Source organism: Pseudomonas sp. BNK-15, from assembly GCF_047456105.1.
In the GTDB taxonomy this organism is placed as follows: domain Bacteria; phylum Pseudomonadota; class Gammaproteobacteria; order Pseudomonadales; family Pseudomonadaceae; genus Aquipseudomonas; species Aquipseudomonas putida_E.
The window spans coordinates 5,026,648-5,480,731 of sequence record NZ_CP179898.1; the positions used below are offsets into that span (position 1 = coordinate 5,026,648).

At 61.6% G+C, this 454,084-nt stretch carries 401 protein-coding genes, 1 tRNA gene and 13 pseudogenes (2 of these 415 running past the window's edge); 188 read left to right on the plus strand and 227 right to left on the minus strand.

What is annotated here, in order from left to right; translation table 11 throughout:
• The 3 genes in view from ACMGF5_RS23075 to ACMGF5_RS23085 are tightly spaced (at most 30 nt apart) and all read left to right on the plus strand, a layout consistent with a single transcriptional unit that may run on beyond the window.
• Positions 1-883 carry the 3' portion of a hypothetical protein gene (locus tag ACMGF5_RS23075; RefSeq protein WP_414157268.1) on the plus strand. 812 nt of this gene lie to the left of the window's left edge, so the window shows 883 of its 1,695 coding nt (coding positions 813-1,695); its start codon lies beyond the left edge, outside the window; it ends in the stop codon at positions 881-883.
• 2 nt (positions 884-885) lie between these two features.
• Positions 886-1,581 carry a DUF3726 domain-containing protein gene (locus ACMGF5_RS23080; protein WP_414157269.1) on the plus strand — a complete coding sequence of 232 codons (696 nt, stop codon included), beginning with the start codon at positions 886-888 and terminating at the stop codon, positions 1,579-1,581.
• A 30-nt stretch (positions 1,582-1,611) separates the two neighbouring features.
• Positions 1,612-1,995, plus strand: coding sequence for a RidA family protein (locus ACMGF5_RS23085; protein WP_046786030.1), 384 nt, complete (start codon positions 1,612-1,614; stop codon positions 1,993-1,995).
• Between the two features lie 10 nt (positions 1,996-2,005).
• Here ACMGF5_RS23085 and crcB read toward each other — a convergent pair whose 3' ends face one another.
• The 5 genes from crcB to ACMGF5_RS23110 form a co-directional block, all read right to left on the minus strand.
• Positions 2,006-2,389, minus strand: a complete 384-nt coding sequence (gene crcB / locus ACMGF5_RS23090) for a fluoride efflux transporter CrcB (RefSeq protein ID WP_115274644.1) — start codon at positions 2,387-2,389, stop codon at positions 2,006-2,008.
• Positions 2,383-2,562, minus strand: coding sequence for a DUF2986 domain-containing protein (locus ACMGF5_RS23095; protein WP_046786403.1), 180 nt, complete (start codon positions 2,560-2,562; stop codon positions 2,383-2,385). The genes crcB and ACMGF5_RS23095 overlap by 7 nt, the downstream gene beginning before the upstream one ends.
• A 76-nt stretch (positions 2,563-2,638) precedes the next feature.
• Positions 2,639-2,839 (minus strand): DUF1289 domain-containing protein, encoded by a 201-nt coding sequence (locus tag ACMGF5_RS23100; protein ID WP_012314714.1) that lies wholly within the window; start codon positions 2,837-2,839, stop codon positions 2,639-2,641.
• 76 nt (positions 2,840-2,915) lie between these two features.
• Positions 2,916-5,171 (minus strand): methyl-accepting chemotaxis protein, encoded by a 2,256-nt coding sequence (locus tag ACMGF5_RS23105; RefSeq protein WP_414157270.1) that lies wholly within the window; start codon positions 5,169-5,171, stop codon positions 2,916-2,918.
• A gap of 88 nt (positions 5,172-5,259) precedes the next feature.
• Entirely contained in the window at positions 5,260-6,192 is a 933-nt protein-coding gene (locus tag ACMGF5_RS23110) for a LysR family transcriptional regulator (RefSeq protein WP_414157271.1), read from the minus strand.
• Between the two features lie 130 nt (positions 6,193-6,322).
• Between ACMGF5_RS23110 and ACMGF5_RS23115 the strand changes: the two genes are divergently transcribed.
• A complete protein-coding gene (locus ACMGF5_RS23115; protein WP_115275533.1) occupies positions 6,323-6,592 on the plus strand; it encodes a DUF2790 domain-containing protein in 270 nt (89 codons plus the stop codon).
• Between the two features lies 1 nt (position 6,593).
• Here the strand turns inward: ACMGF5_RS23115 and ACMGF5_RS23120 are convergent, their stop codons facing one another.
• Positions 6,594-7,289, minus strand: a complete 696-nt coding sequence (locus tag ACMGF5_RS23120; protein WP_046786026.1) for a tRNA (adenine(22)-N(1))-methyltransferase — start codon at positions 7,287-7,289, stop codon at positions 6,594-6,596.
• Positions 7,290-7,527: 238 nt separating this feature from the next.
• Between ACMGF5_RS23120 and ACMGF5_RS23125 the strand changes: the two genes are divergently transcribed.
• The 4 genes from ACMGF5_RS23125 (at position 7,528) to ACMGF5_RS23140 (ending at position 9,911) form a co-directional block, all read left to right on the plus strand.
• A complete protein-coding gene (locus tag ACMGF5_RS23125) occupies positions 7,528-7,782 on the plus strand; it encodes a helix-turn-helix transcriptional regulator (RefSeq protein ID WP_414157272.1) in 255 nt (84 codons plus the stop codon).
• Between the two features lie 140 nt (positions 7,783-7,922).
• Positions 7,923-9,365: a primase-helicase family protein gene (locus ACMGF5_RS23130; protein ID WP_414157273.1), complete on the plus strand. Its 1,443-nt coding sequence runs from the start codon at positions 7,923-7,925 to the stop codon at positions 9,363-9,365.
• Positions 9,352-9,681 (plus strand): hypothetical protein, encoded by a 330-nt coding sequence (locus ACMGF5_RS23135; RefSeq protein WP_414157274.1) that lies wholly within the window; start codon positions 9,352-9,354, stop codon positions 9,679-9,681. The genes ACMGF5_RS23130 and ACMGF5_RS23135 overlap by 14 nt, the downstream gene beginning before the upstream one ends.
• Positions 9,678-9,911 (plus strand): hypothetical protein, encoded by a 234-nt coding sequence (locus ACMGF5_RS23140; RefSeq protein ID WP_414157275.1) that lies wholly within the window; start codon positions 9,678-9,680, stop codon positions 9,909-9,911. The genes ACMGF5_RS23135 and ACMGF5_RS23140 overlap by 4 nt, the downstream gene beginning before the upstream one ends.
• On the opposite strand, the gene ACMGF5_RS23145 is transcribed toward ACMGF5_RS23140, so the two are convergent.
• Positions 9,908-10,129, minus strand: a complete 222-nt coding sequence (locus tag ACMGF5_RS23145) for a transcriptional regulator (protein ID WP_414157276.1) — start codon at positions 10,127-10,129, stop codon at positions 9,908-9,910. The two genes, ACMGF5_RS23140 and ACMGF5_RS23145, sit on opposite strands and share 4 nt — an antisense overlap.
• Positions 10,129-10,347, minus strand: a complete 219-nt coding sequence (locus ACMGF5_RS23150) for a type II toxin-antitoxin system HigB family toxin (protein ID WP_414157277.1) — start codon at positions 10,345-10,347, stop codon at positions 10,129-10,131. The genes ACMGF5_RS23145 and ACMGF5_RS23150 overlap by 1 nt, the downstream gene beginning before the upstream one ends.
• A gap of 279 nt (positions 10,348-10,626) precedes the next feature.
• Between ACMGF5_RS23150 and ACMGF5_RS23155 the strand changes: the two genes are divergently transcribed.
• Complete coding sequence (locus ACMGF5_RS23155; RefSeq protein WP_414157278.1) at positions 10,627-11,730, plus strand: hypothetical protein; 1,104 nt, start codon at positions 10,627-10,629, stop codon at positions 11,728-11,730.
• Positions 11,731-11,930: 200 nt separating this feature from the next.
• Here ACMGF5_RS23155 and ACMGF5_RS23160 read toward each other — a convergent pair whose 3' ends face one another.
• Genes ACMGF5_RS23160 through ACMGF5_RS23195 form a run of 8 tightly spaced genes read right to left on the minus strand, consistent with a single transcriptional unit; the run spans position 11,931 to position 18,817 of the window.
• The gene (locus tag ACMGF5_RS23160; protein ID WP_156042664.1) at positions 11,931-12,161 is read right to left on the minus strand and encodes a hypothetical protein; all 231 of its coding nucleotides are present in this window, start codon (positions 12,159-12,161) and stop codon (positions 11,931-11,933) included.
• Positions 12,162-12,163: 2 nt separating this feature from the next.
• The gene (locus tag ACMGF5_RS23165) at positions 12,164-13,126 is read right to left on the minus strand and encodes a hypothetical protein (protein ID WP_414157279.1); all 963 of its coding nucleotides are present in this window, start codon (positions 13,124-13,126) and stop codon (positions 12,164-12,166) included.
• Entirely contained in the window at positions 13,116-13,697 is a 582-nt protein-coding gene (locus ACMGF5_RS23170) for a hypothetical protein (protein ID WP_414157280.1), read from the minus strand. The genes ACMGF5_RS23165 and ACMGF5_RS23170 overlap by 11 nt, the downstream gene beginning before the upstream one ends.
• Positions 13,694-13,939 (minus strand): hypothetical protein, encoded by a 246-nt coding sequence (locus tag ACMGF5_RS23175; protein ID WP_414157281.1) that lies wholly within the window; start codon positions 13,937-13,939, stop codon positions 13,694-13,696. Before ACMGF5_RS23175 ends, ACMGF5_RS23170 begins: the two co-directional genes overlap by 4 nt.
• Positions 13,936-17,238, minus strand: coding sequence for a hypothetical protein (locus ACMGF5_RS23180; protein WP_414157282.1), 3,303 nt, complete (start codon positions 17,236-17,238; stop codon positions 13,936-13,938). Before ACMGF5_RS23180 ends, ACMGF5_RS23175 begins: the two co-directional genes overlap by 4 nt.
• The gene (locus ACMGF5_RS23185) at positions 17,238-18,170 is read right to left on the minus strand and encodes a hypothetical protein (protein ID WP_414157283.1); all 933 of its coding nucleotides are present in this window, start codon (positions 18,168-18,170) and stop codon (positions 17,238-17,240) included. Before ACMGF5_RS23185 ends, ACMGF5_RS23180 begins: the two co-directional genes overlap by 1 nt.
• 30 nt (positions 18,171-18,200) lie before the next feature.
• Positions 18,201-18,365: a hypothetical protein gene (locus ACMGF5_RS23190; protein WP_414157284.1), complete on the minus strand. Its 165-nt coding sequence runs from the start codon at positions 18,363-18,365 to the stop codon at positions 18,201-18,203.
• Positions 18,366-18,376: 11 nt separating this feature from the next.
• A complete protein-coding gene (locus ACMGF5_RS23195) occupies positions 18,377-18,817 on the minus strand; it encodes a hypothetical protein (protein WP_414157285.1) in 441 nt (146 codons plus the stop codon).
• 470 nt (positions 18,818-19,287) lie between these two features.
• On the opposite strand from ACMGF5_RS23195, the gene ACMGF5_RS23200 reads away from it, so the two are divergent.
• The gene (locus ACMGF5_RS23200; RefSeq protein WP_414157286.1) at positions 19,288-19,494 is read left to right on the plus strand and encodes a hypothetical protein; all 207 of its coding nucleotides are present in this window, start codon (positions 19,288-19,290) and stop codon (positions 19,492-19,494) included.
• A gap of 130 nt (positions 19,495-19,624) precedes the next feature.
• On the plus strand, positions 19,625-20,173 hold the full coding sequence (locus tag ACMGF5_RS23205) for a recombinase family protein (protein ID WP_414157874.1): 549 nt from the start codon (positions 19,625-19,627) through the stop codon (positions 20,171-20,173).
• A 486-nt stretch (positions 20,174-20,659) separates the two neighbouring features.
• Here the strand turns inward: ACMGF5_RS23205 and ACMGF5_RS23210 are convergent, their stop codons facing one another.
• Entirely contained in the window at positions 20,660-22,024 is a 1,365-nt protein-coding gene (locus ACMGF5_RS23210; RefSeq protein ID WP_414157287.1) for a tyrosine-type recombinase/integrase, read from the minus strand.
• Between the two features lie 179 nt (positions 22,025-22,203).
• Between ACMGF5_RS23210 and ACMGF5_RS23215 the strand changes: the two genes are divergently transcribed.
• Both ACMGF5_RS23215 and ACMGF5_RS23220 read left to right on the plus strand, forming a co-directional pair.
• Positions 22,204-22,563 (plus strand): RidA family protein, encoded by a 360-nt coding sequence (locus tag ACMGF5_RS23215; protein WP_012314719.1) that lies wholly within the window; start codon positions 22,204-22,206, stop codon positions 22,561-22,563.
• 154 nt (positions 22,564-22,717) lie between these two features.
• The gene (locus tag ACMGF5_RS23220; protein WP_204918118.1) at positions 22,718-24,718 is read left to right on the plus strand and encodes a peptidase U32 family protein; all 2,001 of its coding nucleotides are present in this window, start codon (positions 22,718-22,720) and stop codon (positions 24,716-24,718) included.
• 188 nt (positions 24,719-24,906) lie between these two features.
• On the opposite strand, the gene ACMGF5_RS23225 is transcribed toward ACMGF5_RS23220, so the two are convergent.
• The 3 genes from ACMGF5_RS23225 to ACMGF5_RS23235 all read right to left on the minus strand — a co-directional run bounded on the left by ACMGF5_RS23225 (position 24,907) and on the right by ACMGF5_RS23235 (position 28,720).
• Positions 24,907-26,289, minus strand: a complete 1,383-nt coding sequence (locus ACMGF5_RS23225; RefSeq protein WP_115274639.1) for an aspartate aminotransferase family protein — start codon at positions 26,287-26,289, stop codon at positions 24,907-24,909.
• 22 nt (positions 26,290-26,311) lie between these two features.
• Positions 26,312-27,802, minus strand: coding sequence for an aldehyde dehydrogenase (locus ACMGF5_RS23230; protein WP_414157288.1), 1,491 nt, complete (start codon positions 27,800-27,802; stop codon positions 26,312-26,314).
• Positions 27,803-27,871: 69 nt separating this feature from the next.
• Entirely contained in the window at positions 27,872-28,720 is an 849-nt protein-coding gene (locus tag ACMGF5_RS23235) for a helix-turn-helix transcriptional regulator (protein ID WP_119687137.1), read from the minus strand.
• A 123-nt stretch (positions 28,721-28,843) separates the two neighbouring features.
• On the opposite strand from ACMGF5_RS23235, the gene ACMGF5_RS23240 reads away from it, so the two are divergent.
• The gene (locus ACMGF5_RS23240) at positions 28,844-29,755 is read left to right on the plus strand and encodes a LysR substrate-binding domain-containing protein (protein ID WP_125923687.1); all 912 of its coding nucleotides are present in this window, start codon (positions 28,844-28,846) and stop codon (positions 29,753-29,755) included.
• 48 nt (positions 29,756-29,803) lie between these two features.
• Here the strand turns inward: ACMGF5_RS23240 and madM are convergent, their stop codons facing one another.
• Genes madM through mdcA form a run of 9 tightly spaced genes read right to left on the minus strand, consistent with a single transcriptional unit; the run spans position 29,804 to position 37,098 of the window.
• Positions 29,804-30,568 carry a malonate transporter subunit MadM gene (madM, locus tag ACMGF5_RS23245; RefSeq protein ID WP_012314725.1) on the minus strand — a complete coding sequence of 255 codons (765 nt, stop codon included), beginning with the start codon at positions 30,566-30,568 and terminating at the stop codon, positions 29,804-29,806.
• Positions 30,569-30,573: 5 nt separating this feature from the next.
• Entirely contained in the window at positions 30,574-30,975 is a 402-nt protein-coding gene (gene madL / locus ACMGF5_RS23250) for a malonate transporter subunit MadL (RefSeq protein ID WP_046786022.1), read from the minus strand.
• A 60-nt stretch (positions 30,976-31,035) separates the two neighbouring features.
• Entirely contained in the window at positions 31,036-31,956 is a 921-nt protein-coding gene (mdcH, locus tag ACMGF5_RS23255) for a malonate decarboxylase subunit epsilon (protein WP_115275532.1), read from the minus strand.
• Positions 31,953-32,567 (minus strand): malonate decarboxylase holo-ACP synthase, encoded by a 615-nt coding sequence (locus tag ACMGF5_RS23260; protein WP_115274636.1) that lies wholly within the window; start codon positions 32,565-32,567, stop codon positions 31,953-31,955. The genes mdcH and ACMGF5_RS23260 overlap by 4 nt, the downstream gene beginning before the upstream one ends.
• Before the next feature lies 1 nt (position 32,568).
• On the minus strand, positions 32,569-33,360 hold the full coding sequence (gene mdcE / locus ACMGF5_RS23265) for a biotin-independent malonate decarboxylase subunit gamma (RefSeq protein ID WP_046786020.1): 792 nt from the start codon (positions 33,358-33,360) through the stop codon (positions 32,569-32,571).
• Complete coding sequence (locus tag ACMGF5_RS23270; protein WP_046786019.1) at positions 33,357-34,205, minus strand: biotin-independent malonate decarboxylase subunit beta; 849 nt, start codon at positions 34,203-34,205, stop codon at positions 33,357-33,359. Before ACMGF5_RS23270 ends, mdcE begins: the two co-directional genes overlap by 4 nt.
• Positions 34,198-34,497, minus strand: a complete 300-nt coding sequence (locus ACMGF5_RS23275) for a malonate decarboxylase subunit delta (protein WP_414157289.1) — start codon at positions 34,495-34,497, stop codon at positions 34,198-34,200. Before ACMGF5_RS23275 ends, ACMGF5_RS23270 begins: the two co-directional genes overlap by 8 nt.
• 1 nt (position 34,498) lies before the next feature.
• A complete protein-coding gene (locus ACMGF5_RS23280; RefSeq protein WP_204918124.1) occupies positions 34,499-35,437 on the minus strand; it encodes a triphosphoribosyl-dephospho-CoA synthase in 939 nt (312 codons plus the stop codon).
• The gene (mdcA, locus tag ACMGF5_RS23285) at positions 35,437-37,098 is read right to left on the minus strand and encodes a malonate decarboxylase subunit alpha (protein ID WP_251962577.1); all 1,662 of its coding nucleotides are present in this window, start codon (positions 37,096-37,098) and stop codon (positions 35,437-35,439) included. The genes ACMGF5_RS23280 and mdcA overlap by 1 nt, the downstream gene beginning before the upstream one ends.
• Positions 37,099-37,381: 283 nt before the next feature.
• On the opposite strand from mdcA, the gene ACMGF5_RS23290 reads away from it, so the two are divergent.
• Positions 37,382-38,452, plus strand: coding sequence for an enoyl-CoA hydratase/isomerase family protein (locus tag ACMGF5_RS23290; protein ID WP_204918126.1), 1,071 nt, complete (start codon positions 37,382-37,384; stop codon positions 38,450-38,452).
• Between the two features lie 16 nt (positions 38,453-38,468).
• Positions 38,469-39,620: an acyl-CoA dehydrogenase family protein gene (locus tag ACMGF5_RS23295; RefSeq protein ID WP_115274632.1), complete on the plus strand. Its 1,152-nt coding sequence runs from the start codon at positions 38,469-38,471 to the stop codon at positions 39,618-39,620.
• Positions 39,621-39,715: 95 nt separating this feature from the next.
• On the opposite strand, the gene ACMGF5_RS23300 is transcribed toward ACMGF5_RS23295, so the two are convergent.
• Positions 39,716-40,672, minus strand: a complete 957-nt coding sequence (locus ACMGF5_RS23300; RefSeq protein ID WP_119687142.1) for a helix-turn-helix transcriptional regulator — start codon at positions 40,670-40,672, stop codon at positions 39,716-39,718.
• A 313-nt stretch (positions 40,673-40,985) separates the two neighbouring features.
• Between ACMGF5_RS23300 and ACMGF5_RS23305 the strand changes: the two genes are divergently transcribed.
• Complete coding sequence (locus tag ACMGF5_RS23305) at positions 40,986-41,870, plus strand: alpha/beta hydrolase (protein ID WP_174141923.1); 885 nt, start codon at positions 40,986-40,988, stop codon at positions 41,868-41,870.
• Positions 41,871-41,876: 6 nt separating this feature from the next.
• Here the strand turns inward: ACMGF5_RS23305 and ACMGF5_RS23310 are convergent, their stop codons facing one another.
• On the minus strand, positions 41,877-42,608 hold the full coding sequence (locus ACMGF5_RS23310) for a hypothetical protein (protein ID WP_115275530.1): 732 nt from the start codon (positions 42,606-42,608) through the stop codon (positions 41,877-41,879).
• Between the two features lie 172 nt (positions 42,609-42,780).
• Entirely contained in the window at positions 42,781-43,572 is a 792-nt protein-coding gene (gene hisN, locus ACMGF5_RS23315) for a histidinol-phosphatase (protein ID WP_115274630.1), read from the minus strand.
• Positions 43,573-43,730: 158 nt separating this feature from the next.
• Between hisN and ACMGF5_RS23320 the strand changes: the two genes are divergently transcribed.
• Entirely contained in the window at positions 43,731-44,621 is an 891-nt protein-coding gene (locus ACMGF5_RS23320; RefSeq protein ID WP_046786012.1) for a universal stress protein, read from the plus strand.
• A 199-nt stretch (positions 44,622-44,820) separates the two neighbouring features.
• Positions 44,821-46,956, plus strand: a complete 2,136-nt coding sequence (locus tag ACMGF5_RS23325) for a TonB-dependent siderophore receptor (RefSeq protein WP_204918128.1) — start codon at positions 44,821-44,823, stop codon at positions 46,954-46,956.
• 31 nt (positions 46,957-46,987) lie between these two features.
• Here the strand turns inward: ACMGF5_RS23325 and ACMGF5_RS23330 are convergent, their stop codons facing one another.
• Together ACMGF5_RS23330 and ptrR are read right to left on the minus strand one after the other, a co-directional pair.
• Entirely contained in the window at positions 46,988-47,509 is a 522-nt protein-coding gene (locus tag ACMGF5_RS23330; RefSeq protein WP_046786010.1) for an acyloxyacyl hydrolase, read from the minus strand.
• 153 nt (positions 47,510-47,662) lie between these two features.
• Entirely contained in the window at positions 47,663-48,547 is an 885-nt protein-coding gene (ptrR, locus tag ACMGF5_RS23335) for a putrescine utilization regulator PtrR (RefSeq protein WP_046786398.1), read from the minus strand.
• A 105-nt stretch (positions 48,548-48,652) separates the two neighbouring features.
• Between ptrR and ACMGF5_RS23340 the strand changes: the two genes are divergently transcribed.
• Positions 48,653-50,038: an aldehyde dehydrogenase family protein gene (locus ACMGF5_RS23340; RefSeq protein WP_414156648.1), complete on the plus strand. Its 1,386-nt coding sequence runs from the start codon at positions 48,653-48,655 to the stop codon at positions 50,036-50,038.
• A 150-nt stretch (positions 50,039-50,188) separates the two neighbouring features.
• Here ACMGF5_RS23340 and ACMGF5_RS23345 read toward each other — a convergent pair whose 3' ends face one another.
• Together ACMGF5_RS23345 and ACMGF5_RS23350 are read right to left on the minus strand one after the other, a co-directional pair.
• Complete coding sequence (locus tag ACMGF5_RS23345; protein WP_414157290.1) at positions 50,189-52,102, minus strand: hypothetical protein; 1,914 nt, start codon at positions 52,100-52,102, stop codon at positions 50,189-50,191.
• Between the two features lie 59 nt (positions 52,103-52,161).
• Positions 52,162-53,070, minus strand: a complete 909-nt coding sequence (locus ACMGF5_RS23350) for a helix-turn-helix domain-containing protein (protein ID WP_414157291.1) — start codon at positions 53,068-53,070, stop codon at positions 52,162-52,164.
• Between the two features lie 150 nt (positions 53,071-53,220).
• On the opposite strand from ACMGF5_RS23350, the gene ACMGF5_RS23355 reads away from it, so the two are divergent.
• The 3 genes from ACMGF5_RS23355 to ACMGF5_RS23365 all read left to right on the plus strand — a co-directional run bounded on the left by ACMGF5_RS23355 (position 53,221) and on the right by ACMGF5_RS23365 (position 57,044).
• Positions 53,221-54,579, plus strand: coding sequence for a glutamine synthetase family protein (locus ACMGF5_RS23355; protein ID WP_012314747.1), 1,359 nt, complete (start codon positions 53,221-53,223; stop codon positions 54,577-54,579).
• A gap of 66 nt (positions 54,580-54,645) precedes the next feature.
• A complete protein-coding gene (locus ACMGF5_RS23360) occupies positions 54,646-55,734 on the plus strand; it encodes a polyamine ABC transporter substrate-binding protein (RefSeq protein WP_046786006.1) in 1,089 nt (362 codons plus the stop codon).
• 14 nt (positions 55,735-55,748) lie between these two features.
• Entirely contained in the window at positions 55,749-57,044 is a 1,296-nt protein-coding gene (locus ACMGF5_RS23365) for an NAD(P)/FAD-dependent oxidoreductase (protein WP_119687148.1), read from the plus strand.
• A gap of 1 nt (position 57,045) precedes the next feature.
• Here ACMGF5_RS23365 and ACMGF5_RS23370 read toward each other — a convergent pair whose 3' ends face one another.
• Positions 57,046-58,422, minus strand: a complete 1,377-nt coding sequence (locus ACMGF5_RS23370; protein ID WP_115274625.1) for an L-serine ammonia-lyase — start codon at positions 58,420-58,422, stop codon at positions 57,046-57,048.
• A gap of 146 nt (positions 58,423-58,568) precedes the next feature.
• On the opposite strand from ACMGF5_RS23370, the gene ACMGF5_RS23375 reads away from it, so the two are divergent.
• Positions 58,569-59,534, plus strand: a complete 966-nt coding sequence (locus ACMGF5_RS23375; protein ID WP_046786003.1) for a LysR substrate-binding domain-containing protein — start codon at positions 58,569-58,571, stop codon at positions 59,532-59,534.
• On the opposite strand, the gene ACMGF5_RS23380 is transcribed toward ACMGF5_RS23375, so the two are convergent.
• The 12 genes and pseudogenes from ACMGF5_RS23380 to ACMGF5_RS23435 form a co-directional block, all read right to left on the minus strand.
• Complete coding sequence (locus tag ACMGF5_RS23380) at positions 59,535-61,196, minus strand: phosphoethanolamine transferase (protein ID WP_323614054.1); 1,662 nt, start codon at positions 61,194-61,196, stop codon at positions 59,535-59,537. It lies immediately after the preceding gene.
• A 43-nt stretch (positions 61,197-61,239) separates the two neighbouring features.
• A complete protein-coding gene (locus ACMGF5_RS23385; RefSeq protein WP_115274623.1) occupies positions 61,240-62,658 on the minus strand; it encodes an undecaprenyl-phosphate glucose phosphotransferase in 1,419 nt (472 codons plus the stop codon).
• A 169-nt stretch (positions 62,659-62,827) separates the two neighbouring features.
• Positions 62,828-63,577: a WecB/TagA/CpsF family glycosyltransferase gene (locus ACMGF5_RS23390; protein ID WP_046786000.1), complete on the minus strand. Its 750-nt coding sequence runs from the start codon at positions 63,575-63,577 to the stop codon at positions 62,828-62,830.
• Complete coding sequence (locus ACMGF5_RS23395; protein ID WP_251962569.1) at positions 63,578-64,765, minus strand: glycosyltransferase family 2 protein; 1,188 nt, start codon at positions 64,763-64,765, stop codon at positions 63,578-63,580.
• On the minus strand, positions 64,762-65,964 hold the full coding sequence (locus ACMGF5_RS23400) for a glycosyltransferase (protein WP_414157292.1): 1,203 nt from the start codon (positions 65,962-65,964) through the stop codon (positions 64,762-64,764). Before ACMGF5_RS23400 ends, ACMGF5_RS23395 begins: the two co-directional genes overlap by 4 nt.
• Positions 65,965-66,043: 79 nt before the next feature.
• Complete coding sequence (locus ACMGF5_RS23405) at positions 66,044-67,000, minus strand: VirK/YbjX family protein (RefSeq protein ID WP_414157293.1); 957 nt, start codon at positions 66,998-67,000, stop codon at positions 66,044-66,046.
• Between the two features lie 10 nt (positions 67,001-67,010).
• On the minus strand, positions 67,011-67,985 hold the full coding sequence (locus tag ACMGF5_RS23410) for a glycosyltransferase (protein WP_281869445.1): 975 nt from the start codon (positions 67,983-67,985) through the stop codon (positions 67,011-67,013).
• Between the two features lie 61 nt (positions 67,986-68,046).
• Positions 68,047-68,571 carry a serine O-acetyltransferase gene (locus ACMGF5_RS23415; protein WP_046785996.1) on the minus strand — a complete coding sequence of 175 codons (525 nt, stop codon included), beginning with the start codon at positions 68,569-68,571 and terminating at the stop codon, positions 68,047-68,049.
• A gap of 8 nt (positions 68,572-68,579) precedes the next feature.
• Positions 68,580-69,536 carry a glycosyltransferase family 2 protein gene (locus tag ACMGF5_RS23420; protein WP_046785995.1) on the minus strand — a complete coding sequence of 319 codons (957 nt, stop codon included), beginning with the start codon at positions 69,534-69,536 and terminating at the stop codon, positions 68,580-68,582.
• Positions 69,529-70,146 carry an acyltransferase gene (locus ACMGF5_RS23425; RefSeq protein WP_046785994.1) on the minus strand — a complete coding sequence of 206 codons (618 nt, stop codon included), beginning with the start codon at positions 70,144-70,146 and terminating at the stop codon, positions 69,529-69,531. Before ACMGF5_RS23425 ends, ACMGF5_RS23420 begins: the two co-directional genes overlap by 8 nt.
• A 122-nt stretch (positions 70,147-70,268) precedes the next feature.
• Positions 70,269-71,726, minus strand: a pseudogene (locus ACMGF5_RS23430) (FAD-dependent oxidoreductase); the annotation flags it as partial.
• Between the two features lie 259 nt (positions 71,727-71,985).
• Entirely contained in the window at positions 71,986-73,362 is a 1,377-nt protein-coding gene (locus tag ACMGF5_RS23435; protein ID WP_115274618.1) for an oligosaccharide flippase family protein, read from the minus strand.
• 94 nt (positions 73,363-73,456) lie between these two features.
• On the opposite strand from ACMGF5_RS23435, the gene ACMGF5_RS23440 reads away from it, so the two are divergent.
• The 3 genes from ACMGF5_RS23440 (at position 73,457) to galE (ending at position 78,626) form a co-directional block, all read left to right on the plus strand.
• Positions 73,457-74,983, plus strand: coding sequence for an O-antigen ligase family protein (locus tag ACMGF5_RS23440; protein ID WP_414157294.1), 1,527 nt, complete (start codon positions 73,457-73,459; stop codon positions 74,981-74,983).
• A 4-nt stretch (positions 74,984-74,987) separates the two neighbouring features.
• Positions 74,988-77,588, plus strand: a complete 2,601-nt coding sequence (locus tag ACMGF5_RS23445) for a glycosyl hydrolase family 5 (protein WP_414157295.1) — start codon at positions 74,988-74,990, stop codon at positions 77,586-77,588.
• A gap of 75 nt (positions 77,589-77,663) precedes the next feature.
• Positions 77,664-78,626 carry a UDP-glucose 4-epimerase GalE gene (galE, locus tag ACMGF5_RS23450; protein ID WP_414157296.1) on the plus strand — a complete coding sequence of 321 codons (963 nt, stop codon included), beginning with the start codon at positions 77,664-77,666 and terminating at the stop codon, positions 78,624-78,626.
• A 66-nt stretch (positions 78,627-78,692) separates the two neighbouring features.
• Here the strand turns inward: galE and ACMGF5_RS23455 are convergent, their stop codons facing one another.
• The 7 genes from ACMGF5_RS23455 to ACMGF5_RS23485 form a co-directional block, all read right to left on the minus strand.
• Positions 78,693-79,499 (minus strand): CpsD/CapB family tyrosine-protein kinase, encoded by an 807-nt coding sequence (locus ACMGF5_RS23455; protein WP_046785988.1) that lies wholly within the window; start codon positions 79,497-79,499, stop codon positions 78,693-78,695.
• A 12-nt stretch (positions 79,500-79,511) separates the two neighbouring features.
• Positions 79,512-81,080 (minus strand): GumC family protein, encoded by a 1,569-nt coding sequence (locus ACMGF5_RS23460; RefSeq protein ID WP_115274614.1) that lies wholly within the window; start codon positions 81,078-81,080, stop codon positions 79,512-79,514.
• Positions 81,081-81,100: 20 nt separating this feature from the next.
• Positions 81,101-82,216, minus strand: coding sequence for a hypothetical protein (locus ACMGF5_RS23465; RefSeq protein WP_115274613.1), 1,116 nt, complete (start codon positions 82,214-82,216; stop codon positions 81,101-81,103).
• A gap of 25 nt (positions 82,217-82,241) precedes the next feature.
• A complete protein-coding gene (locus ACMGF5_RS23470) occupies positions 82,242-82,799 on the minus strand; it encodes a polysaccharide biosynthesis/export family protein (RefSeq protein ID WP_119687157.1) in 558 nt (185 codons plus the stop codon).
• Positions 82,800-83,102: 303 nt separating this feature from the next.
• Positions 83,103-83,279, minus strand: a complete 177-nt coding sequence (gene eppA, locus ACMGF5_RS23475; protein WP_168216558.1) for an EPS-associated small membrane protein EppA — start codon at positions 83,277-83,279, stop codon at positions 83,103-83,105.
• 339 nt (positions 83,280-83,618) lie between these two features.
• A complete protein-coding gene (locus ACMGF5_RS23480; RefSeq protein ID WP_115274612.1) occupies positions 83,619-84,737 on the minus strand; it encodes a glycosyltransferase family 61 protein in 1,119 nt (372 codons plus the stop codon).
• Between the two features lie 74 nt (positions 84,738-84,811).
• Positions 84,812-85,960: a hypothetical protein gene (locus tag ACMGF5_RS23485; RefSeq protein ID WP_174141914.1), complete on the minus strand. Its 1,149-nt coding sequence runs from the start codon at positions 85,958-85,960 to the stop codon at positions 84,812-84,814.
• 313 nt (positions 85,961-86,273) lie between these two features.
• Between ACMGF5_RS23485 and ACMGF5_RS23490 the strand changes: the two genes are divergently transcribed.
• Positions 86,274-90,062 (plus strand): dermonecrotic toxin domain-containing protein, encoded by a 3,789-nt coding sequence (locus tag ACMGF5_RS23490; protein ID WP_414157297.1) that lies wholly within the window; start codon positions 86,274-86,276, stop codon positions 90,060-90,062.
• Between the two features lie 6 nt (positions 90,063-90,068).
• Here ACMGF5_RS23490 and ACMGF5_RS23495 read toward each other — a convergent pair whose 3' ends face one another.
• Positions 90,069-91,670, minus strand: a complete 1,602-nt coding sequence (locus tag ACMGF5_RS23495) for a putative bifunctional diguanylate cyclase/phosphodiesterase (protein WP_115274609.1) — start codon at positions 91,668-91,670, stop codon at positions 90,069-90,071.
• A gap of 138 nt (positions 91,671-91,808) precedes the next feature.
• Between ACMGF5_RS23495 and ACMGF5_RS23500 the strand changes: the two genes are divergently transcribed.
• The 3 genes from ACMGF5_RS23500 to ACMGF5_RS23510 all read left to right on the plus strand — a co-directional run bounded on the left by ACMGF5_RS23500 (position 91,809) and on the right by ACMGF5_RS23510 (position 95,268).
• The gene (locus ACMGF5_RS23500) at positions 91,809-93,428 is read left to right on the plus strand and encodes an NADP-dependent glyceraldehyde-3-phosphate dehydrogenase (protein ID WP_414157298.1); all 1,620 of its coding nucleotides are present in this window, start codon (positions 91,809-91,811) and stop codon (positions 93,426-93,428) included.
• Between the two features lie 121 nt (positions 93,429-93,549).
• Entirely contained in the window at positions 93,550-94,029 is a 480-nt protein-coding gene (locus tag ACMGF5_RS23505; protein WP_414157299.1) for a VOC family protein, read from the plus strand.
• 51 nt (positions 94,030-94,080) lie between these two features.
• Entirely contained in the window at positions 94,081-95,268 is a 1,188-nt protein-coding gene (locus tag ACMGF5_RS23510) for a hypothetical protein (protein WP_115274606.1), read from the plus strand.
• A 96-nt stretch (positions 95,269-95,364) separates the two neighbouring features.
• On the opposite strand, the gene ilvA is transcribed toward ACMGF5_RS23510, so the two are convergent.
• Entirely contained in the window at positions 95,365-96,927 is a 1,563-nt protein-coding gene (ilvA, locus tag ACMGF5_RS23515) for a threonine ammonia-lyase, biosynthetic (RefSeq protein WP_080952106.1), read from the minus strand.
• A gap of 184 nt (positions 96,928-97,111) precedes the next feature.
• Complete coding sequence (locus tag ACMGF5_RS23520; RefSeq protein WP_115274604.1) at positions 97,112-97,543, minus strand: PACE efflux transporter; 432 nt, start codon at positions 97,541-97,543, stop codon at positions 97,112-97,114.
• Positions 97,544-97,731: 188 nt separating this feature from the next.
• Between ACMGF5_RS23520 and wecB the strand changes: the two genes are divergently transcribed.
• From wecB to ACMGF5_RS23540, 4 genes are read left to right on the plus strand one after another with little or no spacing between them, the layout of a single operon-like run.
• On the plus strand, positions 97,732-98,886 hold the full coding sequence (gene wecB, locus ACMGF5_RS23525) for a non-hydrolyzing UDP-N-acetylglucosamine 2-epimerase (RefSeq protein WP_115274603.1): 1,155 nt from the start codon (positions 97,732-97,734) through the stop codon (positions 98,884-98,886).
• Positions 98,883-101,057, plus strand: coding sequence for a cyclic di-3',5'-guanylate-activated glycosyltransferase NrfB (gene nrfB / locus ACMGF5_RS23530; protein ID WP_115274602.1), 2,175 nt, complete (start codon positions 98,883-98,885; stop codon positions 101,055-101,057). The genes wecB and nrfB overlap by 4 nt, the downstream gene beginning before the upstream one ends.
• A complete protein-coding gene (locus tag ACMGF5_RS23535) occupies positions 101,054-104,056 on the plus strand; it encodes a phage receptor (RefSeq protein ID WP_414157300.1) in 3,003 nt (1,000 codons plus the stop codon). The genes nrfB and ACMGF5_RS23535 overlap by 4 nt, the downstream gene beginning before the upstream one ends.
• Positions 104,056-104,895 (plus strand): DUF4434 family protein, encoded by an 840-nt coding sequence (locus ACMGF5_RS23540; protein WP_414157301.1) that lies wholly within the window; start codon positions 104,056-104,058, stop codon positions 104,893-104,895. The genes ACMGF5_RS23535 and ACMGF5_RS23540 overlap by 1 nt, the downstream gene beginning before the upstream one ends.
• Before the next feature lie 103 nt (positions 104,896-104,998).
• Here the strand turns inward: ACMGF5_RS23540 and ACMGF5_RS23545 are convergent, their stop codons facing one another.
• Together ACMGF5_RS23545 and ACMGF5_RS23550 are read right to left on the minus strand one after the other, a co-directional pair.
• The gene (locus tag ACMGF5_RS23545) at positions 104,999-106,297 is read right to left on the minus strand and encodes an ATP-binding protein (protein WP_414157302.1); all 1,299 of its coding nucleotides are present in this window, start codon (positions 106,295-106,297) and stop codon (positions 104,999-105,001) included.
• A 6-nt stretch (positions 106,298-106,303) separates the two neighbouring features.
• The gene (locus ACMGF5_RS23550) at positions 106,304-107,005 is read right to left on the minus strand and encodes a response regulator transcription factor (protein WP_039601547.1); all 702 of its coding nucleotides are present in this window, start codon (positions 107,003-107,005) and stop codon (positions 106,304-106,306) included.
• A 173-nt stretch (positions 107,006-107,178) separates the two neighbouring features.
• Between ACMGF5_RS23550 and ACMGF5_RS23555 the strand changes: the two genes are divergently transcribed.
• Positions 107,179-108,354 carry an efflux RND transporter periplasmic adaptor subunit gene (locus tag ACMGF5_RS23555; RefSeq protein WP_414157303.1) on the plus strand — a complete coding sequence of 392 codons (1,176 nt, stop codon included), beginning with the start codon at positions 107,179-107,181 and terminating at the stop codon, positions 108,352-108,354.
• 11 nt (positions 108,355-108,365) lie between these two features.
• Complete coding sequence (locus tag ACMGF5_RS23560) at positions 108,366-111,494, plus strand: multidrug efflux RND transporter permease subunit (protein WP_119687163.1); 3,129 nt, start codon at positions 108,366-108,368, stop codon at positions 111,492-111,494.
• A 59-nt stretch (positions 111,495-111,553) separates the two neighbouring features.
• Here ACMGF5_RS23560 and ACMGF5_RS23565 read toward each other — a convergent pair whose 3' ends face one another.
• Complete coding sequence (locus tag ACMGF5_RS23565; protein ID WP_115274596.1) at positions 111,554-111,904, minus strand: HU family DNA-binding protein; 351 nt, start codon at positions 111,902-111,904, stop codon at positions 111,554-111,556.
• A 122-nt stretch (positions 111,905-112,026) separates the two neighbouring features.
• On the opposite strand from ACMGF5_RS23565, the gene mobA reads away from it, so the two are divergent.
• Positions 112,027-112,602 (plus strand): molybdenum cofactor guanylyltransferase MobA, encoded by a 576-nt coding sequence (gene mobA, locus ACMGF5_RS23570; RefSeq protein WP_119687164.1) that lies wholly within the window; start codon positions 112,027-112,029, stop codon positions 112,600-112,602.
• Positions 112,603-112,665: 63 nt separating this feature from the next.
• Here mobA and ACMGF5_RS23575 read toward each other — a convergent pair whose 3' ends face one another.
• Complete coding sequence (locus ACMGF5_RS23575) at positions 112,666-115,614, minus strand: M66 family metalloprotease (RefSeq protein ID WP_414157304.1); 2,949 nt, start codon at positions 115,612-115,614, stop codon at positions 112,666-112,668.
• A gap of 314 nt (positions 115,615-115,928) precedes the next feature.
• On the opposite strand from ACMGF5_RS23575, the gene ACMGF5_RS23580 reads away from it, so the two are divergent.
• The 6 genes from ACMGF5_RS23580 (at position 115,929) to ACMGF5_RS23605 (ending at position 125,547) form a co-directional block, all read left to right on the plus strand.
• Positions 115,929-117,257, plus strand: coding sequence for a hypothetical protein (locus ACMGF5_RS23580; RefSeq protein WP_115274593.1), 1,329 nt, complete (start codon positions 115,929-115,931; stop codon positions 117,255-117,257).
• 32 nt (positions 117,258-117,289) lie between these two features.
• Positions 117,290-119,521 carry an Ig-like domain-containing protein gene (locus ACMGF5_RS23585; RefSeq protein WP_174141905.1) on the plus strand — a complete coding sequence of 744 codons (2,232 nt, stop codon included), beginning with the start codon at positions 117,290-117,292 and terminating at the stop codon, positions 119,519-119,521.
• A 15-nt stretch (positions 119,522-119,536) separates the two neighbouring features.
• Positions 119,537-120,007, plus strand: a complete 471-nt coding sequence (locus ACMGF5_RS23590; protein WP_046785966.1) for a curlin — start codon at positions 119,537-119,539, stop codon at positions 120,005-120,007.
• 16 nt (positions 120,008-120,023) lie between these two features.
• Positions 120,024-121,469, plus strand: a complete 1,446-nt coding sequence (locus ACMGF5_RS23595; protein WP_046785965.1) for a curlin — start codon at positions 120,024-120,026, stop codon at positions 121,467-121,469.
• A 280-nt stretch (positions 121,470-121,749) separates the two neighbouring features.
• Positions 121,750-124,167: a glucose/quinate/shikimate family membrane-bound PQQ-dependent dehydrogenase gene (locus ACMGF5_RS23600; RefSeq protein ID WP_046785964.1), complete on the plus strand. Its 2,418-nt coding sequence runs from the start codon at positions 121,750-121,752 to the stop codon at positions 124,165-124,167.
• A 111-nt stretch (positions 124,168-124,278) separates the two neighbouring features.
• Positions 124,279-125,547 carry a carbohydrate porin gene (locus tag ACMGF5_RS23605; RefSeq protein ID WP_046785963.1) on the plus strand — a complete coding sequence of 423 codons (1,269 nt, stop codon included), beginning with the start codon at positions 124,279-124,281 and terminating at the stop codon, positions 125,545-125,547.
• Between the two features lie 28 nt (positions 125,548-125,575).
• Here the strand turns inward: ACMGF5_RS23605 and argE are convergent, their stop codons facing one another.
• Together argE and ACMGF5_RS23615 are read right to left on the minus strand one after the other, a co-directional pair.
• Positions 125,576-126,736 carry an acetylornithine deacetylase gene (gene argE / locus ACMGF5_RS23610; protein WP_414157305.1) on the minus strand — a complete coding sequence of 387 codons (1,161 nt, stop codon included), beginning with the start codon at positions 126,734-126,736 and terminating at the stop codon, positions 125,576-125,578.
• Positions 126,729-127,406 carry a DUF1028 domain-containing protein gene (locus ACMGF5_RS23615; RefSeq protein ID WP_012314808.1) on the minus strand — a complete coding sequence of 226 codons (678 nt, stop codon included), beginning with the start codon at positions 127,404-127,406 and terminating at the stop codon, positions 126,729-126,731. The genes argE and ACMGF5_RS23615 overlap by 8 nt, the downstream gene beginning before the upstream one ends.
• A 54-nt stretch (positions 127,407-127,460) precedes the next feature.
• Here ACMGF5_RS23615 and ACMGF5_RS23620 point away from each other — a divergent pair, with 54 nt between their 5' ends.
• The 3 genes from ACMGF5_RS23620 to ACMGF5_RS23630 are packed head-to-tail and all read left to right on the plus strand — an operon-like array spanning position 127,461 to position 129,444.
• Positions 127,461-127,694: a hypothetical protein gene (locus tag ACMGF5_RS23620; RefSeq protein WP_144415454.1), complete on the plus strand. Its 234-nt coding sequence runs from the start codon at positions 127,461-127,463 to the stop codon at positions 127,692-127,694.
• Between the two features lie 14 nt (positions 127,695-127,708).
• Entirely contained in the window at positions 127,709-129,028 is a 1,320-nt protein-coding gene (locus ACMGF5_RS23625; RefSeq protein WP_119687168.1) for a flavin-containing monooxygenase, read from the plus strand.
• The gene (locus tag ACMGF5_RS23630; RefSeq protein ID WP_012314810.1) at positions 129,028-129,444 is read left to right on the plus strand and encodes a RidA family protein; all 417 of its coding nucleotides are present in this window, start codon (positions 129,028-129,030) and stop codon (positions 129,442-129,444) included. The genes ACMGF5_RS23625 and ACMGF5_RS23630 overlap by 1 nt, the downstream gene beginning before the upstream one ends.
• A gap of 37 nt (positions 129,445-129,481) precedes the next feature.
• On the opposite strand, the gene ACMGF5_RS23635 is transcribed toward ACMGF5_RS23630, so the two are convergent.
• On the minus strand, positions 129,482-130,387 hold the full coding sequence (locus tag ACMGF5_RS23635; RefSeq protein WP_115275528.1) for a LysR family transcriptional regulator: 906 nt from the start codon (positions 130,385-130,387) through the stop codon (positions 129,482-129,484).
• A gap of 187 nt (positions 130,388-130,574) precedes the next feature.
• Between ACMGF5_RS23635 and ACMGF5_RS23640 the strand changes: the two genes are divergently transcribed.
• Both ACMGF5_RS23640 and ACMGF5_RS23645 read left to right on the plus strand, forming a co-directional pair.
• The gene (locus ACMGF5_RS23640) at positions 130,575-130,961 is read left to right on the plus strand and encodes a VOC family protein (RefSeq protein ID WP_046785960.1); all 387 of its coding nucleotides are present in this window, start codon (positions 130,575-130,577) and stop codon (positions 130,959-130,961) included.
• A 76-nt stretch (positions 130,962-131,037) separates the two neighbouring features.
• Complete coding sequence (locus tag ACMGF5_RS23645) at positions 131,038-131,607, plus strand: hypothetical protein (protein WP_115274587.1); 570 nt, start codon at positions 131,038-131,040, stop codon at positions 131,605-131,607.
• Positions 131,608-131,732: 125 nt separating this feature from the next.
• On the opposite strand, the gene ACMGF5_RS23650 is transcribed toward ACMGF5_RS23645, so the two are convergent.
• On the minus strand, positions 131,733-132,158 hold the full coding sequence (locus ACMGF5_RS23650; protein WP_414157306.1) for a VOC family protein: 426 nt from the start codon (positions 132,156-132,158) through the stop codon (positions 131,733-131,735).
• 66 nt (positions 132,159-132,224) lie between these two features.
• Positions 132,225-133,151: an alpha/beta fold hydrolase gene (locus tag ACMGF5_RS23655; protein ID WP_115274586.1), complete on the minus strand. Its 927-nt coding sequence runs from the start codon at positions 133,149-133,151 to the stop codon at positions 132,225-132,227.
• Between the two features lie 184 nt (positions 133,152-133,335).
• Between ACMGF5_RS23655 and ACMGF5_RS23660 the strand changes: the two genes are divergently transcribed.
• Complete coding sequence (locus ACMGF5_RS23660) at positions 133,336-138,213, plus strand: NEL-type E3 ubiquitin ligase domain-containing protein (protein WP_414157307.1); 4,878 nt, start codon at positions 133,336-133,338, stop codon at positions 138,211-138,213.
• A 7-nt stretch (positions 138,214-138,220) separates the two neighbouring features.
• Here ACMGF5_RS23660 and ACMGF5_RS23665 read toward each other — a convergent pair whose 3' ends face one another.
• A complete protein-coding gene (locus ACMGF5_RS23665; RefSeq protein WP_119687170.1) occupies positions 138,221-140,725 on the minus strand; it encodes a UvrD-helicase domain-containing protein in 2,505 nt (834 codons plus the stop codon).
• 186 nt (positions 140,726-140,911) lie between these two features.
• On the opposite strand from ACMGF5_RS23665, the gene ACMGF5_RS23670 reads away from it, so the two are divergent.
• Positions 140,912-141,610 carry a pirin family protein gene (locus ACMGF5_RS23670; RefSeq protein WP_119687171.1) on the plus strand — a complete coding sequence of 233 codons (699 nt, stop codon included), beginning with the start codon at positions 140,912-140,914 and terminating at the stop codon, positions 141,608-141,610.
• 39 nt (positions 141,611-141,649) lie between these two features.
• Here the strand turns inward: ACMGF5_RS23670 and pgm are convergent, their stop codons facing one another.
• The 7 genes from pgm to ACMGF5_RS23705 form a co-directional block, all read right to left on the minus strand.
• Complete coding sequence (gene pgm, locus ACMGF5_RS23675) at positions 141,650-143,287, minus strand: phosphoglucomutase (alpha-D-glucose-1,6-bisphosphate-dependent) (protein ID WP_119687172.1); 1,638 nt, start codon at positions 143,285-143,287, stop codon at positions 141,650-141,652.
• 86 nt (positions 143,288-143,373) lie between these two features.
• Positions 143,374-145,635: an ATP-dependent DNA helicase gene (locus ACMGF5_RS23680; protein WP_119687173.1), complete on the minus strand. Its 2,262-nt coding sequence runs from the start codon at positions 145,633-145,635 to the stop codon at positions 143,374-143,376.
• Positions 145,632-147,281, minus strand: a complete 1,650-nt coding sequence (locus tag ACMGF5_RS23685) for a VRR-NUC domain-containing protein (protein WP_119687174.1) — start codon at positions 147,279-147,281, stop codon at positions 145,632-145,634. Before ACMGF5_RS23685 ends, ACMGF5_RS23680 begins: the two co-directional genes overlap by 4 nt.
• Positions 147,282-147,393: 112 nt before the next feature.
• A complete protein-coding gene (locus ACMGF5_RS23690) occupies positions 147,394-147,885 on the minus strand; it encodes a GNAT family N-acetyltransferase (protein WP_115274579.1) in 492 nt (163 codons plus the stop codon).
• Between the two features lie 62 nt (positions 147,886-147,947).
• Entirely contained in the window at positions 147,948-149,294 is a 1,347-nt protein-coding gene (locus ACMGF5_RS23695; protein ID WP_174141898.1) for an aminotransferase class I/II-fold pyridoxal phosphate-dependent enzyme, read from the minus strand.
• Positions 149,284-150,669, minus strand: a complete 1,386-nt coding sequence (locus tag ACMGF5_RS23700) for a hypothetical protein (RefSeq protein WP_119687176.1) — start codon at positions 150,667-150,669, stop codon at positions 149,284-149,286. The genes ACMGF5_RS23695 and ACMGF5_RS23700 overlap by 11 nt, the downstream gene beginning before the upstream one ends.
• Positions 150,670-151,206: 537 nt before the next feature.
• Complete coding sequence (locus tag ACMGF5_RS23705; RefSeq protein WP_119687177.1) at positions 151,207-152,229, minus strand: zinc-dependent alcohol dehydrogenase family protein; 1,023 nt, start codon at positions 152,227-152,229, stop codon at positions 151,207-151,209.
• 205 nt (positions 152,230-152,434) lie between these two features.
• Between ACMGF5_RS23705 and ACMGF5_RS23710 the strand changes: the two genes are divergently transcribed.
• From ACMGF5_RS23710 to ACMGF5_RS23720, 3 genes are all read left to right on the plus strand, one after another.
• Complete coding sequence (locus ACMGF5_RS23710; protein ID WP_012314827.1) at positions 152,435-153,349, plus strand: LysR family transcriptional regulator; 915 nt, start codon at positions 152,435-152,437, stop codon at positions 153,347-153,349.
• A 671-nt stretch (positions 153,350-154,020) separates the two neighbouring features.
• The gene (gene leuS / locus ACMGF5_RS23715; RefSeq protein ID WP_119687178.1) at positions 154,021-156,615 is read left to right on the plus strand and encodes a leucine--tRNA ligase; all 2,595 of its coding nucleotides are present in this window, start codon (positions 154,021-154,023) and stop codon (positions 156,613-156,615) included.
• Between the two features lie 161 nt (positions 156,616-156,776).
• Entirely contained in the window at positions 156,777-158,564 is a 1,788-nt protein-coding gene (locus tag ACMGF5_RS23720; protein ID WP_119687179.1) for a thiamine pyrophosphate-requiring protein, read from the plus strand.
• Between the two features lie 336 nt (positions 158,565-158,900).
• Here ACMGF5_RS23720 and ACMGF5_RS23725 read toward each other — a convergent pair whose 3' ends face one another.
• The 4 genes from ACMGF5_RS23725 to ACMGF5_RS23740 all read right to left on the minus strand — a co-directional run bounded on the left by ACMGF5_RS23725 (position 158,901) and on the right by ACMGF5_RS23740 (position 161,862).
• Positions 158,901-159,734, minus strand: coding sequence for a phosphatase PAP2 family protein (locus ACMGF5_RS23725; RefSeq protein WP_119687180.1), 834 nt, complete (start codon positions 159,732-159,734; stop codon positions 158,901-158,903).
• Between the two features lie 2 nt (positions 159,735-159,736).
• A complete protein-coding gene (locus ACMGF5_RS23730; RefSeq protein ID WP_046785860.1) occupies positions 159,737-160,426 on the minus strand; it encodes a histidine phosphatase family protein in 690 nt (229 codons plus the stop codon).
• Positions 160,427-160,562: 136 nt separating this feature from the next.
• Positions 160,563-160,952: a hypothetical protein gene (locus tag ACMGF5_RS23735; protein ID WP_196996485.1), complete on the minus strand. Its 390-nt coding sequence runs from the start codon at positions 160,950-160,952 to the stop codon at positions 160,563-160,565.
• A 148-nt stretch (positions 160,953-161,100) separates the two neighbouring features.
• On the minus strand, positions 161,101-161,862 hold the full coding sequence (locus tag ACMGF5_RS23740; protein ID WP_069974011.1) for a phosphatase PAP2 family protein: 762 nt from the start codon (positions 161,860-161,862) through the stop codon (positions 161,101-161,103).
• Positions 161,863-162,030: 168 nt separating this feature from the next.
• On the opposite strand from ACMGF5_RS23740, the gene ACMGF5_RS23745 reads away from it, so the two are divergent.
• Together ACMGF5_RS23745 and ACMGF5_RS23750 are read left to right on the plus strand one after the other, a co-directional pair.
• The gene (locus ACMGF5_RS23745; protein ID WP_012314833.1) at positions 162,031-162,714 is read left to right on the plus strand and encodes a response regulator transcription factor; all 684 of its coding nucleotides are present in this window, start codon (positions 162,031-162,033) and stop codon (positions 162,712-162,714) included.
• 261 nt (positions 162,715-162,975) lie between these two features.
• Positions 162,976-164,610 (plus strand): phosphoethanolamine transferase, encoded by a 1,635-nt coding sequence (locus ACMGF5_RS23750; protein WP_012314834.1) that lies wholly within the window; start codon positions 162,976-162,978, stop codon positions 164,608-164,610.
• Between the two features lie 205 nt (positions 164,611-164,815).
• Here the strand turns inward: ACMGF5_RS23750 and ACMGF5_RS23755 are convergent, their stop codons facing one another.
• Positions 164,816-165,358 (minus strand): DUF3237 domain-containing protein, encoded by a 543-nt coding sequence (locus tag ACMGF5_RS23755; protein ID WP_012314835.1) that lies wholly within the window; start codon positions 165,356-165,358, stop codon positions 164,816-164,818.
• A gap of 350 nt (positions 165,359-165,708) precedes the next feature.
• Between ACMGF5_RS23755 and ACMGF5_RS23760 the strand changes: the two genes are divergently transcribed.
• Complete coding sequence (locus ACMGF5_RS23760; RefSeq protein ID WP_414157308.1) at positions 165,709-167,121, plus strand: DUF2252 domain-containing protein; 1,413 nt, start codon at positions 165,709-165,711, stop codon at positions 167,119-167,121.
• Here the strand turns inward: ACMGF5_RS23760 and ACMGF5_RS23765 are convergent.
• Positions 167,118-168,059, minus strand: a complete 942-nt coding sequence (locus ACMGF5_RS23765; protein WP_414157309.1) for a transporter substrate-binding domain-containing protein — start codon at positions 168,057-168,059, stop codon at positions 167,118-167,120. The genes ACMGF5_RS23760 and ACMGF5_RS23765 overlap by 4 nt on opposite strands.
• Positions 168,056-169,387 carry a putrescine-ornithine antiporter gene (gene potE, locus ACMGF5_RS23770; protein WP_115274561.1) on the minus strand — a complete coding sequence of 444 codons (1,332 nt, stop codon included), beginning with the start codon at positions 169,385-169,387 and terminating at the stop codon, positions 168,056-168,058. The genes ACMGF5_RS23765 and potE overlap by 4 nt, the downstream gene beginning before the upstream one ends.
• 609 nt (positions 169,388-169,996) lie before the next feature.
• Here potE and ACMGF5_RS23775 point away from each other — a divergent pair.
• The 6 genes from ACMGF5_RS23775 (at position 169,997) to ACMGF5_RS23800 (ending at position 176,596) form a co-directional block, all read left to right on the plus strand.
• Positions 169,997-170,239, plus strand: a complete 243-nt coding sequence (locus ACMGF5_RS23775; RefSeq protein ID WP_046785856.1) for a hypothetical protein — start codon at positions 169,997-169,999, stop codon at positions 170,237-170,239.
• 499 nt (positions 170,240-170,738) lie between these two features.
• Complete coding sequence (locus ACMGF5_RS23780) at positions 170,739-172,280, plus strand: ABC transporter ATP-binding protein (RefSeq protein ID WP_414157310.1); 1,542 nt, start codon at positions 170,739-170,741, stop codon at positions 172,278-172,280.
• 12 nt (positions 172,281-172,292) lie between these two features.
• A complete protein-coding gene (locus ACMGF5_RS23785) occupies positions 172,293-173,393 on the plus strand; it encodes an ABC transporter permease (RefSeq protein ID WP_012314840.1) in 1,101 nt (366 codons plus the stop codon).
• Between the two features lie 58 nt (positions 173,394-173,451).
• Positions 173,452-174,378, plus strand: coding sequence for an ABC transporter permease (locus ACMGF5_RS23790; RefSeq protein ID WP_115274558.1), 927 nt, complete (start codon positions 173,452-173,454; stop codon positions 174,376-174,378).
• Between the two features lie 88 nt (positions 174,379-174,466).
• The gene (locus ACMGF5_RS23795) at positions 174,467-175,576 is read left to right on the plus strand and encodes a BMP family ABC transporter substrate-binding protein (protein WP_414157311.1); all 1,110 of its coding nucleotides are present in this window, start codon (positions 174,467-174,469) and stop codon (positions 175,574-175,576) included.
• A gap of 57 nt (positions 175,577-175,633) precedes the next feature.
• Positions 175,634-176,596, plus strand: a complete 963-nt coding sequence (locus ACMGF5_RS23800) for a 2-oxoglutarate and iron-dependent oxygenase domain-containing protein (protein WP_414157312.1) — start codon at positions 175,634-175,636, stop codon at positions 176,594-176,596.
• Between the two features lie 11 nt (positions 176,597-176,607).
• On the opposite strand, the gene ACMGF5_RS23805 is transcribed toward ACMGF5_RS23800, so the two are convergent.
• Together ACMGF5_RS23805 and ACMGF5_RS23810 are read right to left on the minus strand one after the other, a co-directional pair.
• Complete coding sequence (locus ACMGF5_RS23805) at positions 176,608-177,792, minus strand: M20 aminoacylase family protein (protein WP_414157313.1); 1,185 nt, start codon at positions 177,790-177,792, stop codon at positions 176,608-176,610.
• 1 nt (position 177,793) lies between these two features.
• Positions 177,794-179,095, minus strand: coding sequence for an MFS transporter (locus ACMGF5_RS23810; RefSeq protein ID WP_012314845.1), 1,302 nt, complete (start codon positions 179,093-179,095; stop codon positions 177,794-177,796).
• Positions 179,096-179,473: 378 nt separating this feature from the next.
• Here ACMGF5_RS23810 and ACMGF5_RS23815 point away from each other — a divergent pair, with 378 nt between their 5' ends.
• Positions 179,474-180,613 (plus strand): porin, encoded by a 1,140-nt coding sequence (locus ACMGF5_RS23815; RefSeq protein WP_414157314.1) that lies wholly within the window; start codon positions 179,474-179,476, stop codon positions 180,611-180,613.
• Here the strand turns inward: ACMGF5_RS23815 and ACMGF5_RS23820 are convergent.
• From ACMGF5_RS23820 to ACMGF5_RS23830, 3 genes are all read right to left on the minus strand, one after another.
• Positions 180,590-181,528: a LysR family transcriptional regulator gene (locus ACMGF5_RS23820; protein ID WP_281869410.1), complete on the minus strand. Its 939-nt coding sequence runs from the start codon at positions 181,526-181,528 to the stop codon at positions 180,590-180,592. The two genes, ACMGF5_RS23815 and ACMGF5_RS23820, sit on opposite strands and share 24 nt — an antisense overlap.
• 137 nt (positions 181,529-181,665) lie before the next feature.
• On the minus strand, positions 181,666-183,192 hold the full coding sequence (locus tag ACMGF5_RS23825) for a cryptochrome/photolyase family protein (protein ID WP_414157875.1): 1,527 nt from the start codon (positions 183,190-183,192) through the stop codon (positions 181,666-181,668).
• Between the two features lie 8 nt (positions 183,193-183,200).
• Positions 183,201-183,506, minus strand: a complete 306-nt coding sequence (locus tag ACMGF5_RS23830; protein ID WP_039601056.1) for a DUF6482 family protein — start codon at positions 183,504-183,506, stop codon at positions 183,201-183,203.
• A gap of 296 nt (positions 183,507-183,802) precedes the next feature.
• Between ACMGF5_RS23830 and ACMGF5_RS23835 the strand changes: the two genes are divergently transcribed.
• The 3 genes from ACMGF5_RS23835 to ACMGF5_RS23845 all read left to right on the plus strand — a co-directional run bounded on the left by ACMGF5_RS23835 (position 183,803) and on the right by ACMGF5_RS23845 (position 186,980).
• Positions 183,803-184,153, plus strand: a complete 351-nt coding sequence (locus tag ACMGF5_RS23835) for a DUF2946 family protein (protein WP_144415465.1) — start codon at positions 183,803-183,805, stop codon at positions 184,151-184,153.
• 62 nt (positions 184,154-184,215) lie between these two features.
• Positions 184,216-186,369 (plus strand): TonB-dependent receptor, encoded by a 2,154-nt coding sequence (locus ACMGF5_RS23840; RefSeq protein ID WP_414157315.1) that lies wholly within the window; start codon positions 184,216-184,218, stop codon positions 186,367-186,369.
• Positions 186,370-186,488: 119 nt separating this feature from the next.
• Positions 186,489-186,980, plus strand: a complete 492-nt coding sequence (locus ACMGF5_RS23845) for a DUF1543 domain-containing protein (RefSeq protein ID WP_115274552.1) — start codon at positions 186,489-186,491, stop codon at positions 186,978-186,980.
• 45 nt (positions 186,981-187,025) lie between these two features.
• On the opposite strand, the gene nikR is transcribed toward ACMGF5_RS23845, so the two are convergent.
• On the minus strand, positions 187,026-187,442 hold the full coding sequence (gene nikR, locus ACMGF5_RS23850) for a nickel-responsive transcriptional regulator NikR (protein WP_115274551.1): 417 nt from the start codon (positions 187,440-187,442) through the stop codon (positions 187,026-187,028).
• Positions 187,443-187,529: 87 nt separating this feature from the next.
• Between nikR and nikA the strand changes: the two genes are divergently transcribed.
• The 10 genes from nikA to ACMGF5_RS23900 all read left to right on the plus strand — a co-directional run bounded on the left by nikA (position 187,530) and on the right by ACMGF5_RS23900 (position 197,981).
• Positions 187,530-189,104, plus strand: a complete 1,575-nt coding sequence (gene nikA / locus ACMGF5_RS23855) for a nickel ABC transporter substrate-binding protein (protein WP_281869408.1) — start codon at positions 187,530-187,532, stop codon at positions 189,102-189,104.
• Between the two features lies 1 nt (position 189,105).
• A complete protein-coding gene (gene nikB / locus ACMGF5_RS23860; RefSeq protein ID WP_046785844.1) occupies positions 189,106-190,047 on the plus strand; it encodes a nickel ABC transporter permease subunit NikB in 942 nt (313 codons plus the stop codon).
• A complete protein-coding gene (nikC, locus tag ACMGF5_RS23865) occupies positions 190,044-190,889 on the plus strand; it encodes a nickel ABC transporter permease subunit NikC (protein ID WP_046785843.1) in 846 nt (281 codons plus the stop codon). Before nikB ends, nikC begins: the two co-directional genes overlap by 4 nt.
• The gene (nikD, locus tag ACMGF5_RS23870) at positions 190,890-191,660 is read left to right on the plus strand and encodes a nickel import ATP-binding protein NikD (RefSeq protein WP_414157316.1); all 771 of its coding nucleotides are present in this window, start codon (positions 190,890-190,892) and stop codon (positions 191,658-191,660) included.
• Positions 191,657-192,478: a nickel import ATP-binding protein NikE gene (gene nikE, locus ACMGF5_RS23875; RefSeq protein WP_414157317.1), complete on the plus strand. Its 822-nt coding sequence runs from the start codon at positions 191,657-191,659 to the stop codon at positions 192,476-192,478. The genes nikD and nikE overlap by 4 nt, the downstream gene beginning before the upstream one ends.
• A 188-nt stretch (positions 192,479-192,666) precedes the next feature.
• Positions 192,667-193,713 carry a sensor domain-containing diguanylate cyclase gene (locus tag ACMGF5_RS23880; RefSeq protein WP_115275522.1) on the plus strand — a complete coding sequence of 349 codons (1,047 nt, stop codon included), beginning with the start codon at positions 192,667-192,669 and terminating at the stop codon, positions 193,711-193,713.
• Between the two features lie 315 nt (positions 193,714-194,028).
• Positions 194,029-195,438, plus strand: a complete 1,410-nt coding sequence (locus ACMGF5_RS23885) for a circularly permuted type 2 ATP-grasp protein (protein WP_012314860.1) — start codon at positions 194,029-194,031, stop codon at positions 195,436-195,438.
• Positions 195,439-195,441: 3 nt separating this feature from the next.
• Complete coding sequence (locus ACMGF5_RS23890; RefSeq protein WP_046785840.1) at positions 195,442-196,392, plus strand: alpha-E domain-containing protein; 951 nt, start codon at positions 195,442-195,444, stop codon at positions 196,390-196,392.
• Positions 196,389-197,168 carry a transglutaminase family protein gene (locus ACMGF5_RS23895; protein WP_115274545.1) on the plus strand — a complete coding sequence of 260 codons (780 nt, stop codon included), beginning with the start codon at positions 196,389-196,391 and terminating at the stop codon, positions 197,166-197,168. Before ACMGF5_RS23890 ends, ACMGF5_RS23895 begins: the two co-directional genes overlap by 4 nt.
• A gap of 78 nt (positions 197,169-197,246) precedes the next feature.
• Entirely contained in the window at positions 197,247-197,981 is a 735-nt protein-coding gene (locus tag ACMGF5_RS23900; protein ID WP_414157318.1) for a peptidase, read from the plus strand.
• Positions 197,982-197,999: 18 nt separating this feature from the next.
• On the opposite strand, the gene ACMGF5_RS23905 is transcribed toward ACMGF5_RS23900, so the two are convergent.
• A complete protein-coding gene (locus ACMGF5_RS23905) occupies positions 198,000-198,560 on the minus strand; it encodes a hypothetical protein (RefSeq protein ID WP_046785837.1) in 561 nt (186 codons plus the stop codon).
• Between the two features lie 114 nt (positions 198,561-198,674).
• Here ACMGF5_RS23905 and ACMGF5_RS23910 point away from each other — a divergent pair, with 114 nt between their 5' ends.
• Positions 198,675-198,983, plus strand: a complete 309-nt coding sequence (locus tag ACMGF5_RS23910) for a hypothetical protein (RefSeq protein ID WP_115274543.1) — start codon at positions 198,675-198,677, stop codon at positions 198,981-198,983.
• Positions 198,984-199,031: 48 nt separating this feature from the next.
• The gene (gene chrA, locus ACMGF5_RS23915) at positions 199,032-200,258 is read left to right on the plus strand and encodes a chromate efflux transporter (RefSeq protein WP_414157319.1); all 1,227 of its coding nucleotides are present in this window, start codon (positions 199,032-199,034) and stop codon (positions 200,256-200,258) included.
• On the opposite strand, the gene ACMGF5_RS23920 is transcribed toward chrA, so the two are convergent.
• The 7 genes from ACMGF5_RS23920 to ACMGF5_RS23950 are packed head-to-tail and all read right to left on the minus strand — an operon-like array spanning position 200,233 to position 206,509.
• Positions 200,233-201,597: a sensor histidine kinase gene (locus ACMGF5_RS23920; RefSeq protein WP_046785835.1), complete on the minus strand. Its 1,365-nt coding sequence runs from the start codon at positions 201,595-201,597 to the stop codon at positions 200,233-200,235. The genes chrA and ACMGF5_RS23920 overlap by 26 nt on opposite strands.
• On the minus strand, positions 201,594-202,256 hold the full coding sequence (locus tag ACMGF5_RS23925; RefSeq protein WP_119687197.1) for a response regulator: 663 nt from the start codon (positions 202,254-202,256) through the stop codon (positions 201,594-201,596). The genes ACMGF5_RS23920 and ACMGF5_RS23925 overlap by 4 nt, the downstream gene beginning before the upstream one ends.
• Positions 202,257-202,258: 2 nt before the next feature.
• Positions 202,259-202,900 carry a tetratricopeptide repeat protein gene (locus ACMGF5_RS23930; protein WP_115274540.1) on the minus strand — a complete coding sequence of 214 codons (642 nt, stop codon included), beginning with the start codon at positions 202,898-202,900 and terminating at the stop codon, positions 202,259-202,261.
• On the minus strand, positions 202,897-203,703 hold the full coding sequence (locus ACMGF5_RS23935; protein WP_119687198.1) for an SDR family oxidoreductase: 807 nt from the start codon (positions 203,701-203,703) through the stop codon (positions 202,897-202,899). Before ACMGF5_RS23935 ends, ACMGF5_RS23930 begins: the two co-directional genes overlap by 4 nt.
• Positions 203,690-204,370 (minus strand): TenA family transcriptional regulator, encoded by a 681-nt coding sequence (locus tag ACMGF5_RS23940; RefSeq protein ID WP_119687199.1) that lies wholly within the window; start codon positions 204,368-204,370, stop codon positions 203,690-203,692. Before ACMGF5_RS23940 ends, ACMGF5_RS23935 begins: the two co-directional genes overlap by 14 nt.
• Before the next feature lie 8 nt (positions 204,371-204,378).
• Positions 204,379-205,842 (minus strand): AMP-binding protein, encoded by a 1,464-nt coding sequence (locus ACMGF5_RS23945; protein WP_119687200.1) that lies wholly within the window; start codon positions 205,840-205,842, stop codon positions 204,379-204,381.
• On the minus strand, positions 205,832-206,509 hold the full coding sequence (locus tag ACMGF5_RS23950; RefSeq protein ID WP_404602357.1) for a thermostable hemolysin: 678 nt from the start codon (positions 206,507-206,509) through the stop codon (positions 205,832-205,834). Before ACMGF5_RS23950 ends, ACMGF5_RS23945 begins: the two co-directional genes overlap by 11 nt.
• Positions 206,510-206,743: 234 nt before the next feature.
• On the opposite strand from ACMGF5_RS23950, the gene ACMGF5_RS23955 reads away from it, so the two are divergent.
• Positions 206,744-207,169: a potassium channel family protein gene (locus ACMGF5_RS23955; RefSeq protein WP_012314874.1), complete on the plus strand. Its 426-nt coding sequence runs from the start codon at positions 206,744-206,746 to the stop codon at positions 207,167-207,169.
• A 107-nt stretch (positions 207,170-207,276) separates the two neighbouring features.
• The gene (locus tag ACMGF5_RS23960) at positions 207,277-207,846 is read left to right on the plus strand and encodes a GNAT family N-acetyltransferase (protein ID WP_012314875.1); all 570 of its coding nucleotides are present in this window, start codon (positions 207,277-207,279) and stop codon (positions 207,844-207,846) included.
• Here the strand turns inward: ACMGF5_RS23960 and ACMGF5_RS23965 are convergent.
• The 3 genes from ACMGF5_RS23965 to ACMGF5_RS23975 are packed head-to-tail and all read right to left on the minus strand — an operon-like array spanning position 207,825 to position 210,791.
• Positions 207,825-208,487 carry a hypothetical protein gene (locus tag ACMGF5_RS23965; RefSeq protein ID WP_414157320.1) on the minus strand — a complete coding sequence of 221 codons (663 nt, stop codon included), beginning with the start codon at positions 208,485-208,487 and terminating at the stop codon, positions 207,825-207,827. The genes ACMGF5_RS23960 and ACMGF5_RS23965 overlap by 22 nt on opposite strands.
• A 19-nt stretch (positions 208,488-208,506) precedes the next feature.
• Positions 208,507-209,874, minus strand: a complete 1,368-nt coding sequence (locus tag ACMGF5_RS23970; RefSeq protein WP_414157321.1) for an MBL fold metallo-hydrolase RNA specificity domain-containing protein — start codon at positions 209,872-209,874, stop codon at positions 208,507-208,509.
• A complete protein-coding gene (locus ACMGF5_RS23975) occupies positions 209,865-210,791 on the minus strand; it encodes a universal stress protein (protein ID WP_404602363.1) in 927 nt (308 codons plus the stop codon). Before ACMGF5_RS23975 ends, ACMGF5_RS23970 begins: the two co-directional genes overlap by 10 nt.
• Positions 210,792-210,975: 184 nt before the next feature.
• On the opposite strand from ACMGF5_RS23975, the gene ACMGF5_RS23980 reads away from it, so the two are divergent.
• Positions 210,976-211,524 carry a GNAT family N-acetyltransferase gene (locus ACMGF5_RS23980; protein WP_119687204.1) on the plus strand — a complete coding sequence of 183 codons (549 nt, stop codon included), beginning with the start codon at positions 210,976-210,978 and terminating at the stop codon, positions 211,522-211,524.
• A gap of 27 nt (positions 211,525-211,551) precedes the next feature.
• Here the strand turns inward: ACMGF5_RS23980 and ACMGF5_RS23985 are convergent, their stop codons facing one another.
• A complete protein-coding gene (locus ACMGF5_RS23985; RefSeq protein ID WP_414157322.1) occupies positions 211,552-212,478 on the minus strand; it encodes a universal stress protein in 927 nt (308 codons plus the stop codon).
• Positions 212,479-212,721: 243 nt separating this feature from the next.
• On the opposite strand from ACMGF5_RS23985, the gene ACMGF5_RS23990 reads away from it, so the two are divergent.
• Genes ACMGF5_RS23990 through ACMGF5_RS24000 form a run of 3 tightly spaced genes read left to right on the plus strand, consistent with a single transcriptional unit; the run spans position 212,722 to position 214,615 of the window.
• Entirely contained in the window at positions 212,722-212,910 is a 189-nt protein-coding gene (locus ACMGF5_RS23990) for a hypothetical protein (protein WP_119687206.1), read from the plus strand.
• Position 212,911: 1 nt separating this feature from the next.
• Positions 212,912-213,730, plus strand: coding sequence for a helix-turn-helix domain-containing protein (locus ACMGF5_RS23995; RefSeq protein ID WP_251962532.1), 819 nt, complete (start codon positions 212,912-212,914; stop codon positions 213,728-213,730).
• Positions 213,731-213,778: 48 nt separating this feature from the next.
• Positions 213,779-214,615 (plus strand): universal stress protein, encoded by an 837-nt coding sequence (locus ACMGF5_RS24000; RefSeq protein WP_414157323.1) that lies wholly within the window; start codon positions 213,779-213,781, stop codon positions 214,613-214,615.
• Positions 214,616-214,697: 82 nt separating this feature from the next.
• Here the strand turns inward: ACMGF5_RS24000 and ACMGF5_RS24005 are convergent, their stop codons facing one another.
• Together ACMGF5_RS24005 and ACMGF5_RS24010 are read right to left on the minus strand one after the other, a co-directional pair.
• Positions 214,698-215,591 (minus strand): PA4780 family RIO1-like protein kinase, encoded by an 894-nt coding sequence (locus ACMGF5_RS24005; protein WP_414157324.1) that lies wholly within the window; start codon positions 215,589-215,591, stop codon positions 214,698-214,700.
• An 88-nt stretch (positions 215,592-215,679) separates the two neighbouring features.
• A complete protein-coding gene (locus tag ACMGF5_RS24010; RefSeq protein ID WP_115275521.1) occupies positions 215,680-216,111 on the minus strand; it encodes a multidrug/biocide efflux PACE transporter in 432 nt (143 codons plus the stop codon).
• 802 nt (positions 216,112-216,913) lie between these two features.
• Here ACMGF5_RS24010 and ACMGF5_RS24015 point away from each other — a divergent pair.
• A pseudogene (locus tag ACMGF5_RS24015) lies at positions 216,914-217,303 on the plus strand (electron transfer flavoprotein subunit alpha/FixB family protein); the annotation flags it as partial.
• Between the two features lie 142 nt (positions 217,304-217,445).
• Positions 217,446-217,628: pseudogene (locus tag ACMGF5_RS24020) on the plus strand (GlxA family transcriptional regulator); the annotation flags it as partial.
• 281 nt (positions 217,629-217,909) lie between these two features.
• On the opposite strand, the gene ACMGF5_RS24025 reads toward ACMGF5_RS24020, so the two are convergent.
• From ACMGF5_RS24025 to rraA, 10 genes are all read right to left on the minus strand, one after another.
• Positions 217,910-219,553, minus strand: a complete 1,644-nt coding sequence (locus ACMGF5_RS24025) for an acetolactate synthase large subunit (protein ID WP_414157325.1) — start codon at positions 219,551-219,553, stop codon at positions 217,910-217,912.
• A 66-nt stretch (positions 219,554-219,619) separates the two neighbouring features.
• The gene (locus tag ACMGF5_RS24030; RefSeq protein ID WP_414157326.1) at positions 219,620-220,345 is read right to left on the minus strand and encodes a transporter substrate-binding domain-containing protein; all 726 of its coding nucleotides are present in this window, start codon (positions 220,343-220,345) and stop codon (positions 219,620-219,622) included.
• Positions 220,346-220,398: 53 nt separating this feature from the next.
• Positions 220,399-221,652: an OprD family porin gene (locus tag ACMGF5_RS24035; protein ID WP_414157327.1), complete on the minus strand. Its 1,254-nt coding sequence runs from the start codon at positions 221,650-221,652 to the stop codon at positions 220,399-220,401.
• Between the two features lie 93 nt (positions 221,653-221,745).
• Entirely contained in the window at positions 221,746-223,062 is a 1,317-nt protein-coding gene (locus ACMGF5_RS24040) for an MFS transporter (RefSeq protein ID WP_414157328.1), read from the minus strand.
• Positions 223,063-223,123: 61 nt separating this feature from the next.
• On the minus strand, positions 223,124-224,176 hold the full coding sequence (locus tag ACMGF5_RS24045) for a lactonase family protein (protein ID WP_414157329.1): 1,053 nt from the start codon (positions 224,174-224,176) through the stop codon (positions 223,124-223,126).
• Positions 224,177-224,295: 119 nt separating this feature from the next.
• Positions 224,296-226,968, minus strand: a complete 2,673-nt coding sequence (gene acnA / locus ACMGF5_RS24050) for an aconitate hydratase AcnA (protein WP_414157330.1) — start codon at positions 226,966-226,968, stop codon at positions 224,296-224,298.
• A gap of 151 nt (positions 226,969-227,119) precedes the next feature.
• A complete protein-coding gene (locus ACMGF5_RS24055) occupies positions 227,120-228,004 on the minus strand; it encodes a LysR substrate-binding domain-containing protein (protein ID WP_414157331.1) in 885 nt (294 codons plus the stop codon).
• A gap of 191 nt (positions 228,005-228,195) precedes the next feature.
• Positions 228,196-229,527 carry a CitMHS family transporter gene (locus tag ACMGF5_RS24060; RefSeq protein WP_414157332.1) on the minus strand — a complete coding sequence of 444 codons (1,332 nt, stop codon included), beginning with the start codon at positions 229,525-229,527 and terminating at the stop codon, positions 228,196-228,198.
• A gap of 244 nt (positions 229,528-229,771) precedes the next feature.
• Positions 229,772-230,431, minus strand: coding sequence for an aspartate/glutamate racemase family protein (locus ACMGF5_RS24065; RefSeq protein ID WP_414157333.1), 660 nt, complete (start codon positions 230,429-230,431; stop codon positions 229,772-229,774).
• A complete protein-coding gene (gene rraA / locus ACMGF5_RS24070; RefSeq protein ID WP_414157334.1) occupies positions 230,431-230,922 on the minus strand; it encodes a ribonuclease E activity regulator RraA in 492 nt (163 codons plus the stop codon). The genes ACMGF5_RS24065 and rraA overlap by 1 nt, the downstream gene beginning before the upstream one ends.
• Before the next feature lie 223 nt (positions 230,923-231,145).
• Here rraA and ACMGF5_RS24075 point away from each other — a divergent pair, with 223 nt between their 5' ends.
• The 4 genes from ACMGF5_RS24075 (at position 231,146) to ACMGF5_RS24090 (ending at position 235,328) form a co-directional block, all read left to right on the plus strand.
• The gene (locus tag ACMGF5_RS24075) at positions 231,146-232,216 is read left to right on the plus strand and encodes an isocitrate/isopropylmalate dehydrogenase family protein (protein ID WP_414157335.1); all 1,071 of its coding nucleotides are present in this window, start codon (positions 231,146-231,148) and stop codon (positions 232,214-232,216) included.
• Positions 232,217-232,352: 136 nt separating this feature from the next.
• A complete protein-coding gene (gene otnK / locus ACMGF5_RS24080) occupies positions 232,353-233,624 on the plus strand; it encodes a 3-oxo-tetronate kinase (protein ID WP_414157336.1) in 1,272 nt (423 codons plus the stop codon).
• Positions 233,621-234,256 carry a 3-oxo-tetronate 4-phosphate decarboxylase gene (gene otnC, locus ACMGF5_RS24085; protein ID WP_414157337.1) on the plus strand — a complete coding sequence of 212 codons (636 nt, stop codon included), beginning with the start codon at positions 233,621-233,623 and terminating at the stop codon, positions 234,254-234,256. Before otnK ends, otnC begins: the two co-directional genes overlap by 4 nt.
• A gap of 7 nt (positions 234,257-234,263) precedes the next feature.
• The gene (locus tag ACMGF5_RS24090; protein ID WP_414157338.1) at positions 234,264-235,328 is read left to right on the plus strand and encodes an AbrB family transcriptional regulator; all 1,065 of its coding nucleotides are present in this window, start codon (positions 234,264-234,266) and stop codon (positions 235,326-235,328) included.
• Positions 235,329-235,334: 6 nt separating this feature from the next.
• Here the strand turns inward: ACMGF5_RS24090 and ACMGF5_RS24095 are convergent, their stop codons facing one another.
• Positions 235,335-236,222, minus strand: a complete 888-nt coding sequence (locus ACMGF5_RS24095) for a GntR family transcriptional regulator (protein WP_414157876.1) — start codon at positions 236,220-236,222, stop codon at positions 235,335-235,337.
• Between ACMGF5_RS24095 and ACMGF5_RS24100 the strand changes: the two genes are divergently transcribed.
• Entirely contained in the window at positions 236,157-236,303 is a 147-nt protein-coding gene (locus tag ACMGF5_RS24100) for a hypothetical protein (RefSeq protein WP_414157885.1), read from the plus strand. The two genes, ACMGF5_RS24095 and ACMGF5_RS24100, sit on opposite strands and share 66 nt — an antisense overlap.
• A gap of 81 nt (positions 236,304-236,384) precedes the next feature.
• Here the strand turns inward: ACMGF5_RS24100 and ACMGF5_RS24105 are convergent, their stop codons facing one another.
• The 3 genes and pseudogenes from ACMGF5_RS24105 to ACMGF5_RS24115 form a co-directional block, all read right to left on the minus strand.
• Positions 236,385-237,257, minus strand: coding sequence for a methyl-accepting chemotaxis protein (locus ACMGF5_RS24105; protein WP_414157877.1), 873 nt, complete (start codon positions 237,255-237,257; stop codon positions 236,385-236,387).
• Positions 237,252-238,100 (minus strand): annotated as a pseudogene (locus tag ACMGF5_RS24110) (MCP four helix bundle domain-containing protein); the annotation flags it as partial. The gene ACMGF5_RS24105 and the pseudogene ACMGF5_RS24110, both read right to left, overlap by 6 nt.
• A gap of 22 nt (positions 238,101-238,122) precedes the next feature.
• Positions 238,123-239,421, minus strand: coding sequence for an OprD family porin (locus ACMGF5_RS24115; RefSeq protein ID WP_414157339.1), 1,299 nt, complete (start codon positions 239,419-239,421; stop codon positions 238,123-238,125).
• A 375-nt stretch (positions 239,422-239,796) separates the two neighbouring features.
• Between ACMGF5_RS24115 and pyk the strand changes: the two genes are divergently transcribed.
• The 6 genes from pyk (at position 239,797) to ACMGF5_RS24145 (ending at position 247,620) form a co-directional block, all read left to right on the plus strand.
• The gene (gene pyk / locus ACMGF5_RS24120) at positions 239,797-241,245 is read left to right on the plus strand and encodes a pyruvate kinase (protein WP_414157340.1); all 1,449 of its coding nucleotides are present in this window, start codon (positions 239,797-239,799) and stop codon (positions 241,243-241,245) included.
• Between the two features lie 18 nt (positions 241,246-241,263).
• Complete coding sequence (gene eno, locus ACMGF5_RS24125) at positions 241,264-242,703, plus strand: phosphopyruvate hydratase (RefSeq protein WP_414157341.1); 1,440 nt, start codon at positions 241,264-241,266, stop codon at positions 242,701-242,703.
• Between the two features lie 15 nt (positions 242,704-242,718).
• Positions 242,719-243,474, plus strand: coding sequence for a triose-phosphate isomerase (gene tpiA, locus ACMGF5_RS24130; protein WP_414157342.1), 756 nt, complete (start codon positions 242,719-242,721; stop codon positions 243,472-243,474).
• Positions 243,475-243,524: 50 nt separating this feature from the next.
• Entirely contained in the window at positions 243,525-245,150 is a 1,626-nt protein-coding gene (locus ACMGF5_RS24135) for an NADP-dependent glyceraldehyde-3-phosphate dehydrogenase (RefSeq protein WP_414157343.1), read from the plus strand.
• 10 nt (positions 245,151-245,160) lie between these two features.
• On the plus strand, positions 245,161-246,684 hold the full coding sequence (gpmI, locus tag ACMGF5_RS24140; RefSeq protein ID WP_414157344.1) for a 2,3-bisphosphoglycerate-independent phosphoglycerate mutase: 1,524 nt from the start codon (positions 245,161-245,163) through the stop codon (positions 246,682-246,684).
• A 177-nt stretch (positions 246,685-246,861) separates the two neighbouring features.
• On the plus strand, positions 246,862-247,620 hold the full coding sequence (locus ACMGF5_RS24145) for a TerC family protein (RefSeq protein ID WP_414157345.1): 759 nt from the start codon (positions 246,862-246,864) through the stop codon (positions 247,618-247,620).
• A gap of 276 nt (positions 247,621-247,896) precedes the next feature.
• On the opposite strand, the pseudogene ACMGF5_RS24150 reads toward ACMGF5_RS24145, so the two are convergent.
• The 3 genes and pseudogenes from ACMGF5_RS24150 to phbB form a co-directional block, all read right to left on the minus strand.
• Positions 247,897-249,334, minus strand: a pseudogene (locus ACMGF5_RS24150) (IS1182 family transposase).
• A gap of 456 nt (positions 249,335-249,790) precedes the next feature.
• Entirely contained in the window at positions 249,791-251,122 is a 1,332-nt protein-coding gene (locus tag ACMGF5_RS24155) for a CitMHS family transporter (protein ID WP_414157346.1), read from the minus strand.
• Between the two features lie 82 nt (positions 251,123-251,204).
• Positions 251,205-251,948, minus strand: coding sequence for an acetoacetyl-CoA reductase (gene phbB, locus ACMGF5_RS24160; RefSeq protein ID WP_414157347.1), 744 nt, complete (start codon positions 251,946-251,948; stop codon positions 251,205-251,207).
• A 327-nt stretch (positions 251,949-252,275) separates the two neighbouring features.
• Here phbB and ACMGF5_RS24165 point away from each other — a divergent pair, with 327 nt between their 5' ends.
• Positions 252,276-253,178 (plus strand): GntR family transcriptional regulator, encoded by a 903-nt coding sequence (locus ACMGF5_RS24165; protein ID WP_414157878.1) that lies wholly within the window; start codon positions 252,276-252,278, stop codon positions 253,176-253,178.
• A gap of 25 nt (positions 253,179-253,203) precedes the next feature.
• Here the strand turns inward: ACMGF5_RS24165 and ACMGF5_RS24170 are convergent.
• Positions 253,204-253,590 (minus strand): annotated as a pseudogene (locus ACMGF5_RS24170) (TonB-dependent receptor domain-containing protein); the annotation flags it as partial.
• On the opposite strand from ACMGF5_RS24170, the gene ACMGF5_RS24175 reads away from it, so the two are divergent.
• Entirely contained in the window at positions 253,565-253,819 is a 255-nt protein-coding gene (locus ACMGF5_RS24175; RefSeq protein ID WP_414157348.1) for a lipocalin-like domain-containing protein, read from the plus strand. The pseudogene ACMGF5_RS24170 and the gene ACMGF5_RS24175 sit on opposite strands and share 26 nt — an antisense overlap.
• A gap of 63 nt (positions 253,820-253,882) precedes the next feature.
• On the opposite strand, the pseudogene ACMGF5_RS24180 reads toward ACMGF5_RS24175, so the two are convergent.
• The 4 genes and pseudogenes from ACMGF5_RS24180 to ACMGF5_RS24195 all read right to left on the minus strand — a co-directional run.
• Positions 253,883-253,990, minus strand: a pseudogene (locus ACMGF5_RS24180) (4-carboxymuconolactone decarboxylase); the annotation flags it as partial.
• A pseudogene (locus tag ACMGF5_RS24185) lies at positions 253,981-254,202 on the minus strand (MaoC/PaaZ C-terminal domain-containing protein); the annotation flags it as partial. The pseudogenes ACMGF5_RS24185 and ACMGF5_RS24180, both read right to left, overlap by 10 nt.
• A gap of 6 nt (positions 254,203-254,208) precedes the next feature.
• The gene (locus ACMGF5_RS24190; RefSeq protein WP_414157349.1) at positions 254,209-254,556 is read right to left on the minus strand and encodes a tyrosine-type recombinase/integrase; all 348 of its coding nucleotides are present in this window, start codon (positions 254,554-254,556) and stop codon (positions 254,209-254,211) included.
• A complete protein-coding gene (locus ACMGF5_RS24195) occupies positions 254,462-255,112 on the minus strand; it encodes a hypothetical protein (protein ID WP_414157350.1) in 651 nt (216 codons plus the stop codon). The genes ACMGF5_RS24190 and ACMGF5_RS24195 overlap by 95 nt, the downstream gene beginning before the upstream one ends.
• 172 nt (positions 255,113-255,284) lie before the next feature.
• Here ACMGF5_RS24195 and ACMGF5_RS24200 point away from each other — a divergent pair, with 172 nt between their 5' ends.
• Positions 255,285-256,271 (plus strand): DNA-binding protein, encoded by a 987-nt coding sequence (locus ACMGF5_RS24200; protein WP_414157351.1) that lies wholly within the window; start codon positions 255,285-255,287, stop codon positions 256,269-256,271.
• A gap of 46 nt (positions 256,272-256,317) precedes the next feature.
• Here the strand turns inward: ACMGF5_RS24200 and ACMGF5_RS24205 are convergent, their stop codons facing one another.
• From ACMGF5_RS24205 to ACMGF5_RS24215, 3 genes are all read right to left on the minus strand, one after another.
• Positions 256,318-256,980 carry a hypothetical protein gene (locus ACMGF5_RS24205; protein WP_414157352.1) on the minus strand — a complete coding sequence of 221 codons (663 nt, stop codon included), beginning with the start codon at positions 256,978-256,980 and terminating at the stop codon, positions 256,318-256,320.
• A gap of 255 nt (positions 256,981-257,235) precedes the next feature.
• Complete coding sequence (locus ACMGF5_RS24210; RefSeq protein ID WP_080952098.1) at positions 257,236-258,141, minus strand: DUF2950 domain-containing protein; 906 nt, start codon at positions 258,139-258,141, stop codon at positions 257,236-257,238.
• Entirely contained in the window at positions 258,138-259,481 is a 1,344-nt protein-coding gene (locus ACMGF5_RS24215; protein WP_119687250.1) for a DUF3300 domain-containing protein, read from the minus strand. The genes ACMGF5_RS24210 and ACMGF5_RS24215 overlap by 4 nt, the downstream gene beginning before the upstream one ends.
• 177 nt (positions 259,482-259,658) lie before the next feature.
• On the opposite strand from ACMGF5_RS24215, the gene ACMGF5_RS24220 reads away from it, so the two are divergent.
• Both ACMGF5_RS24220 and ACMGF5_RS24225 read left to right on the plus strand, forming a co-directional pair.
• The gene (locus ACMGF5_RS24220) at positions 259,659-259,910 is read left to right on the plus strand and encodes a hypothetical protein (RefSeq protein ID WP_012314889.1); all 252 of its coding nucleotides are present in this window, start codon (positions 259,659-259,661) and stop codon (positions 259,908-259,910) included.
• A gap of 138 nt (positions 259,911-260,048) precedes the next feature.
• Entirely contained in the window at positions 260,049-260,768 is a 720-nt protein-coding gene (locus ACMGF5_RS24225) for a TorF family putative porin (protein ID WP_012314890.1), read from the plus strand.
• Here ACMGF5_RS24225 and ACMGF5_RS24230 read toward each other — a convergent pair.
• Positions 260,765-261,685 carry a LysR family transcriptional regulator gene (locus tag ACMGF5_RS24230; RefSeq protein ID WP_119687251.1) on the minus strand — a complete coding sequence of 307 codons (921 nt, stop codon included), beginning with the start codon at positions 261,683-261,685 and terminating at the stop codon, positions 260,765-260,767. The two genes, ACMGF5_RS24225 and ACMGF5_RS24230, sit on opposite strands and share 4 nt — an antisense overlap.
• Before the next feature lie 126 nt (positions 261,686-261,811).
• On the opposite strand from ACMGF5_RS24230, the gene ACMGF5_RS24235 reads away from it, so the two are divergent.
• From ACMGF5_RS24235 to dctM, 8 genes are all read left to right on the plus strand, one after another.
• Entirely contained in the window at positions 261,812-262,651 is an 840-nt protein-coding gene (locus tag ACMGF5_RS24235; RefSeq protein WP_119687252.1) for a MaoC family dehydratase N-terminal domain-containing protein, read from the plus strand.
• 21 nt (positions 262,652-262,672) lie between these two features.
• Positions 262,673-263,836 carry an acyl-CoA dehydrogenase family protein gene (locus ACMGF5_RS24240; RefSeq protein WP_046785812.1) on the plus strand — a complete coding sequence of 388 codons (1,164 nt, stop codon included), beginning with the start codon at positions 262,673-262,675 and terminating at the stop codon, positions 263,834-263,836.
• A 10-nt stretch (positions 263,837-263,846) separates the two neighbouring features.
• Positions 263,847-265,196 carry an MmgE/PrpD family protein gene (locus tag ACMGF5_RS24245; RefSeq protein ID WP_414157353.1) on the plus strand — a complete coding sequence of 450 codons (1,350 nt, stop codon included), beginning with the start codon at positions 263,847-263,849 and terminating at the stop codon, positions 265,194-265,196.
• 18 nt (positions 265,197-265,214) lie between these two features.
• Positions 265,215-266,414, plus strand: coding sequence for a CaiB/BaiF CoA transferase family protein (locus ACMGF5_RS24250; protein ID WP_115274523.1), 1,200 nt, complete (start codon positions 265,215-265,217; stop codon positions 266,412-266,414).
• A complete protein-coding gene (locus ACMGF5_RS24255) occupies positions 266,411-267,229 on the plus strand; it encodes an HpcH/HpaI aldolase/citrate lyase family protein (protein WP_115274522.1) in 819 nt (272 codons plus the stop codon). Before ACMGF5_RS24250 ends, ACMGF5_RS24255 begins: the two co-directional genes overlap by 4 nt.
• Positions 267,230-267,349: 120 nt before the next feature.
• A complete protein-coding gene (locus ACMGF5_RS24260; RefSeq protein WP_414157354.1) occupies positions 267,350-268,348 on the plus strand; it encodes a TRAP transporter substrate-binding protein in 999 nt (332 codons plus the stop codon).
• A 69-nt stretch (positions 268,349-268,417) separates the two neighbouring features.
• Positions 268,418-269,050, plus strand: a complete 633-nt coding sequence (locus ACMGF5_RS24265; protein ID WP_046785807.1) for a TRAP transporter small permease — start codon at positions 268,418-268,420, stop codon at positions 269,048-269,050.
• On the plus strand, positions 269,050-270,333 hold the full coding sequence (gene dctM / locus ACMGF5_RS24270; RefSeq protein WP_046785806.1) for a C4-dicarboxylate TRAP transporter large permease protein DctM: 1,284 nt from the start codon (positions 269,050-269,052) through the stop codon (positions 270,331-270,333). Before ACMGF5_RS24265 ends, dctM begins: the two co-directional genes overlap by 1 nt.
• Before the next feature lie 56 nt (positions 270,334-270,389).
• On the opposite strand, the gene ACMGF5_RS24275 is transcribed toward dctM, so the two are convergent.
• Together ACMGF5_RS24275 and ggt are read right to left on the minus strand one after the other, a co-directional pair.
• On the minus strand, positions 270,390-271,271 hold the full coding sequence (locus ACMGF5_RS24275) for a LysR substrate-binding domain-containing protein (protein WP_119687255.1): 882 nt from the start codon (positions 271,269-271,271) through the stop codon (positions 270,390-270,392).
• A 44-nt stretch (positions 271,272-271,315) separates the two neighbouring features.
• The gene (gene ggt / locus ACMGF5_RS24280; RefSeq protein ID WP_196996527.1) at positions 271,316-273,106 is read right to left on the minus strand and encodes a gamma-glutamyltransferase; all 1,791 of its coding nucleotides are present in this window, start codon (positions 273,104-273,106) and stop codon (positions 271,316-271,318) included.
• A 452-nt stretch (positions 273,107-273,558) separates the two neighbouring features.
• Here ggt and ACMGF5_RS24285 point away from each other — a divergent pair, with 452 nt between their 5' ends.
• Positions 273,559-274,917, plus strand: coding sequence for an 8-oxoguanine deaminase (locus ACMGF5_RS24285; protein ID WP_414157355.1), 1,359 nt, complete (start codon positions 273,559-273,561; stop codon positions 274,915-274,917).
• A 67-nt stretch (positions 274,918-274,984) separates the two neighbouring features.
• On the opposite strand, the gene ACMGF5_RS24290 is transcribed toward ACMGF5_RS24285, so the two are convergent.
• From ACMGF5_RS24290 to nhaA, 4 genes are all read right to left on the minus strand, one after another.
• A complete protein-coding gene (locus ACMGF5_RS24290; protein WP_414157356.1) occupies positions 274,985-275,710 on the minus strand; it encodes an anti-sigma factor domain-containing protein in 726 nt (241 codons plus the stop codon).
• Positions 275,707-276,255 (minus strand): sigma-70 family RNA polymerase sigma factor, encoded by a 549-nt coding sequence (locus tag ACMGF5_RS24295; protein WP_046785802.1) that lies wholly within the window; start codon positions 276,253-276,255, stop codon positions 275,707-275,709. Before ACMGF5_RS24295 ends, ACMGF5_RS24290 begins: the two co-directional genes overlap by 4 nt.
• A gap of 105 nt (positions 276,256-276,360) precedes the next feature.
• Entirely contained in the window at positions 276,361-276,876 is a 516-nt protein-coding gene (locus ACMGF5_RS24300; RefSeq protein WP_371926683.1) for a DUF3455 domain-containing protein, read from the minus strand.
• 146 nt (positions 276,877-277,022) lie between these two features.
• Positions 277,023-278,381, minus strand: coding sequence for a Na+/H+ antiporter NhaA (gene nhaA, locus ACMGF5_RS24305; protein WP_046785800.1), 1,359 nt, complete (start codon positions 278,379-278,381; stop codon positions 277,023-277,025).
• A gap of 287 nt (positions 278,382-278,668) precedes the next feature.
• On the opposite strand from nhaA, the gene ACMGF5_RS24310 reads away from it, so the two are divergent.
• From ACMGF5_RS24310 to ACMGF5_RS24345, 8 genes are all read left to right on the plus strand, one after another.
• On the plus strand, positions 278,669-279,430 hold the full coding sequence (locus ACMGF5_RS24310) for an efflux RND transporter periplasmic adaptor subunit (protein ID WP_115274515.1): 762 nt from the start codon (positions 278,669-278,671) through the stop codon (positions 279,428-279,430).
• The gene (locus tag ACMGF5_RS24315; protein WP_115274514.1) at positions 279,417-280,763 is read left to right on the plus strand and encodes an efflux RND transporter periplasmic adaptor subunit; all 1,347 of its coding nucleotides are present in this window, start codon (positions 279,417-279,419) and stop codon (positions 280,761-280,763) included. Before ACMGF5_RS24310 ends, ACMGF5_RS24315 begins: the two co-directional genes overlap by 14 nt.
• The gene (locus ACMGF5_RS24320) at positions 280,763-282,853 is read left to right on the plus strand and encodes an HlyD family efflux transporter periplasmic adaptor subunit (RefSeq protein ID WP_414157357.1); all 2,091 of its coding nucleotides are present in this window, start codon (positions 280,763-280,765) and stop codon (positions 282,851-282,853) included. The genes ACMGF5_RS24315 and ACMGF5_RS24320 overlap by 1 nt, the downstream gene beginning before the upstream one ends.
• Positions 282,854-282,950: 97 nt before the next feature.
• Positions 282,951-293,486, plus strand: a complete 10,536-nt coding sequence (locus tag ACMGF5_RS24325) for a VCBS domain-containing protein (RefSeq protein WP_414157358.1) — start codon at positions 282,951-282,953, stop codon at positions 293,484-293,486.
• A 35-nt stretch (positions 293,487-293,521) separates the two neighbouring features.
• Complete coding sequence (locus ACMGF5_RS24330) at positions 293,522-295,030, plus strand: TolC family protein (RefSeq protein ID WP_115274511.1); 1,509 nt, start codon at positions 293,522-293,524, stop codon at positions 295,028-295,030.
• 271 nt (positions 295,031-295,301) lie between these two features.
• On the plus strand, positions 295,302-297,194 hold the full coding sequence (mrdA, locus tag ACMGF5_RS24335; protein WP_115274510.1) for a penicillin-binding protein 2: 1,893 nt from the start codon (positions 295,302-295,304) through the stop codon (positions 297,192-297,194).
• A gap of 98 nt (positions 297,195-297,292) precedes the next feature.
• The gene (locus tag ACMGF5_RS24340) at positions 297,293-298,600 is read left to right on the plus strand and encodes a substrate-binding domain-containing protein (RefSeq protein ID WP_115274509.1); all 1,308 of its coding nucleotides are present in this window, start codon (positions 297,293-297,295) and stop codon (positions 298,598-298,600) included.
• A 172-nt stretch (positions 298,601-298,772) separates the two neighbouring features.
• Positions 298,773-299,837, plus strand: a complete 1,065-nt coding sequence (locus ACMGF5_RS24345) for a TerC family protein (RefSeq protein ID WP_119687262.1) — start codon at positions 298,773-298,775, stop codon at positions 299,835-299,837.
• 47 nt (positions 299,838-299,884) lie between these two features.
• On the opposite strand, the gene ACMGF5_RS24350 is transcribed toward ACMGF5_RS24345, so the two are convergent.
• The 3 genes from ACMGF5_RS24350 to ACMGF5_RS24360 form a co-directional block, all read right to left on the minus strand.
• Positions 299,885-300,286, minus strand: a complete 402-nt coding sequence (locus ACMGF5_RS24350) for a hypothetical protein (protein ID WP_115274507.1) — start codon at positions 300,284-300,286, stop codon at positions 299,885-299,887.
• The gene (locus tag ACMGF5_RS24355) at positions 300,273-301,676 is read right to left on the minus strand and encodes a PAAR domain-containing protein (protein ID WP_414157359.1); all 1,404 of its coding nucleotides are present in this window, start codon (positions 301,674-301,676) and stop codon (positions 300,273-300,275) included. Before ACMGF5_RS24355 ends, ACMGF5_RS24350 begins: the two co-directional genes overlap by 14 nt.
• 148 nt (positions 301,677-301,824) lie before the next feature.
• A complete protein-coding gene (locus tag ACMGF5_RS24360; RefSeq protein WP_115274505.1) occupies positions 301,825-303,054 on the minus strand; it encodes an acyl-CoA dehydrogenase in 1,230 nt (409 codons plus the stop codon).
• A gap of 139 nt (positions 303,055-303,193) precedes the next feature.
• On the opposite strand from ACMGF5_RS24360, the gene ACMGF5_RS24365 reads away from it, so the two are divergent.
• The gene (locus tag ACMGF5_RS24365; protein ID WP_046785795.1) at positions 303,194-304,120 is read left to right on the plus strand and encodes a LysR family transcriptional regulator; all 927 of its coding nucleotides are present in this window, start codon (positions 303,194-303,196) and stop codon (positions 304,118-304,120) included.
• A 165-nt stretch (positions 304,121-304,285) separates the two neighbouring features.
• Positions 304,286-305,440 carry a cysteine desulfurase family protein gene (locus ACMGF5_RS24370; protein ID WP_237858725.1) on the plus strand — a complete coding sequence of 385 codons (1,155 nt, stop codon included), beginning with the start codon at positions 304,286-304,288 and terminating at the stop codon, positions 305,438-305,440.
• 76 nt (positions 305,441-305,516) lie between these two features.
• Here ACMGF5_RS24370 and nfsB read toward each other — a convergent pair whose 3' ends face one another.
• A complete protein-coding gene (gene nfsB, locus ACMGF5_RS24375; protein ID WP_237858727.1) occupies positions 305,517-306,170 on the minus strand; it encodes an oxygen-insensitive NAD(P)H nitroreductase in 654 nt (217 codons plus the stop codon).
• A gap of 103 nt (positions 306,171-306,273) precedes the next feature.
• On the opposite strand from nfsB, the gene ACMGF5_RS24380 reads away from it, so the two are divergent.
• The 3 genes from ACMGF5_RS24380 (at position 306,274) to ACMGF5_RS24390 (ending at position 308,712) form a co-directional block, all read left to right on the plus strand.
• On the plus strand, positions 306,274-307,164 hold the full coding sequence (locus ACMGF5_RS24380) for a LysR family transcriptional regulator (RefSeq protein WP_119687264.1): 891 nt from the start codon (positions 306,274-306,276) through the stop codon (positions 307,162-307,164).
• Between the two features lie 82 nt (positions 307,165-307,246).
• On the plus strand, positions 307,247-308,077 hold the full coding sequence (locus ACMGF5_RS24385; protein ID WP_115274501.1) for an AraC family transcriptional regulator: 831 nt from the start codon (positions 307,247-307,249) through the stop codon (positions 308,075-308,077).
• A 50-nt stretch (positions 308,078-308,127) separates the two neighbouring features.
• Positions 308,128-308,712 carry a LysE family translocator gene (locus ACMGF5_RS24390; protein WP_414157360.1) on the plus strand — a complete coding sequence of 195 codons (585 nt, stop codon included), beginning with the start codon at positions 308,128-308,130 and terminating at the stop codon, positions 308,710-308,712.
• Positions 308,713-308,773: 61 nt separating this feature from the next.
• Here the strand turns inward: ACMGF5_RS24390 and ACMGF5_RS24395 are convergent, their stop codons facing one another.
• A complete protein-coding gene (locus ACMGF5_RS24395) occupies positions 308,774-309,973 on the minus strand; it encodes a sugar transporter (protein ID WP_046785789.1) in 1,200 nt (399 codons plus the stop codon).
• A 222-nt stretch (positions 309,974-310,195) separates the two neighbouring features.
• Positions 310,196-311,248: a vanillin reductase gene (gene calA / locus ACMGF5_RS24400; RefSeq protein ID WP_119687266.1), complete on the minus strand. Its 1,053-nt coding sequence runs from the start codon at positions 311,246-311,248 to the stop codon at positions 310,196-310,198.
• Between the two features lie 181 nt (positions 311,249-311,429).
• Here calA and ACMGF5_RS24405 point away from each other — a divergent pair, with 181 nt between their 5' ends.
• Positions 311,430-312,335: an AraC family transcriptional regulator gene (locus ACMGF5_RS24405; protein ID WP_119687267.1), complete on the plus strand. Its 906-nt coding sequence runs from the start codon at positions 311,430-311,432 to the stop codon at positions 312,333-312,335.
• A gap of 67 nt (positions 312,336-312,402) precedes the next feature.
• On the opposite strand, the gene thpR is transcribed toward ACMGF5_RS24405, so the two are convergent.
• Positions 312,403-312,948 carry an RNA 2',3'-cyclic phosphodiesterase gene (gene thpR, locus ACMGF5_RS24410; RefSeq protein ID WP_119687268.1) on the minus strand — a complete coding sequence of 182 codons (546 nt, stop codon included), beginning with the start codon at positions 312,946-312,948 and terminating at the stop codon, positions 312,403-312,405.
• A 169-nt stretch (positions 312,949-313,117) separates the two neighbouring features.
• Between thpR and lpxO the strand changes: the two genes are divergently transcribed.
• From lpxO to ACMGF5_RS24430, 4 genes are all read left to right on the plus strand, one after another.
• Positions 313,118-314,017 (plus strand): lipid A hydroxylase LpxO, encoded by a 900-nt coding sequence (gene lpxO / locus ACMGF5_RS24415; protein WP_046785785.1) that lies wholly within the window; start codon positions 313,118-313,120, stop codon positions 314,015-314,017.
• A gap of 24 nt (positions 314,018-314,041) precedes the next feature.
• Entirely contained in the window at positions 314,042-314,611 is a 570-nt protein-coding gene (locus ACMGF5_RS24420) for a GNAT family N-acetyltransferase (RefSeq protein WP_115274496.1), read from the plus strand.
• A gap of 113 nt (positions 314,612-314,724) precedes the next feature.
• Positions 314,725-315,564 carry a glutathione-dependent disulfide-bond oxidoreductase gene (gene yghU / locus ACMGF5_RS24425; protein ID WP_119687269.1) on the plus strand — a complete coding sequence of 280 codons (840 nt, stop codon included), beginning with the start codon at positions 314,725-314,727 and terminating at the stop codon, positions 315,562-315,564.
• A gap of 167 nt (positions 315,565-315,731) precedes the next feature.
• A complete protein-coding gene (locus ACMGF5_RS24430) occupies positions 315,732-317,435 on the plus strand; it encodes an amidase (RefSeq protein ID WP_204918245.1) in 1,704 nt (567 codons plus the stop codon).
• Between the two features lie 119 nt (positions 317,436-317,554).
• Here ACMGF5_RS24430 and ACMGF5_RS24435 read toward each other — a convergent pair whose 3' ends face one another.
• The 9 genes and pseudogenes from ACMGF5_RS24435 to ACMGF5_RS24475 form a co-directional block, all read right to left on the minus strand.
• A complete protein-coding gene (locus tag ACMGF5_RS24435; protein ID WP_371316826.1) occupies positions 317,555-318,106 on the minus strand; it encodes a methyl-accepting chemotaxis protein in 552 nt (183 codons plus the stop codon).
• Positions 318,107-318,418: 312 nt separating this feature from the next.
• Positions 318,419-319,441 (minus strand): annotated as a pseudogene (locus ACMGF5_RS24440) (cache domain-containing protein); the annotation flags it as partial.
• Positions 319,442-319,541: 100 nt separating this feature from the next.
• Positions 319,542-320,261, minus strand: a complete 720-nt coding sequence (locus ACMGF5_RS24445) for an ABC transporter ATP-binding protein (RefSeq protein WP_174141859.1) — start codon at positions 320,259-320,261, stop codon at positions 319,542-319,544.
• Entirely contained in the window at positions 320,258-321,058 is an 801-nt protein-coding gene (locus ACMGF5_RS24450) for an ABC transporter ATP-binding protein (protein ID WP_174141858.1), read from the minus strand. Before ACMGF5_RS24450 ends, ACMGF5_RS24445 begins: the two co-directional genes overlap by 4 nt.
• A complete protein-coding gene (locus ACMGF5_RS24455) occupies positions 321,055-321,921 on the minus strand; it encodes a branched-chain amino acid ABC transporter permease (protein ID WP_039601573.1) in 867 nt (288 codons plus the stop codon). Before ACMGF5_RS24455 ends, ACMGF5_RS24450 begins: the two co-directional genes overlap by 4 nt.
• Positions 321,914-322,807 carry a branched-chain amino acid ABC transporter permease gene (locus ACMGF5_RS24460; protein WP_115274489.1) on the minus strand — a complete coding sequence of 298 codons (894 nt, stop codon included), beginning with the start codon at positions 322,805-322,807 and terminating at the stop codon, positions 321,914-321,916. The genes ACMGF5_RS24455 and ACMGF5_RS24460 overlap by 8 nt, the downstream gene beginning before the upstream one ends.
• 63 nt (positions 322,808-322,870) lie before the next feature.
• A complete protein-coding gene (locus ACMGF5_RS24465; RefSeq protein WP_119687274.1) occupies positions 322,871-323,989 on the minus strand; it encodes an ABC transporter substrate-binding protein in 1,119 nt (372 codons plus the stop codon).
• 192 nt (positions 323,990-324,181) lie between these two features.
• Positions 324,182-325,471 (minus strand): OprD family porin, encoded by a 1,290-nt coding sequence (locus ACMGF5_RS24470; protein WP_119687275.1) that lies wholly within the window; start codon positions 325,469-325,471, stop codon positions 324,182-324,184.
• A 138-nt stretch (positions 325,472-325,609) separates the two neighbouring features.
• The gene (locus tag ACMGF5_RS24475; protein ID WP_119687276.1) at positions 325,610-326,929 is read right to left on the minus strand and encodes an MFS transporter; all 1,320 of its coding nucleotides are present in this window, start codon (positions 326,927-326,929) and stop codon (positions 325,610-325,612) included.
• 333 nt (positions 326,930-327,262) lie between these two features.
• On the opposite strand from ACMGF5_RS24475, the gene putA reads away from it, so the two are divergent.
• The 3 genes from putA to ACMGF5_RS24490 all read left to right on the plus strand — a co-directional run bounded on the left by putA (position 327,263) and on the right by ACMGF5_RS24490 (position 333,045).
• Positions 327,263-331,198: a trifunctional transcriptional regulator/proline dehydrogenase/L-glutamate gamma-semialdehyde dehydrogenase gene (gene putA, locus ACMGF5_RS24480; protein WP_414157361.1), complete on the plus strand. Its 3,936-nt coding sequence runs from the start codon at positions 327,263-327,265 to the stop codon at positions 331,196-331,198.
• A gap of 68 nt (positions 331,199-331,266) precedes the next feature.
• Positions 331,267-332,058, plus strand: a complete 792-nt coding sequence (proC, locus tag ACMGF5_RS24485) for a pyrroline-5-carboxylate reductase (RefSeq protein ID WP_414157362.1) — start codon at positions 331,267-331,269, stop codon at positions 332,056-332,058.
• Positions 332,059-332,124: 66 nt separating this feature from the next.
• Positions 332,125-333,045 (plus strand): LysR family transcriptional regulator, encoded by a 921-nt coding sequence (locus ACMGF5_RS24490; protein WP_119687279.1) that lies wholly within the window; start codon positions 332,125-332,127, stop codon positions 333,043-333,045.
• A gap of 163 nt (positions 333,046-333,208) precedes the next feature.
• Here the strand turns inward: ACMGF5_RS24490 and ACMGF5_RS24495 are convergent, their stop codons facing one another.
• A complete protein-coding gene (locus ACMGF5_RS24495; protein WP_115274482.1) occupies positions 333,209-333,718 on the minus strand; it encodes a ProQ/FinO family protein in 510 nt (169 codons plus the stop codon).
• 105 nt (positions 333,719-333,823) lie between these two features.
• Complete coding sequence (locus ACMGF5_RS24500) at positions 333,824-335,206, minus strand: PLP-dependent aminotransferase family protein (RefSeq protein ID WP_414157363.1); 1,383 nt, start codon at positions 335,204-335,206, stop codon at positions 333,824-333,826.
• A 121-nt stretch (positions 335,207-335,327) separates the two neighbouring features.
• Between ACMGF5_RS24500 and ACMGF5_RS24505 the strand changes: the two genes are divergently transcribed.
• The gene (locus ACMGF5_RS24505; RefSeq protein ID WP_414157364.1) at positions 335,328-336,197 is read left to right on the plus strand and encodes a DMT family transporter; all 870 of its coding nucleotides are present in this window, start codon (positions 335,328-335,330) and stop codon (positions 336,195-336,197) included.
• 21 nt (positions 336,198-336,218) lie between these two features.
• On the opposite strand, the gene ACMGF5_RS24510 is transcribed toward ACMGF5_RS24505, so the two are convergent.
• Complete coding sequence (locus ACMGF5_RS24510) at positions 336,219-336,674, minus strand: hypothetical protein (protein ID WP_119687283.1); 456 nt, start codon at positions 336,672-336,674, stop codon at positions 336,219-336,221.
• 443 nt (positions 336,675-337,117) lie between these two features.
• Between ACMGF5_RS24510 and ACMGF5_RS24515 the strand changes: the two genes are divergently transcribed.
• Positions 337,118-337,705: a hypothetical protein gene (locus ACMGF5_RS24515; protein ID WP_414157365.1), complete on the plus strand. Its 588-nt coding sequence runs from the start codon at positions 337,118-337,120 to the stop codon at positions 337,703-337,705.
• Between the two features lie 117 nt (positions 337,706-337,822).
• Here the strand turns inward: ACMGF5_RS24515 and ACMGF5_RS24520 are convergent, their stop codons facing one another.
• From ACMGF5_RS24520 to ACMGF5_RS24550, 7 genes and pseudogenes are all read right to left on the minus strand, one after another.
• Entirely contained in the window at positions 337,823-338,629 is an 807-nt protein-coding gene (locus ACMGF5_RS24520) for a transporter (protein WP_119687285.1), read from the minus strand.
• Positions 338,630-338,685: 56 nt separating this feature from the next.
• Positions 338,686-339,216, minus strand: coding sequence for a hypothetical protein (locus tag ACMGF5_RS24525; protein WP_115274477.1), 531 nt, complete (start codon positions 339,214-339,216; stop codon positions 338,686-338,688).
• 81 nt (positions 339,217-339,297) lie between these two features.
• Positions 339,298-339,966 (minus strand): DUF3313 domain-containing protein, encoded by a 669-nt coding sequence (locus ACMGF5_RS24530; protein WP_119687286.1) that lies wholly within the window; start codon positions 339,964-339,966, stop codon positions 339,298-339,300.
• Positions 339,967-340,012: 46 nt separating this feature from the next.
• On the minus strand, positions 340,013-341,275 hold the full coding sequence (locus ACMGF5_RS24535; RefSeq protein WP_414157879.1) for an OmpP1/FadL family transporter: 1,263 nt from the start codon (positions 341,273-341,275) through the stop codon (positions 340,013-340,015).
• A 121-nt stretch (positions 341,276-341,396) separates the two neighbouring features.
• Positions 341,397-343,421 (minus strand): alkyl sulfatase dimerization domain-containing protein, encoded by a 2,025-nt coding sequence (locus ACMGF5_RS24540; protein ID WP_119689061.1) that lies wholly within the window; start codon positions 343,419-343,421, stop codon positions 341,397-341,399.
• Positions 343,422-343,818: 397 nt separating this feature from the next.
• Positions 343,819-344,205, minus strand: coding sequence for a putative quinol monooxygenase (locus ACMGF5_RS24545; protein ID WP_119687288.1), 387 nt, complete (start codon positions 344,203-344,205; stop codon positions 343,819-343,821).
• 18 nt (positions 344,206-344,223) lie between these two features.
• Positions 344,224-344,310: pseudogene (locus ACMGF5_RS24550) on the minus strand (oxidoreductase); the annotation flags it as partial.
• A 247-nt stretch (positions 344,311-344,557) separates the two neighbouring features.
• Here ACMGF5_RS24550 and ACMGF5_RS24555 point away from each other — a divergent pair.
• Positions 344,558-345,046: a cupin domain-containing protein gene (locus tag ACMGF5_RS24555; RefSeq protein ID WP_414157366.1), complete on the plus strand. Its 489-nt coding sequence runs from the start codon at positions 344,558-344,560 to the stop codon at positions 345,044-345,046.
• Positions 345,043-345,840 (plus strand): carboxymuconolactone decarboxylase family protein, encoded by a 798-nt coding sequence (locus tag ACMGF5_RS24560; protein ID WP_414157367.1) that lies wholly within the window; start codon positions 345,043-345,045, stop codon positions 345,838-345,840. The genes ACMGF5_RS24555 and ACMGF5_RS24560 overlap by 4 nt, the downstream gene beginning before the upstream one ends.
• Before the next feature lie 143 nt (positions 345,841-345,983).
• Here ACMGF5_RS24560 and ACMGF5_RS24565 read toward each other — a convergent pair whose 3' ends face one another.
• From ACMGF5_RS24565 to ACMGF5_RS24585, 5 genes are all read right to left on the minus strand, one after another.
• Positions 345,984-346,901 (minus strand): LysR family transcriptional regulator, encoded by a 918-nt coding sequence (locus ACMGF5_RS24565; RefSeq protein WP_414157368.1) that lies wholly within the window; start codon positions 346,899-346,901, stop codon positions 345,984-345,986.
• A 108-nt stretch (positions 346,902-347,009) separates the two neighbouring features.
• Positions 347,010-347,453 carry an NUDIX hydrolase gene (locus tag ACMGF5_RS24570; protein ID WP_414157369.1) on the minus strand — a complete coding sequence of 148 codons (444 nt, stop codon included), beginning with the start codon at positions 347,451-347,453 and terminating at the stop codon, positions 347,010-347,012.
• Between the two features lie 1,607 nt (positions 347,454-349,060).
• Positions 349,061-351,484 carry a TonB-dependent siderophore receptor gene (locus ACMGF5_RS24575; RefSeq protein WP_414157370.1) on the minus strand — a complete coding sequence of 808 codons (2,424 nt, stop codon included), beginning with the start codon at positions 351,482-351,484 and terminating at the stop codon, positions 349,061-349,063.
• Between the two features lie 90 nt (positions 351,485-351,574).
• Positions 351,575-352,417: a FecR domain-containing protein gene (locus tag ACMGF5_RS24580; protein WP_182445200.1), complete on the minus strand. Its 843-nt coding sequence runs from the start codon at positions 352,415-352,417 to the stop codon at positions 351,575-351,577.
• Positions 352,418-352,420: 3 nt separating this feature from the next.
• Positions 352,421-352,930 (minus strand): RNA polymerase sigma factor, encoded by a 510-nt coding sequence (locus ACMGF5_RS24585; RefSeq protein WP_174141846.1) that lies wholly within the window; start codon positions 352,928-352,930, stop codon positions 352,421-352,423.
• A gap of 909 nt (positions 352,931-353,839) precedes the next feature.
• On the opposite strand from ACMGF5_RS24585, the gene ACMGF5_RS24590 reads away from it, so the two are divergent.
• Together ACMGF5_RS24590 and ACMGF5_RS24595 are read left to right on the plus strand one after the other, a co-directional pair.
• A complete protein-coding gene (locus ACMGF5_RS24590) occupies positions 353,840-354,082 on the plus strand; it encodes a hypothetical protein (RefSeq protein ID WP_012314948.1) in 243 nt (80 codons plus the stop codon).
• A gap of 144 nt (positions 354,083-354,226) precedes the next feature.
• On the plus strand, positions 354,227-354,490 hold the full coding sequence (locus ACMGF5_RS24595; RefSeq protein ID WP_161872817.1) for a DUF3077 domain-containing protein: 264 nt from the start codon (positions 354,227-354,229) through the stop codon (positions 354,488-354,490).
• Between the two features lie 284 nt (positions 354,491-354,774).
• Here the strand turns inward: ACMGF5_RS24595 and ACMGF5_RS24600 are convergent, their stop codons facing one another.
• Positions 354,775-355,665, minus strand: coding sequence for a serine hydrolase domain-containing protein (locus tag ACMGF5_RS24600; RefSeq protein ID WP_414157371.1), 891 nt, complete (start codon positions 355,663-355,665; stop codon positions 354,775-354,777).
• 246 nt (positions 355,666-355,911) lie between these two features.
• Positions 355,912-356,382 (minus strand): MarR family winged helix-turn-helix transcriptional regulator, encoded by a 471-nt coding sequence (locus ACMGF5_RS24605; protein ID WP_161872815.1) that lies wholly within the window; start codon positions 356,380-356,382, stop codon positions 355,912-355,914.
• A gap of 286 nt (positions 356,383-356,668) precedes the next feature.
• Here ACMGF5_RS24605 and ACMGF5_RS24610 point away from each other — a divergent pair, with 286 nt between their 5' ends.
• The 6 genes from ACMGF5_RS24610 to ACMGF5_RS24635 all read left to right on the plus strand — a co-directional run bounded on the left by ACMGF5_RS24610 (position 356,669) and on the right by ACMGF5_RS24635 (position 363,041).
• Positions 356,669-357,622, plus strand: coding sequence for a PDR/VanB family oxidoreductase (locus tag ACMGF5_RS24610; protein ID WP_115274451.1), 954 nt, complete (start codon positions 356,669-356,671; stop codon positions 357,620-357,622).
• Positions 357,623-357,658: 36 nt separating this feature from the next.
• Positions 357,659-358,735 (plus strand): aromatic ring-hydroxylating dioxygenase subunit alpha, encoded by a 1,077-nt coding sequence (locus ACMGF5_RS24615; RefSeq protein WP_161872813.1) that lies wholly within the window; start codon positions 357,659-357,661, stop codon positions 358,733-358,735.
• 306 nt (positions 358,736-359,041) lie between these two features.
• Positions 359,042-360,376 (plus strand): MFS transporter, encoded by a 1,335-nt coding sequence (locus ACMGF5_RS24620; protein WP_125925166.1) that lies wholly within the window; start codon positions 359,042-359,044, stop codon positions 360,374-360,376.
• A gap of 34 nt (positions 360,377-360,410) precedes the next feature.
• Complete coding sequence (locus ACMGF5_RS24625) at positions 360,411-361,685, plus strand: OprD family porin (protein ID WP_414157372.1); 1,275 nt, start codon at positions 360,411-360,413, stop codon at positions 361,683-361,685.
• A gap of 705 nt (positions 361,686-362,390) precedes the next feature.
• Positions 362,391-362,633, plus strand: a complete 243-nt coding sequence (locus ACMGF5_RS24630; protein WP_012314969.1) for a hypothetical protein — start codon at positions 362,391-362,393, stop codon at positions 362,631-362,633.
• A gap of 144 nt (positions 362,634-362,777) precedes the next feature.
• A complete protein-coding gene (locus ACMGF5_RS24635; RefSeq protein ID WP_161872817.1) occupies positions 362,778-363,041 on the plus strand; it encodes a DUF3077 domain-containing protein in 264 nt (87 codons plus the stop codon).
• A gap of 160 nt (positions 363,042-363,201) precedes the next feature.
• On the opposite strand, the gene ACMGF5_RS24640 is transcribed toward ACMGF5_RS24635, so the two are convergent.
• Positions 363,202-363,843 carry a 4-carboxy-4-hydroxy-2-oxoadipate aldolase/oxaloacetate decarboxylase gene (locus tag ACMGF5_RS24640; protein WP_414157373.1) on the minus strand — a complete coding sequence of 214 codons (642 nt, stop codon included), beginning with the start codon at positions 363,841-363,843 and terminating at the stop codon, positions 363,202-363,204.
• A 252-nt stretch (positions 363,844-364,095) separates the two neighbouring features.
• On the opposite strand from ACMGF5_RS24640, the gene ACMGF5_RS24645 reads away from it, so the two are divergent.
• From ACMGF5_RS24645 to ACMGF5_RS24660, 4 genes are all read left to right on the plus strand, one after another.
• Positions 364,096-364,749, plus strand: a complete 654-nt coding sequence (locus ACMGF5_RS24645) for a GntR family transcriptional regulator (RefSeq protein WP_125924075.1) — start codon at positions 364,096-364,098, stop codon at positions 364,747-364,749.
• A 424-nt stretch (positions 364,750-365,173) separates the two neighbouring features.
• A complete protein-coding gene (locus ACMGF5_RS24650; protein WP_115274445.1) occupies positions 365,174-366,562 on the plus strand; it encodes an MFS transporter in 1,389 nt (462 codons plus the stop codon).
• A 65-nt stretch (positions 366,563-366,627) separates the two neighbouring features.
• Positions 366,628-367,689: a hydroxyacid dehydrogenase gene (locus ACMGF5_RS24655; RefSeq protein WP_115274444.1), complete on the plus strand. Its 1,062-nt coding sequence runs from the start codon at positions 366,628-366,630 to the stop codon at positions 367,687-367,689.
• A gap of 230 nt (positions 367,690-367,919) precedes the next feature.
• Positions 367,920-368,699 carry an amidohydrolase family protein gene (locus ACMGF5_RS24660; protein WP_237858751.1) on the plus strand — a complete coding sequence of 260 codons (780 nt, stop codon included), beginning with the start codon at positions 367,920-367,922 and terminating at the stop codon, positions 368,697-368,699.
• Positions 368,700-368,897: 198 nt separating this feature from the next.
• Here ACMGF5_RS24660 and ACMGF5_RS24665 read toward each other — a convergent pair.
• A pseudogene (locus ACMGF5_RS24665) lies at positions 368,898-369,519 on the minus strand (tyrosine-type recombinase/integrase).
• 104 nt (positions 369,520-369,623) lie between these two features.
• Positions 369,624-370,616, minus strand: a complete 993-nt coding sequence (locus ACMGF5_RS24670; RefSeq protein ID WP_414157374.1) for a hypothetical protein — start codon at positions 370,614-370,616, stop codon at positions 369,624-369,626.
• A 91-nt stretch (positions 370,617-370,707) separates the two neighbouring features.
• Between ACMGF5_RS24670 and ACMGF5_RS24675 the strand changes: the two genes are divergently transcribed.
• Together ACMGF5_RS24675 and ACMGF5_RS24680 are read left to right on the plus strand one after the other, a co-directional pair.
• The gene (locus tag ACMGF5_RS24675) at positions 370,708-370,992 is read left to right on the plus strand and encodes a hypothetical protein (protein WP_115274461.1); all 285 of its coding nucleotides are present in this window, start codon (positions 370,708-370,710) and stop codon (positions 370,990-370,992) included.
• 76 nt (positions 370,993-371,068) lie between these two features.
• Positions 371,069-373,030: a WD40 repeat domain-containing protein gene (locus tag ACMGF5_RS24680; RefSeq protein ID WP_323613618.1), complete on the plus strand. Its 1,962-nt coding sequence runs from the start codon at positions 371,069-371,071 to the stop codon at positions 373,028-373,030.
• A gap of 52 nt (positions 373,031-373,082) precedes the next feature.
• On the opposite strand, the gene ACMGF5_RS24685 is transcribed toward ACMGF5_RS24680, so the two are convergent.
• The 3 genes from ACMGF5_RS24685 to ACMGF5_RS24695 form a co-directional block, all read right to left on the minus strand.
• Positions 373,083-373,418: a hypothetical protein gene (locus ACMGF5_RS24685; RefSeq protein ID WP_323613616.1), complete on the minus strand. Its 336-nt coding sequence runs from the start codon at positions 373,416-373,418 to the stop codon at positions 373,083-373,085.
• 86 nt (positions 373,419-373,504) lie between these two features.
• A complete protein-coding gene (locus ACMGF5_RS24690) occupies positions 373,505-373,711 on the minus strand; it encodes a hypothetical protein (protein WP_323613615.1) in 207 nt (68 codons plus the stop codon).
• A 467-nt stretch (positions 373,712-374,178) separates the two neighbouring features.
• Positions 374,179-374,622, minus strand: a complete 444-nt coding sequence (locus tag ACMGF5_RS24695; RefSeq protein ID WP_414157375.1) for a GNAT family N-acetyltransferase — start codon at positions 374,620-374,622, stop codon at positions 374,179-374,181.
• A 178-nt stretch (positions 374,623-374,800) separates the two neighbouring features.
• On the opposite strand from ACMGF5_RS24695, the gene ACMGF5_RS24700 reads away from it, so the two are divergent.
• On the plus strand, positions 374,801-375,934 hold the full coding sequence (locus ACMGF5_RS24700) for an aminotransferase class V-fold PLP-dependent enzyme (RefSeq protein ID WP_414157376.1): 1,134 nt from the start codon (positions 374,801-374,803) through the stop codon (positions 375,932-375,934).
• Between the two features lie 61 nt (positions 375,935-375,995).
• On the opposite strand, the gene ACMGF5_RS24705 is transcribed toward ACMGF5_RS24700, so the two are convergent.
• A complete protein-coding gene (locus ACMGF5_RS24705; RefSeq protein WP_414157377.1) occupies positions 375,996-376,856 on the minus strand; it encodes a CAP domain-containing protein in 861 nt (286 codons plus the stop codon).
• A 286-nt stretch (positions 376,857-377,142) separates the two neighbouring features.
• Between ACMGF5_RS24705 and ACMGF5_RS24710 the strand changes: the two genes are divergently transcribed.
• A complete protein-coding gene (locus tag ACMGF5_RS24710; protein ID WP_414157378.1) occupies positions 377,143-378,180 on the plus strand; it encodes a diguanylate cyclase in 1,038 nt (345 codons plus the stop codon).
• Positions 378,181-378,292: 112 nt separating this feature from the next.
• Here the strand turns inward: ACMGF5_RS24710 and ACMGF5_RS24715 are convergent, their stop codons facing one another.
• The gene (locus ACMGF5_RS24715; RefSeq protein ID WP_414157379.1) at positions 378,293-379,678 is read right to left on the minus strand and encodes an amidohydrolase family protein; all 1,386 of its coding nucleotides are present in this window, start codon (positions 379,676-379,678) and stop codon (positions 378,293-378,295) included.
• A gap of 37 nt (positions 379,679-379,715) precedes the next feature.
• Positions 379,716-381,089: a nucleobase:cation symporter-2 family protein gene (locus ACMGF5_RS24720; protein ID WP_115274432.1), complete on the minus strand. Its 1,374-nt coding sequence runs from the start codon at positions 381,087-381,089 to the stop codon at positions 379,716-379,718.
• A 138-nt stretch (positions 381,090-381,227) separates the two neighbouring features.
• On the opposite strand from ACMGF5_RS24720, the gene ACMGF5_RS24725 reads away from it, so the two are divergent.
• Positions 381,228-382,118, plus strand: coding sequence for a LysR family transcriptional regulator (locus tag ACMGF5_RS24725; protein ID WP_115274431.1), 891 nt, complete (start codon positions 381,228-381,230; stop codon positions 382,116-382,118).
• Between the two features lie 20 nt (positions 382,119-382,138).
• On the opposite strand, the gene ACMGF5_RS24730 is transcribed toward ACMGF5_RS24725, so the two are convergent.
• From ACMGF5_RS24730 to ACMGF5_RS24765, 8 genes are all read right to left on the minus strand, one after another.
• Positions 382,139-382,555, minus strand: a complete 417-nt coding sequence (locus ACMGF5_RS24730) for a DUF6691 family protein (protein WP_251962844.1) — start codon at positions 382,553-382,555, stop codon at positions 382,139-382,141.
• A gap of 2 nt (positions 382,556-382,557) precedes the next feature.
• Positions 382,558-382,992, minus strand: coding sequence for a YeeE/YedE family protein (locus tag ACMGF5_RS24735; RefSeq protein ID WP_046785774.1), 435 nt, complete (start codon positions 382,990-382,992; stop codon positions 382,558-382,560).
• Between the two features lie 94 nt (positions 382,993-383,086).
• A complete protein-coding gene (locus ACMGF5_RS24740; RefSeq protein ID WP_237858765.1) occupies positions 383,087-384,406 on the minus strand; it encodes a serine hydrolase domain-containing protein in 1,320 nt (439 codons plus the stop codon).
• 20 nt (positions 384,407-384,426) lie between these two features.
• The gene (locus ACMGF5_RS24745; RefSeq protein ID WP_414157380.1) at positions 384,427-386,280 is read right to left on the minus strand and encodes a DUF1302 domain-containing protein; all 1,854 of its coding nucleotides are present in this window, start codon (positions 386,278-386,280) and stop codon (positions 384,427-384,429) included.
• A 236-nt stretch (positions 386,281-386,516) separates the two neighbouring features.
• Positions 386,517-386,948, minus strand: coding sequence for an acyl-CoA thioesterase (locus ACMGF5_RS24750; protein ID WP_115274428.1), 432 nt, complete (start codon positions 386,946-386,948; stop codon positions 386,517-386,519).
• A 2-nt stretch (positions 386,949-386,950) separates the two neighbouring features.
• Positions 386,951-388,114: an iron-containing alcohol dehydrogenase gene (locus ACMGF5_RS24755; protein ID WP_237858767.1), complete on the minus strand. Its 1,164-nt coding sequence runs from the start codon at positions 388,112-388,114 to the stop codon at positions 386,951-386,953.
• A gap of 41 nt (positions 388,115-388,155) precedes the next feature.
• Complete coding sequence (locus tag ACMGF5_RS24760; RefSeq protein ID WP_414157381.1) at positions 388,156-389,943, minus strand: acyl-CoA dehydrogenase C-terminal domain-containing protein; 1,788 nt, start codon at positions 389,941-389,943, stop codon at positions 388,156-388,158.
• Positions 389,940-391,211 (minus strand): 3-hydroxyacyl-CoA dehydrogenase NAD-binding domain-containing protein, encoded by a 1,272-nt coding sequence (locus tag ACMGF5_RS24765; RefSeq protein ID WP_414157382.1) that lies wholly within the window; start codon positions 391,209-391,211, stop codon positions 389,940-389,942. The genes ACMGF5_RS24760 and ACMGF5_RS24765 overlap by 4 nt, the downstream gene beginning before the upstream one ends.
• A 67-nt stretch (positions 391,212-391,278) precedes the next feature.
• Here ACMGF5_RS24765 and ACMGF5_RS24770 point away from each other — a divergent pair, with 67 nt between their 5' ends.
• Both ACMGF5_RS24770 and ACMGF5_RS24775 read left to right on the plus strand, forming a co-directional pair.
• A complete protein-coding gene (locus ACMGF5_RS24770) occupies positions 391,279-392,178 on the plus strand; it encodes a LysR family transcriptional regulator (RefSeq protein WP_414157383.1) in 900 nt (299 codons plus the stop codon).
• 101 nt (positions 392,179-392,279) lie between these two features.
• Complete coding sequence (locus ACMGF5_RS24775) at positions 392,280-394,238, plus strand: alkyl/aryl-sulfatase (protein WP_414157384.1); 1,959 nt, start codon at positions 392,280-392,282, stop codon at positions 394,236-394,238.
• Between the two features lie 18 nt (positions 394,239-394,256).
• Here ACMGF5_RS24775 and ACMGF5_RS24780 read toward each other — a convergent pair whose 3' ends face one another.
• Genes ACMGF5_RS24780 through ACMGF5_RS24790 form a run of 3 tightly spaced genes read right to left on the minus strand, consistent with a single transcriptional unit; the run spans position 394,257 to position 396,310 of the window.
• On the minus strand, positions 394,257-394,556 hold the full coding sequence (locus ACMGF5_RS24780; protein WP_196996580.1) for a DUF202 domain-containing protein: 300 nt from the start codon (positions 394,554-394,556) through the stop codon (positions 394,257-394,259).
• Positions 394,549-394,935 (minus strand): YidH family protein, encoded by a 387-nt coding sequence (locus tag ACMGF5_RS24785; protein WP_012314999.1) that lies wholly within the window; start codon positions 394,933-394,935, stop codon positions 394,549-394,551. The genes ACMGF5_RS24780 and ACMGF5_RS24785 overlap by 8 nt, the downstream gene beginning before the upstream one ends.
• A 28-nt stretch (positions 394,936-394,963) precedes the next feature.
• Positions 394,964-396,310: a DUF1329 domain-containing protein gene (locus ACMGF5_RS24790; RefSeq protein ID WP_161871521.1), complete on the minus strand. Its 1,347-nt coding sequence runs from the start codon at positions 396,308-396,310 to the stop codon at positions 394,964-394,966.
• Positions 396,311-396,465: 155 nt separating this feature from the next.
• Between ACMGF5_RS24790 and ACMGF5_RS24795 the strand changes: the two genes are divergently transcribed.
• Positions 396,466-397,428, plus strand: a complete 963-nt coding sequence (locus ACMGF5_RS24795) for a LysR family transcriptional regulator (RefSeq protein ID WP_404602099.1) — start codon at positions 396,466-396,468, stop codon at positions 397,426-397,428.
• Here the strand turns inward: ACMGF5_RS24795 and ACMGF5_RS24800 are convergent.
• From ACMGF5_RS24800 to ACMGF5_RS24830, 7 genes are all read right to left on the minus strand, one after another.
• Complete coding sequence (locus ACMGF5_RS24800; RefSeq protein WP_414157880.1) at positions 397,413-398,687, minus strand: MFS transporter; 1,275 nt, start codon at positions 398,685-398,687, stop codon at positions 397,413-397,415. The genes ACMGF5_RS24795 and ACMGF5_RS24800 overlap by 16 nt on opposite strands.
• Before the next feature lie 105 nt (positions 398,688-398,792).
• Positions 398,793-399,956, minus strand: coding sequence for an acyl-CoA dehydrogenase family protein (locus tag ACMGF5_RS24805; RefSeq protein WP_414156588.1), 1,164 nt, complete (start codon positions 399,954-399,956; stop codon positions 398,793-398,795).
• Positions 399,957-399,971: 15 nt separating this feature from the next.
• Positions 399,972-401,519, minus strand: a complete 1,548-nt coding sequence (locus ACMGF5_RS24810) for a class I adenylate-forming enzyme family protein (protein WP_414157385.1) — start codon at positions 401,517-401,519, stop codon at positions 399,972-399,974.
• Positions 401,520-401,684: 165 nt separating this feature from the next.
• Entirely contained in the window at positions 401,685-402,941 is a 1,257-nt protein-coding gene (locus tag ACMGF5_RS24815) for an OprD family porin (protein WP_115274417.1), read from the minus strand.
• A 65-nt stretch (positions 402,942-403,006) separates the two neighbouring features.
• On the minus strand, positions 403,007-404,311 hold the full coding sequence (locus tag ACMGF5_RS24820) for a CitMHS family transporter (RefSeq protein ID WP_161871517.1): 1,305 nt from the start codon (positions 404,309-404,311) through the stop codon (positions 403,007-403,009).
• 124 nt (positions 404,312-404,435) lie between these two features.
• A complete protein-coding gene (locus tag ACMGF5_RS24825; RefSeq protein WP_125924022.1) occupies positions 404,436-405,752 on the minus strand; it encodes a dicarboxylate/amino acid:cation symporter in 1,317 nt (438 codons plus the stop codon).
• Positions 405,753-405,829: 77 nt separating this feature from the next.
• Positions 405,830-406,909, minus strand: coding sequence for a 4-oxalomesaconate tautomerase (locus tag ACMGF5_RS24830; RefSeq protein ID WP_174142488.1), 1,080 nt, complete (start codon positions 406,907-406,909; stop codon positions 405,830-405,832).
• A 147-nt stretch (positions 406,910-407,056) separates the two neighbouring features.
• Between ACMGF5_RS24830 and ACMGF5_RS24835 the strand changes: the two genes are divergently transcribed.
• Positions 407,057-407,950, plus strand: coding sequence for a LysR family transcriptional regulator (locus tag ACMGF5_RS24835; RefSeq protein WP_012315010.1), 894 nt, complete (start codon positions 407,057-407,059; stop codon positions 407,948-407,950).
• 95 nt (positions 407,951-408,045) lie between these two features.
• Here ACMGF5_RS24835 and ACMGF5_RS24840 read toward each other — a convergent pair whose 3' ends face one another.
• The 3 genes from ACMGF5_RS24840 to ACMGF5_RS24850 form a co-directional block, all read right to left on the minus strand.
• Positions 408,046-408,825: a MetQ/NlpA family ABC transporter substrate-binding protein gene (locus ACMGF5_RS24840; RefSeq protein WP_012315011.1), complete on the minus strand. Its 780-nt coding sequence runs from the start codon at positions 408,823-408,825 to the stop codon at positions 408,046-408,048.
• On the minus strand, positions 408,822-409,997 hold the full coding sequence (gene solA, locus ACMGF5_RS24845) for an N-methyl-L-tryptophan oxidase (protein ID WP_414157386.1): 1,176 nt from the start codon (positions 409,995-409,997) through the stop codon (positions 408,822-408,824). The genes ACMGF5_RS24840 and solA overlap by 4 nt, the downstream gene beginning before the upstream one ends.
• A 104-nt stretch (positions 409,998-410,101) precedes the next feature.
• The gene (locus ACMGF5_RS24850) at positions 410,102-411,346 is read right to left on the minus strand and encodes an MFS transporter (protein WP_115274412.1); all 1,245 of its coding nucleotides are present in this window, start codon (positions 411,344-411,346) and stop codon (positions 410,102-410,104) included.
• A 115-nt stretch (positions 411,347-411,461) separates the two neighbouring features.
• On the opposite strand from ACMGF5_RS24850, the gene ACMGF5_RS24855 reads away from it, so the two are divergent.
• Positions 411,462-412,391: a LysR family transcriptional regulator gene (locus ACMGF5_RS24855; protein WP_115275514.1), complete on the plus strand. Its 930-nt coding sequence runs from the start codon at positions 411,462-411,464 to the stop codon at positions 412,389-412,391.
• Here the strand turns inward: ACMGF5_RS24855 and ACMGF5_RS24860 are convergent.
• Positions 412,388-413,335 carry a MerR family transcriptional regulator gene (locus ACMGF5_RS24860; protein ID WP_125924015.1) on the minus strand — a complete coding sequence of 316 codons (948 nt, stop codon included), beginning with the start codon at positions 413,333-413,335 and terminating at the stop codon, positions 412,388-412,390. The genes ACMGF5_RS24855 and ACMGF5_RS24860 overlap by 4 nt on opposite strands.
• Positions 413,336-413,431: 96 nt before the next feature.
• Between ACMGF5_RS24860 and ACMGF5_RS24865 the strand changes: the two genes are divergently transcribed.
• The 7 genes from ACMGF5_RS24865 to ACMGF5_RS24895 all read left to right on the plus strand — a co-directional run bounded on the left by ACMGF5_RS24865 (position 413,432) and on the right by ACMGF5_RS24895 (position 418,939).
• The gene (locus ACMGF5_RS24865; RefSeq protein WP_046785752.1) at positions 413,432-413,878 is read left to right on the plus strand and encodes a PAS domain S-box protein; all 447 of its coding nucleotides are present in this window, start codon (positions 413,432-413,434) and stop codon (positions 413,876-413,878) included.
• Between the two features lie 100 nt (positions 413,879-413,978).
• Complete coding sequence (locus ACMGF5_RS24870; RefSeq protein WP_115274410.1) at positions 413,979-414,401, plus strand: nuclear transport factor 2 family protein; 423 nt, start codon at positions 413,979-413,981, stop codon at positions 414,399-414,401.
• Positions 414,398-415,150 carry an SDR family NAD(P)-dependent oxidoreductase gene (locus ACMGF5_RS24875; protein WP_046785750.1) on the plus strand — a complete coding sequence of 251 codons (753 nt, stop codon included), beginning with the start codon at positions 414,398-414,400 and terminating at the stop codon, positions 415,148-415,150. The genes ACMGF5_RS24870 and ACMGF5_RS24875 overlap by 4 nt, the downstream gene beginning before the upstream one ends.
• Before the next feature lie 7 nt (positions 415,151-415,157).
• Positions 415,158-416,405: an NAD(P)/FAD-dependent oxidoreductase gene (locus ACMGF5_RS24880; protein WP_115274409.1), complete on the plus strand. Its 1,248-nt coding sequence runs from the start codon at positions 415,158-415,160 to the stop codon at positions 416,403-416,405.
• Entirely contained in the window at positions 416,402-417,214 is an 813-nt protein-coding gene (locus ACMGF5_RS24885) for a DUF1365 domain-containing protein (RefSeq protein ID WP_115274408.1), read from the plus strand. Before ACMGF5_RS24880 ends, ACMGF5_RS24885 begins: the two co-directional genes overlap by 4 nt.
• Positions 417,189-418,448, plus strand: a complete 1,260-nt coding sequence (locus ACMGF5_RS24890; RefSeq protein ID WP_046785747.1) for an SAM-dependent methyltransferase — start codon at positions 417,189-417,191, stop codon at positions 418,446-418,448. The genes ACMGF5_RS24885 and ACMGF5_RS24890 overlap by 26 nt, the downstream gene beginning before the upstream one ends.
• Before the next feature lie 2 nt (positions 418,449-418,450).
• A complete protein-coding gene (locus ACMGF5_RS24895; RefSeq protein WP_237858792.1) occupies positions 418,451-418,939 on the plus strand; it encodes a DUF2878 domain-containing protein in 489 nt (162 codons plus the stop codon).
• Between the two features lies 1 nt (position 418,940).
• Here the strand turns inward: ACMGF5_RS24895 and ACMGF5_RS24900 are convergent, their stop codons facing one another.
• Together ACMGF5_RS24900 and ACMGF5_RS24905 are read right to left on the minus strand one after the other, a co-directional pair.
• Positions 418,941-419,477: a DUF3833 domain-containing protein gene (locus ACMGF5_RS24900; protein ID WP_414157387.1), complete on the minus strand. Its 537-nt coding sequence runs from the start codon at positions 419,475-419,477 to the stop codon at positions 418,941-418,943.
• 2 nt (positions 419,478-419,479) lie between these two features.
• Positions 419,480-420,034, minus strand: a complete 555-nt coding sequence (locus tag ACMGF5_RS24905) for a chalcone isomerase family protein (RefSeq protein WP_414157388.1) — start codon at positions 420,032-420,034, stop codon at positions 419,480-419,482.
• Between the two features lie 263 nt (positions 420,035-420,297).
• Between ACMGF5_RS24905 and ACMGF5_RS24910 the strand changes: the two genes are divergently transcribed.
• A complete protein-coding gene (locus ACMGF5_RS24910) occupies positions 420,298-421,596 on the plus strand; it encodes an MFS transporter (RefSeq protein WP_046785743.1) in 1,299 nt (432 codons plus the stop codon).
• A gap of 68 nt (positions 421,597-421,664) precedes the next feature.
• Here ACMGF5_RS24910 and ACMGF5_RS24915 read toward each other — a convergent pair whose 3' ends face one another.
• Both ACMGF5_RS24915 and ACMGF5_RS24920 read right to left on the minus strand, forming a co-directional pair.
• Positions 421,665-422,417 (minus strand): TerC family protein, encoded by a 753-nt coding sequence (locus tag ACMGF5_RS24915; protein ID WP_012315026.1) that lies wholly within the window; start codon positions 422,415-422,417, stop codon positions 421,665-421,667.
• A 25-nt stretch (positions 422,418-422,442) separates the two neighbouring features.
• On the minus strand, positions 422,443-422,682 hold the full coding sequence (locus ACMGF5_RS24920; protein ID WP_012315027.1) for a hypothetical protein: 240 nt from the start codon (positions 422,680-422,682) through the stop codon (positions 422,443-422,445).
• Positions 422,683-422,816: 134 nt separating this feature from the next.
• Here ACMGF5_RS24920 and nhaR point away from each other — a divergent pair, with 134 nt between their 5' ends.
• From nhaR to ACMGF5_RS24935, 3 genes are all read left to right on the plus strand, one after another.
• The gene (gene nhaR, locus ACMGF5_RS24925) at positions 422,817-423,710 is read left to right on the plus strand and encodes a transcriptional activator NhaR (protein WP_012315028.1); all 894 of its coding nucleotides are present in this window, start codon (positions 422,817-422,819) and stop codon (positions 423,708-423,710) included.
• A gap of 78 nt (positions 423,711-423,788) precedes the next feature.
• Positions 423,789-425,000 carry a serine/threonine transporter SstT gene (gene sstT / locus ACMGF5_RS24930; RefSeq protein ID WP_281869316.1) on the plus strand — a complete coding sequence of 404 codons (1,212 nt, stop codon included), beginning with the start codon at positions 423,789-423,791 and terminating at the stop codon, positions 424,998-425,000.
• Positions 425,001-425,226: 226 nt separating this feature from the next.
• Complete coding sequence (locus tag ACMGF5_RS24935; protein WP_115274404.1) at positions 425,227-425,874, plus strand: YceH family protein; 648 nt, start codon at positions 425,227-425,229, stop codon at positions 425,872-425,874.
• 5 nt (positions 425,875-425,879) lie between these two features.
• Here the strand turns inward: ACMGF5_RS24935 and ACMGF5_RS24940 are convergent, their stop codons facing one another.
• The 9 genes from ACMGF5_RS24940 to ACMGF5_RS24980 all read right to left on the minus strand — a co-directional run bounded on the left by ACMGF5_RS24940 (position 425,880) and on the right by ACMGF5_RS24980 (position 434,532).
• Positions 425,880-426,068, minus strand: a complete 189-nt coding sequence (locus tag ACMGF5_RS24940) for a hypothetical protein (RefSeq protein ID WP_046785739.1) — start codon at positions 426,066-426,068, stop codon at positions 425,880-425,882.
• A 55-nt stretch (positions 426,069-426,123) separates the two neighbouring features.
• Complete coding sequence (ahpF, locus tag ACMGF5_RS24945; RefSeq protein ID WP_119687341.1) at positions 426,124-427,686, minus strand: alkyl hydroperoxide reductase subunit F; 1,563 nt, start codon at positions 427,684-427,686, stop codon at positions 426,124-426,126.
• 124 nt (positions 427,687-427,810) lie between these two features.
• Positions 427,811-428,374 carry an alkyl hydroperoxide reductase subunit C gene (gene ahpC / locus ACMGF5_RS24950; RefSeq protein ID WP_012315033.1) on the minus strand — a complete coding sequence of 188 codons (564 nt, stop codon included), beginning with the start codon at positions 428,372-428,374 and terminating at the stop codon, positions 427,811-427,813.
• Positions 428,375-428,644: 270 nt separating this feature from the next.
• The gene (gene gorA / locus ACMGF5_RS24955) at positions 428,645-430,000 is read right to left on the minus strand and encodes a glutathione-disulfide reductase (protein ID WP_115274402.1); all 1,356 of its coding nucleotides are present in this window, start codon (positions 429,998-430,000) and stop codon (positions 428,645-428,647) included.
• 98 nt (positions 430,001-430,098) lie between these two features.
• Complete coding sequence (gene galU / locus ACMGF5_RS24960; protein ID WP_012315035.1) at positions 430,099-430,938, minus strand: UTP--glucose-1-phosphate uridylyltransferase GalU; 840 nt, start codon at positions 430,936-430,938, stop codon at positions 430,099-430,101.
• 48 nt (positions 430,939-430,986) lie between these two features.
• Entirely contained in the window at positions 430,987-432,348 is a 1,362-nt protein-coding gene (locus ACMGF5_RS24965; RefSeq protein WP_404602108.1) for a UDP-glucose dehydrogenase family protein, read from the minus strand.
• A 100-nt stretch (positions 432,349-432,448) separates the two neighbouring features.
• Positions 432,449-433,363 (minus strand): c-type cytochrome, encoded by a 915-nt coding sequence (locus tag ACMGF5_RS24970; RefSeq protein ID WP_119689064.1) that lies wholly within the window; start codon positions 433,361-433,363, stop codon positions 432,449-432,451.
• 14 nt (positions 433,364-433,377) lie between these two features.
• Positions 433,378-434,028 (minus strand): c-type cytochrome, encoded by a 651-nt coding sequence (locus ACMGF5_RS24975; RefSeq protein WP_046785736.1) that lies wholly within the window; start codon positions 434,026-434,028, stop codon positions 433,378-433,380.
• 144 nt (positions 434,029-434,172) lie between these two features.
• Positions 434,173-434,532 (minus strand): hypothetical protein, encoded by a 360-nt coding sequence (locus ACMGF5_RS24980; protein ID WP_039602624.1) that lies wholly within the window; start codon positions 434,530-434,532, stop codon positions 434,173-434,175.
• Positions 434,533-434,692: 160 nt separating this feature from the next.
• On the opposite strand from ACMGF5_RS24980, the gene ACMGF5_RS24985 reads away from it, so the two are divergent.
• The 8 genes from ACMGF5_RS24985 to csrA all read left to right on the plus strand — a co-directional run bounded on the left by ACMGF5_RS24985 (position 434,693) and on the right by csrA (position 440,508).
• Positions 434,693-434,995 carry a DUF1883 domain-containing protein gene (locus tag ACMGF5_RS24985; RefSeq protein WP_046785735.1) on the plus strand — a complete coding sequence of 101 codons (303 nt, stop codon included), beginning with the start codon at positions 434,693-434,695 and terminating at the stop codon, positions 434,993-434,995.
• A 7-nt stretch (positions 434,996-435,002) separates the two neighbouring features.
• A complete protein-coding gene (locus ACMGF5_RS24990) occupies positions 435,003-435,173 on the plus strand; it encodes a hypothetical protein (RefSeq protein WP_012315041.1) in 171 nt (56 codons plus the stop codon).
• Between the two features lie 18 nt (positions 435,174-435,191).
• Complete coding sequence (locus tag ACMGF5_RS24995; RefSeq protein ID WP_414157389.1) at positions 435,192-436,268, plus strand: NAD(P)H-dependent flavin oxidoreductase; 1,077 nt, start codon at positions 435,192-435,194, stop codon at positions 436,266-436,268.
• A gap of 178 nt (positions 436,269-436,446) precedes the next feature.
• Positions 436,447-437,205, plus strand: a complete 759-nt coding sequence (gene modA, locus ACMGF5_RS25000; protein WP_414157390.1) for a molybdate ABC transporter substrate-binding protein — start codon at positions 436,447-436,449, stop codon at positions 437,203-437,205.
• Positions 437,205-437,885: a molybdate ABC transporter permease subunit gene (gene modB, locus ACMGF5_RS25005; RefSeq protein ID WP_241805339.1), complete on the plus strand. Its 681-nt coding sequence runs from the start codon at positions 437,205-437,207 to the stop codon at positions 437,883-437,885. Before modA ends, modB begins: the two co-directional genes overlap by 1 nt.
• A gap of 1 nt (position 437,886) precedes the next feature.
• Positions 437,887-438,978, plus strand: a complete 1,092-nt coding sequence (gene modC, locus ACMGF5_RS25010) for a molybdenum ABC transporter ATP-binding protein (protein ID WP_414157391.1) — start codon at positions 437,887-437,889, stop codon at positions 438,976-438,978.
• Positions 438,979-439,035: 57 nt separating this feature from the next.
• Positions 439,036-440,058 carry a DNA topoisomerase IB gene (locus tag ACMGF5_RS25015; RefSeq protein WP_414157392.1) on the plus strand — a complete coding sequence of 341 codons (1,023 nt, stop codon included), beginning with the start codon at positions 439,036-439,038 and terminating at the stop codon, positions 440,056-440,058.
• Positions 440,059-440,310: 252 nt separating this feature from the next.
• On the plus strand, positions 440,311-440,508 hold the full coding sequence (csrA, locus tag ACMGF5_RS25020) for a carbon storage regulator CsrA (protein WP_012315047.1): 198 nt from the start codon (positions 440,311-440,313) through the stop codon (positions 440,506-440,508).
• Positions 440,509-440,572: 64 nt separating this feature from the next.
• Here the strand turns inward: csrA and ACMGF5_RS25025 are convergent, their stop codons facing one another.
• From ACMGF5_RS25025 to ACMGF5_RS25035, 3 genes are read right to left on the minus strand one after another with little or no spacing between them, the layout of a single operon-like run.
• Complete coding sequence (locus ACMGF5_RS25025; RefSeq protein ID WP_012315048.1) at positions 440,573-440,926, minus strand: response regulator; 354 nt, start codon at positions 440,924-440,926, stop codon at positions 440,573-440,575.
• A gap of 11 nt (positions 440,927-440,937) precedes the next feature.
• A complete protein-coding gene (locus ACMGF5_RS25030) occupies positions 440,938-442,383 on the minus strand; it encodes an ATPase domain-containing protein (RefSeq protein ID WP_414157393.1) in 1,446 nt (481 codons plus the stop codon).
• A 5-nt stretch (positions 442,384-442,388) separates the two neighbouring features.
• A complete protein-coding gene (locus ACMGF5_RS25035) occupies positions 442,389-443,549 on the minus strand; it encodes a two-component system sensor histidine kinase NtrB (protein ID WP_115274395.1) in 1,161 nt (386 codons plus the stop codon).
• 301 nt (positions 443,550-443,850) lie between these two features.
• Between ACMGF5_RS25035 and ACMGF5_RS25040 the strand changes: the two genes are divergently transcribed.
• Together ACMGF5_RS25040 and ACMGF5_RS25045 are read left to right on the plus strand one after the other, a co-directional pair.
• Positions 443,851-443,935 (plus strand) — tRNA-Leu (locus ACMGF5_RS25040).
• A 103-nt stretch (positions 443,936-444,038) separates the two neighbouring features.
• Positions 444,039-444,452: a DoxX family protein gene (locus ACMGF5_RS25045; RefSeq protein WP_115274394.1), complete on the plus strand. Its 414-nt coding sequence runs from the start codon at positions 444,039-444,041 to the stop codon at positions 444,450-444,452.
• Between the two features lies 1 nt (position 444,453).
• On the opposite strand, the gene ACMGF5_RS25050 is transcribed toward ACMGF5_RS25045, so the two are convergent.
• Entirely contained in the window at positions 444,454-444,648 is a 195-nt protein-coding gene (locus ACMGF5_RS25050; RefSeq protein ID WP_115274393.1) for a hypothetical protein, read from the minus strand.
• Between the two features lie 255 nt (positions 444,649-444,903).
• On the opposite strand from ACMGF5_RS25050, the gene ACMGF5_RS25055 reads away from it, so the two are divergent.
• On the plus strand, positions 444,904-445,578 hold the full coding sequence (locus ACMGF5_RS25055) for a polysaccharide lyase family 7 protein (protein ID WP_119687347.1): 675 nt from the start codon (positions 444,904-444,906) through the stop codon (positions 445,576-445,578).
• A gap of 178 nt (positions 445,579-445,756) precedes the next feature.
• On the opposite strand, the gene ACMGF5_RS25060 is transcribed toward ACMGF5_RS25055, so the two are convergent.
• Entirely contained in the window at positions 445,757-445,990 is a 234-nt protein-coding gene (locus ACMGF5_RS25060) for a hypothetical protein (RefSeq protein ID WP_196996605.1), read from the minus strand.
• 227 nt (positions 445,991-446,217) lie between these two features.
• Here ACMGF5_RS25060 and ACMGF5_RS25065 point away from each other — a divergent pair, with 227 nt between their 5' ends.
• Positions 446,218-446,517 carry a hypothetical protein gene (locus ACMGF5_RS25065; RefSeq protein ID WP_414157394.1) on the plus strand — a complete coding sequence of 100 codons (300 nt, stop codon included), beginning with the start codon at positions 446,218-446,220 and terminating at the stop codon, positions 446,515-446,517.
• Here the strand turns inward: ACMGF5_RS25065 and ACMGF5_RS25070 are convergent.
• Both ACMGF5_RS25070 and ACMGF5_RS25075 read right to left on the minus strand, forming a co-directional pair.
• Positions 446,514-447,431: a LysR family transcriptional regulator gene (locus ACMGF5_RS25070; protein WP_046785724.1), complete on the minus strand. Its 918-nt coding sequence runs from the start codon at positions 447,429-447,431 to the stop codon at positions 446,514-446,516. The two genes, ACMGF5_RS25065 and ACMGF5_RS25070, sit on opposite strands and share 4 nt — an antisense overlap.
• Before the next feature lie 164 nt (positions 447,432-447,595).
• Complete coding sequence (locus tag ACMGF5_RS25075; protein ID WP_196996607.1) at positions 447,596-448,588, minus strand: zinc-dependent alcohol dehydrogenase family protein; 993 nt, start codon at positions 448,586-448,588, stop codon at positions 447,596-447,598.
• Positions 448,589-448,979: 391 nt separating this feature from the next.
• Between ACMGF5_RS25075 and ACMGF5_RS25080 the strand changes: the two genes are divergently transcribed.
• Positions 448,980-449,192, plus strand: coding sequence for an entry exclusion lipoprotein TrbK (locus tag ACMGF5_RS25080; RefSeq protein WP_237858811.1), 213 nt, complete (start codon positions 448,980-448,982; stop codon positions 449,190-449,192).
• Between the two features lie 67 nt (positions 449,193-449,259).
• Here the strand turns inward: ACMGF5_RS25080 and trbK (ACMGF5_RS25085) are convergent, their stop codons facing one another.
• The 4 genes and pseudogenes from trbK (ACMGF5_RS25085) to ACMGF5_RS25100 form a co-directional block, all read right to left on the minus strand.
• Complete coding sequence (gene trbK, locus ACMGF5_RS25085; protein ID WP_237858813.1) at positions 449,260-449,505, minus strand: entry exclusion lipoprotein TrbK; 246 nt, start codon at positions 449,503-449,505, stop codon at positions 449,260-449,262.
• A 582-nt stretch (positions 449,506-450,087) separates the two neighbouring features.
• Positions 450,088-450,427 (minus strand): annotated as a pseudogene (locus tag ACMGF5_RS25090) (HNH endonuclease).
• A gap of 171 nt (positions 450,428-450,598) precedes the next feature.
• Positions 450,599-450,823, minus strand: a complete 225-nt coding sequence (locus ACMGF5_RS25095) for a hypothetical protein (RefSeq protein ID WP_237858815.1) — start codon at positions 450,821-450,823, stop codon at positions 450,599-450,601.
• A complete protein-coding gene (locus tag ACMGF5_RS25100) occupies positions 450,823-451,053 on the minus strand; it encodes a hypothetical protein (protein WP_237858818.1) in 231 nt (76 codons plus the stop codon). The genes ACMGF5_RS25095 and ACMGF5_RS25100 overlap by 1 nt, the downstream gene beginning before the upstream one ends.
• Positions 451,054-451,321: 268 nt before the next feature.
• Here ACMGF5_RS25100 and ACMGF5_RS25105 point away from each other — a divergent pair, with 268 nt between their 5' ends.
• The 4 genes and pseudogenes from ACMGF5_RS25105 (at position 451,322) to ACMGF5_RS25120 (ending at position 452,715) form a co-directional block, all read left to right on the plus strand.
• Positions 451,322-451,558, plus strand: coding sequence for a hypothetical protein (locus ACMGF5_RS25105; RefSeq protein WP_237858820.1), 237 nt, complete (start codon positions 451,322-451,324; stop codon positions 451,556-451,558).
• Positions 451,559-451,621: 63 nt separating this feature from the next.
• Positions 451,622-452,119: pseudogene (locus ACMGF5_RS25110) on the plus strand (single-stranded DNA-binding protein).
• A gap of 2 nt (positions 452,120-452,121) precedes the next feature.
• Positions 452,122-452,283 carry a hypothetical protein gene (locus tag ACMGF5_RS25115; protein WP_237858821.1) on the plus strand — a complete coding sequence of 54 codons (162 nt, stop codon included), beginning with the start codon at positions 452,122-452,124 and terminating at the stop codon, positions 452,281-452,283.
• Positions 452,284-452,364: 81 nt separating this feature from the next.
• Positions 452,365-452,715: a hypothetical protein gene (locus tag ACMGF5_RS25120; protein WP_237858823.1), complete on the plus strand. Its 351-nt coding sequence runs from the start codon at positions 452,365-452,367 to the stop codon at positions 452,713-452,715.
• A 17-nt stretch (positions 452,716-452,732) separates the two neighbouring features.
• Here the strand turns inward: ACMGF5_RS25120 and ACMGF5_RS25125 are convergent, their stop codons facing one another.
• Complete coding sequence (locus tag ACMGF5_RS25125) at positions 452,733-453,041, minus strand: hypothetical protein (protein ID WP_237858830.1); 309 nt, start codon at positions 453,039-453,041, stop codon at positions 452,733-452,735.
• Positions 453,042-453,154: 113 nt separating this feature from the next.
• Here ACMGF5_RS25125 and ACMGF5_RS25130 point away from each other — a divergent pair, with 113 nt between their 5' ends.
• Positions 453,155-453,388 (plus strand): hypothetical protein, encoded by a 234-nt coding sequence (locus tag ACMGF5_RS25130; RefSeq protein WP_237859040.1) that lies wholly within the window; start codon positions 453,155-453,157, stop codon positions 453,386-453,388.
• On the opposite strand, the gene trbK (ACMGF5_RS25135) is transcribed toward ACMGF5_RS25130, so the two are convergent.
• The 3 genes from trbK (ACMGF5_RS25135) to ACMGF5_RS25145 all read right to left on the minus strand — a co-directional run.
• On the minus strand, positions 453,368-453,586 hold the full coding sequence (gene trbK, locus ACMGF5_RS25135) for an entry exclusion lipoprotein TrbK (RefSeq protein ID WP_237858838.1): 219 nt from the start codon (positions 453,584-453,586) through the stop codon (positions 453,368-453,370). The two genes, ACMGF5_RS25130 and trbK (ACMGF5_RS25135), sit on opposite strands and share 21 nt — an antisense overlap.
• Positions 453,583-453,753 carry a hypothetical protein gene (locus ACMGF5_RS25140; RefSeq protein WP_237858840.1) on the minus strand — a complete coding sequence of 57 codons (171 nt, stop codon included), beginning with the start codon at positions 453,751-453,753 and terminating at the stop codon, positions 453,583-453,585. The genes trbK (ACMGF5_RS25135) and ACMGF5_RS25140 overlap by 4 nt, the downstream gene beginning before the upstream one ends.
• Positions 453,754-453,874: 121 nt before the next feature.
• Positions 453,875-454,084 carry the 3' portion of a hypothetical protein gene (locus ACMGF5_RS25145; protein WP_237858842.1) on the minus strand. It continues 252 nt past the right edge of the window, so the window shows 210 of its 462 coding nt (coding positions 253-462); the start codon falls outside the window, past its right edge; its stop codon occupies positions 453,875-453,877.

Below are 454,084 nucleotides of genomic sequence, written 5' to 3' on the forward strand. Positions count from 1 at the left end.
CCTGGCACGGGTGCTTGCGCAAGCGCCGCAACCGGCCTGCCTCGCGCGCCTGCAGCACCTTCTGGCGCGGGCCAGCCAACACCTTTCCCAGACCCTGACCGAAGATACTCGCCAGCAAGCACAGAACCAACAGACACTGGCGGAGCTGGCGGCGCTGTCCGACTGGCTTGATCGGCAACCCTGCAGCGAGGGGCTCTGGCCTCGCCTGCTGGGCTGGAGCCAGGCACATGCGGGCCTGGGCTGCCAGGAACTGCTGGTGAGCCTGCTGCTGGAGCTGTACCCCGAACAGGTCACACCGCTGGCCGAGCACATGAGTGTGGAGGAAGGTTGGCGCCTGGACGCAGAGATGCCACTGGTGCAACTGCGGGCACTGATCGAGCAACGCTACGCATGGGCGTTGGCCTACGACCTCGACGACATCGACGCCCAACATTTCTTCTGGTATCGCTCCGCCGAAAAGGAGGAACCACGCTTGGGCATGCGCAGCGAAGAACCCGGCGCCGAGAAGGAAATGCAACTGGGCATCGCACGCAACATCCAGCGGTGTCATGGAGCGCTGCTCGCGCACCTGCGCACCCAACCCCAGGCACTGACCGCGCACTTCCTGATCGCCCAGCCGGCATTCAAGGGCACCGTGCGCCGCCTGCAAGGGATGGCGCAGAGCACTTATGGCGAGATCCGCGCCAACCTGCTGGCGCGGGACATGCTGCCCATCCACCTGCTGCGCTGCAAGCTGGCGTTTTTTGGCGCCGGCAAGTTCGACCCCAAGTCCAGCCGCTGGGTACGCATTACCCTCTTCCAGGGGGCACCGCTGGTCAGCGAGATCGGGCAGCCGTTCACCGACGACTGGAACTTTGCCGTCATGCCGCAAGGAGGCCTTTGACCATGCGAGTGTCGCTCAATGAAATCCAGGTCATGTGCCGCAAGGCCTTCGAAGGCATGGGCTTTGCCGCCGGGGACTGTGAAGACGCCGCCGAGCTGGTCGGCTGGTTGCAACTACAGGGGCTGGACGGTGTAGGCACACTGGCCAAGGCGCTGGACTACCTGGACCGCGAAGCAGAACGGCCCTATGCCCTCAGCCATGAAGACAGTGCCCTGCTGGTGATCGACGCCCAAGGCCAGAGCGTCTTGCGCTGCGCGGCTACCGTCGTGGCGTTGGCACAAAGCAAGGCACTGCGCGCTGGCCAGGCAGTGCTGCGCATCCAGCACTGCCACAACCGCCTGTTGTTGCTGGGCTATCTGAGCCGAGCCGCGCAACTGGGCCTGCAGGTGCAGGCCTGTTGGGGCGATGCCCGCCAGCAACACCAGGCCAGCTTCAACGCAGGCGCCGCCTGCCCCGAGTTGCGCAGCGTAGATCAACCCTGCGCAAGCACCGCGATGGAGCAAAGCATCACAGTCGTGTTCAACCGGCCGACCCACCCGCAGCCACATGTCGCGCTCTCATCAGACGCGCTTGTTCAGGGCTTCACGGTCAGCGAGCACACCTGGCAGCGGCTCAAGCAGTTTGCCAACCAGGTTCTGGTCGAAAGCACCGAAGCGTCACGCCGGCACGGCGCCGGCGGTGGCAACGATGCTGACTGACCCTTTCGATTACCCCAGGAATACACACCCATGAAATACGCAATCAAGACTGACCTGTACGCCTCCAAGGCGCCGCTGGAATGGGCCGTGGTCGGCAACGGCACACTGTACACCGCGCAGATCCCCATCGACGCCAAAGGGCAAGTGGTGGCGGGGGGCATTGATGCCCAGACGCGTCAAACCCTGGACAACTTGCGCCATACCCTGGAGGCAGCCGGAAGTTCGCTGGATGCCGTGACCCAGGTACTGATCTATGTTACCGACCGCAGTTACCTGGCGAACGTCAACAGCATCTACGCCGAGTACTTCCAGGCGCCTTACCCCAACCGGGCGGCGATCGTGGTAGCAGGGCTGGCGCGCGAGGAAATGCTCGTGGAACTGGTCGTCCATGCGTGCGTGCAGGACAGAAGCTGAGCGCTGCTCCTTAGCGCCCGCTAATGAAATAGAACGTCGCCAACCCTGCCCCGGTCATCAGCAAGGAACCTGTGACGTGCAAAGCGATAGAGCCCAGAGCCCATGAAATACGCCCCTCCTGGATGAGAGACACGACCTCTGCGGAGAAAGTGGAGAACGTGGTCAGTCCGCCACAAAACCCGGTGATCAGCAGCAGGCGCCATTCGGGGCTGAGCGACGGCGATGCGGAGAAGAATGCGATGGCCAAGCCAATGATGTAGCCACCAAGGAGGTTGGCCAGCAGGGTACCTGGCGGCACAGCGGGGAAAAGTGCATTGAGCTTCATGCCCAGGCCCCAGCGAAGCCAGGCACCGACCATGGCACCAATCCCGATGGCCAATAGCGACTTCAACATACAGTGTCGCGCTCCGGGCAAAGAACTGGCAGGCATTCGGTACCGGCATCAGCCGCCAGCTTCAGCCGATCGGCCTTGCAGATGTATTTAGGCTTGTTTCGCGGTGCCAGCTTGGCGGCGGCCTTTTTCTGGTGTGCTTGCAGCAACTGCTTGATCTTCTTGCGACGGTTCATGGTGCCACTCGGTACGGGGTTGATCAGGTAGAACACATCATAAATGATGGAACCAGGCCCTGGGGGCGCGGGTGAATCACTCGTTGCCCTGGCGCTTGGCGTTTTTCTTGACGATGGCCTTCATCCGCGTCGCAGCGCGCTGCACGGTGGCCATCTTCTCCGGGCGTTTCATGCCGCGCCACTTGCGGATTTCCTCACGGGTTCGGCCACAGCTCACGCACAGCTCGCTGTTGAGCTGGCAAAGCGAGACGCAGGGGTTTTCGATGTCTTTGGCCATGGGCTGCTCCGGTTCTGGCCGCGGATGATAGCGCACGACGGCCAGATGCGCCGAGAACAGGGCGCTCCACAGGCCCTCAAGCCGCTGCGGCCCTGTCGGTATCGCTGCTGACCTCGAACTGCCCGACCAGCTTCTGCAGCTTGCTGGCATTGGCCTTCACCGTCTCGGCACTGCTCTGCAGCACCACCGCCGTCTGGCGCATTTCGCTGGACGACTGGTTGACCTGCTCGATGGTCTTGCCATAAGCCAGGCTGCGCTGGTTGAGCTGCTGAATGATCTGGAACATGCTCTCTACCGCCAGGTGCAACTGTACGTTCTCCGAAGAGGCATCTTCGGCCAGGCGCAAACTGTCATCGACGTTATGTACCCCCTCCTCCATGAAACTGACGGCTTGCTGGGTTTCATTCTGCAGGCCTTCGACCATGTGCCGGATATCGTCGGCCGCGCGCGCCGTGCGCGAAGCCAGGCTGCGCACTTCATCGGCCACCACCGCAAAGCCCCGGCCATGCTCACCCGCGCGTGCGGCCTCGATGGCGGCATTGAGGGCCAGCAGGTTGGTCTGGTTGGTGATGTCGCTGATCAGCCCGCTGATGTTGCCGATCTGCGCCATCCTGCTGTCAAGCAGTTGCACACTGGAAGAAGAACGCGCTACCACATCCCGAATCGACTGGGTGCCCGCCTGCACCGCCAGGTACTGCTCACGGGCCCGGCTGACCACCTCGTCCATCGCCTGCTTCATCTGCTCTGCGCTGACCGAAGCCTGCTGCAGTTCGCCCAGTTGCTCCTCCATGATGATCATCATCTGGTGCACCGCCTCGGCCACTTCGGTGGAGGTGACGCTCGCTTCGTGGCTGCGCCCCAGCATCATCTGGTTGGTGGCGCCCACCGTGCGGCTGGCCTTGACCACTTGGCCCACCACCGAGTCCAGACGGTCGATGAAGCTGTTGATCCAGCGCGCCATGTCGCCACTTTCATCGTTGGCCATGGTCGTGGTGTCCAGGCGTTGGCGCAGGTTGCCCTCGCCCTCGGCGATGGTGCGCAGTACATCGGTCATGCCATTGAACCTGGCAGCGAGCCGCCTTGGCCCCAGCGCACTGAAAAGCAGTGTGGCAGCCAGCATGCTCACGGCCAGCAGCGCATCGTTGATGCCTTGCGCCAAGCCCGCGTAGTGCTGCACCAGGAAGTTGCAACCAAACAGGCCGGCCATGATCGCGATGTACGGCTTCATCAACCCGTAGCTGAGTGAGCGTCGCCGGTAGACCTCCTCCAGATCGGCTTCGCACATCATGCCCCACCGGTCCGGCGAGCCCGGCAACTGGAATGTGACGCCTTTGCCCACCACTGGCACATGGCGATAGTCCGAATAGCCAGGGTAAGTCACGAACAGGTTGGCGCCCTGGCGGATGGTTTCCCGCACGCCTGGATGAAGCTCTCGGGTGGCAGGGTCGGTAAAGCGCAGCTCAAGCTCGGTATGGCGCTGGACCTGCACGGTGCTCCATGGCGTATGCACCCCACTCTTGAGGTTTTCCCCGTGGGTGAAAGTGCCGTCCTCGAAACGCGAGCGCGACAAGGCGGTACCCGGTTTGATAGCAGGGTCGAAATGCGATTGCGCCATGAACAGGTAATTGTCACCGGACTCGGCATAGATATGCCCGGCCTCGCGCTGGATCAGGTCGCCCAATACGTCATTGGGCACCCGACCGCAGAGGCATCCGTAGACCTTCCCTTGCGCTTTGAGCGGCTGATAGAACATCAGTGTCACTTCGTCGTGAAACCGCGACGACGAGGGGCCGATCTGCAAGGTCAGCGGATCACTGTAGGGCCCGTGCAAAAACGGCGCCTTCAACCCCTGGGCCAAGGCGCCCAGTTGCCCGATGCATTGGCCGTTACTGCGTTGCGCCCAACTCGACAACACAACCGTGCCACTGGTGTCGATGATGAACAGTTCCGAGAAGTCGTTCGCTTGAGCGAGCTTGTCCAGCAATGGCGTGCGGTCGTGAGCCAGGGCCGGGCCAAGGTTTTCAGCAAGTTCCGCCAGGTGTTCCCACTGTTCTCTCGCCCAGCTTTGCAGCAACTGCATGCGGGTCTGGGCTATGGCTTCGAACGTCTGCTCGATGACCGGATAAGTCGATCGATTGAGCCCGCAGGACCAGCGCATGCTGAGCTTGCCGGTTTTTCCGAACCACGGCAGCCAATGCTTCTCACCCGATGACAACTGCATGGAACCACTTGAGAGCGACATTATCTTCACCATAAGCGACATCACAATGGCAAAGTGACAGCAAATAATAAGCCAACTCGTATGCAAGCTAATGATTAGGCAGGTAGCCATGCCCTCGGTACGTCATCTTCGCACCAATGACGTGCAGAAATTGCCACCCGCGCCAATATGGGTCGCCCGCCACAGGACCTGATCTCATTCACCGCCAGTACTGCGTGTCATCGACAATCTGTTCATGCCCTGCAAATAGCGCCGGCAGCTGCTCCTTGAGATAGTCGATCCAGGTCCGCACCTTGGCATCCAGATAGTGCCGCGACGGGTACATGGCATACAGCGCACACTCACGCAGACGGTAAGGCGCCAGCAAACGCCGCAAGCGCCCCTGCTCGATCGCCTGGCTGGCCGTGTAGAACGGCAACAGCCCGATGCCCATGCCCAGTTCACTGGCCACCAGCATCGCGTCGGCAACGTTGGTCAGGAAGCTGTCGCGGGGCGCGATCACGCAGTGGTCCAGCCCCAGCGGGAACACCCAGTCGCCCTCATACATCGGGTACGCCATGCGCAGGCAGCGATGCTCATGCAGGTCTTCAGGCCGCTCGGGCACGCCATGGACCTCCAGGTAACTGGGCGCGGCGCAGGGGATGCTGAAGATGGTGCCCAGCGGCACAGCGATCAATTGCGAGTCGGGCAAGGCTTCGTCCACGGTGATCACCACATCGTGCCCTTCGGCCAGCGGGTCGGGGTTGCGCTGGGACAGGGTCAGCTCCACCACCACCTCCGGGTATAGTGCGTTGTAGCCGGCCACCAGCGGCATCAGCAACAGGCCAAGGCCGTGCGGGCAATGCAGCCGTAGCCGGCCGCGGGGGGTCAGGTGCGCGCCGCGCGCCTCGCCCACCGCCTCTTCGGTCAACAGCAGGATCTGCCGCGAGCGCTCCAGAAACCGCTCGCCGGCCTCGCTCATGCGCAAGCGCCGGGTGGTGCGGTGCAGCAGGCGAGTCTGCAGCTGATTCTCAAGCTCGGCGACGATCCGCGACACCTGCGCGGCTGAAATGTCCAGGGCATTGGCAGCCGCAGCGAAGCTGCCGCACTCCACTACCCGGGTGAAGGTGCGCATGGCGTGCAGCATGTCCATGGGGCTCGGCTCCTTGTTCGTTCTTATTCGTACGTTCCAGGCAGGAATCTATCACGGCTTAGCCCATTTATTGTGCACAGCCAAACAATACATCATTGGTAAAACATTGAAGAAGGAGCCTGCCATGAACATCAAACGCTCGATCGCGCTGCTTGCGCTCTCTGCCACCTTCGCCTCGTTCGGCGCCTTGGCCGCCCCAGGCGCCGCCCAGCCGGCCGCCAACGACAGCGCCAACTACGAATACGGCATGCCGCTGGATGTAGCCAAAGTGGTGTCGATCTCCCCGGCCAGCAACATTGCCGATTGCCAGGTGGGCACCGCACACATGGTCTATGTCGACCATCAGGGCCAGACCCACGAGGTCAACTACCAGGAGATGGGTAACTGCTCGCAGCAGTGATTCAGGCCAGCACCTGGGTGATCCAGCCAACCTGCCTGGCAAAGTCCTGCAGTTTGTGTGGCGCGATCGCATCCCGGGCACGTTCGAAGTTGGCCAAGGTCTGCTGCTTCTGGCGCAGCATGCGTTGCCACTTGGTGACAAACGCCGGGCTTTTCTCCCGCATCAGCAGCGGGCCGAAATACAGCTCTTCGGCGCTGTAGACCACCGCCCCGCCCGGCTCGGCAACGATGATCTCGTAGTCGAAGCGGTTCTCGCGCAACACCTCTTCGCAAACGATCCGGTAGCCGTTGGCCATCAGCCATGCCCGTAGCTCACCCTCACCGCCGTTGGGCTGCAAGATCAACCGCTCGCTGCCGCTCAGGCGTGCCTTGCCCCGCTCCAGGATTTCGCACATGGTGTCGCCGCCCATGCCGCAGATACTCACCGCCGAAATGCGGTCCTGCGCCTGGATCGCCTCCAGGCCATCGGCCAGGCGGATGGTGATGCGCTCCTGCAGGCCGTTGCGGCGTACATTACGCTGGGCCGAAGCATAAGGCGTTTGCGCCACTTCCCCGGCCACACCTGCTTCGATCGCGCCACGCAACGCCAGCGCCACCGGCAGGTAGCCGTGGTCCGAGCCGATATCGGCCAGGCGCGCGCCTTGCGGCACATGCGCCGCCACACGCTCCAGGCGCATCGACAATGTCTGTTCGTTCAACTCAAGCCCCTTGCTCAACAATCGGCGCGATTCTGACCGCCGTGGCGCGGTATTACAATGCGCGCGGGCCAAGCGGTGCCCTGTGGCTCGACCCCTGCGCCGTGCTCGCGTAGGCTTGCGGCTTTCCTTCCGTCGCAAGTGCACCCTCGCCTACCTCACCCCGCCTAGTACGGTGATCTCAGCGCAAGCCACCTGATTGCATACCCTCAAATGCATTACCAGCGCGGGAGCGACCAAGATGAGCCAAGCCGAAGTCACTGAAAGCCAACGCACCGTCGATGAACTGCTGCCCACCCGCCTCGTCGAGAAGGCGACTGGCCTCGAACGCCAGACACTGGTGCGTTTGCAGGGCTTCCCGCAGTTCGTGGTGCTCTCCATGCGTGCCGATGGTCGGCCGGCCAAGATCGCTTGGCTGAAAAGCGAGGTCGATGCCTGGATCCTCGCCCGCGCAGCGGAGAGGAAACCCACCCAGGCACCTACAGAACCCGCATGAACCGTATTTGCTTCACCACGACTGTGCCGTCAGAGCGCAGCGACACCCCCAGTCCGCTTGGCGTTGGACATGAAGTTTTCAATCACGCAACAAAAAGCCCGGACAACGCGCACACGCAGCCGGGCTAGGGGGTACAACAGATGTCAACCAATGATAGCTGCAACCAAGACCAAGCACCACGCGCTGCCGGGATCCGCTGGAGCGCTGAGTCCAAAGAGACTCTGGACCTGATTTCCGAAGACTTCATCCTCCTATCCTCCAGTGACAAGCCGTTCTACCACAAGCGCTCGGGGGACCAGCTGAACGAAAAGGGGTTCCGACACTTCTGTGCCAAGCACTACGGATCCTTGGAGGGTGAAAAGTCGGACAAGGACGGCAACACGACCGAGAAGCGCCTGAACTCTGGCGAGTTGTGGGGCAATCCTGACTTCAACATCGACAGCCGGCGTGTAGTCCGACGCATCGTGATGGAGCCTACCCGTACCCCGGAGTCGGACTGCGACCTTGAAGTGTACAACCGCTGGTTTGTGCTCAAGGAAGAAATGGTTACCCCGCACCCGACCGCTACGCCCAACGACATCGCTATTTTCCTGAACCACCTGATGTACATCAGCGACGGCGACAAAGCCGGCGTCGCGTTCTTCCTGAACTGGTTGGCACAGCTGTACCAGACTCCCGACGTGAAGCTGCCGAGTGCCATCGTGCTCTATTCCAAGTTCGGTGGTGTGGGTAAGTCAATGCTCTGGGATTTGCTCAAGGAAGTGTTCGGACACTCGATGGTCGGCACTTGCAACGGCGCCAGCCTCAACAAGTCTTTCGACGATGTGACCGAGCACAAGCGCATCCTGTTCGTGAACGAAATGGCAAAGTCTGACAGGGCGGACGGGTACGAGCGCTTCAAGAACATGATTTCGGAGGAACAGGTATCGTTCGAAGGCAAGGGCAAAGCTGCGCGGGATATCCGCAACATCACCCACTACGTGGTCACTACCAACAACGACGACGCCCTGCCCCTGATGGAAGGCGACCGCCGCGTGCTGGTGCTACGTTGCAGCGCCCAGCCAAAAGAACCTGGTTACTACAAGGAGCTGGGCGCCTGGATGGCAGGGCCTGGACCTGCGCTGCTGGCTGGCGTGCTGTCCCGCTGGCAGTTCCCGGCCGAGTGGGATCCGAAAGCACCTGTGCCACAGACCGAGGCCAGCCGCGAAATGCAACATGCTGCGCGCAGCGCGCTTGTCTCCTTCATCGACGAGCTGGTGCAGGACGGCAAGGCGCCTTTTGACCGCGATCTTGGTCGTTGCACCGGGGTCATCGAGCAGCTTGGCACCCTCTACCCGACCGCGACGAAAGGATTCCGACTTGACCCGGTGAGCCTTGCCAAAGCATTCAGAGCGCTGGAGTACAGCCAGGTCAATGCCAAGGCCACACGAGCGGCGGACAAGGCATGGTGCTGGCGCAACTTTGGCTGTTGGGATTCCCAGTCGCCAAAGGTGTTCAACGCGCACATTGGCCAGGGCGTCACGCCCCCAGGCTACCCCAATGTAGCGCTTGTCCAGGGAGGTGCCGACCATGGCCGTGCATGACTTCAGCGCAGCGGCGTTGCGCGCCTATCGAAAGCGCCAGGACAAGGGCGCCATCGAAGTGGTCGCCAGCGACAGCCCGCTGGCCATTGCAGCCAGGGTGGCCGATGACATGGAGGTCATCGATCTGAAATGGCTGGCCGAGGTCGATGACCAACTCTCACCCGAGCACATCCAGACGGTGCGCCACGCAGCGCACATGGGTGCTCACCTGCTGTACGGCGCGCCGACCCCGGCGCAAATCCTTGGCATGGCGCACAACTTCCTGCGCTATCTCGACCGCATCGGCGTGCTGGATGCGTGGAGGAGAAAGTCATGATCATCGAAATCATCGGCCGGGCCATGCAGCTCGGCCTGGTGGCGGTAGTGGTGCTCGGCCTGTACGGCTGGGCACAGGAGGCCGCCGAAGAACGCGACGAGCTGTGCCACCTGGCCGGCGAGCACCTAGAGTCTACCGCCTGGGAGAGGATGGACAGGGCGAGCAAGGACAAAGCGGAGAAGGCGTATAGCAACGCCTGCAGCGAACCTAGCGACTACCAAGGCTTCTAGTGGTGAAGGTTGCCGTGCTGGTCGGCAAGGAATTCTGCAGTAGCAGCAGGGCTGGGGGCGGGCACGGGGTGGTGCTCGTCTTCATAGCGCTCAACCATGTCCATCAGATGCTCAAGCTCGTGCCCTTCGGGCGTGTCCACAGCGGCGCCCCATAGCTCGTCTAACCGCGCAAGCGCCGCTGCCAGGTCTTTGTCACTACGAACCGCCTTGATAAACATCACACTGTCTCCGCATCAATCGCATCGTACTCTTTGTGGGTGCCCACGAATTTCACGTAAATGGCCTGCCGGTCATAATCGATAGACACCACCAGCCGATACTTGTTACCCCCAATATTGAACACTGCCCTGCTCCCCTTAAGGATGCTTACCTTGGGCAAATCGGCCTGAATGTCGTGCGGGGTGCTGTAGGTCGCCCCCTTATGTGCTCGTGCCATGCACTGAGTGGGGTTTCAGCATCGGGATGCATGGCCCAAAAATCACGTAAGGGCTTCTTCGAGATTACGCGCATGCACAGGGTTCCTCCCGCCATACGAGAGATAGTATCCGCTAGTTGCACTGCGCGCCGAAGGTACGACGGACGGTTAGCCTCGAAGCCTGGGTGCGCAAGCCGGTGCCGGGGTTGATGGACAGGATGCTGGCGAATAGGTAGCGTCGGCACAACTGCAGGGCCTGGACTGCCCCTGCGCCCCATCACCTCTACGGCAGAATTTTGCATGAACGAAGCACTGCAACCGCTATACGGAGCCGCCCAAGATATTGTATTGGCGGCTGCTACACTACGCCAACAGCTCACCAATGAGCCTGTTGTTGAGCATCTGCGTTTGGTACTCATGAGTGTGGAGGGCAGTTTCGCGGACATTGACCTAGGTATCAGAACCCTACCAAGCAATGAATTGCTGAAGAAATTTAATACGCTCGCCAGGACCGCACTCGATGCTGCGCGCCAACTCCAGACTTCCGGAAACAAGGAGTTTCAGGAAACCGGGGCCTACCTTGAGGGTCGTGGTCACATACTAATGAGCCACGTCGCCGCGTTAGCCTCAAACATTGCCGGCAAAGAGTTCGAGATTACCAAGTCTGAGCTGGCCACTATGAAGGCTGAGATTGATGATTTTGCGCGAGAGCAGAGAGACAAGCTCCAAGACCTGCACAAACAAATAGGCAATGAAGAAGTTCGTGCATCCAAGCTTGGGGTGGAGATATCGGGTTTAGAAGGCCTTACGCACAATGAGAGGCAGAAGATTCATGACGCATTCAGGGAAACCCAAGACTATTTAGACAGCAGAAAGGCGGAGATCCTGGGGAAAGAGAAAGAGCTGAACCAGTTGATAGGTCGAGTGACTGGCACTGCCATGTCTAACGAATACGATAGAAGTGCCAGGAGCGAAATGGTACGGGCGGACTGGCTTAGGTATGCGGCACTTTTTTGCATGCTCGCAATGGTGGTGATTGTAGGCTTCTCAGCCTACGAGACTTTGAATGGCGTCTTCGACTGGTCGAAAGCTCTGGCGCGATTCAGTTTTGTCCTCGTTCTGTCTGTGCCTGCTGCTTACTTGGCACGAGAGTCTACCAAGCACCGTTTACAACAATACAACCACCTGCAAACATCTTTGGACATTGCAGCTTTGCCGCTCTTCATCGGTTCGCTGCAGTCAAAAGATCAAGATAAGGTGACAGCGGCAATTGCCCTAAAACTGTTTGCTAGTCGAGAACAAACGACAGCAAATGGCGACTCTTACCCCGTCAATGTGCACGAATTGCTCATGGAGATCATCAAGAAACTTGAGGTGCCAAGCACGCCTGTTGCTGGCAAGTAACATTTTATCCGGGCGCGTCCGCTGCGCCCCTGTGCACGTCAGTCATCCACCATCTTCCCGCGTGGTGCTGGGCGCTGGGATTCGGGTCGGCCTGAGCTGCCCTTGCCGGCACCTGGACTGGTGGGTTTGCTCTTCGGTGAGCCGTTGTCGCTCGGCTGTACCGGGCGCCGGGTGAATCCAGGTCGTTTACTCATCATCGCTCACCTCTTGTGCGCCGGAATGACGCTGTTCAATTCTTCGAGCAGTATGCGTTCCAGTTCAGCCACAGTGGGCCGTTCGCCGGAGTAGACCCACAGCGCCGCCCGGAAGCCACGGCACAGCATCCGGGCACGCAGGCGCGTGTGTGCGTCACCTCGGCGCTCGGCCTGGGTCTGCAGATTGAGCAGCATGCGTTCGATCTGTTGCTCTCGAGAGACGTGGGCCTCATTCACGATCAGACCCTCGGGCCACTGGCCGACTGCTTGCGCATGTTGGCGCACAGCTGATCAAATTCAGCGTCACTCATGGCCGACACACTGGCGGCAGTGAGCTTGCCGTTGACGGTCGGGTCAGCTGCACCGCCCAGGTTCCCCAACGATGTGTTGCCTGGCGCCCTGGCCACGCGTGGCAGGTCGGCGCTCGACGCATGAGGGGTGCGCATGCCTGGTTGGTAGCCAAGCTGCTGCGCGAACTCCCACACATGCCGCGCCGGATCGATGCCGTTGGCCTGGCACTGCTGCAGGAACTGCAGGGATGCTATGCCTTTGACCTGGCTCAGCATCTGCGGATCAACGCCAGGGTGCATGGCTTGCAATTGCGCCGTCACGTGCCGGTCAACGTGATCGAACGCCTGTTGATAGCTGTCGGAGCCGACCTCGGAGATTAGCGCTTGCTCAGCGCTACTAACGACTGGGGCCACCGCTGCTGCCTGCTGTCGCATACCGTCCTGAAACTGACGCACATCGAGCTGCTGTTGCTGTGCGGCCAGGCGCTGCTCGAACTGCTCGGTGAGCGCGCGCACATGCCCTTCTGGGTCATCCGCGAACTCAGGCACCTGTGCCTGTTGCTGGGCAGCCTGCAACTGTGCAATCTGCTGTTGCAACTGTTCACGCGCAACGCGCTCTTGCTCCAGCTGGGCGTTGAGCTGTTGGCGTCGCTGGCGTTCTTCCTGCAGGGCAGAAAGCGGCACCTGCTTGCGTGGCTGCTGGCCGGCTGGTGGTTCGGCACCATCCGCATCTGCCGCATCGCTGGATGGCGGCTCAGCACTGTTGCGTGCATCACGCTCAGCGTTGATGGCGTCATGCTCTTCCACCGCGTCAGCCAAGCTGTGAGGCAACGCATCGTCGGCGGTAGGTGCGTCTGGCACACCTGTGCTGCCGGTCAACTCGGCAGCCATTTCACCAATATCAAAGCTCATGTTGTCGTGCTCCCTTGCGAGTAGTGTGTGCATGGCGCTTGGCACCGGGTTCAACAGGTGGGTCAGCCTTCATTGCTGCTGGAGGCGTTACCGTCTTCACGGACGCCAAGCCATACTGCTCGGCCAGGTGATCGACGCCGACCTGGGTTACGAGCTGGGATTTCTGGCGCTGGAGCGCTTCGGCCAACTGCTCGGCAAGGCGGTCGCGATCCTTGAGGTACTGAAGTTCTGCGCGGTAAACGCGTACTTCTTCGTCGGTCAGCGGTCTGCGGGTGATTTGATCCATGGTCCAGCCAACCACGCGACCCTGACGGCAGGCCAGGCGCTCGGCGCGAGTGAGCTTCAGCAACCAACTGAGCAGTGTGCCCTCCGCCTCAGGTGCAGAGCGGCACTCAACAATGGACGGCACCTTCTCGTCGGTCACGCTGCTGATGTTCCACACCGGTCGTGGCAAGTGCACAGCGAACACGTCGCCAGCGCCCCGCTCGATCTTGGCGCGACTGGTGTCAAGGCTGTGCAGCTTCGCGTCGAGGCGCAACTGCTGCAGGTGTTCAAAGGTGTAGTGGCTCACGATAGAATCCCCCCTTGTGCGGCTGCGAGACGGTCACGCAGCGAATCGAGTTCAGCCTTGCGGGCATTGGACTGCAGGCGACTGTCAGAGGACTTGAGGCGCTGTAGTGCTGCGTGCGCATTGCGTAGCGCGAGACGTGCGACTTCGCGTTCGGCATCCAGGAATTTCTGCGCGTCCATCAATTCGTCGACGCGTTTCTGTGCGGCCTCAATGGCTTGTTGTGCTTCGGCGTAGGGGTTCATTTGCGGGCCTCCCGCTGCTGGATGGATTGCTTCAAACGGTCGAGCGGGCCGCGTTTGCCAGCCGTGACCAGGGGAATCAGCGCGACCTTGACCGCGTTGCGGGCTTTAGTAACGACCTTGTCCAGGGCCTGGCGGCGCTGGTCATCGTCCATGGTCTGCCACGCCTTGCTGCGCATCAGGGCGTTAGCATCGCGGTGGATGAGCTGGCCGGTGATCTCGTCGCGCTCGTGGAGCTGCTCAGGGGTCAGCACATGCGTGACCTTGCCGGAAGTGAATTCGCCTTTCTGCTTTCCTGGTGCCCATCCAAGGCGGGCTGATTCCTGACGCACAGGATCATTGGTTGGCGTGGAGATTGGGAACGGACCCGCCCGACCAACCTGACGTTGAGCCTCCATCAGCGGTGCGCCGAACTGGTCGCGCTTGATTGGCAAGCTTTCGCGCAGGCCAGGCAGCCTGTATTTGAGCTGGTCGACGAAGCTGGCTCGGTCGGTTTCGCGCTGGTACGGGTCCATGTAGCGGCCAATATGGCTCAGGAGCGTGGCGGGTTGCGCCAGGGTGGCCGTAGTGCGGTTGACCCAGGCATCGCCATAGCGATCTGGATCGCTCATCGCCTGCATCACACCGGACAGGCCTTGCAGCCAGGTCTTGCTGGTGAAGTTGCGACCGATAGCTTTGAGGATGCTGGCGAAGCCAAGGGACTGATCCTGCGCACCGTTAGCGATGTCGGCGGCGACGCCGACCAGGGTGGCCATCGGTTCAATTCGGGAGTACTGATACCACTGCCCGTTAATCTTGAGGCTGTAGGGTTGGTTGCCTGCAGCAAGCCAAGCCTTGCGGGCTTCGGGATCTTCTGGACCACCACCCGTAAGATTGCCATTGATAGCCCCGAGTGCACCAAACGACATCAGCAGCGAACCAATGCCCATGCGCGCCAGCGCCTCCTCCTGGGCATGGCCACCCTTGGCCAGGTCTTGCCGCACTTGTTTGAAGATCGGCGCGGCTGGACTGTGCTTCACCGCGTAAGTAATCAGGTTCGCCGGGGTCTTCAAAAACGGCACAACCAGGTTACCGGTGCCATGGGGCAGCGAGTGGCGCAGATTGTTCACCGCCTGGGTGATCTTGCCGGCTTGATTGTTGAAAGTGTGGAATAAGGCCGCGTCTTCACCGACCTCAAGCAATTCCTTGGGTGGGTCGGCCAGGATTTCTCGCACACGCTGGTGGATGACTTTAGGGCCTTGGCCTCTCAGTTCGCTGGCGGCCATACGGTACGCGCCGGAGTAGCGAGCCATGCCATCGTTCAGGTACTTGAAGAACTGGTCTTCGCTCTGGAGCATGCGCAGCGGCACCCCCCACACCTTCTGGCCTGGGTAATCAGTGCGGTAGACCTCGGCTTTGTTCTCGCTGCCGAACGCATCTTCCCCGGTGCGCCACGAATCGACCGCACCTTTGGCACCGTTGACGGCGCCCTCCAGCATGCCACCCAGCTGGTAGAGTGGTTCACCGAGACGGGTTTCGCCGTTCAGGCCGATCAGGCGTTTGGCTGCACCGATGCCGCCAGCGACCGCGCGGGTTGGCACCTGCATCAGGCTGGTGGCCAGGTTGCTGATGATGTTCACCGCGTGGGTGTCGGGCGACGACAAGAGCAGACTTTTGTACGCCGTCCAGAAGCCATCGCTGCCAGCCTGACGGGCAAGTTTGTTGGCGGCTTCAACACCGCCGACACGGGCTGCATTGGTCAGGGCGTCAGCAATGGCCTTGGCACCCTGCACACCGCCCACGCCATCCAATAAATGCGACGCCTGTTTCATCGTGGTCACGTCAGCGCGCATCACAGACAAAGCACGGCCGATCTCGGCACGGCTGGCCATGACCGCCTTCTGCGTGGTGCGCAGGTCGTTCAGCGATTGCAGAAAGTTGGCCTGTTCGATTTCGCTGGCGTTGCCGCTGCTGATCTTGGCGCCAAGGTCCAGCGTCTTGAGGGTCTGATCCTTGAGCAGGCGGGTAGCGGCTACCTGCTCTTCCGCGTTGAACGCGACACCAAGCCGATGCTTGCGCAGCTTCTCGACCGTGGCCCCGGTCAGGGCGGCTAAGCGTCCTGTTTCTTCCCAACTGATCGAGCCACGGCGGGCGGCTTCGATGTCTGGAGCATCATCCGCCAACAGGGCCAAGCTGTTATCCATCTGGCTCTGGTCCATGCCCATCGACTCGAACAACGGGCGCACATCGTTCGAGCCAGCGAATGGGGTTGGTGCTGGCTGTGCGGGCGCCGCCTGCGGTGCAGGGGTAGGCACAGTTGTTGCGGGTTCTGGCTGCAGCGCTGGCGGCTGTTCGGGTTGTTCTGCCAGGGCGTTCATGTTCGGACGGCGCAGGCCAGCACCAGCCCCCATTGCACCGCCAACCACACCACCCATGACCATCTGTTTGTCGACACCTTCCAGGGCCGGGCGGTCGGTAGCCAAGTTGGTCAGCACCTGCTGCTGGCCGGATTGGCTGAGTTCTTCCAGGGACTCAATGCCGGTCCCGGTCAAGGCTCGGCTAACCAAGCCCTTGGCCACGTCGACGCCGTTAGCGCCGGCCATCTGTGCATCGATGTCAGCCACGCCGAGGTTGCGACCGATGCGGGCGCCAGCAGCACCGAGCAGGCCAGTCAAGGCGCCAGATGCCAGGGCAAGGCCGGATTGGCCGGGGGTCAACGTGCCGGTTGCCTGGCGCGTCTGCTCGGCCTGTTGGCCAGCGGCGACTAGACCTTCGCCTGTACCTGCTCCGATCACACCCGCTGCAGCAGGAACAGCACCAAGGGCCTTGGCGCCCAATGCCACACCGCGCCCAATGCCCCCACCCAGCAGCATGGATGGCGCTGATTCGACGATCAGGTGAGGGATATTACCGGGGTTGTCGGCCAAGGCCTGGAGCGTACCGCCGAAGCCTGTAGCGCGTTCCAGCGCCTGCCTGGAGGCTTGGCGTTCTGGGGTGTCGTGTTCGTTGATGTACGTGCGAACACCCGAGCTGTCATAACCGATGGCTCGGGGAATGGCACCACCGGATGCCAGCCCTGCTGCACCTGCCAGGGCGTCACCTACGGCTACTCCACCACGGGCCAGGGAACGGCCAACGTCGCCCACCACGCTGTTGTCGATGGCGCTTTCAATCGAGTCCAGGAACCCGGGCGATTGTGTGGCATTGGGCACAGATGGTGCCGACTCGGCGTAGTCATCCCACGGCGCGGCATCCTCAACGGGTGCTGGCGCAAGGGCGGCTTGGGACGGCGCCGCGTAGTCATCCCAAGGCATGCCGGCCATCAGGCTTTACTCCACGATGCCGGGTCAGCCGGGTTGCCGCCGTTGTAGCGATAGCCCTTCTTCACGGTGCCTACCGCTGGAGCGCTCGGGTATTGCGCCTGGCTGGCGGCCGGTGCGCGTTTGGCCTGTTGCACCGGCTGCGCGCCAGCGGCGGTCATTGGCAGGACACCGACCGGGCCTTGGGCTTGCGGGGAGTACGTCTGCAGGCCACCAATGCCTGGAAGCTGGGAAAGGTCCGGTTGTCCTTCTGGCGCAGGGGCCAGCTCGTCGACGGCGGCATCAAGAGCGGCGCTGGTCTTGGCTTTCCGTCCAGGGCTGTACTGGTTGAACGGCTCGCCATACTTCTCATACTGGCCGGTCTGCGGGTTCAGCACATGACGCTGCATGAGTCCGTCACCAAGCGGTTGATCCAGTACCTGGCGCTGGGTCGGCATACGCGGGCCGGACGACTCGCCACCGCCGGCACCGGTGCGGGCCTGGCGGGCGTCGAACTGGCCTTGCTGCTGGGCCAAGGAGGCTTCTCGGTGAGCCTGCAGGTTGTCGGCGCTGTTGGCCCGGAGAATTTCATCGAGCGGCAGGCCGAGGGTGGCAAGTTGCCGCGCCAGCGGGCCAAGGCTCGATTGCAATCCGGGGTCTTGCAGCGCTTGCTCTTGGCGCTGTTGCTGGGCAAGCCGGGCCTGTTGCATCGCTTGTGCCTGTTCCATCTGTTCCATCTGTGCTTGACGGTAGGCCTGCAGCTGCTGGGCGTGTTGCTGCTGAGCCTGCATCTGACCCATGCCGGCCAGGGCGTTGCCGAGACGAGCACCACCGCTTGGGTTGCCTGGCTGGTAGCCGGACTGCGCCATCAGTTGCAGACCCAACTGCCCAAGCGGTGTGCCAGTCACGTTACCGAGGCCTTGATTCAGCCCGTTGAGAATATCTGCGAAAGCCATGGTTCGCTCCCCCTCGGCACATATGCCGGATCAGTGAATCGTGGTGCCGGGATCGGCGGCGAGTTCAGCGACGGCGAGACGTACCGCTGCGGCCTCAAGGTCGGCTTCGGACGGCGCGTAGATGCCGACCGCCGTGTACAGCGCCAGGCGCTCGAACGGGCCAATGGGTGCGTCTTTCGGGGTTTCGGTGGACATAGCGGCGGACCTCAGTTGGTAGCCTTGGCACGGTTGGGCCGTGCGCGGGATTGGGTTCTGGCAGCGGCACGGGCGACCTTGTCCTGGGCGACCTGTTGCGCGGTCAAGCTCAGGCCAGGCGGGACATACAGAATCAGGCCGTGCTCGTCGGTGATGACTTCGTGATAGAGGGGCTTGGCCATGGCGTCCTCCGCTGGGCGTGGGGTCAGCAAGGCAGCACGCACACGCAGTTCCAGGTCGCTCCAGCCTGCGGTGCGCTGCAGTACGAGTTCGGCTAACTGGTCGAGGGTCCAGGCCTTTGGCGGGCGGCCAGTCGCGCCAGTGTGCACAGTCGTGGTGGGTGCCAGCTCGGGGTGATCAGCGAACACCTTGGAGAGGGTCGAGGCATCGAGGCCTGCCAGCCCGGCGAGCTGTGGCGTGGTGCACAGGGTGGTGGTCGTTGAGGCTTTCATCTCCGTCACTCCCCCGAGTGATTTGGTGATGAATTCACGATAGAGGTAAACGAGGGTCAGAGAACTACCGCCCGTCTAACTTTGATTGCTTGAAGATAAACCGTGTAATATTTTTAAAGGTTTTACACGTTTACTTGTTTAGCACAAGTTGCTGATTTTCCTAGATTGGTTATTGTTGGCGTGTAAGGTTTTGGTTATGCACACGGTTCTAGTTAGTGCGCCGTTCGTCTGAGAATTTTGGGGGCGGAAGTCTGCGCTGAAAATTTTCGGAATTTGAAAACTGAAGTTGCGGATCACAGATGTGGTTATACGTATGTAACGACACTGAAAGCCCTCTACCCCCACCTGGCGGGGGGTCGATGTTTTCCGCCCCTGGGGCACTTTCCCTGGCCATCCCGCCCATTCCACCTGGTGGCGCCGCCTCCAATCGGTCGGTTACTCTTACCTTGATCATCGCCTAGAGGCCCGCAATGACTGACCACAACGCGATAGCAGCCGATACGCTGGAATTGCTGCTCATGAACCAGCAAGCGCTGCGTGCAAGCATTGAAGAGCTTTCGCTGTGGGTGAGGCAGCGTGGCTCAATACCTACCGCTGACAACGTGATGGTTGCTTTGCGGACGCTCGACACCCACGCGGAGGCAATAGCTACAGGGATTGAGGCCCTGCGCTCTTAGCCTGTGTTCACAAGTACACTCATGACCACGCGTCGGAATGAACACAGTTGCCTGCATTCCAGGCTTGCAGATCGGTAGGTTTGGGACGAAGCTGCCAATGTCTAGACTTGTGAACACAGAGGCGAACACCATGGACATTGGATATATCCGCGTCAGCTCGGCTGACCAGAACACCGCGCGCCAGCTCGACGGCGTGCAACTTGACCAGGTGTTCACTGACAAGGTGAGCGGCAGCACTACAGACCGGCCAGAGCTGGCCCTGTTGCGTCGTTCGCTGCGGGCAGGTGACACCCTACATGTGCACAGCATCGACCGCTTGGCGCGCTCGCTGGCCGACCTGCTGGCGCTGGTAGAAGAGTTCAGGACAAAGGGCGTGAGCCTGCGATTCCATAAAGAGAATCTGACCTTCACTGGACAAGCCGACCCGATGCAAGACCTTATGCTGAGCATGATGGGCGCCGTTGCACAGTTTGAACGGGCGATCATCCGTGAACGCCAGGCCGAAGGCATTGCCAAGGCAAAAGAGCGTGGCGCCTACGAGCGGCGCACTGCAGATCAGGGGAATGCCAAGATCAGGGAGTTGCGGGACGCTGGCATATCGATACGCGACATTGCAGCAAACCTGGGCATTGGGGTCAGCACAGTGCAGAGGGCGATTCGAGCCGTCAGAGCGGAATAGTGGCTATATAATGGCCATGATGGCACCAATGAATAGGTGAATGGCCAGTGAATGGGTGCACCCATTCAACCGGAAAGCCTCGAGCTAGACGCCGCGAACGAGGGTTGCATGGGCATGAATGACAAAAAACGCATTCTGCCACCTCCAGCGCACAGGGGGCATATATAGAGCATATACTCTATTTATACCTATTCTTCTAATACAATAAATAAAGTCATTCATAGTAATTCAAAGCCCTTCCAGCCCTTGTGCCACGCGCCCTCCCAGCACGAATGACCTCTTCGCCTTCAGCCCATTCATGAATGACCTCAGCTCATTCAATTTGCCCTCTAACCTGCGCCTTATAACCAAACAGCACATATCCATATACTCAAAACACGCAGCTAAATTTATCGCTAGCCGCCCTTATTTTAATAAAACGCCTCTTAAATTTATTAAAACGACCGTTAAATTTAATAAAATCCTGACCCTCAGGTCATGTGGCCATCATCCCCTGCTCAGTCCTTTCGGCGTCAGCGCCTCGGCAATCTCCCCCTCAGTAGCACCGTGCTCCGCCTGCCAGCACAGCCCTTCACAAAAGTCAGCCCACTGCTGCATGGCCTCGGTGCGCTCTTCCAACAGCTCCTCACGCGCGTATGTGCCCCCCAGCGCCCCCGGCATACGGTGACCAAGGCTCAACTCCAACACCTCCGTGTCGATGCGCAGCTTGCTACGCGCAAGGGAGCGAAACGTTGCGCGAAAACCGTGGGAGGTCAACTCTTCCTCGCCATAACCCAACGCACGAATGGCGAGCAACAACGTGGTTGGACTCAGGTGCTTTGACGCTTGGCGGTCAGAGGCGAACACCCACCCACTGGCCACAGACATCTGCTGTGCGTCGCTTGCAGCACCAAACGCAAACGGCCTGGGCACACTGACGGCCATGCCGTGCCTCTCCTTGATAGCGTTCAGCTGAGCTATCACCTGTGGAGCCAAGGGCACGATCAAAGGGCGCCCGGTCTTCGGCGGCGTGAAGCGCCATTGTGCCTGCGCGAAGTCGATGTCTTCCCACCGCATTGAGCAAAGTTCGGACGGCCGCACAGCGAGCAGCGGCAGCAACCACATCGCCCAGGTTGCCGGCTTCTCCCTCGGGGGCACGTGGATGAGCCGGCGAAAGTATTCGCGCAGCTCGTCGACAGTTTCCAATGCCGGGTGGTGCCGGGTCTTGGGGGCACTGACCAGCTTCTTGCCAAGCACCTTCCCACGATGGAGCGCGACGTTGTCTTCGACCGCCCCCAGATCAAGGGCGAAGTCCAGTATCTGCTTGACGGTCACTCGCGCATGGGCGGCAGCCGTGGGACGCGAACCAAGACCCACGATCAGCTGACTGATATGACGCCAGGTGATTTCATGCACCGGCTTATCACCAAGCGCCGGCAGCACATGCAACGAAAGCGTGGCGCGATAGTTCAATCGGGTTTTCTTGGACAGGTCAGCCCTGCTGCTCAGCCACTGCTCAGCCACCCGCCTGAACGTCAGACTATCGCGCTCGATCTTCGCCTCGATCCGCGCCTTTTTGACCTTGAGCGGAGCCACCCCCTCGGCCACCGATGTGCGCGCCTCCCCTGCTAGCTCGCACGCCCGCGCATGATTGATAGCCGGAAACTTGCCGATGGTGTACAGGCCAGGCTTTCCGTGCAGGCGGAACTTGTAGCGCCAGATCTTGCCGCCAGCCGACGTCACATGCAGATGAAAGTTAGGGATGCTACCTTCCGGGTAGTTGCCCGGCGTGGTGATTTTGGACGCTGCAGCGTCGCTGTTCGGCTTCGGTTTTTTTGGGCGGATGTCGTCTTGCACAGTGGTGATATCCAACAGGATCTGGTGATATGGGGCCAGCGGATCATATCACCACTTAGGGCTATATACACATCCATCGTTTGGTAATATGATGTAATCACGGCAAGCGCAAACCCCCGTTTCTGTTGACTAAAAGCGACAGTCTCGGAAAGTCAGGCGAAAATTCTTACTTCCGTCGCAAGGCAAAACACTTTATGGCCAACATTATCTTCACCCCGGATTCCGATGCCGAGTCCATTTCTTCCGACGTAGCCGAGTTCAACGGCGTGCTGGTCACCACCCAGATTCCAGCCGATCTGGACGGCGATATCGTGCAGCAGAGCGAAAGTACCCTGCAGGCACTGAAAGAGGCCTTGGAAAAGGCCGGCAGCGGCATGGACCGCGTCATGCACCTGACCATCTACCTCACCGACATGGCCGACCGCGCCGCCTTCAACGAGGTGTACCAGCGTTTCTTCAGCAAGCCATGGCCGGTGCGCGCTGCCGTGGGCGTGGCGGCGCTGGCGTACCCGCAAATGCGTGTCGAAGTGACCGCGATGGCGGCCAAGGGCTGACACAGCGGTTGCCTCACCGCCAGGGGCTGCAAAGCGGCCCCAACCCAAGCAGGACGCAGTACCGGCAAAACACCTCTGGGCAGCCAAAGCATGCCACCCGCCCATTTCCCCGCTACAATGCCGCCCTACCGTGACAGCCCGAACCTATAACGACATGTCCCTTCCAAAGAATCACCTGGAACTGCTCAGCCCTGCCCGTGACGTGGCCATCGCCCGTGAAGCGATCCTGCACGGCGCTGACGCCATCTACATCGGTGGCCCGAGCTTTGGCGCGCGCCACAACGCCTGCAACGAAGTGGGCGAAATCGCCGAGCTGGTAGAGTTCGCCCGGCGCTATCACGCCCGCGTGTTCACCACCATCAACACCATCCTGCACGACAACGAGCTGGAACCAGCGCGCAAGCTTATCCATCAGCTGTACGACGCCGGCGTCGATGCGCTGATCGTGCAGGACCTGGGGGTGATGGAACTGGACATCCCGCCGATCGAGCTGCATGCCAGCACCCAGACCGACATCCGTACCCTGGAGCGGGCCAAATTCCTTGACCAGGCCGGCTTCTCCCAGCTGGTACTGGCCCGTGAACTGAACCTGCAGCAGATCCGCGCCATCGCCGCCGAAACCGACGCGGCCATCGAGTTCTTCATCCACGGCGCGCTGTGCGTGGCCTTCTCCGGCCAGTGCAACATTTCCCACGCCCAGACCGGCCGCAGCGCCAACCGTGGTGACTGCTCGCAGGCCTGCCGCCTGCCGTACACCCTCAAGGATGACCAGGGCCGTGTGGTGGCGTTCGAGAAGCACCTGCTGTCGATGAAGGACAACAACCAGACCGCCAACCTGCGCGACCTGGTCGATGCCGGCGTGCGCTCGTTCAAGATCGAGGGCCGCTACAAGGACATGGGCTATGTGAAGAACATCACCGCCCACTACCGCAAAGAACTCGACGCCATTCTCGAAGACCGCCCGGGCCTGGCCCGCGCCTCCAGCGGCCGCACCGAGCACTTCTTCGTACCCGACCCGGACAAGACCTTCCACCGCGGCAGCACCGACTACTTCGTCACCGACCGCAAGGTGGACATCGGCGCCTTCGACTCACCAACCTTCACCGGCCTGCCGGTAGGTGTGGTGGAAAAGGTCGGCAAGCGCGACCTGCAGGTGGTCACCGAAGTGCCGCTGACCAACGGCGACGGCCTCAACGTGCTGGTCAAGCGTGACGTGGTGGGCTTCCGTGCCAACATCGCCGAGCCGCGTGGCGAGTTCGAAGAAGACGGCCACAAGCGCTACCGCTACCGGGTCGAACCCAACGAGATGCCCGAGGGCCTGCACAAGCTGCGGCCCAACCACCCGCTGTCGCGCAACCTGGACCACAACTGGCAGCAGGCCCTGCAGCGCACCTCGGCCGAGCGCCGGGTAGGTGTGGAGTGGCACGCCGTGCTCACCGAACAGCGCCTGATGCTCAGCGTCTGCAGTGAAGAAGGCGTAAGCGTGCAGGTCGCCCTGGATGGCCCGTTCGGCGCAGCCAACAAGCCGCAGCAGGCCCTGGACCAGTTGCACGACCTGCTCGGCCAGCTGGGTACCACGATGTATCACGCCTATGCCATCGTGCTGGACGCACCGCAGGCGTACTTCATCCCCAACTCGCAGCTCAAGGCCCTGCGCCGCGAAGCCATAGAGGCGCTGACCGAGGCGCGCATCAAGGCCCACCCGCGTGGCGGGCGCAAGGCCGAGACCACGCCGCCGCCGGTGTACCCGGAGTCGCACCTGTCGTTCCTGGCCAACGTCTACAACCAGAAGGCCCGCGACTTCTACCACCGCCACGGCGTGCAATTGATCGATGCGGCGTACGAAGCGCACGAGGAGCACGGCGAAGTGCCGGTGATGATCACCAAGCACTGCCTGCGTTTCTCGTTCAACCTGTGCCCCAAACAGGCCAAGGGTGTGACCGGCGTGCGCACCAAGGTGGCGCCGATGCAGTTGATCCAGGGCGATGAAGTGCTGACCCTGAAGTTCGACTGCAAGCCTTGCGAAATGCACGTGGTCGGCAAGATGAAGAGCCACATCATCGACCTGCCGACACCCGGCAGTGCGGTGGCTCAGGTGGTCGGGCACATCAGCCCGGAAGACCTGCTCAAGACCATCCCGCGGGCACCGCACTGAGGGTGACACGCTCCTGTGGCCTGTAGGAGCGGCCTTGCCGGGGCGCCGGACCGGTCGGAAAGGGCTGCGAAGCGGCCCCAGCTGACCAGCAGCGATGCAAAAACCTGGGGCCGCTTCGCGGCCCTTTCGCGACACAAGGCCGCTCCTACAACAACCGCGAGACCTGCGCAGCGGCCGTCTTTACACCATCACAAAATTCCCAGCCCCCGTGCCGTCCGGTCCACGGCAATGCGCGTCTTGTCCACCAGCTCATCGAGCTCGCCATGCGTGGCCACCAGCGCCGGCGCCATGATCATCCGCCCCAGCGTCGAACGGATGATCACACCTTCCTCGAACCCGTAGGTGCGGCACTGCCAGGCCAGGTCGTTCTCGTTGGCGTAACGCTTGCGGCTGCCCTTGTCCTCGGCGAACTGCAACGCCGCCACCAGCCCCGCGCCCTGCACCTGGCCAATCAACGGATGGTTGGCAAACGCCTCACGCAGGATGCGCTGCAGGTACGGGCCGGTATCGTCCTTGACCTGGCGCACGATGCCTTCGTCGCGCAGCGCCTTGAGGTTGGCGATGGCCACTGCGGCCGCCACCGGGTGCCCGGAATAGGTCAGGCCGTGGGCGAATACCCCGCCACGCTCCACCAGCGCTTCGGCGATGCGCTTGCTCAGCACCAGGCCGCCCATGGGCACGTAACCCGACGTCAGGCCTTTGGCGATGGACAGGGTGTCCGGCTCGAAGCCAAAGTACTCGTGGGCGAACCATTCACCGGTACGGCCAAAGCCACCGATCACCTCGTCGGCGCACAGCAGCACATCATACTGGCGGCAGATGCGCTGGATTTCCGGCCAGTAGCTTTCCGGCGGGAAGATCATGCCGCCCGCGCCCTGAAACGGCTCGGCCACAAAGCCTGCGACATTCTCTGCGCCCAGCTCGAGGATCTTCTCTTCCAGCTGCAAGGCGCAGCGGCGGCCGAACTCGGCCGGCGTCAGCTCGCCACCCTCGGCGTACCAGTAAGGCTCGTCGATGTGTGCCACGTCCGGAATCAGCCCGCCCATCTCGTGCATGAACTTCATGCCGCCCAGCGCTGTGGCGGCCAGGGTCGAGCCGTGGTAGCCGTTCCAGCGGCCGATCATGATCTTCTTGTTCGGCTGGCCGACCACCTGCCAGTAACGGCGCACGGTGCGGATCAACACCTCGTTGGCCTCGGAGCCGGAGTTGGTGTAGATCGCGTGGCTGTAGTGCCCGGGCAGCAAGCTGAAGAGCAGTTCGGACAGCTCGATCACCGCCGGGTGGGTGGTGTGGAAGAACATGTTGTAGTACGCCAGCTGGTCCATCTGCGCGGCGGCGGCGGCGGTCAGGTCCTTGCGGCCGTAACCCAGCTGGGTGCACCACAGGCCGGACATGCCGTCCAGGTAGCGCCTGCCGTCGTTGTCCCACAGGTACAGGCGTTCGCCGCGGGTGATCACCCGTGGGCCTTCGGCGTTGAGCGCCTTCTGGTCAAGGAAAGCGTGGATGTGGTGGGCCGCGTCGCTGGCCTGGTAGTCGCGGGTGTCGCGTTGCGGCTGGAAGGGTGCGTTCATTGTTGTTCTCCGTGAGTGAGGGTCAGCGCAGCTGGAACCAGGTTGTCTTGAGCTGGGTGTACTTGTCGAAGGCGTGCAGCGACAGGTCGCGACCAAAGCCCGACTGGCGGCCGCCGCCAAAGGGCACCGCCACATCAAGGGCATCGACCGTGTTGACCGAGACGGTGCCCGCCTTCAACTGCCGGGCCACCCGGTGGGCGCGGTTGAGGTCGTCGCTCCACAGCGAAGCGGCCAGGCCATAAACGCTGTCGTTGGCCAGGCGTACGGCCTGCGCTTCGTCGTCAAAGGCAGTGATCGCCAGCACCGGGCCGAACACTTCCTCGCGGGCCAGGGCCGAATCCGGGCGCACGTCGGCGAACACCGTTGGCGCAACAAAATTGTTCGAGCCGTTGAAGCTCAGCCGCTGGCCGCCGCACAACAGGCGGGCGCCGTCGCCCTGGGCCTGCTCGATGGCAGCCATGACACGTGCGCTCTGGGCGTCGTCGACGATGGCGCCGGCGCGGCTGGCCGGGTCCAGGGGGTCACCGGGCAGCCACTGGCGGGCCTTGGCCAGCAGGCGCTCGACGAATTCGTCGTGGACCGAGCGCTGCACATACAAGCGCGAATTGGCAGAGCACACTTCGCCCTGGTTGAAGAAGATGCCGAAGGCCGCTTTCTCCGCTGCCAGGTCCAGGTCCTGACAGTCGTCGAACACCAGGTTCGGGCTCTTGCCGCCGCACTCCAGCCACACCTGCTTGAGGTTGGATTGCGCCGAGTACTGCATGAAGTACTTGCCCACCTGGGTGGAGCCGGTGAACACCAGGCAATCCACATCCGGGTGCAGGCCAAGGGCACGGCCAGCGCTTTCACCCAGGCCCGGCACCACGTTCAGCACACCTTCGGGCACGCCTGCCTCAAGCGCCAGTTGGGCCAGGCGCAGGGCCGAGAACGGCGACTGCTCGGCGGGTTTGAGCACCACGCTGTTGCCGGCGGCCAGCGCCGGGGCGACCTTCCAGGCAGCCATGTCCAGCGGGAAATTCCACGGCACCACGGCGCCGACCACGCCCAGCGCTTCGCGCGTGACCGTGGCCAGGGCATTGCCTGCGGTTGGCGCGACCTGATCGTAGACCTTATCCAGCGCCTCGCCGTACCAGGCGAATACGTTGGCCGCGCCGGGCACATCGATGGTGTAGGCGTCCATCACCGGCTTGCCCATGTTCAGCGAGTCGAGCAACGCCAGCTCCTCGCGGTGGGCCATCATCAGTTCGGCCAAGCGCAGCAACACGCCCTTGCGTGCCGCAGGTGCCATGCGCGCCCAGGGGCCTTGCTCGAAGGCGCGACGCGCCGAACGCACAGCCTGGTCGATTTCGGTATCGCCGCAAGCGGCGACCTGGGCCAGCAACTGCCGGTTGGCCGGGTTGATGGCATCGAAGGTCAGCCCTGACCGGGCCGCCAGCGGGCGGCCGTCGATCAGCGCCGTGGTGATGAAGCTTTGCCGTGCAGCGCGCTGCTGCCAATCGCTTTTCGTATGCACGCAGGTCTCCCTTGCGGCCGCGCGGGCGGCCGGTTGCAGTTGTTGTAGGTGTGGGTGGCCGTGGCGCCGTCAGCGCCTTCGCAGGTAACTTTCCAACGGGTCCTTGCTCAAGCCTTCCTGGGCCTGGGCCAGCGAATCGATGAACAGCGAGAACAGCTCGGACTGCTTGGCGATATCGAGCTTGGTGTAGAGGTTCTTGCGGTGGGTCTTGACCGTGTCTTCACTGATGCCCAGGCGCTCGGCCAGCGAGCGCGTGGAGTGGCCGCGCAGCAGGTACTGGGCGATGCGGCACTCGCGCTCGGTGAGCAGCGAGGAGCCGAAGTTGTTCAGCGCGGCGTTGATCTGCCGGCCCAGGGCACTTTCGAAGCGCCCGCCCACGGCATCGACATCCAGGTGGCTCCACTGGCGCCGCACCACGGCCACCACCCAGGGCGCCACACATTTGAGGTCGCTGACCTGCTGACGGTCCAGGCGTCGGGTACTGGCCAGGGCCACGGCGATGGTCAGGTGTTCATCCAGAGGGACGATGAAGTTCAGTTCGTCCTCCAGGTGTGCGTGCTGGTAGAACGACAGGTAGTACTCGCTGCGCTTGAAATGGTCGGGGGCAACGTCGCTGAGGCGAAAGCAGCCGGCAGCCACACCGTCCATGCAGGCACGGTAGAACGGGCACAGCAGGTAGTAGCCTTCCAGGTAGCGCTGCACGTTGCCTTCGGGCAGCCATGGGCCCTCCTCGTCCTTGACGAACAACGCCGAGGGCAGGCCCTTGCGTGGGTAAAGAAACACCGTGATGGCCTGGCACGGCGCAAGCAACTTGAGCGCGGCGAACAGCGCCTCGACGAAGCCCGGCGTGCCTTGGGCGTCGATGACACGGGCCATCTGCGCGTACCAGTCGGGCGATTTCAGCCGGTCTTTGCTCATTGTCGTCGTCCCATGCCGGGGTGGTCATGGTTGGGATTCTTGCATGGGATGCCGGGGGCGGCCATCACCCTTCGGGGTGAGGTTGTGGCATGCTCTGCAGCTCTTTCATTTCAGGGCCTGAACATGCTGATCGACGAAGAACTGACCCTGAAAAAACTCGAGACCTTCCTCGCCTTCATGCGCAGCGGCAACCTCGGGCGCGCCGCCGCCGAGTTGTCCACCAGCGCGGTCAGCGTGCACCGGGCCATTCATTCGCTGGAAAGCGCCCTGCGCTGCCCGCTGTTCAAGCACGAAGGCCGTCAGCTGATTCCGCTGGAAAGCGCCTATGTGCTGGAAAAGAAAGCCCGCCAGTTGATCCAGGACGCTGAGCAGATGGTGCGCCAGACCCGCGAGGCGGCTGGTTTCTACGCCGAGCGCTTCCGCCTCGGGGCCCTGTATTCGCTGACCGTGAAGACCGTGCCCAAACTGGTGATGGGCCTGAAGCTGCGGCGCAGCGAGCTGAACATCGACCTGACCCTGGGCTCGAATGTCGACCTGCTGCAGCGGCTGAAGAACCATGAACTGGAAGCGGTGCTGGTGTCGCTGGATGAAAGCGCGGCCGACCCTGCCTGCGAGCAATTGCCGCTGTTCTCCGACGATATCTACCTCGCCGTGCCCACTGATTCGCCGTTTGCCGAGCAGCAGGAGGTGGACCTGGCGGACCTGGCCGAGTCCACCTTCATCACCCTGACCCAAGGCTTTGCCACCCACCGCGATGGCGCACGGGTGTTCCAGCAGGCCGGGTTCGAGCCGAAGGTGGCGATGCAGGTGAACGATATCTTCACCCTGCTCAGCATGGTCAGTTCGGGGGTGGGCTTTGCACTGTTGCCGGGGCGCATTGCTGCGGTGTACGAAAACCGGGTGAAGCTGATTGCGCTGCAGCCGCGTTACCGGCTGCAGCAACATATCGGCGTGGTGTTCCTCAAGGCCCGGGAGCGCGAGCCCAACCTGCTGGCGCTGCTGGCGGAATGCCGAATGTACAGCCGGGAAAACTGAGCGGCGCACACCGCGGCGGTTCGCCAGAACCACCGCGACAAAGCCGGCCTACGCCACCAGGCCACGCATGCAGAAGTACAGCAGCGAAGGCCCCAGCAGGCAGCCCAAGGCGGTGTAGAACGCTGCGGTCAGGCAGCCATAGGGCACCAGCTTGGGATCGGTCGCCGCCAGCCCACCGGCCACACCGCTGGAGGTGCCCATCAAGCCACCGAAGATCACCGCAGTGCGCGGGTTGTTCAAACCGATCATCGGTGCCACGAATGGCGTCACCACCATGACCAGGATCGCTTTGACCAGCCCGGCGGCAATCGACAGCGCCATCACCTCGGAGCTTGCGCCAATCGCAGCGCCCGTCACCGGCCCGACGATATAGGTCACTGCCCCGGCGCCGATGGTGGTCAGGCTGACCGCATCGGTGTAACCAAAGGCCATGGCCACCCCTACCCCTGCGACGAACGAGGTGCCGATGCCGAAGAACAGCGATATCACCCCGGACACCCCGGCGCGCTTGAGTTCTTCGATGTTGACGCCAAAGGCCGTGGCGACGATGGCAAAGTCCCGCAACATGGCCCCGCCCAGCAGGCCGATGCCCGACAGCAGCGGAATGTCCACCAGCCCTTTTTGCCCGCCCGTCATCACCCCGCCGACGTAAGACAACGCCAGGCCCAGGAAAATAGCGATGGCAGAGCCGTGCAAACGCCCGCGGGTCAGCTTGTCGGAGAACCAGTAGGACAGCCACATGGTCACGCCGATCACCGCGAAACCACTGACCAGGCCATAACCGTTGATCACTTTCATCATGGATTCGTACATGGCGGTCACCGTTGCGCAGCAGTCAGGGGTTTGTCGGTGCCCGCCTCAGGCTTCTTTTGCCCGATGCGGTCCAGCAGCGGCACCATGGCAAAGCTTGCGACCACCGCCACGACGCCTGCCGTTATCGCCATCGGCCCACCGGACAACGCGCCCAGCACATTCTGCTGGGCGGCCATGGCCACCACGATGGGGATGTAAATGGCGCTCCAGAATTCCACGCCCTGTTCGGACTTGGCCTTGATCAGGCCACGCTTGTTGAGGTAACTGCCGATGAAAATCAGCAGCAGCATGGCGATGCCGACACCGCCGACGTTGGCAGGTACGCCCAGGAGCTTGCCCAGGAGTTCACCGATAAACAGGCCTACAAGGGTACACAGGGCCAGAAAGGCCACACCGTAGATGATCATTGTTGTTGTCCTCGCGTTGGGTCGAAGTTGCTTGTTGTTGTCCTTCGAAAAACACGGCATTTATGGGCGCTGGCTGACCTCCTGACGCAGCAGGGCGTCCACTGTATCGAGTCGGGTTTGCTCCAGGGCAAGCACGCGCCCCTGTTCGAACACCGGGCGGGCCAGGCCGGTCAGCACGCTGCCCGGCGGTAGCTCCAGGTGCAGGCGCACACCGCGCTCATAGGCGTTGCGCAACGTAGCACGCCAGTCGACGAGCCGGGCCATGTTGCCGGCCAGGTCGTCACGCAGGCGTTGCGGGTCCAACAGCGGCCGCGCGCTGCTGCCACTGAGGTAGGTGATGCGCGGGCGGTTGATCTTAACGCTGGCAAACGCGTGTGCCAGCTCGGCCGCCGGGCCGTCGAGCAAGCGGCAATGGGAGGGCACGCTGACCGCCAGGCGCCTGGCCACGCCCTGGCCACGGCTGCGCGCCCTGGCGGCAACCTCGGCCATGGCCGTGTCGCTGCCGGCGATGACGATCTGGTTGTCGCTGTTGAGGTTGGCCAGGTACACCTCGCCGCCCACCTGCGCCAACAAGCGCTCGACACTGGCCAGATCCAGGCCACTCAGAGCGGTCATGCCGTAGCCTTGTGGGTAGGCACGTTGCATGAGCTCACCACGCAGGGCCACAAGGCGTACGGCATCGGTAAAGGCCAGGGCGCCCGCGGTGACGGCGGCAGGGTAGGCGCCTATCGACAGCCCTGCCACATAGTCGGGGGCCGGGCTGCGTTGCAATAACGTGCGCGCCCAGGCCACCCCGGCCAACAGCAGGCACAACTGCACGGCCCGGGTCGATTGCAATGCCTGCTGGCTGTCCAGGGCCAGCACCTGTTCATTGAGGGTGTCACTGGCCTCTTCCAGCAACGCTGCCGAGCCTTCGGGCAGGCGATGCAGCATCCCCGCCTGCTGCGCGCCCTGGCCAGGGAAGGCGAACAGGCTGCTCACGCTGCGCACTCCAGCAGGTTCCATGGGTCGGCCACCAGCCGTGCGCCAAGCGCCGACTTGAGCAGCACGCGCTGCGCCACCCCGGCCCATTCGCGAAGGGCGATGCCACCTGCAGGGGTTTGCAGTTGCACGTCGATACGGCAAGGGCCGCAGTCGAGGCTATCGAGCAACTCACGCGCCTTTGCCCGGCTCATGGGCCGCGGTGTACGTAGCAGCAGGTCGAGGTCGCTGGCCGCGTGCAGCACCTCAACCCCTGTAGCCAGCTGGTAACCCACCCCACCCGTCGGCCCCCAGGCCAGCCCGCAGGCGTCGAGCACAGGGGCCACGCTGGCCAGCGCCTGTAGCGCGGCCCAGGGGCTCGCGCCCTGCCCGCGCAAGGCTTCGGGGCGCAGTTGCCGGCGAATGTCCGCCACGCGCATCTGAACACCCAGGCGCTGCGCGCGCCCCTCCCCGCGCAGCCCCACCGCCACCCAACCTGCCGCGCAGCAGGCACGGCGCACCACCACCGGCTGCCCGGCCGCCAGTACCTGCGTGGCCCAGGCAGGGGCATCGACAGGCAGCGCGGCCGGGGTCATCCCCCAGAGCAGGTCATGTGGCTGCGGCGCGCTCATCTCAGGCCTCCTGCCACTGGCTGCGCAAGCGTGCACGCACTTCGCGGGACGCACTGCGGTGCTCGCCGGCCAACCGTGACGTCAGGTCGGTCGTGTTGCCGATATCGCGCAGCGCTTCGGCCAGGCACGCACGCACCTGGGCCAGATCGCTTGCGCTCGGGGTATCCGCGTTGTCCACACTCAGGCGCCGCCACAAAAGGCCCAGCGAGGCATAGCTGGCCAGGTCGTAGGCCATCGGCGGCACCTCGGCGGCCAAGGTTTCCAATTCTTCGACGCTGCGCAAGGTGATCCGCGCCGCCGCCGCCTTGCCCATCGCGTGCACCATCACCCCGCTGTCATCCAGCGCAATCAGCCGCTGGGCCTGGTAGCCGTGGGCCAGAAACGCACCGGACATGGCCTTGCCCACCAGCAGGCCAATAACCGGGTGCCCGGCCAGGCGTGCCTGGGCATAGGCCTGCACCGCAGCGGCCAGCGCCTGGTGGATGCCCAAGGCTTCCTCGCGGCGGCCATAGGCCTGGCTGGGCACATCAATGACCGCGACGATGGCGCGCTTCTCGCCATCGCGGTCCAGCTCAATCGCCTCGCTCACCGCCTTGGCCAAGGCCCAGCCTTCGAGCAGGCCGACTTCACCGTTGCGCGCCCGGGGGAACGGGTTGTGCGCATCCGGCACCACGGCAATGAAGCGCGCCGTGCGGTTGTCCAGCTCGCCGTCGATGACCCGCAGCGAGGCGGGATATCCTGGCAGTGCTTCGCTGCCGGCCAGGCCTGGCAGCCAGTTCAGGGCACGGTTCATGGGGCATCTCCTTGGTAAAGGGCGCGTACGGCGGCGGCGTCCAGTTGCGGGCAGTCATTGCCCAGGCTGGCAAGCCGCTCGAGGTACCAGGCGTGGCGGCCTGCGCGGTTGGCACTGGGTACGTCGAGCAACTGCAGCAGCTGCTGGCGAATGCTGTCGACGTCATCGGCCACATAACCATCCACCAGGCCGCTGGCATATCGTTGCTCGCCACCGGTCAGGCTCCAGATGAAGGGGCGGTCCTTGGCGTCGTACTCGGCGATGCCAGCTTCCTGCTCGATCACCTGCGGGCCGTTGAGGCCCAGGCGCGCCTCACGGGTCACCAGCAGGTGGCTGCACAGCCCCGCTGCGATGGACATGCCGCCAAAGCAGCCCACCGAGCCTGCGACCAGCCCGACCACCGGCTGATGGCGGCGCAGCTCGACGATGGCCGCCTGGATCTCGGCAATCGCCGCAAGGCCCAGGTTGGCCTCCTGCAGGCGCACCCCGCCGGTCTCCAGCAGCAGCACGGCGCAGGTCGGGATGCCGTTGCGGTTGTCTTCTATGGCCAGCTCCAGCGCACCGGCAATCTTGGCCCCGCCCACTTCGCCCATGCTGCCGCCCTGGAACGCGCCTTCGATGGCGGCGATGACCGTGTTGCGGCCACCGAGCAAGCCCTTGGCGATGACCACGCCGTCGTCGGCCTGGGGCACGATGCCCTGGCGCGGCAACCACGGCGACATCAGCCGCTCGAACGGGCCTAGCAGCTCGCGAAAACTGCCCGGGTCGAGCAAGGTGCGGGCACGCTGGCGCGCTCCCAGTTCGACGAAGCTGCGGCTCTGCAGCAAGCGTTCGGTGTCAGTCATGGGCGATCTCCTCGAAACCTTGCTCAAGGCGCAGGCGTACCACGCCAGGCGTGGCGCCGAAATCATGGATGTCGATGTTCACCGCCGGCCACCTGCGCCCTTGGAACAGGCGCTGGAACAGTTGCTCCCAGCGGGCGCCGCTGCCGTTGACCGAGGTCACCACCTGGATGTTCAGGCTGCCGGCCGTGCCGGGCTCCATCAGGACTTCCAGGTCGCCCGAGCTGACGCAACCCACCAGGGTGCGGCCACGGCCAGGCTCGGCGGCAGGGAATTGAAAGGTCAGGGTTTCCATGTCACAGGCTCCCGGCTTTGTCGAGGAACAGGCAGGCGGCCAGCAGGTCGGCGGCACCGCCCGGTGAGGCGTTCAGTTGCAACAGTTGGGTGTCCAGCAGGCGCAAGTGGCGGCGGCCGTCGAGGGTGGCACTGCCACCGGCTGCGAGCACATGGCGGGCGCCCTGTTGGAGCGTTTGCAGGCCCTCGGGGCCGGCGCGCCAGAGCACGCAGGTGTCACTCAGCGCGGCCATGATCGCCAGCAAGGCATCGAGGCGTGCGTGGTTTTCGCTGACACCGTTGGCGCGGCTGCGGCGCAGTTGCGGCAGGCCGTGTTCGATCACGGCAGGAAAGCCCTGTTGCGCCTGTTCGCGGGCACCGCCGGCGCCGTAACGGTGGCGCACCTGGGTGCCGTGGCTGTCGTGGGCGGTGGCGGCCGGGTCATCGATCAGGGCGATGCGCCCGGCACGGGCTGCGACGGTACTCGCGTCAGCCTGGGCATCCAGGGCCCGGGCGGCCACCAGCAAGCCAAGGGCCCATATCGCGCCGCGGTGGGTATTGACCCCGGCGGTGGTGGCCAGCATCGCAGCCTCCCCTTCACGGCCGATACGGCCCAGCTCGATGCGCAGCGCCAGGCCAACCTCGCCATGGGCCTGGGCGGCGTCGGCCATTTGCCGCAAGCAAGGCCAAAGGGCAAGCGCCGAGGCATGCATAAGGGCCAGCGTCATGTCGCTGTGCGCGCCGCTGCTACGCCGGTCCACCAGGCCGGGCTTGGGTGACAGGTCGGCCTCGTCCAGCAGGGCTTCCACGGCCAGGTCGGCCAGCCGGTCGGCAAGGGGAATGGCGTTTTCAGGTGCCGGCCTGATCGCCGGCAAGCCTGCCCCCACAGGGATCGTGCAGTTTTCAAGCGGGCGGCCGGCCCGGTGAAGGGGATCATAGGGTTGCAGATCGAATAGTTGCATCACCAGCTCCTGAACCGTGCGGGCGGGTTGTACAGGCCACCGGACCACTCCACCAGGTCGGCGATGCTGCGCGCAGCGAGCAGTTCACGGCTGGCATCGGTACGGCGGATGCCCAGGTCTTCGGGCAAGGCCACCAGGCCTTGCTGGCGCAGGCGCAAGGTGTCCTTGGGGTCATGGCGCAAGCCGATGGCGGTGACCCCGGCCACGGCGGCGATCATCTGCTGGCGCTCTTGCAGGCTGCGGGCCTTGTACAGGTACGCGATACCCTCTTCGGTGAGCAGGTGGGTGACGTCATCGCCGTAGATCATCACCGGTGCCAGCGGCATGCCGGCCTTCTTCGCCACGTCCACGGCGTCCAGGGTTTCGACGAAGGTCGGTTTGCCGCCTTCCTGGTAGGTTTCGACCATCTGCACCACCAGCTTGCGGCCGCGTTCGAGCAAGGTGTCGGGCACCGTCATGTCGAGCCAGGCCGGGGTGGCGTGGCGCCTGCCGCGGGGGTCGTGGCCCATGTTGGGTGCGCCGCCGAAGCCGGCCAGGCGGCCGCGGGTGACGGTCGAGGAATGGCCATCACCATCGACCTGCAAGGTGGCGCCGATGAACAGGTCGACCGCGTACTGCCCGGCCAGCTGGCACATCATGCGGTTGGAGCGCAGCGAGCCGTCGCGGCCGGTGAAAAACACGTCCGGGCGTTGCGCGATGTAGTCTTCCATGCCCAGTTCGGTGCCGAAGCAATGCACGCTTTCGACCCAGCCGGTCTCGATGGCCGGGATCAGCGTGGGGTGCGGGTTGAGCGTCCAGTTGCGGCAGATCTTGCCCTTCAGGCCCAGCGACTCGCCGTAGGTCGGCAAAATCAGCTCGATGGCGGCCGTGTTGAAACCAATGCCGTGGTTGAGCGACTGCACGTTGTGTTTTTCGTAGATGCCGCGGATGGCCATCATCGCCATCAGCACGTGCACCGGTTTGATGTGCCGTGGGTCGCGGGTGAACAGTGGCTCGATATAAAACGGCTGGTCAGCGACCACCACGAAGTCCACCCAGGAAGCCGGAATGTCCACGCGCGGCAGGTCGTCGACGCGGTCGACCAGCTGGTTGACCTGGGCGATCACCAGGCCATCGCTGAAGGCGGCCGGCTCCACCAGTGCCGGCGTGTCCTCGGTACTGGGGCCGGTATACAGGTTGCCGTCACGGTCGGCCATGAACCCGGCGACCAGGGTTACATTGGGGATCAGGTCGACCAGCAGGCGCGAATACAACTCGATGTAGGTATGAATGGCGCCGACTTCGAGCTGGCCGTCTTCCAGCAACTGGCCGATGCGCAGGCTCTGCGGGCCGGCGAAAGAAAAGTCGAGCTTGCGGGCGATACCCCGTTCGAACAGGTCCAGATGCTCGGCACGGCTGACGCTGGGCATGATCATGTGCAGGTCGTGCAGGCGCTCGGGGTCGGCCTTGGCCAGCGAACGGGAGAGGAAGTCGGCCTGCTTCTGGTTGTTGCCTTCGAGCACCACCCGGTCCCCTGGGGCGATCAACAGCTCCAGTGCCTCGACGATGCGCTCGGTTGGCAGCACCACACCGTCGGCCAGGTGACGGACCCGCTCCAGGCGGCGCTGCTTCTCGGCGCGCCGCCTGGACCATTGCGGCGGTGGATTCTTCGTTATGGTCATGGGTGACTCCACGGGTTCGCTGTCGTGGGGGCACAGTAGGACGCGGGGGTTGGGTGATCAATCAAGCTGGGGGCGTGATCGTTACGGTCAGGGTAATGGTTGCAAGAGGGTTGCCTGCAATGCACGACCCTGAAAAACTCAAAGCCGTAGCCATGGCAAAAACGCACGCCTCACCTGCAGATATATCCATTGTGCAGGGCAATTTTGCATGACAGGATCCACCGATCCTCCAGCGCACTCCAGACTTCACTTGGAAAATCAATAACAAAGCAGGGAGAACGCGATGACCGCGCACGCTCATACCTCGGCAACGGCCCATGTACTGGCCGAGGTCCGCAACCAGATTGGCCACCTCACCCTCAACCGCCCCAGTGGCCTCAACGCCCTGACCCTCGACATGGTGCGCAGCCTGCGCCAGCACCTGGACCACTGGGCCGACGACCCGCAAGTGCAAGCGGTAGTGCTGCGCGGCGAAGGCCCCAAAGGCTTTTGCGCCGGCGGCGACATCCGCTCGCTGCATGACAGCTACAAGGCTGGCGACACGCTGCACGAAGACTTCTTCGTCGAGGAATACGCCCTTGACCTGGCGATCCACCGCTACCGCAAACCGGTGCTGGTGCTGATGGACGGCTTCACCCTGGGTGGCGGCATGGGCCTGGCACAGGGCTGCGACCTGCGTATCGTCACCGAGCGCAGCCGGCTGGGGATGCCCGAAGTCGGCATCGGCTATTTCCCCGACGTTGGCGGCAGCTACTTCCTCTCGCGCATCCCCGGGGAGCTGGGCACCTACCTGGGCGTCAGTGGCGCGCAGATCCAGGCGGCCGACGCGCTGTATTGCGGGCTGGCCGACTGGTACCTGCCAAGCGAAAAACTCGCGGAACTGGATGAAGGCCTCGACCAACTGGACTTCGGCGCCCATCCGCTCAAGGCGTTGCAAAACCTGCTCGCGAAGCTGGGCAGCCAGGTGCTGGACGATGCGCCGCTGGAAAAACTGCGCCCGGTCATCGACCACTTCTTCGCCCTGCCTGATATGGCAGCAATCATCGAGCAACTGCGGGCAGTCAGCATCGGCGACAGCCACCAGTGGGCACTGGCCACCGCCGACCAGCTGGAAAGCCGCTCGCCACTGGCCATGGCGGTTACCCTGGAGATGTTGCGCCGCGGCCGTTACCTGCCGCTGGAAGCGTGCTTCGCCATGGAGCTGCACCTTGACCGCCAGTGGTTCCAGCACGGCGACATCATCGAAGGTGTGCGCGCCCTGATCATCGACAAGGACAAGCAGCCACGCTGGAACCCGCCGACCTTGGCGGGCCTGCAACGCCAGCGCGTCGACCAATTCTTCGAAGGCCTGTGAGCCGGGGAGTACACAGATGCAAGACCTGGAACTGAGCGAAGAGCAGATCATGATCCGCGACATGGCCCGGGACTTCGCCCGCGGCGAAATCGCCCCGCATGCCCAGGCCTGGGAAAAAGCCGGCTGGATCGATGACGGCGTGGTGCGCAAGATGGGTGAGCTGGGCCTCTTGGGCATGGTGGTGCCGGAAGACTTCGGCGGCAGCTACACCGACTACGTGGCCTATGCCCTGGCCGTCGAGGAAATCTCCGCAGGCTGTGGCGCCACCGGTGCGATGATGAGCATCCACAATTCGGTGGGCTGCGGCCCGCTGCTGGCCTATGGCACGCCCGAGCAGCAGCAGGCATGGCTACCGCGCCTGGCCAGCGGCGAGGTGATCGGCTGCTTCTGCCTGACCGAGCCACAGGCCGGTTCCGAAGCGCACAACCTGCGCACCCGCGCCGAGTTGATCGACGGCCAATGGGTGATCAATGGCGCCAAGCAGTTCGTCAGCAACGCCCGCCGCGCGGGCCTGGCGATCGTCTTTGCCGTGACCGACCCAGAGCTGGGCAAGAAAGGCCTCTCCGCATTCCTGGTACCCACCGACAACCCGGGGTTCAAGGTCGATCGCAGCGAGCACAAGATGGGGATCCGCGCATCCGACACCTGCGCCGTGACCTTCGACAATTGCCGCATCCCCGCCGCCAACCTGTTGGGCGAGCGTGGCAAGGGCCTGGCCATTGCCTTGTCCAACCTCGAAGGCGGGCGTATCGGCATCGCGGCCCAGGCCCTGGGCATCGCCCGTGCCGCGTTCGAGGCTGCGCTGGTCTATTCCCGCGACCGGGTGCAGTTCGGCAAGCCGATCAACGAGCACCAGAGCATCGCCAACCTGCTGGCCGACATGCAGGTGCAGGTCAATGCCGCACGGCTGCTGATCCTGCATGCCGCACGTCTGCGCAGCGCAGGCAGACCCTGCCTGTCGGAGGCGTCACAGGCCAAGCTGTTCGCATCGGAGATGGCCGAGCGGGTGTGCTCGATGGCGATCCAGGTGCATGGCGGCTATGGCTACCTGGAAGATTACCCGGTCGAGCGCTATTACCGTGACGCACGCATCACGCAGATCTATGAAGGGTCGAGCGAGATCCAGCGGATGTTGATTGCCAGGGAGTTGAAGCACTATCCGTTGTGATGTTCCTCGCTGGGGCCCACAGGTAAAGCCCTGCCCGCCAGGCTGGCAGGGCTCCTGTGGGAGCAACTGGCTTGCCAGCGATTGTGCCCGTCAAGTCAGCGCCGTTGCTTGAAGGTCTGCGAAGGCAGCTGCCCAAAACGCTCGCGGTAGGTCTCGGAAAACCGCCCCAGGTGCAGGAAGCCGTAATCCATCGCCAGTTCCGTCACACTGCGCACCGCGCAACTGCCATCACTCAGGCACGCATGCAGCCGCTCCAGTTTGCGTTGGCGTACGTACTGCTTGGGCGTGGTGCCCAGATGGCGATCGAACAACGCATACAATGAACGCACACTCATGCAGGCCTGTTCGGCCAGCGTCTCGGCTGCCAGCTCCAGTTTGAGGTTGCGGTCGATGTAGTCCAGGATCCGCTCCAGGCTGGCCCCCGGCGTAGCCAGGCTTTCCCGGCGGATGTTGGTGCTCATCAGCGTCAACAGCTTGCTGGCGACGATCTGGCTGTAGTGCCCCTGCACCCGCGGCAGCGAATCACTCACCTCGGCCTCATGGCAGACCATGGCCAGCAGGTTGACGAAACCGTCCAGCTCTTCGAGCCGGTAGTGGTTGCGCAAAAACCGTACCCCTCCCTCAGGCCGCTGCCAGCGCTGCTCCTCGCAGATCGAGTCGAGCATGTGCGTCGGCACCTTGAGGATGAACTTCTCGCAGTCCTCGGAATAGGTAAGGTCCACCGGGTCGTCGGGGTTGATCAGCAGCAGCTCGCCCGGCACCAGGTGGTGCTCGCGCTGATGCCCGCGCCACAGGCAATTGCCGTTGAGTAGCACCTGCAAGTGATAGATGGTTTCCAGGGCTGGTGAGGTGACCCGCACGCTGCCACCGTAGCTGATGCGGCACAGGTCGAGTTCGGCGAACTTGCGGTGGCTGAGGCTGGCCTGCGGATGCGTGGTGCGCGACAGCCCGATGCAGTGCTGGCCCACATGACGGTTGACGTAATCGGACACCGCATAAGGGTCGGCGTGATGGAACACGCTACTGCGCTCGCTCAGCAGGCGGCTTTCCATAGGCAAGGCACTCGGTATCGTTATTGTTCTGGGCGCCGCACCCTACTGGCCTGGGGCCTGTGGTTGCGGTCGTTCACGGTCATTCTACCGGGCCGGGGTCGGGTTTCTAAAGGCAGCTGACCGCCGGTGGCTTGGTCCCACACTAAGCAAAAGATGGGGGTTGGGCAATGAGATGTTCGGATTGGCCGGGCGGCTATCGGACAGGCGCGAGCAGCGCTTGGGCGGTTATCGAACGAAACAGCTTGCAACCAACCTGCACGTCCACCCGGTAACTTTTCCCACATCAGAACCTGCGGATCTGTTAAAAAACCGCATGCCCACCTACTTCCTTACGCACCTGCGCCGTCGCTGGCTCACCTGGCTGTGTGCCACCTTCCTGATGGTCGGCCTGCCGGCCGGCTGCGCCGTGCTGCAGCACAAGGAACGCGAACTGGTATTCCGTATCGAGCCTGGCCAGGCCAGCTGGTTCCGCGGCCTGCCCAATGGTGTGCAGGAACTGGACCTGCGCCCGCGCAGCTTCGCCGCCAACCAGAGCCTGCACGCCTGGTGGTGGCCGGCCCGCCGCGCCGATGCGCCGGCCATCCTCTACCTGCACGGCGTACGCTGGAACCTCACCGGCCAGCTGTTTCGCATCGAACAGCTGCATGCCATGGGGTATTCGGTGCTGGCCGTGGATTACCGAGGCTTCGGCCAAAGCCGCGGCGGCCTGCCGTCCGAAGCGACAGTTTACGAAGACGCGCGCATTGCCTGGGAGCGGTTTGCCCAACTGCAACCCGATGCAGGCAAACGCCTGATCTTTGGCCATTCACTGGGCGGCGCAGTGGCGGTGGAGCTGGCTGCCGACCTGGCGCGCCAGGCGCAGAAAGACGGCGGTACAGCCCCGGCGCGGGGGTTGATCCTGGAGTCGACCTTCACCTCACTGGGCGATGTCGCCGCTGCCGTGGCTGATACCACCCTGCCGGTGCGCTGGTTGCTGTCGCAGAAATTCGATTCGCTGGACAAGATCAAGGACGTCGGCCTGCCACTGCTGCTGGTGCACGGGCTCGACGACCGTTTCGTGCCGCCGCGTTTCAGCCAGCAATTGTTCGAAGCGGCGCAGGAGCCCAAAACCTTGTTGCTGGTACCGGGGGCCAGCCACAACAACAGCATGAGCCGCGCCGGCCAGCGCTATCAGCGTGCGATTCGGGCATTGCTGTAACGGGGTTCACTGCACCGGCAGGAAATTCATCAGCAACAGGCTTTGCGCGTAGTTGAGCCCGATCCGCCGGTAGCGCTCATCCAACAGTTGCGCCAGCAGATCCAGCCGCGCCACGATCTTGCCGAACTCCACTGCAAAACTCAGGTTGCTGCCCTCCTGCGAAATCTCGTTGGAAAATAACAGCAATACCCCATTGGCATCCTGGCGCTGGCTGAGCATCCAGGTGGCCTTTTCGATGTTGCGAGCGGCGTTGTTGACGAACAAAGGGTCGATGGTGTCCGTCATGTAGAACTCGGTTCGCCCACCGTGTGCGGTGATCAGCATGCTGCCGATGGCGTAGATGAACGCACCGACCCGGTCACCGCGAAACTCCGGGCTCAGGGCATAACTCAAGGCAACGAGGTCGCGACGGTTGCCAAGCTGCGCCAAGGGTTGACGCTGTTCGATGGCAATGCGGATCTGCCGCTCTGCAGTGGCGGCATCGAGGTAACCGGACATCTTCCACTGGCTGGGGTTGCGCAGGTACAGCTTGTTCATCAGCAGGTACAGGCTCTGCAGGTTGTCGCGCATGGCCAGCGTCGCCATGCGGTCGACACTGGTCTGGAACAGCTCGCTGGGCTTGCCGTTGCCGAACTGGCTGACGATGTCCTGGCCTTGCTGCTGGGTGCAGGCGCCCAGGCAGACCAGTGTGCCTGCCAGCAGCAGGCGCGGGAAGAATACGGGTTTGCTTGCAACCATCGGCACCGGGTCGAAATCGGCGGCCGTGCCGGGGATCGGCGCGGCCTGGCCAAGCATAGAGCCCGCAAACCGGAAAAAGTGCGATGGCGGGGCTACCGCAAGTCAGTGCACCTGCTCGCCGGCTTGCCTAGGTCTGCCAGGCTGGCGCCCATGAAAGCCTTACAAGCAACAATCACATGGCGTGGCGCAGCATCTGCACCACTTGAGCGTGCAGTACCGGATCACCACACGCCACCACACAGCCGCCGTGCTGTGCCGAACTGCCATCCCAAGCGGTGATCACCCCGCCCGCCCCTTCGATGATCGGCATCAGCGCCTGCACGTCATACGGTTGCAGGCTCGCTTCGACGATCACATCGACAAACCCCGAGGCCAGCATGCAGTAGGCGTAGCAATCGCCGCCGTAGCGCATCAGCCGCGCCTTGTCAGCCACGGCCTGGAACGCAGCCTTGCGCTCTGGGGTATCGAACATGTCTGGCGTCGTGCACATCAAGGTTGCCGCCGCCAGGTCTGCACAGGCGCGGGTCTTCAATGGCGTGCCGCTGCGCCACGCACCTTCGGGGGTACCGACGAAACGCTCACCGGTGAAAGGTTGGTTCATCACCCCCAGCACGGGGCGGGTACCATCGTTCAGGGCGATCAGCGTGCCCCACAGTGGCAGGCCGGTGATGAAGGCGCGAGTGCCATCGATGGGGTCGAGCACCCAGGTCAATGGGCTGCTGCCGATTGCCACCCCCTGCTCTTCGCCAAGAATGCCGTGTTCCGGGTAACGCGCCTGGATCAGCGTGCGCATGGCGTCTTCGGCAGCCTTGTCGGCCACGGTCACCGGGTCGTACAGGCGCCCGCCCTTGTCCTCGACGTCCAGGCTGGCACGAAAGTACGGCTGGATCGCGGCTGCAGCGGCATCGGCCAACTGCTCGGCGAAGGCGCGGAATTCGCCGGTCTGTTCAGCACTCAGGGACATGAAACGGGCCTCGTGAAATGATGGGGCTGGCATCATACCCGACAAACCCTTTGGCGGTAGACGCCTGCGTATTCGCGGGCAAGCCCGCTGCCGCCTAGACTGAACAGACCAGATCAACAGGCATGAACCGGGGGGCTGCCCACACGTGGAGGTGTGCGATGAGCCAGTTCAAGCGTTTGTTAGTCATGCTCGGCCCGCAGATGCGTTACACGCCCGCGCTGCAACGCGCGGCGGCGTTGGCTGAATCCAGCGGTGCCCTGCTGGATATCAATGTCTTCGTCGACGATGTCGACACCTTTGGCCTGATGAGCGACGGCCGTGAACGCGAGCGGCTGCTTGCCGACAACCGCCAGTGGCTGGCCGATGCCACCGAGCAATTGCGCGATGACGGCCTGGATGTGTCCACCGAACTGCTGCTCACCCGTGATCCGCTGGGCAGCGTGATCGAGCGCATCGAGCAGTTGGGCTGTGATTTGCTGATCAAGGATGTACAGCACGAACCGGTGCTCAAGCGCCTGTTGGTCACACCGCTGGACTGGCAACTGCTCAAGGACAGCCCGGTGGCCGTGCACCTGGTCAGCGACATTCGCCTGCCGCTGCCCCGGCAAATCGCCGTCGCCGTCGACCTCAACAGCCACGGTGCCGGCGAACACCTGGACGAGCAGGTGATCCACTGCGCCCATGCCTTGGCCCTGCAGTGCAACGCCGAACTGCACCTGTTGCATGTATGCGATGCGGCCAGGACCCATCTCGCCGACTTCGGCGCCGGCACGGTGACCATGCCCGGTTTCGAGGGCAGTGTGCGCACCGCGCAACGGGCAGCGTTCAATCGCCTGGGTGACCATCACCAGGTCCCGCTGGAACGCCGACACTTTCTGGAAGGTGCAGCGATTCGGGCGATCGCCCAGTTCGTCAGCCACGGCCGGGTCGATGTGATCGTGATGGGCAACCACCGGCATGACGCCATGCAGACGTTCCTGGGCGGGACCACGGCGCATGTGCTGGAGCATCCGTTGTGCAATGTGCTGGCGGTCAAAGGGGTGCGTTGAGGCATCAGCTGAGATTTTTGGGCTGTCGGATCGAGCGCCGGCTGCGCGGTGCTTGATCTGACAGCCCAGTCAATCGCACGACCAGCACCAAACTGGTACTCCCGACCCACTTAAAAATAATGCATTTGATAATGATTCGTAGTACTTTCGCGACGTATCAATCCCCTTCCTAGCGCCCTACTTCAGGATCGTACCGTCGATGCGTCGCACGTTCGTTTCGCTTTGTGTACTACATGCTGTCTCCCCGTTGGCTTTCGCCGAGTCCGAATCACTCGGTAACCCCGCCCAGATCGAACTCCAGGCCTTGAACATTAACGGTACCGCCGACAGCGAACGCGCCGATGGACCGGTCGAGGGCTACAAAGCCAGTCGTTCGGCCAGTGCCACGCGCACAGACACCGCGCTGCACGAAATACCGCAGTCGATTAGCGTCGTACCCAAGGATGTACTCGAAGACACCGGCGCCACGCGGCTGCAGGACGGCCTTGACTACGCAGGCGGCGTTGGCCGCGCCAACAACTTTGGCGGCCAGGGCCTGACCACTTTCACGGTGCGCGGTTTCACCACGGGCGAGTTCTACCGCAATGGCTTCCCGATCAACCGTGGCTACCCCAATGCCCCCGATGCCAACAGCGTCGAGCGGCTGGAAGTAATACGCGGCCCAGCCACCAGCCTCTATGGCCGTGGCGACCCGGGCGGGACCTTCAACGTGGTCAGCAAGCAGCCACTGGCCGAACCCAAGGTGACGCTTGGCAGCCAGCTCGACGACCAGGGCATGCACCGGGCAACCCTCGATGCCACCGGTCCGCTCAATGAAGAGGGCTCGCTCGCCTACCGCCTGAACGTGCTGGGTGAAGGTGGCGAAAGCTTCCGCGACGATGTCGAGAGCGAACGCTACGACGTTGCGCCCGTGCTGAGCTGGCAGGTCAATGACGCCACGAAGATCGTCTTCGAGGGCGACTTCATGCGCAACAACCACCCGCTGGACCGGGGCCTTACCCGCCTGCCCGGCCAGCGCGGCACCGCCTCGCGTGACACCAATATCTGGGAAAAAGGCAGCGACAACCTGCTGCACAACGACAACAACATGGCGCAGTTGCGCTTCGAGCACGCGCTCAGCGAAGACTGGACCTTGGGTGGCGGCATGCAGTGGCTGGACGGCTCACTCAAGGGCAACGCCGTGGAAGCCAATGCGTTGCAGGCTGATGGCCAAACCCTTGGGCGCAACTTCAACTACCGCAAGCTCGAATGGACCGACCGTGACTACCAGCTCAACCTGACCGGCCACTTCGACACAGGTGGCTTCGCCCACACCCTGCTTACCGGTATCGAATATGAAGACTATGACTACAGCTCGATCATTCAACGTTCGGCCGCCGGTGCCGGCGCCTATCCGATCGACATCTTCGACCCGGTGCTGGGCCAGCCCCGCCCTGCCCTGACCCGCACGACTACCCACGACAAGGAAAACCTCAAGACCTGGGCCGCCTTCATCCAGGACCAGGTCGCCCTGACCGAGCGCCTGAAGGCACTGGCCGGGGTGCGCTTCGAGCGTTACGAGCATGACTACGACAACAAGCTGAACAATGCTGGTGACTTCAGCAAGGGCGAAAACGGCGTCACCCCTCGTTTCGGCCTGCTGTATGACATCACCGACACGCTTGCCGTGTACGCCAACACCGCGCGCTCGTTCAAACCCAACAGTGGCGCCAGCCTGCAAGGCAGTGGTTTCGACCCTGAGAAAGGCAAGTCGTATGAGTTGGGTGTGAAGTGGGAAGCGCCCGATCGCCAGCTAAGCATCGACGCGGCTGTCTACCACATCGTCAAGGAAAACGTGCTGACCCGCGACCCCAATGACCCTTCTGGTACCTACAGCATCGCCGCCGGCGAGGTGCGCAGCCGCGGGCTGGACATCAACATTGCCGGCAACCTCACCCCTGAGTGGCGTGTGATCGGTGGCTATGCCTATGTCGACGCCGAGGTCACCCAAGACAACACCGTGCCCAGCGGCACGCGCCTGGCGAACATCCCGCGCAACAGCTTCAGCCTGCTGAACACCTACGAGTTTCAGGATGGACTGGCCAAGGGCCTGGGGCTGGGGGTTGGGGTGAAGTACATCGATGACCGTGCCGGGCAGACCGCCGCGACGACCTACACCATGGCGAGCTACAGCGTGGTCGACCTGCACAGCTTCTACAAGGTCAACGAGCATGTACGGCTGAACCTGGACGTGAAGAACGTGTTCAACAAGGGCTATGACGAAGGGGCGTTCAACACTTACGTGTACCCGGGTGCACCGCGCACGGTGCAAGCCGGGGTTGCGTACACCTTCTGAATGGCCGGGGCCGCTGGCGCGGCCCGCCGTTTCAGAACGCCTTGCTGTAGAACAGCGAGTAGGATTCGATGCCGTCGTTCGGCTGTTTGATACCGGCGTTGGAGTAGTGCATGGCACGGATGCCGACTTTCTGCTCGCCCGGCAACTTCAGGCCGAAGCCGATGCGGTCCTCGAAATTGACCGACGAACCCAGGTGTTGATCGCCGACATCGGTCTTGGAAAATGCTGCCAGGCCGATGCCTGCCTCGATGTACGGGGTGTAGGTGAAGCCGCTGAATTCGTAGGTGAACACCGGGCTGAACGACAGCGAGTGAGCACCGCTGGCCTCGCCACCTTCCCAGTAGGTGTAGGCTGCATCCCAATAACCGGTCACGAAGCCGGTGCTGCTTTGCAGCCATTTCTTGTCCCAGTCGAAGGCCAGGCCGATACGGTAAGTCATGTCGCCCTGGCTGGTGGCGCCCACGGCGCCGGACACCTGCGCGGCCTGGGCCAGATTGGCCCCGGCAACAGCCAATGCGGCGGCTGCGAGCATAGTGGCAAGACGGGTTTTCATCGATGACATCTCCTGATGGTCAACACGGGCAAGCGGGGGCTTTTGCCCCTCGATTTTTACGGTGGCCGGTGCATCCAACCGGTCACACGAGGTAATACTTTTCTGATTATTGTCCAATTAATCAGAAAGTTGGAAGTGAATTGCCACCAATGGCTAATGTTCAGTACGGTCTGAGCCAGCGCGCCGCTCCTCAAGCAGCTTAACGAACATGCTCAAGCTGCGCGATACGGTACCGCGGCGCCACACCAGCCAGGTCTTGAGGTAGCGAAAATCCTCCGACATGGGCCAGGCGCTAACCGTGGTGCAGCCGGGCATGTTGTCGAGCATGCTGCGTGGCAACATGGCCAGGCCGGCACCTGCGCTGACGCAGGCGAGCATGCCGTGGTAGGACTCCATTTCATGGATCTTGCCTGGTACCGCCTGGTCCTGGACGAACCAGTTCTCGAAATGATGGCGGTACGAGCAGTTGGCACGGAAGGCGTAGATACTCGCACCGTTGACGTCCTGCGCACGGGTTACCGGGGCATGGTTGAGCGGCGAGATGATCACCATCTCCTCCTCGAATACCGGCATGCCTTCGAGCGTGGGGTGCAACAACGGGCCATCGACGAATGCTGCCACCAGGCGCCCGGACAGCACACCTTCAAGCATGGTCCCCGACGGCCCGGTGGAAAGGTCCAGGTCGACTTTCGGGTAGCGCTGGTTATAGGCGGCCAGCAATGCCGGTATACGCACGGCTGCGGTGCTCTCCAGCGAACCCAGGGCGAAGGTGCCTTGCGGGTCTTCGCCCGCCACCGTCAACCGGGCCTCGTGCACCAGGTCGAGGATGCGCCGGGTGTATTCGAGGAAGTTCCAGCCAGCCGGCGACAGGCGCAGGCGGCTTTTTTCACGGATGAACAACTCGACACCCAGGTCTTCCTCCAGCTGCTTGATGCGCGTGGTCAGGTTAGACGGCACCCGATGGATGTGCTGGGCGGCGGCGCTGATGCTGCCCTGTTCGGCCACTGCCTTGAAGATCTCCAATTGCACCAGATCCACAGTCATTCTCCAAACGTGAATGTTTCGCTCATTATTATTCAGTTTTCATTAAACCCCTAGCCCACTAGTCTGGCCTCACTGATGAACAACAACGAGTGTGCAGCCATGAGCCAGATCAGCAGCCTGACCCACGCCATCTCCATCGACCCGCACAGCGGCGAGCAGATCGGCAGCTACCCTTTCGACACCGACGCCGCACTGGAAGCGGCGCTGCAACGTGCCAAGGCTGGCTATCGCCAGTGGCGCCAGGTGTCGCTGGGTCAGCGCAGCGAGTACCTGCTTGCCCTGGCCGACACCCTTGAGGCCAAGGCCGAAACCTTCGCGCAGATGATCAGCCGCGAAATCGGCAAGCCGATCAGCCAGGCCCGAGGTGAAGTGAACAAGTGCGTCGGCCTGTGCCGCTGGTACGCCGAGCACGGCCCGGCGATGCTTGCGGCTGAGCCGACCCAGGTCGAAAAAGCGCGTATCGAATACCGCCCGCTGGGCCCGATCCTGGCCGTGATGCCGTGGAATTTCCCGATCTGGCAGGTGCTGCGTGGCGCCGTACCGGCGATCCTGGCCGGCAACACCTATGTGCTCAAGCATGCGCCGAACGTCATGGGCAGCGCCTATCTGATGGGCGACCTGTTCAAGGATGCCGGCTTGCCCGAAGGCGTGTTCGAGGTACTCAACGTGACCCCGGACGGCGTCACCCGCGCCATCAACGACCCGCGCATCGCTGCCGTGACGTTGACCGGCAGCGTGCGTGCCGGCATGGCGATCGGCGCCCAGGCCGGTGCCGCGCTGAAGAAATGCGTGCTCGAGCTGGGTGGTTCCGATCCGTTCATCGTGCTGGCCGACGCCGACCTGGATGCTGCGGTGAAAGCCGCCGTGGTTGGCCGCTACCAGAACACCGGGCAGGTCTGCGCCGCGGCCAAGCGCCTGATCGTGGAAGAGAGCATCGTCGAGGCATTCACGCGCAAGTTCGTCGAGGCGACACGCCAGTTGAAGGTCGGCAACCCGCTGGAAGATGACACCTACATCGGCCCGATGGCGCGCTACGACCTGCGCGACGAGCTCGATGGCCAGGTCCAGGCGACCCTCGCCGAGGGCGCCACCTTGCTGTTGGGCGGCAACAAGGTCGAAGGCGTGGGCAACTTCTACGCCCCGACCGTGTTCGCCAACGTCACCCCGGACATGACCGCGTTCAAGCAGGAGCTGTTCGGCCCCGTGGCTGCGATCATCACTGCCCGCGATGCCGAACATGCGGTGGAGCTGGCCAACGACAGCGAATTCGGCCTGGCATCGACCATCTACACCGCAGACTATGCCCTGGCCGAGCGCATGACGGCAGCGCTGGACACCGGTGGGGTGTTCATCAACGGCTATTGCGCTTCTGACCCCCGCGTGGCCTTTGGTGGGGTGAAAAAGAGTGGCTTCGGGCGTGAGCTGTCGCATTTTGGCGTGCGCGAGTTCACCAACGCGCAAACCGTGTGGCTGGATCGCAACTGATTTCGTGAGCCGGGGCTGCTTTGCAGCCCAATCGCCGGCAAGCCGGCTCCCACAGTGACCGTGCTGCCCGTACGGTTTTCAAAGCTGGCAGCAATTGCTGTGGGAGCCGGCTTGCCGGCGATTGGGCCGCGCAGCGGCCCCGGGGCACGCTCAATCGCGGACCTGGTCCTTGACCCAGTCCAGCATCCCCCCCGGCACGATCAGCTCGTGCCGCGCCCGCGAACATGCGGTGTACAGCCCGGCCAGCATCCGTGCCCGCTCGTTGCGGTTGCCGGCCGTTACCGGCGCAACCATCAGCTCCGGCGAGACCATCACCCGGGCGAACTCCATGTTCTTCACATCGCGTACACGGCCAAGGAACAGCTTGGGCGCCTTGTCCCAGCGGTAGCGGCTCTTGGCCTTGGCAAAGTGCTCCGGGGTGTAGCCCTTGCGCAGCATATTGGCCACGGCAACGAACGCCTTGTCGTCCCCCTTGTCTTGCTCAAGCGCCTGCCAGCTTGGGTATCGGAACAGCATCGGGTGACGCGGCCGCGTGCCATAGCGGTACAACTCGATGCAATCCTCGACGAACAGCTCGAAATCCTTGCGCGCGCTTTGCAGCAGCACGAACGGCACACCCTGGTGGGTCAGGCGCTGAAACCAACCGAACAACCCCCACTCGTCATCGACGATCAACGCGGTGGGCTGCTCGGGTACCGTCACAGCATCGAAGAAACTGACCCGCGTGTAATGCTCGGCACTGCCGCTGAAGGCTGCCTGGATGGCCGCCGGGTGGGCCTGGATCAACGGGTTGAGTACGCTGTCCATGGCAGGCCCTGCGCGTAATGAATGGTCGATATAACGCTGGCGGATGAAGCCGCCATGGTGCGGGCTCAAGCCATTGAGGTTCTGCAGCTCATCGCCCAGGGCAATGACAGATTGCGGGCTGCGATCCAGCACGGCGACCATGGGTGCGGACAACTCGTGGGCTTCATCGACGATCACATGGGTATAGCGGCTGTCGATCAGTTCGGCCGTCAGCGACAACAGTTTGACCCGATGGTAATCGCGCACCGGCAACTGGATCTCCCGCGACGATGGGCGGGTCAGCTCCTGCCAGTACAACCTGGCCTTTTCCAGCAGCACTTCCTGATCCAGCGGCGAGGTCCCCGGGCCGGCCCAGGGCAAGTGATGCAGCTGCAACTGGTTGTCGCCGCTGCGGCAGAAGCTGCGCACGGCCTTGATGCACAGGGCGACCACGTCCCGGGCGGCCAATGGGCCGATATCGGGGATGGCCAGCCATTTCACCACCTGCGCCTCTTGCGGGCGCCATGACAACTTGGTTCGGTACGGATCGCGCAGGCGCCAACCGTTGCTGGTGAGGTCGCGGTTGAGAATCTCGTCGGCCAGTTGGCCAAAGGTCATCGCCGTGTACGCCTCAGCATCCTTGACCCGTGCCCGCAGTGCCCTGAGCTGGCCTTCGGTGAGGGCCAGCAGCAAGGTGCGTTGCGGGTCGAGCAGGCGCGCGAACTGGTGGATCAGGAAGGTTTTGCCGGTACCGGCGAACCCCTGCACCGCCACCGACTCGTCCACCCCGGACAAGAACTCGCGCAGCAGGCGGTTCTGCTGGTCGCTGAGCATGAGGTCGCTGGCCAACGACGGCAGGTACACCGGGTGCAATGGCGTGACCCGCTGCCGGTAGCTGTCGGCGAACTGGAAGTTCCACTGGCCTTCGGCGTCCTGAAATTCTTCCGCCGGGTAGTCGACTTCGGGTGATACCAGCGCGACGCCGTTCTCACCCAGCATGCCGAGCCCCATGGCAAACGCCTCGCGGTCGAAATGCTGCGCTACCTGGCCCTGAAAACGGCCAGGCGCCGCCGTTTCGACCTCATTGGCAATACGCACGATTTCAGCGAAGCGGCGTTCCTGTGCGTCAGCCGAAACGCTGGCAGGCTGGCGCGGCAGGTTCTGCACGAACAGCACGGCGGCCGCCTGCAGCACGCTGGCGCCAGGGAAAAAATCGGTGGCTGGGGCTGCGCTGGCGAGGCGCTCGGCCTGATCGCTGGGCAAAGGCAGGTAGAACATCGGGACCTCGGGTGAACACTGCCGGGCACGATAGCAACTTTCCCGCAGGAATGCTGGGTTTAACCGCGAACCGACCGGCCCCGCTTGAGCGTCTCGCTGGGCAGTTCCCGGAACAACTGCCGATAGCTTTCGGAAAAGCGCCCCAAATGCCAGAACGACCAGCGCATGGCCACTTCGGCAACCGTCACCTCGCCACCGCGCAACAGGTCGCGCCGCGCCCCATTGAGCCGGCGAAGCCGCAGCCAATGGGCCGGCGGCATGCCGGTAAACGCCTTGAATGCCTGCTGCAGCTGGCGCAGGGAAACGCCGGCAACGTCTGCCAACTCCAGCAGGTTAAGGGTTTCTTCGGGGCAGTCGGCAGCCCACTCACTGACCCGCTGCATGATCGCCCGCTCCTCTCCCCGCCGCCCCAGCGCTCCGCCCTGCAGCTGCTGGCAGGCGTTATCCAGGATGAACAGGCAGTCTTCCAGCAACTGTTCGGCCAACGCTTGCCCCGCAAGTGGGCAATCGGCTTGCCCCAGTCGCGTCAGGGTAGCGCTGAGCCAGCTGCCGAACAGCGCATTCTGGCCGCTGCCCAGCGGCACCATGAACAAGCCGTCAAGGCGCTGCGGGTCGAGGCCGTGGCTGGCCAGGAAGGCCTGGTCGAACACCACCGCCACCTCCTGGTAGTTCTCCGGTGTGATCCAGATATTGCGGCTCTGTTCGTTGAGCAGGTACAGGCTGTTTTCGCTGCGGTCGAAGCAAAATGCCAACGCGCCGCTGGGGGCACGGAAAAACTGCTCGACCCGCGTGTTCAGGCGCTCTTCGTACACCTGCACGCCATCCAGGCCCAGGCAACGCAACTGGCCGCTGAAGTGGCCGGGCGACATCTGCCGGTACTGCTGCTGCCAACCGGGGGTGGCGCGCACCTGCTCGGTCACATCGGTGGTGTGGAAGGCCTGGACCTGCAAGGCATTGGGCGTTGTCACGCTGCGTCCTAATTGCACTCTTTTGGTGCATTCGTTGCCGAAGAAAGTGGATAGATTGCCCCTGGGGGCTGCGCCCAAGATAGCCCTCAGCACGGCATGTGGGAAGGCTCCTGCACACCAGTGCCACAAAAACCCAACCAAGAGGTCTGTATGAACGCCCCCTTCGATCAGCTTTCCACCTGGCTGAAAGAACACCGGATCACCGAAGTCGAATGCGTGATCAGCGACCTGACCGGCATCGCCCGCGGCAAGATCGCACCGACCGCCAAGTTCCTCCATGAGCGTGGCATGCGCCTGCCCGAGAGCGTGCTGCTGCAGACCGTCACCGGCGACTACGTCGACGATGACATCTACTACAGCCTGCTCGATGCCGCTGACATCGACATGGTCTGCCGCCCCGACCCGACTGCGGTGTATCAGATCCCCTGGGCCATCGAACCGACCGCCATCGTGATCCACGACACCTTCGACAAACAGGGTAACCCCATCGAACTGTCGCCGCGCAACGTGCTGAAGAAGGTGCTCAAACTCTATGCCGACAAGGGCTGGCGGCCGATCGTCGCTCCGGAGATGGAGTTCTACCTGACCAAGCGTTGCGAAGACCCGGACTTGCCACTGCAAGTGCCACTGGGCCGCTCCGGCCGCGCCGAAAGCGGGCGCCAGTCGTTCTCCATCGATGCAGCCAACGAATTCGACCCGTTGTTCGAAGACGTCTATGACTGGTGCGAACTGCAAGGCCTGGACCTCGACACGCTGATCCACGAAGACGGCCCGGCGCAGATGGAGATCAATTTCCGCCATGGCGATGCGCTGGACCTGGCCGACCAGATCACCGTGTTCAAGCGCACGATGCGTGAGGCGGCGCTCAAGCACAACGTGACGGCCACCTTCATGGCCAAGCCGATCACCGATGAACCGGGCAGCGCCATGCACCTGCACCAGAGCGTGGTCGACATCGCCAGCGGCAAGCCGGTGTTCGCCAACGACGATGGCAGCATGAGCGAGTTGTTCCTGCACCATATCGGCGGCCTGCAGAAGTACATCCCCAAGCTGTTGCCGATGTTTGCCCCGAACGTCAACTCCTTCCGCCGCTTCCTGCCGGACACCTCGGCGCCGGTCAACGTCGAATGGGGCGAGGAAAACCGCACCGCCGGCCTGCGCGTGCCCACCTCGAGCCCCGACGCCATGCGCGTGGAAAACCGCCTGCCGGGTGCCGACGCCAACCCCTACCTGGCGATCGCCGCGAGCCTGCTTTGCGGCTACCTGGGCATGGTAGAGAAGGTCGAACCCAGTGCGCCAGTGCAAGGCCGCGCCTATGAGCGGCGCAACCTGCGCCTGCCGATCACCATCGAGGACGCGCTGCAGCACATGGAGGACTGCCAGACCGTACAGCGTTACCTGGGCAAGCAGTTCGTCCAGGGCTACGTGGCGGTCAAACGTGCCGAGCATGAAAACTTCAAGCGTGTGATCAGTTCGTGGGAGCGTGAATTCCTGCTGCTCAGCGTCTGATCTGCGGGGGGCTGCCGTGCAGCCCCTCACACCCCACTCAAAGAACAAGACCAACGAGGTGTCGACATGCGTCATCTGCAAGCCCTGATTCCTGCAGCATTCACCCTGCTGTTCGGTGCAGCCGCCCAGGCTCAGCCCACGGTCAGCGTGTACAACTGGACCGACTACATTGGCGATACCACCCTGGCCGACTTCCAGGCCAGCAGCGGGATCAAGGTGGTCTATGACGTGTTCGACTCCAACGAAACCCTGGAGGGCAAGCTGCTTGCCGGGCGCACCGGCTACGATGTGGTCGTGCCGTCCAACCACTTCCTCGCCCGCCAGGCGCAGGCCGGTGCCTTCCTGCCACTGGACCGCAGCAAGCTTCCGAACTGGAAGCACCTGGACCCGAAACTGCTCAAGCAACTTGAACAGAACGACCCCGGCAACCAGTACGCGGTGCCGTACCTGTGGGGCACCAACGGCATTGGCTACAACGTTGAAAAGGTCAAAGCAGCACTGGGCATCGAGCGTATCGACTCCTGGGCGGTGCTGTTCGAGCCAGAGAACCTGAAGAAACTCAAGCAGTGCGGGGTGGCCTTCATGGACTCGCCCGACGAATTGTTCCCGGCCATGCTCAACTACCTGGGCATGGACCCGCGCAGCGAAAAGCCGGCTGACTACGCCAAGGCCGAAGCGCACTTGCTTGAACTGCGCCCCTATATCACCTACTTCCACTCGTCCAAATACGTTTCGGACCTGGCCAACGGCGACATCTGTATTGCCTTCGGCTACTCCGGCGATGTGTTCCAGGCCGCCAACCGCGCTGTCGAGGCGAAAAACGGCGTGAAGATCGCCTACAGCATCCCCAAGGAAGGCAGCAACCTGTGGTTCGACCTGCTGGCCATTCCCAAGGACGCCAGCAACCCCGAGCAGGCGCTGGCCTTCATCAACTACCTGCTCGAACCACAGGTGATCGCCAAGGTCAGTGCCACCGTCGGCTATGCCAATGCCAACCCCGACGCCAAGGCCTACATGGATGAGTCGCTGGTCAACAACCCCGAGATCTACCCACCCCAGGAGGTGCTGGACAAGCTGTACATTTCCAGCACGCCGAGCCCGAAGATCATGCGGGTCATGACCCGCTCCTGGAGCAAGATCAAGTCCAACCGCTGAGCCGAGAGCGCGCCATGCCATTCGACACCCAACACACTGCGTCGTACTACGCCGCTACCGCGCGTGATACCGCGCCCTACCCCAGCCTGGACGGCGAACTGACCGCTGATGTGTGCGTGGTCGGCGGTGGCCTGACCGGGGTCAATACGGCGCTGGAACTGGCCGAGCGTGGCCTGTCGGTGATCCTGCTCGAAGGCCGGCGCGTCGGCTGGGGCGCCAGCGGGCGCAACGGAGGCCAGTTGATCCGCGGCATCGGCCATGACGTCAGCGGTTTTGCGCGCTATGTCGGCCAGGACGGCGTGCGCTACCTGAAACAGGCCGGCATCGACTCGGTGGCCCTGGTGGCCAGGCGTATCGAGCAGTACGGCATTGCCTGCGACCTGCGCTGGGGCTTCTGCGAACTGGCCAATACACCTGCCCAGTTCGCGGCGTTCAAGGACGAGCAGCGCGAGCTGGCGGAGCTTGGCTATGGCCATGAAACGCGCCTGGTCGGCCCTGAGCGACTGCATGAGATCGTTGCCAGCGATCAGTACGCCGGCGGGCTGGTGGACATGGGGTCGGGCCATCTGCACCCGCTCGACCTGGTCCAGGGTGAAGCGCGCGCGGCTCATGGCCTGGGGGTACGCATTTTTGAGCAGAGCCCGGTGCTGCGCATCGAGCATGGCACCACGGTCACCCTGCACACCGCTCGGGGCAAGGTCAGGGCACAAAGCCTGGTGCTCGGTTGCAACGCCCACCTGGACGAACTGGAGCCACGCCTGAGCGGTAAAGTGCTGCCTGCCGGCAGCTACGTGGTGGCCACCGAGCCACTGCCCGAGGCTGTGGCCAAGGCGCTTATCCCGCAGAACATGGCGATGTGCGACCAGAAGGTCGGCCTGGATTACTACCGCCTCACCGCAGATCGTCGGCTGTTGTTCGGCGGGGCCTGCCATTATTCAGGGCGCGACCCGAAGGACATCGCCGCCTACATGCGGCCCAAGGTGCTCAAGGTGTTCCCGCAACTGGCCGACGTGCGCATCGATTACCAATGGGGCGGGATGATCGGCATCACCGCCAACCGCTTCCCTCAGGTCGGGCGGCTGAGCCAGTACCCGAATGTCTACTACGCCCAGGGCTACTCTGGGCATGGCCTGAATGTGACGCACTGGACGGCCAGACTGCTGGCTGAAGGGATCGCTGCCGGGCACAGCCAGGGGCTGGATGTCTTCAGCGCCGTACCCCACCTTACCTTCCCGGGCGGCAAGGCGTTGCGCTCGCCGCTGCTGGCGTTGGGGATGCTGTGGTATCGGGTGCGCGAGGTGCTGGGTTGACTCAGCACTCGACGAACGCCACCGCCAAACCACCACGCGAGGTTTCCTTGTAATTGGCATGCATGTCGGCACCGGTATCGCGCATGGTGCGGATTACCCGATCAAGCGAGATGAAGTGCTCGCCATCACCGCGCAGGGCCATCTGCACGGCATTGATCGCCTTGACCGCGGCAATCGCATTGCGCTCGATACACGGCACCTGGACCAGGCCTGCGACCGGGTCACAGGTCAAGCCCAGGTTGTGTTCCAGGGCAATTTCGGCGGCGTTTTCCAACTGCGGCGGTGTAGCGCCCAGCACTTGGGCGAGGCCTGCCGCGGCCATCGAGCACGCCGACCCCACCTCGCCCTGGCAACCCACCTCGGCACCGGAGATCGATGCATTCTTCTTGCACAGGATGCCGACAGCGGCAGCGGCCAGCAGGAACGCCACCACATCGTCGTCACAGGTAGCTGGGTTGAATTTCATGTAGTAGTGCAACACCGCGGGGATGATGCCCGCCGCGCCGTTGGTCGGCGCTGTGACCATGCGCCCGCCAGCGGCGTTCTCTTCATTGACCGCCAGGGCGAACAGGTTCACCCACTCCATGGCACTCAGGGTCGAGCCGATCACATTGGGTTTGCCCAGTTCCTGCAGGCTGCGATGCAGACGTGCAGCGCGGCGCTTGACGCCAAGCCCGCCAGGCAGGATGCCCTCATTGCGCAGGCCGTTGTCGACGCATTCACGCATCGCCGCCCATATCCGCAGCAGCCCTTCGCGCACCTCGGCTTCAGGGCGCCACGCGCATTCGTTGGCCAGCATCAGCTGGGCAACGCTCAACTGGTGGGCCTTGCACAGCGCCAGCAACTGGGCGGCACTGGAGAATTCGTAGGGCAGCGGGACTGCAGCCGCCTGGTTCTGGGGCGCGTCGATTTCACCCTGCTCGACAATAAAGCCGCCACCAACGGAGTAGTAGGTCTGGCTGAGCAGGCTGCCCTGCTCGTCCATTGCCTCCAGGGTCATGGCATTGGGGTGGTACGCCAGGTTTTCCTCCAGCAGCAGCATGTCGCGTGCATAGATGAAAGTCAGCGGGTGGCTGGCGTCGAGCATCAGGCATTGCTCCTGCATCACCTGGCCAATGCGTGACTCGATGGTGGCCGGGTCGATCCGGTCCGGCCACTGCCCCATCAGGCCGAGCAGGCAGGCGCGGTCAGTGGCATGGCCCACACCCGTGGCGGAAAGCGAACCATAAAGCCGTACTTCGATACGCCTTACCTGGCCCAGCAAGCCCTGGGTGCGCAATGCCTGGGCAAAGGTGGCGGCTGCCCGCATGGGGCCGACGGTGTGGGAACTGGATGGGCCGATGCCGATTTTGAAAAGGTCGAAAACACTGATAGCCATGCTAATGCCTGACCGCGCCGGGCTGTATCACCGTTACGCGGCTGTCTGGATAAATTGAACGCTATTGCGGATTTGCGCGATACTGCCGCGCTCACCTGTTGATGACCAACGAAACTTTCTAAGCAAGGCTTTAGCAGAACTAAACGATGCGACGACAAATGAACGGCCAGATGTTCGTCTGGCTGCATGTTTTTTCCTGTGCGGCACGGCATCTCTCTTTCACCCGCTGCGCCGAGGAACTGCACATCACCCCCGGTGCGGTCAGCCAGCAGATGCGCCAGCTGGAGGAGCGCCTTGGTTACCGCCTGTTCCTGCGCCGGGCGCGGGGGGTAGAGCTGAGCGCCGAGGGGCAGCGCCTGGCGCAGACCGTGGCCGAGGCCTACGGCAGTATCGAAGCCGAACTGCTGCGCCTGGACGCCGGCGAGATCCGCGGCACCTTGCGCGTACGCTCGATTCCCTCGTTCCTGGCCAAGTGGCTGACACCGCGCCTGCCGCGCTTCCAGCAGCGGTATCCGGATATCGAATTGCGCCTGGTGGCCGAAGACAGTGCGCAGGCGTTGAACCCGGGCGACTTCGACCTGGCCATTGACCTGAATGATGGCAGCTACCCGGGCATGCTCTCGACCCCGCTGCTGGACGAACAGATCTTCCCCGTCTGCTCGCCAGCCCTGCTGCGCGGCCGCCCGCCACTGCACGGGCCTGCGGACCTTGCCCACTATCCACTGCTGCACGACATCACTGCCTGGCGCGGCAGTTCGGACTTTGCCGAATGGGAGTTCTACCTGGAGGGCATTGGTGCGCCACGGCTGGATGTGCGCCGGGGGCATACCTTCAACCGCAATCACCTGACGATAGAAGCGGCGATTGCCGGGATCGGCGTGGCCATAGCCCGTCGCACCTTACTCAATGATGAACTGGAACGGGGTGCGCTGATCGTGCCCTTCGGTGTGCCGATCGCCAACCACAAGCGCTATGTAGTGCATTACCCGCCAGGCGGGCTGAACCAGCCGGGCGCTCGTGCGGTACACGACTGGCTGGTGGAAGAGGCCAAAAGCTTCCTCCTGCAGCACCCTGTTCAAGCCCGTACCGCGTCCACCCGCACACCCGCGTAGTCATTCGACTGCAACGCGTTTCACATCGAAATCAAACGAAGGAACGTACTCACCGGCCAGCAAATGTGGGCATTTGGACGAGACAAAGTTGTCGCTCAACAGGTCTTGGGCGCTGTCATAACCCGGCATGGAAATGCCAGTGATGTTCAACAACGTATGCGGGAGAGAAGAAATACTGACGGTCTGCCCTTCCCGCTGCTTGAGCTTTTGCAGCGTTTGCGCCTGCCGCTGCAGCAGGCTGCCTGAAGCCCAGAAAAACGCCGCGACCGAAAGGTCATACTCATTGCCCATACCGTGCCCTAGCAGGCCGCGGCTGTCATCCAGCAAATTCTCGCCATGGTCTGACGAATAGACCAACAGCGCCTTGCGCTGGCTGCTTTTGAGTTGATCGATGATCCTTCCCAACAGCCAGTCGGTGTACAAGATGGAGTTATCGTAATCTGCGGTGATCCGGTCCTTCGCGCTGTCGGTCGCAGGCTTGAATGTGCCGAACTCGCGTGGGTAGCGGCGGGCGTAATCGAAATGGCTGCCTTTGATATGAATAAAGATCGCCTGTTTTTGCGTGCCGCCTTGCTCGACGATGTTTTCGTAGGCCGACATCAATGCACCGTCGTAGCTGCGCTCAAAGTACTGCCGGCTCTGGGCCTCGGCAGCAATTTGCGGAATGATCCCGCCAAAACTGTCGACTTCCTGGGAAGACAGCCAGTACGTCTTGTAGCCGGCGGCGCGGTAGATGCCAACCAGCGATTTGGTCGAGGCGATCAGGTCCCAGTGCTCGATCGGCTCCAGGCTGAGCATCGAGGGCACCGCGACCGACGTATGCGGCGCCGTGGTGCACATGCTGTTGAACTTGAACACCCCCGACTCTTTGTCAAGGTTCGGCGTGGTGGAATGGTGGTAACCATACAGCGACCAGTTGTGTGGCCGTGAAGACTCGCCGATGACGAACACGAGGGTCTCCACGTCAGCGGCGTCCGATACTGCTGTTATTTTTACCTCGGACTCCAGGCGCTGTTTGATATAGCGCTTCGACTCGGCATACAACGTTACCGTCAAGCCGATTTGCGACAAATAACCCACAGGGGTACTTTGGTCCTTCGCTGCCAAGTCCAGGACTGCACTCCTGCCCAGCGAGTTGAGCTTTACGGTTTTATAAAAATAGGCGCCATACCCCAACACCAAGGCACTTATCGTCAAACCGAAAATCGCCTTGTTCTTGTAAAACGTGCGCCCGTGCAACCCTGCCAGCCCAACGCCGTAGCACAGCACGAATACCAGCAGCACCGCGCTGATCGAATGCCAGTAGGTACTGAGGAAATCAGTAGCCTCTTTGTAATTGGTCAGCCCGATAAAAAGATAGGCCGCCGTCAAGCGTGAACCGAAGTTCAGCACCAGAAACAGGTCCACGCTGGCCGCCAGATAAAATGGCAACAACAGAAGATGAACCTTGAATTGATTGGTTGAAACGAAACGCGTGGCCAGCAGCCATAACATTGAAATGGCAAACGTATAGATAACCAGCAAATCCGTTTTCGAGCAATTGCACTCGGCCAGTAGCCTTACGAACAACGGCGACAGCAGAAACGACCATAACAGCAGAACCGGCCACTCTGCCTTCACTACCCTCGAGGCAACACCGCCCAGCCGAGACATGGTTTTCATTGATCACTGACCCTCTGGATGGCGCTCGGTCGAGTACCGGCCTTCAATAAGCCTGCTTGCCGGTAAAGGCATTGAGCGTTCGTACCAGAATCACGAAGTCGAGCCAGAGCGACCAGTTGTTGATGTACTCGATGTCCGAGTTCACCCGCTGGATCATCTGTTCGATGTCCTTGGTTTCGCCCCGGTAGCCACGTACTTGCGCCAAGCCTGTCATGCCGGGCTTGATGTTGTGGCGGGCGAAATAATCGACGATGTCCTGGGAGTACAGTGTGTCGTGTTGCAACGCATGCGGGCGTGGGCCCACCAGCGACATCTCGCCGGTCAGCACATTGAACAGTTGCGGCAATTCATCCAGGCTGGTGCGTCGGATGAAGGCACCGACCCGGGTCAGCCTGGGGTCATTCTTTTGCGCCTGCTGGACCACGCCACTGTCGGGTTGGTGAACGCGCATGCTGCGAAACTTCCAGATGCGAAAAGACTCCCCCGTCCACCCGGTACGTTCCTGGCGGAAGAACACCGGCCCGGGGCTGTCGAACTTGATGACGACGGCGACCACCAGCAGTACCGGCGACGCACACAGCAGAATGAACGCGGCCAGCACGCGGTCTTCCAGGTTCTTCAGGAACAGGCTCATGCCCGTGAGCGGGGTTTCAGACAACGTCAGTACCGGGATGCCGGCAATTTCACGGACGCTGTGGTTGATCAGGCGCAGCGAGAAAATGTCGGGCACCCAGTTGACCGCAATGCACTTGTCCAAAAGTTTCAGGTAGACATCGTTGATCAGCTCAGAGCCGCCGAGCGGCGTCACCAGGTACACCGTTCGGATAGCCTGCTTGGCGATGATCTCGTCCAGGTCGGCAATACGGCCCAATACAGGCAAACGCAATTTTGCATCGGCAGTGCCCTGCCCATCGAGCTGTTCATCGATCAGCACACAACCCACCACCCGCTCTCCAAACCAGGGGTTATTGCTTATTTTCTGGTAGAGGAAGTTGGCCAGGTCGCCCCCACCGATAATCAATGCGTTGTCCTGGCGAGCATGGGCAGTAAAACGCTTTTGCAGTTCGCGCACGACAATATGCAACAGCAACTGCACAGCGTAACCAAATATAAACAACTGCCCCACCAACAGCCGCGAATACGTTTCGCTTTGTTTGGTAAGAAAAGCGATAACCACCAGAAAACAAAACGTCGCAGACCACGCCTTGAACAGCCTGAAAGCTTTGACGGAAAGGCCAACGTTACTTCGATAAATGGCATAGTGGTCATAAATGACGGCCAGCGCACCGATCAGCAACAGCAGCATGATGACGTAGTCTGAAGTAATATAACCGAACTGATCGTAAATCAGATACCACGCGACACTGGTGACCGCTATGCCATCGAGGCCGGCTTGAATGGCGTTACTCACGCTACTTCTTCGCTGGAGCAAGGAACGGCTGCTTCTAGGCTCGAATACCATTATGAGGCCTCTTTTTATGTGCGTGACCCACGCGTCGCCATTACACCCGTGCGATAAAACCAACCTTAGGTTCAATACCAAATCATTAAAAAGCTGCCACGCCACCCCACGCCGCTTGATATCACTGTAGCAGTACCCGGCAGCCCGTGCGGGGCTGAATCCTCCTCGCTCAGGGTTCTGGCAGGGTCGCTTTGCTGCACAGCAGCGCCCGCAGCAGGAACAGTGGGTTGCCGACCACATAGCGCACGAACAGACGCCTGGGTTCCCTGCTCAGCCTGTACACCCATTCGCCGCCCAACCGGCGTAACCAGTCCGGGGCCCGGGTGACCTTGCCGCCCATGAAGTCCAGGATCGCTCCGCCGCAGACGATCAGGCAGGGCCTGCCCAGTTCAGCCAGGCGGGCCGCGACGTTCTCCTGCTTGGGCATGCCCATGCCCAGCACGATCAGCTCCGGCTGCTGCTGCCGCGCCAGATCAATGTAGGTGTCGATACTGGCGAAACCGTCATGCAGCGACACGACATTAACCCCGTAAAGCGCTTCACCCTGTTCGGCTGCCTGGCTCAGATACGGCTCCTGGGTGCCCCAGAACGCTACCCGCCTGCCGTTGTAAGCTGCGAGCAGTTCGGGAATGAAGTCGGTGCCGTTCATGTTCAGCCCGGGCGCCAGCCCCAGGCGCCGATACAGTATCGCGATGCCGGAGCCGTCGCGCAGCAGCACGTCCGCTGCCGCCAGCGCTGTGCAATAGTCGGGGTTGGCAGCCACCAGGTTCATGGCATGGGCATTGACGAAGCCGAGCACCGTTGCCGTTCGCGGAGCGCTCAGTGCCTGCAGCACCTTCTGCTCATCAGCCGCGTCATCGACCACGCGCAGCTTGCCGATGATTGTCTTCCAGCGTTGCAACCAGGGCCATGCGTCCATTCAGTTGTCATCCCGTTTCGAGCGCACCCATTCAACCTGGCGCTTGAGCAGAAAACCGAGGTACAGGGGAATCTTCTTCGCCGCGTAGAACGGGGCATACAGCAATACGGAAAACGGGATCACCTCACGCGAGAAGCGCCACCAGGCCAACAATACCGCGGCCACCAACAGCACCAGGTTGACGGTGGCAAGCACTGCCGGCAGTAAAATGCCGAAGAACAGAAATGCCAGCCATGCCACGCTGAAGACCACCATCATGGCCAATGCCAGCAGCGCCAGCGGCGGTACCAGCAGGTCCACGGCCATGGCCAGCAAAGGCCAGTTACCCTGCGTCAGCGAGCGACGAATCAAACCGGGGCCCTCCGTCAGCAGCAGCCCCAGATGGCCATGTTCCCAGCGGGTGCGTTGGCTGGTGAGACCTTCCTGGCTGGTCGGGAACTGGCTGGTGACCGTAGCAGCCGGGCAGAACAGCGGCGGTTTACCATCGCGGCACAGCTCCAGGCCCAGCTTGATGTCTTCGACCAGATGGCCGGTCGCCAGGTTGGCCGCGGTCACATCCTGCCAGCTGAACGCCATGCCCGCCCCCATCAACTGGCACGGCAAGCCTGCCCGAGCCCATCCACGCGGGCGCACGAGATTCTTCACGCGCCAGGCGAATTCGGCGACCTGCACTTTCAGCCCGGCGCCTGCAGGCGCATGCATCAGGTACAGGGACTGCACAGGCCGGCCGGCCTCGATGCAACAGTGTGCCAAGCGCTCGACGGCACCGGCACTGACCTGGCAATCGGCGTCGATGATCAGCACCACGTGCGGCGGGTTGTGCGCCAGATGCCGTACACCGTAGTCCAGCGCATAGCCCTTGCCCCGCAGGTGCGCGTCCTGGCGCTCGATCACCTGCGCACCGGCAGCACGCGCCAGTGCGGCGGTATCGTCGGTGCAGTTGTCCGCCACCACCAGCAACTGGTCGCCCTCGCGCAATTGCGCGCCGATGGCCGCAAGTGCCGACTCGATGACCAGCGCCTCGTTATGCGCCGGTACCAACACCGCCACCCGTGGGCGTGCGCCCTTGGGCTGTGGCACCGGCCGCGCCGGCAGGCAGGCCAACAGCACCTGGACCAACAGCACCAGTACCGGCAGAAGCACAAGCAGTGCCACGATGCCCAGCAGCCAACTCAGTAAAGTAATCATGCAATTGCCTTGAAATAGCGAACCAGCCTGGCCGCTTCGGTATCGATATCGTGGCGCTGGAGCACGCGCTCGTAAGCCGCTTGCCCCATACGCTGCAGGGCTTCGGCAGGCTGCGCCAGGCAATCGGCCATGGCCGCAGCCAACTCCTGCACTTCGCCTGCCGGGAACAGCCAACCGTTTTCCCCCTGCCGAACCAGCTCGGGTATGCCGGCCACATAGGTAGTCAATACCGGCCGACGCAGGGCCATGGCCTCCATGATGACCACCGGCAACCCTTCGGCGAAACTCGGCAGCACCAGTGCGCGGGCGGCCAGGATTTCTTCACGTACCTGGGCGCTGCTGATCCAGCCAGTGACGCGCACCTGTGCCTGCAAGCCATGGCGGGCGATCAACGCGTCGATCTGCTCACGCATTTCACCGTCGCCGGCCAGCACCAGTTCAAACGCTACGCCCTTGGCCAGCAGGATTCGGGCCGCTTCGAGCAGCAGCAGCTGGCCCTTCTGCTCGCACAGCCGCCCTACGCACACCAGCCGCGGCGTTGCCGGGGGCGCAATGGCCGAACCTTCATGGAAACTGCGCTCCAGGCCGCAATGCACCACCTTCACCTTGACCCAGTGCTCATGTGCCACCCAGCGAAACAACTGGCTGCGCCCGTAGGAGCTCACCGCAGCGACGAATGCTGCGCGGCGGACCTTCTCATCCATGTGCAGGAATTGCGGCTTGTCGAACTCCTCGGGGCCATGCACGGTGAAGCTGTAGCGGGGGCCACCGAGCGCGTTGGCCAGCATGACCACTTCGGTGGAGTTGGTGCCAAAGTGCGCGTGCACGTGCTCAGCAGCAGCGCCTTGCAACCACTGCACGACACGGCAGGCTTCAGCCAGGTAGACCAGGTGATAGGGCCAGGGTCGGTCGGCGCGCACCCCCATGCGCAACGCCAGGCGCAACGCTGACATGAAACGCCGCGGCTCGGCGCGCGCTACCTGCAGCATCGGTTTGAGCAGGCCCTTGACGCCCCCTTGCAGCACGTAGCGGGTCTTGCCCTGCTCGGCGATGTCTTCATCGTCCTGCAACTCGGCGTCCCAGCCACGCAGGGCGATGCGTTGAACCTCCATGCCTTGACGTTCGAGCGCCAGAATTTCGCGACGAATGAAGCTGTGACTGACCTTGGGATACTGATTGATGAAATAAGCAATGCGCATACGCCCCCAAATCGAAATCCGTTTACTGATAGGGTCGGGCCGCTTCTGCGACGCCCTGACCTTTACCTCATGCTGTGGCTCACTGACTACAGGCTAGCTGAGGATGCAACGGCAGCTCTGTTTGCGCGGCGGTGCCGGGCAGTGCTGCTTCTATCTTGGCGAAAACGTCGTCCAGTAGCGCGTTACGCCGTCGGTACATGGCCCGTTTCTTCGGCGCGATGTCCTCCAGGTTACGCCTGGCAGCTGCCAGGGGGAGCACAAAGAAGTCCTCACGCTCCGACGTTTCGGCACCGCTCTCCTGCCATATCACATCATAGTTGGCTGCCAGGTCCTGAGCCTTCTCAACCCCGAAATACGGGTGACGGTGGTGCCGGCACTGATCGCCGACAGCATAGATGCGGGCGACCCCGGCCGCTCTGGCCAGGCACTTGAGGGCTTCTAGCAGAAAGCTTCTGGGGCGCAACCCTTCGAAATCCTTGGTCAGGTCGCGGTAGATGTTCAGCGAGGTTTCGCTGTCGATGCCTTTATGGATGCCCTGCACGGCACCAATGAACAGGCACAGCTCGCCCTCTGTGCGGCACAGCGTGAACGCCAGCGACGCCACACGCAGGTCAGCCTGGAACAGGTTGATCACCAACTCCCCTTCCCGCTTGAACCAGATGGGCCGATCCAGCACCAGGGTGCACCCGTTGGAGTAGGCGGACAGGTCGCAGACAACCTGGCGCTCCTCGCGCTCCAACAGCAACAGTGCCGGGCAATGGCTGGCGACCACTTCATAGTGCGATGCCACCACATCGAGCCGTTCACGGGCGTCCCAGCATTTGCTGATGTAGGGCCACTGCACCACCCCGATGCAGTCCACGCCCAGCCTGGCGAAGCGCTCGTTGCCCAGCGCACCTGACATGCGCTGCATGAACGTGCGCAAGTCCGGCCACTGCCTGATCATTGCTGTGGCCAGCTTGTACTTGTTGTTAAGCGCCCGCAGCGAATAGCCGGGTTGCAAGGTGAATACGCTTCTGGCTAACGATCCGAGCATCTTAGGCATCTCATTTGTACTCGATCAACGCCGGGTTACCGGCCATGAACCTGTTCAGCACAAACCTCATCTGGCCCAGCATCTCCGGGAATTTGCCCAGCACCAGAAATACCGCCTGTACTGCGTTTTCACGCGCCGACCTACCGCCACGGCGCGCCAGGCGCAGCATCTGAAGCGGGTAGGCCAGCAGCAGCACCAGTGCCCACAGGCCCATCCAGATGCTTGCTAACGCGACCAGCAGTGGAATGCCCAAGCCCCAAACCCAGGCACGGCGCGACTCGCGCAGCCAATGCCGCTCCGGCGGTGCGCCATGCAGTGAGGCGCCCTCGGCATAGGCATAACCTGCGCGTACGCTGCGCCGCCACCACTGGCCGAAGCGCGTCATGGCGGCATCGTGCAGGGTCATCTCAGCAGCCAGGCGCCAGACCTTCCAGCCGGCCGCCCTCAGCCGCACGCACAGTTCGGGCTCTTCCCCGGCGATCAGTGCAGAGCGATAGCCTGCGACGGCCACGAAGGCATCGACACGCATGAGCGCATCACCGCCACAGGCCTTGGTTTCCCCCAGCGGGGTATCCCACTCCAGGTCACACAGCCAGTTGTAGACAGAGTGCTGGGGAAAGCGCTCGCGGCGCCGCCCACACACCACCGCCACCTGCGGGTGGGTGTCGAGAAAGGCTTGCGCCGTGACGAGCCAGCCGGCATGCACTTCGCAATCGCCATCGACGAACTGCACATGGCGTACTGCAGGCAGGGCCTTTTGCAGGCAGGCAAAACCCTCATTGCGTGCACGCGCGGCGGTGAAAGGTATGGTCATGTCCAACGTCAGCACCTCGACGCCCAAGGCCGATGCTCGTTGCACGGAGCCGTCCGTGGAGCCTGAGTCCACGTACACCACCTTGTCCGCACGCCCCGTCAGCGACGCCAGGCAGCGTTCCAGGCGAAGGCCTTCGTTACGGCCGATAACCACCACTCCAATGCCTGTCACCTTGAGCCTCACTCGCAGCGCTTGAGGGAACCACCCCGGGTACGGTCAGCCATTGCCTGGCTCATGTGAACTCCATCGCTTCGCTGGGTTTTCGGGCCTTGATGGTCGCTGGCACGCCAACGGCCAGTGAATTGTCCGGCACATCGATCAACACTACAGCGTTGGAGCCGATCGACACGTTGTTGCCGATGCGAATGTTGCCCAGCACCTTGGCCCCGGCGCCGATATCGACGTTGTTGCCAAAGACGGGAGCAATCGGTTCATTGACATTCTTCAGGCCGACCACCACACCATTGCGAATCCGACAGTCATCACCGAATCGCGCATAGCCGCTGATGACGATGCCGCCGAAATGGTCGATGACGAAGTTGCGACCGATCACCACTTCACACGGTAACTCGACGCCAGTGATGATCTGTACGAACTTGAACAGCACCTTGTAGACGAACGACAGCACTTTACGCAAAGGTGCCGGCCGCACGCCGTAGCGCCAGCGGCCAAAACGATAGACCAGCAGTACCCAGAAGCCCTGGGCCCCCCAATCTCCACCGTGTGCACGCAAGTCCGCGCGTATGTTCTGGAACATGGCTTCACCTACCGTGTGGGTTGGCTGGCAAACTGGGTCTTGAGCAACAGTGACCAGGTGGCGCGCGTGTGCAGCCAACAGGCCTTGATCGCGCCCCAGCCTCGCCCCTTGAGCAATGCCTTGAGCGCCAGCACCAGGTCACCCAGGCTCACCAGCAGCATGTGCAGGATCAAGCCCGGCACGCCATGGTGCTTGCGAAAGTACAGCAGCTCGCTCTCGATCTGGTAGCTGGAGATCTGCCGGCTTGCAGCCTCCAGTTCGGCGACCGACTTGGAGCTTTCCCCGCCTATGTGCACCACGGTGGTGTGCGGGTAGAACACCACCTTCCAACCGGCCTCCTTCACTCGCTTGCAATGGTCGACTTCCTCGTAATAAAGAAAGTAGCGCGGATCGAACAGGCCCACCTGATCGAGCACCTCGCGGCGCACCAGGTAAAAGCAGCCCGGCAACCAGTCGCATTCACGCACCGAGGCATGGTCCCAGGCCATCTCGTCGACCATCTTCAGCCCGGGGAAAAAGCGCCCCAGGCCGGTACGCGCGACAAACACATTCAAGGGCGTGGGGAAGTAGCGGCAACTGGGTTGCAGGTCACCGTCGCGCCCCACCAGGCGCACGCCCAGAACGCCACAGTCCGGGTGCGCGTCCATGTAATCGACGGTTTTTTGCAGGCTGTCAGCAGCGACGAAGGCGTCGGTGTTGAGCAGCAGCGCGTACTTGCCCTGCAGGTGCGCCAGCAACTGGTTGTTGGCGCGGCCAAAGCCGACATTATGCGTGTTGCTCAGCAGCACAGCTTCCGGGCAGACCTCGGCCAGGCGCTGCACCGAATCATCGACGGATGCGTTGTCCACTACCAGGTAACTGGCCAGCCGTTCACTCCCGGCTTGGCGCAGCGCATCGAACATCGGCTGCAGCAACGATGCGGTATTGAAATTGACGACCATCACGTCGACGGGTTTGCTATCCATTGCTGCCGTCTCCGAAGAAATACTCGCTGCGTTGGCGTGCCAGCGCAGGTTCCACGGTCGGGTCGTAAGCACCTTTGCGTTGCTTGACCGTCTCGATCCAGGGGTAGGCATTGCAGCGCGCCTCGACCCGGCTGATCAGTTCTTCAGTCGTACAGATGACTTTGGCCGGGTTGCCCCCGACCACCGTGCCGGGTGGAACATCCTTGGTGACGACAGCGCCTGCAGCGACCACAGCGTTCGGCCCTATGGTCACGCGCGGCATGACGATCGCACCATGCCCGACAAAACAGTTGTCCTTGATGTCAATGTAGCCGACCGAATCAAGGTGCTTGCCGTAACAGATCTCGATCAGCGCAACCACACCGTCGTGTCCGATCAAGGTGCAGTCCGACAGGCCCACATTGCTACCGATGCGTACCAGAGTGGGGTCGGTGACATTGCAGCCGCAATTGATATAGACATTGCTGCCCACCGAGTGGAATTTGCCCCACCGTGCCAGGTAGGTACCCCACTCCAAGGGCGTCGGGTTGCAGAATTTCTTGTAAGCCGAGCCTCCCCGTCCTGTTGAGTAGACATACTGCGTCATGGCATTGCGTATCCATCCAATCATTCTGCTACCCTCGCACGTCAAGCGGTCCTGGACTGTCCCTGAGGCGAACCGGTCTCGTTCTTCTTTATGCTGACCGTATCGCGCTCAACCCTTTCCCCACATTGCTCATCCCTTCGAACAACTGCCCCACTGGCCGCCTTCATCTTCGTATCGAGGTGGTCGGCCAATCTGAGTGCGAACTGCAACAGCGGCATCGTCGGGTTCGAGGCGCCACCTGTGGCAAAAATGCTGCTGCCCGCTATATAGAGGTTTTCACTGCCGAACACCTTGCAGTTGGCGTCGACCACGCCGAACTCGGGGGATGCCGCCATGCGTGTGGTGCCCATGTGATGGGCATGGGGCGACAGTTTCAGGGGCAACTCGGTGTCATAGACAAAATCGTTGAGCTTGACGAAGCCGAGCCCCGCCTGGGCGAATTGCTTGGCCAGTTCAGCGCCGATGCACTTGATGGTATGCCTGTCGGTGGCACTGAGTACCCAATTGACATTGACCTTGGCCACGCCCAGCTCATCTGTTTCGTCGAGCAGCGAAATGCGGCTTTGTGCATCCGGGAACTGTTCGATCATCGTGGTCATGACGCCATCGCCGGGGCAACTGAACTTGGCGACGAACTCGATCTTGCTGGCCAGCCCCATCTGACACGCCAGGGTTTCCAGAAAGTATTTGACCTCGGCCGTTCTGCCGTAGGTCTGCACATCGGAGAGCACCGTAGCGGAAACATTGCCCTTGCCGGCATGGTACTCAGCGACGAATGCATCAGTGGTGTAATACTGGCGCGGCTCGGTGCCCAAGCCATCTTTGAGTATGAAGGTACCCAAGTCGATGTTCAGGTGTTCCATCAGGCAACGCCCGGTCAGGCCCTCCTTTTTCACCACGCCAGCACCCACCAGCGAAGCGCTGTTGAGCAATTGCCTGGCATTCTCGATCGCCCCCATCGCCAGGACGAACTGACTGGCCGCGACACGCTCGCGATGCTGGTCGTAATCGGACACCACCGCTGCCTTCAATTGCCCTGAAGCCTGATCGAATTCGAGGTCGACACAGTTGCAGTTGATGAACACTTCCAGCCCGGGCGTTTCGTTGAGCGCCGATGCGTACTTTTGCGCAAACCGTGTTGGCGGGCTCAGCAGAAAACAGTCAGCATCGAATTCGCCACCGTTCAAGCCGGTGTTCACGGTTTTAAAACCAGCCCCGTTCGGCAGGTCAACGATCGCCATGGCCGCCGGCAGGTAGCGCTCGATCTGCGCATAGTCGATCGGCCAGCCCGGCAGGCCGACAGGCGGCGCTACGGCAAAATCGGACGAAGTGAAGGGGCGACAACGGCCTGCCCAATGATTGGAGGTGCCGCCCAGGTAACGCAGGCGCGTCTGTTCGGCATACAGCTCAAGGCCGGTCGAGGTGCACGCGTAGAGTTCCTGCGAGCGCGGCTCATACTCACGCCCTCCCCCCTCGAGCAGCACCACACTCCACCCCGCCTGCGCCAGCTGCAGGGCCAGGGTGATGCCGGCCGGGCCGGCACCGATGATGCACACGTCGTAGGCTTCGCGCAGGGTTTTCTCAGCCTCGAAGTCCTTGATCATGCTCGACCGTCCTTGAAGTATTCCGAAGGCAAGACCCAGCCGTTGATCACAACGAACCCGCCCTTTTCCGCCGGTTTGCGCCCAGCGCCAGGGACGATACCGAAAACAGCTACGCCGACGCCCAGCAACACGCCATTGCGAAGAAAGCCGCGGCGACCCGATTGCCGATCAAGAAACTGTAGCTTCCCCATGATCACAAGACCTATGCCGTTGATTTTATCTAGCCCGGTATCGTTATGTGCAGCCTGCCGGGAAGGCTTCAGAGCCAGTCGAACAAACGCGTGATCAGGAAGCCACACAATGCGCCGACCGCAATCATCGGTAGCACCACAAGTTCACGCTTCATACTCCAGATATTCAGCTTGGAATTGACATAGACGATCAGTGCCAGCGTCGGGAAGGTATGCAGAGCGGCCCCCCATATGGCGTATTTCACTCCGCCAATGGCCAGCAACAACGGTATCAGTGCCCACAAAGAGACGAGCCGGATGATGTTGTCCATCGCCTGGTACTTGGTATGGCCCAAAGCGATCCACAACTGATGTGCCAAGGTATAGCGCAAGGTGAAGAACGACAGCGACAGGATGGCCAGCATCGGGCCTGCGTCGGCATAGCGCTCATCGTACATCCAGCCGATCAGCAGCGGGCTGGCAGTCAGGAAACCGCCACACAGGAACAGCATGACCAGATCGACCAGCAGCCTGAAGTGGAAGTAGAGTTTTTTCAGGCGCGCCTGGTCACCGGCCCTGGCCGCTTCGCTGAAAGCTGGAAGCGCCACTGACCCGACCAGTTTGAGCAAGCCGGTCTGGATCGACCCGAGAATCAGCACGGCAATGGAATACACCCCAAGCTGCGCCACCGTCATCGTGCCGCCGAACCAGATGCGGTCGCCATACATGGCCAATACCCCGACCATCGAAGACAGCAGTATCCAGCGCCCGAACACGATCAGTTCGGTGAGCGCTGCACGGTCCCATTGCAGGCGGTTGTGCGGGCCATGCAAGGCGAAATGGCCCAGTAACGTGCCAACCAGCGCCGAGGCCAGGCCGGCGACCACCAAAGACCAGATGGACCGGGTGAAATAGCCGATCACCAGCATCGTGACCAGCCCGACGACCTGCGATGCGAGCTCTATCAGCACCACGCGCTTTTGCTGGAAGGCGCGTACCGCGACGTCTATCTTGGTGGACTGGAAACCCCAGATGATCGCTGAAATGCCGGTCACCGCCAGCACCAGCGGCAGCTCTGGCGCTGCATAAGTGGAATGCGCCGGCCACAGATCGGCCAGTTGCGCCCACCAGGCGCCGAGGGCCAGCAGCAGCGTCAGCGCGAACAGCACAAAGCCGCGCACGATCTGCACCGTCCAGGCGGTGTTGAGGAACAATGGGTCGTCGCCGCGGTGGCTCTGGATGATGTTCTGCCGCAGGCCGACATCGGACAGCAGGTGCAGCAGCACAGAAACGGTGGTGGCAATGACCATCACCCCAAACATTTCCGGCAGCAGTATCCGCGCCATGATCAGGTTGCCGCCCAAGCGCAGCACCTGCGAGGCCACCAGCGAGACCAGGTTCCATGCGCCTGCGCCCATGGCACGCTTGCGCAGACTGGCAGGTGCTTGCACATCAATCGACGGCATGACTTGAATCTCTGACTGAATGGCTAGAAGTCACTATAGTTTCAATTAGCCATGATGCTAGTGCCCATCCACCCGGGGACAGGTGACCTCTCCCATGCCCGAACATTTACGTGCGCTGATCGTCATTTTGTTCCTGGCTTGCGTGGTGTTCTTTCTCGCACGCAGCCCGGCAAAGGACCTGATTGCCGAGAGCGATTTCAAGCGCCGCCGCAACCTGTGGTTCGCGTTGACACTGGTGGCCTTTTTTGCCCACAGCTACTGGATCTACACCGCCGTTGCCGCCGTCATGCTGCTCACGGCCAGGCGCCGCGAGCGCAACCCCATGGCGCTGTTCTTCCTGTTGCTGTTCGTCATACCGCCCGCGTCGAAAGAGGTGCCCGGCTTTGGCGTGGTCAACTACCTGATCGAGCTGAACCATCAGCGCATCCTGACCCTGTGCGTGCTGCTCCCCGCCGCACTGGTGCTGAGCAAGCAGAGCGATACGCTGCGTTTCGGCCGCCTGTGGGCCGACAAGCTGCTGGCCGCCAGCCTGTTGCTGATGGGGCTGCTGTACCTGCGCGAGACCACGATTACCGATACCCTGCGCCAGGCGGTGTACTTGTATGTCGACGTGTTCTTGCCCTACTACGTCGCCAGCCGCGGGTTGAGGGAGCTGAGCGACTTCAAGGACGCGATGCTGGCCTTCGTCATTGCCGCTTTGGTCTTGTCGCTGCTGGCCGTCGCTGAGTACGCGCGCCACTGGCTGCTGTACAACGCGTTGCTCGACGCCCTGGGTGTGGAGTGGAGCATGAAAGGCTACCTGAGCCGGGGCGGTTCGTTGCGCGCCAGCGTCACCGCCGGCCAGGCCATTGCCCTGGGCTATGTGATCACGGTTGCGATTGGTCTGTTCCTGTTCGTGCAGGGCTTCGTGCGCAGCCAGCTGCAGCGCAACCTTGGGGCCTTGCTGCTGGCCGCCGGCCTGTTTGTGCCACTGTCACGGGGCCCCTGGGTGGGCGCGGTGGTGATGATTGTCGTGTTCATCGCCATGGGCAAGCGTGCAGTCACGCGCCTGTCCCTGCTGGCACTGGCAGGGGTGCTGAGCATTCCGCTGCTGACCATCGTGCCCGGCGGCGAAAAGATCCTCGACCTGCTGCCGTTCATCGGCAGCGTGGACAATGAGAACATAACCTACCGCGAGCGACTGCTCGACAATTCGTGGATCGTCATTCAGCGCTACCCGTTGTTCGGATCGTTCGATTTCCGCAACACGCCGGAAATGCAATCGATGATCCAGGGCGAGGGCATCATCGACATCGTCAACACCTACATCGGCCTGGCGCTTAGGATCGGCCTGGTAGGGCTGGCGCTGTTCGTGGGGTTCTTCGCCTGCGTCCTGATGGGCATCAACAAGAGCATGCGTACCTTCCCCGACAAGAGTGACCCTTACCGCCAGCTCGGCAGGGTGCTGATGGCGACCTTGCTGGGCATCCTGGTGACCATTTTCACGGTAAGCAGCATCACGGTAATCCCGGTGGTGTACTGGTCGATTGCCGGGCTCGGCATCGCCTACATCCAGATGGTCCGCAGGCACGCTTTCGCCGATGCCGAACACCCTGCCAACGCCAGCCTGCAACCGAGGTAGTTCAATGACCGACACTTCATTCTGCCCCTTGACCCGGGCAACGGCACTGGTTGGCCTGCTGATGCTGCCGCTGGCCGGCATGGCCTCGGAGTGGGTCGTCAGCGTCGACGAACAGAACGGCCTGCCCAACCTGACGCGCGGAGGCGGCCCTGCCTTTGCCTCAAGCTTCGACTTCTGGGGTGAAGACTGGAGCTGGACGGGCTTCTACCCGACACTCAAGGTTCAGGGGCCTTACCGCTACACCTTGACGGGGCGAAACAAGGACCTTGATTTCGACCTGAAAGCCGATATCCAGAAGGACCAGGGGCAAACCCTGACCTGGCACTTCGACCTGCAGGCACAGAGCAAGCAGGCCGATGTGATGGGCGGCGGCATCGTCTGGCGCTTCGACCCGGCGCTGATCGCCGGGGAAATGGGCGACCCGGTGCTGTTGCCCGGCAACCGCGGTTGGGCCTGGGGCAAGAACAGCGGCGGGCCACGTGTGCAAATGCGCTTCGATCCCCCGTTGGCCAAGGTCTATTTCGAGCGGGGCGATACCAGCCAGGTGCGAACCTTCTTCTACACCGACCCGATTCTGCCTGGCCGCCAACAGATCAAGGCGGTGCTGACCGTTGCCGGGGATATCGCCATAGGGCCCACGCCCAGCGAACGCTTCGGCCTGGCCGACCCCACGCAATGGCCGGATGACCAGTTGGACTGGCGCACGTCACCTGTGGACCTGTCGTTCCTCAACGCGGGGGAAATACCAGCCGGCAAACGTGGTTTCGTCAAAGCATCCGGTGAACAACTGGTGTTTGCCGACAACACCCCGGCGCGCTTCTGGGGCACCAACCTGTCGGCTTATGCGCTGTTCAAAACGCCTGACGAGGAAATCAAAGCGCAGGCCAAGCGTCTATCGGCACTGGGCTTCAACCTGGTAAGGCTGCACCACCACGACTCCCCGTGGGTGAGCCCGAACATCTTCGGCGATCTCACCCAGCTCAAGAACACCGAGCAACTCGACGCCGAAGCGCTGAGGAAGATCGACTGGTGGATCAAATGCCTCAAGGACGAGGGCGTGTATGTCTGGCTCGACATGAACGTGTCACGCATCCTGACCGCCAACGACAACATTTACGCCTTCGATGAACTGCCCAAGGAGCAAGGCGTTGCCGCTGTAAAGGGCTATGCCTACGTCAATGTCACCATTGCCCAGGCCATGAAGCGCTTCGCTGAACGCTACATGACCCACGTCAACCGCTATACAGGGCTTGCCTACAAGGACGACCCGGCAATCGCGGCCATTTTGCTCACCAACGAAAACGACATCACCCAGCACTTTGGCAACGCGCTATTGCCGGACAAGGGTGTGCCCCGCCACAGCCGGCTATACATGGACGAAGCCAAGGCCTTCGCCGCCCGCCAGGACCTGCCGGCGGACAAGACCTGGCGTGCCTGGGAGCACGGCCCCTCCAAGCTGTTCCTCAACGACCTGGAGCACCGCGTTTTCGCTGACATGATCAAGGACCTGCGCAACATCGGGGTCAAGGTACCCATCTCCACCACCAGCACCTGGGGCGGCAACGGCTTGTCCTCGCTGCCGTCGCTGACCACGGGTGACGTCATCGATGCCCACAGCTATGGCGGCATCGGGCAGCTGGAGAAGAACCCGTTGACCAGCGACGGCATGATCGACTGGCTCGGCGCCGCTCAGGTGGTGGGGCTGCCGATGACGGTCACCGAGTGGAACGCCGAACCCTTCCCGCTGCCTGACCGCCACTCATTGCCGCTGTACGTGGCAGCGACGGCCAGCCACCAGGGCTGGGACGCAATCATGCAATACGCTTACAGCCAGCAGGGCTTCTTCAGCCAGTGGCGCCGCGCAGACAACTGGAATGCCTACAACGACCCGGCGCTGATGGCCACCCTGCCCGCCGCCGCCCTGCTCTACCGCCGCGAGGACGTGCAGCTGGCGAAAACCCGTTACGTCTTCGCACCCACTCCAGACACCTTGTTCAACAGGCCGATCACACCCAATACCTCGGTGCTGCTGCGCACCGCCATGGAAAGGGGCCAGCTGCAGATCGCCATGCCCCAGACGGCGCAACTGCCATGGCTTCAGGCCAGTGCCATCCCGGCCGATGCGCAGGTGCTGCGTGACCCAGACCACTCACTGCTCGATGCCAACGCCAGCGAGTCGGTCACCGATACCGGGCAACTGCGGCGCAACTGGCAACAGGGCGTCTACACCATTGACACGCCCTCGACCCAGGCCGCGACTGGCTGGCTGGGCGGCCAGGCAATGGACCTTGGCGACATCCAGCTGCAGCTGAAAACCGCGTATGCCAGCGTGGTGGTACAAAGCCTCGATACCAAGCCGCTCAACCAGTCGCGTAGCCTGCTGATTTCACTGGGTACCCGTGCTGTGCCCCGCCCCGACGACATGACTCCGTTTCACGTCGAGCCGCTCGAAGGCACCCTGAGCGTCAAGGCGCCAGCAGGCTTGAAACTCTACGGCCGCACGGCCGATGGGCAGGAGCAGGTGCTGGCGTCGAGCTACGAAGAGGGGCGCTACCTTATCCGTTTCGACGGGCGCAGCATGGCCAACTGGCTTTTCTTGAAATAGGGCATATCGCCATCTAGAGTCAATTCAGACCTGTATTCCAGGCATTCGACGCTGCTTCTGTTCCAGGAGGATTGGATGAAGTACTTGGTTGTCGGGGGTTCAGGCTATATCGGCTCACACATGGTCAAGCACCTGTTGGCCGCAGGGCACGAAGTGGTGGTAGCGGATACCGTGGCCACTGGCCCTGATATCGAATGGGTCGAGCTGGATATCGCTGATGCGCTCTCGCTAGATGCGCTGTTCGACGACTGCCACTTCGACGCCGTTTTCCATTTTGCCTCGTTCATCCAGGTGGCAGAATCGGTCACCGCCCCGTGCAAGTACTACCAGAACAACGTCGCCGCCACGCTGACCCTGCTCGATGCCATGGTGCGAGCCGGGATCAGGCACTTGGTCTTCTCCTCTACAGCAGCCGTTTACGGCGACCCACAGTACATCCCCATCGATGAGCAGCACCCCAAGGCGCCGATCAATCCCTACGGGCGCAGCAAGTGGATGGTGGAGCAGATCCTCCAGGACTTCGACCGTGCCTACGGATTGCGGTCGGTGTGCCTGCGTTACTTCAATGCCGCGGGCGCCGACCCGGAAGGTTCGCTGGGTGAATGCCACGAACCGGAAACCCACCTGATCCCGTTGATCCTGCAGGCCGCCTCTGGCCGGCGCGAGGCGATCACCGTGTTCGGCCATGATTACGACACACCCGACGGCAGCTGCATTCGTGATTATGTGCATGTGGCCGACCTGGCGTCGGCACACGCGCTGGCGGTGGACTACCTGTTGGCCGGCGGCGCAAGTACGGCGTTCAACCTGGGCAATGGCCTTGGGTTTTCGGTGCAGCAAGTGATCGATACCGCCCGGGTCGTGACCGGGCGGCAGATCAACGTGGTCGAGGCAGAGCGGCGCGATGGCGACCCGGCCAGGCTGGTTGCCGATGCTGCCCGGGCCAGGGAGGTGCTGGGATGGCAGCCACGGTTCGATTCACTGGAGCAGATTGTGCGGCACGCCTGGGACTGGGAGCTTCAGTACCCCTGGCAATGACGTGAGCGCAATAGCAAGCAAGGAGCAAGCATGGCTAGCCAGCTCCTTGCATCAGCAATCAAAGGCTCAGTAGTAAGGCCGCGGTTGCTCATCCGCCTTGTTCAATACCGCCCCGATCAAATTCGCCGTCGCCAGATGATGCAGGCAGTCTTCGATATCCTTCTTGCTGTTCACCCCGTTGGCCACTACCAGCAGCACACAGTCGAACTTCGGCAAGACGGTCAATGCATCGTCGGAACTCAACAGCGGTGGCAGATCGAAAATGCAGATACGCGAGTCGTAGCGGTCGCGCAGGTCGCTGATCAGGCTGTTGACCTTGGGCGATGACAACATCTCGGTAGACATCGGTATCGGTTCACGCGTGGGCAGCACCACGAACCGCGGCAAGGTCGGGTTGACCAGTACCTCTTCCAGCCAGGCCTCGCCTTTGAGCAGCTCGTTCAGCGCTTTGTCCATGGGCAGGCCAAGGCTGCTGCCAACCCTTGGCCGACGCAGGTCGAAGTCGACCAGCAGCGCGGTCTTGGTGGTGTGGTGGGCGATGCTCATGGCCAGGTTGACCGCCAGCACTGTCTTGCCCGCCTCGGGTGTCGGCGAGGTGATCGCCAAAGTCCGCCAGCCGTTTTCTTCCATGGCCTGCAGCACTTGCGTGCGCAGCAGGTCGATGGCCCCGCTCATGTTCGAGTTCTTGTTGTAGGAGACGATCCGGTTGCGTTCCAGATGCTCCGCACGCAGCGGCACCACCTTGGTCTGCACGTAATCGAATTGCCCCAAGGCTTCGGGCTGCTCCGACACAGGCGCCGCCTTTGGCGTTTCAGCGGGAGTGGGAGAAACCTGATGAATGTTCTTTCCGATAGCCGGCGTAATTCTGTCCATCGCTGCGCTTCCCTATTCAAACCGAGCCATAGCTTTAAACAGCAAGAGGTCCAGTGGCATGTAGAACACATGGACGACCACCATCAGCATAGCAACCAGTAACAAGCCGCCGATGACCAGCAGCACCCGCCACTTGCGGCGCCTGGCCACATCGGCCTGCGTGGAAATGTACGGCACGGCCACCAGCACCCGCTTGCCCAGCACGCTTTCCAGCGCACCGACACCCCGTATACGCTGGTTCAGCATTTCCAGCAGCATCACCAGCGCGCCGCCCACTGCCGGCGCCAACACCAGGCCAAGGGCGACAATTTTCTTGCGGTTGGGCTTGACCGGTTTTTCCGGCATCAAGGGTGGCTCCAGCAACACGAAGCGCTCAGCCTTGTTTTCCTGCTCCAGACTTTCGGTGATCTTCGCGCCCATTTCCTTGTCGCGGATTTCTTCATACTTCTTGCGTGCGTTGTCATGGTCACGCATCAGTGTTACCAGGCCGCGCTCCACTTGCGGAGCTTCGAGGATATCGGCCTCATAGCCTTCCATTTTGGCCGTCAGCTGACGTTTCTGTTCAGCAAGCGATGCGATGCGCGACTGCGTAGCCGCCATTTTGGTACGTACCCTGGCCGCATCGAGGTTCATGGCCGCCGCAGCGGCGATGCCCTTCTCGCCCGAGGCCTTGAGCAAGTCGATCTTGCGCTTGACGGCCACCACATCGGGGTGCGCCGGGGTGTATTTGGTCAACAGCCGGGCATACTCGGCCTTGAGGCTGGCCAGGTCCTGTGGTTGGTCCGCCGAGGCAGGCCTGCCGCCAGCCGCCTGCGCGGGCACCCCCGCATTGGCGGCCGCCAGCTCCAGTTCGAGGTAACGCAGCTCTTCCTGGGCGGCCTTGTAGTCGCGATCGACCTCGCGGAACTCCAACTCCGAACGCGACAACATGCTCATGCGCAACTGCTGGTTCTCAGGCAAGGCATTGGCGTGCGCCTGCTTGAAATCCGCCAGCTTGTTCTCGAGCGCAGCCAGCTCGGCGCCCAGCTTGTTCGCCTCCTGGGTAAGGAATTCGGTGGTCTCGGTTGCGCGCTCGGTGCGCTGTTTCATGTTTTCGTTGAGAAACAGCGTCACCAGTTCGTCGGCCACTTCCTTGGCAACTTCAGCGCGCTTGTCCTCATAGGAAACCGTGAACGCGACCGTCGCCTCGCCACGCCCTTTGACGTAGGTACTGAGCGTGGCCACGACGATTGCACTGCGCATCTGCTCGATCTTGTCGGTCTCACTGAACCGCCTGCCCTTGTCGGCGAACAGGTTGTACTTGTCGATGATCTTCAGCAGGTTCTCGCGGGTCATGACGCGCTGACGAATGACCTCGATGCGCTCATCGGCAAAACTGTTGTTGTTGGCCGAGACCAGCTCTGGCGAAATCTGTTGCGACTCCACCAGGATGGTGCCGGTCGACTGATAAAGGGGCGGCACCGAGACGGCGACCCCGACGGTTGCCGCAATCACGACCACGATGCTCACCCCCAGCAACAAGGCGCGGTCCTTGATGATGGCGATGTAATCTTTAAGGGAAAGCTCGTAGTCCGTTTTCATGGTGGCCACCCGTGCGAGAGTCAGATGTCGGGATATCTGTACGTCAGCGTCAATCCGGCAATGGTCGCGTCAGCATCGGGCAAGCCGTCTTGCTGGCGCTGCTTGTACATCAACGAGAAACGCAGGTCCCAGGCCGGTGAAAATGCGCGGCTTGCCCAGATGCCATACGTTTGTAACGTGTTTGGCGAGACCCCTTTGCTGTCCTGCCAGGACGCATCGACGCCCACGCGGTCGACCTCGGTGACCAGGTAGCTCCAACTGCCGCGTACCATGTCGAGTTCGGCAAAGCCGCCCTCGGCGTTGGCAACGGTGCTGCGCTCGGCGCTGAAGGTGGCATCGGCACGATCGCCCCGGTAGAACAGCGACATGCCACCTTCACCGCGGCGCCCGCCGCCAGAACCCGTGGTCTTGTTCACGCCGATATGCATCTCGCCTTCAAACCGTTCGGAAAACCGGTGCCTGACACCGATATTCGGGCTGTAGCTGTTGGAGGACACCGCGGTGGTATCGTCCTGCGGTTCATAACGCCTGGCGTCAAAACCGGTGATGATGTCGGTGCGCTCGCTCCAGGCGTAGGTCCATGTCGATGTGTTGTACAGCTCGTCGTAACCGGTCAGCGAACTGATGTCATAACGGGCATGCGAATAGGTAAGGACGTTGGCCAGCGTGCTGCGCTCGGTCACCGCGCTGCTCCAGTTGGCCTCGAGCGTGGACATCTCCTGCGTGCCGTCGGTGGTGACCACGCCGGTGTCCTGCACAGCACCGGACAGTGTGGAACTCTCCTCATAGCGCGCCAGCAAACCAAAGCCACCGGTCTCGGTCTCGCGCTGCCACCCCAGGCTCACTTTGGGGTCTTCACGGTCATCGACGATCGACCGGTCGGATGAGCGCAGCACGTTGACACCCAGGCCCAGGCGCAACTGGTCGCGGTCGAACTGACCGATCAGGCTGTAGTCGGGCGCAATGATGGTACGCGTCACACCTTTCTCCTCGGACGTCAGGAGCAATGGGTTGCTGTCGTACTCGACAGACGTGGGCACCACGACTGAAGACTGCCAAATGGCGGCGTGAACCACCCCAGACAACGGCAACATCATGATTGCCGTCGCAATATTCGTTGGTCGGAAAATAGGCACTAGAGATTCTTATATATTGGTAGGGTCAAGGTACGACCAGCGTATCGCCAGCCTGAAGTTGGAAGTTGGTGGACATGTCGCGCCCGGAAACCAGATCCTTGTAGCGCACCGGCAATACCTTTTGTGAAGGGCCGCTGCCGCGGATGACCTTGATGGCACTTTCGTCGGCGAATTTGTCCATTCCACCCGACATGCTCAGCGCCTGAAGCACCGCCGTAGGGCCTGCCATGGGCACCGGGCCTGGCTTGATGACCTTGCCTTGCACATACACAAGGTTGCCCGCCGTACCCGTGACAACGACGCTTACATTAGGATCTGCCAGGTAGGGTTTGAGGCCGGCAGTGACCTTGTCGGCAACCGCTGTGACGTCCAGCCCGGCCACATCGATTCGGCCTGCCAGGGGGAAGGTGATGCTGCCATCGGGTAGTACGACGGTTTCCTGGCGAAGGGTGTCCTCTTGCCAGACCGAAATCAGCACCCTGTCACCGGGGCTGAGCAGGTACGCCGGGTTGCCTTGATCGGCCACGCTGGTGCCGGACCAAGTCACGAATACGCAAAAGATGGAAATCAGCAAACGCGCCATGAGGGATCCCTCCGGCCTTGCGGCCCAGGTTCAAGAGCACTGAATGAGAACGACACTAAACCTCTCGCTCCACTTCGCAGCCGTTACAGCGCTGCGACGGCCTCAAGCATCCAGGAGGCCCTTTACCGCAATGCCGCTTCGCCTGCCACTGCCAATTTGCGTCTGGGGCGTCAGCTACTGGAATATAGCAACAGCTGTAAAATTGACAAGCGGCTAATCCCGTCTTCGACGCAAACATCCATTATTTAGCGTCAATTCACTGGCAGTACGGTTTAGTTGATCGTAATGGTAACAACAGCGTCCTCAAATTTTCTTTCTGTTGGCAACTGCGACAAAGCCGATCACCGCAAACGCAAACACCCAGCCTGCCGTTGCCAAGGGAACAATATTTGCCTGGCTCATATAAGAATCAGCCGCCCGTGCCGCACCACTCAATAACACCAACAGAAAGATGGATTTGATGAACAGTGTTGAGCGCATGGTCCCCTCCTACGAAGAGGAAAATTTATTATGGGTTTTTGGCGGAGGAATGAATCGCTGTTGATTGGAGCTTATGGGCACGATGCCATTACGTCAACGTTCCGACACCATAATAAATCTCAATCGACTGCCCCTCGACTCGTCAAATTATCGACATGCAGAAGATGCAGGCACTTTTCACCCGCTCGTGCTTCTAGCAACTCATTGATATGCCATAAAAAATAAACTGTCATCAGCGCCCCACCCTGGCCAGCATGCGGGTAGTCGAACCGGGGCACGACTTGAACGATGTGTTTCATAGGCGAGAAACAGTGAGAATCATTGCGCTTAGCGTCACGCTTATGACGGAAAAAGATCGAGGGTACGTTCGACCTCATCAATATCGATCGTGAAGCCATCACCCTGCGGCGTGCCGACGACGAAGCCAAAATGCTGATGGTCACGGTCCGTCAGGTACTTGTAGTAGCTGACGAAGCGGTTAGGCGGCTGCAGCGCCAGCAGCGAGCCGCCTGAACGCAGCACATTGACGCCGTGAACCAGCTGGCTGCCTTCCACGCCAATCACCGTCCTGGCCCCCGCGCATGCCGCGACGATGGTCGGCACATCGCACCTGAGTGGGTCGATCACGCGAAAGCCACGGTACTTGCGCAAGTGTTCGGCGACCTCAAGTTCGTTGCGCATCAAGCGCAATTGGCCTTCACAGCCGCGCAGAATGAACACGCCAGGGTGCGTTACAGGGTCCACATGCGACAGCAACTTGTCGCCCATGGCACGGTAGCGCTGATGCCGGCTGCGGTTGTTGCTCACGTCGTCGAACAGCACCAGCTCCTTGAAAAATGCGCTGCGCAAGCGCAAGGGTTGCATGTCCAGCCACGCCTCATAGCCGGGGGCCTGGGTAAACAATGGAAACCTGGCCGATGGTGCCGTGGTAACAGGGATGCCCTCGTTGCAGGCCAGTGCGTAGGTCGGGCAATCTTCCATCAACCAGGTACCAAACCAAGTGTTGCCGTTTTGCGTGCAATACACAGCACCCCGCTCTATCTCGTAGTCCACCGTTACCCGCGGGAAAGTGCTGGGCTTCAACGACAGCCAATGGCTGGCGTCGTCTTTGTATAACGCCCCGTCAATCAGCCAGACATCCTTTAGCAGGTAGCCGCGCGTCGGGCCTTGCTGCGCACGGATACCGCCTTCCATGGTGAGCGCGGGGTGAACATGGGGGAAAAAACGCTTGGCCTCCCAACCGGTCACGCGTTCCAGCTGGTTGGGCAAGAAATACGCCGGTGGAGAGACGGTGGTTTCGCCGGGCGCGATGTCCCAGGTTTTAACCGCCCGACTTTTTATGTCGATATCGGCTTTACGGGCAAGCCGCTTTCTGGCCATGTGTTTGTAGGCGGCCAGTGTCCAGACAGTTTCGCTGGTAATTAGCGTTGAATTGAACTCAGAAATATTACTACCCATGGCAAGCCCCCTATGATAAGAACGCCAAAAAGCTCGCAAGCGACGTCCTTATCCAGGCCGGCCCTGACGCTAAGTTAGTTGGACAACACCCTTTCCATCGTGGGCGGTGATTTCAAGTTGGCATACCGTTCGCGCAAGTTCTCGAAAAACAACTCACCCGAACTTCTATTGCCATAGAGGTATATCTTGTGCAGGCCGCCAAACACCATTTCGTGGTAGCGGCTTGCAAGCGCTTCATCACTGGACCCTTCCGGTAAACCCAGGTGCAGCGTCAACTTGTTGCCCTCGACCGCAAACAGCGGCGTGTCCCAAAGAAACTGGGCCACTCCCGTCTTGGGTAGACGGATGAACATGTAGGCGTGGTTGCCCAGCGAGTCGATATCACCCCCGCGCCGCCGCTTCCACTTCAGTAACCCGTCATCCGGGCGCGCCAGACAAAGACCGATGTCGTAATAGTCGTAGCCATTGGCCAAGGCCCACTCCAACGCCAGGTAGGTGGTGATGGAGTTGACCTCACGCAGTTTCTTGGCATCGGAAAACACGGCTTCGCAGTAACCGAAACGCAAGGTGCTCCAGTAGCGCTTGCCAGCCCGGGTTATCTCACAACCCAGGTGACAGGCCACCACCTCGCCATCCAAGGTGATCAAGTCCAGGCGGCCTACCCCCTTGGCCAAACGAAACACCTCCTCGGTGGGAAACTGTGCCGCATGAATGCCTTGCCGTGCGCTGGCATAAGGCCGAAGCAGGTCACGGTCGGCCATGGCAATTTCGTCATCCGAGAGCGTTTGCCTCATCTGGTACAGCGGTCGGTTCTTGCGGATACTGCGGCGCAACTCACTGTCATAGCGCGCGGTGATATCGTCCAGCGAGCGCCCAAGCGGTACGACGGCACTCAGGTAGTGCGGTACGGACAGTGCCCCGAGGGTGGGTAACTCACTGACTACTACGCGGCTGGGCACGCTGCCCGCCGGGCCCTCGGGTGCTGGTGCCTGCTGTTGCGCTTTGCCGCCTATCAACAGCTTGGCCATTTCGCGCTGTTGCTTCCTGCCGATGTAGAGAATTTCGTAGGGGCTTTGCTGCTGCAGCCTGAACCGGGCGACCTCCCAATGCCAGAAGCACGCCCGCCCAAGCATGTCGCGTAACACGTTTGATACGGTTCTGATCTCGTAACGCAGCGAAGGTGAGATGAGTTTTCGAGCTATGGCCATCATGTGCGCTTTCATTTCTTCTTCGACGTCCTTTGAATTCAAACGGCCTTATCGGAAGAGAAGCGGGTTATTGCTCGAGACAATGACGTAAGCGACTGATAATCCGACAACATTGCCCCTTGCCGGCCTAACATTCAGTAACAATTTAAGATGCAAGCTCGCGTATTAGCAAGCGGCGTTTTGCAATCGCCTGCCTTCATTTCATGACGTCAATTTTCTTTCCTGTACGCGTTGGGTCATTGATTGTTGCAATGGGTAATTAACTACCTCACCGCTACGATGCAAACGGCGCCTGCTATCGGCTCTTTCTCTCATGCAGGTACCGACGATGACTGATTTCGCCCTTCAAAACCCTCATCAGCAACTGATCCAGGAACAGCTACCGGCCTGGGCCAGAACGATGCAACCTGAGCACTGGCGGCGCTTGCGCGAGAGCGTGCAGCCCGAGCAAGGCCTGGAGGGTCAAGCGCCATGGTTCGCCAATGCTGCACCCGATCTGCGCGAAGCAGTGCTTGCCAGCCAGCGCCGCCTGGACGACTCGCAGTACCAACTGGCGCGCGCCATGGCGGGCCTGCAGAACGTTGCTGAATTCGCCGAAGCCTTGCTCGAGCAACGACTGAAGGCCGAGCACCAACTGTCGGTGCCGCTGCGCAGTACCCAGCTCATCCATATTCAACACAGGTTCAGTTTCGGCACCTACGTCACCGGCCACAAAGCGACCAGCCTGCTCGAAGCCGCCCTGCACAACTTCGAAGAGCAGCCCACGTTCAGCCACGACAGCGCCCTGGTACTGGCCGGTGATGCGCAGTTCGAAGCCACCACGGTCGTCGGCCAGACCACGTTGGGCGACAGCGAAACGCTGGTCGATATCGACCTGCCGTCCGAGTCATACCGTATCAACCCGCTGCCGCTTGCTCCCAGCGGCTTCGCCCGCAGTTGTCGGGACCTGGACATTGGGCAGCGTTATCAGGAACACCTGCAGGCGATCTTCGAAACGCCCTCACGCCCGGTACGCGCGGCCTTCATGACGACCCTGCGTGACCGCCTGCGCCTTGCCGCCGACATGGCCTTGCTGCGCCACACCATTACCGGCGCCGGCCGTGATGTCATTGACCAACTGCTGGCACAGGCCCCCGTACGCTGCTGGCAGCCATCGCTGTTCGGCATCGCACTGCACGAAGTGCTGATCATCGACGCCGGCACGGCGGGTTTGTTGATGTACCTGCCCGGTGATGAGCAGCGCCTGCTGCAGTTTCCCGGCCTTGCCGGCGTGCATGCACATCTCGCCACCCACTTGCTGCAAGCGGATTACCGACGGGGTTTCCAGCGATACGTCTCATCGTTGCAGTGCTATCGTTTCCTCGACCTGTTGCACCAGAACCTCGACGCCGCAGGTAACAGCCCCGCAGATCAACGGTGGTCGATGCGCGAGGGCGCCGACCTGCACCTGGCCCTTGCCCCCATCGAGGCGCCACTGCTGGCTTTCCTCTATGGCGATCATGTGGCACGCCTGAAGGCCGAGGCCGCAGCCGTGGCAGTGCCTACCGCAGAGGTCGACAGGCAAGCGCACCAACGGCGCATCGCCCAGTGGCAAAGCATGGGGCTGGACGCACTGATGGTTGCAGGTTTCTTCATACCCGGGGTTGGCACCCTGTTGACAGGGGTAATCGCCTGCCAGTTGCTTGGGGAGGTGATCGACGGTTACCAGGCTTGGAGCATAGGCGACCGCCACCTGGCCTTGCAGCACATTGAGGCGGTAGGCCTGAACCTTGCTGCGATCGGCGGTTTGCATGCAGCAGGCAAGGTGCTGCCCAGGCTGTTCAACAGCGCGCTGATGGAAAGCCTTGAACCGGTGAAACTGCGGGACGGCAGCCGACGGCTCTGGCGTGCAGACCTGAAGGGCTATGCGAGCAACGTGCAGTTACCTGCAGAACTTGAAGCCAACCCGCAAGGGTTGCGAACCCACCAGGGCAGACAATTCATCCGCCTGGATGGCCACCACTATGAAATTGCCCTGGACGGCACCGACCAACGCTGGAGGATCGTCCACCCCAGTGACCACGAGGCCTACCGGCCGCTGCTGGAACACAACGGCGAAGGCGCCTGGCGCGCGGAACACGAGGCACCTCAGGACTGGGCCGACAGCCAGTGCGTGCGCCGCCTGGGCTTGCCTGTGGATGCACTGGACGATGCGCAACTGCAACAGGCCATGGTCATCAGTGGTGTGGACCGGGCACGTTTGCAGGCAGTACACCTGGCCGGTGAAGCCACCCCTGCACTGCTTGCCGATACGCTGGAGCGTTTTACGCTGGCGAAGCAAATGCCCGAGCTGGACGGCGCAGCACTGACGCGTATTTACGGCCGTACGGCAAGCGCCGCCGAGCAGCGGATGTGCGATACCTACGCGCCATTGACCCCACCGCTTGCCAGGCGTCTGCTGGCTCGGCTCTCACCGGAGGCGTTGGCCAATTGGCAAGCGCAAGGAACGTTACCGGCCTGGCTGCACATGGAAGCCGAACAGATCACCCGGGATCTGCCATTGGTCCGTGCCCTGGAAGGCCTGTATCACCCGCGCCTGGCCAACCGCGACAGCGAACGCTTGCTGCTCGCCTGCATGCAACGGTACTCCGGCTGGCCACAGCACTTGCGCGTTGAGATCCGCGAGGCCACGCCAGAGGGCACCGTGCTGGCGGCCATCGGCGACGAACAGGCCAGCGAGCGTTGCCTGTTGCTCAGGTCGGGTCAAGGCTACGAGGTCTTCAATGACGAACGCCCGGTTGCCAGGCCAGTGCATGCCGATGCGTACCAGGCGCTGTACGCCGCAGCGCCACCAAACCTCAAGCGCGCGTGGGGCAGTGCTGGCGCGCTGGGCGAGCGCACGCAGCGCCTGGCCGCTGCCGAGCGGCGCAAGTGGCCGATGCGCCTCTGGGGGCCACAGGCCAAGCGCCCTACCCCGCGTCACAGGTTGCGCGGTGGCGCACCTGTCACTCCACTGGCACCCGCCTCGCCGTTCTTCAACCAAAGCGTGCCGGCGCGCTTGCGCAGGCTCTACCCCAGCATCACCCAAGAGCAGGCCGAGCGCTTACAGGTAGACTGGCGTAACACGATGCGCTCTGCAGAGACAGAATTGCGCATTCGTGAAGACACCTTGAGACAGTTGCGCACCGACCTCGATCGATGGGCAACGGCCGTTCCCCGCCGCCAGCCCGCCGTGCGCAGGATTCTCAACGCCTGGCAGCAAAATTCGATACGTGTGCTGTCCACCGGCCAACGCATCCACTCCCTGGACCTGAAAAACTTCGAACTGGAAAACAGCGACTTGGCGACCCTCACGTTGCCAGCAGGTTTTAGCCACGTCGCGGACCTTGACCTCAGCGGTAACAGCGCACTGAGCGAGTTGCCCGCACAATGGCTGCAGTGCCTGCCCGAACTGCAGCGCCTGACCTTGAGCCGTTGTCGCTTCGCCGCGGTTCCAGAGGTTCGGGTACCTGGCAACCTGCAATGGCTTGACCTTGAACATAACCGCATCAGCTGGGACGCACGCTCACAGGCAGCACTGGAGCGACTGGACGGGTTGAGGGTGCTGGATCTCTCCGAGAACCCGTTGCTCCACGCGCCGAACCTGCAGAACCTTCCAGGGCTCGGCTCGGTGTTCATGGTCAACTGCGGCTTGACCGAACTCCCCCAAGGCCTTCAACGACTGGAGTCGGTGCTGATCATCGACCTGTCCGAGAACCAGTTCCAGCGTCTTCCACAGGGGTTCACCCTGCCCGCGGCCAACGCCAATGCCTTGGCCCTGGAAAGCCCGGCGCTAGGGCTGCCCATTCGCGAGCAGATTGAGGATTACTTCCAGCTTCATGGAGCTGACCTTCTGGTATCCGATATCGACTACCAGACGCTGTTGGCCAATGCCAGCGCACAGCGACTGCGCTTGTGGTCGCGCGTGCCGTTGCACTACCGGCGAGAGCTGCGCCAGCTGATCGAGGACATCACCGATTTCGATGACTTCGATGCAGGCCTGGAGGCACTGTGGCGCTGCCTCGAACGCATGGATGCAGACCCCGCTTTTCGCGATCTGGCGCTAGACTCGCCGGCGGCCTTGCTGCTGGATCTCTGAGCCGCTTCAGGCACTGCCCTGGCGGCCCCGCTCGGCACGGGTCGCCAGCCAGCGCGCAAGGTCCGCCGCCGGCATTGGCCGGGCCAGCAGATAGCCCTGCCCCTGGTCGCAACCGGCGTTGCGCAAGAAGTCATACTGTTCCTGGGTTTCAATGCCCTCGGCAGTGATCCGGAAGCCCAACGCATGGCCCAGGTCGATGATGGCCCGGGCCACGGCCACTGCATCGTCATCGTCCGGCAGGTCTTTGATGAACGCACGGTCGATCTTCAGGTGATCGATCGGCAGCGCTCGCAAATAAGCCAGTGACGAATAACCCGTGCCGAAGTCGTCCACCGCCGTGGTCACGCCCATGGCCTGTAATTGGGCCAGTACCTCACAGGCCTGTTGCTGGCTTTCCATCAGCAGACTTTCGGTGATTTCCACTTCCAGCAGGCTCGGCGCCAGGCCGTGACACTCCAGCGCCTGGGCCAGGCTGGAGACATAGTCGCTGCGTTCGATCTGCAGCGCCGCCACGTTGATCGCCATTGGCCCGGGTACGCGGTCCTCGTCGCGCCAGGCGGCCATCTGCGCGCAAGCCAGCGCCAACACGCGCTCACCCAGCGGAATGATCAGGCCCGTGCGCTCTGCCAGCGGGATGAACTCGGCCGGTGACACCAGGCCATGAACAGGGTCCCGCCAGCGCAGCAATGCTTCGACACCCTGCAGGCAGCCGCTGAACAGGTCGACCTTGGGTTGATACCACAGCTCGAACTCGTTCGCCTGCAAGGCACGGCGCAGGTTGCGCTCAAGCTCCAGGCGCTGCTGCAGGCGGGCAGTCATGTCGGTGTGGTAGGGGCGCCAGGCGTTGCGCCCGCTTTCCTTGGCTGCATACATCGCCGTATCGGCGTGACGCAGCAGGCTGCCGACATCCTCACCGTGCTGGGGGCACCTGGCCAGGCCGATACTGCCGGTCACCAGTGCGGTACTGCCATTGAGATCGAACGGGCGTTGCAGGCAGCGCAGCAGGTGAGCCACCTGGTGGCTCACCTGGCCCTGGGTGCCGCGCAACATGAAAACGAACTCGTCGCCGCCAAGGCGGCACACCCGGTCAGGCGCGTCCAGCTCCTGCAAAAAACGCGCGGTGGCTTGCTGCAGCAACAGGTCGCCCATGGCATGGCCGAGGCTGTCGTTCACCTGCTTGAAGCCATCGATGTCCAGCATCAACACAGCCAGACCATCGCCCTTGAGAATGGCATCGGCCAGTTGCTGCTGGAACAACACGCGGTTGGGCAAGCCGGTGATGGTGTCGTAGTGGGCCAGCCGCTCAAGTTGCGCCTGGGAGCTGCGCAGTTCTCGATTGCGTTGCTGCAGCTGGCGTTGCTTGCGGTTGATCAGGGCCAGGAACAGGCTGGTCAAGCCCGTACAGGCCAGGGCGAACCAGAGCAGCGGCGAGACCAGAGGGCTGGCCATCAGGCCGTCAGGCTGGCGCTGCACGTCCAGATGGCCCAGCAGCACCGACAGGGCGATCCCGGCCAGGGCGAAGCCCACCGGCATCAGGCTGCCAAGGAAGCGGCGCAGCTGGCCGGTGGGCGGCGGTTCATCAGGTAGTGGGGTATTGGACGGGGTCATAGGCCTTCGTATGCGCTCGATTGCTTATGTATCGGCGCACTGCGGGCAATATTGAGCCAGACTGGTATTTTTCTTTCGCCGGGTGCATCCTCGAAGCTGAAGCGATTCACCTACCCAGACTTGTGAGGTGCAGTACACATGGACCACCTGCTCGATTCGCTGTTCCCTGCTGCCGGGGATGTCCCCACGCCTTGGCAGCTGGGTGAACCCCTGGAGCAACGCGATTACCTCGTCAATGGCGAACTGAGGCGCTGGGACGGCCCGCTGGCCACCGTGCGCAGCCCGGTTTGGCTAAAAGAAGGTGACGGCGAGCGACAGGTCATCCTCGGCAGCGCCCCGCTGCTCGATGCTGATACGGCACTGACGGCACTGGACGCCGCCGTGCAGGCCTATGACAAAGGCCGCGGCGCCTGGCCGAACATGCGTGTCGCCGAACGCATCCAGCATGTCGAAACCTTCCTTGCGCGCATGCGCGAACAGCGCCAGGCCGTGGTAAAGCTGCTGATGTGGGAGATCGGCAAAAACCTCAAGGACTCCGAGAAGGAGTTCGATCGCACCTGCGACTATATCGTCGACACCATCAACGCCCTGAAAGACCTCGACCGCCGTTCCAGCCGCTTCGAACTCGAACAGGGCACCCTCGGCCAGATCCGCCGCGCACCGCTTGGCGTGGCCTTGTGCATGGGGCCTTACAACTACCCGCTCAATGAAACCTTCACCACGTTGATCCCCGCGCTGATCATGGGCAACACCGTGGTGTTCAAACCGGCCAAATTCGGCGTGCTGTTGATTCGCCCGCTGCTCGAAGCGTTCCGTGACAGCTTCCCGCCGGGGGTGATCAACGTCATTTATGGCCGCGGCCGCGAAACGGTCAGTGCCTTGATGGCCAGCGGCAAGGTCGACGTGTTCGCCTTCATTGGCACGCACAAGGCCGCCAGCGACCTGAAAAAGCTCCACCCGCGCCCGCACCGCCTGCGCGCCGCGCTAGGGCTCGATGCCAAAAACCCCGGCATCGTGCTGCCCCAGGTAGACCTGAACAATGCGGTCGAAGAAGCGGTCACCGGCGCGCTGTCGTTCAACGGCCAGCGTTGCACCGCACTGAAAATCCTGTTCGTCCATGAAGACGTGGTCGAACCGTTTCTCGACAAGTTCCAGCGCAAGCTCGCCGCGCTCAAGCCTGGCATGCCCTGGGAGCCGGATGTGGCCCTGACGCCGCTACCGGAACAGGGCAAGGTCGATTACCTCGACGCCCTGGTGGCCGATGCCACGGCCAAAGGCGCGCGGGTGGTCAACGAGGGTGGCGGGAACAGTCGCGGTTCGTTCTTCTACCCTGCCCTGCTCTACCCGGTAACCGGTGACATGCGGGTGTACCACGAAGAGCAATTCGGCCCCGTGGTACCGGTGGTGCCCTACCGCGACCTGCAGACGGTGATCGACTACGTGCTCGATTCCGACTTCGGCCAGCAGTTGAGCCTGTTCGGCAACGACCCCAAGACCATCGGCAGCCTGGTCGACATCTTTGCCAACCAGGTGGGCCGTATCAACCTCAATGCCCAGTGCCAGCGCGGCCCTGACACCTACCCCTTCAATGGTCGCAAGAACAGCGCCGAGGGTACCTTGTCGGTGCATGACGCCCTGCGTGTGTTCTCGATACGCACCTTGGTCGCGACCCGCTTCCAGGAAGCCAACAAGGAGCTGATCAGCGAGATCATCCGTAATCGGCAGTCGACGTTCCTCACCACCGATTACATCTTCTGAACGGGCCCTGCTTATAGACAAACGATCTACCTGAGCTGTCGATTTTCGAGCTGCCTGACCGACTTTATGCAACAGGGGCGCAACCTGCCCCTTTCGCATTCATTTCAGAGGAGTGTCGAACATGGCAGCCCGCCCCATTCCCGAAGGCCAGCACAGCATTACCCCGTATTTGGGCATCAAGGATGCCGCCAAGGCCATCGACTTCTACAAGCAAGCCTTCGGCGCGGTCGAAATGTTCCGCCTCGAAGGCCCGGACGGCCGCGTAGGGCACGCCGAGCTGAAGATCGGCGATTCGTCGCTGATGCTCGCCGACCCGTGCGACATGGCGGGCGGCCTGACCTCCAGCCAGTCACTCAGCGGTGTCGCCATTGGCCTGCACTTGTACGTGGAGGACTGTGACAAGGTCTACGCCCAGGCCATTGCCGCCGGGGCCACCCCGTTGCATGAGGTAAAGGACCAGTTCTACGGCGACCGCAGCGGCACGTTGCAAGACCCGTTCGGCAACATGTGGTTCGTCTCTACCCACAAAGAAGACCTCAGCCCCGAGGAAATCCGCGCCCGCGCCGCCAAACTGTTCGCAGGCAACCAAGCGACTGGTTGAAAGCGGCGCGACTTTGCCTGAAGCTTGTGGCTCGTAGCTTGGAGCTGCTTCATGCGAATCATCGACAAAACCGCCGCGCAGGTACGTAGCCTGACCCCGGCCGAAGAGGAACTGCTGCAGGCATTCGCCACAGGCACTCTCATTGGCCCCGGCCTGTTACAGGCCAACCAGCTACTGATGAAGGTGCGCAGCGCCAACCAGTGGCTGGCCTGCGATTGCCGCAAGGACGCCCTGCCGGTGCTCAATGTCACCCTCAATGGCAACACCGGCACACTGTTTCTCAAGAACAACCCCGGCACCGCCGAGCATGCGCCCGGCTGCCCGTTCAGCAAAGACGAGCGTGAGGCCGCCGAACGCGAGCAAGACCCCGCCCCGCCCGCCGCCTGGCTGGCCCCTGACACGCCACTGCGCCTGCTCGGTGATTTTCGCAAGGCCAGCGAAAACAGTGGCGCTGCCCAGGATGGCAACGAACGCCGAGAGCAGCAGCGCCTGCTCTCGCTGCTGCTGACCTGGATCGAAACCAGCGGCCTGAACCTGTATGCCACGCACTTGAAAAAGGACCTCACCGCGCAGTTTGCCGAGTTGCGCAGTGTCGCCAGCCGTTACCCCCTGCTCGAACGCGTGCCCGCCAGCAACTACCTTGAAACCCGGCTGGACATGAAGCACATGATGATGCTCAAGGCCCGCCTGCGCGAAGCCACCGTGTTCGGCAACCATCGCCGCCATGGCCTGTTGCTGGACTGCGTCGAGCAGATCAAGGGGCGCAAGCTGTTCAACAACCGCAGTGAGGATGGCTTCGACTTCCAGGGGCATCACCTGTACTGGGGTGGCAGCCGGGTGTCAGGGCCGCTGCTGGCGATGATCCTGTACTCGCCCACCAGCGCAGGCAGTCACTTCTACGAGCTGATCCACGTGGCCAGCGTGCCAGTGTTGTCGCGCGCTCACCTGTTCCCGGTTTACCGCGACGAGGAGCGTGAACCGCTCAAGGCCTTGGTGTCGTTGATCGACTGGATGGCCAGCAAGGGGGTCAAGGTGCAGATGCGAAGGCCCGTGATCGGTGGCCAGGTGATGGATGAACTGGTGCTGACCTCCGACCAGGACCGCGTGCTGTCGGTATCGCTGCTGGAGCAGCCGGTCGGGCCGGAACCGGATGCCGAGAATTTCAAGCGGTACGCCGATTTCAAGAGCCTGGAGACATTCCGCAAGTTTGTGGCCGGGTTCTTCATGCGCGAGCGCTGAGCTAGCAGTCGAGGCGGGCCGGCCTATGGCCAGGATGTTGCTGGGCTGTTGCGATCGAGCGCGGCCCGCGCGGCGCTCGATCGCAACAGCGCCCGATCATCCAAGAAACAGCTTGTAAGCAGGATTCTCGGTCTCATCCCAGTACCGATAGCCCATCTCATCCAGCGCCAGCGGCAGCCCTGCCTGCTCATCCTCGGGCACCTCCAGCGCGGCAAACACCCGGGCTTCGGCCGCGCCGTGGTTGCGGTAATGGAACAGGCTGATGTTCCAGCGCTTGCCCAGCCGCTCCAGGAAGCCCAACAACGCTCCCGGCCGCTCCGGGAACTCGAAGCGCAGCACCCGTTCATCGGCTCCCGGCGCCGCATGGCCACCCACGGTATGGCGCACATGCAGCTTGGCCAGCTCGTTGTCGGTCAGGTCGAGCACGCTGTAACCCTGCTCGGCGAGGTGTGCCAGCAGTTTCTCCCGGGGGTCGTGCAGCGGGTGCGTTTGCACCCCGACAAACAGGCGCGCTTCCTTGCCGGGGTAGTAGCGATAGTTGAACTCGGTGATCTGGCGCTTGCCCAGCGCCTGGCAGAAGGCCCGGAAACTGCCTGGCTGCTCGGGGATGGTCACGGCAATGATCGCCTCGCGCTGCTCACCCAGCTCGGCACGTTCGGCCACATGGCGCAGGCGGTCGAAGTTGACGTTGGCACCGGAGTCGATCGCTACCAGCGTCTGCCCCCGTGCGCCTTCGCGGGCCACGTACTTCTTGATGCCAGCGACCGCCAGCGCGCCGGACGGCTCGGTGATCGAACGGGTATCGTCATAGATGTCCTTGATTGCCGCACACAGCTCATCGCTGCTGACGGTCACCACCTCATCGACGAAATGCCGGCACAGTTCAAAACAGTGCGCACCGACCTGGGCGACCGCCACGCCATCGGCGAAGGTACCTACCTGCGGCAGGATGACCCGCTCCCCCGCAACCATGGCGGCCTGCAGGCAATTGGAGTCTTCCGGCTCGACACCGATCACCTTGACCTCGGGGCGCAGGTACTTCACGTACGCGGCGATCCCTGCCACCAGGCCACCGCCCCCGACCGGCACGAAGATGGCATCCAGCGCACCCGGCTGTTGGCGGAGGATCTCCATGCCGACCGTGCCCTGCCCGGCGATCACGTCGGGGTCATCGTAAGGTGGCACGAAGGTAGCGCCTTCGCTGTCGGCCAGGGTCAGTGCATGGGCCAGGGCGTGGGGGAAGCTTTCACCGTGCAGCACCACATGCCCACCCCGCGAACGTACACCTTCGATTTTCAGCGAAGGCGTGGTGGTCGGCATGACGATGGTCGCCTTGATGCCCAGATGGGAGGCCGCCAGTGCCACACCCTGGGCGTGGTTGCCTGCCGATGCGGTGATCACCCCACGCTCGCGCTGAGCGGGGGTCAGGCGCGCCAGCCGGGTGTAGGCACCGCGGATCTTGAACGAGAACGTGGGCTGCAGGTCTTCGCGCTTGAGCAATACCTGGTTGCCCAGGCTGGCGGACAACGCCGGCGCCGCTTGCAATGGGGTCTCGATGGCCAGGTCGTACACCGGCGCAGACAAGATGCGCCGCACCTGCTCCGACAGCAGCTGCTGAGGGGTAAGCGGGGTACGGGGGCTGACGTTGAGGCTGGTCATCGGGTGCAACTCCTTGGCTGTTTTCACGTTGCCCAGGAGTCGAAGAGTAGAAACCCGCCTCCAGGGCGGGTTCGGTGCACGTACGCGCTAGCCCGCCAAACTGATAATGGCGGTAATAATAATGGCGTTCACATGCGGGAAAGTGTTCATGGGGTGGGAACTTATCCCGCTGTACCTTGGCGTGTCAACACTTGGCTTGCTGTGCCGAGAGCGGCACATCGAACACCTTGTCGAAACCCCACTGGAACACGAAGGCATAGACGAAGAAGAACACGAACAACGCCATGTTGGTGAGCAACGCTGCCCACAGGCTGACATCCAGCCAGTACGCCACCAGCGGCAGCAGGATCACCACCAGCCCGCCTTCGAAGCCCAAGGCATGCAGCAGCCGGCGCATGAAGGTCCGTTCACGCTGGTGCTGGCGCGCCTCCCAGCGCTCGAAAGCCCAGTTGAAGCCCATGTTCCAGCTCATCGCAATGCCCGACATCAACACTGACAGCACGGTCGACTGGGCCATGCCGGCACCGAACGCCAGTTCCAGTGCCGGCGCCACACAGGCCACGGCGATGGCTTCGTAGAGGATGGCCTGGACGATCTTGCGTGCCTTGCCTTGCATCTTCAGCTCCCTGTCGAAAAGGCCTACCACGTTACTAGAAGCCGCTGGCAAGCAAAAGCCTGAATACCTGGCCCGGCCACGCACAACCGTGCATTGGACAACCCGGCACCTGACTGCTTGTATCTACCCATTGCAAGTGGCGCGAGGTCGTACACCTTCGTCCAGGGAATCGTACGAGGAACAACACGATGGCCAACACCGTCATGATGGTATTCGGTACCCGCCCAGAAGCGATCAAGATGGCCCCACTGGCCAGGGTCCTGCGTGAGTGGCCCGACATCGACCTGCACATCTGTTCCACCGGCCAGCACCGCGAGATGCTTGAACAAGTGCTGACCGCCTTTGGCCTGAGCGTCGATCAGGACCTCAAGGTAATGACCCAGAATCAGACCCTGAACGGCCTTGCCCGTGACCTGCTGGACTCGATCGACAAGGCCTATGAACGGGTCAGGCCAGAGATCGTGCTGGTCCATGGCGACACCACCACCAGCTTCATCGCCGGCCTTGCCGCCTTCCACCGGCACATCCCCATCGGCCACGTCGAGGCCGGGCTGCGCACCGGCAACCTGCAGCAACCCTGGCCTGAGGAAGCCAACCGGCGCCTGACCGGGGTGATCGCCGACCTGCACTTTGCGCCCACCACCAAGGCCCGCGACAACCTGCTGCGCGAAGGCGTGCCGCTGGAACAGATCGAGGTCACCGGCAACACCGTCATCGACGCCCTGCTGTGGATGCGCGAATACCTGATGGAAACCGCGTGGCAGCCCGCCGCCGACTCCCCCCTGCACAAACTGCACGACGATCAGCGCATGGTGCTGATCACCGGCCATCGTCGGGAAAACTTCGGCGCCGGTTTCGAACGTATCTGCCTGGCCCTGGCCGAACTGGCACTGCGCTACCCCGATGTGCAGTTCGTCTACCCCGTTCACCTCAACCCGCAAGTGCAGAAAGCGGTCTACGGCCTGCTCTCGGGGCGTGACAACATCCACCTCGTAGCCCCGCAGGACTATCAGCACTTTGTATGGCTGATGAACCGCGCCCACATCATCCTCACCGACTCCGGTGGCATCCAGGAAGAAGCCCCGGCACTGGGCAAGCCGGTGCTGGTGCTGCGCAAGGTCACCGAACGGCCGTCGGTGCTCGAAGGCGGTACGGTGAAGCTGGTCGGCACGCAGACCGAGCGCATCGTCAAGGAAACCAGCCAATTGCTGGACGATGGCCAGGCCTACGCGCGCATGGCCCGCGTATTCACCCCCTTTGGTGACGGCCACGCCAGCGAAATCATCGCCGAGCGCCTGAGCCGCTGGTTCGAGGAAAGCGTAACCAAACGGGATGACGCATGAGCCTGGCTTTCATCGATTTCGTTACTTACGTACTGTTTGGCCTCAAGATCCTGGCGATCATCCTCGCCGCACTGATGTTCCTGCTCGGCCTGGACGACCTGTTCATCGACCTGTGCTACTGGTGCCGCAAGCTGTTCCGCCATTTGCGCATCTATGACAAGTACGCCAGGGCCGACGAGAAGCGCCTGTTCGAGGTGCCGGAAAAACCCCTGGCGATCATGGTCCCGGCCTGGAACGAAGTGGGCGTGGTGGGTGAAATGGCGCGCCTGGCGGCCTCGACCATCGACTACGAAAACTACCAGATCTTTGTCGGCACCTACCCCAACGACCCGCAAACCCAGGCCGACGTCGATGCCGTGTGCCTGCACTACCCCAACGTGCACAAGGTGGTCTGCGCCCGCCCCGGCCCCACCAGCAAGGCTGACTGCCTGAACAACATCATCGATGCCATCCTGCGCTTCCAGGACGACGCACGTATCGAGTTCGCAGGCTTCATCCTGCATGACGCCGAGGACGTTATCTCGCCCATGGAGCTGAGGCTGTTCAACTACCTGCTGCCCGCCAAGGACATGATCCAGATCCCGGTGTACCCCTATGCGCCGGAGTGGAAAGGCTTCACCGCCGGGCACTACGTGGACGAGTTCGCCGAGAACCACGGCAAGGACGTCATCGTCCGCGAAGCGCTGACCGGCCAGGTGCCCAGTGCCGGTGTCGGCACCTGTTTCAGCCGCCGCGCCATCAGCGCCCTGCTCGAAGACGGTGACGGCATCGCCTTCGACGTGCAGAGCCTGACCGAGGATTACGACATCGGCTTTCGCCTGAAGCAAAAGGGCATGAAGTGCATATTTGCCCGCTACTCGGTTACCGACCCTGCACTGGCCCTCAAGCACGAGTGGTGCCCCGGCATGAGCCGCGAGTTCGCCCAGGTGATCTGCGTGCGCGAGCACTTCCCGCGTGACTGGCAGCATGCCATCCGGCAAAAGTCCCGGTGGATCGTCGGCATCGTGTTCCAGGGCACCAGCAACCTGGGCTGGAGCCGAACAGGTGCGCTCAACTACTTCCTCTGGCGGGACCGCCGGGGCCTGTTCGCCTACCTGCTGGGCTTTTTGGTCAACCTGTTGCTGCTGGTGCTGCTGGCCATGTGGCTGGTTACGGTGATTGCGCCGCAGTCCTGGCGCTTCATGTCGATCCTCAGCGACAGCCAACTGCTGACCACACTGCTCTGGCTCAACGGCCTGATGCTGATCAACCGCCTGTTCCAGCGCGGCTGGTTCGTCACCCGCTATTACGGCATCGGCGAGGGGCTGCTGTCGGCACCCAGGATGATGTGGAGCAACTTCGTCAACTTCTTTGCCAACCTGCGCGCCCTGCGCCAAGTGATGGAGATGGGCGATTCACGCCGAGTGGCCTGGGACAAGACCACCCACGAGTTCCCCGCCATCGCCTCACCGGCCCGCACCCCGCTGGGCCACCGCCTTGTCGCCAAGGGCTACATCAGCGAAGCGCAGCTCGAGCAGGCCATCACCAGCCCGGTGCGGCGGCGCCTGGGCCGCGAGCTGCTGCTGCGTGGCTGGCTGACCAGCGAACAGCTGGTGCAGACCCTGGCCGAGCAACTCGACCTGCCATGGGCACCGCTCAACCCGTTCAAACTCGACCCGCAACTGATCGCCCTGCTGCCGCGCCGGCTGGCTACGCACTACGGCGTGCTGCCGGTGGCCGAAGACGGCAATACGCTGGTGCTGGCCAGCGAGAGCCCGGTCAGCCAGGTCTCGCTGGGGGTGATCAGCCGCCAGCTCAAACGCCCGGTCAGCTGCCGCCTGGCCCCCCAAGGCCGGGTGACCCTGGGCCTGCGCTACCACTACCCCAGCCCCTGGCAGACAGACCAGACCCGGCAGATGCTCGACGTGCTCGAACGGCACCAGGACAACGCCGAACTGATCGAGCAGGTGAGTATCCACCAGGTCATGCTCGGTGCGTTGCTGCAGGTGCGCGGCATGGTCCCGGTGACCCTGTTCAACCAGGCCCTGATCGATTTTGATCCCGAGCGGCAGAGCCTTGGCGAACACCTGATCGCGCGCGGCATCATCACCGAGCTCGTGTTGCAACAGGCGCTCGAAGAACAGGCCAGCGAACAGCAGGCCGCCTTTGACCTGATCAGGGAGGTGGCATGAAGCCGCGCGTTACCCTCACACTCACCGGCCTGTTGTTGTGCACCACCGCCCTGCCTGCCCTGGCCGCGCCCATGACCGATTTCCAGCGGTTCACCAGCTACCCGTTCATGGAGCGCGGTTACCGCGAAGCAAAAAAGGACAATTGGGGCGAAGTCGAGCGCCTGACCCGCCATGTACTCGGGCGGGTGCCGAACAACGACGAAGCGCGCGCGCTGCTGGTCAAGGCCCTGGCCCACCAGCGCCGCTACAAGGAAGCAGAAGCACTGGCCGAGCAGCTTGGCAGCGGCACGGAGCATGCCGACGCCCTGCTTGAACTGCGCCTGACCTGGATCGAGCAGGACCCACCCGCGGCCAGCCAGGTGGAGGGCTGGTTGGCCACAGCTGACGGCGCACACCGGGTACGCCTGTGGCAGGCCTACAGCCTGAGCCTGGCCAAATTCGGCGGCGCCGGCAGGGCCCTGGACTGGCTGAACCAATTGCCACCACGCGGCGATGGCCAGGTGCTGCGCCTGGCCAGGGCCAATTTCGCCGAACAGCTGCGCAACTGGAACGCCACCATCGATCAGCTGCAGCCTCTGGCCGACAAGGGGCAATTGCCGGTGGATGCCTGGCAGCGCCTGGCCAACGCCTACGTCCAGCAGGTCGATGAAAAAGGCCTGACCCGATTGCTGCAAAGCGCGCCTTCCCCCGAGATGGCCACCCAGACCCGGCTGGCCATGGCCAACCGCGCCATCGCAATGGGCTACAGCAAGCAGGCCCAGCGCTGGCTGCAAATGCTGCCCACCGAGCAGTTGCAACAGCCCGAACAGCGCCAGCAGCTCTGGGAGCTGGCCCGCGAAGGCAACGATGCGCCGCTGCTCAGGCGCCTGAGCAATGAGCTGCAGCGGCCCTGCCTGGAAACGGTCGACTGGCTTTCACGGCACGACCCGAACATTGCCCGAGAACAGTTCAAGGACTGCTCTGCAGGCGCCGAACCACGCGCCTACGCAATACTCAAGCAGCGCCTTTACGGCGACCCGGCAGCGCCGCCACAACCGCGCACCGCCGCCGGGTGGGAGCACCGTTACCGGCGCACGGGCGAGCTGGCCGCACTTGAGCAAGCGACCTTCCTGCTGGTGCGCCAAGGCCACGACGAGCGCGCCCGAACCTTGTTGGAACAGGCCTACGACCGGCGTCAAGGACGGCTGACACCCTCACTGCTGCAGCGCCTGGGCAATCTTTATGCTCGCCAGGACGGCCAGCTGGACAGCCGCAGAATGCTCAGCCTGATCCCCCAGGTGGATGCCAATAGCCGTGCCCAACTGCTCGGCCGCTTGGCCGAGGCCGGGCAATGCGACACCGTGCGCCAGGCCGTGCCGGCAAGCCCCAGCGAAGCCGGGCAATACCGTGCACTGGGGCGCTGCGCCATGCCTGAACAGCCGGGTGAAGCGGTGGTCTATTACCAGGCCGCCGAGCGCCTGGGCGACAGTGGCAACCGCCTGCCACTGGCCTATGCCCTGGAAGCTGCAGGTGACTCTGCCGCAGCCCTGCCCATTTGGCGCAGCCTGCCGGACAGCGCCTGGAACGACAACGCCCGCCTGACCGCCGCCGCCGGCGCGCTGAACGCGGGCGACCCGCAAGCCGCCCGCCGCTACTGGGACGCTGCTGCGCACACCCGCGCTGATGACTGGGCGCTGGGCGCCGCCATCGCCCAGCGCCAGGGTGACCTGCAGGCCGCCCTTGGCTTTCAGCGCCAGGCACTGGCACACAACCCGCGCGCCGACCACTACTACGCAGCCGCCAACACCGCACAACAGGCCGGCGACAGCGCCCAGAGCACTGCCTGGCTGGCCGAAGCGGTGCGCCTGGCCCCCAACCAGCCACGCTATCGCGCCGACTACGGCATGCGCCTGGCCAGCTCGCCAGACAAGACCGACCGCCGCCAGGCGATCCCGTATCTGCAGCGCGCCACCCGCGATTTCCCCGAGGACTACCGCCTCGGCGAAACCCTGGTCGTGCGCTACGACGAAGCCGAAGACAGCGCCTCGGCGCGCCGCGAGCTGCGCCGGGTGATCGATGTGGAGCAGGACCTTGTCGACGGCGATGATGAATACGGCAGCCTCGATGCCCGTAAATACCGCCAGCGGCGCGCCCACGAAACCTTGGCGCGGCGTGACACCGTGACACTGGCCAGCACCTGGTCGCCAGCCGGCATCTCGACCAACGACAGGTTCCTCGACGACGGCGTGCGCAGCGGCAGCTCGCGCCGGGCACAGTCGCAGAACGTGCAACTGGCCATGTGGGACCATGCCTTGGGCGAAGAGCCCAGCCGCAATGGCAGCACGCTGTCGGTGTACGGCCGCGTGCTGTTCGGCGGGCAAAGCCGTAGCGACTACGCGCAAAGCATGGGCACCGGTGTCGGCCTGCGTTACAAACCGATAGGCCAGGCCAACCTCAACCTGTACGCCGAGCTCTACCACCAACGGCAGATCGACACCGAGCACTACAGCGGCCTGAGCCTGGGTGAGCTGCTCAGCCCGGCCAAGGTCGGTGGCAACTGGGGTGACCTGCGCCACAACGCCGAGTCGAGCAACGACCTGCTGCTGCGCGCCACTGCCTCGTTTCTCGACCAAGGCGACTGGCGCAACGACTGGCGGGTAGACGAGGACGACTGGAACGAGCGTTTCCTCTACCTCGACGCTGCCTGGTGGACCCGTGCCGGTGACCATGCCTGGCTGTCCCGTTACCAGCAGGGCCATGCCTGGAAATTGCCCGGCACTTCGCCGCAAACCCTGATGCCCTATGGCTTCCTCGAGTTTTCCAGCCAGGACCCCAGCAACGACTGGCGCCAGGATGCCCGCGCCGGCGTGGGCGTGCGCTGGCAATGGTGGTTCGACGATGACCGCTACAACGCCTACCGCGGCTCGCTGAAAGTACGCGCCGAGTATCAGCAGTCGTTGGGTGGCAACCTTTACCAGCGCGCCAATGGTGTGCTGGTCGGCGCGGAGATGAACTTCTGATGCGTACCTTTCTGGCCATCTGCCTGTTTGCGTTGAGCCTGCCGGCCGTGGCCGACCAGCGCCTGTTCTATCAACCGCTGAACCGCGACGCCAGCGTCAGCCCCGCCCAATGGCAGCAACTGTGGCGTGCCACCGTGGCCCAGGGCGGCAAGACCGTGATCGTGCAGTGGAGCGCCTATGGCGACAGCGATTTCGGTGGTGCCCAAGGCTGGCTGGCCAACAGCCTGCGCGAGGCGCATGCCCAAGGCCTGCAGCTGGTGCTCGGGCTGTACATGGACCCGGCCTATTATCAGCGCATCGAAGCACTCGACGGTGATGGGCTGAGCAGCTACTGGAAAGCCCAACTGGGGAGATCCCTGAGCCAGTACCGGCAGGTGCGCCAGCACTGGCAAATAGAGGTGGCTGGCTGGTACCTGCCGATGGAGCTGGACGACCTGCACTTTCGCGACACGGGCCGTCGTCAGGCGCTGTACAGCCAGTTGCAGGCGTTCAGCCGGCAGTTGGACAAACCGCTGCATATCAGTGCCTTCAGTGCCGGCAAGCTGGCGCCGCGGGTCAACGGCGCCTGGCTGGACCAGCTCGCCGGCCTGGGCGTGAGTGTCTGGTGGCAGGACGGCGCTGGCACCGGACGGCTGCCGGCGCTGGTGCGCCAAAGCTATGAACAGGCCTTGCCTTGCCGCGTGGGCGTGGTGCGTGAAGCATTTCGCCAGGTGAGTGGGCCGGGGCAGGCTTTCAAGGCGCAGGCTGCGCAACCGAATCTGACCGGCGGATGCCATGCCGAGGCGGTGTTTGCCCTGCGCTACCGGCCCTGGGCGCGGGGTGTTCTGACGCAGAATTGATACTGTCTGCACCGGCCCACAAGTACCCCGCTGCTCTCAAGCTCAGCGCAAACCCAGTGAGAGCCGGCTTGCCGGCGATCGCCGGCGAAGCCGGTGCCATGGACTAACCTGCTGGCAAGCGAATCATGAACTGTGCACCACCCAGGGCTGACTGCGCCACCGTCAGCGTACCACCCTGCCCCTCGATGGCTCGCCGGCTGATCGCCAACCCCAGGCCGAACCCGCCGGTATTGCGATCACGGCTGCGGTCCAAGCGGTAGAACGGCTGGAAGATGCGCTCACGCTCTTCGACCGGAATGCCGATACCGTCATCCTCTACCGTCAACAGGCAAGCACCGCTCTCTTCCAGACGCAAACGCAGCAGCAGGCTCTGATCGCAATAGCGCATGCCATTGCGCACCAGGTTCTGCACCGCGCGGGCCGTCAGGCGCGGGTCAAGCACGAAGCGCGGCAGAGAACCTTCGGCGCGTACCTCCCACTCAATGCCACGGCTGTCGAGCTCTTCGGCAAAGCCGCCGAGCACACTGTCGACCAGCTCAAGCAACGACACCTCGACCCGCTCACGGGCTTGGTCGGCGTTGTACAGCCGGCTGTAGGACAGCAGTTCGAGCACCAGTTCGTCCAGCTCGCGCACGTGCCCGACCAGCTCCAGCAGGCGCTTGCGGCTGGTGGGCGGCACTTCGTCGAACAACAGCACCAGGCCGAAGTCCAGGCGAGTGAGCGGCGTGCGCAACTCATGGGACACGGCGTTGAGCAGCTCACGCTGCTGATTGACGTGGCGCTCCAGGTCGCCGGCCATGGTGTCGAATACACCGGCCAGTTCACCGATGTTCGAATGCGGAGAAATGTGCGTACGCTCGGCCATCTGCCCCTGGCCCAGACGCCTGGCCGTTTCCTTGAGCCGCTCAAGGTCGCGCCAGTGCGGCCACACCCACAACAGCAGGCAGCCAAGCATGGCGGCGCCGATCAGCACAGTCACGCCCCAAGACAGCACGTTGATGTCCAGCGGGTCCGGTGGCGAGTGCAGGCTCACCAGCCAGCCCTCTTCCAGCGGCGCCAGCACCGTTTCGTAATAGCCCCACTCGCCGATGCGCACTGCGTACAGGCCATGCGCCAGACGCGCCTGCTCCGGCGCGCTCAAGCTGGCCTGATCGGTACGCAACAGGGTCACCTGCAGCGGCGCGAACGCCTCGGCCAGCTCCTGTTCCACCGCAGGCCATTGCTCGCGCGGGGCCTGGCGGAACTGGCGCACGATCAGTGACTGCACGCCTTTGGCCTGGTCCAGGTTGTAGGCCACGAAGCGGTCATGGAACAGGCCGACGATGGCGTCAGGAATCAACAGCAGCGCACCGGCGTAGGCGACGATGATCACCAGGTAAAGGCGCACCAGAATCTTCAGCATGTCGCTTCAGCACTCCCATTCGACGCGGCTGAACAGGTAACCCTTGCCCCACACGGTCTTGATCTTGCGCGCTTCGCCGGCACTGTCATCGAATTTGCGCCGCAGCTTGGAAATGGCCACATCCACCGAGCGGTCGGTGCCGTTGAACTCGATACCGCGCAGTTGCTGAAGGATGCGGTCACGGCTCAGCACTTCCCCGGCGTTGCGCGCCAGCACCACCAGCAGGTTGTATTCACCGCTGGACAGTTCCACCTCTTCGCCGCGCCAACAGACCAGGCGCTCGGCCAGGTCGATGCGCAAGCCACCGATCAGGATCTGCTCACTGTCCAGCCGCGGCTCATGGACGCTGCTGCGGCGCAGCAAGGTTCGCACCCGCGCCAGCAGCACCCGCGGCTCACACGGCTTGGTGACGTAGTCGTCGGCGCCCATCTCCAGTCCCAATACCTGGTCGTGGCTGTCGTCGCGGGCCGTCAGCATCAGGATCGGCAGGCTTTGGGATTCCTGGCGCAGCAGGCGGCACACCTGCAGGCCGTCGATACCCGGTAGCATCAGGTCAAGGATGACCAGGTCGGGTTTGTCTTGCCGGAACGCGTCCAGCACATGGTCGCCCCGGGCGATCACCCGCACATGGAAGTCGTTGCGTTGCAGATAGCTGGCGATCAATTCAGACAGGGCGCTGTCGTCTTCTACCAGAAGAATGTTTGGCATAGGGCTTGGTACGAGCAGAGGGAGGCCAATACAGGCATGTAGCGGCAAGAATATAGAATCCCCACGAGTGCAGGATTTTTCTTCACACTTTTTCACACACGTCCTACAGGTATTAACAGGCACCCGTGCCCTGCCTGCCTTAGCATACGGCCGGTCATCATCGGAAGATCCGTATGCCTATCATCCTTATCCATCGCCTGCGCCCCGTGGCGCTCGTGGCGCTTCTGGCCCTGTCCGTTGCCGGGTGCAACGACACCGAAGAGCAGGACGCCAAGCCCCCCGTACCCCAGGTCCGGGTAGAAACCCTGCAGCTCAAGCCCCTGGCCATCAGCACGGAACTCAGCGGGCGCCTTCTCGCCCCGCGTACCGCAGAGGTGCGCGCGCGGGTGGCGGGCGTGGTGCTCAAGCGGGTCTACCGCGAAGGCAGCGACGTCAAGCAAGGCGACGTGCTGTTCCTGATCGACCCGGCACCGTTCAAGGCCGACCACGATAGCGCCCGCGCCACACTGGCCAAGGCCCAGGCCAACCTGTACCAGGCCCGCTTGCAGGAGCAACGCTACCGCGAACTGGTCGACGACAAGGCCGTCAGCCGCCAGGAGTACGACAATGCCCGCGCGGCGTTCCTTCAGGCCGACGCCGAAGTGGCCGCTGCCAAGGCAGCGCTTGAACGGGCGCGCCTGAACCTGGGCTACGCCACGGTTACCGCACCGATCTCCGGGCGCATCGGCCGCGCCCTGGTCACCGAAGGCGCGCTGGTGGGGCAGAACGAGACCACGCCACTGGCGACCATCCAGCAACTGGACCCGATCCACGCCGACGTCACCCAGTCGACCCGCGAGCTCAACACCCTGCGCCGTGCGCTGCGTGCTGGCGAGTTACAGCAGGCAGGCAATGGGGAGGCAAGCGCCACGTTGATCCAGGATGACGGCAGTGCCTACCCGTTGCCCGGCAAACTGCTGTTCTCGGACATCAGCGTGGACCCAAGCACCAACCAGATCACCCTGCGCAGCGAGTTCCCCAACCCTGACCTGGACCTGCTGCCCGGCAGCTACGTGCGCGTGCGCCTGGAGCAGGCCGTACAGCCCAAAGGCATCAGCGTACCGCAGCGCGCCATCCTGCGTGACAGCGCCGGGGTGCCGAAGGTGCTGGTGGTCGACGCGCAGGCACGCATCAGCGAGCGCCAGGTGGTACTGGGCAACGCCCAAAGCGACCGCTGGATCGTCAGTGAAGGCCTGGCCGCCGGCGAGCGTGTGGTCATCGAGGGCCTGCAACACGTCAAGGCCGGTGACCAGGTCCAGGTCGACACTGCCCAGGGCAGCCAACCCATCGCCCAGCACAACGGCCAGTGAGGGCCTGACCCATGCCGCAATTCTTCATCGACCGCCCGATATTCGCCTGGGTGGTCGCGCTGTTCATCCTGCTGGCCGGCGCCCTGGCCATCCCGCAACTGCCGGTGGCCCAGTACCCCAACGTAGCCCCGCCGCAGGTGGAAATCTATGCCGTGTACCCGGGGGCGTCCGCAGCCACCATGGACGAGAGCGTGGTCAGCCTGATCGAGCAGGAGCTCAACGGCGCCGACAACCTGCTGTACTTCGAGTCGCAGAGCAGCCTGGGCAGCGCCACCATTACCGCCACCTTCGAGCCGGGGACCCACCCGGACCTGGCCCAGGTCGACGTGCAGAACCGCCTCAAGGTGGTCGAGTCGCGCTTGCCGCGCCCGGTGACCCAGCAGGGCCTGCAAGTGGAAAAAGTGTCCACCGGTTTTCTGCTGCTCGGCACCCTGACCTCTGAAGACGGCAGCCTCGATGAAACCGCCCTGTCGGACATCCTTGCCCGCAGCGTAATGAACGAAATCCGCCGCCTCAAGGGCGTCGGCAAAGCCCAGCTGTACGGTTCCGAGCGTGCCATGCGGATCTGGATCGACCCGGGCAAGCTGATCGGCTTCAGCCTCACGCCCAACGATGTGGCCAACGCCATCGCCGCACAGAACGCCCAGGTGGCGCCCGGCAGCATCGGCGACCTGCCTGCCCGCAGCACCCAGGAAATCACCGCCAATGTGGTGGTCAAGGGCCAGCTGAGCACCCCGGAAGAATTTGCCGCCATTGTGCTGCGGGCCAACCCCGACGGCTCGACGGTGACCATCGGCGATGTGGCGCGGGTCGAGATCGGCGCCCAGGAATACCAGTACGGCACACGCCTGAACGGCAAGCCGGCCAGCGCCTTCAGCGTGCAGCTGGCGCCGGGCGCCAACGCCATGGAAACCGCCACCCTGGTACGGGCGAAGATGCAGGAGCTGTCGGTTTATTTCCCGGAGGGAGTCAAGTACGACATCCCCTATGACACATCACCGTTCGTCAAGGTCTCCATCCAGCAGGTCATCAGTACCCTGTTCGAAGCCATGCTGCTGGTTTTCGCCGTGATGTTCCTGTTCCTGCAGAACCTGCGCTATACGCTGATCCCGACCCTGGTGGTGCCGGTGGCGCTGATGGGTACCTTCGCCGTGATGCTGGCGCTGGGCTTCTCGGTCAACGTGCTGACACTGTTCGGCATGGTCCTGGCCATCGGCATCCTGGTCGACGATGCCATCGTGGTGGTGGAGAACGTCGAGCGGATCATGGCCGAGGAAGGCTTGCCGCCGAAGGAAGCAACGCGCAAGGCGATGGGCCAGATCAGCGGCGCCATCATCGGTATCACCCTGGTGCTGGTGGCGGTGTTCCTGCCCATGGCCTTCATGAAAGGCTCTGTCGGGGTGATCTACCAGCAGTTCTCGCTGTCTATGGCGGTTTCGATCCTGTTCTCGGCGTTTCTGGCCCTGAGCCTGACCCCTGCCCTGTGCGCCACCCTGCTCAAGCCGCTGGCCAAGGGCGAACACCACGAACGCAAGGGTTTCTTCGGCTGGTTCAACCGCAGTTTCGAACGCATGAGCAACGGCTATGAGCGCTGGGTGGTGCAGGCTCTCAAGCGCAGCGGCCGCTACCTGCTGGTGTATGGCGTGCTGCTGGCGGTGCTCGGCTACGGCTTCAGCCAGTTGCCCACGGCGTTCCTGCCCACTGAAGACCAGGGCTACACCATCACCGACATCCAGCTGCCACCAGGTGCCAGCCGCATGCGTACCGAGCAGGTAGCCGCACAGATCGAGGCGCACAATGCCCAGGAGCCCGGGGTGGGCAACACCACGGTGATCCTCGGTTTCAGCTTCTCCGGCAGCGGGCAGAATGCGGCGCTGACCTTCACCACCCTGAAGGACTGGTCCGAGCGTGGCGCCGACGACAGCGCCCAGTCGATTGCCGAACGCGCCAGCGCCGCATTTTCCCGGATCCGCGATGCGGTAGCGTTCTCTGTGCTGCCGCCGCCCATCGACGGGCTGGGGGAGTCCACCGGTTTCGAGTTCCGCCTGCAGGACCGCGGTGGCATGGGCCATGCCGCGCTGATGGCGGCGCGTGACGAACTGCTGGCCGGCGCCGGGAAAAGCAAGGTCTTGGTGAACGTGCGCGAAGCTTCGCTGGCCGAAAGCCCGCAGGTACAGCTGGAAATCGACCGCCGCCAAGCCAATGCATTGGGCATATCGTTCGCCGACATTGGCGCGGTGCTGGACACCGCCGTGGGCTCCAACTACGTCAACGACTTCCCCAACCAGGGCCGCATGCAGCGGGTGGTGGTGCAGGCCGAAGGCGACCAGCGCAGCCAGGTCGAGGACCTGCTGAAGATCCACGTGCGCAACAGCAGCGGCAAGATGGTGCCATTAGGCGCCTTCGTACAGGCCAAATGGGTCAGTGGCCCGGTGCAACTGACCCGCTACAACGGCTACCCGGCCGTGTCGATTTCTGGTGAGCCGGCGGCCGGCTATAGCTCGGGCGAGGCCATGGCCGAAGTCGAGCGTCTGGTCGCGCAATTGCCGGCCGGGGCCGGCCTGGAATGGACCGGCCTGTCGCTGCAGGAACGCCTGTCCGGCAGCCAGGCACCGCTGTTGATGGCGCTGTCTCTGCTGGTAGTGTTCCTGTGCCTGGCGGCGCTGTACGAAAGCTGGTCGATCCCCACTGCAGTGCTGCTGGTGGTACCGCTCGGCGTGCTTGGCGCAGTGCTGGCAGTGACCCTGCGCGGCATGCCCAACGATGTGTTCTTCAAGGTCGGCCTGATCACCCTGATCGGCTTGTCGGCGAAGAACGCCATCCTCATCATCGAATTCGCCAAAAGCCTGGTGGACCAGGGCGTGGATGCCGTCGACGCCGCCGTGCAGGCCGCCCGCCTGCGCCTGCGGCCGATCGTGATGACCTCGCTGGCATTCATCCTCGGCGTGGTGCCACTGGCCATCGCCACCGGCGCCAGCTCGGCGAGCCAGCAGGCGATCGGCACCGGGGTGATCGGCGGGATGCTCAGCGCCACATTGGCGGTGGTGTTCGTGCCGGTGTTTTTTGTGGTGGTGATGCGTTTAGGCCGAACTCGCCAAGAACCGGCCGAGGGCAAGTTGACAAACGTCGAGAATCTGTGAGGCCAGTGGGGCTGCATTGCCAGCCCCCTTTGCCCCCCTCCACTGGGCGGTGCAGGCGGCTATTGACTGTCCTGATCCTGTCCCATCACGGCGTCTTTCAACCCTTTACCAGGCTTGAATTTGACAACGGTGGCCTGCTTGATCTGGATCTCTTTACCCGTTCTTGGATCACGCCCCTTGCGCACTTGCCGTACATCGGTTGTGAAAGACCCAAACCCAACCAGCCTGACCTCCCTTTTCTTGACCAATGACTCGGTAATGGCTTCGATCAGCGCTTCGACAACATTGCCAGCCTCGACCTTGGTAAGGTCAGCCTTGAGTGCTACGTCCGCTATCAATTCACTTTTGTTCAAGTCTTTGCTCCTTGGCGTACCTGAATGGGCCTGTGCATTGCCTGCCACTGATACCATTGAATGAAGATCGACCAATCAGCACAACTGGCAAAAATGCCAGGTCGCCGCTTACCGCCCAGCCTGGACAATTGCACTGCACCGTGGGAGGGTTCGCTGCCCTACGTTCAGGAACCGGCCCAATGACCAAACCCCTACCGCCCTTCACCACGTTGATCCTCGCCGGTGGCCGTGGCCAGCGCATGGGTGGCCGTGACAAGGGGCTGGTTCTCTGGCGCGGCGAGCCGCTGGTGGCGCATGTGCAGCGGGTGGTGCGGCCCCTTTGCGACGATGTGGTGATCTCCTGCAATCGCAACCACAACTTTTATCGTCCGTTCTCCGATCAGCTGGTCTGCGATGCAGAAGCGGACTTCCCAGGCCCGTTGGCTGGGGTGATTGCCGGCCTGACAGCGGCGAGGCATGCGTGGGTGGTGGTGCTGGCATGCGATGCACCGCTGATCGACCCCCACTTGATCGAAGATTTGCTGCAGTTGGCAGTGGCCAATGACAGTGCGGTCATGGCGCGTCAGGGTGGGTATTGGCAGCCGATGTTCAGCGTGCTGCCGCGCAGGCTGCTGCCGTTGCTCAGGCAGGCCTGGGCGGATGGAGAGAGGAGCCTGCAAAAGGCCCTGCTGCACGCGCCGGTCGAGGGGTTGGAATACCCCGTGGGTGACCCACGCTTGAGCAACTTCAATAGCCCAGATCTGCTGCAGGACTAGGCCAGGTCGCTTGAGCCGGCGATGCGCAAGCGACCTGGTTGCTATCTACACTGCGCACACGCCTCATTCACCATTGATCGTGTAAACCAGTTCCTCCTGGGGGGGCTCCAGAGTACGCGTGAACAGCGTTTCACCCCGATACACAAGCTGCACTTTCTCGGGCCGATCAGAAGTATCGAGATTGACATGGAATTTGTTCATCACATTCGCCTGCAGACGGATGCCGGGCAGATTGTAGCGCCGCACCCCAGCTACCGTGACTACCCAAAGCTGCCAGCCAGGGTTTGCGGATGCACCACTGTCATCCTCGTAGACGAAGCCGTAGGCACCATGCAAAGCGGGATAAATATAGTGTGGTAACTCACGCTGCGGGTCGTAGTAACCCACCAGCGTAGTGATGGGTACACCGAACTTTTGCGGCACGCGCTCAACACTCACATCCTCTGCATGGGTGTACTCACGCCAGGTTCCCCCCTCAGACATATACAGTCTCAGGGAGCCTTGGGAGAGCGGCAAAATCAGGCCATTGATATGAAGCTGCGTCTGGTACGCGGCCCCCTGATCAATGCTGATAACCCGGCGCTCGTTCAACTCAGAGGCAGGAGGCACGTGGATGGCAGGCCCCCAGTCCCCGTCGCGCATCACGACATTGAGCACGGCGAAACCGGCCAACAGGCTCTGGAGGTTAGCCTGACTCAAGTCATTGTTTGGCACAGTGATTCGCGCCATGCTCGTGTCTAACAGGATCGTCTCTGTCCAGGTCGCCCCGTTCGAGCGATAGCTCTTGAAAAACCCTCGCCCGATGTTCAACGTCTGACCATTGATGGACAGTTGGCTATTGTAACCGGCGTCATGATTGAAGGTGATCACGCAGTTGGCATTGGAGGATGCAGCACGCGGAACTTCAATACGCGGCGCCCAGTTTCCATCCTCCATTTCGACCCTCACCACGGTATTGAGGTCGAACAAGGCCGACAGGGCAGCTTCGCTCAAGTCGTTGTTGGGAGCTGTTAGTTGGGGGCGTAAGTCAACTCTGTGAGCGTAAGGTTCCATGCCTTGAGCAAGGGCACTCCAGCGGCGGAAGCCTGTCGCTGAATCAGACGCAAAAACTGCCTTTCCCTCAAAGAATTCCTGAGTGATTGCCGCGGTATGAGGCGTGTGCAACGTGAAACGGTTCAAATGGGACATCGGTGCGCCGCCCGCCATCGGGTCGAGACCGAAGGCATGGCCATGAAAAGGCGCCTGGCACTGATCCTCGACGCAGGTGGGTTCTTGCGTAATGTTCGCCCGGAAGTTGGGTATGAACTGACCAAGGCGCATGTCCCAGCCCCACGTCGCGTTCAAAGCCTGCGCGGGGCGATGTACGGAGCCGCCGAACCCGCCAGGGTAATGGCCCAGTCCGTAATTATGCCCAACCTCGTGACTGAACTCATTGCCCAGTGAGTCATCCAGCGTGACGATGCCTCCCCCTCCCGACCCGCCGTGCACCTGAATACCATTCACGTATCTCCCCTGGCTATTGTGTGCGGTGAGCTGTGCTGCAACATAGGGGCTCTGCTCGCCCTCCCCGGGCGTACTGTGGAGCCCATAGTTAGCGTTATTGATGCCTAGAGATATCAGCTCCTTACCGATCCTTTGTCGCATTGTGCCGCTATGCCAACCACCCTCGCTTGGGTCAAAGTCAGTCAATAATTGCCCATCTGGCAACATGACTTCCGGCAAGTGCAGAGATTGATAGTTGCTTACGATCATCCGGGCCACGGGAATGGTTTGGAAATATTCAGTGTGGGCATCCGGTTCGTTTGCAAACGCGTACTCGTCACGTGGCGGCGTGAGCATGCCAATATCGATGGTATGAATCAGCAACTCAGTACGCCCGCCCACCGCTACGCTGCCCAGTGTCCCAAGCAGATCTCCAGCGCTGAAACGCATTGATGTACCGGGGTTCAACCATGCGCCTGGAATTTCGATACTCCAGGTATTTTCCGAATAGACCAGCATTCGATTTGCCCATTCGTGATCACTGATCCATTGCCCAGCAGCGAAGATGAATTGGCATTCTTCCCCTTTGGAGACAACGACTGAGCGACCGCTATAGAACACAGTCGAACTGTAGCCAGCCGCTGAGTTGAAGCTCACCCGCTGCCCGCAAACCACTTCTTGTGTGGGTAAATAAATATCACTCACCCAACTCCCATCGCCCGTCTGAATCACCACCCAATCGTGCGACCTCAACGTTGCCTTCAAATAAGTAGCTGCGGGATCATCAAGGCGATCCAACTCGCTGCTGCTATTGATGACATAGGGGTCCTCTGGCGGGAGGGAAAAGTCAAGATCACCCGCATCGCTTGCGACACTGTACACCGTCTCAGGTAAATCATAGGGGCTGTTCATTTGCAGCACCCCTGATAAACGGCCGTCTCTATCGACAACGCTGACCTCAAGGCTTTCAATCCGGTCTTTCAATGCTCCTAACGGTTTTACCAAGAGCAATGCTGTGCGCCCTGCCACCAGATGGGGCTGCTCGTCCCCGACACTGGGCGTCACAGGAACAATCTGACTCTGAGCAAACTTTACATGGGCTGCCAATGAGCCCTGCAAATGATTGGTGTTGCCGCAGGTATCAAAAACCACGCTGGCTTTATAAATCACCACCCCGCCATCAGGCCTGCTCTCCAGATAAAACCTCTGGGCTCTGTCCTTCTGCGCATGGGCTTTGGCTGCTGCCCCTGCATCCGTCATTTCGAGTACGGCGGGATAGTTCATTGAATGCAGCGTGTACGTACCATCGTCGTATGCTTGCAACTCAAAGCTTTGCCATGCATTCCCACCATAGGGCGACACCCAGACGTCGTCCTCCGACATCGTGAGTGCTGCGTCATACCGCAGAGCACGGATACCTATTGATCCATCGTTCTGCGGCACCACCCGGAAATGTTGAGAAATATCTCCTGTGTAAGGTTCTACATAAAGGCAGTCATCCCGCATCGTCAGAGCCAGTACTGTTTCCATGTAACCCCCTTCAGCGTGTCATTTATTCAACTATGGGCGCCCTTTGCTGTTGGCCGATACTGGCAAAATTGCCAGGCTGTGGTGCGCAATACAGGCCCTCTGCGCAGCTGACTTTCGCCCCACACCCTCTAGCCCCACGTCCCCCAACCCTGGGGAACAGCACCCAAACAACACGTTTCAAACAACGACGCGCGAAGTACCGCACCCCTTGCGCTATAAACCCTGCAGCACCATTTCGCGCACTTGGCACGGCTGTTGCCGATGTCCTCCCAGACGCCCCAAGTCCATGGGCCCGTTTGCAGGAGGAATGACTCATGCACCGACCGATACCCACACCGCTGGCCGTGGCGATTTTCGCCAGCATGCTCCAGCTCCCGGCACAGGCAGCGCTGTATGCCGTCGACACCGGTCCCTATAACCCCGCCAATGGCAACTTCGCCGCCTGGTACCAGGACACGCACGGGCGAACCCTTGACCTGTGCCTGACCAAAACCGTCAGCTCACGTGTTGCTGGCGCCCCGGGGGCACCGGCGTACATGTGTACGCTGCTGCCCACGCCTGGCGTATTCGACGACACACAACCCATCGTTTTCCCCAGCAACTTCCCTGACGAAGCCTTCTGGTTCACCGCCGACGCCGCCATCGTCGATGCCGCCCGCGGCATCGACCTGAGTTACGGCACGGCCATCGAAGCGGCGTTCGCCGCTGAGGAACCCGTCGAAGGCGATCAGGTCAGCTTCGCCCGGGTCCGTATCCGCGTCGATGTGCCGACCGCCGGCACCTACATCGTCACGCACCCCTACGGCGTCGACGTGTTCGACGTGCCCGCCGCCGGTGATCGGGCGATCAACATGACCCGCGATATCGGCATCGCCGGCGCCGGTGACTTCAGCGGCGCGCTCAAAGGTGACGTGGGGCCGTTCCTGCGCAGCGTCAACGGCCCCTACACCGAGGGCAGCGAGCGCTTCATCGGCGACCCGAACCTGGAAGAGCCTGTCACCGGCAGCCCGTACAACACCAACTACGTGCGTATCGAGGGCCCCGGTGGCATCGACCTGCGCACCGAGCTGTTCTCGATCTCCGGCAAGCTCTCCGACGTTGCCCGGCCAACCCCGTTGATGCCACTGCGCAGTACCTATTCGCGGCACACCGAGGACGGCGACCTGCGTGCCCAGCAGGACGTCTTCGTGATGGCCCCGCCGCCTCCGGCCACCGTCACCCTGACCAGCCAGACGCCAAACCTGAGCCTGACCGAAGCCAACAGTACCGGCGCCTGGTATGCCCAGTCAGTCCTCAACCCGCTGTTGCCGGCCTCGTTGACATTGACCGCTGACAACAGTGTGGCGATCCCCACCAGCAGCCTGGCCACCGTCAACCTGCCGTTGACCGACCTGGTGACCATCACCCGTGCCGAATTCAGCCTGGCCAGCGGCCAGTTGACCCTGGTGGCAAGCACCAGTGACGAGACCAGCCCACCGGTCCTCACCGCCCACACCGGCAACGGTGCGCTGATCGGCGACCTCGCTGGCAGCGGTGCGGTGAAAACGTTGAGCACCTCCCTGTCGCCCATCCCGCCGGCCAAGGTGCAGGTCACCAGTGCCAATGGCGGTAGCGACAGCGAAGACGTGGTGCTGGTGCCATGAACAGACAAAGGCTCCGCCTTCAAGGAGGCAGCATGAACACTTGGCAACGCCGTGCGCTGTTGGCCGCCGGTTTCTCCCTCACTGTGACCAGCGCGGCCTGGGCCGCACTGTCGGAGGTCGATCCGGGCCCCTACACCTTTGCCACCGGTGGATACCCGATGTGGTACAAGGACACCGACAACCTGTCCCTGGAGCTGTGCCAGTCGCGCGCTACCAGCACCCGGTTCCCTGGTGCGCCGGGCGCACCGGCTTACATGTGCACCCTGCTGCCTGAGCCGGGCGTTTACGACGACGCACTGCCACTGGTATTCCCCGACAACTGGCCCCCAGAGATGTTCTGGTTCCTGGCTGAAACCTCGATCCCGCAGGTGGGCAACAGTGGTTATGAACTGGAAGTCTACGTAGCAGGCATAGAAGCCGCTTTCGCCGCAGAAAACCCGGTAGACGGTGACCAGCAAAGCTTTGCCCGCATCCGTATCCGCGCCTCGGTACCGACGACCGGCACCTATGTCATCACCCACCCTTACGGTGTAGAAACGATCAACGTGACCGCAGCCGGTCGGCGGGCGATCAACGTCACCCGCGACATCGGCATCGGCGCCCCGGGCGACTTCAGCGGAGCGCTCAACGGCAACATCGGGCCGTGGCTGCGCGGGGTCGGTGGCCCCTATACCGAAGTCAACCCGGACACGGGAGCCAGCGAAACCTTCATCGGCGATCCGAACCTCACCGAAGCGGTGACCGGTAGCCCGTTCAATACCAACTTCGTGCGCATCGAAGGGCCAGCCGGGGCCATCCAGACCAATGTGTTCACGGTGTCGGGCAAGGTGCTTGACCAGCGTGCGCAAACGCCGGTAACCCTGGAGCGCGCCACCTACTCGCGCAACGGCGCCGGCACCCGGGTCGAAGTCTTCGCCAAGGCGCCGAACGATGCTGATGTATGCATGCGCAATGGCCTGGCCCTGGTCGGGACTCCACCCTCGCCCTGCCAGTTCAGCCTGCTTGCGGATAACAACGGGCTGTTCTTCACCCAGCAGTTGAGCCAGACCGCGCCGCCGCCGGTAGTGGTGGTCACCGGCAGCACGGCTACCGGCGGCACCCGCCCTACTTCACTGTCGAGCAAGCTGACAGATGTGGTGAAAGTGGACACTGCCCGCTACGACTGGACCAACAAGCGCCTGGTGATCGAAGCACGCTCCAGCGACGAGGTGGTAGTCCCCGACCTGGTTGCCCAAGGCTACGGCCGCCTGTCCAAATCCGGCACCCTGCAGAGCCTGACCGTCAACGACCTCAGCCAGCCGCCAGCCACTGTCACCATCAAGTCCGCCCATGGCGGCAGCGATGAGGAGCCGGTGATCGTGGTCGGCAACGCACCGATCGAAGCCGAAAACCAGGCGCCGCTGGCCCAGGCCGATTCCGGCAGTACCAGCGTCGGTGTACCGCTGACCCTCAACCTGTTGCAGAACGACAGCGATCCGGACGGTGACGTACCGCTGACCATCAGCGACCTGACCCAACCGGGTACCGGCCTTGGCGGTGTTGTGCTAAACGGCACCACGTCGGTCACCTACACCCCGCCAGCCGGCGCCACACAACCCCTGGTCGCCACCTTCAGCTATCAGGCGGTGGACGCCAAGGGCCTGAAGTCCACACCGGCCACCGTGACCGTGAACGTTGCACCGAACCAGCCGCCAACCGTGGCAGCCCAGACCGTCGCGACACTGGGCGTACCCCTGAGTATCAACGTACTGGCAGGCGCCGCCGACCCGGAAGGCAACGCACCACTGGTGGTCGACAACGTCACGCAACCCGCTGCCGGCCGCGGTACGGTCAGCACCGACGGCAGCACGGTGACCTACACGCCACCGGCGACGGTCACCACAGCGTTCACCACCACCTTCACCTTCCAGGTGCGTGACTCGCTCGGTTCGCTTTCCAACCCCGGCACCATCACCGTCAACGTGTCGCCACGCCCGGCCGCAGAAACCTTTGCGGTCACCGCGGCAACGGTCACGGCGCGCTCCAATAACCGTTTCAACTGGGACATCAGCGGCACCTCGTCGGTCACCACCGGCAACACCGTCACCGTGCGCGTGACCACCACCACGGGTGAGCAGACCCTCGGCACCGTCACGGTACCGATAACCGGACGCTGGCGCCTGGCAGTGGGCAACAGCACCACGATGATCCCGACTGCCGCGCCTACGGCAACCGTAACCAGCAGCCAAGGCACCACACGCACCATCAACGTCGTTGTGCGCTAAGGCCAGGAGAACGTCATGAAACGCCTTCACCCACTGCTGCTGAGCCTGGCCCTGGCGGGTCAGGCTCAGGCCGACGACCTGATGGACAACGCCGACCTTGCCGCCGGCAGCGACCTCGGTGACCCGGTGATCATCCGCCTGTTACCGGCAGGTGCCGGCCAGGTGGCGGTGATCGAGCAGCTGGGTTCGGGCAACCGCGCCGCCCTCGACCAGAACGGCCAGGCCCTGCTGGGCCGCATCGTCCAGGCCGGGGGCGCACAGGAAGCGTACATCCTGCAAGAAGGTAGTGACCTGATGGCCAGCATCAGCCAACAGGGAAATGGCAACAGCGCGTCGATCCGCCAGAGCGGCACCAGCAACAACGCCAGCATCGAGCAGATCGGCAACGACAACAGCGCCAGCATTGTGCAAGCCGGCTCGGGCCTGAACAGTTCCGTGACCCAGGCCGGCAATGGCCAGCATGTTCAGATCACTCAATACCGATAGACCTGGAGGCACCACCATGTTCAAGCTCGCTCCCCTAAGTGCCGCTATCCTCCTGGCCGTGGCCGGCCAGGTCATGGCGGACGACAGCACCTCGACCCAGTCGCAGACCGGCAACCAGAACATCGCCGAAGTCAGCCAGACCGTCGCGCCCTTCGCCGCCGCCACCCAGAACCAGACCGGCAAGGGCCACAACCACCTGGCGGTGCAGGACACCAGCACCAGCTACATCGACCAGACCGCCAGTGGCTCGTACAACGCCGGCTACGCCGAGCAGTTGGTCGAAAATGGCAGCCAGATCACCCAGCAAGCCGAGGGCACCTACAACGACGCCTTCGCCAGCCAGTCGTTGGGTGAAAACAACCAGGCGCTGCAGATGCAACAAGGCGCCGAGAACCGCTCGACCGTGTGGCAGGATACCCAGCTGGGCAGCCAGGCCACCACCCAGCAGAGCGGCCAGCGCAACGAAGCCTTCGTCGAACAGCTGTTCGGCGGCAGCAACAACAAGAGCCTGGTGAACCAGGACGGCCAGGACAACTATGCCGCTGCCGAACACCTGACGCACAACGACGGCAATATCGAGATCTACCAGCAAGGCAAGCAGAACTGGGCCTATGGCGACCAGCGCGACGGCACCGGCGGCCTCATAGGCATCGATCAGAACGGCACGGGCAACTCGGTGGAAGTCTGGCAGGACACTCAAGTCGGCAGCCAGGCCACCGTCAACCAGAATGGCCAGCTCAACGAAGGCTACATCGACCAGAGCCTGGGCCAGGACAACACTGCCAGCCTGTATCAACAAGGCAAGTCCAACGCCAGCTGGTCCGATCAGTTCGAGACCACCAACTCGACCACCAGCATCTCCCAGACCGGCACCAGCAACCTGCACTTCACCTACCAGACCGGCGACAACCAGAGCCTGACCGTGACCACTCAAGGTACCGGTAACAAGGTCATGGCCAGCAACTGGAAAGGCGAGAAACTTGGCGGGCAGTTCGGCAGCGACCAGACCGCCGTGATCAACCAGAGAGGCACGGAAAACAGCGTCAACCTGACCCAGAACGGTACCTTGCAACTGGCCACCCTGGGCCAGAAAGGCACCAACAACTCGATGGAAACCAAGCAGGCCGACAGCAACAACGAGCTGTACTTCGAGCAGAACGGCACCGACAACATCCTGATCGCTGACCAGCGCGGCATCGACAACTATGCCACCGGCGACACCACCGGCACCGGCAACACCATCACCCTGGACCAGTCCGGCTACGCCAACCAGAGCTTCACCACCCAGCTGTACGGCAGTGGCAACAGCGCCACCATCAAGCAGGCCGATACCGCCAACGTCGCCTACGTGACCCAGGGCGGCGCCGGCAACATGGCGTTCGTCGACCAGAGCGGGGCCAACCAGGCCGCCACCATCACCCAGATGGGCAACGGCAACACGGCCACCGCCACCCAGCGCTAAGCAGCTCCCCCTTGAACCGCAGCGCTTCTCTCCCTGGCGTTGCGGTTCCTTTTTTTGTGCTCCACACGCTATCGGGGCGCCAGGTTATCGGGACGCGGATGTTTTTGACTGCCGGCTGCAACAACCTTTTATGCACTTTTCGCTGCCTGATCTAGACTTTTCGCGACAACCCCGCAAGTTCAAGCCTGCGACAATCAGACTCAGAACATTATGTACCAACTTGTTAATTAGCTTGCTAAGGGCTTAAACTGCGCACATTCCACCTGCTGAGATCCCTGGCATGAACGAAACACCGCGCGCCTCTGGCGCCACAAACATCATCCTGGTCGGCTTGGGCGTGATCATCGCCCTGCTCGGCCTCCTCCTGGCTGCCGGCGGCGTCAAGCTCGCGGGCCTTGGCGGCTCTTGGTACTTCCTGATCGGCGGCCTGGCCATGGCCATCGCCGGCGTACTCATTGCCCGACGCAAGAAAGCCGGTGCCTGGCTGTACGCTGCATTCCTGATCGGCACCGCACTGTGGGCACTGATCGACGCCGGCCTGGTGTTCTGGCCGCTGTTCTCGCGCCTGTTCATGTTCGGTGCTATCGGCATGGTGGTGGCGCTCGTCTACCCGCAGCTGGTACGTGCCAATGGCGGTAGCACTGGCCGTGGTGCCTACGGCATCGCCGGCGTGCTGGCCGTGGTGCTGGTGATCGCTGCGGGCAACATGTTCGTTGCCCATCCAAGCGTCGCGCCTACCGGCAAAGGCCCGGGCATGACCCCGGTCGAAGCCGGCAAGGAGCAGAAGGACTGGGCCCACTATGGCAATACCGAAGGTGGCAGCCGCTTCGCTGCACTGGACCAGATCAACCGCGACAACGTCGACAAGCTCAAGGTCGCCTGGACCTACCGCACCGGTGACGTCGCCGTCAGCGATGGCAACGGTGCCGAAGACCAGCTGACCCCGTTGCAGGTTGGCAACAAGGTGTTCATCTGCACCCCGCACAACAACCTGATCGCCCTCGATGCCGACACCGGCAAAGAGCTGTGGAAAAACGAGATCAACGCCCAGTCCAAAGTGTGGCAGCGTTGCCGTGGCATGGCCTACTTCGACGCTACCGCGCCAGTGGCCCAGCCAACTCAGCCAAACAGCTCGCCGGTAACCGTCGGTAGCGTACCGGCTGGCGCCAACTGCCAGCGTCGCCTGCTGACCAACACCATCGACGGCCGGCTGATCGCAGTCGACGCCGACACTGGTGAGTTCTGCCAAGGCTTCGGCAACAATGGCCAGGTCAACCTGATGGCCGGCCTGGGTGACGTACCGAACTCCTACTACCAGCTGTCGTCCGCACCGCTGATGGCCGGTACCACCGTGGTGGTAGGCGGCCGTGTCGCCGACAATGTCCAGACCGACATGCCAGGCGGCGTGATCCGTGGCTTCGACGTGTTCACCGGTGCCATGCGCTGGGCATTCGACCCGGGCAACCCGCAAGACCGCAACGCTCCGGCCGACGGCAGCACCTATGTGCGCAGCACCCCGAACAGCTGGGCGCCGATGTCCTACGACCCGGCGATGAACACCGTGTTCCTGCCGATGGGCTCCTCGTCCACCGACATCTACGGTGTCGAGCGCAGCAAGCTGGACCACACCTACGGCGCTTCGGTGCTGGCCCTGGACGCCACCACCGGCAACGAAAAGTGGGTGTTCCAGACCGTGCACAACGACCTGTGGGACTTCGACCTGCCGATGCAGCCAAGCCTGATCGATTTCACCAAGGACGACGGCAAGTCGGTACCTGCGGTGGTGATCGGCACCAAGGCCGGGCAGATCTACGTGCTCGACCGCGCCACCGGCAAGCCGCTTACCCAGGTTGACGAAGTTCCGGTCAAGCCAAGCAACATCCCGAACGAGCCGTACTCCCCGACCCAGCCTAAATCGGTGGGCATGCCACAGATCGGCGCACAGACCCTGACCGAGTCGGACATGTGGGGCGCCACGCCATATGACCAGCTGCTGTGCCGTATCGACTTCAAGAAGATGCGCTACGACGGCCTGTACACCGCACCGGGCACCGACCTGTCGCTGAGCTTCCCCGGTTCGCTGGGTGGCATGAACTGGGGCAGCATTTCCACCGACCCGGTCCATGGTTTCATCTTCGTCAACGATATGCGCCTGGGCCTGTGGATCCAGATGATCCCGTCGCAGAACAAAGGCCAGGCCGCTGGCGGTGGTGAAGCGCTGAACACCGGCATGGGCGCCGTACCGCTCAAAGGCACCCCTTATGCGGTGAACAAGAACCGCTTCCTGTCGGTCGCCGGCATCCCTTGCCAGGCACCACCGTTCGGCACCCTGACCGCCATCGACATGAAGACCCGCCAGGTGGCTTGGCAGGTACCGGTCGGCACCGTCGAAGATACCGGCCCGCTGGGTATCCGCATGCACCTGCCGATCAAGATCGGCCTGCCAACCCTGGGCGGCACGCTGTCCACCCAAGGCGGCCTGGTGTTCATCGCCGGCACCCAGGACTTCTACCTGCGCGCTTATGACAGCAGCAACGGTAACGAGATCTGGAAAGCCCGCCTGCCAGTCGGCAGCCAGGGTGGCCCGATGACCTATGTCTCGCCCAAGACTGGCAAGCAGTACGTGGTGGTCACTGCCGGTGGCGCCCGCCAGTCGACTGACCGTGGCGACTACGTGATTTCTTACGCACTGCCGTAAACCGCGTCGCTTTCATCGCCGGCAAGCCGGCCCCCACAGGTTCGTTGAAAGACCTTGTGGGGGCCGGCTTGCCGGCGATGAGGCCCTGAAAGATCAATTCGAGACCCCGCAATGCCATCCGCTATTCGCATCACCTCCCCCCTTCTGCTGGCCCTGGCCAGCACCACCGCCCTGGCCGACGGCGACCTCATGACCCGCAGCACCATGACCGGTGACTGGGGCGGCCTGCGCCACCAGCTTGAAGAAGACGGCATCAAGGTCACCGGCGACTACAGCGGTGAGACCGCGTACAACGCCCACGGTGGCCTGCACCGCTCGGCGCGCTATTCGCAGAACCTCAAGTTCGGCGTGCAGTTCGACCTGTCGAAACTGTATGGCCTGGATAACGGCGGCAAGGTCCAGCTGACCATCAACGACCGTCGCGGCAACAGCGCCTCGGAAGACCTGGTGGGCAACCGCCTGCCGATCCAGGAAAACTACGGCGGCCTGTACACCCGCCTGACCGAACTGAGCTACGAGCGCACCCTGTTCACCCCGGCGCTCAACGTCAAGCTCGGCTACATGGCCATGGGCAACGACCTCGGCGGCCTGGACAGCGGCATCCTGTGCAACTTCATGAACGCCGGCTTCTGCGGTCACCCGCTGAACATGTCGGGTGGCAGCGGTTGGGCCAACTACCCCAACGCCCACCTGGGCGTGCGCGTGAAGTACGACCTGTCGCCATCTTGGCAGTTGCGCGTGGCGGCGTTCAACGTCGACCCCGAAAGCAACGGCAACTCCAGCCGCGCCTGGCACCTGGGGCCCAAGCACACCACAGGCACCGTGGTGCCGGTCGAGCTGATCTACAAGCTGCAGGGCGAATTGCCGGGTGAATACAAGCTGGGCTACTACTACGACAGCTCCGACGTCAAACGCATTGGCAGTGACGACGAAGTGTCCGGCCGTGGCGGCCATTACCTGCTGATCGACCAGGCGGTGTGGAACGATGCCGGTTTGCCGGGCCGCAGCCTGCATGCCTTCGGCCAGTACTCGGCGTCGAGCAAGGCAGCCTCGCCATTTACCAAGTGGTATGGCGCCGGTGTGGTGCTGTACAAGCCGTTCGAAGGCCGCCCGCGTGACACCGTGGCGCTGGGTTATGGCCGCGCCGTGCCGAACCCGCGCAGCCGTGACGTGCTGGAAGATGCCGCGTTCGATGCCGGGCAGCAGTTCCCGGACATCGACAGCGCCGAGCAATTGATCGAACTGAGCTACGGCTACCAGGCGACGCCATGGCTGAACCTGCGCCCGGATGTGCAGTACATCATCGAGCCTGGTGCCTTCTCCGGGCAGGACATCGACAATGCGCTGGTGGTGGGGCTACAGGTCAAAGCGACCTTCTGATCCCCTGGGGCCGCTGTGCGGCCCCTTTTCAATCCTGCCTGAGGTAATCCACCAGCCTCGACAGCATCGCATCACAACCCTGCAACTGCTCGACACTGACAAACTCATCCGGCTTGTGCCCTTGCTCCATGCTCCCCGGGCCACACACCACGGTGGGGATGCCTGCCTGATCGAACAACCCGCCTTCGGTGCCGAACGCCACCGTACCGAATTCATCCGACCCGCTGAGCAATGCCACCAACCGCGCCGCCTCGCTGTCGGCAGGTGTGGCCAACCCAGGATATGCACTCAAAGGTGCCAGATGAATGGCACTGGCCGCGTTCACGCTGCGCATGCGCGGCAACAATTCGGCCTCGGCATAGGCCTGCAACTGATCGGCCACCGTCTGCGCTTCAAAGCCTGGCAAGGCGCGCACCTCAAAGTCGAATGCACATTCTTCGGGCACGATATTCAGCGCCCTGCCGCCCTTGATGGTGCCTGTCTGCACCGTCGAGAACGGCGGATCAAAGCGCTTGTCGTGCTGTTCGGGCAGCGCCAGCGCGTCACCAATCTCGCCCAGTTTGCCGATCAGCCTGGCGGCATATTCGATGGCATTCACACCATACGGCGCATAGGCCGAATGGCACGCCGCGCCGTGCACCTGGCAACGCATGGCCAGCTTGCCTTTGTGGCCGAGCACCGGTTTTAGCTCGGTAGGCTCGCCAATCAGGCAAAGCCGCGGCTTGTCAGGCCGCTGTTCGAGCGCGGCGAGCATCGAGCGCACCCCCAGGCAACCCACTTCCTCGTCATAGGAAAACGCCAAATGCACCGGCATGCGCAGCGGCTGCGCAAGAAATGCGGGTACTGCCGCCAACACCGAGGCAATGAAACCTTTCATGTCCGCCGTACCACGGCCATACAGGCGCCCATCGCGTTCACTCAGGGCAAACGGTTCGACCGTCCAGGCCTGGCCATCCACCGGCACCACATCGGTATGCCCGGACAGCACCACGCCGCCAACATCAGCGGGGCCGATGGTAGCGAACAGGTTGGCCTTGGTGCCTTCAGGGTTATGGAACAGTTCGCTGTCCACGCCCTGTTCGGCCAGATAGTCGCGGATGAAGCCGATCAGCTGCAGGTTGGAGTCGCGGCTGACCGTGGCATAGCCGATCAGCCGGGCCAACAGGGCGCGGCTGGTGAACTCACTCATCACCCGGCACCCCATAGCTCGGTGCAGTCGTCGGGTTCAGCGCGCGGGTAACGTAGTCCTGCATCTGCGGGCGGTACGCCTGCCACAGACCATCGAGCACGCCGATCGGGTTTTCATCGGCCCAGTCCACGCGCAGGTCCACCAGCGGCCAGGTCAGCTCGCCCGCGATCTTCAGCGCCGCCGAGTGCACCGGGCCTGCCTCGCCACCTGCAGCCATTGCCGCATGCATGGCCGCCAGCAGGCGATCAGCCAGGTGCCCGCCGGCCTGTTCGAAGGCTTGCACCATGGCTTCGATGACCTGTACCGAAGACAACAGGTTGCCGGCCGCCGCGCATTGCTCACCGGCCACGGCGTTGTGCACACCCAACGCCTGCTTGCCGGTGAACAACGCCACCTGGCCGTTACTGTCGATCACCGTGACCTGGCGGTACTCGCTCCAGCCATTGGCGCTGAGCACCCGGTCCAGCGCTGCCGCAGGCGGCAGCTGGCCCTGCTCCAAGGCATCGAGGATCTGTGGGCCAAGCGCCGGCAAGGTGATGTTCTGGGTGGCAACGGCGCCGACGCCTGCACGTACCCAAGGGCAACGCGCCCCTACGGCGATGCTCGACGAACTGATGGCGATACCGACCTGGCCGGTTTCCTGGCAGCGTCCGATGATGGAGAAGGTCATGAAAAGGCTCCTGTTGTTCTGGGCGATTGCAGGCATTCTGGGCAGAACCTTTTAGTGAGCGAAACCACCTTTTTCCTGTGCCTTGAGCAGGAAAAAACTAAGGCCGCGCACAGCCACGCAAAACAGCCCGAAACCCCTGCCACCCTTCCTGTAGCCCTTGTGCAGCAAGGCCTTCGCCGTTTTATCGGCAAGTACTCGTTAAATACTAATTTCGCGATTTTCCGTGCATCCCTAGTCTGGCCCCAGGTAACGGCGGTCCTCCAAACCGACCTGACAAAAACCGCCTGAACAAGGGCTCGGACATGACACTGAACACAATCGAAATCGACACCCTCGTCGTCGGCGCCGGCCAGGCCGGCGTGGCCATGAGCGAACATTTGAGCAAGCTCGGCGTGCCGCACCTGGTGCTGGAGCGCAAGCGTATCGCCGAGGCCTGGCGCACTGGCCGCTGGGATTCGCTGGTCGCCAATGGCCCGGCCTGGCATGACCGCTTCCCCGGCCTTGAATTCAACCTCGACGCCGACGCCTTCGCCGGCAAGGACCAGGTTGCCGACTATTTCGAGCAATACGTACGCAAGTACAACCTGCCGGTGCGCACCGGCATCGAGGTGAAGAAGGTGGTGCGCAATGCCGACCGCCCAGGCTTCACCGTCGAAACCAACGAGGGGGTGATCCGTGCCAACCGTGTGGTGGCCGCCACCGGCCCGTTCCAGCGCCCGGTCATCCCGGCCATCGCGCCCAAGGACGAGCACCTGCACCAGATCCACTCCGCCGCCTATTTCAACCCCGGGCAACTGCCTGAGGGCGCAGTGCTGGTGGTAGGTGCCGGCTCCTCCGGCGTGCAGATCGCCGAAGAGCTGATGCGCGCCGGGCGCCAGGTGTACCTGTCGGTCGGCGCCCACGATCGTCCGCCACGGGCTTATCGCAACCGCGACTTCTGCTGGTGGCTGGGCGTGCTGGGCGAATGGGATGCCGAGATCGCCAAGCCAGGCCGTGAGCACGTGACCATCGCCGTCAGCGGTGCCCGTGGCGGCCACACCGTAGACTTCCGCGCCCTCGCCCATCAGGGCATGACCCTGGTCGGCCTGACCCAATCGTTCGACAACGGTGTTGCACGCTTCCAGGACAACCTGGCCGACAACATCCGCCGCGGCGACGAAAACTACCTGGCCTTGCTGGACGCTGCCGATGCCTATGTCGAACGCAACGGCCTGGACCTGCCGCAAGAGCCCGAAGCACGCAAGCGCCTGCCGGACCCGGCTTGCGTCAGCAACCCGCTACTGGAATTGGACCTGACCGAAGCCAATGTCACCAGCATCATCTGGGCCACCGGCTACGGCGTGGACTTCAGTTGGCTGCAGGTCGACACCTTCGATGCCAATGGCAAGCCCCAGCACCAGCGCGGCGTGTCCCGCGAACCGGGTGTGTACTTCCTCGGACTGCCCTGGCTGTCGCGCCGCGGTTCCTCGTTCATCTGGGGCGTTTGGCACGACGCCAAGCACGTCGCCGGCCACATCGCCACCCAGCGCACTTACCTGGCCTACCGCGACCGCGAACAGCGTGAAGCGGATGAGCAGCAAACTACCTCGATCAGCAACGTCAGCACCCTCGGAGCCCACTGATGCCTACCCATACCCGCATCCGCATGTTCAACACCAAGGTCACCTACCCTAACCAGACCCTGGACAACGACTTGTGCCAAGCCGTGCGCGCCGGCAACACCATCTATGTGCGCGGCCAGGTCGGCACCGATTTCGAGGGCCGCCTGGTGGGCCTGGGCGACCCTCGGGCGCAGGCTGAGCAAGCGATGAAGAACGTCAAGCAACTGCTTGAGGAAGCAGGCTCCGACTTGTCGCATATCGTCAAGACCACCACCTACATCACCGACCCTCGCTTCCGTGAGCCGGTGTACAAAGAAGTGGGCAAATGGCTCAAGGGCGTGTTCCCGATTTCCACCGGGCTGGTAGTGGCGGGCCTGGCCCAGCCTGAATGGCTGATGGAAATCGATGTGATTGCGGTGGTGCCGGATCACGCTTGATTGAGTGAGGTGCTGGGGCGCGCTGCGCCCCGGTCATCTACATCCTGCCCAGTTCTTCCCGGCAAAACTCCACGAAAAGCTGCGCCGGCTTGGTCAACTGCACCCGCTTCAAACGCGCCGCAGCCAACCCCGACAACGCCACCGGCTCGGCAATGTCCACCGTCACCAGCTTCTGCCCGTCATACGTGCATTCTGAATGCGGCCGGGTCACCAGCAGTGAAAAGCCGAACCCCTGCCCCACCATCCCGCGCACCATCTCGATCGACGGCGAACTGAAGACAATGTTCGGCGTAAGATCCATCTCGTTGAACAGGCTGACAAAGTAGGTACGGCTCGGCGCCACATCCAGAAGGATCATCGGCTCCGGGCACAAGTCACGCAGTGACACCTGCGACTGGCCGGCAAAGCGGTGCTTTTCAGGAAGCAATACGTAGGGCTTTTGAGGAGGCATCAGCGGCTCAGCCTCGATGGTGCCATCCAGGTCATGATCGTAGAGAAACGCCAGGTCGAACGTACCCGCCGTCAGGCCCTGGATCAGCTCCTGCTGCTCGCCGTCGCGCAAGCGGATGTCTACGCCCGGGTAGCGTTCGCGAAAACCGGCGATCAGGCGTGGCAGGTACAACGGGGCCACGGTTTCGAAGCAGCCAATATCGATCTGGCCGGCCACGGTATCGTTGTCGGCCAGCGCGTTCTGCTCGAACTCGTGGGCCATCTGCAGCAACGATTTGGTCTTGGCGTAGAAGCGTTTGCCGCTGGGGGTGAGCGAAACACCTTGGGCATGGTGGCGGATGAACAACTGCACGCCAAAGCTCTCTTCCAGGCTCTTGATCGCTGTGGAAATGGACGGCTGCGCGATGTACAACTGGCGCGATGCCTCAGCGACGCTGCCGGCCTCGACGGTGGTGACGAAGTATTTGAGTTGTCGCAAGGTATAGGAAGCCACAGGCACCTCTCTGGCGCCGGTTGGGGCGCCCTTTTGAATTATCCTGCCACTTTACCGTGCCGTTGCAGTGGCGGGCGGCGCGGTGATGAAGGATTTGCCTATGGCTTGAACATATTCTTGCTTTGCCACGCCCGGCTGCAAAACGTCTTTACTGGAAGGTAAACAGCCGCAGGAACGGTGTGAGCCTATGAAAATCGTTGTCACCAGCATCCTCGTCGACGACCAGGCCAAGGCCTTGGCTTTCTACCACTACGTACTGGGTTTCGAGCCCAAGGACGACATCCCCATGGGCCAGTACCGCTGGCTGACCCTCACTTCTCCCAACGAGCCCAACGGCGTTCAGCTGGTACTGGAGCCCGATGCCCACCCAGCGGCCAAGACCTACAAGGCAGCGCTTCGCCAGGACGGTATCCCGGCGACGTCGTTCGGCGTGCGCGACATTCAGGCCGAGTACACGCGCTTGTGCAAGGCCGGGGTCAGGTTCACCAAACAACCCACCGACCTGGGCCCGGTCACCGTCGCGGTGTTCGACGATACCTGCGGCAACCTGATCCAGATCGCTCAGAAACATTGACCCTGGCCCATGGCAGGCCAGGCTGCCATTGGCTAAAGTTGCCGCTATTCCCGGTGCGCTAAAACAAGGAAAAACAATGCGCCACGAATTCAGCGAAGTGCTCAACGACCTGATCGATTACTTTCTGGTCGGGGACATTCAGTTGCTCGACCGCTTCAAGCACGACAATGACTTGCCCGATGACCTGGCCAGCGAATTCACCCACACCGACAGCGGCGACAGGGCCGTGCGCGAAGGCATCGTCATACCCTTGGCCGGCATCGACAACCTGCCCTACCACATCATTTTCACCCTCGAAGGTGACACTCCCGCCTTGCTCGAGCCCGGCAGCCGCCTGAAACACCGACGCGACGGTTATGTGCTACGGGTCGAGAACCGTGCGGTGATGGTGTACACCTGGCGCATCCTCCAGCATTTCACCAACAAGACCCTCGGTGACCTGCTCGCCCGCTACCAAGTGCCGGGGCGGCCGATCATCGAGCTGGATAACGGCTGGTATGACGTCGAAGTACTGGGCGGCGCGGTCGTGCGTGAGGGGCTGTACGAGCCAGCGTTCGAATTCGTGTTGACCAAGCGCTCAAGCCGCTGTGAGGCCAAGGACGTAGATATCGGGTATGCCTTTACCCTGCGTGGTTACTTCGACTGATTGCTCTCAAGCTTGCAGCGCAGGTAAGCAAGGCGAAAGTGACAGCAAAATATTCCAGGCAGAATCGGCTGGTACGGGATAGCCAGGTTGTCAGCATCGGCGGATATCATTTCCTCACAGCCCGGTCATGCGCCCTGCTGCATTGGCACTTGCCCTTTGAGCTCGACCTGGTTGCCATCGGGGTCATAGCAGTATAGCGACAGCCCCTCGCCCTCGGCGCCATAGCGCACCTGGGCAGGCTCCACCGCCACGCCGGCCGCTTGCAGGTAGGCGGTCAGCGCTTGTTCATCGAACGGTTCTATACGCAGACAGAAGTGGTGAAGGTTACGCCCTTGAGCCCCGGGTGCAGCACCACCGGGGCGCCCAAGCGGGCCATCGAGGGTAACCAGGTCGATCATGGCCGTACCGGTTGCCAAATGGACCATCCCCAGGTCCTCGCGCTCCCTGCTGACCGTGCAGCCCAGCAGGTCACGGTAGAAGGCCACGCTGCGCTGCAGGTCGCTGACGCGCAGCACCAGGTGGTCGATGTGCTTGATGGCGAAGGGTCTCATGCCGGCGCTCCTTGAGGCGATTGCACAGAGGTCCCGGCCACCATAGCCCAGCAGCGCATCCCCCCGCTACTCGTTCACCAGGCGCTGCAGCAGGCCGGCATCATGGCGGGCCAGGGTGCGCAGTATCTGCTCGACCACTGTTCGGTCCGGCGCTTCCAAGTGGAAGTGATGCCCACCGGGGTGCCATGACACCCTGGCATGGCTGGGCAGTGCAGCCTCGCGCTGCGCGAAGGCACCGCCAACAAACGCCCCCTGCCTGCCCAGCATGAGGTAAAGCGGGCAGCGGATTTCCCGGAGAAGGTCACACGCCTCGCGCTCGGTCAGTGGCATCGGCTCGGGCAACACCAGCCGTGGGTCATGGCGCCAGCAGTAGCCGTGCGCCAACTGCAGCAGGTCACGCATAGCCAGCAACCGTGCGGCGTCGTCGGCAAGTTCGCCGTCGAGACGCTTGCGTCGCTGCTCCAGGGCAGTTTCCAGATCGTCGAAGCGGCTCCCGGCAACGTCGGCAAAGCCGTGCAACTGGCTGCGTTGCACCATACGCTTGAGCCGATAGGCACGGGCCAGGTGCTGCACGCGATCATCCTCGGCAACCGTGAACGGCGCTCCCATGCCGTCGAGGAAGGTCATACTGGCGATGCCGCTGGTCATGGCAGCCAGCAGCGAGGCAATGCCGGTGCCCATGCCATGGGCTAGCACATGAAACCGCACCAGCCCAAGGCTTTCGACCACCGCCAGCATGTCCTCGGCATGCTCCCACAGGTAGTAGCCGCTGTCGTGGCGCCGGTGATCGGAGCGACCGTGACCGACCAGGTCAGGGGCGACCACGAAGCAACCATCGAGCAACGGGCCCAGCCGCTCGAACGAGGCGGCATTGTCCAGCCAGCCGTGCAACGCCAGCACCGGTATACCGTCTTCGGCTCCCCACGTGCGTACCGCTATTTCAATACCGTCGAGGTCAAGCAGATGATCCTTGGGACTGCATAGCGAACGCATCGCACTCTCCTTCGCTGAACACTGGCGCCATGCCTTTACCCCACCATCTCGCAGCGTGGCCTGCCCTGCTGGCCTCTTACCGACCCATGCATGCACGAGACCGACCCTTGCGGGCAACTATCTACCGCACGCCCGCTTCGCCAGCGGTGTCGACTACCGCCTCCACTCATACGAGGCTCATCCCATGCACAATGCGATTGCCCTGCACCAAGACCTGATCACTCAAGCCCTGCCCGAATGGGCCTGCACCCTGCATCCCACGCATGCCAGAGGCATCGTGCAACGCGCACGCGCGCCCTACGTGGATGAAGATGGCGCGCCTTACAGCTGGTATGCGACCGCGCAGCCAGAGCATCGTGAGCAGTTGCGCATGCTCATCGGGCGACGTGACAGCTGCGTTACCCAACTGAGCAACGCACTTGTGGGTTTCAAGGACATCACCACGTTCTGCAGCCCTTTGCTGAGCAGCCGGCTGGGTCTGAAAGTGGCCGTGGACAAGGCCCAGTACAACTTCCAGCCTTTCGAGACGGTCATCAACTACGGGCCGGGCACCGGCAGCCTGGAAGTACCGCTGGGTGCGCACCTGCAGGAAGAGACCTTTGTGACCCGCCCCGTAGGCCCTCGTCAGTCGCGCAGCTTGCTTGAAGCCGCCCTGCACAACTTCGAAGGCATCGAACAAGTCGGGCCTTACAGCGGGCTGACCTGCGCGCCCGGCGACGACACGCCCTTGGCCGGCTTGTCCCTGGCGCAATTCGTGCGGCATTGCCGCACACTGGACCTTGGCCAGCAATATCAGGATCACCTGCAGGCCATCTATGAAGGCCCGCACAAGGCGCAAATCAGTCAGCTGTCGATGCGGGCCAGCCAAGAGGAACTGCGCGTTCAGGCGTACATCGCCTCGCTCAAGGGCCTGCTGAGCGCAAAAGGCCTCGCCGCGATCAACGACCTGTGCAATGACGTACCTCAGCCCGCCTACGACGGCCATCGCCTGCATAGCTGGCGTTTGAGCCTGTTCGACATCCCGTTGCACGAGATGCTGTTCATCGGCGCCGATATACCGGATGCAATCACCCCCTGCATCGTCCACCTCCCGGGCGACGAAGAACACCCTGTGCGCGAATACCCCTCCCGTCAGGCTGCTGCCAAGCATTTCCGACAGCGGCTGCTGCACAGCACGTTCCGCGAAACCGTTATCGGGCTTGCCTATAAACGCGACCAGCCCATGCTGGCGGGCAAGCTACGGGACGCACTGTTCGAGATCGATGAGCAAGGCAGGCAACGGCCATGCAAGTCGCCGAGCTTTCACGTCTTGCCATCGCAAACAAGAACCGAGTTGTGGCCAACCCTTTACCTCGCCCACCTTGTCCGCCTCAAGGCCGACGCCAGGGTCCTGGCTGTCCCCACAGCCGATGTCGACGCCGAGGTTCATCAGAGGCACCTGCGGTACTGGCTAGATATGGGCATGAACGTGCTGAACATCGCCGCCTTCTTCGTGCCCGGCCTGAACGCGGTAATGACCGGCGTTTTCGCTTATCAACTGATGGATTCGGTGTTTACCGGCTTTGAGGCCTGGGAAGAAAGTGACACTGCACAAGCACTGGCCCAGGTTGAATCGTTGGTAATCAATGCTGCCGCGATCGCCGGTTTTGCCGGCGCAGCCAAGGTCATCAAAGCGTCAGGTTTCGTCGATGCCATGCAAGCGGTATGGCATGAAGACCGCCTGCAACTGTGGCATCCGGACATGGGCCCCTATACCAGTCCGGTCACCCTGCCAACAGAAGGCCAGCCCGATGCACTTGGGCACTACGAGCTCGAGGGCAAACGCTACCTCATGCTGGAAGGCACGCCCTATGAAACGTTCCAGGATCCTGACCAGCAATGGCGCATCCGCCATCCCAGCGCCCCAGCAGCCTACGCGCCCCTGTTACATCATCAGGGTGACGGGCGCTGGCAACTGGCCCATGAGCAGCCTTTGCAGTGGGACGATACGCAGTTGCTGCAGCGGCTTGGCCACTCAAGCCTGGGGCTCGACAGCAGCGAGCTGATCACGGCGATGCGCAGTACGGGTACAGACGCCAGTGTGCTGCGCCGCATGCATGCCAAAGGGCTGCGCCCGCCGGCTCTGCTGGAGGACATGCTGCTGCGCATACGCCTGGACAACGAGGTGCAGAACCTGATCCACCGTGTGCGGCACGGCCTCTCAATGGCGGCCTACAAGAACTATGCGCTGCCGGAACTGGTGCGCCTGCCAGGTTGGCCGCAGGATCACGTGCTCAAGGTATTCATCGGCCCCGAACCGTGGGGCGATGCGGTGCGGTATGGGGCGCTCGACACACCTGGCCAGATTGAAATCAGCATGACCCGCTCGGATCTGGAGAATGGTCAACTGGGCCATGCAGTCGTAACGCAGCTGGACGAGCGACACGTGCGAGCCATGCTCGGCGACCTGCCTTCCGACCTGTGGGCATCGGCCCTGAACACCAGGCTGGGTGAACAGCTGCAGAGCCAGCGCGAGGCGATATACCACAGTATGCTGCGCAACCATGCCCAGCCTGCAAGTGACGCGACACAGCCATTGCGCAGGCAGTTCCCCGGTGTACCACCTGGTGCCTTGGAAGAGGTCATCCAGGCGGCCAGCCATACCGAACGCGCACGCCTGGCAACTGGACGTGTGCCGTTACGGATAGCCGAAGAAGCGCGCCAGTTGCAAGCCCGCACACGGCTGGACCGCGCGATCATTGGTCTATACCGTCCGCATCTGGCCAATAGCGACAGCCAGCAATTGACCGAAGGCCTGCTGGGCCAGCATCCGCAGGCAAGCGCCGCGCAACTGTTTGAGGTTGCGCTCGCCGACCGCGAAAACTGCGCCGCGCTGATTGGCCAGCAGCCCATCAAACCTGGCTACCGTTCACCTTTGCGCCTTGCCGCCGGCCGTATCGGCTACCCGCTCAGTGGCCGCGGTACCGGGCGCGCGACGCAGCGCCTGCGCGCGCTCTACCCAGAGCTCGACCACAGAGAACTCGGCACGTTGCAATCCGAACTGGCCCAGGCGGGCAACCTGGGTATTCAGATCAGCCGACTGGAAGCCGAGCAACGCACCTTGCGCCAGGACCTGCACAGGTGGGTTGGCGGCGCGAATGAGCTGGACGAGCGGTTCGATCGCTCACACTTTGCCGAGCGGATGCTGGCCGCCTGGGGCCGCGAAGGTGGCGCTGCCCGCGAGACGCTGACGCTGGACCGCATGCAGTTACGCACGCTGCCAACGCTCACGGCACGCTTGCCACATGTTCGCACCCTTACACTGGAAGGGCTCAGGCTCGAGCGCCTGGAAGGGGATTTTCTGTCATGCTTTCCTGGCCTGCGCACACTCGAGGTGGCCGGCAACCCGGACATGGACGCCGAGGCCTTGTTCCAGGCACTGAAATCGGCACCTGGACTACAAACGCTCAAGCTGAACGGCAATGCTTTGCCGGCCCTCTCGCCCCTGGCTCATGAGGCCCTGGCGGCCATGCCCGGCCTGCGCAACCTCAACCTGCGCAGAAACCGGCTGCAGCTGGACGCTGCCAGCCTCGTCTTGCTGGCTGGCTTACGGCTGGATGTACTGAACCTGGGCAGCAATGCCATTACCCTCGACCAAACCCTGGCCTCGGCCTTCCAGGCCATGATCCATCCCCAGGAACTGCTGCTGGATTTCAACACACTGGGCCATGCTCCCGACGTCAGCTATATGGGCCGCCTGCGCACCCTGAACCTGAACAACTGCGACCTGCGGCAATGGCCAGAGGGGTTGACGCGGCTGATGAGCCAACATCAGTACCAACTGCGTCACCTGGACTTGTCATTCAACCGCATTCGCACCCTGCCCAATCTCGCGGACATCCTGCGCACCCCGTTCGCCCGGGACGTCGCTGCGCGAGCACCCGAGCGGCGCTGGCACCTCAATTACAACACGCTTGAAGCGCAAACCCGTGCGCAACTGCGCGCCAGCGGCGTCCAGGTCTTTGAACACGCACCCGATATGCCTGAATGGCAGACACTGTGGCGCAGTACCGCCTCCACCCACCAGGACCAGCTTTGGACCGATCTGTTCGACCAGGGGGAAAACGGTGAATTGCTGGGGATTCTCGAACGCCTGGTACAGTCAGCCGAGGCGCGGCATGAGCCAGACAGCCTGAGCCGCCGAGTCTGGGCCCTGCTGGAGAAAGCCGGCCGGGACACGGCACTGCGCGAAAGGCTTGCCGACGTGGCGCATGCGTATCCGCCAACCTGCGGTGACGCAGGTGCCGACGCCTTCAGCGCACTGGAGATCGAAGTGCTGGCGCACGAAGCCGCAGGCCATACCGGCGAGCAGGCCAAGACCCTGCTCGCGCTATACCGCAAGCTCTATCGCCGGGACATCGTCAACGAACTGGCCGACCGCATCAGCCTGAGAAGGACATTGCGCAAGCAGGCGCTGCAAGAGGGTATGTTCGATGCGGATCTGCCACAGTACGACTCACTGGATGATCCGGCCGCGTTTCCTGACGTCGAACTGGAAACCGGGCTGGTCGACGATATCGAAGTCCGCCTTGCCTTGCGTCAGTCCCTTGCAACCCGGCTGGACTTCCCTGAACCCAGCCGCGGCATGCTCTACCGGGACACGGCCAGGATCAACAGCACCATCATCGAGAAGGTACACAGCGCAGTGCTTGCCCAGGATGCCAGAACCGATACTCGGCAGGCTTGGATACTTGGGCAGGCCGGCTGGGTGCACTACCTCAAGCGTCACAATGCCGAAGCATTCAGCCTGCTCACCGATTTCTGGCGAGTGGGCCATGACTACCTGTTCCATTGCCTGGACGGCAGCCATGAACCGGTAGCCCGCCTGGACAGCTCGGTACTTGAAGCCCTGTTGCCTGTGCTGCCGCAGAACCCGCTGGACGAAAACGGACTGCTGCGGCGTGTGCCGCTCAATGACGGCCAGTTCGACCACGCCATGCGCGCCTTGAACGAGGAGCAGCAAAAGGTCGAGCACGGCCTGCTGCTCAGCCTCACCCGGCAGGCCGAAACCCTCGCTGGCTAAGCCGCGATCATTGGCCGCGCAAGTCTTCGAAGAAGGCCTGCCGGCCATCCACCTGGCTCGAAGCCCGTGGCGCAGCGGCCGCTTCGCCGCTGGCTGCCTCGACATGCCAATAGCAGTGTCTGGCGGCGCGCGTGACCGCCACGTAGGCCAGGCGCTGTACCTCTTCCTTCTGCGCTGTATCGAACGGCTGGGCATCACCGGCCCGGCCAAGGCCGGCCTGGCGATACACCTGGTTCTTGTACGGCGAGCTGGTCAGGTACTGGCAGTCGCCGAGCATGAACACTGCATCGGCCTGCAGCCCCTTGGCGCTGTGGTACGTCAGCTGACGCAGACGCCTTTGTTCGGGCGGCAATGCCGCTTCGCCTTGCAGTACGCTGGCCAGATGCTCGCTCATCAAGGCTTTATCGGCGCCCTTGCGGTACAGCATCATCACCGATTCGCCACGCTGGTAATGCTCGATCAGCGTCTGGCCAAGCACCGCTTCGTCACGTTCGCACACCTTGACTGCCGACACCGGCAACTCGGCAGCAGGGCCCGCGGCCCGGGCCTTCTTGCCAGTGATCGATGGCGCTCCCTTGACCAGATGCTCGGCAGCATCGATGACCAGTTGCTGACAACGGTAATTGTCGACCAGCATCACCCGGGTATTGGCCGGCGAAGGGAAGGTCTTGGTGAACTCCATGAAGTACTTGGGCGAACTGCCACGCCAGCCATAGATCGACTGCCAATCGTCACCCACACACAGCAGCGAAGAGTACTGGGCGTTACGGCCGGTGTGCATGGCCGCTCCGCGGCGGCGGATCTCCGCGAGGCTGGCGCGTAGCCAGCTGACGATCTGCGGCGATACATCCTGGAATTCGTCGATCATCAGATGCGCCAACGGCCTGAGCATCGGGTCTGGCAGCAATTGCAGGTTCTCCGGGTTGTTCTCACCGAACAGGGCGAACATGCGGTTGTAGCTCATCACCGGCGGCGACTGGTTGAGCAGGTGCGCCTCGAGGGCTTTCCAGTACAGTGCCAGGGCCTCGAAGAACAAGGCATCGCTGTCACCGGACGGGAAACTCATCGCCGCCACGGCGCTGTTGACCTCAAGGCCCAGGTTTTCGATGAAGTTGGCGGCACCGACGAAAGCATCGAGCAACGGTGCCGGGGCCAACTCGCCCTTGACCTTGTATTCGAACCCAGGGCCCGCGACCGCGTCGCCTGCCAGCGAGGCGGCCAGGCGCCGGGCCATGGCATAGTTGTCCAGCCAGATCAGCGGCCTGTCGCAGAACGCCTGCAGCAACGTGCGCTTGACCGCCCACTCGGCGCGCACCGTAAGCTTGGCCCCCGGGCGCTGGTACTGTGCGCTTTCCGACGGGTCGAAACCAAGCACAACCCAGGCATCCAGGCCTTCCAGACGGCCATGCACATGGAAGCGGCTGCCCCGGATGTCGACCGTTTCACGGCACGGCTCAATGCCCTTGATCGGCCAAACGCCCGCCGCGAACCACAGGTCCTCGATCACGTCGCACAGCTCTTCGTCGCGCTGGGCAGCCAGTTGCGTCACCTGCACGCGCTTCTGCACGTCGGGGTGGTCCGGGTCCAGCGGTTTGAGCTGCAGGGCTTCACGGCGCAAGGTCGCGATGATTTCGGCAAAGCGCGGATTTTCGGCGAGCAGGTCGCGATAGCAAAGGTTGAGCTGCTGGCGCTGGGCATCGTTCAGGCGCAGGTCAAACGGGTTGCTCTCGGCGTCCGCCTCACGCCCCTCTGGCATGTCGTTGCCCAGGGTCTCGAATGCTCGCACCTGGCCGAAACCCGGCAGGCTGCGGACCAGCGGCAGAATGCGCGAGTGAAAGGTACGTACCAGCTCGCGCGCACGCGCCGGTGGCAGGTCGAGCTGCCAAAGCGAGAACACTTGCACCAGGCGCTTGATGAAGTCCTTGCGCGATTCACGGGTGAAAGTGACCACCGTCATCGCGTCCAGCTCATAGCCCAGGTAATGGCGTAGCAGCAGGATGCGCAGCACCAGCGAAGTGGACTTACCAGCCCCAGCCCCGGCCACCACGCAAGTGGACGGCGTATCACTGAATATCAGCTTCCACTGGGCGGCACTGGGCTGTGCCTCGGCGGGCAGGCGCTGGGCTACATCGGCCTTGAAGCGCTTCTTGAGCTCAGTGGTCAGTGGTAGGCGCCAGTCGTCGAACAACCGGTCATCCTGACCGGGTACGGCGGCGGCATCAGGGCGTGAATCGCGAATCACCAGTACCTGGCGCCCCGCCTCGTAGCCTTCCACCCGTCCACGCTCGAAACCTTCGCGCACGCCATCAGCGTGGCCGCTGCGCTGGCCGGTGGCATACCCCAGGAACCAGGAGTCGCGGTGTTGCGCCTGCAAGCGGCTCAGCCCACGGCCCAAAAGCCGTGCAGCCAGGCGGCGAAGCCAGGGCAATTGTGCGGGCGGGGTCAGTTCGGCAGGGGCCTGGGGTTGCTCGTGGGCCACGGTCACTCCGTTGAAAATCGAATCAGCGTGCATGTTCGCCGCATCGGCAAAAAATCGCCAGCGAATGCTTGCAGATCAGTGGATTAGGCGATGAATCGCACAATTCACATTGCCCAGAACAATCTAATTAAACGATGATAATTAGCCGATATTTACGCTTATTTTCGATCTTTCTTTGAAGCATCATGAGCCCATTCCACCCATTCAAGGAGCACGATCATGCTGCAACTGCGACCTTTCGAAGGCCTTGGCCACGCCAACCACGGCTGGCTCGACGCCCATCACCATTTCTCGTTTGCCGAATACCATGACCCGGCGCGTATGCACTGGGGCAACCTGCGGGTATGGAACGATGACCTGATCGCCGCCGGCAGCGGGTTCCCACCGCATCCACACCGCGACATGGAAATCATCACCTATGTGCGTGAAGGCGCCATCACTCACCAGGACAGCCTGGGCAACAAAGGCCGCACCGAGGCCGGCGATGTACAGGTCATGAGTGCCGGTACCGGCATCGTGCACAGCGAGTACAACCTGGAAGACGTCGATACCCGTATTTTCCAGATCTGGATCGTACCGGAGCGCGTTGGCGATGCACCGTCATGGGGGACCAGGCCGTTCCCCAAAGGCGAACGCGGTGAAGGCTTCGTGACCCTGGCCAGCGGCCGGGCGGGCGATGAGCAAAGCTTGCAGATCCGCACCGATGCGCGCCTGGTAGCGGCAACCCTGCGGGCAGGCGAAACGGCCGAGTACCGCTTCGATGCAGGGCGTCGAGGGTATCTGGTGCCGGCCAAGGGCCTGGTCGAGGTCAATGGGCTGCGGGCCAAGGGCCGCGATGGCGTGGCGATCGAGCAGGAAGACGTGCTGCGGGTGACCGCAATCGAGGACAGTGAGATCGTGCTGGTCGATGTGGCTTGAACAAGCAGGGCCGCGCTGCGGCCCTGCTTCACGGGTCAATCAGGCAATCGCGGCATCCACCAGTACCTGCGCCTCTGCCACCAGGCGTTGCAGGTGCGCCTCGTCGATAAAGCTCTCGGCGTAGATCTTGTAGATGTCCTCGGTGCCCGAAGGCCGCGCGGCAAACCAGCCGTTGGCGGTCATCACCTTCAGGCCCCCGATGGCCTGGCCATTGCCGGGTGCGTGGCTGAGGATCTGCTCGATGGGCTCTCCAGCCAGCTCGGTCGACTTGACCTGCTCCGGCGCCAACTTGCTCAGCAATGCCTTCTGCCGCGCATCGGCCTTCGCTTCCACACGGGTAGCGAACGGCTTGCCCAGCGCCGCCGTGAGGTCGGCATAGGCCTGGCTTGGATTACGGCCGGTGCGTGCAGTCATCTCGGCGGCCAGCAGCGCCGGAATCAAGCCATCCTTGTCGGTAGCCCAGACCGTACCGTCCTTGCGCAGGAACGAGGCGCCGGCGCTTTCTTCGCCGCCAAAGCCCAACGAGCCGTCGAACAGCCCCTGGGCAAAGTACTTGAAGCCCACCGGCACTTCATACAACTCACGGCCCAGGCATGCGGTAACACGGTCGATCAGGCCGCTGGACACCACCGTCTTGCCCACGGCAGCGTCACTGCGCCACTGCGGACGGTGGCGGTACAGGTAGTCGATGGCCACGGCAAGGTAGTTGTTTGGCTGCAACAGGCCATCGGCGGTGACGATACCGTGGCGGTCGTGGTCCGGGTCGCAGGCAAACGCCACATCGAAGCGCTCGCGCAGGCCGATCAGGCCTTGCATGGCGTATGGAGACGAAGGGTCCATGCGGATCTGGCCGTCCCAGTCGACGGTCATGAAGCGGAAGGTCGGGTCGACCTCGGTGTTGACCACTTCCAGGTTCAGCTTGTAGTGCTCGGCGATCGCCGACCAGTAACGCACCCCTGCCCCACCCAGCGGGTCAACGCCCAGGCGCAGGTTGGCGCTGCGGATGACGTCGAAGTCGATGACGTTTTCCAGGTCGGCAACGTAATGGCTGACATAGTCGTGGCGCTGGGTGGTCGGGGCCTGGAGGGCCTGCGCATGGTCCATGCGCTTGACGCCGGCAAGGCCTGCGGCCAGCAGTTCGTTGGCCTTGGCCTCGACCCACTTGGTCACATCGCTGTCAGCCGGGCCACCGTTGGGCGGGTTGTATTTGAAGCCACCGCTCTGCGGCGGGTTGTGCGAGGGGGTGATGACGATGCCATCGGCCAGCCCGCCATCGCGGCCACGGTTGTAGCACAGGATGGCGTGGGACACCGCAGGCGTCGGGGTGTATTCATCGTCCTTGGACAGCATTACCTGCACGCCATTGGCGGCCAGCACTTCCAGGGCACTGGCGGCTGCCGGCGCGGACAGCGCGTGGGTATCGGCACCGATGAACAACGGGCCGTCGATGCCCTTTTCCTGGCGGTACAGGCAGATGGCCTGGGTGATCGCCAGCACGTGGTCTTCGTTGAAACTCAGGTCGAACGAACTGCCCCGGTGGCCCGAGGTGCCGAAGGCCACGCGCTGGGCCGCTACGGCAGCGTCGGGGCGGCCGGTGTAGTAAGCGGTGAGCAGGCGGGGAATATCGACCAGCACGCTGGCCGGAGCCGGCTTGCCTGCCAAAGGACTGAGCGTCATGCAGAAACCTCGAGTTCAACGGATGTTGGAGTTGGAACACGCAGTGTACTGGGAGTTGCAACGAGGTGCGAAGGCCTTGCCGAGGATTATTCGCGGGCTATCTGCCACCAGCTGGGGAACATCTGTTGCACATGCGGCTCGGCGAAGCGCTGATCGATCAACACCAGCACGCCGCGGTCCTGATCGCCGCGAATCACCCGGCCTGCAGCCTGGATCACCTTGCGTACGCCGGGGTACAGGTAGACGTAGTCGAAACCAGCGCCGAACTGGCGGCCCAGCCGCTGTTTGAACTGTTCGTTGACCGGGTTGACCTGGGGTAACCCGAGGGTGGCGACGAATGCACCGATCAGCCGGGTACCCGGTAGATCGACGCCTTCGCCAAAAGCCCCGCCCAGCACGGCAAAGCCAACGCCCTGCCCGTCGGCGGCAAAGCGTGCCAGAAAGGCCTGACGCGCGGCTTCGTCCATGCCCGGCGCCTGGGCCCAGGCTGCTATCGCCGGGTGCTGCTCGGTCAGCAGCGCATGCACTTGCTGCAAGTATTCGAAACTGCTGAAGAACGCCAGGTAGTTGCCGGGTTGGCGCTGGTACTGCTCGGCGATCAGCGCAACGATCGGTGCCAGCGAGGCCTGACGTTCGTGATAACGGGTAGAGACCTGGCTGGCGATGCGCACTTCGAGCTGTTCGGCGCGAAACGGCGCCGCCACTTCAAGCCAGGCTGTATCCGGTGGCATGCCGAGCAGGTCGGTGTAGAAATGCCGGGGGCTGAGCGTAGCTGAGAACAACGTCACGCTGCGCGCTGCCTGCATGCGCGGGCCGAGCAGTTTGGCGGGCGTTACGTTACGCAGGCACAAGGTGGCCAGGCGCCGCTGGCGCGGGCCTTCGCGCAGGCTCACATCGAACAGGAAATGCTCATCGAACAGCTCGGCAACCCGGTTGAACTGCAGCGCCTGAAAATAGAACTGCAGGATGTGTGTATCCACTTCGACGGGCGACTCGTTCAAGCGTTCCTGGATCAGCCCGATGCATTGCTGCAGCGCACGTAGAAAGGCGTCCGGCAACTGCTCGGTGGCCAGATAAGGCGCTCGCTGCGCCTTGTACAAGGCATTCCATTGGCGGTTCAGCCGGTCCAGCACGCTGGCCAGCCCTGGCGGTTTGCGCTGGCGCAGCGCCAGCAACTGCCCCTGGTCGAGGCTGGCGCTGTACATGCCGCGGCCACGCTCCACCAGGTTATGAGCCTCGTCGACCAGCACCGCAACGCGCCATTGGTTGGCCTGTGTCAGGCCGAACAGCAGGGCATGAGCGTCAAAGTAATAGTTGTAGTCGGCCACCAGTACATCGACCCAGCGCGCCATTTCCTGCCCCAGGTAGTACGGGCAGACCTGGTGTTGCAGGGCCACCTCGCGCAGGTTCGCGCGGTCCAGCAACGGCAACCGGGCAGCAGCCTCACGCGCCGCCGGCAGGCGGTCGTAGAAGCCTTGGGCCAATGGGCAGGCGTCGCCATGGCAGGCTTTGTCGGGGTGCTCGCAGGCCTTGTCGCGGGCAATCAGCTCCAGAGTGCGCAGCGCGGGCTGCGGCGTGGCCCGGGTAATCTGTTGCAGGGCATCCAGCGCCAGTGCTCGGCCTGGGGTCTTGGCGGTCAGGAAAAACACTTTGTCGAGTTGTTGCGGCACCATGGCCTTGAGCAACGGGAACAGCGTGCCGAGGGTCTTGCCGATACCGGTGCTGGCCTGGGCCATCAGGCAGCGCCCGGTGCTGACCGCCTTGTACAGGGTTTCGGCCAGTTGCCGCTGGCCTTGGCGAAACTGCGGGTAAGGAAAGCCCAGGCTCTGCAGCCCGCGGTCACGCTCGGCCAGGCGCTGCGTTTGCCCTTGGGCCCAGGCCAGAAAACACAGGCATTGGGTTTCGAAAAAAGCTTGCAGCTCGACGGCGCTGTAATGCTCGCTGATCAAGGTCTGGCCGTCGTTGTCCACGTTCAGGTAAACCAGCGCCACCTCGATGGCGGGCAACTGCCGCGCCTGGCACAGCAGCCAGGCATAGACCTTGGCCTGCGCCCAGTGCAGTTGGCGATGATTGGCCGGTTGACGGGCCAGGTCACCACGGTAGGTCTTGATCTCTTCAAGACGGTTTGCGGCGGGGTCATAACCGTCGGCGCGGCCGCGCACCTGCAAGCCCTGATAAGCGCCTTCGAGTGCGACCTCCGCCTCGTACCCGGCGGCCCGCCTGGCCACCACCCGGCGATGGCCCTCGATGCCCTCCTGGGCAGTGGGCGACGGCGTGAAGCGCAGGTCGAGGTCACCGGCCTTGGCAGTGAACTCACACAAAGCGCGCACCGCCACGCGATAGCTCACTCGCCCTCGCTCCAGCGCACATGACAGACAGCCACCGGCAAGCCGTGCTCGGCGCAGAATTCCAGCCACCGCAACTGGTTGTCCTGAAGGCGGTCGCCCGGGCCTTTGACCTCGACCATGCGGTAACGCCCCTGCTCCGGCCAGAACTGGATCAGGTCAGGCATGCCGGTGCGGTTGTTGCGTATGTCTTGCAGCAGGCGCAGGAAACACTGCTTGAGGTGCGCCGCGGGCAGGCAGGCCAATGCCTGCACGAGCAAGGCATGGTTGAGCATCTGCCAGAACACGAACGGCGATTGCAGCCCTTGCTTGGCGGCATAGCAGTCGAGGATGGCCTGCTGATGCGAGCCGTCGTCGAGCCGGCCCAGACAAGCATCGAACTGTACGGCGCGCCGCTGCTGGAAGTCGCAGTCGTGCAGGTCTTGCGGTGCAGCCTGGAAGGGGTTGAAGAACGCGCCGGGAATCGGGGCGAAGATCGCGTCCCAGCACAACAGCCCGAACAGGCTGGTGAGCAGCGTGTTCTCGACGTAGTGAACCTGCCCGCCTGCTTGCGCCAGGTGCTGCCGAACAGCCTCCTCGACACCCAACGCGGCCTGCTCGCGAGGCAGCTCGAGCTCGATCACCTGCGCGGGTGTGGCACGCCGCCGGCGCTGCGCCGGCCCGCCTAGTTTGCGCACCAGGCGCGGCACCATGCGCTCAAGCGCCTGCACTTCCAGGGCATTGGCAGGCGTTTGGGCCAGGTGCAGGGCCAGGGCATGCGCCTCTTGCCAGCGCTCGCTGCGCTCCAGCACCCGCACCTGGCGGATGCGCGCTTGGGCATGGCTGCTCTGGGCATACACCGTCAATGCCAGGTCCCAGTCGCCAAGGCGCTCGCACTGCTGGCCCAGGGCAAACAGCAAGCGCGCGTGACGGCGGGCCAGCCAGGGGTTGTCGCTGCGCCAGCCCGCCAACGCCTGAAGGATCGACGCAGGTGCCTCAGCCAACTCCAGACGCTCGGCGCACTGGTGCAAAGCCATGGCCAGATCAACGTCGCTGCGCTGCTGCAAGGCACGCGAGGCGGGGCTGAATGGCACTTGCTCGAAACGCAGCACGCCCAGGTCGGCAAGGACAAAATCGGACCAGTCCTGGTACAGGTTGCCAAAGAACAGCAGGCGCATGCGATCGCACAGCGGCTGCAGGCACCACTGCACGATGCCCACCGGGGCACTGGCGAACCAATCGGACAGTGACCTGGGCGCCAGCTCCAAGGCTTGAAGTTGCGCGAGCAGATCGCTTTTGGCCGCACGCGGTCGGCTCAGAAGGCCTGCAAAACCGCTGGCCAGTTCCTCCTTGCGCAGCAGGGCGAACAACTGTTCCAGGCTCAACTGCTCGGGTTCACGCACCCAGCCCAACGCCTGCAGTGGCTGCAAGGCCGCATGCGTATCGCCGATCTCGGCATAGTCCAGCCGGTCACTGCGAAACAGCTCGCCCTTGCGCATCACCATGCGCACCAGCAGCGCCTGGGCTGGCTCTTCGATCCTGGCAAATGCATGGATGAAAGCCAGCTCCTGGGTATCGAGCAGGTCGGCATAGCGGTGTTCGACCCACAGCAGCACCTGGCGGAAGTTATGCAGGTAGTAGAGCGGGTCGTCGACGGAATGGGCGATCACAGGGCGGGGTCGGGCAGCAGGAACGGACACTGTTTATACATACAGATAACGCCTACTGGCAAGCCCCGTGGGTCAGGCTGGCAAACAACCGACCAATGGCGCTTGAGCCACGTCAGAGCGCCATGACCATCTCATGCCAGGCCATGCCGCCGTGGTCCGAAGGCGATGGCTTCACGTACTGGTAGCCCATCTTGCGGTACAACTCGACGTGCTGCTGCTTGCACATCAGGTGGATGGTGCGCTTCTCGAGCGCAGCCATCCGCTGCACGAACGTATTCATCAGCAATTTCGCGTAACCCTTGCCCTGACAAGCCGGGTCCACCACGACGGACATGATCACCACATTCGCGGCCGCCGGGTCATGGCCTACCAGCTCCTTGAAGGCCTCATCGGACATCACCACCTCGTGGGCACAGCCACTGTTGATGAAGCCCACGACCTTGCCGTCGACCTCAAGCAGGAGGAAACCCTCTGGGTACTGCGCGATACGGGTGCGGATCTTTTCAAGGGTCGCGGCTTCATCCCCCTCGTACGCGCCAATTTCAATCTCGTAGCAGCGTTCGGCATCCTGGGGAACAGGTTGGCGAAAATGTGGGGTGCCCATGCAGAGGCTCCTGAATATGAATGAACAGGGCGCCATGATACGTGACACGCCAGGGCTGGCGATCAGCTTTTGCTGCCAGCCTGCCGTCCTCGACGCGGCGCCAGCACCTGTTTCAACCGGTAGAGCGCCTCGCTCAGCGCTTCTGGTCGGTCGCCTGCCCAGGTGAGCGCCAGGTAGTGCTGATAACGCCCCTGCACGCTGAACCGCGCACCTGCCAGTACTTGCAAGGCCGGACCAGACAAAGCTGGCGAAACGCGATCCAAGGCGATTGGCTCAAGCATGCGCACCCACAGGACATACCCCCCGTCAGGCATGTCAAAGGCCAGCTTCCCGCCCAGGCAAACATTGAGTTGATGGCATAAATGCTCCATACGCTTGCGCAGCTCCAGCCGACGTCGGCTCAATTGCCCGTCGACCTCGCCGTTGCTGAGCATCTGCGCCAAGGCCTGCTGACGCACAGGAGGTAGCTGGAAGGCTCGTCGGGAAAACCTTTCGCCAAGGGTGCCATGCAGGCCCAGCACATACGCATAGGGGGCCTCGGCACCGACCAACGCTTGCAGCGACCCCAGCACCAACAGCCACCGCTGGTCGACCCAGTCACGCAAACGTGCCCCCGGAGGGGTGTCGAAACAGTGCTCGCTGTCCAGATCGTTTTCCAGCAGCCAGACAGGATGCGAGGCCAGCAAATGGGCAATCTGCCGCTGGTCCTGTTGCGACATCAACCGCCCCGTAGGCATGCCAAGGCATGACGGCATGACCATCATGCGCACCGACTCACGCCCCAACAAGCGAGCCAGGCTGCCGAGGTCAGGGCTGCCGTGGTTGTCGACGGGCATCTCCAGCACATGCAAGCCAAAGCGCTGCAAAACCCTCAGCAAACGCCAGCAGCACGGCGATGCGACCAGCACCGTGCTGCCATGCAACGCCAATGCTTCGAGCAGCGTTTCCAGCAAAGCCTGCATGTCGGGCCCCAGGTGCACATCTTCAGCACGCCAGGATTGCCGGGACGATCGAGTGTAACGTTCGGCCAATACATGCCGCAGGCGAACCTCTCCCGAGCTCTGGGTACCGGGCAATGAACGTGCACGCTGTCGCGCCAGCCGTCTTTCGTGAGCGAACAACGCACGCTCCATCGCCGGATGCGCCAGCATGGCCTGGTCCGACTCTGCAGTGGCCGTCACGCCGGTGATGGCACCGGCCGGCACAAAGTACCCGGATTTAGGCACCGACAGCACCCGCCCTTCATGTTCCAACAACCCGTAGGCTGTTTGTACAGTGGCCAGTGAAACGCGCAGGTGCCGCGACAGGGCACGCAGTGAGGGCAAACGGCGCTCCCCTCCCCGCGCGGCCTCATCGATAAGCGCTTGCAGATATCGATACACCGACTGGTAAGCGAATTCACGCCCCATCAGGTAAGCCCCCACAGGCAGTCAAACCAGCAGCGGGCCGGCAGGCCAGTAGCGCCAGATGCACATCACGCCGTGCCAGGTTTGCCAGCAAGGGCCAGGCGCTGTGATGCAAACGCCCTTCGTAAATAGCTCGCAATTGAGCAAGGGACAAACCACTGATGTTTACCAACCAATCCTTGACGGGATCGGGACAAGGTTTGCCCTGCATGACGCGATGCAGATAAGGCAGTGCCACCAGCATATCGGCGTGGCAGCATTGCAGAAAGCGCTCCAACCTGCGCCCCTTGTTGGCGAATGGGCTGTGGAACATGCAAACGAGCTGAGTGTGCTCAAGGCCATAGGCCTTGGCAAAACGGCTTTGCTGCGATGCCTGTGCTAGCGCCCTTTCGCAATGCAGACGCGGCGCCGGGCCTGACTCAACAGGAGCATTGCAGCGCGACCGCAGCTCATGCAACTGGGCCAACGCCAGCGGGTCGAGAAAACTGGCCAGTGGCATGGCCTTCTGCACAGGCTCGAAGTGGCACTCCATCATCAAGTCCAGCTCACCTTCACTCAGTAGCTGGGGCAACAGGTCGTCGAGGGTAATGAGCCTGACCGGAAGGTCCGAGTGACGCTCGGTAACCGGTTTTTCCGGCTCGCCAAGTGAAGTGCCGGCCGTGTTGTGCAACTGACTCAACCGCTCGGCAAGCGTCGCCATGCACTGATGCAGGTTCGCCCTCCCCCCGTCACCGGCCTGGCGCAGACCCCTGCGGGCCCACGCCAGGTAACGCAGGCGCTGTCGCGCAGGCATGGCGGTGACCATTGCATCGACTGCCGGCTGGCCGTCAAGCGCCAGACACAGCGCTGCACCCAGTTCCAGGTGCATGCGACTGCCCAAAAGTGCTTCGGGCCGCGCATCGACAAGATGACCGAACACAAGCAAGGCGTCGCGCGCCAGCGCCCAGGGTTCGAGCGCCAGATAGGGCCTTCGGCTGAACGAAACCACCTGCCCGGCTTCGAGCATCTGGAGCTGCACCCGTGGATCGTCATGCAGAAACAAGGTACTGAACACACGCTCATGTTGCTCAAGAAGCGCGTTGCTGGCCGCGGGTAAGCACACCGCCACTACCTGCAACTGAAAGGTGACAGGTGCACGCTGGGCAATACTCAACTGGGCCGCACGCAAGACCGCCAGCAGCCGGGCGCTATGGCAGTCTGCGCCTAGCAGCACGAGCAACCTGAACGTACCGATATATTCCGGGCCACCTGCGGCTACCAGCAAACGCTGGACCAACAGCTGCAAAGAGGCGCGCTGGACCTGGGACATATGGCCCAACACGCGATCCAGCACCTGTTGGTAAATATGGTGCATAGCTTGGTCGTGGATATTGCTCACATGTCACCTCACTACTTCATTCTTTCCACCGCCAACAATGCACTTTTTCATGAGTCAATAGGCGGCGAATCAAGCCTGAAGAAATTTCCTACAAAACTTTAAGAGAAATTGAAGTGACGAATTACTGTCGCCATGCCATTGAGAGAAATGAACCCCTGCGTGAGCCCTCCGCCGCGCCAAAACACCAAAAACCAGGGTTGATCTTCTCCATTGCACGCTCCTTGCGTAAAGCATCATTACGCCATTATCAAGCGTTGCTCAACGATTAACAGATACAGACGCCGGTAAAAAAACCATTCAGCCGAATGGCAACTCACTGTGCGCTCGACACGGGGAAGTTTTCAAAGAGAAAGACTTTTCAAGGCATTTGCATGCACGCGAGGTGGCAATATTTTTTTATGTAGGACGGATACTAGTTAATCGTAGGAAAAGTCCTAGCAAGAGACTATTCACGGATTGTCGGGGAGGACCATCAAGCTGTGAACTCTCGAAAAAAAACCCGAGCCAAGCCCGGGTTTCCTTTAGATCCAGCGTATATCAGCCCGCCGCCAAGTCCAGCACCACTCTGCCGCCACAAGGACACTCATCCATATACCGGTGCGCTTCAACCACTTGATCAAACGGATACACCTTGATGATCTGCGGTGTCAGCAACTGGTCTGCCGTGAACTGGTTGATATCACGCAGGGCACGCTGCAGCGCAACCTGGTCCTGACTAATGCCCAGTTCCGGCTTGCCGGTGAAGTTACCGATGCAGTGAACGTAGAACTGGATGTTCTTCTGGAACGCCGCACAGGCCGGGAATGGTGTCTGGTTACCACCCTGCAGGCCATAAAGCACCAGGCTGCCGCGTGGCGCGAGTACATCGCCGAGCAGTGACATCTGCGGGCCGCCCATGCCGTCGAGGACCATGTCCACACCGCGCCCGTCGGTGTACTTGCCCACCTGCAGGAGCAAGTCCTGCTCTTCGGTGACGATCACCTTGTCAGCGCCCAGGCCCAACAGGTATTCGCGCTGCTCCGGCTCCTTGGTGGCAGCGAACACCTTGAGCCCCAAGGCCTTGCCCAGCTGTACGAAGGCGGGCCCTGCGCAATGGCTGGCATCGGTGACCAGTGCAGTCTGCCCGGCCTTGGCCCTGGCCAGGTCGACGTAGGCGAAGTAAGCGATCAACAGCGGCGTGTAATGCACGCTGGCTTCGATCGGGGTGAGGATGTCCGGGTAACGGGTAATCGCCGTACGCGGCAGAACGATCACATCCCCGTACACCGGGTGATCATTGGCGCTGGTCGCCGGGAAGCTGGCCACCCGGTCGCCCACTGCAATGTCATCGACACCTTCACCCACCGCAGTCACCACACCGGCCATCTCGTGGCCGATCCCCGCTGGCAGGCGGGCCTGGGACGGCGCCAGGTTCTGCCGCCAAAGCACGTCGTACCAGCTCACGCCAATGGCCTCGACGCGGATCTGCACCTCGCCGACAGCAGCTGACGGTTCGGCCTGCTCCTCGCAGCGGAGCACTTCGGCAGCGCCGAACTTGTGGAACCGGATCATGCGGGACATCGCATACCTCGCCTTTGTGAATCTCGTATTACCACGGACTTTATCCGGGCTTTTGCCGTTAGACCATCAGTGGCTATTAATAGTCGACATGCCTGTCATCGATTGGGCACCTTACATTTCTGTGCATTGGCCCCACAAATCGGTGCAGGTTAACAGCCTTTGGCCTTAAGATTCACCCCTGCCCCACTTTAGGCGAAGCGCACCGATGAATCGAAACGACCTGCGTCGCGTAGACCTCAACCTGCTGATCGTGTTCGAAACCCTGATGCATGAGCGTAGCGTGACCCGTGCCGCCGAGAAGCTGTTCCTCGGCCAGCCGGCGATCAGCGCGGCGCTGTCGCGCCTGCGCAACCTGTTCGACGACCCGCTGTTCGTGCGCACCGGCCGCAGCATGGAGCCGTCAGCGCGAGCACATGAAATCTTCGCCCTGCTGTCGCCGGCGCTGGATTCCATCTCCACCGCGGTCAGCCGCGCCGCCGAATTCGACCCGGCCACCAGCAACGCGGTGTTCCGCATCGGCCTGTCGGACGACGCCGAATTCGCCCTGTTGCCGCAGCTGCTCAAGCGCATCCGCGCCGAGGCGCCCGGCATCGTGCTGGTAGTGCGCCGGGTCAATTACCTGCTGATGCCTACCCTGCTGGCCTCCGGTGAGATCTCGGTGGGGGTGAGCTACACCAGCGAACTGCCCGCCAACGCCAAGCGCAAGGTGCTGCGCCGCAGCATGCCCAAGCTGCTGCGTGCCGACAGCGTGCCCGGCAGCATCACCCTCGACGACTTCTGCGCACGGCCGCATGCACTGGTGTCGTTCGCAGGTGACTTGTCCGGTTTCATCGACGAAGCGCTGGAAGAGATCGGCCGCAAGCGCCATGTGGTCCTGGCCGTGCCGCAATTCAACGGCCTGGGCAGCCTGCTGGCGGGCACCGACATCGTTGCCACGGTGCCCGATTACACCGCTGATGCATTGACTGCTGCGGGCGGGTTGCGGGCTGAAGACCTGCCGATAGCGGTGCGCAGCTTCGAGTTGCACATGGCCTGGCGAGGGGCGCAGGACAATGACCCGGCGGAGCGCTGGTTAAGGTCGCGGATACAGATGTTCTTTGGGGATCCGGATAGCCTGTAAAAAATAGCGAGCTCGGTCGGCAAGGCCATTTACAAACTCATTGCCGCCCGTGATGCCAAATCAACATATGGATACTTGGCAGAACCCATGGTGAAGATGATAAACGCCATGAATTTGTCACCATCGATAGCATGCCGGGCAATACATACAACAACTAGACGCCATCTACCCTAATGGCTACTCGGACTAACAACCCTCTACATCTGAAATCATAGGGATATCCAGAATCGCAGCACAACAAACATTGCGTGAATTAATTTTACATATTCCTGCGAATTTTCTGACAGCTAATTCGGCGCCACTATTCAACCCCCACAAACCCTTGAAAGAAACGCTTGACATTAAAGTTAGGCCTTGACCATATTCAACCTCACCAACCAATCACTCACTATCGACACTGACCAGAACTTAAAAGCAGGTCAGGCTCTTCACGCTAACAGGTCGCTGAAGGCCAAATACAAGCCGCCTCGGGCCTTCAGTGTGTGGCCCCGTGGCTGGTTGGCGGGAGGCCGCCCAGAGTCAGAAGACTGTTCAAATCCGATCTCTGTCAGATTGCCCTAATCCCTCGCACCGGCGGCAGATGAAATTCAGTAGGCCGAGTGATATCCAACAAAAACGCATGAGTCGAGCGGTTGATTGCCACTCGGCGCCAGTAACTTCGAGGAGCGTCTATGCGACAGCAGTATGATCCCGCCTGGGTCGAAAGCACGGTTCAGGCCAAATGGCTTCGCGATGAAGTCTTCAAGGCTGTCGAAGACCAAAGCCGGCCAAAATTCTATGCCTGCTCCATGCTGCCATACCCTTCCGGGAAGCTGCACATGGGCCATGTGCGCAATTATACGATCAATGACATGCTGGCCCGCCACTTGCGGATGAAGGGCTACAACGTCCTGATGCCAATGGGGTGGGATGCATTCGGCCTTCCGGCGGAAAACGCCGCAATGCAGTCGGGCGTGCCTCCAGCCGAATGGACTCGAATGAACATCGCCGACATGAAATCCCAGATGCAACCGCTCGGCCTGGCGTTCGACTGGTCGCGGGAAATTGCCACCTGCGATCCGCAATACTACAAGTGGAACCAGTGGTTCTTCCTGAAGCTGCTGGAAAAGGGCGTGGCCTACAAGAAAACTCAGATCGTCAACTGGGACCCCATCGACCAAACCGTGCTGGCCAATGAGCAAGTGGTAGATGGACGGGGCTGGCGATCAGGGGCACTGGTGGAGAAGCGCGAGATTCCCGGCTACTACCTGCGCATTACGCAGTATGGCGAAGAGCTGCTGTCGGCTATCGATACCCTGGAAGGCTGGCCGGCCATGGTTCGCAGCATGCAACGCAACTGGATTGGCAAGGCCAGTGGCACGCGCCTGGCCTTCCTCCACGCGATCGAAGATGCCAGCGGGCAGTTGATCAACGCGGGCAAGCTGTGGGTATTCACCACGCGCGTCGAAACGCTGATGGGTGTGACTTTCTGCGCTGTTTCCCCTGATCATCCCCTGGCCCAGCGAGCCATCGCGCTTGAGCCTGGGCTCGAACCACAGGTGCAGGCGTGTCGGCAGTCGGCACAGGCCAGCCCTGCCGCTGGTGCACAAGCGAAGCTCGGCATCCCGAGCGGCTTGCACGTCGAGCACCCATTGACTGGCGAGCCAGTCGCCGTCTGGATCACCAATTATGTGCTCGATGAGTACGGCGAAGGCGCCTTGATGGGAGTGCCGGCCCACGATGAGCGTGATTTCGACTTTGCACGGCAGTACGGCTTGCCCGTGCGCCCCGTCATCACTGTCGAAGGGGCGGCCTATGACCCTGCCGCATGGTCGGATCGCTATGCCAGTCGGGAAGGTCGCCTGATCAATTCAGGCGCGTACGATGGCCTCACTGTGGAGCAGGCGTCCCTGGCGATCTTCGATGCCCTGGCCGAGCGCGGATGCGGGGAGCAAACCATCACCTGGCGTTTGCGTGACTGGGGCATCTCCCGGCAGCGTTACTGGGGAACACCGATTCCAATCATCCATTGCGAATGCTGTGGCGATGTTCCGGTGCCTTACGCAGACCTGCCAGTGGTATTGCCGACTGACTGCATTCCCGACGGCAGTGGCAACCCGCTTCAGCAGCATGATGCGTTCCGCCACGTCGCATGCCCGCGTTGTGCCGCGCCCGCGCTTCGGGAGACGGACACCATGGATACCTTCGTCGACTCCAGTTGGTACTTCATGCGCTACTGCGACCCGGACTGCCATACCGCAATGGTCGGATCTGGCAATCGCTACTGGATGCCCATCGACCAGTACATCGGCGGCATCGAACATGCGGTTCTGCACCTGCTCTACGCCAGGTTCTGGACCAAGGCGATGCGCGACGAGGGATTGGTTGACTTCAGTGAGCCGTTCAAGAACCTGTTCACTCAGGGCATGCTGCTGCGGGAGAGTTACTACCGCAAGGCCGAAGACGGCAGCCGGCGCTGGTTCTACCCGTCCGAGATATCGGTTCACTACGATGAGAAGGGCCGTCCGGTCAACGCCACAGCGATCGAGGATGGCATGCCCGTATGCCTGGGCGGCGTGGAGAAGATGTCCAAATCGAAGAACAACGTGGTCGAGCCCAAGGAGATCATCAACCGATTCGGCGCGGACACCGCCCGCCTGTTCACCATTTTCGCAGGGCCTCCGGACCAGAGCACGATCTGGAGCGACAGCGGTGTCGAAGGGGCTTATCGCTTCCTGCGCCGTCTCTGGAACTTTGCCGTTGACGAGCAAGCTCGCTGGAACGAAGTTGACGACCTGGCGACGGATGCCGCGCAAGCTAGCCGTGTACGTTTCGAGACCCATGGCTTGCTGCAACAGATCAATTACGATTATGAGCGCCTGCAGTACAACACCGTCGTATCGGGCGCGATGAAGATGCTCAAGGTGCTCGAAGGAGCCCGCGGCGCTGGCCGCCAAGTCTGCCGGGAGACCATGTCCATTCTCCTCCAGGTGCTGCATCCGGTGACGCCGCATATTTCCCAAGTACTATGGGAAGAGCTGGCGTTCCCTGGCGCGATCTATGACAGTGCCTGGCCGACCCCAGACAGCGAAGCGCTGAAACGGGATGAAGTGAGGATGATGGTGCAGGTCAATGGCAAGCTGCGTGGGGAAATCCTCGTCCAGGCAGACGCCGACCATGACACGATCCGTCGCCAGGCACTCTGCGATGCGGTGTTGAGCAAATATCTGGAAGGCGCTGAGAGAATGATAGTGGTACCTAACAGATTGGTGAACTTCATCGTCTGACCTTGCTGACTGCCCCTGAAGACGCCAGGTCAGTGCGACTCAAGGTCCAGGACCAAAACGCTTGAAACGGCGGCTGACCCGCGCAGGCAAGCATATCAGTTGAAACTTTCCTAAACCGCGCCAAGTCCAGACCCCTATCGACCAGCGAACGGGAGAAGGCAATGACAGGCACGGTAGGCGACTTTCTGGTAGAGCGCTTGTATCAATGGGGGGTGCGGCGCATCTTCGGCTACCCCGGCGACGGTATCAACGGTGTATTCGGCGCGTTGAGCCGGGCCAACGGCAAGATTGAATTCATCCAGGCCCGCCACGAGGAAATGGCAGCATTCATGGCCTGCGCCCATGCCAAGTTCACCGGTGAACTGGGCGTGTGCATTGCCACCTCCGGGCCTGGCGCATCGCACTTGCTCACCGGGCTGTATGACGCCCGCATGGACCACATGCCAGTGCTGGCCATCGTCGGCCAGCAAGCCCGAGCGGCTTTGGGCGGCCACTATCAACAGGAACTGGACTTGCTGTCGATGTTCAAGGATGTGGCCGGTGCATTCGTGCAACAAGCCTCCACACCCTCGCAGGTACGCCATTTACTCGACCGTGCCGTGCGCACTGCCGTCGGCGAACGGCGTGTGACGGCGGTGATCCTGCCCAATGACCTGCAGGACCTGCCCTACCAGGAACCGGCCCGCGCCCATGGCACCGTGCATTCCGGCGTTGGTTACAGCAAGCCCAAGGTGGTGCCCTACGACAGCGACCTGCAGCGTGCCGCCGAGGTACTCAACGCTGGGCGCAAAGTGGCCATTCTGGTCGGAGCCGGTGCCTTGCAGGCTACCGAAGAGATCATCGAAATCGCCGACACACTCGGCGCAGGTGTGGCAAAGGCGCTACTGGGCAAGGCCGCCTTGCCCGATGACCTGCCGTGGGTGACCGGCGCCATCGGCTTGCTGGGCACCGAACCGAGCTACCAGCTGATGGCCGAATGCGACACCTTGCTGATGATCGGCTCAGGGTTCCCCTATTCCGAGTTCCTGCCCAAGGAGGGCCAGGCCCGTGGGGTGCAGATCGACCTTCAGCCAGACATGCTAAGCCTGCGTTACCCGATGGAGGTTAACCTGCTGGGTGATGCAGGGGAGACCTTGCGCGCGTTGCTGCCATTGCTCGAGACAAAATCCGACCGCCGCTGGCGTAAGAAAGTCGAAGGCTGGCGCGCACGTTGGGACAAGACCCTGGCCAAACGCGCAATGGTCAAGGCGGACCCGATAAACCCGCAACGCGTGGTGTACGAGCTGTCCCCTCGCCTGCCCGACAACACCCTGGTGACCAGCGACTCCGGTTCCTGCGCTAACTGGTATGCCCGTGACCTGCAAATTCGGCAAGGCATGCAGTGCTCGCTGTCAGGCGGCCTGGCCTGCATGGGCGCCGCGGTACCGTACGCCATCGCCGCCAAGTTCGCCCATCCGCAGCGCCCGGTGGTTGCACTGGTCGGCGATGGCGCGATGCAGATGAGCAACCTGGCCGAGCTGATTACCGTAGCCAAGTACTGGCAGCAGTGGGAGAACCCGCAATGGATCTGCGCGGTGTTCAATAACGAGGACCTCAACCAGGTCACCTGGGAGCAACGTGTGATGGAGGGCGATCCCAAGTTCGAGGCGTCCCAGACGATCCCTGACGTGCCTTATCACCTGTTTGCCATCTCCATCGGCCTGGAGGGCATTTTCGTCGACCGTGAAGATGACGTCGCAACGGCCTGGGAACGCGCGCTAAGCGCCGATCGGCCGGTATTGATCGAGTTCAAGACCGACCCCAACGTGCCGCCCTTGCCGCCTCATATCAAACTCGAACAGGCGAAGAAACTCGCCGGCTCTTTGTTCAAGGGCGACCCGGACCAGCCCAGCGTCATGGTCCAGACAGCCAAGCAGGTATTGAGCTCGGTGCTTCCCGGCAAGAAGTGACGCAATCCTCTGGCCAGCAATCAGCCAAGCAGGCGTGAGTGATAGCAACGATGACGCGCCGAGCAAACAGACACGCGCTGCAGGGGCGCAGCGCGCCAGCTTGCCCGGTGTGCATCGATACATACCATTGGCGCCCGTGACATCGCCCCATAGAGCACGGATCTTTGGAAGCGTAGCTAGAACAGAGATATTTATTTTTGAGACAGTACACTAGTGCATTGTTCGGCGAAAAAGTCAGCGCCCTTGACGTTTTATCGTGCGCCTTGAGTTCTGAGCAAAAACCTCGATCTCGATCCGGCTGCCATCCAGTCATAGAGACCGTTTCCACTTACTGCTTCAGGGTTCAGTAGCATCGATGACGACCATCGATGCCTGGCTTTCAATTTCCTGTGGTGCGATCTGCAACGCGGGACGTCCGTAAAACAACAATGCGCTCGTCCAGGCAGTTAGCCAGACGAAAATCCCGGCCCAGAAGGTATGTGACATATAGTGCCAGCCTTGCAATACACGGGTGGTGCCGTACACGAAGCCGAGCGAGAGGATGACTACCAGGAGTTTGCGTGTATGCGGCCATCGGTGTCGGAGGGCCACGAAATAAACGGCCAACAACGTAAAGGCACTGGAGGCATGGCCGCCCGGCCAGCACCGGCCAGCGGGGGCCTTATCCAGCCAATGGAAGTGGGTGAACCACTCCTTATGGGGTGCTGCTCCGCCGTAAAGAGTTGTCTCCACTGGACAGTAGATGCCGGTGTGGCTCTTAAGGTAGTGGATCACTCCAGTGCATGCCGCGAACGTCACCACAACATAGAAAAAGTCTCTGCGATAACGTGTGGTAAATCGCAAAGCAGTCCCGATGCGGGTTGCTTGAAAAAGCCGGCTTGAGACCAGGTGAGGAAACTTCGCGCTCAGCGGCCAGACAAAGGAAAGCAGGCTGCCAATAATCGCCAGTTCCCCTGTCCAGTTCGGCAGAACGCGTGGCAGCTTGTGGGTTGCTTTTTCGAACCATTGATTGTGCAGCAATGGGAATTGGCCGGTCGCTGGATCGAGCAGCAAATTACTGATCTGTTGGTCCAGGTGAGTTATATCGAATAGCAGGAAGACGATCACGGCCAGCAACAGCGGTATGCCCAGGTTGCTCGCATAGAAGGCAGTACGGCGAGAAAGCTGCATGCTTACAGTCCTGTGCTGGAAACAAGGTGGTTCCAGACACTGGCGTTCATCTGTCCAAGAATGCGTGCTTTGCCCTTATCGGCCACAGAGATAAACAGCGCGCTGGCGTAAGCGCTGGAGCGTTCTCCCCCAGCCACTTTAAAGTGCCGCTCCAGCTGGTCGATGCAACCGCTGTGGGTAATCAATACCAGGTTGCGCCCGCTGTTCTTATGGCTAAGCGCGGCGTCGGCGAAGCCCTTGTTGCATTGGCTCAGCCAGTCTTGTGTGAGAATCGGCCCGCCGAAGATGAAGTGGGCCGTCTGCTGAGTGCGAACTTTCGGGCTGCTCAGGAGTTCGGCATTCTCCAGGCCAAGCCGTGCAAGCCCCTTGCCGACATCGGTGGCCATCTGGCTACCGGCGACAGTGATGCCCGCCGGGTCATCCAGGCAGGCGTTATGCGAGCGGTCACAGCGCTCGGCGTGACGGATCAGCACCATCACCTCGCCCTTGGCCCATTGTGTGTAGATCCCGCTATCGTGCATCTCCTTCGCACTACTTACATCTAATACCTGCGCTTGAGAGGCATACCATGTGGAAACGGCAGCAAGCGCAATAAGAGCGCCTATCGCAGCTTTCTTCAGATTGCTTGCGTGAAATCGGCGTTCTTGTGAACGCTGAGGAACAGCGTGACGCTGCATGATGCCTTGCTGCATGGTGTCGCTCCGAAAAGTAGACGAGGCAGGCAGCAACCAGGCGCGTGCCCCTATGAGTCGCGGCACTGTAGGGAGGCATGCATGGCACGACAGTGAAGCCCATGTGAAAAAAACCTGAAAGGAGGGGCGCGGCGGTTCATGGTTTTTTCGACGACTTTCTCAATGTGCTGCCCCATGCTTGGGCCTTTTCATGTCTCCATTCGCGATCCGCCTGGCTATCGAGTTTCAAGTTTCGCTCTATGTCGCTGGCAGCACTGGCCTGGCACTGGCGAAAGCCATCGTCCCAACCCGTAGCGTATTGCGGGTCTTGGAGGTAGGTGCTGACCTTTTTTCGGAATTCACCCAGTGCTCCGGCCGCTTGTCGACCGCTTGCACACCCATCATCGAAGCCGCTGACAAAGGGCGCGGGATAACCTTCAGCCAGTAGGCGCTGACTGGTGCTCTGACATCCGCTCAGCAACGCAAGCGCGAAACAGACAGCTGCCCCCATACAGGCAGTGTGCTGCCAATACCGCAAAATACTCATCTAATGCCCCTGAATGCCGCGAGATTTCTGATTGGCGTGCCGATAACGCGTTCAAGCTGGCACTTCTCGATTGCTCGAACTGTAAGTGCGGACAGATTGGGGCGCGGTGAAGCGGATGTGAAAAAAGTCTGCGTCGAACCGAGCGGGATCATTCCACACTGCGCACCTCGTCGCCTCCTCGCACTGGTGTTTCTTCGATGCCATCAGCGCTCGGCCGATAGAGCAGCCATCGGTAGCACAACACCGCTATCAGCCAGTCGATCAACAGGGTCCAGACATTGTGAGAAAGAAAGTGCGCGCCTTGCAGCATCCTGCCCACCGATAGCAGCGTCCCAAGTCCCAAGGCCAGGGCAAGAACCACCCGGCCGGCCCGTGGATGGCGGTCGCGCAACGCGAAATACAGGGCCAGGAGGCCAAATCCAGTGGAGGCATGCCCGCCCGGCCAGCATCGGCCCGGCTTGGGCGAGTCCACGCGGTCTGCTAGCAGGGGAACATAAGGTTCGCTGCCACCAAACGCCTGCAAGCTCCACGGGCATTGCACTTCGGTCAGTGCCTTGAGCGGCGTCACGATACTGGTGCACAGCCCGATCGTCAGAACGGCGTAGCCCAACGGTCTTTGCCACAGCCGAAATTTCGGGTTCACCAAGCTGGCCACCAGGCCGGCGATCAATACCAGGGCAAACAGGATGACGACCTGTTTGACACGTTCATGCAGCACGGTTTCCAGCCAGTAACTGTGCCGGCCATAGAACCCGAAACCGGGAATATAGGACATCCGCGCAAAATAGAAATCGATGGTAGTTACGTTGGAAGCAAGCATCGCCATCATGGCCAAAATCGGCAGTCCGACTGCAAGTCTAAAGTTAAAAGGGCGGGATACAGGCACTGCATGTAATGAGAATCTTTTCATGTAATCAATTCCAGAACCGTGACGCCTTCTCACTAACAAGCCGTGGCTTTTCACGAATACTTAACATTTTGTCGACACACCAGCGACTGCCAGGAACATCAAATGCAAGCCCGTTGTTGGGCCAGCCCACCTGACAATGCTAGCCATGGCCTTTAGGAAAGCGCTCGAATGAAACTGCTGATCGTTGAAGACAATTGTGACATCCATGACAACCTTGTTGATTTTTTCGAACTCAGGGGGCACGCCGTCGAGGGCGCACGTGATGGCCTGACCGGTTTGCACCTGGCCGAGACCGGATGCTTTGACGCGATCATCCTCGATATAATGCTACCTGGCATTGATGGTAACGAGATCTGCCACCTTTTACGCATGCGCTCCAAGTCGCCGGCCGCCATCATCATGCTCACCGCGCGAGATGAGTTGGATGATCGGCTGATGGGTTTCAAAGCAGGGGCCGACGACTACGTGGTGAAGCCTTTCGCCATGGCCGAGATACTTGCCCGGCTCGAAGCCATCCTTTACCGGCGTACCGGACATAACGGCCGCAAGCTTCACTTGCTTGATCTCGAACTCGATCTGGACACGCTGGAAGTCCATAGAGGGAACACGCTGGTCAATCTCAGTTCCGCCAATCTGAAGATACTCGAACTGCTGATGCGAAGTAGCCCCGCCATCGTCAAGCGTAAGACACTTGAAGAGTTGCTCTGGGGATCGACCTGGCACAATAGGAAAGGCGACAGTATCCGCAACCATATCCATCAAATCAGGCAGGCCGTGGACAAGCCGTTCGCTAAAAAACTGCTGCATACCGTGCGCGGTGATGGCTACAAGATCTGCAGTCCGGACCCTTGAACATTCAGCGAGGTTGCCGCTACGGATCCTAAGTCGCTCAGCGTGGTCTTGAGGTTATCAACTTGTGAAAAAAATGTGATGTCGCCTAAGCATCGACCAAGCACCGTCGACCTTGAGCTTGGCCTGGTACCGTAGCCATTTGAACAGACATCTTTTCACTGACGTTTTCACAAAAACGCCACGGAACATGCCCTAACTTGCGCGCCCATGCCCCCAACGCAAGTCTGCGTTGATGCCCCGGTTTTGATTGCGTAGGGTTTTATGTTCAAGATAAAAGCAGTGCGTCCTGCCTTGGTAACAATGCTTGCCAGTGTCTTTCTGTTAATGGGATTCAATGCACCGCTCTGGGTGCATTTGGTTTCCATTACGGAGCCAAATGGATCGGGCATGATGATGCGGTTCGCTTTCGCTCTGTTGATAGCGTGCGCATTCAACCTGCTTATTACACTATTCACGTTCGGTCGCACATTGAAACCGACACTCATACTGCTCTTCATCATCAGTGCGGGTGCAGCCTACTTCATGAACCAATATGGCGTACTGATCGATGTCGGCATGATCCGCAATGTCGCGCAAACCGATACCAGCGAAGTCCAGGCCCTGCTGTCGACAACCTTGCTGGGCTACCTGCTGGCGCTGGGCGTGCTGCCTGGCTACATCCTTTGGAAAACGCCCATCCATTACCGTCCATGGCCTCAGGAGCTGGTTGGTAAAGGCCTGACAGTGCTGCTCTGCGTATCGCTGATCGGTGGCGTCAGCCTCCTCAACTACAAGGGCTTGTCTTCATTGTTTCGCAACCATCACGAGTTGCGCCTCATGATCGTGCCGAGCAATGTCATCGGTGCTTCGATCAGCTATGCACGCGAAGAACTCAAGACGGCGCAGCAACCCTTCATGCCGATTGCGCAGGACGCACGACTCGATGGCAGTTGGGCGCGCCACTCGCGCAAGTCCCTTACTGTGCTCGTCGTGGGCGAGAGCGCGCGGGCGGCAAACTTCGGCATCCTCGGCTATCCACGGGATACAACTCCCGAGTTGAACAAGGAAGACGGCCTGGTCGCATTCAGCCATGTCACTTCATGTGGCACGGAAACCGCAGTTTCTGTCCCCTGCATGTTTTCCAACATGGGCCGCAAGCACTATGACGTGGCCCGGGCAAAAAACCAGGAGGGTCTGCTCGACGTGCTCAAGCGTGCGGGCCTGGCGGTTATATGGCGCGATAACCAGTCTGGCTGCAAGGGCACCTGCGATCGCGTCATGCGGCAAGACGTCAGCAAGAACAAAGATTCACTGCTGTGCGCCGACCACGAATGCCGGGACGAGATCCTGCTGCAAGGACTGCAGCCACTGATCGATCATCTCGACAAGGACACCGTTCTGGTCCTGCATCAGATGGGCAGCCACGGCCCTGAGTATTTCAAGCGCTATCCTGGCGCGTTCGAACGATTCACGCCGGTATGCCACAGCAATGCGCTTGAAACATGCAGCCGGGAAAGCATTGTCAACGCCTACGACAACACCATCGCCTACACCGATCATGTGCTGGCTACCCTGATCGACGTGCTACGTCGCAACGGGGACAAGGTAGACAGCGCCATGATCTATCTGGCCGACCACGGCGAGTCGCTTGGGGAATACAACATTTATCTTCACGGAACGCCCTATCTGTTTGCACCAGAGGAGCAGAAGCATGTGCCGATGATCACCTGGTTCTCCGAGGGCTATCAACGCGCGTTACAGCTCGACGGCCGCTGCCTGCAGGCCAAGCGCGATGCTGCGCTCAGCCAAGACAACCTGTTCCATTCCGTGCTGGGGCTGCTGAAGGTGAACACGCTGGTCTACGAGTCATCCCTGGATCTTTTCACAAGCTGCCGGACCCCAATGCCAGTGGGCTAAGCAGAAATGAAAGTAGCAGCACAACCTTGCGAGATGTCTACCCTATTCTGCGTAAAGCTTGGGTTGGCGCGAGTCCAAGCCATAGGCTGTGCGCCTTAGTTAGCTGGCGGGCAGACCGGTTTGCTTCGCCATTTCGGTCACGCAGGCTTTCTCCGCCTTGATTCAGCGACGCACAGTGTTCAGAAGAGCATAGTTTTATAGATAACTATTTCACCTCGAACGCGTCGTAGACCACTGCATTGCCCAAGCGCATTGCGCTACCCACGCCGACCGTACGATTGAGCCATGCGTATTGGGGCGCGGATGTCTCGAAACGCAGGGTGATGCGGAACTGGTACAGGCTGGGATCGACGTCTTCGCCCGCGGCCACCCTCTTCATGACCGCAGCCGGCCCGTAACGGTAGCCTTCGGTACGCAGGTAGATCAGTGCACCATCGTCGGTCTGCAGCAGGTAGCGGGTGTCGATGATCGCCACACCCTCGGGGCTGACAATCTGCCAGTCCGCGCCGTTATTGAGGATGGTGCCCTTGAGCCTGGCCCCCTCGAAACGGCCGCCTGTGATCGGGATGATACGCCGCTTGCCCTGCGCGCTGGTTTCGCCCAGCTCCCACACCGGCGCGACAAGGTCCACCGTAAAGCGCGCCAGGGGTTCGAGCTTGAGCGGGGGCGGAGCGTAACTGGCAGCCTGGGCAAGGCCCGTGCAAACGCCAAGCAGCAGCCCAAGCAATCCTCTGCGAAGGTTCATCATGCTGCCTCCTGCACTGACCGGGCATCGGGATTTGTCGGGTGCGGGCCTGGTGATGCGACCCGGTTTGCTGGGGGGCGTGCTATAGGCGCTTTCATGAGTGCAGATATCCTTTGTTATTGTTAATGGATAATATTGTTAATGATTATTTTTGTTAACCAATGATCTGTCAAGGTTCCTCTGGGTGCTTGCCGCAAAATCTTGAGCACCCTGGGATGAGCGCCGAAGGGCGATCTGGTCACCCGGTGCAGGCTTGGACGCAGCACATGCTACGCTTGAATGAGCTGTGAACAGTGTCTTGGCGCTAGAATCAAGGCCCTGCCCTTCTGCCTTTGATCACCAAAGGTGCTCACATGCCCGAGATCAGGAAACAGGCCAGCTCGCACCTGCAAGCAGATGAGCCCGGCCTTCGGGAACACAAGCGCTTCGCGTCACGAACAGAGCGCCTGGACGCAGGAAAGAAACTGCGCGAAACGGTGCCGCGCTCGTCCCATGCATTCTGGAAACCGACGCACAAGCATCGCGACCCTGTCGACATTCTCGAACAGTCCAACCGCAGCCGGCATCCGGCCTTGGTGCCCGTGCGCTATGGGCGCATGTTGCGTAGCCCGTTCACTTTTCTCAGGGGCTCAGCCGGCTTGATGGCACGCGACCTCGCGACACTTCCCCACACAGGTATTCGCGTTCAGGCCTGCGGTGATTGCCACCTGCTGAATTTTGGATTGTTCGCCACCCCCGAACGTAACCTGATCTTCGACATCAATGATTTTGACGAAACGTTACCCGCCCCTTGGGAGTGGGATATAAAGCGTCTGGCAACCAGTTTTGCCGTAGCCGCCCGCGATAACCGCCTCATCGATGAAGATGCCAGGCGTCTGGCTATGGAATGCGTTCGCGCCTACCGGGAACGCATGCGCGAATTGACGACGATGAGCCCGCTGGAAATCTGGTACGACCGCCTCGATGCACAAACGCTCATCGATATGGCCCCTAGTCTCAAATACCGTAAAGCACGTGAACAGTTGATGGCCAAGGCCAGGACTCGCATCGGCGACTACCTGTACCCACAAATCAGTGACGAAGTGGGCGGCCGGCGACGCCTGGTCGATCAGCCGCCGATTCTTTTTCATGTCGATGAAGCCGACTTCATCAACCGGGTGCACCTTGCGCTGGAGGATTATCGTACTTCTCTGCTGCCTGAACGCCGGGTCCTGTATGACCGTTATCGCCTGGAAGACTTTGCCATGAAGGCAGTGGGTATCGGCAGCGTCGGCACCTATTGCTTCGTCGGTTTGTTCTTTTCAGCGCAAAACAACCCATTGCTCCTGCAATTCAAACAGGCTTGTCCTTCTGTGCTTGAACCCTATGCGGGCAAGAGCGAATTTGTAAACCAGGGCCAACGGGTGGTCACGGGCCAACGGCTTATGCAATCTGCCAGTGACATTTTTCTCGGATGGACCGAGAGCGCCAAGGGCCGGCAGTTTTTTGTCCGGCAATTGCGCGACATGAAAATGTCACTACCTGTAGAAGGTGCATCACTCGAACAGATGATGATGTACGCCGAGGTATGCGGCATTACCTTGGCGCGCGCGCATGCAAAATCAGGTGACGCCGCCTTGATCAGTGGCTATCTGGGTAAATCGAACACCTTTGATCAGGCCATAGGCGATTTTTCACTCGCCTACGCCGAGCAGAATGCGAAGGACTACGCGGCACTGATCAGCGCTGAGAAAAAAGGAAGAATCAAGGCACTGCGCGAAGACTAATGTTGCGGCGCCAGCCGTTCACGGTCATCCGGCAACACGTAAAGGCTCTGCAACAGTTTGTCCTGCGCTGTTTGTACCCCCAGGTAGCGTACGAACAAGGCTTCCCCATCGGGGCCGGACAGCGCCTGACTCAGCGCGGTATCGACCAACAGGCGAAAACCATCATCGCCACGGGCCATGGCCAGTGCGACACGGCTCGTGACAAACAGGTGATCCGGGATCCATAACCGGTCGCGCTCAGGCTGCTGGCTCTGCAGGGAAAGCAAAATCATCCTCTCGCCAAAAAACGCATCGACCTTGCGCTCGACCACCCGGCGCACACCCTCCTGGTAACTGGACACCTCTTCAAGCCTGGACTGCAGGCCAAGCTTGCGAATACGCTCCCGCGCCCACTGACTGCTCAGCGTGCCGCGCAGCACTGCAAAACTGTGCTTGCTCAACCCCGCATTGAGGGTTGCGCGCCACCTGGGGCCGGTATCGACAGGCTTACCGCGCAGTGGCTCCAGAAGGCTGGCCGGTGCATCACGCCGCACCAGCACCGCAAGGCCGGTGGTGAATACCGGTATGGAAAAATTCAGGGTTTCCCGTCTTTTGATCGTTTCCACCATCGGCGTGCACAGCAGATCAACCGTTCCCTCGCTCAAGGCGCGGACGGCTTGCTCCTGCGGCACCACATGCCAATGCACTTGCAAGTCGGCAAGGCCAGGTGACTGGCGGAGGTGTTGAGCCACTGCCTGACACAATTCGATGCCATACCCTTGAGGTGACTGGGTACTGCCTGAAGAAAACGGGGCAAGGTCTGCGATGAACCCCAGATTGAGGACCGGACTGTCGCGCAGCCGGCTCAGCTTGTCGGTCACTGCTTCAGCGCTGCACACCGCCGCAAACGGCACCGAGAGGGCCAGGCACAGGGCAACCCATTTCGACCTGCGCATCATGGCGCACCTCCAATCAAGTCCAGCACCTTGACGAAACGTTTGGCGATGAAGCCGAACAGCAGGTAACCCAGCGCCATGATCAGCGCAGCGCCAAACACCGCTTCCAGGCCCGAGGCATAGAGCGCATAGAAGCAATAGCACACCGCAACCAGCATGATTGCGCTGTTACGGCGGAAGATCTTTATATCCACCTGGGCCTTGTACATGATCACCAGCAACCCGGTCAGGGAGGTGATGTAGGGAATGATGTTGGTCACTGCCGCCAGGTTGACCAGCTTGCTGAACTGGGCGCTGGCATTGGGCGAAATGGTCGACAACGCAATCAGGCTCTGCAAGACCGCGCAGGTCAGCATGCCCGCCAGTGGCGCGCCCCTGGCAGTAACGCGGGTGAACAACGTGGGAAACAGCCCTTGCTCGGCGGTAACCTTGGCCGTTTCGGCCAGGGTGAACTGCCACCCCAGCAATGAACCGACACAGGCGATGACTGCCAACCCCATGATCACGTTACCGACCGTGTCATTGAACATGCGCGCATAGACCAGTGCAAAGGGTGCGCTGGAATTCGCAAGTTCGGGGTTTGGCACGATCCCCTGGATGACGGTGGTCGACAGGATATAGATCACCGCTGCGCCCAGTGTGCCGAACAGGCATGCAAGCGGCACATTGCGCTTGGGGTTCTCCACCGCATCCGAATTTTGCGCGGCCGACTCCATGCCCAGAAAGGCCCACAGCGTCAGGGGGATACTGCCGGTGATCGCCTGGCTCACCGGTATGCTGTCGGGGTTCCAGGCATCGGTAAACGTCTGCGGGTTGAACCAGTACCAACCCACGAAACTCAGGCCGGCCACAGGAATGATGACGCCCCAGACACTGATCGCGCCTAGCTTGCCGGTTATGTTCGCACCGCCGACATTGGCCAGGGTGCTGAACCAGATCAGCATCACCGTCCCTGCCACCAGCGGGCCTGGCCCTGTACCAAGCCAGGGCAGGAAAGGCGTCAGATAACCCACCGCGGAAATACCAATGGCGACGTTGCCGATCATCAGCGAGAGGAAATACAGGTAGGAGCAGAGGAAGAATGCGGACTTGCCATGGGCCTCTTCGCTGTAGGCCGACATTCCGCCCGAGCGCGTGCAATAGATGCCGCATTGCGCGAAACAGTAGGCGATGGCCATCGAACCCACAGCCGTCACGACCCACGATAGCAGCGACACAGCACCGATCTGCGCCATGCTGGCGGGCAGCATGATGATACCTGAGCCCATCATGTTGACGGTGACCAAAGTGGTCAGCCCGACCAAACCCATTTTCTTTGCTGGATCGCGCACAGGAATGACCTCCGAGAAAACAAGCCGGCTTCGATAGCGTTTCTGACGGTGCGACTGCTCCCCAGCCCGACCCAGGAGGGCCAGAGCCTGATACAGGGTATTGCCCATCACACAGAGCTTGTGCAACCACACTAGCAATGCGTCGGCTGCAGTGGTTATCAAATGTCAAGAATAGTGCGAAGGAGCGTCGGCGCTGATCTTAGGCAATGGTTATTCACGGATTATTGGAAAGGCTGGTTATCGAGCGGATGCAGGATGACGAGACATGCAGGACGCCGGCCGGCATTACAAGCAGTCACGCCCGACCGCAAAAAGAATCAGATTTATCCCCTTTCTTGTAGTCCATTTCCCAAAGATACTCGCTACGCCTGTTTTTCGTTGCGGTCGTTATTTCTGAGTTTTAGGCTCGGTGGGTCGTTGCACATCAACGACCGGCTTTGACAGGCCGCGACGAGAAACTTTGCAGAGCTTTGCCTTTAATGGCGGCTGTGTATGGGGCACGTTCGCGTGCGCCGGTTCTGGTATCCGCCGGTCTGTCAACCTATGCACAGCTGCCACCTAACTGTTTGACAGCAGGTAGCAGGCGGCCCTGAAAATGGATACCAAAGCATGTTGAAGATAGTCCCCGATCCCCCGCACACCCTTCACTCCCTCGAAAACACGCTGATGATGGCTGCCGACTACGCGCTCTGCGCCGAGGTCGTTGCCCAACAGGCGATGTTGATGCAGCCCAAAGCACCCGTGTCCTTGATGATCATGACCTCGATGCACGAGCTTGATGCCCTGCGCAAATTGCTCGAGTCAGCTCTGGCACAAATACAGAAACCAGCCGACCCGCAGACGCTGCATTAGTCCTCATCATGATCTGCCTGGCCTGGCTCTTTCCCCGGCTAGCTTCCTCGCACAGCACCGCCCCTGAGGTTGTAGACGACCCTTAGGCGCCCGGTGAAACCTGTGGGAGCCGGGCTTGCCGGCGATAGGGCCAGCCCAGGCATCCAGAATTTCGGGGAGTTCAAACAATGACTGCCGTAGTGCGCATGCTGAAAACGTGAAACCAACCACGCCTAAGGGACCAGCACGGTACCTGTGGGCTTGCCCGCGAAGGGCCGCACTGCGCTCCAGCAGTGACGCCCGTGTCGTAGCCGGCCGAACATGGCGACCACGCTGAACACAGCGCCCCAACTTGGCACCTTGGCGCCCCAAAACCACACACGCCGCTGCCGCAACGTTCACCAAGCGTGCCCCGCTCTCGGCCTGCAGCCCCTCTAACACAAGCCCTTGAACAATAATCTGACCAATTGGCCATGTTTTTGCTGTGCAACTGCTCATCACCCTGACCCCGAGCAGTCCCATGTCCAGATCCCCCTCGCAACTGCGCCTTGAGCTGCGTGCCATTACCAAGCGATACCCGGGCACCTTGGCCAACGACCGCATCGACCTGCGCATCGCTCCCGGTGAAATCCACGCCCTGCTCGGCGAGAACGGCGCGGGCAAGAGCACCCTGATGAAGATCATCTACGGCGTCACCGCGCCGGATGCCGGCCAGGTGTTGTGGGAAGGCCAGCCCGTGCACGTGCGCGACCCCGCCCGTGCCCGCGCGCTGGGCATCGGCATGGTGTTCCAGCACTTTTCCCTGTTCGAAACCCTGAGTGTCGCGCAAAACATTGCCCTGGCTCTTGGCCGCGATGCCGGAACGCCAAAGCAGCTGGCACCACGCATCCGCGAAGTGTCCCAACGCTACGGCATGGGCCTGGAACCGGAGCGCCTGGTGCACAGCCTGTCGATCGGTGAACGCCAGCGGGTGGAAATCGTGCGCTGCCTGATGCAGCCGATCAAGCTGCTGATCCTCGATGAGCCGACCTCGGTGCTTACCCCGCAAGAGGTCGACGAACTGTTCGTCACCTTGCGCGCACTCGCCGCAGAGGGCTGCAGCATCCTGTTCATCAGCCACAAGCTCAACGAAGTGCGTGCCCTGTGCCACGGTGCCACGGTGTTGCGCGGCGGCCGCGTCTCCGGCGCTTGCAGCCCGGCGCAATGCAGCGACCTGCAGCTGGCGCGGATGATGGTCGGCGATGCCGAAGGGCTGGAGGCAAGTTACCCGAAAAGCGCCGGCGGCTTGCCACGCCTGCGCGTGGACGACCTGACCTGGCGCAACAAGGACCCGTTCGGCACGTCCTTCGAACACCTGCGCCTGGAAGTGCGCAGCGGCGAGATCGTCGGCATCGCGGGGGTCGCCGGCAACGGCCAGGACGAACTGCTGGCCCTGCTCAGTGGTGAAACACGCCTGCCCGCTGGCGAGCGCGAACGCATCACCCTCGACAACCGGCCGATGGCCCACCTGTACCCCGACGCCCGCCGCGCCCTGGGGGTGGCATTCGTACCGGCCGAGCGCCTTGGGCACGGCGCAGTGCCGGACATGAGCCTGGCCGACAACGCCCTGCTCACCGCTTTCCAGCACGGCCTGGTCAACCGCGGCCTGATCCGCTCGGGCAAGGTGCAGGCGCTGGCCGAGCAGATCATCCAGCGCTTCGCGGTCAAGGCCCCGGATGCCCGGGCCACGGCACGCAGCCTGTCCGGGGGCAACCTGCAGAAGTTCATCCTCGGCCGCGAAATCCTCCAGGCCCCCAAGCTGCTGGTCGCTGCCCACCCGACGTGGGGCGTGGATGTCGGCGCCGCCGCGGCGATTCACCGTGCGCTGATTGCCCTGCGCGACGCCGGTGCGGCAATCCTGGTGATCTCCGAAGACCTGGAAGAGCTGTTCCAGATCAGCGACCGCATCGGCGCGCTGTGCAGTGGCCGCCTGTCGCCGCTCAAGGCCACCGCACAGACCCATACCGTGGAGGTCGGCGGCTGGATGGCCGGCCAGTTCGATGCCCCGCAAGACGCCGCCTGACGAGAGCCATTCATGTTGCTATCCCTCGAACCCCGTACCCAGCAGTCCCGTGCCATGCTCGTGCTGTCACCCCTGCTTGCCGCCCTGCTGACCCTGCTCAGCGGGGCGATCCTGTTCAGCGCCCAGGGGCATGCGCCCTTGCAGACGTTTCACACCTTGCTGATCGAACCCATCAGCGACCTCTACGGCCTCTCGGAACTGCTGCTCAAAGCCCTGCCAATCCTGCTCTGCGCCTTCGGCCTGGCGGTGGCCTACCAGGCGCGGATCTGGAATATCGGCGCCGAAGGGCAGTTGCTGATGGGCGCCCTGGCCGGCAGTGCCGTGGCGATCCACCTCATCGATTGGGAAAGCCGCTGGGCACTGCTTTGGGTGTTGCTCGCCGGCACGCTGGCCGGTGCGCTGTGGGGGGCGCTCGCGGCCTGGCTGCGCACGCACTTCAATGCCAACGAAATCCTGACCACCATCATGCTCAATTACATCGCCTTGAACCTGTTGCTGTTCTTCGTCCACGGGCCACTCAAGGACCCCGAAGGGTTCAGCTTCCCGCAGTCGGCGATGTTCGGCGATGCCAGCCGCCTGCCGGCGCTGTTCGAGGATGGCCGACTGCATGTCGGGCTGTACTTCGTGCTGATGGCCCTGGTGGCGGTGTGGGTGCTGCTGCACAAGAGCTTCCTCGGTTTTCAGATCAAAGTACTCGGCCTGGACCGGCGCGCTGCCGGTTTCGTCGGCTTCCGTGAAAAGCGCCTGGTCTGGCTGGCGCTGCTGATCAGCGGCGGCCTGGCAGGCCTGGCCGGGGTCAGCGAAGTCAGTGGGCCGATCGGCCAATTGGTGCCGCAGGTTTCCCCAGGTTATGGCTACGCGGCGATCACCGTAGCGTTTCTCGGGCGCCTCAACCCGTTTGGCATTCTGGTCGCCGGGTTGTTGATGGCCCTGCTCTACCTCGGCGGCGAGAACGCGCAGATGAGCCTGAACCTGCCGCAATCGCTGACCGGGCTGTTCCAGGGAATGATGCTGTTCTACCTGCTGGCCTGCGACGTGCTGATCCTCTACCGGCTGCGCCTGAAGCTGAAAGGGCACCGCCGAGCGCCGTTGGCAAAAACCGCCAGTGCCTGAATTCCCATGACCCTTTCGTTTACCTGCCGTTCAACGCGTGCAGGCTGAGGCTTCGACTATGGATCTCGATCTGCTTGGCAACATTCTTTACGCCATGGTGCGCTGCGGTACCCCACTGCTACTGGTCGCCCTGGGCGAACTGGTGTGCGAAAAGAGCGGCGTACTCAACCTCGGCCAGGAAGGCATGATGCTTTTCGGTGCGGTGGTAGGGTTCATCGCCGCCTACGCCACCGGCAACCTCTGGCTGGGCGTCCTGATGGCGTGCCTGGCCGGCATGTTGCTGGCTTCACTGTTCGCCCTGGTAGCACTCGGTTGCCAGGCCAACCAGGTGGCGACCGGGCTGGCGCTGACCATCTTCGGTGTCGGCCTGTCTTCTTTCGTCGGCACCGCCTGGGTCGGCAAGCCCTTGAGCGGCTTCGAGCCGGTGGCCATACCACTGCTGGCGGACATTCCGGTCATCGGCCATATGCTGTTCAACCAGGATGTGCTGGTTTACCTGTCTTTCGGCCTGTTCGTGCTGATTGCCTGGACGCTGCTCAAAAGCCGCACCGGCCTGATCCTCCAGGCCGTCGGTGAAAACCCCGACGCCGCCAGCGCCATGGGCCTGCCCGTGCTGCGCGTGCGCACCTTGGCGGTGCTGTTCGGCGGAGCCATGGCCGGGCTGGCCGGGGCTTACCTGTCGCTGGCCTACACACCGATGTGGGCAGAAAACATGACCGCAGGTCGCGGCTGGATCGCCCTGGCGCTGGTGGTGTTCGCCAGCTGGCGAGTACTGCGTGTGCTGCTCGGCGCCTACCTGTTTGGCCTGGCGAGCATCCTGCACCTGGTGGCCCAGGGTATCGGCGTGAGCTTCCCTGCCAACCTGCTGGCCATGCTGCCGTATGTGGCCACGATCCTGGTGCTGGTGGTGCTGTCGCGCGATGCCATCAAAACCCGCCTGTATGCGCCGGTTTCACTGGGTCAGCCGTGGAAGACCGGGCGCTGAGGCCTCACGCCTGGCCCGCACCGTGCACCGCAATTCATGCCCCTCTGTTCTGTTTTCTTGCATTACCAACGCGCCCTACACAGCCAACATGAAGACCTACAGGAGCCACACCTTGAAGCCTCACAATAAAAGCAAATACCTGCTGCGCGCCCTGGCTGCCGCCATTGGCCTGAGCACCGCCCTGTCCGCCGCCGCCGCCGACCCGCTGAAAGTCGGCTTCGTCTATATCGGCCCGATCGGCGACCATGGCTGGACCTATCAGCATGAGCAGGGCCGCCAGGCCCTGATCAAGCAGTTCGGTGACAAGGTCGACAGCAGCTTCGTCGAGAACGTGCCAGAAGGCGCCGATGCCGAGCGGGTCATCCGCAACATGGCCAAGGGCGGCTACGACCTGGTGTTCGCCACCTCATTCGGCTACATGAACCCCACCGCCAAAGTCGCCAAGCAGTTCCCGAAGGTCACCTTCGAACATGCCACCGGCTACAAGCAGGACAAGAACCTTGGTACTTACCTGGCCACATCCTACGAAGGCCGTTACGTTGGCGGCTACCTGGCCGCGAAGATGACCAAGACCAAGAAGATCGGCTATGTCGCCTCCTTCCCGATTCCGGAAGTGCTGCGCGATATCAATGCCATCCAGCTGGCGCTGGACAAATACAACCCCGGCACCGAAATCAAGGTGGTGTGGGTCAACTCCTGGTTCGACCCGGGCAAAGAGGCCGATGCCGCCAACGCCCTGATCGACCAGGGCGTTGACGTGCTGTTCCAGCACACCGACAGCCCTGCACCGATCCAGACCGCCGAACGCCGCGGCATCTACGCCGTCGGCTACGCCTCGGACATGGCCCACTTCGGGCCCAAGGCGGTGCTGACCTCCATCGTCAACAATTGGGGGCCGCATTACATCAAGAGCACTCAGGCGGTCATGGACGGCACCTGGAAACCCCAGGACTACTGGGGCGGGCTTGCCGAGGGCACCGTACAGCTGCCCATCAGCGACCTGGTGCCGGCCGAGGTCAAAAGCGGCGCCGAACAGATCATCGCCAGCATCAAGGACGGCTCTTTCCACCCCTTCACCGGCCCGATCCTGGACCAGGCTGGCGCAGTCAAGATCCCCGCAGGTGCCGTGGCCAGCAATGCCGAACTGGCAGGCATGAACTACTACGTCAAAGGCATTACGGCGCAACTGCCCAAGTAAACGCCGGGTGGGAGCGCCAGCCGCTCCCGCTTGCACCGCCATTTCACGGAGCCATTCATGAACACCCTGCCGATCATCGATATCAGCCCGCTCTACCAGCACGACCCCGCCGCACGCCTGGCTGTAGCCCGGCAGATCGACGCCGCCTGCCGGCAGTGGGGCTTCTACTACATCAAGGGGCACCCCATCCCGGCCACGCGCATTGGCGCACTGAAAGCGGCCGCCGAACAGTTCTTCGCCTGCCCGGCCGAAGAAAAGCTGCGCATCGACATCACCCAGAGCGAGCACCATCGCGGCTACGGCGCCATCGCCACCGAGCAGCTGGACCCGAGCCGGCCAAGCGACCTGAAGGAAACCTTCGACATGGGCTTTCACATGGCCCCGGATCATCCCGACGTGCTCGCGAAAAAACCGCTGCGCGGTCCCAATCGGCATCCCGCCATTGCCGGGTGGGAGGCGCTGCTGCAAGCGCATTACCAGGACATGCACGCCTTGTCCCTGACCCTGCTGCGGGCGATGGCGCAGGCGTTGGGAATCGAGCACGACTTCTTCGACCAGCGCTTTGCCAACCCCATCAGTGTGTTTCGCATGATCCACTACCCGCCACACCAGGCCGCCACCAGCACCGACCAGCAAGGCGCCGGCGCGCACACCGACTACGGATGCGTGACCTTGTTGTACCAGGACAGCACCGGCGGCCTGCAGGTGCAGAGCGTGGATGGCCAATGGATCGATGCGCCACCGATCGAGGGCACCTATGTGGTCAACATCGGCGACATGATGGCGCGGTGGAGCAACGACAGGTACACCTCAACGCCCCACCGGGTGGTCAGCCCGCAGGGCGCGCACCGCTACTCGATGCCGTTCTTTGCCGAACCGCACCCGGACACGATGATCAGTTGCCTGCCCAACTGCTCCAGCCCCGACAACCCGCCCAAATACCCGCCGGTATCGTGCAGTGCCTACATGCTGTCGCGCTTCGCCGAAACCTATGCCTATCGCCGTGAGCAGGCTACGTAGCCTGCGCCCCGTCAACTCAGATAATCCTCGACCCACTTCACCCAACAATCGGAGCCGATCTTCACCAGTGCATCATTGAAGTCATAATGCGGGTTATGTACCGAGCAACCGTGGAACTCACCTGTGCCGTTACCCAACATGAAGTAGCACCCCGGCCGTGCCTGGAGCATGTAGGCGAAATCTTCGGTGCCCATCACCTTCTTGGGCATCCTCGCCAGCATCCGCCCCTCGGCAAACAAAGGGCGCAGGCTTTCACGCAGCTGTGCGCTTTGCGCATCGCTGTTGCTCAGCGCAGGCGCCAGCTGGGTGAAGTCCAGCTCGATCTCTACCCCAAAGCTCTCGGCATGCCCCTTGACCAGCGCCTCGATACGCTGGTTTATCTTCAACTGGGTTTCGGGCGTATCGGTGCGCACGCTGAGCAACATGCTCGCTTCATCGGGAATGATGTTGTAGACCGTGCCCGCCTGGATCATGCCGATACTGATGACCGCGTACTCTTCAACGCTCAGGTTGCGCGACTTGATGGTCTGGATGGCACTGATCAGGCTATTGAGGGCCGAGATGGGGTCCACCGCAAGCTCCGGCATGGCGCCATGCCCGCCTCTGCCGCAAATGCGAATGCTCACCCGCTGGGAAGACGCCATGGTCGGCCCGCTCTGCACCACGCAAGTGCCCACCGGCATGCCTGGCATGTTGTGCAGCGCGTACACCGAATCACACGGAAAACGCTCGAACAGACCGTCGTCGATCATGGCCTTGGCGCCGGCCAAACCTTCTTCGTCGGGCTGGAAGATCAGGTTCAAGGTACCGTTGAAGTTTCGCGTCGCAGCCAATCGCGAAGCCGCCGCCAGCAGTATCGCGGTATGCCCGTCATGGCCACAGGCATGCATGCGCCCGGGGATCTTGCTGGCGTGCTCGAAGGGGTTCTTCTCGCTCATGGGCAGAGCGTCCATGTCTGCCCGTAGCCCGATGCTGCGGGGGCTGTCGCCCACTTTAAGCACACCTACCAGGCCGTGCCCGCCCACATTACGGTGCACCTCATAGCCCCAGGCCTGCAGCTTTTCAGCCACCAGGGCAGCCGTGTCAGGCGTGTCGCCGCCGAGCTCTGGCGCCGCATGGATCTGGCGGCGGATCCTGATGAACGTGTCCAGCTCTTCAGCCGACTGCGGGGTTTGATTTCGCTCGAAGGTACCCATGTCACTCGCATCCTTTGTTTTCAGGGAAGTACTTGAGGCAGACCAGGCTTACCGCACCACCCACCAATAGGTAGTAGGCCGGTGCCAATGGCGTGCCCATTGCGGCAATCAGCCAGGTAGCGATCAGTGGCGAAAACCCGCCGAAAAGTGTCACCCCCAGGCTGTAGCTGACCGAGGTGCCAAAGGCACGCTGCGCCTTGGGGAAGCCTTCCATGATCAACGCGAAGTACGCTCCGGCGCCTATGCAAGTGGGCAGAATCAACGCCGCGACACACATCATTGCCAGGCCCATGTGCTCGACGTGCCCAAGCACGTAGAACACCGGCAGCGTCAACACCACGGGCGCGAGAATGGTCCAGACCAGCAGGCGTTTCCTGAGCTGGTATTTGTCGGCGAACTTGCCGGCCAGCGGGCATATGATCGCCATGCAGCCGCTGCTGATGCCGGCGATCGCCATGGCACTGCTTTGCGGGTAGTGCATGGCGGTGGTCAGGTAGGTGGGCATGTAAAACACGAACAGGTACATGCCGATGGTAGAACTGGCCATCAGGCCGATGCCCAGGCCGATGCGTTTGAGCAACTCCGGGTCCAGCGGCTGCCTGCCCTCCTGTGCCGCCGCGGCCTCGTGGGTTTCTGGTAGACGGTTGCGGATATACAAGCCTACCGGGCCGATCAACAGGCCGAAAATGAATGGAATGCGCCAGCCCCAGCTTTCGAGGCTGGCCGGGTCCAGCAACTGGCTCAGGCTGAACCCGAACCCCGCCCCGACCAGCGCGGCATAACCCTGGCTGGCCGCCTGCCAGCTCACGCTCTGGCATCGCTTGGAGGCAGTACTGGACTCCATCAGATAAACCGATGCGGTACCGACCTCGCCACCTGCCGACACCCCCTGAATCAGCCGACCGGCGACCAGCATGAACGTTGCAAAGATACCGATCTGCGAATACGTAGGCGCGAAGGCGATCAAGGCAGTGCCCAATGTCATCAGGCCGATCGTCAGGCTCAAGGCGGCTTTGCGGCCATGCCTGTCGGCGTATCGGCCAATGATGATGCCCCCGACAGGCCGCATCAAAAAGCCCACACCAAAAGTTGCAAGCGACATAAGGAGCGAGGCCAGTGCCGACTCTGAAGGGAAGAAGTGCCGGCCGATCAGCACCGCGAAGAAGCTGTAGATGGTGAAGTCGTACATCTCCAGGGCGTTGCCCAGTGAGCACGCTATCAGGGTTCTGCGTGAGGACGATGCCTGCGCGTGATGCTTTGAGCCGGCCTCCAGGATCGTAGGTGCAGGTAGCGGTCTATTCATTGTTATCTCCGATGGCGAATCACGGCATGCAGTGACTATCAGCCAATCGCGCAGCCAACACACTTGCGGTTTTGGCAATGAACTAACCAATGGTTAATTGACCAGGCGCTGGCGTGGCCGCTTTGCCTTGGGATGGCGCACAGATGCCCTGGCATCGTCCTTGTGCCCCGATAGGGGTCATCGAAGTTGGCCACTCAGGGGGATGGAAACAAACATTGGTCACTGCCATGCAGCAGCTTTGCGGGCAACTTTTCCCGGCCCAGCGAGATCCCGCCCACCTTATTAACCAAAAGACATACGTTGGCCAAACAAGCAATCACGCTGCAACCTCCTGTTCATCGAATCTAGCGCGACCGCATCCCGTGCCTGGAGTCGTGAATGAATACTTGCATCACTCGCACTGTGTCGTTGCTGTTGATGAGCCAAGGGCTTTGTCTTGCCATGCAGGCACAGGCCGAGGGTTTCCCTACCCTCAACCGGCTAGCCTCCGGGTTCGGTTACTACGGGGTGGATCAGGGGTTCGATGACAAGCTGAAGATCTACGGTACCGTGGATGCATTCGCCAGCTACCACGACTCTCAGCACCACTCAGGTTTCCAAATGGCGGGCGGCGGCGCCTGGACCAACAAACTCGGGGTGTATGCCCGAAAGGCACTTGACCCCGATACGGTGCTGGAACTGGACGTCGAAGAAGGCTTCAATCTGAACGGCAAGGCCCTGGAAGGGACGTGGGACAACATCGGCACGCTGCGCCTGGCAACGCTCGCCCTGCGCTCGCGGAGCCTGGGCAGGCTTGAGTTCGGCAAAACCTACGGGGTGGGGACCCCGACCTACGCCGACCCGTTTCTGGCGGCATACGGCTCACCGTATACGTTTCTGTCCATACCTGCGGCCGGCAAAGGCGCCTACTATCTCGACCTGCGGCCCAAGCACACCCTGGCCTACACCAGCCCGAGCATGAACGGCTTCAGCCTGGCAACGGCCTTGAGCTTCGGCTTCGATGATGTCGCCAGCCAGGGGCGTACGGTGCGTGGTGGCGGTGCGAAGCTGCAGTACCGAAATAGCCGTGTGATGCTGCTGGGGTCTTACAACCTGTATTACAGCGACCCATGGGACGATGGTGGCAGCTCACGCCAGACTGCCAACCACTACACAAGCCTGTCGGCGTTCTATGATTTCGGCCCGCTGGCCACCAGCCTGACCTGGCAACGCCAGGATGTAGACCAAGCGGGCACACCCAGTACCACCGTGTACACCTTCGGCCTGATGGCCCCGGTGGGCAAGCTTGACGTGCTCAGGCTGGCGGTGGTCCAGCGGACCGTATCGGCCCGCGAAAAGGACGCGCTGGGGGTAGTGCTTGGCTACGACCATTTTTTCAACCCGCGCTGGGCCGCCTATGCGCGCCTGGGTGTTATCGCCAACCAAGGCGCGTCATCGGTGACCTACGCAGGCACTCCGGTTGATCAGGTGGGAGATGACCCAAGCAATATTTCACTAGGCATGTACTACCACTTCTGAAACGTCCCGCGGCAGCGTCTTGAGGACTCTTGCGCGCAAGCTGTGGAAGAGTTCCTGGGCGGGGGCCGTGAGGCTATCACGGTCGATGCAGACGAGATTGATTGGATAGTCTGGTACCAACTCCTGCACCGCCACTTGAATGAACTCCGGCCGGGTCGCAAAGGTGAAGGCATCGTTTACGGCCAGCTCACTGATGGTCATCAGCGACTCCGTGTTCTTCAGGAGCTTGAGGGCCATCATTATCGACGTGCACTCCACCGCGCTCTGCGGCACACGCAGGCCATTGACCTCGAACAACTGGTGAAACTGCGATGCCTGATCGGTCAGCTCGTCCAGGCTGATCCAGTTGGCGTATTGCAGCGAACGCAGTGACTGGGAAAACTTCTGCTGGTTGGACGCATGGCAGATCACCTTGCCCTTGATGCTGCCCACTGCCTCCCAATCCAGATTGAGACGGCTCAAGGGTTGCTGGGAGGTGATGGCAAAGTCCAGGCTACCGTCGCGCAGGCGATGCAGGATCTGGCTGGGACGCAGATCGGTGATGGTGATTTTCACACGCGGGTACTTGCGCCGAAACGCCAGGATGCTTTCATCCACCCCGTCAAGCATCGCCGTCAGCGAGGTGACGCCGATCGACACCGCCCCCAATGCGGCATCCTGAATGCTTGCCGCCTCGATCTGCAAACGGCGGATACTCTCCACCACCAGGTTGGCATGACGGATGATGCGCTTGCCCTCATCGGTCAACGCCATGCCCTTGTACGAACGCTGCAACAGGGTGAACCCCAACTCCCGCTCCAGTTCCTTGATCGAGCGGCTCAGGGCAGGTTGCGTGATGTGCAAGATTTTGGAGGCCTCGAGAATGCTTCCCCCCTGGTGAATGGCAACGAGCGCCTTGAGCTGATGAAGTTTCAAGCGTGAACACCTTATCGAGAGCGGCGGGTTTCAGGTTTGCGCCGAGCGGTTGGCCAAAGAGAATCACAAATGTGCATGATGGCTGCTTGGCGGTATCTGCAGATCAGGGAAAAGTGGTCGCTTATCGAACGGTTATTTCATAGGCTCTGGCCACTGTCGAGGCGGGCCAACAAGGCTTCGCCACGCGCCCACACGCCCTCGCGCCTGGCTACCGACATGCCGTCAAGGCTGCGATAGACCAATGCCAGGCGGGGGTTGCCAGCCAATAGGTGACGATGACGGATTATGAAGTGCCAGTACAGCGCGTTGAACGGGCAGGCATCCTCCTCTACCGCATGCTCGACCTTGTAGCTGCAGGCCTTGCAGTGGTCGGACATGCGCTGGATGTAACGGCCACTGGCGCAATACGGTTTGGACCCCAGGTAGCCGCCGTCAGCGTGCATCACCATGCCGAGCGTGTTGGGCAGCTCCACCCAGTCGAAGGCATCCATGTACACGGCCAGGTACCACTCGCATATCGCACTGGGCACAATGCCGGCGAGCAGTGCGAAGTTGCCCGTGACCATCAGCCGCTGAATGTGGTGTGCATAGCCCAACTGCAGGGTCTGGCCGATGGCCTGCTCCATGCAGCGCATGCGGGTATGCCCGGTCCAGTAGAATTCCGGCAACGCACGGTCGTTGCCCAGGTAATTGAGCCCGGCATACTCAGGCATGCGTAGCCAATAGATGCCGCGCACATACTCGCGCCAGCCGATCAGCTGGCGGATGAAACCTTCAGCCGCGTTGAGCGGTACCCGCGCCTCACGCCAGGCATTGTCCACGTCTTCGCACAACCGCCGCACATCCAGCAACCCGATGTTCAGGGCCGCACTGATACGCGCATGGAACAGGAACGGCTCGCCTTCGGCCATGGCGTCCTGGTAGTCGCCGAACGCGGCCAGGCCAAACTCGAGAAAATGTTCCCAGAGCTGCTGGGCCTGTTCATGGGTCACGGGATAGTCGAACCCTTCTACCGCCCCGTAATGGTCACTGAAGCATTCGCCGACCAGCGCCACGACCGCCGTGGTGATTTCGTCCTGGGCAAAGCGCGCCGGGAACGGTCCGCGCAGCCCCCGTGGCAAGGGTTTGCGATTGTCACCATCCAGGTTCCAGGTGCCACCCACCGGGCTGCCATCGGGCTCCAGCAGAAGGCCGCAACGCTTGCGCATGCCGCGGTAAAAGTGCTCCATACGCAATTGGCGACGGTCTTTTGCCCAGCGTGCGAAAGCATCACGCGAGCAAAGAAACCGTGTATCGCGATGCCATACCAGTGGTAAGCCGGCGTCATTCAAAGCCTGCTCCAGGCGCCACTCACCACACTCGGTCAGGTGGATGTGCGTCGCACCCAGCGCCTGCTGCCACCGTCGCAGTTCACCAGCAATGCTGCCGCTGTTGCCGGGTGCGTTCAGCTCTACATACTCCACCCGCCAGCCGCGCTCACGCAGCGCCTGGGCGAAATGGCGCATGGCGCTGAAAATGAGCACGATCTTTTGCGGATGATGCGGCACGTAGCGCGCCTCGCCCTGCACTTCCGCCATCAGGATCACATCGTGTGCAGGGTCCAGCGCGGCGAGGCTTGCTAGGTTGAACGACAGTTGATCCCCCAGCACCAGGCCCAGGCGCAATGCTCGGTCTACCACTGGCTGGCCAGCGTCACCGGCACGCGCAGGGGCTCGACAGGGCCATTGCGCTGCCCGCACATCTCGTCATGCACCACTTGTTGCACCAGCATGCAGGGCACGGGCGGCAGATCGGCCAGCAGTTGTCGCAGTTCGGTGGTCGAGCGAAAGCGCACCGCCTGGCCGTTTGCATCGCTGAGCGTGAGCGGCCCTGCGTCAGTCAGCGCCCGCAGGATGTAAAAGCCGCCTTCAAGCGACAGCAGCTCAAGTTCTTGAACGTTACCGGCTGCGGCCAGCTCCGTCAGGTTGTGCAGATTCATGGCGTGTACTCCATAAGGCAGGCATCACCTGCGCGGGGGCATTTGCAAACGTTTAGGCTCGCTAAATCCTATACAAGAATAGCTTCTTGTACAGGTTTTGGGCTTTTATATATTTATCCTCCGTGCCCGAGCCGCGTTCAGCAGATGAAACGATGCAGCGTTCATCCAGTGCCCTTTGTGTGCACACACCTCTTTTCAGATACTGCAGAACCGTTAGAATCGCGTTCTCATCCCCTCACCCGTCCCCGAGCTACCCTTTGAACCTGGCCCGCCCCGAAAAAGCACTGGTTGCCTGGATGCTGTACTTCAGCATCCTGTTCGGCTCGTTGCTCTGCGCAATGGGGCATGGGCAGATGGCCGGGCTGCGCCTCAGCGGCCTGGACGACGCCGCTTGGTGCGCCGCCGACAGCAGCGGTGCATTCAAGGGTGACCAGGACATCACCGACCCGATGCCGCCCACCGGCGCCGACTGTGTGATCACCAGCCTGTTCTGCGCCAGCCTGCTTGCCGCCTTCTTCGGCCTGCTGGCCCTGCTCGCAGGCGAGTCGCGCACACCCTTGCCCAGGCAACCGCCGCCGCGCCTGCCCAAACACCGCTGGCCGTTAGTCAACCCCCGCGCCTCACCCGCCCCCCTTCCCGTGCTCTGACATCGCCACGCCGCGGCATCGCCTGCGGCGGGCGTTAATCTATTTCAGCCAGGAAGCCTTGCATGTTCCGCATGACCACTTTGGCGCTGCTCGTTGGCAGCGCAACCTGCGCGTGGGCGCAGGATCAAACCCTGACACTGCCTGCCAGCAACGTGACGGCCATCGCCGACCAACCGAAACAGGCCACCGGCCTGAACCTTGATACCCCCATCGAAAGCGGCTCGCGCCTGAACCTCAGCGCCCGTGAAAACCCTGCTTCGGTCAGTGTGGCCGACCGCGAGACGATGGAGCGTATCGGCGCGCGCAACTTCCAGGACGCCGCCAACGCACTGCCAGGGGTGAATGCGTCGGCGCCGCCCGGCTGGGGCGGTTATGTGGCGTACCGGGGCTTCAACGGTGCCCAGGTCAGCCAGCTGTTCAACGGCATCAACCTGCAGTACGGCGCAGCGGCACGCCCGGTCGGTGCCTGGATCTATGACCGCGTCGAACTGCTGGGTGGCCCGTCGTCGTTCCTCAACGGCAGTGGCGCCGTGGGCGGCAGCCTCAACGTGATCACCAAGTTGGCCAGCCGCGATGAGGACACCTTCGAAGGCCGGGTCAGCTATGGCCGCTACGACACCTGGGAAACCGCGGTAGGCTTCAACAAGGCGCTCAACAGTGGCGACGGCACACGCCACTATGCGCGGCTCGACTACAGCCGCACCCACACCAACGGCTATATCGACCGCCAAGAGAACGGTGCCGGCAACCTGGCCTTCTCGCTGCTCAGTGACATCAACGACCAGTGGTCGCACACCCTGGCACTTGAATACCTGGAAGAAAAGGAAGACAGCCCCTACTGGGGTACGCCAGTGTTGCAACCGCTGACAGGGACCTTGCACATTGACAAAGGCAACCGCTTCAACAACTACAACGTCGAAGACGGCCGCTACGAGCAGCGCACCCGCTGGCTGCGCTCGATCACCGACTATCGTTTCGACGACACCACCCAGTTGCGCAATACGTTCTACCACTACGACGGCCAGCGCGATTACCGCAACCTCGAGGTGTACCGCTACAACGCCGACAACAGCGCCATTGCCCGCTCCGGGGGCTACCGCCAACGTCACGACCAGGAGGTCAATGGCAACCGCCTGGAACTGACCCACCAAGGCCAACTGTTCGGCCTGGCCAGCGACTGGGCATTTGGCGTTGACTACAACCGCAACCAGCAAACCAACTACCCGCTGTCCAAAGGGGCCTTCGACACCGTCAACCCGAACGGCTTCGAGCCCGGTGACTTCCTCGACATCCCCGGCATGGACGCACCGCGCAGCAAAGGCCGCAGCACGACCACCGACACCTCCTCGGGTTTCGTCGAGAACCGCACGCGCCTGACCGACCAGTTGTCGCTGATCACCGCCTTGCGCTACGACCACATCGACTTCGACGTTGTCGACCATGTCGCACGCTCGAAACTCGACCGGCGCTGGGACGCGGTCACTGGTCGCCTGGGCCTGGTCTACGACCTGACCCCGCACGTCAGCCTCTATACCCAGTACAGCACCTCGGCCGAACCACCAGGAGGCACGCTGACCAGTGCGTCGATCAGCCAGGTCGGTGACTTCGACCTGAGCACCGGCCGCCAGGTCGAGGTGGGCAGCAAGTTCGACTTCCTCGACGGCCGCGGCTCGGCCACCGCAGCGGCCTATCGCATCGTGCGCAAGAACATCTCGGTGCCCTCTTCGACCGTGCCCAACACCACCGAGCAGGCAGGCCAGCAGACCTCCACCGGTATCGAGCTGGCGGCGTCGTTCAAGGTCACGCCCAAGCTGCTGGCGGCCGGTAACTTCAGTTGGGTGAATGCCGAGTACGATGAGTTCAACGAGACCATTGGCGGTGTGGTGTATTCGCGCAAGGGCAAGAACCCGGTGAACATCCCCGACCGCGTGGCCAACCTCTGGCTGACCTACGACCTGGCGCCGGGCTGGCAAGTGGGTGCCGACGCCCGCTACGTGGCCTCGGTGTACGCCAATACCGCCAACACCGCCTGGGTGCCGTCCTACACCCTATACGGGCTGTCCATGACCCACGACCTGGACAAGCATGTGCAGCTCAGCGCACGGTTGCGCAACCTCACCGACGAGGTTTACGCCCGCTTCATCCACCAGAGCAACACCCAGTACTACCTGGGTGAGCCGCGCAGCCTGGAAGTCGCTGTGCAGTGGCGTTACTGATGGGCCTGGCGTCGCATGCGGCGCCAGAGCCGCCAGGTAAAGGCGCCTAAAGAGACGGTGGTCGACAGACGCCATAACCCGCAGAATACGGCGTCTTCCGCCACCTGAAGGAATTGCTCATGCTGTACGTAGTCATGCTCGGTGGCCGCCACCCACGGGCCAGTATCGAGGTACACGACGTGCTGTTCGCGCAGGCGGACTCACTGCAGCAGGCGTACCCGCAACTGCGCGAGGGCTGGTTCGGCAGCCGTGCCGGCCTGCACATCGACTCGTGGCTGGAGGTCGACGGTATCGATCGCTACCGTGTCGCGTTCAGCCAACTGGCGCCAGGGGCGGATGACCCGCGGCTGTTTTTCATCAACCTGGGCGGCTACGAGCCGCAGGTGTTTGGTGAGGCGCACCGCTACCTGCTGGTAGTGGCCAGGGACAAGGCCCAGGCCAAGCAACTGGGCAAGCAACGCATGCAGGCAGGCTGGCTCAAGCCGCATACCGATGCAGTGCTTGAGGTAGACGATTGCCTGCCTGTCGACCTGGTGGGCGGGCGTTATGTGCACTTGATCGAAGGTGCGCATGGCGGGCTGCGTCAATACAGCGACTATATCCTGCTCTGAGGCGCCGACTGCCTGTCATTGGCCCTGGGGCAACGATCCGGACCCTCAGCGCACCTTCGCATGCCCCGGCGCCGGCATCACCTGCACCTGGCCATGCTCCACCCCACGCTCGACCATCAATTGGCGAGACAGCTCGCCAATGCGGCCGCTTTCGCCCTGCAGCACCGAGACCTCCAGGCAGTGGCCGGCGTCCAGGTGCACGTGCAGGGTGGACCGGGTCAGATCGTGGTGGGCATGCAGGGTCTGGTTGAGCCGCCTGGGCAGTTCGCGGGTGCTGTGGTCGTACAGGTAGCTGACCACGGCCACGCAGGCGGCATCGTCCGGCAATGCTTCAGACTCGCGCATGCCCGCACGCAGCAGGTCGCGAATGGCCTCCGAACGGCCCTGGTAGCCTTGGCTCGCCACCCGCCGATCGATGACGTCGAGCAGCTCTTCATCCAGCGTGATGGTGATTCGTTGCATTCTGTAACTTCCGGTAAGATGATTTCACGTAGACATCATACCCACCGCGCTTTAGCCTACGGCCTCCGTGAAAGTGGGGAACGCAGTGTGAAGCAGCAGCCAGCTAAACGAAAGCCCGCCCTCTTGGGCCTCCTTTTTCTTGCTGCGTGCACTGTTGCGCCGGCCAGCAGCGCCGCCGAGCAAGGGCCAAGGCTGGTGTACTCATGGCCTGTGAATGCCGGGCCGCTCGACCCGCGAGGCTACTCCCCGAACCAGATGTACGCCCAGGCCATGGTCTATGAGCCCCTGGTGCGCTATACCGCCGCGGGTACGCTGGAGCCTTGGCTGGCTGAGGCCTGGCAGGTTTCCGATGACGGCAAGACCTACACGTTCACGCTTCGTGACGGTGTGCGCTTCAGTGATGGCACACCGTTCGATGCGCCTGCGGCCAAAGCCAACCTCGACGCAGTGCTGGCCAACACTCAGCGCCACCGCTGGATGGAGCTGGTGACCACCCTGGACCACGTTGAAGCACCTGAACGCCTGACCCTGCGCCTGGTTCTCAAGCACCCCTACTACCCAACGCTGATGGAACTGGCCCAGGTTCGTCCGTTGCGCTTTGCCTCGCCTCAGGCAAAACCCGGCCAACCCGCCGGGACCGGCCCGTGGATGCGCGCCGAATCGCGCCTGGGCGAATACGACCGCTTCGTGCGCAACCCTCATTACTGGGGGCCAAAGCCGGCCTACGCCGAGGTCATGGTCAAAGTCATCCCAGACCCCAACAGCCGCGCGCTGGCCCTGCAGGCCGGCGAAGTCGAGCTGATCCAAGGCGCCGCCGGCGAGATCACTGCCAGCACGTTCGTGCGCCTGCGTGACCAGGGCTTTGCCACCGCACTGTCGGCACCGCTGGCCACCCGCACCCTGGCGATGAACACCGGCCGTGGCGCTACCCGTGATCTGGCGGTACGCCAGGCGATCAACGAGGCGGTGGACAAGCAAGCCATCATCGACAAGATCCTCTACGGCCTTGAGCCCCGCGCAGACACCCTGTTCGCCAGCAACATGCCCTACGCCGATATCGGCCTCAAGCCCTACCCGTATGACCCTGCGCTCGCCGCCCGCAGCCTCGAAGCTGCCGGGTGGGCGCTGGCGCCAGGCGCTTCAGTGCGCAGCAAAGGCGGCGAACCATTGGCCATCGAGCTGGTGTTCCTCGGCACCAGCGCCTTGCAGAAGAGCCTGGCCGAAGTGCTGCAGGGCGAGCTGGCGAAAATCGGCATCCGCATCGACCTGCGTGCGGTTGAGGAAGGGGCGCTGGTGCGGCGCCAGCGCGACGGCGACTTCGGCATGATCTTCGCTGACACCTGGGGTGCGCCCTACGACCCGCATTCGTTCGTCAGTTCCATGCGCTACGCCGGCCATGCCGACTACATGGCTCAGCGTGGGTTGGCAATCAAGGACGAACTGGACAAGCGCATAGGCCAGGTGCTGTCCAGCACGGATGAGCAGCAGCGTGCCGAGCAGTACCGCTTCATCCTCACCACCCTGCACGAACAGGCCGTCTACCTGCCCATCTCGCATCTCACGGCCATCAGCGTGCGCCGAGACTCGGTGGCCAAGGTCCAGTTCGGCAGCACGTTGTTCGATGTGCCGTTCGAAACCATGACACCCAAACAGGAAGACTGACATGTTGCGCTACATCCTGTTGCGCCTGGCGCTGCTTGTACCGGTCATGCTTGGCGTTTCGTTGCTGGTGTTCGTGCTGCTGCACCTGGGCAGCACCGACCCGGCGCTGGACTACCTCCGGCTTTCGCACATCCCACCGACCGACGCAGCCATCGCCGAGGTGCGCCATACCCTGGGGCTGGATCGCCCGCTGTATGCGCAATACCTGAGTTGGCTGTGGAACGCCGTGCATCTGGACTTCGGCATCTCCTATATCACCGGCCGCCCAGTGCTTGATGACCTGCTCTACTACCTGCCCGCCACCCTGCAACTCGGCGGCCTGGCGTTGGCCTGCACGCTGCTGCTGTCGATCCCCTTGGGGCTGTTGGCGGCCCGCTGGCAAGGGCGCTGGCCCGACCACGCCGTGCGGGCAGTGACGTTCCTGGGGGTGTCCATGCCCAATTTCTGGCTGGCGTTTCTGCTGATCGCGCTGTTTTCCCTGTGGCTGGGCTGGCTGCCGCCGCTGGGGCGTGGAGGGGCCGGGCACCTGGTTATGCCGGTGCTGGCCATCGCCCTGATGTCGATGTCGATCAACGCCCGCCTGCTGCGTGCCAGCCTGCTGGAAGCCGGCGGGCAGCGCCACGTCACCTATGCCCGTGCCCGCGGCCTGCCCGAACGGCACGTCTGGCGCGACCATATCCTGCGCAATGCCTGGTTGCCGCTGGTGACGGCCACCGGCATGCACATCGGCGAACTGATCGGTGGCGCACTGGTGATCGAGACCATCTTCGCCTGGCCCGGCGTTGGCCGTTTTGCGGTGTCTGCAGTGCTGAACCGCGACTTCCCGGTGATGCAGTGCTTCACCCTGCTACTGACCGGTCTGCTGATGGTCTGCAACCTGATCGTCGATGTCTGCTACGCCTGGCTTGATCCTCGCAGCCGGCTGGAAGGGGTGAACGCATGAGTGTGCAGTCTGCCCTGCCCCAGCCATTGCTGCTGCGCCGCCCCAGCCTGATGATCGGCCTGGCCCTGGTCGGCCTGCTGGCATCGCTGGCGCTGTTCGGCCATTGGATTGCCCCGCATGACCCCGACCTGGTCGACCTCGGCCAGCGCCTGCAGGCGCCCGACGCCAGCCACTGGCTGGGCACCGACCACCTCGGGCGCGACCTGCTTTCGCGGCTGATCGTCGGCACGCGCCTGTCCTTGGGCAGCGTGATGCTGACCCTGGCGCTGGTGCTGGCGCTTGGGCTCGCGGTCGGCGGCGTGGCCGGGTTCGTCGGCGGGCGCACCGACCTGTTGCTTATGCGCCTGTGCGACATGTTCATGACCTTCCCCACGCTGGTACTGGCATTCTTCTTCGTCACCTTGCTGGGCACCGGCCTTAGCAACGTGATCATCGCCATCGCCCTGTCCCACTGGGCCTGGTATGCGCGCATGGTGCGCGGCCTGGTGATTGCCCAGCGCGGCCGCGAATACGTGCTGGCTTCACGCCTGGCCGGCGCTTCACGCTGGGCGCGGCTGCGCCAGCATGTGCTGCCCAATATCGCCGGCCCATTGCTGGTGCTGGCGACCATGGACATCGGCCACATGATGCTGCACGTCTCCGGCCTGTCGTTCCTTGGCCTCGGGGTGGCGCCGCCCACCGCCGAATGGGGCGTGATGATCAACGACGCCAAGGAATTCATCTGGACGCACCCGCAACTGCTGCTGTTGCCAGGGCTGATGATCTTCTTCTCGGTGATGGCCTTCAACCTGCTAGGCGATGCGCTGCGCGACCGCCTCGACCCCACACAGGAGCGCCATTGAATGAACCCCTCGGTACTTGAAATCCGCGGCTTGCGCATCGAGGCTCAGGCCGGCGTGCTGGTGCACGGCGTTGACTTGCAACTGCGCCGCGGCGAAGTCTGCACGTTGGTCGGTGCCAGTGGCTCGGGCAAATCCCTCAGTTGCCTGGGTGTGCTCGACCTGCTGCCGCCAGGCCTTAACCGCACCCAGGGGCAGTTGCTGCTCGACGGCCAGCCGCTGGCTACAAGCAGTGTTCGTGGCCGCCTGGCCAGCCTGGTACTGCAAAACCCGCGTAGTGCCTTCAACCCGGTGCGCAACATGGCCAGCCACGGCCTGGAGACGCTCAGGCAGCGCGGCGTTACCGGTGCTGCAGCCCGTGCGCGGATGGCCGACTGCCTGGATGCGGTGGGCCTGGCAGACCGTGAGCGTGTGCTGCAAGCGTTCGCCTTTCAGCTCAGCGGGGGCATGCTGCAACGGATGATGATCGCCCTGGCGCTCATGGCCGAAACCCCGTTCCTCTTGGCTGATGAACCCACAAGTGACCTCGATGCCCTGAGCCAGGCGCGTTTTCTCGACCTGCTGATGGAACTGGTGCAGGTGCATGGGCTGGGGGTGTTGCTGGTGACTCACGACATGGGCGTGGTGGCGCGCTGCGCAGACCAGGTCGCGGTGATGGAAGCCGGCCGCATCGTCGAATGCCAGCCGGTCCATGAGCTTTTCCAGAACCCTGCCAGCGCCGCTGCCCGCACCCTCCTCCACGCCCACCAGATACTCTGCCGGAGCCAACCATGAGCCTGCTGCACGTCCACCACGTTGGCCATCGCTATCGCACCGGGGGGCTGTTGCGCAAACGGGGCTGGCTGCAGGTGCTCGACAGTATCGACCTGCACCTGCACGCAGGTGAGTCCATCGGCCTGCTAGGCAGCAGTGGCAGCGGCAAAAGCACACTGGCGCGGCTGCTGCTCGGGCTGGAAAAACCCACCCAGGGCCAGGTGAGCTTTGCCGGGCAGGATGTCAGCCAGCTAAGAGGTGAACAGGCGCGCGACTTCCAGCGCACCGTGCAACTGGTGTTCCAGGACGCCCCCGGCGCCTTCAACCCCCAGCGCAGCATCGGCTGGAGCATCGCCGAGCCGTTGCGCCACCTCACCGACCTGGATGAAGCCGGCCGACAAGCTCGCACCCTCGAACTGCTGGAGGCAATGGACCTGCGCGCCGAGCATGCCCAGCGCCTGCCGCAGCAGTTGAGTGGCGGCCAGTTGCAGCGTGCCAACATCGCCCGGGCGCTGGCCGTCTCGCCGCAACTGGTGGTGCTCGACGAAGCGTTGTCGAACCTGGATCGGGTATTGCAGTTGCAGTTGCTGCAGCAGCTGGAGGCGCTACGCCAGCGCAGCGGCACCGCCTTCGTGCTGATCAGCCATGACCTGAGCCTGGTGCAGTACTTCTGCCAGCGGGTCGTGCTGCTGGACAACGGCTGCATCGTCGAGGATCGGCCCGTCACGCACTGCACTGGTTTCGAGCATCCAGTGGGAAAGCAGCTACAGTCTGCCATGTTGCCCACGCGCCCCGACAAGAGCCAGGCAAGACAAGCGCTGCCAATGGGTATGCACTGACGCCAACAACAGAGGGCATCCCGCGTGAACGCCAGAACGCTTTTCCAGGGCGCAGGCAAAGTGCCACAATGCGCCACCGATCACGAATTGCGGCGAATGCCATGACAGAGCTCAATCCTGGCGATGAAATAGCGCACTGTGTAAGGACGGACCGCCTGCGCCAGCTGTTCGTCCAGTCGGCGCCCGCTGTGCTCGGCAGCTTCCTGGCTGCCGCAATGCTGTGCTGGTTGGGCTGGGAGCGTTTCGACCAGCAAAAAGTGGCCGCCTGGATGACGGTATTGAGCCTGTCGACGGCCCTGCGCACCGCCATGTTCGTCGCCTATCTGCGGGCACCGGCCAACCAGCGCACGGCCGAACGCTGGGAGTGGCGCTACTGGGCCACCCTGGCGCTGTCGGCGGCAGTCTGGGGCTTGGGCGCACTGGCTGTGATGCCTGCCGACGATCTGCTGGGGCAGGCATTGATCATGCTGTTTGCCGTGGGCATGTCTGTCAGCGCAGTCTCGTGTTACTCCTCGTACCGCAACATGACCCTGGTATCGATCGCTTTGGTGCTGCTGCCCAGCACCGGCTGGCTGCTGCTGCAGCCATCCGCGCTGCAGCAGGGCATCGCTCTGGCGGTGCTGGTGTTCGCTTCGTTCGTCGTCAATGCGACGAACAGCCTGTCTTCAGCATTGGTGACCGCCTGGCGCCTGAAGCACGAAATGGAACGCGCACACCGGCTTGCCATCGTGGCCTCGTGCACGGACGAACTGACCGGTCTGAACAATCGCCGTGCCTTTTTTGACTGTGCCTTGGCGCAGCACACCCTTTGCAAGGAGGGGCAGACGTATGTAGCCGTGCTGATGCTGGACGTCGATCATTTCAAACAGATCAACGATACCGCCGGGCATGCGGCGGGCGACCAGGTGCTGCAACGGATCGGTGCAGCCATCAGCGCCAGCCTGCGTGACGACGACATCGCCGGCAGGCTGGGCGGCGAGGAGTTCGCCATCCTGCTGCCCGATACGCCTCTGGTCACTGCCAGCGAGATTGCCGAGCGCCTGCGGGCCCTGATCTCAATGCTGAACGTCGACACGCAATTCGCAGTTACCGCCAGCATAGGCCTGGCCTTCGCCAAAGCACCCGCCAGTGAACTCGATGCGTTGCTCAGCAGCGCCGACAAGGCCATGTACCGTGCCAAGGCATCGGGCCGTAACCGGGTGACGATCGTCGACCATGTGCATGCCGCCGCCTGATGGCACGGCTGGCCAGGGTCCTTACGTACTCCTCGCTTGCCCTGATTTGGTTCGACTTTTTCACCAAGCCAAGTCCTGCACCCATTTGATGCAGTGAGCCCCTGCCTTCGCCGTGGCTGATCTACGCAAATCTCCGACAATTCGCCTGATTCCGTCGTTTTATTGATATCAAAAAGCGCTCTCTCGCTTTTTCAGAGCCATTTTTCTTCCTGCCCCTTGCGCCCTGCCCGTTCCGGCATTGTCATTGCAAAGCTCCAGTGGATCGCTTGGCAAGCGAGAAACGAAACTGCCGACGAGTCGTGGCAAGGAGTGGGTATGTCCCGGGCTTTTTTCAACGAAATGTATGAGGCAAACGGAAGTTGCCGCCCGCACTATCAGGAGTTCGCCCGCTGGCTGGCGAACACACCGCTGGAACTGTTGGAACAACGCCGGCACGAAGCCGACCTGCTGTTCCACCGGGCCGGTATCACCTTCACCCTGTACGGTGACCAGCAGGACACCGAGCGGTTGATCCCCTTCGACATCATCCCCCGCAGCATCCGCGCCAGCGAATGGCGCATCGTCGAACGCGGGTGTATTCAGCGGGTTCAGGCGCTGAACCTGTTCCTCCAGGACATCTACCACGATCAGCGCATTCTCAAGGCAGGCATCATTCCGCCCGAGCAAGTGCTGGCCAACGAGGGTTACCAGGTCGCCATGCAAGGCCTGAACCTGCACCGTGGGCTGTACGCGCATATCGCCGGTGTCGACCTGGTACGCGACAGTGATGGTACGTATTACGTACTGGAAGACAACCTGCGCACGCCCAGCGGCGTCAGCTACATGCTCGAAGACCGCAAGATGATGATGCGCCTGTTCCCCGAACTGTTCGCCGCCCAGCGCATCGCCCCGATCGACCACTACCCCAACCTGCTTCTCGACACACTCAAAAGTGCCAGCCCGCTGGACAACCCGACCGCCGTGGTGCTCACCCCCGGGCGCTTCAACAGCGCCTACTTCGAGCATGCCTTCCTGGCGCGGGAGATGGGCATCGAGCTGGTCGAAGGCGCCGACCTGTTCGTGCGCAACGACCACCTCTACATGCGCACCACCGCAGGCCCGCAGCAAGTGGACGTGATCTACCGCCGCCTGGACGACGAATACCTCGACCCGCTGTCGTTCAACCCTGATTCGATGCTGGGGGTACCGGGGCTGATTTCGGTGTACCGGGCAGGCAACGTGGTGCTGGCCAACGCGGTGGGCACCGGCGTTGCCGACGACAAGTCGATCTACCCCTACGTTGACGAGATGATCCGCTTTTACCTGAGCGAGGAACCGATCCTGAAGAACGTGCCCACCTGGCAATGCCGCAAGCCGCAGGACCTGTCCCACGTCCTGGCGCACCTGCCGGAGCTGGTGGTCAAGGAAACCCAAGGTTCCGGCGGCTACGGCATGCTGGTCGGCCCCGCCGCAACCGCCGCGCAGATCGAGGATTTCCGCGCCCGCATCAAGGCGCGCCCGCACGCCTACATCGCCCAGCCCACGCTGTGCCTGTCTACCTGCCCGACCTTCGTCGAAAGCGGCATCGCGCCGCGCCACATCGACCTGCGCCCGTTTGTACTGTCAGGCAGCGAAACGCGCCTGGTGCCCGGCGGCCTGACCCGCGTTGCGCTGCAGGAAGGCTCGCTGGTGGTCAACTCGTCGCAGGGCGGCGGCACCAAGGACACCTGGGTGGTGGAGGACTGAGCCATGCTTTCGAGAACCGCTTCCGACCTGTACTGGATGTCCCGCTACCTGGAGCGCGCCGAAAACCTCGCGCGCATGCTCGAGGTCAGCTACTCGCTGTCGCTGATGCCGCAAGACGGCCGCTCCGATGGCCACGCGGAGCTTGCCATGTCGCTGCTGGCCTCCGGTACGCTGGACGATTACATCCGCAAGCACTCCGAGCTGGACACCGAGCGCATGCTGCACTTCTTTGCGCTGGACGCGAACAACCCCAGCAGCATCTATTGCTGCCTGCAGGCGGCGCGCACCAACGCGCATGCGGTGCGTGGGCGAATCACCGCCGACATGTGGGAAAACATCAACGCCACCTGGATCGAAATGCGCAACATCGCCAGCAATGGCCTTGGGCGCTATGGCATCAGCCAGTTCTGCGACTGGGTCAAGGAACGCTCCCACCTGTTCCGCGGCGCGACCTCCGGCACCATCATGCGCAACGATGCCTACAGTTTCATTCGCCTTGGGACCTTCCTGGAGCGGGCGGACAACACCCTGCGCCTGCTCGATGCCCGCTACGAAATGTTCGGGGAAACCTCCGAGGAAGTCAGTGACGACTCTGCAAGGGGTTACTACCAGTGGAGCGCCTTGTTGCGCGCACTGACCTCCTACGAAGCGTTCAACGAAATCTACCGCAATGCGCCCAGCGCACGCCCGGTGTCGGAGCTGTTGCTGCTGCGCGTTGACGTGCCGCGTTCGCTGCATGCGTGCATCGAAGAGCTCGACCAGATCCTCGCCGGCCTGCCTGGCACTACCGGCCGCCCTGCACAACGGATGGCTGCCGAACTCAATGCGCGACTGCGCTACACCGCCATCGACGAAATTCTCGAAGCCGGGCTGCACCTGTGGCTGACCGACTTCATCGGCCGCATCCACCAACTGGGCCAGACCGTCCACAATTCCTATCTGGAGGTCGTATGAAACTGTCCATCCGCCACGACACCACCTACAGCTATGCCAGTGACGTGTGCAACAGCATCCAGTTCCTGCGCCTGACACCGCGCAGCAGCGAGCGTCAGCGCATCCTCGAATGGCAACTGGACCTGCCTTGCAAGGTGAACAGCCAGATCGACCCGTATGGCAATATCCTGCACGTACTGACCCTGGAAAAACCCCATGGCCACCTCGCCCTTACCGCCAGTGGCCAGGTAGAAATCGACCCGGATTGCGAACACGAGGCCGGCGGCCAGTCGCCCCTGCCTTTCCTGCGCAGCAGCCACCTCACCCAGGCCAGTGACGCACTCAAGGCCTTCGCCGCCCAGCAGTGCGGCGAGCGCCGCGACCGGGGCGCGCTGACCGCACTTATGCAAGGCCTGGCCGACCATATGCCCTACAGCCCAGGTGCTACCTCCGTGGGCACCACCGCGAGTGAGTCATTTGCCGGCGGTGCCGGGGTGTGCCAGGACCATACCCACGCGTTCCTGGCCTGCGCCCGCAGCCTCGGCATCCCGGCACGCTACGTGTCGGGCTACCTGTGTACCGAAGACGAAACCCACCTGGCCAGCCACGCCTGGGCCGAAGCCTGGATCGATGAAGCCTGGTACAGCTTCGACGTCACCAACCGCCTCACCCGGCCCGAACGGCATCTGAAGCTGGCGGTAGGCCTGGATTACCTCGACGCCTGCCCGGTCCGGGGCGTGCGCCGCGGTGGCGGCGTCGAATCCATGCAGGCAAGCGTCCACGTACACCGCCAGTAATCACCTGGCGCAACTCAAGCGGGCCCCGTCGTGCCATGCGCGGCGGGGCCGCTCCATTCCAGGAACAAGGTAGACAGCATGACCTACTGCGTCGCTATGCACTTGGCGGACGGGCTGGTATTCATCTGCGACTCACGCACCAATGCCGGTATCGACCAGATATCCACGTTTCGCAAGCTGTTCGTTTTCAGCGTGCCGGGGGACCGGCTGATCGTCCTGCAGACCGCCGGCAACCTTGCCACCTCGCAATCGGTGGTCAACCTGCTTGAACAACGCAGCCGAGGCACCGGCACCCACCTGCTGAACGTCGGCACGCTCTACGATGCAACGGTGCTGGTGGCCGAAACCCTTCGCGAAGTCATTACCCGTGACCGCAGCAAGCTGACGGCCCAGATAGACCTGAGCGCCTCGTTCACGGTGGGCGGCCAGATCGCGGGCAGCGCCATGGGCATCTACAACGTCTACGCCCAAGGCAACTTCTTCCAGGCAACGCCAGACACACCCTTCCTGCAATTGGGCGAGAGCAAGTACGGCAGGCCGATTCTCGACCGCAACCTCACCTACGACACCCCCTTGGACGAAGCACTGCGCTGCGGTTTGATCTCATTCGACTCCACCATCCGCAGCAACCTTTCGGTCGGCATGCCGCTGGACCTGTTGGTGTATGGCAAGGACAGCCTCAAGGCCAGAGAGCCAGTGCGCATCCATCAAGACGACCCCTACTACAGCCATATCCGCAAACAATGGAGTGACGGTTTGAAAAGCCTGCTGGGCGAACTTACCCCGCCGCCGCGGGAGTTCATGGCCGAATGAGCCGGGGCCTTCCCTCGGTCACGCCAGTAGCGATATCACCAGGTCCGCGATATTGATAGGCACGAATGCCACGGTCAGCAGGGCATAGGCCTTGCGCGAGCGGGCTGCAAACACACACAGCGGGATCACGATCATGATCACGTCAAAGGCACCCCAAAGCGCCATGGGCGAAACGCCGAACAACAGAACGTTGACGATGAAGCCAAGCAGGTAATAGCCCGACAGAAACAGCAGCGCGTATCGGCCATCCTGCTCGAAATACACGCGAAGCCCTTCGAGCTCGTCCTCGCTCCGGCTGGGCAACATCAGCGCCGAGGAAACGAACAGCGAAAGCGCCAGCAGCACCAGCAGCAAAAATTCCTGGAACGAGAAGGTCGCCCTTATTTGCGGCAGCGTATTGACCGCCCACCAGAAATCCATCTGTGTGGTGAAGAGCATGACCGCCCAGACCAGGGCAACCCAATCGGGGGCAGCGCTGCGGCGAATGCGGAAGACGGTCAGCGCGCCCAGAAGCAGGCGGGTGACGGATAAACCCAATATCATCGATAAGACAGTGGCGACGATTGGGAAATTGCTCATGCTACCTCCTGTAAGCCATTGCTCTGGCAAGCGTAGCCGGGCAGCAGCGATTCTCGAAAAATACCTGCCTGACCGGCTATTCTCTTCTCTGCCCTATCGACCGAGGTCACCGTCATGAAGCGCAACTACCTGGCTGGTGCTGTGCTGTTGTTGTTCGCCACAGCGGCCAGCTCAGCAGATCAGGGTGCCAACGCCGCGGCGGTGCCCGGCACTGCCAAGGCCCGCAATGCCTGCCTGGACGAGGTCGCGAAAATAACCGGCATGGCACGCAACACGCTATCGGTGATCGAAGTGCTGACCAGCGAAGCGGGCATCGGCGTGAATATCCAGGTACCCGGCGCGCAAGCGCCATGGTCATGCCTGGCCGATGCCAATGGCAAGGTACAAGGCGCCAGTTACACCGGGTCGGAAGGCAAGCTCTGATCTGCGCAGCCTCTTGCACCTCAGCGGCAATACTTCAAGGAGCCTGCATTGTCAGAACGCAGTAACAGCGGCGTGACGTCTCGCGACTCTGCCTGGTCGGTATTTCTGGTGTTCTTGCGCCTGGGGCTGACCTCTTTCGGTGGCCCCATTGCGCACTTGGGCTATTTTCGCGAAGCGTTGGTAACCCGCCGCCAATGGCTCAGTGAACGCAGTTATGCCGAGCTGGTCGCCCTGTGCCAGCTGCTTCCCGGACCGGCGAGCAGCCAGGTAGGCATAGGCCTGGGCCTCTCACGCGCTGGTTTAGCGGGCGCTGTGGCAGCGTGGGCAGGCTTCACATTGCCATCGGCCATCATCCTGGTTCTGTTTGCTCAGGGTATCTCGGCATGGGGAGGTGCCGTCCCTGGTGGTTTGCTGCACGGCCTGAAGATCGTCGCGGTCGCTGTTGTCGCCCAGGCAGTGTGGGGCATGGCACGCAGCCTTTGTACCGATGTTCCGCGCGTGACCATCGCCTTGTTCGCCGCCTGCGCTGCGCTTGTGTGGCCCAATGCAATGGGACAGATAGGCGTGATTTTGTGTTCCGCCGTCGCAGGCTTGCTGCTGTTCAAGCCCACCCCGCCTCCAGCAGGGGAGAAACTGCCGTTTTCAGTCAGCCGTAAAACCGGCCTGATCGCGCTGACACTGTTCTTTGGTCTGTTGCTCGGCCTGCCGCTGACGGCCCACTTCTGGCCATCGCAGGCCGTGGCGATGGTGAACGCCTTCTACAGCGCAGGCTCACTGGTCTTCGGGGGCGGGCATGTGGTTCTACCGCTGCTGCAGTCGGCGACAGTACCCAATGGCTGGGTCGCCAATGACACCTTCCTGGCGGGTTATGGTTTGGCGCAGGCCGTACCCGGCCCCCTCTTCACGTTTGCAGCATTTTTGGGGGCGTCCATGAGCGTGCAGCCATCCGGCTGGGTGGGCGCGACTGTCTGCATTCTCGCCATTTTCACCCCCTCCTTCCTGCTGGTGATCGGCGTATTGCCCTTTTGGCAAAAACTGCGGCGCAGCGCTCGTAGCCAGGCCGCGCTGGGTGGTGTAAACGCAGGCGTAGTGGGGCTGCTGTTAGCCGCCTTGTACCACCCGGTCTGGACGAGCGCCATCGCCAAACCGTCGGACTTCGCTTTTGCGCTGACCGCCCTCGTGGCCCTGATGTTCTGGAAGATGCCTCCCTGGCTGGTTGTGCTGGGTTGCGGCCTCTTCGGCTGGCTGCTTACTGCAACGCAAACGTCAGGGTAGCTGCCAGCCCGCCACTGGCCCTGTTTTCAAGGCGTACCTGCCCGCCCATGCGCTCGACGATGGTAGCCACGATCGAGAGGCCAAGCCCTGCTCCATTGGGGCTGTTGCGGCTATAGAAGCGCTCGAACACCCGCCCAAGATTCGCCTCGTCGATACCCGGCCCTTCATCTTCGACAACCAGTTCGAAGCGATTGGCCAGGCGCCTGAGTGATACGGTGATGCGCCCGCCCGGCGGTGAGTGCTCCACTGCATTGGAAACCAGGTTCTGCAAGGCGATGCCCAGCGCACCGGCATCGATCATCAGGCCATGGTCACCTTCACTGATATCCAGCGAAGGCTCCAGGCCGCGATCCAGTATCCAGGGCGTAAGATCCGCCAGCACATCGGTGACCACTTCACCCAAGTCGACAAGGGTGGTGGGACGCTGACCGAGGCGCGGCTCGACGCGGGCGAGGGTCAGCAACTGGTTGACCACCCGGGTCAACCGGTCCACGCCGCCAATCAGAAAACCCAGGGCTTTCTGGCGCTCGGCATCGGTACTGGCGGCCTGGGCGTTTTGCGCATGCAGGCGCAGGATCGCCAGCGGGGTGCGCATCTCATGGGCGGCGTCGGCAATGAAGCGATGCTCGCGCCGCAGCAGGTCCTCGATCTGCGCCAGCAGGCGGTTGATGGCCGCCTGCATGGGCTCGAGCTCGGTCGGCAACGGCACCAGTTGCAGCGGTTCGAGGGAGTCGGCATGGCGCGCGCGAATCACATCGGCCATGTTCTGCAACGGGCGCAATCCCCAGCCGATAGCTGCCCAGACCAGCAGCGCCAGGCCCAGGCTGCCAAGCAGAAACGGGAACAGGGTATGGCGTACGATGCGGTCGATCAGGTCGTAGCGCACATCGTCGCGCTCACCCACCCAGATCACCCACTGCTTTTCGGGCACCGGTAGAACGAAGCCGCGCCATTGCTCGCCGCCGCTGGCGAAATCATAAAAGCCCGGGGCCGTGGGCGGTGGGTCGAGTGTCGGCGCACTGGGCGTATGCACCAGCAACCGTGCTCCGTCACCCCATACCTGGAACGCCAGCTTGCTTTCATAGGGGTGGCCCACGCGATGGCGCCCGGCCTTGCCCAGCGCCTCGTTGAACGCCCGATAAAGCTTTTCGCGGTTGCCATCCTGCACCGGCAGGTTCATCACGCCCTGCAACAGCCGGGCATTCTGAGCCATGTGGGCATCGTAGACTTCGTTGATCTCGCGCCGACTGTCGTGATAGTTGTACAGCGCCAACAAGCCGGTGCCGAGCAGCATCAGCGCCATCACCCGCCACAGCGTACGCTGGCGCAGTGAGCTCATAGCTTGCCCTCGACCAGATAACCGATACCGCGCACCGTGCGGATCAGGCCGTTGAACAGCTTCTTGCGCAGGTGATAGATGTTCACCTCCAGCGTGTTGCTCTCAGGCTCCTCGTCCCAGCCATACAGCAGCTGGGTCAGCCGCTCACGGGTGAACACCTTGCCCGGTTGCGCCAGCAACTCGTGCAGCAGCCGATACTCCTTGGGCGTCAGTACTACAGGCACACCGTTGTAGTGCACCTGCTGAGTGGCGGGGTCCAGGCTTACGCCCGCGTGCTCGATGAGCACCTTGGCCCGCCCGGCACTGCGCCTGAGCAAGGCGCGCAGGCGGGCCTTGAGCTCGTTGAGGTCGAAAGGCTTGACCAGGTAATCGTCGGCGCCGGCATCCAGGCCAGTGATGCGGTCTTCGGTTGCATCGCGCGCGGTAAGGATCAGAACCGGCAGGCTGTCGCCCCCCGCCCTCAACCGGCGCAGCAACTCGATGCCACCCAACCGCGGCAGCCCGAGGTCGAGGATCACCAGGTCGAATGCTTCGTGTTGCAGGGCATGCAGCCCGCTCAGGCCATCGCGCAACCAGTCGAGGGTATAGCCCTCCTGGCGCAACCCGTCACAGATCCCCTCACCCAGAGCGGTATCATCCTCAACCAGTAGCAGCCGCATGTTCAGTCCTGTTTGTCCTTGATGGCCTTGAGTAAAGCATCGATATCGCCACGCCGGCCCTGGTCGGCCAGCTCGCGCCCCGGGCGTGGTGGCGCCTGGCGGGCTTTTTCCAGTGCTGCTGCGGCCTGTGCGTAGCGTTTTTGGCGGAACAGATGATCGGCCCAGAAGTAATTGCTGTCGATACCATTGGGGTTGATTTGCAGCGCCTTGCGCAACAAGGTGTCGGCCTTGTCGCTGTCACCAAAACCGATAGGCCAGCCAGGCACCTGGTCATACAAGGTACCCAGGCTGGTATACGCCGAGCCCTGCAGGGCATTGGGGTCGAGTTTGATCGCCTCTTCCAGGCTGGCCTTGGCCGACTTGACCTTGCCCAGCGCCCCCAGCCCGCCAGTGGCACCCGCCCAACTGCTGTTGATGATGCCCTCCCAGATCAAAGGTTCGGCCGAGCCCGGGTGCTGATGAACGAGTATGGAGGCGTCGGCTGCCAGTTTCTCGAACGCATCGGCGCGCTTGCCTTCAGGCGTCTGGTACTGAATCTGCGCCCAGCGCTGCTGCAGGTTGGCCAATTGTTGGCTACCAGCCTGGTCCAGCGCCCAGGTGAGCGGTGCGAACGCCAGCAGACCTGCGATGAACAGACGTTTCATTTGATCGACTCCTTGGAATGGCTCGCGATATAACGATGGATCACCGGTAGTTGCTTGCGCAGCGCACGGTCGACCACGCCGGGCAACATGCCGTTGATGCGCACGAAGAGCTTTTCCGGCCAGCCCAGATAAAGCTCGTTGCGCTCTGACTGCACGGCCTTGAGCACAGCGCGGGCCACATCTGCCGGGTCGTCCATGCCGACCTTCAGCGCCTGGTTGAGCGCCGTGGCGGCGGTGCTGTTCATAGCGGTGCGGGTTGCCCGGGGTGCCGCGTACATGACATTCACCGAGGTATCGGCCAGCTCGCGGCGCAACGCCTCAGAAAAACCGCGCAGGGCAAACTTGCTGGCGCAGTAGGTGGCATAACCGGGGTAACCGATCGAGCCGTAGGTGGAGCCGACGTTGACCACCATCGCCCGGGGTTGTGCGCGCAGCAGCGGCAGGCACACACGCGTCAGTTGCACAGCGGCTTTGAGGTTGATGTCCAGCAGTTCGTCCAGCGCGTGCTCATCGATCTGCTCGAGCAGGGCAAAGCGGTTCACGCCCGCAGCATTGATCAAGACGTTGACCCCACCCATCTCCCTGGCACGGACAAGCACCTGCTCACGCCCCTCATGGCTGCGCAGGTCGGCCGACTGCCAAAGCAGCCTGCCCTGGTAACGGTTCATCAGGCCGGCGAGTTTGCCCATCTGCCGGCTCACCGCCAGTACCCGAGCACCGGCTGCGCACAACTGCTCGGCCAGTTCCAGGCCGATGCCGCCGCTGGCGCCGGTGAGTATCACCACACACTCAGGCAAGCGCATGACGCACCTCTTGCAGGCCCGCACGCGGCAGCTCCTGGAACATGTCGGTATACAGGCGGTAAACCACTTTGGCCGCATGAATCACAGCCCGCTGGTCATCCGCATCATCAAGGCGGTCCATCAGCCGCTTGTAGGTGATCATGTGGTCCTGGTCCAGCGCGCCATGGGAGCTGAGGTAGCTGAAAGCCCGGTCCGGCAGCGCCAAAGTACTCTGGATCGTGCCGGCGGCCTGGGTGGCCAGGGCAATGCTGGTGCCTTCGAGCACGTTGACCATGCCAAACAGCCCGACCGGGTTGCCCCGGGCGATCACGTCGTAAAGGTAGGCGACCATCAGCTCGATCGGCAGTGCCGGCCGACCGTCACGCACCGCTTGCCAGTCGCCACCGCAGGCTTTGATGTCATCGAGGATCCACTGCTCGTGGCCGTACTCCTCCTCGATGTATTCGCACACGGCGCCGCGCAGCCATTCCAGGCGCGAAGGCAGGCGCGCGCCGCACGCCATCATCAGCGGCACGGTATGGCGCACATGGTGGTAGGCCTGGGTCAGGAAGGCCACATAGCTGTCGAGGCTGACATGCCCCGCCAACGCATCGCGTATGACCGGCACGGCGAACAGGGCCTGACGCTCCTGGGTGGTTTGCAGTTGCAGCGTGTCGAAAAAAGACATGGCGGACCTCACAACGGGATATCGGATAACTGGGAGTGGTAACGCCGCAGGATGGCCTCGCGTCGCGGGCGGCCATTGGCGGTCAGTGTGTCGTCGGTACTGGACAGTGGGCACGGCAGGCGACGCCAGGCATGGACCCGGGCGTAGTCGGGCAGCAAGGCATTGCACTGCTGCACGGCCTGTTCGATCAGTGTGTCGGGGGCAGCTGGGTCCAGCGGCCAGAGCAATGCCAGGTTCTTTGGCAGGGCCTCGCCATGCACGAACGCCTGGGCGATCACACCGCTCTGGGTCAGTTCGGCCTCCACCCATTCCGGGTTGACGTTGCGCCCGAAGCTGGTGATGAACTGGTGTTTCTTGCGGCCATCGAGGTACAGGTAGCCCTGCTCGTCGAAATGGCCAAGGTCGCCTGTAGCCCACCAGCCATCGCAGACGGGTGGTTCCTCCAGATAGCCGAGCAACACCGAGCCAGCCACCAGCACCTCCCCGTCTTCGGCGATACGCACCTGCACATGGGGCAGCGGTTTGCCGACACTGCCCCGGCGGGTTGCGCCAGGCCGGTTCAAGGCCACCACCGATGCGCACTCAGACAAGCCATAGCCTTCGAACACCGGCAGGCCGATCGCCTCGGCGCGGGCCAACAGGCTGGGCGCCACCCGGGCACCGCCGACGGCAACGAACCGCAGCGCCCCCACCCGCATCAGCCCGCGCTCGATGGCAGTGATCAGCCCCATCAACAACTGCGGCACCAGAATCAGGCTCTGCGCGCCGCTCAGGGCGATCGCCCCCAGCAAGCGCTTGAAATCGACCTGGCTCGCACCGCCCATGCCCAGAAGCGCCTGGGGGTACAGCAGCACACTCGCCCCGGCCATCAAGGCGGCGTAGACACCGAGGTTTTCCAGCAGCACACCAAGCGGCAGCACCGCCAGGTAACGCTGAGGTTCACTGGGCCGGCTGGCCACCTCCAGTTCCCGGGCTACACGCAGCAGGGCTTCGGACGACAGGCACACGCCCTTGGGCTTGCCCGTGCTGCCGGAGGTGTAGGTGATCTTGGCGGTACCGGCAGGCAGCGCCGCAGCGGGTTGTGCCTGGCGAACCCAGAACCCGTCCTGCTGGGCGAATCCCAGCTCGGCCAGCGTACCGCGCCATTGCGGGTCGCACAGCACATGGCTGGCGCCGCTCTGCTCGATGCAATGGCTGAATTGAGCGGCACTGAAGAACGAGGGCACGATCACGCAGGGACGCTGGGAAAAAAGCGCCGCCAGATCCCAGAACAGCAACTGCGGGCCATTATCCAGGGCCAGTACCAGCGTGCCTGGCGAGCGGCTACGCAAGTTGTGCGTGCGCAACTGCACCTCTGCCAGTAATTGCCTGTAAGTGAAGCGCTGTGTCTCATCTTGTATGGCGATCGCGTCACCGTGATCACGTGCAAACGTGACCAGCAGTTGATGAAAGCGCTCCAGCTCATGCGGCATGGCCAGTCTCCTCAAGGGCCGTTGGCAACCCCAGGCGCTGGAACACCCCGGCCTTGCTCAAGGCATCGAAGCCATGACCGATATTGCCGGCAAAGACTTGTGGGTGCTGGGCGTAGTAGGTCCCCCATTGGTCCACCTGCCCATTCAGCCGGGCCGGGTCGGCCGATGCCAGCACCGATGGCACCAGCCCCAGGCGCTGAAAGCTGTTGATCAATGTCGTAGCGCCGGTGAACGCCACCCACCGCAAGCCGCGTGTGGCCAGCAACCAGGTCACCGCTATGATCATGATTCGCGCGCTACCGGCACTGAGCGAAGCCAGGTTGCCGACTTCGACCATGCTCGCGCGCTCAAGGGTGCAGCCCGCCACGCGTGATACTGCAGCTTCCAGCGGCTCGTCCAGATAGTGCTCCAGAAACAGCGGCCCGCTGCTGGCCGGGCGCATGCCTGCGGCAGCCACCAGCCGACCCTGGCTGTCCTGCAGTGCCAGCAGTTCTGGCAGGTAATGGTGCACATCAGCGTGGTGCACGCTGGCAAAACACTGATGGATGAAGTGCTCAAGCTCATCGCGCCCTGGGTCCTTGTGCAAATGAAGCGACAAGTGAGCGTGATGGTCGACGTGGCTGCCGATAGGCAATGGGAGCAGGCTGCTCCACTGAGACTGGGTCATGAAACTCCCCCCGTTTGGGCTTGATGGGGTGAGTATCTGTGGTCAATCTGAAGGTAGTCTGAAGTGACGGATTCGACCTGCGTTGATGGGCTGCTACGCAGCCAATGCCGGCAAGCCGGCTTCTACAGGGCCCGCGCAGTGATCTTTATCAATCATCAACTGATGTTCAGGTGTAAAACCGACACGTAGGCCGTTACCGGCCAAACTTCTGCCAGGGCCACAAGGGAGCCGTCGATGCTTACCGTCACGCTGATCAACGCGCTGGTCGTGGTGCTGGTGGTGGTGATTCATTACGAATGCCTGCTGCGCCTGAACGACTGGCTGCCGCGGCTCAAGCTCTGGAGCCGGTTTCGCATCGTCATCGGTGTGCTCGGCGCGCTGGTGGCCCACGCCCTGGAAGTCTGGTGCTTTGCCCTTGTCTATTACCTGATGGCCAGTGCCGAAGGCTGGGGCACCCTGAGCGGCAACTTCGACGGCACGTTCATGGACTGCGTGTACTTCTCATTCACCACCTATACCACCATCGGCTTCGGCGATATTTCGCCCAGCGGCGACCTCAAATACCTCACAGGCCTGCAGGCACTCACGGGCCTGGTGATGATCACCTGGACGGCCTCCTTTCTGTTTCTGGAAATGCAGAAGTACTGGAAGGCCAAGTAGCGAGGCGTGGGCCTGAAGGCGCGGCAATTGACAACTATCAAGCGCGCAGAAGGCGAGGCGCTGAAACTGAACCTCCTTTGTACACCCTGAATGTAAGGAGGCTTGCCATGGCACCCGCCGAAACACCCCGCCCCCACGCCGCAGCGGCATTTCCTGCCACGACCGGCGAACACTGGATCGAAGCACTCGACAATGGCACCCATGTACTGATCAGGCCCTTGCAGCCCAAGGACCGTCAGCGCGAGAAGAACTTCATCGAACGCCTGTCCCCTCAATCGCGCCACTTCCGTTTTCTGTCCCAACTCAAGGAGCCTGGCGAAGCCATGCTGGATCAACTGATGGTGGTTGATCAGGACCAGCACATGGCCTACGTGGCCCTCGCGCATGTCGACGGTGAACTGCAGGAAGTCGGTATCTCCCGCTACGCCACCGGTGCGGACAACCAAGAATGCGAATGCGCCGTCACCGTGCTCGATAGCTGGCAGCGCCACGGTCTGGGCACATTGCTGCTCCGGCACCTGATCGACCACGCACGCGCCAAGGGCCTGCGGCAGATGTATTCCATCGACGCTGCGGCCAATGTGGCGATGCGCGATCTGGCGCAGGCGGCAGGGTTCACCACTGCCAGAGACCCGGATGACCCAAGCCAGCTGATTCACCGGCTTTCGCTGGCCTGAGGCGGTGCCCCGGCGGTAGCCTCCGGCAGCAGGTCCAGTTGCTCCAGGCACCGCCGCTCATCGGCTTCGGTCACACCCTTGAAGGCACTGACTTCAAGCAACGGTGTATTGAACAGCGCCAGGCGGATGACGCCATTGCGTTCCAGAAACGTTTGCGCCAGGCACTGGCAGACCGGTTGGGCGACCAACGCGGCGAGCGCCTGGTCCTCTGGCAGATCAACCTGGGCCTGCAGGTTGGTCTCGCATCCGCTGACGATGCCTTGCACGGAGCGGCTGGCGAGTATCAGTGAGCCTAAGCCCAACACTGCCAGCAGTAGCAGCATGCCCAGCAAAATGTTCGACTCTCTGGCTACGTCCCGGACTATGGCGAGCCTCGCCTGCCAACCTCTCCCCTGCCCGGAAAAAATGGTCTTGCCCACCGTACTCTTGAAACTGCGGTGCACGGCCAACCCGACCGCCGCACTCAGCGCCAGCAGCGCCAGCACAATGGCCGGGGCACGCATGGGCAGCTGCCAGGCCGGGCCCAACACCTGATAGCTCGAGGCGGCAACCACCAGTGTGGCGATGGCTGCGATCCATCCAAGGCTGCCCCTGGGTCGTTTTGCCCAGACGCTGAGCTTTGCCCTTGTTTGCATGTTCATGCAAGCCTCCAGCGCCGTGTCAGCGCACAGGGTCTATGGCAACCGTTTCCAGGTACTCGGGCACGCACACCTGCCAGCCGAGCTCAAGGCTTATCCGTCGACGCAAGGTGTCCGCAGCATGCGGTTCGCCATGAATGACGTAGGTTTGGCGCGGCGGTCGGGTGAACCCGCGCAACCATTCCATGATTTCGTCCGCATCGGCATGCGCCGACAGGTTGTCCATGGCAAAGACTTGCGCCCGAATCGGCACGTCTTCGCCATGCAGGCGCACGCTGCGCGCCCCGGCAACGATATCGGCGCCCCGGGTACCGCCTGCCTGAAAGCCGGAGAACAGAATGCTGTTGTGCGGATTGGGGGCCAGCGCCTTGAGGTGGTGCAACACCCGCCCTCCCGTGGCCATGCCGCTGGCGGCAATGATCACCGCAGGTTCGCGCAGCTGATCCAGGTGCCTGGATTCGTCGACCGTGCGGATGATTTGCGTGCCTTTGCACATCTGGGCACACTCCAGCGCCGTGAGGCGATGCTCGCTCCTGAACTGCTGGTACAGGGTCGTGGCATCGGTTGCCATGGGGCTGTTGAGATACACCGGAATGTCCGGTATCAGCCCGTCGCGTTTGAGCATGTACAGGTAATACATCAGCAATTGCGCTCGGCCAACCGCGAACGACGGCACCAGGGTGATGCCATGGCGCAGCAGGGTCTGGTTGATCACATCGGCCAGGTAACGCTCCGGGGGCTGTGCAGGGTGCAACCGGTCACCATAGGTCGACTCCACCAACAGCACATCGGCTGCACCGATCAGTTCGGGCGCACGCATGACGGGATCGTTGGGCCGGCCCAGGTCGCCTGAGAAAACCACTGCCTGGCCGTCCAACGTCAGTTGCACGGTCGCCGCGCCCAGAATGTGCCCGGCCGTGCGCAGCAACAGTTCGACACCGGGCGCGATCCGGGTGCGATGGTGCAACGCGACGGGCCTGAACAGCTGCAGTGCGCGTTTGGCATCCTGCTCGGTGTACAAGGGACGGGCCGGCGAATGTTTGGAATAGCCATGCCGATTGGCATGCTCGGCCTGCTCTTCCTGCAATCGGGCGCTGTCGAGCAACAGGATTTCAGCCAGGGCACAGGTCGCCGGGGTGGCATACACAGGCCCGCTGAAGCCCTCGCGCACCAACACCGGCAGGTAACCGCTGTGGTCCAGGTGGGCATGCGTGAGCACTACCGCATCGACCGTACGCAGTGCCGCCGGCAGTGGCTCCCAGTTGCGCAAGCGCAGTTGCTTGTAACCCTGGAAAAGCCCGCAGTCGATCAGCACCCGTGTCGAGTCATGCGTCAGCAAGAACTTGCTGCCCGTCACCGTGCCCGTCCCGCCGAAAAAGGTCAGTTGCATGGCATCGGCTCCCAGGTATCGATCACACAGGGGTGAACGGCCAGCACGCTGCACGGTGGATCGCTGACAATACGTTCGGTGGTATCACCCAGCAGCTTGCTCAACCCCCTGGGCTGCACCACCCCCATGACCACCACGTCGATATCCAGGGCCGCCACCTGGTCCCGAATCACCTGCACTGCCCCGCCTTCCATGAAATGCCGGCAATCGGGGGGCACACCTTCGGCATCGGCCAATGCATCGAAGGGCACCTGCAAGGCATCACGCATCTCCTCGACCCAGGTCTGCGCAACCACCATGTCAGGGGCAAACACACCCACCAGGTCATAGGCCGAGAGCAGGTGCAGCTGCGCATCGCATTGCAGCGCCAGGGCATCGGCTGCGCGGATGAGGGCGCGGTTGAATAGCATCTGGGCATCGGGGTCATCGCGCAGGGCGGTGTCCACGGCTACCAGTATGCGTTTTGGCAAGGACGCGGCTGCCCGGGGTACGAAATGCATCGAGCCTTGGTACGCGCGCATCAGCGCACAGTCCAGCGGCGTGCCGAAAAACCGGGCCAGTGCCGGTGTCGTTTCGGTGTCCTTGATGACCATATCGGGCTTGAGCTCGCGGATGTAATCGGCGGCCTGGTCGCGCAGGTCTTCTGCCTTGACGGTATCGAGCGTCAGACAGGTATTACTCGAACGATGACGTTCGACCAGCGCCTCAAGCTGCTTGCGATAGAGCCCGTACTGGCGCTGCAGCTCGGCTTCGTTCAGCCGCTCCTGGCGTAACGAATGCGCCTCGTACGGCTCGAACAGCCCAACGATATGCACCGCTGCGCCGCTGACATGCGCCAGGGCAAGCGCCCGGCGCAAAGCCGCCGAGTGCGGGTCGATGTCGCAAAGCAGCACCAGCAGTTGTCGATACTGACCCATGGCAAACCTCCGGCCGCACGCGGCGATGGCAAGTAGCATCGATCTTCGAACCCCCTGCCCTTGCGCGTTTGATGCAGATCAGAAAGTCACCACTGGCGCACCGACTTGATCAATGTCAGAACCAGAACGCCGTCTCACGGTACAACCGGTAAAGCCCACGTTGATCAAGCCCTCAGGAGGCCCTATGAACAAGCAGTTGCTGGAACCCGAAGACACCAGCGAGCACTGGGTAGACACCCTTGCTGACGGCACAGCCGTGCTGATTCGCCCGCTGCGCGATGATGATCACGAACGCGACAGTCGCTTTGTGAGCACGATCAGCCATGAGGCCAGGCGCTTTCGTTTTCTCGCCGGACTCAGCGGTGGCTTGCCCGCCCTGGACGCGCAGTTGATGCCGGTCGACGGTCACCAGCGCATGGCCTACGTCGCGCTGGCCCATGACAATGGCCAGCTGCATCAGCTTGGCGTAAGCCGCTATGCCGCGATCCCGGGTAGCCACAATTGCGAATGTGCCGTCGCTGTCGGCGAGCAATGGCAGCGCAAGGGGCTGGGCAAGCTGTTGCTGCAGCACCTGATCGAAGCGGCACGGCGCAATGGTTACCAGCGCATGGTGTCCAGGGACCTCTCGAACAACTACGCCATGCACCGGCTGACCAAGGCGCTGGGCTTCACCTCGCGCTACCTGGGCGGCGATGTCAGCGAAATCCTCCACGAGCTTGATCTGCGCGCCTGAAACAAGGCCCTTGCGGGCCTTGCACGTCTAACCTTGCGAATGCTCGGGTGATAACACCAGCACACTGGTGCTGAGCCGATGCAGGATCCGCTCGGCCGTACTGCCGATGAACCAGCCGATGCCGTGATGGTGGTAGCTCCCCATCACCAGCACGTCGATGTCGTTGTTGTCCATGAACAGCGCCAGCACCTTGGTCGGGTCCCCCACCCGCATGTGGCGGTGCTCGAAGGGAATGCCGTCGCGTTCGGCCAGTTCCTGGAAGGCATCGGCCTGAGCCTCATGAAGTGTCCGTGACAGGTTCGAATCGAACAGGAACGAATGTTCCCGGCTACCTTCGGCGTCCAGGTACATCGAGCCCATATCGTAGGCATACAGCAGTTCGATCTGGGCATTGCATTGCAACGCCAGCTTGAGCGCTTCGCTGATGATATGGTCGTTGAAGCCTTCGAACTGGTCCTCCGGGCGCGACAGGTCAACTGCTGCAAGTATCCGGCGCGGCAGGGCATTGCTGGCGTTGTGTACCAGGTGCAGCGGAATTCGGGTGTCACGCAGCAACTGCACGTCGAGCGAGGTGAACATGGCTCGCATCCACCACGGTTCATGCTCGAGCCCCTTGATCAGCATGGCGAACGGCTGCTCACGCAGATGCACCTCAATCTCGTCCAGCGGGTGCTGAACCCACAACACCTCGGTGGTCACCGTCACGCCATTACGGCGCATCGACAATGCCTGGGTTTCCAGCCATTCACGGTGTTGCTGCACATAGCCCTCGCGCATGACCGCCAAGGCCTGCTCGTTGACCAGGCCGGCGGTGGCCAGGCCCTCAAGGTAGTCAAAGGCGACGATGTGCAGTGGCATGCCCTTGGCTTTGGCCAGCGCCGCTGCACGGTCATAAACCGGTGTGCGGCGCATCAGGGGCGATGCGATGAGAAGAAGTCTTTGCGGGTTGGTCATGGCACACCTCTGCGGGGTCGATGAGTACCTCGATGATCTGCCGCCGGGGGCTGCCCGGTTTGATGTTTGTCAACAGTGCAAGCGAGCCGACCAGCGGCTGTTAGCGCTTACCGGGTAATTGACACGGATCAAGACTTACTGGTTTTTTGGGCGCACGCTGTACCTAGCCTCGCTGCCGACAAGGACGCCATTGCTCCTCGAATCAATAGCTATTGCTTGCTCATGCAGGCACTGGAGGTTCCGATGAACGTCTACGTCGAGAAAAGCGCGAATGACAACCGCTGGTGGGTCCACATGGACGAGTGGCGGGTGAGTTTCAAAACACCCAAAGAAGCCGAACAGTTTTTGGGCGTGCTGACTGCCCGCCTCAATGCGCCTCATTCACTGAACAAGATCGCCACTGTCGCTCTCAGACCTGCGAAGGAGGCCTGAAATGTCGGGCCTGATCGACGCGCAACTGCTCGGCCAGCCTGTACGGGTGCGTACACCCCCGCCCATTCATTTGAAACCACTGGCATCGCGCTGCAATGCGTGCCGGGTCAACGGCTTGTGCTTGCCCACGGGTTTGCCGCTACGCGACAGCACTAGCCTGGGTACATTGATAGGCCCGCGCATCCGCATCAGGAAGGGAGCTGCGCTGTTCAATGCCAATGTACCCTTGAGTGCCTTGTATGCGGTGCATTCAGGCAGTTTCAAGACCAACCTGAACAATGCCGAAGGCCAGGGTGTGATCATCAACTTCTGGATGCCGGGCGACGTGCTGGGGCTCGATGCCATTGCCACCGAGCACCATGTCTGTGATGCCATTGCCCTGGAAGACAGCGAAGTCTGCCCCGTCCCTTACCATCGGCTGCAGGCCCTGGCGCGTGATTTCCCCACGCTGCAGCAAAGCTTGAACCGTCTGATGAGCAGGGAAATCATCCGCGAGCATGAGCGCGTGCTGATGCTGTGCAACCTCTCTGCCGAGCAGCGGCTGGCCAGTTTTCTGCTGAGTTTGTCCCGACGGTTTGTCAGCCGCGGCTATTCCTCCCATGGCTTCATGCTGCGCATGTCGCGCGAGGACATGGCGTCCTACCTGGGGCTGCGCCTGGAAACCATCTGCCGCTCGGTCGCCCACTTGCGCGCCCTGGGTATCGTCAACCTGCATGGCCGGCTGGTGGAGATTCTGGACATGCCTGCGCTGATGGCCCTGGAACTGGGTTACCCGGGCAGCCCTCGCCTCACTGAACTGCCAGTCGCCGGCGTGCCTTAGACGCCTGGCTTACCGCGCATCGCCTCGCAACAGCTGAAGGTGTCGGACATGTCGAATTTTCATCTGGCTTACATGCCATTGATCACCTATCCGGATGTGCTCCCCGAGGACGCTGTGGCAGCCGGTGTACAGCTGGCCATCGCGCTGGGTTACGACCTGCATGTCATGACCTTTTCGGTAAGGATCCCCTACCTTTCGCCATCAGTTGGCAGCACACTCCTGAATATCCCCGAGATGATTCGAACAACCGAAAGCAACAGCCGAACCCAGTGCAAAGCGCTGCAGGCCATGGTGAGCGGCCTCGAACACGGCCAGAGCAGTGTGGAATTCTCCACCAGAGAAGTGGTGCCCGGCCTGACGGGTACCGCGGCTGCAGAAGCGTCAAGGTATTTCGACCTGGCCATCCTGCCATGGGCAGTCGACAAGCCAGTCATCCAGGAGCTGGCAGAGTCGGTGATTTTCGGCGCTGGCAGACCATGCGTACTCGTTCCCTCTTTGCCCATCCAGCCTGTCAGGCACATGGCGTTGGCCTGGGACGGCAGCCGCGTCGCGGCGCGAGCGCTGGCTGACGCGTCACGCCTGATGAGCTCAGACATGCTGATCACGGTCCTGACCGTGCAGGGGGAAAAGCCACTCGAGCACGGCGCCATTGCGCAGGACATGGCACACGCTTTACAGCACAGAGGCCTGAACGCTCGGCCGCTGAGCGTGAAGCTGGCCGGGCGCTCGATCGCTGAGTGCCTGCAGCAAGAAGCACTCACCGCCGGCGCCGATCTGTTGGTCATGGGCGGCTTTGGTCATTCGCGCTTGAAAGATTTCATCCTGGGTGGCGCTACCCATGGGGTTCTGCAAGCGCTTCAAATGCCCGTACTGCTGTCACACTGAGCCCCTGCGATCAGCATCTTCATCACCACTTGGCTGGCCCTATCGCCGGCAAGCCGGCGATAGGGCCAGCACCTATGCGAGATTACTGCAGCCAGGGCGGCGGCGGTTCTTCGCCCTTGACCGGCCCATGCTCGGCTTCTGTCCGCGCAGCTCGGCGGCGGACATCATCCAGGCGGGCCGCGTCGATTTCGCGCATCACGTCGCCCACGTCCGCGACATGCTCATCATCCTCGAATTCGCCTGTCAACGGGCTGTCCGCACGCAGCTCACCTGCCTCGTACAGTGCCCACATTTCCTGGGCAAAGCGGGTGTCCTTCAACTCCGGTGCAAAGCGCCCGAAATAGTGGGCCATGTTCGCCACGTCACGCTGCAGCATGCTGAAGGCATGGTTGTTGCCGGCGGCATCCACCGCCTGCGGCAGGTCGATGATAACCGGGCCATCGGGGCCCAGCAGCACATTGAATTCGGACAGGTCGCCATGCACCAGGCCGGCACACAGCATCAGCACGATCTGGCGAATGACAAAGGCGTGGTACTCACGCGCCTCATCAGCCTCCAGGTGAACGTCGTTAAGGCGCGGGGCCGCATCGCCATCGGCGTCGGTCACCAGCTCCATCAGCAGTACGCCATCCTGGAAGTCATAGGGTTTGGGCACCCGCACACCGGCATTGGCCAGGCGGAACAACGCTGCCACTTCAGCGTTCTGCCAGGCGTCCTCGGCTTCCTTGCGGCCGTACTTGCTGCCCTTGGCCATCGCCCGGGCCTGACGGCTGTTGCGTACCTTGCGGCCTTCCTGGTACTCGGCGGCCTGGCGGAAACTGCGTTTGTTGGCCTCTTTATAGACCTTGGCGCACCGTACCTGGGCGCCGCAACGCACCACGTAGACGGCTGCTTCCTTGCCGCTCATCAAGGGTCGCAGTACTTCGTCGACCAGTCCGTCTTCAATCAGCGGTTCGATTCGTTTTGGCGTCTTCATCAGGCTTGTGTTCGGGGTCCTGTCTGGCCTTATGGCTGGGTTGGCGAACATCCTCTCACAGGCTGATGCGTCTTGCTCGTTTGTCTGCTCAGGCGGCGGTCCAACGCTGCGTTATCCAGTGCCGAACCTGGTCGAATGCCCAGTTGTACAGCACGGTGTAGGGCAAAATGATCACGAAGAAGCCCAGCTCAACCATGAGCGCCTGCCAAAGCGAGATATCCAGCATCCAGGCCGCCACCGGCAGGCACCACACCACCAGCCCCAACTCGAAACCCAGGCCGTGGGCAAAGCGTGCCGCGGCCTTCCAGTGAATGCGTGCGGTACGCACCCAACGGTCGACCAGCGCGTTGTAGAGCATGTTCCACACCATCGCGATCAGCGACAGGGTGACCGCAAGGCCACCGGCCGTTGCCAACGACTTGTCCATCACCCAGGACAAAAGCGGCGCGCACAGCAGCACGGCAAACACTTCATAGCCGATGGCATGGACCAGGCGCTCGGTAAAAGAGACTTTTTTCACGGCATTTTCCATCCAGTAGTGAACTTGTGCTTCACATTTTCTTTGATGGAACTGATACTCGCGATATAGCTCCTATCGGTTTTATCAATACCTGTGCGCTACTCACCTGAAGCCCTCGTTGCCTTTGCCTTCATTTTCACGATAGTTTGAAATTTTTTCAGGCTTTCTGAACTCGTTTGCGGGATGCTTGCGTTGCCTCATGCTTGAAATCAGATCTATTCACCAGATTTGATTGACATGCTTGTCGCCTCCTATAGCCTAGTGGTTGAGGGCTGCAATTGCGCATTCGTCGGGACTGGGTACCAGCAAAAGCCCCCCCGTAATTTTGGCAGCTGAGAAAGCTGGTTTCTCTGAAGTAGTGACGACGGGCATAGCTGGTCGGATTCTGAACCCAAGGTCGCAAGGCTGGGAGCTAAAGGATCGCTGCGACTACTCCTCAAACCTACCGAAAAGGCACCATCGGGTGCCTTTTTGCTTGATGTTTGGCGTCAGCTGCATCGTCCAAAGGCAGCGTGGCTACGCTCAAGCCTCATCACCTGCACTTGCTCGGGTAGAGCGTCGAGGCGAGAGACATGGGGACCGCTCAGCACTGCTGGATTGAGAATATCGAGATGACTGAAGGCCTTACGCTTCCTAGGCTACAGCGCTTGATGAACTGTATCTTCTGAGGCCATGTAAACCACTTTTTTTCACTGTAAACTACAGTGGTTTACAGTGAAAAAAAGTGGTTTACAACTGAGTGCTCAATCGGTGGAAAAGCAGCATGCACTGTCCACTCACAGATGGCTGCTAACGCCCCATTAGAACGGCCTTTCTCGACCGTCCTCATACGACCTCAAGCAGACCGCCCAAAGCTCAGTTGTCAGCGCCATCGCCCGCAGCCGGAGGCCACAGGCTTATCACTAACCTCCATCATGCTTGCGGGAGCCGAGCTGGGGCCTCCCGCGCCGCAGTGGACTCAGGCTTTGTTCCTAACGACATGCAAGTCGGCCAGACTGGTAAGATAGTGGCACCAAACCTGTACGTGGCTGTCGGTATCTCCGGCGCCATTCAGCACTTGGCGGGTATGAAGGACTCAAAAGTCATCGTCGCCATCAACAGCGATCCCGATGCGCCAATTTTCCAAGTGGCCGATTATGGACTCGTTGCCGACCTCTTTGAGGTAGTGCCCGAGCTAGAGCGCGTACTTTAAAAATTGTTGTGCATTCTTGGACGCGTATCTCTGTAAAACAGGCGGCGGTGGCGACCCCATCGCCGCTCTAATAGCAATCGACTTCTTAGCCTTCGCATTGCGGAAAAGGAACTTGGACCGCATCAGGTTTTCGTGCTGGCAGGGCGATGAACAGCCGAAGCTGCAGGAGATCGTTGCGCCGATGGAGACTAACCTTGAGGCGCCGATCGACCTCGATGAACTGGCGGTCAACGTGTCGGTGCCACGTCGCCAGCTCGAGCGGCTGTTCCAGAAGTACCTGCACTGCTCGCCGTCGCGCTTTCTGAAGCTGCGATTGATCCGCGCACCTCTTAAAGTGTTACCGCGAATATTCCGACACTCCACCGAGTGAGGGATGTGTGAGCTCCAAGCCGACCGAATAATTCGCCATGTTCCCGAGTACGGATGCCTTGAGCCAAGCCCGCAACGAATCGACCTTTTCCAGCATATGACTTTGAGTGCGATTTGCCCGAGCAGGCTCGCTGAGAATGCTAACCGCCGATAGAGCCGCTTAACCGGCCCACATCGGCGGTGTTTTGCATCGATAGCGGCGTGATGCGCAGACTACAACTCAGAGGCGTTGGAGCGTTAAACTGCCAACGCTCGCTCTCGTAATTCGCTGTTGAGAATCCGATCGTTCTCGCTGTAGTCGACCGGGCAATCGATCACGTGCACGCCTGGGTTGGAAATGCAGTGGTCCAGCAGCGGCAGCAAGGCGTCGGCGCTTTCTACGCGGTAGCCATTGGCACCATAGGATTCGGCATATTTGACGAAGTCCGGGTTGCCGTAGTCCAGGCCGAAATCGGTAAAGCCCATGTTGGCCTGCTTCCAGCGGATCATGCCGTAGCCGTCGTCACGCAGGATAACCACGGTGATGTGCATGCCGAGGCGTACTGCCGTTTCCAGTTCCTGACTGTTCATCATGAAACCGCCGTCGCCACACACAGATATGACCGGGCGATCCGGATAAACCAGGTGCGCGGCCATGGCCGATGGCAGGCCGGCGCCCATGGTCGCCAGGGCATTGTCGAGCAGTACGGTATTCGGGTTGTGTGCCTTGTAGTTGCGGGCGAACAAGATCTTGTAGATACCGTTGTCCAGGGCAACGATGCCTTCTGCCGGCAATACCCGCCGGATGTCGGCGACCAGGCGCTGCGGGTAGACCGGGAATCGGTTGTCGTCGGCGCCTTCAGCGATTTGTGCTTCATTGGCTTCACGGATGGCCATGAGGCGGGTGAAGTCCCAGTGCGCGGTGTCATTCAACGCTTCGCTGATCTGCCACACGGCGTTGGCGATGTCGCCGATCACCTCGACCTGCGGAAAGTACACGGCATCGACTTCGGCGGAGCGGAAACTGATGTGGATGACTTCGGTGCCGCCACGGACCATGAAGAACGGCGGCTTCTCGATGACGTCGTGGCCGATGTTGATGATCAGGTCGGCAGCTTCGATGGCGCGGTGCACAAAGTCACCCGACGACAAGGCGGCGTTGCCGAGGAAGCGCGGATGGCGCTCGTCGACTACGCCTTTACCCATCTGTGTGGTCACGAATGGGATGCCGGTCTTGTCGATCAGCTGCTTGAGGACCTTGGCGGTCATCTTGCGGTTGGCGCCGGCACCGATCACCAGGATCGGGTTGCGTGCGGTCTGGAGCTTTTCAATAGCCGCATCGATAGCCTTGTGTTCAGCCAGCGGGCGGCGGTGCAGGCTGCGTGGAATCGGCAGAGCATCGGTCTGTTCGGCAGCGATGTCTTCTGGCAGCTCCAGATGTACTGCGCCCGGCTTCTCCTCTTCCGCCAGGCGGAAGGCTTCGCGCATGCGGGCCGGGATGTTGTCGGCCGAGGCGAACTGGTGGGTGTACTTGGTGATGGGGTCCATCATGCCGCACACGTCGATGATCTGGAATCGGCCCTGCTTGGACTTCTTGATCGGCTTCTGGCCGGTGATCATCATCATCGGCATGCCGCCAAGATACGCATAGGCGCTGGCGGTGACCAAGTTGGTGGCGCCAGGGCCCAGGGTCGACAGGCTGACGCCGGTCTTGCCGGTCAGGCGGCCATAGGTGGCGGCCATGAAGCCCGCAGACTGCTCGTGGCGGGTCAGTACCAGCTTGATCTTCGACTTGCGTAGGGACTCGAGCAGGTCGAGGTTCTCCTCACCAGGAATACCGAACACATACTCGACACCTTCGTTTTCCAGGCATTGCACAACGACATCGGCGGCCTTGGCCATTGGGGTAACTACCTCAGGTCTTCGTTTGAATACAGGATGCTGAGGCCGCAGCGCGGCCCCGGCACATCAGCGCGGAGCGCTGACGTCGGTTTGCCCGGTTGCCAGCAGGGCACCGCGGACAAAACCACTGTGCAGCTGACGCTCGACATAATCACGGACGTAGGCGGCGGCATGCTCGCGGCCACGCGGCACTGCCATGGCCTGGCGGATCGCGGTGAAAGCGCCATCCAACACACGCACGCGCGAGTCCGCCTCGGCCACTTTTTGCAATGGCTGGCGAACGCCAGCGGCGGCGTCCAGGCCCTGTTCAATAAACAGGTCAACAGCACCGGCGGAAGTGTCGGCGCGCACCAGCTCGGCATGCTCGAGGGTACGGCTCAGATACAGGTCATAAGCTGCACCTTTGCCTACTGCCAGGCGCAGGCCTGACTGGTCCAACTCCTCCACGCATCGGTACGGGGCGTCGCGATTAATCAGGTAGGTGCCCTCGATCAGTACGTACGGTTCGCTGAAGGCGATCTGCGCCTCGCGCACTGGCTCGATAGCGAGGAAGGCCAAACTCCAGGCGCCCTCCTCCAAGGCGGCGAATACCTTGCCGGCGGCATCGAACGTACGCATTTCCAAGGCAACGCCAAGTTCTTCGGCCAGCCCCTTGGCCAACGCGACCGAGACGCCCTGAGGTTCGCCGTCGGGCCCGCGCTGGGCGAGCACCGGGTTACCGAGGTTAATGGCAACCTGGAGGGTGCCAGTGGGGGCGAGTTCAGTGAGAACGGGTGGAGTGATCTCGGGCATATGAATCTCCTCAGAAATATGGGCTGGTGCTTCCGGCCTTTACTCAGCAGGTCTCACCAGATGGGCAAGGTGTAGGAAACGATCAGGCGGTTCTCGTCGGCACCGCGGGCAAAGTTGGAACGGTATGTCGCATTACGCCAGCGGATGCCGACATTCTTCAAGGCTCCGGACTGGATCACATAGGCGATATCGGTGTTGCGTTCCCATTCGCAGCCCTCGCCGACCCGCGTCGCGGCATCGGCGTGGTCACCCTGGATGTAACGGGTCATGAAACTCAGGCCGGGAACGCCGAGTGCGGCGAAGTCGTAGTCGTAACGCAATTGCCAGGAGCGTTCACCGGGTTCGGCGAAGTCGTTGATCTGGATGTAGTTGGTCAGGTAGGGATCGGTGCCGTTGAGAAATGGCATCGAAGTATCGCCGTTCATCTTCTGCAGGCCCAGGCCGAAGGCATGACCACCGAGGCTGTAGGTGAACATGCCGCTCAGGGCTGCGCTGTCGATCTTGCCCCCTCGGGCGTCGCCGGCATCGTCGCTGCGCATGAACCGCAGGTCGCTCTTGAGCTTACCAGGCCCAACATTCCACACGTGGTTGAGCCCGATGAAGTTCTGTCGGTACACATCCTCCAGTTCCGCATACTGGTAGCTCAGGGTCAGCTGCTTGCTCAGCGCGTAATCAGCGCCACCTATCCAGTAATCATCCCCCTCCACTGCCCCAGCGAACCGCCGGTTCTTGTTGTTCAGGGTGATCTTGGTGGCATTGGTAGAGTCACGGTCGGTCATGCGATCAAAGCGTGCACCTGTGACCGTCAGTCCTTCGACTTCCTTGGAAGTCAACAGACCGCCCTCAAAGGTCTGCGGCAGGATGCGCCCGGTATTGGCCTGCACCGTCGGCAGCTTGGGGATAAGCGTGCCGTACTTGAGCTCACTGCTGGACACCTTGACCTTGGCGGTCAGACCCAAGCGGCTGAATTCGTCGGCAGCTCGGCCATCGTCATGCACCGGCAGCAGACCGGAGCCGGCGCGGTCTGGACTGGAGTCGAGCTTCAGGCCGAGCATCCCCAAAGCATCCAAGCCAAAACCAATGGTGCTCGGCGTGTAACCGGAGCGCATGTCGAGCAGAAAGCCCTGGGCCCACTCTTCACGCTTGGACTGACCAGCACCATCACGGAAATCGCGATTGAAGTAGTAGTTCTGCAGTTGCAGGCTGGCTTTGCTGTCATCGAAAAAGCCTTCGGCTCCGGCGGTGCCGGCGGCTAGGCAAGGAGACAGAGTGATCAAGGTACGCAGGATGTTTTTGTTGTTGTGCATCTGGCGGTTCCGGTTTTCAGGCGAGCGCAGGCCATGGCTCGTTAGAGCCAGGCATTGGGGGTGGTAAGGGGGCGGCGCAGCAGCCCCAAGGAATCAATGAGCGGACGCGGCCATTGGCTGGCCAGGTTCCTTGTTGCCAACCCGCATGAACAGGGTCATCACGAAGGCCAACAGCAGCAGTGCGCTGAGGAACATCAAACCGGTCGCGGCGCTACCGGTCTCGCCCTTGACCACCCCGATCAACGACGGCCCAGCGAAGCCGCCGAGGTTGCCAATGGAGTTGATCACCGCAATCGACACCGCCGCAGTAGCGCGGTCGAGGAACAATGTCGGCAGCGCCCAGAATGGAGACTTGAAGCTGTACAGGCCGGTCAGCGCCACACAGATCATTGCCATCGACGCCACCGGGCTGGGCAGCAGGGCCGCGCCAATCAGGCCAAGCGAGGCCACGGCCAGAGGAATGGCCGAGTGCAGCTTGCGTTCGTTGCGCCGGTCAGAGCTGCGCGACCACACCACCATCAGAATCGTCGCGACGATGTACGGCAACATGGCGATCAGACCGATCTGGGTATGGGTCAGGCTGGCAGAGAACCCCTTGATGATCTGCGGCATCCAGTAGCCAACACCAAGGCTGCCACACTGGTAGACGAAGTAGATGAACGCCAGGTACAGCACCTTGGGGTTGACCATGGTCTTGAACACGCTCAAGCGCTTGACGTGCTTGCGGCTCTGGCGGTCGCGTTCAAGCTCGGCGAGCAGCCAGTCCTTTTCTTCCTGGGTCAGCCATTTGGCCTGCTCGGGCTTGTCGGTGAGGCAGCAGAAACAAGCAATGCCCAGCAGTATCGCGGGCGCGCCTTCGAGGAACAGCATCCAGCGCCAGCCGCTCCAGTCGAGCCACTTGATGTTGTCCATGATCCAGGTCGAAAGTGGTGCGCCGATTATGTAGCTGACCGGGATCGCCGCGGTGAACAGTGCCACGGTGGTAGCCAGTTCCTTGGCGCGGAACCAGTAGGTCAGGTAGACGATCACGCCAGGGAAGAAGCCGGCCTCAGCCACGCCCAGGAAGAAGCGCAGTAAATACAGCTGATTGGCGGTCTGAGCAAACGCGGTGGCGGCAGCGATGAGGCCCCACGTCACCAGGATGCGGGCGATCCATACCCGTGCACCGTACTTGTTAAGCATGACGTTGCTCGGCACTTCGAACAGGAAGTAACCGATGAAGAAGATTCCGGAAATGAAGCCGAAAGCCTCGCTGGTCAAGGCGAGCTCCTTGTTCATCTCCAACGCGGCATAGCCAATGTTGGCACGGTCCAGATAGGACACGATGTACAGCAGGAACATGAAAGGAATGATGCGCAGGGTAATCTTGCGAACAGTAGCCTGTTCATCGACAGTCTTGTTGTTGTTCATGGCGTCCTCACTAGGGCAGCGCTTGATCTGCCCCTTTTCATTGTTATCGTTGCAGCAGGGTTCAGGCAGAAAAAACCATGCAGACCGGACTGCCGGTCGAAACCGAAAAGTCCGTTTTGCTCAAGCGTCCATGCTGCGCATCGACTGCCAGAGCGACGATGCTGTCGCTGTCCTCGTTGAGGGCGAAGACGAAGCGCTGGTTGGGGGTTAAGGCGAAGAACCGCGGCGTACGCCCAGCAGTAGGGGCTACATCGACCAGCGTCAGCAGGCCACTGTGCGTGTCGATGGCGAACACCGCGATGCTGTCGTAACCACGGTTGGAGGCATACAGGAAGCGCCCATTGCGATCGACTTCGATCTCGGAAGCACGACTATTGCCCGTGTAGGTCGAGGGCAGCGACGACAACACCTGCAGGGGTTCCAGGGCGCCGCTGACGGCATCGAAGCGGTAGCTGGTCACGGTCGAGTCGAGTTCGTTGATGACAAAGGCCAGCGGCGCGCTAGGGTGCAGCGCGAGATGCCTTGGACCCGCACCTTCGCGGCTGGCCACATAAGCCTGATCGGTGGGGAACAGCTTGCCGTTGTCGAAGCGGAAGCTGAACACCCGGTCCAGGCCCTTGTCTGGTACCAGGACAAAATTGCCCGAGGCATCGAACGGATTGAAATGCGGCTTGGCAAACGGCTGTTCGACCCGATGCGGGCCTACCGGGCCTTCCAGTTGCACTAACTGGCTGACCTCACCCAGGCTGCCGTCGAGGTTGACGTCGAGCACGGCCAGAGAGCCGGTGATGTGGTTGGATACCACCATAAAGCGCTCCGTTGGGTCCAGCGCCAGGTGCACCGGGTTGCGCCCTTCGCAACTCTGCGTGTTAATCAGGCTCAACGTGCCGTCCTGTGGGTCGACAGCGAACGCGCTGACTTCGCTGCGATCGCCATGCACCGTATACAGCCGGTCACCCGCTCGGTTGAGGGCCAGGAACGAAGGATTGATCAGATCGCCAACTACCTGGACAAGCTCCAGGCTGCCAATTTGCTGGTCGACGCGATAGACCGTGATGCCATCACCCCTGGCGTTGCGCTCTCGCGTCGTACGCGATCCGACATAGGCATACATAGGAATATTCTCCAGTGACAAGTTCGTTTCAGGCGAGTGCGGGGCCGTTCAGCAGGCAGCCGCACCCCGAGCGACGGCATCGATGCCGTCGCTGCTCTCGGAGCGGTGTGATCTGGTTTTCAGCTACGGGTGCGCTTGACGACCTTGCGAATCACGTAAGGCAACACGCCGCCATTGGTCAGGTAGCGAATTTCCTGAAGAGAGTCGATTCGAGCGATCAGCTGCAGATCAACCTGAGCGCCGTCTGCGCGTCGCACGACTAGCCCGATGCGGTTGTCACCGACAGTCAGCTCATCGAGTCCAACGAAGTCGAAGTGCTCGCTGCCGTCAAGGTTCAGGTCATCCACACCCTGCCCTTCTTCAAACAGCAGGGGCAGCACACCCATGCCGATCAAATTGCTACGGTGAATACGCTCGATACTGCGCGCAACCACCGCACGTACGCCTAGCAGAGCCTGGGCCTTGGCCGCCCAGTCGCGGCTGGAGCCTGCGCCATAGTTGATACCCGCGAAGATCACCATCGGCGCGCCAGCGTAGCTTTGGGCCGCGTCGTAGAGCGGCAGGCATTGACTGCGATCGGTGTTCCAGGCCCAGGCACCAGGCCCTGGCTGCTGCTCGCCGAGCAGACGGTTCTTAACCGACTTATTGGTGAAGGCCCCGCGCAGCATCACTTCATGATTGCTACGGCGCGTGGAGTACTGGTTGAGGTCTTGGGGATGCTCACCACGCTCCAGCAGCCATTCACCCGCCTGGCTGTTCGCCGGGATGGCACCCGCTGGCGAGATATGGTCGGTGGTGACGTTGTCGCCCAGCACCATAAGCGGCCGGGCGCCCTGAATCGCCAGGCTGGCCTTTGGCTCGGCCTGGATATCGGCAAGGTACTGCGGGCGGCGCAGATAGGTCGAACTTGCCTCCCAGGGGAACTGCACGCTGCCTTCAGCCGACAATGCCTGCCAATGATGAGTGCCATCCCAGACCGTGGCCAAGCGCTGGCGGAAGAACTCAGGTTTGACCACACGAGAAACCAGTGCCGCAACCTCTTCATCGGAGGGCATCAGGTCACTGAGGTACACAGGCTGACCTTCAGCGTCCAGGCCAAGCGGCTCACTCGTGAGATCAGTTTCGATGGTGCCAGCGATAGCGAAGGCCACACACAAGGCTGGCGAAGCCAGATAACCCGCAGGCACCTTGGGATTGACCCGGCCTTCAAAATTGCGGTTGCCCGACAGTACGACCACGCCCTTCAGGCCCTGGTCGGCAAATACTTCTACATGCTCCTCAAGCTTGCCGGAGTTGCCAATGCAGGTCATGCAACCGAAACCGGCCAGTTCGAAACCCAGCGCGGAAAAGTCCTGCAGCAAGTCGGCCTCGGCCAGATAATCCGCCACCACCTGCGAGCCTGGCGACAGCGACGTCTTTACCCAGGGTTTGCGTTGCAAGCCCAGACGACGCGCATTGCGAGCGAGAAGCCCTGCCTGGATCATTTGTGCCGGGTTGGCAGTGTTGGTGCAACTGGTGATCGCCGAGATCACCACTGCGCCATGGCTGATCGATTGTCCGAAAGAGGGTTCGTCGAACTGCTGGGCCTGAGGCCCTGCGATCAGATTGCCACCACCCAGCACTTCCTGATTGAACGAAGCTCCCGACCGCGACAACGGCTGGCGCTGGTGAGGCTGATAGGGGCCGGCGACGCTGGGCTCGATGCTGGCCAGATCCAGCTCGATGAGCTCGTCAAATTCGGGTTCCGGCAGGTCATCGCGCCGATGCAGGCTCTGCACATGCATATAGCTGGAGGCTTGCAAGCACAGCTCATCTGAGCGCCCGGTCAGCTGGAGATATTCCAGGGTCTGGTCGTCGAAGGGGAAAAACACCACCGTGGCACCATACTCCGGCGCCATGTTCGACACGGTACCGCGCGCCGCCCAGCTCAGCGTAGTCAGTCCAGGCCCCGTGAACTCGACGAACTTGCCGACCACCGAGCGCTTGCGCAGGATCTCGGCGACATGCAGCGAGAGGTCGGTGGCCGTTACACCGGGGCGCAAGGCGTTGGTGACGCGAAAGCCGATCACCTGCGGGAAATTGATCGGTACCGGCTCACCGACCATCGCGGCTTGGCCTTCAAGGCCGCCGACACCCCAACCGAGCACGCCAATGGCGTTGATCATCGGCGTATGGCTGTCGGTGGCAACCATGTCGTCGGGGTGCAGAAGGCGCTGGCCTTCCTCGGTGCGGCTTTCCCACACCACCTTGGCCAGGGCCTCCATGTTCATCTGGTGGATGATGCCAGTGCCTGGCGGGATCACGCCGAAATTATCCAGGCTCTTCTGCGCCCACTTGATGAAACGATAGCGTTCGCTGTTGCGACGGAAATCGATGTCGAGATTCTGCTCGACCGCCCCCTCCTGCGCGTAGCGCTCAACGATCACCGAGTGGTCGATGGTCAGCACCGCAGGTATCTGCGGGTTCATCGCCGAGGGGTCACCGCCAAGCTCGGCGACCACATCACGCATGCCCGCGAAGTCGGCCAAAGCAGGCAGACAAGTAGTGTCATGGAACATCAGACGGTTGGGCTGGAACGGCACCTCGCAGTCCGGACCTTTGCCAATGGCACGCGCCAATACCGGCGCCAGTGCCTCGGGAGTGCAGCGCGCCACGTTCTCCAGAAGGATGCGAATGGAGTAAGGCAAGCGTTGCAACTGGCCAGGGCTCAGCAGCTTTTTCAGATCGATGTAGGCAAATTCCTCCTGGTCGATCTCCAGGGTGCTCATCAGGTCGCGGGCTGTCTCGGTCATGCTCGTATCGCTCGGCTTTTTATAGTGTTAACAGCGCTGACAGATGTATGCAGCCACTGTTGATGAGCCGATACTAAAAGCAGCTTGTGGGAATGAAAATTGGTCGTTTACCAAAGCAGCGTTCTCCTAACGAGAACGCTCAGCAGGGCCTCTAGTCCGCAAGCTTCAGGTGATCAACAAAGGATTTCAGGGTTGGCGAGGCGGCATCCATCTTCAGCGCGAGTAGCAATGAACGCTTGGCCCAAGGCTCATCCAGTGTCACGGCCTTCAACTTGTGACTACGCAAGTACTGGTTGATCACGCTGCGCGGCAGGACCGCGATTCCCAAGCCGCTCGATACCATCCGGCACATGCAGTCGAAGCTACTGATGCGGATGCGCAGCTTGAGGGCCATGTCGAGCTTCGCTGCTTCACTGGTGAGCAGGGTATGCATCGAACTCTCGAGATGGGGCCCGACCATTTCATACTCCAGCACTTCCTTGAAGCTGATCGTTTTGCGTATTCCCAGCGCATGACCAGTAGGCACCGCCAACGTCAGTTCGTCGCGTCGGTATGGATAGGTATCCAAACCTTGAGTCGGGGTTTGCACTGCAACGATGCCAAGATCGGCGCGGCCATCGGCGACCGCTCGAATCACCGCAGATCCCACCCGCTCTTCGATATCAAAATTGATGGCCGGGTACAGTTGGGCGAAACCGGCCAAGTCCTGTGGCAGGAATTGCGATAAAGCAGAGGTGATGGCGTGGATGCGTATATGGCCTTTGACCCCGCTGGCGTACCCGCTTAACTCGGTATCAAGCTGCCCCATCATCTGCTTGATTTGTCGGGCGTAGAACAGCAGCGATTGCCCAGCCGGGGTCAGATCGACCCCCCTGGCATTACGAACCAGCAAGGGTGATCCGATTTGTGCTTCGAGTTCGGTGATGCGTTTGCTGATCGCAGAGACAGCGACATGTTTGATACGGCTTGCGCGGGTGAGGTTGCGTTCCTGCGCGACCGTAATGAAGAGGTCAAGGCTGGTCAGGTCGTATAGCAAAACGTATCCCTCAGGTACGGCGCTGCAATGTGTAGAGAACGGAAGAGCCACTAGAAGAGGAGCGCCATGGAATCTGAATAGTATTGACCTTCAATTGAACGAAATACAATCCACTCCCGATTGCTGAGATACTGCCACGCTAACCATGATGCAAAGACGGCGGTCAAGGACCGCCGCTTCCATTAACGTCGTCAACCTGCGCTCCAAGGGAACAAGCCGAACACCATGCTTACAAGCATGATCACCATGCACAACGCAAAGGCCCACTTGAGCGTGTATTTCTGATGATCACTGAACTCCACGCCTGCCAGACCACAAAGCAAGTAGGTCGAAGCCACCAATGGGCTGAGCAGGTGGATCGGTTGACCGACCAAGGACGCCCGACCGATTTCGGCGTGAGTGATACCGTACACCTCGGCCGCCTTGGCCAGCACCGGCAGTACACCGTAGTAGAAGGCATCATTGGACATGAAGAAGGTCCCTGGGATGCTCGCCAGCGCGGTGATCGGTGCCATGTACGGGCCCCAGTCAGCAGGCAGCATGCTGAGGAAACTTTTGGACATTGCGTCGACCATTCCAGTACCCGACAGGATGCCGGCAAGAATGCCAGCGGCCAGGAAAATCGCAATCTGGTTCAACGCAGTCGGTGCATGCGCGGAAATGCGCCGGCGCTGATCCTGAATATGTGGGTAATTGATCACCAGGGCGAGCGCAAACGCGACCATGAACAAGATCGCCAGCGGCAGCAGCTCCATTACCAGGCAGACCATCAGCGCAATGGTGAGTGCTGCGTTCAGCCAGAACAGCTTGGGCCGACGCAATTCGGCATTCTCCTCCGACAAGGATGGGGTGCCGTCGTTATCCTCTTCGTCAAAGGCGGTGGCAGCCGAGCCCAACGACTGAGGCAATGTGCCCAGGCGCTGGCGCTCACGCGTACCAATGAACCAGGCCAGCAGCAACACACTCATGAAGCTGATGATCAAGGTCGGAATCAGTGGCAGGAACAGCTCAGCAGTTTCTACTTGCAAGGAAGCAGCTGCACGCGCCAAGGGACCTCCCCAAGGCAGCAGATTAGTCACGCTGGCGGCGAGGATCACCACGCAGGTCAGCGCCAAGGGGTCCAGCCGCATGCGCTTGAACAACGGCAGCATGGCGGTGACGGTGATCATGTAGGTGGTCGAACCATCGCCGTCCAAGGACACCAACCCGGCCAGCAGGGCAGCAAACACCACGGCCTTCATAGGATCGCCGCCGATCAGCTTGATGAACTTCTTGATGATGGGGTCGAACAGACCGGTATCAAACATCAGACCGAAGTAGAGGATGGCGAACATCACCATAATCGCCGTCGGAGCCACCTTGCGCAGGCCTTCGACCATCATGTCGCCCATTTCGGGACCAAAACCGCCGATAAGCGCAAACACAATGGGTACCGTGGTCATGGCCACCAGGGGCGATAGGCGTTTGGTCATGATCAGCGCCATAAAGGTCACGATCATCCCGTATCCGAGCAATGACAGCATTTGTATCACCTTGACTTAAAATACAATTATTTTTGTGCGTCAGCGCGGTGAGGCGCATCAAGGTCGGCAGCATTGCCGCTTGGATCACGGCGCTTGTTGCCTGCAGTCTCAGTATCGCTGCAACATCAACTGAATACCCTTGATTCGGCCCGATTACTTGAGGCGTCTGCACTCGAGCAAGCCAGGCCGAACGGGGAATACTGTGCACATGCATTTATACAATTACAAGTGCAATTTTGACTTACTAGGCGTTCAGTAGACGCTTCATTTTCAGAACAGCACTGTCGGGTGTCGTGAGGATCGGTGTTTGGGTCAACTCAGCGCATCCAGGAGCGGCTGACGTCATGGAAAACTGAGCAAAACAGATCACATCGACATCGGCAAGCGGTGCTATAAGCTCGCTGATCAGTTGATCATGCTTAGCAGCGTCCCCTTGATGGAGCGCCTCGATCGCTGGCGGGCACACGGCATGCTGCAACATCACCTCCCGGCCACGGGCGCTGGCGGCAGCCATCAACTCCTGGGCCATTGAGTCGATCGCCGGCGGGAAAGTGGCCAGCAATGCGACTCGATCGCCACGGTCCAACGCTTCTTCGAGCATCGCCTCGTTGGGCTTCAGAACCGGGATAGCCAGGGCTGTTTTACAAGCATCGATCGCTTCGCCAAATGCCGAGCACGTGAACAGAATGCCATCAGCCCCTGCGCCTCGCGCATACTGCGCCAGCTCAAGAAACCGGTACTTCAGAGCCTGGGTGACCGAACCTGCGCTACGAAGATCACGCGACAGTGAATCCTCCAGGAGATTGCACAACTCAGCGTCGGGCCACAGACGCGCGAAAGCCTCGTTGATCGGTGCGATCGCCACAGGTGTGGCGTGGATTAGAAAAACACGCTTGGCTGCCATTATTGTGCTCCCTCGGTGACTACAGCTTTGAGCACCAGCACACCATCATCGTCTGCGAACAACTGATCACCCTCAGAGATGACCTGCCCGGCAATTGTCACGCTCAGCCCGACCTGACCTTCATTGCGCTTGGTCGATTTTGCTGGCGTTACGCCAAGCGCCTTGATAGCTATTGGAAAGGTGCGCAGTACGGCTTTGTCACGCACATAACCGTACACCAGCACTCCCGCCCAGCCATTGCGCACCAGGTCTTCAGCAATGTGATCACCGAACAGCGCGCAACGATCACTGCCGCCACCGTCCACCACCAGCACTTTGCCTTCGCCAGCGGTGGTGCTCAACTCCTTGATACGAGAGTTGTCCTCGAAACATTTGACCGTCACGGCACGCCCTTGGAAATCTGCTCTACCTCCCAAGTCCTGGAAAATCGGCAACAGGACCTTGGCGCCTGCACCAAATTCGTCACACAGATCAGTCGTCTTGATGCTCACAGCAGCTCCTTCGTTGGTCACGGACAAAACAAATGTTGCACACATTGGTTTTACATGCAATAAAATGCAAAGCGCCGGGGGAGTGACAGCCGCCACCGGAAGCAGCCGCAATCGGAACGACATTTAATCGATTCGATTATTGTACTTCGTCGCATTAGCGTACACCCTGTGACACTGACGACGAGCCGCTTCATCTACGAACAAAAATGCTTAGGAGAGTGTGATGCGTATTCTGGTTCTTCCCTGCGATGGTATCGGTCCTGAAATCGTCGAGTCCTCGATGTCGGCCTTGCATGCCGTCAACAAGAAATTCGACCTGGGCCTGAGCTTCGATTATGACGATGTCGGCTTCGTCAGCCTGGAAAAGTACGGCACCACTCTGCGTGAGGAAGTGCTGGAGAAAGCCAAAACCTACGACGGCATCATCCTGGGCACTCAATCCCATGCCGACTACCCGGCGCCGGAAAAAGGTGGCCGTAACGTCTCAGCGGGCTTCCGCATCGGCCTTGACCTGTATGCCAACGTCCGCCCAGCCCGCACTCGCTCCTTCATCGAATCGAACATGAAGCCAGGCAAAAGCATGGACTTGGTGATCATGCGCGAAGCGACTGAAGGCTTCTATCCGGACCGCAACATGTCCCGCGGCTGGGGCGAAGTGATGCCTTCGCCGGACATGGCACTGTCGACCCGCAAGATCACGCGCCACTGCAGCGAGCGTATCGCGCGTCGCGCCTTTGAACTGGCGATGAAGCGCAACCGCAAGGTCACCGCCATCCACAAGGCCAACAGCTTCCACATGACCGACGGCCTGTTCCTGGAGTGCGTACGCCACGTCGCCAAGGACTTCCCGGAAGTCAAACTCGACGATCTGCTGGTTGACGCATCCACCGCGCACCTGGTGCGTAGCCCAGAGCGCTTCGACGTTCTCGTTGCTACCAACTTCTACGGCGACATCATCAGCGACTTGGCCAGCGAACTGTCCGGCAGCCTCGGCCTGGCAGGCTCCACGATGCACAGCGACATCCACTGCTGCGCGCAGGCCCAGCACGGTTCGGCTCCGGACATCGCTGGCCAGGACAAGGCCAACCCGGTGTCGATGATCCTGTCGGTGGCGATGCTGCTGCAATGGATGGGTGAGCAACACGCCAAGCCAGCCCTGGGCGAGGCCGGCAAGGCCATGGAACAAGCGGTCGACGCCGTTCTGGAAGATCCGGCCAAGCGCACCGCCGACCTGGGTGGCAAGTTGGGTTGCCGCGCCTTCGGTGAGGCCGTCGCCGCAGTCATCGCTGGCTGATCGACACCCCTTCCCTGCAGCAGCCACTTGCCCGCGTTGTCGTCTTGCCCACCCTCTCTCGGGCAAGCGGACGACACCGCGGGCAAGCCCGCTCCTACCAGGAGCTTACTTCCCTGCCAAATTGGAGTATCCGGCCGTGAACCAACCCCTACTCGGCTGCATTGCCGACGACTTCACCGGTGGCACCGACCTCGCCAGCATGTTGGTGCGCGGCGGCATGCGCACCCTGCAACTAATCGGTGTGCCTGAAGGGCCCATCGACGCCGATGTCGACGCCGTGGTCATCGCCTTGAAATCACGCACGCTTCCTGCCGCCGAAGCGGTGGAAGAGTCGCTGGCTGCACTCGCCTGGCTCAAACAGGCGGGTTGCCGTCAATTTTTCTTCAAGTACTGCTCTACTTTCGACTCCACATCGCAGGGCAACATCGGCCCGGTTGCCGACGCTCTGCTCGATGCTCTGGACACCCAATTCGCTTTGGCATGCCCGGCATTCCCGGAAAACCAGCGTACGCTGTTCAACGGCTACCTGTTCGTCGGTGATGTCCTGCTCAGCGAATCAGGCATGCGCAACCATCCATTAACACCAATGACCGACGCCAATCTGGTGCGCGTGCTGCAACAGCAGACTTCACGCAGGGTCGGCCTGGTAGCTCACAACGTGGTCAGTCAGGGCGCCAGCGCCGTACGCCAGGCCTTCGCCCAGGCTCAAGCAGACGGTTGCGGCTACGTTATTGCAGATGCCACCAGCAATCAGGACCTGACGGTCATTGGTGAAGCCGCAGCAGACCACGTGCTGATCACCGGGGGTTCGGGTGTCGCCATTGGCCTACCAGACAATTTCAAGCGCGCAGGGCTACTGCCTGATGCCGCCTCTGCTGCCGACCTGCCGCATGTCGAAGGTCTTTCGGCTGTTTTGTCCGGCAGTTGCTCGATTGCCACCAATGGTCAGGTCGAACAGTGGCAGCAGAGCGGTCGCCCAAGCTTCGCCTTCGATCCACTGCGCCTTGCGGATGGCCATGATCAAGTCAACGAGGCGCTGGAGTGGGCACGTGGGCTGCTGCCGCAGGGGCCGGTGCTGATTTATGGCAGCGCCAAGCCCGACGCGGTCAAAGCTGTTCAGGCACGCCTGGGCGTGGCTGCCGCCGGTGAAATCGTCGAGCGCGCGCTGGCACAGGCGGCCCTAGGACTTCGGGACATGGGCGTAAACACTTTCGTGGTGGCGGGTGGTGAAACCTCCGGTGCCGTGGTCAAGGCGTTGGGCATCGACGCCCTGCGTATCGGCAAGTCGATCGCCCCTGGGGTACCTTGGACCTACGGCCTGGGTCAGCAGCCGGTGGCGTTGGCATTGAAATCCGGTAACTTCGGTACCCGTGACTTCTTCAGCAAAGCCTTGGAGCTGGCGCCATGAATGAGAACAAGGAGCGGGAACAAATCGTCCTGCTGGGCAAGTCCATGTACGACCGCGGCCTGACCCACGGCGGCACTGGCAACATCAGTGTGCGCCTGGACGACGGTTGGCTGCTGACCCCAACCGGCTCATCGCTGGGCAGGTTGGACCCCGCACGCCTGACCAAGCTCGATTGGGACGGCCGGCACATCAGTGGCGACAAGCCTTCCAAAGAACTCATGCTGCATCTGGCCATGTACCAGGAGCGCCCCACCAGCGGTGCAGTGGTGCATTTGCACTCCACCCACTCGGTGGCGGTATCGGTGCTGGATGGTTTGGACCCGGATGACCTGCTGCCTGCGATCACAGCGTACTACGCCATGCGCGTCGGCAAACTGCCGCTGGTGCCGTACTACGCTCCAGGTGACCCCGCGCTGGCAGAGGCGGTGCGCTCGTTCTCCGGCAACCACCACGCCATGCTCCTTGCGCATCATGGCCCGGTGGTTGCCGGCAGCGACTTGAATGCTGCCGTCGACGCCACGGAGGAGCTCGAGGCAACGGCGCAACTGTTCCTGCTGATTTTCCAGCACAAGTTCAAAACGCTGACCCCCGAGCAGATTGCAGAACTCCGCCGCCTTTACCCATTGAAGTGATGGTCACATGCTTGCAAGCCTGAAAACCTGGTGGGCCACACCACTGGTAGGCATCGTCGGGGCACTTCTGGCCAGTGCAGCACACTGGCCACTGCCGTGGATCATCGGCTCGATGCTGGCGGTGATCTTAGTGCGCTACAGTGGCTGGTTGATCGCCGAAATACCCAACGGACGAAAATCAGGTCAGTGGATGATCGCGACTTCCATCGGCCTGCACTTCACCCAACCGGTAGTGCATGAGATCGCCAGCCATTTTCCCATGATGCTTGGGGCGGCGTTTCTGACCTTGGTACTGGCATTGCTCGGTATTGCCGTGATGCGCCGCCAGGGGATGGACCTGACCACCGCCTATTTCGCCTTCATGCCGGCCAACTTTGCCGAGATGATTCAGCTTGGTATGCGCTACCGCGCCGATGTGAGCCAGATAGCCGCCGCCCACAGCATTCGCTTGGTACTGATCGTGCTCAGCGTGCCGCCGGTAATGTTTCTGCTGATGCAGATCAGCCCAGGCGCCGTGCAACCGCGACCACCCGCCGAGTGGCAATGGCTCGGGCCCATGCTGGCAGGTGGTGTGTTGGTGGCATTGCTTTGGAAGCGCCTGAGCCTGCCCAACCCGTGGATGTTCGGCCCCATGGCCCTGTGTGCCGGGTTGACAGCGGCGTTCGACCTACGGACCGCCCTGCCGGTCGAACTCAGCCAATATGGCCAGCTGATGATTGGCTGTGCCCTTGGCAGCTTCTTTGATCGAGGCTTCTTCCGTCGCTCACCGCTGTATCTGATCAAGGTGGTGATATTCACTTTGACGATGATCACCAGCACCTTCCTGTTCGCCTGGGGGTTTGGTTGGCTGACAGGTATGCCTGTGCTTTCGCTCGCTCTGGGCATGATGCCCGGTAGCAGTACCGAGATGTACCTGACCGCCGAAGCCCTACACCTGGGAGCCGGTATGGTCACGGCGATGCAGATCATGCGCCTGATAGTAGTCATGCTGTGCGCCGAGCCGGTACTTACGCTCTGGCTGGCGCGTCAGGAAAGTAGAACCGCGCCCGGCCAACAGGATAACAATGACTGACTCTCGCTAAAGCGCAGGCGTTTCGCTCTCGATCTCCTCGACTGGCGACGGTGACGCGCGGCGCAGCTCGAGGATCGGCGACTTGCGGGCGAACGAACCACTGAGGTGGCGCTTCATAAGATGCGCAGCCTCAAGGTTATTGCCCTCCTCCACCAGCTCAACCATTCGCAAGTGTTCGGCACACTGGGTGTACAAGCGCTTGCGGTCGATCATGGAACGGTACTCCAGCAACCGGCGCATGTTGTTCAACTGCTTGAGAATCATTTGGTAGAGCGGGTTGCCGGACAGCTTGATCAGGTCTTCGTGGAAGCGGATACCTGACTTCAGCAGAACATCGGCCGGTAACGTGTCGATACCACCGGCAAGCAGATCCTTTTGTTCTTTCTTCAAACGCCGCAATACCTCCAGATCGTAGTGAAAATCGCTTTCCAGAAGGGCAGCCGGCTCGATCAGCGAACGCACTTTGTAGATCTGCTGCAGGGCCTCTGGCGTTTTCGCCACATCCAGAAAGCGCCAACCATAACCAGGTTTCGGCTCGGCCCAGCCCACCTTGGCTGCACGATTGAGGATGTCGATCACCTGAAATTTGGTGAGATCATAGCGCTCGCGCAGGTATTTCTCGGTGACCTCCGACGGAATCGCGTCGTTGAGCCAATCTTCGGATAGTTGGTAATACTCTGGCGGCTCTTCGGTAGCAGTGATCTCGTCGAGCGCTTCAGCAGCACCTTCCGGGATACCAATCACGAAAAATCCGCGGTTCGGAAACTGCTCCAGCACCCCCTGTTCAGCCAGCATGGTCAATGCTTCCCTAGCAGGCGAGCGAGAGACATGAAAATCATCAGCGACTTTCTGCGCACTCAAATGCGAACCGGTGCTGATATCACCAAGCTGGATCTTATGCCTGATGTCGAAAACGATACGCTGGACGAGTGTGCTGGATGCCATAGCAGTGAACCAAACGTGAAAGAAGCCTAGGTGGGCGGCGTCCAATCTTTTGTTTATCGGCGCCAATAAGTGCAAGTATACGCGAAGATGCCTGAACCTAGTCAGCCCGGTCTATTGAGCCATCATGCGAAATTGTCGCACCAAACCACCAAGTTCGAGCGCAAGACGTGCGAGCGACTGGCTTGCCGCCGAGGTCTGCAATGCACCCGCAGAGGTCTGGACGGACAACTCTTGAATCGCCAGCAGATTGCGGTCGGTACTCTTGGCCACCTCTGCCTGCTCGGCTGCTGCACTACTGATAACCTGATTTCGCTCATTTATCTGTTCGCTGCTCGACAGCAGCCTCTGCAGCGCCACGCCGGCAGCTTCGGCCAACGCCAGGGTCTCCTGCGTACGACTCGTGCTGGCATGCATCGTGTGCACCGCATTGCTGGTATCTCTCTGCATGTCGGTGATCATGGTTTCGATCTCGCGGGTCGATTGCGCAGTGCGATGAGCCAGGCCACGCACTTCATCGGCGACCACCGCAAACCCACGTCCCGCCTCACCCGCCCGAGCAGCCTCGATGGCAGCATTGAGGGCAAGCAGGTTTGTCTGCTCGGCGATGGTCCTGATCACGTCGAGTACACGACCGATTCCCTGCGCTACATCACTCAAGCCCTTTACCTGATCGGCACTGGCTAGCACTTCACGAATGAGGTCATTGAGCGAGAACAGTGCTTCATCCATCTTCTGCTTACCGGCAAGCGCTGTTTCACGCGAGTCATGGGAAAGCTGTGAGGCCAACGCCGCATTGCGCGCTACCTCATCGGTGGCACAGGTCATTTGCGTCACTGCCGTGGCCGCCTGTTCGATCTCGGCGTGCTGCATCTGATTGTCTCTGCGCCCTTCATCGGTAACCGCAGTGAGCTCTTCAGCCGCCGCAGCCAGCTGGGTCGACGAACCATCAATCTGCCGAAGCGTCTGCAGCAGGCTCGACTGCATATGCTGCAAAGCCTGTATTAACCGAGTCGCCTCGTCATTACCCGTCGGCACGATGGCCTGCGTTAAGTCGGCCTGGGCTATCCTTTCGGCCACCTGAAGCGCATATTTCAAAGGCGTGGTGATGCTCTTGGTGAGCATCCAGGCGACCAGTACGGTGCAAACGACGACCAACAGCAGCACCAGGACAACACCCCTTACCGCACTGGCGTATGCTGCCTCAGATCTCTGACCGGCCTGCTGGGCGCCGGCATCAGCCTGTTCGATCAATGCATCGAACTGCCGGGTCATTTCGTCATAGGCATCCCTCACCGACATCAGGTACGCGCGCGCCCCCGCTTTGTCACCCGATCGTGAAACAGCCAACATGGCATCATGATGCTTCGCGTAGACATCAAGGCTATGCACGAATGCTCGCAGCCCCTGGCGCTCCTGCTCGGCCTGCAGCAATTGCGCATAGCGTTGCATCTGCTCGCGCACCTGCCGCAGGCGGCCCGCAGTACGCTCTTCATACGTCTGCATCTGCTCAGGGCTGACCGATAGAATATGTTGCATCGAGCCCATTCGGTAACGATTGAGGGCCGCATTGGCGGTACCTAAAGCACGAATTCTCTGCAACCAGTTGCCCTTGATGTCGAGCGCTTCAGCCTGCACCTCGTGAATTTGCTGAAGTGCAAACGCGCCCATTAAGGCGCTGAGGAGAGCCAGGCAGGCAAACCCCAGGGCAGCCCGCGGCCCTACCGCGATCATTCTCATATTCATACAACCAGCTATTCCTTTATTCCCGGAACATATAGCACTGCGAAGTGCGGGTGCTGATACCAGGCCTGCACGCAAGCCCGGCATCGGTCAGCAAGCTATGGGCGGGTCAGAGCAGCTCGAGCGGATACTCGACAATCACCCGCACCTCGTCCACATCACCTTCTGCCTGGGCTTCGTTCGCCCTGTGCGTGGTATGGCGCAGGCGCAGCGAGAGATCCTTGGCCGCACCGGACTGCACGACATAACGCAGATCGAGGTTACGCTCCCAGTGCTTGCCGTCCTCCCCTTGCAAACCGGCATACCCGCCCAGCGGATCGGCCTTGCTGCCGTCGATGTGGTCACCTTTGAGATAACGCGCAGAGAACTTCATGCCTGGCACGCCATAGCTGGCGAAGTCCAGATCGTAGCGGACCTGCCAAGAGCGCTCATTGGCACCGTTGAAGTCCGAATAGTTGACCGAGTTGGCGAGGAAGATCGAATCGCCACCGACGAAGTCAAACGGCGTGTCGGCATCGACATGCTGGTGCGCGAATGTCAGCTTGTGAGCACCGACGGTATAGCCCAAGGCAACACTGTAGGTTGTGTTGTCGATTTCGCCCTGCAGGGCTTTGCCCGTGTCGCGGGTCTTGTAGAGGTTGGCGTCGAAATCCAGTGCCTGGGTATCGTTGAGTGGCAGCACGTAGTTCAGATTGCCGTAGTACTGGTGCCAGGTCTCATCGAAGTTCGACGCGTACAAGCTGGCGCTGAGCTGCTCGCTAAGCGCGTACGTGCCACCCACAAAATCGATCGCTTTGCCGATGCGGCCCTCGCCATAATTGAGGTAAAGATCCTCGTCCTGATTGCTCGAATTACGAAGTTTGTAGGCTGTGAAATGGCCGGCCTGCACATCCAGATCTTCGATTTCCTTGCTCTGCAGCAGGAAGCCAGTCGCTGTTTCGGGCAGCAGCCGGGAGTCGCCGGTCGCGAACACTGGTGCTTCCGTAAGCATGTTGCCGTAGCGAAGTTCAGTGTTCGATACACGTACTTTCAGTGCGGCACCAGCACTTGAATAGTCATCATCCGGCCGGTCGTCACCGTCCACGGGCAAAAGACCGGCTCCCGAGCGCCCTCGCCCACTGTCGAGCTTGAGCCCAAGCAAGCCGAATGCATCCACACCGAAGCCCACTGCCCCCTGGGTGAACCCCGACTCGTAGAAAGCCATGATCCCGTGCGCCCACTCCTCCCGGTAGCTTTGGTCACCGGGCGCAGCGTCACGAAAATCGCGATTGAAATAGAAATTGCGGTTGAGCAGACGAAGGCTGCTGCCCTCGACAAAGCCCTCTGACTCCGACTGCTCAGAAGCCTGCGCCGCAGCGCAGGCGAGCGAAACGACCAGCGCGGTGAAACCCTGGGTCACTAGATGCATCTTCAATTTTTCCTGGTTTAGAAATTGGTGCCCATGCCTGCCATTGCCGGGCTTTCTTGTTGTGAATCTAAACAAGCCATGCGCCACCGGGGCGCAGCAACGCTACAGACGAGGCTCTGACAGGCAGTGCCAGAAACGAATGCTCACCAGAGCGTTGAGCAACAAAAATAACATTGCATTTGCAAGTGTCAATATGCGAATCTTTTCTCTGCTCGCAGTCCGCATAGACTGGCCCGCTCTCGGCAGCAGAAATCTCAACCGATTTACGGTAAATCACGATCCTGCTGACCAAAAAACCAGGTGAAGCCACCTGAGCAGACGCCTGCATCGATTGCCTTTTTACATTCATAAGTACGTTTCTAAGGAATCTGAGCCATGCAACGCAGAACAAAAATAGTTGCGACCCTTGGGCCCGCCACCGAATCGCCAGAAGCGATAGAGGGGCTGGTCAAAGCCGGGGTTGATGTAGTTCGCCTGAACTTCTCGCATGGCTCGGCTGAGGAGCATGGGGCCAGAGCGGAACTCGTGCGCGAGATGGCGCGCAAGCACGGCCGCTTCGTTGCGATCCTGGCTGACCTGCAAGGCCCCAAGATCCGGATCGCGCGGTTTGCCGAAGGAAAGGTGCTGCTCGACAAAGGCCAGCGTTTCATCCTCGATGCGCAAATGGACAAGCACGCTGGTACTGCGCAAGCCGTTGGCATCGACTATGAAGCCCTCATCAGCGACAGCAACACTGGCGACATCCTGCTGCTCGACGATGGGCGGATCGAACTGCAGGTGCTTGAAGCCCACCCCCACCACTTGGTCTGTGAGGTATTGATCGGGGGCCCGCTGTCCAACAACAAAGGCATCAATCGCAAAGGTGGCGGACTTTCCGCCAGTGCGCTGACCGACAAGGATCGCGAGGACATCCGCACCGCAGCCCAGATGCAGGTGGATTACCTAGCTGTGTCGTTCCCGCGCGATGCCGCAGACATGCACCTTGCTCGCAAGCTGTTACAAGAGGCCGGAGGGGAAGCAGGCCTCATCGCCAAGATCGAACGTGCTGAAACGGTCGCAGATCACACGGTACTCGATGCAATCATCGAAGCGTCCGAAGGGGTGATGGTCGCCCGTGGCGACCTCGGCGTGGAGATTGGCGACGCCGAACTGGTGGCAGTCCAGAAACTGATCATCGATCGTGCTCGCTCGCTGAACCGGGTAGTGATCACCGCTACCCAGATGATGGAAACGATGATCACCCAGTCCATGCCCACCCGCGCCGAGGTATTCGACGTGGCCAACGCCGTGCTCGACGGTACCGACGCCGTGATGCTGTCGGCGGAAACGGCTGCTGGCGCCTATCCGGTGCAGACGGTCGAGGCGATGGTACGCATCATCGCCGGCGCCGAGCGCCATCCCCAGGCGCAACGCTCCAAGCACCGGATGGATGAAGTCTTCCAGCGCATCGACGAAACCATTGCGCTTTCAGCCATGTACGCCGCCAACCACTTGCATGGCGTCAAGGCCATCATCAGCCTGACCGAGAGCGGTGACACCCCGCGCCTGATGTCGCGCATTCGCTCGCACTTGCCGATTTACGCTTGTTCCGACAATGCCCGCACCCAGACACGTGTCGCCCTGTTCCGCGGCGTCCAGACACTGCCATTCAGCACCGAGGATATGTCATTCGAGCAAGTGAACCAGCGAGCTGTCGAGGCCCTGATTCAACGTGGCGTCGTCCAGGTGGGTGACCATGTATTGATCACCCAAGGCGATCATGCCCATGCCCAAGGCGGCACCAACACACTGCGTGTGCTTCGCGTAGGCGACGAGATCCGTTGAGAACAAGGAGCTGCGTACATGAGCCATTCAACCCAAGACGCTGCACAAGGCCAACAAGCCCAGGAGGCATGGCCCCGTGACTTCGACATCCGCCAGGAATACGCAGAGCAACAGGAACTGCTCGAGATTTCCACCTCACAGGAGACCACAGTCGTGACAGAAAACGCCGCCTGCATTACCCAGATCATCGCACGCGAGATCCTCGACTCGCGTGGCAACCCCACGGTAGAAGCGCAGGTCATCCTTGCCGGTGGCCAGCAAGGGGTGGCGAGCGTGCCATCTGGCGCATCGACCGGCAGCCGCGAAGCCCTCGAATTGCGAGATGGTGGCCAGCGTTATCACGGCAAGGGCGTGCTCAACGCCGTCGAACACATCAACCAGACCCTGGCGGTACACCTGCGTGGAATGGATGCGCGGAATCAGCGCGCGATTGACCAAGCCATGATCGAACTGGACGGTACTGAGAACAAAGGCAAGCTCGGCGCTAACGCCATTCTCGCCGTTTCCCTGGCCACCGCCAAAGCTGCTGCCCAGGCCAATGGTCAGGAGCTGTACGAATATTTTGCCACGCTACACGGCACGCCCGGCAAGTTCAGCATGCCGGTGCCCATGATGAACATCATCAATGGTGGCGAACACGCGGACAACAATGTCGACATTCAGGAGTTCATGATCCAGCCGATCGGAGCGCAAAGCTTCCGAGAAGCGCTGCGCATGGGCGCCGAAGTGTTTCACACCTTAAAAAAAGTGCTGTCAGAACGCGGCTTGAGTACTGCCGTTGGCGACGAAGGCGGTTTCGCGCCATCGCTTGATTCCAACGAACAGGCATTGGTGGTGATCAAGGAAGCCATCGAACGCGCAGGCTACCGAGTGGGCGTCGATATCAGCATGGCACTGGACTGCGCCGCATCCGAGTTATTCCATGCCGGTGAGTACGTGCTGGCAGGTGAGAATAAGCGTTTCTCGAGTGCAGCCTTCACCGAGTATCTCGGCCAGTTGCGTAACCGCTATCCGATCCTGTCGATCGAAGACGGCATGGACGAAAGCGACTGGCAGGGTTGGGCGCTGCTGACCCAAGCCTTGGGCAAGCGCACGCAATTGGTCGGTGACGACCTGTTCGTCACCAACCCGTCGATCCTACGCGAGGGCATCACTCAGGGCGTCGGCAACGCCATTCTCATCAAGTACAACCAGATCGGTACTCTCAGTGAAACCCTGGATGCGATTCGCCTGGCCCAGCAGTCGGGCTACAACGCTGTGATTTCTCACCGTTCCGGTGAAACCGAGGACACCACGATTGCCGACCTCGCGGTAGGCACCCGTGCCGGACAAGTCAAGACCGGCTCGCTGTGCCGTTCAGACCGTGTAGGCAAGTACAACCGGCTGCTACGCATCGAAGAAGCCCTGGCAGGCGAGGCCCCATATTGCGCTGTAGCGCTGTACACAGACCGCAGCTGATCCCGGAGAGTGCAAATGAACGGAAAGCTTGTAATAGCCAACTGGAAGATGCACGGCACAATCGCTGCCAACGCCCATCTCATCCACGGGTTGCTGCCGGTGCTGCAGGGATTGGAGGGCGTTCAAATTGCCATCTGTCCACCGCTGCCCTACCTGGCGCAGGTATCCGATCTTTTGGGTGATACCCCAGTCGCCCTCGGTGCGCAGAACCTCAGCGAACGTACTCAAGGTGCCTTCACCGGAGAAGTTAGCGCAGAAATGCTCGCCGACCTGGGTTGCAATTATGCACTGGTGGGCCACTCCGAGCGTCGCAGCCTGTATGGCGAGACCGATGCCCTTGTCGCCATGAAATTCGAAGCGGCGCTGCGCGCCGACCTGGTGCCGGTACTGTGCCTGGGTGAAACCATCCACCAGCGCAGCGCTGGCAACACCAATGCCGTTATCGGCTCACAGCTGCGCGCCGTTCTCCACCAAGTGGGCATCACGCAACTCGCGCGAGGCGTCATCGCCTACGAACCTGTATGGGCGATTGGTACTGGCGAAACCGCATCGCCTGCTCAGGCCCAGGCAGTACATCGCTACATCCGCCAGCTCCTGGCTGAGCACGATCCCGTCGCAGCCGCCGGCATCCCATTGCTTTATGGCGGCAGTGTCAAAGCCGACAACGCCGCACAGCTCTTCGAGCAAGCGGACATCGATGGCGGGCTGATCGGGGGGGCCTCACTGGACCCGGCGGCCTTCGAGGCGATCTGCAAAGCGGCCCAGGCCTGACAATCCCGCACCCGGTGCACTTCAGACAAGAAACATAAAAAGGTAGAAGCATGAATTCGATTTCCCCACTCAGTACCCTCTTCCCCACCATCGAGCAAGTACCCGAAGCCTACAGGCTCGGCGAGCCAATCGAGCAGCGCGAGTACCTGGTGGATGGCCAGTTGCGTCAATGGGACGGACCTGTGGTGACTGTGCGCAGCCCGGTGTACTTGTCCGAAAACAACGAAGATCGCCAGGTTGTACTGGGCAGCGCGCCATTGCTGGACGCCAACACCGCACTGATCGCGCTGGATGCTGCGGTAAAAGCCTATGACAACGGTCAGGGTGCCTGGCCGACCATGCGCGTCGCCGAGCGCATCCAGCATGTCGAAACCTTCTTGGCGAGCATGCGCAAACAGCGGGAGGCAGTGGTCAAGCTTCTGATGTGGGAGATCGGAAAGAATCTGAAGGACTCCGAGAAAGAGTTCGACCGCACCTGCGACTACATTGTCGACACCATCAATGCCCTGAAGGACCTTGACCGCCGCTCCAGCCGCTTCGAGCTGGAGCAAGGCACCCTGGGCCAGATTCGCCGTGTACCGCTGGGCGTGACCTTGTGCATGGGGCCCTACAACTACCCGCTGAACGAAACCTTCACAACGTTGATTCCGGCACTGATCATGGGTAACACTGTGGTGTTTAAGCCGGCCAAGTTCGGCGTGCTGCTGATTCGCCCACTGCTCGAAGCTTTCCGCGACAGCTTCCCCGCCGGCGTGATCAACGTCATCTACGGCAGTGGTCGCGAAACCGTCAGCGCCCTGATGGCCAGCGGCAAGATTGACGTGTTCGCTTTCATCGGCACCCACAAAGCTGCCAGCGACCTGAAGAAACTGCATCCACGCCCTCACCGCCTGCGCGCAGCCCTGGGCCTGGATGCCAAAAACCCCGGCATCGTGTTGCCGCAGGTGGACCTCGACAACGCCGTGGATGAAGCGGTCACCGGTGCTCTTTCATTCAATGGCCAACGCTGCACGGCACTGAAGATCCTTTTCGTGCACGAGGACGTGGTCGAGGCCTTCCTCGACAAATTCAACAGCAAGGTCGCCGCGCTTAAACCTGGCATGCCATGGGAACCAGGCGTGGCCCTGACCCCGCTGCCCGAACCTGGAAAGACCGACTACCTCGCCACCTTGGTCGCCGATGCAGAAGCCAAGGGCGCTCGCGTCGTCAACCAGAGTGGCGGCGCTATCCGCGGATCGTTCTTCTATCCGGCAGTGCTGTACCCGGTCAACGCCGACATGCGCGTGTACCACGAGGAGCAGTTCGGCCCAATCGTTCCAGTAGTGCCGTACCGTGACCTGGAAAAGGTGATCGATTACGTTCTGGATTCGGACTACGGACAGCAACTGAGCATCTTCGGCAACGACAGCGCCGAAGTCGGCCGCCTGGTGGATGCCTTTGCCAACCAGGTTGGTCGAATCAACATTAATGCCCAGTGCCAACGCGGGCCGGACAGCTATCCGTTCAATGGCCGAAAGAACAGCGCTGAAGGTACCCTGTCGGTCCATGACGCGCTTCGTGTGTTCTCTATCCGCACGCTCGTCGCCACCAAGTTCCAGGGCAGCAACAAGGAGCTGATCAGCGAGATCATCCGCAACCGCGAGTCGACCTTCCTCACCACCGACTACATCTTCTGAGGGCCTGTCGATGAGCACCCGTGCATTGATCATCCTGGACGGTATCGGCCTGCGCGAAGCGCATGAGGCCAATGCCCTGGCCGCAGCCTGCACACCAAATCTGGATGCGCTTCTGGCGCACTACCCCAATAGCCGGATCGAAACCAGCGGCCTGGCTGTCGGGCTGCCCGGCGGCCAAATGGGCAATTCCGAGGTCGGGCACATGAACCTCGGTGCCGGGCGGGTGGTGTATCAGAGCCTGACGCGGATCGACAGGTCGATTGCCGATGGCGGGTTCGCGCGCAACGCGGCGCTTGTAGAGCTGGTTACGCAAGCCCGACAACGCGGCGGCGCCATCCACGTGATGGGCCTGCTGTCGCCCGGCGGCGTGCACAGCCATATCGACCAGATCCTCGCTACCTGCAAAATTCTGGTGGGGCTAGGGGTCAAGCGTTTCTATGTGCATGCCTACCTTGATGGCAGAGACACACCGCCCAAGTGCGCAGCGCAATCAATCCAGGCGTTGGAATCGGTACTGGCTGAACTGGGGTATGGACGCATTGCCTCGGTGGTGGGTCGCTACTACGCGCTTGATCGGGACAACCGATGGCCGCGAGTGGAACAAGCCTATCGCGCCATGATGCAGGGCCAGGCCGACTTCCAGGCCGCCACTGCCAGTGATGCATTGGCCCAGGCCTACGCCCGGGGAGAAAGCGACGAATTTGTGAGTGCGACCATCATCGATGAGCCGGTGCCGGTGCAGCCGGATGATGCCCTGCTGTTCATGAACTTCCGTCCTGACCGTGCCCGGCAGCTGTGCCAAGCCCTGGTAGCGCCCGACTTCAATGGCTTCGAGCGGCAGTGGGTGTTACCCGCCGCCCAGTTGCTGACACTTACCCGATATGCCGAAGACCTGCCCTGCCCATGTGCATTCGCACCCGAGCGCATTGACAACAGCCTTGGCGAGTACATCGCCGCGCTGGGCAAGCAACAATTGCGGATCGCCGAGACAGAAAAATATGCCCATGTGACGTTCTTCTTCAACGGCGGGCGTGAGCAACCCTTCCCTGGGGAAGAACGCATCCTCATCCCCTCGCCTGCGGTAGCGTCGTATGACCTGCAGCCGCAGATGAGTGCTCCTGAGCTGACCCGGCGGCTGGTCGAGGCAATCGAAAGCGAGCGCTTTGACCTGGTGGTTTGCAATTACGCCAACGGCGACATGGTCGGCCATACAGGCTCTTTCGACGCGGCGGTCAAAGCCGTAGAGGCACTCGATGGCTGCCTGGCGCAGGTGGTGGAGGCGATTCTCAAGGTCAATGGCCAGTGCCTGATTACCGCTGACCACGGCAATGTGGAACAAATGACAGATCCCGGTACGGGTCAGGCCCATACCTCACATACGCTGAACCCTGTGCCGCTGATTCTGGTCGGCCGAGATCTCTCTTATACAGACTTGAAGGATGGGCGCCTGTGCGATATCGCTCCCACCCTCCTGCAGATGATGAACCTTCCACAACCTGAACAGATGGAGGGACGTTCTCTGCTCACAGACTGATCGGTCTACAGGGACCATCAGGTCATGGATGGAATGGAGTGGTTTGGTCACCCTGCCATCCCATCGATGACATGCTTCACGGTAAAGCTACTGCGCATCTTTGAGGCGGCACCCAAGCGGGACCGCCTCTTTTTCTCTGCCCGGACCTCCGGGCTTCGACATTGACAGGTATACGAAATGGAATGGCTCACCAGCCCAGAAATCTGGGTCGCCTTCTTCACACTGACAGCCCTGGAGATCGTCCTGGGCATCGACAACATCATCATGATCGCGATTCTGGTCGGACGCATGCCACCGCAAATGCGCGCTCGTACGCGCTTCTTTGGTTTGGCACTGGCAATGGTCACCCGTATTCTGCTGCTGTTGTCGATCACCTGGATCATGGGGCTGACCCGCGAACTGTTCCAGGTCTTTGGCCAGGGCATATCGGGTCGCGACCTGATTCTGTTCTTCGGTGGCTTGTTCTTGCTGTACAAGAGCAGCACGGAAATGTTCCAGAGCCTGGAGGGTGAAGAGGAACAAGGCCCCGAGTCCGCTGGCGTTGGTCGCGGGTTCATCGGCACGATCATTCAGATCGCAATCATTGACATCGTCTTTTCTCTGGACTCGGTCATTACTGCCGTGGGCATGGTATCGAATGTACCGGTCATGGTGGCGGCGATCATCGTCGCGGTGTTGGTGATGATGCTGGCCGCAGGGACCATCAGCGGGTTCATCGAGCGCCACCCGAGCCTCAAGATGCTGGCATTGTCTTTCCTGGTCGTCGTAGGTACGGTCCTGATCGCGGAGTCCTTCGATGTGCATGTTCCCAAAGGGTATGTGTACTTCGCCATGGCATTCTCGCTGGCCGTGGAGGCGCTGAACATCCGCATGCGGACCAGCCGAGCCAAGGTCAAAGCGGAAACGGAGTCAGGTGAGCTGGTCGAAACCGAGTAAGTCAGGTAACGCCCTGATGTAGGTATTTGTCTTAAAAAGGGCTGCTGCGCAGCCCTTTTTATTGCCCTGCTGCCTCTTGGTCTTCAATGTCTGCTTCCGACCCAGGCTGTGTGAAAACGCAGTAAATACATCGAAAACTCAGAGTCGAGCTGACTGCCTGTGGAATCAGCACGCGAGAGCGCGAATAGCCTCACCCAGCGAAAAAGACGTTTGCAGCGCTATATGGGCCGCGTCAGCGGCCCATATAGCTGTTTGCGGGCCAGCAAACAGCGGGGTTTACGCCCTGATCGCCTCAAGTAACCCTGCGATGCCGAAGATGCTCATCATTCGTTTGAGGTTGTACGCGAGCACATGAAGGCTCATTTCGGTGCTTACCCTCGGCAGGGTTTTGGTCAGGAAGTGGGTACTTCCCATCCAGAATTTGAGCGTGCCAAAGGGATGCTCCACCGTCTGCCGGCGAACCTTCATCTTCCCCGGATCATGCTCCAATCGAATCTGCACTCCTTCGACTACGGCTTCATGCTCCCAGCGCTTTAATCGCCGCTCTTTACCGGTCGTACACTGCTTCTGCATCGAGCAGCTCTGGCATCCTGAAAACCAGTAGCAAGTGCAGTAGCATGCCGTCTTCCACTGAGGAATGCCGGCGCGTCAGCAACTGACCCGCAGGGCATCGATATTCGTCCGAAGCAGCCATGTAGATGAAGTCCTGCTTGCCGAATCGGCCTTCCGCTTTGCTGCTCGATGTCAGTGGTTTAGGTACAAAGGTGGTGATGCCAGCTTGCTCGCAAGCAAGGATTTCCGGGCCTTTGTAATAGCCTCTATCAGCAACCACCGTCAGCGCCTCAGCACCGATTTCTTCCCGTGCCTGGTTAGCCATATTGCTCAGTTGCCCGCGATCATTACCAACGTTGGTCACCTCATGGGCAATGATCAGATGGTGTTTGTCGTCGACTGCTGTTTGTACGTTGTACCCAACTGTGCCGGAGCCTCGGCCGCTTGTGGCCATTGAGCGGGCATCTGGATCGGTAAGTGAGATTTGCTGATCGGGACTGGCCTGAAGCTGCGCCTCGATGTCCTTGAGTTTTTGCATCTGCTGTTTCAGTTTTTCGACTTTGTCTTTCAACCGCTCAGTCTTGGCCTCGGCCACTTCCGGCGCTGCCCGATCCGCTGAATCCATTGCCGCTAGATAGCGGTCGATGCTCTGCTCGATCTGCCGCATGCGCGCCTTCACTTTGCCTTGAGTGAAATTGCGGTCGCGGTTATTCACGGCTTTGAATTTGCTGCCGTCGATGGCGATGATCGATTGGGAGAAGAGATTGAGGTTGCGGCAAAGTACAACGAACTGCCGGCAGACACTGCGAATGGCTTTACCATTGTCTCGGCGAAAGTCGGCAATCGTTTTGAAGTCAGGCGCCAATCGGCCTGTCAGCCACATTAGCTCGACATTACGCTCGGCCTCACGCTCAAGCCGGCGGCTGGACTGAATTCGGTTGAGATAGCCGTAGATGTAGATTTTTAGCAGCACTGCTGGATGGTAAGCCGGACGACCCGTTGCCGCAGGATCGACACCCTCGAACCCGAGTGTTCCAAGATCGAGTTCATCGACAAAAACGTCGACTACCCGAACTGGGTTTTCTTCGGTGATGTAGTCGTCCAGGCACTCCGGCAGCAACGTGACTTGCGTCCGAGACTCACCTTCAATGAATCGCTTCATGATCGTCCCCGCCGCGATCTCGACGATCAGAAGGTTAGACAATCGCAGGCGTTTTCACACAGCCTGGACCCATCGCTGTCGTTGGACTCACCAGCATTTTGTGGCAGCGGGCTTGCCCGCGAACGCTGGCACCGCGATGGATGGCAATGGCTGTGCCGGTGTTCGCGGGCAAGCCCGCTCCCACAGAGTCAGCATTTCGCTTGCAGATGACAGCTTGTGGCGAACGTCAGCTCGGTGTCTGCTGCGGGTCGATAGCGGTGATTCGTGGGGACCGCTTCACACTGCGATAGGTAGCTCAAGCCCTACGTTCCCTATGACAAAGAGGCTACGATCTGCCGGCCGAGCAAGCATCTGAGCTCTACGCCAACCATGCAAAACACAATCAGCGCATTGAATGCGCTGATTGATAGAGGCCACGTTTGATCAGTTTGACGCGCGGCTGCCGTACTCGGGTATTCAGCCAGCACTCCATGGGAAGAGCCCAAAGGCCATGGCCACGAACATGATCACCATGCACAAGGCAAATGCCCACTTGAGCGTGTACTTCTGATGATCGCTGAACTCCACGCCCGCCAAACCGCAAAGCAGGTAGGTCGAAGCCACCAATGGGCTGAGCAAGTGGATCGGCTGCCCCACCAACGACGCCCGGCCGATTTCAGCATGGCTGATACCGTACACCTCGGCCGCCTTGGCCAGTACCGGCAGCACACCGTAGTAGAAGGCATCGTTGGACATGAAGAATGTTCCCGGGATACTCGCCAGCGCAGTGATCGGCGCCATGTAGGGTCCCCAGGTTTCCGGCAGCAGCCCAAGGAAGCTCTTGGACATCGCATCGACCATGCCTGTACCTGAGAGGATCCCAGCGAGGATACCGGCGGCGAGGAAGATCGCGATCTGATTCAGTGCGGTCGGCGCATGGGTCGAGATCCGTCGGCGCTGGTCCTGCATGTGTGGGTAATTAATCACCAGCGCAATGGAGAACGCAACCATGAACAGAATGGCCAGCGGCAGGATCTCCAGGACTAGGCCGGCCATCAAGGCGATGGTCAAACCGGCGTTGAGCCAGAACAGCTTGGGCCGACGCAGTTCGGCGTTTTCCTCCGACATCGCCGGCGTTGCCTCGTTGTCGGCATCTTCGAACACGGTGGCCGCAGCGCCCAGCGATTGCGGCAGACGCCCCAGGCGCTGGCGCTCACGCGTACCGATGAACCAGGCCAGCAACAGCACACCAAGGAAGCTGATGATCATGGTCGGAATCATCGGCACGAACAGCTCCGACGTCTCTACCTGCAGCGCCGCAGCAGCACGCGCCAGCGGCCCGCCCCAAGGCAGCAGGTTGGTGACGCTGGCAGCCAGGATCACGACGCAGGTCAGCGCCAGCGGGTCCAAACGCATCCGCTTGAAAAGCGGGAGCATGGCCGTAACCGTGATCATATAGGTGGTCGAACCGTCGCCGTCCAAGGACACCAGCCCGGCCAGCAGGGCAGCGAACACCACGGCCTTCATCGGGTCCCCGCCGATCAGCTTTATGAACTTCTTGATGATGGGGTCGAACAGACCGGTGTCGAACATCACACCAAAGTACAGAATTGCGAACATGACCATGATGGCGGTCGGCGCTACCTTGCGCAGACCTTCGATCATCATGTCACCCATGTCGGGACCAAAGCCGCCGAGCAACGCGAAGATGATTGGTACCGTGGTCATTGCCACTAGCGGTGACAAGCGCTTGGTCATGATCAAGGCCATGAAGGTCACGATCATGCCGTATCCAAGAAATGACAGCATTTGTATCACCTTGACTTAAAATACAATTATTTTTATGGGTCAGCGCCACATCTGGCGCATCAAGGTTGCAGACGGCGAACCGTCAGCTCATGTGCAGGCCGCCATTGATCGAGAAATCCGCGCCATTGGCATAACCGGACTCCTCCGAAGCCAGCCAGCCGCAGATGGATGCGATCTCTTCGGCAGTGCCGAGCCGGCGGGCAGGAATATCATGGATCAGCCGGTCCATCATGGCGGTGCTGGTGACCGATTTCAGCTTGGCCGTAGCAATGAAACCTGGCGAGACGGTATTGACCGTCACCCCGCGTGAGCCGACCTCGCGAGCCAACGCCCGGGTGAAGCCGCGGATGGCCGACTTGGCAGTGGAATAGTTGACTTGGCCAACCTGGCCGAGCTGGGCATTGACCGAAGAGATGTTGATCACCCTCCCCCAGCCACGCGCGACCATGTCATCGATGACTTGTTTGGTCACGTTGAACAGCGAATTGAGGTTGGTATCGATGACCGTGGCCCAGTCGCCTGGCTGCATATCACGGAACACGACATTGCAGGCAGTGCCGGCATTGTTGACCAGCACATCGATCGGCCCGATTTCTTTTTTGATGCGGTTGAAGGTGACCTGGCAGGAATCCCAGTCAGCCACATTGCCTTCGGAAGCGATGAAGTCGAAGCCTTTACGCTTCTGCTCGGCGAGCCAGTCCTCTTTGTGCGGCGAGGCAGGACCACAGCCAACCACGACGGTGAACCCGTCCCGGTGGAGCCGCTGGCAAATAGCAGTACCCAGGCCACCCATGCCGGCAGTGACGTATGCGATGCGTTTGGACATGAACGATACCCCTCTTGTGTTTTTGTAGGGAGCAGCAACAGCTGGTGAACGGACGGCCCTGATATTGGACTTCATGACGAAGTAATACAATCATGAGCAGATGACAACCTTCTCGATAAAGCACAACAGGTTGCCTCTTGGTACCAAGGTCGAGCAGAAGCCACTCTGCATCTGCATTTATAGAAATGCAAGTGCAATTTTCGCCCTGACTGGGTTTTGCTATTCGCTAGCCGTGGGTTACCCCCTTCGTAATTCGCGGCGATAAGATATAGTGAGCATCGCTTCCGAAAGCCCCATGCTCTAGCTGGACCTAATACATTGACGACCCTGACCTCTCCTATTCGCAAGGACCTTGCGAATCAGCTTGCACCCAAGATCCTCGACATGGCCCGAGCTCGCTCGATGCGAGCCGGCGATCCCCTGCGGGAGGAAGCGTTTGCCAAGGAACTGGGGGTTTCCCGCTCCCCCATCCGCAGGGGCTTTGCCTTGCTTGAAGAGCTCGGGATCGCGGTAAAGGAACCCAATCGAGGGTTTTTCCTCACCTGCGACGCGCGCAGCGTCGACACCGGAAAATTGCCTCTGGAAATCGACCCTTTCGAAGATTTTTACCTGCGCGTGGTGGATGATGTCCTCGCGGGCGACATTGGCGCCTCCTTTTTCGAAGCCGAGTTGATGCGCAAATATGCGGTGCCCCGCGGGCAAATCATCAAGGTACTGAATCGCCTGGCGCATGAAGGCATGGTCGAGCGTAACCCTGGGCAAGGCTGGAGTACCAATGCGTTTTTGCACGACTCCGAAGCGCATATCCAAAGCTACCGTTTTCGCATGGCCGTGGAGCCGGCGGCCTTGCTCGAGCCAGGCTATGTGGTGGACACGGCCGCGTTTGCCAAGGCGCGGAAGGTGCAGGAGTCCTTGCTTGCTGGAGAAATTTTCACCTTATCGCGCTCGCAATTGTTTCATATCGGTGCGCAACTGCATGAGCTGATCGTGCGGTGCTCGGGCAACCCGTTCTTCCTGGAGTCGATCCGTAGGCAGAATCAGTTACGCCGCTTTATGGCGTACAAAGCGAACGTCGACAGACCGAGGTTGATTCAACAGTGTCACGAGCACATCGAGCTACTGGACTTGATCGAGTCCGGGCAGAGGGAGCAGGCCGCGCAATTCCTGCGCTCGCACCTTGATCATGTGAGCCGTCTGAAGGCGGCACATGAGGCCAAGGCATCGAAATGAAACGCGCGACCGCTTCCGTTATCGGTTAGAACTCGGTGGTAACGCGCATTTCGAAGCGGCGCGGTTCCCCCACAAGCACGCGCATGCTGCCGTCAACCGCTGACGACGGGTAATACGTGCGGTCAAAGACGTTGCGCACACCGAACGCCACAGAAGTATCCACGCCAGCCATCTTCGGCAGGTCTACTTTCATCGAAAGATCGGCAACTGTGTATGCTGGCAGGTCATACGTGTTGGCCGCATCGCCAGCGCGCTCACCGGAATAGCGTACCTGCCCGCCAAAGCCCCAACCCTTCAAGCCGAACATGGGTTCAGGCTGGTACCACAGCGACATAGAAGCAAGGTTGCGAGCAACGTTCTGCAAGCGATTGCCGACATTTTCCTCAATGTCCTCGGTAACCTCAGCATCAGTCCAGGCATACCTGGCTTATTCAGGCCCATACGCAATCGATACTTCCGCCCACAAGCTGACGCACACCATTTCCGTCAGCCTCCACCCCAATTGGGCCGGGCTGAACCAGGTGCGCAACTTCCGTGTGGAGGACGACAAGAGGCTCTACTTGAGCTTCGAGCGGCCACAGATGTCTCGCGGGGCGATGCGAACCGCCGATTTGGTATGGGAGCGTGCAACGCCAAACTGATAGGGGTTTAGGCCCCCGGAAGAGCGGCCATGCGTGTTTGTCATGGCCGCATCTCAAGTAGGCTCAGGAGGTCTCGAAGTAACTGTCGATCACCTCTTGTGCTGCTCGAAACGCTTCCTGAGCAGCAGGAACACCGGCATAAACCGCGCAGTGCAACAAAGTCTGGGCCACGAGACCTCACTGCCAGCCCCAATGATCCCGCCAGCCAATGGAACGCTTTCCACCAGCAAGCGCATCGTCACCGCTGAGGTATGCCAGCCGCTGGCTGCCAACCCTCCAAAGAACGTGTCTTTGGCTGACTCGGCGTCGGTGTGGAATGGCTGAGGGTGGAACTCAGCAGCAAACGCCAGGATGCGCTCTGCGCTCATCTCATACGAGTTGCTTGAAACTCAACGCGCCCACTCGCCGAACGGTGCGTGGGACTCAATGTAGCGGGCGGCCGATTGCATATCACGCCACCCGACATAGGCCATCAATGCCTCTGTGCTCCACTGATTGCGGCTAGCCCAGGTAGCGAAGCCACGACGCAGCGAATGCGCCGAATAGCCCTCGGCCTCGATCCCGCTGCGCAATAGCGCCCGGCGCAACAGACGCGACACGCTATTGGCGTTGAGCGGCTGCTCGCTGAGATGTCCCCAACGATCAATCCCGCGGAACAGCGGCCCCTGCTCGATGCCACTGAGCGTTAGCCACTGCTCGGTGGCCTGGACCGGACACAGGCGCTTCAGCGCCGGCATCGTCAGGTTGCCCGCGGTTGTCCCGGTCGGTCTTGCTGCTAGGAAGAAACAGCTGCATGCCCTCCCCCTCGTCTATGCGCACATGCTCGGCCTGCAGACGGCACAGCTCGTCGCCGCGAAAGGCGCGCCAGAAACCGAGCAGGATCAGCGCCTGGTCGCGGGCGGCGCGCAGTCGAAGTGCGGGTAGTGCACTATGCACGTCGGCGCTCAAGCCCTCGATGCTGGCCTCCAGCACCTGCAGCTGCAACGCCGGCGCCTGTTTCAACGGCTGCAGGTGCAGCGCCTGGATCCCGCGCAGGGTGTCGCGCACTTGGGCGGTCTTGGTCGGATCGACAAACCCGCGCTGCTGATGCCACTGGGCGAGTGCCGCCAGGTGCGTGCGCAGCGTGCTGGCCGACAGCTGGGCACCGAAGGCCGCCAGGTAGCGCACCACGCTGGCGCTCGACGCCGGCAGCAGCCCGCCCCACTCCCCTTCGAAGTGCTCGATGGCCTGGGCGTAGCGGCGCGCGGTGCTGGCCCGGCGTGCCGCCTGCTGATAGCGCTCCGCGTCGCTCACCTGACCTCCCGTGTACCGCGCTCAGGCACACAAATCCTCTAAAACGCCTATCAGGTTCGAGAATTCAGCATTCTCGAACGTCAGCTCGTCGGTCCAAAACATCCAGTGCATAGGTTAAACGTACCTGTACGCGCATACTGTTTGTACGGTACGAAATCGTCGGAGTCGGCCCATGGCTCGCGCAGGCATTAACAAGGCTTTGGTGCAACGGGCGCGGGATGCCCTGCTGGCCCGCTGCGATCACCCGAGCATCGAAGCGGTGCGGGTGGAACTGGGCAACACCGGCTCGAAAAGCACCATCCTCCGCTATCTCCAAGAGCTCCAGGCGGCCGAGCCATACCCACCGCCGGTCAGCCTGGATGACGAGCTACAGACCATTATCAGCAGTCTAGCCCAGCGCCTCGCTGCCGATGCCCAGGCATCCGTAGCAGCAGACCGCGCACGCCTACAGCGGCAGCAAGCAGCCTACGAGCAACAGCGGGCAATCGATCAGGCTCGCTTCGAGCAGTTGCAACTCGCCCATGACGCACTCGCTACAGAGCGGCGCGAAGCCCAGCAACGGGAAAACGCATTGCAGCAACAGGTACAGCAGCTTGAAGGTGCACGGCAACGTCTGCTCGCGGGCGAACTGCACGGTGCGCAACTCCTGGAGGAGCGTGCGCAATACATCCAATCACTGGAGACAAAGCACAATCAGGCACGTGAAGCCTTGGCCCATTACCGACAACAGCACTTAACGCAGCGCGAACAGGAGGTGCAACGCTATGACCAGCAAATGCAACAAACGCAACTGGAACTGCGCAACACGCACGAACAATTGCGGGCAAAGCAGGAGGAAGTAGCTCAGCTGTATCGCGAGCTGGAGCGTCTGACACAGGCACAACAAACCTGCATGCGTGAGAACCGCCAGCAAGCCCGCGCTCTCGAGCAAGGCGAATTGCTGATTCGACAGCAGAAGCAAGATAATCAGGCGTTGGACGCCGACCGCCAAGCACAAGCTGTGGAGTTGTCAATTGTCCGTGAGAAAGCTCGGCGCTACATGAAGGATCATCGCGAAGACCTCCGTACACTCAGAGCCCAAGCAAAGCTGATATCCCACCTACGTGACATGCTGGTCGTTGCAAATACTCCACCTTTTACAGAGGGTCAGCCAAAGTGATTGACTCTTCCAGCGGTCTTCATCAGGTACCACGGCGCGATGCAGGCTACCGAAAGCAACGCACATGAGCCTTAGCCTTGTGCTGCTTGACCGCCTCAGCCACTCGCCGCTTGTGGCTATCAAACAAAATTTTCGCAGAGTTATCACCGGGTACATGTAATGCGTGGTCGCGCTGGGCCTTGAGCGGCCACAGCAACTGTATGAGGGTAGTCGTGTGTAGATCCCAACCACGAATGTGACCCCGACTCTGCAGGCATACACCAAAACTTTCCATTTCCTGGCACTCTTTCACAAAAGCCGACAAGTCCGGTGGCCAACCGTCGATTGCGGCTAGCATGCTACGCCCGACTAAACCGTCGAGAAGATCGTACAAATCTTTCCGTACAAAACATGCCGGTTCCATCATGCACATCAATAAGAAGTAAGTGAAGAAGTGCTGCTGCAACCAAACCCGAGGAGCAGTCAGAACGTTCGCGTCCGATCCCAGTATGGCGAGTACGGCACCCAGGCTACGCCAGTCGGGGCAGCCGCATATACGGTGCATCACCGTTTCACATCGCTTAGGTTGCCCACCGCTGTACTCGTCGTACATCACCAGCGCGAGCGCATTTGTGGGACGGCGAAGGTCCCAGAGATCATGGAGTATCTGCCATAGCCGATCGTGAATAGTGTCGTATAACTCGGGTTCGGTAGCTTGCAACTCCAGCATTGCCCAATTTCGCAAAGGGCGTCCACGCAGAAACTTCCGCCATTTGTCGTTAGGTGCACCCTTGGGATCAAGCAGCTTGTGACGGGTAAGGTGATCGTGTCTGGTCGCACCGACGAGCCTTGGGCCCCGCTGGGCAATGGTTGGTCCAGCAATTGCTGGTGGGCGGTTCCACGCCCCAGTGACGGCCAATGCGAGCCCCCTCTTGGCAGCCAATGGGCGAGACTGGCTGGCCAATCAAGCGCCGGGGTAGAACGTTTATTGATCGTGGTCCGCTTCGACTACCTGCCAACTGTCATCCGGATCGAAACGTTTCATGCCTTGGGCCAACGCTTCGCCCTGGGGCCCCAGGTCCTTCTCGAACACCTGGCCGTCATGGCTGACCATGAAGCTCATCACCCCGGTGTCGTTGTACCTGGCCGGCCAGGCGACCATGGCGAAGCCACGGCTCATATGCTTGCCGATCAGGTAACTGTACGCACCACCCGGTGCCGAAGGGCCTTGGGCCTCGAGGATGCGGAAGTGGTAGCCGTACCAGTCATCACCGGGTGCATTCTGGCCGAACAGCGGGCCCAGCGGGCTGACCTGCCCGCCCGTTTCGTCCGCCCAGTACAAGCCGTCGCGCTTGCCGGGTGTGCTGAAAACCTGCCGGGCGTACTCCAGTGCGCCATCACCGTTATGGTCCTGCGTGGCGTAGTCCATCTGCGCATCGTGATAGGCAAGCAGCGACTGCACAGCGGCCAACTCGTCGCGGCCAATGCGCCGGGCACGAATCTCGGCACTGCCGGCCTTGAGGTCAAAGCGCCAGCCGCTGGCAGTTCGAGTGAGCGGAATGGGCAAGGTCCACTGCTCGCTGCCCACCGCCAGAATGGCCTGCCGGTCACCGTGCATCTGGATCTGGTGCTGCTGGTGGTACTGCTGCACGAACGCATCAACGTCGCTGCGCTGCACACCTTCGCGGGGGATGTAGGTGCGCCAGTCGTCACCGAGCAATTGCGTCAGGCGCGCCTGGTCTGCCTGCTCCACCCCCAGCGCCTCGACGAAGGCTGCGGCGGCCTTCTCTGGCGTGGGGAATGCCTGCTGCGCAGTGGCCAGGCATGACCAGGCGGCGCCAAGGGCAAACAGCCACAGGCCCAGCGACGACTTGCTTTGGCTCATGTTCATCGACGCCCCCCTCCACCACGGTGCATGGCCGCACTGGGCCGGGAGATGGTATGGCCCGCCGCACGCGATGCACTCGGCCGCTTGGCGAGCGCCTGGCTGGTGCGGCCACGGTTGGCCTGCGCCGCAGAGCGTGAGGGGGATCGCACGCCGTCGAACGCATTGTTCTTCGCCCTCCCAGCGCTATTGCCTGGTTTGTTGTGCAGCGCCTGGCGTGCCTGGCCGTTTGCCTGCCGGTGCTCCGCAGCACGGGGCCTGCTGGCCTGGGCTTCGCGAGCCCGGTCACGGGCTTCACGATTGCTGGTGGCCGGGCGTTCGATACCCGCCCGGTCCATCGAAGCACGGGCGCGATCGCGTGCCTGTGCACGCTGGGCATCGTCGCCACGGTAAGCCGCACGCTGGCTGGCACCGTCGAGCTGGCGGCCGAATTGCTGGCGGCTGCGGTTGTCACGGTACGGCACCCCATCGCGGTGCACGGCGTTGTGCTGCCAGGTGTTCTGGTTGTTGGCGATGCGGTTGTTGACGTTGATGTTGTTGTAACGATTGACGTCGATATCGATGTCGTTGCGCCCCCAGTCGCAATCGCCCCACAGCGAATTGACGATCGCAACGCCTGTGCCGAACGCAAGCCCGGCCAACAGCGCGCTGCCGGCGTAGTACAGCGGCGATGGCGGGTAATACACCGGCGGTGATGCGGGGTAGGCCCAGGTTCCGTAAGCGGTGGTCGGGTTGTAGGTGGGCACATACACCACCTGCGGGTCGGCCGGCTGGATGATGATGGTGCTGGAGGACGAACTGCTGGCCGGTGCCGCTTGCGAGCTGGGCGCGGCTGCCGGGGCAGCCTGCACCGTGACGTTCTGGTACTGGTTGCTCTGCAGGTTGCCTGCGGCCTTGGCCTGCTGGCGCAGACGCTGCACGGCACCCATCACATCATCAGGCTGGGCCAGAAACGCATCCCCAAGGCGCTGCACCCACACCGGGTCCTGCCCGAGAACCACCAGTACCTGCGGGAACGCCACCAATGCCTGGACACTCGGGTCCCAGGCCTGCGTCGCCACTTGTTTGACAGCCTCATCACCCTGAGCCTTGGGATTGGCCTTGGACCACGTCACTGCTTCGGCCACTTCACCGGGATAGGTGGCGGCCATCAGTACCTGTGCCAGCAGCGCGTCGGGATACAGCGCAATCGGCGCGAGCATCTGGTCCAGTTGCTCGGGGTTGAACACTGCCTGCTTGGCGGGTGCCGCCTCGGCGGCCGGTGCAGGCTCTTGCGCCTGGACCAGGCCTGGTTCACCACCCAGGCAAAGCAGAAGCGCCACGGCACATAACAATGGCATGCGCATCACAGTATCCCTCTGGCCCATACCGCGTGGAACTTAAGGTTAGCAAAGGCTGCCGTTCTCACACGGTGCTATCGATAGTCACTATCGAGAATGGCAATTTCTAATGATCGCGTCGGCTCAATAATCTTGCTCCATCGATTCGTCACACACCCATCTCCCGAATCCTGGAGCTTGCCGATGAACACTACGGCCCGCCTGCTGTTCGCCACCCTGTCCGCCGCTGCCATTGCCGTGCTCAGCGGTTGCGCCACCCACCCCGAACTGCGCCCCTACACCGCAGAAGAAACCCGCCAGCTGCAGCTCGAAGCCATCCAGCGCCAGGCACTCTCCCTGGATGAGTACGAGCTGCGCAAACGCGTGATCCTGCGCGCCGCCAGCGAACAGGTGGTGACCGAGGTGGCGGAGCCGGCCGGGGCGATAAAAGGTTGAATTGAAAGCCAGGCCATACGCTCACGTGCGGCCCCTGATCGACATCACCACCCGTTTGAAGCAGACCACGCTGTTTTCCCCGCCAGCCAACACGGGTATCCTGTGCCGCTCAAGCGCAAGCCTTCCAGGACGGTGACCATGACCAGGCCCCTTCTGTTGCTCAGTGCGGCCCTGCTGTTCAGCCCGGTGCTGCAAGCGCAGCAGATCCAACGCCAACTGGGCGATTTCGACTTCAAACTTGGCACCACGCCTTCACGCAGCATGGCCCAGGGGCTGATCTCGCCCAGCGCCAGCGGCGCCTTTCACGGTGGCCTGGACCTCAGCCACCCAAGCGGTTGGTACGTGGGCCAGTATGCGCCGAGCATGGGCGTGACGCCTGACTCCACACTGCGCCTAGACAGCTACCTGGGCTACAAGCACCACTTCGACAGCACACTGGGTTACGAAGTAGGCCTGATCCACTACAGCCAGCCGAACATCGCAGGGCCGGACAGCTATGCGTTGTATGGCGGTATTTCGGTCATGGGCAGCCGAATCGGCGGGGCCTGGCGTGACAACCCGGACAATCGCACCGGCACCCTGTTCGCCGATTTTGGCCAACTGCCGCTGTTCGACATCGACCTCACGGTCAAACTCGCCCATCACCGCCTGGGCACGCCCTTCACCATCGGCGACGGCAGCCAGGTCAATGCGTTCTCCGACTGGTCGCTGGAGCTGTCGCGCCCCTGGCTGGGCATCGACCTGAACCTGATCTACAGCAACTCCGACCTCAACGGCGGGGGCTGCGGTGCCTATGCCGGTATCAACACGTATTGCGAGAGCATGCTGACGTTCAAGGCTCAGCGCAGTTTCTTCTAGGGGGCCAGGGGCGGTTGCAGTGCGCTGCCTGCCCCTTCAGGCATCAAGGTGGCGATCAACGCCCTCACCGTCCCTGGCAACGCATCCAGCTCACGCACCAGAATGCTCCGCTCGCGCACGGCCCACGCTTCATCCAGTTCGATGGTGACCAGGTTCATGGTCTGGCTGTGCCGGACAGCCGCTGACTCGGGGATGATGCCAATCCCCACGCCCGCCTCCACCAGCCGGCATATGGCCTCGAAGCTCGACAGCTGGATACGCAGCGACAGATTCAGGCCCATGCGTTCGACATGGTCGCGCAGGAAGCTGAGCAAGGTGCTGCCGTCGTGCAGGCCGATATGCTGAAACGCCAGCGTCTGCTTCAGCGTGACCTGCCTGCTGGCAGCCAGCTCATGCCCTGCAGGCACGATCAGCACCAGCCGGTCGGTACTGAAGTGCAGCACCTGCAAACCGCTGGCTTCCACGGGGCCTGCGATGATGCCCATGTCGCTGCTGCCATCGAGCACACCGCGCACGATATCCCGCGACAGGCGCTCCTGCAGGTCCACGGTCACGCCGGGACGTTTGGCGAGAAAGCCCGCCAGCACTTCGGGCAGAAACTCGGTCACTGCGGTGGTGTTGGCAAAGATGCGGATATGCCCGGCCGAATCGGTGCCGAACTGGGCGAACTCGGCTTTCAGGTAGTCCACTTGGCGCATGATCAAACGCGCATGCATGAGCAGTTTTTGCCCGGCCGGGGTCAGTTCGACACCCCGGCTGTCGCGGTACAGCAGACGCGTGTCGAGCTGCGCCTCCAGGGCCTTGACGCGCGCACTTGCAGCTGCCGGTGAGAGGAATGCGCGCCGCGCGCCTTGGGTCAGGCTCGGTGACTCGCCGATATGAATGAACAGCCTCAGGTCTGCCAGATCAAAATGCATGGGCCTATCCGAATGTGGAGCAGGCGTTCAGCATACATGAACGCTGCCTTACATAAATGCAAATTCACAGAATGCCAAGTCCCTCGCATGATCGCTGCATAACAACAAATGCAGAGGCCAATGGTTATGACTGCTACGCACCCGCCCACGGATTACAGCGCCTGGACCGGCCGCACGGAAGAGGCCGTCGATGAGCTCAGCCGCAACCTGATCAAACGTATCGCCGCCACCTTCGGCGAAGCCGCCCCCGCCGTGGGGCAGCCCCTGCCGCCGCTATGGATGTGGTGCTTTTTCCAGGAACCGGTGGCCGAAACGCTACTGGGTAGCGATGGTCACCCGGCGCGCGGCGGCTTTCTGCCCCCCGCCGATAACCGCAACCGCATGTGGGCCGGGGGCCGTGTCGAGTTCATTTCCCCGCTCAAGGTCGGCGCCGAGGCCCATCGCCTGTCGACCATCGTGCATATCGAAGAGAAGCACGGCCGCACGGGCGCATTGCTGTTCGTCACGGTGCGCCACGAGTACTCCCAGCAGGGCGAACTGTGCGTACGTGAAGAGCAGGATATCGTCTACCGCGAACCGAACCCGCCCAAACTGAGCAGCGCCGCGCCAACCGCCCCTGGCGACTGGAGCGAGGCCGTCACGCCCTCCCCGACTCTGCTGTTCCGTTACTCCGCCGTCACCTTCAACGGCCACCGCATCCACTATGACCACCCCTATGTCACCGGCACCGAAGGCTACGCCGGCCTGGTCGTGCACGGTCCCTTGATCGCCACCCTCACCCTGCGCGCCTTCCTGCGCGCCAACCCTGGCAAGCGCCTGCGCCAATTCGCCTACCGCGGCGTACGCCCACTGACCGTGCCCACGCCATTCGAAGTGGCCGGGCGCATCGGCGCACCGGGCCAGGCGCAACTGTGGGCCGGCAATGCCGACGGCGTGGCGCAGAGCGCCGACGTGTTTTTCGACTGAGAACTGGACAGGGAACCCCGCATGCATACGTACGACAGTGATGACCTCAATGCCATCCGCGAAGGCGTGCGCGCCTTGTGCGCCGAATTCGACGCCAGCTACTGGCGCAAAATCGATGAAGAAAAAGGCTTCCCTGAAGCCTTTGTAAAAGCCATGACCGATGCCGGGTGGCTGTCGGCGATGATTCCGGAGCAGTACGGCGGATCGGGCCTGGGCCTGGCTGAAGCCTCCGTCATCCTCGAAGAAGTGAATGCCTGCGGTGGCAACTCCGGCACCGTGCATGGGCAGATGTACAACATGTTCACCTTGCTGCGCCATGGCAGCGAGGAACAGAAGCGCCACTACCTGCCCAAGCTGGCCAGTGGCGAGCTGCGCCTGCAGTCGATGGGTGTGACCGAGCCCACCACCGGTACCGACACCACCAAGATCAAGACCACTGCGGTGCGCCAGGGCGACAAGTACGTGATCAACGGGCAAAAAGTGTGGATCTCGCGGGTTCAGCACTCCGACCTGATGATCCTGCTGGCCCGCACCACGCCTTTGCCTGAGGTGAAGAAAAAGTCCGAGGGCATGTCGATCTTCCTGGTCGACCTGCGCGACGCCATTGGCAAGGGCCTGACCGTGCAGCCGATCGCCAACATGGTCAACCACGAGACCAACGAGCTGTTCTTCGACAACCTGGAACTGCCGGCCAGCAGCCTGATCGGCGAAGAAGGCAAAGGCTTCAGGTACATCCTCGACGGCCTCAACGCAGAGCGTACCTTGATTGCCGCCGAGTGCATCGGTGACGGCCGCTGGTTCGTCGAAAAAGCCAGCGCCTATGCCCGTGACCGCGTGGTCTTCGGCCGGCCGATCGGGCAGAACCAGGGCGTGCAGTTCCCCATCGCCGAAGCGCACATCGAAATCGAAGCCGCCGACCTGATGCGCTGGCGCGCCTGCGCCGAATACGACAGTGGGCAGAATGCCGGGGCCAGCGCCAACATGGCCAAGTACCTGGCGGCGAAGGCCTCGTGGGAAGCCGCCAATGCGTGCCTGCAAACCCATGGCGGCTTCGGCTTCGCCTGCGAATACGACGTCGAGCGCAAGTTCCGCGAGACCCGCCTGTACCAGGTGGCGCCGATTTCTACCAACCTGATCCTGTCCTACGTGGCCGAGCACCTGCTCGAACTGCCGCGCAGCTTCTGAGGGCCTGAGCATGCAACATACCCACGCCCTGGCCGGCTTTCTCGCCGACCTGCGTTACGCACACCTGCCCGGCCACGTGCTGGACCGCACCGAAGACCTGTTCCTGGACTGGCTTGGCTCGGCCCTGGCCAGCCAAGGCGCGCACCCGATCCCGCTGTTCGAGCGCTATGCCGAACGCATGGGGCCTGCGCAGGGCAATGCTCGAGTATTGACCAGCGGGCGCACGTCATCCCCCTACTTCGCTGCCCTGGTCAATGGCGCGGCCTCGCACCTGGTCGAGCAGGACGACCTGCACAACAGCTCGGTGCTGCACCCGGCGACCGTGGTGTTTTCTGCCGTACTGGCGGCGGCACAGGACCTTGGCAAGTCTGGCCAGGACCTGCTGCTGGCTGCAGTCGCCGGCTATGAAGCCGGCATCCGCATCGGTGAATTCCTCGGTCGCTCGCATTACCGCATCTTCCATACCACCGCCACTGTCGGCACCCTGGCCGCAGCCGTCGGGGTGGGCAAACTGCTGGGCTTCAACCAGGCGCAGTTCATCAACCTGCTCGGCAGCGCCGGCACCCAGGCCGCCGGGCTCTGGGAGTTCCTGCGCGACGCCGCCGATTCGAAGCAGTTGCATACCGCCAAGGCCGCCGCCGACGGCTTGCTGGCCGCCTACCTGACCGCCGATGGCCTGAGCGGTGCACGCAATATCCTCGAAGGCGAACAGGGCATGGCCGCCGGCATGTCCAGCGATGCCGACCCGGCGCGCCTGAGCGACCGCCTGGGCACGCGCTGGGCGCTGGTGGAAACCTCGTTCAAGTACCACGCTTCGTGTCGCCACACCCACCCCGCCGCCGATGCCTTGCTGCTGCTGATGCAGCGCGAAGGCCTTGGCCATGAACAGATCGCCAGGGTCGTCACCCGCGTGCATCAGGGCGCGATCGATGTGCTTGGCCGCGTCACCACACCTGCCACCGTGCACCAGGCCAAGTTCTCAATGGGTACCGTACTTGGCCTGATTGCGGTGCATGGCAGCGCGCAACTCATCGACTTCCGTGACCTGGCGCTGACCGACCCACAGGTCGCGCACTTTCGCGAGCACGTCGAGATGCAACTGGACGCCGAAGTGGACGCCGCCTACCCCAAGCGCTGGCTGGGCCGCGTGGACGTTACCTGCACCGATGGCCGCAGCTTCAGCGCCGCCATCGACGAACCTAAAGGCGACCCCGGCAACACCCTGTCGCGCCCGGAGCTTGCGGCCAAGTTTCAGCGCCTGCTGGCGTATTCCGGCGCGCGCAGCCCGGCCCAGGGCCAGGCATTGATCGAGCGCGTCTGGCAACTGCGCGACGCCCGCTCGCTGGCTGATCTGCACTGAACACCAACAGGTGACCCTATGACCCAAACAACGCCCCGCCCGCTGGACGGCATCACCGTGATCAGCCTGGAGCACGCTATCGCGGCCCCCTTCTGCACCCGCCAACTGGCCGACCTCGGCGCCCGCGTGATCAAGGTCGAGCGCCCTGGCAGCGGCGACTTCGCCCGCGGCTACGATCAGCGTGTCGATGGCCTGGCCTCGCACTTCGTATGGACCAACCGCTCCAAGGAAAGCCTCACCCTGGACCTCAAGCAGGACGCCGCCGACGGTATTCTCGAGGCCCTGCTGGCCAAGGCGGATGTGCTGGTGCAAAACCTCGCACCGGGCGCGGCAGCGCGCATGGGCTTGTCGTTCGACGCCCTGCACGCCCGCTTCCCAGGGCTTATCGTGTGCGATATCTCCGGGTATGGCGAAGGCGGCCCTTATGAAAAGAAAAAGGCCTACGACCTGCTGATCCAGAGCGAAGGCGGCTTTCTCTCGGTAACCGGTGGCCCTGGCGAAAACGACATGGCCAAGGCCGGCTGCTCGATCGCCGATATCGCCGCCGGCATGTACGCCTATACCGGCGTGCTCTCGGCGTTGCTGCTGCGTGACAAGACCGGCATCGGCAGCCGCATCGACGTGTCGATGCTCGAAAGCCTGGTGGAGTGGATGGGCTACCCGATGTACTACTCCTACGACGGCGCGCCGCCTCCCCCGCGCGCCGGCGCTTCGCACTCCACCATCTACCCGTATGGGCCGTTCCCAACCGGCGGTGGCGGCACGATCATGCTTGGCCTGCAGAACGAACGGGAATGGGCCTTGTTCTGCGAAAAGGTGCTGCTTGACCCGGCGCTGGCCAGTGATGACCGCTTCAATGCCAACTTCAAGCGCTCAGATAACCGCGAGGTGCTGCGGCAGATCATCATCGAGGGCTTCGCCAGCCTGTCGCTGGACGAGGTAGTGGCACGCCTTGAAGATGCGCAAATCGCCAACGCCCGGGTCAACGACATGCACGGGGTGTGGCAACACCCGCAGTTGCAGGCCCGCGGCTGCTGGCGTGAAGTGGACAGCCCGGCCGGCAAGCTGCCCTCGCTGCTGCCACCAGGGCGCAACGCGGCCTTTGCCCCGCGCATGGACGCCGTGCCGGCGCTGGGGCAACACACCCAGGGCATCCTCGGCGAGCTGGGCTTCAGCCCGGCAGAGCAAGCCAGCCTGGCCGCAGGTGGTGTGGTATGAACAGTGTGCGCTCTGCACTGTTCGTACCCGGCAGCCGGCCTGAGCGTTTCGCCAAGGCGCTGGCGGCAGGGGCCGATGCCGTCATCGTCGATTTCGAGGATGCCGTGGAGGAACCCCTCAAGCGCCAGGCCCGGGACCACCTGGAGGCGTTCCTGCAGGCCACGCCATTGGCGTCGGTGTGGGTCCGGGTGAATGCGCCGCAGCACGCCGAGCATGCGGCAGACCTGGCCTTCTGCGCGCAGCAGCCTGGCATCGCCGGCGTGCTGCTGCCCAAGGTGGAAAACGCCGCACAGGTGGCCGTTGCCCGGCACACCGGCAAACCGGTATGGCCCATTATCGAAAGCGCCAAGGGCCTGCTCGCGCTGGAGCAGATCGCCCATGCCGAGGGGGTCGAGCGGTTGTCGTTCGGCAGCCTCGACTTGGCGCTGGATCTACACTTGAACACCGACAGCGCTGCTGCCAGGCAGTTTCTCGACCAGGCGCGCATGGCCGTGCAGCTACACTCGCGGGGTGCCGACCTGCTGCCGCCGCTCGATGGCGTGTTTCCTGCCATTGGCGACGCCGAAGGGTTGCACCAGGCGATGCGGCATGCCTACGACCTGGGGTATGGCGGGGCGTTGTGCATTCACCCCAGGCAAGTGCCGGTGATTCACGCGGCACTCGCACCCGACGCCCAAGCGCTGGCCTGGGCCCGGCGGGTGCTGGCGGCGAGCGCCGCAGCGAACGGGGCCGGTGCGTTTCAGCTGGACGGGCAGATGGTGGATGCGCCGGTCGTGTTCCGGGCGCAGCGGTTGTTGGCACAGGCGTCCGGTTGAACTGGGTTGGCGTTCGGCTACACCGAATGCCGCCTTACACAAATGCTAATTCACCACACGCAAGCCATTGGTCCATCGTTACATCCATCCTCCTACAAAAATAAATCAGAGGTGACATCGATGTTCAAGCTGACCCAGGCGCTGCTCTGCGCCGCCGCAGTGTCCATGGCAGGCCTCGCCCAGGCTGCCGACCCGATCATCATCAAGTTCGCCCACGTCGTGGCCGACAGTACGCCCAAAGGCCAGGGTGCGCTGATGTTCCAGAAGCTTGTGGCGGCGGACCCGCAGCTCAAGGACAAGGTCAAGGTCGAGGTCTACCCCAACTCGTCGCTGTTCGGCGACGGCAAGGAGATGGAAGCGCTACTGTTGGGTGATGTACAGATGCTGGCGCCTTCACTGGCCAAGTTCGAGCACTACAACAAACAGGTGCAGATCTTCGACCTGCCGTTCCTGTTCGACGACCTGGCGGCCGTCGACCGTTTCCAGCAAGGCCCGCAGGGCAAGGCACTGCTGACCTCGATGGACGACAAAGGCATCCACGGCCTGGCCTACTGGCACAACGGCCTCAAGCAGCTGTCGGCCAACAAGAAAGTGATCCTGCCCAAAGATGCCCGCGGCCTGAAATTCCGCGTGCAAGCCTCCAGCGTGCTCGAAGAGCAGTTCAAGGCGATCCGTGCCAACCCGCGCAAGATGAGCTTTGCCGAGGTTTATCAGGGCCTGCAGACCGGCACGGTCAATGGCACCGAAAACACCTGGTCGAACTACGAAAGCCAGAAGGTCAACGAGGTGCAGCCGTTCTTCACCGAGACCAACCACGGCCTGATCGACTACATGGTGATCACCAACGCCAAGTTCTGGAACGGCCTGCCTGAGGAGGTGCGTGGCGAGCTGCAAACGCTCATGGACCAGGTCACCGTCGAGGTGAACAAACAGGCCGAAGCCCTCAACCAGACCTCCAGGCAGAAAATCATCGATGCCAAGACCAGCGAGATCGATGCCCTGACTGCCGAGCAGCGCCAGCAATGGCGTGAGGCCATGCGCCCGGTGTGGGACAAGTTTTCCGATCAGATCGGCGCTGACTTGATCAAGGCAGCCGAGGCCGCCAACAAGGCTTCCTGACAGCCGCACGCCCTGCCCCGGCCACCTGTTGCACAGGTGGCCAGCCCTCTCTCTGTCTGGAGAATTCCTATGCAATCGCTCAGGCGTGTCTGGGAGCACTTCGAGGAGGGCATGATCGCCCTTCTCCTGGCGGCCATGACCTTGGTGACCTTCGTCTACGTAGCACTGAACAACCTCTATACCGTGTTCTACACGCTCAGTGACCACTGGGCTTTTGCCAGTGACCTGCTGCTGGGCATCGGCGACCACCTGATGGGTTACGCCCAGGAAATGACCTGGAGCATCGCCCTGACCAAGGCGCTGTTCGGCTGGCTGATCTTTTTCGGTATTGCCTATGGCGTGCGCACCGCCGGCCACCTGGGGGTCGACGTACTGGTGCGGCGCACCCGCAAACCAGTGCAACGGGTACTGGCGATGATCGCCTGTGCCTGTTGCCTGGCGTATGCCGGGCTGTTCCTGGTGGCCAGCATCAAATGGGTAAGCGCAGTGCTGGTGGCCGGCATCGGCGCCGAAGACCTGGACCGCTATGGCATCAAGGTTGGCCATATTGCGCTGATCGTGCCCTTCGGTTTCGCCTTGGTCATTGTCCGCTACCTGGAGATCCTCTATCGCCTGTTCACCCATCGCCAGTATGGCCTGGGCCTGGCCGACGAGGCTGCAGAGGCGAGCAAGCTGGCCAACCCGGGTGAGGAGCATCACTGATGACGGTTATCTGCCTGTTCCTGTTGTTGTTCGTGTTCATGTTCCTGGGGGTGCCGATCGCAATTTCGCTGGGCTTGTCGGGCGCACTTTCAATCCTGATGTTCAGCCAGGACTCGTTGAGCTCGCTGGCGATCAAGCTGTTCGAGACCTCCGACAGCTACACCTTCCTGGCCATCCCGTTCTTCCTGCTGTCGGGCGCGTTCATGACCACCGGTGGCGTGGCCCAGCGGCTGATCGACTTCGCCAACGCCTGTGTCGGGCACATCCGTGGCGGCCTGGCCATTGCCGCAGTGCTGGCATGCATGCTGTTCGCCGCGTTGTCGGGCTCGTCGCCGGCCACGGTCGCGGCGGTGGGCTCGATTGCCGTTGCCGGCATGGTGCGCTCCGGTTACCCCCGCGAGTTCGGCGCGGGGATCATCTGCAACGCCGGCACCCTGGGCATCCTGATTCCGCCATCGATCGTCATGGTGGTGTACTCGGCGGCGACCGAAACCTCGGTAGGCAAGCTGTTCATGGCCGGTGTGGTGCCAGGCATCCTGCTCGGCCTGGCGCTGATGGTGACGATCTACATCGTCGCCCGGATCAAGAAACTGCCCGCACAACCTCGTGCCAGTTTTGCCGAATGGTTGAGTACCGCCAGGCGCGCGTTCTGGGGGCTGTTGCTGCTGGTGATCATCCTGGGCGGCATCTACAGCGGCATGTTCACCCCCACCGAGGCGGCCGCCGTGGCAGCGGTGTACTCGGCGTTCATCGCACTGTTCGTGTACAAGGACATGCGCCTGCGCGACTGCCCGAAGGTGTTGCTGGAGTCGGGCCGGCTGACCATCATGCTGCTGTTCATCATCGCCAACGCCATGTTGTTTGCCCATGTGCTGACCACCGAGCAGATCCCTCAGCAGATCACCCAGTGGGTGATGTCCGAAGGCCTGACGCCGATCGGTTTCCTGATCATGGTCAACGTGGTGCTGCTGGTGGCGGGCAGCTTCATGGAGCCGTCGGCGATCATCCTGATCCTGGCGCCGATCTTCTTCCCGATCGCCATGAAGCTTGGGATCGACCCGATTCACCTGGGCATCGTCATGGTGGTGAACATGGAGATCGGCCTGGTGCATCCGCCGGTGGGGCTGAACCTGTTCGTGACTTCAGCGGTGACGGGCCTGACGCTGGGGCAGACGATTCGCGCCGCGCTGCCGTGGCTGTCGATCCTGCTGCTGTTCCTGGTGCTGGTGACTTACGTGCCGTTCATTTCGCTGGCACTGCCGCAGTGGCTGGGCATGCCGTAATGCACTGACCTTCCGGGCCCCATCGCCGGCACGCTGGCGACGGGGCCGTACAGGCTTCAGATCCCTCCCCCCTCCAGCACCTGCGACATCACCTGGGCCAGTGCCGTGACCATCACATCCGCCGTCGGCCGGTGGACGATGACGATTTCGTAGCTGTCCACCTCCGGCAACCCGTGTTGCCTGCCAAGCACCCGATGCTCAAGGGTCGCCGCCCGTGGTGGCAACAGGCTGATGCCCATGCCGTCGGCCACCGCGGCCTGGATGCCACTGAGGCTGGAGCTGGTGAAACTGATGCGCCAGCGCCGGCCCATGCCTTCGATGGCGGTGATCATGTCATCGCGGTACAACCCGCGTGGCGGAAAGGTCACCAGCGGGATCGGGTCGAGCTCGAAGGACGGCATGCGTGCGCTGTCGATCCACTGCAGGCGCTCGGGCCAGCACGCCACGCCCTCGCGGCTGTTGCGTCGCTGCTTGAGCAATACCAGGTCAAGTTCGCCGTTGTCATAGGCCTGGCTGAGGTCGCGGCACAGGCCGCTGGTGACCTCCAGCTTGACCTGCGGGTGCAGCCGGCTGAATGCCGACAGCGCGTTGGTGGTGCGCCCGCCAACGAAATCTTCGGGAACGCCCAAACGGACGGTGACGCCGACCATGGCACCGGCCAAGGCTTCGAGCATCTGGTCGTTCAATGCCAGCATGTGCCGGGCGTAGCCGAGCAAGGTCTGGCCGGCGTCGGTCGGCAACACGTCACGGTTACCGCGCACCAGCAGGCGGTGGCCGACCATGTCCTCGAGACGCCGGACTTTCTGGCTGATGGTCGATTGCGTCGAATGCAGGCGTGCGGCAGCGGTGGTGAAGCTGCCACAATCGGCCACCACGACAATGGCACGCAGCAGGTCGAGGTCGAACAGAGCCCTATTCGATTTAACGCTGATAGACATCCGGGTATTCAACTTTTGAATGACAAGGTTGTCTTCTACCATGGCTAATCGCCAAGCGCCACGCCTTCGCGCCGCGGGTCGGCGCCCCCCGCCCAGCCTGCGCCGGTACGCTGGATGATCTGCATGCCGCTGGTCATGGTCATGGGCGTCACCTCATGGCCCCAGGCCGCCAATTGCCGGACCAGCGCCGGGCTGGTCAGCCCGGCTTCCACTTCGGTACCGGCGTTACGGCTGCCGAAGTTGGGCAGGTTGCTGGCCTGTTGCGGGTCGAGCCGCCAGTCCAGCAAACCCACCAGCGCCTTGTTCACGTAGCCGATGATCTGCGAACCACCGGGTGATCCGAGGCTGGCCACCAGCTCCCCGGACGCCTGCGAAAACACCAGGGTCGGGGCCATCGCCGACAACGGCCGCTTGCCCGGTTCAACCCGGTTGGCAACGGGCTTGCCGTTCTCCTGTGGGATGAAGGAAAAGTCGGTCAACTGATTGTTCAGCAGGAAGCCCTTGACCATCAGGTGCGAACCGAATGCCGCCTCTACCGAAGTGGTCATAGCCAGCGCCTGACCGCTGTCATCCACCGCCGAAAGGTGCGAGGTGGAGATGCGCAACGGCGAGCGGTCCGGGGCCAAGGCCAGGTCCGCGCCCTGCGGCTTGCCCGGTCGCGCATGTTTCATGCTGAAGTCGCCTATCAGCTCTGCCCGCCCGGCCAGGTACCCCGGGGCGGTCAATGCCTTGAGCGGTATCGGCACATAGTCGCTGTCGGCCAGGTACTGGGCACGGTCGGCGTAGGCCAGCCGTTCGGCCTCGGCGATCAGGTGAACGGCCAGCGGCGCGGGCTCAAGGCCTGCCGGCGAAGCACTGACGCTGGGCGGCAGCTTCGCAAGGTCGCGTTGTGGCATGGCGTGCTGCAGCGCCTCGAGGATGCCCAAGGTCTGCAGCACCGTCACTGCACCTGATGATGGCGGCGGCATGCCGCAGATCTGCCAGGCCTTGTAAGGGCCGCATAACGGCGTGCGCTCCTTGGCCTGGTACTGGCGCAGATCCTCCAGTGACAGGAGCCCGGCATTGGCATGCGCCTGTACCTGGGTGACGATCGCTTCGGCAATTTCACCGGTATAGAACGCATCGACGCCCTGCTGTGCGATACGTTCGAAGGTATGCGCAAGTTCGGGGTTGCGCAGCAGCGCCCCCACCGCCAGCGGCTGGCCGTGCTCATCCAGGAAATAGCGGGCCATGGTGGGTGAACCGGCGATGAAAGGGTCACCCGCCAGCAACGCGTGCAGGCGCTCGGACACAGGGAAGCCACTGCGTGCCAAGGCAATGGCCGGCGCGAACAGTTGATGCCACGGTAGCTTGCCATGTTGCTCGTGCGCCATTTTCAAGGCACGCAGCACCCCTGGTACGCCTACAGAGCGCCCGCCGATCTGCGCTGCCCGGAACGGCATCGGGGTGCCGTCCGGTTGCAGAAAGAGCGTTGGCGTCACTGCGGCCGGCGCGGTCTCGCGGCCGTCGAATGCCTGTACCCGTTTGCCGTCCCAGTACAAGATGAACGCCCCACCGCCAATGCCGCTCGATTGCGGCTCGACCAAGGTGAGTACCATTTGCATGGCAATTGCCGCATCGATGGCACTGCCACCGGCGCGCAGCATCGCCCGCCCGGCTTCGCTGGCCAGCGGGTTGGCAGCCGCCACCATGTGCCGGTTGGCGTGAACCGGTTGCAGGCCGGAGCGGTAACCTGACCCAAGCTCAGGGGGCGCGGGCAGCGGCTGGTCGGCCCAAGCCCATTGGCTGGCCAGGGCAAGGCACAGGGTGCTGATCAATCGGGTTGACGATGGCATTGGTGGCGTCCTGTCGAAGTGCATGCCTTTGGGCGCCCAACATAAACCAGGCCATGTACTGCGCAAAGCGCCGCGGCACCACCTCGACATTCAAAGCAGAATTTTTCGTATACAAAAATGAACATTTCTGGTTACATCAACCCGCGCCTACGACAGTGGTAATCGCCGCTGCGTATTGCGACAGGCTAAAGCCATGCATTACCCCTATCTGCTCAATCCCTTCGAGCGCCCTCTGCGAATCGACGCATTCGCCGTTCACCCGTCGCCCTATGCACCCATCCGCCGTCTCGCGCCTAGTCTTCGTGACTCAGCGGTGTCGGCGCGTGCGCGGCTGCGCTGACTGGCCCTGCTGCCCACGCCGTGTTTTCCACACCGAGCCTGGTTGCCCTCGAGAAAAAACCAGGTGTCCGCACTGACGAATTGCACCCCGCCATTGGCGGGAAGGAATACCTATGCCCAAGACTTTGCTGATAAAGAACGCCGAACTGCTGGTGACGATGGACGGCGAGCGCCGCGAGATCAGACGCGGCGGCCTGTTCATAGAAGACAACCTGATCAAGCAGGTCGGCCCCAGCGACGAGCTGCCCCAGCACGCCGACGAGATTCTGGACATGACCGGCAAGGTGGTCATCCCGGGGCTGGTCAACACCCACCATCACATGTATCAAAGCCTCACCCGCGTGGTCCCGGCGGCCCAGGACGGTGAACTGTTCAACTGGCTGACCAACCTTTACCCGATCTGGGCACGGTTGACGCCCGAGATGATCGCGGTATCGACCCAGACCGCGATGGCCGAACTGATTCTCTCCGGCTGCACCACCTCCAGCGACCACCTGTACATCTACCCCAATGGCTGCAAGCTCGACGACAGCATCCACGCCGCCGGGGAAATCGGCATGCGTTTCCATGCCGCACGCGGCAGCATGAGCGTGGGCCGCAGCCAAGGCGGGCTGCCGCCAGACTCGGTGGTGGAAAAGGAAAGCGACATCCTCAAGGAGTCTCAGCGCCTGATCGAGGACTACCACGACGCCAACCATGGCTCGATGCTGCGCGTGGTCGTGGCGCCCTGCTCGCCGTTCTCGGTCAGCCGCGACCTGATGCGTGAAGCGGCGGTGCTGGCACGCAACTACGGGGTTTCGCTACACACCCATTTGGCTGAAAACGTCAACGATATCGCTTACAGCCGCGAAAAGTTCGGCATGACCCCTGCCGAATACGCCGAGGACCTGGGCTGGGTTGGCCACGATGTGTGGCATGCGCACTGCGTGCAACTCGACCAGCACGGCATCGAGCTGTTCGCCCGTACCGGCACCGGTGTGGCCCACTGCCCGTGCTCGAACATGCGCCTGGCCTCGGGTATTGCACCGATCCGCGAGATGCGCGACCACGGGGTGCCCGTAGGCCTGGGCGTCGACGGCTCGGCCTCCAACGATGGCGCCAGCATGATCGGTGAAGTGCGCCAGGCGCTGCTGCTGCAGCGTGTCGGCTTCGGCCCTGATGCGATGACCGCACGCGAAGCGCTGGAAATCGCCACCCTCGGCGGTGCCAAGGTGCTCAACCGTAATGACATCGGCGCCTTGGCGCCGGGCATGGTCGCCGACTTCGTCGCCTTCGACCTCGGCCATGTCGCCTACGCAGGTGCCCACCACGACCCGCTTGCGGCCTTGGTGTTCTGCACCCCGACCCAGGTCGACACCAGCGTGATAAACGGCCGTGTAGTGGTCAAGGACGGCCGCATCACCACCGTCGACCTGCCGCTGGTGCTGGAGCGCCACAATCAGCTGGCCCGTCAGCTGGTGACCGGCGATTGATAGCGGGATGCAAGCCTGTAGAGCGGCGCACAGGCGCCGCTTTTTGCTGCCCCTGAACAGGGCACTGTCAAAGCACCTTCACCGCCCGACCGATGAACTGCACAGGCCCGGTTGGGCGCCCGGTCGGCGAGCCACCCGCTCTTTCCAGGGTCAATTCGAACAGTTGGTTGGGTTCCAGGGGAGGCAGGTCATGCGCGGGCACGCGGTATTGCTCGCCAGGTTTGACCAGGCCCAGCGACAGTGGCGCCTGCCACTGTTCGCCCTTGGTCCAGAACTGCAACACCTTGTCGCTCGGTACCGCGAACTGCCCCAAGGGAATCAGTTGAATGCTCCGGGTATCGCTTGCCTGCACTACCCACCCCGGAGCACTGTCTGCCGGCGCAACCAGCACCACGAGGAAGGAAGGCTCCGGCGCCTTGGCGGTGAGCAGAGTGAAGGCCAACAGCAGGCTGGCAACCAGGCCTGCACCCGCCAGGCCTTGCCATAGCACCAGGCGATGCCACCAACGCCCTGACTGCCTTGGCGGCGCGATGCGCTGTGGCAGTGTCTGTGACTGCGCATCGACGCTGCGGCTGATCCGCCCCCACAAACGTGGGTTGGGTGGCAAAGGCTCTGCGAGTGCGTTCAACGCCAATAGCCGCTGCTCCCAGGCATCCACGGCACCACGCAACTGCTGATCCCCCGTCAGGCGCTGACGCACGGCCTCATGTTGTTCGGCCGACAAGGTACCCAACACATACTCCCCGGCCAACTCATCAAGTGCCTCGGCGGTTTCGCCCAGTGGCTTCTTCATCCCATGCACTCCCGCAACGCCTTCAGGCTGCGTTTGATCCAGGCTTTGACGGTACCCAACGGTGTGTTCAGCAACCCGGCGATTTCGGCATGGCTGCAACCGTCGACATACGCGTGCAGGATGCACAGCTTGCGTGAGGGTTCCAGTTGCTCGAGGCAACGGTGAACCTTGGCCGAGTCCGCCATAAGATCGATATCACTCGCGAAGGGCAACGGTACTTGTGCACTGTCGAACGCCCCTTCATCCAGCACGACTTCGCGCCGTGTGTCGCGTATGTAATTGAGCGCCAGGTGCCGGGCCACGCTATAGATCCAGCCCCGCGCAGAGCCGCGTGCAGGGTCGAAGCTGGCAGCCCCGGACCATATCCGAATGAAGGCATCGTGCAGGATGTCTTCTGCTGTAGCGTGGTCGCGGGCGATACGGCGCACCACACCTAGCAGGCGTGCGCCCTCCTCCTCGTAGAGTGCATGCAGCGCTCGGCGGTCTCCCCGTGCGCAGGCTTCAAGGCAACGCTGAAAGTCGAAAGGGGGCAAAGGTGAGTTCACTGCAAGGTCAGCCCTATAGTCCCTGGACGGTTCCCCCAGCCATTGGGCCGGGGGGCTGTCGATCAGCGTAGACGTCAGTGGCTCACCTGCCTATGCGCACTGCCATCATTTTGCCGCCCAGAAGATATAGTCAGCCTGGTAATCAACGATTTTGCGCTCACCTTTGTTTTGCATCGAGCAGGCAGTTGCCGGCGCAACACCGCCGCGGGTGGCCACGCGCTGGATATAGCTCACACCGGTCATGGCCCCTTTACCTTCGGCCGGGCTGGCCTGAACCAGCTGGTAAGGCAGGTCGCCCTTGGCCGCTGGCGCCACGGCCAATTGGGTGCCGGTGACCTTCGAGCCGTCTTTGGCCTGCCAGGTGGCGGGCGGCCCGAAATAGTCGCCCACCGCCTTGCCAGACCTGTCCTTGAGTACCGCTTTGGGGCCGACGAATGTCCACTCGGTCTGGCCGGGGGCATTGGCTTTGTCGCGGCATTCGTAGGTGACCTGGCCCACACCGACGGTTTCCAGCATGACGGCGTGGCCATCCGGAACCTTGACCGCGTCGGGCAAGGCGGATTGAGCGTGAGCGGCTTGGCTGGCCACGATCAGGACAAGACCGCCTGTGAGCATCAGCATGGTAACTGGGCTGTTCATGGTGCAAATCTCCTGGCGAGTAATCGACAGCGCGAAGTCGCGCTACCTGTAATACCCGCCAGGTTGCAGATTGGATGCACCTGTGGAAAAAAATTGTGCATCCACCCGTACGTTGCCCGGCTTGCCTGTCAGCCTACCTGGGCCGGTGCCGTCTTGGCTGCCTTGCGCAGGCTCCACACACCCCATGCCAGGCCGATCACAGCAGCAATGACCGAGCCCGAAAGTACGCCAAGCTTGGCCGCGCCCAGAACGCCAGGGTCAGAGAACGCCAGGTTGGCAATGAAGATCGACATGGTAAAGCCGATGCCTGCCAACAGCCCGATCAGCGTGATGCCGTGCCAGGTAACGCCCGCCGGCAACGCGCACCAGCCCAACCGTACCATCAGCCAGCTGATCGTCACGATACCCAACGGCTTGCCCAGGACCAGCGCCACAGCGACGCCTGTCATCACCCAGTGAGGACCATCGGCAGACAGGTCGACACCAGACAACCCGACACCGGCGTTGGCCAGGGCGAACAGCGGCATGATCGCGAAAGCCACCCAAGGATGCAGATGGCCTTGCACGCGCAGCACTGGGGCGACCAGCTCGCGCTGCGCCACACGCAGGTTTTTCAGCGGGCTCATGAGTTCGCTGTCATCGATCTGCGGTGCCTTGGCGCGGCCTAGCAGGTCGTCGGTGAAGCGGGTGACGGCCTCCAGTGGGCGCTCGCCCAAAGGCATGGCCCGAACCGGTGTCATCAGGCCAAGCACCACGCCCGCCAAGGTGGGGTGGGCACCGGTCATCAACATGCCCAGCCAGGTGATGAACCCGGGGATGATGTAGGCATAGGCCGAACCGACACCTATCTTCTGCAGGCCGAGCACCAGCAGCAGGCCGATGGCGGCGACGCCGAAACCGCTGTAATCCAGGCCACCGGAGTAGAAGAAGGCAATGATCAGTACGGCGATGATGTCGTCGATGATCGCCAGGGCGAGCAGGAACACCCGCACATTGGAAGGGATCGACTTGCCCAGCAGCGCCAGCACACCCACTGCAAAGGCGATGTCGGTGGCAGTCGGCACTGCCCAACCTTCTTGCGCGGGAGGCGAATGATTGAACGCCAGGTAGATGAGCGCGGGTACCACCACACCGCCGACAGCCGCCGCCATCGGCAGCGTGGCCTGGCGCAGGCTGGACAGCGCGCCTTCATGAATTTCGCGACGGATCTCCATACCGACGACCAGGAAGAAGATGGTCATCAGGCCGTCGTTGATCCAGAAATGCAGTGACTGGGAATAGACCAGCGAGCCGACACCGAAGCTTATCGGCGTGTGCCAGAGGGCGTCATAGCTTTCGGCAGCGGGCGAATTCGCCCAGATCAGTGCTGCAACGGCGGCGATCAACAGTACGACGCCGCTCACGGCCTCGATATGCAGAAAGCGTTCGAAGTTGGCGAATGCGCGTTGGGCAATTTGCTGGGCACGGGGCATTACGTGTTTTTGCATGGGCACAAGAACTCCCGCACGGCGGCCCGACCTGCGTAGTTATTTAACCTGCGTCACTGCGTCATGCAGCTAGCACCCGGCGGGGATTCTAGCGCAAAACCTGGATGGCGTGCACGAAACCGTCTTTGAACGCGTTGATGCTCTAGCTGAGCGCCTCGCTGCGGGACAGCAACAGCGACACATTTGCAACCGGAATATTGGGCAGATTGCGAATTCGTTCCTAGTATGAAGACGTTATAGCGATTGTGTAGCGCGCTTGCTGGATGTCTCTCTACAAGGAGTCGAGAATGCCTTTGCCTGTCGTTGCTCAGCGGTACCTTCCCTTGTTGCTGGCCTTGGCCAGCACTGCCGCACAGGCCGAGCAAGGCGCCCCAACCGAGGACCCGCAACTGATTCGCGTGCTGCTGGCTGCCGAGCTGGAAACCACCCTGTCCAGCCAGATGAGCGGCACCTTGGGCGAACTCAAGACGCGCTTCGGCGAACATGTTGCCAAGGGCGCCACATTGGCTCGTTTCAACTGCAACGAAGCCCAGGCGCGCGGCAAGGTCGCGGTGGCCGAACTGGCCATGGCCCGTCAAAACCTGCAGGCAAAGCAGCAACTGCGCAAGCTGGACGCGGTGGGCGACATCGAAGTGGCCGCAGCCAACACCGAAGTGCAGAAGGCCGATGGCGCCCGCGCCATGGGTGAGGCGCAGATGAGCTATTGCCAGGTACTGGCGCCGTTTTCGGGCCATGTGGCCAAGGTTTATGTCAAGCCCTACCAAACCGTCAGCGCAGGTACACCGCTGTTTGATCTGGTCAGCGATGGTGCATTGAAGGTGCGCCTCAATGTCCCTTCCAGCCAGTTGAAAACGCTCAGCCCCGGCCAGCCGCTGACGGTGAACGTTCACGAAACGGGCAAGACTTACCCGGCCAAGGTCAGCGTCATCAACGCCAGGGTAGATGCGGTGGCGCAGACGGTGGAGCTTGAGGCGCGCTTCGATCAGCGCTTTCCCGAACTGATGGCCGGCATGAGCGGCACCGCGCGGTTCGACCATGACCGTGAATAGGCCGCTGCCTCATCCGCAGCTGTTGCTGCAGCTGGACGCCCTGCGCGACAAGGCCATGGCCGCCGAGACGCTGGGCGCACTGGCGTTCAGCATGGCCAACGACCTGTACCCCCTGCTGCCCTTTCACCAGGCGCTGGTGTTCGGCCAAAGCAAGGCCGGCCTTGAACTGCTGTGCGTGTCGGGCTTGGCGCGGCCCAGCGAAGACTCGCCGTACCTGGTCTGGCTCAAACGCGCCAGCCGTTGGCTGGCCGGGCGTCTGGCCGATGCGCAGCCAGCCTGGCTAACCCTGGACAACGCCTCGCCGCCCGACGACATCGCTCAGGGCTGGACCGAATGGTGGCCTTCGGGGTTGTGGTGTATACCGCTGCACGCCCCTGCCGGCGAGCGCCTGGGCGTGCTTGTACTACTGCTCGAAGAAGCACCGCCGCCGGTGGTGCATCAGCAACTCGATGGCCTGATACGCACTTGGGCCTACTGCTGGAACACGCTGACACGGCGCCGCCGGCTCGGTCGATGGCGCCCCAGCCGGCGTCAGGTGCTGGTGACCTTGCTGGTAGCAGCGTCGCTGTTATTGGTGCCAGTGCGCCAGACGGCACTGGCTCCGGCACAGATAGTCTCGCGCCAGGCACAAATTGTCAGTTCTCCGATCGACGGCGTGATCGCCCAGGTATTGGTACGCCCCAACCAGCCGGTGCAAGCTGGCACGCCGTTGTTCACCCTTGACGAAACCACCTTGCGCAGCCGCGCCGAGGTGCTCGGCAAGGAGGTCGCCGTGGCCGATGCCGAATTGCAGGCTGCCAACCAGCGGGCGTTCGACAACCCGCAAAGCAAAAACGAACTGACCCTGCTGCAGGGCCGTGTCCAGCAACGACGGGCCGAAATGGCCGCTGTGCAAGCGCAACTGCGGCGCACCCAGGTGCTGGCTCCACGGGCCGGGGTCGCGGTATTCAGCGACCCCAACGACTGGCTCGGCAAACCAGTGACAACCGGCGAACGTATCATGCACGTCGCCGACCCTGCGCAACCGGCCATGCAGATTCAGCTCGCCGTGGCCGATGCCATAGCGCTGGAACCGGGCGCCGAAGTGACCTTGTTCCTCACTGCCTACCCGCTCAGCCCACTCAGGGGCAAGATCCTGGAAACCAGCTACCAGGCCAAGCCCGGCGACGATGGCGTCGTCGCCTATCGCCTGCTGGCAAGCATCGACGAGCATTCCGAGCATGCCCGCCTGGGCCTGCATGGCACCGCCAAGCTCTATGGCGACCGCGTCATGCTCGGCTACTACCTGCTGCGTCGCCCGCTGGCCACGTTGCGAGCCTGGAGCGGCTGGTGATGCTGGACCTCAGCGACCTGCCGCTGCCACCACTGCGCGAGGACCTGCGCCTGTGCGAGGCCGCCGACAGCCGAGAAGGTGAACCGGCGTGGATGATCCACGACACCGTGCTGAACCGCTTCTACCGCATCGGCTGGCTGGAGTTCGAATGCCTGCTGCGCTGGGGCCAGACACCGCGCCAGATCAGCGAGCAGGTATCGCACGACAGCGCGCTCAAGCCGGATGTCGAGCAGGTGCTGGCACTGCGTACGTTTCTCGAACAACACAACCTGCTGCGCCCAGGCCCCGAGCAACTGGCCAGGCTGCAAACCGCCAATGAGGCGCGTACCTGGTCGAGCTGGCGCTGGTGGCTGCACCACTACCTGTTCTTCCGCGTGCCGCTGTTGCGCCCACAAGCTGGGCTGCAGCGTCTGGCCGCTGCCTTGGGCTGGCTGTTCCATCCGCTGCCCGGGCTAACGGTGATCGGCTTGACCATCCTGGGCGTGATCCTGGTGATGCAACAATGGGACAGCTTCACTCATGCCGTGGTGGAATCATTCTCCACCGAAGGCCTGTTCAGCTTTGCCCTGGCGCTGGTGGTGGCAAAAACCCTGCACGAGCTCGGCCATGCCCTGGTAGCCACGCGCCTGGGCTTGCGCGTCGGGCACATGGGCGTGGCGTTTCTGGTGTTGTGGCCAATGCTTTACACCGACACCGGCGAAAGCTGGAAGCTCAAGCGCGCCCACCAGCGCCTGGCGATCGCTTCGGCGGGCATCGTCACCGAGCTGTCCCTGGCGGGCTTGGCGACCCTTGGCTGGGCCGTGTGCGATGATGGCGCCCTGCGCAACGCCCTGCTGTACCTGGCGACCACCAGCTGGGTGCTGTCCCTGGCGCTCAATGCCAGCCCCTTCATGCGCTTCGACGGCTATTTCATCCTCAGCGACCTGCTTGACTTCCCCAACCTGCACGAACGCTCTTCTGCGCTGGCTCGTGTAGCCATGCGGCGCACCCTGCTGGGGCTCGACGAAGCCTGGCCGGAGCCGTTTCCCATTGGCCAGCGACGCCTGCTGGTGGCGTTTGCCTTCGCTACCTGGCTGTATCGCCTGGTGCTGTTTCTCGGCATCGCCGTGGCGGTCTACCTGTTTTTCTTCAAACTGTTGGGGATCGTGCTGTTCATGGTCGAATTGGCGTGGTTCATCGCGCTGCCGGTGAAACGTGAGCTGAGCCACTGGTGGCAACAGCGGGCACGCATTCCGGGGCAGCGCAAGCGGATATTCTATGTGTGCCTTAGCCTGGCCCTGCTGGCCCTGGCAGTACCTTGGCACAGCCAGGTAAATGCCGTAGGTGTGGCCCGTGCCGAGCACCAGCTGCGCGTCTACACCCCCTACCCTGCACGGCTGAAAAGCCTGCACCAGGCGGGCCCTGTCAAGGCCGGCGACGTACTGGCCGTACTTGAGGAGCCGGACCTGAGCTCACGCATGCGCAGCAGTGAGGCCAGCGCCCGCAGCTATGAGGCACGCTTGTCGGGGCTGCTGGCCGACCCTGCCGGGCTGGCCGAGGATGCTGCCACCCAACAGCGCCTGATGGTGCAGAACGAGGAAGCACGCGCCGCGCGCAGCGAGATTGCCCGGCTCAACCTGCAGGCGCCATTCGCCGGCAGCTGGCTGGACCTTGAACCCGACTGGCAGCCTGGCCAGTGGTTCAACCGCCAGCAACCGCTGGGCATCTTGATAGACCCCCGTCACTGGCAGATCGATGCCTACGTCGCCCAGGACCAGGTGCACCTCCTTGCCGTGGGCAACCCGGTGAAATTCTATCCCGAAGGCCAGGCCATCGCCCTGCGCGGCAAGGTGCTGGCGATTGGCAGTACACGCGCCGGGCATTTGGCCCACCGCATGCTCTCTTCACACTTTGGCGGCCCGGTGCAAACGAGCGGTGAAGCGCTTGTACCCAGCCATGCACTTTTTCAAGTGCTGGTGGCCCTGGATGAACCGCTGGCCAGCGTGCGCGAAACCCGCGGCAAGCTGAAGATCGATGGGGAAAAGCGCAGCGTGCTGGGCGAGGTGGGCAAATGGCTGTTGGGCGTTGGCCTGCGTGAGAGCGGTTTCTGAACATTGCCTTTCGGCGCCTGCTCCCCCGCCCCGAGAAAACCCGACTACGATTGCTAAAGCTTCGAATCTGGCGACGAACTTCTGAGCAGGGATGGAAATGGACATCAAGAGCAGAGCCGGCTTTGCCACTGCCTCGCGCCCTCGGTCGCACACCGTTGCCCTTGAGCAACGCATTCTCTTCGATGGCGCTGCAGCCACCGCTGTCGATCAACAGCACCACAGCGATGCCAGTGCTGCCGAGAGCAAGGACACTAGCCACCCTGCGCCTACCGCCAGCGAAGCGCAGACCACAACTGCAGCAACCACGCCACGCAACCTGGTAGTGATCGATGCGCGCGTGGAAAACCGCGACCAATTGGCTGCCAACCTGCCGGCCGGCACCACTGCGCTGGTGGTGGACCCTGGCCAGGATGCCATCGCTGCCATCAGCAATGCCTTGGCGCAACTGGGCAAGGTCGACGCCATTCAGGTGTTCTCCCATGGCGCTTCAGGCCAGTTCACCCTCGGCAACCAGGTGTTCACCAGCCAGACGGTCGAACAGTTGGGTGACCGCCTGAGTGCCTGGAGCAGTGAGTTGAACGCCGGTGCAGATATTCAGCTGTATGGGTGTGATGTGGGTAGCGGCAGCGCTGGCCAGGCTCTGGTCAACGAACTGGCACGCTGGACGGGTGCCGACGTTGGCGCATCGAGCAATGCAACCGGCAATTCGTTGGCCGGCGGCGACTGGCGCCTTGAGGTCAGCAATGGCGATGTCGACAAAGCCATCGCTCTGGCAGCTACCACCCTCGACAGCTTCCAGGGCCTGCTGGCCGATGCCAGCCCTACAGCCAGCCTGAATAGCGGTGGGGCCGAGGTGCAGTTGGGCGAACAATTCACCTTCACCGTAAGCTTCAACAACCCCTCGACCCAGGAAGGCTACGCCCCATTCATCGACGTATTCCTGCCTGCCACCGGCCGCGACGGCGATGATGGTGCCACTTTTGTCTCCGCCACCTACTTGGGCCAGGCGGTGAACAGCTTCGTGATCACTTTCGATGCCAACGGCAATGCCACCCATCCTCTTGCCAAAGATGCCAGCGGCAACGCACTGGTAATCAACGCAGCCAGCGTGGGCATGAAGCCCGGTGACCAGATGGTGGTGCTGCAGTTGCCTTACGCCAGCGTTACCAACGGCCAGCCCAGCATCGACATCCAGATTACCGCGCAACTGAGCAACCTGGCCGACACCAGTTATTCCGACGGCACGCCAAACCTCACCATCAATACCCGTGCGGGCTTCGAATACGGTAACGATTCGCTGAACAACCCTGTGCAAGACCCAAGCCTGGTGGAGAGCGCGCTGCACAGTTTCATCGTCACGCCCACCCTGCTGAAAGTCTCGCAGACGTTGAACATGCCGGAGGGCGAAACGGTCACCGGGCCCAACTTCACCCGCACCCAGACCGTCACCGTCACCCCGGCCCCCGGGCAGACGCTGAGCAATGTCACCATCACCCAGACCGTGCCCGACCAGGTACACGTCAGCGCCATCACGCCAGGGCCGGGCGGCACCCTGACGTCGATCACCTTGCATGACGGTACCGTACTCACCAACCCGGCACTCATCGCTCTGGCACTGGCGAACCCCAATGCTTTCGTGGCCAGCTATGACATCCACTACGACACCCTCAGCGCCGCCAGCACCACGCAAGTCAGTTTCTATGTACCGGAAATCGACGCCAACGGCCGGCCCGTGATCGACCCGGCCACCGGTAACCCGGTAACGATCAACTTCGGCACCGCTAGCGTGACGGGTGACTGGAACCCACTGGACCCGCGCGACCGCCCCACTGACCCGCAAGGCTACCCATTCAACGAAACCGGCAACGGTCAAGGCGCGACGTTCGTCGCCAAGTCGATAACCCTGCTCAAGCAGGTCAACCTGCAGAACGACGTCGGCACCACTGGCCTCACGCCCGGCGATACCTTGCGCTACACCCTGGGCGTGGCGATTTCCGACTTCTTTGCCTTCGGTGAGAACATCCTCGAACAAGGCCAGTTCACCCTGACCGACCTGCTCAGCGATGGCCAGACCTTCGACCCAAGCAACCCTCCGACCCTGGTCATCCAGCAGCATGGCGGCACACAGAGCATTACCCTGATCTACACCCAGACAGTGAATGCCGACGGCAGCACCACGCTGGTCTTCGACATTGCCGAATCCATTCGCCAAGCGGTAGCCGGTCCTGGCGTTGCGGCGCTGTTCGGCGACCTCTACGACGACACTGTGCAGGAGGGCGCCACGCGCCTGAGCATCGTCTACGACGCCCTGATCGACGCCACCTACACCACCGACCACCCGCCCCACGACCAGCTCAACGAAGGCGACAGCGTCGGCAACAACGCCACAGTGGATGCCACCGTGCTGCGTGATGCGGTCAACATCGGGGGCACTCAGACCGACGGTTCCGCCACCACCAGCACCATCCAGTCCTCCACCGTCGATATCGAGCTTACCCAGGTCAACGGCGGCAACCCACCGAGCAACGGCGAACTGCGCCCGGGGGACGTGGTGACCTTCACCATCAACTACGACCTGCTGGTAGCCGACTACGAGAACTTCAAGCTCACGGCCTACCTGCCCTTGCCCCTGCTCAACGCGGCCGGCATCAGCTGGAGCTTTGGCACAGGCGTTGGCCAATGGACGTTCGGCAGCGGTAATACCATTCTCGACGTGCCAGACAGCGTCACCACCGGCCCCGGCAACGCGATCGTCTTCGACTTCGGCAACTACGTGTCCGGGGGGCTAGACGGCGGCACGGTGCAAGTGCGTTTCACCATGGTCGTGGGCGATCAGCCCTATGCCGACCAGCGTGCACTGGACGTGCTGGCGCAATCGAGCCAGACCACCACCGTCGACAAGACCGTGCTCACGTCGTCGGATGTGGCGGTGATCGCGTCGGTCGCCGAACCGGTGCTGGACATCAAGCACGGCGTGGTCGCCAGCAGTAACGGCACAGTCACCGGCACCACCGGCAGCTGGGCAGCCCCCGGCACCAGTGGCGTGCCGTTCAGCGGCAGCGTCACCAGCCTGGCAGCAGTGGACGGCAATGTGAGCGGTATCGATGGCGCTGACACCCTTCGGCTGGCCACTGCCCTGAAGAACAGCGGCGGCGGCGGCGCTTACGACGTCAGCACCAGCATCACGCTGCCCGCCGGCCTGTCATTTGCCGGCGGCAGCCTGGGTGCGGCGAACCTGCAGATCTACCGCGGTGACGGCACCCTGCTGGTGCAGGGCACCGACTACAGCGTCAACGGCAACACCATCACGTTCCTAGACGCCAACGGTCAGGCCACCTTGCTGGCCGGCCGCGCCGGCACCGCCGCCGACCTTTCCGGCAGCAACGTGGTGGTCATCACCTATGACGTGACCGTGGCCAATGCCATCCTCGCCTCCAGTACCCTGCAGAGCACTGCGGCACTGACCAACTACGCCAGCGTCGACGGCGGCCAGGACTTCACACCGACCGACCTGGTCGAAGTCGCCAGCCAGCAGGTTGCCGCCCCGGCCATCAGCAACACCTACAAGGACGGCACCCTCAGCGAAGATGACTCCAGCGCCACGCACACCACCGGCAGCAACCTGGTGATCGGCGAAAGCATCACCTACGACATCGTGGTCACCTTGCCGGAGGGAGCGACGGGCAGCCTGCGCATCAATGACCTGATCCCCCCTGGGCTGCGCCTGGATCCGCGCTTCAATGGCAACCTGGGCTACGAAATCATCACTACCACGGCAGGCAGCGCGGCCTTGACGGCCAACTTCAACGGCGTGCTCAACGTCAACCCGGTGACCCTGGACGGCAGCGACGGCGCCGACCTGCTGCTGGTGTTCGGCAGCGCAGGGAGCACAGCCGACAACATCATTGGCAACAACAGTTTCGTCATCCGCCTGGTGCTGGTGGCCAGCAACGTGGCCGGCAACCAGCAAGGCACCACACTCAACAACAGCGCGCAGCTGGTCTACAGCGACCCTGACGGCGACACGCCCAATGGCGCCACTGCGGTGGATCGCAGCATCAGCAGTGCCCAGCAACCTGGCGTGGCCATCGTCGAACCCACCCTGAGCGTCACCCAGCAGGTAACCTCGACCCCGACCTTCGGCGGATTCGACGAAGGCGATACCGTCACCTTCACCATCACCGTGGCGAACAACTCAGGCACCGATGCGTTCGACATCAGCCTGCTGGACGTGCTGCCGACCGAGATCGACAACCTGGTGATCAGCGGCACGATTCAGTACAACGGCGGGGCCAGCAACAACGGCGGCGTCGATTTCGTCATTCTCAACGGCCAACTGGTGACCGCCAGTGGTGCCAACATCGACATTGCCAACGGCGGCAGCATCGTCATTACCCTGTCCGGCGTGGTCAACGCCACTGCCGCAGGCGAAGCAGCAATCCCCAACAATGTCGAAGTGCGCTGGAGCAGCCTGGACGGCACCAGTAACACCACCGACACCGTCAATGGCGAACGCAGCGGTGACGACGGCCGGCTCAATTCAGGCGCACTCAACGATTACCGCGTGTTGAGTGCCCTGCTGATCCCGGTCACCAATGGCATTCAGGTATCTCGCGTAGGCGGTGTGGCCGACACGCCACCACCCACCAACAGCAGCGGCGCTACCGACACCAGTGGTTTGCTGGAAACCGTGGTGGTCGGTGAAATCGTCCGTTACCGCGTGGCGGTGCTGGTGCCCACCGGCGACAACCCCGATTACCAGATCCGCATCGAACTGGCCGCGGGCCTTGAGTTCATACCCGCCGACCTCAACAATATCCTGATTGCCATGGTATCGAGCCAACTGGGCGGCCTTACCACGGACGCGACCGACCTCCTCAGCGGCGGTACGTTGTACATGACCGGCAACCAGGACAGCGATGTGGCTCTGCCGATTCAGGCAGACCTCAGCGGCACGACACCGTCCGGCACTTTCGACGGCAACAATGGGCGGCTGGTGATCACCACCAACGCCGACGGCAGCCAGACCATCACCTTCAACCTCGGCAACCTGACCAATACCGAGGCCAACGACAGCGACATCGAGGGCGTGATCCTCGAGTTCAACGTGCGGGTCAGCAACGTAGCGGGCAACCAGGCCAGCAGCCAGCTGGGCATGACCGTGTTCGAACACGTGGGTGAAAACGGCGGTGTGGACCGTGGCCAGAGCGATACCGTATTCGAGCGCATCGTGGAGCCCAGCTTCAGCAACCTGGACAAATCGGTCATAGACGTGTCCCCAGGCAGCGGCACCACCGATGCCACAGTATCGGTGAGCTTCACCCAGAACGGCGGTGCGCCGGCCTATAACACCCACCTGGCCGACCAGTTCCCCAGTGGCAGCAACTACCAGGTGCAGAGCATCCTCCTCAACGGCGTGGCACTGGACCTTGGCAACCTGCCCAGTGGGGTGACCTTCAGCGATGGCACGGCAATCGCCGTGGACTTCGCCCGGCTCGCGCCCAACGACTCGGTCCAGGTGATCTATACCGTCACCCTGCCCAACGTCACCATCGCCGACAACGCCGCCAGTGCCGCCGTACTGACCTGGACCAGCCTGCCCACCGACTTCGAAACCACCGGCTGGGGTGGCTCGCTCCCAGCAACAGCTGGTGGTGCTACCGGCGAGCGTACCGGGCAAGACGGCGCCACAGGGCTGAATAACTACATACTCAGCGAAGGTGCCGGCATGGGCGTGGTCCAAGGCACACTATGGGACGACACCCGCAGCGCCACGGATAACGTCACCCCTGACGGCCCTGGCCTGGACGGCATCGGCGTCAGCCTGACCTGGGCCGGCGAGGATGGCGTGTTCGGCAGTGCCGATGACCGTACCTTCAACACCGTGACCGCCAGTGGCGGCCTCTATCAGTTTGCGCTGCTGCCTTCGGGCAGCTACCTCATCGCCGTGGCACAGGACCATCAGGCCAGTGCCAACAACAACTTCCATGTGCGCATCGATACCGACAGCGGCGCCGCAGCAGTCGGCCTGGGCAGCGTAGCTCTCACCCTCGCTGAAGGTTCGACAGGCACGGCCGATGCAGGCTATGTGCATGTGAACGAGGCGCCGATCAACACCGTCTCCGATCAGCGCGGCCAGGAAGACACGGTGTTGCATATCGGCGGCCTGGCCACCAGTGACGTGGATGTGAACGCAGGCACTGCCGATGGCGTCATGACCATCACCCTGACGGTAGTGCATGGGGTCATCTGGCAGGCCGCCACACCGCCTGCAGCCACTGCCACTCCCCCGGCCGGCGCGGGCCGCAGCCTGGTGCTCAGCGGCACTCTGGCCGAACTGAACGTACTGTTGAGCCAGCTCTATTACAAAGGCGACCAGGATTTCAATACCTTCCGCGACCGCGAAACCCTGACCATGGTCACCAATGACCAGGGCAACTTCGGCGATGCACCGCTAAACGGTGATGGCATCCCTGGGCAGAACCCCGCCGATGCGCTGACCGACACGGACGTGATGAATATCGTCATCGACCCGGTCAACGATGCACCGATCGCCAACGCCGACCTGGCCACGGCCGTGGAGGCCGGTGGCCTGAACAATGCCGACCCGGGCGTGAACCCGACCGGCAATGTGCTGAGCAATGATACCGACGTCGATATCCAGACCAACAACGACGTGCTCACCGTAACCCGTATCGCCAGCACCACCACACCCGGTGGCGTGGCAGTAGCGGCCAACGGGGTCACCACCTTGCAGGGGTTGTATGGCACCTTGTCGATTACTGCCGGCGGCGGTTTCCAGTACATCGTCGACAACGACAATCCTGCGGTGCAGGCGCTGCGCACGGCGGGCAACTTCATCAGCGAATCTTTCAATTATGACATCGTCGACAGCGGCGGCCTGACCAGCAGCGCGGTGCTGCAAATCGATATTCATGGCGCCAACGACACTCCCGTGGCACAGGGCGATGCCGCCGCCGCCCTCGAGGCCGGCGGTACCAACAACGGCACGCCCGGGCAAGACGCCACCGGCAATGTGCTGGACAATGACACTGACGTGGATGCCGTGGCGCTGGGCGAGACCAAACAGCTCAGCGCAGTACGCTACGACGGCCCGGGCGGCGGTCGGATCATCCCGGTTGCCAGCGGCCAGTCCGCCAGTGTGCCGGCGACCTTCGGCACCTTGACCATCAACGCCGACGGCAGCTATCGGTATGTCATCGACAACGGCAACGCCGCCGTGCAGGCGCTCTCCCCCGGCCAGACACTGGTCGAGCAGTTCACCTACCAGATGGCCGATGCCGGTGGCTTGAGTTCCATAAGCGTGCTGGTGATCACCGTCCAGGGCGCCAACGATGCCCCGGTGGCCGTGGACGATAGGGGCAGTGCCAGTGCAGGGGCCAGCGACAACAGCCCGGCGCCGGTCAATGCCACCGGCAACGTGATCACCGGCACTGGTGGCGTGGGTGCCGATACCGACGTTGACAATCTGGACCAGCCACCCGCCACCCAACTCAAGGTCGACGGTGTGCGCAGCGGGCTGGAAAGCGCAGGTGGCGCGCTCGCTCCGGTGGCCAGCGGCGCTCCCGCCGCCATCACCGGCACGGTAGCCCGTTTGGCCGACAATAGCCTGATCAGCGGCAACTTCGGCCAGCTCACACTCAACGATGACGGCACCTACAGCTTCGTGGTCAACAGCGCTGACCCCACCATCCGCGCACTGGCCGCCGGGCAAAGCCTGAATGTGATCTTCACCTATCAGGTCCAGGACAGTGGCGGGCTTACCGACCAGGCGCAGTTGGTGATCACGGTAACCGGGGTCAACGACCCTCCCGTGGTCAGCCCGGTCAGCGTCGATGCGATCGAGGCAGGCGGGCTGAACAATGCAAGTCCCGGCCTGGACCCGAGCGGCAGCATCCGTGCAGCGTACAACGACCCGGACGGCGACGCCCTGACCATCAGCGGCGTAATCAGCCCGAATGGCATCAACGGCGCGCCTGGGCAGGCCCTGGCCGGCAACTATGGCAGCCTGGTGCTCGATGCCCAAGGCAACTACCGCTATGTGGTGGACAACGGCAACAGCGCGGTGCAGGCGCTGCGCAGTGACGCTGACAGGCTGACCGAGGTCTTCCAGTACAGCGTCAGCGATGGCAACGGCAAGGTCGTCACGGCCACCTTCACCGTGGTCATCCATGGCCGCAACGACACCCCGATCGCGGCCAACGACAACGCCATTGCCATCGAAGCCGGTGGTAGCAACAACGCTACACCAGGACAACCAGGCAGCGGCAACGCCCTTGGCAACGACAGCGATGTGGACGCAGGCGACAGCAAGAAGGTCGATGGCATTTACCTGGGCACCATTGCAGCCGGCGGTACGTTCATCCAGGTCAACGCCGGCACGACCGTGGTGGCCGGCGCCTATGGCACGCTGAGCATCGATGCCAATGGCAACTACATTTACACCGTCAATGACAGCCTGGCTGCCGTGCAAGCACTCAAGGCCGGTGAGCAACTGCGCGAAACCTTCGTTTACCGCATGCATGACACTGCCGGTGCCAGCGCCCAGGCGCAGATCAACATCACTGTCGAAGGCCGTTACGATACCCCGGTGGCCCGCGACGACCTCGCCTACGCGGTAGCGGTGGACGACGATGGCACGGGTGGGCGCAACCCCACCGGCAATGTGCTGAACAACGACACCGACGTGGATGCCAACGATACCAAGGCGGTCACCGCCGTGGGCGTGGGCGCCGAAAGCAGCAACCCTGGCCTCGACCCACTGGTCGACAGCGCGACCGTCACCACACGCTACGGCACCCTGACCCTCAACGCCGATGGCAGCTACCGCTTCGTGGTCAACTCCAACGATCCCGACATCATTGCCCTCGGCGCGCTGGGCTTTGTCATCCAGCGCTACACCTATCAGGTTACCGACGCTGGGGGGCTGAGCGACACCGCGACGCTGACCATTCTCATCCGCGGCGAGAACCAGCCGCCCGTTGCCGGCCCCGACCAGGGCCAGGCGGTCGAGGCCGGCGGCATGGACAACAATATCCCGGGCAGCGACCCCAGCGGCAACGTGATGGACAACGACAGCGACCCGGACGCCGTCAACATCCTGTTCCCGGAAGTCCTCGAAGTGCTGGCGTTCTGGACTGGTGACGGCCCGCTGCCAGACAACGCCAGCCTGGTCGGGCAAACCCTGCGCGGCCAGTATGGCGACCTTACATTGAATGGTGACGGCAGTTGGAGCTACGTTCTGGACAACAGCCTGCAGGCAGTGCAAGCACTGCGCGTCAGCGGCCAGACCGTGGTGGACAATTTCACCTACTTGCTGGCAGATGTCTGGGGCGGTACCACCAACGGCCTGCTGACCATCACCATCGACGGGCGCAACGACTACCCTGCGGCCAATGATGATACCGCCAACGCGGTGGAAGCTGGCGGCGTGAACAACGGGACGGCGGGCGTCGATCCCAATGGCAATGTGCTGGACAACGATACCGATGTCGACGGCACGCAGTACGGCGAGACGAAGACAGTGGTGCAGTACACCGGCGAAAACGGCAACACCGCAGTCGCCGGCCAGGTGCTGCAGGGCCTGTACGGCACACTCCTGATCAATGCAGACGGCAGCTACCGGTACGTAGTCGACAACAGCAACCCGACCGTGCAGGCCATGCGCAGCGCAGGCCAGTCGCTGCGGGAAGTGTTCACCTACCGCATGCGCGATACCGCCGGTGTGACCTCGGACGCGCGCTTGAGCGTGACTGTGCAGGGCGCCAACGACAACCCGGTGGCCCGCGACGATGCCAATGCGGCCAGCGACCAGGTACCGGCACCGCACACCAGCGGCAACGTGCTGCCCAATGACAGCGATGTGGATGCCGGCGACGGGCTGACCGTGACCGGCATCCGTGCCGGGCAAGAGTCCGGCGCCGGTGCGGCCGGCGTCATCGGCCGCCCCATCGCCGGCCAGTACGGCACCCTGGTGCTCAATGCCGACGGCAGCTACACCTACACCATCGACCTGAGTAATCCCGACGTGCTGGCGGCTGCGGGCCTTGGGCAAGTACTCAAGGACTACTTCACCTACACCCTCAGCGACTTGGCGGGAGCCACCGACCAGGCTGAACTGGTCATCACGCTGGATATTGCCAGCCCATTCATCCCCGCAGGCCCCCATCAGGACCGTGACGGCAGGGACAGCCTGACAGGCCTGCCGCTGCCGGATGTCAACCCGGCGATCTTCGTTGCACCGGTGGTAGAACGGATCAACGAAAGCCTGACCCTGTCCGCCTGGAGCTCCGATGGCAGTGATGTGGGCCTGTTCGCCACGCCAGAAATCGAAAGCCAGTCGATAGGCAGCCAGCTGGGCCAGGTCAACGGGCAATTCGTTGCCAGCGCCGTCGCACAAAGCCGGCGCGCCAGCGCCGAGGACCAGAACTGGATCGACGGCCGCCACGGCGTCATCAGCCTCACCGCAGACGGCCTTTTGCCCGACCCTTCGGTATGGGCAACGGTGGAAGCCGACATGGTGGCGCAACCGGATAAAAGCTCACAGCCAGCGCAGGGCTTTCGTGCGCAATTGCGAGAAGCCGCGCAGCGTCGCGGCAGCGTTGCCCCCTGACGCCGATACATACACGGATGGACCAAGGACAGCCTATGCCCGTATCGAACTTTAAAGCCCTGAGCACTTTCACTGCATTCAGCGTTCTGCTCAGCGCCTGCTCGGCCTTCGAACCCAAGCCCTACACCGAGGACCAGATGCGCCAGCGGGTGATCGAAGACCAGGCCCGCATGTACAAGGAGCAGGAGCCAGTCAATGGACCAATCACCTTCTACGAGGCCTCGGCGCGCGCCCTCAAGTACAACCTCGACTACCGCCTGAAACTGCTGGAAAGCGCGCTGGCATCGGACCTGCGCGATGTCTCCAGCCACGAGATGCTGCCGCGTCTGGTAGCCTCCGCCGGCTACGCCGGGCGCAACAATGATTCCGGTGGCACATCGATCGGCATCGAGGACCGCCAGGTCAGCTTGCGTCCGTCCACCTCCGAAGAACGTTACCGCACCCTTTACAGCCTTGGGCTGTCGTGGAGCCTGCTGGACTTCGGGGTCGCCTACTTCCGCACGCAGCAGAAGAACGACCAGATGCTGATGGCCGAGGAGCGCCGTGAAAAGGTCGCGCAGAACGTGCTGCAGGATGTGCGCAACGCCTACTGGCGCGCCCTCGGCGCACAGCGTCTGCTGCCCGAGGTGGACGGCCTGCTGATGCGCACTCACCGCGCCCTGACCTCAGCCCGCGAAGCCGAAGGCAAAGGCCTGCTGCCGCGCCAGGACATCCTGGCCTACCAGCGCGCCCTGCTCGATTCGGTGTACATGCTCACCGTGCGCCGCCAGGACCTTGAGTTCGCCCGCGCCGAGCTTGCCGCGCTGATGTCGCTGCCACCCAACACCCGCATGGTGCTGGCCGACGTCACCGAGCAGCCGCTGCCACTGCTGACCAGCAACGTCGAACAGCTGGAGCGTCTGTCCCTGGAGCGCCGCCCGGAAATCATGGAGGAGTGGTATCGCAAACGCGTCAGCATGAACGATCTGAAGATCGCCAAGGCACAGCTGTGGCCAAACGTGAGTTTCAACTACGGCTACGAGTACGACTCCAACAAATACCTGTACAACAGTGACTGGAACCAGACCGGCATCAACGTCTCGATGAACCTGCTGCGCCTGCTGCAGTACCCGGACATCACAGCGGCGGAAAAAAGCCAGGAAAAAACCGATGACATGCGCCGCACAGCGCTGTCCATGGCGATTCTCACCCAGGTCCGCGTCGGCCTGCTGCGCTACCAGCTGGCGCGTCAGGAAGTGGAGTTTGCCGACGAAAGCCTGCGCGTTGACCAGAGCCTGCTCAACTACGCGCAGTCATCGCGCAACGCAGCACTGGGCAGCGAGCTGGAACTGATCCGCGCCGAGGGCCGGCTGCTGCTTTCGCGCTATCAGCGCGAGGCTGCCTACTCCGATGCCCAGGCTGCCTGGGGGCGGCTGTACAACTCGATCGGCTTCCAGGTCATGCCCAAGGAAATCGAGCAACATGACGTGAAGACCCTGGCGCAGGAGATTCAACGAACGGTCGAGCAACAGACGCGGGACAACCTGTTGGCGGCAGGCAAGTAGACGGCACACCGGTACCGCATGAACAAATCTTCATAGTGGCTGTGAGCGCCCGTGTTGCGGGATGAAACGCCGGATGCCCGGCTTCGCGCATCGCGCCTGTCTTGAGGCGCGCCCCCGGCACGCGTAGCATCGCCGCCCCGCATCCTTGTGGGAGCCGGCTTGCCGGCGATTCGAGTGCATGGCACTCGTCTACATCCATGTTGGCTGGCCTGGCGTAGTCGCCGGCAGGCCGGCTCCCACAGGTTTGCGTTCGACCGACACACCACCGCCCATGCCCCAACCGATCCCCCTCAAGGACCACGAAAAGGAAAAGCACCTGGTCAACCGCCGGCTCCTGGCTTGCGCTGCCCTGGTCTTCTGCCTGGTCGCCGTGCTGATCGGCCGTCTCTACGTGCTGCAAGTGCTGCAACACGACCAGCAAAGCGCGGTATCGGAAAACAACCGCGTACACGTACTGCCCATCGCACCCGAGCGCGGGCTGATCTACGACCGCAACGGTGTGGTGCTGGCTGACAACAAGCCCAGTTTCGACCTGACCATGACCCGTGAGCGCGCCGGCGATTCGGCCAAGGTGCTCGACACCCTGACCCAGGTCCTGAGCTTGGGCGAGGATGACCGCAAGCAGTTCGACAAGGACCTGCGCCGTGGACGCAAGCCGTTTGAACCGGTCACCCTGATGGTTGGCCTGACCGAGGAGCAGATCGCCCTGGTAGCGGTCAACCAGTTCCGCCTGCCGGGCCTGGATGTAGAACCGCAGTTCATCCGTGAATACCCGCTGGCCGAGCACTTCGCCCATTCGGTCGGCTATGTCGGGCGCATCAATGAAAGGGAAGCCAAGACCCTCGACAGCACCGAGTATCGCGGCACCCAATCGATCGGCAAGACCGGTATCGAACACTTCTACGAAAGCCAGCTGCACGGCCACGTCGGCTACGAGGAGGTCGAGACCAATGCCCAGGGCCGGGTGATGCGCGTGCTCAAGCACCAGGCCCCTACCCCAGGCGAAGACATTGTGCTGAGCCTCGACGCCCACCTGCAAGTGGCTGCAGAAAAAGCCTTGGGCGACCGCCGTGGGGCGGTGGTGGTGCTTGACCCGGCCAACGGCGACGTGCTGGCAATGGTCAGCAACCCCAGTTTCGATCCCAACCTGTTCGTCAAGGGCATCAGCTTTAAACAGTACGCGGCCCTGCGCGATTCCATCGACCGGCCGCTGTTCAACCGCGTGCTGCGTGGGCTGTATGCACCGGGGTCGACGATCAAGCCGGAAGTGGCCATCGCCGGCCTCGACAGTGGCGTGATCACCCCCGGCAGCCGGGTGTTCGACCCCGGGTACTACGAGCTGCCCAACTACGAACACAAGTACCGTAACTGGAACCGCAGCGGCGATGGCTGGGTAGACATGTACACCGCCATCATGCGCTCCAACGACACCTACTTCTACGACCTGGCGCACAAGCTCGGCATCGACCGCCTGCACGACTACATGGCCGAATTCGGCCTTGGCCATAAGGTCTCGCTGGACATGAACGAAGAGGCTTCGGGTTTGATGCCGTCTGCCCAGTGGAAACGCGCCACCCGCCGCCAGGCCTGGTACCCCGGCGAAACGCTGATCCTGGGCATCGGCCAGGGCTACATGCAGGTCACCCCGCTACAACTGGCCCAGGCCACCAGCCTGCTGGCCAGCAAGGGCGTTTGGCACCGCCCGCACCTGGCCATGACCGTGGGGGGTGAAACCCCGGTGGACCCGAACCCGATGCCCGACATCGTGCTGCACGACCGGCATGCCTGGGACCAGGTCAGCCAGGGCATGCAGATGGTCATGCACGACCCGCGCGGCATTGCCCGCGCCGCCGCCGCCGGCGCCCAATACCGCATCGCCGGCAAGAGCGGCACCGCGCAGGTGGTGGCGATCAAGCAGGGGGAGCGCTACAACCGCAACAAGACCCTGGAGCGCCACCGCGACAACGCCCTGTTCGTCGGCTTTGCACCTGCCGAGCACCCGAGCGTGGTGGTGGCCGTGATGATCGAGAACGGCGAGGCCGGCGGCCGGGTGGCCGGGCCGGTCGTGCGCGAGGTGATGGATGCTTACCTGCTGGATGACCAAGGGCACCTGAAACCGCAGTATGCCGGTGGTGCAGTGCTCAAGCAGGCTCCGCACACCTGAGGCAGCCCGACAGCTTAGCGCTGGCACGCCCATGGTCACATTTCGGTCACGCCACTGTCGTAATCTGCCGGGCAACTCTGTGCCAAAGGTCGCCCGGCATGCTCCGTCTGTTGCTCTTGCTGCTTCCCCTGCTCCCCCTGACGGCCGTGGCCGAGCCTGTGCACCTGCGCGTGCAAGGTTCCAACACCATCGGCGCGGCCCTCTTGCCTGCGCTGGTGCAGGGGCATTTGTGGGCGCAACAGGCAACGGCGATCGAGCAACGGCCAGGCGCTGTGGCCAACGAGACCGTGATAACCGCCGTTGATGCCCAGGGCCAGCCTCTGCGTATCGACATCGCGGCGCACGGCTCGAGCACCGGCTTTATCGCGCTTGGCCGTGGCGAGGCCGACCTGGCCGCAGCGTCTCGCCCCATCAACGATGCCGAGGTGCGCCAGCTCAAGGCGCTGGGTGACTTGCGTGCAGCCGGTGCCGAGCAAGTGATCGGTCTGGATGGTGTTGCAGTGTTCGTCCACCCCGACAATCCCCTGCCACAGCTCACCACCGAGCAATTGGCACACATCTTCTCGGGGCGCATCCAGTATTGGGAGCAACTGGGCTTGGCAGGCGGCCCGATACACCTCTATGCACGCGACGACCGCTCCGGTACCTTCGAGACCTTCAAGGCACTGGTGCTGGAACCGCACCAGAGTGAACTGGCCCAGCAGGCGCAGCGTTTCGAATCCAGTGATGAGTTGGCCGATCGGGTACGTACAGATCGCCAGGCCATCGGGTTCAGCAGCCTGGCAGCGGTGCACGGAGCCAAGGTGCTGGCGATCGCCGAAGGCGATGCGCCAGCCATGCTGCCGGACCGCCCGCTGGTGGCGAGCGAGGATTACCCCCTGTCACGCCGGCTGTACTTCTATTTGCCCGCCAACGCCAAACCCCAGGCCAGGGCCTTGGCAGAATTCGCCCAAAGCCCTGCCGGCCAGGCCATCGTCGCCGAGCAAGGGTTCGTCTCACAGCAGGTCAAGTCCCTGGCTGTACCGGCGCAGGTCGACATGCCGCCGCGCTACCGCAACTTGGCGCAGAAGGCCCAGCGCCTGAGCGTCAACTTCCGCTTCCAGGAAGGCAGTGCCAGCCTCGACAACAAAGCGCTGCGCGACATACAGCGCGTCGCCGACTACCTGCGCCAGGCCGGCAAGCTGCACAGCAAGGCGGTGCTGGTCGGCTTTGGCGACACCAAGGCAACACCGGGCCGTGCCGCCCTGCTCTCGCGCCTGCGAGCACAGGCGGTACGCCGTGAGCTGGCGCGCGATGGCGTCGAAGTGCTGGAGGTGACCGGCATGGGCGACGAGTTGCCGGTTGCGGGTAACGAGCTGGAACAGGGACGCTTGCGTAACCGCCGGGTGGAGGTTTGGGTGTACTGAGGCAGGCAGCCGCGCACAGGCTCAGGCAAAAATTTGTAACAGCGCGCCATTCGGCATCACGGGGAAATGGGTCTAGGCTCAAACCCATGTGATACCGGGCCCCTCTGACGGCTACCGCGCCGCCATGTCGGATCACTGTTGCCATGCAACGTCGACAATCAAGGAGGGGCTCATGACAGCTCTACACACATTTCTCACAACACCATTCCTCGGTACCAGCACCTGGTTGTGGCTGGTGTTCATGGCCATCGTCATCGGCCTGCTGGTACTCGACCTGGGCGTGCTGCACCGCAAAGAACGTGAAATCGAAATGCGCGAAAGCCTGCTGCTGTACTCGGGCTATTTCAGCGTGGGCGTGCTGTTCGGCGCGTGGGTCTGGTACCAACTGGGCGCGCAGTCGGCGCTTGAGTTCTACACCGGTTTTTTGGTCGAACAGTCCTTGTCGATGGACAACGTGTTCGTCATGGCGATGATTTTCGGTTTCTTCGCCATCCCCCGTCGTTACCAGCATCGGGTGCTGTTCTGGGGCATCCTGGGGGTGGTGTTCCTGCGTGCGATCATGATCGGCGTGGGCGCAACACTGGTGCAAAACTTTGAATGGGTGCTGTACATCTTCGGGGCATTCCTGCTGTTTACCGGGGTAAAAATGGCGTTTTCGAAAGAAGACAGCCACCCCGACCTGGCCAACAACCCGGTGCTCAAGTTTGTCAGGCGGCACATGCGCGTGACCGACCAGATTCACGGTTCACACTTCTTCGTGCGCCTCACCCCGCCAGGCGAGAGCAAGGCATTGCGCTATGCCACACCGCTGTTCCTGGCGCTGGTGCTGATCGAGCTGGCCGACCTGGTGTTTGCCGTCGACAGCGTGCCTGCAATCTTCGCCATCACGCAGGATCCGTTCATCGTCTACACCTCGAACATCTTTGCCATTCTCGGTTTGCGTTCACTGTACTTTGCCTTGTCGGCATTGATGCACCGCTTCGTTTACCTCAAGTACGCACTGGCGCTGGTGCTGATTTTCATCGGCTGCAAGATCTTCTACCACGGCATGGTGGGCAAGGTGCCAGCACTGCTGTCGCTGGGCGTGACGTTCGGGTTGTTGCTCGGTGGGGTGGTGGTGTCGCTGATCAAGACGCGTGGGCAGAAAGCGGTCATGGATGAAGCGCAAGGGGAACAGCCCCCATCCGCACAGACCAAGAGCGCCAAGAAGGAAGAAGACCCGCAATTGCGGGTCTGACCTTCCCCTTTCCCCTGAGTTTCCTCGATAAACTCAGGACAGCCGGATCAATTCATTTTGGAAAACTTCATCACTAACGCTGCAACTGTTAACCAACCGAAACCAATGATGGTCAGCCATGCAGATATGGCCAGCCGGCGTTTTAGCGCGGCGGGGAATGCTTTTAGCTCCTCAGCATCCACCTGCCCGCGACGCAATACAAAACCTGGGAAGTTGATCAGATTGCCGATCGTACACACCAATAAAAAACGCCACTTGAAACTGGAAGTACCCCAAGTAACCTTTAAGGCCTCAACATATGAATTGCTTGTAATGGAAGAGCAAACAACATCATAGTCGCGCGTCAAAGTGATATATGCATTCATCGCAATTCCGGCCAGAGAAATCACAAACGGCATAATCAAGAATGTTAGTTTTACGGCTACGGGCCAAGCATCAAAACTCATCATCTGAAGACTCAAAAATGTATTCGCCAATACCCTCACCGGCCCACTCACCTAACTTTCCGCCAGCAAAACCGCTTCCTCCGACTACTAAAACACCGCACAGTGGCACCGCTAATCCGCCGGTCCCAACGGCAAATCCAGCACATACTGCTCCGGCAGCCCATGTCGCCAATGCCGAAGCCGCCATTCCACCCCCTACCCCGCCGCCAAACTTTCCAGACTCTACGAAGCGGGCCTTCCTGCACGCCTCAGTGCTCCCGGCTTGGCAGACCTCCCTCACGTTGAGGTACGACGATGTCGCACCGAGCCCAATGGCTACATTGCCACCTTGCTTGAGATACTTGGATAGCTTCGCCACCTTGTCCAGATGCGTTGCATACCCCGGTATCTGCCCGGCCCCACCCGCCTTCGACCAATGATGAACAAGACTTTTCGTCGAAATATTCAGGCTTTTCTTCAGCCGCTCGTAACTGCCAAGATTCAGCTGTTTATTTAGAAACGCCACCTTCAGTTGATTGTCCAACTGCTGCAACAACTGGCGCCGCGACGCAAAAAACTCTCGACTGTTCAAATGCCCATGTCGCAAAAATTCGCGTTGGTGCAATTGCTCTATCTGGGTCAGGGTATTCCTTACCTGTTTCAATCCCTGGTCCAGCATGTCCTTGCCCCCTCCCATCGACTGGCTCGCGCTACTGAGCAACCCGGCAATCTCAGCCTGGTGCTGCACCATGAAATCCGACTCCGCAAAATCAAGTGCCGCTAACGCGTGCCGCACCTGTTGAGCGGCCGCCATCAGTGTGGCTTCCTCGCGGGTACAGGCATCACCATTGTCCGGGTCTGCGATGACGAAGATTTCTCCGGCCTTGAAACCTTGTTCGAACGTGGGGTTCAGCCGCTGCAGACGGGAAATCGGCAACGTAGCGTCATGCTCGAACAGTTTGAGCAACACCTGGGAGAACGACATGCTTCGGGGGACGATAAAGAAACCAGGTTCCAGTGAACCGGGCATTGCATTTGCAAAACTTTGCGAAAAGCTCTGCGAGTAAGCAGCAGGCGATACTGCGGGGGAAAGCCCGCGATTGGCGGCATATGCCTGCCTGGCTGAGGGTGCCTCGCCCAGCGGTGCAACGACCCGATTGCTACCGGGCGGGCAGCCGCAATTGACCCGTGCGCCATCCATGGCCACGGCACGACCGTCGGAAATGAAATGCCACACACCTTCGGCGACGGTCCCTGCCTCGCCGCAGAGGGGGCAGGGTGTTGTGCTGTCTCCCACCCTGAGGACCATGCGCCCATTAGTCAAAGACCTGGCCCCGGTAGCGATACAAACAGCGCCAGTGGTAGTGGTGTCCCCATCTACCGCCTGGCCTTTCCCATCCAGGTTGAAACGCATTGGCAAGTTCCCTGTGCATTGGTGAGGTTTCGAAACCTAACACCTGCAACAGGGCTTCCAGTGCCTGAAACTGAAAACGAGACGCTTCCTACATCTGCCGCTTACCTTACTTACAAAGACACCCAGAAAAAGTTCGTCGAGCGGGCCCTCACCGCCCGCTACGCAACATATCCACCGGCACATACTTGCCGATCTCATACTTGCCAATCGCCGCCCGGTGCACCTCATCCGGCCCATCAGCCAGGCGCAAGGTACGCTGCATCGCGTACATGTACGCCAGCGGGAAATCCCCACTCACCCCTGCCCCACCATGGAGCTGAATCGCACGGTCGATCACCTTCAATGCGACATTCGGCGCCACCACCTTGATCTGGGCGATCTCACTGCGCGCCACCTTGTTGCCGACCGTGTCCATCATGTACGCCGCCTTGAGGGTCAGCAGCCGCGCCATGTCGATTTCCATGCGTGAGTCAGCGATCTTGTCGACATTGCCGCCCAGCCGTGCCAGCGGCCGGCCGAACGCGGTGCGCTCGACGGAGCGCCTGCACATCAGCTCCAGCGCCCGTTCGGCCATGCCCACCGAACGCATGCAGTGGTGAATACGGCCTGGGCCCAGGCGCCCCTGAGCGATCTCGAAGCCGCGCCCCTCACCAAGGATCACGTTTTCGTAGGGCACACGCACGTTCTCGAACAACACCTCGGCGTGGCCATGGGGTGCGTCGTCGTAGCCGAAGACGGGCAACGGCCGAACGATCTTCACCCCCGCTGCGTCGGTCGGCACCAGCACCATCGAGTGCTGCTGGTGGCGCGGGCCATCAGGGTTGGACAGGCCCATGAAGATCATCACCTTGCAGCGCGGGTCGCAGGCCCCGGAGGTCCACCACTTGCGGCCGTTGATCACCCACTCATCACCGTCACGCACGGCAGTGGCGGCCATGTTGGTGGCGTCCGAGGAGGCCACGTCCGGTTCGGTCATGGCAAAAGCCGAGCGAATCTCGCCCCGCAGCAGAGGCTCCAGCCACTGGCGCTTCTGCGCCTCGCTGCCATAGCGCACCAGCACCTCCATGTTGCCGGTGTCCGGCGCCGAGCAGTTGAAGGGCTCCGGCCCCAGCAGCGAGCGGCCCATGATCTCGGCCAGGGGCGCGTATTCCAGGTTGCTCAGGCCGGCACCGTACTGCGACTCGGGCAGGAACAGGTTCCACAGGCCCTCTGCGCGGGCCTTGGCCTTGAGTTCTTCCATGATTGCGGTGGGCTGCCAGCGGTCACCCTCGGCGACCTGGCGCTCGAACACCGGTTCGGCGGGATAGACATGGGCATCCATGAACGCAGTGACGCGCTCGCGCAGAGCCTGGACCTTGGGTGAATAGGCGAAATCCATCGGGGCTACCTTCACGGTTCGAAGTACATGGGCAGAGCCTAGAGCAGCGCAGCTCAATCCACCTAGTCTATTTTCTGTGTGTATAAACATTCATAACCGATATATGATCGGCCGATAATTCCAACAAAGAGCGGCGCCCATGAACCTCAGCAAGGTCGACCTGAACCTGTTCATCGTCTTCGATGCGATCTACACCGAAGCCAACCTGACCCGCGCCGGGCAGATCGTCGGTATTACCCAACCAGCGGTGTCAAACGCTCTCTCGCGCCTGCGCGAAACCTTCAACGACCCTTTGTTCGTGCGCACCGCCCAGGGCATGGTGCCCACCCCCATGGCGCAGAACATCATCGGCCCGGTGCGCAACGCGTTGGCGCTGCTGCGCACCTCGGTGCAGGAAAGCCGCATCTTCAACCCGCAGCAGGCCAACAAGACCTTCCGCATCAGCATGACCGACCTTACCGAAGCGGTGATCCTGCCCCCGCTGTTCCAGCGCCTGCGGCGGCTGGCGCCTGCGGTGCTGATCGAGAGCTTCCTGTGCAAGCGCCGCGAAACTACCAAGGAGCTGGCTGCAGGGCGCCTGGACTTCGCCGTCGACGCACCCTTGAACACAGATCCGCAGGTGCGCCATGTCAAGCTGATGCAGGACCGATACGTCTGCGCCCTGCGCCAGGGCCACCCGCTGGCCGACGCCAAACTCACCGTCGAGAGCTACCTGGGCATGACCCATATCCATATTTCCAGCCGTCGAAACGGCCTGGGTTATGTCGATCTGGCGCTAGGCAAAATGGGCGTGCAACGCAAGGTCGCCCTGCGCTCGCAACATTACCTGATGGCTTCACAGGTGCTGCAACAGACCGACATGGCGATGACCGTGCCAGAACGGTTTGCCCGTCGCCACCAATTGCGCTACCAGCCCTTGCCGGTGGAAGTGCCTGCGCTTGAAACGCACCTGTACTGGCATGAAAGCACCGACCAGGACCCGGCCAACCGCTGGATGCGCGAGCAGATCATCGAGTTGTGCCAACGGGTGGTAGCGGAAGAAGAACGGGCGCCGGAACCCGTGTGACCCCTCCGGCACCCTCTAAATGGCCTACGATCAACCGCCTTTGGAGAATATTTTTCTACAAAACCTGTTAAATCATGAAATCAAGGGCAAAAATTTTCGCAGCGCCGAGGGTACGCTTGCTGTCAGGATCGCCGAACCCGCGGCGACAGCGACGGACCCACCGCCATGCCCAGCTCCCCACTCTATTTCGACTACGCCGCCACCACACCGGTAGACGAGCGCGTCATCGAAACCATGCTCACCTGCCTCGGCCGCCAGGTGAACTTCGGCAACCCCGCCTCCTCCGGTCACGCCTACGGCCAGAGCGCCCGCGATGCCGTCGAGCAAGCTCGCCAGCAAGTGGCCGACTGTGTCGGGGCGAGCGCGGAGGATCTGGTCTGGACATCGGGCGCCACCGAGTCCAACAACCTTGCACTCAAAGGCATCGCCCAGGGCATGGGCCAGCCAGGCCACCTGATTACCAGTCAGCTCGAGCACAAGGCCGTGCTCGATACCGTCAGCGAACTGGAGCGCCAAGGGTGGGCAGTCACCCGCCTGGCACCGGATGCTGCCGGCCTGATTCAACCCTATGACGTACAAGCGGCCCTGCGCGACGATACCCGCCTGGTGTCACTGATGGCGGTCAACAACGAACTGGGCACCGTCACCGATTTCGCTGCCATTGGCGAACGTGTGCGCGCCCATGGCGCTTTGCTGCACGTGGATGCAGCCCAGGCGGTGGGCAAGCTGGCCATCGATTTGCGGGCGATGGCGGTAGACTTGATGTCGTTTTCTGCCCACAAGGTCTATGGGCCAAAAGGCATCGGTGCGCTGTATGTCGGGGCTCGCGCACGTGCCTTGATGCGTGCGCAGATTCACGGTGGTGGCCATGAGCGTGGGCTGCGCTCAGGCACCCTGCCTACCCATCAGATCGTTGGCATGGGCAGCGCCTTCGCCCTGGCCGGCCAGCCTGGCGACAGCGAGCACCAGCGCATCGAGCGGCTTGCCAGGCGGCTGCGCGAGGGGCTGCTGGCAGTGCCAGGGGTCAAGCTTAACGGCTGCGCCGACCAGCGCATTGCGCATACCTTGAACCTGTGTATCGAGGCCCCGGGCTTCAACAGCATGGCGCTGGCCGGTGAGCTGGCGCTGTCGACCACCTCGGCGTGCAATTCGGCGAGCCACGCGCCGTCGCATGTGCTGCTGGCGTTGGGGCTGGATGAGGCGCAGGCGCGCAAAAGCGTGCGCATGAGCATCGGGCGGTTTACCGGCGAAGCCGAGGTAGACAAAGCGATTGAGGTGTTCGAACGCACAGTTGCGGGGGCTTCGCTGGCCTTGTGGTGAACCTGGGCTTTACCGTTTGCTGAGCCGTCCTCTTCGCGGGTTTGCCCGCGAAGAGGACGGGTCGACGACGCCTGCCTCAAAGGAAGGTAAATACCTTCGAAACCGGCAAGCGCGACTTGTTCAGCCCGGCATTGAAGTCCGACTCGCTACGGTAACCCAGGCTCAGCACCACTACGCTGGTGTAACCCTGCTCACGTAGGCCCAGTTCGGCATCCATGATCTTGCTGTCGAAACCTTCGATCGGCGTTGCGTCCAGGCCATGGGCGGCAGCGCCGAGCAACGCAGTACCCAGGGCCAGGTAGGTCTGCTTCTCCATCCAGTGCTGCAGGTCTTTCTGATCGTAGCGGTGCAGGTTCACATAATGGCGACGGCTCTGGTTCTGGCCGGCACGGGCCTGATCATCACGAAAACGTCCGTCAGCCGCTTCCTGGTCGAGCACGGCGTCCAGGTGTGCTTCGGTCATGTCGGTGCGGGTGCAGAACACGATCACATGGGAAGCATCGAGGATCTTCGACGTGTTGTAGGCAAAACCGTCCAGCGTGCTCTTGGCCAGACGTGCCTTGCCCTCGGCGCTGTCGGCCACGATGAAGTGCCATGGCTGCGAATTGACCGAGGATGGGCTGTGGCGCAGCTGCTCGAGCAAGGCGTCGATGGTGGCCTGAGGGATCTTGCGGGCAGCATCGTACGCCTTGGTGGTGTAGCGGCGCTTGGCCAGAGAAACGGTATCCATGTTGCAACTCCTTAAGCGGAACGGGACGTGTGGCGCATATTATCTTTCCTACAAACCAGAAAAAGCGGCAAAATGCAGCAACACTTTCACCCATGGAGTGAAAATGCTCCGCATCGCCGACCTCGAACTGTTCGTGCGCAGCAGCGTACTGGGAAGTTTCACCGCCGCTGCCCACGAGGCAGACCTGCTGCCCGGGCAGGTCGCAGCCGCCATCAAACGCCTGGAGCGCGACCTGGACGTGCGCCTGTTCGCACGTACCACCCGCAGCCTGCGCCTGACAGCCGAGGGTGAGCTGTACCTGCCCACCGCGCTCAGCGTGCTGCAGAGCCTGCGCCAGGGCCGCGATAACCTGCACGGCGCGCACAGCACCCTGCGTGGGGTGCTGCAGGTGTCGGCGCCCTCGGACCTTGGCCGCAACATCCTGCTGCCGTGGTTGAGTGATTTTCGCCGTGAGCATCCTGAGCTGACCCTGCGGCTGCACCTGTCCGACCACGTTGCCGACCTGTTCCGCGACCCGGTGGACGTGGCCATACGTTATGGCCTGAACGAAGAAGCCAACTACATCGCCCTGCCACTGGCACCGTGGAATCGCCGCGTGCTGGTGGCCTCGCCGGCCTACCTGGCGCGTCATGGGCGGCCGCAGATGCTGGATGACTTGCAGCAGCACGCGTGCCTGCTTTACCTGCAACAGGGGCGAACCTACGACAAGTGGCGGCTGGGCAACCGTACCGTGCAGGTGAGCGGCCCGCTGTTCAGCGACGATGCCGATGTGGTGCGGCGCTGGGCCGTGCTCGGCGAGGGCATTGCCTACAAGTCGTGGCTGGATGTCAGCGCCAATGTGGCGACTGGCGAACTGGAAGTGCTGCTGCCGGAGCACCCGGGCGAACTGAGCCCGGTAACCTTGGTGTGCCCACACCGCAAGCAGCTGTCGCCTGCGGTATCGCAGTTGCACCTGTGGCTGCGGGAGCGTTTCGCGGCACAGCAGCCGCACTGAAGCCTGCGGTGCACAATTGTTCTAAACGCAGGTGGGGTTCTGCGTTAAGGTGAACTGCCCTACCCTCTGCAGCCTCGCCGCCATGCCCGACTGGATCGACCTCAAGCAAGACGCCGACACCGGCATCGAGTCGGTGCGTGCGCATTTCGTTGGCCACGCCTACGACCCGCACTGGCACGACAGCTTTCTGGTAGGGGTCACCGAGCAGGGTGTGCAGCAGTTCCATTGCCGCCGTACACGCCATCACAGCACGCCCGGGCAGGTGTTTCTGCTCGAGCCTGGCGACATTCACGACGGCGATGCGCCAACGGCAGAAGGCTTTACTTATTCGACCCTGTACCTGGAGCCAAAATGGCTTGAGGCCGAGCTACGCGTGCTGTTCGAGCAGGCGCCCAGTGACAGCCTGCCAAGCTTCGCCGATACGCTGTGCGATGATCGCCAGCTTGCCCGCGCAACTACCCTCGCCTTTCAGGCGGTGCATGGTGGCGAAATGCGCATCGTGCGGCAAACTGCCACCGATGACCTGCTCAGTTGCCTCACCGGCCACCTGCACTGGCGCAAGCGCTTGAACCCCGACCCGCGCCTGCCGCTGACGGCACAGCGGGCGCGCGACTACCTGCATGCCCACCTCGACCAAGACATCGGCCTGGACGACCTGGCACTGGCCTGCGGCGTGGACCGCTTCCGCCTGACCCGTGCGTTCAAGGCCGCATTCGGCCTGGCGCCGCACGCCTATCTGATCCAGCTGCGCCTGGCCCGTGCCCGGCGTTTGCTTGCCCAAGGCCAGACACCGACCGAAGTGGCCATGGCGCTCGGCTTTGCTGACCAGAGCCACCTGGGGCGCTGGTTCCGCCGTGCCTACCGGCTCACCCCAGCGGACTACCGGCGCCGCTGCTCAAACCTTCCAGACTGACACGCAGCAATCGCCGAGCATGGTGCCCTGTTCAATAGGAGCCGTTCACCATGTCGCATTCGTTGTTGCCGTTCATGCTCTTCGCCCTGGTCGCCAGTATCAGCCCCGGGCCTACCAACCTGCTGATCCTTGCCCATGGCGCACGGCAGGGCCTGCGCGCAAGCGTGGCGCCGATCCTGGCGGGTTGCGGCGCGGCGGCAGCGGTCGTGTTGCTGGTCGGCCTGGGCCTTGGTGACTTGCTGGTGCGTCACCCGCTGGCCCAGCAGGTGATGAGCTGGACCGGAGTGCTGTGGTTGAGCTGGCTGGCATGGCGCATTTTGCGCAGCGCGGGGCAGCCCCTGGATGTCAGCGCAGCCAAGCCTTTCGACGCCCTCAGCGCAGCGTCGCTGCAAGTGGTGAACCCGAAAGTGTGGATGATGGCTGTGGCGGTGATCGGCGTGTTTGCAGCGCCGTCGCTGCCGGTGTGGCAATTGGCACTGGTGTTTTTATTGATCGCCCTGCCGTGCATGACAACTTGGGCACTGTTGGGGGGAGGCAGTGCGCGCTGGCTGCAGGCGCCGGGGCGGTTGCTATGGTTCAACCGGGGGTTGGCGGGCATGTTGCTGGTGTCGGCCTGGGCTGCACTGCTTGGCTGAGTTGAAGGTGGGCTGTACCGGCCCTGTCGGCAACTGCCGACGATAGGGCCGGTAACGTCAATCAATGACTCAGGGCCTCGCGAAAGCGCCGGGTACTGGCCATTGCCAGCAGCAAGCCGACCACCGCCACACTCCCGCCGGCCCACCCGACAGAGGCCACCCCCATCTGGCTGCTGACGATACTGCCCAGCAACGCCCCACCGCCAATGCCGATGTTATAGATGCCCGAGAACAGCGCCATCGCCACGTCCGTGGCATCGGACGCCAGCTTCAGGGTCTTGGACTGCAGCGACAGGCTGAAGCTCAGGATCGCGACTCCCCAGAACATGCTCAGCCCGGCAAACAGATAGAAGTTGCTCGCCAGCGGCAACAGCAGCAGCAGGCAAGCCGCCAGCAAGCCGATCGAGCCTACCAGCAGGCCATGCGGAAAGTGGTCGCTGTAGCGGCTGAACAGCACCGAGCCAAACACCCCTGCACCGCCGAACAGCAGCAGCAACAACGTGATGCGCTCACCACTGATCTGTGCCACCTGCAGGGCAAACGGCTCAATGTAGCTGTACGCCGTGAATTGCGCAGTGATCACCAGGGTCACCAGCACATACGTGATCACCAGTGCAGGGCGTTTGAACAGGATCGGCAAGCTGCGCAGCGAACCGGAGTTCTGGCTGGGCAGCAGCGGCAGCGATTTCATCAGGCAAAGCATGGTGGCCAGCGCCACCCCGGCAATGCTGAGGAAGGTCACCCGCCAGCCCAGCGCCTCGCCCACCACGCGCCCCAGCGGGATGCCCAGGACCATTGCCAGGGTCGTACCGGTAGCCAGCAAGCCCAACGCCTTGGCCTGCTGGCCTGGCGGCGCCACACGCACCGCAAGCGAGGCGGTGATGGACCAGAACACGGCATGCGCCAGGGCGATGCCGATGCGGCTCAGCAGCAGCATGGCAAAACTTTGCGACAGCCACGACAGCAGGTGGCTGACCACGAACACCAGGAACACGAACAACAGCAGGCGCCGACGCTCGATGTTGCGCGTGAGCAGCATCATCGGCAGCGAGGCCAAGGCCACCACCCAGGCATAGATGGTCAGCATCAGACCGACCTGAGCAGTGCTCATGTCGAAACTGCGGCCGATGTCGCTGAGCAGCGCCACCGGGACGAACTCAGTGGTGTTGAAGATGAAAGCCGCGAGGGCCAGGGCGATCACACTCAGCCAGCTGCCGCCACCGGTGGTTGGCGCAAGGTTGGTGGGGACAGGTCCGTTCATGGGGCGAATTCAATTCTCCGCAGGCAAGGCGAAAGGACGCGCGTCAGGGGCCAAGTATCGGCCGCGCTGAGGCACGGGTTTGTTATTGGAGGGAATGCCGGCATGGTACGCGTCAACAGCGCGCCTCACAACCAGACGCGCAGACGTGCGCAGGGGAATGGGCGCAGCCCCCAGACCAGATCGCCCATCTGGTCTGGGGGGGCAACGCTTGGCTGGGATGGGTCAGCCCTGCAGCGTCGCCATGTCGATGACGAAACGGTACTTCACATCACCGGCGATCATGCGCTCGTAAGCCTGGTTGATATTGCGGATATCCAGCATCTCGATATCGCAACGGATATCGTGCTCGGCACAGAAATCCAGCACTTCCTGGGTCTGGGCGATACCACCAATCAGCGAGCCGGCCAGCACTCGGCGCTTCATCACCAGGTTGGCTGCGTGCAGCGCCGGGTCGATCGGCTCGATCAGGCCCACCAGGATATGCACGCCATCGAACTTCAGCGTCTCCAGGTACGGGTTCAGGTCGTGCTGCACCGGAATGGTGTCGAGCAGGAAGTCGAAGCGGCCGGCAGCGGCGCGCATCTGCTCGGCATCGGTGGACACGATCACATGGTCGGCGCCTTGGCGACGGGCTTCCTCGGCCTTGGCCTGCGAGCGGGTGAACAATGTCACTTCAGCGCCCAACGCCTTGGCCAGCTTGATACCCATGTGCCCCAGGCCGCCCATGCCAAGGATGCCGACCTTGTGGCCAGGGCCGACGCCATGGTGCTTGAGCGGCGAGTAGGTGGTGATACCGGCGCAGAGAATCGGCGCCGCGCTGGGCAGGTCCATCCCGGCCGGGATGCGCACCACAAAGTGCTCGCTGACCACGATGCTGCTGGAGTAACCGCCCATGGTATTGCTGCCATCGACCCGGTCCGGGGTGGCGTAGGTCATGGTCGGGCCTTCCAGGCAGTATTGCTCCAGGTCCTTGGCACAGGCCTCGCAGTGGCGGCAGGAATCGACCATGCAGCCAACGCCGACCAGGTCACCGACCTTGTGCGCCGATACCTCCTCGCCCACCGCAGTGACGCGGCCGACGATCTCGTGCCCGGGCATCAGCGGGTACACGGCAATGCCCCACTCATTGCGGGCCTGATGGATGTCGGAGTGGCAAACGCCACAGTAGAGGATCTCGATGGCGACATCGTCCGGGCGCGGGCTGCGACGCTCGAAGGTCATGGGTGCCAAGGGGCTGGTCGGGGTTTGGGCGGCGTAACCGATAGCAGTGTACATACAAGACCTCAGGTGAAAGTGAAACGATTCAGTCGATACATTTTCCGCATCCTCGCCCTCCCCGGCCACAGCAGATCCTCCGAGGTGAATGCCTGATTCTCCGAACCTGGCCAGAGCCACCTGGCGCCAAGCCTCAAATCTGAGATGATGCAAGTGTCTGATTCTCTGCCCATGGTCCATCATGCAACTGACCCGCCACGTCGACGCCAACGCCACGCTGTGCGCCCTGATCCGCAGCCTGGCCACACGCCCGGGCTTCGTGCCCACTCATCTGCCACAGGTCCAGGTTTTGAGCTGGGACCATTACGTGGCCAGCAGCCCGCAGATCTACGAGCCCAGCCTGATGATCCTGGCCCAGGGCAGCAAGCTGGCGCGCCTTGGCCCGCGCACCCTAGAGTACGGCGCCGGGCATTACCTGGTGCAGGCGCTGTCGGTGCCGTTCATGTGCGAAACCTTCGCCACCGCCGAAGCGCCGTTGCTGGGCGTGGCTGTGGACATCGACCGTGGCGTGCTGGGTGAACTGGTACAGAGCATGGCGTTGGCGCCTGACCCCGCAGTGCAGGCGCAGACACCGCAGTCGATGACCTCGGCAGCGCTGGATGTGCCCATGCGCGAATGCGTCGAGCGGCTGTTACGCTGCCTGCAGGACCCGATAGACGCCAAGGTGCTCGGGCCGGCGCGGGTGCGCGAGGTTCTGTACACCGCACTGCGTGGGCCCCAGGCCGGGGTGTTGCGGGCGCTGGTCGAGCAGCAGGGGCACTTCGCGCGCATCGGCGCCGCCCTCGCTCACCTGCGTGAACACTACACCGAGCCGCTGAGCGTCGAGGCATTGGCTGCGCGGGCGAACATGAGCGTGTCGACCTTCCACGAGCACTTCAAGCGCTGCACCGACATGGCGCCGATGCAGTACCTCAAGCGCCTGCGGCTGCTCAAGGCGCAACAGATGCTGATCGGCGAAGGGCTGGGCGTGGCGCAGGCGGCGCACCGGGTGGGCTATCAGAGCACCTCACAGTTCAGCCGCGAGTACAAACGCCAGTTTGCCCGTAGCCCGGGGGATGAGCAGGCCTATCAGAGTTTGCCTGCCTGACTGTACGGGCGACAAGCGGGCCCAGCCAAGGCCGTCGACCAAGACATCGATACGCGCTGAACCCGCTTCACGCTGTCAACGGCCACTGCGCCAGCGGCAGGTACTGGCCTTTGCGCGACTCGTAGAGCGCGAAGTACCGGGCGACGATGAAGAAGTCGGGCGCCACGCTGGCCTCGGGCGCCTGGCCGCGAAAGTCCCGTGACAGGGTCAGGTGTGGCCGGTAATCATGGGCCTGCTCGGCAAAGCCCATGGGCAGCAGTGCCTGCTGCAGCCCATAGGCCAGCTGGCGCAGCGCAGCCGGGGCCTGCTGCGGCTCGAGCACCAGCACGTTTGCCCGCGGCCAGACCTTGAGCTGATCGAGCAGCAGGCGCAGGGGTGCATCAGGGCGCGCCAGGTTGTCCACCGCAGCGCAAATCGCCGGTACCTGCGCTGCATCCACATCGCCTAGAAACATCAGGGTCAGGTGGAAGTTCGCACTGGGCACCGGTTTGCCACTACGCAGCTGGAGGCCACGCCGCCACTGGCCTATCGCACGCTGCTGGGCGTCGGTTACCGGCAGGGCGAAAAACAGCCGTTTGAAGGGGGCGCCACTGCGGCGCGGGTCCTGAACCATGCGTGCTCCTTTACCTTAAACGTTTGCGCAAACTGCGGCCATTACACCTTGGTCGGCCGCAAATCTCGCCAACCTCGGTACAAACTATCTGTACAAACTCCCCCCATGATTGTTTATGCTGGCGGGCTTATGCCATGGCGCATGGCCATTTTTCGACAAGTAATCGTCCATGAAAATTGCACTCGTACTGATCTTTGCCCTCTCGATCGCCTATGTTCATCTGCGCGGTCGGGTACGCCACAAGCTCACCCGCCAATTGGGTGACCACTCCAGTTTCCTGGCCCCGGTCAACAGCTTCCTTTACCTGTTCTCCAGGCACCCGGCCAAACCCTATCTGCCGGTAGAAGCGTTCCCCGAGCTGCAGCCGCTCAAGGACCACTGGCAGGAAATCCGCCAGGAGGCCCAGCAGTTGCTGCATGTGGGCGAGATCAAGAAGTCCGATAATTACGACGACGTTGGCTTCAACTCCTTCTTCAAGACCGGCTGGAAGCGCTTCTACCTGAAATGGTACGGCGAAAGCCACCCGTCTGCGATGAACCTGTGCCCGCGCACCACCGAATTGCTGCAGGGCATCGGCACGGTCAAGGCAGCCATGTTCGCGACCCTGCCGCCGGGCGCCAAGCTAGTGCGCCACCGCGACCCTTATGCCGGCTCCTATCGCTACCACCTGGGCCTTGACACACCGAACGACGATGGCTGCTACATCGATGTGGATGGCGAGAAGTATTCCTGGCGTGACGGCGAAGCCGTGGTGTTCGACGAGACCTACATCCACTACGCCGCCAACACCACCGAGCACAACCGGATCATTCTGTTCTGCGACATCGAGCGCCCGCTGAAATACCGCTGGGCGACTGCGTTCAACCGCTGGTTCAGCCGCAATGTGATGGCTGCCGCGGCAGCGCCGAACAATGCCAATGACAAGACTGGCGGCATCAACCGCCTGTTCACCCGGATCTACAAGATTCGTGAACGGGGCAAGGCACTGAAAAAACGCAACCGCATGCGCTACTACCTGGAGAAGTGGCTGGTGGTGGCGGCCTTGGTGCTGGCCTTCATCTATATCTGAGCAGGCCGGGAGCCTTTTGCCGCCATGATCCACATCCGCCCCATGACGCCCGAGGACTTCGAGCGTTTCTGGCCCACCTTCCAGGCCGTTGTCCAGGCCCGCGAAACCTACGCCTACGACCCTGCCCTGAGCTTCGAACAGGCACGCCAGCTATGGCTGGAGCTGCCTTTGCACACGCTGGTGGCCGAGCAGGACGGTGAGTTGCTGGGGGCATACTACCTCAAGGCCAATGCCGCCGGCCCCGGTGCCCATGTTGGCAATTGCGGCTACATGGTCGCCGAAGCCGCCCGTGGTCGCGGCGTGGCCAGGCTGATGTGCGAACACTCACAGAAACTGGCGCGTCAGGAAGGCTTCCTGGCGCTGCAGTTCAACTCGGTGGTGGCCAGCAATGAAGTGGCCGTGGCGCTATGGCACAAACTGGGCTTCGAGACCGTCGGCCGCTTGCCCAAGGCTTACCGCCACGCCCGCCTGGGCCTGGTGGACTGCCTGGTGATGTACAAATGGCTGGCCGACGAGCCGGTAGTGGAAAAACCGCCGCTGCTGATTGGCCGCAAGAACATCGAGGCGCGCGTGTCGCGGCGGCGTGGCCGCTAAACGCGTTGATACCCTGGCCGGCGCCACCGGATTTGCACTTTTCTGCGAACCCGTGGCATAGATGCGGGTCAACGCCTGTATGTGACCGTCTGCGCCACTCAAGGAGCCCCTGCATGAGCAAGTCCCCCTATGTTCCGCCCAAGGTCTGGCGCAATGAGTCAGCCTCTGGCGGCCAGTTCGCCAGTATCAACCGCCCGATCGCCGGCCCTACCCACGACAAGGCGCTGCCTGTTGGCAAGCACCCGTTGCAGCTGTACTCGCTGGCAACCCCCAACGGCGTGAAAGTCACCATCCTTCTTGAAGAACTGCTGGCCCTGGGCCACAGCGGCGCCGAGTACGACGCCTGGTTGATCCGCATCGGCGAAGGCGACCAATTCTCCAGCGGGTTCGTTGAGGTCAACCCCAACTCGAAGATCCCCGCCCTGCTCGATCGCAGCGTCGAGCCACCGGTTCGGGTATTCGAATCGGGTTCGATCCTGCTGTACCTGGCCGAGAAATTCGCAGCCTTCCTGCCCACCGGTGCGGCCGCGCGTACCGAAACCCTGAACTGGCTGTTCTGGCAGATGGGTTCGGCGCCTTATCTGGGTGGGGGCTTTGGCCACTTCTACGTGTATGCCCCGGAAAAGTTCGAATACGCCATCAACCGGTTCACCATGGAAGCCAAGCGCCAGCTGGATGTGCTTGAGCGGCGCCTTGCGCAAAGCCGCTACCTGGGTGGCGATGAGTACAGCATTGCCGATATCGCCGTGTGGCCGTGGTATGGCCAACTGGTACGCGGCAACCTGTATGGCGCAGCAGAGTTCCTTGCCGTGCATGAATACCCGCAGGTGCAACGCTGGGCCGAGGCGATCGCGCAGCGGCCGGCCGTGCAGCGGGGCACCCGGGTCAACCGCACCTGGGGAGATGAAGCCAGCCAGGTGCCCGAGCGCCATTGGGCGGCAGATCTGGATTAAGCGCGTATGGGCCGCCAAGCGGCCCTTTGCCCAGCAAGCCGGCAGCCGCAGGGCCCGACAATGCCCCGCTGCAAAAATCCATTTGCCCCCGCGCAAACCTGCTTCCGCCCAGCCCTTCTTGTACACTCCTCGCAAAAGCCCCCACCTGCACAAATTTTGGTGAAAGCATGATCGAGGTAACCGAGGTTTCCATTGCCGAGCTGCGCGACGCGCTCGAAAAGGGCCGCACGACGGCGGTCGAGCTGGTCAAGGCCTACCTGGCGCGCATCGACGCCTACGATGGAGCCGATACCCCCACCGCGCTGAACGCGGTGGTAGTCCGCAATCCAGAGGCGCTCAAGGAGGCCGAGGCTTCCGACGCGCGCCGCGCCCGTGGCGAACTGCTCGGCCCGCTCGATGGCATCCCTTACACCGCCAAGGACAGCTACCTGGTCAAGGGCCTGACCGCTGCATCCGGCAGCCCGGCGTTCAAAGACCTGGTGGCCCAGCGCGACGCGTTCACCGTCGAGCGCCTGCGCGCCGGCGGCGCCATCTGCCTGGGCAAGACCAACATGCCGCCCATGGCCAACGGTGGCATGCAGCGCGGCGTCTACGGCCGTGCCGAAAGCCCGTACAACGCCGACTACCTGACCGCACCGTTCGCCTCCGGCTCATCCAACGGTGCCGGCACCGCCACCGCTGCCAGCTTCAGCGCCTTCGGCCTGGCCGAGGAAACCTGGTCCAGTGGCCGTGGCCCGGCCTCTAACAACGGCCTGTGCGCCTACACCCCATCGCGCGGGGTCATTTCGGTACGCGGCAACTGGCCGCTGACACCGACCATGGACGTGGTAGTGCCCTACGCCCGCACCATGGCCGACCTGCTGGAAGTGCTGGATGTGGTGGTTGCCGACGATGCCGACAAGCGTGGCGACCTCTGGCGCCTGCAACCTTGGGTGCCAATCCCGGCCGCCTCTTCGGTACGCCCGGCGTCCTACCTGGACCTGGCGGTTGACGCCAGCGCGCTCAAGGGCAAGCGTTTCGGCGTACCGCGCATGTACATCAACGCCGACCCCGAGGCCGGTACGTCCGAGAAACCTGGCATCGGTGGCCCGACCGGCCAGCGCATCAACACCCGAGCCACGGTCATCGACCTGTGGCAACAGGCACGCCAGGCCTTGGAAGCAGCGGGCGCTGAAGTGGTTGAAGTGGACTTCCCACTGGTCTCCAACTGCGAAGGCGATCGGCCCGGCGCACCGACCGTTTACAACCGCGGTATCGTCAGCAAGGCGTTCCTGCATGACGAGCTGTGGGAACTGTCCGGCTGGGGCTTCGACGACTTCCTGCGTGCCAACAACGACCCCAAGCTCAACCGCCTGGCCGATGTCGACGGCCCGCAAATCTTCCCCCACGACCCAGGCACCCTGCCCAACCGTGAGGACGATCTGGCTGCCGGCATGGACGAGTACGTCAACATGGCCAAACGCGGCCTGAAGCGCTGGGACCAGATCGAAACCCTGCCCGACGGCCTGCGCGGGCTGGAAAAGACCCGCAAGCTGGACCTGGAAGACTGGATGGACGCCCAAGGCCTCGATGCGGTGCTGTTCCCGACCGTGGCCGACGTTGGCCCGGCCGATGCCGACGTGAACCCGGCCTCGGCGGACATCGCATGGAGCAACGGCATCTGGGTAGCCAACGGCAACCTCGCCATCCGCCACCTGGGCGTACCGACCGTCACCGTGCCAATGGGCGTGATGGCTGACATCGGCATGCCGGTGGGGCTGACCTTCGCCGGGCGTGCCTACAGTGACAATGCGCTGTTGAGTTTTGCGGCAGCCTTCGAAGCGACCGGCTCACGCCGCATGATCCCGCCACGGACACCGGCGCTGGGGTGATGGTCGCCTGAAAGGCCAATTTCTTGCGCACCCTTGAGATCGAGCGCCGCACCGGCGCTCGACTCGCGCAGCACCGCAAACCGCAGGTCAACATCCCAACGACCACACAAGCCTCTGGACTATTTCTCGATACAGAAGCTCGCCACCAATCGACGCAACTCCCGCGAACGCCCATCCAGCTTTTCACACACTCCCAACGTCTGCTCTTGACCCGCCTGCACATGCTGATTGAGCGTGACGATTTCGCCCACTTCGCGACCGATCGACTCGACCACCGCACGTTGCTGATCCGTGGCGGCAGCGACGGACTGGTTCATGTCATCGATATCGGCCAGACGCCCAATCACTGCATCAATACCCTCGCAGGCCTGAGCGATGACGTGAACGCTGCGCTCGGCGTGCTGGTGGCTGGCTACCATCGAGGCGATCGACGCTTGGGCGCCGACCTGCAGCGATTCGATCATGGCATGGATCTCCTGGGCCGACCTTTGGCTGCGATGTGCCAGTTGACGCACCTCGTCCGCCACCACCGCGAAACCTCGGCCAGACTCCCCTGCTCGCGCAGCTTCAATGGCTGCGTTGAGCGCCAGCAAATTGGTTTGTTGGGCGATGCTGTGAATCACTTCGAGGATGCGGCCGATGGCTTCGGTCTGGCCGCCCAATTGCTCCATGCTCGCGCGGGCGGTTTCAACTTGCGCCGCGAGCGCACCAAGTGCCGTGGAACCATCGCTGAGAATACGCTGGCCCTGCTCGGCCTGGTTGCGCGCCGCAGCACTTTGCACCGAAACATTGGCGGCGTTGCCGGCGATTTCCTGGGCGGCGGCACCCAATTGCTCGATGGCAGCGGCAACCGTGTCGCTGCGCTGCACCAGTTCGCTTGACTGGCGCAGGGTAGCCTGGCTGGCCTGGACCACGCTGCGCGCACCTTCATCGACGCCGACACTGCCATTGGCGACCAGCCCGATGGTGCGCTGCATGCGCTCGACGAAAAGGTTGAACGCCTGGGCCAACTGGGCCAGCTCGTCCCGGCCGGTGGCAGGCAGGCGCTGGGTAAGGTCGCCTTCACCGGCGGCGATATCCTGCATGGCGACGATCATGCGCAGCAGCGGCTTTAGCAGCAAACGCAGCAGCACACCAAGGGCGAGCATCACCAGCAGCACTGACACCAGCATGGCGATCAACGCCGAACCACTGAAGTCGCGCAGTTGCTGGTAAGCAAGGTCACGATCCACCGAAAGCCCGACATACCAGTCAGCACCCGGCAGCCCCGGTACCGGGACGAAGGTATCGATGCGAACCTGGCCATTCACCTCGTGCTCTTGCAGGTCACGACTGACTTTCAGGGGTTGCGCCGGGTCCAGTTCGTTGAGACGACGGTTGATCAGGTCAGTCTGGGGATGCACCAGGATCTTTCCAGCGCCATTGACCAGATAGGCATAGCCTTTGCCCTGCAGGTCGACGCTGCCGATGATCTGGACCAGCGTATCGATCGGCATTCCCGCGCCCACCGCCCCAAGCAATTCGCCGGCACGCACCACCGGGGCAGCGGCGGCCATGATCATTTCCTGGGTAGCGGCATTGACATAAGGCTCGGTGAGGACGCTGTCGTTGCGCGCCTGCACACGCTGGTACCAATCGCGCTGGCGAGCATCATAACCGGCGGGCATATCTTGCTGCGGGCGAATGCTGAAACTGCCATCGGCGCGCGCCAGGTACACCATGTTGAAGGTGTTTTTCAGCACATCCTGGCCGAAGGCCTGCTCGACGGCGGCTTCGCGGGTATCGGCGGCCAAGCGCTGTGCCAGGCTTTCCACCAGCAGCACTCGCCCGCCAAGCCAGTTGTGAACGCTGTCGGCGGCCAGGGCGCCAACCTCGCGCAGCTGGCTTTGCAGCTCTCGGGCCAGCAGGCGCTTTTGCCAGATGTAGTTGTACAGGGTGAACGAAGCGAAGGCGCTGACCACGACCAGGGCAGCGGCCAACAGAATCTTGTGGCTGAATTTCATCATCAAGGCTCTAAAAGGGCCGCGCAGTAAACCCTGCGCGGCCAAACACGCTCTACGCCATTCGCGGCCCCAGGAGCGCGAGGACGCGAATGCAGGCAGAGTCTCAGGCGACCCGCCCTCCCAGGTACAGTTCGCTGACTTGCGGGTCGTACATCAGCTCCCGAGCATTGCCGGTCAACGCCACACTGCCCATCGACAGCACATAGGCGCGGTCGGAGATGCGCAGCGCCTCCATCGCGTTCTGCTCCACCATCAGGATGGTCACGCCTTCCTGGTCGCGGACCTGCTGGATGGCTTCGAACACTTCCAGCAGCACTTTGGGCGACAGGCCCGCCGAGGGTTCATCGAGCAGCAGCAGGCTGGGCCTGGGCATCAGCGCCCGGGCCAGGGCAAGGATCTGCCGCTCACCACCGGACATGGACGCCGCGGGTGCGTTGAACTTCTTTGCCAGGATCGGGTAGGCCGAGCACAGTTCATCGATACGTCGCTGGTTGTCCTGGGGGCGCTGGTAGTGCCCGCCCACGTGGAGGTTTTCGCGGATGCTCAGGCTGGCGAACACGTTGTCGGTCTGCGGCACGAAGCCAAGCCGGCAGCGGCGGATCTTCTCGTGCACCGGTACCCGCGACACGTCCTGCCCCTGCAGCAGGACCTGCCCCTTGCGCGGCAGCAGGTAACCGGCGATGGTCTTGAGCAAGGTGCTCTTGCCGCAACCATTGGGGCCCAACAAGGTAACGATTTCCTTCTGTTCGGCATGCAAAGTCATGCCGCGCAGGATGTCCACCTCGGCGGTGTAGCCGGCGACGACGTCCTTCACTTCAATCATGGCGCGTTCTCCTCGATGGCTTGCGGGCTATGACGGCCACCCAGGTAGGCCTGGATCACCCGCGCGTTGGAGGCCAGCTTGTCCGGCCTGCAACTGGCGACGATCTCGCCGCGGTCCAGCACCACGCAGCGGCTGCAGGCGTCGCGGATGAAGTGCATGTCATGCTCGACGATCACCAGCGTCATGCCCTGGGCATTGAGGCGCTTGAGCGCTTCCACCAAGTCACGGCGCAGGTTGGGGTGCACCCCGGCGGTAGGCTCGTCGAGCAGCACCAGCTCAGGCTCGCCCATCAAGGCACAGACAATGCCCAGCAGTTTCTTCTGCCCACCCGACAGCGCCGAAGCCGGCAGGTCGCGCACAGGGCTGAGCAGCAACTCATCGATCAGCCGCTCGGCCTTGGCCCGCGCCTGCTCCTCCGCCCGGCGCAGCGCCGGTAGGCCGAGCAGCGTGGCGAACACACCGTGCTGGCGGGTGCAGGCTGCCATCGCCACCTCGATGACCGACATCTTGGTGGGCATGGAAGGCAGCTGGAAAGTCCGGGCAATGCCGTGGCGGACGATACGGTGGGCCTGCAACCGCTCGATACGCCGTGCTCCCAGCGCAATGGCGCCGCCATCCACCGCTTCAAAACCCGTGATGCAGTTGAGCAAGGTGCTTTTGCCGGAGCCGTTGGGCCCAAGCAGGCCGACGATTTCGCCGCGCTGCACGTTGAAGCTCACGTCACGCAGCACCTGGTTGCCGCCAAAGGCCTTGGCTACCGATTGCACATTGAGCAGGTATTCGCGCGAAGCACTCATGCGATCTTCCTTACTTTTTCAGGGATCAGACCTTCGCTGCGCCACATCAGGCAGGCCAGCAGGATCGCGCCGATCAGGCCCAGGCGCAGGGCGCCGGCAAGGTCGGAATCAAAGCCCAGGTAATCCTTGGCGAAAGGCACCAGGCTGTAGGCGGCCTGTACCAACAACACCCCCAGCAGCACGCCGCGCAGGTTGCCCAGGCCACCGATCATCAACATGGTCCAGAGCAGGAAGGTCTCGGAGGCGAGCAGGTAGTCAGGGCCGACATAACTCATGAAGTGGGCGTACAGCGAACCGGCGATGGCGGTTAGCGCAGCGCTGGCCATGATCGCCCGCGACTTCAGCGAGGTCAGGTCATACCCCATGCAGGCGGCCAGTTGCGGTTCCTCGCGCATCAGCCGCAGGGCACGGCCGAAACGGCCATCGGCAAGCCGCTGGCAGAGCAGCGTGGCGATCCCCAGCAGCACCAGCATCATCACCAGAAAGCCCACACCGTCGAACAGCGTAGGGATCGCGCCGATGCCTTGCGCCCCACCGGTAAGCCAGCCCTCGTTGGTCGCCACCACGCGCAGGATTTCGGCAATTGCCAGGGTGGCGATACCCCAGTAGTCCGAAGCCAGCTTGCGCCCCAGGCGGGCCACGCACCCGCCCAGACCCATGGCCAGAAGCACACCAAAGGCCATGCCGAGCCATGGCGAATAGCCAGCCTGGACCGCGATGCCGGTGGCGTAGGCGCCCAGGCCGGCGAAGGCGATGTGCCCGAAATTGAGCAGGCCGCCATAGCCGGCCTGCAGGTTGAGCCCCAGTGCCATCAGGCCATAGAGGCTGGCGAAGGTGAGCGCGGAAACAAGGAAATCAAACACGGCGCACCTCCCGGTCGAACAGGCCGTAGGGCTTGAACAGCAATGCCAGTAGCAGGATCAGGAACGCAGCGCCGCTGATGTAGGACACCGGCAGGAAGGCCATTTCCCGGCCCACCAGCCAACCGAAGTTCAGGTTGGTGACCAGGGTTTCGGTGAAGGCGATCAACAAGGCGCCGGCGACCGCACCCATGGGGTTGCCAAGGCCACCGAGGATGGCCGCAGCGAACACCGGCAGGAGCAGGTCATGCCCCAGGTTGATGTGGGCACCGGTGGACAATGCCAGCAGGCCGCCGCCAAGACCTGCGATGGCACCACTGGCGAAGGTCACCATCAGGGTGATCCGGGCAGCGTGCAGGCCGCTGGCGTTGGCCAGTGCCGGGTTGCCGGCCAGCGCGCGCATGGCACGCCCCAGACGGGTATGGAACAGTGCCACGGTGAACGCTGCCAGCAGAACGAGGGTGGTGGCGAAGAAGTACAGCTGGGTGTGGGTGATGCGCGCATCGCCCAACAGGATCGGCGCCTTCAGGGGTAGCTCGAACATCCGCGGGAAGGTACCCGCGCTGCCCTGGAGCGCGGCGACCAGCAGCATGGCGATGGCCAGCGAGCCGATCATGGCGATGGCCGGGCCACTTTTGAGCAGGCGCTGAAACACCAGGCGCTGCAGCACCAGGGTCAGGACACCGACCAGCAGTGCAGCAAACAGCAAGGCCAGCGGCAAGGGCACGCCGGCGGCATCCAGGCCATAGGTCAGGTACGCACCAAGCATGGCGTACTGTACGTGGGCGATATTGGGAAACTTGACCAGGCCATACACCAGGCTGAGGCCGAAGGCGATCAGCGCCAGGTCGGTTGCCCGCAGCAAGGTATCGATCAGGAACTGCAACATGGAAAACACTCCGCAAGAGCAGGCACAAGCCCGCCCGGCGAACCGGGCGGGCGTATCGCGTACTTATCGAGGTACGACTTTGCCGCCGTCATACTTGAGCTTGGCGTAGGGCGGGTCGAGCCGCTGGCGGCCGTCGTCGAAGGCGACTGTGCCAGTCACGCCGTCATAGCCCTTGCCCACTTCCTTGAGCGCAGCCTGTACTGCGGCCGGCTCGGTGCTGCCGGCCTTTTCGATCGCCTTGGCCGCCATCAGCACAGCGTCGTAGGCATAGCCGGTGTAGGAGGTTTTCATGCCTTCCTTGTATTTGGCGGCGAAGGCATCGGCGTACGCCTTGCCGGTCGGGCCAACGAACGACCCAACCTCCATCCCCAACTGGCCCTGGGCGATGTTGGCCGGCGTGTCCGACAGGCTCATGGACAACAGGATCGCGTACCACGGCTGTTCACGCAGCCCCAGCTCCAGTGCCTCGCGGTTGATGACCGCAGACTCCTGCCCATAGGCGGTGTAGATGTATGCGTCCGGTTTGCTGCGGGCGATCTGTTGCAGTTCGCGGCGGTAGGTTGACTGGCCGGCGGTGTAGAGCGTCTCGTTGACGATCTTGCCGCCGAGCTTTTCGAACTCGGCGCGAAAACCGTGTGCTACGCCCTGGCCATAGGCATTGTTCGGTGCCAGAACGGCGACGTTACGAAAGCCCAGGTCCCAGGCGTCCTGGGAAGAAAACTTGTTGCCCTTGTCTTCCAGGCCGATCAGGTTGAACGAGCTACTGCCCAGGTCGCGGATCTTCACGCTGGTGCTGGCGATGTTGATATGCACCACGCCCTCTTTCACCAGATACTGGCCCATCGGGATGCTGATACCCGACGAGTATTCGCCGATCACCACCGGCACCTTGTCGACGCTGACCAGCTTGCGGGCGGCGTTGATGGCGGTGGTGGGATTGCCGCCGGAATCTTCGACGATGACCTGGAATGGCTTGCCGAGCACACCACCGTCGGCGTTGACCTTGTCTTCAGCCAGCTTCACGGCGCGGCGCACGTCTTCGCCAACGGTGGCGTTGGCGCCCGTCAGGGAGAGCACGGCGCCCATCTGCACAGCGTCAGCGGCAGACGCGAACGGCGCGGCCGTGGCCAGGGTAAATAACATCGAAGTCGAAATAAGCATGGAGCGGAACTTGAAAGGCATAACTGTCTCCTTGGAATGATCGTGACGGCGTCGCCGTCGCTCACTGCGTCATGCAGCCCCCTGCGCCAGCGGGGCAAAACAGCTCAAGCACCGATGCTCCCTGAGTCGCTCGTGGCAAATCACGGACGCACCGCTCCGGTCCTCCCGAGGGTTGCGGGAGGAGGAAAAATTCATTGCATCGCTTCGAAGTCCTTACCAGATAGGCAGGGTGTAACTGACGGTCAGGCGGTTGTGGTCGATATCGCCCAGCACGTCGCTGCGCAGTACGCCGTTGCGCCAGGCGACGCCCACGCCTTTCAATGGCCCGCCTTGCACCACATAGCTCAGTACGATGTCGCGCTCCCACTCTTCACGGTCGGAACCAACGGCAGTCTTGATCTGGTCGCCCTTGAGCCAGGTGACGCTGGCGTTCAGGCCTGGTACGCCGAGCGCGGCGAAGTCGTAGGCGTAGCCGCCCAGGATGGTGCGCTCACCCGCGTAGGTGAAGTTCTGCACCAGGCTGTCGGTGATCACATAAGTACTGGTGCCCCCTGCGCCCTCGTTGGCCAGGCCGCCCTGGTTCAACTGGGTGAAGACGCTGTCGTCCGACACCTGCTGGTAACCCAGGGTCAGGGCATGGCCGCTCAGGGCGTAGGTGAACTTGGCGCTCCAGGTCGAGTTGTCCAGTTCGCCATCGTTGCCGCTGGCATTGGTCGATGCCAGGTAGCCTGCAGCACGGTCGGCATTCTTGCCATCAGAGGTGGTGCGGAAGTAGCGCAGGTCGGTCTTGAGCACGCCGGGGCCTAGTGCCAGGCTGTGCAATGCACCGAGGAAGTGCTGGTCGTAATAATCTTCGAGGTTGGCGAAGTAATACTGCAGGGTCAGGTCCTTGATGCCTTTGTAGTCGCCCCCGGCAAAACGCAGATGGTTGCTTTCCTGGCTACCGCCGGCGATCGACATGCCGGTGAAGTTGCTCGACATACGGCCCACCACATGCTCGATCTGGCCGCCAGTGAGGGTCAGGTTGTCGATCTCGTTGCTAGTGATCTGCCCGCCTTCGAACAGCTGCGGCAGCATGCGGCCGTCGTTCGACCAGAGGATGGGCAGCTTCGGCGTGAGGATGCCATAGCGGGCCTCGGTCTTGGACAGGCGTACCTTGCCAGTCAGGCCACCGCGGCTGAAGTTGTCCACGGCCTCGCCGTCGCTGTCGGCCGGAAAAATGGACCGCGCACCCGGTGCATCGAGCTTCACGCCGAGGGTGTAGGTGGCATCTGCCCCGAAGCCGACCAGCCCCTGGGTGAAACCGGACTGCACGTTGAGCAGGAAGGCCTGGCCCCACTCGTCCTGGGTCTGGGTATCGGTGTCACGGAAATCGTGGTTGAAATAGAAGTTGCGTAGCTCCAGCTTTGCCGTGCTGTCTTCGATGAACCCTGCGGCAAGTGCCTGCCCGCCGAAACTCCCCATGGCCGCAAGAATGGCCAGATTCAATAGTTTTCTCTTCATGTGAAGCGACTCTCCCTTGTGTATTGCTTTTATTAGGACGCACGCCCCCGCGGGGCTGCCATGGCAAGGCAGGCCCGGGGTACGGATACGGAGTGGCGACAGATAGAACCCGGAGCGCGCAGGCTCCGGTCATTGCATTCAGGAAGCGCGAGCGCCGCCTTGAATTTCGTCGTCTTTGCGACGTTTACCAACGGACAGGATGGCGACCAGCGAGATGGCTACGGTTGCCAGCATGTACAGGGCCACCGGCTGCCAGTCGCCCTTGTACTCGGACAACAGCCAGGTTGCGATCAGTGGTGCCGTGCCGCCCGCCAGTGCAGCGCCCAGCTGGTAGCCCAGGGTGATGCCGGTGTAGCGCACGCGGGTGGAGAATATTTCCGAAGACAAGGTGCCGAGCACGGCGGTTACCGGCGCCCAGAGCACGCCGAAGCCGATGACGGTGGCGACGGTGATGCCCCATTGGGTGCGGGTATCGAGCAGCATGAAATACGGCACGATGTACAGCGCAATGGCCAGGATGCCGCCGATGTACACGCGCTTGCGGCCGATGCGGTCAGACAGCCAGCCCATGACCGGGATCAGCAGCGAGGCCACCAGGGCACCGATCATCACGGCGTTCAACGCCGAGACTTTCTGGTAGCCGAGGTTGTTTACCGCATAGCTGACCACGAAGGTCGAGAAGATATAGAACGGCGCCGTCTCGACCACTTTCAGGCCCGCGGCGATCAGCACTTCACGCCAGTGATTGCGCAGCGTCTCCACCACCGGCATTTTCGAAACGTTACCGCTGGCCTTGGCTTTCTTGAAGTCCGGGGTTTCGTCGAGGCCGTGGCGGATCCACAGGCCGAGGAACACCAGGCCGGCGCTCAGCACGAAGGGCACACGCCAGCCCCAGGACAGGAAGTCTTCCTCGGGCAGCATCGCCATCAGGCTCACGGCCATGGTGGCGAGCAGCATGCCGAGGGTCACGCCCACTTGCGGCACGCTGCCGAACAGGCCCTTGCGGTTGGCCGGTGCGTATTCATAGGCCAGCAACAGCGCCCCACCCCACTCGCCTCCAATGCCAAGGCCCTGGACCACCCGCAGCAGGATCAACAGGATCGGTGCCCAGACGCCGATATGTTCATAAGTAGGCAGGCAGCCGATCAACACGGTTGCGCCCCCCATCAGCGACAACGTGATGACCAGAGTTTTCTTGCGCCCGATGCGGTCTCCGATATGGGCAAACAGTACGCCGCCAATAGGCCGAATAAAGAACGTCAGGGAAAACGACAAGTAAGCCAGTAACAGCCCAACGACCGGATCGAAGTTAGGAAAGAACAGTTTGTTGAACACCAGCGCGGCGGCTGTTCCGTAAAGAAAGTAGTCGAACCACTCGATCGAACTGCCTGTGAGGCTGGCGACCAACGCGCGGCGACGGGTCTTGGCCGATTGCGCCTCGGCGAGGGAATTGCTCATGTGTTATGCCTTATTTTTTTTGGTTGGGCCACAATGACCCAAGTATCACTGGGTAGCACCGATCCTAGTTTTCATCGGGCACAAGGTGCAACCACACATTTTGCTATAGGTATAACAAAATGGGTGAATGAGACCAAAATGCACCATTGCAGTGCGCGCCATGCACGTGCCAAACGTTTGCTGCCTTGGGCCGGCACATAATTATTTTTATTGAACAAACATCCAATAAAGTTCATTGGAACTATTGGGTTGCACTAGGTTGCACCTTTATTGATTCCGGGTTTAATCTGCGCACCGTTCCGTTTAGCCAACTACCTACCCGGTGATAACAACATGGCAACCACCACACTTGGCGTAAAGCTTGACGACGCCACTCGCGAGCGACTCAAACAGGCTGCACAACAAATCGCCCAGACGCCGCACTGGATGATCAAACAGGCCATTTTCAACTACCTGGAGCAGATCGAAGGCGGCATGACGCCCGCTCGGCAGGCTGGCCTGGCCGCTGTTGCAGGCGAAGAACAGGCAGAACACCTGGATGAGGGCGCCTTGCAGGTATTTCTCGACTTCGCCGAGAGCGTCCTTCCGCAATCGGTGCTGCGCGCTGCCATCACCGCCGCCTACCGCCGCCCCGAAGCGGACGCCGTACCGATGCTGCTGGAGCAGGCGCGCCAGCCGGCAGAGATGGCGAAAGCGTCTCACCAGTTGGCTTACAGCATCGCCCAGAAGCTGCGTAACCAGAAAAGCGCCGGCGGCCGTCAGGGGCTGGTACAAGGCCTGCTGCAGGAGTTCTCGCTGTCGTCGCAGGAAGGGGTGGCATTGATGTGCCTGGCCGAGGCCCTGCTGCGCATCCCCGACAAGGGCACCCGTGACGCCTTGATCCGCGACAAGATCGCCAATGGCAATTGGAGCCAGCACCTGGGGCAGAGCCCGTCGATGTTCGTCAACGCCGCCTCGTGGGGCCTGCTGATCACCGGCAAACTGGTGTCGACCCACAATGAGACGGGCCTGTCGTCCTCACTCAACCGCATCATCAGCAAGAGTGGCGAACCACTGATTCGCAAGGGTGTGGACATGTCCATGCGCCTGATGGGCGAGCAGTTCGTCACCGGTGAAACCATCGGCGAGGCCTTGGCCAACGCGGCACGTCGTGAAGCAAAAGGCTTCCGCTACTCCTACGACATGCTGGGTGAAGCTGCACTGACCGAGCATGACGCGCAGAACTACCTTGCCGCATACGAACAGGCGATCCATTCCATCGGCAAGGCCTCGCACGGGCGCGGCATCTATGAAGGCCCGGGCATCTCGATCAAGCTGTCGGCGCTGCACCCGCGGTACAGCCGCGCCCAGTACGAGCGCGTGATGGAAGAGCTGTACCCGCGCCTGTTGTCGCTGACCCTGCTGGCCAGGCAGTACGACATCGGCCTGAACATCGACGCTGAAGAAGCCGACCGCCTGGAGCTGTCGCTCGACCTGCTCGAGCGCCTGTGCTTCGAGCCATCACTGGCCGGTTGGAACGGCATTGGCTTCGTCATCCAGGCCTACCAGAAGCGCTGCCCGTACGTGATCGACTACGTCATCGACCTGGCCAAGCGCAGCCGCCACCGCCTGATGATCCGCCTGGTCAAGGGCGCCTATTGGGACAGCGAGATCAAGCGCGCCCAGATCGACGGCCTGGAAGGCTACCCGGTCTACACCCGCAAGGTTTACACCGACCTGTCCTACATTGCCTGCGCCCGTAAGCTACTGTCGGTACCGGAGGCCATCTACCCGCAGTTCGCCACCCATAATGCTCACTCACTGGCGGCCATTTACCATATCGCCGGGCAAAACTACTACCCGGGTCAATACGAATTCCAGTGCCTGCATGGCATGGGCGAGCCACTGTACGAGCAGGTGGTGGGCAAAGTGGCCGATGGCAAGCTGAACCGCCCGTGCCGCATCTATGCACCGGTCGGCAGCCACGAGACCCTGCTGGCCTACCTGGTGCGCCGCCTGCTGGAAAACGGCGCCAACACCTCGTTCGTCAACCGTATCGCCGATCGCTCCATTAGCCTTGATGAGCTGGTCGAAGACCCGGTGCTGCAGGTAGAGAAGATGGCCGGTCAGGAAGGCGCGCTAGGCCTGCCGCACCCGCGCATCCCGCTTCCGCGCAACCTGTATGGCACCACCCGCCTCAACTCCGGCGGCCTTGACTTGTCCAATGAGCACCGGCTTGGCTCATTGTCCTCGGCGCTGCTCGCCAGCGCCAACCAGCCCTACACTGCCGGGCCAACGTCAAGCAACGATTGCAGCCACCCGCGCACCGTCACCGCCGTGCGCAACCCGGCGGATCATCGCGACCTGATCGGTCAGGTGTACGAAGCCAACGAAAGCGATGTGCAAAACGCCATTCTGTGCGCCCAGGCCAGCGGCCCGATCTGGCAGTCGACCCTGCCCGCCGAGCGCGCGGCCATTCTGGAGCGCGCCGCCGACCTGATGGAAAGCGAGATGCAGCAACTGATGGGCCTGCTGGTACGCGAGTCTGGCAAGACCTTCAGCAATGCGATCGCCGAAGTCCGTGAAGCGGTCGATTTCCTGCGCTACTACGGTGCCCAGGCTGGCAGCTTCAGCAACGACAGCCATCGCCCACTGGGCCCTGTGGTGTGCATCAGCCCTTGGAACTTCCCGCTGGCGATATTCAGTGGCCAAGTCGCCGCCGCCCTGGCCGCTGGCAACACAGTGCTGGCCAAACCTGCCGAGCAGACGCCGCTGATCGCGGCCCAGGCCGTGCGCATCCTCCATGAAGCCGGCGTGCCGACCGGCGTCGTGCAACTGCTGCCAGGCCGGGGCGAGACCGTTGGGGCGAGCCTGGTCGGTGACAGCAGAATCAGGGGGGTAATGTTCACCGGCTCCACCGAGGTCGCCGGCATCCTCAGCCGCAACCTTGCCGGCCGCCTGGATGGCCAGGGCCAGACGCTGCCGCTGATCGCCGAAACAGGCGGCATGAACGCCATGATTGTCGACTCCTCGGCACTGGCCGAACAGGTGGTCGTGGATGTCATCAGCTCTGCGTTCGATAGCGCCGGCCAGCGCTGTTCAGCGCTGCGGGTGCTGTGTGTGCAGGCAGACGTGGCCGACCACGTCTGCCAGATGCTGCGTGGCGCGATGGCTGAATACCGCGTCGGTTCGCCAGAGCGCCTGGATACCGACATAGGCCCGGTGATCGACCGCGAAGCCCGGGACAACATCGTCAACCACATCGAGCACATGCGCCGTAAAGGCCGTACCGTCTTCCAGGCTGCCCGGGCCGACGGCCAGGTGCTGCAACGGGGAACGTTCGTGCTGCCGACCCTGATCGAACTGGACAGTCTCGACGAACTGGAACGGGAGATCTTCGGCCCCGTGCTGCATGTGGTGCGCTACGAGCGCAGCCAGCTCAACCAACTCTTGGAGCAGATCAACGCCAGCGGTTACGGGCTGACCCTTGGCGTGCATACCCGCATCGACGAGACCATCGCCCAGGTGGTCGATACCGCCCGCGTGGGCAACCTCTACGTCAACCGCAACATCGTCGGGGCCGTGGTCGGCGTACAGCCGTTCGGCGGTGAAGGGCTGTCCGGCACCGGCCCGAAGGCAGGTGGCCCGCTGTACCTGTATCGCCTGCTCGCCACCCGCCCGCACGATGCCGTGGCGCAGGCCCTGGCTGACGGCGATGGGCATGCGGTTGCAGCCCCCACAGACCTGGAAAATGCGCGCACGGCCTTTGCCGCTTGGGCCGAGCAGAAAGAACCGGAAATCGCCAACCTGTTCGCCCGCTATCTGGAGCAGTCGCAAAGCTACACCACTCACCTGCTCGCCGGCCCCACCGGTGAGCGCAACAGCTACACCCTGCTGCCGCGGGAGGTGGTGCTGAACCTGGCCGAAAACCGCCTGGACCTGCTCGCCCAACTCGCCGCCAGCCTGGCGGTCGGCAGCCGCGCGCTATGGCTCGATAGCCATCAGGCCCTACGCGCAGAACTGCCAGCATCGGTGCAAGCGCGCATCGACAGCATCAGCGACTGGACCGACCCGGACGCCCATTTCGACGCGATTCTGCACCATGGCGATAGCGATCAATTGCGCCACGTCAGCCAGCTGTCTGCACGGCGCCGCGGCGCCATCGTCGGCGTGCACGGCCTGGGGCGGGGAGACACTGACATTCCACTGGAACGCCTGCTGATCGAGCATGCCCTTAGCGTCAACACAGCTGCGGCCGGTGGTAACGCCAATCTCATGACCATCTGCTAGGCCCACGATCGGAACCGGCGCAGCGCATCCTTGCGCTGCGCACTTTCGCACCACCACGAGGAACAACCATGAACGCACTTTTCCTGGGCTACGGCCGCATGGGCAGCGCCATTGGCCAAGCCTGGCTCAAGGCCGGCCTGGTCAGCCATGTCAGCGCCGTTGACCCCTATCTGCAAACAGCCAGCCAAGTCACCCTCTACAGCAACGTCGAAGCCCTGCCTGCACTGCCTTTTGACATTATCGTGGTGGCGGTCAAGCCGAACTACGCGTGCGAGGTACTGGCCGCCCTACCCCGCGCAGTACGCGAGCACGCCGTGGTGATTTCTGTCGCAGCAGGTGTACCCCATGACAAGCTCAGCCTGGCACTGGGTCACAGCTGCCCGGTGGTACGCGCGATGCCCAACACGCCGGTACTGGTCAACGCGGGCTGCACCGGCCTGTTCGCCACCCCTGACCTGGATGCAAACCTGCGCGAGCGGGTGACTCGGCTGTTCGAAGCCGTCGGTAGCGCCAGCTGGGTGGAGCACGAGGGCCTGCTGGATGCCGTGACTGCGTTGTCCGGCAGCGGCCCTGCCTACTACCACCTTTTCAGCGAAGCCCTCGCCACAGCAGGTGTAGCACTTGGCCTGAGCCCGGAACTGGCAAAGACCCTGGCAGCGCAGACAGCGCTGGGTGCCGCGGCGCTGCAAACCCAGCCAGGCGCAGACTTTGTAGAGTTGCGCACCGCAGTCACCTCGCCCAATGGCACCACGGCGGCGGCGATCGCCTCGTTTGAACACAATGACGGCTTGCGTCGGTTGGTCGACGCCGCCGTGCAGGCCGCACATTCCCGTTCACAAGCACTCTCACGCGAGTCCTGAAAGCCCCGGGCAGCGGGCGGCCGGCAGGACGCCAACGCTGCTCCACCTAGCCGATGTGCATAGCCTATGAAGCTCCATCAACTGAAAGTGTTGGTCACCATCTGCGAGAGCGGCAGCTTTCAGGAAACCGCACGCTTGCTGCATCTTTCCCAGCCCGCGCTCTCCAGGACCATCAAGGAACTAGAGACGTCCCTGGGGGTGCCGCTGCTGGTACGCTCCAACCGCGGCATCACCACCACCGAGTACGGCGAACGCCTGGTGCGCAGGGCGCGCCTGATGCTTGAAGAGGCCAGCCGCGCCCGTGAAGAGATTGCGGCGCTCAAGGGCCAAACCCATGGCCGGGTTTCGATCGGCCTGTCACCGGCGACACCCAGGGCGCAGGTGATCGCAGCCATAAATCAGTACAGCGAGCGCTACCCACTGGTGCGCCTGCGCATTCACGAGATGCGCCCCTCAAAACTGATGGAAAGCCTGCGTGAAGGGCAGGTGGACCTGGCATTGTCATGCCAGCCGGCAAGCCGCTACGGCGATGGGTTTCAATGGACCGAGCTGTACAATCAACCCACCGCGCTGGCTGTGCGCAAAGGCCACCCGCTGCGCAAGGTACGCTGTCTTGAGCAGCTACGCGAACAACGCTGGCTGTTGCAGGAGCCGCTGGAAAGTTCTCAGATCGGCATGATGTTCGAGCAGTATCGGCTTGCGCCACCTGAAAACATCCTTGAGTGCTCCGCCGGGATCATCTTCTGCGAACTGGCGCGCGCCACTGATGTGATCAGCTATTGGCCGCTTCGCATGCTCGACTACGTCAACCGCACCGACCAGGGGTTGGAGATACTGAACCTTGAGGAGCAAGTGCCCGCGCTCAATATCTCACTGGTTTATCGAAACCAGGAACTGCTCACGCGCGAAGCCCGGCTGCTTGCTGATGAGCTCGAGTATGTGTTCATCAACCCTCGGGCACCTAAGTACAACGATGATTACTGTTGACGGGGGGTATGCCTTGATGCCGGTCAGTCAAGCGATTGGGGCCGCTTTGCGGCCCATCGCCGGCAGGCCAGCGCCCACGGCTACAGCGCATACCCACGAAGTGACAATAGGTCCTCCCCCAGCGTAGTTTGCCGGGAAAGCACAGGGCAGAGCCCGACCGGTCTCAGTCGGTGATCTGCTCCGCTGTGATATCGGCGGTAGAGGCCGGGGCACTCGCTTCTGACTTCACACGCTTGCGTCGGCCCTGGCTACGTTGGCGCGAAGCTTGTTGCTTGGCATGCAGCGCCTGAGCGGCGGTCACAATGCCAGACGGTTGCCCATTCAAGTCCAGGCGCGGCGCATTCTCCACCATGGCTGCCCAGTATCGAGCTCCCTTGCACCAAGTAGAAATGCCCAGCTTGAGCTGTTCGCGGGTCAATCCGAGCAGTTCGAGGTGCTGCTCGGCATCCTTGAAAATCCCCTCCTTGAGCGGCACCTTGGGCGCCGGATTGACGGGGAAGGCCAAGGGAAAATGCTTCTGCAAGGGCCAGATCGCTTGCACTGCCGGATCAAGGTCGCGAGGCTTCGCCTGCGGGGAAGGCTTGCGCTTGGGGTGTTTCCCACCCTCAGCCTTTACCTGCTCTTTTTCCGACCGGAGACGGTCACGTAGCTCTGCTAGTTGTTCAAAACCCATCGTTCAATTCACTGCTTCGAAGTTGATTGCGTGGCGTAAGGATATGCCATGCACGCCTTGAAAGCAGCTAGAACAGGATGAGTCGCCGCTGGATCGGTCCCGCGGCTAAGCATTCAGAGCCCGTTTCAACACTTCGTAGATCTTGCTGTCGCCAGATTGAGCGACGTTGAAACGCAGAAAATCTCCCGCAGTCATGGACTGGCTGAAAGCATTTCCGGGCGCGAGCACCACTGCGTCCTTCAAACAAGCTCTGGCCAGCGTCGCTGCATCCTTACCCTGAGGGAGTTGGCACCACACGTACATGCCTGCCTGGGGAACCATCCAAGGCTTGATACCAATCGCCTGAAGCCTCGCTACTGTTTTGCCCATTTCCTGGGCTAACCTGAAGCGGACACCTTCCATGTGCTTTCGGTACCCGCTATCGGTAATGGCTTGATGAACGATGTCCGCAGCCATGCGCCCACCCCCGAATGTGGTCGCAATCTTGAGGTCGACCAGGCTCTCGATCCACTCCCTGCGCGAAGCGATGTAGCCGCATCTGATTGAAGCGGAGATGGTCTTGGAAAAACTACCGATCTGGATCACACGAGCGAGGCCATCGAAGGCAGACAGTCGTGGCGCGGGGGTATTCTCGAAATCGCCGAAGATGTCGTCCTCGACAATTACCAGGCTGGAGGTGTCGGCCAGCTTTAGCAGCCTGTGTGCTGTAACTGGTGACAAGGTGGCCCCGGTTGGGTTGTGGATGCCGGAGTTCGTTATGTACAACCGCGGCGCGTGCTCGCGCAGGGCAGCGCCGAACGCCTCGATGTCTGGACCCGTTGCGGTGTAGGGGACTCCGACGATGTTCACCCTATGTGCTTTGAGTAATGCGTGAAAATTGAAATAACAGGGATCGTCGACCAGGACAGTGTCACCCGGTTGCAGCAGAAAACGGCAAATCAGGTCGATAGCATGAGTGCCGGACTCAGTGAGCATGATCTGCTCCAGAGGGGCTTCGATACCGGCGGCTGCCAGTCGTCGCGACAAGAATTGCCTGAGAGGCGGATGCCCAAGCGGTGAAGCGTACTCAGTCAGTTTCAAAGTGTCAGAACGCGCAACCATTCGAAGAGCTTTACGCAAGCCTGCTTCGTACAGCCAGGATGCGGGCAGCCACCCGCATCCTGGTTTCAACGCATCACTGGTAGTTTCCAGAGACTGGCGCGAGATCCAAAGCGGGTCGACATCACGATCAAGTTTGGGGCCGAGCTCGGTCAGCGCCAATGGCGCAGCTGGCCCAGCCACGTAAAAGCCGGAGCCAGGGCGTGCGCTAAGTACACCTTCTGCGGTTAACCGTTCATAAGCCTCCAGGACGGTAGAAACCGATACTTGCATGCTCTGAGCCATTGCGCGAACTGAAGGAATTCTCGCACCTGGTGTGTAGCTTCGAGAGGCTATCCTGGCCTGGACCTCCCCCATCACAGCTCGGATTCGCGTTCCGTCCCGTTTCATCGCACCCTCAATTGTGCTGGATTCATATGCATAACAGTTCGGTTGAATTGTAGTGGAGTGTACATGGCCTTGGTGAGCCCGTCAGTGATGTACTGAGCCCTGGCTTATCGAGGACGCACCGATGGAAAAAACAACAAGCGGATGGATAAACGGCTTCATAGGCGTCGCCATCTTTGCCGGCTCGTTGCCGGCCACCCGCGTGGCAGTGACGGCCTTCGAACCTACGTTTCTGACCTGTGCCAGGGCAACCATTGCCGCGCTGTTGGGTGCGCTTTTCTTGATCGTGCTACGCCAGCCGCGACCCAAGCGCGGTGACCTGTCGTCACTGGCTGTAACAGCGCTTGGCGTCGTTATCGGTTTTCCGCTGCTGACGGCACTGGCCCTACAGCACGTCACTTCTGCCCATTCCATCGTTTTTGTCGGGCTGCTGCCATTGTGTACCGCAGGGTTCGCCGTTCTGCGCGGCGGCGAGCGACCTGGGCCACTGTTCTGGTTGTTCTCGTTGATCGGTGCTGGGCTGGTCGCTGGCTATGCGTTGATGAATGGCGGAGATGCGTCGGCGATAGGAGACCTGCTGATGATGGCTGCGGTAGTTGTTTGTGGGTTGGGCTATGCGGAAGGGGCGCGCCTGTCACGGACTCTCGGGGGCTGGCAGGTGATCAGTTGGGCATTGCTGGTAGCGTTGCCGTTCATGCTGCTGCTGACTATCGTCAATCTCCCAGCGCCCGATGCCTTCGTCCGGGTTAGCGCCCCTGCGTGGTTCAGCTTCGCCTACGTTTCACTGTTCAGCATGCTGATCGGGTTTGTGTTCTGGTACAAAGGGCTCGTCCAGGGCGGCATTGCGGCAGTGGGTCAACTGCAACTCTTTCAGCCGTTCATGGGGCTTGGACTGGCCGCGTTGCTTCTGCACGAGCAAGTCAGCTGGGTGATGCTCGTCGTAACGCTGGGTGCTGTCATCTGTGTTGCCGGGGCAAAGAGATACGCCCAGTAGTAGTGTGGGAGCGATCAACCTCTATCGAAACTGCTGTGAAGCGCTGGCGATACGCTGGTACTTACGCAGCTGCCGGTTGACGCTGCGGATATCCAGAAAGAATATCTCTGCGCTGCGCCATAGCAGCATCCAAGCGGTGACGGTAACGACTCCCACGGGGATGGTGCCTTCAATGCCCAGCGCCGTGCCTGCGAGCACCAAGGCTAGCGCCAAGCCCAGGAGTGTCAGCGCTACCAGCCGCTGCGTGCGGATATCCCCTCTGAGCTGTTCGCTCTTTTGTGCAAAGGTATTTCTGATGGCTTGCTGCAGGCGTTCTCGCTCCTCTTCCGGGCAGCGGATCTGCAGACTCAGCGCTGGGTGATACCAGGCGCTATCTGACAGGTATTCCACCAGCTCGGGGCTTAGCTTGGGATTGTCCGGCGAGGCAAATGGATTGAGGTAATCCGGGGTGATCGTCAGATCGATGTTTTTAGTCATGACGAACCTCTAGCTGGTTGAGTTGTGTCATCACGCTCTGCGGGGTGGACAGTTGTCAGCTGGCGGCGCATACGCGGATGCCTCTGCGTGCGACCGTAAGTAAGCCAGCGAAATCGCCCCGATTGAATCGATCGACAGGTCGTTAGCCGCTCTCCATCAACCGTAGCACTGGATCGGGAGAGGCCATCCACTACCGGCCGCTTTCGACGCAAAGCAGACAGCGATCCCAAGCTCTGTGGTCAGTTCCGGCCTCATCGCCGGCAAGCCGGCTCCCACTGGAATATCTCCAGCCTTGAGGCATGCGCTGTACGTGTGGGAGCCGCGCTTGCCGGCGATGGGCCGCGAAGCGGCCCGCAGTTCGCGGCGCTGGTGGAATATATCCCCGTCGCCCAGACTGTGTTGTGCTTGTGTGAGCTGGTCTTGCCGGCATTGGGGACGCTACCATGACAGCCATTGATGCCCAACGTGCTCAATCTGTGGCGCCCACAAGGAAGAACCTTGGTGATATTCACCTTCGAATACAGCTGAATCCCATGGATAAAACGGAACTTCAAACCCTGATAGTCAAAGTTAAAAAGTATTTCGCAATTTTCTCTTTGATCTGTATTGCATGCGTTCTCACATACGGATACCTGCACAAGCCGGAATTTCCGTCTGAGGTACTGCTCAAGCAAGATTTCATTGCGGGGCAATCGATCTACATCGTTCAGGATGCCCGAGATCCAGATGAGCCCAAAAGCCTTAGGTTCTACGTCAACGACGGCGACGGCGACGGCGACGGCGACGGCGACGGCAGGAATAATGCGACGATGAAGGTGCTGCTCGCCAAGACCCCGCCTTTCCTGATCTCGGACACTGACTTGAATGACGTGGTAATCCAGCGTGTGTCCAACGGGCTACACATCAAGCTCAAAGGCGCAGTCTCGCGTTATCAGAGCGACCTTTACCTTCAGGACGGTGACACTTACACCACGTACCGTGTAAGCCTTGAACAAGTCGAAACGCGACCGCCTTTGCCGAGTGGTCGGTAAGCTGGGCGGCCTCTCTATTAGCCGACACTACTGACGCTGGAGAATCGATGATCGACGCACCTATGCTGCCTGGGGGCTGGGGGCTGGAGGAAAAGCAAAGCAGTGCGTGCTTCAGGATCAGCGCGGGAACAGCAACGTCACAGCAAAGCGAAAGCCCCAGCCTTCTGGGCCATTATCCGGTGAATCGAGCCAGTAACGCGGCCCGACTTGGAGGGTGATGGGGTGGCCATCAACTTTCAGTAATTGGGTTACCGTCAGGTTGACCGGAATGGCCCATTCTTTGGATTGCCAGTCGTAGGTTGATTCACTGTTGATGCCAAATGTGGTCAACGAGCTGTTCGTGTATGAAAGAAACGGCTGCATGAAGGTCTGGTTGACCTTCTCCTTACCATCTGCGGGGCTGCCCTCTAGCCCCCAGATATGGTTAGCCAGTATCCCGTGCGTCCAGCCGTTGGCTTGCTTCAAGGCTACCGCAGTCGGTCCGAGCCCCCATTGTTCACTGCTCAGCACGTCGTTGCTGCCTGTTGGAATCAATAGCGCCGGCCCTGCGCCGAGAATCCAGCCACTGGCAGTGGGTTGTTTCGGTGAGAAGAAAAAACTCTGGGTGACATCGCCTACGCCAGAGGTATCTGCCGCGCCGCCCAGGCCGTGCTGGTCGACGACTGGCAGGATAGTCCTGGAGATCAGGTTCCAGTCATCATTCAGGCTGAAAGGCAGAACGGGCTGGATGTTGGTCAGGCTGCGCTTGCCATCGCCGTCGGGGCCCATTTTCTGGTCCCAATTATATTGCACCGGCAAGCTGTACATGGCCGCAACCGGGTTCAGCGCTTTTTTGGCAAGCTCTGCCGAGTCCTCTGCTTGCCCTTGCCCGGTGTGCCCCAGCAACGCAAGTGCGTAAAGCGGGTAGCATTTCCTTTTCAACATTGTATCTCCCGTCAACTGAAAGCCACGTCGTTTTGAGCGGCCCGGGTATTCGGTGATCAAGCGTGATTCGACATCTCGGTCTGCTTTGGCGGCAGCGGGCCAATGAACATTTGCTTCAAGCGTTTGCGGCCAATGACGCGTGCCAGTTCCGCGATGACGCAATACATGAATATCAATGTGATCAGTAAGATCTGAACTGCCCAGAAACGAGGCCAGTTCATCGATGACCATAACAGCGCATTCGCATCGAGCAGGCCGGGCGCCTCTTTCCAGTAGTCATACAGACGCTCCAAGTAATGAACGATCAGTGCGACCAGGGCATACATGAGTGTTTTCCAGGTGACGTTCCAGATCAGCGGCTTATCGGGAAACCGGTTGATGAAGGGCAGCATATCGGCAACCAGAACAGACTTGCCCAATATGAGAGCGGCGATCAGAACCGACGCTGAGACAGGCAGCTCTACACCAGACCCCTTGATCATGAGCGCGCGAATCAGCGCAACGATGTGCAGAATCACGAAGAAAAACACGGTGGGAGGAAGCACCTTCAGGAATTCATGTTTGATTTTGAGCATGACCGTATTCATCGGGGCATCCTTAGGCCATCAAATCTCGGCATCAAGTTCCGGTGCCCCCTGACGCACATCCACGGCAGGGGGACCTGCGGGCTACTTCTTCAGCGCCTGGAATGAACTGACCATGTCCTTGGCCCAGCCATCGAGCACGGCACGGGCGTCCGAGGCCTGCATGATCTGGGAGGAATTGTCCAGTTCAGCGCCTGCACCCTTGCGCACCACTGCGGCCACCACCTCATTGGTACTCCCGTCAAGGAATGCAGCCTCGGTAGCCACGCTGGTGTCTTGGTCGCGAATACCCGTGGCCGTACTGATGCCGGCTGCCACAAGCGCGATCGGGATCACCTCATACGGGCGCAGCCCCTTGGTTTTGGCACTCACCCCAGTGATCGCCGGGCGCACCACCAGTACACCTGGCCCGGGGCTCGTAGCCAGCGGCAGGACCTTGGAGAACTGGTTTTTCAACGACTGATCGTAGTACTGGGTTATGCCTTGCAAGGTTTGCTGAGGAATCTTCGCGGTTGGTTGCGGCTTGGGGTAAAACTGGCTGGGTTCGACATACACGCTGGTAAATTGGTTGGCATCGATGCCAGGCTTGATCCAGCGCGTAACCTTCGCGCCCGAAGGAGATTCATCCTCCTTGAGCTTGCTGTAGTCCTTCAGAAACCCGGAGTATTCGTCAGGCTCAACGTATTTGCTCGCACAACCATGCAGTAAAAGCGATGTGAGACACACTGTTGCAATAAGCGCCTTACTTTTCATGCAACTTCTCCTTCCACGTATAAGCATTGTCCAAGGATCAAAACCTTCAGAATCGCCACGTCGCACCGCCACCGATGATGTGCAAGGCGGCGTTATCGAAAGTGCCTGACAACGTGTCGCCGGAGCGTGCCTTGGTCTGCTCCACGTCCATGTCGCCGAGCCAGACCAGTGTGTAAGCCAGATGCAGGTCCAATCCTTCTTCCACCTGATAGTTCACCCCGGTTGCGAAGCGCCACGCCTCCCCCATCGGGTTGTCCACGGTGCGATCCTTGTCATCCACGGCCGAGCTGTCATACCCCACCCCAAAACTCCAGCGCAGCTGGCGGGTCGCCTGATACTGGGCTCCAACCGAGGCGTGCCAGGTGTCCTTGTACTTGCGATCGACCGTGCGGCTAACCCCGACGGCATTGGCATCCACCTCTACCCCGATGTCACCGAACTCGCTCCAGTCCTGCCAACCCAGGCTTCCCAGCAATGTCCACTGCTCGTCCAGCTGGTGGGCCACGCTGACTGTCGCGGTCTGCGGCACGTTCATGTCCAGTTCCAGCGTGTCCACCGCCAGGCGGTTGAGTGCGGCATTGATGAGGGGGTTGTTGATATCGCTGACATGTGGACTGTCCTCGAACTCCAGCTTCACCTTGCTGGTGTAGGCCAGGCCAATCCGTGTGCGGGGGGCGAGCTGGTAGAGCAGGCCCAGGTTCACGCCAATGCCGAAGTCAGTGTCCTTGTATTCGAGCTGGCCATCGGGGCGATCGACCAACCCGAGCAGGCTGTTGTTGATGGCCACCTCGGTGCGGTAATAGCCGAGCATCATGCGTGGGCCGATGCCGACGGTAAGGTCATCGGTGAACCTGTACGCAAAGGTGGGTTGGAACGAGACGCCAATCACCGCCGATTCCTGGGTGAAGTAGCGCCCTGCCCAGTCATCGTCGTAGTCCAGCGCCAAGCCGAAGTTACCGTACATGCCGAACCCGATGGCTGAGCGGTCATCGAGCTGGTGGCTGATGAACAAGCTGGCGCCCGGCAGGTATTGCAGAGCGTTACCGCCCTCGTTGCCATCGAATTGGTTGCTGCTGTCACGTGAGTAGCGCAGGTCGCCGAGGATAACCTGGGCATTGGCGCTGATCTGCGTGCCAGGCAGCAGAGCGATGCCTGCGGGGTTGGACATCAACACACTGGGGTCGGTGGCGAGCGCAGCCGAGCCAGCATTGGCCAGGCCGTTACTTTCCTGGCCGGCTTCATAAATGAAGATGCCTCCGGCTGACACGTTGGTGCTGTGAGCAAACAACAGAATAAACGTTGCAGGCATCCACCATTTGGTGTGATCCATACGATTCGTCGTGGTCATAGTCCCTGACACCTCACTTTGAAAAGAGCAGGACACCGATAGCTCGATGTCCTGCTTGACGCAACCTGCGCCAAGGGAGCAATCAAGGTGTAACGATCGGGAACCAGAAGTCGAAGTTGTCCATGTAGCTCATCAACTCCTCAAGCTTGCCTTCGGCACCCTCGACTTTGACGTCACCTGCGCCCACCGCGTCCTTGAGCGTGGTTTCCTTGAGCATCAGTTTGTTCAAGGTGTCGCGCGTCAGGCTGACCGTGGCGTCGGCGTTCTCGGCTTGCGAGCCTTCGGTGTGGTTGAGCACGCCATTGACCATTTCCACCAGGTATTTCTGTTTAAGGTCGGTGAAGTCGAAGTTAAGGGTAATGTGCTTGTCTTCGACCTCCGGCCCTTTCAGGCGCATGGCCAGGTAGTCGAAGAACAGGTCAAGGTCCATCGCCCGGACCGTATCGGGGCTGGCCGTGTCTGGCGTCGGCAACTGTTTCACGCCATCGCGCAGTTCCTTGGCACCGGTGAGGTAGAAGTTGCGCCATGGCCCGCTTTCAGCCTGGTAACCCAACTGCTCGAGTGTGTCGGCTTGCAGGTTTTTCGCTGCCTGGTTGTTCGGGTCGGCGAAGACCACTTTGTTGACCACCTCGGCTACCCAGCGGTAGTCACCCTTGTCGTAGTACTCCTTGGCCTTCTTCAGCACTGCGTCGGCGCCGCCCATCATCTCGACGTAGCGCTTGGACGACTCTACCGGCGGCAATTCATGCAGCGTCGCCGGGTTGCCGATGAACCAGCCCATGTACAGCACATAGGTGGCCTTGACGTTGTGGTTCAAAGACCCGTAATACCCACGGTTGGAGAAGCGCGAAGCGATCGATTTCGGCAGCTTCACCTGCTCGGCAATCTCGGTCATGGTCAGACCCTTGTTGGCCAAGCGCAGCGTTTCATCGTTGATGTAGCGGTACATGTCCCTCTGCGACGACAGTTGCTCCTTGACCTCCTTGTTGCCCCACACCGGCCAGTGGTGCATGGCATACATGACCTGGACGTCTTTGCCCCACATCTTCAGCGCTTGGTTGAGGTACTTGGACCACGGCAGCGGCTCGCGAATTTTTGCTCCGCGCAGCGAGTAGGTGTTGTGCATCGTATGGGTGGAGTCTTCGGCCGTGTTGAGGGCTTTTTTCTCGTGGATGTAATAGAGCATCTCGGCTGGCGCCTCGCTGCCCGGCGCGTAGAGAAACTCGTAGGTCAGCCCATCGATCGTGCGCTTCTCGCCGGTTCTCTCGATGATGTCGGTCGGCGGGATCAGGGTGACCGTGCCGGCAGAAGTCGTGGTGCCCAACCCTGCGCCCAGTTGGCCCGTTTCGTTCGGCGGCAGCAGGTTGCCATACATGTAACTGGCCCGGCGGCTCATGGCGGTACCGGCCATCACGTTCTCGGCAACGGCGTGCTCCAGGAAGCCTTTGGGGGCATAGACCTTGACCTTGCCTGCCTTGACATCCTTCTCGTCGATCACACCACGAACACCGCCGTAATGGTCGACGTGACTGTGCGTGTAGATCACTGCGACCACGGGTTTCTTCGGCCGATGCTGATAGTAAAGGTCGAGTGCGGCCTTGGCAGTTTCCGCCGAAATCAACGGATCAAAGATGGTGATGCCTTCCTTGCCCTCGACGATGGTCATGTTCGACAGGTCATAGTTGCGCACCTGATAGATGCCATCGGTGACTTCGAACAGGCCGGAGATATTGATCAGCTGTGACTGCCGCCAGAGGCTGGGGTTGGTGGAAGCGGGTGCGGCCTCGCCTTCCTTGATGAAGTTGTATTTGGCCGGGTCCCAGATCAGGTTGCCCGAGGCGCCCTTGATCGGCTCTTTCGGCAGAGGGGCGATAAACCCTTTATGGGCCAGTTCGAAGGAGGTCTTGTCATTGAACGGCAACTCTTTGAGCAACGCATCGTTGGCTTCTTTCGTTGCTGCTGTTGCCGGTTTCGCTTTCTCTTCGGCCCACGCCTGTGATGCCATGGCGATGGCAGTGGCTAAAAAGAAGGTAGAGCTAAGCTTCCAGATTCTGCCCACCGAGGCAGTGCGGCCTTGGTTACTGAACGTTTTTACGAACACAGTCATTGCCAGCTCCTTTTGACCAATGCGCTGTACCGATTCGGCAACTACCAGCCAGGGTTTCATGTCGCTTAGAGAGAGTAGACGCGGATGAGAAGTTTTCCTCTTGACTCCAGTTAAAATGTTGAAATCAACAGCCTGACAAGCACCGATGGGCTACTTGCACTTGCGCACCTGCTTTCCATGCCCGGCATGTTGCTGGGCGCAGGCATGTCTGCATGGCTATTGGAGTAGCGCGTGAGCGCGACCTTTCCATGGCTTGTTGCAGGCATTGCATTTCTGGGAGCAGCCCTTGGCTTCATGATCGTCCAGATGTTCATGAGCACTATTGCGGGGCCCTGTCATTTGGCGTGTGGAGATGAGGGAATCTGGCCGTTCTCGCTTCGCCGAACCAACCCTACCCTCACTTTCCAGCTTGGGCGCTCAGTTGAACGGGCGTGGTTTCGATCAATCGCTTTGAAAGAATCATCGACTGGGTCGCCGCCGCGTACTTCTGAAAATGCGCTGAGGCAATATGGCTCCGATAGGCTTCATCGCTCGCGTATATCTCGAAGAAGTGCAGCCGGTTCGGCTGGTCTTTCTCCGCCACCGAATAGATGGCCAGCACGCCAGGCTCAAGGCGGATCGACTCGGCCATTTCCTCTTTAACCGCCGCCTCGTATTCCTGCAGTTTGGCTGGGTCTATTTCAAGCTGGGCAATGCGCACTACCGTCTGCATGTTTTCTCCAAGCGCTTGAGCGGCGGTTAAGCAAGCCACCGCGCAAGCCCCTATCAAAGTCGGAATTTTCATCCTGTTTCCTCAGTGGCTGTGGGCAGCCATCTTGGCGGTGGCCAAGCCAATGCCGGACGCCGCGCCGGTGACCAGTGCGACTTGGTTGCGAAATTCAAAGCTCATGGATGATCTCCGGTACAAAGATTTAACCAGATGGTTAGCAGCATATTCCGTCAAGGGCGTGCGGACTAGCCGGAGAAGACAGGATGTTCCGATGAGCCAAGCTCATGAATGAGTGGGCTTATAATCAGACCGTTTCAGCAATTGATGAGCCCTACTCACAACTTCATGCGACCTGAGGCCGGTAGTCACCGCGTTTGCGCTGCACTAACTTGGCCACCGAATCGGCCATCACCTCAGGAGCCTACTGATGCCAAAAATCGTTGCTGGGTTTGCCCTGGCTACTGTTCTGATCCCGGCGGCAGCCATCGCCTCCGGCTCTGCACCCGATCAAACGATGCTGGTTGTAAGGAACGGTGAGCAGCCTTCCATCAACGGGCCGGCCACCAGCTTTGTCGGCAGCGCACGCATAGACCCGCTTTTTCCAGCCCGTGCGCCGTCCAGGGTTTCCGCTGGTTACGTCAATTTCCAACCGGGCGCACGCTCGATGTGGCACACCCACCCGCTGGGGCAAACCCTGGTGGTTACCGCCGGTACCGGCTGGGTGCAGCAAGCGGGCGGTAAAAAACAGCTGATCAAACCGGGGGATGTGATCTGGACGCCCCCAGGCGTCAAGCACTGGCACGGCGCAACGGCCACCACCGGCATGACTCATATGGCCATTCAAGAGTCCCTCGACGGCAAGAACATCGAATGGCTGGAACCCGTCAGCGAGGCGCAATACGAGGCCGCCGAATGAAACTGCTTAAGACCGCCCTCGCCTCGTTTTCCCTGTTGTTGGCCGCCTGCTCCACCGCCGACAAAACCACATCCACCGGCATTGCGCAAAGCCCCGACGCACCGAGCCTGGACGACGTTCGCGCAGTCTCGCCCGCCTTGGCGCACAACACCGAGATGCTGCTGCTGAACGAAGTGTGGAAGCGACCAGGCCTTTCACCCCGCGACCGCAGCCTGATCACACTCGCGGTGTTGATCAGCCGTAACCAGACCGTAGAGTTGGCGTATCACTTGAATCTAGCCCTGGATAACGGCGTGAAACCGGCTGAGCTATCCGAACTGATCAACCACCTGGCCTTCTATTCCGGCTGGGCCAATGCCACTGCCAGCGTGGCAGCTGCCAAAGCGGTATTTGCCAGCCGAGGGATCGGGGCTGATCAGTTACCGCCGGTTGCACCTACGCGGCTGCCCATCAACGAAGCCGCCGAGAACGTGCGGGCGCAAGCGGTTGCCAACAATGTCGGCCCCGTCTCACCTGGGCTGGTGCACTACACCGGCGACGCGCTGTTCCATGACCTGTGGCTGCGGCCCGATCTGGCGCCCCGCGACCGCAGCCTGATCACCGTCAGCGCCCTGATTGCGAACGGCCAGGTGGCCCAGGTGACCTACCATCTCAATCGCGCAATGGACAACGGCCTGACCCAGCCAGAGACCGCTGAAATGCTTACGCAGCTGGCGTTCTATGCAGGCTGGCCAAACGTGTTTTCTGCCGTGCCAGTCGTCAAAGATGTGTTCGCCACCCGTAACAAAGGCTGACCTCAAAAACGCTACCGCTTACTCGCCGGGCGCGCTTGGCAGGGCCTCGTGGTGCCGGGAGTAAGCCGGGCAATGACTCTTTTCATTGATGACAGGCGCGCCCCACCTACTTGCGGTGTTTCAGCAAAACCAAACCGGCCTGATCAGGGGCTGATCGGCCCCAGCGGCTGAACCTCGCGAATCAGGTCAATCAACAGCCGCAAGCCCACCGGCAATTGCCGGTGGCTCGAGTAATACATGTGAAAACCCGGCGCAACGCTGGACCAGTCATCCAGCACCCTCACTAAATCGCCGCTGGCCACCAGCGGAGCAATCACTGGCTCCGGTGCGTACATCAACCCCGCGCCATGACGAATCAATGACACGCCAATGCGCGTCTCATCAATGGTAATCGCACCCGGAACAGCGATGGCCAACTGCTCGCCATCTTTCTCGAATTCCCAGTCGTACATACGGTCATTGCCCAGGCGAATGCGTAAGCAGCGGTGCTTAAGCAAATCCTGCGGATGTTTCGGCTCGCCAAAGCGCTGAAGGTAGTTGGCAGTGCCCGCCACCACCCAGCGGATGTCCGGCGACAGGCGCTGGGCAATCATGTCTTCCGGCACCGTTCCACCGTAACGAATGCCCGCATCATGCCCATCACCAATCACATCTACCAAACGGTTGGTTACCGTCAGGTCGATTTCGATGTCGGGGTAGCGGTCATTGAAAAGGGGTAATACGGGGCCGAGCAGAAAGTCCGCGCCATCGCTCAAGGTATTCAAACGAATACGCCCGGTAGGCTCATCGCGGTAGCGATTGAGCACCTCCATCGCCTGGCCGATTTCATCGATAGGCCCACTGATCAGCGTATGCAACTCTTCGCCGGCGGCGGTCAACGTTACGCTGCGGGTCGTTCTGTTTAGCAGGCGAACACCAAGGCGAGTCTCCAGCCCCTTGATCGCATGACTAAGCGCCGATGCGCTGATGCCCACCTCAAGCCCGGCCCGGTTGAAGCTCTGGTGGCGGACGATGGCCAGGAAGTAGACGAAGTCGGCCAGATTGGCACGGCTGAGTTGCATGGGACGGCTCCTGCTGGCAAATACGTTTGCAGCAGTCTCTATACCAGCATTAGCGGCATTCGTTAATTGGAAGCAGATTGAGCGAGAACAATTGAATCGTGGGAACGATTACGGTCCATTCGCCCCTCCCCCCCAATGACCGGACGTTTTCAGTGTTTCGCATAAAAACTCCAGTGCCCGCTGGAAGACCGGATGACAGTCGGCATAGGGAAGATTGTGGAGCGACGCCCAGAAAAACTCGAAGAGGTGGCCATGGTCATCCAGCGTCTGATGAACCCAGCACTCAGGCAGCTCCCTCCCAGAGCGACAAAGGTGAAACGACCATACCTGATCTTGGTGGTCAGACTTCCAGCATCCCAGATCAAGCCCGATCACTGCGTCACTGATGCCGGACTCCTCTTCCAGCTCACGCAATGCAGCCGCACCAGGTGTTTCTCCATTCTCGATAGTGCCCTTCACCAGTTGCGTGCCTGCCAAAGGGTGCCTGAATAGGAGAATCTTGATGGGTAGCGAAGTCGAGAGCACTACGGGACAGGCCTTGTTGGGGTACATCGCAATCTCCCTATGCGGCATAAAAGCTTGAGTGTTTGCTTTTGGCCGAGTCTTAGCCTTCGTGACGGGCAGCTTCGGGTCGGTAGCGGTCAATCGCGACAGGCTGCTGTCGACCCGAAGCAGACAGCGATCCAAAGCTCTGTGGTCAGTACTGGCCTCATCGCCGGCAAGCCGGCACCCACAGAATGGACTGCCCCAGGAAATCACCAGCCTTCAGGCATGCGCTGTACCTGTGGGAGCCGCGCTTGCCGGCGATGGGCCGCGAAGCGGCCCCGGTTACAGATGTTCCGGACGATGCGGGCAGACCATCTCTGCGTCGGAGGGATCAACAGGCCGACACTCCAGCCTGGGAAATCCTTCACATACTTGTGTTTCGATCATCGCTTTCCCAGCATCAGTAACATCGACTCATCGCGATCACTGGTTGACATAGACCGATCAGTCCCCCCACATTTTGAGCGCTGGAAACACCAAGAAATCAGATGTTCTCTCTTCCTTGTAGTCCATTTCCCAAACATACTCTCGCCGCACTTTTTCCGTTGCGGTCGCTTGGGCTGCATTCTAGTCTCGGCGGGCCGCTGTTGTTCAGCGATCGGCTTTGACAGGCCGCGACGGTATTATGCATACGGCTTGCCTTCAATGGCGGCTGTACGTGCGGGCACGCTTGCGTGCGCCGGAACTTGCATAGTCCGCCGGTCTGTCAACCCATGTACAGCTGCCACCCTTCTGTTTGACAGCGGATAGGTGACCGCCTAATTGAAGGTACTAAGGGCTGAACTGACTGACCCTGGCGGACATGTGTAACCGGGGCCGCTTCGCGGCCCATCGCCGGCAAGCGCGGCTCCCACAGGTACAGCGCATGCCTGAAGACTGGTGATTTCCTGGGGGCAGTCCATTCTGTGGCCGGTTTGCTGGCGATGAGGCCAGTACTGAACACAGAGCTTTGGATCGCTGTCTGCTTCGGGTCGAAGTTTGCCGATCGTGTCCCAGGAAGTCGTTCGCGAGTCCGATCAAACCCTATGGAGTATTTGGGCAATCTCCTGTGCAAGTACCTGTGGCTGCTCAAGCATCATCAGATGGCCCACCTCAGGCATGATGGTCATGCTGGTCGCCTGTGCTATCGCCCAGTCAGGCACATCCCATTCAGCTCGGGAGCGCTCTCCGCTAACAAGTGCACAGGGATAGAAGAAAATACCGTCTTCTATGCATCGTGGTAGTGATCACCTCCGGTCTCGATCAATACTGATCGGGCCATGGTTTGCAATGTGCTGGAGGGTTGATGAGCCAACCAAGACGCAGCGACCTCTTTTTTTGCATTGACGCATGCACTGAGGGTGAACATGCAATGAGCTGGCCAGTGACCCAGTCTGAACGCAGCACTCACGTCCAGAGTGAGATTTGTGGAGGCGTAGTTTGCGGATCCACTTCTGGCCGTTTGTTTTCTGTGGTGAGGGGCAGCTTCGGGTCGAAAGCGCTATTCACTACCTGCCAGAAGGCAGGCTCGAAAACGGCCACACATGAGTGACCTTTTCCGGGCTATGCCGAACGCCTGCTCGCGCCAGGCTCGCTAAGCCAATCACAGCGGGTCCTTCCACAACGCAACCTAACTAGAATTCGGGCGTGTATTTCACACTGAACATCACGTTGCGCGGGTCACCATAGTAGTTGTTGTAGTCAATGGTGTTGTAAGCCGGCACGTAATACTTCTTGTCCAGCAGGTTGTTCAGGTTCGCCGCCACGGTGACTTCGTCGCTGACTTTGTACGCCACCCGCGCATCCCACACCGCATAGCCCGGCAGGTCGAACACGTGGTCGTAGGAGGTGGTGCCGGTGACCGCCGTGGTCCCGAGGCCCACCGAAGTGCGGCTCCAGTCACCCGGCAAGGTGTAGTCGGCCCACAGCTTGAACTGGTGCTTTGGCGTCCAGGTGCTGTACACCTTGTCCTTGTAGTCTCCATCTTCCAAGTAGCGTGTGGTGTTGTAGACGTAGCCGGCCATCACCTGCAGACCACTCAGTACCTCGCCGCTGACCTGCGCTTCCAGGCCCTGGCTGCGCACCTTGCCCGAGGCCGTGGAGCAATACCAGCCATCGCAGTCCATAGGGCCGCTGCGGTTGAGCACCGCGCGGTGCTCTTGGTCATAGCGAAACAGTGCAATCGAAGTGTTCAGCGCACCATCGAACAGCTCACCTTTGAGACCCAGTTCATAGTTGCTGCCAATGATCGGCTCGACCACCGAGCCCGACACCGTGCGCGCGGTCTGTGGCTGGAACACGTCAGTGTAGCTGGCGTAGACCGACCACTGTTTGTCCAGCGCATACACCAGCCCCGCATAGGGCGATACTTTGCCGCTGCTGCTGGTGGTGGACTCACTGTAACCGCTGTGGTCAAAGAATTCGGCGGCGTAGCTGAAGTCGTACCAACTGGTGCGGGCACCGAGAATAAGCTTCAGCGGGTCGGTCAGATTGATCGACCAGCGCGTATAGAAACCCTTCTGCTCTACCTGGTACTCGGTCAACTGGCCACGGCCGCGGCTGGCCAGTTCGTAGATGCTCGGCATGGGTCGATGATGATCGACATTCGACGAGTCCGCACCGAAGGTGGGTGCCCGCGCCCAGCGGTCATCAGTGTTGATGCGTGAGTAGTTGGCGCCAATCAGGAAGGTCTGCTCGAAGCCAAAACCGGTGAAGCTGCCATCCAGGTAAAGGTCCAGGCCCTTGCTGTGGGTGGTGAAATCAGTGCTCCAGTCTATGTAGGTGTTATCTGTGGAACCATTGGCCGGCAGGGCATCCCACAGCGCCTGGTAGGTGGCAGCATTGTGTTCGCTTATATACACGCCGGCAGCCTTTAGCCGCCAATCGTTGCTCAGCCGATAGGTGGCATCCAGGAACACGCTGGTCTGGTCATTATCGGCTCGGTTCCAGTCGGCGCCGACATAGGTCGAGCGCGACCAGTCCGGGTTGCCTCCGTCGGCGTAGCGCGGCAAGCCGAGCATGGCTGGACGAGAGTGGCCCTTCTGGTTGGCAACGCCCAGGCCTACCGTAAGGTCGGGCGTGAAATCGTAGTCGACTGCACCATAGACAGTCTGGTTCCAGCCACGCACGTAGTCGATGAACGAGCCGCTGTCATTTTGGCTGATAACGGTGCGTGCACGCAGGGTGCCCTCGGCGTTCAGCGGACCGCCGGCGTCCAGCTGCAGGCCGTAGCGGTCCCAGGAGCCGGCCTTGCCAGTGAGGCTGACAGTGGCCTTTTCCTGACCACGCTTGCGCACCAGGTTCATCGCCCCGCCCGGGCTGTCGCCACCTTGCAGCAGCGCGGCCGGGCCCCGCAGCACTTCGACGCGGTCGTAGAAACTCAGATCTTCGGTCAGATAGCTGCCCAGCGAGTAAGTGTTGCGCGGTACAGGCACGCCATCGTACTGCAGCGTGTCGATGCTGAAGCCGCGGGAGTAGATGAACAACCCCGAACCTGGTGACTTGGTAGCGGTCAGGCCAGGCGTTCGGCTGACCAGATCGGAGATGGTCTGGGTGTTCTGGTCATCCATCTGCTGGCGAGTCATGACGGTGACTGACTGCGGGATGTCCTTGAGGCTCTGCACGCCCTTGCCCAAGGTCACGGCGCCGGAGGTGTAGGAATGGCTGCCCTCGGTTGTAGTCAGTGGGGCGCGGCCGATGACACTTGAGGCCTCCAACTCCAGCGCGCCGTTGCCGGGCTCGCTTGGCAGGGCGATCAGAAACTGGCCGTCGGCAGTCTGGCCAAGGGTCAGGTTGCTGCCAGCGATCAGTTGGCGCAGTGCCTGCTCGACGCTCAACTGCTGGTGCAACGCCGGCGCCTGCACGGCGTGGGCGGCGTCTGTGTTGAAAAGGATACGGGTGCCAGTCTGTCGGGCCAGGGCGCTGATCGATTGGTCCAGCGGCTGCGCAGGCAGGTCGATGCGGTAGTGTGCCTGTTCAGCTTGCAAGGGGCCGGCTGCCAGGAAACCAAAAGTCGCCAGGAACATCGTCTGGCGCAGCGGGTAGACAAAGAGCGTCATGGAATCCCTATCGAAATGTAATGAGAATGAGTTTCATAGGGATTGGCGTTTGTGCCATGGCGAACTTTGATGTGTGGCTGAAAATAATTATCAGTGACGCACAACTACCTTCACCACACCGCCATCTTCGCGGTGCACGGTTACCGGGGCCAGCCGGGGTAGCGTGTCGATCAGCTGTTCGACGTTGCCAGTCAGGAACTCGCCGCTTAGTCGATACGACCCAGCGGGTGCACCTTCTAGTTGAATCGGCGCGGCGCGATGGCGCCGTAGTTGAGCGACAACCACGTCCAGCGGCGTGCCGTCGAAGTGGAACAGGTCACGCCGCCATGCCTCCAGTTCACCGGGCCTCGTCGCTTCGATCGGGCCAAGGGCCAGCGGGCTGGCGAGCAACTGCTCCTTGGCGGTGAGCTGCCTGCGGGCCTCGCCGTTGTCCACTTCCACCGCACCCTCCAGAACAGCCACCCGCACACCGCGCAGGTCGCTGCGCACATCGAACACCGTGCCGATGTCGCGCACTGCCACACCTTGGCTGCGCACGATGAAGGGCTTGGGTTGATGTGCCACGCTGAACAGACCTTCGCCGTCGAGCAGCTCGAACTGCCGGCTGCGCAGGCGGTACTCGATGCGCAGCACGCTACCGGCGTCCAGCTCGATTCGGCTGCCGTCACTCAGGTGCAGCACTTCGCGTCCACTGCTGGCGACTTCGATCTGGCGGTAGCCGAGCGCCGGGTCGGCCAGCCAGGCCCAGCCGGCCAGAGCCAGCAGCAAGGCTGTGCCGGCAGCCTTGCGCCGACGACTGGCATTGCGTGTGCTCTGCGCCCTGGCTTCGGCCAGCAGGGCTTCGCGACTGGGCACCAGGGCGCGCAGCGACTTGGCGTAAGGCTCTAGGTCATCAGAACTGATCGGGGCGGTGGGTGGGGTTTTGCGTTGCAATGGTCAGGTCTCCGGCTGCCAGCGCTGCGCAAGGGTGCGCATGGCCCGCATGAAGTGCTGGGCGACCATGTTGACGGAAATGCCTAGCTCGTTTGCGATGTCATGTTGAGGCATGCCGTGGATGCGGTGCAGAAGAAACACGTGGCGCTGGCGCGCTGGCAACGACTCGATCACCGCCAGCAACGCCTTCAGGCGCTGTTCGAACTCCAGTGCCAGCGCGCCGTCGAGGTCGTCGCGATGCTGCTCGACCACGGCTATCTGGCTCTGCATGTACAACGAGCGGGTGCTTTCGGCGCGGCGCCGATCAATGGCGCGGTTGAGCGTGGCACGGCGCAGAAAGGCGATGGGTACGCTGATGGCCTTGACCGGTGGTTTTTCCAGGATCTGCACGCAAACATCATGGACCACGTCACGGGCGAAATGCTGGTTGGAAAAGCGTCGACGGATATGCTCGACCAGATCGTCATAGTGCAAGGCCAAGGCTTGCAAGAGATCGTTGTCAGTCGAGGCCATGACGGCATCCAATTGATAGTGAATATCATTTATATCATGCAGTTCCCAGATCGGGCAAATTGATCTGAAGCTGGCCATCCAGCGCACAGTCCAGCAGGCGCTTGGCCAGAACGATTGGATCAAATTGACGTTACGATCAGCACTGAAAAATGAGGTCGCACATCATGCCGGCGTTGGCACAACTACCGCATGCGTGGTCTCCAGCGATGTAGAGAGGTCACCGGCGAGCGAACTCGGCATCAGCAGCTTGCATCAAGGCCAAGGCTAGGCCTCGGCGGCGGTAGGCCGGCTGGTCAAGGTCCAAGAGCTTGAATCCATAATACCGACCGTCACCGAGCCGCTCCTCCAGCCATCGGTGAAAGTGCTGAGCCATGACCTGTGGTGTTTCAAGACTCCGCCCTCTTCAAGAAACATTTCCTGACGGTGCGGGCAGACCATCTCTGAGTCAGAGGGACCGTGAGGCCGACACTCCAGCCTGGGGAATCCTTCACATACTTGTGTTTCGATCATCGCTTTCCCAGCATCAGTAACATCGATTCATCGCGAGGCTGGTTGACATAGACCGATCAATACCCCCACATCTTGAGCTCTGGAAACACTAAGAAATCAGATTTTCCCTCTTCCTTGTAGTCCATTTCCCAAACATACTCTCGCCGCACTTTTTCCGTTGCGGTCGCTTGGGCTGCATTCTAGTCTCGGCGGGTCGTTGCTCATCAACGATACAGCTTTGACAGGCTGTGACGGTAAATCACGCAGACGGTCTCCTTTTTATGGTGGCTGTGCGTGTGGGCACGCTTGCGTGCGCCGGAGCTTTTCGTGATTTTACCGCCGGTCTGTCAACCCACGTACAGCTGCCACCCCACTGTTTGACAGCAGGTGGGTGACGGCCCCGCTAACGGTAAAATCATTATATTAAAGGTCGTCCCCGATCCACCCCACAACCACCACTCCCTCGAAGACACGATCATCCAGGCTGCGGAGTTCGCCCTGTGCGCGCAGAGCGTGGCGCAGCAGGCTGTTTCGCTACAGCCCAGAACGCCCGCCTCGGTTCTGATGATGGCCTCGATGCATGAGCTCGAGTCGCTACGCGTGCTGCTCGAATCAGCCCTGATCCAGCTGCAGATGCCGCCCGAGCCACGCACCCTGCACTAGGCCGTTAAGCCTGTTTTGCCTGGGCGGGCGCTATCGCCAGCAAGCCCATACGCACAGCGCGCTGCGTGAGACCGGTGCTGAGCTAAAGGCGGGTTGCCCGTCATGACGTTCGCCCAGGCCCTTAACCTTCAGGGAGAAGACGCAATGACCCCAGATGACACCAAAGTCACTGTCGGCAAGACTACGTTCTACCAGGGTGAAAACCAGACCCACCCACTGTTTCGCATCGAAGCGGGCATCCCTTGCCAGAATGCCCGCGAACAGGCTTCAGAGCTGATGGGCTATGTGCGGGACCTGACCATCGAAGGCTTGATGGAAGATAAACCACAGCTGATCTGGGCTTCCCACTACCTGAGTGCGTTGGCCAAAGCACTGATGGATGATGCCGAGCTGGGCATGATGCACTAAGGGCTGAACTGCCTGACCATGGCGGACATCTGTAACCGGGGCCGCTTCGCGGCCCATCGCCGGCAAGCGCGGCTCCCACAGGTACAGCGCATGCCTGAAGGCTGGTGATTTCCTGGGGGCAGTCCATTCTGTGGCCGGCTTGCTGGGGATGAGGCCAGTACTGACCACAGAGCTTTGGGTCGCTGCCTGCTATAGGTCGAAAGCGATCAATCGGTCGCGACCGGCTGCTGTGGAGCCATTGCGGACATTGAGCAGAGAGAGCGCCCCGAGGGGCACGCGAAGCTTCAGCGTGTCGCTTCCAGCGCCTCTCGTATTCCTTGAACTACCAGCTTTTCGATACCTGCCTCATCCGCCCCAATCGAGTGAGCTGCACAGCATGCGGCGGAGTCACCAACGACACACCGATAGACCGCAATAACGCTTCCCGGGCCCAATCCGGTATGCCCAGCCAACATCAAGTCACCCTCGATTCCACCTCGCATCATGCCGAGTGCGTAACCGGGCGCGAGCCAAGGCCGGCCTGCTATCGGGCCACCCAGTACCCGCGTCGCCTGCATTTCCTGAAGCAGATTGTTGGGTAGGAGGCCTCCAGCGAGCACGCCATCCAGCAGCCGGGCAGCCTGTGAGACAGGGCCAATCAGCAATCCGTGGTAGACCCAGCCGGGGTCGTAATTCAACGACCTGCCGAGGAGCCTCCCATTCAGCTCAGCACGCTCCGTTGCCAAGCGAACCGTCGATATGCCAAGCGGACTCAGGACTTGCTGCCTGATAGCGTCTGCGAGCGGCAGATCGGCGGCACGCTCGATGATTTGGGCTACCAGCATGAAACCAACATTCGAGTAATGCCAACCCGTTCCCGGGTTGTATCGGAGTCGGTGTCCATCCAGGCGCTGCATCATTTCGCCTGCGGGCCATGCGGACTCATGGTTGGCTACGGCGGCGTGGTATTCGGGAAGTTCGCCATAGTCCGCAAGGCCCGCCTCGTGACGCAGCAGTTGGCGCAGAGTGAAAACACCTTCGGGAAGCGAAGCATCCAAGTCGAGCCTACCGTCGCGCACCAATGTCAGGGCGGTCGCGGCTAACACCGTTTTCGTGAAACTCCACCAGGGCACGAGGGGTTCGTCCGGCAAGGCTGGCGATATCAGTCGGCCGTCGATAAGGGTAGAGATCAGCATTGAGTGCTCACGCAGGAGTGACAGGTCAGTTTGGAGGGGGCGGCGACAACATACCCCATTGCCACCTCGCAAACTCCAAGCTGATGTCTTTTGATGTGGGGTTTCCACGCGAACGTCTGCCCGATGCGCTGCCGTAGCCAATGAGCGTCACGGCGGTTAGCCCAGGATTACCGGTTAATGAAACGAATCTCATGGCCATCGTTGCGCGCAAAGCTACAGCCATGCCTCGCCGCAACCATCATCGATTCACGGTTTATCTGGATCGTACTCATTGACGTTGGCGACCTGGGCGTTCAGGCGACCGAGCAGGTCGATCAGCGTGTCCACTTCCGAAGGTGAAAGGCCACTGAGCAAACGGCGCTCTCTCTCAAGCGCAACCTTCAAGACCCGCTTGTACAACTGCGTACCGCTCTCTGTAAGCGACACGGTGTAGCGTCGTCCATCAGCAGGATCCGCCTCTGTGCGAACTCGCCCTGCCACCTCTAACGCGTGCAGCGCGCGGCTCACAGCACTTTTGTCCAGACCGATCACCTGGCAGATCCGATTGGCAGTGATCCCGCTTTCCACAGCCAGCATGGACAGCATCCTCCACTCCACAACACCAATCTCGAAGTGTTTGCGATAGCACTGGGAAGCGCCTGACGAGAGCTTGTTGGATAAAAAATTCAGCTGCGCTGGCACGTAGCGAGCGAGGTCCAGCTGGGGTTCCGAGGCCATTGAGCGCACACCTCCAATCGAGTTCTCGAAAAATTAGTTGACACCGCAACTAATTGATCCGAGGATTAACTCAACCAATAGCTGGGGCCAGCCCAGCATGATATGCCGTCAAAGCACCTCACAAAAATAATTATCAGGTAGTGCCATGAAAATCCGCGATCCACTCGCCTTCCGCGTGTCTAGCTGCAAACCTGAGCGGCCGCCGTTCGCTCCAGGCTGACCTCCTCACCGTTGAATTAACCACCCGTATTCTTTTTGTAGCCACTTAACTGTGGGGGGATGAGTAATGCTTCAAGTAAACGTTAGCCGCAAGGCAAACGAAGCTGAAGGTGTTTGCAGCTTTGAATTGAGCCCCGTGAAGGGTGAAACCCTGCCACCTTTCGAGGCCGGTGCTCACATCGATGTCCATATCCCGGGTGGGCTCATTCGCCAGTATTCGCTGTGCAATGACCCCCGAGAGCGCAATCGTTATCTGATCAGTGTCCTCAAGGAACCCAACTCCCGTGGCGGATCAGAGGCAATGCATTCGATTGTCGGCCAAGGCCATGAACTGACCATCAGTGCGCCGCGCAACCTGTTCAAACTGGATCATGGCGCTGCACGTCATCTGCTTTTTGCAGGTGGTATCGGCATTACCCCGATCCTGGCCATGGCGTATGAACTTGCCCATCGCAAAGCTGACTTCGAGCTTCATTACTGCTTTCGCTCCTGCGACCGCGCAGCCTTCGTCAAGGCACTCGCTGACGCCCCCTTCGCGGACCGCGTAGTGCTGCACGATGACAACGGTCCACAACAGCAAAAACTGAATGCGGCAGCAATTCTCGACGCAGTCGATGAGGGACGCCATCTCTACGTCTGCGGCCCCGCCGGCTTCATGAATCACATCCTTGATACAGGTGAGGCCGCCGGCTGGCCGCAAGAGCGGATGCACAGAGAGTTCTTCGCCGGACAAGTCATTGACCAAGGTGCCAATGCACCCTTCCAAGTCGTGCTCGCCCGCAGCGGCAGATCATTCGATATTCCGGCAGACCGCACCGTGTTCGAGGTATTGGACGAAGCGGGAGTCGAAGTAGAAACGTCCTGTGAACAAGGCGTCTGTGGTACGTGCGTGACACGCGTACTGGAAGGTATCCCCGATCACAGGGATCAATTCATGACGGCTGATGAGCATGCCAGAAATGATTGTTTCACCCCGTGTTGCTCTCGGGCGAAGTCCCATCGACTCGTACTTGATCTCTAGTGTCAGACAAAACCTAACTGTTTAACGGAGACTCCTATGACTGCCTCTTCTCTCCAGTCGTTGGCCCAGGACATCTTGCCTGCCAAACCCTCCACATTTCCACTCAACCAATGGTATGTCGCTGCTTTGGGTTGGGAACTCAAGGATCGCCCCGTAGGCCGAACCTTGTTGAATAAATCAGTCGTCATGTTCCGCACCGCGGATGGCAAGGTAGCGGCCCTTGAGAACCGCTGCTGCCATCGGGCGTTGCCTCTCTCCGACGGCACACTTGAGGCGGGGGGGCTTCGCTGTGGCTATCATGGCCTCCTGTTCAACGATGAAGGCAAATGCATCGAGATTCCTGGGCAAGACAAAATCCCGAGTAAAGCGAAGGTGGCAGCCTTCCACGTCGTAGAAAAAGATCAGATTGTCTGGATCTGGTTCGCAAGCCCCGAACATCCTGAGCCTACTACTGAACCACCCTCTTACGATATCCACAGCAGTGGAGACTATCTTTTTGACGGTGATGTGTATCACTACGATGCCCCGTATCAGCTCATTCACGACAACTTGATGGATCTGAGCCATTTGGGCTATGTGCACCTACGCACGATTGGCGGGAATGCCAGCATTCACATGAATGCGAAAATGACAGTAGAAGGTGACGACAATCATGTTCGTGTGGTTCGGCACATGCCCGGCTCTGTGCCGCCGCCGACGTACGCGGCCGCTTATCCGTTCAAAGACACTGTCGACCGATGGCAGGAAATTGAATTCCATGTCAGCCACCTGCGTATTTGGACAGGTGCCACTGACGCGGGGACCGAGTCCTTGGACAATCCACAACGTGGTGGCTTCCATATGCGCGGTTTCCATGGTGTGACCCCAGAAACCGAGACCACCAGCCACTACTTCTGGACAATCGCCACCAACCCGAAAAGCAATCACGAAGAGGTCAAGGCGAAGGTCGTCCAGCAAACGATGATGACGTTCGATGAAGACAAGGTCGTCATCGAGTCTCAATACAAGAACATGTGCCGGTTCGGTGAGCGGCCCATGATCGACATCCATGTCGATGCTGGCGCCAACAGAGCCCGTCGCATCATCGAAAAACTTTGCAACTCCGTTAGTTGAGTGCGCAGTGCATTTATATCGTGCGGGTATCTATGCACTTTTTTACACGCCGCAAACGCAATACCGCCCCTCTTGGGGCGCTCTGAAACACCCTGCACCAGCGTGCAACTTGTTCAATGATAACTACAAGAGAGCGAGGCCTAGCTATGTCCGGAAATCGTGGTGTTGTGTATCTCGGGGCCAGTAAGGTTGAGGTACAAAAAAATGATTACTCCATGTCTCTCCTACTCGCCGCCCAGGCAATGCTGCAAAGCCTGTCCGCGCACCTCACGTACAGGCCTTTCATCAGTCAAGAGGCCTGCCATCATGAGTAACTACGCCGGGCACCAGCTCGATGAGAAAAAGATGTCCGCCTTCCAGTGGTGGGTCATCACCCTCTGCTTCGTAATCAACATGCTAGACGGCTTCGACGTTCTGGTGATGGCCTTCACAGCCTCCTCCGTCGCCGCTGACTGGGGGCTCAACGGACTGCGGCTTGGTTATCTGCTGAGCGCTGGCTTGGTCGGCATGGCAATTGGCTCACTGTTCATTGCCCCTTGGGCTGACCGCTTCGGCCGTCGGCCGCTGATTCTTGTCTGTGTAGGCGTGGCAGGGACTGGCATGGTTCTATCCTCGCAGGCCACCGGCCCACAGATGCTTGCAGCCTTCCGTTTCGTGACCGGCCTGGGGATCGGTGGCATTTTGGCCAGCAGCTATGTCATCGCTGGCGAATACGCCAACAAGCGCTGGCGGGGACTCGCAATCAGCCTGCAATCGACTGCCTATGCACTTGGCGCCACCATTGGTGGGCTAATCGCAGCAAAAATGATTCCTGCGCTGGGATGGAGGTCCGTGTTTCTTTATGGTGGGTTCGTCACGCTCGCAACCCTTCCCGCGTTGTTTTTGTGGCTGCCAGAATCGCTCGCGTTTTTGATGTCGAGCAAGTCCGAAAGCGCAATCAAGCGGATCAACCAATTGCGCCTGAAGGTGAAACTCGCACCACTTGCCGAAATGCCTGAAACGAGCCAGGTTGAGCGCCCATCACTGCGAGCATCGTTCGCTCAGCTGTTCTCCCCCGCCCTCTTGCGCTCAACGTTGCTGATCTGGGCGTCATTCTTTCTGGTCATGTTCGGTTTCTACTTTGTAATGAGCTGGACCCCAAGATTGCTTGTCACTGCGGGGCTGTCCAATGAGCAAGGTATCACCGGAGGTGTGCTGCTCAACGTGGGGGGTATATTCGGCACCGCGTTGGTAGGGCTATTGGCCGCACGCTTCCGGTTGTCCAAAGTATTGATGATCTACCTCCTTGCAAACGCCTTGCTGCTGGCCGTCTTTGTCAAATTTACAAATACGCTGAACCTGGCATTTGCGCTGGCCATCCTGATCGGCATTTTCGTGAATGGTTGTGTGGCGGGGCTTTACGCGCTGACACCTTCCATATACGACGCTAGCCAGCGTGTGACTGGCTTGGGTTGGGGTATCGGCATCGGCCGTGCGGGAGCAATTGCCTCCCCTCTTGTAGCTGGACGTCTGATCGACGCGCAATGGACCCCTTCTGATTTGTACATGCTGTTCGCAATGACGTTCGTTCTCGCAGCTATAGCTGTCGCCCTGCTGAGAATAACTCCACCCAAAGCACTACACGCTGCCACAAGCCTCTGAAATACCAAAAAACCAAAACAAGAAGGTAAATCCGATGCGACGTTTTGCCGATTGCTTGCCGCTGTTTGCGCTAGGCGTGCCATCGCTTTGCATGAGCACTGTTGTTTCAGCAGCTTTTTTTGAAGACAGTACGGTTGCCCTGACCACCCGAAATTACTATCTCGATCGAGATTACAAAGGGGACTCATCAGTTTCGGCAGTTCGTGAATGGGCTCAAGGCTTCATTATCAAAGCGAACTCTGGCTACACCGATGGCCCCGTAGGCTTGGGCCTGGATCTCACAGGGATGCTTGGGGTGAAACTTGATTCGTCACCTGAACGATCGGGCACCCAACTGCTGCCTATAGATCCACAGACGCGCAGAGCACAAGACGCGTACTCTGAACTCGGCGTTGCGGTGAAAGCTCGATTCTCACAAACGAACCTTTCAGTAGGCACGCAACTTCCCGCGCTTCCCGTGATCACTGCTAGCCCTGCACGCCTCCTGCCTCAAACTTTCAGGGGCGCGTCAATAACGAGCTCAGAAATTGAGCACCTCACGTTACAGGCCGGGCGAATGGATCGAGTCAACCTTCGGGACTCGACAAACAACCAGCTCATCGCAATGGCTTCACCGAACGGACGGTTCAAGCCTGGCGTATTCTCTGATCGCTTCGACTACCTGGGTGGCGAATACCGCGTTTCAGAAAATTTCACAGCGCGTTATTACCACGCAAATCTTGAAAATATCTACGAGCAAGACTTCATTGGAGGTATTCATTCTATTGCAGCTGGGCGGGGTAAGTTGAAAACGGAGTTGCGAGTGTTCGACAGCCGGGAGAACGGGCGTGCAGAGGCTGGCAAAGTAGACAACCTTAATGCCGGCCTGACGATGAGCTACCAAACGGGTGGGCATACGTTTGGAATGGGCTACATGTATCAAACCGGAGATACGGCCTTCGCCTATCTCGCTGGAGGCGAGCCTGTCGTTCTGAGTGATGGGACCATGAGCGCGGATTTCGTGAACCCCAAAGAACGCACAATGCTTCTGCGATACGATTACAACTTTGTGGCGATGGGTATTCCGGGGCTCACGGGCATGATCCGCTATCTAAGGGGAACGAATATTGATTTGCCCCATCTCGGAGGCAGCGACCTTACAGAGTCATCGAAAGACCTGGAGCTTTCTTACGTCGTACAGTCTGGACCAGCCAGAGATTTAGCGTTTCGCGTCCGGCATGCATTTTACCGAAACGATCTGAGCTCAGCGGCAACCTTCAGAGACGACAACGAAACGAGAGTCAATGTAGATTACACAGTGAAATTCTAAAAACACGGCATCACGTCTGACGAAATCAAGTACTTCGGCGTTCGCCAGCAGCCCACTACCATGGGCAGCTATCGATAGCAGTCAGGGGTGACCGCTATCGATCTTTCGGTGGTCCACTACAGCGTAGCGTTAACGGCTCGACCGGCTGCGTTGCGCTGGGTGAGACACCACAACAGCTTGCGAGCGGCGTCCAACGCGTGTGCACCTGCCACCGAAATCGGATCATCGTGGGCCCCTACCGGGGTGCTCACGCCCACCGCAACGATGACCTTCCCGTCGAACAAGATCCTGCCAGGGTGGTGACGTCCAGCGCCGGATGGCCGTCGTTTCAGTAACATCGATTCATCACGAGACTGGTTGACATAGACCTATCAATACCCCCGCATCTTGTGCGCTGGAAACACCAAGAAATCAGATTTTCCCTCTTCCTTGTAGTCCATTTCCCAAACATACTCTCGCCGCACTTTTTCCGTTGCGGTCGCTTGGGCTGCGTTCTAGTCTCGGCGGGTCGCTGTTGTTCAGCGATCGGCTTTGACAGGCCGCGACGGTATTATGCATACGGCTTGCCTTCAATGGCGGCTGTACGTGCGGGCACGCTTGCGTGCGCCGGAACTTGCATAGTCCGCCGGTCTGTCAACCCATGTACAGCTGCCACCCTTCTGTTTGACAGCGGATAGGTGACCGCCTAATTGAAGGTACTATGCAATGCTCAAAATGGTCCCCGATCCACCCCACAACCACCACTCCCTCGAAGACACGATCATCCAGGCTGCGGAGTTCGCCCTGTGCGCGCAGAGCGTGGCGCAGCAGGCTGTTTCGCTACAGCCCAGAACGCCCGCCTCGGTTCTGATGATGGCCTCGATGCATGAGCTCGAGTCGCTACGCGTACTGCTCGAATCAGCCCTGATCCAGCTGCAGATGCCGCCCGAGCCGCGCACCCTGCACTAGGCCGTTAAGCCTGTTTTGCCTGGGTGGGCGCTATCGCCGGCAAGCCCATACGCACAGCGCGCTGCGTGAGACCGGTGCTGAGCTAAAGGCGGGTTGCCCGTCATGACGTTCGCCCAGGCCCTAAACCTTCAGGGAGAATACGCAATGACCCCAGACGACACCAAAGTCACTGTCGGCAAGACCACGTTCTACCAGGGTGAAAACCAGACCCACCCACTGTTTCGCATCGAAGCGGGCATCCCTTGCCAGAATGCCCGCGAACAGGCTTCAGAGCTGATGGGATATGTGCGGGACCTGACCATCGAAGGCTTGATGGAAGATAAACCACAGCTGATCTGGGCTTCGCACTACCTGAGTGCGTTGGCCAAAGCACTGATGGATGATGCCGAGCTGGGCATGATGCACTAAGGGCTGAACTGCCTGACCATGGCGGACGTTCATTCAACCGATTGAGACATGGCCACACGACCGGTGGTTGGTAGTTTTCGGGCAGAATAAGTCATGAGTAGGTGCGCCTGGGGACCCTTGATGGGATCAAGTCGTGGTTGACCCCCAGGCGCATTGACAGTTACTTCATTCCAAGGCGTTCGAGCGTAGCTTCGAGCCCCAGTAGTTGAACGGTACTGATGCCGGCCTCGATGCCATGGCGAATGCCGTCCTCCTTGTCCTCGCGAGCCCTGCTCAGACTAATGACTTCCTCTACGCGGTCTTTCTTTACGACTACGAGGCCGTCTCGGTCTCCGACGATGATATCGCCAGGCTGGATATGCACGTTGCCGATGACGATGGGCACGTTCACTTTTCCAGGCTGGCATTTGTTCGTCCCTTTGATGCTCAACCCACGAGCAAAGGTAGGGAAACCCATTTCGATGATGGCGTCCGCATCTCGCACCGCGCCGTTCATTACCAGTCCTACGATGCCGAGTTTTTGTGCGGCGAGGGTAAGCAGATCACCCCACGGGCCGGCTTCCATGAAGCCCTTGGCATCCACGACGAGCACATCCCCTGGTTTAGCCTTGGTCAAAGCGAAGTGAATCGCGAGGTTGTCGTCAGGGCGGCAGTCAACCGTCAGGGCCGGGCCGCATAGCCTCACAGTCGGATCAATCGGTTTGAAGCAGCTATCAAGCGCACCGGTCTGACCTTGGGCTTCATGAATAGTGGCTGAGCCGAGCTTATTGAGGACTTCGATTTGTTCTTGTGGGATGGGCATGGCTGTATCCGTCTGGTTGGATCGGGCTCAAGCCTTAAGGACTGCTCGCTGATCACTGATCACGCTTCGCCGTTGCTTGAGCGGACACAGAAGGTGTCTGCGAATACAATAAAAGTACAATCAGGGTTTATGCAAACAATTTTGGTACAAACGGTAGGGCCCGTGGCGATAATGAGCGCTACGCCGGAGCATCGGGCAGGGATTTCCTGGTGCCTGTGGTAGTCCAGACAGACAGGAGAGAGAGCGGCAGATATGGCTAGTGAGCAAATCTACGAGACTTTGCGTAATCGCATCATTGCCGGTCAGTACGAGCCTGGGACTCAGCTGAAGGAAGAGCCTCTCAGTAGAGAGTTCGAGCTGAGCCGCACGCCTGTCCGTGCGTCCCTCAAGAGGCTGGTCGATGACGGGTTGGCGGTAGTGGAGGCCAACCGGGGTGTATTCGTGGCGGGATGGACGAAGTGGGACGTCGAAGAGATGTTCAGCTTGCGGGAGCTGCTGGAACCACACGCCGCCATGCTAGCTGCCATGAGGGCTACAGAGCAGGACGTACAAGCTCTCCATCGAATAAATGACGCGATGGCATCCGCTATCAAGCGGGGTGACGAGAACGTCCAGCTTGATGTCCAGGCGGCAAACAGGGAGTTTCATCATCAGTTGTTGGAGACCGCTCGCTCCCAACGATTACGCTCCATGCTCCAGACCCTTATCGACATGCCTGTGATTACGCGGTCCTTTTTTCTCTACGCTGAAGCGGACTTCGCCCGAAGCCTGCAGCAGCACATGGACATCACCTATGCGATCGAAATCGGAGACGGGGAGCTTGCGAAGCAGGCTATGACGACGCATATCCGGATGGCCTACCGGCGCTTCATGGCCCACCGATCGGGAAACCCCACGCCTCCGTAAAAAAAATACAATCACAGTACAATCTGGTTTATAGTCGGCTCCATAAGAACAATTTCGGAGGAGCCATGAGCCCCATCACACCCAAAACGGCTGACGCGCAACTGTCTGAATCTGCGCGCCTGTTTAGCAGTTCGCGGACCTCCCGAATGGTTCGCCCTCTTTCGATCCTGTCATGGCCTGCTATCGCCGTGCCGAGGCTCAGTCATCGTCGACGTCCCGACCGCCATCCTCTGCATCTGCATCTTCTCGATCCGCCGACGTAGCGCTTCAAGGCCTTGCGTCCTAAAGCGCACAGGCATTCCAACAATCAAGGTAAGGTCGCTAAATGCACGGGCTTAGGTCCGACGGCATGCTGTTGCCGTAAACAAACCCAGAGCGACCTGCTGATAACCCGCAACCGTTAATAATAAGAGCAGGTGAAAGCATGAGTAACGGTATCAACAACGCCCAAAAACCATCTCGGTTCCGGTGGGTCGTCGCCGGATTGTTCTTCTTGGTCTATACAGTCGCGTCGGCTGACAGAGCAAACCTCGGCGTGGCACTCCCGTTTATCCGGGAGGAATATCCAATGACCAACGCCGAAGCAGGAGCGCTGCTCAGCGTATTCCTGTTGGCATACGCATTGGCGCAGATTCCCTCCGGCTTCGCTTCAAGCCGCTATGGCGTAAGGAAGATTTTTTCCTTCTCAATGATCGCCACCTCCGTCTTCACGGCCTTGATGGGCACCGTCAGTTCGGTTGTGGGGCTTAAAATTTGTCGGTTCTTGCTCGGCATTGCCGAGGGTCCTCTGCCGATTGGCATCGCCTCGACGATCAACAACTGGTTCCCGGCCAAGGAAAAGGGCACGGCGACTGGCATTTTCCTTGCCGCAGTCAAATTCGGCCCAGTCTTGGTCCCACCGCTCTGCGTGGCTATCGTCGCGATGTGGGGTTGGCGCGAAATTTTTTACTTCTTCGCCATTCCAGGGATCATCTTGGCGATCATGTGGTATTTCCTGGTTACCAATCAGCCGTCGGAGAGCAAATTCGTAAACTCCAAGGAGCTCGAATACATCACCGATGAAGCTAACAACGTTATTACCCAGCAAGACAAAGCTGCACGCCGGGACTTCAAAAAGCTCGACAAATTTATCCGTGTCACGCCGGTAGAACCCATTTCTACCAGCAAGGGTCTTTTCCGCTCTTGGAACGTCATCGGGTGCTCACTTGGATACAGCTTCCAGGTCGGCATCTCCATGATCCTTCTGTCGTGGATCCCGACCTATCTTGTGAGCGTCAAAAACTTCTCGATCATGAACATGGGGTTTGTGGCCGCAGCGCCTTGGGTAGGCGCAATTTTCGGGAATCTGCTGGGCGGCATCCTTTCCGACCGCCTTCTGGGCAAGCGTCGGAAGCCAGGCATGATGCTCTCTGCTCTGGCTACGGCCGGGATGATGTACGCCCTGATTAATTCGCCCAACGATCCGCTTCTGTACGCAGGGCTGATGTTCCTCACGGGCACGCTCATCAGCATCGGCTACTCGTCCTACATGGTTTACCCCATGGGTTTGGCCTCGAAGAAGGTATTTCCTGTGGCGAGCTCGATCGTTAACACAGGTGGGCAGCTTGGCGGGGCAGCAGCGCCATTCCTTGTGGGATTGCTTCTCGACAGCTACGGCTGGTCCCAAGTGTTTCTTTGCATGGCGATCGCATCGTTCGTCAGCTTCCTAATCCTGCTCACTATCAAAGAGCCCGTTCCCGCTGCTGCTGTTAGCACTTTGGACGCAGATGCCACTACTCACCATCAAGCCGAGCTGAAACCGTCCAATACCTGATTGGTTTGGGCCTACTGCCGAGCGAGCGACTGTTACTGGTTTGCTTCACCACAGAGGATTTTTAAATGACTGCCGCCTTCAAGGCACAGGTGTGCCGCCTGGATCTCTGGATCAACCCTATCTTTGACGAAACGCTGGCACGCAATGCCAACGTCGATCTTCAGATTGCATCCCGAGATCCTGAGGACTCGGACACGGCTGATGCGTTAGCGCAAAGCCATGGGTACCACGTTTGCGCAGCTAAAGATGATCTACCCAAGCGCTGGTGGGTGACAGAAGCGTTGATCAAGTCTTGCCCCAACCTGCTCTGTGTGTCGGCGGGCGGGGCCGGCTACGACACAGTAGATGTAGCTGCTTGCACTGCTGCAGGCATCCCCGTCGTGAATCAGGCTGGTGCGAATGCCCATTCGGTGGCAGAGCACACATTCGCCCTGCTACTAGCTGTGGTCAAACGAGTGGTTGAGTCCGATAGAAAGCTCAGGACCGAAACCGGCTTCACACGCGAAGATCTGATGGGGGATGAAATTCACGGATCCACGTTCGGCATCATCGGTATCGGTGAAATTGGCACCCGTACGGCTAACGTCGCCAAGGGTTTCGGATTGGAGGTTTTGGCCTACGATCCCCATCTGACTCCGGATGAGATCCGGTCACGTGGGGCAGAGCCGGTTAGCCTGGAGGCTCTTTTGCAGCGCAGTGACTTCGTCTCGCTGCACTGCCCACTCAACTCTCAAACCAGGCATATGATCGGCGCTGATGCATTTGCAATGATGAAGCCGGGTTCGGTGTTCATCTCCACCGCTCGGGGTGGGATTCATGATGAAGCCGCCTTGTATGAAGCGCTTAAAACCGGGCACCTGCGAGGTGCTGGTCTGGACGTTTGGGAAGTCGAACCACCACGCCATGAGGCCCCGCTTCTCAGCCTCAGCAATGTCGTTGCGACCTTCCATACCGCAGGAGTGAGTCATGGCGGACGTCGCAATGTAGCGCGTTCTTCCGCAGAGCAGCTGATTTCCATGCTCGAAGGCACTCGACCTCCCCATCTGCTAAATCCTGAAGTCTGGGACCGGTTCCTATCGCGGCGCTCAGAAGTTCTAGGGCGGCTGGAGCAGCCCGAGGCTGTGTAAGTAACTTTGGGCCCCCGCATGGACGGTCATTGTCAGTGCGGGGACTGACGTAAGGCACGGCCTCAACTTTCACTGGATGACTCATGAGCCTCACGCGACGGCATTTCGTAGCGGCTTCGGCCTCCCTTTTAGGATTCGCAGCCGCAGGACAAAGTTTGGCCGCTGTTCCCTGGTCTACAGGCGAGCAACCGCCCAGACTAAAATTCCCCTCCGGTAGCGTCGACTGTCACATGCACCTGTTCGACGACCGCGTCCCTCCCGTACCAAATGCCAAGCTTCGACCACCGAATGCTACCCTTGCTCACTACCAGCAGCTTCAGGAGCGTCTGGGGGTTCATCGGATGGTAATAGTTACGCCCTCCACCTACGGCTTTAACAATCAGGTGCTGATGGACGGCTTGGAAGCCAGTAACGGCAACGCTCGCGGGGTCGCTGTAATCGAGCCGACTATCAGCGACTACGATCTACAAAAGATGCATGCCGCCGGGGTACGCGGCGTTCGCATCAATTTGAGCTTTGGTGGAGCTGGCATCGAATATCTTGAGCCCTTAGCTGCTCGAGTGAATGAACTGGGGTGGCATGTTCAGTTTGTATCCCCAGGGAAGGCGTTGCCCGGCTTAGAAGCGCGATTGCGCAAGCTCCCCGGTACTGTGGTTATCGATCACTTAGGCGAAGTAGAGCAACCTGGCGGCTTTGACTCTGAACCGTTCAAGGTATTGCAGCGTTTGCTGGATACGGACAAGGTGTGGATCAAGCTATCGGGCGCCTACATCAGCTCTGCTGTCGGAGCCCCTTCGTACGAGGATTATGGACAGCTGGCAGGGCTTCTTGTTGCAAAACGCCCTGATCGTTTCGTGTGGGGATCTGATTGGCCGCACGTCACTGAAAAAGGGTCTAAGCCAGACGATGCACTCCTAGCGGACTTACTTCTTGAATGGATACCGTCTGAATCAATTCGGAATCAGATACTGTCGTTGAACCCGAGCAAGCTGTATGGCTTTCCCACATAGTTCAACAGGATTCGCAAGGCTATGGACTTTAGATCAAGCCCGTCCATGCGAGGTTTGATAGGCCAGGGTATTGCTATCTCAGGAGCGTTCGCCGTTCTAACAAGCCTCTCGATCATCTGATGCATTCCGTTAACTTGTTGACCAATGTTCGCTTTGGGTCGGATAGCGACGGTCTGCCTCGAACGTCGCTTTGGATGGTCAGACCTGCGTCTGCTCTGCCATCTCCAAGGCATCGTCGACCTCAATCCCCAGATATCTGACGGTGCTTTCAAGCTTGGTGTGACCAAGTAGGAGTTGGACTGCCCTTAGATTCTTCGTTCTGCGATAGATCAAGGAGGCCTTCGTTCGCCGCAGCGTGTGGGTGCCGTACATGGCTGGGTCAAGGCCAATGGCTGTTACCCAGGCTTTCACTATTCGAGCGTATTGCCTGGTGGAGAGATGATCTGAACCGTGTAGCCGGCTCGGAAACAGACAGTCCTCGCTACGGAGGTGAGCCTGATGCATCCAGGCTTCCAAAGCCATACGGGTTTGCTCAGTGATCTCAAATTGCACCGGATGTTGAGTTTTCTGCTGCATCACGATCGCTCGTGACGACACATGCTCTCCATGGGCTACGTCCCGTACACGAAGCTTGGTTAAGTCGCAGGCTCGCATCTTGCTGTCGATGGCCAAGTTGAACAACGCCAGATCCCTAGATTTCTTTGCGATCTGGAGCCTTACCCGGATGGCCCAGATATCTCTGAGTCGGAGCGGGGGCTTTCTGCCCGACTAGCTTTCCCTTGTTCCATGGACGATGGGCGTAGGTAGCAGCGGTTTTCATGGGTTGTCCTCCGCGTTAGGGGAGAACAAGGGTGAACTCGATACGGTGGACGGTCGCTAACCGACCCATTGCGGACACTGCGGCCCGCCTCAGTTCATTGAGCCTCAGCGCACTATGATTTCGTCAGGGAAGTAAACGCCCACAGAGCGGTTGGGGCGTACTCCTAAAACTTCACCGGCCATGCTCTGCACCACCGTCTGCCCGCCTTCTATGGGCATTCCAGTACATCGATCCTCGGCTTGTGCGTCCGGTGGCAGGCTGAACAGCATTTGGCCTTGATAACGGCTGACCTGGATGTCGGCAGGATAGTGAACAGGGCCGAAGTCGAAGGGTTGGTTCGAGTAGCCTTCCCATGAGCGAGCTTCCCCGTAAGGCCTGTCCAGAATCATGATCAGTGAGCGCAGTTCGATCCCCTGTACCTTGACCGGGCTTTCCTCGGACCTAGCCAGCCAACCAGTAGTGTTGGAGGATACCCTCACCGGCCCAGGCCAGACGATGCCGCCCAGGACTGTACCTGGCGCCAGCGTGCATCGACTCATCTTCCATTCGGAAAGCTTGAAATGAGCACCGAATGGAAAATCGAACTCGATCTCCCCAGACTCACATTTCCATCCTGCCAGGTCATGGGCTGACAGGGTCTCTACCGTCGCGAAACCGTGCCCCTGCGCCAGTTCCAGACGACGCACGGGCATACCTAAGATGTGACCTGGCGTGCGCTCGAAATCAGCCTGCTCCAGACTCTGCATGCCATAGGGCACGGGATCGCCGGACAGGTCGTTGAAAGGCTCCAGGTTTCGCAAATGGACTCGCGTCCCGGCTGGAAGCACCAAATCACCGATCACTTCCTCGTGTTCGAGGCGGGGATTGTGCGCACGCCAATCCTGCCAGAGGCTGTTGGTGGACTCGATGTAAGGCACACTGCCGGCTGCAAGCAACACCAGCAACAAGCCGCACCTCCAGCGCCGCGCCGCCATATAACGACGGCTTCGCGGAATCAGCAAGGCGATCAGGCCGGCGATGAAAAGCCAGAGAGAAACTTCGGAAAAAATGTAGATCATGTAGCCGAGCAACATGAGTGGCATATCGACAGGAATCATGGACGTCCTTGTGAACCCTTCTATGAACGTCGCAGAATAGGCCAGATGGCAGTGATGCCCCAAGCCTGGTCATAGAAGGACATCCCAAGGCATGACGCCTGACGAAGCTTTACGATTTACCCGCACGGTCGCTGGGCTTTCGATCACAACAGTGATCCTGGGCCTAATCCTGGCGCTCTACATGCTGCAATCGCCAACCACTTCCCCTGTCAAAATCTCGGGCATCCTTGCGTTCGCCGTCTTGGGGCTCACCAACCTGATTTCAATGATATTGAACGCGATTTACTGGTTTATCCGGCGGGAGCCAAAATGGCTTTCGGTAACGCTCTTGGTTCAAGCCGTTGTGGCAGTTGCCACGTTGATTCCATTCTTCTAATCAGTTCATTTGTACGGCTAAGCAGTCTCAACATAGAGCTAGCCCGTAGCGCCAAACTGCCAAGGAGGCAATCTGTATGAAACCGGCAAATTTCTGGAAGCACGCATTGTGCATTGCAGCAATCGGCTGCTGTGGTTCAAGCCACGCGGCAGCGTTACCACAGGGATGGCAGATCCGCCCGCCTGCGGCCGAGGACCTCGAACGTGGGTTGCCGTCGGCTTTGCAGTCGCAGGAATTGGCCAAAGACGGGCGCAGGCTTGCCAGTGTAGAAATCGTCGTGGATCTGCCGTACACCCAGGTTATGCCGATAGTCGCTTCGGCCTTGAGGCAACTTGGCCCTGTCGACGACGAGATTGTTCAACAACCGTTGTCGCGCCTGAACGACGACTGGGGCGAGGTACTGCTGTCGCGTCGACCCGATCTGGTGAAAAACCTGGTCGACCAGGTCGTTCTACCCAAGTTGCAGCAGGATGTTCGTGAGGGGGCGTTGGCCAGTTCCGAAATTCCCAATCATATTGCCCGTATCGAAAGGACTATACGCTTTCAATCAGGCAACGCGCTCATGGGGCCTTTGACGGAGCCATTCAAACACTGGCACGGCAGCGTGCGACGTACTCACGGCGCACTTGGGCGCAGTACAAGCATTCTCGTTGCCGACGTGAAGCAACTCGACGCTGTCTTTGGGCGGCCTGCCAGCGCAGTCTACCTGACGCGAGTCGACGAGTTTCCCAATCCCAAGGCCAACTTCATCGGCCGGCTACGGGAACTTGCCAAATTCGACATCTTCAGCCCTACCGCCCCAGATCGATTGCATCGGCAAAGCGTGCCAGAGGAACTGCTCAGCCCGGTTTACGGCGCGTTGAGTGCAATGCCCAAGGCCAATCTGCAACTGGGAGCAAACCCGGAACAGTGGCGCGCGCCTGCAACACAAACCCCAACCCCGCTGGTTAGCGAGCCCAAACTCACCCTTCCGGACAGCCATGCGCAGATACTCCAGGCAGCCGCCGTGTTCGCTGTGCGCAGCACGGACAAATTCACCGTACTGGCCGATGACAGCGTTTTGCTATACCGCAACTACCCACGCGCACTGCTTTACTGGTCGCCAGCCACGGGTGGCGAGCCGCGCGAGGTCTGGACGTCTGCGGGGAGTTACAGCAAGTCGCAATTGGCCCGTGATGTCAGTGGGGCTTCGGCGTACCTGGCATTGGAAGGTCTGGTCATTCGTTTTGACGCGAAAAGCACAACGGTGGCCACACACCCGATGGCCTACGACACACCCGACCGGCTGGGCTACGACTACATTGACTACGTGCATGACGGAGATGGCGTACCGCTGACTTACCGCCACAACTATCGCGGCAATCGGGATACGCTGGAAGTGTGGGAGCCCGCTGCACAACCCGCTGAAGAGGGTAGCGAATGGTCGTATACGCTGCGCTATGCTTCTTCACGTCAGGACATGATGAAGGGACCATCGCGCACCAACAGTCAGATCAAGCCCGTGCATTGGGATGGGCCTACGCCCAACGCATGGGTTGAAGACCTTTACGGGCTCACCGAAATCAATGGCAAGACGGGCCATGTGCTGCGCGTGGTGAAGCTGCCTCGGCGTTTTGGTGAGGTCGACTTGCGGGATGACAGCGGCATGGCACAGTGGACGCCGGAGCCATTTGGTTCGGCCAAAGGCGGATGGATTGCCGTCGGCTTCGTGTTGATGGAGGGCCAACGGCGCAAGCCTGGCCTGCATGTTGTCGACATCGCCAGTGGCAAGATTCGCTATTCGCTGACACTTCCGGGGCAGGACTCCCTGGGTACCGCAGTGGGCTCGCCTGACGGTCAACTGCTGGCAATGGGCACCGGCGGCCCTGAAGATGCGGTAGTGCTATGGAACCTGCAAAGCGGGCGATCGTTGACACTGAAAACCGACGACGCCAAATGCAGTGGTATTGAGCAACTGCAATGGAGCCTGTCAGGTAAACACCTTTGGGGGCGATGCTGGAACGGCCTGATTGCTTGGGATGTGCCAGGAAGTTGGTGAGCCTTGGTTTTCATTTGACGTTTGCTTGAGAGTCGTCGCATTTGCGCAATTATCAGGAGCGACGCCATAGGCAGGCGCCGACCAAGGCAACGCAGCCGGCTACCAGGAACGTCCATAGGTTCAGCCAGCCAAACAATACAAACGTATCGGATACGCCCGATGCGTCGCTGCCGCTTACCCCAGCGGCGCTGATGCCGATGATGAGCAGTCCTACCAACGGTGCAGTGATCAAGTAGAGCACGCCAAGAAAGAGAAGTCGCCGCCGCGTCAGAAAGGTCCGAATGTCCTCGGATCGCCGCTTCATGCCAACGATCTTGCACGGTAGTGTGGCAAGTGACCCGATCGCGTATAGCCACATGCCAAGAACAACGATTGCTGGAAAGGACATGGTACTTGTATCTCCTGAGGCTACCCTGGGGGGGGCTGCTATCGACCCACTGCGGCAACATGCACTCCACGGGTCAACGCTATCGATTACGACCGTAGTCGCTCTATTCCCGAGAAGACCTCCTCTGCGTGCATGTCTAGCGTGCTAAGAGCACCGAGTACATTCTGGTGGATGTTTGTCGATCCTCGCTGGCTTACCCACAGTAATATCTCCTCTAATGCAGCCCTAAAAGCTGTCTGGTTCATCATCAATAGCTCCAGAGTGTCTGCGGCGATGGCGGCTTTCTCGTCCATGTAATACCTCCGTTCGGCTCGATGTGGATTAGCCTACAGCGTAGTCTTGGCTTCGTGCACTGTAGCCTTGCGCGGCTCGGTGACCGCTTTCGACCCAGGCTGTGTGAAAACGCTTGGCGCGATCCGACTGGTTAGAAAATGACCAGAATTTCGCGCTCCTGCGCGAAATCTGGGTTAGCTGAATAACCAAGCCATTTCAGATTTCACGTACGCTCGCGATCTTCAGAGACCCGTTTGGGTTTTCACACAGCCTGGACCCGTAGCAGACATCTGTAACTGGGTAGGCGTACAGCGAACTCCAGTTTCGCCATCAGCCACGGCATCAATCCCAACGTCATCCGTAAATGCCTACTGCTCCACCAATAGCCGCCGGCGGCAACGCTGCCAGCTTTCATCACGCCAAGAGCGCAAGCGTTGCAGTTGCAGCCCCAGATCGAGGTGATGCGCGTAAATAGTCTGGGCTAATCCTAGAGCCGCTTTTCCATAACGATGGTGCGCTCCGCCCCATGAAACTCGTCGCGGATTTTCTGATAACCCAACGCGGTATAAAACCTTTCAGCTGTAATCGACGATGGCACACGCACAGCACTAATTCCTGCGCGGGCAGCGGTTACATGAATGACATCCATCAAATGCCGACCGATACCGCCTTTTTGGTGAGCCGGGTCAACGAAAACACTTCTGACCACGTCACGGTCGAGACCGGCAGTGCCAATAATTTTTTCGCCCAGCAAGGCTACGAAAACGCTGCGCTTGGCGAGCTGTGTGGTGATGACTTCAGGAGAAAAGCTCTGCTCCACCTTAGCGATCACATCAGGCGGGTAGTCCTGTGAATTTGACTCACGCAGGGCGGCTAGAACTACGCGGCTAATCGCTGCTGCATCTCTGCTCGTGGCGGGACGAAGTAACATTCCATGCTGAGACCTCAATCCTGAAGAATTACAGCTTAGCGCATCGCAATGTGCCTTCCCCAAGCTATGGTGGTAACTGCCGTTTGACAGACGCCACATCAGTCACGACTCATCCTTTCATTTGCCAAAGCTTGGGGCAGAGTCGATACCACTGACATCCATGCCAAAGGAGTCACCTATGTCAACGCTTTATCCCAGTATTGATCCTGAGGGGCTGGTCGAGTACTCGGTGGTCTACACCGACCGCTCGCTCAATCACATGTCACAGGCATTTCAAGGCGTGATGAAAAACATTTCCAAGACCCTGAAACAGGTCTACAACGCCCAGGCTGTTGCGGTGGTACCAGGGAGCGGCACATTCGGCATGGAAGCGGTGGCACGGCAGTTTGCCAGCGGCCAGCAATGCATGGTGATACGCAACGGCTGGTTCAGCTATCGCTGGAGCCAGATCCTTGAGATAGGCAACATTCCGGCGGCTACCACGGTGCTGAAAGCCCGACCGATAGACACGGGTCGCCAAGCGGCTTACGCCCCACCCCCTCTTGACGAAGTCCTGGCAGCCATCAAGGCGCAGAAGCCGCAGATGGTCTTCGCCCCCCACGTTGAAACCTCATCAGGGATTATCCTGCCCGACGAATACGTCCGGGCCGTCGGCGACGCCGTGCATGAAGTGGGTGGCTTGTTCGTGCTGGACTGCATCGCCTCCGGCACGCTTTGGGTTGATATGCAGAAATGTGCAGTGGACTTGCTGATCAGCGCACCGCAGAAAGGCTGGAGCGCCTCCCCTTGCTGTGCCTTGGTGATGTTCAGCGCGTTGGCCCTGGAGCGCGTGGAGCAGACGCGTAGCAGCAGCTTTGCCTGCGACCTGAAAAAGTGGCTTCAGATCATGCAGGCCTACGAACAGGGCGGGCATGCCTACCATGCGACCATGCCTAGCGACTCGCTCGCGCGATTCAACGACGTGATGAACGAGATGCAGGCCTACGGTTTCGATAAGGTCCGCGGCGAACAACAGGCCCTGGGCGATCGGGTGCGCACCATGTTGACCCGCAAAGGCATCAAAAGCGTGGCTGCTGCCGGTTTTCAGGCCCCTGGCGTAGTGGTGAGCTACACCGACGATGCGGGTATCAAGACCGGTAAGAAATTTGCCGACCACGGCCTACAGATCGCCGCGGGGGTACCGTTGCAATGCGACGAGCCCGCCGATTTCCAGACCTTCCGCATCGGTCTGTTCGGGCTCGAAAAACTGCACAATATCGAGCGCACGGTCAGCACCCTTGAGCAGGCGATCGACGAAGTGATGGCGAGCTAAGCCATCGTCCCGGCCGCAGCACCTACCGCAGGTGAATTTGCCCCCAAAGGCGCGCCCACTTTCAAGGCGCGCCGAACAGCATCGTCCAGTACACACCCTCATCGCTACGCGAGTTCGCAGCAAAAGCAGCGCCCACCTGGGTAAACATCGGGTTCATCAGGTTGGCGCAATGCCCGGGGCTGGCGAGCCAGCCTGCCATCGCCTTGCTTGCAGCCCCCTGCCCGGCAGCAATATTCTCGCCGATCTGTCGTCCACGGTACCCGGCATCGCGCGCCCGGTCTGCCGGTAGATCGCCGTTGGGGTCGCGGTGCGCGAAGAAGTTGGCGTTGGCCATCGCCCGACTATGTCGCTGCGCAGCCGCGCCCAAGGCGGTATTCCAGGCCAACGGACGTGCAGCGGCGAAGCGCTGGCGGCCACACAGGCGCGGCTTCGACCTTGCTGCGTTTACCTGTGCCAGCAACGCTTTGCCAACGGATTGACCATTGCCGAGCTGGGCATCGAGCAAGGGGCGCGCCAACACTACCCGCCACACGTTCCGGTCGCGACTGATACCAATATCGGCAAATTGGCTATCGAGCAAAGCAGCGCAGTAGTCGCTGCGCAGCATGTCAAAGGCCTCCTCGGCATCTCGGGCGCCGACCAGGCGGATGGCCCGCACCTTCACCGCCTGGTAGCCGACAGCCTTCAACCCTTCCCGCAAACCACCGCCATAGCCGACAGGCAACGCCAGCGTCGACTTTAGGAGCAGCGGCGTCGACACCTGCACCAGGCGCCTCTCGCAGCGCTGTGGCTGGGCACGGTAGTCGTTGATGGCCCTTACCAGTTGCCGCTCCCCGCTGGCATGGACGGGGCTGACGAACAGGGAGAGCAAGGGGATGAGGCAAAACGAAAAAATGGCGGAGTAGCGGACAGCGTGGCGCATGGGCGAACGGCTCAAGAAGGATGACGGCAGCAAAGCCACTTGAAGGGGCTCGGCTCAGACTGGGCATCTCAAGTAAGGTTCAAGCGGCAATGATGATTTGTCGGTAGAGCGAAGCGCTGGCTTGGGGCGTGGCCGCCAGATTTCCGCACTTGGCCTGGAAATGGAGCGGTTTGGCTCCTATACCAGAACAGCCGGTTTTGGTAGACAATCGCCAGCCGATCCTGACCTCGCAGAGAGCGCTGCGGCCTTTGACAGGCGCCGCCCGCCCCCAGAAAAAGGAAGTCCCATGCCAGCTTGCCCCCTCCCCACCGACGAAGCAGCTCGCCAGCGCACGCTGGATGAGATGCACCTGCTCGATACGCCGGCCGAGCATTACCTCGACACCCTGGTACGGCTTACCCAGCAACTGGCACACGTGGACACGGTGCTGATCAGCCTGATCGACCAAGAGCGCCAGTGGTTCAAGGCACGTATCGGGCTGGCGGCCAGCGAGACGCCGCGCAACGTTTCTTTCTGTGGCTACGCCATCCTTGGGGAGGGCACATTGTTGGTGCCCGATGCCACGCATGACCCGCGTTTCGTCGACAACCCGCTGGTACTCAGCGCCCCCTATATCCGCTTTTACGCCGGGCACCCCCTGCGCGCGGGGAATGGCAAGGCCATAGGGACATTGTGCATGCTCGACCCCCGCCCGCGCACGCTGAACGAAACGCAGCAAGCGAACTTCAAAGACCTGGCCACGCTTGCAGAGGGTTACCTGCAGCTGCGTGGCCTGATCCAGAGTAACCGTGACTTGCGCCTGGAAATGGACCGAGAGCAGCGCAAGGCCATGCTTGATCCGTTGACGCAGTTGTGGAACCGCAACGGTCTGACAGCGTTTCAGGACCACGAGCGGCGCCGGGCAGCACAGAGCAGCCTGCGCCTGGGGGCGATCTATGCGGACCTTGACCATTTCAAAAGCATCAACGACAGGTATGGCCATGCCAGCGGCGATCAGGTGCTCTGCGAATGCGCCCGCCGCCTGCGCGCAGCCCTGCGCCCGGACGATCTCGTGGTGCGCCAGGGCGGTGAGGAATTCGTCGCTCTGGTCAGGGTCAACGACAGCGAAGAGCTCAAGGGGATTGCCGAGCGGGTTCGGCAGATGATCGGCAGCGAGCCGGTACAACTTTCCACCGGCCCGCTACGGGCCAGCGTGACCATCGGCTGCACGCTGCTCAACGATGACGAACACCTCGACCAGGCGCTGGAACGCGCCGACACCGGGCTCTACAGCGCCAAGCAGAATGGGCGGGACCGGGTGGTTTACGTGCAATCGGTAGCCTGAGCGAAAGCCGCCAGATCCGACTCGACCACGCCCAGGGATACCACCGCACCGCTCGCGTCAGGATGGGGCCCTGGCCGTGCCCTGTATGTCGGCCGTCTGCCTGGAGCCGACCTTATGAAGCCGCTACGCGCTGGAGCTCATTGACCGATACGCCAGTTTGCTCGAGCCAGGCTTTACGTCGGGCAAACAATGCAGGCGCGATGACGTTGACCTCTGTGATCAACACATCCAGCTCGGCATTTTTCAAGTGCCCGTTTTCGACCAGTACCCGCCCGGCCACCATGGTCATGTCGACATCCCCACCCTGGACCGCATGGACGAGGTTGTGATGAAGGTTGGCCAGCGGTCCTTGGGTGATCAACGGTGTCATTCTTGGCGTATCAATGCGCACCGCGATGATGTCCGCTGCCTTGCCTTTTTCCAGGGAGCCTATCTGCTTGTCCATACCCAGCGCGCGGGCGCCGTCAATGGTCGCCATGCGACAAACCGACCATGCGTCGAGGGCAGCAGCATTGAGGCTGACGAACTTGGCCAACAGCGATGACACTTTCATTTCCTCGAACATGTCCAGGTTGTTGTTTTCTTTCTCGCCATCGGTCCCCAAACCGACCGCGACGCCGGCCGCCAGCATTTTTTCCACCGGTGCGGCACCCGAGGCCAGTTTCATATTGCTGACCGGGTTGTGTGCCACTCCGACTTTGCGCTCGGCCATCAAAGCAATTTCGGCATCGTCCACCCAGACACAGTGAGCGAGCAACACCTTCCTGGCATTGAGCAGGCCAAACTTTTCCAAAGCCTGGACGGGCCTGATGCCATGGCGGCGAAGGGTTTCTTCAACATCGAAGCGGCTTTCGTTGCTGTGGGTGTGGAATCCGACGTCATTGGCTTTGCAGATATCAGCAATTCGTTGCCAGGCCTTGGGCACTGCATAGAACAGGTGCTCCAGGCCGACCCAGACATTGATGCGGCCATTGGCTGCACCATGCCAGCGCTCGATCAAGGTTTCATTACTGTCCAACGTCTCGAAGTAGTCATGGTCCGGGTGCTCTGCTACGTATGGCACGAGCACCGCCCGGATGCCGAGCTCATTGGCCGCTTCGGCGCTACCGTGCATGTACCGCCACATGTCCACAATAGTCGTGGTGCCGGACAACAGCGCTTCGCTATAGCAGAGCATGGAAGCCAGGCGTGCTTCGCTGGGCAGCAGAACGCGGTGCATGGGGTCAATATACTGCTGCAGCCAGTCCCAAACCGGCAAACCTTCCGCCGTACCGCGAAGGATGCCGGAATGGCAGTGGGTGTTGACCAGCCCGGGCATCAGCAGCCGATCGGTCAGGCGCCGGACCTTGGCTTCGGGATACCGCGTGAGCAGCTCAGTTGCCGGGCCGACGTCGGCAATCACGCCGTCGCAAATCAATACGGCGCCATCCTCAATGACGGTGTTAAAGGCGTCCATGGTAAGCACCACGTCAGCCCTCAGGAGTTCACTGATCATCATGTTCGACCTTTTATGAATGTTTCTGGAGGGCCGGTATTCAGCTTTCGCCAAGTACCGCGTTACGCGCCGCACTGGCCTGCGCTTCATCTGTTTTGGTAGGTCCGTTGAACACCAGGTTGAGGATCAGTGCAGTGAGCACACTGAGAATGATCCCGCTTTCGGTGAACACCCGACTCCATTGGGGAAGGTGGTGGAAATACAGCGGGGAAACCATCGGGATCATGCCAATGCCAACGCTGGTGGCGGCGATCAGCAAGTTGTAGCGCGACTGCTCGAAGTCAACCGTAGACAGGATGCGCACCCCCATGAGCGTAACCATGCCGAACATCACCATGCCGGCGGCGCCGAGCACATACTGCGGTGTCGACGCCACCACATACGCCAGTTTTGGAAAGAGCCCGAGGGCGATGAGGATCAGCGCACCGGCTATGCACACATAGCGACTCTTGACCCCGGTCATGGTGACCAGGCCGATGTTCTGCGAAAACGACGTGTAGGGAAATGCATTGAATACGCCGCCGACAATGGCGCCCATGCCATCGGCACGAAGTCCGCGCACCAGGCGCTGGCGGCTGGTGGGCCGGTCGACCATGCTTCCCAATGCCAGGAACATCCCCGTCGACTCGACCATGGTCACCAACATCACCATGCACATTGAGATCACGGCCACGGCGTCGAACGTCGGCGGGCCAAACGCAAAGGGCGTGATGGTGGAGAACCAAGGCGTTTGAGCGATGCCATCAAGGACGATATCCCCGCGAATGAAGGCAATCACAAAACCGACCAATACACCCAGCAACACTGCGATATTGGCAATAAAGCCTTTAGCGAATCGGTTGAGCCCTAGAATCAACAGTAACTGAGCCAGCGAGATAGCCAGGTAGACCGGGTTGCCGTAATCCGGATTGGGCCCGCCATCAGCCAGCGTTGGTTGTCCGCCGGCTGACCAGTCGATGCCAACGCGCATCAGGCTGATGCCGATCACCAGCAACACAGTCCCCGTCACCACCGGCGGAAAATAGCGCAGCAGCCGCCCCATCACCGGGGCGAACAGAAAACCAAACAGACCCGACGCGATAATCGCACCATACACGCCCGGCAGGCCGAGGCCGGGGGTCACGGCGATGGCAATCATCGGCGTGACCGAAGCGAAGGTCACGCCCATCATGATGGGCAGTTGAATGCCGAAAAAACGGTTGCCCGCGCACTGCAAGAGCGTCGCCAGGCCCGCCGCAAAAAGATCGGCATTTATGATCAGGGTCAACTGGTCCTTGGGAAGTTTCAGTGCAGCGCCGAGGATCAGCGGCACAATAATGCAGGCCGAATACATCACCAGCACATGCTGAAAGCCAAGTACTGCAGTTTGTATCAGCGGTAAGCGCTGATCTACCGGGTGCACGCTAGGGGTCATTTGTCCTCTCCTGAAACGTATTGTCGAGGCAGTGATGAAATAAATAGTTATTGTGGTTATGGGTAGCGCAGCACCACCATGCGCCAGCCCGTACCCGTTGTAAAAATGGGTCCCATTTAATTTTTTTATGGAGCAGCGATGAGGTTGTCTCTTGAACAACTGGCCGCTTTTTCTGCGGTCGTCAGTGAGCGCTCTTTTTCGGCCGCAGCACGCAAATTGGGCAAGTCGCAATCCGCTGTGAGCATTTCCGTTGGCAACCTGGAAATCGATCTGGGAATTACCCTGTTTGATCGCAGTCAGCGCTATCCACAACTCACCAATGAAGGCAGGGCCTTGTTGCGTGACGCCGAGGCCATTCTGGGTCAGTGCTGCAACATGGAAAGTCGTGCGAGCAGCCTGGCGCAGGCGTTGGAGACTGAGCTAGTGATCAGCATCGACGAGGCGATCCCCTATCAGTCCCTTGCACCTGTTCTAGAGGAATTCTCCCGCCGGTTCCCCCATGTCGACCTTACTGTGTTGCATCCTTGCGGGCAGGATGTACTGACAATGATCGAAGACAAAAAACTATTGCTTGCCATGATGTGTACCCGCACTCATTACCCGCGAAATCTGCAATTCATACGTCTTGGCAGCATCACGTTCAGCAACGTCGTCGGCCGCCAACACCCTCTGGTCGCAATGCCCACCGTCAGCTTCAATCAATTGAGCAACTACCGACAGTTGATCTACCTCCCCTTCCAGGACCGCTTGCCCACCAGTGAATACCTGAATTCACCCAACCATTGGCGTGTAGAAAGCTATTTGACCTTGATGGACATGCTGCGCGCAGGCATGGGATGGGCCACAGTGCCCAGGCAACTGATACAAGCGTTGGGTCCCAATGGGGAGTTTGTGGAACTGCAGCTGGAAGCTTACCCGTACACCGATTGGACGGTAGGCGTCGACCTTGTCTGGTCGTCAGGCTTGCGTTTGGGCAAAGCGGGTACCTGGCTGCGTGAGGCGCTGGGGCGAACGCCGATAGCGACGTAAAAATTAGAACGCAGACCTCATCAAGACGTACGCCTCTGCAGCACAGTGAACGCATACATCCCCGCCAGCATTGCCACTACGAATACCAGTACCTGCCAGTGCCCGGTAAGCGAGATGGCGACCGCAGGCCCCGGGCAGATGCCGGCAATGCCCCAGCCTATGCCGAACACCAGGCTGCCACCGATCAGGCGGGCGTCCAGCTCCCTTTTCACAGGTATCTGCATGGGGGCGCCAAGCAACGACCGCTTGTGTTTGCGTGCCCAGTTCAGCGGAGCAGCCGCCACCGCGATGGCCCCTGCCATCACCAGTGCGAGTGACGGATCCCAGGCCCCGGCCACATCGAGAAAAGCCAACACCTTGGCGGGGTTCGCCATGCCTGCCAACAACAGGCCAAGACCAAAGATCAAGCCGGCGAAAAAAGCTGTCAACTTGCTCATTCTCAGGCCCCCAGCGCATGGCGGATGACGTACACGGTCGCAAAACCGCTGGCCATGAAGCACACCGTGGCCACGATTGAACGGGGTGACAAGCGCGAGACTCCACACACACCGTGGCCACTGGTACAGCCTGAGCCGTACCGTGTCCCAAGGCCAACCAGCAGCCCGGCAATCACCAACGCCGGCCACGAGGTGTCGATCTCGATTTCCGGCAGCACGGCGAACAGCCCCCACACCAATGGCGCGATCAGCAGGCCGAGAAGAAACAGCGCCTTCTCGCCCCAGCCCTCACTGCCCCATTGCATCACACCTGCAAGCAGGCCGCTGATGCCGGCGATGCGACCATTGGCCAGAATGAACAGGCTGGCGGCCAGCCCGATCAAGGCCCCTCCCCCCAAAGCACTCCAGGGTGTGAAGTTGATCCAATCAATGTTCATGTTGCATCTCCGGCGCAGTGAAGCTGGTATAGGGCGTTGAACAGCACATCAACATGGCAGGCATGATAACGATTTGTCAGGCGCCCCACACCGCTCAACCCGGCAGCGCCGCCAACACCGCAGTGACCATGCCGTTGAACGTCGCCGGCGAGTCCACCACGCGCGCAGTGACTTTCGCCTCACCGTCGGCACGGGTGGCGCGCCGGGCCTGGTCGGCAGTGGCCGAGAGCTTGACGATCACCACTTCGCGGCGCGGGTTGATATAGATTTTCTGGCCGAAGCGCCCGCTGGCCTCGACAGAGCCATCGCCATCGTTTTTTTGGTACCAGTAGTTGCGATAAGCGTAGCCCGGGCGGCCGGGGGCAAGGTTGCCTTGGGCAAACAACGCCGGGTCGGCGGGCTGGAAAGTGCTGCGCACCGCTTGGTTGAAGCTGTCATCCTTGACGTCACGGGCCAGCTCGCGGCGCACCCGTTCGGCGAAGCGCGCGCTGTCGCGCAGGTTGCAGCTGATACCGCCGCTGGCCATCTCGGTACCGAGCGGGTCGACTTGAACATAGGCATCGTCCTGGGCAAAGCGTGACCAGATACGTTGTTCAACCAGTTGGGCCCAGTTCAGCCCGGTGATGCGCCGCAGCGCCCAGGCCAACGCTTCGGGTGAACCGTTCTGGTAGAAGAACAACGGTTTGGCGCCTGAGCCGGACGCCTTTCGTGCGTGCTGGAGGAAACTGTAGATATCCCCCGGCATGCCCTCGGCCCGAGGTATCAGCCCGGTAGCGGCAAACAGCCCAAGGTCCGGCGGCACTTGCGGCGGGTACTCCACAGCCACCTGCATGTCGAGGTTGGCTTGCACCGTCGCCTCGCCAAACGGCGTGCCGCTGAGTTCCGGCACGTAATGCGCCAGTGTACGTTGCGGGTCCAGCGTGCCTTCGGCGATCAGTTGGGCGGCGATCAGGCCAGTCACCGACTTGGTCATCGAGGCCCAGATATGCGGCTGGCCGGGTTGGAAGCCCTCCAGATAACGCTCGTACACCACCTGGCCACGGTGCAGCACGATAAGCCCGTCGGTGCTGGTCTGTTGCAGGTAGCTCGCCAACGTCAGGGGCTGCTCGCCGGCGGCGAACGCCACCTGATCCAGTGGCAGTTCGGTGCCGGCAGGCAAGGCTAGCGGCGTGGAAGCGCGGCCGATCCCCCGGGTCGGCGAAACCTCGCGGGCGTGGCGCATGGACCAGCGCAGGTAAGGTGGCTGGAACGCGTTGGCCTGGTTCACGCGCAACTGCGGTGCGGGTGGAAACCCTTGCATCACGCCCTGCTCTGCCGGTGCGCTGCTGGCCATGCCCGGGGCAAGTGTACTGGCCAGCATCAGAGCGATGGCCGGCAGGTTGGCGGGTGAAGCGTGCATGCTGCGTTTGGACATTGTCTTGCTCCTGGGTTGGTCTAGAAGTTGGCGCCCACGCTGAATGCCACATAGTCGCGGTCGCCGCGGGTGCCGTAATCGCCATCGAGATAATCGGTGTAGGCAAGGCTTGCCCAATACTTGGTGGCCAGCGCCACGTCGACGCCCAGGCTGATCGAGCGCGAGCCTTCATTGAAGCCCGAGCCGTCGGCAGGCGAATAGCCTTTCACATCGTGGGACCAGGCCAGGTTGGGACGGATGTCCACGCCCGGGACCAGGTTCTGATAGCTCCAGGTCGCGCGCAGGCGGTAGCCCCAGGAAAACGGCGTGACGAACCCTTCGCCGTTGCAGTCGCCAGGGCTTCTCGAAATCGCCTGGCAAAGGCTGTTGTCGGCCAGCTCTCCGTTGCCGTAGGCCCCGGAGCGGCCATAGCGCGGCCCGAAACGCCCCTCGAGCCCACCCACATAGGTTGCGCCCACCTCCCCCATCAACAGCAGCTGGTTGGCCCCCATGACCTGGCTGAACGCTTGCACTGCCGACACTTGGGCCTGGGTCACCTCTTTGCGTCGATAACCGTCGAACAACGTATCGTCGGTCGAAGGGCGCAGGCCTTCGGCGTTGAGCGGGCTGCGGCCCGGGGCGTTGAGCAGCGACTGCAGTACATCGTTGCCGTTGAGCTGCACCGGCTGGTTGGGGCGGTGACTCAACTCCCCCTGCACAGCGGTACCGTTGTGCAGGGTGGTGGCGAAGGTGATGCCGTAGAGCCGGATATCCTCAGGGTACTGCGCCAGGTACTGCGAGGTTCCCATGCGCAGGGCGCCGGCCAAGGTCTGCCCCGCGCTCGAAGCCAGGAAGGCACCGCAGCCGGACAGGGGCACGCCAATGTTGCCGCACAAGTCCCTGGCAAAACCGGTATTGGCGAAGTAGCGGCTGCTGACGGTACCCAGGTAGGGAGAGCGGCTGTGGTAGTTGGCCGCGAACAGGCCAAACTCGGTATCCAGCGCTTGGACATACCAGTGCAAGGCAAAACCCCATTGGCCTCCATTGCGCGCATCCTGGTCGGCCCCGCGCGGCACGCGCACGCCCTCATCTGTCAGCGTCACGCCCATGGACGCCAGCGCTTGGGAAACCCCCGGGTTGGTGACCATCTGCCCACCGACATCCAGGCCTTGGCAGCCCTCGGGCATGAAGTCATTGCCGGAGAAGAAGGTCGCACAGTTGTCCAACCGGGTCTGCTCCCAGTCCAGTTGGTAGAAGGCGTCGAATGACAGGGCCTGGTTGAGGTTTTGCGTGACATACAACAGGTTGACCGGCGCCAGCGCGTCTTTGACCTCTGAGCCTGGCCGGCGCAGTGCGGCCTGATTGAACGGGCTGATCACGTTCAGCCCCCCCTGAATGAACAGGCTTTCGCCCCAGTTCACCACCTGATTGCCAAGGCGCACTGAGCCGGGCTCACCGTCGATGTCGTAGAGGGCATAGGCAAACGCATCGAGCAGTTCCGCTGCGGCGGTTTTGGCCGATGCCTGGCGGTTGTGGTCGTCGATGTCGACAGCACGCTGGCTGTGGTCGCGTTGCACCGTGTCATACCAGTAGGTGCCGCGCAGAAACACCCCGACGTTGTCCCGCTGCAGTTCCAGGTCATGGGTTGCTTTGAAAATGGCCGAGAACACATCACCCGAGCGGTAGTTCCGCCGGCCGTCATTACTGTTGGCGGCCTGCAACAGCTGCTTGTCGGGGTTGGCTGTACTGACGGCGGTGCCGAAAGAAAGCGCCGTATCGAAGCGGCCTTCGAGCGGGCCGGCCTGGAATTGCAGGGCAGCCGCCGGGGTGGCGAGCAGGCAGCATAGAGCCGCCAGCGGCGCTTGGCGCCGGCAGAAATGGATGTATACGCTCACTCTTAACCTCTTGTTGTTTTATTCGAGAGTGAAAGGTGGGGTACCACAGATGAGGTACCGGCCGCCCAGGCTGGCGGTATCGGTAATGTGGATTATCGGGGCAGTGAAAGCGGGCTCACAAATAGCGTCTTCGGATCAGTGCCATGCCGGATTGTTATGGCCTGGGCGGAGGTTGGGCGAGGCGTTCGGGGGCCTGACTGGGGTGGGGGGCGTCAATCGAGCGCCCCCAGATGACCTCAAACAGCCAACAGTTCCAAGGCCCTGCGCACCTTGCCTGGTATGGCAACCGCGCGCTGCTCACGACGATCAACGAACACATGGGTAAAGCGACCGGCTGCGCACGCTTCAGGCTCGCCCTCGACGAAAACGGCCAGCGCGTAGTGCACCGAGCTGTTACCTGTGCCCGTGACCGCGATACCCACTTCGATGCGTTGCGGAAAGGCGACCGCGGCGAAGTAGTCACAAGCAGACCCGACCACATAGGCCACGACCGGGTCGCGGTGGATATCCAGACCGGCATGCTCGATCAGCCAGGTGTTCACGGCGCTGTCAAAAAACCCGTAGTAGACGACATTGTTCACATGCCCATACAGGTCGTTGTCGTGCCAACGCGTGGTGATCGGCTGGAAGTGGCGATAGGCGCCGCGTAGCGGGCGTTCCCTGGCCATGATCAGAACGCCGCCTGGTAGAGTTCGACAGCATCGGCGAGGGTGACCTTGCGCGGGTTGTTCACCAGCAGGCGCTGCTGCTGCAGGGCCTCTTCAGCAAGCTGTTGCAAGCTGTGGCGGGGCACGCCGACATCACGCAACCGGCTCGGCAAGCCGCAGCGTGGTGCCAATTGCTCCAGCTCGGCAATGAACTGGCTGCACAACTCATGGGGGCCGCCAGGCACCAGCCGCTCGCCCAACAGCGCCGGCGCCAGCGCCGCGTAGTCGGCGAATGCCTCGCTACGGTTGAAGCGCATAACATGCGGCAGCACCAAGGCATTGGCCAGCCCGTGCGGTACGTGGAAACGCGCCCCCAGCGGGTAGGCCAAGGCATGCACCGCAGCGACCGGCGCATTGGCGAATGCCTGGCCCGCCAGGCAAGCCCCCAGCAGCATGGCCTGACGGGCCTGCAGATTACCGCCGTTGTGCACCGCCTGGTCGAGGTTGCCTGCCAGCAGTGTCAAGGCCTCGCGAGCCAGCAAGCTGGACATTGGGTTGCGTTTGAACTTGCTGGTGCTGGCTTCGATGGCATGGACCATCGCGTCGATGCCCGTGGCGGCGGTGATCGCCGGTGGCAGGCCCAGGGTGCGTTCGGCATCGAGCAGCGCAAGGTCAGGCAGCAGTAGCGGTGAAATCACCGCCATCTTGGCGCACTCGCCGGTGGTGATCACGGCAATGGGCGTGACCTCCGAGCCGGTGCCGGCGGTGGTGGGCACCTGGATCAGGGGTAGGCGCTGGCCCTTGGCCTGGTCAATGCCATACACCGCCTCCAGGGTCTGGTCGCACCCTGGGTGGGCCAGCAGCGCCACCAGTTTGGCGACGTCCATGGAGCTGCCGCCGCCGAAACCGACAATCAGCTCGGCACCGATATGCCGGGCCCGGCCGACGGCGGCCAGCACGCAGGCATGGCTGGGGTCGGCGCTGACATCACTGAAAATCGCCGCGCTCAGGTTCGCCTGGGTGAAGCCAGGCAGTACATCGTCAAGCATCCCCAGGCTGACGATACCGGGGTCGGTGACGATCAGCACACGGCGCACGCCGCGTTGCTGGCACAGCTGGGCCAGGCGGCCAGCGGCGCCCGGTTCACAGAGCAGCTGGGCGGTGGTGGCAAAACTGAATGGCTGCATGTTCATGTTCCTTTTGTTCTTGTGGGTGAACGGCACAGCGATCAGAAGGCGAAGTGCGCTTCATCCAGGCTCATCAGGCACGGGGCGCCGCCACGCAACGCCTCACAGTGGGCACTTGCGCGCGGCAGGATGCGCCGCCAGTAAAAGTCCGCTGCGTGCAACTTGGCCTGGTAGAACGCGCTGTCGCCGCTGCCAGCGGCCAGTGCCGCACTGGCCCGCTCGGCCGCCCGCAGCCACAACGCAGCCAGCAGCACATAGCCTGAATAGGCAAGAAAATCGACCGACACCGCTCCAATTTCCTGGGGGTCGCAGCGGCAGGCGTCGAGCACCTCGGCGCTCAGGTTGCGCCACTCCTGCAAGCGCAGGGTCACTGCCCCGGCCATCCCTGTCAGGTCATCTGCGCGGCACTCGTGCGCCGCCTCCAGCAGTTCATCGATCAACAGGCGCAGCTGCTCGCCGCCGTCGGCCAGTACCTTGCGGCGCACAAGGTCCAGGGCCTGGATGCCATTGGTACCCTCATACAGCTGGGTGATCCGGCTGTCGCGCATCAACTGCTCCATGCCCCACTCGCGAATGTAGCCATGGCCGCCATACAGCTGCACGCCCAGGCTGGCGACCTCCTGGCCGACATCGGTGAGGAAGGCCTTGACCACCGGAATCAGCAGCGCCGCCCGACGCCCGGCGGCGGCCTGCACTTCAGGCTGCGCCGCACCCTGTTCCAGGTCGAGCGCCTGGGCGGCGTAGGCCGCCAGCATCCGGCAGCCCTCGCTGAGGGTCTTCTGGGTCAGCAGCATGCGCCGCACGTCAGGGTGGCAGATGATCGGGTCGGCGCTGCGCTCGGGCGCCACCGGGCCGGCCAGGCTGCGCGACTGCAAGCGCTCACGGGCATAAGTCAGGCCGCCCTGGAACGCCGCTTCGGCAATGCCCAGCCCCTGCAGCCCCACCTGAAAGCGCGCATCGTTCATCATGGTGAACATGCAGGCCAGGCCCTGGTTGGCCTCACCCACCAGCCAGCCGCGGGCGCCGTCGAAGTTCATCACGCAGGTGGCAGCCCCCTTGATGCCCATCTTGTGCTCGAGGGCACCGCAGCCCAGGGCGTTGGCCCCCCCCGGCCCACCGTCAGCCGCGCACTCGAACTTGGGCACCAGGAACAGGCTGATGCCGCGCACTCCGGCCGGCGCATCGGGCAACCGGGCCAGCACCAGGTGGATGATGTTGTCGGTCAGGTCCTGGTCGCCGCCACTGATGAAGATCTTGCTGCCACTGATGCGATAGCTGCCATCGCCTTGTGGCTCGGCACGGGTACGCAGCAGCGCCAGGTCGGTGCCAGCCTGCGGCTCGGTCAGGCACATGGTGCCGGCCCACTCGCCGCTGACCAGTTTGCCCAGGTAGTCGCGCTTGAGCGCCGGGCTGCCATGCCGGTGCAGGGCCAGCACAGCACCCTCGGTGAGGCCCGAATAGATACGAAACGCCAGCGAGGCGCTCATCAGCATTTCGTGAAAGCAGGCTGCAACCATCTGCGGCAGGCCCTGGCCATCGTGTTCGGCCGGGCCGGTCATGCCGCCCCAGCCCTGCTCGACATACAGCCGGTAGGCCTGGCGGAAGCCTTCGGGGGTCAGCACCTGCCCCTGCTCCAGGCGGCAGCCCTGCTCGTCGCCCTGGCGATTGAGCGGGGCCACCACCTCGCTGGCAAAGCGAGCGCCTTGTTCAAGAATGCCATCGATGGTTTCACGGTCCAGGCCGTTGCTCAGGCGGGCGCAATGTTGCGTCACATCGAAGACTTCATGCAGGACGAACTGCATGTCACGCAGGGGGGCTCGGTAGTTCATGCGCGGCCCTCGCTCACGTCAGCCAGCTGTTTGCCGGCCGCGACTAGGCGCATCAGCAGGCCAGCAGGTCGCCAGTGCTCGCCAAACAGGCCCTGCAGCCGCTCCAGCCTGGCCAGCAGTACCCCCAGCCCTTGTCGATCGGCCCAGCACATCGGCCCGCCGGTCTCTGCCGGGAAGCCATACCCATGCAAGTAGACCCGGTCGATGTCCTGGCTACCACTGGCTATGCCCTGCTCAAGAATTTTCGCCCCTTCATTGACCAGCGCCAGCAGGCAGCGCTCACGGATCTCCTCGTCATCGATCGCGCGCCGACGCACACCCAGGTCCTGAGCGACCTTGAGCACCAAAGCATCGACCTCGGGGTCATGCAAGGCTTCGCGGCTGCCGGGTGCGTAACGGTAATAGCCCTGGCCAACCTTCTGCCCGAAACGGCCGAGCGCGCACAAAGCATTGTCGACCTGGACCAACGGGGCATCCATCCCCTCCCCGGCCAGTTGACGTGCGCGCCACTCCAGGTCGATGCCGACCACGTCATACATGCGGAACGGGCCCATGGCAAAGCCGAACCCCTGAAGCGCCTCGTCCACCTGCCGCGGTGTGGCGCCCTCGAGCAGCAACTGCCGGGCCTCGGCGACATAGGTACGCAGCATGCGGTTGCCGATGAAACCGGGGCAGTTGCCTGCCACCACCACCTCCTTACCCATGCGCTGGCCCAGCGCCACAGCCGCGTCCAGCACTGCGGGCGCGGTAAGCTGCCCGCGCACCACCTCCAGCAGCTTCATCACATGCGCCGGGCTGAAAAAGTGCAGCCCCAACACCTGTTCAGGCCGCCCGGTGACGGCGGCGATGGCATCGATGTCCAGCGCCGAGGTATTGCTGGCCAGGATAGCTTCAGGCTTGAGCGTGCTGTCCAGGGTGCGGAAGATCTCTTGCTTGAGCGCCAGGTTTTCGTACACCGCTTCAATCACCAGGTCGGCCTCGGCCAGCTCGGTGTAGGCCGTTACCTGCCGCACCCGCGCCAGGCAGGCATCGGCCTGGGCTTGGTCGATACGGCCTTTGGCGACCTGCTGGGCCCAAGTCTGCGCGAGCATGGCAAGGCCAGCCTCGGTGGCGCTGGGGTCGTTGTCCAGCCACAGCACAGGCAGCCCGGCACGGGCCAGGCTGATGACGATGCCGCGGCCCATGGTCCCGGCCCCGATCACGGCAGCCTGCTGAACGTTGTAGGAAGTACTCACGCGTGACACTCCTGATTCGGTAGGTGAAGGCATTGCCCTCACCCTAGTCAGGCGCCTACTATTTTTGAAATTCTAATTTTCCATCCCATGTATTTTTCACATGAATATATCCAACTTCGATCTCAACTTGCTGCGCGTGCTGGACATGCTGCTGCGTGAACAGAACGTGTCACGCGCTGCCGAGCGTCTGGCGTTGACCCAGCCTACAGTGAGCAACGCCTTGGCGCGCCTACGCGACGTTCTCGGTGACCCGCTGCTGGTGCGGGTCGGCCGACGCATGCGCCCCACCCCCCGCGCCCTGGCCCTGGAAGGGCCGATTCGCGCGGCGCTGCAACAGATCGAGCAGACGCTCGGCGCCGGCGACAGCTTCGACCCGGGCCGCAGCCACAGGCAACTGCGCATTGCCCTGACCGACTTCGCCGAACAATTGTGCATGCCCAGGTTGCTCGCCACCCTGCAAACCCAGGCGCCGCACTTGCGCGTGGATGTGCTGCACCTGGCACCCAACCTGCCAGCCGAAGCCCTCGACCGTGGTGAACTCGACCTGGTGCTGGGGCGCTTCGACGATGTGCCGGCGCGCTACGAGCGCCGCCACTGGCGCAGCGAAACCCTGCACGTGGCGGTGCGCCAGGGGCACCCAGAGGTCGATGGCGCGCTCGATCTGCAAGCCTTCCTGGGCTTGCGTCACTTGTGGGTGCACGGCGGCCAGACCCGGGGCATGGTCGACCAGTGGCTGGCCGAACAGGGCCTGGCGCGGCGCATTGCCTACACCACGCCCAATTACCTGCAGGCCGCGCACCTGGCCGCCAGCTCCGACCTGTGCGTGGTATTGCCCACCGCACTGGCCCGCCATTTCGCCCAGCTACTGCCCTTGCAGGTCTTTGACCTGCCTTTCGCCCTGGAGCCCTTCGAGCTGGAACTGGTGTACCTTGCCCACCGTCAGCACGACCCGGCACTGGCCTGGCTGGTAGCGCGCATCATGGACATACGCGGCGGCTGAGCCATCGCATTCAGGTATGGCCACCCATGCAAGAGTGGTATTGGTTTGCCGGCAACCTCTGTCCTTAGAGTGGTTGCCCCCATAACAACAAGGACCACCCCATGCGCCTACGCTACCTGCCCATCCTGCTGGCCCTCGCCCTGCCCTCTGCGGTGCTTGCCCAGGCGCCGGCCAACGATGCCACCGACCTGACGCGCCAAAGCAACCAGCAATGGCTGCAGCGCCTGCCCTTCGACGACCGGGCTGACTTCGACAACGCCCGCCGCGGCCTGCTGGAAAGCGTCGACCAGGCGGTGCTCAATGCCGATGGCAAAACGGTCTGGGACCTGCAGCGCTACGCCTTCCTCAAGGGCGAGGCACCGGCAACGGTCAACCCGAGCCTGTGGCGCATCGCCCAACTCAATACCATCGCCGGGCTGTTCAAGGTCACCGACCGCATCTACCAGGTACGCGGCCTGGACCTGGCCAACATGACCTTGATCGAAGGCGAGCACGGGCTGATCGTGATGGACCCGCTGCTGTCGGTCGAGACCGCCCGGGCCGGGCTGGCCATGTACTTCAGGCATCGCCCGCAACGCCCGGTGGTGGCGGTGATCTACACCCACCCACACGTCGATCATTTCGGCGGCGTGCGCGGGGTGGTCGACGAGGCCGACGTAAAGGCCGGCAAGGTCCAGGTCATTGCCCCTCAAGGTTTCTTCGAACATGCCATCAGCGAGAACGTACTGGCCGGGCCGGCGATGAAGCGCCGGGCGCAGTACATGTATGGTGCGCCGCTGCCACGCGGGCCACGCGGCCAGGTTGACGCGGGGCTGGGCAAGGGTGTGCCGGCCAATGCCACAGTCAGCCTTATCGCCCCGACTCGGCTGATCGAAAAACCGTTCGAAACCCTGCGTATCGATGGCGTCGATATCGAGTTCCAGCTCACGCCCGGCACTGAAGCACCCGCCGAGATGAACCTGTGGTTCCCTGCGTTCAAAGCCCTGTGCATGGCCGAAAACGCCTCCCATGTGCAGCACAACATACTGACCCTGCGTGGCGCACAGGTGCGCGATGCCAAGGTCTGGGCGCACTACCTGGACCAGTCGCTGCTGCGCTACGGCGATCAGGCCGAGGTGGTGTTCGCCCAGCACCATTGGCCAACCTGGGGCGGCGCGGCGATCCGTGAGTACCTGGCCGATCAGCGTGACATGTACGCCTTCCTCGACAGCCAGACGCTGCGCCTGCTCAACCGCGGCCTGACCCCTACCGAGATCGCGGCCGAACTGACCTCGCTGCCACCCCGGCTGGCCAGCAAATGGTACAGCCGCGACTACTACGGCTCGCTCAGCTACAACGTGCGGGCGGTGTATCAGCGCTACATGGGCTTCTACGACGGCAACCCGGCGACCCTCAACCCCTTGCCGCCAAGCGAGGCAGGCCAGCGCTATGTGGCGGCGCTGGGCGGCAGCGAGCGGGTGCTGACACTGGCGCGCGAGGCGTACGGCAAGGGCGACTACCGCTGGGTGGCGGAGCTCACCCGGCACCTGGTGTTCGCCCAATCCGATAACAGCGCTGCACGTGACCTGCAAGCCGATGCCCTGGAGCAACTGGGCTACCAGAGCGAGAACGCCACCTGGCGCAATGCTTACCTGACCGGTGCGCAGGAACTGCGCAACGGCGTAGCGGCCGGTGCCAGCAAAGGCGGCAGCGCCGACGACCTGGTACGCGCACTGACCCCGACGCTGTTCTTCGACTACCTGGGTGTGCGCGTCGATGCAGCCAAGGCGGCAGAGCAGGACCTGACCATCAACTGGCGCTTCACCGACCTCAACGAAGACTACGCCCTTACCCTGCGCAACGGCGTGCTCACCCACCGCGATCACGCGCAACACGCCAAAGCGGATGTGCAGATCAAAATGAGCAAGGCCACCCTGGACCGCATCGCACTGAAGCAGACCGGTTTTCTCAAGGAAGCCAAAGCGGGAGGTATCGACATCAGCGGTGAGCGCATGAAGTTCATGCGCTTCATGGCTGGGCTGGATGAGCCTGACGGGCGCTTCAATATCGTCACGCCCTGAGCACCCAATAGCGCCGCGCTAAGCAGTGCGGCGCAACCACACCCCTAGCGCCAACCCGGCCACCAGTAACGCAGTCAGCGGTACGGTGCGCGCAGCTGCCCAGCCGCGCTCGCTGCGCAACATGGCCAGGCCGCGGCGGTAGATGGCGCGTTCGCGTACCCTGCCCAGCAGCGCCAACAACACTGCCGCGCCCGCCACAGCCTCCATGCCGCCGCGCCATGCCAGGCAAGCCAGCACCAGTAAAGACAACTGTGTTCGTCGCCAGGCCAACACCGTACGCTCGGCCTGCAAACCGGTGTCGACAGTGCCGTCAGCCATGCCAACGCCCCCACAACAGCGGCACCAGTGCCGCGCAGGCCAGCGCGCAAGCCACGCTCAGCAGCGGTACCAGCCGTGGCAGCGGCAATGGCGCATCGCGACGCAGTGCGCGCTCCACCACCAGCCAGCGCCACCCAGCCCCCAGGCTTACCAGCAGGCTCGCCAGCAGCAACGCGAACTCCATGGCCAGGCGCCCGGACTGTGGCCAGGCATGCGCGGCAAAGGTTTCAAGGGCAATGGCACCACCCAGCAGTGCCAGGGCGGTGCGTAGCCATGCCAGAAAGGTGCGTTCATTGGCCAGGGTGAAGCGCGGGTCAGGTGGCTTGCCAGGCCCCAGCAACCAGCGCTCCCAGGCGCTGTAATGGTGATCGGAACTCATCGGCTGTCCTGTGTGTGACCCTGGGTGCTCAACGCAGCCCTTGGCTGCGCAGCGCCCCAGGCGAGAAGTACGAAGCGCTGGTGCGCAGATCGAAGGTGAACGGCTTGGGTTGCTCGTTGGTCAGGCCCGACAGTTGGTAACGCCCGCTGCGCAGGTCGTAGATCACCTCCATGGCGTTGACCAGTGCCTGCCCGGTGACATGGTAGTAACTGTGCGCCTGGGCCGTGCGCCACAGCCGCCCTTGGTGGTCGAAGAAGTCTGCCTCGACGATGGCCCAGCTGTCCTCGTCCAGGTAATAGCGGCGGCTGGCATAGATATGCTCGGCCCCAGGCTTGAGGGTACCGACCAGCTCCCATACCCGGTGCAATTCGTAGCGTGTTGGCTGCGGGTTGACGTGGCCTTGGCCGATCAGCGCGGTGTAGCTGAGCTGTGGCGAAGCCAGGCGATAACTGTTGTAGGGTACGTGCAGGGTTTTCTTGCCGACCAGGGTCCAGTGGTAAAGGTCGGGGGCACCGTTGAACATGTCGCGGCTGTCGGCGGTGCGCAGCCCGGCAGTGCCCGGGCTGATGTTGTCATAGGCCACTGCAGGCGCGCGCCTGACGCGCCGCTGGCTGCTGCTGTACAACCACGACAGGCGCGGCTGGGCGACCTGGTCGAGGGTTTCGTGCAGCACCAAGGCATCACCTGCCAGGCGCGATGGCGCGGTCATGCGGTAGCTCAGGTAATACAGTACGTTGCTTGCCTGGCCGCCGGGCAGCACATCGGGCCGGGCGAAGGTTTGCTGCGCGCTGAACATGACGAAGCGACCATCACGACGCGGGGTGATGCTGTCCGACGCCAAGCTGTAACTGCCGTTGCGTGGCCGCGTCAGGTGGTTCCACAGTACCTGCAGGCCATTGCGTGGCAGCGGAAACGCCAGTACCCCGGCAAAACCCTGCACGCCGTTGCCGTCATTGACCAGATGGGCGCTGGCGGCGTTGTGCCTGGCCCACTCGCTCACCCGAGCGGGCACCGCGACACTGCGGTGCGACGGGTAGACCGGCAGGCGAAAAGAGCTGGGGTAACGCTCGAACAGCGCCACCTGGCCTGCCGTGAGCTGCTCGCGATAGTGCGGGTAGTTCTGCGCAGTGATGGTGTACAGCGGCTGCTCATCGGCGTAGGGGTCCAGTGGCGTGCCGTTGACCGCCAGCGAGACCTGCCCCGGTTGCAGCCCCCCGCTCCAGGCCGGTATGCGGCCATCACTGCTGGGTGCACGCTCGGCACCCACGGGTGTCAGCTGCGGGGGCAGTGGCGCGAGTGGCGTGGCGCCAAGGTGAAGGGCCAGCAGGCTGGCATTGACGAACAGAATGCTTCGCAGCAGGGCGACAGGTTTCATGGGTTTGGCCTCTTGTTGTTGTTGGCTGACCTGGCCGGGCGGGCTTGCCTTGGCACGCCCTTTCCGGGTGATACTAGGAGCCACGCTTCGAACCCCACAAATAACGTGTTCGGATACGTGCCATATCAGTTCGGCATACCCTTGGAACCGCTGCGATGACCCTCAAACAGCTCCGCTACCTGATCGCAATCGTCGAAGCCGGCAGTTTCTCCTCGGCCGCGCGTCGCGCCTACATCGCCCAGCCGGCGCTGAGCAGGCAGATCGGCCTGCTGGAGAGTGAACTGGAAATGCAGTTGCTCGACCGCCAGCACGACGGCATCGTTCTGACCGACGCCGGGCGGCAGCTTTACGAGGTGGCCCGCCAGGTGGTGCAGAAACTCGATTCGGTGAAGGACGAGCTCAAATCAAGCCGCGGTGACCCCAAGGGGCATGTCGCCATTTCCATTCCGGCCACTGCCGCAGACCTGCTGCTGCCGGAAATCCTCAAGCGTGCCGAACAGCGCTTTCCCGGTGTGACCTTGACCGTGTGGGATGGCCTGAGCCGCAACGGTGGCCAGGCCATCGAACTGGGCAAGGTTGACTTCGGCGTGGTGCCCAACGCCGAGGAGCTTGAACATGTCGAAGCCGAGGCGATCTTTACCGAGGCGCTGTACTGGGTCGGCCCTTCAGCTGCCGGCGCCGCCGACACCATTACCCTGGCCGAAGCCGCCGCCACGCGGCTGGTGCTGCCACCAAAGGCACTGCACCTGCGCCGGCGCATCGAACAGGCGGCCATGGAAGCCGGCGTGCCGTTGGCGGCCGCCTACGAGCAGCAGTCGGCACCCGGCATCGCCAGCCTGGTGCGCGCAGGGCTGGCGGCGACCATCAGCAACTGGCCGCCGCTGTGCGAGCTGCTGGAACCTACGCAGGCACGGCTCATCGTCGAGCCACGCATCAGCCGCACCATTGCCCTGGCGCACTCACGGCACAAGCCCATGTCGTTTGCCGCAGGCTGCTTGCACGACCTGGTGCGCGGGCTGCTGATCGAACTGGTACTCGGCGGCCGTTGGCGTGGTGAGCTGATCGGCGGCGATGACGCGCCGCTCGGGTCGGTGCCCGGGGTTCAGCTGGCTGTCTGAGAGCGCGCCGGCACGCCATGCTCGACCGCAACCGGTTCACCCAGGCGCTTCAGGGTGCGCTGCGGGTTCAAGGTCACCAGGCCCGCCAGCCCGGCCACGACCAGTACGGCGCCACAGACCAGAAAGCCCTGGGCATACCCTGCAGGGTGCTCGGCGCCTGCGCCTTGCACCAGCACCCCGGTTATCACTGGCGCAGCCAGGCCGGCCAGCGAAGCGATACCGTTACCGATCGCAAGCACCCCGCCCCGCTGGGCCGTCGGGGTGAACTCGGCGAGCATGGCCGGCCCCACGGAGTACATGACCAGTGCCAGCCCGCCACTTAAAGTCAGTGCGCCAACCCGCACGGCGGTGCTCAGGCCTGGCAACATCAGCGACGCAGACAGCAGCCCGGCAAGTATCAGGCACAGCGAAACGAATACGCCGCGCGCCACGCGCGACGATACCCCACGACGCATCAGGCGTTGTGACAACCAGGCCATCAACAGGCTCAACGGCGTGGTCACCACCACGAACATCACAAAGATCCGCCCCGTCTGCAGCGGGTCGATGCCCAGGCCGACCTGCAGATAACTGGGCACCCAGGTCAGCGTCAGGGCCAGCGACCAGTTGGCGGCGAAGTGGCAGAGGTAGTTGCCCATCACGCTGGGGTCGCCCAGCAGCTTGCGATATGGTATCGCCGGCTCATCGCTCTTGAGCTGGCTGGCGCGCAGGCGCTCAAGGGTGCCCTCCTGCCCCAGCCGCCACCACAACAGGCACCACACCAGGCCGATCAGCGAAAGGATGATGAAGTTGGTGCGCCAGCCGTAGTGCAGGCTGACCCACGGGATCATCGCGCCAGCCACCAGCAGCCCCATGGCGCTACCGGCATGCAGCAGTGCCACAGGCAGGTTGCGACGGTCATTGGGAAACCACTTGTACAGCGCATGGGTGGCGACCGGCGATGCCGGCCCTTCACCGATGCCCAGTAATACGCGGCAGGCAACGATGGCCCACAGTGAAGTGGCGAACAGCATCGGCAACTGGATCACCGCCCAGAACAGGCCCATGCCCAATAGCAGCGTGCGAGTGGGGCGTCGGTTGGCCATGAAGCCTCCGACCACGGCGGACAAGGCGAAGAACCAGTGCAAAGCGCCGCCAATGAGCCCGAACTCGGTTGCCGTCAGGCCCAGTTCGGCGCTCATCGGCACCGCAACCAGGCCGATCACCACCTTATCGAGAAAGTTGACCAGCATCAGCAGGGCCAGCAGTACGGCCACCATCCAGGCCGTACGGGGGTTGGGCAGGGAAGCATCCACAGTCATGGCGATTACTCTTGTTATTGTTGTGGAATGTAACAAAAGGCCACCGCAGTGGCGGCCCAAGGGTCACGCGGGCATCAGGACGCCTTTGGCGATGGTGTTGCGCTGAATTTCACTGGTACCGGTCAGGATGCGCATCATTCGGGTGGCACGGAAAATCCATTCCACGGGGTGGCCCTGCATCAACCCGGCACCGCCATGCACCTGCACGGCCTTGTCGGCAATGCGGAATGCGGCCTCGGAGACGAACAGCTTGCACATCGGCGCCTGGGTACGGATGTCACCGCCGGCATCGTTCACCTGCGCAGTGGCGTAGACCATGCTGCGTGCTGCGTGCAGCTCAGTGGCCATGTCGGCGATCATATGGTTGACCGCCTGGAACATGGCGATCGGCTGGCCGAACTGCTTGCGGCTACGGGCATGCTCGATCGACAGGTTCAGGGCCAAGCCGGCCATGCCCAGCAAGGTCGGGCAATGCAGCAGCCGGTTGAGGGTAATGCGCCCCATGGCCAGCTTGAACCCTTGGCCCTCCTCGCCAATCAGGTTGGCCGCTGGCACGCGCACCTCATCCAGCACGATGTCGCCATGAGCCCCACCACCGGACATCACCGCATAGTCGCTTTCGACACGCACGCCCGGCGCCTTGAGGTCGACGAAAAACGCCGAAATGCCCTGCGCGCCCTGCCCGGGCCCGGTCACGGCCAGCAACACCGCCAGGTCGGCGTAAGTGGCACCAGAGATGTAACGCTTGCTGCCGCTCAGCACGTAGTGATCACCGTCGCGGCGCGCCTGGGTGCGGATGGCAGTGGCGTCCGAACCTGCCTCGGCCTCGGTCAGGGCGAAGCACACGGCTTTCTCGGCGCGGCACACCGGCTGCAGGAAATGCTCCACCTGATAGGGGCTGGCCACTTTGAGCAGGTGGCCCACCCGCGGCGGCCCGGACAGCTCGCCCAGTACATGCGGGGCGAGCATCGAACCGGTCAGCACCGTGGCTTCCTTCACAGCGCACAGGTCAGCCACGCTCAAACCTGCACCCCCCATGGCCTCTGGCAGCATGAGGGTGTAAAGGCCCTGCTCGCTGGAGCGCTTCCATACTTGCCGCAAGACTGCCTGAGGATGCGGGCGCGCCCAGTTCAGCTGCATCTCCTGCTCCAGCGGGCGAACCTGGTCGCGGACGAACCCTTCGATGGCTTCGATGATCTGCGCAGCTTTTGCACTCGGTTGATACATGGTCATGCTCCCTGATCAGATACGACGATCGCTGTGTTGCCAGTAGGCTTCCCGGACCAGGCGGCGCACCACCTTGCCATTGGGGTTTTTCGGCAGTTCGGTGACGAAATCCACGCCTCGCGGCTTCTTGAAACCGGCCAGGGCGCGGCCGCAGCGCTCGATGAGCTCGGCGGCGTCAAGCTGTGCGTCGGGCTTGAGCACCACCACAGCGCGCACCGCTTCACCCCACTGCTCGTCAGGCACGCCGACCACTGCCGCCTCGAACACTTCGGGGAAGCCGTAGATCACCTGCTCCACTTCGCTGGGGTACACATTGAAGCCCCCGGAAATGATCATTTCCTTCTTGCGGTCGACGATGAACACATAACCCTGCGCATCGACCGTGGCCAGGTCGCCGGTCAGGTAGTAGCCGTCGCGCATGACTTCGGCGGTGAGCGCCGGCGCGCGCCAGTAGCCCTGCATGATGTCCGGCCCCTTGACCACGATTTCGCCGATCTCGCCCGGTGCCACATCCTCGAATGCCTCGTTCACCACCCGCAGGTCGGTTTCGAAATAGCAGCGCCCGCAAGAGGCCAGGCGCTGGTAGTTGCCGTCTTCGATCAGGTGGTCCTGCTCGGTCAGTACCGTGACCAGCGAACAGGTTTCGCCGGCACCATAACCTTGCACGAGAATCGGCCCGAACAGTTCGATGGCCTTTTTCACCAGGGCCGGGGCCATGGGCGCGGCGCCATACATGACCAGTTTGAGGCTGGACAGGTCGAAGCGCTCGACGTCGGGATAATTGACCAGCCGGTTGATCATGGCCGGTACCAGGAACAGCCGCGTCACCCGCTCACGTTCGATGGCCTCCAGCAACAGGCGATCGTCGTAGCGGTCGAGCAGCAGGTTGCAGGCGCCCACCGCCAGCAGCGGCATGATCTGCATGCCGCTGGCATGGGTGATCGGCCCCACATGGGCCATCACATCGTCAGGGCCTGAACGCCGCGTGGGGCTGGCGATGCTCTTGCGGACCAGCGCCTTGCGGTTGCCAAACGACAACATGGCCGCCTTGAGTACACCGGAGCTGCCGGAGGTGTAATGCAGCACTGCCAAGGCGTCGTCGGCAGGGTCCAGGCTACACGGTGCCTCGCTGCCGCGCTCAAGCAGCGCGGCATAACCCAGGTCACCGCCCTCGCCCTCCAGCGCGATCACCTGGCGCAACATCGGCAAGGCCTCGCGTCGTTCAGCCAGCGCCTGGGCGAAGGTGGCATCGGTGATCAGCGCAACGCTGCAGGAGTCTTCCAGCACCCGTACCACTTCATCCAGCGACAACCGCGCGTTGATCGGCACCTTGACCATCGCCGCCTTGTACAGCGCCACCTCTGCCTCTACCAGTTCCACGCGGTTGGCAGCCAGGATCGCCACATGTTCACCGCTGGCAACGCCCAGTGCACCCAGCCCCGAGGCAAGGCGGTTGCTGCGCCGTTCCAGCTGGGCATAGGTCAGGCGCGTCTGGCTGTCCGCCACGGCAGTGTGGTCCGGCCAGTAGCGGGCACTGCGGGTAATGATCTTTCCAAGGTTCACGTTGTTGTTCTCGTCGACAGGAAGACATCGACGATGCTAAACAGCCAGGCGCGGGCGGATGTAATACCAGTTTCCGATGCCGGCCATAACGAATTTGGCTGGCATCGGACAAACGCCTGAAACCGTTGGCGCATTGCCCCAGGCACTGGCGTTTACAGGCCAGTTTCACCAGATGGCAATGTCATAGGTCAGGTAGAGGCGATTGCTGTCCCTTCCGCGGGAATAGTCAGACCTGTAGACATAGTTGCGCAGCCGTACCCCCAGCCCTTTGAGTGCCCCGCCCTGCACCACATACGCAAGCTCGGCGTCACGCTCCCATTCACTCAACCCCTGCGCCCCGGAGCGGCCGTTGTCGCCGCTCAGGTAGCGTGTCATGAAGGTCAGCCCAGGCACGCCTGCGGCGGCAAAGTTGTAGGCATAGCTTGCCATCCAGGTCTTTTCTTCTTCCTCGATGAACTTGCCGATGCCAACGTTGCTGAACGAATACACCGTGGCACCACTGATGTACGGCAGGCCGGCTTCACCGTCCAGCACCTGATACCCGGCGCCGAAGGTGTGCCCTGAATGGGCGTAGGACACCTGTGCGCTGAACATGTCGTTGTCGATGCTGCCGCCGTACGCCGCGCCGCTGTCACGGCTGGTGAAATACCGCAGGTCGGTGGTCAGCACCCCGCCGGCCAGCGCAAGGTCATGTACCAGGCCGGCAAAGTCCTGGCGGTAGAAATGCTCGAGCTGACCGTGGAAGTAGCTCAAGCGCAAGTGCTTGCTGAACGCGTAGTCGGCGCCGGCGAAGCTGAAGTCGCCAGACTCGGCGCCGCCATAACCGTCCAGGTACAAGCCGGTACTGTTGGACGAGTCGCGTTGCTTGAACCGGTCCAGATGCCCGGCAGTGAGCGTCAGCCCCTCGATATCGGTACTCGTCAGCTGCGTACCCTGGTAGGTCTGGGGCAGTACTCGGGCATCGTTGTAGACCAGTACGGGGGTCTTGGGCAGCAAGGTACCGTGCTTGACCACCGTACTACCCAGGCGGGCCTTGGCCGTTACCCCGGCACTGGCGAACTCCTGGGCGGCGCGACCGTCGTCATGCACCGGCAACAGGCCCGTGCCGCTGCGGCCACGGCCGGAGTCCAGCCTGACCCCCAAGAGCCCCATCGCATCGAGCCCCAGGCCCAGCGTGCCTTGGGTAAAGCCCGACTGATAGTCGAGCAGGAAGCCTTGCGCCCACTCGGTTCGCTCGCTTTTGGCGGTGGCGGCGGCGCGGGCGCTCATACCCTGCTCGTCGCGGAAATTCTCGTTGAAATAAACGTTGCGCAGTTGCAGTTTGAGCTTGCCGTCATCGACAAAACCGGCAGCGCCGGCAACAGGCAGGCAGCCGCAGAGCAGGCCACAGGCGGCCGCCGCACGCAGAGCAGTTGGGGACATGTTCGGTACTCTGTTGTTGTTTTTGAATGAGTAGAAAGCGGGCGCCCGGCGGCGCCCAGGGCCAATCAGACGAAGAAGGACAAGGCACCGGTGGCCAGAGCCAGCGCGGTGATCACCAGCGAGGTGAGCACCGCCCATTTGACGGTGGCCTTCTGAAAGTCGCCGATATCGCGGTCGACCATGCCCACCAGCAACAGGGTCGAGGCCACCAGAGGGCTCATCAGGTGCACCGGCTGGCCGAGCACCGAAGCGCGGGCGATCTCGACCGGGTCGATGCCGTAGGCGGCAGCCGCGTTGGCCAGGATAGGGACTACGCCAAAGTAGTAGGCATCATTGGACAGGACGAACGTCAGCGGCATGCTGGTGATCGCCACCACCAGCGGAAACCAGTGGCCCCAGGACTGCGGAATCCAGTCCACCAGTGTCTGCGCCAGCGCATCGACCATCTTCGTGCCGGAGAAGATGCCGGCGAAAATCCCTGCGGCAAAGACCAGCAGCACGACCGTCATGGCGTTGCCGGAGTGGGCCAGGATGCGCTCTTTCTGCACCTCGAGTTGCGGGTAGTTGATCATCAAGGCAGCGACAAAACCGATCATGAACAGGATCGCTGCGTGCATCACGCCCAGGACCAGCGCGATCATCACCGCCACCACCAGCAACAGGTTGACGTAGGCAAGCCGCGGACGCTTGTGCGGCGTGTCCTCGAGAATCGCCTTGATGTAGCAATTGCCGCCACCGGATTCGAGCTTGATGTTGCCGATGCGTTTGCGTTCGGCACGGCCCAGCAGGAACGCGGTGAAGACTACCCAGGCAGCCCCACCGATCATGGTCGGCAACATCGGGATGAAGTACTCGGTCGCATCGAGCCCCAGCGCGGCGATGGCCCGTGTCGCCGGCCCGCCCCATGGGCTCAGGCCACTCATGATGCTCAGCGAAAGCATCGCCACCGTTGCCAGGATCATCGGGTTCATGCCGATGCGCTTGTACAGCGGCAACATGGCCGCACAGGTGATCATGTAGGTGGTAGTGCCATCACCATCGAGCGCCACCAGCAGCGAAAGCAGTGCAGTGCCGATGGCGATCTTGATCGGGTCGCCATTGACGCGTTTGAGAATCTTGCGGATCAGCGGATCGAACAGCCCTGCGTCGATCATCAGGCCAAAGAACAGAATGGCGAACAACAGCAGTGCAGCCGACGGGGCAACCATCTTCAGGCCGTCGAGCATCATCTTGCCGGTTGTCGGCGCAAACCCGCCGATCACGGCGAACACGATGGGGACTACGGTGAGCGCAACGATCGGCGACAGCCGTTTGCTCATGATGAGGTAGGTGAAGGTCACCACCATGATCAGGCCAAGCAATGCGAGCATGATTGGGTTCTCTTGTTTTTATTCTAGGCGTGGCCATCTGGCGCGCAGGCGGCCCCCTGCCCCACTCGGCATCACAGTGATGCTGAGCGGGGTTCAAGTCAACGAAGGGTGTTACGGGTGATGATCAGCCGTGATGACGGGGCTCTGCAGGCCAACTGGGCGCTGTTGGCGCGGCCTGCCCGGCGAGCGGCTCACGCTCACCGTTAAGGGTGCGCATCAAGGTATCCCGCTCACAGGCATTTTCCGAAAGCGAGACCACCACGGTGGCAACTGCATTGCTGGCCAGGCTGGTCAGGGCGCGCGCCTCGGACATGAAACGATCGACGCCGATCAGCAGCGCCAAGCCTGCCAACGGGATGTCGTGGATGACGGTCAGGGTCGAGGCCAGGGCTACGAAGCCACTCCCGGTCACACCGGCAGCGCCCTTGGAAGACAGCAGCATGATGGCGAGCATGGTGATGGTCTGCCCCAAGGTCAGGTCGATGTTGCACGCCTGGGCGATGAAGATGGCCGCCAGTGACAGGTAGATCGCCGTGCCGTCCAGGTTGAAGGAGTAACCGGTGGGCAGCACCAGCCCCACCACTCCTTTTTTGCAGCCCAGTTTTTCCAGCTTCTCCAGCATGCGCGGCAACACCGGCTCGGTAGAAGAAGTACCGAGCACCACCAGAAACTCCTCACGGAAATAACGCAGCAGTTTCCACAGGCTGAAACCATGCGCGCGGCAGATGCCACCGAGTACGACGATGACGAAGAAGGCGCAGGCGATGTACAAGGTGCCTACCAGCTTCGCCAGGGCGCCAAGCGAGCTGATGCCGTACTGGCCTACGGTAAAGGCCAAGGCACCGAACGCACCGATCGGCGCGAAGCGCATCAGGTAGCCAAAAATGCGAAACACCATGGCCGAAGCGGATTCGAGCACATCCAGCACCGGCTTGCCCTTCTCACCCATCGAGGACAGGGCAAAACCGCTGAGTACCGCGATGAACAGCACCGGCAGCACTTCGCCTTTGTTGAATGCGCCGATGAAGGTATCGGGAATGATGTGCATGAAAAAGTCGACCACGCTCAGTTTCGCCGCCGACGCCGCATACTGGCTGAGCCCCTCGGTGCTGAGGGTGGCGGGGTCGATGTTCATGCCCTCGCCGGGACGGAAAAGGTAGACCGCCGCAAGGCCGATGATCAGGCTGACAACGGTCAACCCCAGGAACAGGAGCAAGGTCTTGCTCATCAAGCGCCCCAGCGAACGCTTGTCGGTCATGCCGGCAATCCCGGTGACGATGGTGCAGAACACGACAGGCGCGATCATCATCTTGATCAGCTTGATGAAGGCATCGCCCAGCGGTTTGAGCGCAACGGCCTGTTGCGCCCAGAAATGCCCGACCACTACGCCCAGCACGACGGCGCAGAGAATCTGGAAGTACAGTGATTTTGCGATCTTCATGAGGCATCACCCATTGTTGAAATTGTGCGGATGCGCTTTGTTGCCTGGGTTACCACGGTTTGACGCCAGGCCGGGTTTCAACCGGCCATACGCTGAAAACCAGGGGCGTATACAAAACCGGAGAACAGCCTGCGGGCAGTTCGTACCACCGAGGCCTGAATGGTCTGGCCATCAGGGCCACCGCGCGAAAGCGCGACATCGATACCGCCGCTGGGATGTTCCAGGCGTACTTGGGTGAGTGCTTCGGCAGTATCACCGAGCATGTCCATCACTACAGTGCCTGGGCTGACGCAGGCAGTTGCCAGCCCGATGGACCCTGTGATGGCCAGCGCCCGGTGGCAGTTGTGCGGCATGAAATACCGGACCTGCAGCGTACCGTCAAAGCGTGGTGCCGATATCAGCACGGGCTTTGGGATCACCATGCCGCTGACGTCGCCCAGGCCCATGGCCTTGCCCGCTTTCAGGCGCAGGGCTTCCAGGCGCTGCAGCAGGGCCGTGTTCGCATCCAGTTGCGCTGGGGTTTCCGACCCCGTTACGCCCAGTTGCGCGGCATCGACGATCATCATGGGCATGGCCATGTCGATGCAGGTCACGGGAATACCGTCGATCACATCCTTGGCCTGCCCCGTCGGGAACAGCTTGCCGGTCTTGCTACCCACGGCATCGAGGAAGGTCAGGTGAACCGGGGCGGCAGTGCCCGGCACGCCGTCGATCGCCGTACGCCCTTCGTAGCGCACGATGCCGCCGGGTGTCTCCACCAGCGAATTGACGAAAGTGTTGGTGTTGAGGTTGCGGATACGCACCAGGGTCTTGCCGTCATTGCCCTTGACCAGCCCTTGCTCGATGGCGAAAGGGCCCACGGCACACAGCATGTTGCCGCAGTTGGGGGCGGTATCGACGCGGCGCTGGGCAACCATCACTTGCACGAACAGGTAGTCGACATCGGCGTCGGCATGCAGCGAAGGGCTGATGATGGCCACCTTGCTCGTCTGCGGGCTGCCACCGCCGATGCCGTCGATCTCAAGCTCGTGACCGGAGCCCATCAGGTTGATCAGCAGCTCGTCGCGCTCGACCACATTGGCTGGCAGATCCCACGCATGAAAGAACGGGCCTTTGGAGGTACCGCCGCGCATGAGCACACAAGGAATTCGTTGCATGACTACTGACTCTTGTTGATCAATTGGGGAAATTGATGTTCTGGACACAAGAGTGACAAAGATTGATAAATCGATCCAATGCAAATATCGTCGCCATTGTTGCGTTTAACAAAACAATAAAGCGGTGAATTCCCTTAGGAACACATCATGGAATATGAGCTGCAAGACATAAGATCTTTCGTGAAAATCGCCGAACTTGGCAGCTTTCACGAGGCGGCTGAGGTGCTGCACCTCTCGCAACCTGCGTTGAGCCGGCGGATAAAAAAGCTCGAAGAGGGTCTGGGAACACCCCTGCTCGAGCGGACCACCCGTCGCGTGAGCCTGACCACCGTCGGCCGCGATTTTCTGCCCAAGGCCAGGCGCCTGCTGGATGATTTTGAAGATTCGATCCTGAGCATTCGTGAACTTGCAGAGCGCCAGACCGGCCAGGTGACCCTGGCCTGCATCCCAACCGCCGCGTTCTACTTCCTGCCCTCGGTGATTCGGGACTACAACGAGCAGTACCCGAAAATCCGGATTCGGCTGCTGGACCTCAGTGCCAACGAGGGGCTGGAGGCGGTGCTGCGCGGCGAAGCCGATTTCGGCATCAACATGATGAGCGGCCAGCATCCGGATATCGAGTTCGTGTCGCTGGTGCAGGAGCGTTTCGTGCTGGCCTGCCGGCGCGACCACGAGCTGGCCGATCGCGCTTCGGTCACCTGGACAGAGCTTGCCGATTACCGGCTCATCGGCGTCGGCCGCCTCAGTGGCAACCGCATGTTGCTGGACCATGCGCTGTCCGGGCTCAGCTGGCGGCCGAAGTGGTTCTATGAGGTGCAGCACCTTTCCACCTCGTTGGGCATGGTCGAAGCCGGGCTGGGGGTGTCGGCCATGCCAAGCCTGGCCATGCCGGCTGCCGACCATCCAACGCTGGTGAGCATTCCGCTGATGGAGCCCGAGGTGACGCGCACGCTCGGGCTGGTGTATCGACGTGGGGCCTCGCTTTCACCAGCGGCAGAGAAGTTTGTTTCCATTTTGCTGGAGAAGTGGCCGAACCGTTGATCGGTTGGGGTTACTCAAGAGTCAGGTTTTTAACGGATTGTCCGGGGGCGGGATATCGGGAGGTGGACGCCACAGCAATCCCCAAAGGCCAAAAATCAGAACGCCGGCACAACATCGCCGTGGTAGCGATCCAGGATGAACTGCTTCACCTGAGGCGAATTCAACAATGCCCCAAGCTTCTGTACAGCCGGGTCGCTAGCCTTGTCCCTGCGTACATACAGGTAGTTGGCGTACGGCGATTCCGAGCTTTCGATGAACAACGCATCCTTGTGCGGCTCAAGCTTGGCCTCCAGCGCGTAGTTGGCATTGATCAGCGCCAGGTCCACCTGACCAAGGACGCGCGGCAGCATGGCGGCTTCAAGTTCCTTGAACTTCAGATGCTTCGGATTGCTGGTGATGTCAGCGGCGGTCGCCATGATATTGCCAGGGTCCTTGAGCGTGATCAGCCCCTGCTTGGCAATCAGTAGCAGTGCGCGCCCGGAGTTGGTGGGGTCGTTGGGAATTGCAACGATGGCGCCGTCCTGCAACTCGGCCACAGATTTGACCTTGCTTGAGTAGGCCCCGAACGGTTCGATGTGTACAGCAACAACCGGGACCTGGTCGCTATTGGGCCGGTCTTTCTTGTACGCCTCGTAGTAGGGCTTGCTCTGGAAGTAGTTGGCATCCAGCCGGCCCTCGTCTACCTGGCGGTCAGGCTGGATATAGTCGGTGAAGACCTTGATATCCAGCTCGACCCCCTGCTTGGCCAGCTCAGGTTTGAGGAACTCCAGAATCTCGGCGTGAGGCACAGGCACCACAGCGATCTTGAGCGTTTCAGCCTGTGCAGTACCGAGCGTGGCAGCCAGCAGAGCCAGCGAAAGTGCAATGCGCTTCACGAGAGTTTTCCTTGGAATCGTTGGAGGGTGAACGATGAAAGATCGAGGTCGGTCGAGCCCCGGATGCACCACTGGGCGAATGCCTCGCCCAAGGCGGCGGAGTGTTTGAAACCATGGCCAGAGCACGCTGACACCACCAAGGTGTGCTTCAGCGCAGGGTGTTCGTCGATAATGAAGTGGCGATCTGCAGTGACGGTGTAGGCACAAACGGCAGACTTGACGACCTTGTCGGTCACCCCGGCGATACGGCCTTGTACTTGCAACTCGTACATCTCGCGCTCTTCTGCCGCGCTCACGGTCCGGTCCAGCAGGTCGGGCAGCGATGCCGTGTGGTATTGGGCCGTGGCGATTTTCAGGCTGCCCTCACCCGGCAGCGCAGGGAAACCGTAATTGATTTTGTCGTCCCCGCGCCCATGGGTCAGGATGAACGTTGGCGATGCACCCTCAAGGCCCGCCTCGGCTTCGAGCTCGAACCAGAACAGCTTCTGCCGGTAGACACGCAGCAAACGGTCGAACGGCTCGCCCAACAAACCACCCGCCCAGTTGCCGGCACTGAACACCAGTTTGCGGGCCTTTAACGTACGCAGGTTGGTGCAGACCGTGACGCCGCTTTCATCCGAGTTGATCTGAGTAACCGTTTCACCTGTGTGCAGCGTTGCCCCGTGTTGCACTGCCAGGCGCAACTGCGCGTCGATGCACCGTTCGGGGCGCACGAAGCCGCCACCGGGCTCGAAGTAGCCGATCGCATCGTCGCGCACGTTGGCAAATTGCGGGAAGCGCTGACGGATCTGTGCAGCGCCAAGCACTTCGTGCTCGATTCCGTAGGCTTGGGCCAGGCCTATGGTGCGCAGGGTGAAATCGCTTATATCGTCCGGATCGAAGTCGGGACTGGAGGTCAGTGCCAGCAAACCGGACTGCTCGAACAACGATTCGCCAGACAGCGCCTCAAGTTCACGCCAGATTTGCTGAGCCCTCTTCACGATGGGAACATACTGGGCACCCTCGCCTACGGAAAGCCGGGTAATGCGCGTATCACCGTGGCTCGAGCCAAAGGTATGCGGTGGGTGGTAGCGATCGACCCCCACCACATCCACGCCCGCCTTGGCCAATTGATAAACGGTGGCGGCCCCCATGGCACCAAGCCCGATGACGACTACTTCGCAGTGCTCCACTGAGTATCGCTCGCTCAAAAAGGCGTTAGTTGAAAGCAGGCGGGCTCAGTAAACAAAGAATTAAAGGGTATATCGATATGCCCTTGAGTAGACCGTGTTCAACCTCAGCTTTCTTTCACTGGCGCGGGTGCCGTTGCGCGAGCGCGTTTAGCAGCATTACCGGACCGATCGCTTGCCATCCACAACAGCAGTGACAAGCCCACCGCCAGCACTGCAATCAGCGCACCCACCCAGCCCAGCGCAGCCAGCCCCAACTGCTCAATGGTGACGCCGCCAATCACAGCGCCCAACCCGATGCCCGCGTTCGCCGCAGAGACGTTCAGCGTGCCGGCGAGGGCCTGCGCTTTGGCGCCTGCGATCATCACGCGCACCTGGCAAACAGGGAACAACGCGGTATACGCAATACCCCACGCGGCCAGGGCCACAACCAGCAACCACAGCGTATCGACCGCGGGTGGTGCACCCGCCATGCCGGCGCCCAGCACCGTCAACAACACGATGGTCGCGCCAAGCGGGCTGCGGTCGACCAGCCGCCCGCCGATGGCATTGCCAATCATGCCCACCGCACCGAAGCCCATCAGCCACCAGCCGACCTGCGCGCTGGGCACATGGGCAAGGCGCTCGAGCATGTCAGCCAGGTAGGTGTATGCGCTGAACATGGCAGTGAACACCACCACCGAGAGCGCGACGTGGAAGACGAACTTCGGATCCCGCAGGATGACCGTCTGGCGTTCGCCGCCCGCCCTTTTGGGGGCCTCTGGCAACTGTGGCAGGAACACCCACATCAGCAGCGCAATGACCAGGCAAAGGCCCGAGATCAACCAGAAGGTGCCCCGCCAGCCGAGCGCATCGGCTGCCAGTGTGCCCAAGGGAATGCCGAACACGAACGCCGCCGTGATGCCCAGATAGACCCGGGCGACCGCCTTGCCTTCATTGCCTTTACCCGCCAGCTGGGCTGCCGATTCACTGGCGGTGCCCCAGAACACGGGAAGCGTCGCAGCAGCCAGGATGCGCGACAATGCCATGGTCCAGAAGTCAGTAGCGACCGCCGACAGCGCATTGGATGCGGCGAAGATCAGCAGGACCCCGAGAAACACCTTTTTGCGATCCCAGTGGGATATCGCAGCGGTGAGAAACGGCCCGACAAGCATCACGGTAAAGGCGAACACGGTGACCAACTGACCCGCTTTGGGCACGGTAATACCCAGATCCCGGGCGAGCCCGGGCAAGATGCCGAGAATGATGAATTCGGTGGTCAGCACCGCGAACGCCGCCATCGTGAGGATCAGAATGCTGGTGCCTGCACGGGCATCTGCTGCCCCCGACAGGGACGCAGGGTTGGCATGCATGAGCGAATACTCCAGAACAGGAAAATGGAGCAGGAGGTTATACTGGAATAAAATTATCATCTTGGGTATTTAAGCAAGGATACTTAAGAAATTTATTCAACAGTTGGAGGCGCCATTGCTCAGTGAACAACGCTTGAAGGGCATTGCGGTTTTCATTTGCGTGGCAGAGGCCGGAAGCTTCACTGCTGCGGCCGAACGCATGAGCCTGACCACCTCCGCAGTCAGCAAAAGCGTGGCGCGGCTGGAGCAGCGCCTGAACATGAAGCTCTTCGCACGCACCACACGGCGCCTGGCACTGACCGATACGGGGGCCAATTACTACCAGACCTGCAAGCAGATCCTGGCCAGCCTGGAAGAGGCCGAAATGCAAATGCACAGTGCCCAGACCGAGCCCTGCGGCCGGGTGCGCATTGACCTGCCGGCGTCATACGGCAAACTGCGGGTACTACCGCTGCTCATCGAGTTCATTGCCGAGCATGAACTGCTGATGCCACACATCACGCTCACGGACCGCTTCGTCGATCCCATCGAGCATGACATCGACATCCTGGTGCGCATTGGCGGGCCGCAGACCTGGCCCCAGGGTGTAGAACGGCGGCTGATTGGCATCCAGCAGCACATCTTTTGCGCAGCACCGGGTTATCTGCAACGACGGGGAGTGCCTGAAACGGAGCGGGACCTTCATGAGCACGGGTGCGTGCTTTACGGCAGGACCGACGGCGGTGTGTATCCGCTGCACTTCCCGGGCGCTCATGCCAGTGACAGCGAGCAGCGGGTGGTCTCGGGCCGTATTGCAATCGGCAACGCAGAAGGCCAGCTTGCCATGGTGCTGGCCGGGCTGGGGGTGGCCCAATTGCCCTCCTGGCTGGTGCAGGAACATCTTGACGCTGGCACGCTGGTCCAGATCCTGCCTGAGCTGAGCACCATCGGTCTGCCTATCAACGTTGCATGGCTGAAAAGTCGGCAGTCGCTTCCTAAAGTAGCCGCATTGGTCGATGTGATCTGCGCCAGGCTGAGCCAGCAAGCAGCAGCCAAAGCCGGCTAGAGGGGCTGCTCAGCGCTTTGCTCCCCTTCTGCAGGCTGGGTGGTCGAGAGCTCCAGCGCCCCCCTGAGCAAGGCATTGAGCATCGCGCCTGCCTCGCCTCCCCGCCCCTCCAACAGCCTCAGCGGAATTCCCTTCAGTGCAGTGGCCGACTCGGCCAGGCCATCACCCAGCAGCGCCAATGGGCAGGCGATATCCATCTGCAAGGCGCGCAGACGATCTGCCAGGCCACTGCTCACTGGGGGCTGCACCAGAACCACCAGCGCGGCAGGCGCAATGGCTGCACACAGCAGTGGCAACTCCTCAAGTGGTTGTTCGCTGCTCAGCACGTCGATACGCTGCTGCTCACCGCTCAGCAGCAAGCCGTGGCACAGCAGTTCAAGCTCAGCACTGCCCCCGGTACCGGCCAACAGCACGCGCGGGGCGTTGGCCTGGTTCAACTGCAGGCGCAACAGCAACCGGGCGCGCAGAAAGGCATCGAGAAACAGCCACTGGCTACGCTGGCCGTAAGAGCTGCCCGACTGTAATGTGCGCCACACAGGCATCAGTACGTCGAGCAACACCGTGGTTTTGGGGAACAGGGTGAACAGCTGCCCGTGAATACCCTCGAGCGCCTGGCCATCGAATGTCTGGGTTGCACGTAGCACGGCAGCACGCCACGCGGCAAAGCCATCAGCAGCCGGTTCAACCGTTTGCTCGTATGCGTCTCGGCGTCTGGCCAGCATTTCGCTGACTTTGCCGATCGGCAGGCCACTGGCGGTCCAGCGCAGTATGTCGCGGATGTGCTGGACATCCTGTGCGGTGTACAGGCGATGGCCGCCCTCGGTGCGCTGCGGGCGGATCAGGCCATGACGACGCTCCCAGGCACGCAAGGTCACCGGGTTGACCCCGGTCAGGCTGACAACGTCACGCATTGGCAACAGGTCGGTGAAGGTCGCTTCGTTCATTGCGGCGGGTCATCAGGACGGTTACACATACTAAACCTATAGCTGCATGCAGGCTAAGCTGCGCATAAGCATACGCAACCACTTCGAGGAGGCCCCATGATCGACGCAAAACTCCTGCAATTGATGGTCGAGGCGTCCAACGACGGCATCGTCATTGCCGAGCAGGAAGGAAACGACAGCATCCTCATCTACGTCAACCCCGCCTTCGAGCGCCTGACCGGCTACGCGGCCGATGACATCCTCTATCAGGATTGCCGCTTCCTGCAGGGCCAGGACCATGACCAGGAAGCGCTGGATGCCATTCGCCAGGCCATCCTGGACGGGCGCCCGTGCTGCCAGGTGCTGCGCAATTACCGCAAGGACGGCAGCCTGTTCTGGAATGAACTGTCGATTTCGCCGATACGAAACGAGGCCGATCAGTTGACGTATTACATTGGCATACAGCGTGATGTCACGGCCCAGGTGTTCGCCGAGGAGAGAGTACGAGAGCTGGAAGCGGAGGTCGCCCAATTGCGGCGACAACTGGATGACAGGGACAGCTGACACCCCCGCGCAAAACTGTACAAAATTATGACCCTGTATAGCTTTATGCAGCGGGATCGACTATACCTGTACAAGAAACCATTTTTGTACAGGGCCGCGCATGTCCAGCTACCTGCAAACCTTCGCCGAACGCTTTGCCAGCCTCGATGCGGACAACCTCGACCGCCTGGGTGACTTGTACAGCGAGGATGTCACCTTCCGCGACCCACTGCACAAGATCGACGGGCTGAGCGACCTGCGTGCCTACTTCGCTGAGCTCTACGCCAACACCCAGGAGGTGCGTTACACCTTCGAGGGTACCGACGAGGTCCAACCGGGCCACGGTTACATTCGCTGGACCCTGCATTTTCGCCACCCACGCCTGGCCAACGGGCGCCTGATCAGCCTGCAGGGTTGCAGCCACCTTCGCTGGCACGAACGCGTGCACTTTCATCAAGACTACTTCGACGCCGGTGCACTGCTTTACGAGCATGTGCCAGTAGTAGGCAGCGCTGTGCGTTGGCTCAAGGGGCGGCTGGCATGAGCCGCTGCTGGCTGACCGGTGCCAGCAGCGGCATCGGCGCCGCGCTGGCGCAACAGCTGCTGGAACAGGGCCATCAGGTTGCGCTGGGTGGCCGGCAGGCCGAAAACCTGGCGCCGCTGACCGCGCAGTTTCCACAGCAGACGTTGCTGGCCATCGGCGATATCAGTGACCCTCGGCAGGTCGCTGATGTTGCCGCGCACATCGAACGCAGCTGGGGCGCGCTCGACCTGGTGATTCTCAATGCAGGCACCTGTGAATACCTGGAGCCGGGCCATTTCGACCCAGAGCTGGTCGAGCGCGTGGTGCGCACCAACCTGATCGGCGTCAGTCACTGCCTGCACGCTGCCCTGCCCTTGCTGCGCCGTGGCCAACGCCCGCACCTGGTGGTGATCGGCAGCTCGGTGTCCTGGCTGGCGCTGCCCCGTGCCGGGGCCTACGGTGCCTCCAAAGCGGCCGTGCGCTACCTGATCGAGTCGCTGCGCATCGATCTGGTCAACGAGGGCATCGATGTCACGCTAATCAGCCCTGGCTTTGTCGATACGCCATTGACCCGCCGCAATGACTTCCCCATGCCCCAGATCTGGAGTGCAGAACGCGCCGCCAGGCACATTGCCGTGCGTTTGCCCAAGCGCCCGCTAGAAATCAACTTCCCCGGCGTATTCACTCTGGTACTGCGCCTGCTGGGCGCAATGCCGGTGCGCTGGCGACTGAAGCTAGGCCAGCGCCTGGCACGCAAGCAACAGGACTGAAACAGACATGCGCATCGCAATCATCGGCAGCGGTATTGCCGGCCTCACCTGTGCCTATCTGCTCTCTCGGCGGCATGAAGTCACTGTGTTCGAGGCCGCCGACTGGGTCGGTGGCCACACCCATACCGTCGATGTCCAATGGGGTGGCCGGCAGTACGCAGTGGATACCGGTTTTATCGTATTCAACGACTGGACCTACCCGCACTTCATCCGCCTGCTCGACCAGCTCAAGGTTGCCTCCAGGCCCACCGAAATGAGCTTTTCGGTGCATGACCCGCGTAACGGTTTCGAATACAACGGCCATGACCTCAACACGCTGTTCGCCCAGCGTAGCAACCTGTTATCGCCAGGCTTCTGGGGCATGCTGCGCGATATCCTGCGCTTCAACCGCAAGGTCCTTGCCGACCTGGACAGCCAGCGTATCGACGAAGCCACCACCCTGGGTGGCTACCTGCAGACGCAGGGCTATGGCCAGCGCTTCATCGACCACTACATCGTGCCGATGGGCTCGGCTATCTGGTCGATGTCACGCGCCGACATGCTCGGTTTTCCGCTGCAGTTCTTCGTGCGCTTTTGCCGTAACCACGGCCTTCTCTCGGTGAGCAACCGCCCGCAATGGCGGGTGATCGAGGGTGGTTCACGCAGTTACCTGGCGCCGTTGTGCAAGCCATTCGCCGAGCGCATCCGCCTCAACTGCCCGGTTGACCGTGTCAGCCGTGACGAAGGCGGCGTGACCGTGTTCAGCGCGGCCGGCAGCGAGCGCTTCGATAATGTGGTGTTCGCCTGCCACAGCGACCAGGCTTTGGCCTTGCTGGAGGCGCCCAGTGCCGATGAGCGCGCAATACTCGGCGCCATCACCTACGCCAGCAACGACGTGGTGCTGCACACCGACACCCGCCTGCTGCCAACCCGGCGCAAAGCCTGGGCCAGTTGGAACTACCGCCTCGGCGGCCCGCAGCAGGCACCGGCCGCGCTGACCTACGCGATGAACATCCTGCAAGGTATCGAAGCGCCGGTGACCTTCTGCGTGAGCCTGAACCAGACCGCACTGGTGGACCCGACGCAGATCCTCGCCCGCTTCAACTATGCGCACCCGCAGTACAGCCTCGTCGCCCTCGCAGCCCAGGCCAGACAAGCTGAATTGCAGGGCCGACAGCACAGCTACTTCTGCGGCGCCTACTGGGCCAACGGCTTCCACGAAGACGGCGTGGTCAGCGCCTTGAAAGTGGCTGAGTTTTTTGGGGAAGGCTTGTGATCAGCAGCCTGTGCCACGGCTGGGTCAGCCATAGGCGCCTGACCCCGCGCCAGCATGCCTTCCGCTATCGGATCGGCATGTTCTACCTGGACCTGGACGAGCAACCCCGCCTGCTCAGCCTCAGCCGCTGGCTGGGGCGGTCGCGACTGGCGCCGCTGAGCTGGCGCGAAAGCGATTACCTGCCGGCGCTGACCCGCAATGGCATGCCATTGGCCCAGGCCGCTCGGCAATTGGTCGGCCAGGCCACCGGGCAAACGCCTGAAGGCGCCGTGCACCTGCTAACCCAGCCGCGCTGCTGGGGCCTTTCGTTCAACCCGGTGAGTGTCTACTTCTGCCACGACCCCGCCGGCCAGTTGCAGGCGATCCTGCTGGAGGTGCGCAACACGCCATGGCGCCAGCGCTTTCACTACGTGTTGCCGGTGCAAGACGGCCTGTCTACCGGGTTTTGCGTGGCCAAGGCGTTCCATGTGTCGCCGTTCATGCCCCTGGACATGGAGTACCGCCTGCGTTTTCTGCTCGATGCGCGACGCGTACACGTGCACATGGAGAACTGGCGCGAGGGGCAAAAGGTGTTCGATGCCGACCTCGCGCTGCAACGCGGGCCGCTGGATCGCGCCGCTCTGCACCGCCATATCCTGAGTTTCCCCTGGATGAGCCTGCGCACCGTAGCAGCCATCTACTGGCAGGCCTTGCAGCTGCTGCTCAAGCGCACGCCCATCCACGACCATAGCGCCAGCCTGGGTAACCTGAGCCTGGGCCAAGCCGCCTCCAAGGAGTTAGATGATGACCGAGCCCACCCTGAGCGTTAGCAAGTCCACCGGCCTGACACCGCTGCTTGGCAACCTGGCCAGGACGGCCGTGCTGGCCCAGTTGCGCCGCTTGGCCCGCGGCAGTTTACGGGTGATCTGCAACGATCGTCAGTGGACCTTCGGTGAAGCCGGCAGTGCTCTGCACGCCCAGGTCGAAATCGTTGACGAGGCCGCCTGGAGCCTGGTCGCCAGTAACGGCTCGATCGGCGCCGGGGAAGGCTATATCCATGGCTACTGGCGCACCCCCGACCTGGCCGCAGTCACCCGTGTGTTCGTCGCCAACCTTGAGGTGCTCGATGCCATGGAGGGCGGGCTGGCACGCTTGGCACGCCCGGCCCTGCACCTGCTGCACCGGCTCAACCGCAATAGCCGACGCGGTTCACGGCGCAACATCCTGGCCCATTACGACCTGGGCAACGCCTTGTTCGAACGCCTGCTCGACCCAACCATGATGTACTCGGCGGCGCAGTTCGAGAGCGCCGAGCAAACCCTGGAGCAGGCGCAACTGAACAAGCTTGAACGCATCTGCCAGAAGCTCGAGCTCAAACCCCACGAACACCTGCTGGAAATCGGCACCGGCTGGGGCAGCCTGGCCATCCATGCTGCCACCCGGTATGGCTGCCGCGTCACCACCACGACGCTGTCCGAGGCGCAGTACGCCCACACCCTGCAACGGGTGCAAGCGCTGGGCCTTACGCAACGCATCACGGTGCTGCGCGAGGACTACCGCGACCTGAGCGGGCGCTTCGACAAGCTGGTTTCGATCGAGATGATCGAGGCCGTCGGCCACCGTTACCTGCCCACTTACTTCCGCCAGTGTGCCGCACTGCTCAAGGAGGATGGCCTGATGCTGCTGCAGGCCATCACCATTCGCGATCAACGTTACGCCCAGGCGCGGCGCTCGGTGGATTTCATCCAGCGCTACATATTCCCAGGCGGTGCGCTGCCATCACTGAGCGTGCTGCTGGACACCGCCAGCCGCAAGACCGGGTTGAACCTGGTGCATATGGAGGACTTTGGCCAGGACTATGCCCGCACCTTGCGCCATTGGCGCGATAACCTGCGCCAGGCGCGCACGGCACTCAAGGAACTGGGTTACGACGAAACCTTCCAGCGCCTGTGGGAGTTCTACCTGTGTTACTGCCAGGGCGGCTTCGAGGAACGTGCCATTGGCGTGGCGCAACTGCTGTGGGCCGCGCCGCAAGCCCGTCGGGCGCCTTTGCCAGGTGCCTGAACATGTCACGTACCTGGCTTATCGCCAATGCAGTGTGGTTGCAGGCTGGCTGGTGGGTATGTGTACTCGGCGCCCACACGCCCTGGCTGCTTGCCCTGGTGCCGATAGGCTTGGCGCTGCACCTGGGTTATTGCCATGAGCGGCGCGCAGAGCTGCGTGCGCTGCTGGCGATAGGGCTTGCAGGTTGTCTGCTGGACAGCCTGCTGGGGGCACTGGGGGTATTTGCTTTTGCCCAATGGCCGCTGCCCGGCTGGCTGGCCATGATGTGGCTGGTGCTGGCAAGCGGGTTGCGCCACAGCCTGGCCTGGGCTACCCGCCCGCTGTGGCTAGGAGGGCTGCTTGGACTGTTCGGTGGGCCGTTGGCCTACCTGGCGGGGGCGCGGCTGGCCGGGGTGGAACTACCAATGGGTCCCCTGCCTACCGCCCTGCTGCTGGCACCGATCTGGGCGGTGGCATTTCCGTTGATGCTACGGCTCGCGAGAGCGGCCTGAGTCACGGCGAGGCCTTTGACAGGCGGCGGAAAAACAGGGTGATCTGCCCGACCTCCACACCCAGTTTGCGCATGCTCGAACGGTTGATCAGGGTGTCCTCATCCATCAGGTACATCCAGTCATCGATGTCCATTTCCCAATGCCGGCCGTCGACCGGCAGGTCCAGGCGGTAGCGCCAGTGCAGGGCGTTGCCCGCCACCTCGCCGCGGGCTTCGCCGATCACATCGCCCGCACGACCACGCCAGCGCCCGGGGCCGTCCGGGGTCAGGGTCCAGATGCGCCGCTGGCGCGTACCGTCGCTGTACACGAAGTGCTCGTCAAGAATCAGCCGGTCACCTTCGCGGCGGCTGTCGATGCGCACATCGAAGCGTTTGACCACTTCCCCCGAGCGATTCTGGAACATGCCCCAGGCCTGCACCGGCACGGAGAAGAACGTGACCAGGTCCAGCGCCGGCTTTTCACCGGCGTAATGGTCGACCTCGACATTGCCGCAACTGCCCAGCAGCAGGCAGCCGACCAATAGCAACACTCTTCGCATGTTCAATCTCCTTGATCATTACCGGCCAGGCCGAGCAGGCGCTGGCGCAATTCGGGGTCCCGGGCCCGCGGGTCCAGCCAGATGGCAAAAAATGCCCTGGCAAATGCCGGGTCGGCAATTTCGCGACGCAGTTGACCATCGACATAGAACCGGGAGCCCTGCCCCGGCAGGTACACCCCGGTGATGCGCATGCCCGGGCGCACATCGACGAACGCCTCGTTCATCGCTTGCTCCCAACGCTCAAGCGTGGCCTCGGGCAAAGGGCGGTCGCTCAGACGACGCATTTCATCCAGACTGGCCTGCACCAGCGCCTCGCGTGACAACCTCCGGTGGTAGAGAAGGTCCAGGGCAAAAGGCTCACTCCAGCCCTGCGGCGAGCCTGCGCTCCACAAACGGGCGGTGTAGACACGCAGGCCAAACCAGGTGAACTCACCGCTGCCGACGCTGCGCGCCTCGGGCACCGCTGGCCGCCAGTCCGCCACGGCGGGTGGCATGACGGCAAGCGCAACGGCAAGCACGAACAGGTTGAGGGCTGTGATAGTGCTTCGCATGGCCATACTCTGGAGACCGGAACACTCAAATATTGTACAAGTATATTTTCATGTACAACTTTATGTAGAGATATCGAGTCTTTCACGCAAAATAATGACGGACGGCAATCGTTCGGTTATCGAACGGTAGCGCGTTTTCTGGCATTGACGGTCCTTGCTTCACTGCTCACCATGCCACGGCCTTGCGGGTCCTCACTGCCTTGAGCCAAACCCGCGGGCCAGAAGCATCCAGCAGCTCATTACAATTTCAAGAAACAGGTACATCGGCCATGCCTCCTATCCCCCATGCTTCCATGGGCAGCAAGATTCGCGACGCCTTTGCTGTCGGCAAGACGCGCTGGGGCATGCTCGCCCTGGTGTTCTTCGCCACCACACTGAACTACATCGACCGCGCCGCCCTCGGCATCATGCAGCCCATGCTGGCCAAGGACATGAGCTGGACGGCAATGGACTACGCCAACATCAACTTCTGGTTCCAGGTGGGTTACGCCATCGGCTTCCTGTTGCAGGGCCGGTTGATCGACAAAATCGGCGTAAAACGTGCATTTTTCATGGCGGTCCTGCTCTGGAGCCTGGCCACCGGTGCCCATGGCCTGGCCACATCGGCCGCAGGTTTCATGGTCTGCCGCTTCATCCTCGGCCTGACCGAAGCCGCCAATTATCCGGCTTGTGTGAAGACCACACGGCTGTGGTTCCCCGCGGGTGAAAGGGCCATTGCCACCGGGCTGTTCAACGCCGGTACCAACGTTGGCGCGATGATCACCCCGGCGCTGCTGCCAGTGATCCTGGCGGCCTGGGGCTGGCAGGCCGCCTTTATCGCCATGGGTTGCCTGGGCCTGGTCTGGGTGGTGTTCTGGGGCTTGAAATACTTCAACCCTGAAGAGCACCCGACTGTGCGCCAGAGCGAACTGGAGTACATCCAGCGCGAAGCCGAGCCTGAGGCGGTACGTGTGCCCTTCAGCCGCATCCTGCGCATGCGCGGCACCTGGGCCTTCGCCGTGGCATTCGCGATCACCGCACCGGTGTTCTGGTTCTACCTGTACTGGCTGCCACCTTTTCTCAACCAGCAGTACAACCTGGGCATCAGCGTGACCCAGATGGGCATCCCGCTGATCCTGATCTGGCTCACGGCCGACTTCGGCAGCATTGGCGGCGGCATCCTTTCGTCCTGGCTGATAGGCCGTGGCGTACGCGCCATACGGGCACGCCTGATATCGATGCTGATCTTCGCCTGCACCATGATCAGCGTGACCTTCGCCGCCAACGCCAGTGGCCTGTGGGTAGCGGTGCTTGCCATTGCCGTGGCGGTCGGCGCGCACCAGGCCTGGACGGCGAACATATGGAGCCTGCTGATGGATTACACGCCCAAGCACCTGATAAGCACGGTGTTCGGCTTTGGCAGCATGTGTGCGGCCATTGGCGGCATGTTCATGACGCAGATCGTCGGCACCGTACTGACGGTTACCAATAACAACTACGCAGTGCTGTTCACCATGATCCCGGCGATGTATTTCATTGCACTGGTGTGGTTGTACTTCATGGCGCCGCGCAAGGTCGAAGCGCAGTAAGCGTCAGTTGCCCCCTTCCTGGAAGGGGGCCCGCCGGCGAATGGGGCGCAAAGCGCCCCCGCCATGAATCAGCCTTCGGTCGCTTCGCGCTTCATCCGTGCCCGGCGGGCCAGGATGTTGAGCACTTCGATCGCCGTAGAGAAGGCCATCGCTGCATACACATAACCTTTTGGCACATGGGCACCGAAACCTTCGGCGATCAGGGTCATGCCGATCATGATCAGGAAGCCCAGGGCCAACATGACCACGGTCGGGTTGTCGTTGATGAAGTTCGCCAACGGGTCAGCGGCCACCATCATGACGATCACGGCAGTGATCACGGCAATGATCATGATCGGCAGGTGCTCGGTCATGCCCACAGCGGTGATGATGCTGTCAACCGAGAACACGATGTCCAGCAGCAGGATCTGGAAGATCGCGGCCGCGAAGCCCAGGGTAACCGTGGAGGACACCTTGGCTTCTTCCTTGGCGCCGTGCGGGTCGACGTTTTCGTGGATTTCCTTGGTCGCTTTCCACAGCAGGAACAGGCCACCGGCAATCAGGATCACGTCCTTCCAGGAGAAGGCATTACCGAACACTTCGAATACCGGGTCGGTCAGCTGAACGATCCACGCCACCGTGCTGAGCAGCGCCAAACGCATGATCAAGGCCATGCTGATACCGATACGGCGTGCCTTGGAACGGTATTCGACCGGTAATTTGTTGGTCAGGATCGAGATGAAGATCAGGTTATCGATGCCCAGTACGACTTCCATGGCCACCAGTGTGGCAAGGGCTACCCAGGCGGTGGGGCTTGCGGCGAGTTCCAGCAAATATTCCATTTTTCAGTCCTGCAACGTTTCTGGGTCAGATGTCCTGGGTTTTGTCTTGCTGGTCGGCGTCCTTGGGCTTCTGCCCTTCGGTGCCGATAGCGTCGCTCAGCGCCTGCTGCGCCGCTTCGTTGGTGTCATCGATGGCCTGCTTGGCCGATTTGGCGGCCTGGTCGAGCATCTGCTGGGCAGATTTCTCGGCCTGGTCGCAGCCTGCCAGGCTCATCAGTGCCAAGGCTAGCACCAAGGGTGTGCCAATGGATTTGAATTGCAGCATGGGGTCCTCGCTTGTCGATATCCCGACGGCGCGCAATGCGCCTGATGGCGTCGAATTCTAAAGATGCCGATACATCAGGAAAATTCGTATTTTCAGCGGTTATACTTCGGTTTTTACGAATCGGGAACGCGGTGATGCTCAACTATCGACAGCTTCACTATTTCTGGGCCGTGGCCAAGACCGGCAGCATCGCCCGCGCCAGTGAGCAACTGAACCTGACCCCGCAGACCATCAGCGGTCAGATCAGCCTGTTCGAGCAGACCTACGGCCTGGAGCTGTTCCAACGGGTCGGGCGGCAGCTGGAGCTGACCGAAACCGGTCGCCAGACCTTGGTCTACGCCGAGCAGATGTTCCAGATCGGCGGTGAACTGGAGGCCATGCTGCGCGCCGGCCCGCAGGAACAGATCCTGTTTCGCGTGGGGGTTGCCGACGTGGTGCCCAAATCGATCGTCTATCGCCTGCTCGCGCCCACCATGGAGCTGGACGATGTGCTGCGCATCAACTGCCGTGAGGACAAACTCGAACGCCTGCTGGCAGACCTGGCGATCCAGCGCCTGGACCTGGTGATATCCGACAGCCCGATGCCCAACCACCTGGATATCAAGGGTTACAGCCAGAAGCTCGGGGAATGCGGCTTGAGCTTCTTTGCTACAAAAGCCTTGGCCCAACGCCACGCTGGCGTCTTTCCTGGCTGCCTGCACGATGCACCATTGCTGATCCCGGGCCAGGAAACGGTAGTGCGCAGCCGGCTGCTGCGCTGGCTTGGCGAGCAGCAGGTGCAACCGCGGATAATCGGCGAATTCGACGACAGCGCCTTGATGCAGGCATTCGGCCAGTCGGGCAGCGGTATCTTCGTGGCTCCCAGTGTGATTGCCGAGGAAGTGTGCCGCCAGTACGGGGTGGAGCTGATCGGGCAGACCGAGGCGGTGCACGAGTCGTTCTATGCCATTTCGGTTGAACGCAAGGTCAAGCACCCCGGGATCGTGGCCATTACCGAGGGGGCGCGTCGGGAGCTGTTCCATTGGTGAGCGCAAACAGGCCGGGACGACCCTACCAAGGTCTATGGTAAAGTCACGCCCTTTCAAGATACCGAGATAGCGCAGCACATGTCCCCCCTCCTTCGCGTCCTCAACCGCACCAGCCTGGTGACCCAGATCGTCATCGGCCTGATCGCCGGTATTGTCCTGGCCTTGCTTGCGCCAGCCATCGCCCTCGACCTGGGCTTTCTCGGCAAGGTGTTCGTCAGCGCCCTGAAAGCAGTCGCGCCGGTGCTGGTGTTCATTCTGGTCATGGCCTCGATCGCCAACCATCGCCATGGCCAGGAAACCCACATCCGCCCGATTCTCTGGCTGTACCTGCTGGGCACCTTCTCGGCTGCGGTGGTGGCCGTTGTCGCCAGCATGCTGTTCCCTTCGCAACTTGCCCTAAGCGCCAGCGATGTGACCCTGAGCGCGCCTGGCGGCATTGGTGAAGTGCTGCAAAACCTGGTGCTGAGCGCCGTCGACAACCCGATCAACGCCCTGCTCAACGCCAATTTCATTGGTGTGCTGACCTGGGCCATTGGTTTGGGCGTGGCGCTGCGCCATGCCGGTGAAACCACCCGAACCGTGGTCGAGGACCTGTCCAATGGCGTAACCCTGATCGTGCGGTTAGTCATCCGCTTCGCCCCGCTGGGCATTTTCGGCCTGGTCAGTTCGACACTCGCCCAGTCTGGCCTCGATGCCCTGCTTGGCTACCTGCACCTGCTGGGGGTGCTGATCGGCTGCATGCTGTTCGTGGCGCTGGTGATGAACCCGCTGATCGTGTTCTGCAAGATCCGCCGCAACCCATACCCATTGACGCTGCTGTGCCTGCGCGAAAGTGGTATCACGGCCTTCTTCACCCGCAGCTCGGCGGCCAACATTCCGGTCAACCTGGCACTGTCCGAGCGCCTGGGCCTGCATGAGGACACCTACTCGGTGTCGATCCCGCTGGGTGCGACCATCAATATGGCGGGCGCGGCCATCACAATCACCGTGCTGACCCTGGCAGCCGTGCACACGCTGGGCATCCCGGTAGACCTGCCTACTGCGGTGCTGCTGAGCATGGTGGCGGCGGTCTGCGCCTGTGGTGCGTCGGGCGTGGCTGGCGGTTCGCTGCTGCTGATCCCGCTGGCATGCAGCCTGTTCGGCATTCCAAGCGAGATTGCCATGCAGGTGGTTGCTGTGGGCTTCATCATTGGCGTGCTGCAGGATTCGGCAGAGACTGCGCTGAATTCTTCGACCGATGTGCTGTTCACGGCGGCGGCCTGCCAGGCGCAAGAGCGCCGTAGTGTTTGAGATAGCCAGGGCCGCGTAGCGGCCCATTCGCCGGCAAGCCGGCGCCCACAGACTGGCCATGAACTCAAGGCATGTGCAGTGCCCGTGAATGCGGTTGTGTTGCTTGATTTCAAACCTTGACGCCATCCATATCGTGGGCGCCGGCTTGCCGGCGATGGGGCAGTGATTGCTTAAGCCAGGCGCTTTACCTACGCTAGTGGCCTTTTCCTCGCAATGAGACTTGGCCATGTCAGAAAATCAAACCGCAGACGAAGGCCGCTTCAGCAGTACCGAGATCCGCATTCTCGGCGCGCTGATCGAAAAACAGGCCACCAGCCCTGAAAGTTACCCACTGACCCTCAATGCCCTGGTGCTGGCCTGCAACCAGAAGACCAGCCGTGAGCCGGTGATGAACCTGTCCCAGGGCCAGGTCGGCCAGGCGCTGCGTGCCCTGGAAAGCCAGGGCATGACCCGGCTGCAGATGGGCAGCCGCGCAGACCGTTGGGAACAGCGGGTGGACAAGGCACTGGAGCTGGTACCGGCCCAGCTGATACTGATGGGCCTGATGTTCCTGCGTGGGCCGCAAACCCTCAACGAGCTGTTGACCCGCAGCAACCGCTTGCACGACTTCGATGACACCGAACAGATCCAGCACCAGCTGGAGCGCCTGATCTCGCGTGGTTTGGCACTGCATCTGCCACGCCAGGCCGGGCAGCGCGAAGACCGCTACACCCATGCACTGGGGGATCCGGCAGAAATCGAGGCGATTCTTGCCGCTCGCCAGCAGGAAGGTGGGGCGCGCAACAGTGGCGGCAATGTGTCGGAAGAAAGGATCGAAGCCCTGGAGGCCCGGATTGCCGCGCTGGAGGCGCGCCTGGCCGAGCTTGAAGGCTAAGCCACTCAGTGTTCCGGTTCAGGGAAGTTGCGGCAGCTTTTGCGCTCGGCCATTTCCCGCTCACTGGGGCGCTGGTCGACGAACACGGTACGGCCGTCTGCGTAGATTTCCAGGTAACCCCAGTGCAGGTCCTGCTCCTGCTGCCCGGGCTGGGGTGGCACTAGCCACCAGGGTTCGCGGCTGATCAGGGTCATGGCTTGAATTCCCGAGGGTGTCGGCAGTAAGCATAGACACCCCCGGGTTTCAGGTTTACGCCGGCGCCGAGGTGCGGATCAGGTGATCGAAGGCCGCCAGCGATGCCTTGGCACCCTCGCCCACCGCAATGACGATCTGCTTGTACGGCACGGTGGTCACATCACCGGCTGCGAACACGCCCGGGATGCTGGTCGCACCTTTGGCATCGACGATGATCTCGCCACGCGGCGACAGCTCGATCGTCCCCTTGAGCCAGTCGGTGTTGGGCAACAGGCCGATCTGCACGAAGATACCTTCCAGCGCCAGCTCATGCTGCTCGTCGGTGGTGCGGTCCTTGTAGCGCAAGCCGGTCACCTTCTCACCATTGCCCACCACCTCGGTGGTCAGCGCGCTGGTGATCACCTTGACGTTCGGCAGGCTGTGCAGCTTGCGCTGCAGCACGGCATCGGCACGCAGCTGGCTGTCGAACTCGATCAACGTCACCTGCGCGACGATGCCGGCCAGGTCAATGGCTGCTTCCACGCCGGAGTTGCCGCCACCGATCACCGCCACACGCTTGCCCTTGAACAGCGGGCCATCGCAGTGCGGGCAGTAAGCCACGCCACGGGCACGGTACTCCTGCTCACCCGGCACGTTCATTTCGCGCCAGCGGGCGCCGGTGGCGAGGATCACGGTCTTGGCTTTGAGCGAGGCGCCGCCGGCCAGGCGTACTTCGTGCAGGCCGCCGTCGGTGGCCGGAATCAGTGCTTCGCCGCGCTGCAGGTTCATGATGTCGACGTCGTACTGCTTGACGTGCTCTTCCAGTGCAGTAGCCAGTTTCGGCCCTTCGGTTTCCTGCACCGAGATGAAGTTCTCGATGGCCATGGTATCGAGCACCTGGCCGCCGAAACGCTCGGCAGCGACACCGGTACGGATGCCTTTGCGTGCTGCGTAGATGGCAGCCGCGGCACCGGCGGGGCCGCCGCCGACCACCAGCACGTCAAAGGCGTCCTTGGCATTGATCTTCTCGGCCTGGCGGGCGCCGGCGTTGGTGTCGATCTTGCCGAGGATTTCCTCAAGGCCCATGCGCCCCTGGCCGAACACTTCGCCGTTCAGGTAGATGCTGGGCACGGCCATGATCTTGCGCGACTCGACTTCGTCCTGGAACAGCGCACCGTCGATGGCCACGTGGCGTACGTTAGGGTTGAGCACCGCCATCAGGTTCAGCGCCTGGACCACGTCCGGGCAGTTCTGGCACGACAGCGAGAAGTAGGTCTCGAAGGTGAACTCGCCTTCCAAGGCCTGGATCTGCTCGATCACTTCGGCACTGGCCTTGGAGGGGTGGCCGCCGACTTGCAGCAGCGCCAGCACCAGGGAGGTGAATTCGTGGCCCATGGGGATGCCGGCAAAACGCAGGCTGATGTCAGCGCCCGGGCGGTTGAGCGAGAACGAAGGCCGACGGGCGTCGGTACCGTCCGCGCTCAAGGTAATGAGGTTCGACAGGCTGGCAATTTCTACCAGCAGGTCGTGCAATTCGCGGGACTTCGCGCCGTCGTCGAGGGAAGCAACGATCTCGATCGGCTGGGTGACCCGCTCCAGGTAGGTTTTCAGTTGCGATTTAAGCGTGGCGTCCAACATACGGGCGATTCCTTTTTCAATCTTCGGATACAAAAACGCCCAGGCAATAGCGCCCGGGCGTTTGGCGGGGCAGTGAGTACTTCAGCTTTGGCGGCTGCTCACCGCCCACGACTGGCGCACGGTCTTAGATTTTGCCGACCAGGTCCAGGGATGGCGCGAGGGTAGCTTCGCCTTCTTTCCACTTGGCTGGGCAGACTTCGCCTGGGTGAGCGGCGATGTACTGGGCAGCCTTGACCTTGCGCAGCAGCTCGCTGGCGTCGCGGCCTACACCACCGTCGTTGATTTCGACGATCTTGATCTGGCCTTCCGGGTTGATCACGAAAGTACCGCGGTCGGCCATACCGGCTTCTTCGATCAGCACGTCGAAGTTGCGCGAGATGACGTGGGTCGGGTCACCGATCAGCGGGTACTTGATCTTGCTGATGGTGTCGGAAGTGTCGTGCCAGGCTTTGTGGGTGAAGTGGGTGTCGGTGGACACACCGTAGATTTCCACGCCCAGCTTCTGGAACTCGGCGTAGTTGTCAGCAAGGTCACCCAGCTCGGTCGGGCAGACGAAAGTGAAGTCGGCCGGGTAGAAGAACACGACAGACCACTTGCCCTTCAGGTCGGCTTCGCTTACCTGAACGAATTCGCCGTTGTGGAAGGCGGTGGCGTTGAACGGTTTGACCTGGCTGTTGATGATAGGCATGAGAGACGCTCCTTCATGGGGTTGAAATCAGTTGACGGAGAGAATCCTAACCGCTGGTCGCCACTAAGGCTCATTGGCAAACCTCATGCTTGCGATTGGTTTTGGCTATAAGCGAGGTTTATTAATAGAAGGGATTGGGCTGAGCAAAGGATTGCGCAAGCATTTGAGGGGCCTATCACTGGCACGCCAGGACACACAGGTACGGCGCCGAGCTTGAGAGCTGGGCCGTACCTGTGAGAGCCGGCTTGCCGGCGATAGGGTCCGTGAGGTTTAGCGCGTAACGGTCCGCATGGTGACGAACTCTTCCGCCGCCGTCGGGTGCACGCCAATGGTCTCGTCGAACTGCTGCTTGGTAGCGCCAGCCTTCAGGGCAACACCCAACCCCTGAATGATCTCGCCGGCATCAGGGCCGACCATGTGGCAGCCCAGCACCTTGTCGGTCTCGGCGTCCACCACCAGCTTCATCAGGGTCTTTTCCTGGATGTCGGTGAGGGTCAGTTTCATGGCGCGGAAGCGGCTCTCGAAGACCTGCACCTTGTGCCCGGCTTCCAGCGCCTGCTCTTCAGTCAGGCCCACGGTACCGATCGGTGGCTGGCTGAACACCGCGGTGGGGATGTTCTGGTAATCCACCGGGCGGTACTGCTCGGGTTTGAACAGGCGCCGCGCCACGGCCATGCCTTCGGCCAGGGCGACCGGGGTGAGCTGCACGCGGCCAATCACATCGCCAATGGCCAGGATCGACGGGGCGGTGGTCTGGTACTGCTCGTCGACGCGAATATAACCGCGGGCATCCAGCTCCACACCGGTGTTTTCCAGGCCCAGATTGTCGAGCATCGGGCGTCGGCCGGTGGCGTAGAACACACAATCGGTGAGCAGCTCGCGGCCATCCTTGAGCGTGGCCTTCAGGCTGCCGTCCTCAAGCTGCTCGATGCGCTGGATATCGGCATTGAACTGCAAGTCCATGCCGCGTTTTTCCAGTTCTTCCTTCAGGTGGGTACGCACCGAGCCGTCGAAGCCGCGCAGGAACATCTCGCCGCGGTACAGTAACGTGGTGGCGGCGCCCAGGCCCTGGAAAATGCCGGCGAACTCGACCGCGATGTAGCCGCCCCCCACCACCAGCACCCGGCGTGGCAGTTCTTTGAGGTAGAACGCCTCGTTGGAGGTGATGGCCAGTTCCTTGCCCGGGATGTCCGGCACCTGAGGCCAGCCACCGGTGGCGATGAGGATGTGCCCGGCGCTGTAGCGCTGGCCTTGCACTTCCACTTCGTTGGCGCCGGTGATGCGTGCATGGCCTTCCAGCAAGGTCACGCCGCTGTTGACCAGCAGGTTGCGATAGATGCCGTTGAGGCGCTCGATTTCGCGGTTCTTGTTGGCGATCAGGGTACCCCAGTCGAAGTGGCCCTCTTCCAGGGACCAGCCGTAGCCGGCAGCCTGCTCCAGCTCATCGGCGACGTGGGCGCCATACACCAGCAACTTCTTGGGCACGCAACCGACGTTGACGCAGGTACCACCCAGGTAGCGGCTCTCGGCCACCGCCACTTTTGCACCAAAGCCCGCTGCGAAGCGTGCCGCTCGCACACCACCGGACCCGGCACCAATCACGAACAGATCAAAATCGTAGGCCATGTATTCAGTCTCCTTGGCTGGCGCTCAGCATACCGCCGTTGGCCGCCACAAACAAAAAAGCCACCCCGAAGGGTGGCTCGTCGACCTGTAGGGGCTTATCAGTAAGCCTTGCCGGTCTTGTAGTAGTTCTCGAAGCAGAAGTTGGTGGCGTCGATGTAGCCTTCGGCGCCGCCGCAGTCGAAACGCTGGCCCTTGAACTTGTAGGCAATCACGCAGCCGTTCTGTGCCTGCTGCATCAGTGCGTCGGTGATCTGGATCTCGCCGCCTTTGCCCGGTGGGGTGTTGCGGATGATATCGAAGATATCCGGGGTCAGGATGTAGCGGCCGATGATCGCCAGGTTCGATGGCGCGTCTTCCGGCGCAGGCTTTTCGACCATGTTGGTCACACGGAAGATGTCGTCGCGGATCATGTCGCCGGCAATCACGCCGTACTTGTTGGTTTCCTGCGGGTCGACTTCCTGGATGGCGATGATCGAGCAGCGGAACTGGTTGTACAGCTTGACCATCTGGGTCAGTACGCCGTCACCTTCCGGGTTTACGCACAGATCGTCCGCCAGCACCACGGCAAAGGGTTCGTCACCGATCAGCGGCTGGCCGGTCAGGATGGCGTGGCCCAGGCCTTTCATTTCGGTCTGGCGGGTGTAGGAGAACGAGCACTCGTTGAGCAGGCGGCGGATGCCGACCAGGTATTTTTCCTTGTCGGTGCCCTTGATCTGGTTTTCCAGCTCGTAGCTGATGTCGAAGTGGTCTTCCAGGGCGCGCTTGCCGCGGCCGGTGACGATGGAAATCTCGTTCAGGCCAGCGTCCAGGGCCTCTTCAACGCCATACTGGATCAGTGGCTTGTTGACCACTGGCAGCATTTCCTTGGGCATGGCTTTGGTAGCAGGCAGGAAGCGAGTGCCGTAACCGGCTGCCGGGAACAAGCATTTCTTGATCATAAACGTCCTTAAACAAAGGCAGAGCCTGTGGAATTCGGCGCAGTCTAATCAGGCGGCTGTCACCTTACAATGCCCCGCCTGCGGCCGACCGATGCCATGATAGAGATAACCCAGTGTAGATAGTTCCAAGGGATCGTAAATATTACGGCCATCAAATATCACCGGCATGCGCATCAACCCGCGCACACGGCTGAAATCCGGCTGGCGGAACTGCTTCCATTCAGTCACCAGGGCCAGTGCATCGGCACCCTCCACGCAGGCGTAGGGGTCATCGGTCAGTTTCAGTTGGCCACTGGCCAGCGCCTGCGCATAGCGCTCGGCAACCCCGGCCAGCGCCACCGGATCGCAGGCCTGCACGCGCGTCCCTGCGGCCAGCAAGGCATCGAGCAGCACCAGGCTGGGGGCCTCGCGCAGGTCATCGGTGCCCGGTTTGAAAGCCAGCCCCCACACCGCCACGGTACGCCCGCGCATGAACCCACCGAAATGCTGCTGCAACGCAGTGAACAACAGGGTCTTCTGCTGATCGTTGCGGGCTTGTACTGCCCGCAGGATGGCAGGCTGATAACCTTGCTGCTCGGCGGTGCGGACCAGCGCGCGAATATCCTTCGGGAAGCATGACCCCCCATAACCACAGCCGGCGTAGATGAAATGGCTGCCGATGCGTCGGTCGCTACCGATGCCGTGGCGCACTTGTTCGATGTCCACGCCCAGGTGTGCGCACAGCCCGGCCAGTTCATTGATGAACGATATTTTGGTTGCCAGGAAGGCATTGGCTGCGTACTTGCTGAACTCGGCCGCACGCGGGGACATCACCAGGATACGTTCGCGATTGCGCACAAAGGGCGCGTAGAGGCGTTGCAAGCACTGTCGTGCTGCCTCGTTGTCCGTGCCGATGATGATGCGGTCCGGGCGCATGAAATCGTCGATGGCGCTGCCTTCCTTGAGAAACTCCGGGTTGCTCGCCACCTCGACGGTAAAACCGGCGCTGCGGTCGCGCAGGCCCTGCATCACGTGCCGGGCCACGCGCTCTGCGGTGCCCACCGGCACGGTCGACTTGTTGACCACCAGGCAACTGCGCGGCAAATGGCGGCCAAGGCTGTCGGCCACGGCCAGCACGTGCTGCAGGTCGGCCGAGCCATCTTCCTGGCTGGGCGTGCCGACAGCGATGAACACCACCTGCGCCTTGGCCAGCGACGGCTGCCACTGGTCGCTGAAGCTCAGCAGCCCTTGGCCGATCCCAGATTGCAACAGTGCCTGCAGCCCCGGTTCATGGATCGGACACTGGCCCTGACGCAGTTGTGCCAGGCGCTGCGGGTCGCGTTCCAGGCACACCACCCGGTTGCCCATCCCGGCGAAACAGGCTGCCGTCACCAACCCTACATACCCTGCCCCGATCACACAGAGGTCCATGGCCGCGCTCCTTGAGTGAGATAGCGGACATTGCTACCCCGCAGGGGTTGCAAAGCGGTGACGGCCGGATGACAGAACCGTGAGGCCAACGGTGAGCGCGTCAGCTACCTGTTCCCTGCCCGATCAGCACCCCCTCGACCTTCTGCCCATACAGGTTGACCCCGTCGTTGGCATGGAACTTGAGCCGGGTCTTCTCGACAGAGCCCTCCACCAGCCGAGGGTCCTGCGGCCGTTCGTGGCGATTGACCCAGGCTGCCACATCCCACGCCTGCTGATCACTCAGGCTGCCTGGCCGGCCCAGCGGCATGTTGTGCTTGATGAAGGAGGCCGCGGTGTTGATCCGGTGCATGCCGGCACCCCAGTTGTAGGAATCCTTGCCCCACAAGGGCGGCATCACGTATTCGCCGGCCACTTTCTGCCCTTCACCATTGTCCCCGTGACAGATGGCGCACTGCTCGCGGTAGACCTGCTGGCCGCGCTTGAAGTCGTAGCCACCCTGGGGTTGTGGTACTTCAGGGTAGCCACGCCCGGCGATCTCCACACCGGTAGGCGCTTTGGTGGACAGCCAGTAGGCATAGGCCGACAGCGCAGTCATCTGCGGGCTGTCGGCGGCCGGGGGCTTGCCGTTCATGCTGAACTGGAAGCAGCCCTGGATACGTTCGGCGTAGGTGTTGACCTTGTCGTTCTTCTTGCGATAGGCCGGGTACATAGGGTACGCACCCCACATCGGCGCGGAGTTTGCCAGGCGGCCCTGGTCGAGGTGGCAGTTACTGCAGTTCATGCCATTACCCACCGCCTCGGGCATCAGTCGGCGGGTGTCGACGAACAGCGCATGGCCCTCGCGTACCATTTTGCCGAAGGCGTTGTCCGGCAGCTCACTCTCAGCGGGAGGCGCGAACTGCGCTGAGGCCTGGGCAGCAGGAACGTTCAACTGCGACTGGTCTTCCATGGCGATGGGCGCCGCAACGGCGTGCCCCATGGCCGACAGCAGCAACGCTGGCATCAATGCTTTCATGGCTTTCATGGCTTTCATGGCTTGACCTCCTGGCTGGCAGGGTTGGCAAAGAATTCTGCGATTGCCTGGACCTCTTGGTCGGTCATGGCCTTGGCCACACCGACCATCAGCTGATTGGGGTCGTTGCTGCGGCTGCCGTCGCGCCAGCCGTTGAGTTGCGCCACCAGGTAGCTGGCAGGCTGCCCTGCCAGGGGCGGAAAGTGCTCGCCGACACCACTGCCACCGGGGCCATGGCATTGCACACAACCGGGGATGTTGCGGCTCCAGTCGCCGTAAAGGGCCAGCCGGGTGGTGGGGTCGTCTGCGATTTGCTGGCGGCGCAACCCGGGGGCCGGCTCGCCAGGCAGGCTGGCCAGGTAGTCGCTGACGGCCGTGATCTCATCCTCGGTCAAGGCTTTGGCCAGCGGCTCCATCACCGCCTGTTTGCGGCTGCCGGCACGCCAGTCATGCAACTGCTTGCTCAGGTAGCCGGCCGGCAGGCCGGCCAGGCGGGGGAACCCAGCGGCGGCTATACCCTTGCCGTCCGGGCCATGGCAGCCCAGGCATGCCATGGCGGCAGGGTTGGCGCCACCCTGGGTGAAGATTTTCTGGCCATCGGCGGCGTGCGCCATGGGCCAGGCCAGGATCAGCAGGCTGCCGATCAGGACTCGACTCAACGGGGTCATCACGAATCTCCATTTCTTTTGTTATAAGCTTAGGCTTAAAACACATAAGCAAATGGATACTAGCCCCGCCAGGGAATTGCCAACAACGCCAACCCGACCAACAGATGGCAATTGGCCTGTTAAGCGCGTTTTACTTGAGCCAGATCAACCGCCAGAGATGCACTTGGTCGCCGCCGTACGCACATCACCCAGGCGCAGCGGGAAGTTGTTCAAGCGTTCATGCAGCTTGATGCTGCTGCCGCTGCCACGTTCCTCGATGTCCACCAGTGCCGCTGGCCCGGCGCCGGCAGTCAACTTTTGCGGCACGATCAACCGCAGGCCATCGTCGCGCTGCTCTTCGACCAAGGGATCACGGGTGTTCGCCAGCTCTGCCTTGACACAGTCGGCATACTCGCGGGGCGTCTTGCCAGAGATCACATCCATCGTTTCGTGCGACTGCTCCAGCTCGGAAACGCTGACACAACCACCCAGCGTCAGGGACAACGCCGCCACCATCCACTTCATTTGGCACACCTCACCTATCAGGAATGCATCAGACCACGGCCAGGCACTTTTGCTCCGTGCTTTGGCAGATTTATCTAGCCCCATGCCATCAGGCGCGCCAGCCAATCCCGACATCGTGGTATCGTTCGCGTTTGCAGAACCCGACTTTGCGGAGCACCCCATGAAATTCGTACACCAGCGCGAGCATCTCAACGAGGACGACATCGTTGTCGTCGAGTGCTCTCAACGCTGCAACATCCGCCTGATGAACGACGCCAACTTCCGCAGCTTCAAAAATGGCGGCCGACACACTTACCACGGTGGCCACTTCGAGCGGTTCCCGGCCAAGATCACGGTACCCAGCACCGGTTTCTGGAACATCACCATCGACACCGTCACCACCCGTCCCATCTCGGTAACGCGCAAGCCGACCTTGACCCACAAGATCAAGATCATCCGTCGTTCGTCGTCCAAACTCAGATAAGACCGCCATGACCCAGAACATCAAGTACGTCATCAAATACAAGCTCGACGGCGAACGCCGCTGGGATTTCGCCGTCATGCCCGATGCCTCGCACGAGCAGGCACTCGATGCCCTGCGCAAGATCCACGGCGACGACGCCGACAAGATCAGCGACATCCAGGTCAGCAAGGCACTGTAAAACCGCAGGGAGGACTGCATGAGCAACTGGCCCGACCATCGTATTCTCGATCTGCTGGGCATCGAGTTGCCCATCCTCCAGGCGCCCATGGCCGGCGCCAGCGGCTCGCCCCTGGCAATCGCCGTGGCCAAAGCCGGTGGCCTGGGCGCCCTGCCCTGCGCCATGCTCACGGGCGAGCAGGTGCGCGGCGAGATTGCAGCCTTTCGCAGCGCTTGCCCGGGCGCCCCGCTTAACCTGAATTTTTTCTGCCACCAGCCGCCCACCCCAGACATCGACCGCGAAACGCGCTGGAAGCTGGCACTCAAACCGTATTACACAGAAGTTGGCGCCGACTTCGAGGCTCCCACTCCGGCTTCCAACCGTGCACCGTTCGACGAGCACAGCTGCCGGCTGGTCGAACAATTGCGCCCTGAGGTGGTGAGTTTCCACTTCGGCCTGCCTGAGGCTGCATTGCTGCAGCGGGTAAAAGCAGCCGGGGCCAAGGTGCTGTCCAGTGCCACCACGGTGGAAGAAGCGCTGTGGCTGGAGGCCAAGGGTTGCGACGCGATCATTGCCATGGGCAGTGAAGCCGGTGGCCATCGCGGCATGTTCCTCAGCGAAGACATCAACAGCCAGATCGGCACCTTCGCCCTGGTGCCGCAGGTTGCCGATGCAGTGGGCGTGCCGGTGATCGCCGCTGGCGGCATCGCTGACCACCGTGGCCTGGTTGCAGCACTGGCCCTGGGCGCCAGCGCCGTGCAAATCGGCACGGCCTACCTGTTCTGCCCCCAAGCCAAGGTGTCTGCGGCCCATCGACGCGCGCTGGACAGTGCACCGGCCAGCGACACGGCCCTGACCAACCTGTTCACCGGGCGCCCGGCGCGCGGCATCAACAACCGCGTCATGCGCGAGCTGGGGCCGATGAGTGAACTGGCGCCACGCTTCCCCCTGGCAGGCGGCGCGCTGATGCCGTTGCGGGCAATCACCGACCCGCAAGGCAACAGCGACTTCAGCAACTTGTGGGCGGGGCAAGCGTTGCGGCTGGGCAAGGCAATGCCGGCTGAACAGTTGACCCGGGAGATTGCAGAGAGGGCGTTGGCGCTGGTTGGGCGTTAGGAATTTATCGGGGGTGCCGGCTTGCAGGGGCTGCGGGGCATGGCACCGGCTGTGCCGGTGATTACCGGCAAGCCGGCTCCTGCAAGGATTGCAAGCCAGACAGCACCTTCCGGCTTGGGGCCTATCGCTATATAGTTACCGCTATAACGATAACCTGCACTCCTAGGGAGCTGTTTTCATGCGTATCCGCCTGCCCCACCTCACCGCCACTGCCCTCGCCTGCCTGCTATCACTCAACAGCGCCTGGGCCGACGAGGTGCAGGTTGCGGTCGCGGCAAACTTCACCGCGCCGATCCAGGCCATCGCCAAGGACTTCGAGAAAGACACCGGCCACAAGCTGATCGCCGCCTATGGCGCCACGGGGCAGTTCTACGCACAGATCAAGAACGGCGCACCGTTCGAGGTGTTCCTCGCCGCCGATGACAGCACCCCGGCCAAGCTAGAGCTGGAAAAGGACATCGTCCCCGGCTCGCGCTTCACCTACGCCATCGGCACCCTTGCGCTGTGGTCGGCCAAGGAAGGCTATGTTGACGCCCAAGGTGAGGTACTGAAGAAAAACCAGTACAAGCACCTGTCCATCGCCAACCCGAAGACGGCACCCTACGGCCTGGCCGCCACTCAGGTGCTGGCCAAGCTTGGCCTGGCCGAAGCCACCCAGGGCAAGATCGTCGAAGGCCAGAACATCACCCAGGCCTTCCAGTTCGTCTCCACCGGCAATGCCGAGCTGGGCTTCGTCGCCCTGTCGCAGATCTACAAAGACGGCAAAGTCACCAGTGGTTCGGCCTGGGTCGTACCGCCCGAACTGCACGACCCTATCCGCCAGGACGCCGTCATTCTCAACAAGGGCAAAGACAACCCGGCGGCCAAGGCACTGGTTGAATACCTCAAAGGCCCCAAAGCCACCGCGCTGATCAAATCCTATGGTTATGAACGCTGATGCCACTGGACGCCAGTGACCTGGGTGCCATCTGGCTGACGGTGAAACTGGCCAGCCTGACCACCCTGATCTTGCTGCTCATCGGCACGCCTATTGCCTGGTGGCTGGCGCGCACGCGCTCTTGGCTGCGTGGTCCGGTGGGTGCGGTGGTGGCGCTACCACTGGTGCTGCCGCCGACGGTGATCGGTTTTTACCTGCTGATCGCCCTCGGCCCGCATGGCTGGATAGGCCAGGCCACCGAGGCGCTGGGCCTGGGAAGCGTGGTGTTCAGTTTCACTGGCCTGGTAATCGGTTCGACGGTGTACTCCCTGCCGTTCGTGGTGCAACCGCTGCAGAACGCCTTCGCAGCAATCGGCCAGCGCCCGCTGGAAGTTGCCGCCACCTTGCGCGCCAGCCCGTGGGACACCTTCGTGCATGTGGTACTGCCACTGGCGCGGCCTGGCTTCATCACCGCCAGCATCCTTGGCTTTGCCCACACCGTAGGCGAGTTTGGCGTGGTGCTGATGATTGGCGGCAACATCCCCGACAAGACCCGCGTGGTCTCGGTGCAGATCTTCGATCACGTCGAAGCCATGGAGTATACGCAAGCCCACTGGCTGGCAGGTGCCATGCTGGTGTTCTCGTTCCTGGTGCTGCTCCTGCTGTACGCGGGGCGCCGTGGCAAGCCTGGCTGGAGCTGAAATGACCGGATCGATTGTGGCGCGCCTCAAGCTTGCGCGTGACGACTTCACCCTGGATGTCGACCTGCAACTGCCAGGGCGCGGCATCAGCGCGCTGTTCGGCCATTCCGGCTCGGGCAAAACCTCGTGCCTGCGCTGCCTGGCCGGGCTGGAACGGGCTGCGAGCGCGTACATCGAGGTCAACGGTGAAGTCTGGGAAGACAGCACACGTGGCCACTTCCTGGCGCCGCACCTGCGCCCGGTCGGCTACGTGTTCCAGGAGGCCAGCCTGTTCCCGCACTTGTCGGTGCGCGGCAACCTGGAGTTCGGCTGGCGGCGAATTGCACCAGGCCAGCGCAAGGTCAGCCTCGACCAGGCCTGCCAGCTGCTGGGCATCGGCCACCTGCTCGAGCGCAGGCCCGCAACCCTGTCCGGTGGCGAGGCCCAACGTGTGGGTATCGCCCGGGCGCTGCTCAGCAGCCCGCGCCTGTTATTGATGGATGAGCCCCTGGCCGCACTGGACGGGCCGCGCAAGCGCGAGATCCTGCCCTACCTGGAGCGCCTGCACGAGGAACTGGACATCCCGCTGGTGTACGTCAGCCATGCCCAGGATGAAGTGGCGCGGTTGGCCGATCACCTGGTGCTGCTGGAGCAAGGCAAGGCCACGGCCAGTGGCCCGATTGGCCAGACGCTCGCCCGCCTGGACCTGTCGCTGGCCCAGGGCGACGATGCCGGCGTGGTGTTCGAGGGCCTTGTGGTTGGCCACGACCCGCAGTACGGCCTGCTGGACCTGCGCCTGGCTGGCCACGAAGCGCCTTTACTACGCATTGCCCACCCGGCACACAGCCTGGGCAGCGCCTTGCGCGTGAAGGTTCAGGCCCGCGACGTCAGCCTCACGCTAACGGCAGATGGTACCTCCAGTATCCTCAACCGGCTGGCGGTGCGCGTACGCGAAGTGCACCCGGCGGATAACCCGGCGCATGTGCTGGTAAGCCTGGATGCCGGCGGCAATGCCCTGCTGGCGCGCATCACCCGCTTCTCGGCGGACCAGCTCGGCCTGCACCCGGGGCAGGCTTTGTTTGCGCAAATAAAGTCGGTAGCGCTATTGGGCTGAGCATCGCTCGCACGGCCGCTGTCCATTGATCAGTGACCTGAACGAGGCCTGCCGCCCATGCCTGACTGCAACTTGCCCGCCAGCCTGCATTACGTTGACGATAGCCAGCCCGGCCTGAGCCGGCGCCGCTGGCGTGACCGTTTCATCTATTTGGATGCCCAAGGCCAACGTGTGCGCGACACTGAAACGCTGGCGCGCATCGCCGCCCTGGTGATCCCGCCGGCCTACACCGACGTGTGGATCTGCGCCGACCCGCAAGGCCACCTGCAAGCCACAGGGCGCGATGCGCGTGGCCGCAAGCAGTACCGCTACCACGCCCAGTGGCGCGAGCTGCGCGATCAACACAAATATGGGCGCATGCTGGCCTTCGCCAAGGCATTGCCCAAGCTTCGCGCACAGCTGGAGACACACCTGGCGCGCCCAGGGCTGGACCGGGAAAAGGTAATGGCACTGGTGGTCAGCCTGCTGGACCACACACTGATCCGCATCGGCAACGAGCGCTACCTGCGCGACAACAAATCCTACGGCCTGACCACGCTGCGCAACCGCCACGTCAAGGTCGAGGGCAGCACCATCCGCTTCCAGTTCCGCGGCAAGCGCGGCGTGGAACACAATGTCACCCTGCGCGACCGACGCCTGGCCAACCTGCTCAAACGCTGCATGGAGCTGCCGGGGCAGGCGCTGTTCCAGTATCTGGACGAAGAAGGCCAGCGGCACAGCATTGGGTCCAGTGAGATCAACCAGTTCCTGCAACAACTGACCGGGGCCGATTTCACTGCCAAGGATTACCGCACCTGGGCAGGTAGCAGCCTGGCGCTGAGCCTGCTCAGGCCGCTGGCCTGGGAGCCCGAGAGCGAGGCAAAGCGCCAGGTTGCGAGTATCGTCAAGCAGGTGGCCGCGCGCCTGGGCAATACCCCAGCCGTGTGCAGGCGCTGCTACATCCACCCTGCAGTGCTGGAGCATTACGCCTTGGGGCGCCTGGCAGAGCTGCCAGGCAGCCGTGTGCGCAAAGGCCTTGATCCCGAAGAGGTAGCGTTGCTGTTGTTTCTGCAGGCACTGGAGCAAGCGCAAGCCAATTGAGCGAACCTATGCCTGCAATCATGCAGAGAAATTTCCCATTAAGGCCGAAGCCCCCTATCCTTGCCACCGAGCACCTTCGCCGGGACGCTTACCGCGTTTTACAACGGCACCTGCAACTAAAGACACACAACAGAATTTGTCTGACGGGGAATTAATATCCGCCGAAAGCGTCTTTAATGAGAAGGAAGAGGGACAGGCTCCCACCACTGCGGCACTTGCCGGGTGGATTTTGATATCACCAAGGAGAACTACATGCTGATACTCACCCGTAAGGTTGGCGAAAGCATCGTCATCAACGATGACATCAAAGTCACCATTCTGGGCGTGAAGGGGATGCAGGTGAGGATTGGCATCGATGCACCAAAGGATGTCCAGGTGCACCGGGAAGAAATCTTCAAGCGTATCCAGGCCGGCAGCCCGGCCCCGGAAAAGCACGACGACCAACACTGATTGCGACACTTCAAGCCGCACGGACGCGCTTGATCGATTGGGTACACACACCGCAGCCCGAGCCTCAGGCGCCAAGCAGCTCGCGCACTTTGGCGATCAACTTGTCCACGTCGAACGGTTTGTCGAACGCCGCAGCGAACAGCTCCGGGCGTCCCTGGCTGGCCTGCGCACCGCTCATCAGGATCACAGGCAGGTCGGGCAGCTGCAGCTCTTTGCGGATCGCCAGCACCAGCTCTTCGCCGTTGAGCACCGGCATCATGTAATCGGTGATCACCAGATCCACGCGTTTTTCCTGTAACGCTTCCAGGGCCTTGCGCCCATTGCTCGCCTTTTCCACCAAAAAGCCTTCGTCCTCCAGGGCAAAGCCCAGGATATCGGCGATCAGGTATTCGTCATCGACGATCAGGATAGTGTTCATCAGCAGGCCCTTCACCCGCTGCCTTGGGGCACCGGAGTACCCGAGAGCACACCGGATGAGCCCTCGAAAGTCTTGTCCAGGTGGATGCCCTGCGGCCCGATACGCAACTCATGCAGCGCGGGGTCGTGATGGCTGTCACGCACCTTGAGCACAGACAACATGCGCCGCAGTTGCGAATCCAGTTCGACAAAACGCATCAGCAAGAGGTTATCGACGATGCTCGACAGGTCGGGGGCCGGGGCGGTGATTTCCGAGCCGAAGAGGTCGCGCATCTCCCAGGTGAGCATGACGCTGATATCGCGTGCGCGCAGCTCGCCAGTCAAGGCGCGGAAGAACGCGTTGAGCCGTGCAGGATCAGTTGCCAGGCGGCTGAATGCGCCCAGGCTGTCTATCAGGACACGCTTGCTGCCCTGCTGCTGAACTTGTTCCAGCAGGCGCGCACCAACCTGGTCGAGCAAACCCTCGGTAGTCGGCTGCCAGCTCAGTTGCAAAGCACCTTGCCGTTCCAGCGCGGCGAAATCGTAACCCAAGGAGGTGGCCTTCAGGCGTAACCTTGCAGGTGTTTCATAGAAGCCAAAATGCAGCGCGGGGCTCTGGGCAGTTGCTGCGCCAAGAAAGGCCAGGCCCAGTGACGTCTTGCCAACGCCCGAGGGGCCCATCAACAAACTGACCGAGCCACTGGCCAGCCCGCCCCCCAGCATTTCATCCAGCGTGGATACGCCCGTGGTCACCTGGTTCAGCGTGGCCGAGCCCAGCTGGCTGGGGTGGCTGTACAGCGCCTCCAGGCGCGGATACACATGGATCCCGGCCTCGTCGATCAGGCATTCATGGCGCCCGGACAGCGCCCCACTACCCCGCGTTTTGCGCAGTTGCACATGGCGCACGGCGCGGCTGCCCAGCAGTTGTTCGCCCAGTTCGATCACGCCATCGACCATGGTGTGCTCGGGGCTGCCTTCATCGAGCCGGGCACTGGTCAGCAGCAGCACGGTACAGCCGGCAAAAGCGGCATGCCCCTGCAATTCGGAAACGAACTTCTTGGTGTCCAGTGCCGTTTCCGCGCGGACCCGGGCGTTGAGCACGCCGTCAACGATCAGCAGGCTGGCTTGCTGCCGGCCGATTTCCTGGCGGAGCAATTTGACCACCGCATCGAGCCCCTCTTGTTCAAGGGTATCGAAGGCGCTGACGAATTGGACCTGGTCACCGATCAGCGTCGAGTCGAAGAACGTCAAGGTCGCCAGATACTGAAAAAGCCGTTCATGGGACTCGCTGAGCAAGGTGGCAACCAATACTCGGCCGCCGTTGCGCACATGACCACAGGCCAATTGGTTGGCGAGAATGGTCTTGCCCGCGCCAGGCGGCCCCTGAACGATGTATGAGCCACCTGCGACCAGGCCGCCCTTGAGTAGGGCATCGAGCCCTTCGATCCCCGTCAACAGCCGCTTGAGTGCCTGAACCATGAGGATTACCTGTGGAGTTGAGGGGCCGCAGCGCGCTCCGACGTCGGCAGGTAAAGGCGTATGCAGGTGCCTTTGCCGACCGTGCTCTGCACAGTGATTGCGCCGTTGCTTTGCTTGGCAAAGCCGTAGGCCTGACTGAGCCCAAGGCCTGTACCCTTGCCAAAAGGCTTGGTGGTGAAAAATGGCTCGAAGATGCGTGGCAGCACTTGGGGGTCGATGCCAGCACCGGTGTCGCGCACTTCAAAGCACACGAACGGGCCGTGCAGCCCGTCCACTTCGCCCGTCAGCACCACAGCATCAAGCGCAATGCAGATCGCACCCCGCTCGCCAATTGCATCGCGGGCATTGAACAGCAAATTGAGCAATACCATCTGTAACTGCCCGGCATCCACTTCGATCACGGGCAAGTCAGGTTGCAGGTGCTCCTGCAACTCGACATCGCTCGGCAAGGCGTGCTCCAGCAAACTGCGCGTCGAAGCCAGCACAGTGGCGGGTGCGACCATCGTGACATCCATCTGCCGATGCCGAGCGAACGTCAGCAGTTGCTGAGTCAGCTGGGTACCACGCCGGCCCGCATCCACGATGTGCTCCAGCATACGCTGCACACGCGCCGGGTCCTGGCTATTGAGTGCCAACTTGGCCGAACTCATGATGATAGTGAGCAGGTTGTTGAAATCATGCGCCAACCCACCGGTCAACTGGCCCAGCGCCTCGAGCTTTTGCGCCTGGAACAGTTGGGCGCGGATGGCGTCCAGTTGCAGTGCCGATTCGCGCCGGTCTGTAATGTCGCGCGTGACCTTGGCCAGGCCAATGATGTGCCCCAGATCATCGCGGATCACATCGAGGGCGGCCAACGCCCAGAATTGCGTACCGTCCTTGCGTACCCGCCAGCCCTCATCCTGCGCCACGCCCAGTTCAAGGGCTTGCTTGAGCAAATAGTCAGGACGCCCTTCGGCGCAGTCCTGGGGGGTGAAGAACAGCGAGAAATGCCGGCCTATAACTTCGTCAGCACGGTAACCCTTGATCCGCTCGGCGCCTGCATTCCACGACACCACATGGCCAGAGGGGTCGAGCATGTAGATGGCATAGTCCACCACAGCCTGCACCAACTGCTCGTAGCGGTTGGCGGTCATTACAGGCGAGGCGATGCAGTCGGCTGAAACCATGCAAACTCCACAGGCACAGCGGTTGGGCGGCAATGAGTTCGGCCAGGGTAGCCCCCAAGCATGGGCGGACGATGCACCCGTCAGCACGGTGAGGACAGGCTTGGGACATGGATGCAGCACTCATTGGATCCAGTCAGGAACGGCACAGTGGCCTAATGACAGTAAGGTGTCAATCGCCTGTGCCAAAGCCACCCCACTTCTTAGATCATAGGCGCTATAGTTGACTCAAATATAACAATGGGTTATAAAGCGCGCTTGATTGCCAGGGCCTTCTGCTTAGAAGCGTGCCGGCATCACGCGTGCGAGTGTGGTGGAATTGGTATACACAGCAGACTTAAAATCTGTCGGCGTGAGCCTTGCGGGTTCGAGTCCCGCCACTCGCACCATACTTCCAGGAAAGGCGCCCTTGCGGCGCCTTTTTGCTGCCCGGCGGAAATTCGCCATGCAGCTGCTAAAGTGGAGCTTGTCTGCATCCACTGGAATGCCACCATGCGCTACTCCCTGTTCGCTGGCCAACGCGACGTGATCATCCTGATCGCCCGTGTGCTATTGATGATCCTCTTCGTCATTTCCGGCTGGGCGAAGCTGACCGGCTTCGATGGCACGGTCGGCTACATGACCTCGCTGGGCGCCCCCGCGCCCATGGTTGCCGCAGCGATCGCCGTGATCATGGAGTTCTTCGTCGCCATCATCCTGATCCTCGGCTTCTACACCCGCCCGCTGGCCTTCCTGTTCGCCCTGTTCGTGCTGGGCACCGCGCTGATCGGACATCCATTCTGGAACATGGTCGACCCTGAACGGGCCGCCAACATGACCCAGTTCCTAAAAAACCTGAGCATTGTTGGCGGCTTGCTGCTCCTGGCGGTGAGCGGCCCGGGGCGCTTCTCGCTGGACGGGCGTTGAGTCAGTCTTCCAGGTCGTCGTGCCAGGCTGGGTGGTCGCGCTCGTCGTCATCGAGGTCATCCAGCAACGCATCGTCCTCCTCGACTTCATCCTCGGCACCCTGAGCGTCCGCTTCGGGTTCGAAGCCGTCGTAGAGAAATTCGTGGTCGAGCAGGTGATCGTGTTCAGGCTCGTGCAGGTCGTCTTCGTGGCGCATGATCGCTCCTGGGAAAGTGGCACGCCTGTATAAGCGCATCGGGTGGCATGGTCAATGGATGGGGCGGGGGTTAATGCTGACTTAACCGGTAACCTTCATCCTGCAAGCTCTCCCTTCAAACGTGACTTGCCCGCCTTAATGGCGGGCTTTTTTTGCACTGCCCTTCATCAGTGACAGACTTCTTCGATGGAACTTCTCCCCCACCTGCCACGCTCGCAAACCTTGCAGGACCCGGAATTTTCAAGGAGAAATCTCATGGCAGTAAACATCGACAGTCTCATCATTACCACTCCGGTGCCGAAATCCGCCTCCAACCCGGTCGCCTTGGAAGTCACTGGCGCACAGGCATTGGCTAGCCTGACCCACGTTGTTGCACGCCAGAGTGACGGCTCGATACGCATGACCGCGCCGACCAAGGGTGCTTCCAGCAAAAGTACTCACCGAACACGCTGCGAATGGAAAGAAGCCGTGTATTGGTCACTGGGCAGCGCAGCGCGCCACCGCAATCACCAGACAATGACCCTGGAGAAGGTAAATCTGGCGCGAAAGGTGGTAATTGCCCAGTTGCATGTGAAAGACAATAACAGCCCGCCAATCAAGGTGTTCTGGAACAAAGGCAAAATCACTGTCGGCTTTCGTTCAGATTTTAACCAGGCCACGCCAGTCAACAGCACCGTGCTGGCCGAGGTGCCGCTGGGTACGCGTTTCGATGTGAGCATCGAGGTGAGCGAAAGTGGCGCTTGCATGGTCAGTGCAAGCAGCAATGGCCGCAGCGGCACCACGACCGCACTGCAACTAGCGCCATCCTGGGCGACGCAGACGCTGAATTTTCACGGCGGCGTCTACAACCAGGTGGACTACAGCGATGACACGCCGGCAGAGGATGCCTCGGTGTGCGTGATCAGCGCACTTGAACTGAGCCATGAGTGAGCCAGCCATGACAGGCTGCGAACAAGCTCTTCACGAATTTATGACAAGTGCATAGGCACACTGATATTGCTTCGTACGTTCTTTAGGCCCGCCACTTGTTGGCGGGTTTTCTTTTTCTGGTGCCTTGGGGGTCGCACGACTGGCCGGGCGTCGCGCGCCAAAAACTACTGACGGGCGCTCAGACCGGAGCGTCAAGAACAGTCACCCTCACACCCGTAGCCAAAACCTCGAACTCTGTTTCAGAAATCTTTTTCACATCCCCCCCAGCCTGCATTTCGAAATGCTTCAAGCCCTCATGCCGAACCATGCCGTGCGGCGAGCGCTCAACGGTTTCATCTTGATAAATGTTGATCACGTACCGCACGTTGTCCGTGCCGACACCGATGATTTTTCCGACATATTTATCTGCCATGTCCGCATCTCCTTCATTACCTCACCGTAGCGGGTGCTTGTTGATCAAGCCACCCTGCTGAGGGATGCAGCCGACTTTCAGACAATCGGATGCCGCGGCGCCCAACAAGCTCACGCACGACCCTTGGTCAACTTTTTGTACTAATCAGTACATTCCATGGGTAAAATCCACTCCGACTGGCAATTGCCCTACAAACCTACGATCTGGTCATGGAGTGTATTGAGACGATGCAAACGGATTCAAATCGCCTGATGACCGCTCTGGAGCACAAGATGCTGCTTGAGCATTTCAGCATCAGCGCTACCCGGATTGAGGAGCAACTGAAATACATCGTTTGCGGGCAATCCACACCAAGCGAGCTAGAGGTGCTGCTTGGCCCATATGAGAATTGCGAGAGCCGGGGTGACCTGAGATTGCTCAGGTGGGTGTTTGTCTACACTGAGGGGGCCCTGGGCCTGAGCGACCCTCAGGTACTTACGGTGGCAATCGACGCAAAGGGCTGCGTAACTGATTTTGCCCTCGTCTAGCGTGCTGACCTGATCGGAGAATCCCTTTCCTCTTGGAATAACGCACTTACCCACTCGACAAATACGCGCACATTGGGGGACAGGCGCCGGCGATCCGGAAACAGCACGGAAACGGTCTTCGGCTCGACTGGAACATCCGGCAGAGCCTCCACCAGGCGCCCGCTATCGATGTATCGCTGCAACGCCGGGCGCAACCCCTGCACCATCCCGATCCCCGCCAGCGCGCAGCAGAGTAACGCCCCGGCATTGTCGACGACGATGGCGCTGCGCATCTTTACACTGATCATTTTACCGTTGCCCCTGAATCGCCAAGGCATGATCTGGCGGCGCTGCTCAACCATGAAGTTGACTGCCAGGTGCGCCTGTAAATCATCCAGCGTGCCGGGTAACCCATGTTTCTTTACGTAGGCGGGAGCCGCGCAGGTCACCAAAGCAACCTCGCCGATACGTTTGGCAACCAGGCTCGAATCATCCAGATCACCGAGCCGCACGGAACAATCGATGCCTTGCGCGATAAGGTCGTTCAGATTGTCAGAGGTTGCCAGAGATATTTCCAGGCCAGGGTAGCGATCCATGAACTCGGGCAATCGCGGGATTATCACCGCCTGGCCGAGTACGGTCTGCATGTCGATCCTGAGCTTGCCTCGCGGCGGGCGGGTCGGCGAAAACCAGTCCAGCGTGTCCGCTAGCTCAGCGAGTAATTTCAGGCTTCGTTCATAGAACTCATCGCCAGCGGGCGTAGTGTTCACCCTGCGCGTGGTGCGGTGTAACAGCTGAACGCCCAATTCGTGCTCAAGATTCTGGATGAGCTTGGAGAGTGCCGGGCGATGCACATTGAGCGCCTCGGCCGCTTTGGTATAGCTGCCATGCTCAACAACTGCCACGAACATTTGCATGGCTTCGATCAGGTTCATCGCGATCTTCCAGTTACCTGTGCATTGGGCCAGACGTACTCTGCACTAAGGACGATAGCGAAGCCAGGCGCCTCTCTCATACACCGAAACAAAACATGCCATCACTGCTTGGTAGCAAGCAGCGATGGCATACCGCAGCCTGGCTGACGGCCGCAGGATGCTATTCAGTCAACCACGACGACGATCTTGCCGATCTGCGCATTCGACTCCATTCGGCGGTGTGCTGCCGCAATTTCATTGAGCGGGAAGACCTGGTCGATGACGGGCTTGAGCTGACCACCTGCCAAGCCTTTGCCAACGAATGCCTTGGCATTGGCCAGCTTTTGAATATCTGTGGTGATTTCGAACAGCTCGTAGCCGCGCACGGTCAGGTGTTTGCCAAGAATGTCGAAGACCGGAACCGGGATATCGCGATGATCGAGAGCGCCGTACTGGAAGAAGATCCCGGTATTGGCCATGGATTTGATCAACTTGGTTGCCTCGGGGCCACCAACGGGGTCGAAAACAATACGCGCGCCTTCGCCCTCGGTGATCGCGGCCACCTCGGCAATCAAATCCTCTTCCTGGGTGGCGATTACATATTTTGCACCAACATCCAGCAACGCCTGGCGCTTGGCACTTGTGCGAGTAAGGGCCACCGGGATGGCGCCTAGCATGTTGGCGATCTGGATCGCTGCCAGGCCCACACTGCTCGACGCAGCCGGGATGAGCACGGTTTCGCCAGCCTTTAGATTGCCGTACTCAACCAGGGCGCCGTATGCAGTGACAAACATCATCCAGCTGGCCGCTGCCTCCACGAAGCTGAGGTTGGACGGATGCTTGACGACAGCATGCGCGGGCGCATTGACCACCTCGCCATACATGCCGTAATCAGCGAATGAGAACGACGGCACGACGCTAACTACGTCACCTGGAACAACGTCGCTGACGTCACTACCAACCGCGCGGACAACCCCGGCCGCTTCATAGCCGAGCTTCGCCGGGAACTGCGGATCAATCACGTACTGCCCAGTGCGGTACATGATTTCCGCACGGTTCAAGCCGATAGCTTTTACTTCGATCTGCACCTCGCCGCTTTTCGGCGCGGGTACAGCGACTTCATCGAGAATCAGAACATCAGCGTCACCGGTACGGTGAAAGTGAACGACCTTGGGCATGGCACACCTCATTAACGGCTAGGGATAACGGTTCCTTCTGGAAGTCGCGCCCATGCTACCCACCCGTTTGCCTGGGATAGAGAGCTGTTCGGCTCATAAATTGGTACTCAACAAGAACCAATCCCTGGCCGGTCGGCACATAGAAAGGGCACGCAGGGCGCCTTCGGCTGGTTCAGTTACACCACTTCCCGGGACACGATCCTGAACGGTTGGTGTCGCACTGAATCGACCTTGGATTTGCAGACACCTCCAACAGCTGCTCTGGGTCGAAAGTAGCCGGTCGCGACTGACCGCAATCGACCCATAGCAGACCCCCAAGGTAACGGACAGACGCCTTTGTGAACCGAAGGAGTTTTGCTATAACAGCCGACCATCTCAAAGGAATGAACCTATGACAATCAAATCTGTAATTTTTCTCACCGCTGCGCTTGCTTCAGGTTTCGCCATGGCGGTCGGCGAGGCTGATTATTCAGTGTCAGAAGAGCATTGCACTCCTGAGTACTGGGAGAAGCTACCAGATGGCAAAAAGACGGAACATCTAATCGAGAAGTGCGATGATCTGGAGCCATCCGAGAACGGCGGTTCTGGGCAAAGGGTCCGCTGAGCGCGATCCGAAGGATAAGGAGCCCGTAGGCTCCTTATTGGCCGAAGTGGCTTGTCAGGCTGGAGTCTCAGAAATTGTCTTCTGGGCTTTTCTTGAATTCCCATTTGGTCATCTTCTTCGCAGCGACGAAACTCTTGCAGTTTGCGATGAACTCGTTACGGTTAGACTCTTTCGATAAGCTCGCCAGATTCTTTTCGTACATCTCCGGAGCACAGTTGTCTGCTGTCGGCTCGGGCACTTTTTCCTCCGAGCAAGCTGCCAAAATCATGGCCAACCCCATGACTGCACCCAGCCGAGCCAATTTGATATCCATATTCTGATCCTTCGGTCATTGCGTTTAGCGTGGTAATGGGCTCCCTCGAGCCCGGCGGTAGCCTAAAGCGTGGGGGCGCGAAACGCCAGCTTTGACCATCTCCCTCGCCATACACCAACGGCCGTCGACTCCGCTGCGCCCTGATACATACCGTCCAGCTTTCACAATAAGATTGGCTGACCGCTAGCCTCAACAGCCTTCGCTTTGGTTCTACGCTTTTTCGGCTCAGGGTTAACACGAGCTCGATCCTGAGCTCGGCTCGGCGAGCCAAAATTGCGGATGCGATCTTCGGATCATTGGCCCAGCGTGAACCGGCTGCAGCAGCAGTCGAAGGCTTGCTGCCTGCGGCTTCCGCCGATTCTTTGTTGGGCGCACCACGGGCCTTAGCGTCAACAAACTGTCGCTGTTTGTCTATTAACACCATTAACAAAAACCTTCAGGGGGGAGAAAAATGTATACGTGGGGTCGGATGCGGTCTAGCTAGATGAGAATCCCTAGCTTTTTACCCCCCTACCTGTTTCGCGGCACGTCACTGGCGTGCTTTTTTATCGCTCCACCGGGTTTCGACGATCCGCTGACGCCTCAGCCACCCAGCCCCGCTGCCTCCTCGGCCTGCTTGACGGAGTCGTGGCAAGGCTTGCAGAGGCTCTGCCAGTTGGTCTGATCCCAGAAGAGAAGCAGGTCTCCACGGTGAGCAACGATGTGGTCGACAACCCTGGCGGCAGTTATGCGGCCGTTCCGCTCGCAGTAGATGCGCAGCGGGTTGTCACGCAGGTACTGCTCCCGTGCCTTCTGCCATCGGTAGTCGTAGCCACGTTGAGAGCTGGTCATTCCGCTTCGCCAACTGCCTGGCGTGACCACCTTGACCCGCGAGCCTGCGCTTTCCTTGATGCGCGGTGCCCAGCGTCTTGAACCTGGCCATCAGCGCACCTCGACCCTTTATGCCGCGCTCTATCCACCGGAATACACGGCCAAGGTCCGGCTCGCGTCCTGTGATGTGGGGCATAGCAAGGACGCCGGCCAGGTAGTACTTAAGCCACCAGCTCTGCCGGCAGACGATCGTCGCGGTCATGCGGGCCATGGCTCACGCTCCCTATCTCTTGTACCAGGTCAGTTGGAAACACCGGGCATCCAACGGCACCTCGGCAATCGGCCAGCGCAGGCAGTGCATGTGCTTGCGCTCAGGCCTGGTGCGGCTTAATCGAAGCGCCTGTACCAGGTATGCAGATCCGGCTGCGGTGGTGATGAAGTCGCCGCCCGCGATGCCATCGGCACCGTCCACGTACAGGTTACAAGTCGTGTAAGGCGCCTTGGCCATCAGCTGGAAGGATCAGCGGGCTTGGCGATCAAGCGCACAAACCACATGAAGCCCTGCTGCAGGTTGGTCTTGGCCAAGGCCAACGTGCGCTGGTCTACCCCTTCGATCTGACCGATCTGCTTGAACAGCTCACGGGTATCTGCCTCCAGGGCTTTGATCGAGTTCATGCCATCGATCTCAGTCTGGGTGAGGTCACGGTAGCCGGTGATTCTCTTATGCTGGCTGTCCAAGATATTGCTCCTAGTTCCTAGAAGTGCCGGAAGTGGCACTTTCACTCGCTCAACATGAGGTATGATGCCGCCCCCGCCGCGCTCACTCAGGCATGGCGGTTCGGCTGCCCTATGCAGCCGCTGTAGATTCGCCCGGCCACCGGATCAGCATGGCGCTATCTGGCGGGGGTGCAGCTTGATATGAGACATACCTCAGGCCGAGGTGTTGACTGTCGAGTGCACAACAAGTGCTCTGCAGCCAAAGTTCAACTCTTCAAGGATGGGTTTCATGTTCAAAAAACTGATCTGTGCCACTGCTATCGCTGCTGCGATGAGCTTCCTTTCCGCGTGCGCCGAGGATGTCAAAGAGCCCAAGTGCTCCGACTTGAAGCGTAATGATCAGGAAATGCTGAAGAAGCAGGAAGCTAAGTACCCAGAGCTAATGCGCAAGTTGCGAGAAAAATGCCCCAACCAAGGCACCGGAGGCTTTGTGCCTAGCACTGCTACGAAAGGCATCATCAGGTAACTGCTAGCTCTTGCTGCGATTACGGCGACACCCGGGTTAGGGCCTCATCAGCCTTGCCCAGTCATGAGCCGCGGGGTAAACAAGGTCATCCTGGTTGGCACTTGCGGCCAGGACCAAGAGGTACGCTACCTGCCCAACGGCAACGCTGTGACCAACCTCAGCCTGGCCACCAGCGAGCAATGGACAGACAAGCGCTCAGGCGAGAAGGTCGAACCCACCGAGTGGCACCGCGTGTCGCTGTGCGGGAAGTTCGCCGAAATCGCCGACGAGTAACTGCGCAAGGGCTCCCAATGCTACATCGAGGGCAAGCTACAGACCCGCGAGTGGGAGAAAGACGACATCAAGCGCTACACCACGGAGATCGTCGTCGACATCAACGGCACAATGCAGTTGCTCGGTAGCCGGCCACAGGGCTAGCAGCCAGGGCAAATGCCAGATCGGCAGCCACGGCAACAGCCGCCTGCTCGCCCGCAACAGAACCCGCAGGCAGCTCCACCTGATCACGACAGCTTCGATGACGACATACCATTCGCCCCGCTCCACTATTTGGCCGGTGCGTAGCCATGAAGCGCCGGCAGCAGGTTCACCCCACCGCCTACTACCTCGGGCGCGCCTGCCGCGACAACAGCCAGTCCCGCGATGCCCAGCCCTATGGCTGGCTGACGGTGAACTGCGGCTGGTGGCTTGCCGGCTGGCATGACAGAGACATGGAGCTTTCCGCTTGATACGCATCACCGCCCGCGTCCGGCACTGCCGGCGCCAACAGCACATCAACTTGCCGCCCAGCGGCTTGGGAGGTATCAGCGATGGACGAGGAAAAGACCGGTGTCGCGAAGCACTCAGCGGATTACCGAACCCGGCAGACGGCCCAGGCGAAGAAGCTGGGCATCGAGAAGGTGTTCTTCCACATGCCGGAAGGAATCAAGGCTGCTATGGCTGCCGAGATCGAGCGTCACGGCTACAACCAGGTACAGGAACTCTGGCAGGACCTGGCCTTGTCGTGGATTGCGCAGGAGCCTGAAGAGCGGGCGCGTCGACTTGAACGACCTGACGCGCCAGCTTTTTACATCTCGCCAAAACTAGCGCGTCAGCTCAATGAAGCAAGCATGGCCGAGATAAAGCGCGAACCTAGTGAGCAGATCCTGCTTTCTGATTAGCGCGAGATAGTCGCCCCTCAGTAAATATCAATGTAAGTGAAGGTGGGGTCAGGCCAGTTTTTAGTTACAACCTCGTAAATACGCTTAACCCAATCCTCATCTTCGGATGCGGCAGCCCCTACATATCCATTGCCACAGCACCAGGTCTCAAGGCGGAAGCTCAAATTGTCCGTATCCTGATTCCCAACGATGCCGTGGGAGATGTAAGCGATACCGTCCTTGGTAACGCGCAGCTGGACATGATCGTCTTCATCCGATGCAGAACGGATAAGTGCTGCTGTCGATTGAAGCGTCCAAGCACCAGGCTCATTCAAATCAATTTGCATTAAAAACTCCTCAGTCCGTCCCAAATGCCGGGAATCCCGTAATACCCCATCAAGCATCAAATTGCCATCAGCCCCATCCGGCCACATAGGGGGGCGCATGCAGGGAGAAAGCCATGAGCAACTACAACTGCGACTACGTTCGCTGCCATTACGACGTGCCGGCCGAGGTCGGTCGCCGGGTTATCGGCAACGGCGAACCCGGCATCATCATGGCTGACTGTGGCCACTACATCGGCGTCATCCTCGACAGCGACCCGAAGCAGCGCATTCGCCCGCAAACGAAAACGCCACCTGATGAGGCGGCGCTGGATGACGAAGAACCGACGTTACCAGGTCTTCGGCTCTGACTTCTTGTACGAACCACCGGTCATGCACTTCTCGACCAGGTCTTCGCGGGCCTTGTTGTCCGGAAGAGTTTTCAGGTAGTCGGGCTGGCAGTGTTCTGCAGTGGGCTCGTAGGCGGCAGTGTCGACGGCGTCTTCTTTACAGCCGACCAAGCCAATGGCGAGCGCGGCAGCGAACATTGGGGCAAAGTAGTGCTTCATGGCTTGAAACCTTTGTCCTGGCTTTCATCAGGCGGAGTGATGTTCCAGAAGTTCTCGCTCGCTTCCTGTTGTTCCTTGGCCTTCTTGTCTGCCTCGGACTCCCAGCAGCCGCTGAGGGACATAACAGCAATGGCGATGATGGATGCGCCAATGATTGTGCGTTTCATGAGGTTCCTTCCTGTGAAATGGCCGGGCGTTATACCAAAAATCGATTCCGTCCGCAAAACCTGACACCACCCGCTGCCCGCCAGCGCCTTCCCCTCCCCCGGGATTAACCTGTATCAAACCTCATTCCTGCTTAGCTTTTTGCATATCTTCCGGGGGACTGTACGCCAAACGATTCTCGCTTAATCGGTGAAAAGGCGACCGCTTCATCCAAGGGAGCGCGCCATAGAAAGCAACCAGCAGTAAAGCCCAGCAGACAAGGCAAAAGATCGATCCTTCGCTCTTGCTCAAAGGAAGTTCAAAAGCCATTGCCACCACCGCGAACATCATGCT

What these genes read in the sequence shown, in the direction of transcription:
- eno (WP_414157341.1), top strand. Translation starts at nt 241,264, where the DNA reads ATGAGCCATTCAACCCAAGACGCTGCACAAGGCCAACAAGCCCAGGAG.
- ACMGF5_RS24610 (WP_115274451.1), top strand. Translation starts at nt 356,669, where the DNA reads ATGCTTCAAGTAAACGTTAGCCGCAAGGCAAACGAAGCTGAAGGTGTT.
- ACMGF5_RS24065 (WP_414157333.1), bottom strand. Translation starts at nt 230,431, where the DNA reads ATGGCAGCCAAGCGTGTTTTTCTAATCCACGCCACACCTGTGGCGATC.
- ACMGF5_RS24435 (WP_371316826.1), bottom strand. Translation starts at nt 318,106, where the DNA reads ATGGAGCAATTGGGCGGCCAGACCGAAGCCATCGGCCGCATCCTCGAA.
- ACMGF5_RS23830 (WP_039601056.1), bottom strand. Translation starts at nt 183,506, where the DNA reads ATGAATCTGCACAACCTGACGGAGCTGGCCGCAGCCGGTAACGTTCAA.
- ACMGF5_RS23630 (WP_012314810.1), top strand. Translation starts at nt 129,028, where the DNA reads ATGCCTACCCATACCCGCATCCGCATGTTCAACACCAAGGTCACCTAC.
- nrfB (WP_115274602.1), top strand. Translation starts at nt 98,883, where the DNA reads ATGAGCCTGGCTTTCATCGATTTCGTTACTTACGTACTGTTTGGCCTC.
- ACMGF5_RS24555 (WP_414157366.1), top strand. Translation starts at nt 344,558, where the DNA reads ATGCCAAAAATCGTTGCTGGGTTTGCCCTGGCTACTGTTCTGATCCCG.
- ACMGF5_RS23835 (WP_144415465.1), top strand. Translation starts at nt 183,803, where the DNA reads ATGCTGTACTTCAGCATCCTGTTCGGCTCGTTGCTCTGCGCAATGGGG.
- ACMGF5_RS23665 (WP_119687170.1), bottom strand. Translation starts at nt 140,725, where the DNA reads ATGCACGCTGATTCGATTTTCAACGGAGTGACCGTGGCCCACGAGCAA.
- ACMGF5_RS23945 (WP_119687200.1), bottom strand. Translation starts at nt 205,842, where the DNA reads ATGCCGCATGAGCTGGAGCGCTTTCATCAACTGCTGGTCACGTTTGCA.
- modB (WP_241805339.1), top strand. Translation starts at nt 437,205, where the DNA reads ATGCCACTGGACGCCAGTGACCTGGGTGCCATCTGGCTGACGGTGAAA.
- ACMGF5_RS24970 (WP_119689064.1), bottom strand. Translation starts at nt 433,363, where the DNA reads ATGAAAGCATTGATGCCAGCGTTGCTGCTGTCGGCCATGGGGCACGCC.
- ACMGF5_RS23805 (WP_414157313.1), bottom strand. Translation starts at nt 177,792, where the DNA reads ATGGGTACCTTCGAGCGAAATCAAACCCCGCAGTCGGCTGAAGAGCTG.
- eppA (WP_168216558.1), bottom strand. Translation starts at nt 83,279, where the DNA reads ATGCGCTCAACACTGTTCATCAAATCCATCTTTCTGTTGGTGTTATTG.
- ACMGF5_RS24390 (WP_414157360.1), top strand. Translation starts at nt 308,128, where the DNA reads ATGTCGCATTCGTTGTTGCCGTTCATGCTCTTCGCCCTGGTCGCCAGT.
- ACMGF5_RS24685 (WP_323613616.1), bottom strand. Translation starts at nt 373,418, where the DNA reads ATGTCCTTTCCAGCAATCGTTGTTCTTGGCATGTGGCTATACGCGATC.
- leuS (WP_119687178.1), top strand. Translation starts at nt 154,021, where the DNA reads ATGCGACAGCAGTATGATCCCGCCTGGGTCGAAAGCACGGTTCAGGCC.
- ACMGF5_RS24355 (WP_414157359.1), bottom strand. Translation starts at nt 301,676, where the DNA reads ATGCGTTTCAACCTGGATGGGAAAGGCCAGGCGGTAGATGGGGACACC.
- nfsB (WP_237858727.1), bottom strand. Translation starts at nt 306,170, where the DNA reads ATGGATACCGTTTCTCTGGCCAAGCGCCGCTACACCACCAAGGCGTAC.
- ACMGF5_RS24765 (WP_414157382.1), bottom strand. Translation starts at nt 391,211, where the DNA reads ATGCCTTCACCTACCGAATCAGGAGTGTCACGCGTGAGTACTTCCTAC.
- ACMGF5_RS23495 (WP_115274609.1), bottom strand. Translation starts at nt 91,670, where the DNA reads ATGACCCCGTCCAATACCCCACTACCTGATGAACCGCCGCCCACCGGC.
- ACMGF5_RS24815 (WP_115274417.1), bottom strand. Translation starts at nt 402,941, where the DNA reads ATGTCCCCAACTGCTCTGCGTGCGGCGGCCGCCTGTGGCCTGCTCTGC.
- mdcA (WP_251962577.1), bottom strand. Translation starts at nt 37,098, where the DNA reads ATGACCATAACGAAGAATCCACCGCCGCAATGGTCCAGGCGGCGCGCC.
- ACMGF5_RS24790 (WP_161871521.1), bottom strand. Translation starts at nt 396,310, where the DNA reads ATGAAACCTGTCGCCCTGCTGCGAAGCATTCTGTTCGTCAATGCCAGC.
- ACMGF5_RS24725 (WP_115274431.1), top strand. Translation starts at nt 381,228, where the DNA reads ATGAGGTTGTCTCTTGAACAACTGGCCGCTTTTTCTGCGGTCGTCAGT.
- ACMGF5_RS23295 (WP_115274632.1), top strand. Translation starts at nt 38,469, where the DNA reads ATGCAAGACCTGGAACTGAGCGAAGAGCAGATCATGATCCGCGACATG.
- ACMGF5_RS24260 (WP_414157354.1), top strand. Translation starts at nt 267,350, where the DNA reads ATGTTCAAGCTGACCCAGGCGCTGCTCTGCGCCGCCGCAGTGTCCATG.
- ACMGF5_RS23290 (WP_204918126.1), top strand. Translation starts at nt 37,382, where the DNA reads ATGACCGCGCACGCTCATACCTCGGCAACGGCCCATGTACTGGCCGAG.
- ACMGF5_RS23535 (WP_414157300.1), top strand. Translation starts at nt 101,054, where the DNA reads ATGAAGCCGCGCGTTACCCTCACACTCACCGGCCTGTTGTTGTGCACC.
- ACMGF5_RS23445 (WP_414157295.1), top strand. Translation starts at nt 74,988, where the DNA reads ATGACCGACACTTCATTCTGCCCCTTGACCCGGGCAACGGCACTGGTT.
- ACMGF5_RS24700 (WP_414157376.1), top strand. Translation starts at nt 374,801, where the DNA reads ATGTCAACGCTTTATCCCAGTATTGATCCTGAGGGGCTGGTCGAGTAC.
- ACMGF5_RS23575 (WP_414157304.1), bottom strand. Translation starts at nt 115,614, where the DNA reads ATGGAAACAGTACTGGCTCTGACGATGCGGGATGACTGCCTTTATGTA.
- ACMGF5_RS24365 (WP_046785795.1), top strand. Translation starts at nt 303,194, where the DNA reads ATGAACCTCAGCAAGGTCGACCTGAACCTGTTCATCGTCTTCGATGCG.
- ACMGF5_RS24680 (WP_323613618.1), top strand. Translation starts at nt 371,069, where the DNA reads ATGAAACCGGCAAATTTCTGGAAGCACGCATTGTGCATTGCAGCAATC.
- ACMGF5_RS24310 (WP_115274515.1), top strand. Translation starts at nt 278,669, where the DNA reads ATGCCTTTGCCTGTCGTTGCTCAGCGGTACCTTCCCTTGTTGCTGGCC.
- ACMGF5_RS25105 (WP_237858820.1), top strand. Translation starts at nt 451,322, where the DNA reads ATGTTCAAAAAACTGATCTGTGCCACTGCTATCGCTGCTGCGATGAGC.
- ACMGF5_RS23885 (WP_012314860.1), top strand. Translation starts at nt 194,029, where the DNA reads ATGTCCCGGGCTTTTTTCAACGAAATGTATGAGGCAAACGGAAGTTGC.
- ACMGF5_RS23730 (WP_046785860.1), bottom strand. Translation starts at nt 160,426, where the DNA reads ATGCAGCAAGGCATCATGCAGCGTCACGCTGTTCCTCAGCGTTCACAA.
- modA (WP_414157390.1), top strand. Translation starts at nt 436,447, where the DNA reads ATGCGTATCCGCCTGCCCCACCTCACCGCCACTGCCCTCGCCTGCCTG.
- ACMGF5_RS24235 (WP_119687252.1), top strand. Translation starts at nt 261,812, where the DNA reads ATGACTGCTACGCACCCGCCCACGGATTACAGCGCCTGGACCGGCCGC.
- ACMGF5_RS24630 (WP_012314969.1), top strand. Translation starts at nt 362,391, where the DNA reads ATGCTCAAAATGGTCCCCGATCCACCCCACAACCACCACTCCCTCGAA.
- ACMGF5_RS23455 (WP_046785988.1), bottom strand. Translation starts at nt 79,499, where the DNA reads ATGGACAGAATTACGCCGGCTATCGGAAAGAACATTCATCAGGTTTCT.
- sstT (WP_281869316.1), top strand. Translation starts at nt 423,789, where the DNA reads ATGTCCCCCCTCCTTCGCGTCCTCAACCGCACCAGCCTGGTGACCCAG.
- ACMGF5_RS23080 (WP_414157269.1), top strand. Translation starts at nt 886, where the DNA reads ATGCGAGTGTCGCTCAATGAAATCCAGGTCATGTGCCGCAAGGCCTTC.
- ACMGF5_RS23545 (WP_414157302.1), bottom strand. Translation starts at nt 106,297, where the DNA reads ATGCTGAAGATTCTGGTGCGCCTTTACCTGGTGATCATCGTCGCCTAC.
- ACMGF5_RS24575 (WP_414157370.1), bottom strand. Translation starts at nt 351,484, where the DNA reads ATGACGCTCTTTGTCTACCCGCTGCGCCAGACGATGTTCCTGGCGACT.
- ACMGF5_RS23220 (WP_204918118.1), top strand. Translation starts at nt 22,718, where the DNA reads ATGTCCCTTCCAAAGAATCACCTGGAACTGCTCAGCCCTGCCCGTGAC.
- ACMGF5_RS24730 (WP_251962844.1), bottom strand. Translation starts at nt 382,555, where the DNA reads ATGAGCAAGTTGACAGCTTTTTTCGCCGGCTTGATCTTTGGTCTTGGC.
- ACMGF5_RS24940 (WP_046785739.1), bottom strand. Translation starts at nt 426,068, where the DNA reads ATGACCCTGATCAGCCGCGAACCCTGGTGGCTAGTGCCACCCCAGCCC.
- ACMGF5_RS23420 (WP_046785995.1), bottom strand. Translation starts at nt 69,536, where the DNA reads ATGGATAGCAAACCCGTCGACGTGATGGTCGTCAATTTCAATACCGCA.
- ACMGF5_RS24800 (WP_414157880.1), bottom strand. Translation starts at nt 398,687, where the DNA reads ATGGTGGCCGTACTGCTGGCCCTGCTGATGCTGGTCAACTTTCTCGAT.
- ACMGF5_RS23890 (WP_046785840.1), top strand. Translation starts at nt 195,442, where the DNA reads ATGCTTTCGAGAACCGCTTCCGACCTGTACTGGATGTCCCGCTACCTG.
- madM (WP_012314725.1), bottom strand. Translation starts at nt 30,568, where the DNA reads ATGTACGAATCCATGATGAAAGTGATCAACGGTTATGGCCTGGTCAGT.
- ACMGF5_RS25080 (WP_237858811.1), top strand. Translation starts at nt 448,980, where the DNA reads ATGACAATCAAATCTGTAATTTTTCTCACCGCTGCGCTTGCTTCAGGT.
- ACMGF5_RS24380 (WP_119687264.1), top strand. Translation starts at nt 306,274, where the DNA reads ATGCTCCGCATCGCCGACCTCGAACTGTTCGTGCGCAGCAGCGTACTG.
- ACMGF5_RS24795 (WP_404602099.1), top strand. Translation starts at nt 396,466, where the DNA reads ATGACCCTCAAACAGCTCCGCTACCTGATCGCAATCGTCGAAGCCGGC.
- ACMGF5_RS23995 (WP_251962532.1), top strand. Translation starts at nt 212,912, where the DNA reads ATGTCGGGCCTGATCGACGCGCAACTGCTCGGCCAGCCTGTACGGGTG.
- ACMGF5_RS24325 (WP_414157358.1), top strand. Translation starts at nt 282,951, where the DNA reads ATGGACATCAAGAGCAGAGCCGGCTTTGCCACTGCCTCGCGCCCTCGG.
- ACMGF5_RS24655 (WP_115274444.1), top strand. Translation starts at nt 366,628, where the DNA reads ATGACTGCCGCCTTCAAGGCACAGGTGTGCCGCCTGGATCTCTGGATC.
- ACMGF5_RS24820 (WP_161871517.1), bottom strand. Translation starts at nt 404,311, where the DNA reads ATGCTCGCATTGCTTGGCCTGATCATGGTGGTGACCTTCACCTACCTC.
- ACMGF5_RS24465 (WP_119687274.1), bottom strand. Translation starts at nt 323,989, where the DNA reads ATGCCTTTCAAGTTCCGCTCCATGCTTATTTCGACTTCGATGTTATTT.
- ACMGF5_RS23975 (WP_404602363.1), bottom strand. Translation starts at nt 210,791, where the DNA reads ATGGGTCAGTATCGACAACTGCTGGTGCTGCTTTGCGACATCGACCCG.
- ACMGF5_RS23425 (WP_046785994.1), bottom strand. Translation starts at nt 70,146, where the DNA reads ATGATTGGATGGATACGCAATGCCATGACGCAGTATGTCTACTCAACA.
- ACMGF5_RS24865 (WP_046785752.1), top strand. Translation starts at nt 413,432, where the DNA reads ATGATCGACGCAAAACTCCTGCAATTGATGGTCGAGGCGTCCAACGAC.
- ACMGF5_RS24595 (WP_161872817.1), top strand. Translation starts at nt 354,227, where the DNA reads ATGACCCCAGATGACACCAAAGTCACTGTCGGCAAGACTACGTTCTAC.
- ACMGF5_RS24625 (WP_414157372.1), top strand. Translation starts at nt 360,411, where the DNA reads ATGCGACGTTTTGCCGATTGCTTGCCGCTGTTTGCGCTAGGCGTGCCA.
- nhaR (WP_012315028.1), top strand. Translation starts at nt 422,817, where the DNA reads ATGCTCAACTATCGACAGCTTCACTATTTCTGGGCCGTGGCCAAGACC.
- ACMGF5_RS24060 (WP_414157332.1), bottom strand. Translation starts at nt 229,527, where the DNA reads ATGCTGTCATTGCTCGGATACGGGATGATCGTGACCTTTATGGCGCTG.
- ACMGF5_RS23340 (WP_414156648.1), top strand. Translation starts at nt 48,653, where the DNA reads ATGAGCCAGATCAGCAGCCTGACCCACGCCATCTCCATCGACCCGCAC.
- ACMGF5_RS24830 (WP_174142488.1), bottom strand. Translation starts at nt 406,909, where the DNA reads ATGCAACGAATTCCTTGTGTGCTCATGCGCGGCGGTACCTCCAAAGGC.
- ACMGF5_RS24775 (WP_414157384.1), top strand. Translation starts at nt 392,280, where the DNA reads ATGCGCCTACGCTACCTGCCCATCCTGCTGGCCCTCGCCCTGCCCTCT.
- ACMGF5_RS25025 (WP_012315048.1), bottom strand. Translation starts at nt 440,926, where the DNA reads ATGAACACTATCCTGATCGTCGATGACGAATACCTGATCGCCGATATC.
- gpmI (WP_414157344.1), top strand. Translation starts at nt 245,161, where the DNA reads ATGAGCACCCGTGCATTGATCATCCTGGACGGTATCGGCCTGCGCGAA.
- ACMGF5_RS24540 (WP_119689061.1), bottom strand. Translation starts at nt 343,421, where the DNA reads ATGACTGTGTTCGTAAAAACGTTCAGTAACCAAGGCCGCACTGCCTCG.
- ACMGF5_RS24105 (WP_414157877.1), bottom strand. Translation starts at nt 237,257, where the DNA reads ATGCAGTCGAGCCTGCTGCAGACGCTTCGGCAGATTGATGGTTCGTCG.
- ACMGF5_RS24285 (WP_414157355.1), top strand. Translation starts at nt 273,559, where the DNA reads ATGCCCAAGACTTTGCTGATAAAGAACGCCGAACTGCTGGTGACGATG.
- ACMGF5_RS23435 (WP_115274618.1), bottom strand. Translation starts at nt 73,362, where the DNA reads ATGCCGTCGATTGATGTGCAAGCACCTGCCAGTCTGCGCAAGCGTGCC.
- ACMGF5_RS23175 (WP_414157281.1), bottom strand. Translation starts at nt 13,939, where the DNA reads ATGAACCCCTACGCCGAAGCACAACAAGCCATTGAGGCCGCACAGAAA.
- ACMGF5_RS23415 (WP_046785996.1), bottom strand. Translation starts at nt 68,571, where the DNA reads ATGTTCCAGAACATACGCGCGGACTTGCGTGCACACGGTGGAGATTGG.
- ACMGF5_RS23960 (WP_012314875.1), top strand. Translation starts at nt 207,277, where the DNA reads ATGGCACCCGCCGAAACACCCCGCCCCCACGCCGCAGCGGCATTTCCT.
- ACMGF5_RS23100 (WP_012314714.1), bottom strand. Translation starts at nt 2,839, where the DNA reads ATGGCCAAAGACATCGAAAACCCCTGCGTCTCGCTTTGCCAGCTCAAC.
- ACMGF5_RS24635 (WP_161872817.1), top strand. Translation starts at nt 362,778, where the DNA reads ATGACCCCAGACGACACCAAAGTCACTGTCGGCAAGACCACGTTCTAC.
- ACMGF5_RS24705 (WP_414157377.1), bottom strand. Translation starts at nt 376,856, where the DNA reads ATGCGCCACGCTGTCCGCTACTCCGCCATTTTTTCGTTTTGCCTCATC.
- ACMGF5_RS24225 (WP_012314890.1), top strand. Translation starts at nt 260,049, where the DNA reads ATGACCAGGCCCCTTCTGTTGCTCAGTGCGGCCCTGCTGTTCAGCCCG.
- ACMGF5_RS23460 (WP_115274614.1), bottom strand. Translation starts at nt 81,080, where the DNA reads ATGAAAACGGACTACGAGCTTTCCCTTAAAGATTACATCGCCATCATC.
- ACMGF5_RS24515 (WP_414157365.1), top strand. Translation starts at nt 337,118, where the DNA reads ATGACAGCCATTGATGCCCAACGTGCTCAATCTGTGGCGCCCACAAGG.
- ACMGF5_RS24755 (WP_237858767.1), bottom strand. Translation starts at nt 388,114, where the DNA reads ATGCAGCCATTCAGTTTTGCCACCACCGCCCAGCTGCTCTGTGAACCG.
- ACMGF5_RS24210 (WP_080952098.1), bottom strand. Translation starts at nt 258,141, where the DNA reads ATGAACATGAGCCAAAGCAAGTCGTCGCTGGGCCTGTGGCTGTTTGCC.
- ACMGF5_RS23145 (WP_414157276.1), bottom strand. Translation starts at nt 10,129, where the DNA reads ATGTTTATCAAGGCGGTTCGTAGTGACAAAGACCTGGCAGCGGCGCTT.
- ACMGF5_RS24100 (WP_414157885.1), top strand. Translation starts at nt 236,157, where the DNA reads ATGAAAATCATCAGCGACTTTCTGCGCACTCAAATGCGAACCGGTGCT.
- ACMGF5_RS24750 (WP_115274428.1), bottom strand. Translation starts at nt 386,948, where the DNA reads ATGGCCAGGGAACGCCCGCTACGCGGCGCCTATCGCCACTTCCAGCCG.
- ahpC (WP_012315033.1), bottom strand. Translation starts at nt 428,374, where the DNA reads ATGCCTATCATCAACAGCCAGGTCAAACCGTTCAACGCCACCGCCTTC.
- ACMGF5_RS24710 (WP_414157378.1), top strand. Translation starts at nt 377,143, where the DNA reads ATGCCAGCTTGCCCCCTCCCCACCGACGAAGCAGCTCGCCAGCGCACG.
- ACMGF5_RS23845 (WP_115274552.1), top strand. Translation starts at nt 186,489, where the DNA reads ATGCTGTACGTAGTCATGCTCGGTGGCCGCCACCCACGGGCCAGTATC.
- ACMGF5_RS24315 (WP_115274514.1), top strand. Translation starts at nt 279,417, where the DNA reads ATGACCGTGAATAGGCCGCTGCCTCATCCGCAGCTGTTGCTGCAGCTG.
- ACMGF5_RS24920 (WP_012315027.1), bottom strand. Translation starts at nt 422,682, where the DNA reads ATGCTGCAATTCAAATCCATTGGCACACCCTTGGTGCTAGCCTTGGCA.
- ACMGF5_RS23920 (WP_046785835.1), bottom strand. Translation starts at nt 201,597, where the DNA reads ATGAGCTCACTGCGCCAGCGTACGCTGTGGCGGGTGATGGCGCTGATG.
- ACMGF5_RS23380 (WP_323614054.1), bottom strand. Translation starts at nt 61,196, where the DNA reads ATGAAAACCATGTCTCGGCTGGGCGGTGTTGCCTCGAGGGTAGTGAAG.
- ACMGF5_RS24340 (WP_115274509.1), top strand. Translation starts at nt 297,293, where the DNA reads ATGCTCCGTCTGTTGCTCTTGCTGCTTCCCCTGCTCCCCCTGACGGCC.
- ACMGF5_RS23810 (WP_012314845.1), bottom strand. Translation starts at nt 179,095, where the DNA reads ATGAATAGACCGCTACCTGCACCTACGATCCTGGAGGCCGGCTCAAAG.
- csrA (WP_012315047.1), top strand. Translation starts at nt 440,311, where the DNA reads ATGCTGATACTCACCCGTAAGGTTGGCGAAAGCATCGTCATCAACGAT.
- ACMGF5_RS24715 (WP_414157379.1), bottom strand. Translation starts at nt 379,678, where the DNA reads ATGATGATCAGTGAACTCCTGAGGGCTGACGTGGTGCTTACCATGGAC.
- ACMGF5_RS24975 (WP_046785736.1), bottom strand. Translation starts at nt 434,028, where the DNA reads ATGACCCCGTTGAGTCGAGTCCTGATCGGCAGCCTGCTGATCCTGGCC.
- ACMGF5_RS24445 (WP_174141859.1), bottom strand. Translation starts at nt 320,261, where the DNA reads ATGATTGAAGTGAAGGACGTCGTCGCCGGCTACACCGCCGAGGTGGAC.
- ACMGF5_RS23125 (WP_414157272.1), top strand. Translation starts at nt 7,528, where the DNA reads ATGAGCCAAGCCGAAGTCACTGAAAGCCAACGCACCGTCGATGAACTG.
- ACMGF5_RS23800 (WP_414157312.1), top strand. Translation starts at nt 175,634, where the DNA reads ATGAACACCCTGCCGATCATCGATATCAGCCCGCTCTACCAGCACGAC.
- ACMGF5_RS23725 (WP_119687180.1), bottom strand. Translation starts at nt 159,734, where the DNA reads ATGCAGCTTTCTCGCCGTACTGCCTTCTATGCGAGCAACCTGGGCATA.
- ggt (WP_196996527.1), bottom strand. Translation starts at nt 273,106, where the DNA reads ATGCCATCGTCAACCCGATTGATCAGCACCCTGTGCCTTGCCCTGGCC.
- ACMGF5_RS24510 (WP_119687283.1), bottom strand. Translation starts at nt 336,674, where the DNA reads ATGACTAAAAACATCGATCTGACGATCACCCCGGATTACCTCAATCCA.
- ACMGF5_RS25050 (WP_115274393.1), bottom strand. Translation starts at nt 444,648, where the DNA reads ATGCGCCACGAAGACGACCTGCACGAGCCTGAACACGATCACCTGCTC.
- ACMGF5_RS24385 (WP_115274501.1), top strand. Translation starts at nt 307,247, where the DNA reads ATGCCCGACTGGATCGACCTCAAGCAAGACGCCGACACCGGCATCGAG.
- ACMGF5_RS23965 (WP_414157320.1), bottom strand. Translation starts at nt 208,487, where the DNA reads ATGAACATGCAAACAAGGGCAAAGCTCAGCGTCTGGGCAAAACGACCC.
- ACMGF5_RS23085 (WP_046786030.1), top strand. Translation starts at nt 1,612, where the DNA reads ATGAAATACGCAATCAAGACTGACCTGTACGCCTCCAAGGCGCCGCTG.
- ACMGF5_RS25115 (WP_237858821.1), top strand. Translation starts at nt 452,122, where the DNA reads ATGAAGCGCCGGCAGCAGGTTCACCCCACCGCCTACTACCTCGGGCGC.
- trbK (WP_237858838.1), bottom strand. Translation starts at nt 453,586, where the DNA reads ATGAAGCACTACTTTGCCCCAATGTTCGCTGCCGCGCTCGCCATTGGC.
- ACMGF5_RS24980 (WP_039602624.1), bottom strand. Translation starts at nt 434,532, where the DNA reads ATGAAGTGGATGGTGGCGGCGTTGTCCCTGACGCTGGGTGGTTGTGTC.
- ACMGF5_RS23240 (WP_125923687.1), top strand. Translation starts at nt 28,844, where the DNA reads ATGCTGATCGACGAAGAACTGACCCTGAAAAAACTCGAGACCTTCCTC.
- ACMGF5_RS23735 (WP_196996485.1), bottom strand. Translation starts at nt 160,952, where the DNA reads ATGAGTATTTTGCGGTATTGGCAGCACACTGCCTGTATGGGGGCAGCT.
- ACMGF5_RS23440 (WP_414157294.1), top strand. Translation starts at nt 73,457, where the DNA reads ATGCCCGAACATTTACGTGCGCTGATCGTCATTTTGTTCCTGGCTTGC.
- ACMGF5_RS24875 (WP_046785750.1), top strand. Translation starts at nt 414,398, where the DNA reads ATGAGCCGCTGCTGGCTGACCGGTGCCAGCAGCGGCATCGGCGCCGCG.
- ACMGF5_RS23360 (WP_046786006.1), top strand. Translation starts at nt 54,646, where the DNA reads ATGCGTCATCTGCAAGCCCTGATTCCTGCAGCATTCACCCTGCTGTTC.
- mrdA (WP_115274510.1), top strand. Translation starts at nt 295,302, where the DNA reads ATGCCCCAACCGATCCCCCTCAAGGACCACGAAAAGGAAAAGCACCTG.
- ACMGF5_RS24835 (WP_012315010.1), top strand. Translation starts at nt 407,057, where the DNA reads ATGGAATATGAGCTGCAAGACATAAGATCTTTCGTGAAAATCGCCGAA.
- ACMGF5_RS23565 (WP_115274596.1), bottom strand. Translation starts at nt 111,904, where the DNA reads ATGGTATCAGTGGCAGGCAATGCACAGGCCCATTCAGGTACGCCAAGG.
- ACMGF5_RS23500 (WP_414157298.1), top strand. Translation starts at nt 91,809, where the DNA reads ATGGACCACCTGCTCGATTCGCTGTTCCCTGCTGCCGGGGATGTCCCC.
- ACMGF5_RS23320 (WP_046786012.1), top strand. Translation starts at nt 43,731, where the DNA reads ATGAGCCAGTTCAAGCGTTTGTTAGTCATGCTCGGCCCGCAGATGCGT.
- ilvA (WP_080952106.1), bottom strand. Translation starts at nt 96,927, where the DNA reads ATGACCAGCCTCAACGTCAGCCCCCGTACCCCGCTTACCCCTCAGCAG.
- ACMGF5_RS23980 (WP_119687204.1), top strand. Translation starts at nt 210,976, where the DNA reads ATGAACAAGCAGTTGCTGGAACCCGAAGACACCAGCGAGCACTGGGTA.
- ACMGF5_RS23785 (WP_012314840.1), top strand. Translation starts at nt 172,293, where the DNA reads ATGTTGCTATCCCTCGAACCCCGTACCCAGCAGTCCCGTGCCATGCTC.
- ACMGF5_RS24785 (WP_012314999.1), bottom strand. Translation starts at nt 394,935, where the DNA reads ATGAGTTCCGATCACCATTACAGCGCCTGGGAGCGCTGGTTGCTGGGG.
- ACMGF5_RS24395 (WP_046785789.1), bottom strand. Translation starts at nt 309,973, where the DNA reads ATGAACGGACCTGTCCCCACCAACCTTGCGCCAACCACCGGTGGCGGC.
- ACMGF5_RS23485 (WP_174141914.1), bottom strand. Translation starts at nt 85,960, where the DNA reads ATGAAAGCGCACATGATGGCCATAGCTCGAAAACTCATCTCACCTTCG.
- yghU (WP_119687269.1), top strand. Translation starts at nt 314,725, where the DNA reads ATGAGCAAGTCCCCCTATGTTCCGCCCAAGGTCTGGCGCAATGAGTCA.
- ACMGF5_RS25060 (WP_196996605.1), bottom strand. Translation starts at nt 445,990, where the DNA reads ATGGCAGATAAATATGTCGGAAAAATCATCGGTGTCGGCACGGACAAC.
- ACMGF5_RS23935 (WP_119687198.1), bottom strand. Translation starts at nt 203,703, where the DNA reads ATGCGCTTGCCTGAGTGTGTGGTGATACTCACCGGCGCCAGCGGCGGC.
- ACMGF5_RS24005 (WP_414157324.1), bottom strand. Translation starts at nt 215,591, where the DNA reads ATGAAGACGCCAAAACGAATCGAACCGCTGATTGAAGACGGACTGGTC.
- ACMGF5_RS23750 (WP_012314834.1), top strand. Translation starts at nt 162,976, where the DNA reads ATGTTCAAGATAAAAGCAGTGCGTCCTGCCTTGGTAACAATGCTTGCC.
- thpR (WP_119687268.1), bottom strand. Translation starts at nt 312,948, where the DNA reads ATGGTTCAGGACCCGCGCCGCAGTGGCGCCCCCTTCAAACGGCTGTTT.
- ACMGF5_RS23325 (WP_204918128.1), top strand. Translation starts at nt 44,821, where the DNA reads ATGCGTCGCACGTTCGTTTCGCTTTGTGTACTACATGCTGTCTCCCCG.
- ACMGF5_RS24735 (WP_046785774.1), bottom strand. Translation starts at nt 382,992, where the DNA reads ATGAACATTGATTGGATCAACTTCACACCCTGGAGTGCTTTGGGGGGA.
- ACMGF5_RS24530 (WP_119687286.1), bottom strand. Translation starts at nt 339,966, where the DNA reads ATGAAAAGTAAGGCGCTTATTGCAACAGTGTGTCTCACATCGCTTTTA.
- ACMGF5_RS24505 (WP_414157364.1), top strand. Translation starts at nt 335,328, where the DNA reads ATGGAAAAAACAACAAGCGGATGGATAAACGGCTTCATAGGCGTCGCC.
- crcB (WP_115274644.1), bottom strand. Translation starts at nt 2,389, where the DNA reads ATGTTGAAGTCGCTATTGGCCATCGGGATTGGTGCCATGGTCGGTGCC.
- ACMGF5_RS23400 (WP_414157292.1), bottom strand. Translation starts at nt 65,964, where the DNA reads ATGCGCATTGCTTATTTCATCAATCAGTATCCCAAGGTCAGTCACAGC.
- ACMGF5_RS24035 (WP_414157327.1), bottom strand. Translation starts at nt 221,652, where the DNA reads ATGCACAACAACAAAAACATCCTGCGTACCTTGATCACTCTGTCTCCT.
- wecB (WP_115274603.1), top strand. Translation starts at nt 97,732, where the DNA reads ATGGCCAACACCGTCATGATGGTATTCGGTACCCGCCCAGAAGCGATC.
- ACMGF5_RS23185 (WP_414157283.1), bottom strand. Translation starts at nt 18,170, where the DNA reads ATGGCTTTCGCAGATATTCTCAACGGGCTGAATCAAGGCCTCGGTAAC.
- ACMGF5_RS23520 (WP_115274604.1), bottom strand. Translation starts at nt 97,543, where the DNA reads ATGCAAGGCAAGGCACGCAAGATCGTCCAGGCCATCCTCTACGAAGCC.
- ACMGF5_RS24770 (WP_414157383.1), top strand. Translation starts at nt 391,279, where the DNA reads ATGAATATATCCAACTTCGATCTCAACTTGCTGCGCGTGCTGGACATG.
- ACMGF5_RS23215 (WP_012314719.1), top strand. Translation starts at nt 22,204, where the DNA reads ATGGCCAACATTATCTTCACCCCGGATTCCGATGCCGAGTCCATTTCT.
- ACMGF5_RS23270 (WP_046786019.1), bottom strand. Translation starts at nt 34,205, where the DNA reads ATGACTGACACCGAACGCTTGCTGCAGAGCCGCAGCTTCGTCGAACTG.
- ACMGF5_RS23110 (WP_414157271.1), bottom strand. Translation starts at nt 6,192, where the DNA reads ATGGACATGCTGCACGCCATGCGCACCTTCACCCGGGTAGTGGAGTGC.
- ACMGF5_RS25075 (WP_196996607.1), bottom strand. Translation starts at nt 448,588, where the DNA reads ATGCCCAAGGTCGTTCACTTTCACCGTACCGGTGACGCTGATGTTCTG.
- ACMGF5_RS24030 (WP_414157326.1), bottom strand. Translation starts at nt 220,345, where the DNA reads ATGCCCGAGATCACTCCACCCGTTCTCACTGAACTCGCCCCCACTGGC.
- ACMGF5_RS23540 (WP_414157301.1), top strand. Translation starts at nt 104,056, where the DNA reads ATGCGTACCTTTCTGGCCATCTGCCTGTTTGCGTTGAGCCTGCCGGCC.
- ACMGF5_RS25140 (WP_237858840.1), bottom strand. Translation starts at nt 453,753, where the DNA reads ATGAAACGCACAATCATTGGCGCATCCATCATCGCCATTGCTGTTATG.
- ACMGF5_RS23155 (WP_414157278.1), top strand. Translation starts at nt 10,627, where the DNA reads ATGAACGAAGCACTGCAACCGCTATACGGAGCCGCCCAAGATATTGTA.
- trbK (WP_237858813.1), bottom strand. Translation starts at nt 449,505, where the DNA reads ATGGATATCAAATTGGCTCGGCTGGGTGCAGTCATGGGGTTGGCCATG.
- nikB (WP_046785844.1), top strand. Translation starts at nt 189,106, where the DNA reads ATGTTGCGCTACATCCTGTTGCGCCTGGCGCTGCTTGTACCGGTCATG.
- ACMGF5_RS24320 (WP_414157357.1), top strand. Translation starts at nt 280,763, where the DNA reads ATGCTGGACCTCAGCGACCTGCCGCTGCCACCACTGCGCGAGGACCTG.
- ACMGF5_RS23765 (WP_414157309.1), bottom strand. Translation starts at nt 168,059, where the DNA reads ATGATGCGCAGGTCGAAATGGGTTGCCCTGTGCCTGGCCCTCTCGGTG.
- ACMGF5_RS24330 (WP_115274511.1), top strand. Translation starts at nt 293,522, where the DNA reads ATGCCCGTATCGAACTTTAAAGCCCTGAGCACTTTCACTGCATTCAGC.
- ACMGF5_RS23165 (WP_414157279.1), bottom strand. Translation starts at nt 13,126, where the DNA reads ATGAGCTTTGATATTGGTGAAATGGCTGCCGAGTTGACCGGCAGCACA.
- ACMGF5_RS24520 (WP_119687285.1), bottom strand. Translation starts at nt 338,629, where the DNA reads ATGTTGAAAAGGAAATGCTACCCGCTTTACGCACTTGCGTTGCTGGGG.
- ACMGF5_RS23720 (WP_119687179.1), top strand. Translation starts at nt 156,777, where the DNA reads ATGACAGGCACGGTAGGCGACTTTCTGGTAGAGCGCTTGTATCAATGG.
- ACMGF5_RS24985 (WP_046785735.1), top strand. Translation starts at nt 434,693, where the DNA reads ATGAAATTCGTACACCAGCGCGAGCATCTCAACGAGGACGACATCGTT.
- ACMGF5_RS24245 (WP_414157353.1), top strand. Translation starts at nt 263,847, where the DNA reads ATGCAACATACCCACGCCCTGGCCGGCTTTCTCGCCGACCTGCGTTAC.
- ACMGF5_RS24000 (WP_414157323.1), top strand. Translation starts at nt 213,779, where the DNA reads ATGTCGAATTTTCATCTGGCTTACATGCCATTGATCACCTATCCGGAT.
- ACMGF5_RS23645 (WP_115274587.1), top strand. Translation starts at nt 131,038, where the DNA reads ATGCGCCACGAATTCAGCGAAGTGCTCAACGACCTGATCGATTACTTT.
- ACMGF5_RS23150 (WP_414157277.1), bottom strand. Translation starts at nt 10,347, where the DNA reads ATGGCACGAGCACATAAGGGGGCGACCTACAGCACCCCGCACGACATT.
- ACMGF5_RS23180 (WP_414157282.1), bottom strand. Translation starts at nt 17,238, where the DNA reads ATGGCCGGCATGCCTTGGGATGACTACGCGGCGCCGTCCCAAGCCGCC.
- galU (WP_012315035.1), bottom strand. Translation starts at nt 430,938, where the DNA reads ATGATCAAGAAATGCTTGTTCCCGGCAGCCGGTTACGGCACTCGCTTC.
- ACMGF5_RS24370 (WP_237858725.1), top strand. Translation starts at nt 304,286, where the DNA reads ATGCCCAGCTCCCCACTCTATTTCGACTACGCCGCCACCACACCGGTA.
- ACMGF5_RS23895 (WP_115274545.1), top strand. Translation starts at nt 196,389, where the DNA reads ATGAAACTGTCCATCCGCCACGACACCACCTACAGCTATGCCAGTGAC.
- ACMGF5_RS23695 (WP_174141898.1), bottom strand. Translation starts at nt 149,294, where the DNA reads ATGGGGCGTGAATTCGCTTACCAGTCGGTGTATCGATATCTGCAAGCG.
- hisN (WP_115274630.1), bottom strand. Translation starts at nt 43,572, where the DNA reads ATGTCCCTGAGTGCTGAACAGACCGGCGAATTCCGCGCCTTCGCCGAG.
- ACMGF5_RS24880 (WP_115274409.1), top strand. Translation starts at nt 415,158, where the DNA reads ATGCGCATCGCAATCATCGGCAGCGGTATTGCCGGCCTCACCTGTGCC.
- ACMGF5_RS24805 (WP_414156588.1), bottom strand. Translation starts at nt 399,956, where the DNA reads ATGTATCAACCGAGTGCAAAAGCTGCGCAGATCATCGAAGCCATCGAA.
- ACMGF5_RS23790 (WP_115274558.1), top strand. Translation starts at nt 173,452, where the DNA reads ATGGATCTCGATCTGCTTGGCAACATTCTTTACGCCATGGTGCGCTGC.
- ACMGF5_RS24090 (WP_414157338.1), top strand. Translation starts at nt 234,264, where the DNA reads ATGCTTGCAAGCCTGAAAACCTGGTGGGCCACACCACTGGTAGGCATC.
- ACMGF5_RS24350 (WP_115274507.1), bottom strand. Translation starts at nt 300,286, where the DNA reads ATGATGAGTTTTGATGCTTGGCCCGTAGCCGTAAAACTAACATTCTTG.
- ACMGF5_RS23585 (WP_174141905.1), top strand. Translation starts at nt 117,290, where the DNA reads ATGAACACTTGGCAACGCCGTGCGCTGTTGGCCGCCGGTTTCTCCCTC.
- ACMGF5_RS23355 (WP_012314747.1), top strand. Translation starts at nt 53,221, where the DNA reads ATGAACGCCCCCTTCGATCAGCTTTCCACCTGGCTGAAAGAACACCGG.
- ACMGF5_RS24025 (WP_414157325.1), bottom strand. Translation starts at nt 219,553, where the DNA reads ATGGCCAAGGCCGCCGATGTCGTTGTGCAATGCCTGGAAAACGAAGGT.
- otnC (WP_414157337.1), top strand. Translation starts at nt 233,621, where the DNA reads ATGAATGAGAACAAGGAGCGGGAACAAATCGTCCTGCTGGGCAAGTCC.
- ACMGF5_RS23190 (WP_414157284.1), bottom strand. Translation starts at nt 18,365, where the DNA reads ATGTCCACCGAAACCCCGAAAGACGCACCCATTGGCCCGTTCGAGCGC.
- ACMGF5_RS23745 (WP_012314833.1), top strand. Translation starts at nt 162,031, where the DNA reads ATGAAACTGCTGATCGTTGAAGACAATTGTGACATCCATGACAACCTT.
- ACMGF5_RS23395 (WP_251962569.1), bottom strand. Translation starts at nt 64,765, where the DNA reads ATGATTACTTTACTGAGTTGGCTGCTGGGCATCGTGGCACTGCTTGTG.
- ACMGF5_RS24910 (WP_046785743.1), top strand. Translation starts at nt 420,298, where the DNA reads ATGCCTCCTATCCCCCATGCTTCCATGGGCAGCAAGATTCGCGACGCC.
- madL (WP_046786022.1), bottom strand. Translation starts at nt 30,975, where the DNA reads ATGATCATCTACGGTGTGGCCTTTCTGGCCCTGTGTACCCTTGTAGGC.
- ACMGF5_RS24660 (WP_237858751.1), top strand. Translation starts at nt 367,920, where the DNA reads ATGCACCTGTTCGACGACCGCGTCCCTCCCGTACCAAATGCCAAGCTT.
- ACMGF5_RS23660 (WP_414157307.1), top strand. Translation starts at nt 133,336, where the DNA reads ATGCACAATGCGATTGCCCTGCACCAAGACCTGATCACTCAAGCCCTG.
- ACMGF5_RS24215 (WP_119687250.1), bottom strand. Translation starts at nt 259,481, where the DNA reads ATGCGCATGCCATTGTTATGTGCCGTGGCGCTTCTGCTTTGCCTGGGT.
- ACMGF5_RS25130 (WP_237859040.1), top strand. Translation starts at nt 453,155, where the DNA reads ATGAGCAACTACAACTGCGACTACGTTCGCTGCCATTACGACGTGCCG.
- ACMGF5_RS24740 (WP_237858765.1), bottom strand. Translation starts at nt 384,406, where the DNA reads ATGTCCAAACGCAGCATGCACGCTTCACCCGCCAACCTGCCGGCCATC.
- ACMGF5_RS23760 (WP_414157308.1), top strand. Translation starts at nt 165,709, where the DNA reads ATGCCCGAGATCAGGAAACAGGCCAGCTCGCACCTGCAAGCAGATGAG.
- ACMGF5_RS24860 (WP_125924015.1), bottom strand. Translation starts at nt 413,335, where the DNA reads ATGAACGAAGCGACCTTCACCGACCTGTTGCCAATGCGTGACGTTGTC.
- ACMGF5_RS23705 (WP_119687177.1), bottom strand. Translation starts at nt 152,229, where the DNA reads ATGTCCCGCATGATCCGGTTCCACAAGTTCGGCGCTGCCGAAGTGCTC.
- nikD (WP_414157316.1), top strand. Translation starts at nt 190,890, where the DNA reads ATGAACCCCTCGGTACTTGAAATCCGCGGCTTGCGCATCGAGGCTCAG.
- ACMGF5_RS23905 (WP_046785837.1), bottom strand. Translation starts at nt 198,560, where the DNA reads ATGAGCAATTTCCCAATCGTCGCCACTGTCTTATCGATGATATTGGGT.
- proC (WP_414157362.1), top strand. Translation starts at nt 331,267, where the DNA reads ATGAACGCACTTTTCCTGGGCTACGGCCGCATGGGCAGCGCCATTGGC.
- ACMGF5_RS23390 (WP_046786000.1), bottom strand. Translation starts at nt 63,577, where the DNA reads ATGGACGCATGGCCCTGGTTGCAACGCTGGAAGACAATCATCGGCAAG.
- ACMGF5_RS24600 (WP_414157371.1), bottom strand. Translation starts at nt 355,665, where the DNA reads ATGCTGATCTCTACCCTTATCGACGGCCGACTGATATCGCCAGCCTTG.
- ACMGF5_RS24430 (WP_204918245.1), top strand. Translation starts at nt 315,732, where the DNA reads ATGATCGAGGTAACCGAGGTTTCCATTGCCGAGCTGCGCGACGCGCTC.
- argE (WP_414157305.1), bottom strand. Translation starts at nt 126,736, where the DNA reads ATGAGTGAGTTCACCAGCCGCGCCCTGTTGGCCCGGCTGATCGGCTAT.
- ACMGF5_RS24895 (WP_237858792.1), top strand. Translation starts at nt 418,451, where the DNA reads ATGTCACGTACCTGGCTTATCGCCAATGCAGTGTGGTTGCAGGCTGGC.
- nikR (WP_115274551.1), bottom strand. Translation starts at nt 187,442, where the DNA reads ATGCAACGAATCACCATCACGCTGGATGAAGAGCTGCTCGACGTCATC.
- ACMGF5_RS24670 (WP_414157374.1), bottom strand. Translation starts at nt 370,616, where the DNA reads ATGATTCCTGTCGATATGCCACTCATGTTGCTCGGCTACATGATCTAC.
- ACMGF5_RS23595 (WP_046785965.1), top strand. Translation starts at nt 120,024, where the DNA reads ATGTTCAAGCTCGCTCCCCTAAGTGCCGCTATCCTCCTGGCCGTGGCC.
- ACMGF5_RS24475 (WP_119687276.1), bottom strand. Translation starts at nt 326,929, where the DNA reads ATGAGCAATTCCCTCGCCGAGGCGCAATCGGCCAAGACCCGTCGCCGC.
- ACMGF5_RS24290 (WP_414157356.1), bottom strand. Translation starts at nt 275,710, where the DNA reads ATGAAGAAGCCACTGGGCGAAACCGCCGAGGCACTTGATGAGTTGGCC.
- ACMGF5_RS24760 (WP_414157381.1), bottom strand. Translation starts at nt 389,943, where the DNA reads ATGAACTACCGAGCCCCCCTGCGTGACATGCAGTTCGTCCTGCATGAA.
- ACMGF5_RS23780 (WP_414157310.1), top strand. Translation starts at nt 170,739, where the DNA reads ATGTCCAGATCCCCCTCGCAACTGCGCCTTGAGCTGCGTGCCATTACC.
- ACMGF5_RS23300 (WP_119687142.1), bottom strand. Translation starts at nt 40,672, where the DNA reads ATGGAAAGCCGCCTGCTGAGCGAGCGCAGTAGCGTGTTCCATCACGCC.
- ACMGF5_RS24615 (WP_161872813.1), top strand. Translation starts at nt 357,659, where the DNA reads ATGACTGCCTCTTCTCTCCAGTCGTTGGCCCAGGACATCTTGCCTGCC.
- ACMGF5_RS25065 (WP_414157394.1), top strand. Translation starts at nt 446,218, where the DNA reads ATGCAAACGGATTCAAATCGCCTGATGACCGCTCTGGAGCACAAGATG.
- ACMGF5_RS24205 (WP_414157352.1), bottom strand. Translation starts at nt 256,980, where the DNA reads ATGCTGGAGTTGCAAGCTACCGAACCCGAGTTATACGACACTATTCAC.
- nikC (WP_046785843.1), top strand. Translation starts at nt 190,044, where the DNA reads ATGAGTGTGCAGTCTGCCCTGCCCCAGCCATTGCTGCTGCGCCGCCCC.
- ACMGF5_RS24300 (WP_371926683.1), bottom strand. Translation starts at nt 276,876, where the DNA reads ATGCTGATGCTCACAGGCGGTCTTGTCCTGATCGTGGCCAGCCAAGCC.
- ACMGF5_RS24190 (WP_414157349.1), bottom strand. Translation starts at nt 254,556, where the DNA reads ATGCCGGCGCTGAAGCGCCTGTGTCCGGTCCAGGCCACCGAGCAGTGG.
- ACMGF5_RS24850 (WP_115274412.1), bottom strand. Translation starts at nt 411,346, where the DNA reads ATGCATGCCAACCCTGCGTCCCTGTCGGGGGCAGCAGATGCCCGTGCA.
- ACMGF5_RS23310 (WP_115275530.1), bottom strand. Translation starts at nt 42,608, where the DNA reads ATGGTTGCAAGCAAACCCGTATTCTTCCCGCGCCTGCTGCTGGCAGGC.
- ACMGF5_RS23260 (WP_115274636.1), bottom strand. Translation starts at nt 32,567, where the DNA reads ATGAGCGCGCCGCAGCCACATGACCTGCTCTGGGGGATGACCCCGGCC.
- ACMGF5_RS24585 (WP_174141846.1), bottom strand. Translation starts at nt 352,930, where the DNA reads ATGGCCTCGACTGACAACGATCTCTTGCAAGCCTTGGCCTTGCACTAT.
- ACMGF5_RS23600 (WP_046785964.1), top strand. Translation starts at nt 121,750, where the DNA reads ATGAACGAAACACCGCGCGCCTCTGGCGCCACAAACATCATCCTGGTC.
- ACMGF5_RS23505 (WP_414157299.1), top strand. Translation starts at nt 93,550, where the DNA reads ATGGCAGCCCGCCCCATTCCCGAAGGCCAGCACAGCATTACCCCGTAT.
- calA (WP_119687266.1), bottom strand. Translation starts at nt 311,248, where the DNA reads ATGTACACTGCTATCGGTTACGCCGCCCAAACCCCGACCAGCCCCTTG.
- ACMGF5_RS24535 (WP_414157879.1), bottom strand. Translation starts at nt 341,275, where the DNA reads ATGCCTGCAACGTTTATTCTGTTGTTTGCTCACAGCACCAACGTGTCA.
- ACMGF5_RS24570 (WP_414157369.1), bottom strand. Translation starts at nt 347,453, where the DNA reads ATGTACCCCAACAAGGCCTGTCCCGTAGTGCTCTCGACTTCGCTACCC.
- ACMGF5_RS25125 (WP_237858830.1), bottom strand. Translation starts at nt 453,041, where the DNA reads ATGCAAATTGATTTGAATGAGCCTGGTGCTTGGACGCTTCAATCGACA.
- nikE (WP_414157317.1), top strand. Translation starts at nt 191,657, where the DNA reads ATGAGCCTGCTGCACGTCCACCACGTTGGCCATCGCTATCGCACCGGG.
- ACMGF5_RS24135 (WP_414157343.1), top strand. Translation starts at nt 243,525, where the DNA reads ATGAATTCGATTTCCCCACTCAGTACCCTCTTCCCCACCATCGAGCAA.
- pyk (WP_414157340.1), top strand. Translation starts at nt 239,797, where the DNA reads ATGCAACGCAGAACAAAAATAGTTGCGACCCTTGGGCCCGCCACCGAA.
- ACMGF5_RS23985 (WP_414157322.1), bottom strand. Translation starts at nt 212,478, where the DNA reads ATGACCAACCCGCAAAGACTTCTTCTCATCGCATCGCCCCTGATGCGC.
- ACMGF5_RS24255 (WP_115274522.1), top strand. Translation starts at nt 266,411, where the DNA reads ATGAACAGTGTGCGCTCTGCACTGTTCGTACCCGGCAGCCGGCCTGAG.
- ACMGF5_RS24460 (WP_115274489.1), bottom strand. Translation starts at nt 322,807, where the DNA reads ATGTTGCAGTTCCTGATCGATACCTTGCTGCGGGCAACCGACCTGGCG.
- ACMGF5_RS23925 (WP_119687197.1), bottom strand. Translation starts at nt 202,256, where the DNA reads ATGCGGCTGCTACTGGTTGAGGATGATACCGCTCTGGGTGAGGGGATC.
- ACMGF5_RS23955 (WP_012314874.1), top strand. Translation starts at nt 206,744, where the DNA reads ATGCTTACCGTCACGCTGATCAACGCGCTGGTCGTGGTGCTGGTGGTG.
- ACMGF5_RS23740 (WP_069974011.1), bottom strand. Translation starts at nt 161,862, where the DNA reads ATGAAAAGATTCTCATTACATGCAGTGCCTGTATCCCGCCCTTTTAAC.
- ACMGF5_RS24220 (WP_012314889.1), top strand. Translation starts at nt 259,659, where the DNA reads ATGAACACTACGGCCCGCCTGCTGTTCGCCACCCTGTCCGCCGCTGCC.
- ACMGF5_RS24645 (WP_125924075.1), top strand. Translation starts at nt 364,096, where the DNA reads ATGGCTAGTGAGCAAATCTACGAGACTTTGCGTAATCGCATCATTGCC.
- ACMGF5_RS24450 (WP_174141858.1), bottom strand. Translation starts at nt 321,058, where the DNA reads ATGAGTGCTTCGCGCGAATACCTGCTCAATGTGCAATCGGTAGCCAAG.
- ACMGF5_RS23555 (WP_414157303.1), top strand. Translation starts at nt 107,179, where the DNA reads ATGCCTATCATCCTTATCCATCGCCTGCGCCCCGTGGCGCTCGTGGCG.
- ACMGF5_RS23375 (WP_046786003.1), top strand. Translation starts at nt 58,569, where the DNA reads ATGCGACGACAAATGAACGGCCAGATGTTCGTCTGGCTGCATGTTTTT.
- ACMGF5_RS24405 (WP_119687267.1), top strand. Translation starts at nt 311,430, where the DNA reads ATGCAACTGACCCGCCACGTCGACGCCAACGCCACGCTGTGCGCCCTG.
- ACMGF5_RS24495 (WP_115274482.1), bottom strand. Translation starts at nt 333,718, where the DNA reads ATGGGTTTTGAACAACTAGCAGAGCTACGTGACCGTCTCCGGTCGGAA.
- ACMGF5_RS24605 (WP_161872815.1), bottom strand. Translation starts at nt 356,382, where the DNA reads ATGGCCTCGGAACCCCAGCTGGACCTCGCTCGCTACGTGCCAGCGCAG.
- ACMGF5_RS23970 (WP_414157321.1), bottom strand. Translation starts at nt 209,874, where the DNA reads ATGCAACTGACCTTTTTCGGCGGGACGGGCACGGTGACGGGCAGCAAG.
- ACMGF5_RS24250 (WP_115274523.1), top strand. Translation starts at nt 265,215, where the DNA reads ATGACCCAAACAACGCCCCGCCCGCTGGACGGCATCACCGTGATCAGC.
- ACMGF5_RS24075 (WP_414157335.1), top strand. Translation starts at nt 231,146, where the DNA reads ATGCGTATTCTGGTTCTTCCCTGCGATGGTATCGGTCCTGAAATCGTC.
- ACMGF5_RS24155 (WP_414157346.1), bottom strand. Translation starts at nt 251,122, where the DNA reads ATGCTGTCATTTCTTGGATACGGCATGATCGTGACCTTCATGGCCTTG.
- ACMGF5_RS23385 (WP_115274623.1), bottom strand. Translation starts at nt 62,658, where the DNA reads ATGGTATTCGAGCCTAGAAGCAGCCGTTCCTTGCTCCAGCGAAGAAGT.
- ACMGF5_RS24115 (WP_414157339.1), bottom strand. Translation starts at nt 239,421, where the DNA reads ATGCATCTAGTGACCCAGGGTTTCACCGCGCTGGTCGTTTCGCTCGCC.
- ACMGF5_RS24675 (WP_115274461.1), top strand. Translation starts at nt 370,708, where the DNA reads ATGACGCCTGACGAAGCTTTACGATTTACCCGCACGGTCGCTGGGCTT.
- ACMGF5_RS23650 (WP_414157306.1), bottom strand. Translation starts at nt 132,158, where the DNA reads ATGAGACCCTTCGCCATCAAGCACATCGACCACCTGGTGCTGCGCGTC.
- ACMGF5_RS25035 (WP_115274395.1), bottom strand. Translation starts at nt 443,549, where the DNA reads ATGGTTTCAGCCGACTGCATCGCCTCGCCTGTAATGACCGCCAACCGC.
- ACMGF5_RS23580 (WP_115274593.1), top strand. Translation starts at nt 115,929, where the DNA reads ATGCACCGACCGATACCCACACCGCTGGCCGTGGCGATTTTCGCCAGC.
- ACMGF5_RS23490 (WP_414157297.1), top strand. Translation starts at nt 86,274, where the DNA reads ATGACTGATTTCGCCCTTCAAAACCCTCATCAGCAACTGATCCAGGAA.
- ACMGF5_RS23370 (WP_115274625.1), bottom strand. Translation starts at nt 58,422, where the DNA reads ATGGCTATCAGTGTTTTCGACCTTTTCAAAATCGGCATCGGCCCATCC.
- mdcE (WP_046786020.1), bottom strand. Translation starts at nt 33,360, where the DNA reads ATGAACCGTGCCCTGAACTGGCTGCCAGGCCTGGCCGGCAGCGAAGCA.
- ACMGF5_RS24175 (WP_414157348.1), top strand. Translation starts at nt 253,565, where the DNA reads ATGTCCTCGGTAACCTCAGCATCAGTCCAGGCATACCTGGCTTATTCA.
- ACMGF5_RS24720 (WP_115274432.1), bottom strand. Translation starts at nt 381,089, where the DNA reads ATGACCCCTAGCGTGCACCCGGTAGATCAGCGCTTACCGCTGATACAA.
- ACMGF5_RS23225 (WP_115274639.1), bottom strand. Translation starts at nt 26,289, where the DNA reads ATGAACGCACCCTTCCAGCCGCAACGCGACACCCGCGACTACCAGGCC.
- ACMGF5_RS23615 (WP_012314808.1), bottom strand. Translation starts at nt 127,406, where the DNA reads ATGACCTTCTCCATCATCGGACGCTGCCAGGAAACCGGCCAGGTCGGT.
- ACMGF5_RS23690 (WP_115274579.1), bottom strand. Translation starts at nt 147,885, where the DNA reads ATGGGCACCCCACATTTTCGCCAACCTGTTCCCCAGGATGCCGAACGC.
- ACMGF5_RS24265 (WP_046785807.1), top strand. Translation starts at nt 268,418, where the DNA reads ATGCAATCGCTCAGGCGTGTCTGGGAGCACTTCGAGGAGGGCATGATC.
- ACMGF5_RS23235 (WP_119687137.1), bottom strand. Translation starts at nt 28,720, where the DNA reads ATGAGCAAAGACCGGCTGAAATCGCCCGACTGGTACGCGCAGATGGCC.
- ACMGF5_RS23200 (WP_414157286.1), top strand. Translation starts at nt 19,288, where the DNA reads ATGACTGACCACAACGCGATAGCAGCCGATACGCTGGAATTGCTGCTC.
- ACMGF5_RS23640 (WP_046785960.1), top strand. Translation starts at nt 130,575, where the DNA reads ATGAAAATCGTTGTCACCAGCATCCTCGTCGACGACCAGGCCAAGGCC.
- ACMGF5_RS23990 (WP_119687206.1), top strand. Translation starts at nt 212,722, where the DNA reads ATGAACGTCTACGTCGAGAAAAGCGCGAATGACAACCGCTGGTGGGTC.
- phbB (WP_414157347.1), bottom strand. Translation starts at nt 251,948, where the DNA reads ATGTCCAAACGCATCGCATACGTCACTGCCGGCATGGGTGGCCTGGGT.
- ACMGF5_RS24560 (WP_414157367.1), top strand. Translation starts at nt 345,043, where the DNA reads ATGAAACTGCTTAAGACCGCCCTCGCCTCGTTTTCCCTGTTGTTGGCC.
- ACMGF5_RS23625 (WP_119687168.1), top strand. Translation starts at nt 127,709, where the DNA reads ATGACACTGAACACAATCGAAATCGACACCCTCGTCGTCGGCGCCGGC.
- ACMGF5_RS24890 (WP_046785747.1), top strand. Translation starts at nt 417,189, where the DNA reads ATGACCGAGCCCACCCTGAGCGTTAGCAAGTCCACCGGCCTGACACCG.
- ACMGF5_RS23900 (WP_414157318.1), top strand. Translation starts at nt 197,247, where the DNA reads ATGACCTACTGCGTCGCTATGCACTTGGCGGACGGGCTGGTATTCATC.
- pgm (WP_119687172.1), bottom strand. Translation starts at nt 143,287, where the DNA reads ATGACGCTCAGTCCTTTGGCAGGCAAGCCGGCTCCGGCCAGCGTGCTG.
- ACMGF5_RS24915 (WP_012315026.1), bottom strand. Translation starts at nt 422,417, where the DNA reads ATGGAATATTTGCTGGAACTCGCCGCAAGCCCCACCGCCTGGGTAGCC.
- acnA (WP_414157330.1), bottom strand. Translation starts at nt 226,968, where the DNA reads ATGACCGAGACAGCCCGCGACCTGATGAGCACCCTGGAGATCGACCAG.
- galE (WP_414157296.1), top strand. Translation starts at nt 77,664, where the DNA reads ATGAAGTACTTGGTTGTCGGGGGTTCAGGCTATATCGGCTCACACATG.
- gorA (WP_115274402.1), bottom strand. Translation starts at nt 430,000, where the DNA reads ATGGCCTACGATTTTGATCTGTTCGTGATTGGTGCCGGGTCCGGTGGT.
- ACMGF5_RS24145 (WP_414157345.1), top strand. Translation starts at nt 246,862, where the DNA reads ATGGAATGGCTCACCAGCCCAGAAATCTGGGTCGCCTTCTTCACACTG.
- ACMGF5_RS24695 (WP_414157375.1), bottom strand. Translation starts at nt 374,622, where the DNA reads ATGTTACTTCGTCCCGCCACGAGCAGAGATGCAGCAGCGATTAGCCGC.
- ACMGF5_RS23550 (WP_039601547.1), bottom strand. Translation starts at nt 107,005, where the DNA reads ATGCCAAACATTCTTCTGGTAGAAGACGACAGCGCCCTGTCTGAATTG.
- ACMGF5_RS24525 (WP_115274477.1), bottom strand. Translation starts at nt 339,216, where the DNA reads ATGAATACGGTCATGCTCAAAATCAAACATGAATTCCTGAAGGTGCTT.
- ACMGF5_RS24230 (WP_119687251.1), bottom strand. Translation starts at nt 261,685, where the DNA reads ATGCATTTTGATCTGGCAGACCTGAGGCTGTTCATTCATATCGGCGAG.
- ACMGF5_RS23560 (WP_119687163.1), top strand. Translation starts at nt 108,366, where the DNA reads ATGCCGCAATTCTTCATCGACCGCCCGATATTCGCCTGGGTGGTCGCG.
- ACMGF5_RS23940 (WP_119687199.1), bottom strand. Translation starts at nt 204,370, where the DNA reads ATGTCTTTTTTCGACACGCTGCAACTGCAAACCACCCAGGAGCGTCAG.
- ACMGF5_RS23195 (WP_414157285.1), bottom strand. Translation starts at nt 18,817, where the DNA reads ATGAAAGCCTCAACGACCACCACCCTGTGCACCACGCCACAGCTCGCC.
- ACMGF5_RS23470 (WP_119687157.1), bottom strand. Translation starts at nt 82,799, where the DNA reads ATGGCGCGTTTGCTGATTTCCATCTTTTGCGTATTCGTGACTTGGTCC.
- ACMGF5_RS24900 (WP_414157387.1), bottom strand. Translation starts at nt 419,477, where the DNA reads ATGCGAAGAGTGTTGCTATTGGTCGGCTGCCTGCTGCTGGGCAGTTGC.
- ACMGF5_RS23365 (WP_119687148.1), top strand. Translation starts at nt 55,749, where the DNA reads ATGCCATTCGACACCCAACACACTGCGTCGTACTACGCCGCTACCGCG.
- ACMGF5_RS24545 (WP_119687288.1), bottom strand. Translation starts at nt 344,205, where the DNA reads ATGAAAATTCCGACTTTGATAGGGGCTTGCGCGGTGGCTTGCTTAACC.
- ACMGF5_RS23755 (WP_012314835.1), bottom strand. Translation starts at nt 165,358, where the DNA reads ATGATGAACCTTCGCAGAGGATTGCTTGGGCTGCTGCTTGGCGTTTGC.
- ACMGF5_RS23305 (WP_174141923.1), top strand. Translation starts at nt 40,986, where the DNA reads ATGCCCACCTACTTCCTTACGCACCTGCGCCGTCGCTGGCTCACCTGG.
- ACMGF5_RS24690 (WP_323613615.1), bottom strand. Translation starts at nt 373,711, where the DNA reads ATGGACGAGAAAGCCGCCATCGCCGCAGACACTCTGGAGCTATTGATG.
- ACMGF5_RS24565 (WP_414157368.1), bottom strand. Translation starts at nt 346,901, where the DNA reads ATGCAACTCAGCCGTGCCAATCTGGCCGACTTCGTCTACTTCCTGGCC.
- ACMGF5_RS23130 (WP_414157273.1), top strand. Translation starts at nt 7,923, where the DNA reads ATGTCAACCAATGATAGCTGCAACCAAGACCAAGCACCACGCGCTGCC.
- ACMGF5_RS25120 (WP_237858823.1), top strand. Translation starts at nt 452,365, where the DNA reads ATGGACGAGGAAAAGACCGGTGTCGCGAAGCACTCAGCGGATTACCGA.
- ACMGF5_RS24360 (WP_115274505.1), bottom strand. Translation starts at nt 303,054, where the DNA reads ATGGATTTCGCCTATTCACCCAAGGTCCAGGCTCTGCGCGAGCGCGTC.
- ACMGF5_RS24935 (WP_115274404.1), top strand. Translation starts at nt 425,227, where the DNA reads ATGTCAGAAAATCAAACCGCAGACGAAGGCCGCTTCAGCAGTACCGAG.
- ACMGF5_RS23140 (WP_414157275.1), top strand. Translation starts at nt 9,678, where the DNA reads ATGATCATCGAAATCATCGGCCGGGCCATGCAGCTCGGCCTGGTGGCG.
- ACMGF5_RS23655 (WP_115274586.1), bottom strand. Translation starts at nt 133,151, where the DNA reads ATGCGTTCGCTATGCAGTCCCAAGGATCATCTGCTTGACCTCGACGGT.
- ACMGF5_RS23330 (WP_046786010.1), bottom strand. Translation starts at nt 47,509, where the DNA reads ATGAAAACCCGTCTTGCCACTATGCTCGCAGCCGCCGCATTGGCTGTT.
- ACMGF5_RS23510 (WP_115274606.1), top strand. Translation starts at nt 94,081, where the DNA reads ATGCGAATCATCGACAAAACCGCCGCGCAGGTACGTAGCCTGACCCCG.
- ACMGF5_RS23775 (WP_046785856.1), top strand. Translation starts at nt 169,997, where the DNA reads ATGTTGAAGATAGTCCCCGATCCCCCGCACACCCTTCACTCCCTCGAA.
- ACMGF5_RS24825 (WP_125924022.1), bottom strand. Translation starts at nt 405,752, where the DNA reads ATGAAGATCGCAAAATCACTGTACTTCCAGATTCTCTGCGCCGTCGTG.
- ACMGF5_RS24990 (WP_012315041.1), top strand. Translation starts at nt 435,003, where the DNA reads ATGACCCAGAACATCAAGTACGTCATCAAATACAAGCTCGACGGCGAA.
- ACMGF5_RS24345 (WP_119687262.1), top strand. Translation starts at nt 298,773, where the DNA reads ATGACAGCTCTACACACATTTCTCACAACACCATTCCTCGGTACCAGC.
- ACMGF5_RS24500 (WP_414157363.1), bottom strand. Translation starts at nt 335,206, where the DNA reads ATGAAACGGGACGGAACGCGAATCCGAGCTGTGATGGGGGAGGTCCAG.
- ACMGF5_RS24905 (WP_414157388.1), bottom strand. Translation starts at nt 420,034, where the DNA reads ATGGCCATGCGAAGCACTATCACAGCCCTCAACCTGTTCGTGCTTGCC.
- ACMGF5_RS23135 (WP_414157274.1), top strand. Translation starts at nt 9,352, where the DNA reads ATGGCCGTGCATGACTTCAGCGCAGCGGCGTTGCGCGCCTATCGAAAG.
- ACMGF5_RS25030 (WP_414157393.1), bottom strand. Translation starts at nt 442,383, where the DNA reads ATGGTTCAGGCACTCAAGCGGCTGTTGACGGGGATCGAAGGGCTCGAT.
- ACMGF5_RS24420 (WP_115274496.1), top strand. Translation starts at nt 314,042, where the DNA reads ATGATCCACATCCGCCCCATGACGCCCGAGGACTTCGAGCGTTTCTGG.
- ACMGF5_RS23345 (WP_414157290.1), bottom strand. Translation starts at nt 52,102, where the DNA reads ATGTTCTACCTGCCTTTGCCCAGCGATCAGGCCGAGCGCCTCGCCAGC.
- ACMGF5_RS25015 (WP_414157392.1), top strand. Translation starts at nt 439,036, where the DNA reads ATGCCTGACTGCAACTTGCCCGCCAGCCTGCATTACGTTGACGATAGC.
- ACMGF5_RS23710 (WP_012314827.1), top strand. Translation starts at nt 152,435, where the DNA reads ATGAATCGAAACGACCTGCGTCGCGTAGACCTCAACCTGCTGATCGTG.
- ACMGF5_RS24780 (WP_196996580.1), bottom strand. Translation starts at nt 394,556, where the DNA reads ATGGCTGACGGCACTGTCGACACCGGTTTGCAGGCCGAGCGTACGGTG.
- ACMGF5_RS25055 (WP_119687347.1), top strand. Translation starts at nt 444,904, where the DNA reads ATGGCAGTAAACATCGACAGTCTCATCATTACCACTCCGGTGCCGAAA.
- ACMGF5_RS24470 (WP_119687275.1), bottom strand. Translation starts at nt 325,471, where the DNA reads ATGAAGAGAAAACTATTGAATCTGGCCATTCTTGCGGCCATGGGGAGT.
- ACMGF5_RS23280 (WP_204918124.1), bottom strand. Translation starts at nt 35,437, where the DNA reads ATGCAACTATTCGATCTGCAACCCTATGATCCCCTTCACCGGGCCGGC.
- ahpF (WP_119687341.1), bottom strand. Translation starts at nt 427,686, where the DNA reads ATGTTGGACGCCACGCTTAAATCGCAACTGAAAACCTACCTGGAGCGG.
- ACMGF5_RS23275 (WP_414157289.1), bottom strand. Translation starts at nt 34,497, where the DNA reads ATGGAAACCCTGACCTTTCAATTCCCTGCCGCCGAGCCTGGCCGTGGC.
- ACMGF5_RS25095 (WP_237858815.1), bottom strand. Translation starts at nt 450,823, where the DNA reads ATGGCCAAGGCGCCTTACACGACTTGTAACCTGTACGTGGACGGTGCC.
- ACMGF5_RS23815 (WP_414157314.1), top strand. Translation starts at nt 179,474, where the DNA reads ATGAATACTTGCATCACTCGCACTGTGTCGTTGCTGTTGATGAGCCAA.
- ACMGF5_RS23605 (WP_046785963.1), top strand. Translation starts at nt 124,279, where the DNA reads ATGCCATCCGCTATTCGCATCACCTCCCCCCTTCTGCTGGCCCTGGCC.
- ACMGF5_RS24240 (WP_046785812.1), top strand. Translation starts at nt 262,673, where the DNA reads ATGCATACGTACGACAGTGATGACCTCAATGCCATCCGCGAAGGCGTG.
- ACMGF5_RS24640 (WP_414157373.1), bottom strand. Translation starts at nt 363,843, where the DNA reads ATGCCCATCCCACAAGAACAAATCGAAGTCCTCAATAAGCTCGGCTCA.
- ACMGF5_RS23205 (WP_414157874.1), top strand. Translation starts at nt 19,625, where the DNA reads ATGGACATTGGATATATCCGCGTCAGCTCGGCTGACCAGAACACCGCG.
- ACMGF5_RS24045 (WP_414157329.1), bottom strand. Translation starts at nt 224,176, where the DNA reads ATGTATGCCTATGTCGGATCGCGTACGACGCGAGAGCGCAACGCCAGG.
- ACMGF5_RS23840 (WP_414157315.1), top strand. Translation starts at nt 184,216, where the DNA reads ATGTTCCGCATGACCACTTTGGCGCTGCTCGTTGGCAGCGCAACCTGC.
- ACMGF5_RS24620 (WP_125925166.1), top strand. Translation starts at nt 359,042, where the DNA reads ATGAGTAACTACGCCGGGCACCAGCTCGATGAGAAAAAGATGTCCGCC.
- ACMGF5_RS24965 (WP_404602108.1), bottom strand. Translation starts at nt 432,348, where the DNA reads ATGGACCTCTGTGTGATCGGGGCAGGGTATGTAGGGTTGGTGACGGCA.
- mobA (WP_119687164.1), top strand. Translation starts at nt 112,027, where the DNA reads ATGACCAAACCCCTACCGCCCTTCACCACGTTGATCCTCGCCGGTGGC.
- ACMGF5_RS23950 (WP_404602357.1), bottom strand. Translation starts at nt 206,509, where the DNA reads ATGACCCAGTCTCAGTGGAGCAGCCTGCTCCCATTGCCTATCGGCAGC.
- ACMGF5_RS24870 (WP_115274410.1), top strand. Translation starts at nt 413,979, where the DNA reads ATGTCCAGCTACCTGCAAACCTTCGCCGAACGCTTTGCCAGCCTCGAT.
- ACMGF5_RS23590 (WP_046785966.1), top strand. Translation starts at nt 119,537, where the DNA reads ATGAAACGCCTTCACCCACTGCTGCTGAGCCTGGCCCTGGCGGGTCAG.
- ACMGF5_RS23480 (WP_115274612.1), bottom strand. Translation starts at nt 84,737, where the DNA reads ATGGGTAGTAATATTTCTGAGTTCAATTCAACGCTAATTACCAGCGAA.
- ACMGF5_RS24490 (WP_119687279.1), top strand. Translation starts at nt 332,125, where the DNA reads ATGAAGCTCCATCAACTGAAAGTGTTGGTCACCATCTGCGAGAGCGGC.
- ACMGF5_RS23910 (WP_115274543.1), top strand. Translation starts at nt 198,675, where the DNA reads ATGAAGCGCAACTACCTGGCTGGTGCTGTGCTGTTGTTGTTCGCCACA.
- dctM (WP_046785806.1), top strand. Translation starts at nt 269,050, where the DNA reads ATGACGGTTATCTGCCTGTTCCTGTTGTTGTTCGTGTTCATGTTCCTG.
- ACMGF5_RS23105 (WP_414157270.1), bottom strand. Translation starts at nt 5,171, where the DNA reads ATGGCTACCTGCCTAATCATTAGCTTGCATACGAGTTGGCTTATTATT.
- ACMGF5_RS25045 (WP_115274394.1), top strand. Translation starts at nt 444,039, where the DNA reads ATGCGCTACTCCCTGTTCGCTGGCCAACGCGACGTGATCATCCTGATC.
- ACMGF5_RS25070 (WP_046785724.1), bottom strand. Translation starts at nt 447,431, where the DNA reads ATGAACCTGATCGAAGCCATGCAAATGTTCGTGGCAGTTGTTGAGCAT.
- ACMGF5_RS24650 (WP_115274445.1), top strand. Translation starts at nt 365,174, where the DNA reads ATGAGTAACGGTATCAACAACGCCCAAAAACCATCTCGGTTCCGGTGG.
- nhaA (WP_046785800.1), bottom strand. Translation starts at nt 278,381, where the DNA reads ATGCAAAAACACGTAATGCCCCGTGCCCAGCAAATTGCCCAACGCGCA.
- ACMGF5_RS23405 (WP_414157293.1), bottom strand. Translation starts at nt 67,000, where the DNA reads ATGCTCGGATCGTTAGCCAGAAGCGTATTCACCTTGCAACCCGGCTAT.
- ACMGF5_RS23670 (WP_119687171.1), top strand. Translation starts at nt 140,912, where the DNA reads ATGCTGCAACTGCGACCTTTCGAAGGCCTTGGCCACGCCAACCACGGC.
- modC (WP_414157391.1), top strand. Translation starts at nt 437,887, where the DNA reads ATGACCGGATCGATTGTGGCGCGCCTCAAGCTTGCGCGTGACGACTTC.
- ACMGF5_RS23795 (WP_414157311.1), top strand. Translation starts at nt 174,467, where the DNA reads ATGAAGACCTACAGGAGCCACACCTTGAAGCCTCACAATAAAAGCAAA.
- tpiA (WP_414157342.1), top strand. Translation starts at nt 242,719, where the DNA reads ATGAACGGAAAGCTTGTAATAGCCAACTGGAAGATGCACGGCACAATC.
- ACMGF5_RS24995 (WP_414157389.1), top strand. Translation starts at nt 435,192, where the DNA reads ATGAGCAACTGGCCCGACCATCGTATTCTCGATCTGCTGGGCATCGAG.
- ACMGF5_RS23095 (WP_046786403.1), bottom strand. Translation starts at nt 2,562, where the DNA reads ATGAACCGTCGCAAGAAGATCAAGCAGTTGCTGCAAGCACACCAGAAA.
- ACMGF5_RS24200 (WP_414157351.1), top strand. Translation starts at nt 255,285, where the DNA reads ATGGCTCGCGCAGGCATTAACAAGGCTTTGGTGCAACGGGCGCGGGAT.
- lpxO (WP_046785785.1), top strand. Translation starts at nt 313,118, where the DNA reads ATGAAAATTGCACTCGTACTGATCTTTGCCCTCTCGATCGCCTATGTT.
- ACMGF5_RS24275 (WP_119687255.1), bottom strand. Translation starts at nt 271,271, where the DNA reads ATGTCTATCAGCGTTAAATCGAATAGGGCTCTGTTCGACCTCGACCTG.
- putA (WP_414157361.1), top strand. Translation starts at nt 327,263, where the DNA reads ATGGCAACCACCACACTTGGCGTAAAGCTTGACGACGCCACTCGCGAG.
- ACMGF5_RS24040 (WP_414157328.1), bottom strand. Translation starts at nt 223,062, where the DNA reads ATGAACAACAACAAGACTGTCGATGAACAGGCTACTGTTCGCAAGATT.
- ACMGF5_RS23930 (WP_115274540.1), bottom strand. Translation starts at nt 202,900, where the DNA reads ATGAAACGTCTGTTCATCGCAGGTCTGCTGGCGTTCGCACCGCTCACC.